The 461,373-nt window shown below is 34.6% G+C and carries 361 protein-coding genes, 8 tRNA genes, 6 rRNA genes and 3 pseudogenes (2 of these 378 only partly in view); 204 read left to right on the plus strand and 174 right to left on the minus strand.

The features are described from left to right. The 3 genes from M0M44_RS17360 to M0M44_RS17370 form a co-directional block, all read right to left on the minus strand. Positions 1–316, minus strand: partial view of a DEAD/DEAH box helicase gene (locus tag M0M44_RS17360; protein ID WP_248726813.1) — the beginning only. It extends 1,019 nt beyond the left edge of the window; 316 of the gene's 1,335 nt are visible here — the first part of the coding sequence; it begins with the start codon at positions 314–316; its stop codon lies off the left edge, out of view. 166 nt (positions 317–482) lie between these two features. Next, positions 483–2,021 (minus strand): DEAD/DEAH box helicase, encoded by a 1,539-nt coding sequence (locus M0M44_RS17365; protein ID WP_248726814.1) that lies wholly within the window; start codon positions 2,019–2,021, stop codon positions 483–485. Between the two features lie 109 nt (positions 2,022–2,130). Beyond that, positions 2,131–2,664, minus strand: a complete 534-nt coding sequence (locus M0M44_RS17370) for a DUF6155 family protein (RefSeq protein WP_248726815.1) — start codon at positions 2,662–2,664, stop codon at positions 2,131–2,133. Between the two features lie 140 nt (positions 2,665–2,804). Here M0M44_RS17370 and M0M44_RS17375 point away from each other — a divergent pair, with 140 nt between their 5' ends. Then, the gene (locus M0M44_RS17375) at positions 2,805–3,098 is read left to right on the plus strand and encodes a DUF3817 domain-containing protein (RefSeq protein WP_095929318.1); all 294 of its coding nucleotides are present in this window, start codon (positions 2,805–2,807) and stop codon (positions 3,096–3,098) included. Beyond that, positions 3,091–4,338: a mechanosensitive ion channel family protein gene (locus M0M44_RS17380; protein WP_248726816.1), complete on the plus strand. Its 1,248-nt coding sequence runs from the start codon at positions 3,091–3,093 to the stop codon at positions 4,336–4,338. The genes M0M44_RS17375 and M0M44_RS17380 overlap by 8 nt, the downstream gene beginning before the upstream one ends. Positions 4,339–4,605: 267 nt before the next feature. On the opposite strand, the gene M0M44_RS17385 is transcribed toward M0M44_RS17380, so the two are convergent. Then, positions 4,606–5,025 carry a hypothetical protein gene (locus M0M44_RS17385; RefSeq protein ID WP_248726817.1) on the minus strand — a complete coding sequence of 140 codons (420 nt, stop codon included), beginning with the start codon at positions 5,023–5,025 and terminating at the stop codon, positions 4,606–4,608. Positions 5,026–5,106: 81 nt separating this feature from the next. On the opposite strand from M0M44_RS17385, the gene M0M44_RS17390 reads away from it, so the two are divergent. From M0M44_RS17390 to M0M44_RS17400, 3 genes are all read left to right on the plus strand, one after another. After that, a complete protein-coding gene (locus tag M0M44_RS17390) occupies positions 5,107–5,508 on the plus strand; it encodes a glyoxalase (RefSeq protein WP_248726818.1) in 402 nt (133 codons plus the stop codon). Positions 5,509–5,516: 8 nt separating this feature from the next. Next, on the plus strand, positions 5,517–6,092 hold the full coding sequence (locus M0M44_RS17395; protein ID WP_248726819.1) for a Crp/Fnr family transcriptional regulator: 576 nt from the start codon (positions 5,517–5,519) through the stop codon (positions 6,090–6,092). Positions 6,093–6,169: 77 nt separating this feature from the next. Further along, the gene (locus tag M0M44_RS17400; RefSeq protein WP_248726820.1) at positions 6,170–7,141 is read left to right on the plus strand and encodes a quinone oxidoreductase family protein; all 972 of its coding nucleotides are present in this window, start codon (positions 6,170–6,172) and stop codon (positions 7,139–7,141) included. A 65-nt stretch (positions 7,142–7,206) separates the two neighbouring features. Here the strand turns inward: M0M44_RS17400 and M0M44_RS17405 are convergent, their stop codons facing one another. Next, entirely contained in the window at positions 7,207–9,183 is a 1,977-nt protein-coding gene (locus M0M44_RS17405; protein WP_248726821.1) for an alpha-ketoacid dehydrogenase subunit alpha/beta, read from the minus strand. A 190-nt stretch (positions 9,184–9,373) separates the two neighbouring features. On the opposite strand from M0M44_RS17405, the gene M0M44_RS17410 reads away from it, so the two are divergent. From M0M44_RS17410 to M0M44_RS17485, 16 genes are all read left to right on the plus strand, one after another. Then, complete coding sequence (locus tag M0M44_RS17410) at positions 9,374–10,324, plus strand: isopenicillin N synthase family dioxygenase (protein ID WP_248726822.1); 951 nt, start codon at positions 9,374–9,376, stop codon at positions 10,322–10,324. Positions 10,325–10,436: 112 nt separating this feature from the next. Further along, positions 10,437–10,769 (plus strand): translation initiation factor, encoded by a 333-nt coding sequence (locus tag M0M44_RS17415; RefSeq protein ID WP_057117964.1) that lies wholly within the window; start codon positions 10,437–10,439, stop codon positions 10,767–10,769. Between the two features lie 122 nt (positions 10,770–10,891). Then, positions 10,892–11,761 (plus strand): nucleoside phosphorylase, encoded by an 870-nt coding sequence (locus M0M44_RS17420; RefSeq protein ID WP_248726823.1) that lies wholly within the window; start codon positions 10,892–10,894, stop codon positions 11,759–11,761. Positions 11,762–11,772: 11 nt separating this feature from the next. Then, positions 11,773–11,949: a hypothetical protein gene (locus M0M44_RS17425; RefSeq protein WP_248726824.1), complete on the plus strand. Its 177-nt coding sequence runs from the start codon at positions 11,773–11,775 to the stop codon at positions 11,947–11,949. After that, entirely contained in the window at positions 11,927–12,214 is a 288-nt protein-coding gene (locus M0M44_RS17430) for a hypothetical protein (protein ID WP_248726825.1), read from the plus strand. Before M0M44_RS17425 ends, M0M44_RS17430 begins: the two co-directional genes overlap by 23 nt. 5 nt (positions 12,215–12,219) lie before the next feature. Continuing rightward, the gene (locus M0M44_RS17435; RefSeq protein WP_248726826.1) at positions 12,220–12,612 is read left to right on the plus strand and encodes a VOC family protein; all 393 of its coding nucleotides are present in this window, start codon (positions 12,220–12,222) and stop codon (positions 12,610–12,612) included. Next, positions 12,612–13,088, plus strand: a complete 477-nt coding sequence (locus tag M0M44_RS17440; protein WP_248726827.1) for a DUF4265 domain-containing protein — start codon at positions 12,612–12,614, stop codon at positions 13,086–13,088. The genes M0M44_RS17435 and M0M44_RS17440 overlap by 1 nt, the downstream gene beginning before the upstream one ends. Before the next feature lie 62 nt (positions 13,089–13,150). Next, positions 13,151–14,002 carry a substrate-binding domain-containing protein gene (locus tag M0M44_RS17445; protein WP_095931231.1) on the plus strand — a complete coding sequence of 284 codons (852 nt, stop codon included), beginning with the start codon at positions 13,151–13,153 and terminating at the stop codon, positions 14,000–14,002. Between the two features lie 19 nt (positions 14,003–14,021). Next, on the plus strand, positions 14,022–14,954 hold the full coding sequence (locus M0M44_RS17450) for a transglutaminase-like domain-containing protein (protein WP_248726828.1): 933 nt from the start codon (positions 14,022–14,024) through the stop codon (positions 14,952–14,954). A gap of 215 nt (positions 14,955–15,169) precedes the next feature. Then, on the plus strand, positions 15,170–15,541 hold the full coding sequence (locus M0M44_RS17455) for a hypothetical protein (RefSeq protein ID WP_248726829.1): 372 nt from the start codon (positions 15,170–15,172) through the stop codon (positions 15,539–15,541). Between the two features lie 209 nt (positions 15,542–15,750). Then, on the plus strand, positions 15,751–17,337 hold the full coding sequence (gene abc-f / locus M0M44_RS17460; protein WP_248726830.1) for a ribosomal protection-like ABC-F family protein: 1,587 nt from the start codon (positions 15,751–15,753) through the stop codon (positions 17,335–17,337). 181 nt (positions 17,338–17,518) lie between these two features. Further along, positions 17,519–18,571, plus strand: a complete 1,053-nt coding sequence (locus tag M0M44_RS17465) for a linear amide C-N hydrolase (protein WP_248726831.1) — start codon at positions 17,519–17,521, stop codon at positions 18,569–18,571. A gap of 126 nt (positions 18,572–18,697) precedes the next feature. After that, entirely contained in the window at positions 18,698–19,015 is a 318-nt protein-coding gene (locus tag M0M44_RS17470; protein WP_008464153.1) for an ArsR/SmtB family transcription factor, read from the plus strand. Positions 19,016–19,018: 3 nt separating this feature from the next. Continuing rightward, positions 19,019–19,486 (plus strand): SRPBCC family protein, encoded by a 468-nt coding sequence (locus M0M44_RS17475; protein WP_248726832.1) that lies wholly within the window; start codon positions 19,019–19,021, stop codon positions 19,484–19,486. A 2-nt stretch (positions 19,487–19,488) separates the two neighbouring features. After that, positions 19,489–19,866 (plus strand): DoxX family protein, encoded by a 378-nt coding sequence (locus tag M0M44_RS17480; protein ID WP_248726833.1) that lies wholly within the window; start codon positions 19,489–19,491, stop codon positions 19,864–19,866. Positions 19,867–19,878: 12 nt separating this feature from the next. Further along, on the plus strand, positions 19,879–20,436 hold the full coding sequence (locus M0M44_RS17485) for a DUF4256 domain-containing protein (RefSeq protein WP_248726834.1): 558 nt from the start codon (positions 19,879–19,881) through the stop codon (positions 20,434–20,436). Positions 20,437–20,472: 36 nt separating this feature from the next. Here the strand turns inward: M0M44_RS17485 and M0M44_RS17490 are convergent, their stop codons facing one another. After that, positions 20,473–20,823 carry a DUF2200 domain-containing protein gene (locus tag M0M44_RS17490; protein ID WP_248726835.1) on the minus strand — a complete coding sequence of 117 codons (351 nt, stop codon included), beginning with the start codon at positions 20,821–20,823 and terminating at the stop codon, positions 20,473–20,475. A 132-nt stretch (positions 20,824–20,955) separates the two neighbouring features. Here M0M44_RS17490 and M0M44_RS17495 point away from each other — a divergent pair, with 132 nt between their 5' ends. After that, complete coding sequence (locus M0M44_RS17495) at positions 20,956–21,357, plus strand: VOC family protein (RefSeq protein ID WP_248726836.1); 402 nt, start codon at positions 20,956–20,958, stop codon at positions 21,355–21,357. Positions 21,358–21,501: 144 nt separating this feature from the next. Further along, on the plus strand, positions 21,502–21,921 hold the full coding sequence (locus M0M44_RS17500) for a serine O-acetyltransferase (RefSeq protein ID WP_248726837.1): 420 nt from the start codon (positions 21,502–21,504) through the stop codon (positions 21,919–21,921). A 51-nt stretch (positions 21,922–21,972) separates the two neighbouring features. Here the strand turns inward: M0M44_RS17500 and map are convergent, their stop codons facing one another. The 7 genes from map to M0M44_RS17535 all read right to left on the minus strand — a co-directional run bounded on the left by map (position 21,973) and on the right by M0M44_RS17535 (position 27,042). Continuing rightward, on the minus strand, positions 21,973–22,737 hold the full coding sequence (gene map / locus M0M44_RS17505; RefSeq protein WP_248726838.1) for a type I methionyl aminopeptidase: 765 nt from the start codon (positions 22,735–22,737) through the stop codon (positions 21,973–21,975). Positions 22,738–22,853: 116 nt separating this feature from the next. After that, positions 22,854–23,591 carry an SDR family oxidoreductase gene (locus tag M0M44_RS17510; RefSeq protein WP_248726839.1) on the minus strand — a complete coding sequence of 246 codons (738 nt, stop codon included), beginning with the start codon at positions 23,589–23,591 and terminating at the stop codon, positions 22,854–22,856. 79 nt (positions 23,592–23,670) lie between these two features. Further along, positions 23,671–24,240, minus strand: a complete 570-nt coding sequence (locus tag M0M44_RS17515) for a Crp/Fnr family transcriptional regulator (protein ID WP_248726840.1) — start codon at positions 24,238–24,240, stop codon at positions 23,671–23,673. 97 nt (positions 24,241–24,337) lie between these two features. Beyond that, positions 24,338–25,048: a hypothetical protein gene (locus M0M44_RS17520; RefSeq protein WP_248726841.1), complete on the minus strand. Its 711-nt coding sequence runs from the start codon at positions 25,046–25,048 to the stop codon at positions 24,338–24,340. Positions 25,049–25,147: 99 nt separating this feature from the next. Beyond that, complete coding sequence (locus M0M44_RS17525) at positions 25,148–25,543, minus strand: VOC family protein (protein ID WP_248726842.1); 396 nt, start codon at positions 25,541–25,543, stop codon at positions 25,148–25,150. Positions 25,544–25,618: 75 nt separating this feature from the next. Beyond that, positions 25,619–26,116, minus strand: a complete 498-nt coding sequence (locus M0M44_RS17530) for a hypothetical protein (RefSeq protein ID WP_248726843.1) — start codon at positions 26,114–26,116, stop codon at positions 25,619–25,621. 83 nt (positions 26,117–26,199) lie between these two features. After that, the gene (locus M0M44_RS17535; RefSeq protein WP_248726844.1) at positions 26,200–27,042 is read right to left on the minus strand and encodes a chromate resistance protein ChrB domain-containing protein; all 843 of its coding nucleotides are present in this window, start codon (positions 27,040–27,042) and stop codon (positions 26,200–26,202) included. A 241-nt stretch (positions 27,043–27,283) separates the two neighbouring features. On the opposite strand from M0M44_RS17535, the gene M0M44_RS17540 reads away from it, so the two are divergent. Further along, a complete protein-coding gene (locus tag M0M44_RS17540) occupies positions 27,284–27,787 on the plus strand; it encodes an endonuclease V (protein ID WP_248726845.1) in 504 nt (167 codons plus the stop codon). A 102-nt stretch (positions 27,788–27,889) separates the two neighbouring features. On the opposite strand, the gene M0M44_RS17545 is transcribed toward M0M44_RS17540, so the two are convergent. After that, positions 27,890–28,471: an HD domain-containing protein gene (locus M0M44_RS17545; protein ID WP_248726846.1), complete on the minus strand. Its 582-nt coding sequence runs from the start codon at positions 28,469–28,471 to the stop codon at positions 27,890–27,892. A 126-nt stretch (positions 28,472–28,597) separates the two neighbouring features. On the opposite strand from M0M44_RS17545, the gene M0M44_RS17550 reads away from it, so the two are divergent. Continuing rightward, a complete protein-coding gene (locus tag M0M44_RS17550) occupies positions 28,598–29,077 on the plus strand; it encodes a hypothetical protein (RefSeq protein ID WP_248726847.1) in 480 nt (159 codons plus the stop codon). A gap of 23 nt (positions 29,078–29,100) precedes the next feature. Here the strand turns inward: M0M44_RS17550 and M0M44_RS17555 are convergent, their stop codons facing one another. Continuing rightward, positions 29,101–29,682, minus strand: coding sequence for an RNA polymerase sigma factor (locus M0M44_RS17555; RefSeq protein ID WP_248726848.1), 582 nt, complete (start codon positions 29,680–29,682; stop codon positions 29,101–29,103). A 288-nt stretch (positions 29,683–29,970) separates the two neighbouring features. Between M0M44_RS17555 and M0M44_RS17560 the strand changes: the two genes are divergently transcribed. Further along, on the plus strand, positions 29,971–30,249 hold the full coding sequence (locus M0M44_RS17560) for a hypothetical protein (RefSeq protein WP_248726849.1): 279 nt from the start codon (positions 29,971–29,973) through the stop codon (positions 30,247–30,249). Between the two features lie 55 nt (positions 30,250–30,304). Here the strand turns inward: M0M44_RS17560 and M0M44_RS17565 are convergent. Further along, positions 30,305–30,388 (minus strand) — tRNA-Tyr (locus M0M44_RS17565). A 76-nt stretch (positions 30,389–30,464) separates the two neighbouring features. Beyond that, positions 30,465–30,539: transfer RNA gene (locus M0M44_RS17570), tRNA-Val, on the minus strand. A gap of 263 nt (positions 30,540–30,802) precedes the next feature. On the opposite strand from M0M44_RS17570, the gene M0M44_RS17575 reads away from it, so the two are divergent. Continuing rightward, positions 30,803–32,593: an ABC transporter ATP-binding protein gene (locus M0M44_RS17575; RefSeq protein WP_248726850.1), complete on the plus strand. Its 1,791-nt coding sequence runs from the start codon at positions 30,803–30,805 to the stop codon at positions 32,591–32,593. A gap of 87 nt (positions 32,594–32,680) precedes the next feature. Here the strand turns inward: M0M44_RS17575 and M0M44_RS17580 are convergent, their stop codons facing one another. Next, entirely contained in the window at positions 32,681–33,850 is a 1,170-nt protein-coding gene (locus M0M44_RS17580; RefSeq protein ID WP_248726851.1) for a proline dehydrogenase family protein, read from the minus strand. 187 nt (positions 33,851–34,037) lie between these two features. Between M0M44_RS17580 and M0M44_RS17585 the strand changes: the two genes are divergently transcribed. From M0M44_RS17585 to recQ, 6 genes are all read left to right on the plus strand, one after another. Next, a complete protein-coding gene (locus M0M44_RS17585) occupies positions 34,038–36,353 on the plus strand; it encodes an O-antigen ligase family protein (RefSeq protein ID WP_248726852.1) in 2,316 nt (771 codons plus the stop codon). Between the two features lie 113 nt (positions 36,354–36,466). Continuing rightward, positions 36,467–37,534, plus strand: coding sequence for a 3-dehydroquinate synthase (aroB, locus tag M0M44_RS17590; RefSeq protein WP_248726853.1), 1,068 nt, complete (start codon positions 36,467–36,469; stop codon positions 37,532–37,534). Positions 37,535–37,838: 304 nt separating this feature from the next. Then, a complete protein-coding gene (locus M0M44_RS17595) occupies positions 37,839–39,242 on the plus strand; it encodes a type III PLP-dependent enzyme domain-containing protein (RefSeq protein ID WP_095931203.1) in 1,404 nt (467 codons plus the stop codon). 104 nt (positions 39,243–39,346) lie between these two features. Continuing rightward, positions 39,347–40,315: a deoxyhypusine synthase family protein gene (locus M0M44_RS17600; protein ID WP_095931202.1), complete on the plus strand. Its 969-nt coding sequence runs from the start codon at positions 39,347–39,349 to the stop codon at positions 40,313–40,315. A gap of 8 nt (positions 40,316–40,323) precedes the next feature. Next, positions 40,324–40,737 (plus strand): DNA primase, encoded by a 414-nt coding sequence (locus tag M0M44_RS17605; protein WP_248726854.1) that lies wholly within the window; start codon positions 40,324–40,326, stop codon positions 40,735–40,737. Between the two features lie 144 nt (positions 40,738–40,881). Beyond that, complete coding sequence (recQ, locus tag M0M44_RS17610) at positions 40,882–42,996, plus strand: DNA helicase RecQ (RefSeq protein WP_248726855.1); 2,115 nt, start codon at positions 40,882–40,884, stop codon at positions 42,994–42,996. Positions 42,997–43,048: 52 nt separating this feature from the next. Here recQ and M0M44_RS17615 read toward each other — a convergent pair whose 3' ends face one another. The 4 genes from M0M44_RS17615 to M0M44_RS17630 form a co-directional block, all read right to left on the minus strand. Continuing rightward, a complete protein-coding gene (locus M0M44_RS17615; protein ID WP_248726856.1) occupies positions 43,049–43,564 on the minus strand; it encodes a DinB family protein in 516 nt (171 codons plus the stop codon). Between the two features lie 12 nt (positions 43,565–43,576). Further along, positions 43,577–46,162 (minus strand): phosphoenolpyruvate carboxylase, encoded by a 2,586-nt coding sequence (locus M0M44_RS17620; RefSeq protein WP_248726857.1) that lies wholly within the window; start codon positions 46,160–46,162, stop codon positions 43,577–43,579. A gap of 92 nt (positions 46,163–46,254) precedes the next feature. Beyond that, positions 46,255–46,734 (minus strand): Lrp/AsnC family transcriptional regulator, encoded by a 480-nt coding sequence (locus M0M44_RS17625; RefSeq protein ID WP_008468989.1) that lies wholly within the window; start codon positions 46,732–46,734, stop codon positions 46,255–46,257. A 77-nt stretch (positions 46,735–46,811) separates the two neighbouring features. Next, positions 46,812–47,966, minus strand: coding sequence for a M14 family metallopeptidase (locus M0M44_RS17630; protein WP_248726858.1), 1,155 nt, complete (start codon positions 47,964–47,966; stop codon positions 46,812–46,814). Between the two features lie 311 nt (positions 47,967–48,277). Between M0M44_RS17630 and M0M44_RS17635 the strand changes: the two genes are divergently transcribed. Further along, positions 48,278–48,742, plus strand: a complete 465-nt coding sequence (locus tag M0M44_RS17635) for a helix-turn-helix domain-containing protein (RefSeq protein WP_248726859.1) — start codon at positions 48,278–48,280, stop codon at positions 48,740–48,742. A 72-nt stretch (positions 48,743–48,814) separates the two neighbouring features. Here M0M44_RS17635 and M0M44_RS17640 read toward each other — a convergent pair whose 3' ends face one another. Next, complete coding sequence (locus M0M44_RS17640) at positions 48,815–49,366, minus strand: 1-acyl-sn-glycerol-3-phosphate acyltransferase (protein WP_248726860.1); 552 nt, start codon at positions 49,364–49,366, stop codon at positions 48,815–48,817. Between the two features lie 64 nt (positions 49,367–49,430). Between M0M44_RS17640 and M0M44_RS17645 the strand changes: the two genes are divergently transcribed. The 6 genes from M0M44_RS17645 (at position 49,431) to M0M44_RS17670 (ending at position 54,155) form a co-directional block, all read left to right on the plus strand. After that, a complete protein-coding gene (locus tag M0M44_RS17645; protein WP_248726861.1) occupies positions 49,431–50,096 on the plus strand; it encodes a spermidine synthase in 666 nt (221 codons plus the stop codon). Positions 50,097–50,100: 4 nt separating this feature from the next. Continuing rightward, positions 50,101–50,778 carry a peptidoglycan DD-metalloendopeptidase family protein gene (locus tag M0M44_RS17650; protein WP_248726862.1) on the plus strand — a complete coding sequence of 226 codons (678 nt, stop codon included), beginning with the start codon at positions 50,101–50,103 and terminating at the stop codon, positions 50,776–50,778. A 6-nt stretch (positions 50,779–50,784) separates the two neighbouring features. Then, the gene (locus M0M44_RS17655) at positions 50,785–51,261 is read left to right on the plus strand and encodes a hypothetical protein (protein WP_248726863.1); all 477 of its coding nucleotides are present in this window, start codon (positions 50,785–50,787) and stop codon (positions 51,259–51,261) included. 11 nt (positions 51,262–51,272) lie between these two features. Then, positions 51,273–51,797, plus strand: a complete 525-nt coding sequence (locus M0M44_RS17660; protein ID WP_248726864.1) for a hypothetical protein — start codon at positions 51,273–51,275, stop codon at positions 51,795–51,797. Positions 51,798–51,844: 47 nt separating this feature from the next. Beyond that, positions 51,845–52,315, plus strand: coding sequence for a nuclear transport factor 2 family protein (locus M0M44_RS17665; protein WP_248726865.1), 471 nt, complete (start codon positions 51,845–51,847; stop codon positions 52,313–52,315). A 97-nt stretch (positions 52,316–52,412) separates the two neighbouring features. Then, a complete protein-coding gene (locus M0M44_RS17670; protein ID WP_248726866.1) occupies positions 52,413–54,155 on the plus strand; it encodes an APC family permease in 1,743 nt (580 codons plus the stop codon). Between the two features lie 166 nt (positions 54,156–54,321). Here M0M44_RS17670 and M0M44_RS17675 read toward each other — a convergent pair whose 3' ends face one another. After that, positions 54,322–55,809 carry an aminotransferase class V-fold PLP-dependent enzyme gene (locus tag M0M44_RS17675; RefSeq protein WP_248726867.1) on the minus strand — a complete coding sequence of 496 codons (1,488 nt, stop codon included), beginning with the start codon at positions 55,807–55,809 and terminating at the stop codon, positions 54,322–54,324. Positions 55,810–55,991: 182 nt separating this feature from the next. Here M0M44_RS17675 and msrA point away from each other — a divergent pair, with 182 nt between their 5' ends. Together msrA and M0M44_RS17685 are read left to right on the plus strand one after the other, a co-directional pair. Continuing rightward, on the plus strand, positions 55,992–56,525 hold the full coding sequence (gene msrA / locus M0M44_RS17680; RefSeq protein ID WP_248726868.1) for a peptide-methionine (S)-S-oxide reductase MsrA: 534 nt from the start codon (positions 55,992–55,994) through the stop codon (positions 56,523–56,525). Positions 56,526–56,628: 103 nt separating this feature from the next. Next, a complete protein-coding gene (locus M0M44_RS17685) occupies positions 56,629–58,197 on the plus strand; it encodes a protein adenylyltransferase SelO (RefSeq protein ID WP_248726869.1) in 1,569 nt (522 codons plus the stop codon). Positions 58,198–58,248: 51 nt separating this feature from the next. Here the strand turns inward: M0M44_RS17685 and M0M44_RS17690 are convergent, their stop codons facing one another. Together M0M44_RS17690 and M0M44_RS17695 are read right to left on the minus strand one after the other, a co-directional pair. Continuing rightward, positions 58,249–59,220 carry a YpdA family putative bacillithiol disulfide reductase gene (locus tag M0M44_RS17690; RefSeq protein ID WP_248726870.1) on the minus strand — a complete coding sequence of 324 codons (972 nt, stop codon included), beginning with the start codon at positions 59,218–59,220 and terminating at the stop codon, positions 58,249–58,251. Positions 59,221–59,222: 2 nt separating this feature from the next. Next, complete coding sequence (locus M0M44_RS17695) at positions 59,223–59,696, minus strand: CYTH domain-containing protein (protein WP_248726871.1); 474 nt, start codon at positions 59,694–59,696, stop codon at positions 59,223–59,225. A gap of 183 nt (positions 59,697–59,879) precedes the next feature. On the opposite strand from M0M44_RS17695, the gene M0M44_RS17700 reads away from it, so the two are divergent. Further along, on the plus strand, positions 59,880–60,791 hold the full coding sequence (locus tag M0M44_RS17700; RefSeq protein WP_248726872.1) for an OmpA family protein: 912 nt from the start codon (positions 59,880–59,882) through the stop codon (positions 60,789–60,791). A 17-nt stretch (positions 60,792–60,808) separates the two neighbouring features. Continuing rightward, on the plus strand, positions 60,809–61,351 hold the full coding sequence (locus M0M44_RS17705) for a hypothetical protein (RefSeq protein WP_248726873.1): 543 nt from the start codon (positions 60,809–60,811) through the stop codon (positions 61,349–61,351). Between the two features lie 51 nt (positions 61,352–61,402). Here the strand turns inward: M0M44_RS17705 and M0M44_RS17710 are convergent, their stop codons facing one another. The 8 genes from M0M44_RS17710 to menD form a co-directional block, all read right to left on the minus strand. After that, positions 61,403–62,446, minus strand: coding sequence for an o-succinylbenzoate synthase (locus tag M0M44_RS17710; RefSeq protein ID WP_248726874.1), 1,044 nt, complete (start codon positions 62,444–62,446; stop codon positions 61,403–61,405). Between the two features lie 93 nt (positions 62,447–62,539). Continuing rightward, positions 62,540–63,778, minus strand: coding sequence for a tetratricopeptide repeat protein (locus M0M44_RS17715; RefSeq protein WP_248726875.1), 1,239 nt, complete (start codon positions 63,776–63,778; stop codon positions 62,540–62,542). A gap of 208 nt (positions 63,779–63,986) precedes the next feature. Next, positions 63,987–64,664 (minus strand): metal-dependent hydrolase, encoded by a 678-nt coding sequence (locus M0M44_RS17720; RefSeq protein WP_248726876.1) that lies wholly within the window; start codon positions 64,662–64,664, stop codon positions 63,987–63,989. A 29-nt stretch (positions 64,665–64,693) separates the two neighbouring features. Continuing rightward, the gene (gene menA / locus M0M44_RS17725) at positions 64,694–65,656 is read right to left on the minus strand and encodes a 1,4-dihydroxy-2-naphthoate octaprenyltransferase (protein WP_248726877.1); all 963 of its coding nucleotides are present in this window, start codon (positions 65,654–65,656) and stop codon (positions 64,694–64,696) included. 101 nt (positions 65,657–65,757) lie between these two features. Then, the gene (locus M0M44_RS17730) at positions 65,758–66,591 is read right to left on the minus strand and encodes a 1,4-dihydroxy-2-naphthoyl-CoA synthase (protein WP_012024845.1); all 834 of its coding nucleotides are present in this window, start codon (positions 66,589–66,591) and stop codon (positions 65,758–65,760) included. A gap of 802 nt (positions 66,592–67,393) precedes the next feature. Beyond that, positions 67,394–68,245 (minus strand): CvfB family protein, encoded by an 852-nt coding sequence (locus tag M0M44_RS17735; RefSeq protein ID WP_248726878.1) that lies wholly within the window; start codon positions 68,243–68,245, stop codon positions 67,394–67,396. Between the two features lie 171 nt (positions 68,246–68,416). Beyond that, complete coding sequence (locus tag M0M44_RS17740) at positions 68,417–68,758, minus strand: DUF2853 family protein (RefSeq protein ID WP_248726879.1); 342 nt, start codon at positions 68,756–68,758, stop codon at positions 68,417–68,419. Between the two features lie 89 nt (positions 68,759–68,847). Then, positions 68,848–70,509 (minus strand): 2-succinyl-5-enolpyruvyl-6-hydroxy-3-cyclohexene-1-carboxylic-acid synthase, encoded by a 1,662-nt coding sequence (menD, locus tag M0M44_RS17745; RefSeq protein WP_248726880.1) that lies wholly within the window; start codon positions 70,507–70,509, stop codon positions 68,848–68,850. A 177-nt stretch (positions 70,510–70,686) separates the two neighbouring features. On the opposite strand from menD, the gene M0M44_RS17750 reads away from it, so the two are divergent. Continuing rightward, positions 70,687–71,862, plus strand: a complete 1,176-nt coding sequence (locus M0M44_RS17750) for a thioredoxin family protein (RefSeq protein ID WP_248726881.1) — start codon at positions 70,687–70,689, stop codon at positions 71,860–71,862. A 13-nt stretch (positions 71,863–71,875) separates the two neighbouring features. After that, on the plus strand, positions 71,876–72,373 hold the full coding sequence (locus M0M44_RS17755; protein ID WP_248726882.1) for a GNAT family N-acetyltransferase: 498 nt from the start codon (positions 71,876–71,878) through the stop codon (positions 72,371–72,373). A gap of 109 nt (positions 72,374–72,482) precedes the next feature. Here the strand turns inward: M0M44_RS17755 and M0M44_RS17760 are convergent, their stop codons facing one another. Beyond that, the gene (locus M0M44_RS17760) at positions 72,483–73,070 is read right to left on the minus strand and encodes a glutathione peroxidase (protein WP_095931242.1); all 588 of its coding nucleotides are present in this window, start codon (positions 73,068–73,070) and stop codon (positions 72,483–72,485) included. Between the two features lie 762 nt (positions 73,071–73,832). Between M0M44_RS17760 and M0M44_RS17765 the strand changes: the two genes are divergently transcribed. The 4 genes from M0M44_RS17765 (at position 73,833) to M0M44_RS17780 (ending at position 76,361) form a co-directional block, all read left to right on the plus strand. Beyond that, positions 73,833–74,363: an RNA polymerase sigma factor gene (locus tag M0M44_RS17765; protein WP_095931172.1), complete on the plus strand. Its 531-nt coding sequence runs from the start codon at positions 73,833–73,835 to the stop codon at positions 74,361–74,363. Next, on the plus strand, positions 74,363–75,151 hold the full coding sequence (locus tag M0M44_RS17770) for an anti-sigma factor (protein ID WP_248726883.1): 789 nt from the start codon (positions 74,363–74,365) through the stop codon (positions 75,149–75,151). The genes M0M44_RS17765 and M0M44_RS17770 overlap by 1 nt, the downstream gene beginning before the upstream one ends. A gap of 84 nt (positions 75,152–75,235) precedes the next feature. Further along, complete coding sequence (locus M0M44_RS17775) at positions 75,236–75,619, plus strand: DoxX family protein (RefSeq protein WP_248726884.1); 384 nt, start codon at positions 75,236–75,238, stop codon at positions 75,617–75,619. Positions 75,620–75,626: 7 nt separating this feature from the next. Further along, positions 75,627–76,361 (plus strand): DUF3667 domain-containing protein, encoded by a 735-nt coding sequence (locus M0M44_RS17780; protein ID WP_248726885.1) that lies wholly within the window; start codon positions 75,627–75,629, stop codon positions 76,359–76,361. A 69-nt stretch (positions 76,362–76,430) separates the two neighbouring features. On the opposite strand, the gene M0M44_RS17785 is transcribed toward M0M44_RS17780, so the two are convergent. Next, a complete protein-coding gene (locus M0M44_RS17785; RefSeq protein WP_248726886.1) occupies positions 76,431–79,652 on the minus strand; it encodes a cytochrome c biogenesis protein in 3,222 nt (1,073 codons plus the stop codon). 287 nt (positions 79,653–79,939) lie between these two features. Here M0M44_RS17785 and M0M44_RS17790 point away from each other — a divergent pair, with 287 nt between their 5' ends. From M0M44_RS17790 to M0M44_RS17850, 13 genes are all read left to right on the plus strand, one after another. Then, positions 79,940–80,701: a Rossmann-like and DUF2520 domain-containing protein gene (locus tag M0M44_RS17790; RefSeq protein ID WP_248726887.1), complete on the plus strand. Its 762-nt coding sequence runs from the start codon at positions 79,940–79,942 to the stop codon at positions 80,699–80,701. Beyond that, positions 80,685–81,212 carry a KdsC family phosphatase gene (locus M0M44_RS17795; RefSeq protein WP_248726888.1) on the plus strand — a complete coding sequence of 176 codons (528 nt, stop codon included), beginning with the start codon at positions 80,685–80,687 and terminating at the stop codon, positions 81,210–81,212. Before M0M44_RS17790 ends, M0M44_RS17795 begins: the two co-directional genes overlap by 17 nt. Before the next feature lie 85 nt (positions 81,213–81,297). Continuing rightward, complete coding sequence (locus M0M44_RS17800; RefSeq protein ID WP_248726889.1) at positions 81,298–82,224, plus strand: geranylgeranylglycerol-phosphate geranylgeranyltransferase; 927 nt, start codon at positions 81,298–81,300, stop codon at positions 82,222–82,224. Next, positions 82,217–82,801 carry a Maf-like protein gene (locus tag M0M44_RS17805; RefSeq protein WP_248726890.1) on the plus strand — a complete coding sequence of 195 codons (585 nt, stop codon included), beginning with the start codon at positions 82,217–82,219 and terminating at the stop codon, positions 82,799–82,801. Before M0M44_RS17800 ends, M0M44_RS17805 begins: the two co-directional genes overlap by 8 nt. Before the next feature lie 10 nt (positions 82,802–82,811). Then, positions 82,812–83,342 (plus strand): mechanosensitive ion channel domain-containing protein, encoded by a 531-nt coding sequence (locus M0M44_RS17810; RefSeq protein WP_248726891.1) that lies wholly within the window; start codon positions 82,812–82,814, stop codon positions 83,340–83,342. A 103-nt stretch (positions 83,343–83,445) separates the two neighbouring features. Beyond that, positions 83,446–84,546 (plus strand): AI-2E family transporter, encoded by a 1,101-nt coding sequence (locus M0M44_RS17815; protein ID WP_248726892.1) that lies wholly within the window; start codon positions 83,446–83,448, stop codon positions 84,544–84,546. Between the two features lie 246 nt (positions 84,547–84,792). Next, positions 84,793–86,457 (plus strand): hypothetical protein, encoded by a 1,665-nt coding sequence (locus M0M44_RS17820; protein ID WP_338030072.1) that lies wholly within the window; start codon positions 84,793–84,795, stop codon positions 86,455–86,457. 188 nt (positions 86,458–86,645) lie between these two features. After that, positions 86,646–87,167 carry a hypothetical protein gene (locus M0M44_RS17825; RefSeq protein ID WP_248726894.1) on the plus strand — a complete coding sequence of 174 codons (522 nt, stop codon included), beginning with the start codon at positions 86,646–86,648 and terminating at the stop codon, positions 87,165–87,167. 207 nt (positions 87,168–87,374) lie between these two features. Beyond that, positions 87,375–89,000: an LVIVD repeat-containing protein gene (locus M0M44_RS17830; RefSeq protein ID WP_248726895.1), complete on the plus strand. Its 1,626-nt coding sequence runs from the start codon at positions 87,375–87,377 to the stop codon at positions 88,998–89,000. 181 nt (positions 89,001–89,181) lie between these two features. Then, a complete protein-coding gene (locus M0M44_RS17835) occupies positions 89,182–91,713 on the plus strand; it encodes a PIG-L family deacetylase (RefSeq protein ID WP_248726896.1) in 2,532 nt (843 codons plus the stop codon). Positions 91,714–91,826: 113 nt separating this feature from the next. Continuing rightward, entirely contained in the window at positions 91,827–93,551 is a 1,725-nt protein-coding gene (locus M0M44_RS17840) for a sodium:solute symporter family protein (RefSeq protein WP_248726897.1), read from the plus strand. A gap of 623 nt (positions 93,552–94,174) precedes the next feature. Continuing rightward, positions 94,175–94,777: a hypothetical protein gene (locus M0M44_RS17845; protein ID WP_248726898.1), complete on the plus strand. Its 603-nt coding sequence runs from the start codon at positions 94,175–94,177 to the stop codon at positions 94,775–94,777. A gap of 25 nt (positions 94,778–94,802) precedes the next feature. Continuing rightward, a complete protein-coding gene (locus tag M0M44_RS17850; protein WP_248726899.1) occupies positions 94,803–95,432 on the plus strand; it encodes an MCP four helix bundle domain-containing protein in 630 nt (209 codons plus the stop codon). Between the two features lie 5 nt (positions 95,433–95,437). Here the strand turns inward: M0M44_RS17850 and M0M44_RS17855 are convergent, their stop codons facing one another. From M0M44_RS17855 to M0M44_RS17885, 7 genes are all read right to left on the minus strand, one after another. After that, a complete protein-coding gene (locus tag M0M44_RS17855; protein WP_248726900.1) occupies positions 95,438–95,848 on the minus strand; it encodes a nuclear transport factor 2 family protein in 411 nt (136 codons plus the stop codon). 5 nt (positions 95,849–95,853) lie between these two features. Then, on the minus strand, positions 95,854–96,375 hold the full coding sequence (locus M0M44_RS17860) for a TetR/AcrR family transcriptional regulator (RefSeq protein WP_248726901.1): 522 nt from the start codon (positions 96,373–96,375) through the stop codon (positions 95,854–95,856). Positions 96,376–96,527: 152 nt separating this feature from the next. Continuing rightward, entirely contained in the window at positions 96,528–97,370 is an 843-nt protein-coding gene (locus M0M44_RS17865) for a DUF2911 domain-containing protein (RefSeq protein ID WP_248726902.1), read from the minus strand. Between the two features lie 69 nt (positions 97,371–97,439). Then, positions 97,440–98,102 (minus strand): HAD family hydrolase, encoded by a 663-nt coding sequence (locus M0M44_RS17870; protein ID WP_248726903.1) that lies wholly within the window; start codon positions 98,100–98,102, stop codon positions 97,440–97,442. A gap of 185 nt (positions 98,103–98,287) precedes the next feature. Further along, positions 98,288–99,001, minus strand: a complete 714-nt coding sequence (locus M0M44_RS17875) for a tRNA threonylcarbamoyladenosine dehydratase (RefSeq protein ID WP_248726904.1) — start codon at positions 98,999–99,001, stop codon at positions 98,288–98,290. Between the two features lie 147 nt (positions 99,002–99,148). Then, the gene (locus tag M0M44_RS17880) at positions 99,149–99,796 is read right to left on the minus strand and encodes a TatD family hydrolase (protein WP_248726905.1); all 648 of its coding nucleotides are present in this window, start codon (positions 99,794–99,796) and stop codon (positions 99,149–99,151) included. After that, on the minus strand, positions 99,796–100,395 hold the full coding sequence (locus M0M44_RS17885) for a DUF1684 domain-containing protein (RefSeq protein ID WP_248726906.1): 600 nt from the start codon (positions 100,393–100,395) through the stop codon (positions 99,796–99,798). The genes M0M44_RS17880 and M0M44_RS17885 overlap by 1 nt, the downstream gene beginning before the upstream one ends. 99 nt (positions 100,396–100,494) lie before the next feature. On the opposite strand from M0M44_RS17885, the gene M0M44_RS17890 reads away from it, so the two are divergent. Next, positions 100,495–101,712 (plus strand): MDR family MFS transporter, encoded by a 1,218-nt coding sequence (locus tag M0M44_RS17890; RefSeq protein ID WP_248726907.1) that lies wholly within the window; start codon positions 100,495–100,497, stop codon positions 101,710–101,712. 118 nt (positions 101,713–101,830) lie between these two features. Here the strand turns inward: M0M44_RS17890 and M0M44_RS17895 are convergent, their stop codons facing one another. The 3 genes from M0M44_RS17895 to M0M44_RS17905 all read right to left on the minus strand — a co-directional run bounded on the left by M0M44_RS17895 (position 101,831) and on the right by M0M44_RS17905 (position 105,366). Beyond that, the gene (locus M0M44_RS17895; protein WP_248726908.1) at positions 101,831–102,253 is read right to left on the minus strand and encodes a hypothetical protein; all 423 of its coding nucleotides are present in this window, start codon (positions 102,251–102,253) and stop codon (positions 101,831–101,833) included. Between the two features lie 1,269 nt (positions 102,254–103,522). After that, positions 103,523–104,116: a YopX family protein gene (locus tag M0M44_RS17900; protein ID WP_248726909.1), complete on the minus strand. Its 594-nt coding sequence runs from the start codon at positions 104,114–104,116 to the stop codon at positions 103,523–103,525. 14 nt (positions 104,117–104,130) lie between these two features. After that, a complete protein-coding gene (locus tag M0M44_RS17905; protein ID WP_248726910.1) occupies positions 104,131–105,366 on the minus strand; it encodes a hypothetical protein in 1,236 nt (411 codons plus the stop codon). Positions 105,367–105,766: 400 nt separating this feature from the next. On the opposite strand from M0M44_RS17905, the gene M0M44_RS17910 reads away from it, so the two are divergent. From M0M44_RS17910 to M0M44_RS17945, 8 genes are all read left to right on the plus strand, one after another. Then, positions 105,767–106,135: a BlaI/MecI/CopY family transcriptional regulator gene (locus tag M0M44_RS17910; RefSeq protein WP_248726911.1), complete on the plus strand. Its 369-nt coding sequence runs from the start codon at positions 105,767–105,769 to the stop codon at positions 106,133–106,135. A 7-nt stretch (positions 106,136–106,142) separates the two neighbouring features. Then, positions 106,143–107,759 (plus strand): M56 family metallopeptidase, encoded by a 1,617-nt coding sequence (locus tag M0M44_RS17915; RefSeq protein ID WP_248726912.1) that lies wholly within the window; start codon positions 106,143–106,145, stop codon positions 107,757–107,759. Between the two features lie 25 nt (positions 107,760–107,784). Further along, positions 107,785–108,153 (plus strand): BlaI/MecI/CopY family transcriptional regulator, encoded by a 369-nt coding sequence (locus M0M44_RS17920; RefSeq protein WP_095931144.1) that lies wholly within the window; start codon positions 107,785–107,787, stop codon positions 108,151–108,153. An 11-nt stretch (positions 108,154–108,164) separates the two neighbouring features. Further along, positions 108,165–110,033: a M56 family metallopeptidase gene (locus tag M0M44_RS17925; protein ID WP_248726913.1), complete on the plus strand. Its 1,869-nt coding sequence runs from the start codon at positions 108,165–108,167 to the stop codon at positions 110,031–110,033. 5 nt (positions 110,034–110,038) lie between these two features. Then, entirely contained in the window at positions 110,039–111,478 is a 1,440-nt protein-coding gene (locus M0M44_RS17930; protein WP_248726914.1) for a serine hydrolase domain-containing protein, read from the plus strand. 41 nt (positions 111,479–111,519) lie between these two features. Next, positions 111,520–112,953 (plus strand): serine hydrolase, encoded by a 1,434-nt coding sequence (locus tag M0M44_RS17935; RefSeq protein ID WP_248726915.1) that lies wholly within the window; start codon positions 111,520–111,522, stop codon positions 112,951–112,953. An 82-nt stretch (positions 112,954–113,035) separates the two neighbouring features. Then, entirely contained in the window at positions 113,036–113,179 is a 144-nt protein-coding gene (locus M0M44_RS17940) for an SsrA-binding protein (protein WP_248726916.1), read from the plus strand. Positions 113,180–113,239: 60 nt separating this feature from the next. Continuing rightward, entirely contained in the window at positions 113,240–114,085 is an 846-nt protein-coding gene (locus M0M44_RS17945; protein ID WP_248726917.1) for an EamA family transporter, read from the plus strand. An 80-nt stretch (positions 114,086–114,165) separates the two neighbouring features. Here M0M44_RS17945 and M0M44_RS17950 read toward each other — a convergent pair whose 3' ends face one another. The 9 genes from M0M44_RS17950 to M0M44_RS17990 form a co-directional block, all read right to left on the minus strand. Further along, positions 114,166–114,720: a fasciclin domain-containing protein gene (locus M0M44_RS17950; RefSeq protein ID WP_248726918.1), complete on the minus strand. Its 555-nt coding sequence runs from the start codon at positions 114,718–114,720 to the stop codon at positions 114,166–114,168. 343 nt (positions 114,721–115,063) lie between these two features. Further along, positions 115,064–116,842: a 30S ribosomal protein S1 gene (gene rpsA / locus M0M44_RS17955; protein WP_057117869.1), complete on the minus strand. Its 1,779-nt coding sequence runs from the start codon at positions 116,840–116,842 to the stop codon at positions 115,064–115,066. Between the two features lie 361 nt (positions 116,843–117,203). Next, positions 117,204–118,580 (minus strand): nucleoside permease, encoded by a 1,377-nt coding sequence (locus M0M44_RS17960; protein ID WP_248726919.1) that lies wholly within the window; start codon positions 118,578–118,580, stop codon positions 117,204–117,206. Between the two features lie 69 nt (positions 118,581–118,649). Beyond that, positions 118,650–119,342: a (d)CMP kinase gene (gene cmk / locus M0M44_RS17965; RefSeq protein ID WP_248726920.1), complete on the minus strand. Its 693-nt coding sequence runs from the start codon at positions 119,340–119,342 to the stop codon at positions 118,650–118,652. A 43-nt stretch (positions 119,343–119,385) separates the two neighbouring features. Further along, positions 119,386–119,991 (minus strand): murein L,D-transpeptidase catalytic domain-containing protein, encoded by a 606-nt coding sequence (locus M0M44_RS17970; protein ID WP_248726921.1) that lies wholly within the window; start codon positions 119,989–119,991, stop codon positions 119,386–119,388. A 98-nt stretch (positions 119,992–120,089) separates the two neighbouring features. After that, positions 120,090–120,692: a murein L,D-transpeptidase catalytic domain-containing protein gene (locus M0M44_RS17975; RefSeq protein WP_248726922.1), complete on the minus strand. Its 603-nt coding sequence runs from the start codon at positions 120,690–120,692 to the stop codon at positions 120,090–120,092. Between the two features lie 4 nt (positions 120,693–120,696). Further along, the gene (porQ, locus tag M0M44_RS17980; RefSeq protein ID WP_248726923.1) at positions 120,697–121,716 is read right to left on the minus strand and encodes a type IX secretion system protein PorQ; all 1,020 of its coding nucleotides are present in this window, start codon (positions 121,714–121,716) and stop codon (positions 120,697–120,699) included. A 143-nt stretch (positions 121,717–121,859) separates the two neighbouring features. Then, positions 121,860–124,313 carry an endopeptidase La gene (gene lon / locus M0M44_RS17985; protein WP_248726924.1) on the minus strand — a complete coding sequence of 818 codons (2,454 nt, stop codon included), beginning with the start codon at positions 124,311–124,313 and terminating at the stop codon, positions 121,860–121,862. A 259-nt stretch (positions 124,314–124,572) separates the two neighbouring features. Further along, complete coding sequence (locus M0M44_RS17990; RefSeq protein WP_248726925.1) at positions 124,573–125,256, minus strand: hypothetical protein; 684 nt, start codon at positions 125,254–125,256, stop codon at positions 124,573–124,575. A gap of 164 nt (positions 125,257–125,420) precedes the next feature. On the opposite strand from M0M44_RS17990, the gene M0M44_RS17995 reads away from it, so the two are divergent. From M0M44_RS17995 to M0M44_RS18010, 4 genes are read left to right on the plus strand one after another with little or no spacing between them, the layout of a single operon-like run. Continuing rightward, entirely contained in the window at positions 125,421–125,975 is a 555-nt protein-coding gene (locus M0M44_RS17995) for an RNA polymerase sigma factor (protein WP_248726926.1), read from the plus strand. A 14-nt stretch (positions 125,976–125,989) separates the two neighbouring features. Next, positions 125,990–126,523 (plus strand): anti-sigma factor, encoded by a 534-nt coding sequence (locus M0M44_RS18000; RefSeq protein WP_248726927.1) that lies wholly within the window; start codon positions 125,990–125,992, stop codon positions 126,521–126,523. Then, the gene (locus tag M0M44_RS18005; protein ID WP_248726928.1) at positions 126,507–127,565 is read left to right on the plus strand and encodes a hypothetical protein; all 1,059 of its coding nucleotides are present in this window, start codon (positions 126,507–126,509) and stop codon (positions 127,563–127,565) included. Before M0M44_RS18000 ends, M0M44_RS18005 begins: the two co-directional genes overlap by 17 nt. Before the next feature lie 19 nt (positions 127,566–127,584). Next, positions 127,585–128,307 carry a head GIN domain-containing protein gene (locus M0M44_RS18010; RefSeq protein ID WP_248726929.1) on the plus strand — a complete coding sequence of 241 codons (723 nt, stop codon included), beginning with the start codon at positions 127,585–127,587 and terminating at the stop codon, positions 128,305–128,307. Between the two features lie 89 nt (positions 128,308–128,396). Here M0M44_RS18010 and M0M44_RS18015 read toward each other — a convergent pair whose 3' ends face one another. The 6 genes from M0M44_RS18015 to M0M44_RS18040 form a co-directional block, all read right to left on the minus strand. Further along, positions 128,397–129,722 carry an MFS transporter gene (locus tag M0M44_RS18015; protein ID WP_248726930.1) on the minus strand — a complete coding sequence of 442 codons (1,326 nt, stop codon included), beginning with the start codon at positions 129,720–129,722 and terminating at the stop codon, positions 128,397–128,399. A 157-nt stretch (positions 129,723–129,879) separates the two neighbouring features. Then, positions 129,880–130,689: a M48 family metallopeptidase gene (locus M0M44_RS18020; RefSeq protein ID WP_248726931.1), complete on the minus strand. Its 810-nt coding sequence runs from the start codon at positions 130,687–130,689 to the stop codon at positions 129,880–129,882. Between the two features lie 83 nt (positions 130,690–130,772). Continuing rightward, on the minus strand, positions 130,773–133,172 hold the full coding sequence (locus tag M0M44_RS18025) for a glycoside hydrolase family 31 protein (protein ID WP_248726932.1): 2,400 nt from the start codon (positions 133,170–133,172) through the stop codon (positions 130,773–130,775). 192 nt (positions 133,173–133,364) lie between these two features. Next, on the minus strand, positions 133,365–135,269 hold the full coding sequence (gene glgB, locus M0M44_RS18030; RefSeq protein ID WP_248726933.1) for a 1,4-alpha-glucan branching protein GlgB: 1,905 nt from the start codon (positions 135,267–135,269) through the stop codon (positions 133,365–133,367). Positions 135,270–135,338: 69 nt separating this feature from the next. Beyond that, complete coding sequence (locus M0M44_RS18035; RefSeq protein WP_248726934.1) at positions 135,339–136,619, minus strand: glucose-1-phosphate adenylyltransferase; 1,281 nt, start codon at positions 136,617–136,619, stop codon at positions 135,339–135,341. Continuing rightward, positions 136,609–138,036 (minus strand): glycogen synthase, encoded by a 1,428-nt coding sequence (locus M0M44_RS18040; protein ID WP_248726935.1) that lies wholly within the window; start codon positions 138,034–138,036, stop codon positions 136,609–136,611. The genes M0M44_RS18035 and M0M44_RS18040 overlap by 11 nt, the downstream gene beginning before the upstream one ends. A gap of 115 nt (positions 138,037–138,151) precedes the next feature. Here M0M44_RS18040 and M0M44_RS18045 point away from each other — a divergent pair, with 115 nt between their 5' ends. Both M0M44_RS18045 and M0M44_RS18050 read left to right on the plus strand, forming a co-directional pair. After that, positions 138,152–139,018 carry an alpha/beta hydrolase gene (locus M0M44_RS18045; RefSeq protein WP_248726936.1) on the plus strand — a complete coding sequence of 289 codons (867 nt, stop codon included), beginning with the start codon at positions 138,152–138,154 and terminating at the stop codon, positions 139,016–139,018. 47 nt (positions 139,019–139,065) lie between these two features. After that, positions 139,066–139,716, plus strand: coding sequence for an endonuclease III domain-containing protein (locus M0M44_RS18050; protein ID WP_248726937.1), 651 nt, complete (start codon positions 139,066–139,068; stop codon positions 139,714–139,716). Here the strand turns inward: M0M44_RS18050 and M0M44_RS18055 are convergent, their stop codons facing one another. The 10 genes from M0M44_RS18055 to M0M44_RS18100 form a co-directional block, all read right to left on the minus strand. Further along, positions 139,717–140,151 (minus strand): nuclear transport factor 2 family protein, encoded by a 435-nt coding sequence (locus tag M0M44_RS18055; RefSeq protein ID WP_248726938.1) that lies wholly within the window; start codon positions 140,149–140,151, stop codon positions 139,717–139,719. A 14-nt stretch (positions 140,152–140,165) separates the two neighbouring features. Then, positions 140,166–140,618 carry a DUF1569 domain-containing protein gene (locus M0M44_RS18060; protein ID WP_248726939.1) on the minus strand — a complete coding sequence of 151 codons (453 nt, stop codon included), beginning with the start codon at positions 140,616–140,618 and terminating at the stop codon, positions 140,166–140,168. Positions 140,619–140,780: 162 nt separating this feature from the next. Continuing rightward, positions 140,781–140,866: transfer RNA gene (locus M0M44_RS18065), tRNA-Leu, on the minus strand. 6 nt (positions 140,867–140,872) lie between these two features. Continuing rightward, positions 140,873–140,945: transfer RNA gene (locus tag M0M44_RS18070), tRNA-Phe, on the minus strand. Positions 140,946–141,013: 68 nt separating this feature from the next. Beyond that, a 5S ribosomal RNA gene (rrf, locus tag M0M44_RS18075) occupies positions 141,014–141,123 on the minus strand. Positions 141,124–141,295: 172 nt separating this feature from the next. Beyond that, positions 141,296–144,177: ribosomal RNA gene (locus M0M44_RS18080) — 23S ribosomal RNA — on the minus strand. Positions 144,178–144,380: 203 nt separating this feature from the next. After that, a tRNA-Ala gene (locus tag M0M44_RS18085) sits at positions 144,381–144,454 on the minus strand. 107 nt (positions 144,455–144,561) lie between these two features. Further along, positions 144,562–144,635: transfer RNA gene (locus tag M0M44_RS18090), tRNA-Ile, on the minus strand. A gap of 125 nt (positions 144,636–144,760) precedes the next feature. Then, positions 144,761–146,274 (minus strand): 16S ribosomal RNA (locus M0M44_RS18095). The 16S, 23S and 5S rRNA genes sit together here with 4 tRNA genes alongside, the layout of an rRNA operon. Positions 146,275–147,213: 939 nt before the next feature. After that, on the minus strand, positions 147,214–147,894 hold the full coding sequence (locus M0M44_RS18100; RefSeq protein ID WP_248726940.1) for a DUF4294 domain-containing protein: 681 nt from the start codon (positions 147,892–147,894) through the stop codon (positions 147,214–147,216). Between the two features lie 81 nt (positions 147,895–147,975). Between M0M44_RS18100 and M0M44_RS18105 the strand changes: the two genes are divergently transcribed. The 6 genes from M0M44_RS18105 (at position 147,976) to M0M44_RS18130 (ending at position 156,701) form a co-directional block, all read left to right on the plus strand. Further along, positions 147,976–149,064, plus strand: coding sequence for a M42 family metallopeptidase (locus tag M0M44_RS18105; RefSeq protein WP_248726941.1), 1,089 nt, complete (start codon positions 147,976–147,978; stop codon positions 149,062–149,064). Positions 149,065–149,130: 66 nt separating this feature from the next. Continuing rightward, a complete protein-coding gene (locus tag M0M44_RS18110; RefSeq protein WP_248726942.1) occupies positions 149,131–149,811 on the plus strand; it encodes a response regulator transcription factor in 681 nt (226 codons plus the stop codon). Next, positions 149,808–151,169 carry a HAMP domain-containing sensor histidine kinase gene (locus M0M44_RS18115; protein ID WP_248726943.1) on the plus strand — a complete coding sequence of 454 codons (1,362 nt, stop codon included), beginning with the start codon at positions 149,808–149,810 and terminating at the stop codon, positions 151,167–151,169. The genes M0M44_RS18110 and M0M44_RS18115 overlap by 4 nt, the downstream gene beginning before the upstream one ends. An 84-nt stretch (positions 151,170–151,253) precedes the next feature. Continuing rightward, positions 151,254–152,501, plus strand: a complete 1,248-nt coding sequence (locus tag M0M44_RS18120) for a TolC family protein (RefSeq protein ID WP_248726944.1) — start codon at positions 151,254–151,256, stop codon at positions 152,499–152,501. Between the two features lie 12 nt (positions 152,502–152,513). Next, entirely contained in the window at positions 152,514–153,599 is a 1,086-nt protein-coding gene (locus M0M44_RS18125) for an efflux RND transporter periplasmic adaptor subunit (protein WP_248726945.1), read from the plus strand. A gap of 3 nt (positions 153,600–153,602) precedes the next feature. Beyond that, positions 153,603–156,701 carry an efflux RND transporter permease subunit gene (locus tag M0M44_RS18130; RefSeq protein WP_248726946.1) on the plus strand — a complete coding sequence of 1,033 codons (3,099 nt, stop codon included), beginning with the start codon at positions 153,603–153,605 and terminating at the stop codon, positions 156,699–156,701. A gap of 161 nt (positions 156,702–156,862) precedes the next feature. Here M0M44_RS18130 and M0M44_RS18135 read toward each other — a convergent pair whose 3' ends face one another. Next, the gene (locus M0M44_RS18135) at positions 156,863–157,243 is read right to left on the minus strand and encodes an ankyrin repeat domain-containing protein (protein ID WP_095930005.1); all 381 of its coding nucleotides are present in this window, start codon (positions 157,241–157,243) and stop codon (positions 156,863–156,865) included. Between the two features lie 385 nt (positions 157,244–157,628). On the opposite strand from M0M44_RS18135, the gene M0M44_RS18140 reads away from it, so the two are divergent. Next, entirely contained in the window at positions 157,629–158,165 is a 537-nt protein-coding gene (locus tag M0M44_RS18140; RefSeq protein WP_248726947.1) for an SRPBCC family protein, read from the plus strand. A 61-nt stretch (positions 158,166–158,226) separates the two neighbouring features. On the opposite strand, the gene M0M44_RS18145 is transcribed toward M0M44_RS18140, so the two are convergent. From M0M44_RS18145 to M0M44_RS18170, 6 genes are all read right to left on the minus strand, one after another. Next, on the minus strand, positions 158,227–158,625 hold the full coding sequence (locus tag M0M44_RS18145; RefSeq protein ID WP_248726948.1) for an ankyrin repeat domain-containing protein: 399 nt from the start codon (positions 158,623–158,625) through the stop codon (positions 158,227–158,229). A gap of 141 nt (positions 158,626–158,766) precedes the next feature. Further along, a complete protein-coding gene (locus M0M44_RS18150) occupies positions 158,767–159,900 on the minus strand; it encodes a glycoside hydrolase family 26 protein (protein ID WP_248726949.1) in 1,134 nt (377 codons plus the stop codon). Positions 159,901–159,931: 31 nt separating this feature from the next. Next, the gene (locus M0M44_RS18155; RefSeq protein WP_248726950.1) at positions 159,932–160,885 is read right to left on the minus strand and encodes a phosphoribosylaminoimidazolesuccinocarboxamide synthase; all 954 of its coding nucleotides are present in this window, start codon (positions 160,883–160,885) and stop codon (positions 159,932–159,934) included. Between the two features lie 136 nt (positions 160,886–161,021). Beyond that, a complete protein-coding gene (locus tag M0M44_RS18160; protein ID WP_248726951.1) occupies positions 161,022–161,852 on the minus strand; it encodes a Cof-type HAD-IIB family hydrolase in 831 nt (276 codons plus the stop codon). A gap of 137 nt (positions 161,853–161,989) precedes the next feature. Next, positions 161,990–162,352, minus strand: a complete 363-nt coding sequence (locus M0M44_RS18165) for a DUF1801 domain-containing protein (protein ID WP_248726952.1) — start codon at positions 162,350–162,352, stop codon at positions 161,990–161,992. A 117-nt stretch (positions 162,353–162,469) separates the two neighbouring features. Beyond that, positions 162,470–163,420, minus strand: a complete 951-nt coding sequence (locus M0M44_RS18170; RefSeq protein ID WP_144212431.1) for a PhoH family protein — start codon at positions 163,418–163,420, stop codon at positions 162,470–162,472. Between the two features lie 261 nt (positions 163,421–163,681). On the opposite strand from M0M44_RS18170, the gene M0M44_RS18175 reads away from it, so the two are divergent. From M0M44_RS18175 to M0M44_RS18200, 6 genes are all read left to right on the plus strand, one after another. Beyond that, the gene (locus M0M44_RS18175) at positions 163,682–164,509 is read left to right on the plus strand and encodes an SAM hydrolase/SAM-dependent halogenase family protein (RefSeq protein ID WP_248726953.1); all 828 of its coding nucleotides are present in this window, start codon (positions 163,682–163,684) and stop codon (positions 164,507–164,509) included. A gap of 320 nt (positions 164,510–164,829) precedes the next feature. Beyond that, positions 164,830–165,126 carry a putative quinol monooxygenase gene (locus M0M44_RS18180; RefSeq protein ID WP_248726954.1) on the plus strand — a complete coding sequence of 99 codons (297 nt, stop codon included), beginning with the start codon at positions 164,830–164,832 and terminating at the stop codon, positions 165,124–165,126. A 75-nt stretch (positions 165,127–165,201) separates the two neighbouring features. Further along, positions 165,202–165,927, plus strand: a complete 726-nt coding sequence (gene gldF / locus M0M44_RS18185; RefSeq protein WP_248726955.1) for a gliding motility-associated ABC transporter permease subunit GldF — start codon at positions 165,202–165,204, stop codon at positions 165,925–165,927. Beyond that, positions 165,927–167,612 (plus strand): gliding motility-associated ABC transporter substrate-binding protein GldG, encoded by a 1,686-nt coding sequence (gldG, locus tag M0M44_RS18190; RefSeq protein WP_248726956.1) that lies wholly within the window; start codon positions 165,927–165,929, stop codon positions 167,610–167,612. The genes gldF and gldG overlap by 1 nt, the downstream gene beginning before the upstream one ends. A gap of 107 nt (positions 167,613–167,719) precedes the next feature. Further along, a complete protein-coding gene (gene dnaN, locus M0M44_RS18195; protein WP_095930019.1) occupies positions 167,720–168,838 on the plus strand; it encodes a DNA polymerase III subunit beta in 1,119 nt (372 codons plus the stop codon). Positions 168,839–169,256: 418 nt separating this feature from the next. Next, positions 169,257–169,886, plus strand: coding sequence for a DsbA family oxidoreductase (locus M0M44_RS18200; RefSeq protein ID WP_248726957.1), 630 nt, complete (start codon positions 169,257–169,259; stop codon positions 169,884–169,886). Between the two features lie 90 nt (positions 169,887–169,976). Here M0M44_RS18200 and M0M44_RS23805 read toward each other — a convergent pair whose 3' ends face one another. Continuing rightward, positions 169,977–170,108 carry a hypothetical protein gene (locus M0M44_RS23805; protein WP_256469706.1) on the minus strand — a complete coding sequence of 44 codons (132 nt, stop codon included), beginning with the start codon at positions 170,106–170,108 and terminating at the stop codon, positions 169,977–169,979. A gap of 223 nt (positions 170,109–170,331) precedes the next feature. On the opposite strand from M0M44_RS23805, the gene M0M44_RS18205 reads away from it, so the two are divergent. The 6 genes from M0M44_RS18205 (at position 170,332) to pdeM (ending at position 176,992) form a co-directional block, all read left to right on the plus strand. Further along, entirely contained in the window at positions 170,332–170,652 is a 321-nt protein-coding gene (locus tag M0M44_RS18205; RefSeq protein WP_248726958.1) for a hypothetical protein, read from the plus strand. Between the two features lie 17 nt (positions 170,653–170,669). Continuing rightward, positions 170,670–171,056 carry a YidH family protein gene (locus tag M0M44_RS18210; RefSeq protein ID WP_248726959.1) on the plus strand — a complete coding sequence of 129 codons (387 nt, stop codon included), beginning with the start codon at positions 170,670–170,672 and terminating at the stop codon, positions 171,054–171,056. A 23-nt stretch (positions 171,057–171,079) separates the two neighbouring features. Then, positions 171,080–172,084 carry a ligase-associated DNA damage response exonuclease gene (locus tag M0M44_RS18215; protein ID WP_248726960.1) on the plus strand — a complete coding sequence of 335 codons (1,005 nt, stop codon included), beginning with the start codon at positions 171,080–171,082 and terminating at the stop codon, positions 172,082–172,084. A 201-nt stretch (positions 172,085–172,285) separates the two neighbouring features. Beyond that, positions 172,286–173,887, plus strand: coding sequence for an ATP-dependent DNA ligase (locus tag M0M44_RS18220; protein WP_248726961.1), 1,602 nt, complete (start codon positions 172,286–172,288; stop codon positions 173,885–173,887). Continuing rightward, positions 173,888–176,347: a ligase-associated DNA damage response DEXH box helicase gene (locus M0M44_RS18225; protein ID WP_248726962.1), complete on the plus strand. Its 2,460-nt coding sequence runs from the start codon at positions 173,888–173,890 to the stop codon at positions 176,345–176,347. 6 nt (positions 176,348–176,353) lie between these two features. Next, positions 176,354–176,992: a ligase-associated DNA damage response endonuclease PdeM gene (gene pdeM / locus M0M44_RS18230; protein ID WP_248726963.1), complete on the plus strand. Its 639-nt coding sequence runs from the start codon at positions 176,354–176,356 to the stop codon at positions 176,990–176,992. Positions 176,993–177,171: 179 nt separating this feature from the next. Here the strand turns inward: pdeM and M0M44_RS18235 are convergent, their stop codons facing one another. The 4 genes from M0M44_RS18235 to M0M44_RS18250 form a co-directional block, all read right to left on the minus strand. Further along, entirely contained in the window at positions 177,172–178,302 is a 1,131-nt protein-coding gene (locus M0M44_RS18235; RefSeq protein WP_248726964.1) for an efflux RND transporter periplasmic adaptor subunit, read from the minus strand. A 1-nt stretch (position 178,303) separates the two neighbouring features. Continuing rightward, positions 178,304–182,680, minus strand: a complete 4,377-nt coding sequence (locus tag M0M44_RS18240; RefSeq protein ID WP_248726965.1) for a CusA/CzcA family heavy metal efflux RND transporter — start codon at positions 182,678–182,680, stop codon at positions 178,304–178,306. Between the two features lie 79 nt (positions 182,681–182,759). Further along, positions 182,760–183,137 (minus strand): hypothetical protein, encoded by a 378-nt coding sequence (locus M0M44_RS18245; RefSeq protein ID WP_248726966.1) that lies wholly within the window; start codon positions 183,135–183,137, stop codon positions 182,760–182,762. Between the two features lie 309 nt (positions 183,138–183,446). Continuing rightward, positions 183,447–183,905 (minus strand): hypothetical protein, encoded by a 459-nt coding sequence (locus M0M44_RS18250; protein ID WP_248726967.1) that lies wholly within the window; start codon positions 183,903–183,905, stop codon positions 183,447–183,449. 248 nt (positions 183,906–184,153) lie between these two features. Here M0M44_RS18250 and M0M44_RS18255 point away from each other — a divergent pair, with 248 nt between their 5' ends. The 3 genes from M0M44_RS18255 (at position 184,154) to M0M44_RS18265 (ending at position 187,379) form a co-directional block, all read left to right on the plus strand. Continuing rightward, positions 184,154–186,172, plus strand: coding sequence for a sensor histidine kinase (locus M0M44_RS18255; RefSeq protein WP_248726968.1), 2,019 nt, complete (start codon positions 184,154–184,156; stop codon positions 186,170–186,172). 3 nt (positions 186,173–186,175) lie between these two features. After that, complete coding sequence (locus M0M44_RS18260) at positions 186,176–186,916, plus strand: LytR/AlgR family response regulator transcription factor (RefSeq protein WP_248726969.1); 741 nt, start codon at positions 186,176–186,178, stop codon at positions 186,914–186,916. Between the two features lie 133 nt (positions 186,917–187,049). Next, positions 187,050–187,379 (plus strand): DUF4870 domain-containing protein, encoded by a 330-nt coding sequence (locus tag M0M44_RS18265; protein ID WP_095930035.1) that lies wholly within the window; start codon positions 187,050–187,052, stop codon positions 187,377–187,379. Positions 187,380–187,505: 126 nt separating this feature from the next. Here the strand turns inward: M0M44_RS18265 and M0M44_RS18270 are convergent, their stop codons facing one another. Then, positions 187,506–187,799, minus strand: a complete 294-nt coding sequence (locus M0M44_RS18270; protein ID WP_248726970.1) for a winged helix-turn-helix transcriptional regulator — start codon at positions 187,797–187,799, stop codon at positions 187,506–187,508. An 89-nt stretch (positions 187,800–187,888) separates the two neighbouring features. Between M0M44_RS18270 and M0M44_RS18275 the strand changes: the two genes are divergently transcribed. The 3 genes from M0M44_RS18275 (at position 187,889) to M0M44_RS18285 (ending at position 191,366) form a co-directional block, all read left to right on the plus strand. Further along, positions 187,889–188,134, plus strand: a complete 246-nt coding sequence (locus M0M44_RS18275; RefSeq protein WP_248726971.1) for a hypothetical protein — start codon at positions 187,889–187,891, stop codon at positions 188,132–188,134. A 103-nt stretch (positions 188,135–188,237) separates the two neighbouring features. Then, the gene (locus tag M0M44_RS18280) at positions 188,238–190,592 is read left to right on the plus strand and encodes a mechanosensitive ion channel family protein (protein ID WP_248726972.1); all 2,355 of its coding nucleotides are present in this window, start codon (positions 188,238–188,240) and stop codon (positions 190,590–190,592) included. Between the two features lie 210 nt (positions 190,593–190,802). After that, positions 190,803–191,366, plus strand: coding sequence for a phage tail protein (locus tag M0M44_RS18285; RefSeq protein ID WP_248726973.1), 564 nt, complete (start codon positions 190,803–190,805; stop codon positions 191,364–191,366). Here the strand turns inward: M0M44_RS18285 and M0M44_RS18290 are convergent. Next, positions 191,340–192,380, minus strand: a complete 1,041-nt coding sequence (locus M0M44_RS18290) for an SAM-dependent methyltransferase (RefSeq protein ID WP_248726974.1) — start codon at positions 192,378–192,380, stop codon at positions 191,340–191,342. The two genes, M0M44_RS18285 and M0M44_RS18290, sit on opposite strands and share 27 nt — an antisense overlap. 150 nt (positions 192,381–192,530) lie before the next feature. Between M0M44_RS18290 and M0M44_RS23940 the strand changes: the two are divergent. From M0M44_RS23940 to M0M44_RS18330, 10 genes and pseudogenes are all read left to right on the plus strand, one after another. Next, positions 192,531–195,521 (plus strand): annotated as a pseudogene (locus M0M44_RS23940) (hypothetical protein); the annotation flags it as partial. Between the two features lie 405 nt (positions 195,522–195,926). Next, positions 195,927–198,545 (plus strand): annotated as a pseudogene (locus tag M0M44_RS23945) (MBG domain-containing protein); the annotation flags it as partial. 29 nt (positions 198,546–198,574) lie between these two features. Further along, positions 198,575–199,894: an OmpA family protein gene (locus M0M44_RS18300; RefSeq protein WP_248726976.1), complete on the plus strand. Its 1,320-nt coding sequence runs from the start codon at positions 198,575–198,577 to the stop codon at positions 199,892–199,894. A 249-nt stretch (positions 199,895–200,143) separates the two neighbouring features. Beyond that, on the plus strand, positions 200,144–201,076 hold the full coding sequence (gene nadA / locus M0M44_RS18305) for a quinolinate synthase NadA (RefSeq protein ID WP_248726977.1): 933 nt from the start codon (positions 200,144–200,146) through the stop codon (positions 201,074–201,076). A 28-nt stretch (positions 201,077–201,104) separates the two neighbouring features. Further along, the gene (nadB, locus tag M0M44_RS18310; RefSeq protein ID WP_248726978.1) at positions 201,105–202,619 is read left to right on the plus strand and encodes an L-aspartate oxidase; all 1,515 of its coding nucleotides are present in this window, start codon (positions 201,105–201,107) and stop codon (positions 202,617–202,619) included. A 30-nt stretch (positions 202,620–202,649) separates the two neighbouring features. After that, the gene (gene ric / locus M0M44_RS18315; RefSeq protein WP_248726979.1) at positions 202,650–203,381 is read left to right on the plus strand and encodes an iron-sulfur cluster repair di-iron protein; all 732 of its coding nucleotides are present in this window, start codon (positions 202,650–202,652) and stop codon (positions 203,379–203,381) included. A 14-nt stretch (positions 203,382–203,395) separates the two neighbouring features. Continuing rightward, positions 203,396–205,519, plus strand: coding sequence for a ribonucleoside triphosphate reductase (locus tag M0M44_RS18320; RefSeq protein WP_256469707.1), 2,124 nt, complete (start codon positions 203,396–203,398; stop codon positions 205,517–205,519). Further along, positions 205,500–205,667 (plus strand): anaerobic ribonucleoside-triphosphate reductase, encoded by a 168-nt coding sequence (gene nrdD, locus M0M44_RS23855; protein ID WP_172426906.1) that lies wholly within the window; start codon positions 205,500–205,502, stop codon positions 205,665–205,667. The genes M0M44_RS18320 and nrdD overlap by 20 nt, the downstream gene beginning before the upstream one ends. Then, on the plus strand, positions 205,609–206,337 hold the full coding sequence (locus tag M0M44_RS18325; protein WP_248726980.1) for an anaerobic ribonucleoside-triphosphate reductase activating protein: 729 nt from the start codon (positions 205,609–205,611) through the stop codon (positions 206,335–206,337). The genes nrdD and M0M44_RS18325 overlap by 59 nt, the downstream gene beginning before the upstream one ends. Before the next feature lie 20 nt (positions 206,338–206,357). Next, on the plus strand, positions 206,358–206,804 hold the full coding sequence (locus M0M44_RS18330; RefSeq protein ID WP_248726981.1) for a copper resistance protein CopD: 447 nt from the start codon (positions 206,358–206,360) through the stop codon (positions 206,802–206,804). Between the two features lie 80 nt (positions 206,805–206,884). Here the strand turns inward: M0M44_RS18330 and aspT are convergent, their stop codons facing one another. From aspT to M0M44_RS18355, 5 genes are all read right to left on the minus strand, one after another. Beyond that, the gene (gene aspT, locus M0M44_RS18335; RefSeq protein WP_248726982.1) at positions 206,885–208,561 is read right to left on the minus strand and encodes an aspartate-alanine antiporter; all 1,677 of its coding nucleotides are present in this window, start codon (positions 208,559–208,561) and stop codon (positions 206,885–206,887) included. A 90-nt stretch (positions 208,562–208,651) separates the two neighbouring features. Then, the gene (locus M0M44_RS18340) at positions 208,652–209,152 is read right to left on the minus strand and encodes a GNAT family N-acetyltransferase (RefSeq protein WP_248726983.1); all 501 of its coding nucleotides are present in this window, start codon (positions 209,150–209,152) and stop codon (positions 208,652–208,654) included. A gap of 126 nt (positions 209,153–209,278) precedes the next feature. Further along, positions 209,279–209,647, minus strand: a complete 369-nt coding sequence (locus tag M0M44_RS18345) for a hypothetical protein (protein ID WP_248726984.1) — start codon at positions 209,645–209,647, stop codon at positions 209,279–209,281. A 46-nt stretch (positions 209,648–209,693) separates the two neighbouring features. Further along, positions 209,694–210,389, minus strand: a complete 696-nt coding sequence (locus tag M0M44_RS18350; protein ID WP_248726985.1) for a LytR/AlgR family response regulator transcription factor — start codon at positions 210,387–210,389, stop codon at positions 209,694–209,696. Beyond that, entirely contained in the window at positions 210,386–211,408 is a 1,023-nt protein-coding gene (locus M0M44_RS18355; protein ID WP_248726986.1) for a sensor histidine kinase, read from the minus strand. The genes M0M44_RS18350 and M0M44_RS18355 overlap by 4 nt, the downstream gene beginning before the upstream one ends. Before the next feature lie 141 nt (positions 211,409–211,549). Here M0M44_RS18355 and M0M44_RS18360 point away from each other — a divergent pair, with 141 nt between their 5' ends. From M0M44_RS18360 to M0M44_RS18370, 3 genes are all read left to right on the plus strand, one after another. Then, on the plus strand, positions 211,550–213,937 hold the full coding sequence (locus M0M44_RS18360) for a TonB-dependent receptor (protein WP_248726987.1): 2,388 nt from the start codon (positions 211,550–211,552) through the stop codon (positions 213,935–213,937). Positions 213,938–214,104: 167 nt separating this feature from the next. Then, on the plus strand, positions 214,105–214,692 hold the full coding sequence (locus M0M44_RS18365; protein ID WP_248726988.1) for a TetR/AcrR family transcriptional regulator: 588 nt from the start codon (positions 214,105–214,107) through the stop codon (positions 214,690–214,692). A gap of 66 nt (positions 214,693–214,758) precedes the next feature. Further along, complete coding sequence (locus M0M44_RS18370; RefSeq protein WP_248726989.1) at positions 214,759–215,568, plus strand: SDR family NAD(P)-dependent oxidoreductase; 810 nt, start codon at positions 214,759–214,761, stop codon at positions 215,566–215,568. A gap of 238 nt (positions 215,569–215,806) precedes the next feature. Here M0M44_RS18370 and M0M44_RS18375 read toward each other — a convergent pair whose 3' ends face one another. The 3 genes from M0M44_RS18375 to M0M44_RS18385 all read right to left on the minus strand — a co-directional run bounded on the left by M0M44_RS18375 (position 215,807) and on the right by M0M44_RS18385 (position 220,467). Continuing rightward, the gene (locus M0M44_RS18375; RefSeq protein ID WP_248726990.1) at positions 215,807–216,529 is read right to left on the minus strand and encodes a beta/alpha barrel domain-containing protein; all 723 of its coding nucleotides are present in this window, start codon (positions 216,527–216,529) and stop codon (positions 215,807–215,809) included. 402 nt (positions 216,530–216,931) lie between these two features. Next, on the minus strand, positions 216,932–218,029 hold the full coding sequence (locus M0M44_RS18380) for a PepSY-associated TM helix domain-containing protein (protein ID WP_248726991.1): 1,098 nt from the start codon (positions 218,027–218,029) through the stop codon (positions 216,932–216,934). Between the two features lie 56 nt (positions 218,030–218,085). After that, a complete protein-coding gene (locus M0M44_RS18385; RefSeq protein ID WP_248726992.1) occupies positions 218,086–220,467 on the minus strand; it encodes a TonB-dependent receptor in 2,382 nt (793 codons plus the stop codon). A 574-nt stretch (positions 220,468–221,041) separates the two neighbouring features. Between M0M44_RS18385 and M0M44_RS18390 the strand changes: the two genes are divergently transcribed. The 6 genes from M0M44_RS18390 to M0M44_RS18415 all read left to right on the plus strand — a co-directional run bounded on the left by M0M44_RS18390 (position 221,042) and on the right by M0M44_RS18415 (position 228,012). After that, a complete protein-coding gene (locus M0M44_RS18390; RefSeq protein WP_248726993.1) occupies positions 221,042–221,941 on the plus strand; it encodes a carbohydrate kinase family protein in 900 nt (299 codons plus the stop codon). A 162-nt stretch (positions 221,942–222,103) separates the two neighbouring features. Beyond that, entirely contained in the window at positions 222,104–224,281 is a 2,178-nt protein-coding gene (locus M0M44_RS18395) for an HAD-IIB family hydrolase (protein WP_248726994.1), read from the plus strand. 200 nt (positions 224,282–224,481) lie between these two features. Continuing rightward, positions 224,482–225,993 (plus strand): glycoside hydrolase family protein, encoded by a 1,512-nt coding sequence (locus tag M0M44_RS18400; protein WP_248726995.1) that lies wholly within the window; start codon positions 224,482–224,484, stop codon positions 225,991–225,993. Between the two features lie 6 nt (positions 225,994–225,999). Further along, positions 226,000–226,521 carry a PPC domain-containing DNA-binding protein gene (locus M0M44_RS18405; RefSeq protein WP_248726996.1) on the plus strand — a complete coding sequence of 174 codons (522 nt, stop codon included), beginning with the start codon at positions 226,000–226,002 and terminating at the stop codon, positions 226,519–226,521. A 134-nt stretch (positions 226,522–226,655) separates the two neighbouring features. After that, positions 226,656–227,246, plus strand: coding sequence for a Crp/Fnr family transcriptional regulator (locus tag M0M44_RS18410; protein ID WP_248726997.1), 591 nt, complete (start codon positions 226,656–226,658; stop codon positions 227,244–227,246). 76 nt (positions 227,247–227,322) lie between these two features. Then, the gene (locus tag M0M44_RS18415; protein WP_248726998.1) at positions 227,323–228,012 is read left to right on the plus strand and encodes a CPBP family intramembrane glutamic endopeptidase; all 690 of its coding nucleotides are present in this window, start codon (positions 227,323–227,325) and stop codon (positions 228,010–228,012) included. A gap of 139 nt (positions 228,013–228,151) precedes the next feature. Here M0M44_RS18415 and M0M44_RS18420 read toward each other — a convergent pair whose 3' ends face one another. After that, complete coding sequence (locus tag M0M44_RS18420; RefSeq protein ID WP_248726999.1) at positions 228,152–228,508, minus strand: hypothetical protein; 357 nt, start codon at positions 228,506–228,508, stop codon at positions 228,152–228,154. Between the two features lie 172 nt (positions 228,509–228,680). On the opposite strand from M0M44_RS18420, the gene M0M44_RS18425 reads away from it, so the two are divergent. The 12 genes from M0M44_RS18425 (at position 228,681) to M0M44_RS18480 (ending at position 241,690) form a co-directional block, all read left to right on the plus strand. Beyond that, positions 228,681–229,808, plus strand: coding sequence for an NAD(P)/FAD-dependent oxidoreductase (locus tag M0M44_RS18425; RefSeq protein ID WP_248727000.1), 1,128 nt, complete (start codon positions 228,681–228,683; stop codon positions 229,806–229,808). After that, positions 229,809–230,522: a methyltransferase domain-containing protein gene (locus M0M44_RS18430; RefSeq protein ID WP_248727001.1), complete on the plus strand. Its 714-nt coding sequence runs from the start codon at positions 229,809–229,811 to the stop codon at positions 230,520–230,522. It abuts the gene before it with no gap. Next, entirely contained in the window at positions 230,519–231,571 is a 1,053-nt protein-coding gene (locus M0M44_RS18435) for a type III polyketide synthase (protein WP_248727002.1), read from the plus strand. Before M0M44_RS18430 ends, M0M44_RS18435 begins: the two co-directional genes overlap by 4 nt. Positions 231,572–231,582: 11 nt before the next feature. After that, the gene (locus M0M44_RS18440; RefSeq protein WP_248727003.1) at positions 231,583–232,020 is read left to right on the plus strand and encodes a 3-hydroxyacyl-ACP dehydratase FabZ family protein; all 438 of its coding nucleotides are present in this window, start codon (positions 231,583–231,585) and stop codon (positions 232,018–232,020) included. Then, positions 232,017–233,285: a beta-ketoacyl-[acyl-carrier-protein] synthase family protein gene (locus M0M44_RS18445; protein ID WP_248727004.1), complete on the plus strand. Its 1,269-nt coding sequence runs from the start codon at positions 232,017–232,019 to the stop codon at positions 233,283–233,285. The genes M0M44_RS18440 and M0M44_RS18445 overlap by 4 nt, the downstream gene beginning before the upstream one ends. Position 233,286: 1 nt before the next feature. Further along, positions 233,287–233,541 carry an acyl carrier protein gene (locus M0M44_RS18450; RefSeq protein ID WP_248727005.1) on the plus strand — a complete coding sequence of 85 codons (255 nt, stop codon included), beginning with the start codon at positions 233,287–233,289 and terminating at the stop codon, positions 233,539–233,541. Further along, complete coding sequence (locus M0M44_RS18455; protein ID WP_248727006.1) at positions 233,538–234,038, plus strand: 4'-phosphopantetheinyl transferase family protein; 501 nt, start codon at positions 233,538–233,540, stop codon at positions 234,036–234,038. Before M0M44_RS18450 ends, M0M44_RS18455 begins: the two co-directional genes overlap by 4 nt. A 112-nt stretch (positions 234,039–234,150) precedes the next feature. Continuing rightward, on the plus strand, positions 234,151–234,936 hold the full coding sequence (locus M0M44_RS18460) for a polysaccharide deacetylase family protein (protein WP_248727007.1): 786 nt from the start codon (positions 234,151–234,153) through the stop codon (positions 234,934–234,936). 255 nt (positions 234,937–235,191) lie between these two features. Beyond that, entirely contained in the window at positions 235,192–236,109 is a 918-nt protein-coding gene (locus M0M44_RS18465; protein ID WP_248727008.1) for a bestrophin family protein, read from the plus strand. Between the two features lie 15 nt (positions 236,110–236,124). Beyond that, positions 236,125–236,823 carry a response regulator transcription factor gene (locus M0M44_RS18470; RefSeq protein WP_248727009.1) on the plus strand — a complete coding sequence of 233 codons (699 nt, stop codon included), beginning with the start codon at positions 236,125–236,127 and terminating at the stop codon, positions 236,821–236,823. Then, the gene (locus M0M44_RS18475; RefSeq protein ID WP_248727010.1) at positions 236,807–238,174 is read left to right on the plus strand and encodes a HAMP domain-containing sensor histidine kinase; all 1,368 of its coding nucleotides are present in this window, start codon (positions 236,807–236,809) and stop codon (positions 238,172–238,174) included. The genes M0M44_RS18470 and M0M44_RS18475 overlap by 17 nt, the downstream gene beginning before the upstream one ends. 300 nt (positions 238,175–238,474) lie before the next feature. Next, complete coding sequence (locus M0M44_RS18480; RefSeq protein WP_248727011.1) at positions 238,475–241,690, plus strand: TonB-dependent receptor; 3,216 nt, start codon at positions 238,475–238,477, stop codon at positions 241,688–241,690. Positions 241,691–241,951: 261 nt separating this feature from the next. On the opposite strand, the gene M0M44_RS18485 is transcribed toward M0M44_RS18480, so the two are convergent. The 5 genes from M0M44_RS18485 to M0M44_RS18505 form a co-directional block, all read right to left on the minus strand. Beyond that, entirely contained in the window at positions 241,952–243,730 is a 1,779-nt protein-coding gene (locus M0M44_RS18485) for a mechanosensitive ion channel family protein (RefSeq protein WP_248727012.1), read from the minus strand. A 118-nt stretch (positions 243,731–243,848) separates the two neighbouring features. Further along, positions 243,849–244,355 (minus strand): acetolactate synthase small subunit, encoded by a 507-nt coding sequence (locus tag M0M44_RS18490; protein WP_248727013.1) that lies wholly within the window; start codon positions 244,353–244,355, stop codon positions 243,849–243,851. 374 nt (positions 244,356–244,729) lie between these two features. Further along, positions 244,730–245,755, minus strand: a complete 1,026-nt coding sequence (locus M0M44_RS18495; RefSeq protein ID WP_248727014.1) for an NAD(P)-dependent alcohol dehydrogenase — start codon at positions 245,753–245,755, stop codon at positions 244,730–244,732. Positions 245,756–245,962: 207 nt separating this feature from the next. Continuing rightward, positions 245,963–246,565, minus strand: a complete 603-nt coding sequence (locus M0M44_RS18500) for a murein L,D-transpeptidase catalytic domain-containing protein (protein WP_248727015.1) — start codon at positions 246,563–246,565, stop codon at positions 245,963–245,965. Positions 246,566–246,897: 332 nt separating this feature from the next. After that, positions 246,898–248,187: a S28 family serine protease gene (locus M0M44_RS18505; RefSeq protein WP_248727016.1), complete on the minus strand. Its 1,290-nt coding sequence runs from the start codon at positions 248,185–248,187 to the stop codon at positions 246,898–246,900. 198 nt (positions 248,188–248,385) lie between these two features. Here M0M44_RS18505 and M0M44_RS18510 point away from each other — a divergent pair, with 198 nt between their 5' ends. Beyond that, on the plus strand, positions 248,386–249,597 hold the full coding sequence (locus M0M44_RS18510) for a M24 family metallopeptidase (RefSeq protein ID WP_248727017.1): 1,212 nt from the start codon (positions 248,386–248,388) through the stop codon (positions 249,595–249,597). Positions 249,598–249,903: 306 nt separating this feature from the next. Here M0M44_RS18510 and M0M44_RS18515 read toward each other — a convergent pair whose 3' ends face one another. The 7 genes from M0M44_RS18515 to M0M44_RS18545 form a co-directional block, all read right to left on the minus strand. Further along, positions 249,904–253,032 carry a M43 family zinc metalloprotease gene (locus M0M44_RS18515; protein ID WP_248727018.1) on the minus strand — a complete coding sequence of 1,043 codons (3,129 nt, stop codon included), beginning with the start codon at positions 253,030–253,032 and terminating at the stop codon, positions 249,904–249,906. 210 nt (positions 253,033–253,242) lie between these two features. Continuing rightward, positions 253,243–255,402 (minus strand): S9 family peptidase, encoded by a 2,160-nt coding sequence (locus M0M44_RS18520; protein WP_248727019.1) that lies wholly within the window; start codon positions 255,400–255,402, stop codon positions 253,243–253,245. A 1-nt stretch (position 255,403) separates the two neighbouring features. Then, positions 255,404–256,702: an aminopeptidase P family protein gene (locus M0M44_RS18525; protein ID WP_248727020.1), complete on the minus strand. Its 1,299-nt coding sequence runs from the start codon at positions 256,700–256,702 to the stop codon at positions 255,404–255,406. Between the two features lie 3 nt (positions 256,703–256,705). Beyond that, positions 256,706–257,941: an NAD(P)/FAD-dependent oxidoreductase gene (locus tag M0M44_RS18530; RefSeq protein WP_248727021.1), complete on the minus strand. Its 1,236-nt coding sequence runs from the start codon at positions 257,939–257,941 to the stop codon at positions 256,706–256,708. Between the two features lie 43 nt (positions 257,942–257,984). Continuing rightward, positions 257,985–258,995 carry a 4-hydroxyproline epimerase gene (locus M0M44_RS18535; protein ID WP_248727022.1) on the minus strand — a complete coding sequence of 337 codons (1,011 nt, stop codon included), beginning with the start codon at positions 258,993–258,995 and terminating at the stop codon, positions 257,985–257,987. Position 258,996: 1 nt separating this feature from the next. Beyond that, positions 258,997–260,580 (minus strand): aldehyde dehydrogenase (NADP(+)), encoded by a 1,584-nt coding sequence (locus tag M0M44_RS18540; protein WP_248727023.1) that lies wholly within the window; start codon positions 260,578–260,580, stop codon positions 258,997–258,999. Between the two features lie 135 nt (positions 260,581–260,715). Beyond that, entirely contained in the window at positions 260,716–261,630 is a 915-nt protein-coding gene (locus M0M44_RS18545; protein ID WP_248727024.1) for a dihydrodipicolinate synthase family protein, read from the minus strand. Between the two features lie 179 nt (positions 261,631–261,809). Between M0M44_RS18545 and M0M44_RS18550 the strand changes: the two genes are divergently transcribed. Together M0M44_RS18550 and bioB are read left to right on the plus strand one after the other, a co-directional pair. Continuing rightward, complete coding sequence (locus M0M44_RS18550; protein ID WP_248727025.1) at positions 261,810–262,655, plus strand: AraC family transcriptional regulator; 846 nt, start codon at positions 261,810–261,812, stop codon at positions 262,653–262,655. Positions 262,656–262,873: 218 nt separating this feature from the next. Continuing rightward, a complete protein-coding gene (bioB, locus tag M0M44_RS18555; RefSeq protein ID WP_248727026.1) occupies positions 262,874–263,863 on the plus strand; it encodes a biotin synthase BioB in 990 nt (329 codons plus the stop codon). 84 nt (positions 263,864–263,947) lie between these two features. Here the strand turns inward: bioB and M0M44_RS18560 are convergent, their stop codons facing one another. Next, positions 263,948–264,652 carry a hypothetical protein gene (locus M0M44_RS18560; protein ID WP_248727027.1) on the minus strand — a complete coding sequence of 235 codons (705 nt, stop codon included), beginning with the start codon at positions 264,650–264,652 and terminating at the stop codon, positions 263,948–263,950. Between the two features lie 164 nt (positions 264,653–264,816). On the opposite strand from M0M44_RS18560, the gene M0M44_RS18565 reads away from it, so the two are divergent. Then, positions 264,817–265,311: a DNA-deoxyinosine glycosylase gene (locus M0M44_RS18565; protein ID WP_248727028.1), complete on the plus strand. Its 495-nt coding sequence runs from the start codon at positions 264,817–264,819 to the stop codon at positions 265,309–265,311. A gap of 12 nt (positions 265,312–265,323) precedes the next feature. Here the strand turns inward: M0M44_RS18565 and M0M44_RS18570 are convergent, their stop codons facing one another. Beyond that, positions 265,324–265,566 (minus strand): hypothetical protein, encoded by a 243-nt coding sequence (locus M0M44_RS18570; RefSeq protein ID WP_095930117.1) that lies wholly within the window; start codon positions 265,564–265,566, stop codon positions 265,324–265,326. 727 nt (positions 265,567–266,293) lie between these two features. On the opposite strand from M0M44_RS18570, the gene M0M44_RS18575 reads away from it, so the two are divergent. From M0M44_RS18575 to M0M44_RS18680, 22 genes are all read left to right on the plus strand, one after another. After that, positions 266,294–267,154 (plus strand): helix-turn-helix transcriptional regulator, encoded by an 861-nt coding sequence (locus M0M44_RS18575; RefSeq protein ID WP_248727029.1) that lies wholly within the window; start codon positions 266,294–266,296, stop codon positions 267,152–267,154. A 405-nt stretch (positions 267,155–267,559) separates the two neighbouring features. Next, a complete protein-coding gene (locus tag M0M44_RS18580) occupies positions 267,560–268,129 on the plus strand; it encodes a Pvc16 family protein (RefSeq protein ID WP_248727030.1) in 570 nt (189 codons plus the stop codon). After that, on the plus strand, positions 268,126–268,959 hold the full coding sequence (locus M0M44_RS18585) for a hypothetical protein (RefSeq protein WP_248727031.1): 834 nt from the start codon (positions 268,126–268,128) through the stop codon (positions 268,957–268,959). The genes M0M44_RS18580 and M0M44_RS18585 overlap by 4 nt, the downstream gene beginning before the upstream one ends. A 36-nt stretch (positions 268,960–268,995) precedes the next feature. After that, the gene (locus tag M0M44_RS18590) at positions 268,996–270,573 is read left to right on the plus strand and encodes a phage tail sheath family protein (protein ID WP_248727032.1); all 1,578 of its coding nucleotides are present in this window, start codon (positions 268,996–268,998) and stop codon (positions 270,571–270,573) included. Between the two features lie 49 nt (positions 270,574–270,622). Further along, complete coding sequence (locus M0M44_RS18595) at positions 270,623–271,093, plus strand: phage tail protein (RefSeq protein ID WP_095930122.1); 471 nt, start codon at positions 270,623–270,625, stop codon at positions 271,091–271,093. Next, entirely contained in the window at positions 271,080–271,550 is a 471-nt protein-coding gene (locus M0M44_RS18600) for a phage tail protein (protein ID WP_248727033.1), read from the plus strand. The genes M0M44_RS18595 and M0M44_RS18600 overlap by 14 nt, the downstream gene beginning before the upstream one ends. Before the next feature lie 6 nt (positions 271,551–271,556). After that, on the plus strand, positions 271,557–271,727 hold the full coding sequence (locus M0M44_RS18605) for a DUF5908 family protein (protein ID WP_172426911.1): 171 nt from the start codon (positions 271,557–271,559) through the stop codon (positions 271,725–271,727). 63 nt (positions 271,728–271,790) lie between these two features. Next, positions 271,791–272,465, plus strand: coding sequence for a CIS tube protein (locus M0M44_RS18610; RefSeq protein WP_248727034.1), 675 nt, complete (start codon positions 271,791–271,793; stop codon positions 272,463–272,465). Next, entirely contained in the window at positions 272,465–274,264 is a 1,800-nt protein-coding gene (vgrG, locus tag M0M44_RS18615; RefSeq protein WP_248727035.1) for a type VI secretion system tip protein VgrG, read from the plus strand. Before M0M44_RS18610 ends, vgrG begins: the two co-directional genes overlap by 1 nt. 162 nt (positions 274,265–274,426) lie before the next feature. Next, entirely contained in the window at positions 274,427–274,726 is a 300-nt protein-coding gene (locus tag M0M44_RS18620; protein WP_248727036.1) for a PAAR domain-containing protein, read from the plus strand. After that, complete coding sequence (locus M0M44_RS18625) at positions 274,719–275,153, plus strand: GPW/gp25 family protein (RefSeq protein WP_248727037.1); 435 nt, start codon at positions 274,719–274,721, stop codon at positions 275,151–275,153. The genes M0M44_RS18620 and M0M44_RS18625 overlap by 8 nt, the downstream gene beginning before the upstream one ends. Then, complete coding sequence (locus tag M0M44_RS18630; protein WP_248727038.1) at positions 275,150–278,836, plus strand: hypothetical protein; 3,687 nt, start codon at positions 275,150–275,152, stop codon at positions 278,834–278,836. The genes M0M44_RS18625 and M0M44_RS18630 overlap by 4 nt, the downstream gene beginning before the upstream one ends. 10 nt (positions 278,837–278,846) lie before the next feature. Then, the gene (locus M0M44_RS18635; protein WP_248727039.1) at positions 278,847–281,567 is read left to right on the plus strand and encodes a hypothetical protein; all 2,721 of its coding nucleotides are present in this window, start codon (positions 278,847–278,849) and stop codon (positions 281,565–281,567) included. Then, complete coding sequence (locus M0M44_RS18640; RefSeq protein ID WP_248727040.1) at positions 281,551–285,246, plus strand: contractile injection system tape measure protein; 3,696 nt, start codon at positions 281,551–281,553, stop codon at positions 285,244–285,246. The genes M0M44_RS18635 and M0M44_RS18640 overlap by 17 nt, the downstream gene beginning before the upstream one ends. Positions 285,247–285,331: 85 nt before the next feature. Then, positions 285,332–287,266, plus strand: a complete 1,935-nt coding sequence (locus M0M44_RS18645) for a hypothetical protein (protein WP_248727041.1) — start codon at positions 285,332–285,334, stop codon at positions 287,264–287,266. Positions 287,267–287,282: 16 nt separating this feature from the next. Further along, positions 287,283–288,128, plus strand: coding sequence for a hypothetical protein (locus tag M0M44_RS18650; RefSeq protein ID WP_248727042.1), 846 nt, complete (start codon positions 287,283–287,285; stop codon positions 288,126–288,128). 67 nt (positions 288,129–288,195) lie between these two features. Further along, the gene (locus M0M44_RS18655) at positions 288,196–289,119 is read left to right on the plus strand and encodes a hypothetical protein (RefSeq protein WP_248727043.1); all 924 of its coding nucleotides are present in this window, start codon (positions 288,196–288,198) and stop codon (positions 289,117–289,119) included. Then, positions 289,109–290,476 (plus strand): ATP-binding protein, encoded by a 1,368-nt coding sequence (locus M0M44_RS18660; protein ID WP_248727044.1) that lies wholly within the window; start codon positions 289,109–289,111, stop codon positions 290,474–290,476. The genes M0M44_RS18655 and M0M44_RS18660 overlap by 11 nt, the downstream gene beginning before the upstream one ends. A gap of 4 nt (positions 290,477–290,480) precedes the next feature. Next, positions 290,481–291,056 carry a hypothetical protein gene (locus tag M0M44_RS18665; RefSeq protein WP_248727045.1) on the plus strand — a complete coding sequence of 192 codons (576 nt, stop codon included), beginning with the start codon at positions 290,481–290,483 and terminating at the stop codon, positions 291,054–291,056. A 28-nt stretch (positions 291,057–291,084) separates the two neighbouring features. Further along, on the plus strand, positions 291,085–291,624 hold the full coding sequence (locus tag M0M44_RS18670; RefSeq protein WP_248727046.1) for an HNH endonuclease: 540 nt from the start codon (positions 291,085–291,087) through the stop codon (positions 291,622–291,624). Positions 291,625–291,672: 48 nt separating this feature from the next. After that, positions 291,673–293,931 (plus strand): DUF4135 domain-containing protein, encoded by a 2,259-nt coding sequence (locus M0M44_RS18675; RefSeq protein WP_248727047.1) that lies wholly within the window; start codon positions 291,673–291,675, stop codon positions 293,929–293,931. A gap of 85 nt (positions 293,932–294,016) precedes the next feature. Then, positions 294,017–294,475 (plus strand): RNA methyltransferase, encoded by a 459-nt coding sequence (locus M0M44_RS18680; protein WP_248727048.1) that lies wholly within the window; start codon positions 294,017–294,019, stop codon positions 294,473–294,475. A 55-nt stretch (positions 294,476–294,530) separates the two neighbouring features. Here M0M44_RS18680 and katG read toward each other — a convergent pair whose 3' ends face one another. The 3 genes from katG to M0M44_RS18695 form a co-directional block, all read right to left on the minus strand. Then, positions 294,531–296,804: a catalase/peroxidase HPI gene (gene katG / locus M0M44_RS18685; protein WP_275981819.1), complete on the minus strand. Its 2,274-nt coding sequence runs from the start codon at positions 296,802–296,804 to the stop codon at positions 294,531–294,533. A gap of 398 nt (positions 296,805–297,202) precedes the next feature. Then, positions 297,203–299,134, minus strand: a complete 1,932-nt coding sequence (locus M0M44_RS18690) for a glycoside hydrolase family 97 protein (protein ID WP_248727049.1) — start codon at positions 299,132–299,134, stop codon at positions 297,203–297,205. Positions 299,135–299,145: 11 nt separating this feature from the next. Beyond that, entirely contained in the window at positions 299,146–300,189 is a 1,044-nt protein-coding gene (locus M0M44_RS18695; protein WP_248727050.1) for an aldose epimerase family protein, read from the minus strand. Positions 300,190–300,326: 137 nt separating this feature from the next. Here M0M44_RS18695 and M0M44_RS18700 point away from each other — a divergent pair, with 137 nt between their 5' ends. The 3 genes from M0M44_RS18700 (at position 300,327) to M0M44_RS18710 (ending at position 306,102) form a co-directional block, all read left to right on the plus strand. Next, positions 300,327–301,235, plus strand: coding sequence for an AraC family transcriptional regulator (locus tag M0M44_RS18700; protein ID WP_248727051.1), 909 nt, complete (start codon positions 300,327–300,329; stop codon positions 301,233–301,235). A 127-nt stretch (positions 301,236–301,362) separates the two neighbouring features. Then, positions 301,363–302,772: a sugar porter family MFS transporter gene (locus M0M44_RS18705; RefSeq protein ID WP_248727052.1), complete on the plus strand. Its 1,410-nt coding sequence runs from the start codon at positions 301,363–301,365 to the stop codon at positions 302,770–302,772. 18 nt (positions 302,773–302,790) lie between these two features. Next, on the plus strand, positions 302,791–306,102 hold the full coding sequence (locus M0M44_RS18710; RefSeq protein WP_248727053.1) for a DUF5107 domain-containing protein: 3,312 nt from the start codon (positions 302,791–302,793) through the stop codon (positions 306,100–306,102). 304 nt (positions 306,103–306,406) lie between these two features. Here M0M44_RS18710 and M0M44_RS18715 read toward each other — a convergent pair whose 3' ends face one another. The 20 genes from M0M44_RS18715 to M0M44_RS18810 all read right to left on the minus strand — a co-directional run bounded on the left by M0M44_RS18715 (position 306,407) and on the right by M0M44_RS18810 (position 342,552). Beyond that, the gene (locus M0M44_RS18715) at positions 306,407–308,674 is read right to left on the minus strand and encodes a GH92 family glycosyl hydrolase (protein ID WP_248727054.1); all 2,268 of its coding nucleotides are present in this window, start codon (positions 308,672–308,674) and stop codon (positions 306,407–306,409) included. Positions 308,675–308,922: 248 nt separating this feature from the next. After that, positions 308,923–311,262: a glycoside hydrolase family 95 protein gene (locus tag M0M44_RS18720; RefSeq protein WP_248727055.1), complete on the minus strand. Its 2,340-nt coding sequence runs from the start codon at positions 311,260–311,262 to the stop codon at positions 308,923–308,925. A 15-nt stretch (positions 311,263–311,277) separates the two neighbouring features. Further along, positions 311,278–314,217 (minus strand): discoidin domain-containing protein, encoded by a 2,940-nt coding sequence (locus tag M0M44_RS18725; protein WP_248727056.1) that lies wholly within the window; start codon positions 314,215–314,217, stop codon positions 311,278–311,280. A 184-nt stretch (positions 314,218–314,401) separates the two neighbouring features. Then, on the minus strand, positions 314,402–315,934 hold the full coding sequence (locus M0M44_RS18730) for a RagB/SusD family nutrient uptake outer membrane protein (RefSeq protein ID WP_248727057.1): 1,533 nt from the start codon (positions 315,932–315,934) through the stop codon (positions 314,402–314,404). 26 nt (positions 315,935–315,960) lie between these two features. Further along, entirely contained in the window at positions 315,961–318,987 is a 3,027-nt protein-coding gene (locus M0M44_RS18735; protein ID WP_248727058.1) for a SusC/RagA family TonB-linked outer membrane protein, read from the minus strand. 457 nt (positions 318,988–319,444) lie between these two features. Continuing rightward, entirely contained in the window at positions 319,445–321,037 is a 1,593-nt protein-coding gene (locus M0M44_RS18740) for a solute:sodium symporter family transporter (RefSeq protein ID WP_248727059.1), read from the minus strand. A 3-nt stretch (positions 321,038–321,040) separates the two neighbouring features. Continuing rightward, positions 321,041–322,057 (minus strand): GntR family transcriptional regulator, encoded by a 1,017-nt coding sequence (locus M0M44_RS18745; RefSeq protein WP_248727060.1) that lies wholly within the window; start codon positions 322,055–322,057, stop codon positions 321,041–321,043. A gap of 69 nt (positions 322,058–322,126) precedes the next feature. Next, positions 322,127–324,331 carry an alpha-galactosidase gene (locus M0M44_RS18750; protein WP_248727061.1) on the minus strand — a complete coding sequence of 735 codons (2,205 nt, stop codon included), beginning with the start codon at positions 324,329–324,331 and terminating at the stop codon, positions 322,127–322,129. Between the two features lie 19 nt (positions 324,332–324,350). After that, positions 324,351–326,324: a sialate O-acetylesterase gene (locus M0M44_RS18755; RefSeq protein WP_248727062.1), complete on the minus strand. Its 1,974-nt coding sequence runs from the start codon at positions 326,322–326,324 to the stop codon at positions 324,351–324,353. A gap of 10 nt (positions 326,325–326,334) precedes the next feature. After that, positions 326,335–328,290: an alpha-amylase family protein gene (locus M0M44_RS18760; RefSeq protein ID WP_248727063.1), complete on the minus strand. Its 1,956-nt coding sequence runs from the start codon at positions 328,288–328,290 to the stop codon at positions 326,335–326,337. Positions 328,291–328,731: 441 nt separating this feature from the next. Then, positions 328,732–331,413 (minus strand): T9SS type A sorting domain-containing protein, encoded by a 2,682-nt coding sequence (locus tag M0M44_RS18765; protein ID WP_248727064.1) that lies wholly within the window; start codon positions 331,411–331,413, stop codon positions 328,732–328,734. Positions 331,414–331,682: 269 nt separating this feature from the next. Next, positions 331,683–332,726 (minus strand): proline iminopeptidase-family hydrolase, encoded by a 1,044-nt coding sequence (locus tag M0M44_RS18770; protein ID WP_248727065.1) that lies wholly within the window; start codon positions 332,724–332,726, stop codon positions 331,683–331,685. Positions 332,727–333,142: 416 nt separating this feature from the next. Then, positions 333,143–333,252 (minus strand): 5S ribosomal RNA (rrf, locus tag M0M44_RS18775). Positions 333,253–333,428: 176 nt separating this feature from the next. Further along, positions 333,429–336,310: ribosomal RNA gene (locus tag M0M44_RS18780) — 23S ribosomal RNA — on the minus strand. Positions 336,311–336,513: 203 nt separating this feature from the next. Then, positions 336,514–336,587 (minus strand) — tRNA-Ala (locus M0M44_RS18785). 107 nt (positions 336,588–336,694) lie between these two features. Further along, a tRNA-Ile gene (locus M0M44_RS18790) sits at positions 336,695–336,768 on the minus strand. Between the two features lie 125 nt (positions 336,769–336,893). Next, positions 336,894–338,407, minus strand: a 16S ribosomal RNA gene (locus M0M44_RS18795). Between the two features lie 538 nt (positions 338,408–338,945). Continuing rightward, complete coding sequence (locus M0M44_RS18800; protein ID WP_248727066.1) at positions 338,946–339,596, minus strand: outer membrane beta-barrel protein; 651 nt, start codon at positions 339,594–339,596, stop codon at positions 338,946–338,948. A gap of 597 nt (positions 339,597–340,193) precedes the next feature. Then, positions 340,194–341,552: a DUF3108 domain-containing protein gene (locus tag M0M44_RS18805; RefSeq protein WP_248727067.1), complete on the minus strand. Its 1,359-nt coding sequence runs from the start codon at positions 341,550–341,552 to the stop codon at positions 340,194–340,196. Between the two features lie 358 nt (positions 341,553–341,910). Then, on the minus strand, positions 341,911–342,552 hold the full coding sequence (locus M0M44_RS18810) for a hypothetical protein (RefSeq protein WP_248727068.1): 642 nt from the start codon (positions 342,550–342,552) through the stop codon (positions 341,911–341,913). A gap of 303 nt (positions 342,553–342,855) precedes the next feature. Here M0M44_RS18810 and M0M44_RS18815 point away from each other — a divergent pair, with 303 nt between their 5' ends. Together M0M44_RS18815 and M0M44_RS18820 are read left to right on the plus strand one after the other, a co-directional pair. Beyond that, positions 342,856–344,142: a hypothetical protein gene (locus tag M0M44_RS18815; RefSeq protein WP_248727069.1), complete on the plus strand. Its 1,287-nt coding sequence runs from the start codon at positions 342,856–342,858 to the stop codon at positions 344,140–344,142. Between the two features lie 188 nt (positions 344,143–344,330). Next, entirely contained in the window at positions 344,331–344,936 is a 606-nt protein-coding gene (locus tag M0M44_RS18820) for an NAD(P)-binding domain-containing protein (protein WP_248727070.1), read from the plus strand. A 79-nt stretch (positions 344,937–345,015) separates the two neighbouring features. On the opposite strand, the gene M0M44_RS18825 is transcribed toward M0M44_RS18820, so the two are convergent. After that, positions 345,016–348,273: an AsmA family protein gene (locus M0M44_RS18825; protein WP_248727071.1), complete on the minus strand. Its 3,258-nt coding sequence runs from the start codon at positions 348,271–348,273 to the stop codon at positions 345,016–345,018. Between the two features lie 324 nt (positions 348,274–348,597). Between M0M44_RS18825 and fdhD the strand changes: the two genes are divergently transcribed. The 3 genes from fdhD (at position 348,598) to M0M44_RS18840 (ending at position 352,897) form a co-directional block, all read left to right on the plus strand. After that, entirely contained in the window at positions 348,598–349,470 is an 873-nt protein-coding gene (gene fdhD / locus M0M44_RS18830) for a formate dehydrogenase accessory sulfurtransferase FdhD (RefSeq protein WP_248727072.1), read from the plus strand. A 17-nt stretch (positions 349,471–349,487) separates the two neighbouring features. Then, positions 349,488–351,854 carry an FdhF/YdeP family oxidoreductase gene (locus M0M44_RS18835; protein WP_248727073.1) on the plus strand — a complete coding sequence of 789 codons (2,367 nt, stop codon included), beginning with the start codon at positions 349,488–349,490 and terminating at the stop codon, positions 351,852–351,854. A 224-nt stretch (positions 351,855–352,078) separates the two neighbouring features. Then, positions 352,079–352,897: an alpha/beta fold hydrolase gene (locus tag M0M44_RS18840; RefSeq protein WP_248727074.1), complete on the plus strand. Its 819-nt coding sequence runs from the start codon at positions 352,079–352,081 to the stop codon at positions 352,895–352,897. 261 nt (positions 352,898–353,158) lie between these two features. On the opposite strand, the gene M0M44_RS18845 is transcribed toward M0M44_RS18840, so the two are convergent. Further along, positions 353,159–353,878: a hypothetical protein gene (locus M0M44_RS18845; RefSeq protein ID WP_248727075.1), complete on the minus strand. Its 720-nt coding sequence runs from the start codon at positions 353,876–353,878 to the stop codon at positions 353,159–353,161. Positions 353,879–354,245: 367 nt separating this feature from the next. On the opposite strand from M0M44_RS18845, the gene M0M44_RS18850 reads away from it, so the two are divergent. After that, positions 354,246–354,566 (plus strand): hypothetical protein, encoded by a 321-nt coding sequence (locus M0M44_RS18850; RefSeq protein WP_248727076.1) that lies wholly within the window; start codon positions 354,246–354,248, stop codon positions 354,564–354,566. A gap of 152 nt (positions 354,567–354,718) precedes the next feature. Here M0M44_RS18850 and M0M44_RS18855 read toward each other — a convergent pair whose 3' ends face one another. Next, positions 354,719–355,024 carry an alpha/beta fold hydrolase gene (locus M0M44_RS18855; protein WP_248727077.1) on the minus strand — a complete coding sequence of 102 codons (306 nt, stop codon included), beginning with the start codon at positions 355,022–355,024 and terminating at the stop codon, positions 354,719–354,721. Positions 355,025–355,131: 107 nt separating this feature from the next. Here M0M44_RS18855 and M0M44_RS18860 point away from each other — a divergent pair, with 107 nt between their 5' ends. Beyond that, positions 355,132–355,323 carry a cold-shock protein gene (locus M0M44_RS18860; RefSeq protein WP_248727078.1) on the plus strand — a complete coding sequence of 64 codons (192 nt, stop codon included), beginning with the start codon at positions 355,132–355,134 and terminating at the stop codon, positions 355,321–355,323. Positions 355,324–355,525: 202 nt separating this feature from the next. Here M0M44_RS18860 and M0M44_RS18865 read toward each other — a convergent pair whose 3' ends face one another. The 3 genes from M0M44_RS18865 to M0M44_RS18875 all read right to left on the minus strand — a co-directional run bounded on the left by M0M44_RS18865 (position 355,526) and on the right by M0M44_RS18875 (position 358,666). Next, the gene (locus tag M0M44_RS18865; RefSeq protein WP_248727079.1) at positions 355,526–356,563 is read right to left on the minus strand and encodes a threonine aldolase family protein; all 1,038 of its coding nucleotides are present in this window, start codon (positions 356,561–356,563) and stop codon (positions 355,526–355,528) included. A gap of 463 nt (positions 356,564–357,026) precedes the next feature. Then, positions 357,027–358,055, minus strand: a complete 1,029-nt coding sequence (locus tag M0M44_RS18870) for a rod shape-determining protein (RefSeq protein ID WP_248727080.1) — start codon at positions 358,053–358,055, stop codon at positions 357,027–357,029. 422 nt (positions 358,056–358,477) lie between these two features. Further along, a complete protein-coding gene (locus tag M0M44_RS18875) occupies positions 358,478–358,666 on the minus strand; it encodes a hypothetical protein (protein WP_248727081.1) in 189 nt (62 codons plus the stop codon). A 261-nt stretch (positions 358,667–358,927) separates the two neighbouring features. Between M0M44_RS18875 and M0M44_RS18880 the strand changes: the two genes are divergently transcribed. Further along, on the plus strand, positions 358,928–363,529 hold the full coding sequence (locus M0M44_RS18880) for a T9SS type A sorting domain-containing protein (RefSeq protein WP_248727082.1): 4,602 nt from the start codon (positions 358,928–358,930) through the stop codon (positions 363,527–363,529). Between the two features lie 427 nt (positions 363,530–363,956). On the opposite strand, the gene M0M44_RS18885 is transcribed toward M0M44_RS18880, so the two are convergent. The 10 genes from M0M44_RS18885 to M0M44_RS18930 all read right to left on the minus strand — a co-directional run bounded on the left by M0M44_RS18885 (position 363,957) and on the right by M0M44_RS18930 (position 383,456). Beyond that, on the minus strand, positions 363,957–370,370 hold the full coding sequence (locus M0M44_RS18885) for a collagen-like domain-containing protein (protein ID WP_248727083.1): 6,414 nt from the start codon (positions 370,368–370,370) through the stop codon (positions 363,957–363,959). A gap of 1,590 nt (positions 370,371–371,960) precedes the next feature. Beyond that, complete coding sequence (locus tag M0M44_RS18890) at positions 371,961–373,088, minus strand: serine hydrolase domain-containing protein (protein ID WP_248727084.1); 1,128 nt, start codon at positions 373,086–373,088, stop codon at positions 371,961–371,963. Positions 373,089–373,284: 196 nt separating this feature from the next. Then, a complete protein-coding gene (locus M0M44_RS18895) occupies positions 373,285–374,739 on the minus strand; it encodes an AcvB/VirJ family lysyl-phosphatidylglycerol hydrolase (protein ID WP_248727085.1) in 1,455 nt (484 codons plus the stop codon). A 20-nt stretch (positions 374,740–374,759) separates the two neighbouring features. After that, positions 374,760–375,407, minus strand: a complete 648-nt coding sequence (locus M0M44_RS18900; RefSeq protein ID WP_248727086.1) for a DUF998 domain-containing protein — start codon at positions 375,405–375,407, stop codon at positions 374,760–374,762. A gap of 16 nt (positions 375,408–375,423) precedes the next feature. Further along, a complete protein-coding gene (mprF, locus tag M0M44_RS18905) occupies positions 375,424–378,048 on the minus strand; it encodes a bifunctional lysylphosphatidylglycerol flippase/synthetase MprF (protein WP_248727087.1) in 2,625 nt (874 codons plus the stop codon). Between the two features lie 181 nt (positions 378,049–378,229). Further along, complete coding sequence (locus M0M44_RS18910; RefSeq protein ID WP_248727088.1) at positions 378,230–379,450, minus strand: ABC transporter permease; 1,221 nt, start codon at positions 379,448–379,450, stop codon at positions 378,230–378,232. Next, the gene (locus M0M44_RS18915; protein WP_248727089.1) at positions 379,437–380,198 is read right to left on the minus strand and encodes an ABC transporter ATP-binding protein; all 762 of its coding nucleotides are present in this window, start codon (positions 380,196–380,198) and stop codon (positions 379,437–379,439) included. The genes M0M44_RS18910 and M0M44_RS18915 overlap by 14 nt, the downstream gene beginning before the upstream one ends. A gap of 29 nt (positions 380,199–380,227) precedes the next feature. Continuing rightward, positions 380,228–381,493, minus strand: a complete 1,266-nt coding sequence (locus M0M44_RS18920; protein ID WP_248727090.1) for an efflux RND transporter periplasmic adaptor subunit — start codon at positions 381,491–381,493, stop codon at positions 380,228–380,230. 10 nt (positions 381,494–381,503) lie between these two features. After that, positions 381,504–382,844, minus strand: coding sequence for a TolC family protein (locus tag M0M44_RS18925; protein ID WP_248727091.1), 1,341 nt, complete (start codon positions 382,842–382,844; stop codon positions 381,504–381,506). Positions 382,845–383,177: 333 nt separating this feature from the next. After that, positions 383,178–383,456 (minus strand): hypothetical protein, encoded by a 279-nt coding sequence (locus M0M44_RS18930; RefSeq protein ID WP_248727092.1) that lies wholly within the window; start codon positions 383,454–383,456, stop codon positions 383,178–383,180. A 391-nt stretch (positions 383,457–383,847) separates the two neighbouring features. On the opposite strand from M0M44_RS18930, the gene M0M44_RS18935 reads away from it, so the two are divergent. The 11 genes from M0M44_RS18935 (at position 383,848) to M0M44_RS18990 (ending at position 399,055) form a co-directional block, all read left to right on the plus strand. Further along, positions 383,848–385,101 carry a TolC family protein gene (locus M0M44_RS18935; RefSeq protein ID WP_248727093.1) on the plus strand — a complete coding sequence of 418 codons (1,254 nt, stop codon included), beginning with the start codon at positions 383,848–383,850 and terminating at the stop codon, positions 385,099–385,101. A gap of 50 nt (positions 385,102–385,151) precedes the next feature. Continuing rightward, positions 385,152–386,162, plus strand: a complete 1,011-nt coding sequence (locus tag M0M44_RS18940; protein ID WP_248727094.1) for an efflux RND transporter periplasmic adaptor subunit — start codon at positions 385,152–385,154, stop codon at positions 386,160–386,162. A gap of 52 nt (positions 386,163–386,214) precedes the next feature. Further along, a complete protein-coding gene (locus M0M44_RS18945) occupies positions 386,215–386,514 on the plus strand; it encodes a DUF190 domain-containing protein (protein ID WP_248727095.1) in 300 nt (99 codons plus the stop codon). Between the two features lie 4 nt (positions 386,515–386,518). Beyond that, entirely contained in the window at positions 386,519–389,635 is a 3,117-nt protein-coding gene (locus tag M0M44_RS18950) for an efflux RND transporter permease subunit (protein WP_248727096.1), read from the plus strand. 630 nt (positions 389,636–390,265) lie between these two features. Then, positions 390,266–390,610 (plus strand): hypothetical protein, encoded by a 345-nt coding sequence (locus M0M44_RS18955; protein ID WP_248727097.1) that lies wholly within the window; start codon positions 390,266–390,268, stop codon positions 390,608–390,610. A 68-nt stretch (positions 390,611–390,678) separates the two neighbouring features. Then, positions 390,679–392,838 carry a TonB-dependent receptor gene (locus M0M44_RS18960; RefSeq protein WP_248727098.1) on the plus strand — a complete coding sequence of 720 codons (2,160 nt, stop codon included), beginning with the start codon at positions 390,679–390,681 and terminating at the stop codon, positions 392,836–392,838. A 48-nt stretch (positions 392,839–392,886) separates the two neighbouring features. Continuing rightward, complete coding sequence (locus M0M44_RS18965) at positions 392,887–394,485, plus strand: PepSY-associated TM helix domain-containing protein (protein ID WP_248727099.1); 1,599 nt, start codon at positions 392,887–392,889, stop codon at positions 394,483–394,485. 491 nt (positions 394,486–394,976) lie between these two features. Beyond that, positions 394,977–396,038, plus strand: a complete 1,062-nt coding sequence (locus tag M0M44_RS18970; protein WP_248727100.1) for a hypothetical protein — start codon at positions 394,977–394,979, stop codon at positions 396,036–396,038. Between the two features lie 693 nt (positions 396,039–396,731). Further along, on the plus strand, positions 396,732–397,601 hold the full coding sequence (locus M0M44_RS18980) for a sporulation delaying protein family toxin (RefSeq protein WP_248727101.1): 870 nt from the start codon (positions 396,732–396,734) through the stop codon (positions 397,599–397,601). After that, positions 397,570–398,169, plus strand: coding sequence for an SdpA family antimicrobial peptide system protein (locus tag M0M44_RS18985; protein WP_248727102.1), 600 nt, complete (start codon positions 397,570–397,572; stop codon positions 398,167–398,169). Before M0M44_RS18980 ends, M0M44_RS18985 begins: the two co-directional genes overlap by 32 nt. Further along, positions 398,150–399,055 carry a sporulation-delaying protein SdpB family protein gene (locus M0M44_RS18990; RefSeq protein WP_248727103.1) on the plus strand — a complete coding sequence of 302 codons (906 nt, stop codon included), beginning with the start codon at positions 398,150–398,152 and terminating at the stop codon, positions 399,053–399,055. Before M0M44_RS18985 ends, M0M44_RS18990 begins: the two co-directional genes overlap by 20 nt. A 1,385-nt stretch (positions 399,056–400,440) precedes the next feature. On the opposite strand, the gene mobC is transcribed toward M0M44_RS18990, so the two are convergent. The 3 genes from mobC to M0M44_RS19005 are packed head-to-tail and all read right to left on the minus strand — an operon-like array spanning position 400,441 to position 404,100. Next, positions 400,441–402,426: a conjugal transfer protein MobC gene (gene mobC, locus M0M44_RS18995; RefSeq protein ID WP_248727104.1), complete on the minus strand. Its 1,986-nt coding sequence runs from the start codon at positions 402,424–402,426 to the stop codon at positions 400,441–400,443. Between the two features lie 31 nt (positions 402,427–402,457). Beyond that, positions 402,458–403,723: a relaxase/mobilization nuclease domain-containing protein gene (locus M0M44_RS19000; RefSeq protein ID WP_248727105.1), complete on the minus strand. Its 1,266-nt coding sequence runs from the start codon at positions 403,721–403,723 to the stop codon at positions 402,458–402,460. Then, positions 403,708–404,100 (minus strand): plasmid mobilization protein, encoded by a 393-nt coding sequence (locus tag M0M44_RS19005; protein ID WP_248727106.1) that lies wholly within the window; start codon positions 404,098–404,100, stop codon positions 403,708–403,710. The genes M0M44_RS19000 and M0M44_RS19005 overlap by 16 nt, the downstream gene beginning before the upstream one ends. Before the next feature lie 302 nt (positions 404,101–404,402). Here M0M44_RS19005 and M0M44_RS19010 point away from each other — a divergent pair, with 302 nt between their 5' ends. Continuing rightward, on the plus strand, positions 404,403–404,696 hold the full coding sequence (locus M0M44_RS19010; protein ID WP_248727107.1) for a hypothetical protein: 294 nt from the start codon (positions 404,403–404,405) through the stop codon (positions 404,694–404,696). A 623-nt stretch (positions 404,697–405,319) separates the two neighbouring features. Here M0M44_RS19010 and M0M44_RS19015 read toward each other — a convergent pair. After that, positions 405,320–405,787: a JAB domain-containing protein gene (locus M0M44_RS19015; RefSeq protein WP_248727108.1), complete on the minus strand. Its 468-nt coding sequence runs from the start codon at positions 405,785–405,787 to the stop codon at positions 405,320–405,322. A 384-nt stretch (positions 405,788–406,171) separates the two neighbouring features. Between M0M44_RS19015 and M0M44_RS19020 the strand changes: the two genes are divergently transcribed. Further along, positions 406,172–406,486, plus strand: coding sequence for a DUF6965 family protein (locus tag M0M44_RS19020; protein ID WP_248727109.1), 315 nt, complete (start codon positions 406,172–406,174; stop codon positions 406,484–406,486). Positions 406,487–406,584: 98 nt separating this feature from the next. Here the strand turns inward: M0M44_RS19020 and M0M44_RS19025 are convergent, their stop codons facing one another. Then, positions 406,585–407,034, minus strand: a complete 450-nt coding sequence (locus M0M44_RS19025; protein WP_248727110.1) for a response regulator — start codon at positions 407,032–407,034, stop codon at positions 406,585–406,587. A 286-nt stretch (positions 407,035–407,320) separates the two neighbouring features. Between M0M44_RS19025 and M0M44_RS19030 the strand changes: the two genes are divergently transcribed. Continuing rightward, a complete protein-coding gene (locus M0M44_RS19030; RefSeq protein WP_248727111.1) occupies positions 407,321–407,620 on the plus strand; it encodes a hypothetical protein in 300 nt (99 codons plus the stop codon). On the opposite strand, the gene xseB is transcribed toward M0M44_RS19030, so the two are convergent. Next, the gene (xseB, locus tag M0M44_RS23955) at positions 407,617–407,817 is read right to left on the minus strand and encodes an exodeoxyribonuclease VII small subunit (protein ID WP_420842743.1); all 201 of its coding nucleotides are present in this window, start codon (positions 407,815–407,817) and stop codon (positions 407,617–407,619) included. The two genes, M0M44_RS19030 and xseB, sit on opposite strands and share 4 nt — an antisense overlap. On the opposite strand from xseB, the gene M0M44_RS23960 reads away from it, so the two are divergent. From M0M44_RS23960 to M0M44_RS19045, 3 genes and pseudogenes are all read left to right on the plus strand, one after another. Next, positions 407,791–408,039: an IS3 family transposase gene (locus M0M44_RS23960; protein WP_420842787.1), complete on the plus strand. Its 249-nt coding sequence runs from the start codon at positions 407,791–407,793 to the stop codon at positions 408,037–408,039. The two genes, xseB and M0M44_RS23960, sit on opposite strands and share 27 nt — an antisense overlap. Before the next feature lie 109 nt (positions 408,040–408,148). Continuing rightward, positions 408,149–409,315, plus strand: a pseudogene (locus M0M44_RS19040) (IS3 family transposase). 19 nt (positions 409,316–409,334) lie between these two features. Continuing rightward, positions 409,335–409,961 carry an IS3 family transposase gene (locus tag M0M44_RS19045; protein ID WP_248727113.1) on the plus strand — a complete coding sequence of 209 codons (627 nt, stop codon included), beginning with the start codon at positions 409,335–409,337 and terminating at the stop codon, positions 409,959–409,961. A 790-nt stretch (positions 409,962–410,751) separates the two neighbouring features. Here M0M44_RS19045 and M0M44_RS19050 read toward each other — a convergent pair. The 5 genes from M0M44_RS19050 to M0M44_RS19070 all read right to left on the minus strand — a co-directional run bounded on the left by M0M44_RS19050 (position 410,752) and on the right by M0M44_RS19070 (position 414,708). After that, positions 410,752–411,456 (minus strand): hypothetical protein, encoded by a 705-nt coding sequence (locus M0M44_RS19050; RefSeq protein WP_248727114.1) that lies wholly within the window; start codon positions 411,454–411,456, stop codon positions 410,752–410,754. Positions 411,457–411,913: 457 nt separating this feature from the next. Next, positions 411,914–412,159, minus strand: a complete 246-nt coding sequence (locus M0M44_RS19055) for a hypothetical protein (protein ID WP_248727115.1) — start codon at positions 412,157–412,159, stop codon at positions 411,914–411,916. Positions 412,160–412,170: 11 nt separating this feature from the next. Next, positions 412,171–413,082: a helix-turn-helix domain-containing protein gene (locus M0M44_RS19060; protein WP_248727116.1), complete on the minus strand. Its 912-nt coding sequence runs from the start codon at positions 413,080–413,082 to the stop codon at positions 412,171–412,173. Further along, positions 413,082–414,008, minus strand: coding sequence for an NAD-dependent epimerase/dehydratase family protein (locus M0M44_RS19065; RefSeq protein WP_248727117.1), 927 nt, complete (start codon positions 414,006–414,008; stop codon positions 413,082–413,084). Before M0M44_RS19065 ends, M0M44_RS19060 begins: the two co-directional genes overlap by 1 nt. A 1-nt stretch (position 414,009) precedes the next feature. Then, positions 414,010–414,708: a type 1 glutamine amidotransferase domain-containing protein gene (locus M0M44_RS19070; protein ID WP_248727118.1), complete on the minus strand. Its 699-nt coding sequence runs from the start codon at positions 414,706–414,708 to the stop codon at positions 414,010–414,012. Positions 414,709–415,531: 823 nt separating this feature from the next. Here M0M44_RS19070 and M0M44_RS19075 point away from each other — a divergent pair. From M0M44_RS19075 to M0M44_RS19090, 4 genes are all read left to right on the plus strand, one after another. Beyond that, complete coding sequence (locus tag M0M44_RS19075) at positions 415,532–416,290, plus strand: LytR/AlgR family response regulator transcription factor (RefSeq protein ID WP_248727119.1); 759 nt, start codon at positions 415,532–415,534, stop codon at positions 416,288–416,290. 33 nt (positions 416,291–416,323) lie between these two features. Beyond that, on the plus strand, positions 416,324–418,627 hold the full coding sequence (locus M0M44_RS19080; protein ID WP_248727120.1) for a PAS domain-containing sensor histidine kinase: 2,304 nt from the start codon (positions 416,324–416,326) through the stop codon (positions 418,625–418,627). Beyond that, positions 418,621–419,025: a response regulator gene (locus M0M44_RS19085; protein ID WP_248727121.1), complete on the plus strand. Its 405-nt coding sequence runs from the start codon at positions 418,621–418,623 to the stop codon at positions 419,023–419,025. The genes M0M44_RS19080 and M0M44_RS19085 overlap by 7 nt, the downstream gene beginning before the upstream one ends. A gap of 523 nt (positions 419,026–419,548) precedes the next feature. Further along, complete coding sequence (locus M0M44_RS19090; protein ID WP_248727122.1) at positions 419,549–419,953, plus strand: helix-turn-helix transcriptional regulator; 405 nt, start codon at positions 419,549–419,551, stop codon at positions 419,951–419,953. Between the two features lie 843 nt (positions 419,954–420,796). Here the strand turns inward: M0M44_RS19090 and M0M44_RS19095 are convergent. The 3 genes from M0M44_RS19095 to mnmE all read right to left on the minus strand — a co-directional run bounded on the left by M0M44_RS19095 (position 420,797) and on the right by mnmE (position 424,188). Beyond that, positions 420,797–421,939: a site-specific integrase gene (locus tag M0M44_RS19095; RefSeq protein WP_248727123.1), complete on the minus strand. Its 1,143-nt coding sequence runs from the start codon at positions 421,937–421,939 to the stop codon at positions 420,797–420,799. After that, positions 421,932–422,372, minus strand: coding sequence for a helix-turn-helix domain-containing protein (locus M0M44_RS19100; protein WP_248727124.1), 441 nt, complete (start codon positions 422,370–422,372; stop codon positions 421,932–421,934). Before M0M44_RS19100 ends, M0M44_RS19095 begins: the two co-directional genes overlap by 8 nt. 415 nt (positions 422,373–422,787) lie before the next feature. Beyond that, complete coding sequence (gene mnmE, locus M0M44_RS19105; RefSeq protein WP_248727125.1) at positions 422,788–424,188, minus strand: tRNA uridine-5-carboxymethylaminomethyl(34) synthesis GTPase MnmE; 1,401 nt, start codon at positions 424,186–424,188, stop codon at positions 422,788–422,790. A gap of 181 nt (positions 424,189–424,369) precedes the next feature. Between mnmE and M0M44_RS19110 the strand changes: the two genes are divergently transcribed. Together M0M44_RS19110 and M0M44_RS19115 are read left to right on the plus strand one after the other, a co-directional pair. Next, positions 424,370–425,203 carry a universal stress protein gene (locus tag M0M44_RS19110; RefSeq protein ID WP_248727126.1) on the plus strand — a complete coding sequence of 278 codons (834 nt, stop codon included), beginning with the start codon at positions 424,370–424,372 and terminating at the stop codon, positions 425,201–425,203. 62 nt (positions 425,204–425,265) lie between these two features. Then, on the plus strand, positions 425,266–427,038 hold the full coding sequence (locus M0M44_RS19115) for a MutS-related protein (RefSeq protein WP_248727127.1): 1,773 nt from the start codon (positions 425,266–425,268) through the stop codon (positions 427,036–427,038). Between the two features lie 114 nt (positions 427,039–427,152). On the opposite strand, the gene M0M44_RS19120 is transcribed toward M0M44_RS19115, so the two are convergent. Then, the gene (locus tag M0M44_RS19120; RefSeq protein WP_248727128.1) at positions 427,153–428,757 is read right to left on the minus strand and encodes a Na+/H+ antiporter; all 1,605 of its coding nucleotides are present in this window, start codon (positions 428,755–428,757) and stop codon (positions 427,153–427,155) included. 173 nt (positions 428,758–428,930) lie between these two features. Between M0M44_RS19120 and ribB the strand changes: the two genes are divergently transcribed. The 3 genes from ribB to M0M44_RS19135 all read left to right on the plus strand — a co-directional run bounded on the left by ribB (position 428,931) and on the right by M0M44_RS19135 (position 431,207). Beyond that, the gene (ribB, locus tag M0M44_RS19125) at positions 428,931–429,593 is read left to right on the plus strand and encodes a 3,4-dihydroxy-2-butanone-4-phosphate synthase (protein WP_248727129.1); all 663 of its coding nucleotides are present in this window, start codon (positions 428,931–428,933) and stop codon (positions 429,591–429,593) included. Next, positions 429,594–430,166 (plus strand): Crp/Fnr family transcriptional regulator, encoded by a 573-nt coding sequence (locus M0M44_RS19130; protein WP_248727130.1) that lies wholly within the window; start codon positions 429,594–429,596, stop codon positions 430,164–430,166. A gap of 72 nt (positions 430,167–430,238) precedes the next feature. Continuing rightward, entirely contained in the window at positions 430,239–431,207 is a 969-nt protein-coding gene (locus M0M44_RS19135) for an acyltransferase family protein (RefSeq protein ID WP_256469711.1), read from the plus strand. Positions 431,208–431,268: 61 nt separating this feature from the next. On the opposite strand, the gene M0M44_RS19140 is transcribed toward M0M44_RS19135, so the two are convergent. Beyond that, positions 431,269–432,966: a ribonucleoside-diphosphate reductase subunit alpha gene (locus tag M0M44_RS19140; protein ID WP_248727131.1), complete on the minus strand. Its 1,698-nt coding sequence runs from the start codon at positions 432,964–432,966 to the stop codon at positions 431,269–431,271. A 19-nt stretch (positions 432,967–432,985) separates the two neighbouring features. Continuing rightward, positions 432,986–433,960 (minus strand): ribonucleotide-diphosphate reductase subunit beta, encoded by a 975-nt coding sequence (locus M0M44_RS19145; protein WP_248727132.1) that lies wholly within the window; start codon positions 433,958–433,960, stop codon positions 432,986–432,988. Positions 433,961–434,747: 787 nt separating this feature from the next. Here M0M44_RS19145 and M0M44_RS19150 point away from each other — a divergent pair. From M0M44_RS19150 to M0M44_RS19175, 6 genes are all read left to right on the plus strand, one after another. Then, a complete protein-coding gene (locus M0M44_RS19150) occupies positions 434,748–436,238 on the plus strand; it encodes an ankyrin repeat domain-containing protein (protein ID WP_248727133.1) in 1,491 nt (496 codons plus the stop codon). A 47-nt stretch (positions 436,239–436,285) separates the two neighbouring features. Then, positions 436,286–436,768, plus strand: coding sequence for a DUF2271 domain-containing protein (locus M0M44_RS19155; protein WP_248727134.1), 483 nt, complete (start codon positions 436,286–436,288; stop codon positions 436,766–436,768). A 131-nt stretch (positions 436,769–436,899) separates the two neighbouring features. After that, complete coding sequence (locus M0M44_RS19160) at positions 436,900–439,083, plus strand: PepSY domain-containing protein (RefSeq protein ID WP_248727135.1); 2,184 nt, start codon at positions 436,900–436,902, stop codon at positions 439,081–439,083. Positions 439,084–439,154: 71 nt separating this feature from the next. Beyond that, a complete protein-coding gene (locus M0M44_RS19165; RefSeq protein ID WP_248727136.1) occupies positions 439,155–440,147 on the plus strand; it encodes an FAD:protein FMN transferase in 993 nt (330 codons plus the stop codon). Between the two features lie 506 nt (positions 440,148–440,653). Next, positions 440,654–443,050 (plus strand): TonB-dependent receptor, encoded by a 2,397-nt coding sequence (locus M0M44_RS19170; protein WP_248727137.1) that lies wholly within the window; start codon positions 440,654–440,656, stop codon positions 443,048–443,050. Between the two features lie 37 nt (positions 443,051–443,087). Then, on the plus strand, positions 443,088–444,419 hold the full coding sequence (locus M0M44_RS19175) for a hypothetical protein (protein ID WP_248727138.1): 1,332 nt from the start codon (positions 443,088–443,090) through the stop codon (positions 444,417–444,419). 105 nt (positions 444,420–444,524) lie between these two features. Here the strand turns inward: M0M44_RS19175 and M0M44_RS19180 are convergent, their stop codons facing one another. Further along, positions 444,525–445,400, minus strand: coding sequence for an NmrA family NAD(P)-binding protein (locus tag M0M44_RS19180; RefSeq protein WP_248727139.1), 876 nt, complete (start codon positions 445,398–445,400; stop codon positions 444,525–444,527). 81 nt (positions 445,401–445,481) lie between these two features. Here M0M44_RS19180 and M0M44_RS19185 point away from each other — a divergent pair, with 81 nt between their 5' ends. Continuing rightward, positions 445,482–445,847 (plus strand): winged helix-turn-helix transcriptional regulator, encoded by a 366-nt coding sequence (locus M0M44_RS19185; protein ID WP_248727140.1) that lies wholly within the window; start codon positions 445,482–445,484, stop codon positions 445,845–445,847. An 86-nt stretch (positions 445,848–445,933) separates the two neighbouring features. Here M0M44_RS19185 and M0M44_RS19190 read toward each other — a convergent pair whose 3' ends face one another. From M0M44_RS19190 to M0M44_RS19230, 9 genes are all read right to left on the minus strand, one after another. Beyond that, positions 445,934–446,698 carry a hypothetical protein gene (locus tag M0M44_RS19190; RefSeq protein ID WP_248727141.1) on the minus strand — a complete coding sequence of 255 codons (765 nt, stop codon included), beginning with the start codon at positions 446,696–446,698 and terminating at the stop codon, positions 445,934–445,936. A gap of 304 nt (positions 446,699–447,002) precedes the next feature. Next, on the minus strand, positions 447,003–447,956 hold the full coding sequence (locus tag M0M44_RS19195; protein WP_248727142.1) for a M20/M25/M40 family metallo-hydrolase: 954 nt from the start codon (positions 447,954–447,956) through the stop codon (positions 447,003–447,005). A gap of 340 nt (positions 447,957–448,296) precedes the next feature. Continuing rightward, the gene (locus M0M44_RS19200; protein ID WP_248727143.1) at positions 448,297–449,343 is read right to left on the minus strand and encodes a sialidase family protein; all 1,047 of its coding nucleotides are present in this window, start codon (positions 449,341–449,343) and stop codon (positions 448,297–448,299) included. A gap of 174 nt (positions 449,344–449,517) precedes the next feature. Next, positions 449,518–451,104 carry a SusD/RagB family nutrient-binding outer membrane lipoprotein gene (locus tag M0M44_RS19205; protein ID WP_248727144.1) on the minus strand — a complete coding sequence of 529 codons (1,587 nt, stop codon included), beginning with the start codon at positions 451,102–451,104 and terminating at the stop codon, positions 449,518–449,520. Between the two features lie 16 nt (positions 451,105–451,120). Further along, a complete protein-coding gene (locus M0M44_RS19210) occupies positions 451,121–454,207 on the minus strand; it encodes a SusC/RagA family TonB-linked outer membrane protein (RefSeq protein WP_248727145.1) in 3,087 nt (1,028 codons plus the stop codon). Between the two features lie 262 nt (positions 454,208–454,469). Continuing rightward, entirely contained in the window at positions 454,470–457,115 is a 2,646-nt protein-coding gene (locus M0M44_RS19215) for a glycoside hydrolase family 3 protein (RefSeq protein ID WP_248727146.1), read from the minus strand. 33 nt (positions 457,116–457,148) lie between these two features. Continuing rightward, a complete protein-coding gene (locus M0M44_RS19220; RefSeq protein ID WP_248727147.1) occupies positions 457,149–459,392 on the minus strand; it encodes a GH92 family glycosyl hydrolase in 2,244 nt (747 codons plus the stop codon). Positions 459,393–459,403: 11 nt separating this feature from the next. After that, entirely contained in the window at positions 459,404–460,888 is a 1,485-nt protein-coding gene (locus M0M44_RS19225; RefSeq protein WP_248727148.1) for an alpha-L-fucosidase, read from the minus strand. Positions 460,889–461,176: 288 nt separating this feature from the next. Next, positions 461,177–461,373: the 3' end of a glycoside hydrolase family 35 protein gene (locus M0M44_RS19230; RefSeq protein ID WP_248727149.1), read on the minus strand. The gene runs 1,654 nt beyond the window's last position; the window shows 197 of its 1,851 coding nt (coding positions 1,655–1,851); its start codon lies beyond the right edge, outside the window; its stop codon occupies positions 461,177–461,179.

Genomic DNA, 461,373 nt, shown 5'->3' on the forward strand with positions numbered 1-461,373 from the left:
AAGCAATAGATATATTAGGGATATATTTTGAAAAACTTTCTAAGTTTCTAAAAATTTGCTGTCCCAGTTCTCTAGTTGGAACTAAAATAACGGCTTGAACTATTGTTGATTCTGCATTTACCAATTGTAATAAAGGCAATCCAAAAGCGGCCGTTTTTCCTGTTCCTGTTTTGGCTAAACCAACAATGTCATGGGTTTCGCTCAAAAATAACGGAATTGTTTTTTGTTGAATTTCTGTTGGTTCAACAATGTTTAATTCGCTTAAAGCTTTTAAAATTGGAGCCGAAATTCCTAATGTTGAGAATGATTTAGACATAATTTAGTTTTTTGTTTCAGGTTTCATGTTTCAAGTTTTACAGAATCCTGATAGTTTGACAAAAGGAGAAATAGTATTAAATACAGTTTCTCCTTTTAAAATTATTATATTATTTAGATTCCAACAACTTGAAACATGAAACCTGAAACTTTTCAACTAAAATTTATCAATCTGGTTCGTTCATGATTTTCTCACGATATTTTTTCCCAATTAATAAAGTCAATCTTTGTTTGTAATCGTCAACCAGCCATTCGCGGTAGTTTTTACTGCATTGGCTCAAACATTTAGAATAACGTTTGATACGGTCTTCGATATCATCTTCTAATTCTTTAGCCAGCATTTTTGCTTCCTGAAGCGTTTCTGTATTATCTACACACATTCCAGCGTGCTGATCTAAAGATTTGTCTAAAACTACTTTTGAACGAAGATTTTGTTTAATGATTAATTTATGTTCTTCATCAACATCAAAACTAACGTCTGCCGTTTTACTAAATTTGGCACGTAATTCTGGTGGCATGCTGTATTTAAAGAACATCTCGATTTCGTGGTCATCACGAAGATTTTCTAAGTAAAATTCTGGCGATTTAAAAATATGCTGCCAATTTACAGGATCGCTCCATAAACCAAAACGTGCGGCATTGTTTCCTAAATCTATAACTGTAAATTCATCTTTTCCAGGCAATTTACGCGAACCACGACCAATCATTTGAAAATATAGCGTTAATGATTTTGTCGCTCTATTCAAAATAATAGTTTCTACAGTTGGTTCGTCAAAACCAGTTGTCAAAATTCCGACAGAAGTAAAAATGGCATCTGGAGTCTTTTTGAACCATTGTAGAATGTCTTTACGCTCTTCAGAACTACTTGTATTATCCAAGTGGCGAATATCGTAACCTGCTTCTCTAAACGTTTCATATACATATAATGAAGTATGAATACCGTTATTGAAAATTAATGTTTTCTTTCCTAAAGAACGTTCTGTATAGGCATGAAGCAGTTTTTCCTGCATCAAAGTATTCGTATATAAATCATCTGAAGATTTTACAGTATAATCTCCATTGATACCCACTTTTAATGATGTCAAACCAACATCATAGCTGTAAGTTGTAGCTTTTGCCAAGAAACCTTTTTCAATCAAAGAACCAATGGTGTCACCAACAATAAGTTCGTTGTAACTTTGGTGCATTGGTAATTTTATATTTGAACTCAAAGGTGTTGCTGTTACTCCAAGAATAAAAGCATTTTTAAATGAGTTTAATAATTTTCTAAATGAGTTGTAGTGCGCCTCATCAATAATAACCAAACCGATATTGTCTAGATGAAGCTTTTCATCGTTAATACGGTTTTTTAAAGTTTCAACCATCGCCACGAAACAAGAAAAATCATTCTGATCGGGTAATTCTTTTACTTTACTATTGATTATTTTGTTTGTTACACCAAAACCAGTTAACATTTTTGAAGTTTGTTTACAAAGTTCGATTCGGTGCGTTAAAACCACCACTTTTTTATCATTATGAGATAAATAGCGGCGAACGATTTCAGAAAATATTACTGTTTTTCCTCCTCCTGTCGGAAGCTGATACAGTAAGTGGTGTTTTGGAGGAGCGTTGTCTAAACGGTCAAAAATGGCATCAATATCGCCTTTTTGGTATGCATACAGTTCTTTCTTCTCTTCTCTTTGTATTTCTAAAGTGTTTTGAGACATTGTTTATTTTTGGATTTTTGCAAAAATACATCGAAAAAACAGTTATTCATCCTCTTTTAACTTAAAATAAATGTTTTTTTTAAATAAAGATTTTTTATGAGAAAGGGTTTTAATAGTCGATTTTTTCCAAAATTGCCTCAAAATCGTACTTATTTTTCCATTTTTGCTCAGAAGTTTCGTTCTCAATTGCATTAATTCGCAATTTAAAATCGTTAAAAATTCCGTTTGAAACAATAAAATTTACTGCTTGTTCAAAAGAATTAAAGATGCTTTTGTAAAATAATTCCTGCTTGATAAAATTTTGCGAAGAAAACGTTTGCGCAATTTCGATATTATAAAGCATAATATCTGCAACAATATAAGAATCTACTCCGAGCATCATAAAATGCTTAATTAATTTTTGAGCAACCGATCTTCGCATTTTAGCTTTTGGACGCCATTTTGCCCCTGGTTTTTTGATGGGGAAATATTCGTGTGAGATTTTAACCTTAGCATCCTGAAGCAGTTTGTCTTCTTTTGGGTTAAAAACAAAGTCGTAATACACTTTTACAGGAGCAAATTTCTCGTACAATTCTATCAATTGCTCTTCTAATTGTTCTTTTGTTAATTCGCCTAAATATTTTTTTAAATCTCTTTTACTCATACAGTAAAGATAATTTTCAATTTTTTAAATTCCAAATTCCAATTTTCAGCTCATTGCACTTATTTAATTTTAAATTTTTAAATTCTAAAATCAATCCAGAATCCTTAATTTTGCTGGCATAAAACTTAAAAAATATATACATGCTCAAGATTTTCAAAATTACTGCCATTTTAGAGGGAATCTCTTATTTAGTATTATTTGCTAATATGTTGATTATCAAAAATAACAATCCAGAACTTTACCATACATTATTACGTCCGTTAGGAATGACGCACGGTGTTCTATTTATAGGATACATTCTTTTAGCATTTTTATTGAAAAAATCAATGAATTGGGACTTAAAAACATTTGCAATTATTCTAGTTGCTTCTCTTATTCCGTTTGGAACTTTTTATATCGAGAAAAAATATTTAGAAACTAAAGCAAATGCATAAGCTTTTGGAGAAAATATTTAATTTTTTATATCCTGTTTTTAGAGATTGGGGAATGAGCCGCAATGTTGCGTCTTATACCAGTCTGATCTTTAATATCGTTATTTTAATAGCACTGGCTTATGTAATTTATTACGCAGCCAAATTCCTTTTGGTTACTTTGACCGCTGTTTTTGCGCAACGTACCAAAACCAAGTTTGACGATTATTTAATTCAAAACAAAACAACGAGATATACCGCATATTTAATTCCGTTTTTCTTTATATATAAAGCCGTTCCTGTTATTTTGGACAAATATGAATATTGGGAATCGATTTTCGGAAAAATTGTCGGTATTTATATAGTATTGCTTGGATTATGGATAGTTCGAACGGTTTTTAATTCGTTACGCGATTATTTAAAACAAAAGCCTGAATATAGCGACAAACCAATCGACAGCTTTGTACAGGTTATTATGATTGTGCTTTGGATTTTTGGCGTTGCGATGATTATTTCGACTTTATTCGGAATTAAAAAAGGCGAATTATTAACCATTCTGGGAACACTTTCGGCGATTATCATCTTAATCTTCAGAGATACCATTTTAGGGTTTGTTTCGAGTGTTCAGGTTGCAATAAACGACATGGTTCGTATTGGCGACTGGATTACGATGGATAAATTTGGTGCCGATGGAGACGTAATCGAGATCAATTTAACAACGGTAAAAGTTCGAAATTTTGATAACACGATTACTACAATTCCAACGTATGCATTAAGTTCAGATTCGTTCCAGAACTGGCGCGGTATGCAGAAATCTGATGGAAGACGTATCAAAAGGCATGTTTTGATAAAAAGCAGTACAATCCGTTTTTTGAATGATGAAGATTTGCATCAGCTAAAAAAAGTGCAACTGATAACCTCTTATATTGATAGCCGTCAAGCGGAAATTGATAAATACAACGATCTTAGAGGAATTGATAAAACGCTTTCGCTAAATGGGCGTAATATGACCAATTTAGGTTTGTTTAGAAAATACATCATGCAATATTTAAATGATCATCCGGGATTAAACAAAAATATGCATATTATGTGTAGGCAATTACAGTCAACTGCACATGGAGTTCCTTTGGAAATTTATGTTTTTTCTAGCGATAAACGCTGGGCTAATTACGAATACATCATGGCTGATATTTTCGATCATGTTATGGCTTCGGTAAGATATTTTGATCTTGAAATTTTTGAATTGCCTTCTACGTTAAGTTAAATTTTGTTTCAGGTTTCAAGTTTCAGGTTTCAAGTTTCAGGTTTCAAGTTTCAGGTTTCAAGTTTCAGGTTGACATAGATTGCGCATATTTAATCGCAAAGGTTTACGCAAGGTTCGCAAAGTTTTTACACAAAGCTTTGCGAACTTTGCGTTTTTTAATAAGTCTAGTATAAAAAAACTTTGCGTGCTTTGCGGTAAAACACACAATGCGCTTCAACATGAAACTTGAAACTTGAAACCTGAAACTTGAAACTTGAAACAAAAAAACTACTTCTCCTCTATCCTTTCAAAAAGAAATTCAGGATTTTGATACTCAATGGGAACTTCTGGAACATAGCACGGAAGATTAAAATAAGTTCCGATTACTCCTTTTCCTAAATAAAGCTTGCCATCTTTCTTTAAAAGAGCCAACGGAACCCTTTTCCAGGCACCGCCAAAAGAAATGTAATGATAATCGCCTCGAAGCGTGTCACCTCTCAAATCCCCTCGCACATCGCCAGAATCTTTTCCAGTTCCATAGTGACTAATTTCATAGCGTCCATAAAAACGTTTATCATTTATATGAATATCCAAAACCGCTGTGTCTTTATTGATTACAGCACGATATAATTGGTGATTGTATTTTTCTTTATCTTCTTTTGAATTGCAAGAAGCTAGCAATAAGCAGAGAAACAGAAATAATCGCATAATTTATTTTTATAAAAACAAAAATAGGTTTTACTGTGGGATTATTTCGTTAACTTTAAATAAAACTAAAAAGAAAAAAACATGGACGATAGAGACACTTTTTTAAAAGAATTCAGAGGCGAAACTTTAGGAACCGTAAGTGCTCAATCTTCGGCAGATGAGATCTTTCAAAACCAGACCATCAGGCCAATTTTAAAACTTCAAAATGACTTATTTATCGCCGTTTTTATCAATTATGTAAACAAAAACAAACCAGATTTTTATTCTTACTCGGTTGAAAAGAAACTTCAGACCATCGAAAACTCCATTCAAAAAGACATTAAGTTCAGGAATTCTTTAAAAGGAATTGTAATGGCACTTTTTACTGTGGAAGAATATAATACTTACATTCAAAATTCTTCTGATTTGAATAAGAGAATGATGAATTTATTGATTGACCGATTGAAAAATCAGGTGCAATTGTTTGAAGTGGAATCAAATTAGAATTAAAAATGTTCAGCCAATTCCGAAACAAATTCCCAATAACTGATGAAAAGTGGAACGAATATGTCGGTTATTTCAATCGAATTGAAGTTCCTGCCAAAACCACCCTTTTAGAAGAAGGCGAAGTTTCCAAAAAGCTTTTTATCATCGAAAAGGGCTGTATTCGCGTGTGGTTCAATCATAACGGAAAAGATCTGACTTCTCAGTTCTTTTTCGAAAATCAAAGCGTTTCTTCTATTGAAAGTTTCATGAAAAGATTTCCAAGCCCAGTTTTTATAGAAACAATAGAACCTTCTGTTTTATGGTGGATTCATAAAGAACATGTTGATACAATAATTGAAGAAATAAAGGAAATTCCAGAACTGAGAGATCGATTAATTGATATGCTTTTTCAAAGAACATTTGATTATATGAAACATTTTTTCTCATTTCTAAAAGATTCTCCTGCCCAGCGTTATCTTAGTTTAATTGAAGAAAAACCTCAAATTGTGCAGAGAGTTCCGCAACATTATATTGCATCTTATTTGGGTGTGAGTACGGTTCATTTAAGCCGAATAAAAAGTAAACTGCTTCAAAATAAATAACTCTTTTCATTTGATAACAAATGTTATCGTCTGCCAGATAACGGCTTTCTAATTTTGCTTCATAAAATTTAATAATTATGAAAGCAGCAGTAGTTTATAAAAAAGGCGAATTGCCAAAATATGCAGAATTTCAAGAACCAATTGCATCAAATGAAAATGAAGTTTTGATTTCAGTAAAAGCCGTGGCTATTACTAATTTAGACAAAGCAATTGCAAGCGGAGATCATTATTCTGCGGAAAAAGAAACTCAAAACGGATTTATAGTCGGAAGTGATGCTGTTGGCGTTTTAGAAAACGGAACAAGAGTGTATGCTCGTGGAATTTCGGGAACAATCGCCGAAAAAGCGTTAGTTGAAAAGAACAGAATGGTTGTTTTGCCTGACGGAATTGATGATGCAATGGCCGCAACAATGCCTAATGCAGTTGCAGGTTCGGCAATGGCGCTTCGTTTTAGAGCTGGAATAAAATCTGGTGACACGGTTCTGATAAATGGAGCGACAGGTTTTACCGGCCAAATGGCGATACAAATTGCTAAACATTATGGAGCAAAGAAAATAATCATTACCGGCAGAAACGAAAAGACATTTCAAAATCTGTTAGAATTAGGCGCTGACGAGATTGTTTCTCTAAAACAAAATGACGAATCTATTATTAATCAGTTAAAACAAATTAATCAAAACACTCCAATCGATATTGTTATTGATTATTTGTGGGGACATTCGGCAGAACTTATTCTTTCGGCTTTAAAAGGCAATGGAAATTTTACACCTAAAACAAGATATGTTTCTGTTGGTTCTATGTCTGCAGATACGATTCAATTATCTGCACAAATTCTAAGAAGTGTTGATTTGCAGTTGTCAGGATCAGGTTTAGGAAGCTGGACAAAAGAAGAAGTCAAATTGTTGTTTTCTGAAATACTTCCTGAAATGTTTCTTTTGGCTTCAAAAAATATACTAAAAGTAAATATTGAAACCGTTCCTTTATCAGATATTGAGAAAATGTGGAATGCAGAAGTTCCTGATGGAAAACGATTAGTAGTTCTTATTTAAGGTGCTAAGGTTCTAAGATGCTAAGATTCTAAGTTTTTTAAACTCGGAATCTTAGTCTCATTATTTTAATATCTTAAAAGCTCAAGTAAAACTTCTTCAAATCGATTTTTTGGTAAAAATTGATCTTCTAAAGCTTTTGTAAAAGGAATTGGAGAATCTAAACTCGCTACACGTTTTACAGGAGCATCAAGATATTCGAAGCAATTTTCCATAATTAAAGCTGAAATATCACTTGCAATTCCGCCAAACATAGTGTCTTCTTGGTAGATTATAGCTTTTCCGGTCTTTTTTACCGAAGCAAAGATTGTTTCTGTGTCTAAAGGCTGTAAAGTTCTTAAATCAATTAAATCGGCATCAATTTCTGGATGTTTTGCTAAAGTGTCTAAAGCCCAGTGAACAGGTGCTCCAAACGAAATAATCGTAACAGAATTTCCTTCTTTAACCAATGCGGCTTTACCTAAAGGAATAGTGTAATAGTCTGTTGGAACATCTTGATAAATACTTCTGTACAATAATTTATGTTCGAAGAATAAAACTGGATTTGGATCATTAATAGAGGTATTTAGAAGCCCTTTTGCATCATAAGGAAATGCAGGATAGACTACTTTTAAACCTGGAGTTTTGGTAAACCAAGCTTCATTTGTCTGCGAATGAAATGGTCCTGCCTGAGTTCCTCCGCCGCAAGGCATACGAACGACAACATCGGCATTTTCACCCCAACGATAATGAGATTTAGCTAATAAATTTACAATTGGATTAAATCCAGTTGAAACAAAATCTGCAAACTGCATTTCTACAATTGCTTTATAACCGTTAATTGATAATCCCATTCCTGTTGAAACAATGGCACTTTCGCAAATTGGGGTATTTCGTATTCTGCCTTTTCCAAAAGCATCCACAAAGCCATCTGTGATTTTAAAGGCTCCGCCATATTCGGCGATATCCTGACCCATAATTACTAAGTTCTTATGACGCCACATAGATTGCTCCAAACTATTGCGTATGGCATCTATAAATCGGATATTGGTTGAATCAGAATTATGCGTATATTCTTCATATTGAAATGATTTGTAAACATCATCTAACTCTCCACTATAAGTTGGCTCGATTTCAGGTTCTGCATTTGCCATCGCCCAATTTTCATCGATTTCTTTTTTAATTTCAGCGTGAAATTGTTCGTCTTGTTCTGCAGTTAAAATTCCGTTTTCAGTTAGATATTTTCTGTAATTTGTAACAGGATCTCTCAATTCCCATTGATCCATTAAATCCTGAGGAACATATTTGGTTCCACTCGCCTCTTCGTGCCCACGCATTCTAAAGGTTTTAAATTCCAACAAAATAGGACGCGGATTTTCTTGCATTTCCTTTTTTAGCTGAGACAATTTATTATAAACTTCAACAATATTATTTCCGTCAATAATCCAGCTTTCAATTCCGTAACCAATTCCTTTGTCAGCAAGGTTTTCGCAAGCATATTGTTCGTTGGTCGGAGTTGAAAGTCCGTATCCATTATTTTCGATGATAAACATTACAGGCAATTTCCAAACTGCTGCAATATTTAAAGCTTCGTGAAAATCTCCTTCACTTGTAGCGCCTTCTCCAGTAAAAACTGCAGTGATTTTTTTATTGTCTTGAAGTCTATTCGCAAGCGCAATTCCGTCAGCAATTCCTAACTGCGGACCTAAATGCGAAATCATTCCAATAATATTGTACTCTTGCGTTCCAAAGTGAAAACTTCTGTCACGCCCTTTGGTAAAACCATTTGCTTTTCCTTGCCACTGTGAGAACAAACGATGTAGCGGAATCTCTCTTGTCGTAAAAACACCCAAATTTCGGTGCATTGGAAGAATATATTCTGATTGATCTAAAACGGCAGTTACACCAACCGCAATGGCTTCTTGTCCTATTCCAGAAAACCATTTAGAGACTTTTCCTTGTCGTATCAGGATCAGCATCTTCTCCTCGATCAATCTTGGCTTTAATATCTTTTTATATAAATCTAATAACTCAGTATTTGTAAGGTTTTGTCGGTAAAAAATCATGAAATTTTTTGTTTTTTTGTGTTTCAAATATAACAATTTGCGTCAATTTTATTGGATTATAGTATAAAATTTTAATCAGAAAGCTGCTTTTAATGCCTGAGCTTAAGATTATTTTCTAAAATATTATCTACCTTTGTTAGCGAAAGGTGCTTATGACACCTTTTATCTTTTAAAATAAAAAATGTAAAGTATGCAAAACATTCCTAGTGTAGACTTACGTGATTTCCTTTCGGACGACCCGAAACGTAAACAAAAATTTGTAAATGAAATCGGCAGTGCATTTGAAAACATTGGCTTCGTTGCCTTAAAAGGTCATTTCCTTGATGATCAATTGGTAAACGAACTTTATGGTGAAATTAGAAATTTTTTCGCCTTGCCAATAGAAACTAAGCATAAATATGAAATTCCTGGAATCGGCGGACAAAGAGGTTATGTTTCTTTTGGAAAAGAACATGCTAAAGGACGCAAAGAAGGAGATTTAAAAGAATTTTGGCATTTTGGTCAATACGTTGACAAAGATTCAAGATGGGCTTCAGAATATCCAGATAACGTAGAAGTTACTGAATTGCCTCGTTTTAATGCAGTGGGTAAAGATGCCTATCAAAAACTGGAGAAAACCGGAGTTTATGTATTAAGAGCTTTGGCTTTACATTTAGGTCTTGATGAGTTTTATTTTGACAATTATGCAAAAGAAGGAAACTCAATTTTGAGACCAATCCACTATCCTCCTATTACTTCTGAGCCAGAAAATGCGATTCGTGCTGCAGCTCACGGAGATATCAATTTGATTACTTTATTGATGGGAGCGCAAGGAAAAGGATTACAGGTTCAAAACCATAATGGCGAATGGATTGACGCTATTGCAGAAGATGACGAATTGGTTATTAATGTTGGTGATATGTTGTCAAGACATACCAACAATAAATTAAAATCTACAATTCATCAAGTGGTAAATCCGCCGAGAGAATTATGGGGAACTTCACGTTATTCAATTCCATTTTTCATGCATCCAGTAAGCGATATGCGTTTGGATTGTCTTGAAAATTGTATTGATGAAGAAAACCCTAAGAAATATGAAGATATTACGGCTGGAGAGTTCTTATACGAACGTTTAGTAGAATTAGGTTTAATTAAAAAATAAACTTACATAAATTTTTAAAATTAAAAATTCCAAATTCCAAGTTTTTCTTGGGGTTTGGAATTTAATTTTTAAATATCTTTATGCTTGAAATTTATTTTTAGAATAAAAAAATATGGACTTTAAAGATCAATTAAAAAACTTATTTCCAGATCACGTAGAATCGAATGAACCTGAGCAAGTTGAAGAACAGGAACATGTTCTTTATGTTCAGAAAGAGCCAATGATTTGTAAATTTGAAAAAAGAAAAGGAAAACCAACTACTATAATTGAAGGTTATGAAGGCTCAGATGAAGATTTTAAAATCTTGGCCAAAGAAATCAAAACAAAATTAAGCGTTGGAGGAACTTTTAAAGACGATTCGATTATAATTCAAGGCGATTATAGGGATAAAATCATGGCAATCCTAAAAGAAAAAGGATTCAAAACCAAACGTGTAGGCGGATAACTTATTGGTTTAAAAGTTTCACGTTTAAAGTTTCAAGTTCTGCAAATAACCTGAAGCATGAAACTTGAAACAAAAAAATCCAAAATATTAGCCTTTTAGAAACTTAGCAACTTATAAAAAAAATGATTCAATCATCAGAATTAATACTAAACCCAGACGGAAGCGTTTACCACTTAAACCTTCGTCCTGAACATATAGCACACGACATTATTTTTGTTGGTGACCAAAATAGAGTAGAAAAAATCACTCAATTTTTCGATTCAATCGAACATTCTGCTCAAAAAAGAGAATTTAAAACCCAAACAGGTATTTATAAAGGAAAGAGAATTTCGGTAGTTTCTACAGGAATTGGCCCTGATAATATTGATATTGTGCTAAACGAATTGGATGCGTTAGTGAATATTGATCTGAAAACGCGTCAGCCAAAAGAAAAATTGACCTCTTTGAATATTATAAGAATTGGAACTTCGGGCTCTTTGCAGGAAGATATCCCAGTTGATAGCTTTGTGATGTCAAAATTTGGTTTGGGATTAGATAATATGCTTCGCTCCTACTTAATTGACGACGTTTCGATTACAGAAATTGAAGATGCATTTGTAGCGCATACGAACTGGGATCCAAAAAAAGGAAAACCTTACGTAACGCAGTGTTCTGAAAAATTAGAAAAACTAATAGAATCAGATCGAATTTTTAAAGGAATTACGGCAACTGCTGGCGGATTCTATGGCCCACAAGGAAGAGTTTTGCGTTTGAATATTCAGGATGAAGAATTGAATAACAAAATGGATAATTTTAGTTTTAATGAAACTAAAATCACTAATTTAGAAATGGAAACAGCGGCAATCTACGGACTTTCGGCTCTATTAGGTCATAATGCTTTATCGCTTAATGCTATTATTGCAAATCGTGCTAGCGGAACTTTCAGTGAAGACCCGTATAAAGCAGTAGATGAACTGATTGCTTACACACTAAATAAATTGGCAGGAAACTAAATAAGAGCTTGATGGAAAGTGTTATTCTTAAATTTGAGCAGTTATTGAATGAGAATGTAAATTATATTCCAACAATACAGAATGAAATTTTAGATGCAAAAAATCCAGGCAAATGGTCCAAGAAAGAGGTTTTAGGCCATTTGGTAGATTCTGCAATCCATAATCTTGTTCGTTTTTACAGAGATTAATTATTCAGAAAAACCATATCGTCATAGACCGTATAATCAGATCGATTTAGTAAATTTAAATCAGTATCAGAAAACAGATATTAAGGAGCTCACTCAGTTGTGGTTTTCAATAAATAGCCAGATTGTTAGAATCATGAAATCTGTTGATGAAAATGCTTTAGATTATAAAATCATTTTGAGCGATGAATCCGTGATTGATTTAAGGTTTTTGATGACCGATTATGTAGAGCATTTAGAACATCATATTAATCAAATAAAATCATAGAATTTATGTTTTTACGAGTGGCGCGACATACGAATGATTTAGAGAAAATGGAGCATTTTTATGTAGATATACTTGGGTTTGAACGATTGGGCGGATTTGAAAATCATAATAATTATGATGGCGCCTTTATAGGAAAACCAGGTTTAGACTGGCATTTTGAGTTTACTCAATCTAAAGTCACGGCCAAACACACTTTTGATGAAGATGATGCAATGGTATTATATCCTAAAACTATTGCAGATTATGAAAAATTAGTAAATAAATTAACGCAACAGAATATTGCAGTTATACCATCGCTGAATCCGTTTTGGAATGAAAACGGAAAAATGATTCAGGATCCAGATGGTTATAGAATTGTAATATCACCTTTAAAAGCTGTAATTAGCGAAATTGAATAATGGAACAGGAAACTCATAAAAAAATATTATTTAAATATTATAGTGATTATCTAGATGAAGTAGTGTCTGAAACCATGTGGGCAGAAATTGTAGATCTAGAAAAAGGACTTTTTAAATTGGATAATATTCCTTTCTTTGGGCCTTTAATTGCTACGGATGACATTTTTTATGCAGAATATGACGAAACCGAAGAACGTTTTATGCATAGAAAAACGATTCAGAATTCTGGAAACTCGATTATTCAAGTTGCGGTTTTAGAAAAAGGTTTTGATAAAGAAATCATTCGGGAGAAATTAAAAGCGCTAAATTGCTTGTCTGAAGGATTAAATGAAACTTTTTTTGCAGCAGAAATAACCAAAGACATTGATTATTCTTTGGTAAGAAGCCTTTTGAGCGAATACGAATCTCAAGACATTATCGAATTTGCAGAACCTTGTCTTTCAGAAAAGCACAGAGCAGATTTATTAAAAAACTAACCAAATTTAATCATAAGATTACGCATACGCATACCAAGCAACTTAACTTAAACTTAAAATAAATGAAAACTGTCAAAATTGCGGGTGTTCCGGAACACTTCAATTTGCCGTGGCATCTATGTATCGAAAACGGCGAATTTGAGGAAGAGAACATCGATTTACAATGGACAAATGTACCCGAGGGAACCGGGAAAATGTGCCAAATGCTTCGAGACGGAGAAACAGATCTTGCTGTTATTTTAACCGAAGGAATTCTAAAAGATATTTCAGCTGGAAATCCGAGCAAAATTGTTCAGGTTTATGTGCAATCTCCTTTAATTTGGGGAATTCACGTTGATGCAAAATCTGATTTTCAGACGTTGAAAGATCTTAAAAACAAAAAAGCAGCTATTTCGAGATTAGGATCGGGATCACAATTAATGGCTTACGTAAATGCAAATGAGCAAGGCTGGGAAATGGATGATCTCGAATTTGAAATTGTAAATACTATAGATGGTGCTGTTGATGCTTTGACCAATAAAAAAGCCGATTATTTTATGTGGGAACGTTTTATGACTAAACCGCTTGTAGATAAAGGTGTTTTTAGAAGAATTGACGACTGCCCTACTCCTTGGCCTTCATTTATTATTGTAGGACGAGATGAGTTCTTAAAAAAGAATGCAAAAGCAGTAGAAACGATTCTTAAAATAATCAATAAAACAACAGTTGATTTTAAAGAAATCCCAGAAATTGACAAAAAATTATCTAAACTGTTTAATCAAAAAGCAGAGGATATTAAAGAATGGTTGAAACTGACTCAATGGTCACAGAAAAATTTGACAGAAAAATCTTTTAATAAAATTCAAAATCAATTATTTGATCTGGGAATTATTGATAAAAAAAGTATTTTTGTAGAAACAGTAAAAGCATTGTAAATACTGCTTTTTGATTCGTATGATGAAATTCCCTAAAATTGACTTACCGCATTTAAAATCCAAACTACAGGTGAAATCGCCGTGGGATAGGATTATTATTTCGCTGTTGAGTCTTTTGATCACAATACCGATTTTTATCATACTGCATCAAAATTTGATCGATTTAGAGTGGGCATTCAATCTAGATCGTGTATTCATCTTTATTTTTGTTTTTGCAGTAATATTTTTTCTTCTGATGTACCTCAGAACAATAATTATTTTATGCGTCGCCGTCTATTTGTTGATTCTGTTTTACGGATCGGTAATTGGAAATTATGGTTTTAGCGAAATCTCAGAAGATTACAATTCTATGATTTACACCATGTCTGACAATCCGTATCCTCAAGACATCATTGTTGCAAAACTGCTTCCATTTCCTAATAAATCAAAGATTGTAAATGCTATTGAATATCAAAATCCTAAAGTGCGAAACTTTGCCATTATGGCAACTACAAAGCATTTTAAAGGTATTAGAGGCTATTCAGATTATCGAACTATAATTCAATGTTTTGCTGTTTTTAAAGAAATAAACAGCAGATGGAATTATGTAAACGATCCAAAAGAAGGTGATTATATCGCAACCGCCAGCGAATCACTTGAGTATTTCTCAGGCGATTGCGATGATCACTCTATTTTGATGGCTGCTGCTGTGCGTTCAATTGGCGGAACTCCTCGCCTTATTCATACTAAAGGACACATTTATCCTGAAATTTTAATCGGTTCGATGATTGATCTGGAAAAAGTCAATTATCTCATCAAAAATGTTCTTTTTGTAAAAGAAAGCTACGGTAAAAAACTACACTACCATATAGATGAGCGCGGACAAGTCTGGATGAATTTGGATTACACCGCCACTTATCCTGGAGGCCCGTTTATGTATGAGGAAATTTTAGGAGCTTTGACTCTTAATTAACGATCTCTAAAAGTCATTTTGTCCAATTAAGACGATTTTGATCTTTAAATTGTAAAAGGCTGGTTATCAGTAAAACTCCCAAAAACAAAGACTTTCTCTATTAAAAGCAATTCGTTTTTAGAAGTAAAAAAAATCTTTATAAATATTTGATTACGAATATTTTAATGTTATTTTTTTTTGTAACTTTTTCCTGTTTAACTTTTAATCACAAAATCATGAAAAACTCAAAATTATTTACCCTCGTAATTGCCATTGCTGTCGTTGTATTAATTGTTTCATGCCATCGTAAAAGAGACAAGCTTGTGAATTCATGGAAAGTTACTGCTGTAGAGCCAAAGGAAACCGTTTCTGATTCTACAAAAAATGCAATTTTAACCAATGGTATGCTTACTTTTACTGAAGATGGGCACGTTACTGGATATTTGCTTCGTGAAATCACGGACGGAACTTACGCGTTAAGCCAAAAAGGTAAAAAACTTGTTATTAAAGACGAAGTTGGAACGCCATATGTTTGTGAAAGCACCATCACAGATGATAAATTAATTTTAGACACCAAAGAAGCCAAACTAACATTTGATAAAATTTAGAATACAAATTACATTGTAATTTGATACAAAAAACCATTTGCTACAGTTGTAAAGAATGGTTTTTTTTTTATTTTTAAAACTAAAATAAATATCTTTGCACTTCTTAAATAAGCATTGCTGTATGTGAAAAACAATTTCTTTCAGGAAAATTTAGTAAGCGATCACGATTTTGTGATTGCTAGAATATTTATCTATAAAAGAAAGGAATTATGCTTATTCTTCAAAATATCTCCTATCAGCATGAGAATAAAGACATGCTGTTTCAAAACATTGGATTCACACTAAACGATCACGACAAAACTGCTTTGGTCGGAAATAATGGTGTCGGAAAATCAACTTTATTAAAAATTATTGCTGGAGAATTACAACCCTTTTCGGGGCAAATTATTCAGAATTCTAAACCTTATTTTGTTCCACAATTATTGGGTCAGTTTAACAACTTGACTATTGCTGAAGCTTTACAAATAAAGGATAAAATAGCTTCACTTAAAGAAATACTTGAAGGTGTGGTAACCGAAGAAAATCTTCAATTATTGGATGACGACTGGACAATTGAAGAGCGCTGTAATGAAGCACTCTCTTATTGGCAATTGCATGATGTTGATTTGAACCAGAAAATGGAAACTTTAAGCGGCGGACAAAAGACAAAAGTCTTTTTGGCCGGAATAATGATTCATGAACCCGATTTGGTTTTATTGGATGAACCTAGTAATCATTTAGATTTTGCGGGAAGAACATTATTGTATGATTTTATAAAATCGACAGCAATCACGATTTTAATTGTTAGCCACGACAGAACTTTGCTTAATATCCTGAATAAGACTTTAGAAATGACAAAAAATGAAATTTCGGTCTATGGTGGTGGTTATGACTTTTACATCGAACAGAAAAAAGTAGAGAATAATGCTTTAGAACAAGGCGTTCAGAGCAAAGAAAAGGCATTGAAAAAAGCCAAAGAAAAAGAACGGGAAAGTATCGAGCGCCAAAATAAATTAGATTCGAGAGGAAAAAAGAAACAGGAAAAATCGGGTGTTGCCAGAATTATGATGAATACACTCCGAAATAAAGCTGAAAATAGCAGTTCGAAAATCAAGGATGTCCATGCTGAAAAAATAAATGGTATTTCTGAAGATTTAAGGCAATTGCGCTCGTCGCTTCCTACTATAGATCAAATGAAATTTGGTTTTAATGATACTTCTTTTCTTAAAGGAAAAACACTTCTTAAAGCTTCAGAAATCAATTATAGTTATGGTGAGAAAGATCTTTGGAATGAAAACATTAGTTTTGAAATTCTGTCTGGTGATCGCTTGGTAATAAAAGGCTTAAATGGTTCAGGAAAAACTACTTTAATCAAAATTATTCTGGGCGAGTTGCATCCAACAAAAGGGCAAATTACTTCTTTAGCTAAAAAAGCAATTTACATTGATCAGGATTATTCTTTATTAAACCAAAATTTGAAAATTTACGAGCAAGCTCAGATTTTTAATGATTGTGGTTTGGAAGAACACGATATAAAGATGAGATTAAATCGTTTTTTATTTTCTAGAAATGATTGGGACAAACCTTGTAATGCGTTAAGTGGTGGCGAAAGAATGCGTTTAATGCTCTGTTGCCTCACAATTAGCAACGAATCGCCAGAAATTATAATTCTAGATGAGCCAACAAACAATTTGGATATTCAGAATATCGAAATCCTTACTGCAGCAATCAATGAATATCAAGGCACTTTAATTGTGATTTCGCACGATCAGTCTTTTTTGGAACAAATTAATATCGAAAAAAGTATTTTGCTATAAAATAAAAACAATTAGCGTCAAGCATTATCTTGACGCTTTTCTTTTAGTATTAATTTGATATTCAAAATATTAAATTAAAAAATTTGTAAATTGCAGTAAAAACTGACGAAGTTCAATTTGTTTAAAAATAAAGTTTTTTTTATAAATTTAAATTGCACGTTTAATTAAAATCTAAAATTTTATGAAGCCAAAAAACAGAATTTTTCCCGTCCTACTTGCATTTACTTTATTAATTACCGAAACAGTTCTCCCTTGTACAAGAGTTGTTTACGAAGGTTTAAACGGAACAATTATAACGGCGCGTTCAATGGATTGGCGTGGAGAAATTCCTGCCAATTTATGGATTTTCCCTCGCGGAATTGAAAGAGCTGGAGAAGCTGGAACTAGTTCTATTAAATGGAAATCCAAATACGGAAGCGTCATTACGAGCTCTTGGGATATTGCTTCTTCTGATGGAATGAACGAAAAAGGACTTGTTGGCAATCTTTTGTGGCTTGTAGAATCGCAATATCCTGCATTTGAGAAAAATGGAAAAGTGAAAGGTTTGGCTGTTTCTTTATGGCTTCAGTATGTTTTAGATAATTTTTCGACAGTTGCAGAAACAGTATCAGCATTAGAAAAAAACGATTTTGTGATTACTTCTTCACATATTCCAGGAACCAATATTTTTGCTACGGTCCATTTATCTATTTCTGATTCTAGTGGAGATAATGCCATTTTTGAATATATAAATGGCAAACTGGTTATTCATCATGATAGAAAGTATGTCACAATGACCAACTCTCCGATTTTTGATCAGCAATTGGCGATCAATGCGTATTGGAAAGGAATTCCAGGCACTATCATGCTTCCTGGAACGAATCGCGCAGCAGATCGCTTTGTTCGAGCTTCCTATTATATTGATGCAATCCCAAAAACAGACAATACAAGAACAGCCTTGGCTAGTGTTTTTGGTGTAATTCGAAATTGTTCTGTTCCTCTGGGGATTTCGTCTGAAACTGAGCCTAATATCTCCTCTACTCGCTGGAGAACAGTTGCCGACCAGAAAAATTTGGTTTATTATTTTGACAATGTTTTAAATCCGAATGTTATTTGGGTAGAATTCAGTAAAATTGATTTTAGCGAAAAAGGAAAAATTAAGAAATTAAGTCTCGACAATAATGAAAATTATGCAGGCGATTCACTTCTAAATTTCAAAGAAACAAAGCCTTTTCAGTTCGCTGGTCTAGATTAATCTTGATAAAAGTATGCGTAAAACCTTCAAATTGAAAAGTTTGAAGGTTTTCTTTTTGAAAAAAAATGATAAAAAATATTGCACAGTCAAATGACTTCATTATATTTGCAGTCAAATAACTGCGTAATGGAAATTAGAAGAGACGTTTTTCAAGCAATAGCCGATCCTACTCGAAGAGCTATTTTAAGTTTAGTTGCCATTCAGGCAATGACTCCTGGAGCAATTGCCGAGAATTTTAATTCGTCAAGACAGACGATTTCAAAGCATATTCAAATTCTAAACGAATGCGAATTATTGCATCAGACCCAAAACGGAAGAGAAATTTATTATCATTTAAATCCTGAAAAAATGAAAGAAATTGACAAATTCATCGAACCTTTTAGAAAAATGTGGGATGATCGTTTTAATAAGTTAGAATCAATTATGAAAAACTACAAAAAATAAACCATGGAAAAGAAAACCAAAATTCATGCTGAAGACGACAAGCATGATCTTATAATTACAAGAGAATTTGATTTGCCTGTAGAATTATTGTTTAAAGCTTATGAAGATCCTGAAATTGTAGCACAATGGATGGGAACAAAAGTATTGAGACTCGAAAATAAAAAATACGGCGGTTGGCAGTTTGAGACAAGTGATGCTAGTGGAAATGTTGTTTTTAAAGCCAATGGTGTTATTCATGATTTTGTTCCAAACCAAAAGATAGTACGCACTTTTGAAATGGAAAATATCAATTTTGCGCCTCAGTTGGAATTTTTAGAGTTCGAAAAACTAACAGATGATACCAGTAAATTAACTATGCAGATTATTTACAAATCAATCAAGCATAGAGCAACGCAATTGAAACTGCCTTTTGCTCAAGGTTTGAATATGGCACATAACAGACTAGAAGAAATTATAACTAAAATAAAGTAATCATGACAAAACGTAATAAAATTATTTATTGGATTGCTACACTATGGCTGGCTTTAGGGATGACGGCTACAGGTATTGTACAGCTTATACCTATGAAAGAAGAAGCCGAAATGATACAACGTTTAGGCTATCCTCTATATTTTTTAACACTTTTAGGAGTTTGGAAACTTTTGGGTGTTATCGCAATTTTGATTCCTAAATTTGGTTTATTGAAAGAATGGGCATATGCAGGCTTCTTTTTTGCAATGTCTGGAGCTGTAGTTTCGCATTTGGCTATAAAAGAAGATGCTTCAACACTTTTTGGACCTTTATTATTAATTTTTTTAACTGTAGTTTCCTGGTATTTCAGACCAGAAAATAGAAAATGCAGCTCTAACTAAAAAACTCAAATCATGAAAAAGCAATTGACAGCAAACGAGCAAGAAGAACTTTTAAGCATTCTTGAAAAACGCTTTGAGAAGAATAAAAGCCGACATGAAAATCTGGATTGGGCAAAAATAGAAGCGAAATTAAAAGCAAATCCTTTAAAATTATGGTCTCTTGACGAAATGGAAAGAACTGAAGGTGAGCCAGATGTTATGGGTTATGATAAAAAAACAGATGAATATCTTTTTGTAGACTGTTCGGCCGAGAGTCCTAAAGGCCGAAGAAGCATTTGTTACGATCATGAGGCACTCGAAAAAAGAAAAGAACATAAACCCGCAGACAGCGCTATTAATATGGCGCAAGAAATGGGTATTGAGATTCTAAACGAAGAGCAATATAAAGAATTGCAAAAGCTAGGGAAATTTGACGCTAAAACTTCGAGCTGGATTTTAACTCCGCCAGAGATAAGAAAATTGGGAGGTGCAATATTTTCCGATTTCAGATATAATACTGTTTTTGTATATCATAATGGAGCTGATTCTTATTATGCCGCGAGAGGTTTTCGCGGTTTGTTGAGAGTTTAAAAATTAGAGACCTTCAAGTACTTTTGAAGGTTTTTTTTATTCTCTTAAAATCTTTTCCATTTTTTTGCCTTTAGCAATTTCATCAATCAATTTATCCAGATATCGCATCTTTTGAATTAAAGGATCTTCAATCTCCTCTACTCGATAGCCACAGATAACTCCAGTAATTTTGGATGCATTCGGATTGATTTTTGGAGCTTCAGCAAAGAAGGTTTGAAAATCTACTTTCTTTTCAATTTGTGCTTTAATTTGCTCATCACTATATCCTGTAAGCCATTTAATTACAATATTTAATTCTTCTTTCGTTCTCCCCTTTTTTTCGACTTTTTGAATATATAAAGGGTATACGCTAGAAAATAGTATTTTGTAAATTCTTTCCGTTTTCATAATGCTCGGTTTTAGTGCAAAGCTTTGATGTAAAGATAAATCAAAAGAATAAAAAAGGAAAACGCAATGAATATTTTTAATACCTTAGACTTGAAAATGCTATTGATTAAACAATCTTAAATAACTAATTATATGGAAAATAATTCAAATGAAATTACGCCAAAAGTCACAGGAATTGGCGGAATTTTCTTTTTTCTTGACAATCCGAAAGAAACAAAAGATTGGTATGCTAAAAATTTAGGATTGGAAATAAACGAATGGGGTTCTGCAAGTTTTGAATCTCGAAATCTTGGAAATCCAGATCAAATCGAATCAACACAATGGTGTCCTTTTAAGAAAGGTGATGAATATTTTTCTCCATCGAAAAAAGACTTTATGGTCAATTATCGAGTTCAAAATATCGAAGGACTTGTAACGCAATTAAAAGCAAACGGCGTTACTGTTCTTGATGACATCGAAACTTATGATTATGGAAAATTTGTTCATATAATGGATACCGAAGGCAATAAAATTGAACTTTGGGAACCAGCTTAATTGTTAATGGTTTGTTGAAGAATAAAAAAATATATGTTTAATACACTGGTTGAAATAAATTGCCATTCAGGGAGTAAATTTTTACGGAAAATTGCTTCTAATTTATTAGAAAAGCTGTATTGCTGTGAAATCAATTGCGCTGAAATGGACAAAAGTGTTTTGTTTGCGCATCACGGACGCGGGTGTACAATTGTTGCTTCTAAAATTTGCGAAAATGTAGTCATTTTTCAAAACGTTTCAATCGGAGCCAATTTGAAGTATAATAGAATTAGTAAAGAATGGGAAAATGTTGGAAATCCTATTATTGCTAAAAATGTTGTAATTGCCGACGGAGCTAAAATTTTGGGTCCAATAGTAATTGGAGAAAATTCTGTTATTGGCGCTGGTTCTATTATTACAAAGGACATTCCGCCCAATAGTGTAGCTTTTGGAGTAAATAAGTTTAAACCAAAAGATATGAATTACGATTTTATATTTAACCCAAATATGATACATCCAAATAAGATAATTGAAGCTAATAAAAATCTAGTGAATCAATTTAAGAAACAAAATAAATCTATTTAAAAACACAAAAGCTCCTTTATTTCTAAAGGAGCTTTTGTGTTATGTTTTTTCTTAATTCCAAATTTCATTCATTTCTGTCAAGATAATTGGCTTTCCTTCTGTTACAACAATGGTGTGTTCGTGTTGCGCCATAAAACCTCCTTTATTTCCAACCATTGTCCAGCCATCTTTTAAGGTTTGGGCATAAGTAGAAGCGGTAGAAATAAAAGTTTCAATTGCTACTACAGAATTCTTCTTAAATCTTGTTTGGTTAAAACGGTCTCTGTAATTAGCAATTTCATGCGGCGCTTCATGAAGACTTCTCCCTACTCCGTGTCCAGTTAGGTTTTTAATTACTTTGTAACCGCGTTTTTTTGCTTCTGTTTCAATTAAAAAACCAATATCAGAAATACGAACTCCGCCTTTTATATTGTGAATCGCTTTATGCAAAATATCTTTTGAAGCATCGACGAGTTTTTGATGCTCGTTTACATCTGAACCAATTACAAATGAACCTCCATTGTCTGACCAAAATCCGTCTAATTCAGCAGAAACGTCTATATTAATTAAATCGCCTTCTTGCAAAATTCTTTTTTCAGAAGGAATTCCATGACAAAATTCATTATCAACACTAATACAAGTCCAACCAGGAAATCCATAAGTTAGATAAGGCGCAGATTTTGCCCCTAAATCATTCAAAATTTGTCCGCCATAATCGTCTAGTTCTTTTGTAGATATCCCAGGTCTGGCAAATTTTCTCATTTCTTTCAAAGTAAAAGCTACAGCCTCACTTATTTTTTTCATTCCTGCTAATTCTGCTTCAGTTGTAATGGACATTGTTTTGTTTCTTAAAAATTAATAACAGGGGTAAATTTACTATTTTTCTGTAGAATGAATCGTTATTATAATGCTAAAACCTTCCAAAATCAATGACTATGGAAGGTTTTCTGCTTTTACCAAGGACTTTCTTCACTTTCGTCTTCAATATCATTACTGAAGAATTTTCCAGTTGGTCCATTTTCATCCAGTAAAGTATGTTTTATAATAAAACGTGCAGCACTTTCTACGCTTCCTGGTCCGCTATGATGGTTAAAATCGGTTGCGGTGTAGCCTGGATCAATTGAGTTTACTTTGAATGGCAACTCTTTTAATTCATGAGCTAAAGTAACTGTAAATGCATTTAAAGCCGTTTTGGAAGAAACGTATGAAACTGCTTTTATTGCATAATATTTCCAAGTTGGATCGCTGTGCAAAGTAAGAGAACCAAGTCCGGATGTTATGTTACTGATTCTCGGACTGTCTGATTTTTTCAATAATTCAAGAAAAGTTTGTGTGACGGTTATTACTCCGAAGAAATTCGTATCAAAAACCTTCTGAATGTTTTTGACAGAAGTCGTAGAAGGATCTTGCGGAATATCACCTAGAATTCCAGCGTTATTAATTAGGATGTCCAATTTGCCTTTTTCTTTTTTAATGATGTTTTTTGCTTCTAAAGCACTTTCTGCATTTGTAACATCAATTTGAATGGCTTGAATGTTTTGAAATCCTTTTTCATGCAATTTTTTTACTACTTCTTCTCCTTTTGCAAGATCACGCGTTCCTAAATAAACAAATAATCCCTTCTTTGAAAGCTGTTTAACAGTTTCTAAACCAATGCTTCTATTTGCGCCTGTAATTAATACTATTTTCATTTTTTATGTTTTAAAATTATCTGAAGCAAAGTTGCGTTGATAAAAAATAGAAACATTTGCCATATGGCAAAAAGCGATTTTAACGGATATTTTTTCTAATCCTACTCAAAGAAGATTGTGTTATTCCTAGATAAGAAGCGAGATACGAAAGCGGAACTCTATTAATTACTTTTGGAAACATTTCCATAAATGACAAATAACGAGTTGTAGCATCTTCTGAAACAAGCGGACTTCTTCTCGCTACTTTTTGAATTAATGCTTTCGAAATGATTTTATGTACAATCGTGTCCCAGCCTACAATTGTATCTAGTAATTCTTGCCATTCAGCTTTAGAAAATACAATGATTTTACAATCTGTAACCGCTTGGACATAAGCAGACGAGCAAATATTATTGTCAAAACTTTCTAAGTCTACAACCAGATTATTTTCGTCAATAAAGTATTTTGTAATTTCTTCTCCTTTGTTGTTGTAATAACAAACACGCATTATTCCGTCTATGATAAAACCAACTTCTGCGGCTATTTTTCCTGCTTCAGAAAAATATTCCTCTTTTTTGATTTCTTTTTCTTTGGCTTTCGTTAAAATCAGATCAATCTGCTGCTGATTTAGATTGCCAAATTGCAATATATAATTAACTAATTCTTCCATGCCCGAAAGTTAAGTATAAGTTTTGACCGAAAATTTGCCATATGGCAAAAAAGAATATAGGCAATTAAATTATAAACTCATTTAAAAATGATTCTGGTTATTTATGTTTTTCTAAAAAATTAATGTTTTTTTCAACTTTTAGAATGTCAATAGCATCATCACTATGATCTCTCCAATTTGCTTCTATTGATTTCCATTCTTTCTCATCAATGCGCTGGATTAATGGAAGGATTTGAAAATAACCTATTTCTTTTTTTCCAGAAATATTTTCATATGATATCTCAATATAACTTTTTATTGAAACATTTCCATGATTTGATATTTGATGACGTAAAAATGATTCTTGCTGATAGCTATGTTTATTGTCAAATTTGTATATAAGTCCTTCATTCTGAGAAATCGATTTTCCTTGATCAATAAAATATTTCACTATTGGAATATTTATTACTTCATTATTTGTTTTTTCGTAAACAAGATATGATATCTCTTTTTCAAATTCAAACTTTGATATTTTACTGTTATTATTATAAATATACCATTCTGTTATGTATATATTCATCGTAGGATCTACATAAGTATCTTTTCGCTGAATTTCAATTTTAGGAGTATTTTCATTCTCCATAATTTTAGTTTGAACTTCAGAAATTTTATTAGCATTATTGGCTATTATATTAGCTTGTTTAGCAATATTATTAGCTGTGATAGACACAATAATACCTGTAATTGTAAGAGCTGTAGCAGTTATAACTTCAAAGAAAATTTTGTTTCTTGTTAATAGATCACGTAATCTAATGATTTTATTTTTCATTCATTATTTTTTTAAAACAACGAATTTAATAAAACTTACTGATTGATTTATACAGTGAAAATACTGGTTTAAGCAAGATTTACAATTAAATTTTAAACATTACATTCCTGGCCAATAAAGAAAATTAAATTTATGTCCATCTGGATCTGAAAAACCAAAAGTATAACCGACCTCAAAATTTTCAGGCTCCGAGAAAACGGTTCCGTTTATTTCTTTTATTTTCTGATGCCAAAAATCCACTTCTTCTACACTATTTGCAGACAAAGAAAATATAATTTCGTTATCTACAGTCGTGTTGGATAGTTTTCCTCTTATAGCATTTTCTAATCTTTTTGGCGCGAAAAAATTAATTACAAAATCATTTTCTCCAAAAACAAAACTGACTAATTCCTTTGTCTCTTTTCCGTTTTGCTTAAAACCAAGAGCAGTATAAAACTGAATTGTTTTCTGTATATCGTTCGAAACCAAGTTGGCCCATATCATTTTAGTTTTCATAAACTTAAGTTTTTATTGATAACTAAATTAATCAATTAATTTGGCAAACAATTAGTTTAATTCTATTTAAAAACCTTAAAAAGCAATTCCAAATTGAAAACCTACCGTAAAACTAGCAGGATGATCATTTCCAAAACGAACTGGCAATGGCACAGCAACGTAATAACTGCAACTTGTATTTTTTATAATTGTTTTATTAAAAACTGGCGTAAAACCATATCTACCACTACTTTCAAAAGCAGCTCGTCCAGCAAATGTGTAACCTTTTCCTAAAGCGACCAAAACACCTGGATGGAATAGCAAATTGGTTACTTTACTAGTTCCTTGATCCTCTTTTATGTTGGGAACGACTTCAAATGAGAACCCGATTTTTTCGTTTTTCCAGATATTTATACCAGTAGGAAAACCAACAGCGTAATAATCTCTAAAATTTACTGTAGTTTCATCTTCATTAAAAGTAACTATTGGATGCATAATACCAAAATATCCCACTATTTTTGGATATGTAGTTTGAGAAAAAGATGTAAAACCTTTAAGCATTACTGTAAAAAATAAAATCTGTTTAAATGACATTGTTTCTAGTTTTTGATTAGCTAAACAAAGCTAAAAGCATTCGTTTTCAAAAAATAGAACTCAATTTACCTTTTGTATCTAGTTTACTTTTTTGTTTTTTTTCTGTAGGAAGAAGGATTTTTTCCTGTATGAAGTTTGAAAATTCTCGTAAAGTGACTTTGATCTGAAAAGCCCGTTATATAAGCTATTTCTGTTAAAGTATTGGAGGAGTTTTCGATAAGATGAATTGCTTTTTCAATTCGAAGTTTTCTAACATATTCGCCAAAATTCAAATCTTCAAAATGCTTTGAAAATTCTCTAGATAAATACGACGGATTCAAATCTAATTCGCTTGAGATTTTCTTTAAATCAAAAGTAAACTGAGTATCAATTTGGTCTTGAATTATATTTTTTAAATCCTTTACCCAAGACGGCGTCTTGCCTGATATTTTTTTGTCATTTAAAAACTTATTATAAACTTCATGCAATAGTTTTTCAAACGGACTATTCTGCAAATGATTTTGCTGATATAAATGTGTTGCCCAGCTGTATAGGGCATCATACAAAAGCATTCCTTTTTCTAATAGCTCGTAGTCATTGGTAATATTATAAGCCAATCCAGCAGAAATGGCCCAAAGTCCCGCAGATTCTTTAGCAATATCATGCCTATCCGTATCAGCTCCGCGTACAATCCCTGCAATAATCTTAATTGCAGGATCTTTAATTTCATATTTTTTGACTATATAATCAAAAGTGCTTTCCTCATTATAATGAGTAAATTCAACATTTGGAATATCAAAAGGAATGGCTTTAAGTTCCTGTGCCTTTGTTATAACGTCATCAAAAGGAACATAAATAAATTCAGAATCAGGATCGATAAATTTTCGAATCAGCCAAGGACAGGCAATTCTGTCTATTTTTGGTCTCTCTCTGGTAATCCATTTCATTTTAAAATACTATTTGATGAATGTTTTTTAATTTTAGCTAAGCTACATTATATTTAGTGTTTTTCAAAAACCTGATTTTAAATTTAATAGATCATTTATTTAAGTTAAGTAATTTATTTGCTAGTCCAAGTGACGATTTTTTCTATATTCGCTTTAAAAGAATTCTAACTGTTGATTGGTCTTTTAATAATATATATGCCGAATTGCAGAAAATTGACATAAAATAAACATACAATCCCATATGATCTTAGCCTTTGACACCTATTATTTTGACCAAAAAGCAAAAACAATCTGTCTTGAATTTGCGGAATGGAATGAAGATAAGAACTTCAAAATTCATTCAGAAATAATAGATAACGTAGAAGAATATATACCTGGAGAGTTCTACAAAAGAGAATTGCCTTGTATTCTGAGCTTATTGAAACAAATTGATTTGTCGACGATAGATGTTATAGTAGTTGATGGTTTTGTTTATCTAAACGATGAAAACAAATACGGTTTAGGCGGTTATTTATATGAAAAGCTGAATAAAGAAATTCCAATTATTGGTGTTGCCAAAACGAATTTTGCTTCTATAGAAAAGAATAAAAAAGCGCTTTACAGAGGTGATAGCAAGAAACCGCTGTACATCACTTCTATCGGAATTGATTTGGATGAAGCTTACAAAAAAGTTGAAAGCATGGCTGGCGAATTTAGATTTCCAACTTTGCTGAAAGAATTGGATAGATTGACGAAGGAAGAGTAAAATTAGTATCTAAAAGAAAATATATGGAAGAAAATAAAAAGAGTCCTTTTGAAGGGTTTCAAGAAATTCTATAAAACTCCTCAATTTCTTGAGGAGTTTTATTTATACTACTTGATTCGAACTCAGAAACCGATGATATTCATTTATTTTAAGTTTCAATCGGTTTGCCAAATATTCGTTTCCGTCTTTTAGTTCATTGTGCAAAATTTCGGCTTCAGCAATATATTTTAGCTTTTTATCATCATTCCAATAAAAAGGTGGTTCGTATAGATTTGAAATTCTGTCGGCCATTTTAACTGCCCAAACTTCTATGGGCTGTTGTTTGATTCTTCTTAAACTGTCCATCATTTTTTCTGAAGAATCTCCAATTTTATCATCTTTAGTTAAAGCAAGAACTCCAGAAGCAACCTTATTTCCAAATAAGTCAATCACTTTTTCATATTTCATTTCGGTATCTTCTATGGTATCATGAAGCATGGCACATTTAATTGCCAAATCAACATTCATGTTTTCTGTGAATCGCGCAGCATTTATAATCTCAAAAACAACACCTCCGATATGATTCAGATATTCAACTTTTTCACCTTCATTAAATCCGCCATATTTTTGCCCGTCATGAAGTTTCGAAACCAGTTTCCAAACATTCTGAATTTCATCTATTGACCAGTCTTTTTGTTGTTGCATATTTTAATTTTTATTTGATGTAATTTATTGATTTTTCTAAAGATCTGCAATGTTTTAATTAAAGTTTTAAGGAATAAGATTTTGCTTATATTCGCATAGTAATAAAGAAAATTAAAATCTGTTTTAATGGATAAAACAATTATCGAAGACTTAAAGATTTTATCAAAGAATTTCAATTACAAATTTGATACTTTCTCAAACTCAGTCATTTTTGTAAATGAGGTAAATAAAATTAGAGTTCAGCTTGAAAATGATGCTAATTTTAGAATTACGTATAATTTACATTTTACTGAAAAAACGATTTTAGTATCAAGAGAAGCAGTTTATCATTTTTGTTTGACTTTATTTAAAAGACAAAATGCCGATAATGAATTGGTTTTTAGTATAAGCAAACCAATTGATATTGACAAATGGTTTAAAATCGAGAAAAAAGAATCTCTAGACATAGTTAATGCTATTCAAAAAGAACTTGATTACAATTATAGATTAAAGCGTTTATCTTCAGAAAGCAGCCGATTTAAAATAACGTATTTTAATGGTTTGCTAGTTTTAGAAGATAAACAACAAGAGTATTTTTCTAATGTGTTTGATTTTAAATCTTTATAGAATAACAAATATTGAATAGTCTTTTATGTTAGTACGATCTTATTTTTCTCAATAATTTTTCGCAAATTATTCAATGCATAACGCATTCTTCCCAATGCTGTATTTATACTAATTTCTTTCTCCTCAGCTATTTCTTTAAAACTCATATTGCAATATATTCGCATTTTCAATATTTCTTTTTGATCATCATCAAGTTCTTCTATAAGTTTTTTAAGATCAATTTGAAGTTGATCTATGATTATTTTATTTTCAACATTTAGAGAATTATCAGATAGAATAGAGAAAATAGAAAAATCATCAGTATCTCTTTGTATTGGCATTCGTTTTACTTTACGGAAATGATCCATAATCAAATTATGAGAAATTCTCATGACCCAAGAAACGAATTTTTCTTCTTCCTTGTAAGAGTTACTTTTAAGTGTTTTGATTACTTTAACAAACGTATCTTGAAAAATGTCATTTGCAAGATCTTTCTCCTTAATCTTCGAGTATATAAAACCATATATTCGAGATTTATGTCTGTTAATTAATTTTGAGAGCGCTTCTTCATTACCTCCTATGTATTTTTTTATTAATAAAGAATCAGGTATAGTCAATTCAGTCATAACATCAAATTTTTAATTTTTGGAGTTGCAAAATTAAAGATAAACCGAATGTACCTTTTTGCCTATTAGGACTTTAAAGTATTAAAATAAGACCTTTTTTTATACAATTCCAGTCTTCTCCAAAATCGCATACTAACATTTGCAACTATTTTTTGCCATATAAACTTTTGATTATATTGAAAGGTGAATGTATTAACTTAAAATATTTTTAAATTGCCTGAGAAATCAATTTATTCTTCATTAGATTTTTAAGAGATTCCTACTCTACCAGGAAAATATTATAAAACATTGATTCCATCTGACACGATGACAATTCAGAAAATACCTTTGTTTAGTTATGGTTTGGCAAACTTAAAGCCTTTTTTTGATAAGAATATTAATAAACCATCTTCATTAAAAAGAACTATTCAGCCAAAAGAATCAACCGGATTTTATTTTCTAACGTTTCGTTTGATTGGAGGAGATAAATATGGTGTCTTGCGAACAGAATTTAGTTTAAAGGGAAAGAATCTTTTTTATAAAATAAGAGATAAAGAAATTCTGTGCGGAAGTATAGAAATAAAATAAGCTGCTAAAAAAGAAAAAGCCTATAAATCAAAAGACTTATAGGCTTTATGTTTCTTGGTGGGGAGAGCAGGATTCGAACCTGCGAAGTTCACACAGCAGATTTACAGTCTGCCCTCGTTGGCCGCTTGAGTATCTCCCCAAAATCTAATTCCAAATTACAAACTATTGCATTTTGAAAACTAAAAAAAAATCCTTAATTTCTTAAGGATTTTTTGTGGGCGATGAGGGGTTCGAACCCCCGACCCCCTCGGTGTAAACGAGGTGCTCTGAACCAGCTGAGCTAATCGCCCTATTTTACTAGGTTGCTATTGTTTGTGATTGCGAGTGCAAATATACAGCTAGATTTTATATTTCCAAGCCTTTTTTTGAAAAAAGTAAAAAAAACTTCAATAAAAACACCTACAAAACTATTTTTCAGCGGATTAAAAAAGCAAAAAAAAATGCAATCTTTAAATTTTAGTTAAAAATTGAATGTTCGAAAGCTAATTCAGAATATTCTTTTTGTATTCATTTGCTATAGTTATACCTTTGCGTACCTTAATTGTATATTCAAATGGCAAGATTTCAAGAAAATGATTTACCTAAAGCTAAATTAAACTCTAACTCCCTTCAAAAAGCTCTCCGAATTTTTAAATACGCTAAAAACCACAAATGGAAATTCTTCTTGGGTTTGATTTTCTTGTTTTTAACAAGCGCCACTGCCCTAGCCTTTCCAAAATTAATGGGAATGTTGGTAGATTGCGTTACGAATAAAGATCTTTCTAAAGCAAACGAAATTGCTCTTGGCTTAATGGTCATTCTCGCACTTCAGGCTATTTTCTCATTTTTCAGAATTTCATTATTTGTAAATTTTACCGAAAACTCCCTTTCTAATATTCGTTTTGCATTATATGAAAATCTGATAAAATTACCCATGTCGTTTTATTCTCAAAAACGTGTTGGAGAACTTAATAGTAGAATCAGTGCCGATATTTCTCAATTGCAAGATACTTTCAGCACTACTATTGCGGAGTTTTTACGTCAGTTTATTTTAATTATTGGAGGATTTGTAATTTTAGGAAGTATTAGTCCAAAATTAACCTTAATGATGCTGGCAATTGTACCGATTGTAGCAGTTGCTGCTGTGATCTTTGGAAGATTCATTCGTAAATACGGAAAAAAAACACAAGATAAAGTTGCCGAAAGCCAGGTTATAGTTGAAGAAACGCTACAAGGAATTAGCAATGTAAAGGCATTTGCTAACGAATGGTACGAAATTCAGCGTTATAAAAACAAAATTAGAGAAATTGTAAAAATCGCTATCAAAGGAGGTCAATACAGAGGTTATTTTGCTTCATTTATTATTCTTTGTCTTTTCGGATGTGTTGTTGCTGTTGTTTGGTACGGAATCACATTAACGATTAAAGGAGAAGTTGAAGGTGTTGGTGATTTAATCTCGTTTGTATTATATACTACATTCATTGGGGCGTCTTTTGGCGGAATTGCAGAAATGTACGCACAGATTCAAAAAGCAGTTGGTGCAACAGAACGTGTTTTTGAACTATTAGAAGAAACCCCAGAAGAAATAAATGCTAAACCAAGAGTTGCTGCAGTTGAAAAAATAAAAGGCAATGTAGCTTTCAATAACGTTGCTTTTAGCTATCCTTCAAGAAAAGAGGTTCAGGTTTTAAAAGATGTGAATTTTAATGCTGAATTCGGACAAAAAATAGCAATCGTTGGGCCAAGTGGTGCAGGAAAATCTACGATCTCTTCGCTTTTATTACGTTTTTACGATATAACTTCAGGAGAAATTTTAGTCGACGGAAAAAATATTTACGATTATGATTTAGAAAATCTTCGCGGAAATATGAGTATTGTTCCTCAAGACGTCATTTTATTTGGTGGAACAATCAGAGAAAATATTGCTTATGGAAACCCAAACGCGTCAGAAGAAGAAATTATAGCTGCCGCGAAACAAGCGAATGCATTCAATTTTGTAGATGGTTTCCCAGAGAAATTTGAAACTTTGGTCGGAGAACGTGGGGTTAAACTTTCAGGAGGTCAGCGTCAACGTATCGCAATTGCGAGAGCTTTGCTTAAAAACCCAAGTATTTTGATCTTAGACGAAGCAACTTCTTCTTTAGATAGTGAAAGCGAAAAACTCGTTCAAGAAGCTTTAGAGGTTTTAATGGAAGGAAGAACAAGCATTATTATCGCTCACAGGCTTTCTACAATTAGAAACGCAGACAAAATCTTAGTTTTAGATAACGGAAGAATTTCTGAAGAAGGAACACACCAAGAATTAATAAACTTAGAAAACGGAATTTATAAGAATTTAAGCAACTTGCAGTTTAGCAATTCATAGTTAAATTCCAATTTTATAAATACCAAATTCCAATAAAAAAGCTTCAATGAAAATTGAAGCTTTTTTATGTAAACTGTAAACTAAAAATTATTTCCCTTTTCTACGTTTACGTTCAGCTTTAATCATAGATAATTCACGGCTTGTTTGTCCTGCAACAGAAGTATTTTCTTCTGCACGACGAATCAAGTACGGCATAACATCTTTTACAGGTCCGAATGGTAAATATTTAGCAACATTATAGCCATTTTCTGCCAAGTTGTAGCTAATATTATCACTCATTCCGTATAACTGTCCAAACCAGATTCTAGAATCGTTTTTAGCAATTCCTCTCTGCGCCATCATTTCCATTAATTTATAAGAACTTAATTCATTATGAGTTCCAGCAAAAATGGCCATTTTATCAATATGCTCCAACATGTACTGCACAGCATTATCATAATTTACGTCGGTAGCTTCTTTAGAAACACAGATTGGAGAAACATACCCTTTTTCTTCCGCTCTTTTGTTTTCTTTTTCCATATAAGCACCACGAACCAATTTCATTCCAATATAAAACCCTTCAGTTTTAGCAACTTCATGAAGTTTTTTCAAATAATCTAAACGATCCCAACGGTACATTTGTAAAGTGTTAAATACAATAGCTTTTTCTTTATTGTATTTACGCATCATATCGGTAACCAAATCATCAGCAGCGTCTTGCATCCAGCTTTCTTCACCATCAATTAATAATGCAACATCTTTTTTATGCGCCTCACCGCAAACTTTATCAAAACGGGCTACTACTCGATCCCATTCTGCTTGCTCTACTGGGTTAAGAGTTTGTTTTTCTCCTAATTTCTCATACAATTCGAAACGACCTAAACCAGTTGGTTTAAAAACAGCAAATGGAATTGCCAAACGCTCTTTAGCAAAATCAATTGTTCTTAAAGTCATTTCTAAAGCAGCATCAAACTGCTCTTCTTCTTCTTTTCCTTCAACAGAATAATCTAAAACAGAAGAAACGCCTTTGGTAAACATTTTGTCCACTACACTGAGGCAGTCATTCTCGTTTACACCACCGCAAAAATGGTCAAAAACAGTTGCACGAATTAGTCCTTCTACTGGTAAATGAGCTTTAATTGCAAAATTTGTTACAGCAGTCCCAATTCTTACTAACGGCTCACTGTCAATCATTTTGAAAAGAAAATAAGCTCTATCAAGTTCTGTGTCACTCTTAAGTGAAAATGCAACCTGTGTATTATCGAATATTTTTTCCATTAAGTTTAGTTTTTGTGCAAAGATATAGAGTGTTTTGAATATTATTTACTAAATGGCATCATATTTTTCAATTTTCTCAATAGAAGGAAATCTGTTATTTACTATAAAATTGTGGTTCAAATCATTTTTAAGGAGTAAAGTAAGAATTTACTTTATTTTTTGTTATTTTTGCAAAAAAAATAGTGACATGAAAGCAAAGGCAATTGAGAGAATAATTAATGAAACAAAAGGAAAGCAAACTATTTCAAACTTTACAGTTCTTGCTGTTATAATTTCACTGCTTGTAATTGATTTTTTTCCTTACTTTAAAAGTCTAGAGATCATCAATCCACAATTTTTTTATTTATCTGTGGTCAATATTATTTTGGGAGTTTATTTTTATTTTAATTCAGATGTAACTTCTGTGAGTGTTTTTCCAATATTAAAACGAAGCTATATTTTTAAACTTTATTTAGCCTTTATAGTATTGTGCGGAATATCCTTTTTTGTTGCGAAGAACACATCGTTAGTCTACACTAAATTTACTGAAATAGTAATTATATTTTGTCTATTTATAAATCTTACTATTCTTCTTAAAGATAAATTGGATTTACTCTATAAAATTATTTTAATTGTGTCTATTAGCGCATTCTTACAGTCTTGGCAACAGTTATGTAATTTTATTATTATCCCTCGACACGCTTCTATAATTGATCTGCTAAACGGAATGAAAGGGAATACAGGGAACATAAATATACTTGCAGCAAGTCTTACAATTAAAGTTCCATTTCTGCTTCTTGGAATCACATATTATAAAGGTTACAAAAAATGGTTTCTTCTCTTTGCATTATTTTCTGTAACTGCCGTCATTTTTTTAACCGGAGCAAGAACGCCTTTAATTAATCTTTTTTTACTTTACTCTATTTATATTGTTTATTTGCTGAGAGAATCATTTACGAAATCTAGTTTTATAAAAGTTATATATTTAATTCTTCCAGTTTTAGTAGCAGCTATATTTGCGAATTCAATTTTTGAAAAATCAAAAGATAAAGGCCGATATGTATCATTAGAAAATAGAGTTAATCAGATAAATACAGAAGATCGTTCATCACAAGCAAGGTTAGTTTTCTGGGGTAATGTAATGAAGATGAGTAAAAAAAAACCAATTTTAGGAATTGGATTAGGTAATTATCAAGTTGAATCTATCCCGTATGAGAGAACAACTGCAAATGACTCTAATGTTTCGTTGCACGCACATAATGATTTTCTTGAAATATTAGCAGAAACTGGAATTATAAACGGTTTGATTTATTTTTCTCTTTTTGTGATTCTATTCTTCATTAACTTAAAAAATGTAATAAAGAGATCTGATGCTAATAAACAAATAATTTCTCTTTTAACATTGCTATTGATTATTGTTTACGGAGTCGATTCGTTATTTAATTTCCCAATGTACAGGCCTACAATGTCAATATTCTTTTGTCTTTTACTTGCCTTTACTGTAATAAATAATTTTAATTCTAAAGATGAAGAAACCAACTTGAAAGTTGCTAAAATCATAACTATAATATTAGTCATAGTATCAATTATAACAAGTTATTCGGCATTTTTAATTTACAAAGCTTCAAATTTAGAGTATTTAATTGCTACTGACAATATTAACATGAATGACAAAGGTTTTCTTACTGGAGATGAAGTAATAAAAAGAATGCCTAAATACCCAAATACCTTTAGCAGTTCTGAATCATTTTATGAGTATGCTGGGATTTATTACATACGTGAAAAAAATTATCAAAAAGCTTTAAATTGTTTCTCTAAGGCTAATAAAATAAATCCATATTCTGGAAGAATAGATTTTTATAAACAATTAATCTCCTCGCAGAAAGGAAATGTAGATAGTGCATACATTTATGCTAAAAGAGCTTTTTATCTAAGACCACGAAATTATAATTTATTTAAGACAGCTATGAACCTTGCAATTTCAAAAAAGGATACAGCTGAAGTTATAAAACAGCATAAATTATATACTAAATATAGAAACGAACCTGATGCATGGACTCTTCCTGCTCTTGCTTTACAGAATTCTGGAGCAAATTATAAAAGGCTTATTAATTTTATAGATGAAGGATTGAAAGTTATTCCTAATGACAGTACACTTTTAAAACAAAAAAATAGTTTTTTAATAACAGATTATATCATTAGAGGTCAGGAATTTGGAGGTCAAGGAAAAAGAAACAAGGAACTTGAATTATATCAAAAGGCTTTAAAAATTGATCCTAAAAATATTTATGCCCTTCAAAACATTGGTTTTTGCTATTTTAATCAAGGAAAAAATGATCTGGCTATTCCATATTTTAAAAAAGCTATAGAATCCCCAGGCTTAAATGATGGAAAAACAGAATTTTACATAGGAGTCTGTTATTTAAATCTGAAAAATAAATCACAAGCCTGTAAATATTTAAATTTATCTAAAGAGAAGAACTATACATTGGCTGAGCAATTTCTATTACATACTTGTTTGTAATAGAAATTTCGGCTCTATTTTGAATTATAATATATTAACAAATTATAGAGTTTCGATTAGTTATTATTACGTTAAAAATGCCTTATTTTGCGGTTTCACTTAACCATAGAATTATGCAATCTATTCAAGCCAATAATTATCTTGTACATTTTAATGAGAATGCTTACGAAGCTTTAAATAAACATTTAAGAGAAAATAAATATTCTAATATATTTATAATTGTTGATGATCAGACTAACGAACATTGTTTGCCTAAATTTATTCCTCTATTAGAGACAGATTTAGCGATCGAAATCATTGAATTTGAAGCTGGAGAAGCAAATAAGAACATTGAGACTTGTATCGAGATATGGAATGTATTAACAGAACTTGGTGCCGATAGAAAATCACTAATTATTAATTTAGGCGGTGGCGTTGTTACAGATTTAGGTGGTTTTGTTGCTTCTACTTTTAAAAGAGGTGTGAATTTCATTAATATTCCTACGACATTATTATCTATGGTTGATGCTTCTGTTGGAGGAAAAACAGGTGTCGACTTAGGAAATCTTAAAAATCAGATTGGCGTTATCAACGTACCTCAAATGGTTTTAATTGATACGCAATATTTGGAAACTTTACCACAAAGCGAAATGCGTTCTGGTTTGGCCGAAATGTTAAAACACGGTTTAATATATGATGCGCCATACTGGAGACAATTTTCAGATTTAAAATCTATTGTTTTTGATGAATTGGACCAATTAATTTATCGTTCTGTTGAAATCAAGAATGAAATCGTCATTCAGGATCCAACTGAGAAAAACATTCGTAAAGCTTTAAATTTCGGACATACGTTAGGACATGCCATTGAAGGATATTTTTTAGAAAGTGAAGAGAAAACTACTTTACTTCATGGAGAAGCCATTGCGGTTGGAATGATTTTGGAAAGTTATATCTCACTTCAAAAAGGATTAATTTCTGAAGAAGAATATAGAGAGATTAAAGCAGTGATTAAAGACATTTATGATGATGTGATTTTTGAAGAAAAAGACATCGATCCGATCTTAGAATTGTTAATTCACGACAAAAAAAATGAATACGGTTTAATTCAATTTGCATTGATTGAAGGAATAGGAAAAATAAAAATTAACCAATCCGTTGAAAATAAATTGATTCTAGAAGCGTTTGAGGATTATAAATCTTAAACTTTTTTTAATCAAAAGCGTTGCATTTGGTATATATTATTTTTTACATTTGCCCCATGAAAACAAAGAATCAGCAAAGGCACTTTAGCTCTTACAGAAACAGACTCAATAGTTCTTTATTAAGAATGTTGAACCGTTTCTATAATAGTAAAAGCCCGTTTTGTTTTGATGTTTTCCAATGTACTAAAGCTGAGCATGAAAAACTGCCAATTATATTTGCCAATATTAGAGTTTGAATTTAAGATTAAGTCCCCAAAAACCTAAAATTAAATTACAATTACAATCTCTAAACATTGATAAATAAATGAATACAAAATATTCTGATCTAATAAATCAAACATACTACTTTCCTCAAGAGGAATTTAAACTAAACAAAGACAACCTATTGTTTCACAACATCGATTTGATGAAATTGGTTGAACAATATGGGACACCCTTAAAGTTTACTTATCTGCCTCAGATTTCTGAAAACATCAACAAAGCAAAAGCTTGGTTCAGAAAATCAATGGAAAAGAATAAATACGAAGCAAAATACTATTACTGTTATTGCACAAAAAGCTCTCATTTTGAATATATTATGAATGAAGCTTTCAAGAATAACATTCACATCGAAACTTCATCTGCATTTGACGTGAATATTGTTGAGAATTTATTAGAAAATGGCAAAATCAACAAAAGTACTTATGTAATTTGTAACGGTTTTAAAAGAGATGAATATATTGCTAACATTGCAAGATTAATCAATAACGGACACAAAAACACTATTCCGATTATTGATAATTATGAAGAGTTAGATTTGCTTCAGGCAGAAATTAAAGGAAAATTCAAAATCGGAATCCGTATTGCTGCCGAAGAAGAGCCTAAGTTTGAGTTTTATACTTCTAGATTAGGTATTGGTTACAAAAACATAGTTTCTTTCTATAAAAAACAAATCCAGGAGAACGATAAATTAGAGCTTAAAATGCTTCACTTTTTTATCAATACCGGAATTAACGATACATCATATTACTGGAATGAGCTTGTAAAATGTATTAAAGTATACATTGCTCTTAAGAAAGAGTGCCCTACTCTAGACGGTTTGAACATTGGTGGTGGTTTTCCAATTAAAAACTCACTTGCCTTTGAATATGATTATCAATACATGATTGATGAAATTATCAATCAGATTAAAATTGCTTGTGATGAAGCCGAAGTTGATGTTCCGAATATTTTTACGGAATTTGGATCGTTTACTGTAGGTGAAAGCGGTGGTGCAATCTATCAGATTTTGTATCAAAAACAACAAAATGATAGAGAAAAATGGAATATGATCGACTCATCTTTCATTACCACTTTACCAGATACTTGGGCTATAAACAAACGTTTTATTATGCTGGCAGTAAATCGCTGGAATGATACTTACGAACGGGTTCTGTTAGGAGGTCTGACTTGTGATAGTGACGATTATTACAATTCTGAGCAAAACATGAACGCCATTTATTTGCCTAAATACAACAAAGAGAAACCTTTGTATATTGGATTCTTTAATACTGGCGCTTATCAAGAAACAATTGGAGGATACGGAGGTCTGCACCACTGTTTGATTCCGCAACCTAAACATATTTTAATTGATCGTGATGAAAATGGAATTCTGGCAACAGAAGTGTTCTCAGAACAACAGACTTCAGACGACGTTTTGAAAATTTTAGGATACAAAAAAAAGGTGTAAAAAAAACGGCATATTAAGTAATAATTTTTCTTAAAAAATTCTTAATTTGCATTAAACATCAAAAAGGTTAAAACTTTTTAATTCAAAAAAAAAAAACAAAAAAAATGAAAGGACCAATCAGTCAGTTTATTGAAAAACATTATTTGCATTTTAACTCTGCTTCATTAGTAGATGCTGCAAAAGCTTATGAGCAGCAATTAGCTGATGGTGCTAAAATGCTGGTAAGTATGGCTGGCGCAATGAGTACAGCAGAAATTGGTAAAATTTTTGCCGAAGTAATCAGACAAGACAAAGTGCATATTATTTCATGTACTGGAGCAAATTTAGAAGAAGATATCATGAATTTAGTAGCTCATTCTCACTACGAGAGAGTTCCTAACTATCGCGATTTAACACCAGAAGACGAATGGGCTTTATTAGAAAGAGGATTAAACCGTGTTACAGACACTTGTATCCCTGAGCATGAAGCTTTCCGTCGTTTGCAAAAACATATTTACAAAATTTGGAAAGACGCTGATGACAAAGGTGAGCGTTACTTTCCACATGAATTTATGTATAAAATGTTATTATCTGGCGTTTTAGAAGAATATTATGAAATTGATCTAAAAGATAGCTGGATGTATGCAGCTGCAGAGAAAAACTTGCCGATTATAGTTCCAGGATGGGAAGATAGTACAATGGGGAACATCTTTGCTTCATACGTAATTAAAGGAGAATTAAAAGCATCTACCATGAAGTCTGGAATCGAATACATGACTTTCCTTGCAGATTGGTATTCTAAAAACAGTTCAAACGGAATTGGATTCTTCCAAATCGGTGGTGGTATCGCGGGTGACTTCCCTATTTGTGTAGTACCAATGCTTTACCAAGATATGGAGATGCACGATGTTCCATTTTGGAGTTATTTCTGCCAAATTTCAGATTCAACAACTAGTTATGGTTCTTATTCTGGGGCAGTTCCAAATGAAAAAATCACTTGGGGTAAATTAGACATCAAAACCCCTAAATTTATTATTGAATCGGATGCTACAATTGTTGCGCCGTTAATTTTTGCATACTTATTAGATTTATAAGATAATTTATGAAAAGAGTTATAGTAGACTACGCCAAACTTACCAACGAAATTTTAAACCTTTTGGTTGAAAAATTTCCTGATGGTTATGATGATTCGGATGTTATCCGTTTTAGAAATGCTAAAAACGAATTGGTTGAAGCTGTAGAAGTTCGTACTGAAGATACAATTTATTTAGTAAAAATTAGTACTAAACTTGCTGACAGAATTGAAAACTACGATGAAGATGATGATTTAGATGTTGATGTAGATGCAATTGCACCAGTTAAAGGTATAGATCTTGATGATGATATTAGCAATGACGATGACGAAGATGATGATAATCTTGACAAGCCAGATACTGACGGTGGTGACGATGATGAGGATGACGATGACAAAGCAGATACTGATTATGACGAAGAAGACGAAGACGATGAAGATTAATTCATTTTCTTTTTAATAAACAAAGGAACTCTATCGGGAGTTCCTTTTTTTTATGATGCGCAAGAAATAAACAAAACTAATTTATATTTTTATATTTATAGGATTATTTTTACATTTAAGTCTTGAATAAAAAAATATATGCCTATGACTTCAGAAATTTTACATACCACACTAAAAGAAAATTTTGGTTTCGAAAAGTTCAGACCCAATCAAGAAACCATAATTAATACCATATTATCCGGACAAGACACCTTGGCAATTATGCCTACTGGAGGCGGGAAATCAATATGTTTTCAGCTTCCAGCTTTAATTCTACCAGGAATAACTATTGTCATATCGCCTTTGATTGCTTTAATGAAAGATCAGGTTGATAGTCTAAAAACCAACGGAATTTCTGCTTGCTTTATTAATAGCAGTCAATCTTCTCAAGAGCAGAAATATTATATTGATAATTTAAAAACAAATCATTTTAAGTTAGTTTATATCGCGCCTGAAAGTCTTTCTTATTTAGATATGGCTTTCAATGAATTGAATATTAGTCTCATAGCAATAGATGAAGCACATTGCATTTCGTCTTGGGGTCATGATTTCAGACCGGCTTACACTAATTTAGGTTATTTAAAAAGCCGCTTCCCTTCTACTCCAATTTTAGCATTGACTGCGACAGCAGACAAAGCAACACGAACAGATATATCTAAACAATTAAATCTCCAGAATCCAAAGACATTTATTGCTTCTTTCGATCGCGCAAATTTAAGCTTGGAAGTTCGTCCTGCTTTGGATCGTGTTAAGCAAATAATCGATTTTATCGAAAACAAACCCAATGAATCTGGAATAATTTATTGCTTAAGTCGCAAAACTACAGAAGAACTTGCTGAAAAACTTAAAAAAAACGGAATTGAAGCTAAAGCATATCATGCGGGCTTAGATAATGAAACACGAGCCAAAACTCAGGATCAATTTATTAATGATGATTGTCAGGTAGTTTGTGCTACCATTGCTTTCGGGATGGGAATTGACAAATCAAATGTTCGCTGGGTAATTCATTACAATCTTCCAAAAAATATAGAAGGATATTACCAAGAAATTGGCCGTGCGGGCCGAGATGGTTTGCCAGCTGAAACCGTTTTGTTTGAAAGTTACGCCGATGTAATTCAATTGCAGAAATTCGCATCTGAAGGATTGAACTCTGATATTCAATTGGCAAAATTAGATCGTATGAAACAATATGCCGATGCTGTAAGTTGTCGCAGAAAAATTCTACTTTCTTATTTTGGTGAATTGGTAAAAGAGAATTGCGGAAACTGCGATATTTGCAAAAATCCGCCAACTTTTTTTGATGGGACGATTCTCGCGCAAAAAGCTTTGTCTGCAATTGTACGATTGAAAGAATCTGAGCCTCTAGCGGTAATTGTGGATTTTTTGAGAGGCTCGAGAAATGCCTATATCTATGAAAAAAATTATCAAGAGCTAAAAACGTACGGAATTGGTGCTGATGTTTCTTGGTACGATTGGAATCAATATCTTATCCAGCTTATCAATTTAGGATATTGCGAAATTGCTTTTCACCAGCATAATAAAATTTTGCTTACCCCTTTTGCGAAGAAAGTTTTATTTGAGGGAGAAAAAGTAAAACTGACTACGGTTGTCAAAAAAGTAATTGATAAAAACGAAGCCAAGGAAGCAAAACCAAAAGCTGCTAAAAATTCTCTTTTTGAAACGCTTAGAAAACTACGCTACGAAATTGCTCAAGAAGAAGAAGTTCCTGCTTATGTTATTTTTAGCGATGCTTCATTGAGACAAATGGAAGTTTTAAGACCAATGACTGACGAAGATTTCCTTGCTGTTGAAGGTGTTGGTAAAGCCAAACTTGAAAAATACGGAACTGATTTTATAAATGCTATAATTGAATTTCATCGAAATAAATCGGTTGTAAAAAAAGAGAAAAAAGAGAATACTTATAAAAAAACATTAGAATTATTTCAAACCGGACTTTCAGTAGATGAAATTGCTGGGCAACGAAATTTAGGTGAAACTACAATCATTTCTCATTTGGCTAAATTATACGTTGACGGCAATGATATAGATTTAAGTCAGTTTGTTTCGGAAGATGAAATTATTCAAATTGAAAAAGCTCAGATAGAACTAGAAAATCCAAATGCATTAAGACCTTACTTTGAATATTTTGAAGAAAAAATGTCTTATGATAAAATTCGATTTGGATTGGCTTTTTTGGAAAGAAAACATCAAACGGCATAAAAGCAAAAAAACTGTACTTTTTCAAGTACAGTTTTTTTGTTATAAGTAAATTTTACAAATATCTTTCTTCAAAAACTTTCTGATGATGCTTTTGATGTCCGATCATTACAAAACCTAAAGCGCGAACTGAAATTTGATTGCCAGAAGCTGTACCAATTCTTTTAAGTTGTTCTTCAGATAAACTTTTGTAAAACAATAAAGTGGAATGCCTTAAAGCTGAAAATTCAGTAAGTAGATCTTGAATACTTCTGCTATTTGAATTTGTATTGTCCGCATAATCATTTTCTTCAAAACTTGGCAAAGGCGTTTTGTCGTTTCTCGAAAAACGCAAAGCACGATATGCAAAAATTCTTTCAGTGTCTATTACATGCTGAATAATATCTTTGATTGTCCACTTTCCTTCTGCATAGCGATAATCAAATTTATCCATCGGAATATTTTGAACAAATCGAATAAACTCATGAAGAGAAATTTCTAATTCTTCAATTAAAATACCATCTCCAGCTGCTTTAATGTAAGTTCCAAAATGGCCTGAATATTCATTTTCCAATAATTCTGTTGCTATCATTTCTTTATTTTTTTAAGCTGAATTTCTGCTTGCATTCGTATTTCCGAATAGAGATCTCGTTACGATTTTTTCATAAACTTTAATCAATTCTTCGTTAGGAGTTTGCTCTTTGTTTAGCTCATTTATTCTCAATAAAGCATATTGCTGAATTGTCAATAAAGGTAAAACAATACGCTCTCTTATTTGAATAGAAGCAATACCATCAGGATAATTTTCCATCAATGTTTTGTGATCTGCAATTTTTAACAAAAGACGTTTTGTTTCTGAAAATTCATCGTAAATAATCTGCCAGAATTCACCAAACTCAGGGTCATTTTTCATGTAAGCTGTCAAAGGCAAGAATGATTTTGCTAATGACATCATACTATTTTCAAGCAAAGTTTTGAAAAACAATGAATTGTGATATAAATCGCTTACTTTGTTCCATTGTCCGGATTCTTCAAAATGTTTTAAAGCAGAACCTACTCCAAAAAATCCTGGAACGTTTTGTTTTAATTGGCTCCATGATCCCACAAACGGAATTGCTCTCAAATCAGCAAAATCTAAAGATTCAGATTTACTTCTTTTTGAAGGACGGCTTCCGATGTTTGTTTTCGAGTAGTATTTAAGCGTACTCATTTTCTCTAAATACGGAATAAACTTTGGATGGTTTTTGAAGCTTAAATATTTCTCATAACCTAAATTAGCTAAATCCGTTAAAATTTGAGTTTCATCAGCTGTTAGTTCATTTTTCTCTTTACTAAATACTTGATTTGTAACACCAGCACTCAATAAGTTTTCGATATTGTAGCGACAAGAATCTAAAGTTCCAAAATTAGAGCTAATAGTCTGACCTTGAACTGTAATCTGAATCTCGTTGTTTTCAATTTTTGGACCTAAAGAAGCATAGAATTTATGCGTTTTTCCGCCACCACGAGCAGGAGGTCCACCACGTCCGTCAAAGAAAATGGCTTTAATTCCATATTCTCTAGAAATTTTAGTCAATGAAATTTTAGCTTGATAAATACTCCAGTTTGCCATTAAATAGCCACCATCTTTAGTCCCATCAGAAAATCCAAGCATAATTGTTTGTTTGTTTCCTCTTGATTTCAAATGTTTAGCATATTCTGGATTGGTATACAATTGCTCCATAATAGCATGTGCATTTTGTAAATCATCAACAGATTCAAAAAGCGGAATAATATCAACCGTCGGTTTTTCCCAATTATTCAAACGAATCATTGCAAATGTCTCCATCACATTTAGTGCACTTTCGTTATTACTGATAATGTAACGGTTCGCTCCTTCTTCACCATTATTTTGCTGAATGGTTTTAATGGCTTGAACAGATTCTAATGTATATCTTGTAATTTCATTTTCGAAATCAGTTGGATTTAAATTTCCTTTTACTTTAGAAAGAACATCAATCTTTTGATCTTCCGTCAATTCGAAATAATTTTTAGGAAAAACATCTGAACCAGAATTCAAATAGTAATCTACGACATCTTTGAAAACGACATTATGAATTTTACTATTCTGACGAATATCTAAAGTCGCAAAATGGAATCCGAACAAATTAATTTTTACTAAAAGAGCATCTAATTCATCCAAATATAAGGATTGATGTTTCTCTATAATTATAGTTCGAATTTTGTTTAATTGTGTCAATAATTCTTCTAAAGTAATAAAAATATCACCTTTAGAATAGAATACAGAACGATAAAGTTTATGTTCAAGTTCTGCCACTAAATCGTCTACACCTGAGAAAGTTAGCTTACGTTTTAAATTTCGCATTTCGACATAATAGCACTTCAAAATTGAGGTACGCAAACGATCTGCAACTTTAAGTGTAATATCTGTAGTAACAAAAGGATTTCCGTCACGGTCACCTCCTGGCCAGAAACCCAATTTTACTAATTGATTATGAATCGGATTTCCATTTAAAATATTTTTCTGCAGATAATGTACAATTTCTCCTGCTGTAGCATAAAATACATTTTCTAGGTACCAAATTAAGCTTACTGCTTCATCATAAGGATTTGGTTTTTCTTTCTGAATGAAAGGCGTTTTTCCTAATTGAGCCAGTAATTGTTTAATTTGAAGTAAATCGTTTTGACGAATAGCTTCTGTCAAGTCATTTATAATTCCTAAAACGGGTCCAGGATAAAACTGAGTTGGATGGGCTGTTAAAACCGTACGAACGTTAAAGTTTTCTAGAAACTCTACCAATTCATCATCTTTCTCTTTAGCATCAGATTTCTCCTTAATATCACGAAGAGATCCGCGTCCTTCCATGTTGTTAACTTCAGGAAAAGCCGCATCTTCAATGGCATCAAACAATACAATCTGACGTTCTATATATTGAATAAATCGAAACATAAGATCGATTTTTTCATCTTCAGAAGTATTGTTTAAGAATTTATTAGAAAAGAAATCTACAATCTCTTTTGGTGTTTCTTGTTTTTTAAAGCCCGTTTCGCAAGTCTCTGTAAATAAAGGAAGTAAAACCCCCGTATTATCTATAGAGTCAAAAGGTAATGTTATGAAAACACTATTATAAATGTGGTATTTTGAGAGAACGTCTTGATTAAAACGCTCAATTTTTGGCAACGTATACATAATCGTGTTATAGTTGGTTGGTTAATTAGTCATAAAAAAACCCCAAGAATAAACTTGAGGTTATATTTTAATATAGCATTCAAGAAAAGTTATTACATATTTTTGAAAATAGTATGCATCAAACGCTTCTTATCGTTTATACTTTCCTCTAGTGAAATCATAGTTTCTGTTCTGTAAACACCATCAATATCGTCAATCATAAAGATAACTTCTTTCGCGTGCTTAGTATCTTTTGCTCTAATTTTACAAAAGATATTAAATTTTCCTGTAGTAACAGAAGCTACAGTTACGAATGGAATTTGATTGATTCTCTCTAATACAAATTTAGTTTGAGATGTATTATTAAGAAAAACCCCTACATAAGCAATAAATGAATAACCTAATTTATCGTAATCTAAGGCTAATGAAGATCCCATGATGATACCGGCATCTTCCATCTTTTTAACTCTAACGTGTACTGTACCAGCAGATATCAATAGTTTTTTTGCAATGTCAGTAAACGGAACTCTCGTATTGTCTATTAACATATCTAAAATCTGGTGATCTACTTCATCTAAACGAAATTTACTCATAATTGTTTAATTAATATTACTAATTGCTATTACAAAGTATAAAATTATATATAAAAAACAACAAATTCACATAAAAATTAACTTTTTATTAATCCGTTAACAAATTTAACATTTTTATTTAAATAAAAATTTGCTTTCTGACCCATTTTTGGAAGATTTTGGAAATCGTCCGAATATTCTGCTCCTTTTGCGTCGTATTCGTAATGACCAAAATAATTTTCTAGCTCACCTACTTCTACTATGTAAGCATTAAAATGAATCTTATTTTCGATTAATTCTTCTTTGTATTGTGCGACAAAATTCGTAATAATTTCGATACCATCATAATTTATTTTGACATTTTTATACATAAAATCATAAAAAACCACGTTATTTTGTGAAATATTCAAATATTCAGAAAATCTATTGCTAACTAAATCGTTTTCGGAAATCAGTTTGAAGCTTGTAATTAACGCGAAAAATATGAACTTTCGAGTAACTTCTCGTTCGTAATCATCTGGAAAGTGTCCTGCCTCAAATAATATTGTAGGAACACCTAAAAACTGAAAAGTGTCTCCTATACAATTAATATTGAAGGAGTCATCAAAGCGGCCAACTTGTCCTGGAATATATTTTTGCAGTTCTTCATTTATGCCTGCAATAATATTTATCGCTTTCAATCTGTTATCGTTTACTTCTCTTTCTTCATTATAAGAAGGAGCTAAAAAAGAAACCGTTGCTGGTTTTCCAGTCGTTCCTGCTCCAAAGATTGTTCGCTGGTCGTGAAGATTAAAACAGAAATCAGGTTTAAATTTTTCAAATACTTCGCGAAGAATTTTACTTTCTGGTTGTGTCAGGTCTTGAGAATCACGATTTAAATCTACTTCATTTGCATTTGCTCGTGTGTAAAGTCTCGCTCCATCAGGATTAAGCATCGGAATACAGTAGAAAGTAAAAGTATCTAGCATTTGCTTTGCAAAATCAGTATCATCATTTAATAAATTAATGAAATCAAATAAAGCTTTTGTTGTTGTACTTTCGTTTCCATGCATTTGAGACCATAGATAAGCACGTGTCTTTCCTGTTCCGATTTGGTAACTATATATAGGTTCGCCTAAAACAGATGTACCAATAACCTCTACTTGTCCATTTGTATTTAACTTATCCAAAAGAGTTTTAATATGGTCTAAAGTAAGATATCGACCAGATATTGACTTTTCTTTGTATTGTGTAAAAAGCTGTTCTAAATTCATTGTATTTTGATTAGTTTACAAAAGTAAATATCTTTATTTTTACAATTGTAAACATAAGGAGAATTTAATAATTTAGATTTGTAAACAGTTTTATAAAGTATGTATCCATTTAAGCTTTAACTTGTTTCAATAGAGCTATTTAATCTATTTAGTATTTATAAATATATTAATTTCAGTTAATTATAAAGCTTTATATGAATTTTATATTTAACATAAAACTAAACTCCTATTAAAAATGCAACAACAAGATTGGAGCGTCTTCTCTTTTTGTTTACATTTGTAAATAGAATAATTTAAAACATAAATTCACAATGGTAAACATAGATGATTTTGTAAAAAGACTCGAAACCCTATTAGATTATTATGGTTTAAATGCTTCTACTTTTGCAGATAAAATTGGTGTGCAACGCTCTAGCATGTCGCATCTTTTGTCTGGGAGAAACAAACCAAGTTTAGATTTTGTAATGAAAATTCTAGAGGTTTTCCCTGATGTTGATCTATATTGGATTCTAATCGGAAAAGGAAGTTTTCCTAAAAACAATGATGACAATTTAGAAATTCCAGTGTCTTCTCCTACTCCAATTGCATCCAATGAAAATATAGGTACAGATTTATTTTCTTCCGTCGAAACAAATGAGGAGGAAAAGAAAGAAATAAAAAAAGCATCATCTTTAAAAAATGAAAATATTAATTTTGAAGATGATGAAATTGAAAAAATAGTCTTATTCTATAAAAATGGAACTTTTAAAACCTATTCTTCCTACCACAAAAATTAGCGCATATTCGATTCCTAGTCAAGAAAATTTCCAAATACGCGATTCTCACGCGTTTGAAAAATTCTCATAAAATTATAATTTCACTCCATTTTCAGGAATTTTACCCGAAACCCCTTCGTAATGCTTTTTTAAGATTTCAAAATCGGCTTCATAATTTCCAGTTGGATAAAATGGCTCGCCAAGATTTACTTCTTTTTTACCCCAATCAAAAGCTACGGGAACAATTGGAACATTTGCTTTAAGCGCGATAAAATAAAATCCAGTTTTTATCTCTTTTACTTTTTTTCTAGTTCCTTCTGGAGCAACAGCTAAACGAAAGATTTCTTTTCTATCAAATATTGCAGCAATAGAGTCAACTTTATTTAATCCTCCGGAACGATCTAAAGGTTCTCCTCCAACATTTCTAAAATAATAACCAAACGGAAAACGAAACAATTCCTTCTTTCCTACCCAATTCATCTGCAGTCCAGAGATGCCGCGAGTAAAAAGTCCGATGTAAAAATCATGATTGCTCGTATGAGGCATCACCATGAGTACACATTTTTTAATTTCTGCATTTTCGATTCCTACTATTTTCCAGCCCATTAGCTTAAAAAAGATGAATTTATATAATAGTTTTTTCATTAAAGATTTAATATTTCGTGCAAAATAAAAGATTTAATGGTAAATTTGAGTAAAAGCATAAAAAATGATTCGAAAATTTTTCAGTTACTTAATTCCTATAAAAATATTTAAGAAAAAATCAACCCGAAGTAAAATGATCGAAGTTACTTGGGCAAATGGAGAATTAGTATTGGACACTGAAAACACCAATTATTCATACGGAAGTCTGCAGCGTATATTAAGGTACGGACTTCGAAATATTGGTTACGATAAAATTCTAGAAATGGAACACATCTTATTATTAGGTGTAGCTGGCGGAAGCGTAGTTAAAACATTAGTAAATGAGATAGAATACAAAGAAAAAATAACGGGTGTAGAAATAGATCCTGATATGATTGAGATTGCAAATCAGTATTTTAATCTTAATCAAATTAAACAGTTGAAAGTTGTTATTGATGATGCATTTGAATTTGTTTTGAAAACAAAAGAGAAATACGATCTCATAATAATTGATATTTTTGAAGATACACACATGCCTAACTTTTTGTTTGAGAAGTTTTTTGTAGATAGAATCTGCACGATTTTAAAAGATGATGGCTTTGTTTTATTCAACACAATGATATTAGACGAAGCACATAATGTTCGCAATAGAAAATATGTGACAGAAGTAAATCCGAAATTCTTTCAAACCAAAATGCTGCCCCGAATCGAAGTACATAATGAATTAATAATTATAAATAAAGTTGCCTAGTTTTATGAAGCCCCTAACCTCAATCTTAAATGCCCAGCCACCTACTAAAGTTATTGATGCCTCAATTAATATTTCAGAATACACACCGTTAAATTTATCGGTTTCTAATGAGGAATTAGTAAGTCAGAAATTGGATACCTCAGAAGATTTTGAAAAATACATTTCAAAATTTTTAAAAGAAAACAACGCTAAAGTTGCATTTGGCGGTTATATAGAAGGAAGATTTTTATATCAAAGAAGCCCTATTTTTTTAGATGTATCCAAACCAGAACGTAATATTCACATCGGATTAGATTTATGGGCCGAAGCTGGAACAGCTGTACTTGCCGCCCTTGACGGAATTGTTCATAGTTTTAAAAACAACATCGGTCTAGGCGACTATGGACCGACTATTATATTGGAGCATGAAGTAGAAAATGAGAAATTTTATACTTTATACGGACATTTATCGTTAGAAAGTATAGAAAATTTAAATATCGGAGACCAATTTAAGAAAGGCGAAAAGATTGCGACTTTAGGAAATGCCTCAGTAAATGGAGATTACGCACCTCATGTACATTTTCAGATTATCCATAATATTGGCGATTATTGGGGAGATTATCCAGGAGTCTGCAATACAAATGACCTAAATTTTTATATCGAAAATTGTCCCGATCCTAACTTATTATTAAAAATTACTTAAATAGTTATGAAGAAAGCAGGATTGATTATATGTTTGTTATTGTTAATTGGATGTAAATCGAAAACAGTAAGTAGAAATACAGAAGATTTAAAAATTAAAAAAGTTTCTGGAGAAGAAGTAAATGCAAATCAGCAGCGAAAAGCGTATGATTTAGGAAAGAGAGTTTTAGAAACTTGTAACACTTCAAAATTTAAACCATTTAATGAAACTGAAGTAACTAAATCGGTTATGGAAAACACTACAGAAGAGCGTTTGACAAAGACCTGCCAAAGATTTAGACAATATTACGGAAGTTTTATAGATTTAAAATTAGATGGAGTTTACAAAACCAAACATGAAGTTATTTACCGCTATCATGCATTGTACACTAAAAAAGTGGCCAATAAAGAATTACGCATTTTTGTAAATGAAGACAATCTTATTTCTGCCATAAAATCTATGGATTGGGATGAGAAATTTGATGCCAAATTAGCCGAACAATAAATACCATATATATGAATTTTAAACTGCCACTACTCCTATTATTTTTTATTTCAACTTTTGCTTCAGCACAGCAAACTATAAGTGTAAAAGGTTCAGCTCCTTATCCAGCGACGCAAGAATACACTTTTATCTGCGAAAAATATGCTTACTCTGGCGAAATTAATGTGCAAATAGCTAAAACGGAAAAAGGAGGCATTTTGAAATTAACTGTTTCAACAGGAAGTGACAAAGCAAGAATTGCTGGCGGTGTTTATGTCGATTTGACAAATGCAGATGTTATTGCATGTACAGACAAGAATGTAAAAGAATCTGCAGACGGGAAAACAACTGCATATTATTATTTTACACCTGCTGAATGGCTAAAACTTAAAAAGACAGATATTTATGCGATAAGGTTTATAATTGCTGGAGGCCCAGATATTTCAGGTAATCTAACTGGACATTTTACAGCTTACAGTAAAGTGAAGTATTTCTCAACAGCATTTGATAAAACTAAAAAAACATTTGATACAGCTAAAGAAATTAGTGTCTTGTAATGATTTTTTTATTTAATAAACCTTATATTTAACATAAATATATTTTTATGAATGCAAATGAGGCTTTAATTGTCAAATTCTATACTGCTTTCGCGAATGCAGATGCTAAAACCATGAGTGAATGCTATCATCCGAAAGTTCATTTTATAGATCCAGCTTTTGGATTGTTAAAAGAAGAGCAGGTTTCTAAAATGTGGGAAATGTTGCTTCTAAAAAGTAAAGGCAATTTAAAAATTGAATTTTCAAATGTAAATGCCGATGATTCGACTGGTTCAGCAAATTGGATCGCTACATATAATTTTAGCAAAACAAATAGAAAAGTTGTAAATAAAATCTCTGCGCAATTTATTTTTCAGGACGGATTAATTATCAAGCACACTGATAGTTTTGATGTCTGGAAATGGTCTAAACAAGCTTTTGGTATTACTGGTTATTTACTGGGCTGGACAGGATTTTTTCAGAAGAAAGTTCAATCGCAGGCCTTATCAGCACTAAAGCAATTTCAGAATGCCAAATAAAATAATACGTTACAGCTAGAATATCACTATTTGCTTTACGCCCGATTCTAATTTTTTTGTTACTTAATTTTACTAAAAGTGTAAATTTTAGATGCTAATGAAAGAAATCGTACACAAAAAATTAAATGAACTACAGGCAACTGCAATTTGCGGAAACGACATTAGCTCTTCTTGCTTATATGTTTCAGCGCTAACCATTTTATACGCAGGTCAATATGCTTGGATTTCACTTCTAATTGTTGCTGTTGTATTATTTCTTTTCCGAAAAATTTATGCTGAAGTTGTTGGAGCAATTCCTTTAAATGGCGGTGCTTACAATGTTTTATTAAATACTTCGACAAAACGTCTAGCTTCTTTAGCGGCGACTTTAACGGTTTTATCCTACATGGCAACCGCTGTGATTTCTGCTTCTGAAGGAATGCATTACCTGCACGGAATCTTTGAAGGTCTAAATGTAACCATTGCAACAGTAGTCGTTTTAATTCTATTTACTGGATTAGCCATTTTAGGAATTGGAGAATCGGCATTTGTGGCTGTCATTATTTTTATTACACATATTGGCACGTTGGCTTTGCTGGTTTTAGCATCAATTTGGTTTGTCCTAACTCACGGGTTAGATACTTTTCACATCAATTGGCAAACACCAATTTCGTCGGGAAATATAAAAACAGCTCTTTTTCTTGGCTTTTCGGCAGCAATGCTTGGAATTTCAGGTTTCGAAAGTTCTGCCAATTTTGTGGAAGAACAAGAGCATGTTGTTTTTCCTAAAACACTTCGAAACATGTGGGGAATTGTAAGTTTCTTCAATCCTGTAATTGCTATTTTGTTAATCAGCGTTATTCCGCTTACGGAGGTCCGCGAAAACAAAGAATCTCTTTTAGCACATTTGGGAGAAACAACAGGTGGATCTTGGTTAGCATGGCTTATCTCTATAGATGCTGTTATGGTACTTTGTGGAGCCGTTTTAACCTCATTTGTAGGTGTTTCGGGACTTTTAAACCGAATGACATTAGACCGAATCCTTCCTAATTATTTTCTAAAACAAAACAAAAGAGGGTCTCATTATAGAATTGTTTTAAGTTTTCTAATTCTTTGCATTTCTGTTCTTTTTGCGACAAACGGACATTTAGAATCTCTTGCTGGAGTTTATACTTTTTCATTTTTAGCTGTTATGGCTCTTTTCGGAATTGGAAATCTGCTTTTAAAATACAAACGCAGAAAATTGCCAAGACCAGAACGTGCACGAGGCATTGCAGTCGTAACCGCTGTAGCTTTTGTAATTGCTGCTTTTTTTGGAAATATGCTCCTCAACATCAATTCGTTTTACACCTTTTTGCAATATATGATTCCAGCCTTACTCTTTATTGGAATTATGCTCAATCGCGTTACTTTAATACGTCTATTAATAGAAGCTCTCGAATATTTCTATCAACCATTGCGTAAAATGGTTATCCTTAGTAATCGTTATCTTGAAAAACTAAGTTCGAAAATTAACTCTCAAGAGTTTGTTTTCTTTACAAAAGGAGATGACATTACGATCTTGAATAAAGTCTTACAATACGTGGAAGATAACGAAACTACAAAGAAATTAAAGATTGTTCATGTCAAAAAAGATCCTGTAGATAACGAAGCTCTCAAAAAGGATCTAGAAGTTTTAGATCGTGCTTACGACGGACTAGATATAGAATACATCGAAATTGAAGGCGTATTTGGTCCAGAAATAATCGACGAGCTTTCTGAAAAATGGAAAATCCCAAAAAACTTCATGTTTATCGGATCTCCAGGAAACAAATTCTCTTACCGTGTGGCCGATCTTGGTGGTGTTCGATTGATAATGTAGTTGTTGGGTTTGCTTTTTTGCGCCTTCAATAAGCACAAATGTTATCAATTAAAAATTATAAAAATTTCAGCAATCTCTGCGTTTAAAAGAATAGCCACACATTACAAAGATTAAAATAATTGTAATCTGTGGCTAAAAAATATTTAGTTATTTGTAGTTATAAAATCTAAGATTTAAACCAGCTCTCAACCAATTCATCTTCAAACGAAGTGGCATCTTGATGAATAAACTCGTTACGCATTTTATCATAAGAATAATCCAAAGCCCAAGTTTTATGATTTGCTGCCAACTCTTTTATACTCTTACAAACAAAAGCAATTTCAGCATCAGTAGTCGTTGGGTGAATTGACATTCTAATCCATCCCGGTTTTTTGATTAAATCACCAATTGTAATTTCATTAACCAGCTTATTAGAAGTTTCTTGATCAACATGTAATAAATAATGACCATAAGTTCCCGCACAGCTACATCCACCTCTAGTCTGAATTCCGAAACGATCATTCAAAATTTTAACGCCTAAATTGAAATGAAGATCATCAATAAAGAACGAAATGACACCAAGACGTTCTTTGTGTTGTCCAGCCAAAATTTTAATATTTTCAACCGATTCTAATTGAGAAAAAACATAATCAACAATTTCGTGCTCACGCTCCATAATGTTTTCAATCCCCATTTCTTCTTTCAATTCAATGGCAAGCGCAATTTTAATAACTTGTAAAAATCCTGGTGTTCCACCATCTTCACGATCTTCAATATTATCAATATATTTATGCTCTCCCCAAGGATTTGTCCAACTTACTGTTCCTCCACCAGGGCAATCAGGAATCATATTATTGTATAATTTTTTATTGAAAATTAAAACCCCAGAAGTTCCTGGCCCACCCAAAAATTTATGAGGCGACATAAATACAGCGTCCAAATAAGCTTCTGGATCAGCTGGATGCATATCAATTTCTACATACGGTCCAGAACAAGCAAAATCAACAAAACATACACCATTGTAATGATGCATCAATTTTGCTGCTTCGTGAAAAGGAGTTCTTAATCCCGTAACATTTGAACATGCAGTAATAGAAGCAATTTTTATCGTTCTATCTTTATATTTTTCTAATAAAACTTCAAGATTCTCTAAATTGAAAAGCCCTTTTTCGCAAGAAGGAATAATCTCTACATCTGCAATAGTTTCCAGCCAAGAAGTTTGATTCGAATGATGTTCCATGTGCGAAATAAAAACAATAGGTTTTTTTTCTTCCGGAATATTCGTGAAACTTTTCAAATTTTCTGGAATTTTCAAACCTAAAATACGCTGGAATTTATTGATAACTCCTGTCATTCCAGTTCCATCAGTAATTAAAACATCATCATTACTTGCATTCGCATGACGTTTAATAATATGTCTTGCATGATGATACGCTTTTGTCATAGCAGTACCCGACACAGTAGTTTCTGTATGTGTGTTGGCCACAAATGGTCCAAACTCATTTAAAAGTTTTTCTTCTATAGGGCGGTACAATCTTCCGCTGGCAGTCCAGTCAGTATAAATGATTGATTTTCTGCCATAAGGTGACGTAAATTCTTGATTTATTCCGACAATGTTTTGTCTAAATTCCTGAAAATAAGTTTCTAGAGTGATGGTACTATTTTTGCTATTCATTAGTTGTGCCTTGTGTTTGACTGCAAATATATCGCTTTTTTATAATATTGCGAATTTATCAATAGTAAACTTCAAACATTACATTCCTGTCGGGTATCTTTAGTTAAAAGATCTTTTTTTTAATAAATTATCATAATATCCTATCGAATTAATAGGCATTAAACTAATAGAAAGTATTATTTATGGGAAATTTATCAGTAGCTACCTTTGGTGGCGGTTGTTTTTGGTGTATCGAAGCTGTAATTCAGCGTTTAAAAGGTGTAGAATCAATAAAATCAGGTTATTCAGATGGCTTTATAAAAAATCCAGCGTATCGCGAAGTTTGTACTGGCAGAACTGGACATGCAGAAGTTATTCAAGTTACCTTTAATCCTGACATAATTTCATATCATGACTTAATTTTTATTTTTATGACAAGTCATGATCCAACAACTTTGAATCGTCAAGGTGGCGACAGTGGAACGCAATACCGCTCGATCATTTTATATCATAATGATGAGCAGAAAGAAATAGCAGAAAAAGTATTCGAAGAAGTACAGCCTGCTTATGCTGATCCAATTGTTACACAATTGAAGCCTTTTGAAGTTTTTTACGAAGCCGAAGATTATCATCAAAATTATTACAATGAAAATCAAGAAGCTGGATATTGCCAAGTGGTCATTGATCCAAAAATTCAAAAACTTAAAAAAATGTATGCTGATAAATTAATTGGCTAATTTTTAAGTTAAGCCATAGATTATATTGATTGAAACATTTTAGTTAAAAAGAAAATCTTTTAAAATCCTTTAATCTGTGGCAATAAAAGTAAAGAAATAAAAAATGAAAAATCTCAAAATAAATAATCGATTTACTGCCGAACTGCCAGCAGATCCAGACTTGACAAACGAAATTCGTCAAGTAAAAAACACGCTGTTTTCTTATGTAAATCCGACAAAACCTTCAAATCCAGAATTAATTCATGCATCTGAAGAAGTTGCTGCATTAGTTGGAATTTCTAAGGATGAAATCCAATCAGAAGAATTTTTAAATGCTTTCTCTGGAAAAGATATCCTTCCTGGCACGCAGCCGTATGCCATGTGTTATGCCGGACATCAATTTGGAAATTGGGCGGGACAATTGGGAGACGGACGTGCGATTAATTTAACTGAAATTGAAAACAACAATCAATTTTACACACTTCAATTAAAAGGTGCTGGAAAAACGCCTTATTCTAGAACTGCAGATGGTTTAGCCGTTTTACGTTCGTCTATAAGAGAATATTTATGCGCCGAAGCGATGCATTATTTAGGAGTTCCCACTACTCGATCACTTTCTCTGATTCTTTCAGGCGATCAGGTTTTAAGAGATATTTTGTACAATGGAAATCCTGCTTATGAAAAAGGTGCTGTGGTCTGCCGTGTGGCGCCGTCATTTATTCGTTTTGGAAGTTTTGAAATGCTGACTGCTCGAAATGAGCTCAAAAATTTAAAAGAATTTGTAGAATTTACAATCAAACATTATTTTCCAGAAATTACCGGCGAGCCTAAAGAACAATATTTACAATTCTTTAAAAAAGTGGCAGATACAACTCGAGAAATGATTCTGCACTGGCAGCGTGTCGGATTTGTTCATGGCGTAATGAATACCGATAATATGTCGATTCATGGAATTACGATTGATTACGGTCCGTACGGATGGTTAGAAAACTACGATCCAAATTGGACTCCAAATACTACAGACAGCCAAAATAGAAGATATCGTTTCGGAAATCAGCCTCAAGTTGCCCAGTGGAATTTATACCAATTAGCAAATGCTCTTTATCCTTTAATTAATGAAGCTGAGCCTTTAGAAAAAATATTAGATTCATTTATTAATGATTACGAAGAGGATTATAAAAATATGTTTTTAAGTAAATTAGGGCTTTTTACTTCAAGTGAAACTGATGATAAAATTATTCAAGGAATTGAAGAAATTTTACAATTATCAGAAACTGATATGACTATCTTTTTCAGAAACCTAAGCCAGATTAAAAAGAATGATTCTGTAGAACAGGCATTTGAAAAAATTGAATATGCATTCTATTTACCAGAAGAAATAAAAGGCGAAATTCTAGATGCATGGCAAAAATGGTTTTCTGTTTATATTAGAAGATTAAATGTAGAAACACTTTCTGACGAAGAACGTACTGTGAAAATGAATCTCATAAATCCTAAATATGTATTGCGAAATTATATGGCACAACTGGCTATTGATGAGGCAGACAAAGGCGATTATTCTTTAGTTGATGAATTATTCCAACTATTAAAAAATCCGTATAATGAACAACCAGAATCTGAAAAATGGTTTGCAAAACGCCCAGACTGGGCTAGATCTAAAGTAGGCTGTTCGATGCTTTCTTGTAGTTCTTAAATTGTTTTGCCACAGATTAATTAATTAAATCATTTAATCTGTGGCAAAAAATTATCTCGAAGTTATATAATCTACAATCATTGTGGCATGTACTCTTGAGTTTTCTATAAACCATTTATGCGTCTGCATTCCACCGCAGACAACACCTGCAAGAAATAATCCGTCAACATTAGTTTCCATCGTTTCAGGATTATATACAGGAATTTTTAATTCATCATTTGAAAGTTGGATTCCCATTCTTTCCAGAAAGCTCAAATCTGGTTTATAGCCCGTTAAGGCCAGAACAAAATCGTTTTCAATTGTAATTCTGCCGTTTGGAGTTTCAATTTCAACTTCATTTTCTCTAATTTCTGTAATATTAGATTCAAAATAAGCTTTTATACTTCCTTCCGCGATACGATTTTCTATATCTGGCTTTACCCAATATTTTACTCGATTATTGATTTCGTTTTTACGAATAACCATTGTGACATCAGCACCTTTTCGCCAGCATTCCAAAGCTGCATCAACTGACGAATTATTAGCTCCAACAACCAAAACTTTTCTAAAAGCATACTCGTGCGCTTCTTTATAATAATGACGAACTTTTGGCAGATTTTCTCCAGGAATATTCATCTCTATCGGAATATCATAAAAACCTGTAGCGATCACCACATTTTTAGCTTGGTAATTTTGTTTATCGGTATTAATTTTAAAAATCCCATTGCTTTCTTTTTGAACTTCATTTACTTTTTCAAATAAATTAATGTTGAATTTAAAATAACGATGAATGTTTCTGTAATATTCTAAAGCTTCCTGACGTCCCGGTTTTGGTGCAAGACAATTAAAAGGAATTTCGCCAATTTCTAATCTTTCTGCAGTAGAAAAAAAAGTCATGTAAAGCGGATAATTGAAAATACTATTTACAATTGCACCCTTTTCTATAATTAAATATTTTAGTTTTTTCTTTTCGGCTTCAATTGCGCAGGCAAGACCAATTGGCCCACCTCCTACTATAATAAGGTCATATATGGATTCTATCATTTTTATTTTTGCCAGTCTTTAAAAGGATTTTTGCTTAAGTAAGCATTGTAATATCTTTCGTCGTTTGTTACTTCTTCACCCAGCCATTCAGGTTTTTCAAAAGTTTCATTTTCAGAGTTTAACTCGATTTCAGCCATTACCAAACCCTCATTTTCTCCATAAAATTCATCTACTTCAAAAATATGATCTCCAGATTTTATTTCGTAACGTGTTTTTTCAATTTTGCCCTTTTCGCATAATTTCAACAGTTCTTGTGCTTCATCTAACGGAATCTCATTTTCCCATTCAAAACGAGACATACCTCCGCTATTGCTTATTCCTTTTATGGTTATAAAGCCTTTATGCCCTTTAATTCTAATCCGAACTGTACGCTCGGGAGCAGAACTCAAATAACCTTGAGCAATATTATTCTGAGTAAAAGCTTGACTCTTGAAATCATTGGATTTTACAAGAAACTTTCTTTCTATTTCGACCATTTTAACTGTAGATTATTTTTTATGCAAGTTACTCATTTTAATCAAGTCTTTGAATGTATAAAAGTCAAAAAACAAGTCAGTTTGTTTTTCTTCACTTTAAATATGCAATATTAAAATAACTGATTATTAATGCGTTATGATTATTATTTTAATTAAATTTGATAGAATCTTAATCCGAAATATATGTCTAAAAAAGCACTTTACTTGTTAGGCATTGCAATAACCATCATTTTGGGTACTTTTTTATATCTGAAATTTTGCTGCAACTGCTGTGAAAAAACAACAACGGACATTACTCCAAAAACAGTTCCTCCTACTGCCGCAGAGCCAAATTTTGTTCCGTTTGTATTAAATGGTCCTGGACTTAATTATCAGACAAATGATAATTTAAAGTTCCTTAAAAATAGTGCAAAGCTTATTATGCCTGTGAGTGACTCGGTCACAACTGGCATTGATAACTTAAAGAAATTCTTAGAAGCAAATCCGAAACAGAAAATTACAATAACTGGTTACGCAACTTCGGACGAAACCAATTCTACTACTTTTGAAAATCTTGGTTTGGCAAGGGCCAATGATGTTAAGAATTATTTTGTTTCTGAAGGACTGTCAGAAAATCAGTTTTCTACTAAAGGAACCATTTTAGATAAATGGAAAATGAGCGGTGATACGCTCTTAGGGCCTGCGGAATACTTATTTGAAACGATAGATTCTGTTGCAACATCAAATGATGAGTGGAGTGTACTAAAGGAAAAAATAAATGCTGATCCGTTAATTCTACATTTTAATACAAATAAATCTAGCCAGAAATTAAGCGATGTTGAAAAGCAAAAAGTTACTGACATCGTCAAATACGCCAAGAATGTAAAAGATGCGGTTATTGTAGTTGTTGGGCATTCTGATAACGTTGGAAATCGCGATTCAAACATTATTTTAGGACAAAAAAGAGCCGATTTTTCTAAAGATTATCTCTCTAAAAACGGAATCGATAATGCGAAAATTGAAACACAATCTAAAGGTCCGGATGAGCCTATTGGCAATAATACTACTGCAGAAGGAAAAGCTTCAAATAGAAGAACTGTAATTACCATTAAATAACATAAAAATATATGATCATGAATATACCTTGTATCTTAATACCTATTCTAATAGGTTTAATTTGTGGAATCTTAGGTTATTTACTAGGAAAAATGAATTCGAAAAACGATGATTCGCTTTCAGCATCACTTCAAGCTGATTTAGATGCCTGTAAGGCGAATACACGAAATTTAAATGCAAAAATATCTACACTAGAAGCAGATTTGGCAGCAAAAGCCAAAGCTTCGGTACAATCTTTTGCTACTGGTCCTGCAGTCATCGCTTTTGATGCTGGTTTGGCGGCAAATATATTAGGAAAGAAAATTAAAGAAAATGATTTAAAAATTGTAGAAGGAATTGGCCCTAAAATAGAAGCTCTTTTCAATGCTGCAGGAGTCAAAACCTGGTACGAGCTTTCACAAACTTCTACCGAAAAAATGCAATCTATTCTAGATGCAGGAGGAGAAAACTACGCCATGCATAATCCAAGCACATGGGCTAAACAAGCACTCTGGGCTTATCAAGGCAAATGGCAGGATTTAAAAGAATGGCAAGATAATCTTTTAGGAGGAAAAGAGTAAAAAATAGGTTCAAAGGTACATAGTTGCAAAGGTTCACAGATTTTACCTTTGTCACTCTGTACCTTTGAAACTTTCCCAATTTTTAGAAAAATTATACCAAAGTTGGCCATTTTTCACTTCAAGCGGACAATCTATATTATTAGTATATAAAGCTCCTGTTCCTAAACCTTGTGGCATATCTGATTTTAAAGTAAAGGTCCATTGCGCAATGGCATTCAATCCGATATTACTTTCTAATGCCGAAGTAATCCACCAACCTATATTATACTTTTCTGCAAGGGTAATCCATTCTTGTGTGCCACGAAAACCGCCGACAAAGCTTGGTTTTAAAATAATATATTGAGGTTGGATTTCTTGGAGCAATTTTTCTTTTTCTTCAAATAAAAACACTCCAATAAGCTCTTCGTCTAAAGCAATTGAAAATGGAGTTTGTTTGCACAATTCTGCCATTTTTTCAATTTGACCTTTTTTAATTGGCTGCTCTATACTATGGAGTTGAAATTGATGTAATTGATTCAATTTATTTAAAGCTTCTATTGAAGAAAAAGCACCATTAGCATCTACTCTGATTTCTATTTCTTCTGGAGAAAAATGAGTCCTTATGAATTGCAATAATTCTAGTTCTTTATTAAAATCAATAGCGCCAATTTTAAGTTTTATACAGTTAAAACCGTCGGCCAATTTCTCTTCTATTTGCTGTTTCATAAAAGCAGCTTCGCCCATCCAAACTAATCCGTTTATAGGAATTGAAGCAGTGTTTTTTGTAAAATCTGAAGGGAATAAAATAAATGGATTTTCGCTTTTAAGAGACAAAAAAGCCATTTCTAAGCCAAATTGAATAGAAGGAAATTCTAATAAGGAATTCCAAAGTTCGGTTTCTCCTAAATGAATATTATCGCAAGTCCATTTTAGTTTTTCTTCATAGTCCTCACGGTCATCTGCACTTAAGCCACGAAGTATACCGCACTCTCCTATTCCTTTTTTGCCATTTTCTTCCAGAATTATAAACCAAGTTTCTTTCTCGGTCATAATTCCTCTTGAAGTTCCTGACGGACGTTTAAACTCTAATAAATATTTTTGATAAGATGCTTTCATTTTTTTTTAAGATGCTGAGTTGCTAAGATACTGAGCTGCTAAGCTTAAAAACAGACTTTAAGAAGCATCTAAACCACTTAGTGTTTTAAAAGCTTAATTATATAATTTTAAGATTTTTTCAAAATCCTTGGTCGGAAGTCCTGCTTTTTCAAATGCTGCAAAGTCTAATTTTGTTTTGGCAATCCAGCTTAAGCTATCTGTTACATTTTGTGTTTGGTATTTTTTGTAAATCGCTTTAGCGGCACTATAATCGTCGCTTACTAAATAAGTATGTGCTAGATTTAATTTCACTAATAATTCAGTATCATCCAATTTTTCACCTTCTAAAAGAACTTTTAATGCTTTCGCATATTGTTTGGTCAAAATATAGCAATAGCCTAAAGAACTGTAATCTAATGCAGTTGCTTTGCCTTCGCTAACAATTGTGTTTAACTTTGGAATTGCCTCATTGTATTTTTGAGCTTTAATTAAAGAAGCGACTTGCGTTCTCAAATCGTTGAATACATTTTTAGAAATATCGGCATCTTTGTAACAGCTGTTTCCAAAATCTTTGTACACTTTTGTCTTTTCTACGGCTAATAATTTTTGAAACTCGTCGTAACGATATTGCTTCATAATTTTATTTAAAATGCAAACACAGAAATCATCCGAATTGGCCATTTTTTGTGCCATTGTAGAAGTTTTGCACAAACTTATAATTTCATTTTTATTGTCTTGATTCCAACCACGGCTTAATTTAACATCAACCCAAGGCACCACTTCTATAACAACTTTCTGACTCAAAATCCAATTTTTGCTTTCAAGGCCAAACCAAATAGTGCTAATATCTTCTTTTAAACATGATGATTTGTTCACAGATAGACGTTTGGCATCTTTGCTTACAGGTTCTGCCTGAGAATAGCAGGCATTGTCAATTCTACCGTCTGAAATATATTTTTTAGCATTTTCATTAGATGTAAAAATCGAATAAGTACATTTATCATCTCCTGAAATTTTTGACATCAGGAAAACCGCACCAGCTGAACCCTGACTTATTCCTGTTGGATCTGGAATTGCTTTTAACACAGAGACCAAACTATTGGCCATCTCTTGATTCTTGTCTAAAAGTGTTATTCTGTATACAATTTCTGTAGTCCCAACCGGTAAATCTTCTGTTGGTATAGAAACTCTATCACGTGCCGGAACCATAATTTCTTTGGTTGTAGCTCGTTCTTTATCCCAATAACCGTCTTTTTGTGCAAACGCATTACTGGAAATTGCGATAAATAGTAAGAATAGGATTTGTTTGAAAGTTGTATTTTGTGATGATGCTTTAATTGCCACAGATTTCACAGATTAAAATGATTTTTATTTTAAAAACTTCACTATATAAATAGCACATATTGTGCCAAATAACTTTCTTAAGGAAATGATGAGTGCCCTTATGCGGATTACTTCATTCGTGTTTTTTATTTAAAGTTCAATGAACTCTTTCTAAGACTATATCTTTTTAAAACAGTTTTCTTTGCCTTAAAAAGATATAGTTAAAAGATGAGATAAATTATAATTCAATAGAATCTCCGATTGGTAAAAGCATTAAATCTTTTCCTTTATCGAAAAATTTGCGGATTGCTTCTTCATGATTGATTTCTATATAGCCAAAAGTGTCAAAGTGATACCCTAAAACTTTGTCACATTCTACAAAATCTGAAGCGATAATAGCATCTTCTACATCCATTGTAAAGTTGTCTCCAATTGGAAGAATTACTAAATCTAATTTTGTACGAAGCGGAATCAATTTCATATCGTAAGTCAAAGCAGTGTCTCCAGCGATATAGATATTTTTATGTTCTCCTTCGATTACAAAACCTCCAGGATTTCCTCCGTATGTACCATCAGAAAAACTGCTTGAGTGAATTGCGTTTACATATTTTACCTTTCCGAAATCAAATTTCCAACTTCCACCGTGATTCATTGGGTGCGAATTGAATCCTTTTTTCGCATAATGACTTGCAATTTCTGCATTAGAAACAATAACCGCATTGGTATTTTTTGCAATCGCCTCAACGTCTAAAACGTGATCTGAGTGTGCATGCGTCAATAAGATATAATCGGCTTTTATTGTACTAAGATTGATTGATGCTGCTTGTGGATTTCCAGTAATAAATGGATCCACTATGATATGTTTCCCTCCTACTTCAATTCCTAATGAAGCATGTCCGTAGTATGTAATTTTCATTTTGTTACTTTTTATAGTTAAACGTTTTTTTATCTACCTCCTAAAAAGAGGTTTACAATAATGTCTGAAATCAAAGAAATCATACATACTGTAAGTAATATAGAAAGCAAGAATGTGCTTAATGCAAGTTTCTTCAATTCTGGATCTAATAATTTTGGATCTTGATTTTTGTAAACCGTGATTAAATGTTTTGTCAACGGAATATAAGCCAATAAAAACAAGTATTGGTCGAAGTTGTAATCGCTTAAAATAGCAAATACAACTACTAACACCATTGCAGTGATTATTAGAAAAAAGTGATAGTTTTTAGCTCTTTTCGCTCCTATTTGCACCACAATTGTATTTTTGCCCGATTTTTTATCTGATTCCTGATCGCGCATATTGTTTAGATTTAGAACCCCAACACTCAATAATCCGATTGCAACGGCTGGAAGAATCAAGAGCGGATCAACTTCTTTTGCGTATAAAAAGTTCACTCCTAACGTACTCACTAATCCGAAGAAAATGAAAACGAATAAATCTCCAAATCCTCTATAACCATAAGCAGAATTACCAACGGTATAACGAATAGCAGAAACAATAGCCGCGATACCTAATAATAGAAAAAAGATTGAATATCCGAAATTGTCTTTTCCGAAAGCAAAATAAATTAATACGATTGCAGACAATAACGTTAAAAGGGAAGTAATAATAATGGCTTTTTTCATTGCCTGAGGCGAAATAATACCACTCTGAATAGCGCGTTGTGGCCCTACTCGATCAGCATTATCAGTTCCTTTTACTCCATCGCCATAATCGTTTGCAAAATTGGATAAAACCTGTAATCCTAACGTTGTCAATAGAGCAAAACCAAAAACTTTCCAGCTGAATACTTCTGTTGGAGTGTTAATCGTTTCTGTTGGATTTGACAATGCATAAATACTTCCAACTATAATTCCGGAAACTGATAAAGGTAATGTGCGCAATCTAGCGGCTTCAATCCAATGTTTCATTTATTCTTTTAGTTTTAGTTTTATTTTGTTTCAAGTTTGAAGTTTCAAGTTATCCACAGAACGTGTAACCTGAAACTTGAAACCTTAAACTATTTATTAATTTATGGTAACCACTTATTTTCACCGAAGTTTGGTTTTCTTTTCTCTAAGAAAGCGTTTCTTCCTTCTTTTGCTTCTTCGGTCATGTAAGCTAAACGAGTTGCTTCTCCTGCAAAAACCTGTTGTCCAACCATTCCGTCGTCTGTCAAGTTCATTGCAAATTTTAGCATTTTTATAGATGTTGGTGATTTTTGAAGAATTTCCTGCGCCCACTCATAAGCAGTAGCTTCTAACTCGTCATGTGGAATTACAGCATTTACCATACCCATTTCAAAAGCTTCTTGAGCAGAATAATTTCTACCTAAAAAGAAAATTTCACGAGCTTTTTTCTGACCTACCATTTTAGCTAAATATGCCGATCCGTAACCACCGTCAAAACTTGTCACGTCTGCATCAGTTTGTTTAAAAATGGCGTGTTCTTTACTTGCAAGCGTCATATCGCAAACTACGTGCAAACTGTGCCCACCGCCTACAGCCCATCCTGGAACCACTGCAATGACTACTTTAGGCATAAAACGAATTAAACGCTGCACTTCTAGAATATTTAAACGGTGTTGTCCGTCGTCTCCAACGTATCCTTGGTGTCCACGTGCATTTTGATCTCCTCCACTGCAGAAAGAATAAACTCCGTCTTTTGTTGAAGGTCCTTCAGCTGAAAGTAAAACTACACCAATCGAAGTATCTTCTTGTGCATCATAAAAAGCTTGGTATAATTCTGAAGTAGTTTTAGGACGAAATGCATTTCTAACATTAGGTCTGTTAAAGGCTATTCTCGCTACTCCATTGCATTTTTTATAAGTTATATCTTCAAATTCTCTGGCTGTAATCCAATCCATTTTGATTTTTTGTTTAAAAATAATTATAGGGTAAAAATAAAGCATTTTTACTACTTTACCTACTCAATCGCTCTTAAGTCTTTGCTAAATTGACTTCTAATGTTAACAATTGGTATTTACTTACAAAAAATAACATTTTTTAACATTAGTTTAGAAAAATAATAATTAATTTTACATCCTAGAAATCAACGAGATACAAAACATTTCAAAGATTTCAGATTGATTTTCTTTCACTGATTTATTAACCTAAAAAATGATTTTTTTGAGAAAATTTAAAAAATTTGTCGCTCATTTTTTTAGGGTTTTAAGTAACAAACCTCAATTAAAGGAGCAAATGATTTATGTGTTTGTCGAAACTTCAAAAAGAAAAAAGTAACACCTAAGGTTAAATGTTAGAATTGTCTATTGATTAGTATAGAAATGATAACGAAAAGAGGAAAAAAGTACTAATTCACAACTTTCTAAAAGTTATTTTATAAAACCAATGGATGAGCCGTGAAATTCTCTTTTTTGCTTTTAAGATAGGTGCATTGATTATTTAAAAGACATACCATCGATGGGACGATCTCTAAAATTCGTAAAGCCATTGTCCTGAGATGAATTCGAATTATTTTATTTCTGTTTTTTTTTAATTACAATTTTTTTTAAAACTGAATAAAAAGCGAAAGGCTGCTTGTAATGAGCAGCCTTTCGTGTTATAATAATTTTGCTGACGCAAAAATAAATTCCAAAAAATAAAAATTCTAAATTCCAATGAATGCGTTGAATCAATCTTGGAATTTGGGATTTAAAAGATTGGAATTTAATTTATTAGATAAATTCCGTCTTCTTTAATTTCGATCAGTTTTTCTTTGTACAGAGAACCTATTGCTTTTTTGAATGACTTTTTACTCATTTTCAAAACTGTTTTAATGTCTTCTGGATGAGAATTATCGTTTAAACGAAGGAAACCTCTGCTAGCTCTTAATTCACTTAAAATCTTATCTGCATTTGGTTCGATACTCTCAACCCCTTGAGGCTGAAGCGCAACATCAATTTTGTTGTCAGGACGAATGTTTTTAATATAACCGCGCATTCTGTCGCCGGTTCTTATTGAATCATCATAAACTTCATCTTTATACAAAAGACCTTTATGGCGTTCGTTTATAATAACATTAATCCCCATTTCGGTAATATGAGACACGATTAAATCCACTTCTTCGCCTTTTTCAACAGTCAACTTTTCATTACTCAAAAATTGATTGGTTTTACTTGAAGCAACCAAACGATTGGTTTGTGTGTCTAAATATAAATAAACCAAATAGCGTTTTCCTTTTTCCATCGGACGCGCTTGTTCTTTAAACGGAACCAAGATATCTTTTTCCATACCCCAATCCATAAACGCACCAACATTATTAATGTAATTTACTCTCAAAAGAGCAAACTCATTAAGTAAAATATACGGAACCAAAGTTGTAGCAACTGGTCGCTGTTCATGATCTAAGTAAACAAAAACGATTAATTCTTCGCCAATTTCAAATACTTTTGGTACATATTTATTGGGAAGCAAAACATCGTGAACGCCATCTGGATCGTTCTCAGGATCTCCTAAAAACAAACCAACTTTGGTGTCACGCAGTATAGTTAGGGTATTGTATTTTCCTATTTCTAGCATTTTCTAAATATTCTAAGTTGATAATACAACTAAGTTTGTGAGTTGCAAAGGTACGAAGTTTGGCATCGTACAAAGAAATTAATTTAACAAAACTTGATTTGTAGGTAAAAAACAGAAAATCCCTTTATAAACAGAAGTTATAAAGGGATTTTGAATTATATCTAACTTAGATTATTTAAAGATGCTTTCTTTTTTAAAATGTACAGTAAGTAAATAATAAACTACAGCTCTATATTTGTTTTTATTTGATTTTCCGTATTTTTCCATAACAGCATCAATTCCTTTATCTAAATCTGGACCACTATTCAAACCTAATTTCTTAATTAGAAAGTTGTTTTTTACGGTATCCAATTCTGATTGTTGCGAAGAAGCTACTGTAGAGGCGTCATCATTATAAATTGATGGACCGCAAGCAATTGTAACTTTTGTTAGTAAATCTACATCAGCTGTAATACCACATTTCTCTTTTAAATCAGTCGTGTACTTCTTAATTAATTCTTCTCTCTTGCTCATACTATAAATTTATTTGGTGAATAATGGCCCAAATCTATAGCTAAAGAAGCAATAAATCAATAATTTTAACAAAATTTTTCTTTCAAAAATTAATATAGATATTTAAAATATTGTTTTAAAATCTGATCATTCTCAAATGTTGGCGTAAACACTTCCAAAATTGCTGGTAAATCATCTGAACTATATAATGATTGTATTCCGCTTTCTAAAGATTCATTATCTTTTGCTGTATAATAATTAAAACTATACATCTTAGCCAAATGTTCGGCAGTAAGATTATGAGATGTTTCAAAGTAGGTATTAAAAACAGGTTTTTCTTGATGGCCTGGCAAAATCCTAAAGATTCCTCCTCCTCCATTATTAATCAAAATAATCTTGAAGTTTTTTGGAATGTACGAATTCCATAAAGCATTGCTATCGTACAAGAAACTAATGTCTCCAGTTACAAAAACAGTTTGCTTTTTATTTCCAACTGCCGCTCCAATTGCTGTAGAAGTGCTTCCATCAATTCCGCTTGTCCCGCGATTACAGAATACTTCAATAGAACTATCAATATCGATTAATTGCGCATAGCGAATTGCAGAACTGTTGCTAATTTGCAGCAGACTGTTTTTAGGAAGTGATTCAATTACTTTTTCGAAAACTTTAAAATCAGAAAATTCAATTTTACTTAAATATTCTTTTCTTCTCTCTAATCTCGTTTGGTAAACAGCATCTACATTTTTAAAATAATTGCTTTTTACAAAAGATGTTTTTGAAAGCAGATTTTTAAAGAAATCATTAGGTTGCATCTCAAAATGTTTTGTCAATGCTCCAAATGTATCATATGCTCTTAAAGTATCAATGTGCCAATGTTGTTCTGGCTTGTATTTTCGTAAAAATCCTTTAATTCTTTTTGAGACAACCATACCTCCAAAAGTTATTAAAACCTCAGGGTTAAACTTCTTAAAATCAAAATCATCAAAAGGAGTAATTAAAGTGTCTATTGAATTGATAAAACTAGGATGATGTAGATTTGATGTTGTTTCTGTTAGCACAACAATTGATGGATCTGAAGCTAAATTTTCAATAACTTCTTTGTCAATTGCATTTGCTTCGTTAACCCCAACTAAGATTAATTTTTGCTTTGCAGTATTCCAAATAGAAACTACATCGTCGCTATTTTCTATGGTTTGGGGAAAAACTTCTGATTCAGGATTTGTAATTATCGGCTGTACAGAAAGTTCTTCTGTTGTTTCGTACAAAGGTTCTTCAAAAGGTGCATTAATATGAACTGGACCTTTCTTTAGAATTGCGGTTTCAATTGCCAAATTGATTTTTAGATCATTTTCCTCCGAAGCTTCTTCGGTCAAATTTGCATTAAAAACCGAATGATTAGAGAAAACATTTTCCTGACGAATCGTTTGGCCGTCGCCAATATCAATTTTACTCTGCGGACGATCAGCAGAAATTACAATTAAAGGAATTTGGCTGTAAAACGCTTCCGCGAAAGCGGGATAATAATTCAATAAAGCCGATCCTGAAGTACAAACAATTGCAGTTGGCTTTTGGGTTTGCTGTGCAATTCCTAGAGCAAAAAAAGCGGCACATCGCTCATCTGCAATACTGTAGCAGGTAAAATTTGGATTTTGAGCAAATCCAATAGTTAATGGTGCATTTCTAGATCCTGGAGAAATTATTATATTAACAATGCCTTTGGCAGATAAAATTTCGATAATGCTTTGTGCAAGCGCTATTTTGGGGTAAATCATTCCGGTCGTGTATTATTTTTTTTAAAGAAAAATCCTTATTTAATCTTTCTTTCTCTTGCTTACAAAGTTACAAACTTCGCACTTGATTTATATTATAATTAGGAATATATTAAGGCTCTTTCTCAAAAAAGGGGATATATTTGTAAAATCGAATAATTAATAAAAGTTAGACTTAATATGCGTTTCTTATTTATACTTTTTTTATCTGTTGCTTTTCAAACCATAACTTCTCAGAATCAGTTTGTTCCTGTTGAAGTTCCTTACAAAACGGCTTTAGAAAATGCAAAAAAAGAAGGAAAACCACTTTTTGTAATGCTTTATGCCGATTGGTGTCCGCATTGTAATTTAATGAAAACCGAAGTTTTAAACGATCCTGCTGTTATTGATTTTTTGAACAAGAATTTTGTATGCACTTATAAAAATATAGAAAAAGAAGAAGGAATTGCTTTAAAGAACCAATTCAACACAAAATCACTTCCTACCTTTTTATTTATTGATAGCAATGAAACGCTAATTTATGCTCTAAAAGGAGAAATGAAAAAAGCTGAATTTCAAAATGAATTGCGTTATGCTTTAAATCCAAAAATGCAATTACCTTATTTAGAAAAGGAATTTCTTGCAGACCCAAGCAATTCTGATAAATTTTTCGCGTATTTAAATACTTTAAAAAAAGGAAAAGACAGAACAGAATTATCAATACCAACTCATATCTATTTGGATACTCAATCGGACAATCAATTGGTTAGTGAATTAAACTGGAGAGTTATAGCCAATGGGGTTACCGATATTAAATCTAGAGAATTTCAGTTTGTTTTAAACCATCAGAAGGAATTTGCAGCTGTAGCATCTCAAAATCGTGTTGACCGTAAAATTGAAAATATCGTAAACGAATTGCTTCGTCCTTTGGTTGATAATTTAGATACGGTAAACTATTACAAACAAAGAGAAATTGCCAAATCTATCCGATTGCAAAAAACAGATTCTTTGGTTTTTAAATATGATCTGACGTTAGCGGAAAGAACTGAAAAATGGAATTTCTATAAAAAAGTTACTCTTGAAGACACTCAAAAATTAGTTTGGAACGATGCTAGTTTTTTAAAGGATATTGGAAATACATATTTTAAGCATATTAAAGACACTGAAAGTTTAAAAAAGGCTATTTCTTGGGTAGATCGTTCTTTAGAATTAAATGATTCATACGACGGTAATTTGCTTGAAGCTAAGCTTTACAATAAAATAAAGAATAAGAAAAAAGCTTTAGAATATGCAAAAAACGCCAAAGCCATTGCTAAAGAAATGGATTGGAACTCTAAAGAAGTAGACGTTCTATTGGCCGAACTGAATACCAAATAAATCGAAATAACCAATGAGCATTATTTTAAGACCTGCAACAACAAACGATTTACAAAAGATTCTAGAAATTGTAAATCACTCTATTTTACATACCACGGCTAATTACAGCTACGAGATTCAAACTTTGGAAGTTCAGACCAAATGGTTTGAAGATAAAAAAGCTAAAAATCTTCCTGTAATTGTAGCCGACTTAGATGGCGAAGTAGTTGGCTTTGGAAGTTATGGCCAATTTAGAGAGAAAATAGGTTATCAATATACCGTAGAACATTCTGTCTATGTAGTGGACAATATTATCGGAAAAGGAATTGGTTCTAAACTTTTGACAGAATTAATTCGTTTAGCAAAAGAACAAGGTTATCATGTTATGATTGGTGCAATTGATGCTGATAATGCAGGAAGCATTGCTTTTCATGAAAAATTCGGATTTGTAGCTACGGGCACGATTCGCGAAGTTGGCTACAAATTTGACCATTGGCTAGATTTGGTTTTTATGCAGCTTATTTTAGCTTAACTGCAAAGTGCGCAAAGTATGTAAAAACTCTGTTCCTTTGACTCTTTGTACCTTTGAGACTAAAAAAAAGCTCAAATTCGAATATTCAAATTTGAGCTTTTTTATGCTTTTAGCTTTTAATCCAATTGATTACTTCAGGTTCTGTAACTAAAGTTTTTGGTTTAATTACTTTTACTAGTTCGCCTTTTTCGTTAATTAGATATTTTTGAAAATTCCATTCCACTTCAGAATCTTGCAAACCGTTTCTTGATTTCTCAGTCAAGAATTTATAAACTTCGCACATATCACTTCCTTTAACCGAAACCTTGTTCATCATCGGGAAAGTTACACCATAATTCTGCTGACAAAACGTTTCGATTTCTTTAGCCGTTCCAGGTTCTTGTGAAGCAAAATTATTTGCCGGAAATCCAACAATTACAAATCCTTTATCTTTATATTCTTTGTAAACCGCTTCTAAATCTTTGTACTGTGGAGTTAAACCGCATTTTGAAGCTGTGTTAACAATCATGACTTTTTTGCCTTTTAAAGAAGCAAAGTCAAAAGTATCTCCTGATAAATCTTCTACTTTAAATTGATAAATTGTTTCTTTAGCCATGGCTTTATCTTTTTTAGATAATTTGTTTGTATTAGTTTGAGCATTTAATCCTGTCGCTGACAAAAGAGCTGCTCCAAATAGCATTAATATTATTTTTTTCATCTGATAATTTTTTATAAAATTAGCTAAAATCCATTTCACAAAAACTATTTTAAGTCTATAATTTTTGCCAATCAAAAGTTAAATAAAAATTGAAGCCTAACGTTAATCAGACGTTAGGCTTCCCCCCATACAAACAAATCAAACCATGAATTAATTATTATGCAATCTTTTATAAATTATAGTTGATGACTCGGTTATGTCGAAAATTTCTTCAACCCCCATATGTCAAACGTCTTTTAAAAAAAATCTCTTATTGGCTTGTATGATGAAAACTTAAATCCTAAAATTGTCGACTGACATATTAAAAAAATCTTCTTTTTTGGAAGTCCGAGTGCATCAACTATTTAATATTTTAAACTATTCCGTTATCAATTTTTATTTCTAATAAAGCTCGTTACGCCATCTTTCAAAAATTCACTTTCAGAAAAACTAATCAGTGTCAAAACTGTTGTTAATCCAACTATCAATATTCTGACTATTATTTTGCTATCCATATGTCTATAATGCTATTGTAACAACAGTTTTTCGATTTTATATCACTGTATTAAGATTTTTCTTGCCTTATAAATACATTTACGTAATTGGATTATTTTTGGTTTTAAAAAAATGAAAAAAAAATGCTTTTTTTTCTTGAAGCCTTTATTTACTTAGGTTTTTAGCTATTAAAAAAAATATAAAAGTGAGGGAAAAATAATTTAACTTTATAACAGGTTAACATATAACGCTTCAATTTCTAATATTTAAACTTAAATTTTCCAATCTATGAGTCAAGAAGAACTGCTAGTTTTAATTTACAAAAAGGACGAAAAAGCTTTTACCCATTTGTATGATATGTATTCAAAAAGCTTGTTTTCTGTCATTCATGTCCTAATCAAAAATCGAGAAGAAGCAGAAGATGTTCTGCAAGATGTTTTTGTCAAAATCTGGAAAAACATCGATTCTTATAATGAAAGTAAAGGTCGTTTTTACACCTGGATCATTAATATCGCCAGAAACACATCGATCGATAAACTTCGTTCTAAAGACTATAATAACACGCAAAAAAACCTTTCCTCAGATAATTTCGTAAATCTGTTAGATGAGAGTAATAAATTAAGCCACAAACTCGATGCAATTGGAATTCAAGAATTCGTAAAGAAACTGAAACCAAAATGTATTGAAATAATTAATCTATTATTCTTTAAAGGATATACTCAGCAAGAAGCTTCAGAAGAATTGGCGCTGCCACTGGGGACTATCAAGACACAAAACAGAAACTGTATTAACGATTTACGTAATTATTTGAAAGTATAATGGAAGCACAAGAATATATAGAATCAGGAATTTTAGAGCTATACGTTTATGGCTTACTGAGCGAAAAAGAAAATATAGAAATAGCAGAATTAGCCAAAAAAGCACCGGAAGTTGATCAAGAAATCATTTCGATAGAAAAAGCTATAATTGCCCTTTCGTCGAGCTTCTCTCCTTTCCATTCTGTGGAAAATTTTGAAAAAATTAAAGCTCGTCTGGAACTTAAACACGGAAAAGTAGTCGAACTGAAACCAACTTCAAACTGGTCTCAATATGTGGGTTGGGCTGCAGCAGTGTTGTTATTGCTAGGTTTAGGATATCAGACTTTAGAATTAACAAAAACACAAGAAGCAATCTCTACTGTTGGAAATGAAAAGAATAAAATTCAGCGCGAATACGCTTTCTTAGATCAGCAGAATAAACAAACTGAAAAAAATCTAAGTATTGTGAGAGATATTAAAAACACTGGAGTAACTCTGGGCGGTCAAGCTGTTTCTCCAGCTTCTTTTGCAAAAGTATATTGGAATAAGCAGACTAAAACCACTTATATTGATGCTGCAGGTTTACCAGCTCCTCCAAAAGGAATGGTTTATCAGGTTTGGTCTTTAAAGTTAAGTCCCGTTCTTACTCCAACAAGTATTGGTTTACTGGATGATTTTGAAGGAAATAAGCAAAAAATATTTGCTGTAAACCAAACCGATTCGGCTGAGGCTTTTGGAATTACTTTGGAGCCAGCTGGCGGAAGTCCAACACCAACAATGGAACAGCTTTATACTTTGGGAAAAGTTTAAAATTTATTTTTGATAAAAAGCTAAAACGCATATTCAGAGTAATATGCGTTTTTTTATTACTTTTAATTTACCAAAAACCAATTTATGAATTCAAACTTACTTTTGAGAATTGCTAGTGCTATCATTCTCTTAACCCACTCCGTTTTCGGAATGTTCAATAATGGCATCAATGACTTTGGAAATCTATTTCTCAATCAAATTGGCTTTGCACCTTATGGCATTTTTCTTGCCTGGATTATAAAGCTGTCTCATATAGTAGCGGCAATACTTTTATTAGCTAACAAATACATTAAACTTGCCGGATTTATCACCATTTTTGTCTTAATCATGGGAATTATATTAGTACACTTTAAAGAAGGCTGGTTTGTTGTAGGTGGCGGAAGAAATGGTGTTGAATATAATTTTCTGCTCATAATAGTTTTATTGGCAATTATGTATCCGAATGGATTAAAGTGGAATTCTAAATAATTTAAAGATGGAAATAATTTGTAAAAACTGTCAACAAATATTTACTGGAAATTATTGTAATAATTGTGGGCAACCTGCTGAAACACATAAAATCAACAGCCATTTTTTATGGCACGATATACAGCATGGTTTATTGCATTTTGACAAAGGAATTCTTTTTTCTTTAAAAGAACTATTTACAAGACCGGGACATTCTGTTCGGGAATTTATTGAAGGGAAACGAGTTAAACACTTCAAACCTTTATCTTTACTCGTTCTTCTGGCTACATTTTATAGTTTTCTCTATCATTATTTTCACATTCATTACTTTATAGACAAATCCTCAGATTCTATTGATTACGAAAATTTAAGCGAATGGATAACTACTCATTTTTCTTGGGTAACCATTGCTACAATACCATTTTATACAATAGGAACTTATATTGTTTTTAAAAATCAGGGATATAATTTTGTTGAATTTTTTGTGCTGAATACTTTTAAAGCTTCGCAGAGAATTTTTGTTCAAATTTTGACATTTCCTTTATTGTTTTACTTTAACCAAAAACATTATTTACATCAGTTTTCACTTGCAACATACCTACTCGGTACTTTAGTTATTTTTTGGACCAATATTCAGTTTTTTAATAAAATTTCAAAAACAAAAGCATTGTTTTTGTCTATTTTAAGCCATATGATTTTTCTGTTCACTTTTTTAACGGTTGTAGCTATCATACTTCTGCTTACAGGAAATTTTGCTGAATAAATTAGAAAATAAAAAAGCTCAGTATACAACTGAGCTTTTCTAAATGAATCAATAATTATTACAAATTATTTATTTCTTTACTTTTTTGCTTTTGCTTTTATAGTATTTTCTATATTTTGGATATGTAACAGCTCCAATTATACTAATTACAATCAAGCAATAATAAACCCAACTCAAAGAATGTGCTTCACCACTTGCGTAAGAGTGTAAACCAACCAAATGGAAGTTTACTCCATAATACGTAAATAAAATCGAAACAAAAGCATACATACTCATTAAGTTGAAGAACCATTTTCCTCTTAAAGCAGGAACAAAACGAGCGTGAATTACAAATGCATAAATCATAATTGAGATTAAAGCCCAAGTTTCTTTCGGATCCCAACCCCAATAACGTCCCCAGCTTTCGTTTGCCCATTGTCCGCCTAAGAAGTTTCCAATAGTCAACATGATCAAACCAATAGTTAAAGCCATTTCGTTGATGTATGTAATCTCTTTTAAATTAAGTTCCATTTTGGCTTTATTTTTCTCAGTTGTAAAGAAAATCAATAGCAATGCAACAAAACCTAAAATAAATCCTAATGCAGTTGGACCATAACTACCTACAATAACTGCAACGTGAATCATTAACCAATACGAGTTCAGAACTGGCTGTAAGTTTGCAATTTCAGGGTCAATCCAGTTCATGTAAGCCGCCATTAAAATCATAGCAGTGACAAAAGCAGATGATGCCACTGTCAATTTTGATTTTCTATCAAAAGCTAATCCGAAGAACATGGTCGACCAAGCTACATAAACGATTGATTCGTAAGCATTACTCCAAGGTGCGTGACCAGAAATGTACCAGCGTGCAATTAATCCTAATGTATGAATTGCAAATAACAATCCGACTAAAACATGAAAACCATTTATTGTTATGCGAAGCCATTTTTTCTCAAAGAAAATGTTCACAATAATAAAAATGAACATAAAGCTTGCTACTGTAACATACCAATACGGTAATTTTTGAAAAACGTCGTATTTATTATAAGCTATCTCAGCATCGATTTTCTCTTCACTTGGTCTTACTTTACCTCCAAATTTCTTTTGAAAACCATTAATACTCTCAACTAAATTATCTGCAGCATCAAAATTTTTAGCAATAGAACCATTGTTTAAGGCACTAAAATACAATGGCAGAATTTGATTTACATAAGTAGAATCCATTCCTTTAAAGCCATTATTATTGCGCTCTAAATACGAAACCCATTTATGATTTGGATCATTCGGAATTGGGAAGATTCTCAAGATACTTCCGCTTAATGCCGATTCCATTAAGTTTACTTTTTTATCTGTTTCGACAAAATCTTTCTCAAACTGGTTTGGATTTGCCGCTTTATAGGCTGCATCTAAATAAGGAGATAATTTATAATTTCCTTGTTCGTCAAAGAATTTTACAAATGGAGCATATTTATCTTTAGAATCAATACCAATAATTTTACGAATACTGTCATTTCCTGACTTAATATAAATCAAAGGAATCTGAATCCAAACCTGAGCATATTGTGTCATAGACAAGAATACCTGATCGGAATTCATTCCATTGTATTTATCATCGTGGCTTACCTTACGAAGTAATTCAGAAGAAAATGTATTGATAGGCTTCATTCTTCCGCCGGCATCTTGAATAATCAAACGGCCAAATTTTGCCGCATGCGCTTCTGGCGCTTTATAGATGTTTAATAAAGAATCTAATTGTTTCTTGCTTGGCGGCGCAGTAACGTGATTAGCGTGATCATTTGGATCTGCACTATGCACGTGATCGTGGTCATGAGAATGAACATGAGGAGACTGCTGAGCAAAACTGCTCAAGCTCAACATTAAAACTAAAATTGTAATTAGTTTTTCTTTTTTCTTTTTAACAGCTTCTAGTTTGCGTTTTAAATCACCAAAACGAGAATGTTTCGTAAACATAATTGCCATTAAACCAATGTATAATAGAAAATAACCGAAATAAGTAATATTCGTTCCCCAGAAATCGTGGTTTACAGATAAAACAGTTCCTTTTTCATCTGGATCAAATGAAGACTGGAAGAAACGGAATCCTTTATAATCTAAAACGTGATTCATAAAAATATCGGCATCAAAAGTTTCTGTAGAGTCCTGAACAGTTACCTTACTTTTATATGAAGAATAACTTTTTTCAGTTCCAGGATATTTCTCAGCAATAAAATCATTTAAACGAATTTTAAATGGCAAAACATAAGCTTTACTTCCAAAGAAAATAGAGTATTCAATATTACCTATTTTAACGGTTTTAGCTTCTCCAACTTGGCCTTTATTACCAAAAACCATTACTTCTTTTTCCTGTCCTTCCGCTTTTACTTTAACGACTAAAGCATCAGAATGAGATTTTGCTTTGAAATCATTATTAGATTCGTAATCCACTTTACCTTTCAATGGAGGCTCTGGAAATACAATTCTAATATCTCCAATGCTATATAATGAACGCATCATTAAAGGCTGTACGTTATCTTTTGTAACCTTTCCTTTAAATTGATCTGCCATACGCATAAATTCACCTTCAAAAGGAGTCTGAATCGTATATTCTTTTCCAGTTGTATTAATGTTAATTGCACCGTCTGTCTGCTTATTTAAAGCAAATAAAACATTGTGAATGTTTTGAACTTCACCTTCTTTCAGGTAATGTTCTTCTCGTCCACCTGCTCCAGCTTCAACTAGTTTAAGGTATAAAGTTCCGTTTGGATCTGGCTTAACTACTTCTTTTGCTCCCATGATATAGTTCGAATAGGTAACTTCAAAAGGAGTTTCGTCAAATTTTCCTGAAATACTAAAATCGTTATTGGTAACAGGAGAAAGTAAAAGACTTTTTTCAAAAACCCTTCTTTTCATCTCCCCTTTATATTCACCATCAGCAAAAATGGTCAAAAAGGTTTTATCTGAATATACTTGGTTTTCTGCCGCGCCTTCGCGAATTGGCATCATTCCTTCGTAACTAATATATCTTGTAATAAAAGCTCCTAAAAGGATAAAAACAAAAGAAAGGTGCAATAAAAGAGTTGCCCATTTTTCTTTTTTATGCAATTGATATTTTTTGATATTTCCGAAGAAATTAAGCATAAAAATGGCCATAATTGCCTCAAACCACCAAGTATTGTAAATTAGTATTCTAGCCGTGTCGGTATTGTATTTACTTTCGATAAAAGTTCCAACACCCATTGCAATTGCGAATGTTAAAAAAAGAACGGCCATTAATCGTGTAGAAAACAAAAAAGAGAATATTTTTTTATCCATTTCTTAGGAATTACATTGTATAAAAGTGCGACAAAAGTACTTAAAAATGTTGATTAGCAGGCTTTGCCTTTTGTTAATAAAAACCAAAAATAAGGACTATTTTTTAAACGAATTGATAATATGGAAAGTTTAAACCTACAAAATAGATTCACTTTTTTTAAATATTTTTTTTTAGTTAAAAAGCGGTAAAATTCTAACCAAAACCAAAGGGCAATAAAAACTTCAAAAAAGCATTATCAATATTCGATAGTCTTCTGCATTAAAAAAATAATACTAATTTTGCTTTCATGATTCAGATAACAATAATCGGTTCCGGCAATGTTGCACAGCATTTGATAAAGGCTTTTTCTGCCAGCAAAATTGTTGAAATTAAACAGGTTTTTTCGCGAAAGAAAGAAGCTCTACTTCATCTAATTGATTCTGAAAAGATTGTAAACGATTTTCAAGCATTAGAACCTGCTGATTTGCATATTATTTCAGTTTCAGATAATGCCATTACAGAAGTTTCAGAACAGCTTCCGTTTAACAATCAATTAGTGGTTCACACTTCAGGAACATCTTCAATCGAACTTTTAGATCCTAAAAACAGGCGTGGTGTTTTTTATCCGCTTCAGACATTTTCTAAAAATAAAAAATTAGATTATGCTGTTGTTCCTTTCTGTCTAGAAGCAGAAAATACAGCCGATTTTAAACTTCTGGAAACCATTGCAAAAAGTGTTTCAACTGCGGTTTATTCTATAAACTCAGAACAACGCAAGGCGCTTCATGTTGCGGCAGTATTTGTTAGTAATTTTACAAATCATCTGTACCAAATGGGACACGAAATCTGTGAAGAAAATCAAGTTCCTTTTGCTGTTTTAAAACCTTTAATTCAGGAAACAGCAGATAAAATCAATACACTCGATCCTATTGATGCACAAACAGGCCCAGCGATACGCCGCGATTCTAACACAACCGACGCGCATGTGGCTTTTTTACAAGACGAAAACAAAAAAAATATCTATAAAATCCTAACACAATCTATACAGCATAATGGGAAAAAGTTATAAAGAAATAATGAATGACATCACAACGTTTGTTTTTGATGTAGATGGCGTACTTACTGATGGTTCTGTTTTTGTAACCAATGAAGGCGAAATGTTAAGAACAATGAACATTCGTGATGGTTATGCTATGAAAGCGGCTATTGAAAGCGGTTACCATGTATGCATTATTTCTGGCGGAAGCAATGAAGGAGTTCGGGTTCGTCTTCGCAATCTAGGCGTTAATGACATTCATTTAGGAACTCCTGATAAAGTAAAAACTTTTAAAGCTTACTGCGAAAGCAACAATATAAAACCAGAAAATGTGTTGTATATGGGAGACGATATCCCTGATTTTCATGTAATGAAATTAGTTGGACTTCCTACCTGTCCGCAAGATGCTAGTCCAGAAATTAAAACGCTATGCCGTTATATCTCACACGTAAAAGGTGGACGCGGCGCGGCGAGAGACGTTATCGAGCAAGTGATGAAAGTGCAAGGAAAATGGATGGATTACTTTAACGGAAAACACGATTAAGTAACCAGTCGCAGTTTTCAGCCCCAGTATCCATCTTGAAAAAAACTTAGTACCTTAGAATCTTAGCCTCTCAGAACCTTAGAATATGAAATTCCTAAAACTTATTCGTTATAAAAACCTTTTAATGCTTGCTTTTATGCAGCTGCTTTTTCGTTATGCCTTTTTAAAACAACAGCAAGTTCCTCTGGCATTAGCCGACTGGCAATATGGATTGCTGGTTTTAAGCACTGTTCTATTAGCCGCTGCAGGTTATGTCATCAATAATATTTACGATGTAGGAACGGATAGTATCAACAAACCAAACAATGTTGTAGTTGGAAAAGGAATTACAGAAACTGCCGCTTATAACATTTATATAGGTTTAAACATTACTGGCGTTGCAATTGGTTTTATATTGTCGAATATTATTATGAGGCCGACCTTTGCATCACTTTTTATTTTAATTGCTTCGCTTTTATATTTTTATGCGACGAGTTTAAAACAAATTATGATTTTAGGCAATTTCGTAGTAGCATTGCTCTTAGCGACAAGCGTATTAATTATTGGGGTTTTTGATCTTTTTCCTGCCACTACAAGCGAAAATCAAGCTCAAATGGCAAGTCTTTTTTCTATTCTGATAGACTATGCTCTATTTGCTTTTATGATTAATTTTATTCGTGAAATTGTAAAAGATATCGAAGATGTAAATGGCGATTACAATATGGGAATGAATACTTTACCTGTTGCAATAGGAGTTAACAGAGCAGCGAAAATCGCTTTAGGCTTTGCCATTGTTGCGTTTATAATGTGTGGACTTTATTGCAATACTTATTTCATGCAAAACAAGCTTTACATTGCGGTTTTTTATGCTTTTGCTACTGTTTTAGCGCCTTTGCTTTATTTTATAATAAAAATATTCAGTGCAAAATCTCAAAAAGATTTCCATCATTTAAGCAACATCTTAAAACTTATTTTATTCTTCGGAATCCTATCAATCTTGGTTATTGCCTTAAACATCAAATACAATGCTTAAAGAAAAACTAAAAAAATATAAAATCATTTTAGCTTCGGGTTCTCCTCGCAGACAACAGTTTTTTAAGGATTTAGATCTTGATTTTGAAATTCGTTTAAAGGACGTCGAAGAAATTTATCCGCCAGAATTGAAAGCGGTAGAGATTACCGATTATCTAGCCGAATTGAAAGCCAACGCTTTTGAAGGAGAATTGAAAGAAAATGAAATCTTGGTTACAAGCGATACTATTGTTTGGCACCAGAATAATGCTTTAGGAAAGCCTAAAAGTGCTGAAGAAGCTTTTGCTATGATTAAATCGATGTCTAATGCAACGCATGAAGTAATTACTTCAGTTTGTTTTAAAACGGCAGACTCCTCTACTCTTTTGCATGATATTACAAAAGTAACCTTCAACGATTTGTCTGACGAAGCTATTTTATATTATATAGAAAACTACAAACCTTACGATAAAGCTGGTGCTTATGGCATCCAGGAATGGTTTGGTTTTATGGCAGTTGCAAAAGTAGAAGGCTCTTATACCAACGTAATGGGGCTTCCGACAGCCAAAGTTTACGAATTTTTGACTACATTAGTGTAAAAAAATATTTATGTTTTCTTTTAAAGAATATAGCCGAGAAATAATCGCAACAATCATTCTTATTGGGATTTTGATTGTATTGCGTATGGTAATTGCCAAATTAATAAGGCGTTTTGCCTATACAAGCCAATTATTTGAACACCGCACCAATCTCGTTATCAAGTATATTAATATTTTAATGAATATACTTGTTGTAACCACTTTAATTATAATTTGGGGAGTTCAGACGGAAGATATTTTTATCACAATTTCTTCTATTGCAACTGTAATTGGTGTTGCCATGTTTGCCCAATGGTCTATTTTAAGCAATATTACTTCTGGAATGATTTTATTCTTCTCCTTTCCTTTTAGAATTGGAGATACGATTAAAATTCATGATAAGGATTTTCCAATTGAAGCTGAAATCGAAGACATTAATACTTTTCATGTAAGCTTAAAAACAAAAGAAGGAGAAAAAATTATTTTCCCTAACAATTTGCTACTTCAAAAGGGAATTTCTATTATTCCTGCAAAATATGAGGAAAGGGAGTTTTTTGACTAAAAACATAATGGGAATTTTATAACGGGCGCCCAAAAAGCTAGAACGTAAAAAGGCAAATAAAGTGTAATATTTGTTTTATAAATTCAGCTAAATAAAATAAAAAATGACTCGGCCCATAACATTACCCTTTTATGCAAAACTTTCTTTTATTCTCGTTACTTTAATTTGTTTTGCATTCATTTTTTGCATCGGAAAAGATATTCTTACGCCCATTTTAATGGCATTCTTATTTGCCGTTTTACTCCTTCCGATTTTTAATTTTCTAAAAACCAAACTTAAGTTTCCGAGACATCTGGCTGCTATAGTTTGTCTTGCTATTTTTATTTCCATTGTGGTCGGAATTTTAGTTTTTATCTCCTACCAAGTCACTTATATGGCAAATGATTTTGAAACTATAAAGAAAAATGCAAACTCCTTTATTGTCGAAATTCATAAATTCATTAGAGAAAATTTTCAGGTAAGTATTGGAGAACAGAAAAAATATCTGGATTCTGTTACAAAAGATTCGGTCAAAACGGGTCAGGCCAAGCTAGGTTCGTTTATAATTTCGATAAGTGATGTTCTTTTGGACAGTACCATTATGATCATCTATACTTTTTTGTTTTTGATTTATAAAGAACATTTCAAATTGTTTTTTGCCAAATTAATCAAACAGGAAAATCATGGTATTTTGCAGGATATTTTATCTCAGATCAAAGTTTCGATCAACAATTACATTGTCAGTTTGATTATTGAAATGATTGTTGTTTCGGTATTGACGAGTTTAGGTTTATGGATAATTGGCGTGAAATACTTTGTCCTTCTCGGATTGATTACAGGAATTTTAAACTTAATTCCTTATATCGGAATTTTTATTGCTGGAATTATTACCGTTCTGGCATCGTTAACAGGATCTGGAGAAATTTCAGTAATCCTCGGAATCCTGATTGTAAACATTATTGTTCAGTTTATTGATAATAATCTTCTTGTGCCATTAATTATTAATTCTAAAGTAGAAATAAACGCTTTTGTTTCTATTATGGGAATTATTGTTGGAGGTGCCGCTGCTGGAATTGCCGGAATGTTTTTAGCCATTCCTCTTTTGGCTATTTTGAAAATTATTTTTGATCGAATTGATTCGCTTTCTCCTTGGGGCTACCTTATGGGAAATCATGTTCCACGGAAATTTGCTTGGAGAAAAAGAAAAATTACAACAGACAATTAAAAATAACGTTATGCTAGCATAGCATCTATTTATTCCTTAAATTCATAAAACTTAAAATTATTAGAAGAAAATTACCGAATGTCTTTAAACAAAAAAATACTGTTTTTTATTTTGCTGTGCTTTTGTTTACAGAGCGGGTATGCGCAGGTAAATGAAAATAAAAAAGAGCCGAAAAAAGAGAAAGACACTACGGAAATCTACACTAAGATTAGAAATTATTCTAAAAAAAATAAATTTACGCAGACCATGCATAAATTATTCTTTAGATCTAAAAAGTCGAAGAAAAAAGACGAATTGCTTGTTCCTATTGATTCCACAAATTATGACGGAAAAATTATTCGAAAAATAAATATTATTACTCTGGATCCTTTTGGGCATTCTGTTGCCGATACTACTCTAACTCCTAAAAATTGGGGAGAAAGAATGGGTAACAGACTGCACTTAAAAACAAAAAAAATAGCCATTTACAATTTGTTGCTTTTTAAGAGAAATACTCGTTACGACACTTATAAAGTGCTAGAGTCTGAACGTTTGATTCGTGCGCAGCGATATGTTACAGCAGTTAGAATTTCCAATCAGACGGTTGGTCAAGCTTCAGATTCTGTAGATGTTACCATTCGTGTTTTAGATTCCTGGAGTACAATTCCGAGGTTTTCTATTTCGAGCAATCAAGTTTCGGTAGGTTTTAAAGAAAAAGATTTTTTTGGAAGTGGACAGCAGCTTGAATATCGTTTTACCAACCGTTTTGATGACGGTCAAAATGCCAATGAAGTAACGTATACTGTTCCGAATATTAAGAATACGTATATTGGAACTGTTCTCCATTACAAAATGGATTTAGATAATAACTATATTAAAAGTATAGATATAGAACGAGACTTCTACTCTCCCCTAACCAAATGGGCAGGTGGATTTTACATGGATGAAAGTTTTAGAAAAGATACCCTTCAGGCTCCAGATTCTACATTTGCTTATCAGCCCAAAAAATACACATCGCAAGATGTTTGGGCGGGGCGTGCTTTTAAAGTATTTGAAGACAATAATAAAGCTATAACAAACCTTGTTACTACTGCTCGTTTTTTGAATGTCAATTACAGTGAGTCTCCATCTGAGCTTTATGATCCGAATCATTTTTATTCTTCTGAAAAGCTAATTCTGAGCGGAATTGGTCTCAATACACGAAAATTTATAAAGGACAGCTATATTTTTAGAAACGGACAAACTGAAGACGTCCCTATAGGAAGAATATACGGTGTAACTTTTGGATATCAATATAAAAATACCTTTTGGAGGCCTTATGTCGGTGCTCAATTCTCTTTTGGAAATTATTACCGTTTAGGATTTTTAAGTATGAATTTTGAAGCAGGAACTTTTTTTCATCAATCTAAAACCTATCAGACTTCCTTTCTGTTTGAATCCAATTATTTTACGAAATTATTTAGCATCGGAAATTGGAAAATTAGACAATTCGTGAATCCGAAAGTTGTAATTGGAATAAATCGCGATGATATAATTGGAGATGAACTGAATATAAATGAACAAAACGGAATTCCAGGATTTAACAGTTATTTGTACGGAACCAGCAAAGCTGTTTTATCATTGCAAACACAAACGTATTCTCCGCATTCTTTACTTGGATTTCGTTTAAACCCATTTTTCAATTATTCCATTGCGGTATTAGGGAGTCCTGAAATGGCAATGACAAAGAGTAAACCCTATTCCAAACTTACCGTAGGATTATTAATTAGTAATGACTACTTGGTTTTCAGTTCATTCCAGCTTTCGTTATCTTATTATCCAAGTATTCCACAGCAAGGCGATAATGTTTTCAAAACAAATACTTTTGAAACTACCGATTACGGGCTTCAAAGTTTTGAACTTGCAAAGCCTAGAGTTGTCAATTACAAATAATTTTTTTGCTCTTTTTGAAGAATTCCAAAAGCAATGAAAATCTTTAAAAATCAACAAATTAACCATTTTCAATCGTTTTTTCTACTCGTTGAAATGCATTTTTACTCGACAAAATACATCTTCTTTTATTTTTTGGCACAGTATATGAATATCCCTATTCAAGATTAACATTATAAAATTAAAAAAAGATGAAAACGATAAAATTAGCAATCGCCGGATTATTTCTAATGGTTGCAAACGCCACACAAGCCCAAGTATCGGTGAACGTAAATATTGGTGCTCCACCAGCTTGGGGACCAGTAGGATATACAGAAATGGAATATTACTATCTTCCAGATGTTGAGGCTTACTACGATGTTCGTGCTGCTCAATTTATCTATTTCGGAGGAGGAAAATGGGTAAGAGCAACATACTTGCCTAGACAATATAGAAACTATGATTTGTATGGAGGTTACAAAGTAGTTTTGACAGATTATCACGGTAGAACTCCTTATACTTATTTTGACCGTCATAGAGTGAAATATTACAAAGGATACCATGGAGCTCCACAAAGGCCATACAAACCAAGACCTGTATATGGATACAGTGAGCGTCGCCACTACGATCGTAAAGATTACAAACATTACGACAAACACGATAAACATGATAAACACCATGACAGACATGATCATGATGATCACGATCGTGGACATGGACACGGTAGAAGATAAATGCTAAATTATTAGCAATCAATACAAGAGAGTATCAAAAAAACGATACTCTCTTTTTTTATGATTTGTTTAATGGGATCTTTTGTTAAAATTTTGTATATTCAATATAATTAACTGTATTACAGTAAGTTTCAGTTAAAAAGCTGATCTGTAATATATTTATAATATATATTTGCGCCGAATTTTAAAATCCAAAAAAAGAAATTTATGAAAAAGAATGTTTATTTGCTTTCATTTTTAGCAATGTCACTGTTAATAGGTTGTGACGATAATAATGACAACAAAAACGATGGACAATCGTCAAATAACATTACCATTACCTCAGATCAATCTACATTAAACCAAAGACTTGACTTAACTAATTCTGGGGTAATTTCGATCGAAAATGGTGCTTTGACAGGAAAATCTGCAGAGACTACCAACACTTCTTTTCCTCTCGTTCAAATTGCCGAGGTAAAACCGCCAGTTGATGCAAACGGAAGAACGTTACAAGCCAGTCACGTTACTGTAAACGGAAATTATGCATATGTTTCTTATATTATGAGAGGCGATGCTTATTCTGGAGCTATTGACGTAATTGATGTTTCAGATCCGTACAAGCCAAAATTGGTAACTTCTGCCCTAATTCCAAGTACTGATATTACATCTCTGACTTTTTCAGGATCAAATTTAATTATTGGAGCTGCTAAAGATGTAGACAAAGACACTCAACTAGCAGGGAATCCAGCAATTGTGTTTAATATGGAGTTAAGTTCAGGGTTGCTTACAGATAAGTTGAAAACAAACTATTTAGAAAGTAGAGTTACAACAGACGTAGCTGCTAACGCTTCTAATTATTTTGCTGTAACGGGAGACAACGGAAGTTTGTTTAAAGTAAATAGTTCGACAAAAGTAATTGCAGGAAAAGCCGCAATGGCCGATTTGCGTTCTATTGCTTTAACAAGTGATAAAGTTGTTACTTTAAGCGGAACTAAAGGAGTTAACATTTACAATCAATCGACTCTTGCCTTGCAAAAGAGCTTTACAACTTCTGTAGACGTTAGTGGAGCAAAAAGAACAATGGATATCGACGGAACAAAACTTTTCGTTTCTGAAGGTTCAAACGGTCTTGGCGTATACGACATAAACAGTGGATCAAAATTACAAACTATCGGAATCGCAACTTCAGGTGAAGACAATGTGACAAATGCCGTTTCTTTTAATGATGGCTATGCTTTTGTTGCTAACGGAGCATTAGGACTGAATGTGTATCAATCTGCAACACAGCTTAATTTATTAGGTTCGGTTGGAATTGCAGGTTCTTCAAATTATGTAAAATCAAGTGGAGATTACATTTATGTAGCTAGCGGAACTGGTGGTTTGAAAATCATTAAAATGGAAAAACCAAATACTACTTTTGCGAGTTGTTTAACTTATGGTTTGTACAATCAAGGAAGAGATTTGATTTTAAATTCTAATGACATAAAATCATACCAAGGAGCAACAGCTATAAATTCGGCAATCATTAATTCTGGTGCTGTTTTAACACATTGTGGTTCTATTGCTGTTCTTAGCAACTTAACACTAAATAGCGGTGGTACTTTTAACATGAGAGGAAGTTTATCTCAAGGTAAATACCAGCAATCGACTCCAACAGAATTAATTATAAATAACAATGCCACATTACAAGTTGAAGGATCTGTTGTAATTTGGGGAGATTTAAGATTGAACAGTGGCGCTAAAATCAATTTCATTGGCAATACTTCTTCTATCACTATTTATGGAAAAGTTACAAAAGGTACTGGCGTAACTATTACAGGAAATTACGTTGATACAGAAAACAAATTGAAATAAGCAGTAAACGGCATCAAATATATATTTTTAAGAAGCTGTCAGATTAATTCTGACAGCTTTTTTTATTGTATTTCTTAAAATGACGATCAAATAATTAATCATTAACATTTCGTTTAAATACTGTTCCGTAAAATAATTAGTATTTTTGATGCACTTTCAAAAAAAAACAATTAACCAGAATATGCGAAAAATACAGATTCAAATCTTTATTCTATTTTTTATAGGTTTTCAAATTTCATTTGCACAGCAGCCACAAAAACCAAATTCAGTTGAAATTTACAATCAAATCAAAAAACTAAACTTTTTAGGTTCTGTATTGTATGTTGCCGCGCATCCTGATGACGAAAACACTAGAATGATTTCGTATTTAGCCAATGAAATGAATGCCAGAACAGGCTATTTATCACTTACTCGTGGAGATGGCGGACAAAACCTAATTGGTCCACAATTGCGTGAATTACTTGGCGTTATTAGAACTCAAGAATTAATTGAAGCTCGAAAAATAGATGGTGGCGAGCAATTCTTTTCGAGAGCAAACGATTTTGGTTTTTCAAAAAATCCATCAGAAACTTTAGATATTTGGGACAAAGACAAAGTACTTGCTGATGTAGTTTGGACCATTAGAAAATTTCAGCCAGACATTATTATTAATAGATTTGATCATCGTTCTCCTGGTACAACACATGGACATCACACCTCTTCTGCAATGTTGAGTGTTGAAAGTTTCAAATTAACGAACGATCCTAAAATTTATCCGGAACAATTAAAATATGTTTCTCCTTGGCAAGTAAAACGCCAATTCTTCAATCCTTCTTGGTGGTTCTACGGAAGCCAAGAAAAATTTGATGCTGCCAATAAATCTAAATTTACGAAGCTAGAAACAGGCGTTTACTACACAGGAATTGGAAAATCGAATCAGGAAATAGCGGCTTTAAGTCGAAGCCGTCATCAGTCACAAGGTTTTGGAAGTACTGGTGTTCGCGGTGAAGAAACCGAATATTTAGAACTAATTAATGGTGAAACCCCAAAAGAACGTGATAATTTATTTGATGGTATAGATACAAGCTGGAACCGTGTTAAAAACGGAAAACCAGTTGGAGATTTAATTTCTTCAATCATTTCAAATTACGATTTTAGCCATCCTTCTGCAAGTATTCCAGATTTAGTCAAAGCGTATGCGATGATTCAAACTTTAGACGATACACATTGGAAAGAGATTAAACTTGCTGCTATAAAAAACATTATAGCATCTTGTTCTGGTTTATATCTTGAAGCTGTTGCCAATGAACAAGAAGCAACTCCAGGAAGTACAATAAAATTAACTCTTGAAGCTATTAATAGATGTTCAGTCGGGATGCAATTAATTAGCGTGACTACACTTCCAGACAATCAAACCACAGTCCAAAATGTGGTATTGAAGAATAATAACGATCAGAAAATGAATCTGCAGCTGCAGCTTCCAAACAATATAGAATACACTCAGCCGTATTGGCTAAAAGAAAAAGCAACAGTTGGAATGTATACCGTTTCTAATCAAGAAATTATTGGCACACCTGATATTATTAGAGATACAAAAGTGGTATTTAACATTAAAATCAATGATGTGGAAATTCCGTTTGAACGCACTGTAGTGTACAAGTACAATGATGGTGTAAAAGGCGAAATGTACAATTTTCTTGATATCGTTCCGGAAGTTACAACTTCAATTTTAGAAAAAGTTTTAATTTTTGGGAATACTAAAAGCAAAATGGTTCCAGTAAAAGTTCGCGCTGGAAAAGATGATATAAAAGGAAATCTGCAATTAGAACTACCTAAAAGCTGGTCTGTTTCTCCAAAAGAAATTCCGTTTGTTTTAGATAAAAAAGGCAACGAGCAAATCTTCTATTTTGAAGTAACGCCTCCAGTAAATCCAGAGGAAGTGACTGCAAAAAGCGTCGCAATTGTAGACAAAAAACGCTTTGACAAAGACCAAACTATTATTGATTTCAGCCATATTACCAAACAAATGGTTTTAAAACCAGCTGAATCAAAATGCATTAGAATAGATTTGAAAATTTCTGGAGACGCTATCGCTTATATTATGGGAGCTGGAGACGAAGTTCCTGAGAGTTTGACTCAGATGGGATATAAAGTTTCGATCTTAAAACCCGAAGAAATTACGCCAGAAAAATTAGACTCTTTCAGTACTGTAATTACCGGAATTCGTGCTTACAATACCGTAAATGCATTGGCAAATAAGCAAAATATACTTTTTAATTTTGTAAAAAGCGGTAAAAACATGATCGTTCAATACAATACAAACGGAAAATTAGTGACGGATAAAATTGCTCCTTATCCGTTGAAATTATCAAACGATCGTGTAACAGAAGAAAATGCTAAAATTACATTTTTAGCACCAAATCATCCTGTTTTAAATACGCCTAATAAAATATCTGAAAAAGATTTTCAAGGATGGACACAAGAACAAGGCTTATATTATCCAAACGAATATGATCCTGCCTTTACTCCTATTATTTCATCACATGACAAAGGAGAATCTGCCAAAGATGGAGCTCTTCTTGTCGCACCTTACGGAAAAGGATATTACATTTACACTGGTTTGAGTTTCTTTAGAGAATTACCAGAAGGTGTTTCTGGAGCATATCGATTACTATCGAATATTATATCTCTAAAACAGCCTATTGAAGCTCCTAAACAAGATTTAAAGCAATAAATATGGAAGCTAAAAAAACAAAAAAATGGAAAAAAAGCTACACTTATGTTTTAGTAGCTAATGCAATCTACATTGCTATCTTTTTCTTAATCATGCAATTATACTCATAACCTATGCAGCTATTTGACTGGATCGTACTTATTGTTACACTTTTATTTATTGTTGGATACGGCTCTTGGAAAACCCGAGGAAGTAAAAACGTAGAAGATTTCATTTTAGGAAACAACGAAACACCTTGGTATACTGTAGGTCTTTCTGTAATGGCGACACAAGCGAGTGCAATTACATTTTTATCGACTCCAGGACAAGCTTATCACGACGGAATGGGGTTTGTGCAATTCTATTTTGGCTTGCCAATTGCAATGATTGTTATTTGTTTGACTTTTATTCCGCTATATCATAAAAGCAAAGTTTATACAGCTTACGAATTTTTAGAAAAAAGATTTGATGTAAAAACCCGTTCGCTTGCTGCAATCTTGTTTTTAGTACAAAGAGGTCTAGGAACTGGTTTAACTATATATGCTCCAGCCATTATCTTATCTGCCCTTTTAGGCTGGAATCTAACTGTAATGAATATCATTATCGGAGTTTTAGTAATCATATATACCTTTTCTGGAGGAACAAAGGCGGTAAACGTTACGCAAAAACAGCAGATGTTTGTCATTATGTCGGGAATGTTTATCACGTTTTTCTTGATTCTGCATTATCTTCCAAACGATATGACTTTTAATAGCGCACTGCATATTGCGGGCGCAAATGATAAAATGAATATTGTTGACTTTTCTTTTAATCCTGAAGAAAAATATACTTTTTGGAGCGGTATTACCGGCGGTTTCTTTTTAGCACTCGCCTATTTTGGTACAGATCAATCTCAAGTGGGACGTTATTTATCGGGGAAATCAGTACGCGAAAGTCAAATGGGATTAATCATGAATGGGCTTCTAAAAGTACCAATGCAGTTCTTTATTCTTTTAACAGGAGTTATGGTTTTTGTATTTTTCCAATTCAATCCCGTTCCTTTAAATTTTAATCCAAATAATAAAATTGCAATTGAAAAGTCGGCCTACAAACAAGAATATCATGTTTTGGAAGAAAAGCTAGTTAAGCTTTCTGAAGATAAAAAAGTTATCAATTTATTATATATTGATCAGCTGAATCAGGATTATGATAATCCGATCTTGCGTAAAGAATTAGTCGCTTTATCTAATAAAGAAAAAGATCTTCGCGATAAAGCAAAAGAAATTATTTCGAGAGCCGACAGCAATTCAGAAACCAATGACAAAGATTATGTATTCTTTCATTTTATTCTGCATTATTTGCCAAAAGGCCTTATTGGATTATTATTGGCGGTTATTCTTTCGGCAGCAATGTCATCAACCGCTTCTGGACTAACAGCACTGGCTTCTACAACGGCAATTGACATTTATAAGAGAAATCAAAAAGAAGAAAAATCAGAGAAACATTACTTGCATGTCACTAAGTTCTTTACTCTTTTCTGGGGAATTGTAGCGATACTTTTTGCCTGTGTTGGAACTTTATTCGAAAACTTAATTCAGCTTGTAAACATTATTGGTTCTATTTTCTACGGCACAGTTCTCGGAATATTCCTTGTCGCCTTTTACACGAAAAGAGTTCAGGCAAAACCAATGTTTATTAGCGCCATAATAAGTCAGATTACAATTTTCTTCATTTTTTATTTTATGATTTACAGACAGGAAAAACTGGGTTATTTATGGCTTAACTTTATTGGAGCTATTTTGACTATTGTATTGGCGCTTCTACTTCAGTTTTTGTTCTTTAAAGGAAAATCGGATGATAATGAGTTAGTTTTAGATTAGACTTTTAGAAATTCTATACTTTGATAAAATGACAAAATAAGAATTTTTATTTCATTTACATGGAGCAAGTATAATAGCTTTAAAATTTGCTGAACGATATGTCAAAGATAAATTAGAGACAGATTTTAAATACAATGTAATTCTTAGTGTAAGTACGGATGATCCTAGCTTAACACCGTTTGATCTATACCCAGAAGATCAAGGAACAATAAAGCTAGATTTAACTGATACCGAAGTTGTTGATTTGCTATATCGAAAAAATAAAGTTCCAGTTTGGATTGATATTAGCGTTTTAAAATCAAGTAAAAAAAGTACAACCTTTAATCTATTATGTGCTGGAAGATATACCGATAATAAGGACGAGTATTATTATAACAGAAATGGTTCTGGTCCTTTTGGAATAAAAGGTCCAAATTTCCCTTTAGATTATGTCGAAGGAGAGAAATTTAAATTGCACGATAATTTTTTATTTTCATTGAAAGACTTTTTTGTTTCCTTCATTAAATTTATAAAATAGAAAAACCATTTCGTTCCAATACAATTCTTCATTTATTGTAAGTAAAAAAGACTATTTTAGTAAGTTGTAAAACTGACCTAAAACTAACCAATTTTACGCTGAAAAAATGAAGATTTCAGACGATTTAGAAAAGCTATTGCCATTTGGCTATCTCTTTTTGATTGTAATGGGAATACTAAAAGACAGTATTTATTATTATCAATTCGGAATTAATATCTTAAGGTATTCTACCATAATGGACGTTTTAATTAGTCCAATAGCTGAATTTACCTCAAACCCAATTATTCTTGGAGCCATCATTATACTTTTTTTGATGCATTATTATCTTCCTTCTTTTTTGGCAAAGAATAAAGATTTGGCCTTCGTAAAAAAATCTTTTGAACTAAAATCAACTGATGCATTATCTCCGGAAGAAACTAAAAGCTATTATAATGGCATTGCTATAAAATCACTTGTAATTTTTCTGCTGTCTTTTTTTCTTGGTTATGGAATGGCAGGAGGTTATTTTACTAAGAAAAAACTAAAAGAAAACAAATTGGATTACAGCTATCAAATGGATTTTAACGAAGGTGAATCTAAAAACGTTTTTGTTATCGGAAACAATAGTTTGTACTACTTTTATTTTGTCAAAGGAGATAAAAAAGTAAAAATCACTCCGTTGGCTGCTATCAAAAACATTGAACTCGTTGAAAATAAAATGATTGATTAAATTCTTGTTATCTAAAAAAAGCTTTATGAAAGACCAAAGGAAATACAGTAATAAAACCAAAGCTGCTTTTATATTACTAGTTGTAATGCTTATCATTCTGCTTGGTAACTTTAATACGTTGCGAAATTCAAAAAACGTAAACGATAATATCAATGCTATTTACAAAGACCGATTGGTTGTGGCTCATTACATTTTTCAATATTCTAAAGAACTTAATTTTATAAAAGCTGAAGCTGAAAAACTAGATTTAAGCGATAATATCAAGAAAGATGAAATTATTCAAACCTTAGACATTATTCATAATATTGATGATTTGTATGCTAAAACGGTTTTAACAAATAAAGAAAAACTGTACTTTGATGCCTTTTTACTTTCATGCAAAGAAATCAACAAACAGGTTGAAAATAAGGATTGGAATAAAATAGCCAGTTCGAGTGCGCAAGCATTAAAAACTCTCGAATCACTTTCGCAAATTCAGATTGAGGAAGGAAAAGCAAAACTGGCTGCAGCAAATGCTATGTACAGTAGGAACAATGTACTTGGCCAACTTCAAATCGCATTGCTGATTGTTCTAGGAGGCATTACTTTTTATTTATTAATTATAAAGAAAATAAAAAGGACGGTAAAAATTCCTGAACCGCCCTCTATGAATTAAATTTCTTATAGTTTTCTTTCTTCTTCTTTTATGGAAAGATCATTTATACTTGCAAAACGTTTTTGCATCAAACCATTTGAATCAAACTCCCAGTTCTCATTTCCGTAGGCTCTAAACCAGTTTCCTTCAAGATCTTGATATTCATACTCAAATCGAACTGCAATTCTATTTTCGGTATGCGCCCAATATTCTTTTTTAAGTTTATAATTTTTCTCCCTTTTCCATTTTTGCGTTAAGAACTTTACAATTTCCTCTCTTCCGTTTACAAATTGATTTCTGTTCCTCCACTCACTGTCAATAGTATAGGCTTTTGAAACTCTTTCTGGATCCTGACTGTTCCAAGCATCTTCTGCTAGTTGAATTTTCTCTATTGCTGTTTCATACGAGAAAGGTGGCAATGGCAATTTCTGTTCCATAATAATTAGATTAAAGTTTTAATAATTTTCTTGGTTTGCTCAATAAGTTGATTTGATTTAAAAAGTTGACTTTCTATAATGCAACTCTCAAAAAGCAGATACACGTGATCTGATAAAAGAGTATCATCTAAAATTTCAGTAAAATAGACCCGTAAATCAGCTTTATGATTTTGAATTACGTCTAAAATTTTAATATTATCTGATTGAATTTCTGATAGAATATTTAGAAAACTGCAGCCTCTAAAATTTTCCTTTTTATTCATATACATTAAGAAATCAAAAGAAGCTAAAATTTTCAGTTTCCTATCCTCTTCTTTGGATGTAAACTTTTGCAATTCTTCAAACCAAAAGAAATGACGCTGATTTAAAAAGGCCACGCACAAATCTTCCTTAGATTTAAAATGCTGATAAAAACTTGCCTTTGCAACTTTTGCCTCTTCAATAATTTGATTGATGCCCGTCGCATTATACCCTTGTGTGTGAAATAAAGTAAATGTTTTTTCTAATATTCTTTCTTTTGGCAACATAGCATCGTGATTTATATTTGCAAATATAAAACATTTTTACAAACAAACAGACAGGTCTGTCTATTTTATTTTAAAGACAAAAAAAATCCAAAACTCATAAGTTTTGGATTTTGATATTTTAAAGATTGGAATTTACTAATTCGAAAGAATTGTTATCTGCTCCACTCAGCAATACTGTCTTTGTTCAATTTTACGTAATCGGCATTGTTTGCTGCTTCTGCAGATGCCAAAGAAGCTTTTGCAGTTTCGATTGCTCCTTTTTTATCACCTTGTTTTGCCTGAATCTGTGATTTTAATCTTGTCACATAATATGGTTTATCCGTACTCATATCAAGCGCTTTGTCTACGTAATTTCTAGCAGTTTCGATATTTCCGTTTGATTGGAATAAATATTGAGACGCCGCAAAATAATCATTCCAAGTTGGTCCTGCCAAAGCTTTATCAATACTTGCCACAGCAATTTTAGCTGTTGGAACTTCAAATTTTAAAGCTACATGAGAATTTTCCCAAGCGATATCTAAATATCCAAAATTAGGATCTAATCCGTTGATTCCTATTGTAAAGGTTTCAACTGGAGTTGGCAATGCATCTTCTTTAACTGTAGTTTTTAAAGCTACGTACGAATCGCTCCAGTTTTCTGGCAATCCCCAGTTATCAGTAGAAAGATAGAAAATGATATCCCAGCTTTCGATTCTAGGAACTGTATAAATCGCATATTTTCCTTTTTTTAGCGTTTTTCCGTCGATTATCACGTCATCGCTAAAATTAATAATTGTATTTTCATTTGCTCCAGTTCTCCATAATTTTCCAAACGGAACTAAATTTCCGAACACAGCTCTTCCTCTTGCCCCTGGTCTTGAATACGTAACTTCAACATCGGTTAAACCAACAGTTTGTTTGATATATCCCTTTGGACTCGCCTGCGGAGTTTTTACTTGCGCTTCTGATGCTAACGGTGCTAAGATCAGGGCTAAAGCAATAAGTAGTTTCTTCATTATTTTAAGTTTTATTTTTATCCAAATTTACAAATTCAATTAGGGAACAAATGTTAAATTTTATATAATTCAGTCCTTTAACTGTGATATTTTTTCAGCATTCAATTCATTAAAATGTTCTATAACTAAATCAGCTTCAGATAAATCTTGAAGATGAGAATGTTCGCTATTGTATCCTATACAATAAATTCCAGCACCTTTTGCCGCTTTTATTCCATTTGTACTATCTTCAATAATAACGCATTCTTCTTTTGGTGCAACAGAAAGAGAAGCTGCATGAATAAATATCGCTGGATTTGGTTTTGATTGAGGAAAATCTTCTCCGCTCACAATATGGGTAAAATACTGATGCAGATTGAATCTAGTAAAAACACGATCAATAGTTACTTTTGAAGCCGAAGAAGCTAAAATTAATTGCATTCCACTGTTGTACAAATCTTTAATCAAATTTTCGACACCATCCAAAAGATGCAAATCTTCCTTAGTATCAAAAGCTTCATTAAAAATAGTTCTTTTTCGCTGAATCAAATCCTCCACTTCCTGTTGTACAGTTGGAAAATAACTTTTTAAGGTTTGAAATGTATTTCGAGTCGAAAATCCAGTAAACGTGGTGTACATTTCTTCTGGAACTTCGATATTTAATTCTGAGAATTGTAAATAATAGGCATAACGATGAACCGGCTCCGTGTCAACGATTACGCCATCCATATCAAAAATTACTGTTTTAATCATTTTTTTAAGTTTCTGAGATTCTGAGATACTAAGATTCTAAGGTTTCTCTTTTGTATTTAACTTTGTCAAGGTTTTAAACTTTGACAAAGTTGTTTTAAGTTCTATTTATAAATTCAAGAAGTTAAGATTCAAATGTTTCAGCTAACAAAAAACTTAGCAACTTAGAATCTTAGCATCTTAGAGCCTTACCTTTTAAGCAAATATCTAATCACCGTTTCGGCAGCGTGCAAGCCAAATAATCCTGGCATATAGCTGTTTGTTCCGTAGAATGATTTTTTAAAGTTTTTACCGTCAGTTAATTTTAAGCTTTTTTCATCTTGAATTTCAGAAGAGAAAACCACTTTTAGTTTATTGATTTTCACTTCTTTTAAACGCTTACGGACTGTTTTGGAGAAATAGCAGTTAATCGTTTTTGAAATATCTGCCACTTTTACTTTAGAAGCCAACATTTTTCCTCCCGCTCCCATGCTGCTTATGATTTTTACTCTTTTGCGTTTTGCAGCAATAATTAGATTTAATTTTGGAGTAATACTGTCAATACAATCTAAAACATAATCAAATTCTGGAGAAACAATCTCAAAAGCACGTTCTGGCGAAAGAAATTCCTGAACACGAGTTAAATTTAATTCTGGATTAATATCCATCAAACGATCGCCTACAATTTTAATTTTTGGCTGACCAACTGTCGAATGCAAAGCTGGTAATTGACGGTTAATATTCGTAATATCTACAACATCTCCGTCTACAATTGTCATGTTACCCACTCCTGCTCTTGCTAAAAATTCAGCTGCAAAAGATCCAACTCCTCCTAGCCCAACGACTAAAACATTAGATTTTTGTAAATTTTCTAATCCTTCTTTGGTAAACAAAAGCTCTGCTCTTTCTGTCCATTCTGCCATATATTCTCTTTTTTATTTTTTTGTTTCAAGTTTAATGTTTCAAGTTTTTTAGTTGTCATCTGGAACGAAGTCGAAGCCCTTTCCGCATTGGAACGCCCTTCGACTGAGCTCAGGGAGACAAACTTTGAAAACAAATTCTACTTACTTTTATTCTTTAAACAACCTTTTATAATTACTTAAAATAAGTTCTTGTAATTCTTTTAAATTTAACCCTTTATATTCAGAAGCTAATTCATAAACTTGCTGAATCGATTCTTCTATTGTATCGGTTTCCAAGAAAAAACGATCATTTGGAATATTTTGAAAAACCGTTTTTAAATCTGGATTTTTCAATAAATATTTTCCAAACGAAAGATAGAATCCAGCTGCAATTAATTGCTCTGCCAGTTGATTATTCTTTGAAAAACCGTGAATAATCATTGGAACTTCTATCTTCATTTTTTTCTTGATTGCCATTACTTCCTGAAAAGCAGCAACACAATGAATTACTACAGGTTTCTTGAATTTTTCTGCTAATTCCAATTGTTTTTCAAAAACTGAAATCTGCAAATCAAATGGAACTTCAATTCTCTTATCTAAACCGCATTCGCCTATTGCCAAACAGTTTGGAGTTTGCAGTTTTTCTTCAATAATTCTCAAATCTTCATCAATTCGATTTTCGTCAATGTACCAAGGATGAATCCCTATAGAATAAAACGAAATCGCAGCATCAAAATCTTTTGGATACTGATTCACCAATTCTATAATATTAGATTGATTGGTAAATTGATGCGTATGAAAATTAAAATATTCCATTAATGAAACGCTTTTACTCCAGCTTTAATTTCAATTTTGAGATCATTTTCCTGTGGTACAAGCGGACAAGAATACTTGTAATTGTAAGCGCAGTACGGATTATAAGCTTGATTAAAATCGATTGCTATTGTGTTTCCTTTCGGAATTTCTAAATCAATATAACGGCCTCCAATGTAGCTTTGTTTTCCACTTGTTAAATCCGAAAAAGGCAAGAAAAGATGATTTTTATATTTTTCTTGAACAATAAGATCTAAACTTTGGTAAACGGCAAGCTTAAAAGCTTTTCCATTTATTTTAAAGTTTAAAGTTCCGTATTTAATATACTTTGGAGTATAATTTCCTGAAGTTTTCATTTCAAAAACTTTTCCCCCTTTTGCTTTTTCCAAAGTAGCAGTTACAAAATACGTTTCTGAAATAGGAAAAAATTCTAAGCTTTTAAAAGTTTTCAAATCTTCAGCCATCAACGGACTCGTCTTAGGATCAGCAAATTTCGTATTAATCTTCTTTTGAAATTTTAGAACATCGCTCTTGTTGAACTTTTTTTGTGCAAAGCCAAAATTAAATACCAACAATAAAGCAAGGGCGTTTATAGTTTTCATCTTAGAAATTTTCTGCAAAAATAGTTCAAAAGTAACAAAACAGCAACCACTTAACGAGACAAAGTTTCCTAACTTTGTGACGATAATTTATCAAACAAAATGCTTAAAACTGCCTTAACTCATTACATTAACAACTTTCGAGGTTTTACCAGAGAAGTTTGGATTCTTGCTATCATCACTTTTATTAATCGCGCTGGAACAATGGTTCTTCCTTTTTTATCCAAATATTTAAAGGAAGATCTTCATTTTACCTATAACCAAGTCGGATGGATTATGGTGGCTTTTGGTCTTGGATCTATGCTAGGTTCTTGGCTTGGCGGTAAATTATCGGATAAAATCGGGTTCTATAAAATCATGATTTTTAGCTTATTCACTAGTGGCGTTTCGCTATTTTTTGTCCAATATATAACCACTTTCTGGGCCCTTTGTGCCGCAATGTTCGTTCTTATGACGATTGCAGATATGTTTCGTCCTGCAATGTTTGTGTCTCTAGGTGCTTATGCCAAACCAGAAAACCGTACTCGTGCACTTACGCTGGTGCGTCTTGCTGTAAATCTTGGCTTTGCCGCGGGACCTGCGCTTGGAGGTTTGATTATTATGGGAATGGGATATTCAGGTTTGTTTTGGGTTGATGGAGCTTCTTGTATTATTTCGATTTCAATTTTTGCCTTATTGGTAAAAGAGAAGAAAAAAGCAACTCATGATGATAAAACGGAAAGTGCTACTGATGTAAAATCGGTTTTTCACGATAAAATTTTCTGGGTTTTCTTGTTTGTAAGCTTCATTACAGCAATGATTTTCTTCCAGTTATTTACAACACTACCTTTATATCATAATGAAAAATTTAGCTTAAGCGAATTCCAAACCGGCTTATTAATGACCTTAAATGGACTTTTAATCTTTACTCTAGAAATGCCAACCGTTGGATTTCTAGAACGAAAAGCTTTTCCTAAGATTAGAATTATCATCATTGGATCGTTTGTTATGGCCAGCAGTTTCTTTTTGCTTTTAGTTAATTTCTGGGCCGGAATTTTGGTTGTGAGCATGATTTGCATTTCGATTGGAGAAGTTCTTACTTTCCCCTTTTCTAACGCTTTTGCTTTAAGCCGAGCACCTCGCGGACAGGAAGGCCGATACATGGCACTTTATACCATGAGTTTTAGTCTTGCTCATATTATTAGTTCTAAGCTTGGATTTGAAATTATTACTCGATTCGGCTATCAAATTAACTGGCTTTTTATGGCCTGCATTGGAGTTGTTGCAACAGGATGCTGTATCTGGATTAAGAATGCTTTGACCAACGAAAAAATTTCTTAAAAAACTTTTAACTTTTTAGATTCTGACAAAAGCAGACATTTCTTAATTTAAAACAAAAGAGAGTCGTACAATTCTATACGACTCTCAGTTTTAATACTATTTTTGTTTAATTTTTAAATTATTCAATTTCAAAACTTGCTTCAACTTGTATATAGCTTTTTTTACCGTTTTCAGTTTTGACTAAAAAAATAACGTAATCTTCAAGGTAATCAGCAAGTTCATAATCTCTTAATTTTAACCTTCTGTTTTCGTCATAAAATTTAGAACTCCTAATATATTCTTTAAGATTAATTTCTCTTTTTTTAGTCTTGTAATTCTTTATCTTTTGAACTCCAGTAAAGAAAAAATCCCCTACATTACCGCCACTACCATCTTTTATGTAAAAATGATTGGGAATTTCGGTAAACGTAATAATATATTGGGTATCATACGAAAAGAATAGTGTGTCTTTTACTTTTTCCTGCGCTCCTACAAAGCAAGGAAATAATGACAAAATAAAAAGTATAGCAATTTTCATATCTTCTTTTATTACATTATTCAATCAATATCAGGTTGTTGTTCTTTACCATTGTTATGACGTAAACCGATGATATTAAAAACACGATTAAAGGAAGTAAAAAAGCAATGTGTATGTTCTGGTAATTAATTCTTAATCCTGTAAGGTAAACCAGAAAAACCAATAACACTACAAAACAGCCCAAGAGAACTTTATAATTCCTACTTATTAAAAACAAAATAAGCAGAAAAAATACAGGAATAATTGATAACCCTTCCCAAAATATTCGAAAAATCATGCTACTAAAAAGGTCGTGCAAAAATTGGTAGAAATAAATCAGTAGTAGAGCAATAGTTGGAACCCCATTCTCTTGAAGCCCGAAGATTAATAGAAAAGAAAACATTGCGATGAATCTTGCAACTTTTAAATTTATTGACATGTTCTATTTGTGTTAGGTGCATTAGCTGTTTAATAATATAATTTGGACGAGAAAATAATATGGCAGCGACAGTATCTGAAGTATCAATTAAACCTGATGTAGAAATACCTAAGCAATATTTAACACTGCAGATGCAAAATCAGAAGAGTTATTTATTACACAACAAAAGAAAAAGTGCAATAGAGAAACAAACTGAAGACTTAATACACTTGTGCATATTCATTTACATTGGCTGGTTGACAAATTCTTTAATTAATAAATATCTTACAATTCATAGTTGCGAATATAAAATAATTAAATTTAATTTAACAATTAAAATATTAAAAAGCATCTACATAAGAAGTTTTACTACAATCGCAAATATAAATCTTTTGAAACCAACGAGAAGATTTATAAAAAACTGTTAGCATTTTAAATTCTGACAAAAAACAAGCATTTTCAAAGCATTTAGCGATAAAGCGCTAAGTGACGCCGAATATTATTAACTGAAGTTAGCGCTTTATGTTACTGGCAAGCTTAATAAGATTATCGAGTCAAATACCGACTTATCCACCAACGTGTGACCTGCAAAATTTATGGTGAAGATAATAGCATTGAGGAATGCACTAAACTATTCACAGAAGCAACCAAACTTAGATTAAAATAAAAAACCTCGAAAGCATTTTCGAGGTTTCAATTTTTGAACAATAAATTATCCTATCTTTTCTTTCGTTCGTTTATAAAAGTAGACAACACTTCCAATTATCAAAAGAATAAGTATTGGGTAAAAATAATTTACAACATAATATGTATCACCAATATTTAAGTTAAAATAGTAATCAGAGAAGTAAAAAAAAACAAAAAGTACAATACCAATTGTTAAGAACACTAAAAATTTATTCCTCATTTTCTGTCATTATTAAATTATTAAAAAAAGCGTTGAACATCTTAAAATAGCCAAAGTCCGCTTCCTGGAAACTGACATCTTCTATAACAAAGTTATACAATTCTTTAGGAAATTTACTATAAAGAAGTTTTTTCTCGATAATAGATTCTATTTCAAATATAATTTCTTTTAATTTTCGCCTCTCCAAATTAGCTTCCTGCAATTCAGAAATTCTCGATTCTGAAAAAAAAAGCTCAATCATATTCTTTTGACATTTAATCGCATAATAGGGTACAATTACACTTATTAATAATGAAATTGTATACATTTCACCATCTTCAATAAGCGTTACATTAAATGTCATACATCTATCGCCCCAATTAAATAAAGTGTTGTCCGTAAAATTTTTTAAGGTGTAATCATTTTCAAATTCTTTTAAAATATCTTTTGAAAAAATTTCTTTAATTTCAGAATCAAATTTTCCAATTATCTGATTTAACCTTAAATACTCATCACTGGCAATATACCTGCTATTTTCCTTATCAAAGGAAAGATTTCTAGGATACAATAAATATGCTAAATTTTTTAAAACTTTATTAATCATATAATTTAAATCTACTAATCTAGGATACAATCATCGCTCCATAACAAAGTTGTTTTATATTCAGTAGCAGGAGTGCTTGAAGTTGAGTTAAATTGCACTCTACCACCATCCTGATAATATTGATAGTTATGAATCAACCTTTCTTTAAAATATTGGTCAAGAACTAAGTCCGAAACTCGTGTTCTTCCATACTTGTCAACGACATTTTGCATTGATTCTTTAACAGCTTTAGCCGCTACATCTGCCGCAACGCCAGCCGAATAAGTAGTATTAAATCTATTAACAATAGGTGCACCAAAAGATACAGCTTGTGGACAACTGATAGCGTGAACAATTTCAACTCCCCTTTCATTTAATAAAACTATTTTAAATCGTATATTTTTAACAAGAGCTTCTTGCCAATTTGCATCTAGCTTCGCTATAAAATTAAAACTATGACAGCTAGGCGGATAGTCTTCCTCAGAAATCTCTCCAAGATAGTTCCCATTTTGGTCATAATTTGCAATATGTGCAATTCGCTGTAATCTTATAGCTTCTACATCTCCTGAACTCTCACAAGGATAAGGCAAGGTATTAGTGGTTTTAGTCACCTTTTCACCTACATAAATAACCTCTAAAATCTTTGGGCCATTGCTAATTATTCGCCAAACGTCTTGAGTTAGCCATACCGTTTGTGTATATGTCTCGGTGCATAGAGGTATCTTACTTGTAATATCGGATGGAGCATAAAACAAATTTATTGTTTTTGTTAAAATATCCAACTTATTTTTTCCTGAAACATTTGTCGCTTTGCCATTTCTAACGACAACTGAACCTAAATTTTCCCCATTAAAGAAATACACATTCAATCCCCCTGTAAAATCCTTTAGATTTGTGATAGTTTCAGGGTAAACAGCACTTTTTACGAGCGTAAAAACTTCTAAAAAGTAAGATTGCGATTTGCCTTCACTTTCAATTGCAACACCTTGATATTTCAAATGGCTTTGCAGAACGTCAGATTCAAAAGTGTTTACAACTTTTTCTTTTGCTGAAAATTCTGAAATTTTAAAATTGTCTTTTTCAATTACGTTTACATTTTCAAAATCTGCTTCCACATTTTGTGCAATATTGGAATTTGAAAATTTCGCTAATTCTAAATCAGTCTTAACGGTTTTTGCATTTTCCTGATTCTTTACTAATTCTTCATTATTGCATGATAAAAATAATAGTGCAATAAAAAAACAAACGGAATACTTAATAAATTTATGCATACTCATTTACATTGATTGGTTAATAAATTCTTTTATTTAATAAATATCTTACATTTATTACTTGCGAATATAAAACAATTAAATTTATTTTAACAAATAAAATACTAATAATAATTTATTTGTATTAAAACTTTTACTACAATGTTAAATATAAATACTTTGAATGATTGTTGAAACGTGATGCTAAATTTGAATCAAGAACAATTTGACCAACGAGAAGACTTCTTTAAAAAAAAACTTTTAACGCTCTTAAATCATTAAAATTCAATTTATTACTATTAAATTTGAATAGCATTTCTGCGTTCAAAATTAAAACCAAACTTAATTTTTAGTTAAATAACTATTTTTATAGTTGTGTAACTAAAAAAATAGTTGTAGGTTTGAATTAAAATTAGAGAAGATGCAGAAGTTAACAAACAAAGAAGAAGAAATTATGATGATTTTATGGAAGCTGAAAAAAGCTTTTGTAAAAGAAATCCAAGCCGAAATAACAGAAGATCAGCCACATTACAATACACTATCAACTATTGTGCGTAATCTGGAAGAAAAAGGATATGTTGGACATAATGCTTTTGGAAACACCCATCAATACTTTCCAATTGTAGCAATTGAAGATTACAGAAAAGGATTTATGAAAACTGCAATCGATAATTACTTCAATAGTTCTTATAAAAGTATGGTTTCCTTTTTTGCGAAAGAAGAAAAAATTTCAGCAGATGAATTGCGTGAAATTTTATTAATGATCGAAAATAAAAACGAAAAAAAATAATTAGTTTATGGAAGCAGTTTTCATTTACATCGCCAAATCAAGCAGTTTAATGCTAATGTTTTATTGTGCTTACTATTTTTTACTGCGCAAAGAAACATTTTTTAACAGCAACAGATGGTTTCTTTTATCTGGATTGATAGTCTCAGTAATTTTACCATTATTGACTTACACAAAAGTAATTTGGATTGATGCTGCTCCTAATTTTGATACAAGTATCCAAACAACATTAATAAGTAACTCAGACAGCGAATCGGTAGAATTTAATTGGAATTATATTATTCTTGGCCTATACGGGATTGGTCTTTTTGTTTTTCTTTCAAAACTGGCAATTGACTTTTATAGTTTAAATTCTATTATAAAAGGAAAAAAAATCAAACAACAAGCTGATTTCAAATTCGTAGATATCAACGAAAACATCACGCCTTTCTCCTATTTCGAATATATTGTGTACAACTCATCACTTTACACCGCATCAGAATTAGAGAGCATTTTGGAACATGAAAAAGTGCACAGCGATCAAAATCATACTTTTGATGTATTGATTTCGAGAATCTTCAGTATCATTTTCTGGTTCAACCCGATTATATGGCTTTACAAAAAGGCAATCACTCAAAATCTGGAGTTTATTGCTGATAGCGAGGCTTCTAAGAAACTTTCAGACAAAAAAGCATATCAATACACGCTTTTAAAAATAACAACACACGAAAATTGTGTTGCAATCACCAATCATTTTTATCAATCATTAATCAAAAAACGAATCGTCATGTTAAACAAAAATCAATCAAAAAAGAGCAATGCATGGAAGTATTACACCGTAATTCCTGCCCTAGCCGCTTTTGTATTTTTATTTCAAGTAGAAGTAGTTGCAAAAGAAAGGCAGGAAAATGTGAAAATAGTTTCGAACGAAATTAAATCTGTCAATGTTTTTAAAATCACAAAAAAAACGACAGATGCCGAATTTAAAGATCTTAAAAAAGATTTAAAATCAACTTATAATATTGATCTAGAGTTTTCTGACATCAAAAGAAACTCAAAAAATGAACTAACATCTCTTAAAGTTGATATTATTAATGGTGCGCAAAAATCTCAATCTCTGCAAAGTGGAGATCAAGCGATCAAAGATTTTGGAATTGTTGTTACTACAAACAAAAACGGCACCATAAAAGCTGGAATCCAAACCTTTAACGAAAAAGTTGCTGTAAGCAAAAAAGTAAGTGAAAACGAAAAAACAAGCAAAACTTCTAAAACAGCAGTAAGCAAAAATTTAACTACTAATACAGAAACCAATGTTAACACTAATTCTAATACTAGTACAAAAACTAATAGTAATAGTAGTGCAAATTCTAGCACTACTGTAATTGTAGATAAAGACAATAATACGGTCATTACTACTTCTTCTGATGAAGGTACATCTGTTGCTGTTGCAAATGGTGTAAAAACTAATGTAAAAATAGGTTTTCCGCTTGTAATTTTAGATGGAAAAGATATGCCTTCTGACTTTGATATTAACAGCCTTTCCCCTAGCACGATTAAATCGGTAAAAGTTTTCAAAAGCTTAGATGCCTTAGCTTTATATGGTGATAAAGGCGAAAATGGTATCATCGAAATTAGAAGCAAAAAATAAAAAAGTAATTTTAAATCACTGAGAAATGCAAAAACTGACCAATAAAGAAGAAGAAATCATGCATATTTTATGGAAGCTAAAAAAAGCTTTTGTAAAAGAAATTCAAGCAGAGATTTTAGAAGATCAGCCACATTATAACACTTTGTCTACCATTGTTCGTAATCTGGAAGAAAAAGGATATGTTGCCCATAATGCTTTTGGAAATACGCATCAATATTATCCAGCAGTAAGTATCGAAGACTACAGAAAAGGGTTCATGAGCACTGCAATTGATAATTATTTTAATAGCTCGTACAAAAGCATGGTTTCTTTTTTTGCTAAAGAAGAAAAAATTTCGGCAGACGAATTGCGTGAAATCTTAGACATGATCGAAAATCCAAAAGCAGGTAAGTAATCAAAATAGTTATGGAAGCACTTTTCATTTTTATCTTAAAATCAAGCGGGTTATTAGCAATGTTTTACTTTGCTTACATCTTTTTACTTCGCAAAGAAACTTTTTTTAACAGTAGCCGCTGGTTTTTAATTGCGGGATTAATCACTTCTGTAGTATTGCCTTTTGTAGTTTATACGAAAGTGATTTGGGTTGAAGCGCCTCCAGTGCCAGCGCCAGATCCAATAATTACAACTACAACAACTGATGTAGCGAATATTCCAACTTCAAATCATGAAGTTGCTATTTATAGCACTCAGTATAAGCCAACAACAGTTTCTGTTATTGAAGAAGAGAATTTTGATATCAATTGGACTTTGGTTGTAGCTGTCGTTTACGGAATTGGTTTCTTGGCTTTTATGATCAAATTTGCGCTTGATTTTTACAGTCTGAATTCTGTTTTAAAGGGAAAAAAGATTGAACAGCAGGAAGATTTTAAATTTATCGACGTTAATGAAAATATTGCTCCTTTCTCCTATTTCGATTACATTGTATATAACTCATCACTATATACTTCGACAGAATTGGAAAGCATTTTGGAACACGAAAAAGTGCACAGCGATCAAAAGCATACCGTTGATGTTTTGATCTCTAGAATCTTTTGTATTCTATTTTGGTTTAACCCAATTATCTGGCTTTATAAAAAAGCTATTCTACAAAACCTTGAATTCATTGCAGATAGTGAAGCTTCTAAAAAAATTGCCGACAAAAAAGCGTATCAATACACACTTTTAAAAATCACAACACATGAAACTTGTGTTGCAATCACCAATCATTTCTATCAATCATTAATCAAAAAACGAATTGTCATGTTAAACAAAAATCAATCAAGCAAAAGAAATTACTGGAAGTATTCGGCTGTAATACCGGCTCTTGGTGCGTTTGTTCTTTTATTTCAAATAAGAACCATTGCACAAGAAAAGAAACAGGCTGAAGTTGCAACAATCCAAAGCGACACTGTTAAAGATACGGAACAAACAATCAAAATTACTAAAAACACGACTGATAAGGAATTAAATGAATTGCCAGGACAATTAAAAGCAAATCATAATCTGGATGTCGAAATTTCGGACGTCAAAAGAAACAGCAAAGAAGAATTGACTGCGATTCAAATCAAAGTAAAATCGGATTCTGGTAAAAAACAAATGATCAGAATTGACGGAGACGAAGCTATTAAAGACTGCGAATTAGCAATTGGAACAAACGAAAATGGATCAAAGGCTATTGTAATTAATACTGATGGAAATTTCAGAACACCAATGATTATCAAGAACAACAAAGTTATTGTTCGTACTTTTGGAAATGGAGAATCTGATGTTGCAGCTCCCGTACCTCCAACTCCACCTGCATTTCCTTCAGGGCCAATGCCTCCTGTTCCAGCAATTGATATGTCAAAAATGCCAAAGCCTCCTGTTGCTCCAAAAAATCCAAAGGATAAAGTAGCAATGGCTAAGTTTGAAAAAGACATGGAAGCGTTTGGAAAACAGATGGAAGCATTTGAACCTCAAATGAAAGAATACGAAAAACAAGTTGAAGCGATCATGTCGCAAAGATCTGAAATCTATGAAAAAGAAATGGCGAAATATGAAATTGCCATGGAAAAATTCAGCGCTAACATGGAAAAGTTTAACTACGACTTTAATTTCAAATTCGGAGACGATTCTAAAGACTATGAAAATAGCATGAAACAATATGAGCAAGACATGAAACAGTATGAGCTTGACATGAAACAACATGCAAAAGATATGAAACAGCATGCTAAGGACATGAAACAACATGAAAAAGACATGAAGCAGCATGAAAAAGATATGAAAGAAATGGAAAAGCAGAATAAAAAAGCTTAATTCTAATGAGATTCTTTCTTACCGTCTCTTTACTATTCGTTCTTAATTTATCTTTTAATCAAAAAAACGCTGACAAATCAACAGAACAAAGAATTGACAATTATATAAAAGAAGTAATAGCAATTAATGAAATTCCCGGTGTGGCATTGGCAGTAATAAAAGATGGTAAAATTGTTTATGAAAAATATTTTGGAAAAGCTTCTATAGAAGATGATAAAGCAGTGGATAAAAACACTGCTTTTAAAATTTTTTCAACTACCAAATTAATTACCAATGTTGGGATATTTCAACTTATTGAACAAGGAAAGTTATCACTTGATGATCCTATTTCAAAATATTTAGAAAATACTCCTAAAGAATGGCAAGATGTAAAAATTAAAAATTTGCTTTCTCATTCTTCCGGACTTCCTGATATTATTAGGTTTCAAGAAATTCCGATAACGGCACCATTTGACAAAAAAATAGCTTTACTGTCTCAAAAACCGATGGATTTTAAAACAGGAAATCAATATCATTACAATCAAACTAATTATTTGTTTCTGGCTAAAATTATCGAAAAAATTACTGGTTTAACTTTTGAAGAATACATTTTACAAAATCAGTTTTCTTCTGTAAAATCAGGCGTTTATTTTTCGTCCAATTTTGGCGAAATGGTACCCAATAGTGCTTTTAGATACAACTATGACGATCAAACAAAAAAATACGTTAAAAGCACTTCAAACTTTGGTACCGACGCTCATTCTGCAAACGGTTTAAATATTTCTTTGCCGAATTTTATTCGTTGGAATGAAAATCTCGATAGAGACCTTTATCTTCAAAAAGAAACCAAAAACAATATGTGGAAACCGTTTCCATTTGCTGACAACACAGATCGTTTTGCTTTCGGCTGGGAAATTGTACCTGTTAATAAAGTTCTTTCATACGGCTTTACCGGTGGCAATGAAACTGCTTTTAGAAAGTTTATTGACCGTGATTTAACGATAATCTTTTTGTCTAATGGCCATAAATATTCCAATTTATATGTACAAAGCCAAGTAATCAATCATGTTGCTTCGATTGTAGATAAAACACTTACAGATGATTTTTTACTAGACGGAGAAAAAATCAATCAGAATTTTCTAAAACTAGACTTTACAAAAGCGCAACAGAATTATTTATCCATAAAAAAGAATCATCCTGATTGGGACTTTGAATATCGATTGAATGTTATTGGCTATACATTAATGGATCATGGACGATTGCATGACGGTATAAAAGTCTTAGAACTTAACGCAAAAGAGAATCCAAAATCTGGAAATGCTTTTGACAGTTTGGCTGATGGCTATTTTAGAAATAATGAATTGGCACTTTCGAAAGAAAACTATCAAAAAGCATTATCTCTTTCTCCTGATAACAATAATGCAAAAGAAATGCTGGAGAAAATTAGCGCAATGTTAGCGAAGTAATCTACATTTCCTTTAATAAATGAAAAAACATATTTTCAAAAATGAAAAAGCTCATTATACTCCTGTTTTTATGCTTAAGCTTTTCAATTCTAGCGCAGAAGAATACAGCTGAAAAAAGTATTTTTATTGCAATGGACAAAACAGCTTCGCTTTTAATAGGAAAGTCAAAAGCCAATTCTATCTCAATTGGAGTAGTTAAAAATGGAAAAACTTATACCAGACATTACGGCGAAATTGATAATGGAAAAGAAAACGTTGCAAACAACAATACTGTCTTTGAAGTCGCCTCTATAACGAAACTATTTACAGGTTTACTGACTGCACAAGCAGTTTTAGAAGGAAAATTGAATCCAGACGATGATATTAGAAAATATATTACTGGCTCCTACCCCAACTTAGAATATAACGGAACTCCAATAACGATTAAAGATTTGGTTTCTTTTAGAACTGGTTTTGATAAAGATCTTCCTGATACTGCCGAATTAAGAAAAAACCGAAACGATAGTAGTTATTTAGCTTTTAAAAAGATGGATGAAACGTATACTCGTGAAAAATTTTTTGAAGATCTTAAAACTATAAAATTAGACACTTTACCAGGAACAAAATTCAAATACAGCAACGGAAGCCTGAATCTTACGGCTCACATTTTAGAAAATGTTTATGGCAAAAGCTATGAAACGCTTTTGAAAGAAAATATTTTTTCAAAACTAGACATGCAATCAAGCGGTATAAATTTAAGTCCAAATACTGTTATAGCGAATGGGTATAATCTAAAAGGCGTTCTAATGCCTAACATTTCAGACAATCTTTGGGGTGCTGCAGGAAGATTAAAATCTACTTTAGGTGATTTGACTAAATTTATTGCTTATGAACTAAATACAAAAAATAAAGTTGTTCAAGAATCGCAACGAAATCTATTAAATAGCCCAACAACTTGGAACGGTTATTTCTGGGATTATATTCAAGTGGATGAAAACGGAAAAAACTGCTGGAAACACGGGGGTGCCTTTGGAACTCAAAATATGCTGGTTGTTTATCCTGAACGTCAATTAGGAATTTCAATTATCGTAAATATAAGTGATGAAAACACAGGCAATGCACTTGGTGAAGCTATTACAAAGCTCTCTAATGATTTATTGAGCGAAAACAAAAAACAATCTGGCATTTACGGTTACAAAATCGTTAACGACAATGTTGTATTTGTCTATGAACATGATAAGAATTTAGATCCGAATTTGGTTAAAAGTGTTTCAATAGCGGGTTCTTTTGACCAATGGAATCCAAATGACCAGGATTTTCAAATGATTCAGAAAAGTAAAAACACATTTGAACTATCGGTTCCAAAATCGAAATTTGAAAAAAACAAAACACATCTTTTCAAATTTGTCATCAATAAAACGGGATGGATGGAAGCTCCCAAAAATGCCATAAATCGCGAAAGCGATGGCGACGAAAATCTGATTCTCAAAATTTAAATACTTTTACATTTTACTACCCAAAAGACTTTGTTTCAAACACAAAGTCTTTTTTTTTTATCTTTGCCGAAACAAATCTACTATGTATAAATTATTAGCTAAACTAAATAAACTACTTTTGCCAAGCTTTACCAAACAAGGTCTAGATATTTCTAAGGCTACGAAATGGCAAATGGCTATTATTGGTTACCGCGCCTATGTTACAAAAAGAGCATTGGACAATTAATTTAGAATACATTTTATTATCCGACAGCAATTATTTTTTTATGATTCTGTCTTATTTTTTATGAAAAACCGAGATTTCAGCCTTCCTCCTGTTCCAGCAGTATTATTAGCGATTATTAGTGTTCAATGTGGGGCTGCAATTGCCAAAACACTATTTCCTACAATCGGCGCAGCTGGTACGGCATCTATGCGTATTGGTATTTCGGCGTTAATTCTATTACTGGCTTACAGACCAAATCTAAAAGCGATAACTCCACAACAATGGAAAATTGTAATTCCGTATGGTTTGTCATTGGGAGCTATGAATTTAATTTTTTATCTCGCAATAGAAAAAATTCCAATTGGCCTAGCCGTGACTTTAGAGTTTGTTGGTCCTTTAATACTTGCTATAGCAGGTTCAAAACGCTTGGTTGATTACTGTTGGGTGATGTTGGCTGCGATTGGTATTTTATTAATTGCACCATGGACAAACGATCGCTTAGATCCTATCGGCATTATATGTGCACTTTTGGCTGGAGCATTTTGGAGCGCTTATATAGTTTTAGGAGGCAAAATTTCGAAAATAATGAACGATGGTTATGCCGTTACAACCGGAATGTTGTTTGCAGCCATTTTAGTCTTACCTTTTGGTTTCCTAGAAAGCGGATTAAACAATCTTACACCAAAATTATTCGGAATGGGTGTGGCTCTTGCTCTTCTGTCTAGTGCTATTCCGTTTACTTTAGAAATGAAGGCTTTAGGAAAACTTCCGCCTCGTACTTTTAGCATATTAATGAGTCTAGAACCGGCGGCAGCTTCTATTTGTGCTTTTATATTTCTTCAAGAAAGTTTAAACTTCTACGAAATTCTAGCTGTACTTTGCGTTATAATTGCTTCTGCAGGAAGTACTTTAACTGCTAAAAAATAATCTTGGAAAAATCTCAAAATAAAAAATCCAAATTCCAATTTAAGCTTGGAATTTGGATTTTTTTTAGAATTTAAAACTAATTATTTCTTTGGAAGCAAAACAGCATCTATAACATGAATTACACCATTTGATTGATTAACATCTGCAATGGTAACTTTTGCTTTACTGCCATTCTCGTCAGTAATATATAAATCTTTACCTTTCATCCATGCAGTAAGGTTTCCACCGCTTACTGTTTTAATCGTTGCTTTCCCTTTTCCGTCTTTTATTGCTTTTGCAATATCAGCAGAACTCCATTTTCCAGAAACAACATGATAGGTTAAGATCGTTTGTAATTTCTTTTTATTTTCTGGTTTTAATAATGTCTCTACAGTTCCTTTTGGCAATTTATCAAATGCGGCATTTGTAGGAGCAAAAACAGTAAACGGACCAGCTCCTTTTAATGTTTCAACTAAATCGGCAGCTTTTACTGCGGCTACTAATGTTGTGTGATCTTTTGAATTAACAGCATTTTCAATAATATTTTTGTTTGGATACATTGCTGCACCACCCACCATTACTGTTTTTTGTGCATTTGATGTAAATGCAAATCCTAAAGCTAAAACTGCTACTGCGAAAAATTTTCTAGTTTTCATAATTAATTTTTTAAGTTATAATGTCATTTACGATGATTAATTCCTTTTGGTTTTAAGAAAAATGGAAATACTTAAAAAGAATATTGAAAAATTATCATTTAACACTCAATAGCAAGCATTTAATATCTAAGGAGAATTTTAAATATTTTTAAAATCCTGATGATTTTTGCATTCTTTTTATTTTTACGAAATGAAAATCACCGGATTACATCCAAAAAAATTACTCCTTAAAAAAACAAAATAATTAGCTTCAAATTAAACTTAAAACAAAGAAAGCCCTGAAGTAAAAACAAAAAAAGTCCCACATTACTATGGGACTTTTTATTTACAAAAAAGCTAAGAATTATTTTTTCTCAGTTTTTTCCATTTTAGCTTTTAATGCAGCTAATACATCATTGTTATCTCCTAAAGTTGCAGCTGGTGCATTAGTAGTAGAGTTAGATGAAGTATTTTCAGTTGCAGCTTTCACATTTTTCTCTTCTTCTTCTCTGAAGATAGCAGTGTGAGAAGCAACTACTCTTTTGAATTCTTTGTTGAATTCAATTACTTTGAAATCAGCAGTATCACCTTTTTTCAATTTCTTTCCGTCTTCTTTTTCAAGGTGACGAGTTGGAATGAAAGCAACGATATCATCTCCGAATTCTACAGTAGCTCCTTTGTCAACGATTTCAGAAATCTCACCGTTGTGGATAGTTCCTACAGCGAAAGAATCTTCGTATTGATCCCAAGGATTAGCAGTAGTTTGTTTGTGACCTAAAGATAATTTACGTCCTTCAACATCTAATTCTAATACAACAACATCAAGTTTTTCACCAACGTTTACAAACTCAGATGGGTGTTTAATTTTCTTAGTCCAAGATAAGTCAGAGATGTAGATTAATCCATCAATTCCTTCTTCTAATTCTACGAAAATACCAAAGTTTGTAAAGTTTCTAACGATACCTGTATGTTTAGAACCTACTGGGTATTTAGAAGTGATATCAGTCCATGGATCTTGAGTCAATTGTTTGATACCTAATGACATCTTACGATCGTCTCTATCTAAAGTTAAGATAACAGCTTCAACAACATCTCCAACTTTTACGAAATCTTGAGCAGAACGTAAATGAGTTGACCATGACATTTCAGAAACGTGGATTAAACCTTCAACACCTTCAGCAACTTCGATGAAAGCACCGTAATCAGCGATTACAACAACTTTACCTTTAACTTTATCACCAACAGTTAAGTTAGCATCTAAAGCATCCCATGGGTGAGCGTTTAATTGTTTCAATCCTAATTGAATTCTTGTTTTCTCATCATCGAAATCAAGGATTACAACGTTTAATTTTTGGTCTAATTCAAGAACTTCACTTGGGTGGTTGATTCTACTCCAAGAAAGGTCAGTAATGTGAATTAATCCGTCAACACCACCTAAGTCAATGAACACACCATAAGAAGTAATGTTTTTAACAACACCTTCTAATACTTGTCCTTTTTGTAATTGACCGATGATTTCTTTTTTCTGTACTTCAATATCAGCCTCGATAAGCGCTTTATGAGATACAACAACGTTTTTGAATTCGTGGTTGATTTTTACCACTTTGAATTCCATCATTTTGTTTACATATACATCGTAGTCTCTAATTGGCTTAACGTCAATTTGAGATCCAGGTAAGAACGCTTCGATTCCGAATACGTCAACAATCATACCTCCTTTAGTTCTACATTTAACAAAACCGTTAACGATTTCTCCAGTTTCATTAGCCGCAATAACTCTATCCCAAGATTTGATAGTACGTGCTTTTCTGTGAGATAATACTAATTGACCTGTTTTATCCTCACGGATATCAATTAATACTTCTACTTTGTCACCTACTTTTAAATTAGGGTTGTAACGAAATTCGTTTAAAGAAATAACACCTTCAGATTTAGCATTGATATCAACGATAACGTCTCTATCTGTAATTCTAACGACAACTCCTTCTACTACTTCTTCTTGATCTGTAGCGATGAAAGTTTTTGATACTAGTTCTTCAAACTCTTGCAAGTTTTTTTCATCTACTGCATCGATTCCTTCTTGGAAGTTGTGCCAGTTAAAATTTGCTAAAAACTCTTCTTGTGATTTTGTTTGTTCAGACATGCTGATAAAAAAATTTGTATTCTGTTTTTCTCGAGTTTCTCTATGCGATAGAAAATACAGAAGTTGTTTTACATAAATGGTTGATTCCTAATGGAAACTCTTCTCTGCCAAAAGGACTGCAAAATTAATACATTTTTCTGAATTAACAAAACAAAACCGATATGATTATCAGTCATTTGTTTAAGAAGGAGGACAAGTGATGTTTTCAACATGCTCATTCCCGCTTCACTCCTATCTTATTCTGTCTGGCAGCAGCTAAAAAAAGGACATACGTGCTAGGTTAGAGCTTTTTGTTTTACATAACAAAACCCGACAGTTTTTTTAAACATGTCGGGTTTCCTAATATAAAACTTTTTCTATTTTAGTGCTTTAAGCCTTCTAACTCCTTTGGATCATGTTTATGCTTAAACAAAATAGCAAAAGCAATTGCAATAACCAAAGCATAAGCAGCAAATGATAACCAGATTGTATGCCAATCTTTCATTAAAACTGGATTTGCAAAAATTCCGTCTGCAGAAATTGAATTTCCTTGTTCTTTTACAAATTCTACCATTTTTTCATTAGTTGCATCTGTTTGCAAAAATCCTGATAATTCAGTTGTATTAGCAAATGATTTTGTAAAGAAACGATCAATTGCCCATCCAGAAGTTAAACTTCCTAAAACAGCTCCTACTCCATTGGTCATCATCATAAATAAACCTTGTGCAGAAGATCGAATTTTAGAATCTGTATTGCTTTCTACGAATAAAGAACCCGAAATATTAAAGAAATCAAATGCCATTCCGTAAACGATACAAGACAAAATAATCATCCATAACCCACCAATTGGATCTCCAAAAGCAAATAATCCAAAGCGAAGAACCCAAGCTAGCATACTAATCAACATAACCTGTTTGATACCGAAGCGTCTCAAGAAAAACGGAATCGCTAGAATAAATAAGGTTTCAGAAACCTGAGAAATCGACATTATAATAGTCGAATATTTTATTACGAAAGAATCTGCGTATTTTGGAAAATGTTTGAACTCATCCAAAAACACATCTCCATAAGCATTTGTCAGTTGCAATGCTCCTCCTAAAAACATAGAAAAAACAAAAAACAAAGCCATTTTGTAGTTGGCAAACAACTTGAAAGATTCTAAACCAAAAGTTTCAATCCAAGTCGCATTTTCTTTGATCAAACGTTGCGGTTCGCATTTTGGTAAAGTAAAAGCATAAACTCCAAGAATTAAAGCACCTACTCCAGCAATATAAAACTGATATTCAGTTGCTTTACTTCCGCTTAAATTCGTAATCCACATGGCAACGATAAAACCTATTGTTCCCCAAACACGAATTGGCGGAAAATCTTTTACAATATTTTTATTATTTAATTTAAGCGAAGTATAAGATATTGAATTACTTAAAGCGATTGTTGGCATATAACAGCACATGGCTAAAAGCATAACAACAATAAAAGTATCTGGCGCAGTAACTTGTGCAATCCCGAATAGAACTACTGCATAAAGAATATGAAGAGCACCGTATAATTTTTCAGCATTAATCCATCTGTCGGCAATAATACCTGTAAGTGTAGGCATAAAAAGAGAAGCGATTCCCATGGTTCCGAAAACTAGTCCGAATTGAGTTCCTTCCCAGTTTTTTGTTCCAAACCAATAATTTCCAATTGTTATAAGCCAAGCTCCCCAAACAAAAAATTGAAGAAAGCTCATTAAAATCAATCTATTTTTAATCCCCATATGATAAAAATTGTTCTTTAGTAAAAATGAAGCGGTAAAACTACCATTTAAAATAATATCTGCAAAAAATTATGCTGTTTTAACAACATCATTCACTAATTCTAGAACCGCAGCAAATTGTTCTTCTTTATTTAAGTAAGAATTATCAATTTCTATGGCGTCATCGGCAATTACAAGAGGAGAGTCTTCGCGGTGTGTATCCATATAATCTCTTTCAACAACATTTTTCAAAACTTCTTCATAAGAAACATTATCACCTTTTTGCTGTAATTCATCAAAACGTCTTTGCGCACGTGTTTCTGCACTTGCTGTCATAAATATTTTTAATTCTGCATTTGGAAAAACTACAGTTCCAATATCTCTTCCATCCATTACAATGGCTTTATTTGTTCCCATTTCCTGCTGCTGTTCTACCAACTTAGCACGAACTTCTGAAACAGCCGCTACTTTACTAACAAAATTAGAAACTTCAATAGTTCTAATTTGTTTCTCCACATTCTCACCATTCAAATACATTTCTGCAAAACCTAAATCTGAATTAAACTTAAATTCTAATTTTATATCAGATAATGCTGCAATCAAAGCTTCTTTCTTAAAAAAATCAGCCTCAATCAAATTATGCTGCATAGCAAAATAGGCAACCGCACGGTACATTGCCCCTGTATCTACATAAACATATTCCAATTCTTTTGCTAATTGTTTTGCAAGAGTGCTTTTACCTGTAGATGAAAATCCGTCGATAGCAATGGTAATTTTTTTCAATTTTTTATTTTTAAATTTTTATTCTTTTAGTGATAGTTGATTTTTAATAATAAATACTCATCAAAATATTAGATTCAGAACTATCAATTAGTCGCGATATTCTATCAAAGTATTTTTTATTAACCATAGGACAGCCAAAACTATTGCAAATGTAGCCATCTTTCTCTTTATATGGAACATCATAATAGTAATGAAAAACAATATCTCGTTTAAAAGCATTACTATTCGTTATATCCAATCCGTACAGCTTATATGCTCTACCAAACTTTCCGTAATAATGCTTGCCGATGTAATATTTTCCTAAGGAAGTGCTTAATGAATTAGGAACGTTGCTAAAACGAAGTTTGCCTTTAATCCCCGTTTCAGAACCAGAACCATGTGCAACCAAACCTTTATCGATAATTTTATTTTCTTTTAAATCATAAACAAAAAATCGATTTTTCCCCGAAGGAATTTTCATATCCACAAAGAAGGCTATTTTGTTATTGTATTGAGGATTTTTGTTTATCAGCTTTTTTATATCAGCAATTTGAAACTCAATTCTTTTATCATCAGAAGACAATAAACCAATTTCTTTACTATCAGACAGCAGCAAATACCCAACAAAAAGCGCGAGAATAAAAAGGAATAGAATAAGTAATTTTTTCATTGATTTACGATTCAGAAAAAAACTTTTTAATATAGAAGGCTAATACTATTTGACAATAAAAAGTTCTTGCTTTTTTTGGACACAGTTACCTTCTTTTATTAATAGTAAATGTCCATAAGAATATTGGACTTAGAGTTGTCAATAATCTTTTCTATTCTTTTAAAAAACTGTTCGTTTACCATCGGGCATCCGTGACTATTGCTTATATAATAATCCTGTTCTTCGTAAGGAACAGCAGAATAATGATGCAAAACAATTGCTCTTTTTAAAGCATTGTTATTACTTTCTTCTAAACCAGCCAATCGATATGCTTTTCCAAAAATGCCTTTATAGGTTTTTCCAACAGAATATCTGCCTAGAGCGGTGCAATTAGAATTTGGCATATTACTGAACTTAAGCGCTCCTTTCACTCCTGTTTCTGAACCGGAACCATGAGCTACGAGACCTTGATCTACAACTTCATCTTTCTGGAGATCATAAACAAAAAATCGATTTTTACCAGAAGGCACTTTCATATCAATCAAAAAAACTATTTTCTGATTGTATTTAGGATCGGTGGAAATCATATCTTTTATCCCTGCAATTCTAACATTAATTCTTTCCATTTCGATCGTAGAAATAGTTTCTTCTTCTTTAAAAGAAAATTTAGACCCCGTAAAAAAGCTTATTGACATAAATAAAGCCAAATAGAACAGTTTCATTTACTTATTGAAAATTTAATGTTAAACCAAAAAGACTAGTGTTGGCTGCCAACGTATATCTAGAATAAGAATAATTAAATTTCAGTTTATTCATTTTCAAACCAAAACCTAAAGAAACGCCCGAAAAGTTACGCTGTTCGTCTACTCTTAATTCTTCGCCTCTTCTAAAATTATATCCTACTCTAAAATTGAATGCTTTTTTAGGAAAAAGCTCAACGCCAAAAGCTACGTGTCTTAGAGCATTGTTCACAAAAGAAACTTTTTCTGGACTTGTAGAGCCGTCGATATTAGTTTCTCCTCTAACTGGATTGGAAAAAGAAATATTCCATTGCTGTAAATTTTCTAAGGAAAGATGCCAACGAATTGGAACATGCTCTAATTCTTGAGAAATACCTGCTACAATTTCAAATGGAAGATTTTCTTTAATTCCTGAATAAGTAGTAAACTGTGTCCCCATATTTCTAAATACAAGAGCAAAATTTAGGTCATTCATTACGTCTACATATAAAAACCCCAAATCGACTGCACCACCTATAGAATTATAACTTTCCAAAGAAGAAGTTATCAATTTTGCACTAGCTCCAATATATAAATCGGTATAAGGAACATTGTAGGCATATCCAACTGATAACGCACCTTCGCTTCCCGTAAAATTAGAAGTTGCCTGACCATTTTCATCATAACCTTCAAATGTACCATAGTTCACATAAGTAACTCCAGCATAAATAGTTTGCACGTGTCTATCGTAGGTATAAGCGTACGATGCTGTACCATAAGAGGCTTCCCCGTAATAACTTCCGTAATTTAATGCCAAATGATTGTCCATGTCTGCGTTTATAAGAGCGGGGTTCGACATAGCTTGATTAACATCTTCATCATATATTGTAATAACATCCCCTCCCAATGCTGCTTGCCTCGGCGAAGTGGTCAAATTTAAAAACTGGTAAGTGTAGCGCCCTCCAACCTGTCCGAAAGAAGACGAACAAATTAAGATTGTAGAAAATAAAACAAGTTTTTTGAGCATTTGTTTTTGGCGCACCTATATGGGAATAACGCAAGTGCAAATATAAAATTATATAACACTAAAAATAAAGTACAATAAAAAAATTCCAAACTCCAATCATTGAAAATTGGAATTTGGAATTTATATCATTAGCTAAAAGAATATTATTTCAAATCTTTAGCATTTTTTACTTTCTGATCTGTTAAAGCAAAAGCTAAAACTTCGCTCATTTCTTTTACATAATAAAAACTTAAACCTTCTAAATATTCTGCTTTAATTTCATCAATATCGCTTTTGTTTTCGTGGCAAAGAATAATTTCTTTAATCCCTGCTCTTTTTGCTGCTAAGATTTTTTCTTTAATACCACCCACTGGCAATACTTTTCCGCGAAGCGTAATTTCGCCAGTCATAGCTAAACTTTTCTTCACTTTTTTCTGAGTTAAAAGCGAAACTAAAGAAGTAAGCATTGCAATACCAGCACTTGGCCCATCTTTTGGAGTTGCTCCTTCTGGAACATGTAAGTGAATGTTATACTTCTGAAATAGTTCTGTACTAATCCCTAATTTCTTAGCATTTGCTTTAATGTATTCTAAAGCAATTGTAGCAGACTCTTTCATTACAGTCCCAAGGTTTCCTGTAATGGCCAGAGATCCTTTTCCTTCAGAAATCAAAGATTCAATAAACAAAATATCTCCTCCAACACTTGTCCAAGCTAAACCTGTTACGACACCTGCGACATCGTTATTTTCATATTTATCGCGTTCTAATCTTGGCACTCCCAAAATCGCTACAATATCTTCATCTGTAACTTTCTTGTTGTACTCCTCTTCCATTGCAACAGATTTTGCTGCATTTCTAATTACTTGTGCAATTTTAGTCTCTAAATTACGAACCCCCGATTCTCTAGTGTAACCTTCAATGATTTTTTCTAATTGCTTTTTGCCAATAGTCAGATCTTTTGCGGTTAAGCCGTGAGCTTCTAATTGTTTTGGAAATAAATGTCTTTTAGCAATTTCAACCTTTTCTTCAATAGTGTAGCCGGACATTTTGATAACTTCCATTCTATCACGCAAAGCTGGCTGAATTGTAGCCATATTATTTGAAGTCGCAATAAACATAACTTTAGACAAATCATATCCCATTTCAAGGAAATTATCATAAAAAGAACTGTTTTGCTCTGGATCTAAAACCTCTAATAAAGCTGAAGACGGATCGCCGCTATTACTGTTTGACAATTTATCGATTTCGTCTAAAATAAATACAGGATTTGATGTTCCTGCTTTTTTCAAACTCTGAATAATACGTCCTGGCATTGCTCCAATATACGTTTTTCTATGACCTCGAATCTCTGCTTCATCACGTAAACCTCCTAAAGAAATACGAACATACTCTCTTCCTAAAGCTTCTGCAACAGAACGCCCGATTGAGGTTTTACCAACTCCTGGAGGCCCTGTTAAACATATAATTGGCGATTTCATGTCATTTCGCAATTTTAAAACTGCCAAATGCTCAATCATTCTTTTCTTAACTTCATCAAGTCCAAAATGATCTTTATCTAAAATTTTCTGCGCGTGTTTTAAATCGAACTTATCTTTAGAATATTCACCCCAAGGCAATTCTAAAAACAATTCTAAATAATTGCGCTGAATTCCAAAATCTGGTGATTGCGGATTCATACGACGCATTTTAGACAATTCTTTCTCGAAATGTTTCTGGGTTTTTTCGTCCCATTTTTTAGTTTTGGCTTTCTGCCCCATTTCGTCCATTTCCTCTTCCTGAGAAACACCACCCAATTCTTCCTGAATGGTTTTCATTTGCTGGTGAAGGAAATATTCTCTTTGCTGCTGATCTAAATCAAAACGAACTTTTGACTGAATGTCATTCTTCAATTCTAATTTTTGAAGCTCTACATTCATATAGCGTAAAGTCTCTAAAGCACGTTCTTTTAAACCATTTATCGATAAAAGGCCTTGTTTTTCTTTTACTGATAAATTCATGTTAGAAGATACAAAATTGATCAAAAACGATTGGCTTTCAATGTTTTTAATCGCAAAAGTAGCTTCAGAAGGGATATTTGGACTTTCCTTAATAATCTGGATTGCCAATTCTTTTACAGAATCTAAAATTGCAGTGAATTCAGAATCATTTTCATCTGGACGTTCTTCTGCAACTTCTTTGATTGTTGCTGTCATGTATGGTTCTTCTAAAACTACTTCGTCAATTTCGAAGCGTTTTTTTCCTTGAAGAATAACCGTAACGTTTCCGTCAGGCATTTTAAGCACACGCAAAATGCGCGCAACAGTTCCTACTTTATGAATATCGTCTTTTGACGGATCTTCGTCTTCTTCATTAATTTGAGATACAACACCGATGATTTTTCCACCAGCATTAGCATCATTAATTAATTTAATTGACTTATCTCTTCCTGCTGAAATTGGAATAACAACTCCTGGAAATAAAACAGTATTCCTTAAAGGTAAAATTGGAAGCGAAACAGGAAGTTCTTCATTATTCATTTCCTCCTCGTCTTCTGGAGTCAACAATGGAATTAATTCTGCCTCTGAATCGAATTCTTGAAGTGACAGATTGTCAATAGTAAGTATTTTATGGTTTGACATAATAAAATATAAGTCGTTTTGTCATTAAAAAGTTTATGCTATCTGTAAAAAGAGTATTGCTTATTGAAGTTTTTACTGAAAACGTGTCTCGTTTTTCAATTACAAGATAGGGCATAAAAATAGACAATCATTATGCCAAAACAAACCTAAAACTTAAATAATTCTGATTAGTCATTTTTAAGATACAATCCATTTGAAAGTTTAGAAAATAAAAAACCCGAAAAAAAGCTTTCGGGTTTTTAAACAGTTAACTTATCTATTACTTCAAAGAGTATGATACAAGTTCTGAAGTAGTGCCAGACGATTCTAATTTTACAATTCCGACATCTTTAGCAATCCAATAGAAAGTATCTGATGAAGAACTTTGCCCTTGACTACTAGCCTCTAGATGTAGTTTAAACTTAATCACATTACTATAAGTCACGTCTTTTACTTTTATGCTTGTACCTTTTTCTAAAATAGTTCCTGTATATTTTACAGCCATTTTAAGAGCAGGGAAATTTGGAATGTTAAAAGTTGTTTCTTGAGAATAACTTCCGCTCCAAGTTTGATTAACATCTAAATAATCCTTGAAAAGAATGAATTCATAACCAGTCATTTTACCAGTTATTCCTTCAGAACTGTAATTCACTTCATCAATAACGATGTAATAATCTCCTTTTACTTTTTTAAGTGAAGCACCGGCTGTTCCAGAAATTTCGTCCGTTGCTCCAAATAGCTGGTTAAATTTATAATAGGTATTACCATCTTTATCAGATGAGCTTTGAATTTTCACTGTGCTTTCACTACCGTCTTGGTTAAAAACCCATTGATTGCCCACTTTAGAAGGCCAATAATCTCCTGTTGATCCAGCACTTTCGCTTGAGTCATCATTACTGCAAGATGTTAACATAAATCCCATCATAACAAACAGGATTGCAAAACATTTGTTTAGTTTTCTCATAATTGAATTTGTTTTTGGCAATAAAATTTTTATGTGAAATTATAGCAATTAAAGTATTATACCTTACGGCATTACGTAAAATCAAAAAATATTTTTTATTTTTTGATAAAAACTGTAACAAACAAAAAAAAGCCAAGTCTATATTAAAAACCAAAAGCCACTACTTGAATATAAACAACCAAAATATCGAAGAACTGATTGTGCTTTGCAAAAGCAATAATCAGAAAGCGCAATTTGAAGTATACAATCGCTATTGTAAGGCGATGTATAACGTGGCTTTTCGTATTGTAAAAGACGAACATTTTGCACAAGACGTCATGCAGGAAGGTTTCTTAAAAGCTTTTACAAAAATCAATGACTATAAGCAAGAAGTGGCTTTTGGCGCATGGTTAAAAAAAATAATCATCAATTATAGTATCGATTTTTACAAGAAAAACAACTCTTTTCAAGTGGAAGATTTAAGTAAACAGCTTTATAAAATCGAAGAAAACGACGGAATTCTTTCTGAAAATATTGACTTAAACTCTCTAAAAGTAAAACAGGTTTTGGATACTATTCTGCAGCTGAAAGATAATTACAGAATGGTGCTGACACTTTTTTACATTGAAGGTTACGATCAAGAAGAAATCTGCGATATTTTAAATATTTCTTATGCAAATTGCAGAACAACCTTGAGTAGAGCTAAAGATAGTTTGAGAAAAAAATTGGAAGAAATATAAAATGAATTGGAATTATGAAAAATGAAAAAGACAATTTAGACGAATTATTCAACAGATTTGAAAACCAATGGGATATTCAGGAATTAAATTCTGATCATCAGGTAGATTTTCTTCAAAAATTAAACAAAAAAGAGCCTAAGAAAAAATACTGGTTCGTAACTGCTATTGCCGCTTCGATTGTATTGATGCTTGGAGTTTCTCTTTTTTATAAAAATGAAAAACCAAAAGAATTCAAATTTGCTTCTAAAGAAACTAAACGTACAGACTCTATTTTCAACATTCTAATCGACAACGAACTGGTTAAGCTAAAAGAGAAAAACTCACCAGAAAATCAGCAGATTATTACTGATGCTATGAATCAGATGAAAACTTTTGACGCTGATTATCAGAAAATCATTAACGAACTGCAAAAAAATGGTGAGAACAAACAAATTATTTATGCAATGATTAGCAATCTTCAAACGCGTATTTCTTTTTTGCAAACCGTTTTGAAAAGAATTGAAGACAACGAAAAATTAAAAAACAACTCTAATGAAAAAACACTATAACTTACTAATCTTATTTCTCTTGATTCCTTTCTTAGGTTTTTCAAATGATGAGGCTTTTGTTACCAAACAAAAAAACATTAAAAAAACCTATATCGTTAATTCTAATGCTGGAATCGATGTTGACAACAAATACGGAAACATCACTGTAACCACTTGGGATGAAGATAAAATTGATCTTGATATTACTATAAAAGTGAATGGCTCAAATGAAAATTGGGTAAACGAACGATTAAACAGCATTGATGTTGATATCACGGCGCTTAAAGGTCTAGTTTCTGCCGTAACCAAATTAGGAAGCTCCAATCTTAAAAGCAAGGGAAGTAATAACAGTTTTGAGATCAATTACGTAATTAAAATTCCTAAAAACGGATCTATTAAACTAGTTAATAAATACGGTAATATTTCTGTTCCAAATGCTGAAGCTTCTACTGATATTGACTGCAAATACGGAAAAGTTGCTTTAGGAAAACTAAACGGATCTAATAATCAAATCTCAATTCAATACTGCCAAAATTCAAGTATAGAGTACATAAAAACAGGAAATATTGATGCTCGATATTCGAATCTTAAAATTAATGATTCTGGAAATTTGAATCTAAGTGCAAATTATACAGATGTTAATCTTAATGATGGCCAAAACATAAAAGCAGATTGCAACTACGGAACACTTAAATTTCAAAAAATCAATTCCTTAAGCGGCTCAGGAAATTATTTAACTTTCATAATTGGCGAAATTTCTAGTAACTTTAGCTACGATACCAATTATAGTAAAATCAGTATCGGAACTTTAACTGAAAAAGCTGGAAACATTACTATAAACTCAGGATATACAGATATTTCAATTGGTTACGTACCAAATTATGCTTTTGATTTTGATATTTCTACAAGATATTCAAACATTAAACATGATAATTCTTTAGAGATTTCTGTTTCTGAAGTTAAAAGCAACAGTAAAAGAATTGCAGGTTATTACAAGAAAAAAGGTCAAAACAAAATTAATATTAACTCAAACTACGGAAATATTTCGCTAACAAAAAATTAATCATCTAAAAATCAAAACAATGAAAAAGTCAATTTTACTTACAGCATTAAGCCTATTTTTTATAGCCGTAAATTCTAACGCACAAACAAAAATAAGCGGAAACGGAAATGTTACTACCGAAACAAGAACAACTGGAGACTATGACGGCATAAGAATCTCAGGGTTCTTTGATGTAGATTTAGTATCAGGAAAAGAAGGAAAAATTATCCTTAAAGGAGAAGAAAATTTATTGTCTAAAATTAAAGTGGAAGTTGAAGGAAATGAATTGAAAGTTTATGTTGAGAAAGGAGTGCAACTTCGCACCAGCATGGGCAAAAAGATAGAAGTAACAGTTCCTTTCGAAAAAATATCAGCCGTTACATTATCTGGATCTGGAGATATTAAAAGCAAAAACAAAATCAATAGCGATAGTTTTTCTGCAAAACTTTCAGGATCAGGAAATTTTGATTTAGATGTTGATACTAAAAATTTTGATTTAGCTCTAAGCGGTTCAGGCGATATTGTTTTAAAAGGGAAAGCAGATTCTTTTACAAGCAAAATATCGGGATCAGGAAACGTTAATGCTTCCAATTTAAAATCACAAACGGTAGATGTCACCGTTTCAGGTTCTGGAAATAGCGTAGTAACCTGCGAAAGTAGTATTACGGGAAGAGTTTCTGGTTCTGGAAATATTAAGTATCTAGGAAATCCAGAGAAAAGAGATGTAAAAGTTTCGGGTTCTGGAAAAATTTACAAAGGTTAATTATTTAAATAAGATATCGCAAATTACAAAACTATCATCAATCAATAATTTATTGCAATTTGCGATATTATGGTATAAAGACGTTTCAATTAGTTTGAAACGTCTTTTTTATGCACTCTTCTTAATAGAAATATGGATGTAATAAAAAATATTGCTAAAATTACAATTGCAGCACGAGGACTTCCGGTAATTTGATCGATAATTCCGTAAACGCACATTCCGATTACAATTCCGATTTTTTCTGCAACATCATAGAAACTAAAAAATGAGGCTGTATCTTGTGTATCAGGCAATAATTTTGAATAGGTCGAACGAGATAATGCTTGAATTCCTCCCATTACAAATCCGGCAATTGTTGCCATTACATAAAAATGTGTTGGCAAAGTAATAAAATAAGCAAGCGCACAAAATACTGCCCAAATTGCGTTGATAAATATTAAAGTAGGCACGTTTCCAAATTTCTCTGAAGCTCTAGAGGTTAATATCGCTCCAACAACAGCTACTAATTGAATGATTAAAATACAAACAATTAAACCTATTGTACTTTGTTCTTTAGTTTCCCACTGAATTTCTTGCGCACCAAAATAGGTTGCCACAAGCATTACCGTTTGTACTGCCATACTGGAAACAAAAAAACCTCCTAAATATCGTTTCAAAGGAATGTTCTCTTGCAATAGCATCCAAACCTTTTTTAATTCTTTAAAGCCATTAAATACTACAGATTTTGTCAGTTTCTGCCCTGATTCTTTACTTCCTTTTGGTAAATAATAGTATGTGTATTGGCTAAATAGAATCCACCATACCCCTACCATTATAAAAGAATAACGCATTGCCTTCATTGCAGCTTCGCCATCAGTCCCTGAAATTCCAAAAACCTTAGGCTTCATAATCATTGCTAAATTGATGATTAATAATATAACACTTCCAATATATCCTAACGAATATCCTTTGGCACTAATTCTGTCCTGCTGTTCTTCAAATGCAATATCTGGAAGATATGAATTATAGAAAACTAAACTTCCCCAGTAGCCAAGCAATCCAAGGAAATAGAATAATAATCCAACATAAATGTTATCCAAATCAAACCAGTATAATCCCATACAAGACAAAGCTCCTACGTAACAAAAAAACTTCATGAATGATTTCTTGTTTCCAACATAATCAGCAATTCCAGATAATAATGGTGAAATAAAAGAAACCACCATAAAAGCAAAGGCCGTAATAAAACTAATTAATGCTGAGTTTTTAAGATGCATTCCGAAAACATCAATATAATGATCTCTGTCGCTAAATAATGCTTCGTAAAAAATTGGAAAAACTGCCGATGCAATAGTCAACGTATAAACTGAATTTGCCCAATCATAAAACGCCCAAGCATTTAAAAGCTTCTTATCTCCTTTTTGTAGGTTTTTCATAGAAATGATTTTGTTAAATAGGCTACGAATTTATCTATTTTTTATGATAATCAAACGGAAATTATTGAAATCATACATTATTAAATTATAAACTCTACTAAATAAAAAAAGCCATTCGGAAACGAGTGGCTTTAAAAGAATATTTTGTGTTCGTAGTTTATTTTATAGTTCCAACTTTCAACGCAATTGCTTTAGCTTCTGGAATCAAAGCTTTGATGTTTGCAATTCTCGTAGCATCGGAAGGGTGCGTACTCATAAATTCTGGAGTTCCGGATCCACCAGATTTTGCAGACATTCTCGTCCAAAACGCAATAGCATCATCTGGATTATAACCTGCAATTGCCATTAACGTCAAACCAATTTTATCTGCTTCACTTTCGTTGCTTCTGCTAAAAGGAAGCATTACTCCTACTTCCGTACCCATACCGTAAGCTTGCGAAAAAATTTCTCTTGTTTGAGCTGATTTATTTGTTGTAGCGGCATCCAAAACAGCTCCACCAATTTGTTGTAATTGCGCAGCGCTCATTCTTTGTGCTCCATGGTTCGCTAAAGCATGCGAAACCTCGTGTCCCATAACTGTTGCTAAACCAGATTCATTTTGTGTTATAGGTAATATTCCAGAGTAAACAACGATTTTTCCTCCTGGTAGACACCAAGCATTAACCTCCTTATTATCAACCAATTTATATTCCCATCTATAATCTTTTAAATACTGAGATTGTCCTAGGTAGGTCAAATATTTTTCGGCTGCCGCTTTAATTTTAAATCCAACATTCTCAACAAGTTTTGCATCTGCCGTTCCTGTAATAACTTTGTTTTCAGATAAAAAAGTACTGTATTGCTGAAAAGAAGTTGGAAACAATTCACTGTTTGAAACAAAATTCAAGTTTTGTTTCCCAGTAATTGGATTTGTTGCACAAGCCATTACAAGTGCTCCAAAAATCCCTAAAAACATATATTTTTTCATAATTCGAGCTATTTTCTAACAAAAATACAATTAAAAAAAATAAAATATTTTATATATTAAATCAAAAAAATATCAAAATTTAACTATTCGCCAACTATATGAAGTTCATTAAACTCTTTATCAATTAGTAAGAAATTATTTTGTTCGAAATTAATTTTATCAAATTCGATCTTCTCGTTGTCAATTTCAATTTCTGCAACTTTAAAAGGCAACCCAATAAGGTTGATCTTATATTTCGTGTAAGGAGTTATATATTTTCCTTCTTTGTGAAGCTGAATAATAAGTTCTTTTTCTTTTCCAATATTTCGCAATGACAAATAGCTATAACGTCCTTTTTTATAATCGTAACCATCTTGGGCATCTTCATAAACGGCAGACTGCTCTTTACCATTTTTGTAATAAACATCAAGTGTTAATTCATCAAATTCTAATTCGCCAACATATTGCTGAACAGGGTATTTTGGAATAATAGCACCTGCTTTTACAAACACCGGAATCTCATCAAATTTTGTATCAATCCAGATCTCTTTACCTCCAGTAAACAATTCGTTTGTCCAATAGTTATACCATTCTCCTCTAGGAATATACATACGTCTACCTACAGCATTAGGTTCAAGTATGGGACATACTAAAATCTGATTTCCAAAGATGAATTCGTCGTTGCGATAATGTGTCTGTGTATCATCTTGGTCGTAGTATACTAGAGGTTTTAACATCGGAACTCCTTCTTCAATATACTGCCAAAACATCGTGTATAAATAAGGTAATAATTGGTAGCGAAGACTAACAAATTTTCTGGTAATATTGATTACTTCTTCATCAAAAGCCCATGGCTCCTGATTTCCATGATCTCCAGAAGAGTGCGTTCTGCAAAACGGATGAAAAACACCTAATTGAATCCAGCGTGCGTATAACTCGCCTGTAGGTTGTTCTGCAAAACCTCCAATATCAGAACCTGTAAATCCCATTCCTGAAATAGATAATCTCTGAACTTGAATATTTGCAATCCACAAATGCTCCCACGTTGCTACGTTATCACCTGTCCAAGATGATGTGTAACGCTGTGCTCCCGCATAAGCCGATCTCGTTATTACGAAGGGACGTTTTGGATACGCAAATCGTTTAACTCCATGGTAAGTTGCTCTTGCCATTTGTGTTCCGTAGATATTGTGAGCTTTTCTATGGCTACAAGGATTTCCGTCATAAATATGGCGAACGTCCATTGGGAAAGTTTTATTTGGAACCTCCATAACTGCTGGTTCATTCATATCATTCCAAACTCCTTTTACACCAATATCTGCAATTAATTCTTTAAATAAACCCGCCCACCATTCTCTAACTACGGGATTTGTATAATCTGGAAAGTTACACTCTCCTGGCCAAACTTTTCCTTTCATATAAGGTCCATCTGCCCTTTTGCAGAAATAATCTTTTTCTAATGCTTCTTTATAAACCCAGTAATCTTTATCAATTTTAATTCCTGGATCAATAATTACTATGGTTTTAAAACCATCTTCTGCCAATTCAGCAACCATTCTTTTAGGATCTGGAAAATAGTTTTTATTCCAAGTGAAACATCTAAAACCGTCCATATAATCAATATCGAGATAAATGGCGTCACAAGGAATTTGAAGTTCCCTAAATTTTGATGTAATTTCTTTGACTTTACTTTCCGGATAATAACTCCATTTACATTGATGATATCCTAAAACCCAAAGCGGCGGTAATTCTGGCTTACCTGTTAAGTCGGTATATGTTGTAACAACGTCCTGCATTTGAGGGCCATAGACAAAATAGTAATTCATTTCTCCACCTTCAGCCCAAAAACTAGTCACATTTCTTCTTTCTTGACAAAAATCAAAAAATGTTCTGAAAGTATTATCGAAAAATATACCGTAGGATTGTTTATTATGAAGGCCAATATAAAATGGAACCACTTTGTATAAGGGTTCTTGATCTTTTTGGTAAGCATATTGATCTGTGGCAAAATTCTCTACTCTTTTGCCTTTAAGATTCATTTGAGTGGCCTTATCGCCTAAACCATAATAGCATTCACCGTCTTTAGCATATTTACTCATTTTTACAATATTCCCGCCATATTCATAGCTTTCTTCCCAATGAAAACCAAGTTCATCTTCAAGAATAAGAAAATCATTTAAATCGTAAATTGAAAGACGAAGATCTGCTTTCTGTATTTTACATTTTACTTTACTAGTTTTAATCTGAAAGTATGTTTCTTCTTCTGTAACCTCCAAAAAGTTATAGCCATGAAGCTGTGTTTTATCAATTGCATAAGAAAAATCATTGCTGAAATAGCCTTTTGTAGTAAAACGAAATCGGATTAAACTATCGCGAAGAATAGTTACTTTTAAAATTACTTTGTTATCCGTATTAAAGAAAATAGAATCTCCTTCATGTTCATAAGAGACAATTTTTGATGGATATAAATCGCCTTTGTATTCTAATGATGTGTTTGTAATCATATCTCCAATGAATTAATTTATAACATTTTCCTTCTACTCAAACATACAAAAAAAGTTCGTAACGCTCTATGAATAAAAGGTTTATTCACGAAAACGTTTTTTCTGAATGAGCTTCAAATTACCAAACAAAAAATCAACAATTTGATAATTTTGAAACGATATAATGACAAAATCTTATTTCAAGATTTTTACTTAACTTAAGACATATACGGTAACACTCAAAGGCGGCAAAATCAATTCTACAGAAAAATCTCGACCATCATATGAAATTGATTCTATTTTTAATGGTTTAGGACTTTCTATACCGCTACCTCCATATATTTTGGCATCAGTATTAAAAATTTCTTTTAAATTGCCTTTTTTAGGAATGCCAATTCTATAATTTTCGCGAACGACTTGAGTAAAATTGCAGACGACAATCACATTTTCATCTGGATTATTTCCTTTTCTAATATAAGATAAAATAGCATTTTGATCATCTGAATAATTAATCCATTCAAAACCATCTCCTCTAAATTGTTTTTCGTATAATGCTGGCTGTGATTTGTACAATTGATTTAAATCGGTAATCAAACTTTTTATTCCAGAATGAAAATCATACTGAAGCAAATGCCAATCTAAACTTTGTTCGAAGTTCCACTCACTTGTCTGACCAAACTCAGCTCCCATAAACAAAAGTTTTGTTCCTGGATGCGTAAACATATACCCATACAATAATCTCAAATTTGCAAAGCGCTGCCATTCATCGCCAGGCATTTTATAAATAAGAGATTTTTTGCCATATACTACTTCGTCATGAGAAAACGGAAGCATGAAATTTTCAGTAAAGGAATATGTCATAGAAAAAGTCAATTCATTTTGATGATATTTTCTATAAACTGTTTCTTTTTGAAAATACTTTAGAGTGTCATGCATCCAACCCATCATCCATTTCATTCCAAAACCTAAACCTCCAACAGAAGTTGGTCTTGAGACCATCGAAAATGAAGTGCTCTCTTCGGCAATAGTCTGGACAGCATTAAAGTTAGAATAGATTACTTCATTAAATTCTTTAAGAAAGCTAATAGAATCTAGATTTTCCCTTCCGCCATAAATATTAGCTTCCCACTCGCCATCTTTTCGAGAATAATCGAGATATAACATTGAAGCTACAGCGTCAACACGAAGTCCGTCAATATGATAATTTTGAAGCCAAAAGACAGCATTACTTATTAGAAAAGCTCGAACTTCATTTCTTCCATAATTAAAAACTAAACTTTTCCAATCTGGGTGATATCCTTTTCTTCGATCTGGATGTTCGTATAAATGAGAGCCGTCAAAATAACCTAAACCATGTGCGTCATCAGGAAAATGTGAAGGAACCCAGTCTAAGATAACTCCAATTCCTTCTTGATGCAATCGATCAACCAGAACCATAAAATCTTGTGGTTTTCCAAAACGGGAAGTTGGCGCAAAATATCCTGTAAGTTGATAACCCCAAGAAGGATCATAAGGATATTCCATAATTGGCATAAACTCAACATGCGTAAAACCGGTTTCTTTTACATATTTTACCAAATCGTCGGCAAGTTCAAGATAAGTCAAAAAACGATTATGTTCTCCTCGTCTCCAAGAACCCAAATGCACTTCGTAAACAGAATATGGCTTATCCAAAGCATTATAATCTTGACGATTTTGCATCCAATTATCATCTTTCCACTTATAATCGAGATCCCAAACTACAGATGCGGTATGAGGTGGTTTTTCGCAATAACGCGCAAATGGATCGGCCTTTTCGGCAATTACGCCATTTATGCTAGATTGAATCTTGTATTTGTAAAGTGTCCCTTTTGAAATATCAGGAATAAATCCTTCCCAAATTCCAGAAGAATCCCAACGAACGTTTAAAACATGTTCGCCTTGAGTCCAATAATTAAAATCTCCAACAACTGAAACAGAATGAGCCGTTGGAGCCCAAACCGCAAAGTAAACGCCTTTTATTCCATTGACTTCAATTAAATGAGCTCCAAGTTTTTCATATAATTTGAAGTGTTTTCCCGCTTTGAATAAATCTATGTCAAAGTCAGTAAAAAGAGAATGTGAGGTTACTTTACTCATATGGTTGGTTTAGAAGATAATTGTTTTCGAATTTGGAATTTGGAATTTTTATATTGGTATTTTCAGGCTTTATTCAATTCTAAAATTGTCTGCAAGTGTAACTCCTTTTTTAACCACGACAATTCCGTCTTTAATACTGTACAATTCGTTAGTAAAATTATCTAAATGTTTACCTCCGCTAATATGAACATTGTTTCCAATACGCACATTTTTATCAACTAAAGCATTTTTAATAAAGCAGTTTTCACCTATCCCAACATGTATTTTATTGATACTGCTTTCATGGTTCAATTCCTCGAGATCTTGATAAAAATCGTTCCCCATAACGTAGCAATTCTCTAAAACAGTTCCTTCGCCAATTCGAGAACGAATACCTATAACAGAACTTTTAATCTCTTTGGCATTAATAATACATCCCTCAGAAATCAAAGATTGATTGATTATTGAATTTCTAAATTTAGAGGGAGGCAATAATCTCGGTCTAGTGAAAATTTTATTTTCGTTATCAAATAAATTGAATTCTGGAATATCTGCTGTTAAGCCAATATTAGCTTCAAAAAATGATTCAATATTTCCGATATCTGTCCAATATCCTTCATACTGATAACTTAATATTTTATGTTTTCCAACCGATTGCGGAATAATTTCCTTGCCAAAATCTTTTGTTTCTTGGTCAGCCATTAGCTCCTGTAACAAAGATTTATTAAAAATATAAATTCCCATTGAGGCAAGGTATTTTTTACCTTTTTCCTGCATTTGTTCGCTTACATCCGATTCCCATTCAGGCAATAGCGATGGATGTGGTTTTTCAATAAAAGCTTCAATAACACTTTCGTGATTGGTCTTTAAAATTCCAAATTCGGGAGCGTCTTTGGCATTTACAGGCAACGTTGCAATAGAAATTTCAGCATCAGCAGCGATATGCGCTTCAAGCATTTCGTTAAAATCCATTTGATATAATTGATCGCCCGAAAGAATTAAAGCATGGTCAAAATCATGTTTCAAAAAATGTGACATACATTGTCTTACGGCGTCTGCTGTTCCTTGAAACCAAGTCGGATTATCTGGAGTCTGTTCTGCTGCCAAAATATCTACAAATGATTGACTTAAAATACTAAAATTAAAAGTGTTTTTAATGTGGGCATTTAGAGAGGCAGAATTAAATTGCGTCAAAACAAATATTTTAAAAATATCCGAATTGATACAATTGGAAATCGGAATGTCGACCAAACGATATTTTCCTCCAATCGGAACGGCAGGTTTCGATCTTGTTTCTGTCAATGGAAATAAACGTGAACCTTGTCCACCTCCTAAAATAATGGCAACTACATTTTTCTTTTTAAATTTCATTTTGCTGAATTATTAAGTTGTATATTTCGATATATTCTTGGCAAACTCTTTCCCAGGAATGATCTGCTGACATTCCTCTTTTTAAAACTTTATTGAAGTTTATTTTATCCTCATACAACCTAACAGCACGATTTATTGAATAGCATACATCAGCAACCGAAGCTTGATCATGACAAATGCCATTTCCTTCATCTCCAAAATCAATAACCGTATCCCTTAAACCTCCAGTTCTTCTAACGATTGGAATTGTTCCATAACGCATTGCATACATCTGATTTAATCCACAAGGTTCTACCCTAGAAGGCATTAAAATGTAATCTGAACCTGCATAAATCAAATGCGCTAAATCTTCATTATAACCTATAAAAACATTATAATTTCCTTTATAATCATTTCGTAATTGAGTTAATTGCGTCTCAATTTCTGAATTTCCTGAACCTAAAATCAAGATATTAATTTCCCCAAGATGTTCAGATAAAGCCAAAGCAGCAGCATGCGGCAGCAAATCACCTCCTTTTTCTTCAAACAATCGACCAATAAAGCTAAATAATGGTTTTGATGGATCTAGCTCAAATTGTTCACACAGTTTCTCTTTATTCTTTCTTTTTCCAGCTTCAAAATCATCAATCGAATAATTCTCCTCAATCATTTGATCTTTCATCGGGTTCCAGACTTCAATATCAATTCCGTTTAAAATTCCTTTAGATTTACTTCTTACAGAATTAAATAAAGATTCTAAACCATTTGCTGAAATATTAATTTCATTTAAATAACTTGGAGATACTGTAGTTACAGCATTGGCGCATTTAATACCAACTGCCAAAGAGTTGATGGAATTGCTCCATTCTAAAAATCCAACATGTTTTAAATCAAATTTTGGCAGATAATATAATTTATCAAAACCAAACCAACCTTGATATAGGCCGTTATGAATCGTAATAACTGTTTTTACATTTTTTATGCTTTCATATTTATAAGCAAACTGCAGTAAAAATGGAATAATGCCTGTATGATGATCATGACAATTAATAACATCTGGAGTTGTATTGCGTGCTATGATCCAATCAAGCGTGGCAATCTGAAAAGATAAAAATCTCTCGATATCATCTTCGTAACCATAAATATTTGGGCGATTAAATAATTCATTAATCTCTATTAGATATAATTCAAAACCTAACTTATCTGTTTTTTCTTTTAGAACACTAAACGGAAAATTATAATTTCCTAATTCAACTGTACCCCAATGAACACATTCAAAATCATTTTCATTTTTAAACTTCGTTTCATAGCAAGGAAGTACAACTCTAACAGAATGACCAGCAGCTTGTTGATATTTTGGCAATGCACCAACTACATCGCCCAATCCCCCAACCTTTGCCACAGGATAACATTCTGCACTAATATGAAATATTTCCATTTCCGAAATTAATTTGTGATTATCATAAGAAGCAATCATTTATATACTACTTTTATGCTTTTTAAATTTAGCAAAAAAACATCCAAAATCCTTCCTTTAAATAAGTTTTATTGAAATGGCAAAAAAGGCAATTAATCCTACTAAATCATTAAAAATTCCTAAGATTATTATAATATCTGCGAAAATTTGTGCTTTTATATCCACAAAGTTAGTTACAAAATTTGCCGCAAAGATTTTTACAACACCTATAAAGCATAAAGTTCCGAAAAGAGAATTAGAAATGGATGCTAAAAGCATTCAAGAATTAATCTTTGTCCCTTCAATTGATAAAAGTATTGTTACATACTCATATGGACAAAGTCAACGCAAAGTATTATTGGTTCATGGCTGGTCTGGGAGAGGAACGCAACTCTTTAAAATTGCTGATGAACTTTTGGCACAGGGATATTCAACAGTTAGTTTTGATGCTCCTGCACATGGAAAATCAAAAGGAACGACAACAATAATGTCAGAGTTTATAGCCTCTATCTTAGAAATAGAAAAACAATTTGGTCCTTTTGAAATTGCAATTGGGCATTCTTTAGGCGGAATGTCGGTTCTAAATGCGATAAAAGATGGATTTAAAATAGAAAAAGCTGTAGTTATAGGAAGTGGTGATATTATTCAGGATATTTTAGATGAATTTACTTCTAAACTGGGTTTACAAAAAGAAATTAGCAATCATTTGAAAGATGCTTTTGAAAGTAAATATCAAGTAATAATGGATGATTTTTCAGCCTATCGAGCAGCTCAAAAAATCAATATTCCTGTTTTGGTTATACATGATAATGATGATCCTGAAGTATCCGTAAAAGCTGGAAAGCATATTTATGAAAATCTTAAAAATGGATCTTTATTTTTAACTGATGGGTTAGGACACAGAAAAATACTAGGAAATCAAAATGTAATCAGAAAAATTCTAGAATTCATTAAAATCAATTAACTTTATAGGTAAATATTTAAGTATCAATATTAAATAAATTTAGAAAAATGGATTTATTTGGAGAAACTTTAGATTGGGAAGCTAAATTAAGACCTATTTTAAAAAAGTATAAAAGCAAAAAACATCCTTTAGATTATCAAAATCCATATCAGTTATTAGTTATGGTTCTTTTGTCTGCTCAAGATTCTGATGCCAATATCAACTCAATTGCACCAGTTTTATTTGAGAAATTCCCAACGCTTAAAAGTCTATCAAAAACTAATCTAGAAACTTTTTTACCCTATATAACTAAAGTTCGTAATCACGGAACTAAAGCACAATGGCTTTTGGATATAGCGAAAACCATAAAAGAGGATAGCAATATTCCTTTAACCATGTCAGGATTAATTGCATTGAAAGGCATTGGAAGAAAATCTGCAAACGTAATTTTGAGAGAAACCGGCCAACCAGCTGAAGGAATTATTGCAGATTTACACGTAATAAGAGTTGCACCAAGAATTGGAATAATTAAGGAATCTAAAGATGGTAATAAAGTAGAAAAAGATTTAATGCAGGCTTTACCGAAAGAAATTTGGTCAGAAATAGGAATGGCAATTTCATTTCTAGGTCGTGAAATCTGCAGACCTAAACCTAAATGCCCCGAATGTCTTTTAACTGATATTTGCCTATACTACAATACCGAAATCCTTAAAAATTAATTATTTTCTTCTTGTATCAATCAAATAAATAATCTTCCACGAATCTTTTTCTTTAAATAAAGTAAAGGCATTTACACCAGAATGGCTTAATTTATCATTTAAATAAAATTCATAAGGCGTCCAAACATGCGCCATTGCTCCGTCAATCTGAATAGTATAACTCAATATTTTTTCTTGGAATTTCATACTTGAAGGAATAGATGCAATAGATTTATAGAACTCTTTCACACTTTCATCAGATAATTTATTTCCTTTGACAACGCTTTCAGTAATAGATTGCAGAATCATTTTATTCGAACAAACCAATTTGATCTTTGTTGAATCTCTCTGATGAAATCCCTCAAAAAAAGATTCAATGCATTTTTGAACTTCTTGCTTTTGAGCATTCGAAGATAATCCTAAAAGAAGAAAAAATATAATGATATAAATTCTCATGGCTATAAAATTATTTAAACACCAAATTGAGATAAATGATGGTCTAAATGTTTCGCGAACATATTATTCCACTCTTTAGAAGACAACTTACCAAAAGAAAGAGATTCTTTCCCATCAAATTCTTTTTCTCCTAATTCTTGCGTTTTTTGAACATAGGAAATCAGTCTGCTTTTTTCTAGCCCAAAATCACGATTGCCTTTAATAATAAATTGCGGAGCTGTACTAAGGCTTCTTTGATAAGGAGTTTCATTTACAACTTTATTTTTAGCCAATAGCTTTAACAGAAGCTTCATGAAAGCATTTGGCTTCGAATGGATATTATCATAAACCATTTCATATGTAACGTTACAATGAGCCAACATTTGATCAACAGACATTTTTCCCCAAAGTGGCAGAGAATCTGTTTTAAGCTCATTAATCCTAGTAATAAATTGATCACAATCTTCTTTGAGAAAAACATTTTGCATTGTCGAAAATGAGATTTAAAGTTAAATATAGAAGTAAAAATATAAAATTTCTGATTAAAACAACTTTGAAATCTAGTATTTTAGCTTATTCGTGACGAGAAAAACAATTTCAGTTTAGATCAAAAAAAAACTTCAATTAACAAAAGCTAATTGAAGTTTTAGTACTCAGAGCGGGACTTGAACCCGCACGAACATTGCTGTTCACTGGATTTTAAGTCCAGCGTGTCTACCAATTTCACCATCCGAGCATTATGTGGTACCTCCAGGGATCGAACCAGGGACACATGGATTTTCAGTCCATTGCTCTACCATCTGAGCTAAGGTACCATATTGCTTATATTTCTATAAGTAAAAGTTAGAATAAAAAACCCCATTTAAAAACGGGGTTTTCAAAAGAAAGGCGACGACATACTCTCCCACATAACTGCAGTACCATCTGCGCAGGCGGGCTTAACTTCTCTGTTCGGGATGGGAAGAGGTGAGCCCCGCCGCAATAACCACCTTAAGGTTTTTAGTCTAAAGCCTAAGGTCGTAAAGTCTAAAGTTTTCACTTGAGGCTTTCAACTTTCGTCTTTAAGACTGCCCGCGACGGGCAAATATTTTAACATACTGAGATAAAGAAAAGCAAATATATTTTAGAAAGTTTCCTCCCGAGCCTTGCGGCCCGGGAAAAGGGTGTGCATAAGCTTACGGATTATTAGTACTACTCGACTATGACATTACTGCCTTTACATCTGTAGCCTATCAACGTGGTCATCTTCCACGATCCTTAAAAGAAATCTCATCTTGTGGTGGGTTTCGCGCTTATATGCTTTCAGCGCTTATCCCTTCCAAACGTAGCTACTCTGCGGTGCCCCTGGCGGGACAACAGATACACTAGAGGTTTGTCCAATTCGGTCCTCTCGTACTAGAATCAGATCCACTCAAATTTCTAACGCCCGCAGTAGATAGAGACCGAACTGTCTCACGACGTTCTGAACCCAGCTCGCGTGCCACTTTAATGGGCGAACAGCCCAACCCTTGGGACCTTCTCCAGCCCCAGGATGTGACGAGCCGACATCGAGGTGCCAAACCCCCCCGTCGATATGAGCTCTTGGGGGAGATCAGCCTGTTATCCCCGGCGTACCTTTTATCCTTTGAGCGATGGCCCTTCCATGCGGAACCACCGGATCACTATGCTCTACTTTCGTACCTGATCGACCTGTATGTCTCTCAGTCAAGCTCCCTTATGCCATTGCACTCTACGCACGGTTACCAAGCGTACTGAGGGAACCTTTAGAAGCCTCCGTTACTCTTTTGGAGGCGACCACCCCAGTCAAACTACCCACCAAGCACTGTCCTCTTCTTTGAAGAGTTAGGCCTCAGATAAACAAAGGGTTGTATTTCAACAATGACTCCACAACGCCTGGCGACGCCGCTTCATAGTCTCCAACCTATCCTACACATCATTTATCCAAGGTCAATACTAAGCTATAGTAAAGGTGCACAGGGTCTTTTCGTCCCACTGCGGGTAAACGGCATCTTCACCGTTACTACAATTTCACCGAGCTCATGGCTGAGACAGTGTCCAGATCGTTACACCATTCGTGCAGGTCGGAACTTACCCGACAAGGAATTTCGCTACCTTAGGACCGTTATAGTTACGGCCGCCGTTTACTGGGGCTTCAATTCAATGCTTCTCCGAAGATAACATCTCCTCTTAACCTTCCAGCACCGGGCAGGTGTCAGGCCCTATACTTCATCTTACGATTTTGCAGAGCCCTGTGTTTTTGATAAACAGTCGCCTGAACCTCTTCACTGCGGCCCCGATTGCTCGGGGCGACCTTTCTCCCGAAGTTACAGGTCTATTTTGCCTAATTCCTTAGCCATGAATCTCTCGAGCACCTTAGGATTCTCTCCTCAACTACCTGTGTCGGTTTACGGTACTGGTTCTTACTGCCTGAAGTTTAGAGGTTTTTCTTGGAAGCCCTTAGGCGCACTATCTCTTTGTCCGAAGACTCCGAGTACTATCGCATTTCACCAAGATCTCCGGATTTGCCTAGAGACCCTATAGCTAGGTGCTTTAACGAACTATTCCGTCAGTTCGCGGCGCTTTCATCACTCCGTCACCCCATCACAGCAATAAGAAGTACGGGAATATTAACCCGTTGGCCATCGACTGTCCCTTTCGGGTTCGCCTTAGGTCCAGACTAACCCACAGCTGATTAGCATAGCTGTGGAAACCTTAGTTTTTCGGTGTGCGGGTTTCTCGCCCGCATTATCGTTACTTATGCCTACATTTTCTTTTCTGACCGGTCCAGCATACCTTACGATACACCTTCAGCCCTGTCAGAATGCTCCCCTACCACTTTGCATTGCTGCAAAATCCATAGCTTCGGTAATATGCTTATGCCCGATTATTATCCATGCTCGTCCGCTCGACTAGTGAGCTGTTACGCACTCTTTAAATGAATGGCTGCTTCCAAGCCAACATCCTAGCTGTCTGGGCAGACAAACCTCGTTCTTTCAACTTAGCATATATTTGGGGACCTTAGCTGATGGTCTGGGTTCTTTCCCTCTCGGACTTGGACCTTAGCACCCAAGCCCTCACTGTTATCAATCATTATATAGCATTCGGAGTTTGTCAGGAATTGGTAGGCGGTGAAGCCCCCGCATCCAATCAGTAGCTCTACCTCTATATAACTAAAATAACGCTGCACCTAAATGCATTTCGGGGAGTACGAGCTATTTCCGAGTTTGATTGGCCTTTCACCCCTACCCACAGGTCATCCGAAGACTTTTCAACGTCAACCGGTTCGGTCCTCCACTGTGTGTTACCACAGCTTCAACCTGCCCATGGGTAGATCACACGGTTTCGCGTCTAACACTACTGACTAAAGCGCCCTATTCAGACTCGCTTTCGCTGCGGATCCATGGCTTAACCACTTATCCTTGCCAGCAGCGTTAACTCGTAGGCTCATTATGCAAAAGGCACGCCGTCACCCCACGAAAGGGCTCCGACCGCTTGTAAGCGCATGGTTTCAGGATCTATTTCACTCCGTTATTCACGGTTCTTTTCACCTTTCCCTCACGGTACTGGTTCACTATCGGTCTCTCAGGAGTATTTAGCCTTAGCGGATGGTCCCGCCAAATTCAGACAGGGTTTCACGTGCCCCGCCCTACTCAGGATACCGCTATCCATTATGCTCGTTGCCCATACGGGGCTGTCACCCTCTATGGCGCTCCTTTCCAGAAGCTTCCGGTTCCTTGCACATGAAATGTCGCGGTCCTACAACCCCAGCTATGCCGTAACATAGCTGGTTTGGGCTAATCCGCGTTCGCTCGCCACTACTTACGGAATCACTTTTGTTTTCTTCTCCTCCGCCTACTTAGATGTTTCAGTTCAGCGGGTTTGCCCACCTATCGGTGTGCTATATCTTCAATATAGCGGGTTGCCCCATTCGGGTATCTGCGGATCAATCAATGTGTGCTTGTCCCCGCAGCTTTTCGCAGCTTATCACGCCCTTCATCGCCTCTGAGAGCCTAGGCATTCCCCATGCGCCCTTATTTTGCTTATTGCACCAATCCTGATTATTAAAACAGGACCGTTTTTGTTTGTTTTTTATATTTTGCACGGATGCTCAATAAAAAACGCTTTCTACTTTCTTATTATTTTCTTATCTCAATATGTCAATGAACTTTATTTAGTCGAATGTCAAAAGTCGAAAGTCGTAAAGTGAATCACTTTAGGCTTTATGGCTTTAGGCTTTCTCACTAAAATCGTGGAGAATAACGGAGTCGAACCGTTGACCTCCTGCGTGCAAGGCAGGCGCTCTAGCCAGCTGAGCTAATCCCCCAATTTTTAAATCTCAGATTTTAGAATTCAGATTTTAGATTTCCTTTTCTTCTCTAATCTCCTTTGGCGAATCCCAGCTTCCAGAATTTCCTTCTTTAAGTCAAATAGTAGTCCCGGGCAGACTCGAACTGCCGACCCCTACATTATCAGTGTAGTACTCTAACCAGCTGAGCTACGAGACTCTGTTTTACTTAAGTTTTATCATTTTTTTAAATTAACAGCAAGAGCAATACAATCTCAGATTCCAAACCCACAGTCCGGCATCTTATTTCCCCAGCGTGCGTTGCCGCTAACGCTAAGGCTCTAGAAAGGAGGTGTTCCAGCCGCACCTTCCGGTACGGCTACCTTGTTACGACTTAGCCCTAGTTACCAGTTTTACCCTAGGCAGCTCCTTGCGGTCACCGACTTCAGGCACCCCCAGCTTCCATGGCTTGACGGGCGGTGTGTACAAGGCCCGGGAACGTATTCACCGGATCATGGCTGATATCCGATTACTAGCGATTCCAGCTTCACGGAGTCGAGTTGCAGACTCCGATCCGAACTGTGACCGGCTTTATAGATTCGCTCCCCCTCGCGAGGTGGCTGCTCTCTGTACCGGCCATTGTAGCACGTGTGTAGCCCAAGGCGTAAGGGCCGTGATGATTTGACGTCATCCCCACCTTCCTCACAGTTTGCACTGGCAGTCTTGTTAGAGTTCCCGACATGACTCGCTGGCAACTAACAACAGGGGTTGCGCTCGTTATAGGACTTAACCTGACACCTCACGGCACGAGCTGACGACAACCATGCAGCACCTTGTAAACTGTCTTGCGAAAGATCTGTTTCCAAATCGGTCAGTCTGCATTTAAGCCTTGGTAAGGTTCCTCGCGTATCATCGAATTAAACCACATGCTCCACCGCTTGTGCGGGCCCCCGTCAATTCCTTTGAGTTTCAAACTTGCGTTCGTACTCCCCAGGTGGGATACTTATCACTTTCGCTTAGCCACTGAACTTGCGCCCAACAGCTAGTATCCATCGTTTACGGCGTGGACTACCAGGGTATCTAATCCTGTTCGCTACCCACGCTTTCGTCCATCAGCGTCAATAAATTGGTAGTAACCTGCCTTCGCAATTGGTATTCCATGTAATCTCTAAGCATTTCACCGCTACACTACATATTCTAGTTACTTCCCAATAATTCAAGTCCTGCAGTATCAATGGCCGTTCCACCGTTGAGCGATGGGCTTTCACCACTGACTTACAAGACCGCCTACGGACCCTTTAAACCCAATGATTCCGGATAACGCTTGGATCCTCCGTATTACCGCGGCTGCTGGCACGGAGTTAGCCGATCCTTATTCTTACGGTACCGTCAAGCTGATTCACGAATCAGTGTTTCTTCCCGTACAAAAGCAGTTTACAATCCATAGGACCGTCATCCTGCACGCGGCATGGCTGGTTCAGGCTTGCGCCCATTGACCAATATTCCTCACTGCTGCCTCCCGTAGGAGTCTGGTCCGTGTCTCAGTACCAGTGTGGGGGATCTCCCTCTCAGGACCCCTACCCATCGTTGCCTTGGTAAGCCGTTACCTTACCAACTAGCTAATGGGACGCATGCTCATCTTTCACCGTTGTGACTTTAATAACCAAACCATGCGGTCCGATTATGCTATGAGGTATTAATCCAAATTTCTCTGGGCTATCCCTCTGTGAAAGGCAGATTGCATACGCGTTACGCACCCGTGCGCCGGTCTCTGGCTCCGAAGAACCATACCCCTCGACTTGCATGTGTTAAGCCTGCCGCTAGCGTTCATCCTGAGCCAGGATCAAACTCTTCATCGTATATTTTAATATTATATTGCGATGCTCTTCCTATCGGTTCTTTCGAATCTTCCGACTCTACTGCTCTTATTCTTTTTGTTCTGAAATCTCTTTCAGAACGGCTGTCAATTCAATATGTCTACGAACGTGTGTTTCTTTTTGTTTCGCCTGTATCTCAAAGCGGGTGCAAAACTAAAACTTCTTTTTGTTTCCTGCAAGAAAAAATTGAAAAAATTTTGAAGCTTTTTTTTCGCCTCTTTTTCTCTATTTCCCTCTCAGCATCTCAATGAACTTTTCCGTGTTTTGCGGGGCGCAAATGTAAAAAGCATTTCTCAATCTCGCAAGCTTTTCAGAATCTTTTTTTTTGAAAATTTCTTTTCTTCAGATCCCCAATTCCTGCCAGTATTTCGATGAACGCCTTCGCTGTTGCGGGTGCAAAAGTAGAACCTTTTTCCGCTTCCGCAAGCTTTTTCAAAGAGTTTTTTCAATCTTTTTCCGGTTTATTCCTTAACTTTCTAATAACGGGCAATTTACATTTCAGCTTTTTTTTATCGCTTGTGCGGTTTTTCTTCTTTTAGCTTCTATTTGGCTCGTTTTGCCGCAAAGGCACTAAGACGCAAAGCATTCTTTTCTGCCGTTTTTAATCTCGCAAAGGCACCACGGCGCTAAGTTTTCCCTATTCTTTCTTGCGGAAACTGGTTCCCTAGCCCCGATAGAAGCGGAAATCCTTTTTATGGCGGGGTTCGCCATAAAAAGATTGGAGCGGATAGCGGGATCCAGCTCCTTAATAAAATCCAAATTTCAATTTTAGGCTCCTAATTCCAAAAGCTGCGTTAAAAAAGGGCTTTAGTTTCCCTCAGAAGAAAGGCTTAGAATTTCTCCTAATATATAAGTATAAAAAACAAACCCGACAGATTTTGAAAAACTGTCGGGTTTATATACTATTATATATATGTATACTTATTTCTTATTTAAATCTTTTGCTTTTTGCTGCCATTTTTCCGCTAGATCTTCATAATTCAGAGGATTGGCTGGCTTTTGATTTGTCAATCGGCCAGATTCAAATGCTCTTACCAAAATCGTTTCTATCAAATAGTCTTCGTTTACATCGTAGGGTTTGTATTCTTCTTTTAAACTAATATCAAACAAATTGGCTGTTGTATTCGAAACGAAGGCCTTGAATCCACTTTTTAGTGTTTTTATGAGTTCGTATGTTGTAATTCCTGTTTGGCGATGGACTAGCTTTACTAAAATCTGTCCTTGTTTTCTAGAAAGTTTTTTAAGTCTTTCTTCAAATTCATTATTTAGATAATCTTCTACAATTTTGAAATACTTCTTCTTTTCACGGTTGGTTTTCAAACGTGCCATTCCGTTATTCAATGCCGTTAATCGCTCTGCGGCTAATTTTGCATACGGATAAACTTTATACACTCTATTTTGAAGAATTTGAAATTGTTTCATTTCTTCTGGACTCATCTTCTGTCCTTTTGAAATAATTATTTCTGGCAATTGAATGGTGTCGCCTAAAATAGAATCTTTCTCTGTTAATATATAGCCCATTTGTTCGTTCTCTTTGGGAGTAACTTGGGCTTTAGATGAAAAACAAACTAAGAGTATAAATAAAAAGGTGGTTAATCTCATTGAATCATAATTTAAGTGTAAAATTATATATTTATACACAACTCTAATACCAAATTTATATTTTAGCAGAAAAATATTTTTATGAGTACAAATTCTATCTTAAATGATACTTCTATAGCATTCTTAGAAAGCTACCTAAATAACGCTTCTCCTACTGGTTACGAAAGTGAAGGCCAAAAACTTTGGATGGAGTATTTGAAACCCTATGTTGATACTTTTATAACTGATACTTACGGAACCGCTGTTGGAGTAATCAATCCTGACGCTCCGTATAAAGTGGTTATTGAAGGGCATGCTGATGAAATTTCGTGGTATGTAAATTATATTACAGAAGATGGTTTAATATATGTTATTAGAAATGGTGGTTCTGATCATCAGATTGCCCCTTCTAAAAGAGTAAACATTCATACTAAAAAGGGAATCGTTAAAGGCGTTTTTGGATGGCCAGCTATTCATACTCGTTTACGTGACAAAGAAGAAATTCCAAAACTAAGTAATATTTTTATTGATTTAGGTTGCGAAAACAAAGAGCAAGTTGAAGCTTTAGGTGTTCATGTTGGATGTGTAATTACTTATCCTGATGAATTTATGATTTTAAACGAAAATAAATTTGTCTGCCGTGCGATCGACAATAGAATGGGTGGTTTTATGATTGCTGAAGTTGCTCGTTTACTAAAAGAAAACAATAAAACACTTCCTTTTGGTTTATACATAGTAAATTCTGTCCAAGAGGAAATTGGTCTTCGCGGTGCCGAAATGATCGCACATAGAATAAAACCGAATGTTGCCATTGTTACCGATGTTTGCCATGACACCACTACTCCAATGATTGATAAAAAAGTGGAAGGCGACCTTAAAATGGGCAAAGGTCCTGTTATTGGGTACTCTCCTGCTATTCAGAATAAACTTCGCGATTTGATTGTAGATACTGCTGAAGAAAACAAAATTCCTTTTCAGAGACATGCTACTTCTCGTGCAACAGGGACAGATACTGATGCTTTTGCTTATAGTAATGGAGGTGTTCCTTCTGCATTGATTTCACTTCCATTGCGTTACATGCATACAACTGTAGAAATGGTACATAGAGATGACGTTGAAAATGTTATTCAATTGATTTATGAGTCATTACAGAAGATTGAGAACAATGAAACTTTCTCTTATTTCAATTAAAACAATACCTTATATTAAATTCGGCCGTTTCTTAAAAATGGCCGAATTTATAAATTTACTCCAAGAATGAAAATACTACTACTCGAAGACGATTTTACTTTGTCTAAAGAAATCTCAGCATTCTTTACCTCTAAGAAATTCGAGTGTATTCCTTATTATGATGGTTCGTTTTTGCTGAAAAAATATTTCCCTTACGAATACGATTTGATTATTCTTGACATCAATGTTCCTGGATTAAACGGGATAGAGGTTTGTAAAGGCATTCGTAAAATCGATAATAAAACGCCAATAATCATGCTGACTGCTTTTAGTGAAATAGAAGATAAACTGTCTTCTTTTGATAGTGGCGCAGATGATTATTTGGTTAAGCCATTTCATTTTGAAGAATTATATGCTAGAGTACAATCTCTTTTAAGGCGAAAAGAAGTTCCGCAGCAGATAGAAAGTAAAATTGTAGTTAAAGATTTAGAAATTTTTGAAGAAGATATGAAAGTTTTTAGATCTAATGAAGAAATTAAACTTACTCCGAAAGAATTTAAGTTGATTTTAATTTTGGCTCATGCCAAAGGAAAAGTGCTTTCGAAACAATTTATTTCTGAAAAACTTTGGGACTACCATATTGAAACCAATCAAAATACAATTGAAGTTTATATTAACTTTTTGAGAAAGAAAATAGACAAGGATCACGAAATAAAACTTATTCGTACCAAGGTTGGCTACGGCTATTATCTAAGCGATCAAGAATGACATTAAAAAATAGAATATCACTTTTAGTAAGTTTACTGTTTACCATCCTTTTCGGGCTGGCATCTACAGTGATATTCATTTTGTATTCTAATTATCGAAAAGAAGAGTTCCGCGATCGATTAGAAATTAAAGCTTTATCCAACATCAAATTATTGGTGAATGTCAAACAGATCGATAATCAGCTTTTAAAAATAATAGATCAAAATTCCATTAATAAACTATATGATGAGAAAACCTTAGTTTTTGATTCTAATTATAAGCTAATCTATAGCAGTATCGATGATGCCAAAATTAATTGGTCGGTCGAAGACTTGAAGTATTTAAAAAAAAATAAAACTTTTTTTAAGCAACAAGGAGATTATGAAGTCTATGGCGTTTTTTATGATACAAACGACAAAGACTTTTATGCTTTGATATCAGCAACTGATGATTATGGCAAAAAGAAATTACTTTTTTTAAGGTATACATTAGTTGTTTCGTATATTTTCTTTACTACGATCTGCTGGCTATTAACCTCTTTTATGGTTAGAAAAGCGATGAATCCACTTCTTGCTTTCCATCAAAAAATAAAAAACATTAACGAAAATAATCTCGATACCAGAATTGCATCCAACAGCACCAAAAATGAAGTCGATTTGCTTGCTGATGAGTTTAATTTTATGATGGATCGAATTGAAGTTTCGTATCAAAAACAGAAGGAATTTACTGCTCATGCCTCACATGAATTAAGAACACCGCTTTCTCGAATGACATCTCAGATCGAAAACGCAATTGCCGATCCAGATATAAAACCAAAGAATAACTCTTTCCTTAACAATATATTGGCTGATGTTAATCATTTGGGTGAACTAATTAATTCGCTGCTTATTCTTTCAAAAATTGACAATAGAAGTGCAGAAAATATCGAAATTCAACGTCTAGACGAAATTTTATTCTCTTCAATAGAAAAAATCAATAAAACATTTCCAGATTTTGTTATTCTTTTTGAAATGGAGGAAAGTGATGATCTGGACACTGCTTTGGAAATAAAAGGAAATAAAAATCTTTTGGAAATTGCTATAACTAATATCTTAAAAAATGCCTACATCTATTCAGACAATAAACAGGCGAAAGTAAAAATAAGCACTGACCATTACCATCTTATAGTTTCCATTTCAAATACTGGAGACACTTTAAACGAAGAAGAACAAAAAAACCTTTTTGAGCCGTTTATGCGTGGACAAAATTCAAAAAGAACTTCTGGATTTGGACTTGGCTTAAGAATTGTTCATCGTATTCTGACGGTTCACAAAGCCAACATAACCTACTCAACCCCAAATATTAACACGAATTTATTTCAGTTATTTTTTGAATTGTAAACTTTTTTAAGCTATTTTTAAGGTAGATTTTAAGCTCCCCTAAAGCCTGTTGATAGCATATTTGTATAATTCAAAATCAATACAATGAAAAAGTTATTCGCATTGCTGTTATTTGCAGTTTTGAATCAGACTGCAATAGCGCAAAAAACAGTCACTCTTCAAGACTGTGAAAGCCAATTTTTAAAGAAGAATTTATTCTTGCTGGCATCGCAATACAACATCGATGCTTCTAAAGCTCTGGCCATTCAGGCTCGCATCTGGGAAAATCCTGTAATAACAGCCGAACTGAATGCGTATAATCCAGAAAGAGATAAGTTTTTTGACATAGGTAAAGAGGGTCAAAAAGCATTTGGCATTGAGCAACTTATTTATCTTGGCGGTAAAAAGCGTAATGAAATCAAACTTGCGCAAACCAATGCACAATTGGCAGAACTTTCATTCAATGATATACTGCGTACTCTAAAACTACAGCTGCGCAAAAGCTTTTACACAGTTTATTATAATTCTAAAAACCTTGAAAACACTGATAAACAGTTAGCTCATATCGAAAACTTGATCAATTCTTATTCAGTTCAGGCTCAAAAAGGAAATATTCCTTTAAAAGATGTTGTTCGTTTACAGTCGTTGTATCTCAACTTTAAAAATGAACGATTGGAAGTAATAAACAACAATATAGAAGAACAAGCTAATTTGAAACTGCTCTTGAATGAAACTGAAAATGTAATTCCTTCTGTTAGCAAAGATGATTCGAATAAATATTTAAAAGTTATTGCTTTTGATCTTAAAAGCTTTGAAGAACAAGCTATTGCAAATCGACCTGATTATTTAGCAAAACAAAAAGAGATTGAAGCCAATGAATTAAATGTAAAATGGCAGAAATCACTTGCTATTCCAGATCTTACTTTAGGAGCAAATTACGATCAGCGAAGTGGAGCCTTCAATAAAGAAGCCAATGTTAGTGTTGGGATTCCGTTGCCGCTATGGAATAAGAACAAAGGAAATATCAAATATGCCCAAACCATTTTAGAACAATCTAAAGTTGAAAAACAGAATTTTGAACTACAACTTCAAACTGAAATAACTTCGGCTTGGACTAAATGGGATGAATCAAGACAAAACTACAGTGTGATTAAGCCAACTGTAAACTCTGACTTTGAAGCCGTTTACAATGGAATGCTAACCAATTTTCAGAAACGAAATGTAAGCCTTTTAGAATTTACCGATTTTATGGAAAGCTACAATCAGGCAATAATTCAATTAAACGAATTAAAGAAAAAAGTAGTAATAGCCGGCGAAGAATTAAATAGTACCATTAACAAAGATTTATTTTAAAACAGTAAAGAAATGAAACATACATTATTCATAGGAATCGCAATTGCAAGTCTATCCCTAGCAGGCTGTAAAAAACAAGTAGAGAATCCTGAAACAAATACGTCTTTTGTTTTAAGTAATACAATGCTAAAAAGCACTACAACAGCCGAAGCTAAAATTCAGCCCTTGAAAAACGAACTTAGTTTTTACGGAAAAATTACTGCCGACAACAATAAAATGATTGATGTTTACCCGCTAGTTGGCGGGAATGTTATGAAGGTAAATGTTGAACTTGGTGATTATGTAAAAAAAGGACAAGTTCTGGCAACTATAAAAAGTACCGATGTAGCCGATTTTGAAAAACAATCTATAGATGCTAAAAGTGATTTGCTTGTTGCTAAGAATAATTTAAAAGTTGCTCAAGAATTGTTTGATGGTAAATTAAATTCTGAAAGCGACGTTCTCCAAGCAAAATCTGAAGTGAATAAAGCTCAGTCCCAATTAAGTAAAATTCAAGAAACTTATAAAATTTACAATATCAAAGCGGGATCTATTTACGAAGTAACGGCACCAATAAGCGGTTTTATTATTCAAAAAAGCATTAATCAAGATATGCTTTTACGTAACGACCGTTCTGAGAACATATTTGATATTGCAGAAATCAGTGAAGTTTGGGCAATGGCCAATATTAATGAAATTGACATCAATAAAGTAAAGTTAGGAACTTCTGCTGCCGTAACTACCTTAAGCTACCCAGATAGAATATTTCAAGGAAAAGTAGACAAAATCTACAATGTAATTGATCCAGAAACTAAGGCAATGCAGGCTAGAATCAAACTAAGCAATCCAGATTATATGCTTAAGCCAGATATGAATGCTAATATTAAATTGTCTTTCAACGAAAATCAATCTATGATAGCCGTGCCGAGTAAAGCAATTGTTTTTGATAAAAGTAAAAACTTTGTTGTAGTATTTAAAGACCGTAATAATATAGAAACAAGACAGGTCGAAGTTTACAGAGTTGTTGGTGATACTACTTACATTTCAAGTGGATTAAAAGAGAATGAAAAAGTAATCACAAACAATCAGCTATTTATTTATGGTGCTTTAAACAATTAAGAGATGAACAAATTCATAAAAAACATTATTGCTTTCTCTTTAAAGAATAAAGCATTTACTTTCTTTTGGGTAGGATTATTGGCTGTTGCTGGATTTATTTCATTCAAAAATATGCCTATCGACGCTTTCCCCGACGTTACTAATACACAGATTATCATCATCACGCAGTGGAATGGAAAAAGTGCTGAAGAGGTAGAACGTTTTGTAACCTCTCCAATTGAAATTGCGATGAACTCTGTTCAAAAGAAAACAAGCGTTCGAAGCATTACAATGTTTGGTTTATCGGTTATAAAAATTATTTTTGATGATGGCGTTGATGATACCTTTGCTCGTTTTCAAGTAAACAATTTATTAAAGAATGTTTCACTTCCAGATGATGTAGAACCAGACGTACAGCCTCCTTATGGCCCAACAGGAGAAATTTTTAGATATATTGTAAAAAGCAACAGCAGAGATAGTAGAGAATTATTGACTTACCAAAACTGGGTAATTGACAAACAGCTTCGTTCTCTTCCTGGTGTTGCCGATCTAAACGTATTTGGTGGACAAACTAAAACATACGAAGTTGGAGTTGATCCAATTAAACTAGCCAAATATAATATTACGCCACTACAAGTTTATAATGCCGTAAATGCAGGAAACTTAAACGTCGGGGGTGATGTTATTGAGAAAAACGGACAAGCTTTTGTTGTTCGCGGTGTTGGTTTATTAAAATCAAAGGCAGATATTGGAAATATTATTGTTGATGATGCTGGCGGAAATCCAATTTTGGTTAAAAATCTAGCAGAAGTTTACGAAAGTTCCATGCCAAGAGTTGGTCAGACAGGTCTTGGAGATAATGACGATGCCGTTGAAGGAATTGTAGTGATGCGTAAAGGTGAAAACCCTCAAGAAACACTTGCCCTTATAAAAGCAAAAATTAAAGATCTCAATGATAATGTTTTGCCTAAAGATATTAAAATTGAAACTTTCTACGATCGTGATAATCTAATGAATTTTACGACCGAAACAGTAATGCACAACTTATTTGAAGGTATTATTCTGGTTACTGTTGTGGTATTTCTGTTTATGGCAGACTGGAGAACTACTTTTACAGTTTCTATCGTAATTCCGCTTTCTTTATTATTTGCTTTTTTATGTCTTAAAATGATGGGAATGAGCGCCAACTTATTAAGTTTAGGTGCCGTCGATTTCGGAATTATCATTGATGGAGCCGTTGTAATGGTCGAAGGCTTGTTTGTAGTTTTAGATCATCGAGCGCATCAATTAGGAATGGAGAAATTTAATAAAATTGCAAAAGGAAGCTTGATCAAAAGAACAGGAACTGAAATGGGTAAAGCCATTTTCTTTTCAAAGCTAATCATTATCACGGCTTTGCTTCCCATCTTCTCGTTTCAAAAAGTAGAAGGAAAAATGTTCTCTCCTCTAGCCTTTACATTAGGCTTTGCATTGTTGGGAGCACTTATATTTACTTTAACGCTAGTACCTGTTCTTTCGCATATTTTATTGAATAAAAATGTAAAAGAAAAACACAACCCGTTTGTTAATTTTTGGGATCGAAATGTTTCTAAAGGTTTTGCATGGACATTCAAGCATAAAATAAAAACTCTAATTGCTTCTACGGCGCTACTAGTTGGTGTTTTCTTTTCGGCAGGCTTTTTAGGAACAGAATTTTTACCTCAGTTAAATGAAGGCGCATTATGGGTTACTGCTGAATTGCCAATGAGCACTTCTCTTCCTGAAAGTGTTAAAACAGCCACAATAATTAGAAAAGACTTAGAAAGTTTTCCAGAGGTAAAAAAAGTATTATCACAAACTGGGCGAAGTAATGACGGAACCGATCCAAATGGTTTTGGGTTTATTCAGTTGCAAGTGGACTTAATTCCGCAAAAAGAATGTAAACGTAAAATCTCTATGGACGAATTGATTAATGAAATGGATGAAAAATTAAAAGTTCACCAAGGGATAACCTATAATTACTCACAACCTGTAATTGATAACGTTGCCGAATCGGTAGCTGGATTTAAAGCTTCAAATGCGGTTAAGATTTATGGTGATGATTTGAACAAATTGGATCAGCTCGCTAATGAAGTTTTGGCACAGATTAAAAATATTCCAGGTATTAAAGATGCTGGTATTTTAAGAAATGTTGGTCAGCCAGAAATAAGCGTTATTCTTGATAGAGAAAAAATGGCTGCTTACGGAGTAACTTTAAGTGATGCTCAAGCGGTTCTAGAATTAGCTTTTGGAGGAAAAACAGCAACTGAAAAATACGAAGATGAGAAAAAATTTGACGTTCGCGTTCGTTTTTCAAAAGAATATAGAAAAGATGAAAAAGATCTTGAAGAAATTAAAGTTCCAACCATCAGCGGAATCAAAATTCCTTTAAAAGAAATTTGCGATATCAAAACCATTACAGGCCCGGCATTTATTTACAGAGATAATACCAAGCGTTTTATAGGGGTTAAATTTTCTGTTCGTGATCGAGATTTAGGAAGTACCATTGCTGAAGCACAATCAAAAGTAAATAAATTGAAACTTCCAGCAGGTTACACAACAGGCTGGACAGGAGAATTTGAAAATCAAGTTCGTGCTAGTGCTCGTTTAGCACAAGTTGTACCCATTAGTTTAATTGGAATTTTTGTTCTTTTATTTATTTTGTTTGGAAACTTTAAGGATTCTCTTCTGGTTCTTGCCAACGTTCCATTTGCCATTATTGGCGGAATCATTGCGCTTCACATTACAGGAATGAATTTCGGAATTTCTGCTGGAGTTGGATTTATTGCTCTTTTAGGAATTTGTATTCAAAATGGAGTTATTCTGATCTCTGAATTCCATCATAATCTTAAAGCAAAATTCTCACTCGAAGAATCCATTTATAGAGGAGTAAAAGCCAGAACAAGAGCTGTAGTTATGACTGCGTTAATGGCTTCTATTGGTCTTATGCCTGCTGCAATTTCTACAGGAATTGGTTCAGAATCTCAAAAACCACTTGCTATTGTAATTATCGGTGGCTTAATGACAGCTACAGTCTTAACTTTATTAGTATTCCCAATATTATTCTGGGTATTCAATAGAAAAAAAGATGTGCCAATAGAATAAGCAATCAAAATATTTAGTTTTAAATCAATTTGTTGGGATTTAAAAAAGAAGAAGCATCATTTTTATAATGATGCTTTTTTGTTTTAGAGTTCATTCTAAAACAAAAAAGACCTTCTGCTCACAAAGGTCTTTTTTTTACTAACTCAAAACTTTTTATACTGTTATTTCAAATCTTTCAAAATTGCAATAGATTCTGAAGCATTTGATAATTCTGCATATTTCAATGCAGTAAATCCATTTTCATTTTTTGCACTAGCTTTTGCGCCATTTGCCAATAAAACTTTAATGATTTCAAATTTGTTGTAACGTGCAGCTGTCATTAATGGAGTAAGATCTTCTGAGATTAAATTTACATCTGCTCCATACTCAATAAATTTCTTAACTGTTTCAATATCTCCTTTGCTAATAGCAACATTTAAAGGGTTTGCTGTATAACCTGTACGTTCAATTGGATTTTTAACAGTTGAAACTCCGTTTGAAGCCATTGCTACATTTCCAAATGTTACCAAGGCTAGTCCTAAATAAATAACTGATTTTTTCATAATGATTGATTGTTTATTAATTGATTATTGATGATTTTAATTTCTGATGTAAAAGTAATTCATTTTATCGTATTATGTATTACAAAGTACCATGTTTTAACCAATTCTTAACACTTACTTAATAAAACGATAATTAAAGAACCCAAACGTTACCAAATTATTGGTTTTAATATAATAGACTACATAAAAAAGAAAATGTTACAAGAAATCTTATTTTTTTTTAAATCTTTTTTGCAATCCTCTCATTTCAAACTCTCAAATAATTTTTTAAATTTACTATAGAATTAAAAATCAAAAAGATAGCATTTCAATCTAAAAGCCCTACAGTTCTTTGTTTAGCAAAAAAAATCTATCCAAAAACCACTAACCTTAAAAACAAAAAACCATGATTTTCATTAAAAGATTACTAATTATTTTAATTTTATTTATTTCGATTGTTTTAATTGCTGCCTACTTTATGCCGAAGGAATATTCAGTTGAAAGAGAAATTACGATCAACAAACCTGCTGATAGTATTTTTAAATATGTCAGATCCTTAAAAAACCAAAATGAGTTTAGTGTTTGGGCGAATAGGGACCCAAAAATAAGGATTGCATATAAAGGTACTGATGGCGCAGTAGGCTCTGTATCTTCTTGGGAAAGTAATGTAAAAGAAGTTGGAGTTGGCGAACAAGAGATCACCAAAATAACAGAAAATAGACGTCTGGATTTTGCTCTTCGTTTTAAAAAGCCTATGGAAGATACTGCAGTTGGATTTATGTCTACTGAACCGGTTTTGGGAAATCAGACAAAAGTACGATGGGGAATCAGCGGTGTAATTCCTTATCCAACAAATATTATGCTTCCGATGCTAAAATTGGACCAAATGATTGGAAATGATCTGCAAAAAGGTCTAGAAAATTTAAAAGAGAAAATGGAATAACATTTTAAAATTCTAAAATAAAAAAAGTGCAATTCTATTACTGAATTGCACTTTTCTTTTTCTATTTACTATTCTTACGATTCTCTTTTAGCGTCTTCAAAATAGCAACTGAGTCTGCTGATTTTGCATATTCGGCATAATGCAAAGCGGTTAATCCATGTGAATTTTCGATTGAGGAATCTGCTCCATTGGCAAGTAATAATTTAAGAATGTCACAATGGTTAAACCTTGCAGCAACCATTAATGGCGTCATATTGTTTTCCATTTTATTTACATTGGTGCCATACAGAACAAATTTCTTAACGGCCTCAATATCGCCTTTGCTAATGGCAAGATGCAAAGGAGATTTTCCATAAACTGAAAGTTCTATTTGATTTTTAATTGCAGATGCAGAATTTGATGCAATTGAAACATTTCCAAAAAGGAAAAGAAATCCTAAAATAACTACTGATTTTTTCATGATGATTGTTTGTTAAATGATTGATGATGATTTACTAATTAGACGACTTAAAAGTCGATAAGGTTGCATGATTACTTCAAAAAAATAAAAAACGCAATTTAGTTTGACCTAAATTGCGTTTTTTATTTTTAGAAGAATACACTAAATCTTAAATTTCTTGCTGTAAATGTTCTTCAAATCCTTTTCAAATAAAGTAAAAGGATCTTTATAGAATTTTCTAAAGTCTTTCTCGCTTACTTGTCCTGGAAACGGCGCATAATAATGAGTTGGACTTGTAACATCATTTCGCCAGACTAAAACATAAGCCAATTGCAGATTTTCGGATTTTAAAGTCTTCAGTAAAACTTCGGTCCACCACTTTTCATTAGGAATTGACTCTAGTCCAGTTTCTGTAAATGCACCTAATTTTTTCTTTTTTATAGCCAAATCAGAGAATATTTTAAGTTTTTTTAGCCCAGCATCTAAATCGTATTTACCATCTCTTCCAAAATCTCCGTAATCATCCATACCAAGCATATCAACAAATTCATCACCTGGATAACGCTCTAAATATTCTACTTCAGAATTAAATTTATTATCAGGAGAAAAAGCATAAATAAAATTATGAACCCCTAAAGTATCTTTTAAATAAGAAACCGTAAACTGCCAAACCGCAATAAAATCTTCTCGAGAAGTATGCGGTTTTCCCCACCAAAACCAATCACCATCAAATTCATGAAAGGGTCTAAAAATCATTGGAGAAAGTTTTCCGTCTTTTGCTTTAACAGAATTTGCAAAATCGGCAATAGTTTTTAAAATCTCTTTGTATTCCTCGTGATGAGAACCTCCAGGCTTTATCAAAGACATGGAAGCAATTGATATTCCGTCTTTCCAATAAAATCCCCCCTCAGAAGCTGGATTATTAAAATGCCAAGAAACAGTTGTAATTCCGCCTCTTTCATAAGTATCGATTACATTTTTTCGTAATAACTCTTTAGCTTTTTCAATTTGGTCTTTGGAACGACCTGAAAAATCGCTAAAATCAATCCCAACAACAGCGGGATGGGAACCCGTAACCGATTTTACATCTGAACGATTAGGCTCATTACTCCATCCATGTCCATATTCAAGCGCGTGCTGATGCCCGAAAAGAATATGCTTTTGGGAAATAGTTTTAAGATTCTGATATAAGTTTTTAGTTTCTTTTGTCGCATTTTTATCAATCTGCGCAAAAAGAAAATGCCCTGCTGTAAAACATACAAATAGCAGGGCATTTTTTTTCGTTATCAATTCCATGGTTTAAATCGTTAGTTTAAACCCGAAATTACTATTTTGAAGAAAGGTAACCTAATACGTTTTTTTCAATACGTTGATCAATATTATCAATATCAGCTTTTACAAATTTTTCTCCTAAGATATTCTCAAATAATTCGATGTATCTTTCTGAAACAGACTCGATATATTCGTCTGTCATATTTGGAATTTGCTGTCCTTCCTGACCTTGAAAACCATTTTCGATCAACCAGCGGCGAACAAATTCTTTAGATAATTGTTTTTGTTCCTCTCCATTAGCCTGTCTTTCAGCATATCCGTCAGCGTAGAAGTAACGAGAAGAATCTGGAGTATGAATTTCGTCAATTAAAACAATAACACCGTCTTTTGTTTTTCCGAACTCATATTTTGTATCCACTAAAATCAATCCGCGTTTTGCAGCAATTTCAGTTCCTCTTTGAAATAAAGCACGAGTATATTTTTCTAAAACTAAATAATCTTCTTCAGAAACAATTCCTTTTGCCAAAATATCTTCACGAGAAATATCTTCGTCGTGAGAGCCATTATCTGCTTTTGTAGTTGGTGTAATAATTGGTTCTGGGAATTTATCGTTTTCTTTTAAACCTTCTGCCATAGTAACACCGCAGATTTGTTTTCTTCCTACTGCATATTCGCGAGCTGCGTGTCCAGACAAGTAACCACGAATTACCATTTCTACTTTAAAAGGCTCACATAAATGTCCAACAGCAACGTTTGGATCTGGAGTTGCAATTAACCAATTAGGAACAATATCTTGAGTCAATTCCATAAATTTAGTAGCAATCTGATTTAAGATTTGTCCTTTGTATGGAATTCCTTTTGGCAAAACTACATCAAAAGCAGAAAGTCTGTCAGTTGCCACCATTACCAAAAGTTCGTCATTGATATTATAAACTTCTCTAACTTTTCCGCGGTAAACTGATTTCTGATTTGGGAAATTAAAATTTGTAGTTGTAATTGTATTGCTCATTATCTAGTTGTGTTGTTTTTTATGAATGCAAATTTAAAATTATTTCAGAGAGTTACACCATGAAATTTTAAGATTCAGAAATAAAAAAATCCCTAAATAAAATATTTAAGGATTTTAGTTTGAATATGATTCAAAATTAACTTGAAGCTAATTCTTTATCTAATATTTTTGAAGCAATATATCTTGCCACACCATCTTCTGCATTGGTTTTAATAACTTCTAAATCTGGTAAAGTTTCTTTTAAAATTGCTGGAGCATTCCCCATAATTAAACCTTTTCCAGATGCCGATAACATTTGCACATCATTAAATCCGTCTCCAAAAGAAACTGCTTGATCTAAAGTGTAACCTTCTTTTTCTAATACTTGTTCTATTGCAACTGCTTTATCTATAGATTTATCCATAAATTCTAAACAGGTTGGCAAACTAAAAGCGTGGTGCAAATGTTCTGAAGAATTGGCCAAAACAGCATCTTTTAATTTTACTAATTTTTCATGATCGTCGCATGAAAAGAAAATTTTAATCGCTCCAAAATCTTCAAGATTTTTATAATCTACTAATTCCGGACGGTATTTTAATTCGGCTTGAAAAGAATTCAATCTTTCGTTCCATTTGTTGGTCTGCCAAACATTTTCTTTAAATAAAACTACTGTAATTGCAGGATCAATTTCAACATTCAATGCGGCTTTAACCACATCGCTATCAAGGTTAAAAGCAAAAAGCTCTTCTTTATTAGGCGAATGAATTCTAGCTCCGTTTGAACTCACTAAATAAACCGGAACTTCAAGTGTTTCAATAATCGCCATTGCATCAAGGTGATGACGGCCAGTCGCTACAACTATAAGATAATTTTGATTGTGCAGTTCTTGAAAAATTGATTTAGTGTAATCTGAAATTCTGTGTTGAGGGTTGAGTAAAGTTCCATCAAGGTCACTTACCACAACTTTTATATTTTTAAGTTTTGTCATATTAATTATCAAATTCGATGATAGGCAAATTTACGGTTTTAAGCTTGCTTAAACAAAGATTACAGGGTTTGTGAGTTAAAATTGAACTAAGTTTATTATTTATTTAACTATTCGCTTAAATATTAGCTTTTAAGCAATTAAATTTTAACAATTCCTGTTTTATATAAATTTAGTGCTTTTTGAATTATCGCTTCAATTTGATTCAAAGGCAAATCTTCATTAACATCAAACATCATAATTTTCATTCTCGAACGATTTTCCTGAATTAGAAATGGTTCGTCAAAATATTTTCCTTCTACAATTCCGATATAAGGTTGTTTGATTTTTTTATGAATCCATAAATAGCAGAACATTTTTCCTTTATAAGAGAAAAACGGCATTCCGTATTTTAACGTATTCGTAATGTCAAGGTCTTGTTTTAAGATGATTTCTTTTAATGCCAAAAATATTCCTTTTATAGGTTCTTTTTGATTTAGGTAGAAGTCATCTAGTTGTTTCATTTTTTTTAAATAAAAAATATTCGTTTTGTACCTTTTATATAGAACGTACAAAACGAATATTAATAAATGTTAAAACACAATTCACGATTTACACTTAACATTTCAATGAAATTAGCATTAATCGTGATTCTCTATTTGCTTGTAGGCATCAATTACCTTTTTAACCAATCTATGGCGAACGATATCTTTATCATCCAGATAAATAATTCCGATGCCTTCTATGTCTTTCAGAACCAAAATCGCTTCTTTCAGACCAGAAATTGTTCTTCTTGGCAAATCGACTTGTCCTGGATCACCCGTAATCATAAACTTGGCGTTTTTTCCCATACGGGTTAAAAACATTTTCATTTGTGAATGTGTGGTGTTTTGTGCTTCATCAAGGATTACAAAGGCATTGTCAAGCGTACGACCGCGCATAAAAGCGAGTGGCGCAATCTGAATTATTCCTTTCAAAATATAATCCTCTAATTTTTCATTTGGAAGCATATCACGCAATGCATCATATAATGGCTGCATGTAAGGATCCAGTTTTTCTTTCATATCACCAGGAAGGAATCCGAGATTTTCTCCGGCTTCAACCGCTGGACGCGTTAGAATGATCCTTTTTACCTCTTTATCTTTTAGCATTTTAACCGCCATAGCGACACCGGTATACGTTTTTCCGGTTCCGGCAGGACCAATAGCAAAGACCATATCGTTTTTCTTAATCGTATCAACCAGCAATTGCTGATTTGGCGTCATTGCTTTGATAATCTTACCGCCAACACCATGAACTAAGATTTTATCATGATCGTAAGCTCTTTTTTCTTCCTGACCATCACTCATAATTACACGCTCAATTACATTATCGTCAATATTATTGTAACGTGTAAAATGAAGCATTAATCTTTGAAATCTTTTTTCGAATTCGTCTAAAACTTCTTTTTCGCCAAATGCCTTTAAAGTTGTCCCTCGTGCTACGATTTTAAGCTTCGGGTAATACTTTTTAATAATTTCTAAATGGCTGTCCTGCGCGCCCCAAAATTCTTTTGGTGCAATATCTACTAGCTCGATTATTCTTTCGTTCAAATGAAGTAGTTTTAAATTAAAAATTCCTTTTAATATTTAGTGGTTGTCGGGTCTTTTTTTTGTCACAATATTCATTGGCAGTTTTCAGTTTTATAAAAATAAACTTAAATCCGTGTTACTGAATATTGTAACTTGCAAATGCTTTAAAAATTACAAATTGTCTTTTCTTTCTTTTAATTTGTGTTTACTATTATTAGCTTTGCATTTCTCAAATTTAATGAAATTTAGATTTAAATACTATCAATAGTTATAAACAAAATTATGTCAATAATTACCCTTACTACAGACTACGGCTTGAAAGATCACTTTGTGGGGTCGCTGAAGGGTAAAATACTTTCTGAAAATCCAGAAGTTCAGATCATTGACATTTCTCATGATATTGATCCCTTTAATACTGCCGAAGCAAGCTATATTATCGGAGCCTCTTATTTGAGCTTTCCAAAAGGAACTGTTCACCTTATTGGAGTTGATATTGAGCGCAATAAAGAGAACCAGCACATAGCGATGCAATGGAACGATCATTATTTTATTTGTGCCGATAACGGAATCCTGAGTATGCTAACGCAAAAAATCGTTCCTCAAAAAATTGTGGCAATTAACATTCATGATCGCTTCCCAATTGAGGCTACCGATTTGGATATTTTTATTCAAGTAGCTTCTCACTTATCTAGAGGCGGTTTGCTAAATGTAATAGGAAAAGAAATTTCGTCTATAAAAGAAGCAACCGAATTACAGGCTCTTGTAGCCGACGACGGAAATTCTATAAAAGGCAACATCATTTACATTGATCATTTTGGAAACGTTGTAACTAATATTTCTAAAAGACAATTCTTAGAAATTTCACGCGGACGTCCGTACGAAATTGTGATGAACCCTAAAAGCATCAAAACCATTCTGCCGAATTATTCGGCTATTGCAACTTCAGACAAATATCCGATTAAAACGTACGAAGGAGAAAAACTGGCTATTTTTAATGAAGCAGGTTTTCTTGAAATTGCCATTTTTAGAAGCAATCCTTCTAAAGTGGGTTCTGCCAATAGTTTGTTGGGATTAAATTATCGCGATGTAATTACGATTAAATTTTCGTAAATAATTTTAGATTTGAGTCCCGATCCCGAAACCTCAGGACGGGATAGATTTTAGATTAATTCTCTAGCAGATTTTCCCGATTGAGCAGATTATTCATTACATCATAAACATAGCCCGTGGTTTCAACCACGGGGACGCATTATTATAAACGTTATGTTCACGTGGTTGAAACAACGGGCTATATTTGAAAAACTGGTTCTGATTATAATTTGAAAAACATGATTTTATAATATTTCATTTTTTATTTAAAACACCAATCAATTTTGGTATTTTTGCGCACCTGTAAGCAGATTTACAATCTAAAATCTAAAATTGAATACATGTTTGTTCGAATAGTAAAAATGAGTTTTCACGAAGAAAAAATCTTTGATTTTCTAGAGAATTTTGAATCAGTGAAAGAGAAAATAAGAAATGCTGAGGGAAATCGTTTTTTAGAATTGTATCAGGATAAAAATGACAAAGGTGTCTTTTTTACCTATAGTTATTGGGAAACTGAACAAGATTTAGAAAATTACAGAAATTCTGAACTATTTAATACTGTTTGGGATTTTACAAAGAAATTATTCAATGCAAAGCCAGAAGCTTGGAGCGTGGATAAATTAGTTAGTTTAAATTAGTTTCAAGTTTCTGGTTTCACGTTAAGCGTGCGACTTGATACTTGTAACATGAAACAATAAAAAAACAAAACAAGAATGAAATCAATCATTTTAAGAGAAATAAAATCCTTTTTTGGTTCTCCTATTGGCTACTTGGTCATTGCGATTTTCTTAATCAGCAACGGGCTATTTTTATGGGTATTTGAAGGAGATTACAATATTCTAAATACAGGTTATGCTGATTTAACTCCTTTTTTCACATTGGCACCATGGATTTTAATTTTCTTAATTCCAGCAGTAACCATGAGAAGTTTCTCTGACGAAAAAAAACAAGGAACTTTAGAATTGTTATTGACAAAACCTTTATCAATCTGGGAAATTGTAAATGGGAAATTTTTTGGTTCATTTCTATTGATCATTTTAGCCATTATTCCAACCCTAATTTATGTAAAAGTAATTTCAGATTTAGGCTCGCCTGAAGGCAATATTGACATGGGAAGCACAATTGGTTCTTACTTCGGACTACTGTTTCTAATTGCTTCTTATTCAGCAATTGGAATCTTCACTTCTACCCTTTCAGAAAATCAGATTGTGGCTTTTATTGTTGCCGTTTTCTTATGCTTTTTCTTTTATTTTGGTTTTGAAGGGCTGGCTACTTTAATTCCTGGTTCAAACAATTTTATTTCGGTTTTAGGAATGCAGAATCATTTTAAAAGTATGAGCCGAGGTGTCATCGATACTCGAGATATCATTTATTTCATAAGCATTGCCATTGCTTTCTTGTCTTTTACTGTTTACCAATTAAAATCTTTTAAAGCCTAATGAAACTATCTACAAAGCAAAATTTAAAGACATTAGGCATCACTATTTTTATTTTAGTTGTTCTAAATGTTCTCGGAACAATCTTTTTTCATCGTTTTGATTTAACAAAAGACAAGCGCTATACCTTATCACCGACTTCGTTAGGAATTGTAAAACAAGTTCAGAATCCGCTTTCTATAAAAATTTATATGGCTGGTGATCTTCCTGCCGATTTTAGACGTTTGCAGCAGGAAACCAAACAATTATTAGAAGAATTTCAAGCATATAACAGTAATATTGTTTTCGAATTTGTTGATCCGTTAGAAAACGAGGAAGAAAGCGATGAATTGACAAAATCACTTTTCCAAAAAGGATTGACTCCAATAAATATTACAGTCGACGACAAAGGAAAACAATCTCAAGCAATGGTATTTCCTTGGGCAGTTGCAGTTTATAATAACAAAGAAGTTAATATTCCTTTATTGAAAAATATAATGGGAGCTTCTACTACGCAGAAAGTAATTGGATCAATTCAGCATTTAGAATATTCTATTGCCGACGCTATCAATAAAATTACAAAAGACAAACAGAAAAAAGTAGCGATCATAAAAGGAAATGGCGAATTGAAAGAAAGGCATATTGCCAACATGCTGAAGCAGATCCATGAAAGTTATCTTATAGGACCATTCACATTAGATTCTGTTGCTAAAGATCCGAATGGAACTTTAAGTGAACTTAAAAAATACGATTTAGCCATTATTTCTAAACCAACAGAAAAATTCTCTGACGAAGAAAAAGAGGTTCTGGATCAGTTTATAATGAACGGCGGAAAAACGCTTTGGCTAATTGACCAAGTTGCTGCCGATATGGACAGTTTGTATAATGATATGGGTGCAACTCTGGCATATCCAAGAGATTTAAATCTAAACGATATGTTCTTTAAATACGGATTCAGAATTAATCCTGATTTAATTAAAGATGAACAGGGAACTCCGATAAAATTAGCAACTGGCGAACAAGGAAGCGCTACACAATATCAGGATTTTATCTGGAAATTTGCTCCTCAAGTTTATCCAACGAGCCAGCATCCTATCGTTAAAAATCTGGGCGGAATTAAATTCGATTTTGCAAATCCGATTGACACTTTGAAAAACGGAATTAAGAAAACCGTTTTATTGCAATCTTCGCAATACTCTAAAACAATTGGTTCTCCTGTAGAAGTTAACCTAAATATGGTTACCGAAAAAACAACTCCACAGGATTATTTGAATAAAGGAAATAAACCTCTTGCTGTTTTATTGGAAGGCGCTTTTCATTCTGCTTTTGAAAACAGAGTATTGCCTTTTAAAGACAATTCTTTTACAGCAAAAGGGAAACCAAACAAAATGATTGTGGTTGCTGACGGAGATATTGCAAGAAATCAATTGGACAAAAACAAGATGCCAGTTGAACTAGGTTACGATCAAAGAACAGGAAATCTATATGATAATAAAGACTTCGTAATGAATTGTATCAATTATCTTTTAGACGATACTGGACTTATTAACATTAGAAGTAAAGATGTAGAACTGCCTTTATTAGATAAAGAAAAAGTTTACGAAAGCTACACCTTTACGCAATTCATAACTATCGGAGTTCCAATTCTAATTTTATTGGTTTTCGGAATTGTATTTACTTTTGTAAGAAAAAGAAAATACAGCAAATAGATGTTAATAAAAAAATGTAATACTTTCGATAGTTTAAGATATATTTGTAATCCGTATATTTAGCCCTTTATTTGCTAAATCATCCATCAAAAAATAAAATAAAACAGATGAAATTTATAGTATCGAGTTCGTACTTATTAAAACAATTACAAGTTTTAGGTAGTGTAATCAATAGCAACAATACGTTGCCAATTTTAGACAACTTTTTGTTTGAACTAAACAATAATGAGTTGACCGTTTCTGCTTCAGATCTTGAAACGACTATGTCGGCTACATTATCTATCGATTCTACAAGCAAAGGCAGCGTGGCAGTTCCAGCTAAACTTTTGCTTGAAATTTTAAAAACTTTTCCAGAGCAGCCGTTAACTTTTACTGTTGAAGACAATAACACAGTAGAAATTAGCTCTAATTCTGGTAAATATGCATTAGCTTACGCAGCTGGAGAAGAATTTCCTAAAGCAGTAAGTCTTGAAGATCCATCTGTAACACTTGTTCCTGCAGAGGTTTTAGCAACTGCGGTAAGCAAAACCATCTTCGCGGCAGGAAACGATGATTTACGCCCAGTAATGTCTGGAGTATTCTTTCAGTTTTCACCAGAAGGATTGATCTTCGTAGCAACAGATGCTCACAAATTGGTAAAATATTCTCGTACAGATGTTAAAGCGTCTCAAGTTGCAGATTTTATCATGCCTAAAAAACCTTTAAACATTTTAAAAAGTATTTTAGGAACTTCTGATGCTGAAGTAAAAATTGAATACAACGATTCAAATGCGACATTCTCATTTGACAATTATATCTTAATGTGTCGTTTAATCGACGGCAAATATCCAAACTACGAAGCGGTAATTCCAAAAGAAAATCCAAACAAATTAATGATTGACCGTTCTTTATTCTTAAGTTCTGTTCGTCGTGTTGCGATTTTCTCTAACAAAACTACACACCAAATTCGTTTGAAAATTGCTGGAGCAGAATTAAACGTTTCTGCAGAAGACATCGATTACTCAAACAAAGCAGAAGAAAGATTGACTTGTGATTATCAAGGTGATGATTTACAAATCGGTTTCAACTCTCGTTTCTTAACTGAAATGCTAACAAACCTACAATCTGACATGATTATGCTTGAAATGTCTTTACCAAACAGAGCTGGTATTTTAACTCCAGTTGATGGTTTAGAAGAAGGAGAAACAGTAACAATGCTTGTAATGCCTGTAATGTTAAATAGTTAACATTAAAGTTTCTTTCTGTTACAGGGATATTTTTTAGTTTTAAATAAAAGATCTATCATTGTAAAAAAAAAGATATCGCTATTAACCAACCATTTTTTATACCTAGAAACCGCAATTCCCATAAAGAGTTGCGGTTTTTTATTTTTTACTTTTTGTTTCAGATTTAAAATTTCAGGTTTAAAGTTGATCTACTTTGTGTTTTTTAAACGGCAAAGTTCGCTAAGTTTTTTTTTCTAATGTCTTTAATAAAAATTATAAGTACGCAAAGCTTTGTGTTCTTAGCATTCTTAAAAAAATTAAACATAAAACTTAGCGAGTTTTTCGTAAACCGTTGTGTACTTTGCGTTAAAAATTATACGCATAGTATATCAACTTGAAACTTGAAATCTGAAACAATTTTTTTCCGTATTTTTGTAAAATGAAAATAGAAATTTGGTCGGACATCATGTGTCCGTTTTGTTATATCGGAAAAAGACAATTGGAAACTGCTCTTGCGGTATTCCCTAACGACAATTTTGAAATTGAATGGAAAAGCTTTCAGCTGGATCCAACCATTACGTCACAGCCTGATATGGACGTTTATACGTTCTTAGCAGAAAGAAAAGGCATGTCGATTGAACAATCTAAAGAAATGCACAAAGGAGTTGCAGAACGCGCTAAAAGCGTTGGTTTAGATTATAATTTCGACAAAGCTGTTATCTCAAATTCTTTAAACGCACATAGAATCATTCAATTGGCTAAAACTAAAAATATGGGCGATCGAATGGAAGAAATTTTCTTTAAAGCTTATTTTACCGATGGACAAGATTTGAACAATGGTCAAACCTTGATTAAATTAGGAATGCAGGCTGGTCTGGAAGAAAATGAAATTAGAGAAGTTCTAGAAAGCGAAAACTTATTTCTTAAAGAAGTGCAATCAGATATTAAAGAAGCTGCCGAAATAGGAGTTCAAGGTGTTCCTTTCTTTGTATTTGATCGCAAATATGCTGTTTCGGGTGCTCAACCTATTGAAACCTTTGTAAAAACAATTCAGGAAGTTTTAAAATAAAACTTTAAGCTTTATAAAACGTAAAAGCGTGCTGTTTATATTTAAACAGCACGCTTTTATTATTTAGTTCTACTTAAAAAACTAAAAAAATTAATGCCCGGCTCTACCTTTAGAATCTGTTGATTTTGTTGTAGTGCTTTTTGCTCTAGAACCAGATGTTGATTTTTGAGTTTTTCCAGAATCTTTCATTCCAGATTTCGAATCTTTTCTTGAAGTTTCCATAATGTTATAATTTTTTAAATTATTAATATATACAAAGTTGCAAAATACCTAAGTGCTTATTTTACAGAATTATAATTGAATTTTATAAAATAAAAATTAAGACAAAATCTTGCAGAAACGAATCATGTAAAATTAAAATCAAATCTTATAATTTTTTCAAGTATCTAATTTTCAAATTTGTGTATATCAAAAGTCGAAAAATTACAACTTAAAAATAGTAGTTATGAGAACAGATACCGACAACCTAGAAATTACAAGATTAAACAATCTTAAATGCAGAAAACCTGATCATATTGATACTGCACATGAAAATGAGGCTTTGGATGAAGAGTTTACTTCAGGACAAAATCCAGACACCAACTACAGAAATCAGTACAATTGCTATTCTAATGATGGCTATGAAATTATTGAAAGCGGATTAAATCTTGCTGAGGATAATACTCCTTTTTCAACTTATGATGATGCTAATCCTTATGACAGCTATAATCTAGATAATGAAGATGATAAATATAACTGTCCGCCTTATAGAAATTATGAATATTAAAAAATCCTAAAACAGTTATGTCGCCAAAAAATGATCAAGAAGTTATGAATGAATATTTGTCTAATGAAAGAACTTTATTAGCATGGCTTCGTACTGGAATTGGCATCATGGTTTTCGGATTTGTAGCAGTAAAATTTTCTTTATTTCTAAAACAGGTTCCCGCCAAACATTTAGCAGAAACTGTTCCTCCGAACAGTAATTTTACAATCTATTTAGGAATTGGGTTATTGATTGCTGGCGCATTGACTATTTTGCTGTCTTATCTACGTTACATTCACACTATCAAACTATTAAAAAAAGGAAAGTATCAATATTCAACCGCAATGCTTACCTTTATTACAATGATGCTGTTTGTATTAAGCATATTACTCATAGCCTACTTAATAATCGCTGCCAGCGCATAAAGTTTAATTATCTAATAAAAAAAATGAACCCGCCACTATTACAATTTAACGATAAAGGAATCTATTGCCAGCAGGCCGATGTCTATCTCGACCCGTGGAGGCCGGTAACCAATGCCATTATTACGCATGGCCATTCTGATCATGCAAGGTGGGGACATCAAAATTATATTACGCATTATACAAATGTGCCTATCATAAAGCATCGTCTTGGCGATATTAATGTAACTGGAAAAAACTGGAATGAAACTTTTACTATAAATGGTGTAAAATTCTCTTTTCATCCAGCAGGACATATTATTGGTTCCGCACAAATTAGAGTGGAATACAAAGGTGAAATTTGGGTTTTTACAGGCGATTATAAAACAGAAGACGACGGAATTTCAGTTCCGTATGAAGTCGTAAAATGCCATTCCTTCATAACCGAATGCACTTTTGGACTTCCCGCATTTAAATGGGAACCAAAAGCTGATGTTATGACTGAAATTAATAATTGGTGGGCTGAGAATCGCGCAGAAGGAAAAACATCTGTTTTATTTGGATATTCTTTAGGAAAAGCACAACGGTTATTAAAAAATCTCGATATCAATATTGGACAGATTTACACTCATGGCGCAATTGAAAATATGACCAATATTGTCCGCCCAATGATTGATTTGCCTCCAACTATACGAGTAACTGCCGAAACTAAAAAAGAAGATTTACTCGGCAATATTGTAATTGCCCCGCCAAGCGCACATGGAAGCACTTGGATTAGAAAAATGACTCCTTTTGTAACAGGAACAGCAAGTGGCTGGATGGCATTTCGTGGCGCAAGACGCAGACGAGCCGTCGACCGCGGATTTGTTTTAAGCGATCATTGTGATTGGACAGGATTACTAGAAAGCATTAAAGCAACAGGCGCAGAAAAAGTGATTTGTACACATGGATATTCTGATATATTCTCAAAATATTTAAGGGAATTGGGTTACGACGCAAGAACCGCCCACACACAATATGAAGGAGAAACAAATGATTCTGAAGAAAACTGAAATGAGTTATAAGCTAATAATTCGTTCAAAATAAAACACTTAGCACAAACCATTAGCCGCCAACTATAAACCACCAACTATAAACCACCAACTATAAACCACCAACTATAAACCAACAACTATAAACCAACAACTATAAACCAACAACTATAAACCACCAACTATAAAACACCAACTATCAACCATCAACAAAAAAAAACTATGAAAAACTTTGCCGAGCTTATCAAAACCTTAGACAGTTCTAATAAAACATCGGTAAAAGTTGATGCGCTGACGAATTATTTTCTAAAAGCAAACGACGAAGACAAAGTCTGGACAATCGCTATTCTTTCGCATCGTCGCCCTCCCCGACCGGTTAATACGACTTTATTGCGTTTATGGGCAAACGAATTAGCTAATATTCCGCTTTGGCTCTTTGAAGAGAGTTATCACATTGTGGGCGATTTGGCCGAAACAATTGCGCTTGTAATTCCAACTACAAAAGAACATTCCGATAAAAGTCTGACCGAATTTTTACAGGAAATCATAGCCTTAAAAAAGAAAACCGACTTAGAGAAAAAAGAATATTTACAAACCAATTGGCTGAATTTAAATTATTATGAACGATTCGTTTTCATGAAGTTAATTACAGGGAGTTTCAGAATTGGTTTAAGTCAAAAATTAATGACTCGAGCGCTTTCAAAAGCTGAAAATATTGATGAAGACACACTTGCTTATAAATTAATGGGCGATTGGAATCCGAATACAGTTACGTTTCAAGAATTGATTTTGGATGAAAAAAGTAGTGATTATTTATCGAAACCATATCCGTTTTATTTGGCTTATCCAATTGAAGGGGAACTTGAAAACCTTGGAAATCCTGAAGATTGGAGCGCAGAACATAAATGGGACGGAATTCGATCTCAAACCATTATTCGCGATAATGAAATTTACGTTTGGAGCCGTGGAGAAGAATTGGTAACCGATAAATATCCTGAATTTCAATCTTTCATTGGCAATATTCCAAACGGAACGGTTATAGATGGTGAAATTCTTCCTTTTATTGAGAATCAAATTGGGACATTTAATGATTTGCAAACCCGTATTGGCCGTAAAAATGTATCGGCTTCTGTTTTAAAAAATACACCTGTTATTATTAAAGCTTACGATTTATTGGAATGGCAGGGAAATGATATTCGGAATCTTCCTTACGAAGAACGCCGAACTTTATTAGAAGAATTATTTACTACTTTAATTGGAAAAGAAATTCCGCTACAGCTTTCAGAAAGGATTCATTTTTCGACTTGGGAAGATGTCACAAACGAAAGATTAAAATCGCGCGAAATGAAAAGCGAAGGTTTAATGCTGAAACAAAAAGATTCTCCCTATTTAGTTGGAAGAAAAAAAGGAGATTGGTGGAAATGGAAAATTGAACCCTTAACGATTGATGCCGTTCTCACCTACGCCATGCGAGGTCACGGAAGACGATCCAATTTATTTACCGATTATACTTTTGCTCTTTGGCAGGAAAATGAAAATAAGGAACGTGAACTCGTCACTTTCGCGAAAGCATATTCCGGTTTAACCGATGCAGAATTCAGAATGGTCGATGATTTCATTAAAAAAAATACTTTAGAACGATTTGGACCAGTAAGAAGCGTTACGCCAAAACTGGTATTCGAAATTGGTTTTGAAGGAATTGCCCTTTCCAAAAGACATAAAAGCGGAGTTGCAACGCGTTTTCCACGAATTTTAAGATGGAGACACGATAAAAAAATTGAAGAAGCCAATTCAATTGAAGATTTAAAAAACATGATTTTATAAATGAATAGAGAGCAGTTATTTATAATCGCCAACGAATGGTTTGAGAGTCAGGGATGGAAACCTTTTCCGTTTCAGACTCAAACATGGACTGCATTTTTACAGGGCAAAAATGGCTTGCTAAATGCTCCGACAGGAAGCGGAAAAACCTATGCTCTTTGGCTTCCCATCATTTTAAACTACATCAAAGAAAATCCAAACTATAAAACTAAACATACCTCAGGATTAAAAGCCATTTGGATTACGCCTTTACGATCTTTATCTGTTGAAATCAAACAAGCCGCAGAACGAGTTTTAACAGATTTAGACATTCCAATGACAGTGGGAATTCGTTCAGGAGATACATCTTCTGCAGAACGTGCCAAGCAAAAAAACAAAATGCCCGATTTGCTGATTACAACTCCCGAAAGTCTGCAACTACTTTTGGCAACAAAAGGTTATACGAATATTTTTAAAAATTGCAGTTCAATCGTAATTGACGAATGGCACGAATTGCTGGGAACCAAGCGTGGCGTGCAAGTAGAATTAGGTTTATCGAGATTAAAAACTATCGCTAAAAATATACGTATTTGGGGAATCTCAGCCACAATTGGCAATTTACAGCAGGCGCAGGAAGTCTTACTTGGAGTAAATTCTGAAGCGTACCATAATTCTGTTTTAATCAAAGCAGTAATTAACAAGAAAATAAAAGTGGTGTCTATAATTCCAGAGAAAATGGATACATATCCGTGGCGCGGACACATGGGACTGCATCTGATTGATGAAGCGGCAAAAATTATAAAAGCCAGTAAAACGACGCTTATTTTCACGAATGTTCGTTCGGCATGCGAAATCTGGTATCAGAGATTATTAGAAAAATATCCTGAATTTGCAGGCGAAATGGCAATGCATCACGGAAGCATTGACAGAGAAACCAGACTTTGGGTTGAAAATGCCATTCGAAATGAAGAATTAAAAGTCGTTGTCTGCACTTCTAGTTTAGATTTAGGGGTTGACTTTGCTCCTGTCGAATCGATCATTCAGGTTGGAGGTCCAAAAGGTGTAGCACGTTTTATGCAACGTGCAGGACGAAGCGGGCATCAGCCTGGAAAAGAAAGCGTTATTTATTTTCTTGCCACTCATGCCATCGAATTAATCGAAGCTTCTGCGTTGAAAAAAGCGGTTGAAAACAGTGTGATAGAAGACCGTGTTCCGTACTTAAATAGTTGGGATGTATTGGTTCAATACCTCAATACTCTGGCAGTTTCTGATGGATTTTATCCAAATGAAATTTTCAAAGAAATTCAAGGAACCTTTAGTTATCAAACCATTACGGCTGAAAACTGGAACTGGATTTTAAATTTTATTACACAAGGAAGCCAAAGTCTTCATGCATATGACGAATTTAAAAAAGTTGAAATTGACGAAAATGGCTGCTACAAAATAAACAGCAGAATGATTGCCATGCATCATAGAATGCAAATTGGAACCATTGTTGGCGATGCCGTTATGAATGTGAAATATCTCAGCGGTGGTTATATTGGTACAATTGAAGAATGGTTTATTTCGAAATTGAAACCTGGTGATACTTTTATTTTCGCAGGAAAAAAACTCGAACTGTTCAAAATCAGAAATATGCAGGTCTTGGTAAAAAAAGCCAGTGCGAAGAAAGAATCTAAAATTGCGAGCTGGATGGGCGGACGTTTGGCTCTTTCTTCTCAAATGAGCGAATTGCTTCGAAAAGAATTATATCGTGCTAATACCGACAATCTTTCACCAGAATTAAAAGCCTTACAGCCTTTATTTAAAAGACAGAGAAAAGAATCAATCGTTCCAAGTTCAGATGAATTTTTAATTGAAACTTTCAAAACTCGAGAAGGATTTCATGCGATTTTTTATCCTTTTGAGGGACGCTTTGTTCATGAAGCTTTAGCCAGTTTATTGGCATTTAGAATTAGTTTACTACAATCAATCACATTTTCTTTAGCCTATAACGATTATGGTTTTGAATTGGTTTCGGATCAGGAAATTGATATCGAAGCGGTTTTAGACAATAACCTATTTTCAACCGAATACGTGCATCACGATTTGCAGAAAAGTTTAAATTCAACCGAAATGGCGCGAAGAAAGTTTAGAGATATTGCCGTTATATCAGGATTAGTTTTTACCGGTTTTCCAGGAAAAATGGTTAAGACTAAACATTTGCAAAGCGGTTCGCAATTGCTTTTTGAAGTATTTAGAGATTTCGAACCTGATAATTTATTGCTGCATCAAGCCTACCGTGAAACTTTTGAACATCAGTTAGAAGAAGGACGTTTGATTTTGGCATTGGAACGAATCGCAAATCAAAAAATAATCTGGAAACAATGTTTGAAACCGACTCCTTTTAGTTTTCCAATTATTACCGATCGATTGAGAGAAAAGCTTTCAAGCGAAACTCTAGCTGAAAGAATCCAAAAAATGACGGCATCTTATATGAAATAACAGGCTATGAAAATTCAAATACGAAACGAAAACTTTATACTTCATTCAAGCGGTGCTGTTTTTTGGGAAAAACAAAAAACGGTGATTATTTCTGATGTGCATTTGGGAAAAGTAACGCATTTTAGAAAACACGGAATTGCTATTCCGCAAAATGCCATTTCTGAAAATTTTAAAAGAATTACAGAAGTTTTGGATTATTTTCTTCCTGAAAAAATCATTTTTTTGGGAGATTTATTTCACAGCGCCAAAAATGCAGAATGGGATTTATTTGAAGAATGGACTGCCAATCATAATCAAGAAATTTATTTGATTGCAGGAAATCATGACATAATAGACCAAAAACATTATTATCAAATTGGAATTCTTGTGATTGATTCACTAGAGATAAATCATTTTCTCTTCACCCATCATCCTACAGAAAAAGAAGATTTTTTCAATTTCTCAGGACATATCCATCCTGGAATAATCCTCCGCGGATTGGGGCTCCAAAGCTTAAAACTGCGTTGTTTTTTTCAGAAAAGCAACCAAATAATACTGCCCGCTTTTGGAGAATTTACAGGGAAATTTATTATGAAGCCTGAACCAGATCATACTGTTTTTGCTATTGCTGGAGATGAAATTATTTTGATAAATAAAAACAATTGAGACAATCTATTTGATTTATTTACAATATTATAAAAAAGAAAATCTAAAGTATTTATTAAACTATCTCCTGCTTTGGCTAAAGGTAATTCAATAGAAAAAACAAAGAATTAAAAAACCCAGTAAAACTAAATTTACTGGGTTTTCTCGTTTAACTCTAAATTGTAATCATAAATTAAACATTATTGTTCGTCATTGTTCATTGCAGACATTAATAAGGTGTAAGCATTTTTGACAACCACTTTTGATGAGCTAGAAATGGCATCAGAAATAATCTGGCTATACCCTTCGTTTTTAACTCCAGACTTCACCTCTATCATTTGAAACTGATTGTTTCCAATAGCTGTAAACACATAAAACTTTCCTTCCCAACGCACTACAGCATCTTCTGGAACTGTAAGCGCTTTTTTATTTTCTATTTCCACTTCAGCATTTACAAAAAGTCCTGGCAAAAGTTCTGGGTTATAATTATTTACTTTACAAATAATCTCTGCTGCACGATCTCCATTCAAACTTTGATTGATAAAAGCGATTTTAGCAGCATATTTATTCACGTCTGAAGCATTTGTATATGCCATAACCGTTTGTCCTATTGAAAGCAAAGCCACGTCTTTTTCGAACGCATTTAAAGTTAGAACAATGTCTTTCTTATCAATTAATTCGAAAAGCATATCCGTAGGACTTACATATTTTCCAATGTTTACATTTACTTTAGAAACCAAGCCGTTTATTGGCGAAATCACTCGAATTGTTTTGCTTATATTTCCAACATTCAATGTTTTAGCATTAATCCCTAATAGATTTAATTTTTGTTCCAAAGAAGACATTGTGATGCGTTGCGTTCTCATTTCAGTCGTAATTTGTTCCAAAACTTTGTCGCTTGCCGCTTTGTTTGCATTTAGTTCTTTTTGTCTTCTTTGTTCATTTTGAGCCAATTCGAATTTCTCCTTCGCCATCAAATAATTTTGCTGCAATTCGATAAACTGCATATCTTCTAAAACCGCTAAAACCTGTCCCTTTTGCACATTCATTCCCGCAATAAGATTGGTGCTTTTCACATAACCTCCCAACGGAATACTAATACTGATTACACTTTTTGGCGGAACCGTTACCGTGCCTTGAAGCTGTAAAATCTCCTTTACATTTTTTACAGTCGGGTTACCACTTTCTAAACCTGCATTTTTAACTTGCTCTGTACTTAATTTAATGATATCAATGCTTTTAGTTTCAGCATTTTTAGCTTCCTCATTCTTCTTGTTTCCGCAAGAGATTAGAACTATAGCGCCTATGAACGCCGCAATATATTTTTTCATTTTAAATATTATTAAGATTTTGTAGTGTCACAACCGCTTTATTGTAAGCGTTAAGCGCGTCTAAATATTCACTTTTAATTGTAATAGCCTGATTGACTACTAAAACCCATTGCAAATAATCGATATCTCCATTTTGCAATTGACTGCTTGAAGCTTCGATAATGGTTTGAGCATTTTTTAATCCGTCAGTTTCATAATACTGTAGACTTTCTTGGTATTTTTTCAGCTCGCGATCTGCATTTTCAATGTTGGTTTTTACCTCGATTTTAGCAGCCTCAGAAAGCTCAACAAAGCTTTCGTATTCAGCCTTTGCGGCCTTTTTTCGTTCCGACTGACTTGTAAAAAATATCGGAATTGAAAGTCCTGCATTTACATAATTAAATCTTTGTCCACTACTATAATAAACATCTTGACCTGAATTATTAGTTTGAGTTCCGATAATGCTCAAATTGTTATATCCTAAGGTAATTTCAGGAAGTAATTTAGCTCCTTCTGTTTTCCATCTGAACTTAGCCGCTTCCGATTCAAATTGCGAACGCTGCACTGCTGGGAGATTTTCTGCTTTTAAATTTTCTATAGACGAACGATTTAAAACCGCTTTCAAATTCATCTTTTTTGGAGTGTGCTCCACCTTATCTTGAAGAATGGCATTAAACGAATTCAAAGCAATTTCAATATCACGGTTTACCATTACCAATTGATTGCTATAGAATTGTCTCGCAGATTGCGAAGCGCTTTTTTCCAAAACATTTGCTTCTCCCGCTTTAAATCTCAAATCTGATTTTTTCTCCATAATCCTGTAGATCGAATCAGCGTACACTAAAAGTTCTTTTTTGCTGTTTAACCACAAATAATCATAGTAAATATTTCGAACTCGGGTTTTAATTTCTTGCGAAGTCAATTGCACTTCGGCTTTAGCTTTATTAAAATCAGCTTTTAAGGCTTTTTTCTGATTGCTATAAACCGTTGGAAAAGCAAAAGTCTGGCTAATTCCAAAACGAGTATCATTTTGCGCGCTATTAAACTGTCCGTAATCGGCGTCTATTTGTGTTTGGGGAATATTATAAGCTGATTTCTGCAAGTAGCTTTTCGACTGCTCGTTTAATTTAGCCGATTTAATCGTTCTATTATTTTGAATTGCAATTGAAATGGATTCGTCAAGCGAAATTGGCAATTCTTGCGCTTTTGCCATATTCCCAATAAAAAGAATACTCAATAAAAGGGTTAAATTATTCATGTGCTTTTTTCTTTTTTTAGTAAAAACCTTAGTATGATACGTCATTAAATAAATTGCTGGAAGTACAAAAAGCGTTAAAAGAGTCGCTGTAACCAATCCGCCGATTACTACAGTTGCCAGTGGTCGCTGTACCTCTGCTCCTGCTCCGTTGCTCAACGCCATCGGAAGAAATCCGAGAGAAGCCACAGCTGCCGTCATCAAAACGGGACGCAATCTGTTTTTTGTTCCTAATAAAATAATCTGGAAAGGATCGGTAATTTCTCCTTGTTTCTGAATTCGATTGAACTCAGATATCAAAACAATTCCGTTTAAAACTGCAACACCAAAGAGTGCAATAAATCCAACTCCGGCAGAAATACTAAAAGGCATATCGCGCATTACCAGAGCAAATACTCCACCAATTGCAGATAACGGAATTGCCGTAAAAATGATAATTCCTTCTTTAAACGATCTAAAAGCAAAATACAACAGAGCAAAAATCATTAATAAAGCGGCTGGAACAGCAACTCCCAATCTGGCTTTTGCTTGCTGAAGGTTTTCAAAAGCCCCTCCATAAGTAATGTAATAGCCTGGATCAAATTTGATTTGCTGATTCACTTTTTTCTGCAACTCTTCCACGATAGATTGAACGTCTCTTCCACGAACATTAAATCCGACAATAATTCTGCGTTTTGCATTTTCTCTCTGAATCTGATTTGGACCTTCGACTTCTTCTACTTTTGCCACTTGATAAAGCGGAATCTGCATTCCTGAAGGCGTTGCAATTAAGAGGTTTCGAACATCTTCAATTCCTTTTCTTCCGTTATCTTCAACGCGAACCACCATGTCAAAACGTTTTTCACCTTCATAAATACTTCCAGCAACAGCACCTGCAAAAGCTGCGTTAATCGTTGCATTCACATCTGCAACACGCAAACTGTATTTTGCCATTTCTGCCCAATTATAATCAATTACGATTTGAGGCATTCCTGTTACTTTTTCTACGTACAAATCGGCTGCGCCTTCTACGGTTTTACTAATTGCTCCCAGTTTTTCTGCATATTCAGAAAGTTTTTGAAGATCTTCCCCGTAAATTTTACAAACCAAATCTTGTTTGGCTCCTGTCATTAACTCGTTAAAACGCATCTGAACAGGAAACTGAAATCCCGTGGTTACTCCTGGCGCAATTCGTTTAACGGTTTTGGTCATTTTATCTGCCAATTCAGGAAACGAAGAAGCACTTGTCCATTCCGACTTATCCTTTAAAACAATAATCATATCTCCGCCTTCAATGGGCATTGGATCGGTTGGAATTTCTGCGCTTCCAATTCTGGAAACAACTTGTTCTACCTCTGGATATTCTTTCTTTAATTCTTTAGAAATTCTTGTAATTGTTTCTGTTGTCGTAGAAAGATTGGTTCCTAGCAGCAATCGGGTTTCAACAGCAAAATCTCCTTCTTCCAATTGCGGAATAAACTCTCCACCCATTCTTCCGAACAATAAAACTGCTATTCCGAATAGTACAAATGCTCCAATAATAATTGCTTTTCTAATTCTTAATGCTTTAGTAAGCCAACCTTCATAAGCTTTTTCTAATCTTTCCATAATACGATCCGAAAGATTCTTTTTATGGCTGATTTTTTTGCTTAGAAACATAGCGCTAACCATTGGCACATAAGTAAGTGAGAGTATGAAGGCTCCTAAAATGGCAAAAGCAACAGTCTGCGCCATTGGCTTGAACATTTTGCCTTCAATACCTTGCAAAGAAAGAATCGGCAAATACACAATCAGAATGATAATTTGTCCAAAAACTGCTGCATTCATCATACGCGCTGCCGAGCCTGTAACCTCTTTATCCATTTCGTCTTGTGAAATATCATTTGTATTTTGATATTTTTTAGAACTGTGAAGATGATGCAGAATCGCTTCAACAATAATTACTGCCCCATCTACAATCAATCCGAAATCTAATGCCCCAAGACTCATTAAATTTCCGCTTACACCAAAAGTATTCATCATAATAATGGCAAAAAGCATCGCTAACGGAATTACAGAAGCTACAATAAAACCTGCTCTAAGATTTCCTAAGAATAAAACCAGAATTAAAACGACGATTAAAGCACCTTCAATTAAGTTTTTTTCTACAGTTCCAATGGCATTGTCTACCATTTTAGTTCGATCTAGAAAAGGCTCAATTTTTAAGCCTTCAGGAAGAATTTTCTCGATTTGAGCAATTTTATCTTTTACATTGACAATAACATTATTGGCGTTTTCACCTTTCAGCATCATTACAATTCCACCAACCGATTCTCCATATTCATCTGTCGTTAAAGCACCGTAGCGAATCGCTGAAGAAATCTTAACATCGGCAACATCTTTTATTAAAATAGGAAGTCCGCCTTGTGTGCTTTTAACTACAATGTTTTCAATATCTTTAAGGCTTTTAGCTAAACCAGTACTTCTAATGTATGAAACCGTTGGTCCTTTCTCGATATAAGCACCTCCAGTGTTTTCGTTACTACTGTTTAAAGCGGTAAAAACTTCACTTATCGTTAAATTCTGAGCTTTTAACCGTGCTGGATTTACAGCGATTTCATATTGTTTTAATTTTCCTCCAAAAGTAGAAACGTCAGCAATTCCTTTGGTTCCCAAAAGCTGCCTTCTGATTGTCCAATCTTGAATTGTTCGTAAATCTTCTAAGGAATATTTTTCTTCGTAACCTGGTTTTGGTTTTAAGACATATTGATAAATCTCTCCCAAACCAGTTGTTACAGGCGCCATTTCTGGAGAATTGGCGTTTCGGTCAATTTCTACCTGTTGCAATCTTTCAGCAATTTGCTGGCGCGCCCAATACACATCTGCATCATCTTCAAAAACGACGCTTACTAGCGAAAGTCCGAAACGCGAAATACTTCTGCTTTCCTTTAAATTCGGGATATTACTGATTGCTTGTTCGATTGGAAATGTAATTAATCTCTCTACATCTTCCGCGCCAAGCGATGGAGCTGTTGTAATAATTTGCACCTGATTATTAGTGATGTCTGGTACAGCATCAATTGGTAGTTGAGTAACCTCATACACACCGTAGATAATCCACAGCAGTGTAAAGATTCCAATTGCCAGTTTGTTCTTAACTGAGAACTGAATTACTTTATTAAGCATATTTTATTAATTAAAAAATAATAAATGAGCAACTGAAAACAATATGTCTCAGCCACTTCAAGAAAAATTTAGAAATTAATTATGCAATCGGAGGTCTAAATAAAGAAAGGAGATTAGGATCTGAAAAAAGATCTGATCGGTAAGTTGGAATTTTTGATTGTGGTAATTCTGGATTGAAAGGAACCGGAAGTAAGTCTTTGTTGTCTAAAATAAAAACAAAGTGAACCGAACTGCTGCTAATGGTTTTAAAAGGAAGCTGCATGTCTCGATCTCCGTCATTGTCTTTTAAATCTTCTCCCCAATAATGCATAGACAAGAAATCTACAAAGCTTACACCTTGAAGTTTTTTGTGTTCCTGAAAATGTTCAATCAGAATGGGCAGTTTATAAAACTGCTGTACAAAACTGCTATTTGAAGCTATTAGAAAAATGAATATGTAGACAATTAGTTTTCGCACGAAGCAAATTTAATTTAAATTCTCTAAGATTTCATCTTTTTAATATACTAAAAAGGTCTTTTAACAATTTAGAAATATCGAGTACTTCTTTTATTTGTACCAATATTAACCACGAATATTTATTATCAAATCGTCAAAATCCCATGTTATCTTTTTAGTTTTCAATGCTGATACACTTATTTATAAAACAAAAAACAAGTTAACTCTTATTGAATTAACTTGTTTCTTTTTAATTTTTATAACTGTATTTTTAGTACATAAATTATGAGCATTAAGCGTAAACTGAATTTCTTAAATTCATTCGTTTTTCTACTCAATTTTAACGCCATCAATAATCAAAGAATCACAAAGAAGGGAAATATAAGCACTTGTATAATCGGCCGTTAATTGATCACTTAAAGAATCAACTCTTCCTTTTGTAAAATCAAATTTTCGAGTAGGAAGCTTCCCAAATACATCGGTCATTGTAATCTGACCATCTACTCCTGCTTTGTTTTTCATCAAAACAGCCAACAAAGCAATATCTTGTTTTTCAAAATCAAGAGAAAAATAGTAATTATTTTTCACCTCAGATTTGTCAGTTCCATCTGCTGCAGCGAGACTAGTTTTCGTAAAAGAGAATGTTGCAGATCTCAATAAAGCTTTTACCGTTTTATTTCCGTCTTTCAAAGCGATTTCAATTTTAATTCGTCTATCCTCCTGCCCATAAGTTATTGATGAGATAAAAAGGCTAGCGACCATCAATAATGTAAAAAATTTCTTATTCATAATTTTTATAGTTTTAAAAATAATTTATAACAACAAGATTACTACTAAGATCAGCTTGCGACAATTCGAAATTGGCAAATGGATGTTTTAGATTTTTATTTGGTAATTCTATGCTAGTATCGAGAAAAAGCTCCTTTTAACCACTTCTACACCGAGACTTTACAAAGGATTTTCCTCTCAAATTTGAAGTGCGATTTTTTTGGTCAGTCTATTTTCAATTTGTACTTTGGTCTTAATTACCACAATATATGCACGAAAAAACTACTTTAAACCAGATAAAAAATGGGAAAACGAAATGGTTATTCTCGTTTCTGATTTTATTTTTCATCACCACTTTAAATGCACAAGTTTCGGCTGTAGAAAAAATTGCGGCCTATGGTTATTCTAAACGTTTTTCAGATTCATCTGCCAGTAAAAAAATTCAGCTACAAGCTCTTCATTTGGCTAAGAAAAAAAAGAATATCGACGATGAAGTTATTTGTTATTCGTATCTCGCTCTTACACAAAGACGTTTGTTGCATTTAAAAGAATTTACTCGTTATGCAGACACTGCGTATATTTTAGCCCAAAAAAGCAACAAAATAAGAGTAAAAGCTTTTGCTTCCTTAGCAATGGGAAATTTAAAGTCTTACATAGATGATAAGCCTCAGGCAATCGATCATTTATTGCATTCGTATACGCTTTTCTCAAAAATAAATGCTCACGATCAATGTGCTAAAATTGCGGCCGATATATCGTATCTATTTTCTCCAGCATCGCCAGAAAAGGTTCATAAATATGCACAAGAGGCATTAGAACATGCTTATAAAGCAAAAGATCCAGAAAGTAAATTGTATGCAAGATTAGCTTACGGAGGTTATTTGACCGATAAGCTTGAATCTGGAGCGGAGAAAGATTGGCAAAAGACTTTAGATTTTTTAAAAACTACAGTTGCACTTGCCGAAAAAGAATCTTTCGATATTATTAGCAAAAGCAATATCGGAATCGCCTACATCAATCTGGCCGATCTTTATTCTAAAGGTCCAAAACCAATTAATGAAACTGCATTGCTTGACAACCTTGAAAAAGCTACAGCAATTGCCAAAAAATACAATATTAAAATTATCTACAGAAGCGCCATAGGTCTTCAAGGTTTTTACTATACCGAAAAAGGAAATTATGTAAAAGCCGAAATGCTTTTTATTGAAGGAATAAAATACCAGCTTAGCCTACCTTATACCGATAATTATTTATTAGCTACCTTTTACAATTGCTTAAAAGAAGTTTCTGCAAAACGTCATGATTTTGAAGCGTATTATGCATACGATACATTGTTTACGAAATACAATCAGTTAAAATATAATGAAACCACTCAGAAGCTTTTCCAAAATGCAGATGCCAGATTTGAGTCTTCCAAAAAAATGGAGCGTATAAAACAGCTTGAATTGGAAAATAAACTGGAGCAGCAAAATAAACTTTTAGGTTATGGAATTGCTGGAGTTCTTTTGCTTGGACTTGTTTTTATGTTTCGTTCTTACTATTTCAGACAGCGTTATTATTTAAAGCGTGAGGAAATTTTAAAGCAAGAACAAACCAACAGTGAATTGAAACTGCAATTAATGGAAAAAGAAACCATCGAAAACCTCGCAACCAGACTTTCGTTAGAAAGAAGATTATTGCTATCTCAAATGGATCCGCATTTTATTTTTAATGCTTTGGGGAATATTCAGAGTATGATTTTGCAGAAAGATACAATTCCGGCGGTTTCTTATTTAAATAAATTTGCCAAACTCACACGCCAGATTCTAGAACAATCGAGAAAAGAAACCATTTCGTTAGAAGAAGAAATAGGAACTTTAAAAAATTACATAGAATTGCAACAATTGCGTCTTAATAATAGTTTCGAATATGCTATTGTTTGCGACGAATCTGTTGAAGAAGATATTCTTATTCCGCCACTTTTGATTCAGCCTTTTATTGAAAATGCTGTTGAACACGGATTAAAACCAAAACCAAAAGAAAAAAAAGGTGTATTACAAATTAATTTCTCACAGCAAACGCAGCAAAAAAATCTAATCTGTACCATAAAAGACAATGGAATCGGACTTGCAGCTTCGAGAAAATTGAAAACAAACGAAAATCATAAATCTCTTTCTACAACAATTACTGACGAAAGATTAGCTAAAATGCAAAAAGACCATCCCTATGCTGGTTTTCAGGTTTTAGAACGCAATGCAGACAACGGAGAAACGGGCTGCATAGTTATTATTAATATTCCAATATTGTAAAAAATGTACAAAACTATCATTATAGAAGACGAACAGCGTATTAGAGAAGCTTTATCCATCATGTTGGAAATGGTTGCTCCAGAAGAAATTCAGATTATCGCTTACGCTGAAAGCGTTGAAGAAGCTGTAAAACTAATTGACCGGATGCAGCCCGATTTGGTTTTTATGGATATTATGCTTCAAAACGGAACTGGATTTGATGTTCTAAAACAAATTTCCTTCAACTCTTTTCATCTTATTTTTACGACTGCTTACGAACAGCATGCCATTAGCGCCTTCAAATACAGCGCAATAGACTATCTTCTAAAACCAATTGATCCAGATGAACTTAGAACTGCAATTGAAAGGATTTCGCTTTTACAAGAAAGAGTTTTAGAAAAACAGCAATTAAGCGAATTGCAAAACAATCTTTCTAAAACTCCCGACCGAATTATATTGCCCACTCAAGAAGCTATGTATGTAGTGAAATTAGAACAAATTACAAGATGTGAGACTTCTGGTTCTTACACCACTTTCTTTTTGACCGACGGCCGAAAAATTATGGTTTCTAAGCCTTTAAAAAATTATGAAGATTTGCTTGAACCTCCAATGTTCTTTCGCGTTCATCAGTCGCATTTGATCAATGTAAATTCAATTATAAGTTATTCTCGCGAAGGAATGGTTCATATGAATGATAAATCGGTTGTGCCCATTTCGAGAGGAAAAAAAGAGCAGTTTTTCAAATTAATGAAAGAGGAAATTTAACCTTTCGAAAAACACATTTTACATCTTACCGATTTAAATACAACAAATACCAACCAAAAAGCACAGTAGACAAAGTAACTATTCCAAGTCCTATTCATAGCAGCTATTTTTGAACCAATAAATAACTTAAACTATGAATAATAAAACCCTTTCTATTCTTAGCTATGTCACTATTATTGGTTGGATTATAGCTTTTGTTAAAAGTAAAGATTTAACCCCTAAAAGTGATTTGGTGAGATACCATTTAAAACAAGGATTCGGAATTTTTCTGGTTTCCTTAGTCGTAAATGTTGCTTTGTCTATTATTGTAACTATCGTTCCAGCGCTTTACTTTTTAAGCTACATTGGATACGTTATTTTTATTTTATGGATTTTCGGAATCATAAATGCTGCTAACGAACAAAAGAAACCAATTCCGTTAGTGGGACAAGTTTTTGAAGATAAATTCAGCTTTATTGACTAATCTGTCTTGCTTTTTTTAGCTGACGTTTTTATTTTTTGGATGTAGGAGATGATTCTCAGAGAACTTCATTGGCTATGGTAGCACTGAATAGTATTTGAGGATCTTTCTACTTTATATCTAACAAATTTATGCCAATCCTTCCAATTGCTGAAAAACAGGAATTAAAGCTTTTCCTTTTTCTGTTAAATTATACTCGATATGAAGAGGTTTCAGCTTGATAGTTAGCTTTTCGAGTAGTCCTTCTTCTTCCAATTCTTTTAAAGCTGTAGCCAAAGATTGCTTATTTGAGCCCTGAATTTGACGCAGCAAATTATTAAAACGTAAAGGCGATTCTGTAGCCAAACGAAAAATTTCTGCCTTCCATTTGCCAGATAGCATTTTTAGGAGTCTTTGTGCCGGACAAGTTTCTATTTCTTCCATAATTATTTGGGGTAGTCAAAAAAAAATGACCTATTGTTTTCGAAAGTTTTTTAATTAAAATTTGCTTTAATTCTAAGTAAAAATATAAAATGAAAGCAAAGAAACCAAGCGAAATGAGTGTTGAAGAGTTATTAAAAACGCAAAAAACAATTAAAACAACAATTAAGGTTTTGATTCTAATTGCTATTGTATTACTTCTCATTATTGTTTTTATTTTCCTCGAAAAAGGTTTTTTAACTTTAATGATCTTTCCATTATCTATGGCTTTCCTTATTGTCAATTCTAATTTTCTAAAAGAAATTCAAGAAGAAATCGCTTCAAGAAACCTAGAATAAAATCACAAATTGAAATAGGTTTCTTTATTTAAATTTCATTTTTCTTAACGGAAAGTCTTGCAAAAAAAATTACATTTGGTCTCCCTAAATAAGCCCATAAATTATGATTATTAGCAAAAAGACTTTTTATTTTTTCTCCCTATTTTTACTTCTATTATTTTCGCAGTTTAACTACGCGCAACAGCAGCAAACAGTTAAAAAAGAAAGCCGTGGAAGACTATTTAACGACTCGACAGCCACAGACAGCGATTACTTAATGGCCATCGAAAAAGCCAGTGAAGTATTAGAATCTGCCTACAATGATATTGATTTTGCAGGCGATACGCGTCATCTTTTTGGCGAAATGAAACGTACAGAAAGCAAGCTTGATTTAATCTTAGCTAGTTTAAAAGGAGCAAATCCGAATGTGCGCAACCAACAGATGTACCGATTAGTTTTACAAGAAATCCAACAGGAATTAGAAGAACAAAACAAGGCTATTAATGCTAAAAACCTGGATCTTGAAAACATTAAAAAACGTGTAATTGATCTTCGTAAAGACAAAACTTTAATTAGTTTATTAAAAGACACCATTCGTCGCAAGCAGTTTCAAAAAGAGTTCGGAAATCTTAAAAAAAGATACCTTGCCACTGATAGTTTAATGACGAAAAACCAGACTACTTTAAACAATAAAAAACGACTTACCGTACAACGAAAAATTTCTGTTTCTAATGCTTTGGTGGCCGTTGAAGGAAAACTCGAAAAATCTGGAATCAGTATTTTCAATAAAGAATATCCTTCTTTATGGCAGATTAATGATTCTGCAGCAAAGAAAAAAGTAACACACAATATAAAAGCAAAAATTATAATTGAAGAAAATGTGGCCGCTTATTACTTAGGTTACAAAGCAGGCGGACTTATCACCCTATTTTTCTTTATGGGTCTTTTATTTTGGTATATTTCTCGAAATATCAAATACCTTAATACAAATGGTTATGCTGAAAACCTACAGCTTTTAAACTTTAAATATTTAAATCGAGGTGTTTTATTGCCCATTTTAGTCATTGCACTAAACATTGCTGTAGTGACCAATTTATACGCTCCTGCTCTATTTTTAGAATTAATTCAGCTTTTCTTGCTTGGGGTTTTAATCTTCCTTTTCAAGAATCAATGGTCTGGAGTTGCCATGAGAAATTGGCTTTTCCTTTTAGGATTATTCTTTGCCCTTTGTTTCTTGGACTTGTTTATTACAATCGGATTATTGCAGCGATTTGCTTTTGTAGCGATTAATGTTTTAGGTATTCGTTACGGTTTGGTTCAGATTAAAACACTTAAAGAAGAACTTTATATAAAAGGCTTTTTTAAATGGGCAAGTATCATTTTTATTGGCTTGAATGTCTTATCTATTCTTTACAATTTATTTGGAAGAGTTTCTCTTTCTAATATGTTAAGCATTACAGCTTTTATATCGCTTACTCAAATTGTTGCTTTAAGTGTACTTTTGAAGATTATTTTGGAAATTATTTTGCTTCAAATTTATACGACTAGAGTGAAAAGAGGAATTGAAAAAATGTTTGATTACGAAAGTTTATCAGATACCTTGAAAAAGCCTTTTATTATTGCAATTAGCTATATGTGGCTGATTGTAATTGCTTCAAATTTGAACATATGGGAATCACTTCGCGGTGCTTTAGCCAAGTTATTAAGTCATCCAAATACCATTGGAAGCATCACTTTTACTTTAGGCAATGTCGTTTTATTCTTTATTATTATCTGGGCTGCGCATTTACTACAGAAATATGTTGCTTATTTCTTTGGCGAAATTGACGATGAAAACGAAGAGAACATCAATAAAAGACAACATTCAAAATTGCTTATTACCCGATTAGTCGTTTTAATAAGTGGTTACCTGCTTGCTGTTGCTGCTTCTGGAATGCCATTAGATAAACTGAGTATTCTTTTAGGTGCTTTGGGTGTCGGTGTCGGACTTGGACTTCAGAATGTGGTTAATAATTTTGTTTCTGGAATTATTTTAATTTTCGATAAACCAATTCAAGTTGGAGACGTTGTAGAAATTAGTTCCGAATCTGGCCGAATCAAATCTATGGGACTTCGTACCACTAAAATTAATGCTCCAAACGGCGCTGAAATCATTATTCCGAATGGTAACTTATTATCTCAAAATATCACGAACTGGACGTATACTGACAATTTTAAACTGGTTGAAATCACTTTTGAAATTAATGGAGAAACAATTCCAGAGGAAATCAATACTGTAGTAAATGAAACGCTTGCCAATCTTCCATTGGTGAACAATTCAAAACCATCACAAATATACTACAGCTCAATTTCTGATGGAAAATATAAACTTCTAATCAAGTTCTGGTGCAGTATTTACCGAACCGAAGAAACGATAAGTTCAGCGAGACAAGAACTTTATATTAGTTTCAAAAATAAAGGTTTAACTTTCTCAAGTTAAATTTAAAACATAAAAGGCGGTAATTGATTACCGCCTTTTTTTATGCAATACTGTTTGTAATTTTTCTTATTTTTATAGTAATATGTTAAATAATAACATTTTACTTAAAAACAGGTAAAAACCCGTGCACCCACAATTTAGTTATAAAGTAATTTAGCATTGTAGTAAAATACTACCAAAAACTAAAATTAACTATTAAATTAAAAAATCATGGATGAAGAACTAATGGGTACAATTAAAATTTTTGCAGGAAATTTTGCTCCTAAAGGCTATATGCTTTGTGCAGGACAATTATTATCTGTAGCGCAAAACAGTGCTTTGTTTGCAATTTTAGGTACAACTTATGGTGGAAATGGAACTACTACATTTGCCTTGCCTAATTTGCAAGGTGTTGTCCCTATTGGACAAGGAAATAATCCGGCCGCTGGTGGCGCTTACACTCTTGGTGAAGTAGGTGGAACTCCAAATACAAATATTTTAACAAGTAATTTGCCTGCTCACAACCATGTTGGGCCAGGTACAATTTCAGTTACTAGTGCAGAAGCAACTGATTCTACACCTGTACAAGGTGCATCAATTGCTGTTCCTGGACAACTTGTTGCCAGAGTATTTACTCCAACATTAGGTTTTGCGACATCAACACCAAGTGTTAAACTACTCAGCGAAGTTACCACTGGTGCTACTGGAAATAATGTTCCGATCAACAACATGCAACCTTATTTAGCAATAAACTACATTATTTGTGTTTCAGGAATTTTTCCTTCTAGAAATTAATTGCTTTTTTTTTAATCTGTATGTCCATTTAGGTATTTCACTAAAATCGTATACAAATTGAATTTCTGAATAATCCTTTATTACGTACATAGAAACTACACAATAAGGATTTGTAATGTAAGATTCCGCCGTTTTTAATTCTATGTCTTCAAATATTTTTATTTCAGTAAATAGACATACATCAGGATGATTACTAAAATTATCAGGAAGAGAATAATAATTTGTTTCAAATTTTGAGTCATTATTTTCTCCCAAAAAATGTTCTTTGTTTATTGTTAATAATCTATCAACAAATACATTGTATATATAGGGCTGCATATTTTTGTAGCCCTTTATTCCGTTTATGTCGATTTTAAGAGAAGGTTCGTAGTTAAAAAAAGTAAAGGCTAAATTAATTTTAATTTCTTGTGGAATAAAAATTGCGTTTTCGGGTATTTGCTTCATTATATTTCTACTAATAGCAACTTGGGGTTCTCTGGTTAAAGCATAATGCATCGTTTCAGAAACAGCGAGATCGACAACAAAATCTTTCGGTATTATATAAGTTGTTGCATCTGTCTCTATTGTATGGAGGTTATAATCTTCAAGACCAATTTTGGAGATGATGTTTCGTACCGATTCTATAGAAGATTTATTAATATCAATCAAGACAGCATTAATCCTCTCTTTATTAAGCAATGGAAGTAAAGGCAGAATTAATGTTGCATAAGGGCCGCAGCCCGCATAAAGTATATTGATTTTTCTACAGGAGAAAAGGGTGTCTAAATTATTTATAGCTTTATAAATACCTTTAATAAAATGAATCGTACGCAGATAATCGTCAACACAATCTGCTGCACCAGAACTAGACAATGCGATACCTCCTTGTACTACTATTTCATTATTATCTGAATGTTCATCTTTGAGAATCTTTTGATAAAAAACAGAAAGCTTTTGAGCCCAATGTATATATTCATCATCATTATTTGATGCAATAATAGATTTGACAATAATTTTAAGTTCTTGCTTATACATATATGATATTTAATGTCTTGAATATAAGTTAAAATACAATACAACAATACTAAAAGTATACCTAATAAAAGAAAAATTATGAAAAAACTCTACTTATTAATACTATTTCTAATTCTTGCGATACCAAAGGTAAATTCGCAGACAACTGAAATGTTTGAAAGTGCGGCGGCAAATACTGCAAGTTTTACCTCTGGCACAAAGACTTTTAATTTAACGGGGCCATTTGGATTTACAGTTGCAAACATCGCTGGTACAGGCTATAACGGAACCGCACGGTACATACAAGTTGCAGACCCCACAGGCGCATACGGACAGACAGCGGCTATTAGTGTAGCCGCTGGGACATTTAAAATAAATAGCTTTTATTTTTTTGTATCTGGAAGTCCTACCTATGTACCTTCTGCTACACTGGGTAATGGTCCTGGTTCTATAACTTTCAGGGGCAAACTTGCAGGAAACATTGTATTTACTGTTGTCAGAAATACTACTGGTGCAAGCACACCGTCTACCTTACCTGGAAATGGCTTTACCTTGGTAGATTTTGCTACTGAGGGAGGTTCAAACAACAGCAACCAAATAATTGATCAGTTAGAAATTGAATTGAGCAGTAATTATGATTATTTTGCGATTGATAATTTTACATTTTCAAATGGAATTGCTTCTCCAACAGTAACTACAAATACTCCTGTAACAAATTTTGGTGCAATTACAGCTATCTTAGGAGGTACAAACGATAATGGCGGTGATACTAGTGTCCTTGATAGAGGCATTCTTTGGTCGTTAACTACAAATCCTGTCATTAATGGTACTGGCGTAACGAAAGTAGCAGCAACGCCACTTAATGGCACTGGTGCCTTTACTGTAAATACAACTGGACTTCCATCTGGGACAACAATATATTACAGAGCATATGCAGAGAATTCGGTAGGAATAGCTTACGGAAATACATCTTCATTTACAACCAATGCTGCCCTATCTGCTACACAATCACAAACAATTGCTTGTAGTGGTTCTAGTAACGCAACAGCAACAGTAACTCCTTCAGGAGGAAAATCTCCATATACCTATTCATGGTCTCCATCGGGAGGAACTGGAGCAACTGCTTCTAGCCTATCCCCAATTAATTATTCTGTTACAATAACAGATAATGAAGGAACTTCAATACAAAAAAACTTTACTATAGTTCAAAACACCGCTATATCTGGAACAACTAATATTACAAATGTATCATGTAACGGAGGGAACAATGGTTCTATAGATCTTACTCCTACAGGAGGCAGTGGATCTTACACGTATAACTGGGGAGGCGGCATAACAACACAAGATAGAACAAATCTTACGGCAGGTACTTATTCTGTTACTATTACAGATTCTAATAATTGTAGCGGGGTTGTAAGCAATATTACGGTTGGCCAGCCTACAGCAGCAATTAGCGGATCAACAGTTATAACACATGTAGCATGCGACGGAGGAAATACTGGAGCGATAAACCTTACTCCAACTGGAGGAACTGGAACTTATACGTTCTTATGGAGTGATGGCGCTACGACTGAAGACAGATCAGGACTTACAGCAGGTTCATACTCTGTTACAATTACGGATAGTAATAGCTGCAGTTATACTATTAACAGTATTGGAGTAACCCAGCTTCCTTTAATTAATGGAATAGCAACCATAACGCATGTTGCGTGTAATGGAGGAAATACTGGATCCATAAACTTTACACCAGGCGGTGGTACAGGACCTTATACCTATCAATGGAATGATGGACCTACTACGGAAGACAGAATGGGACTTACTTCTGGCACGTATAGCATTACAGTAACCGATGCCTCATTATGCCAAAAAACATTTTCTTATACGGTTAATCAGCCTGCAACAGCTTTAAGCGCAGCAACGGGAGGAGGTAAAACAGATGTATCTTGCAATGGAGGTGCTAATGGTACTGCAACAGTTGCACCAACTGGGGGAACTCCTACTTATACTTATTCTTGGAATACAACTCCTGTCCAAACAACTGCAACTGCAACGGGACTTACTGCGGGTACTTATACGGTAACAGTAACCGATGCTAACAACTGTCAAACAACCAGAAGCTTCACTATTAACCAGCCTACCGCACCTTTAAGCGCAGCAACGGGCGGGAGCCAAACAGATCTACCTTGTAATGGAGGTATGAATGGTACAGCAACGGTTTTAGCAACGGGTGGAACTCCTACTTATACGTATTCATGGAATACAACTCCTGTCCAAACAACTGCAACTGCAACAGGACTTGCTGCGGGTACTTATACGGTAACAGTAACCGATGCTAATGGATGCCAAGCAACCAGAAGCTTCACTATTAACCAGCCAACCGCAGCTTTAAACCTAGCTGTTGGTGGAGGCAAAACAGACGTGTCTTGTAATGGAGGTGCTAATGGTACTGCAACAGTTGCACCAACTGGGGGAACTCCTACTTATACTTATTCTTGGAATACAACTCCTATCCAAACAACTGCAACTGCAACGGGACTTGCTGCGGGTACTTATACGGTAACAGTAACCGATGCAAACAACTGTCAAACAACCAGAAGCTTCACTATTAACCAGCCTACCGCACCTTTAAGCGCAGCAACGGGCGGCAGCCAAACAGATGTATCTTGCAATGGAGGCAGTAACGGAACAGCAATGGTTATACCATCAGGAGGAACTGGAACTTATTCTTACTCTTGGAATACAACTCCTGTCAAAACAACTGCTACAGCAACGGGACTTGCTGCGGGTACTTATACGGTAACAGTAACCGATGCTAATGGATGCCAAACAACCAGAGACTTTACTATATCAGAACCACCTGCTCTTGTTGCAAGTATAGGTTCTCAATCTGATGCTTCTTGCAATGGTGGAACAAATGGTCAAGCAACAGTAAATGTCGTAGGAGGAACTGGAACTTATACTTATTCATGGGCACCTTCTGGAGGAACTGCTGCAACTGCTTCTGGGCTTGCTGAGGGTACTTATACGGTAACTGTTAAAGATGCTAATTTATGTCAGACTACACAAAGTTTTACCATTTCACAACCGCCAATTTTAAGCGCTACAAAATCACATACAGATGCTCTTTGTAATGGTTCTTCTACAGGAACTGCGACAGTTACTCCCGCAGGAGGAAACGGTGGATATACCTATCTTTGGGCACCTTCTGGAGGAAATGCTGCTACAGCTACTGGCCTTACACAAGGTACTTATACCTGCACAATTACTGATGCTAAAGGATGTTCAATCACAGAAAGTTTTACAATTAATCAGCCTTCTGCATTAACAGCTACTACTGCTCAAATGGATGCTACTTGTAGTATTGGCGGACAAGCAGGCGTTACAGCTGCTGGAGGTGCTGGAAGTTATACTTATGAATGGACTCCTGGAGGCGCTACAAGTGCAATAATTACCAATTTATCGGCAGGCAATTACAGCTGCAGAATTACAGATGCCAACGGCTGTTTTATAACTAAGAATTTTACCATCGGTACAACAAATACACTAGTGGCAAATACTAGTCAAGTTAATGTATTATGCAATGGATCAAATACAGGTTCCGCGTCTGTGGTTCCGTCTGGAGCACCTGGGCCATTTACTTATGTATGGTCTCCTTCTGGTGGAAATGGTGACACAGCCACTAATCTTATTGCAGGAGACTATTCAGTGACAATTACTTCTTCAAATGGATGTTCTATTGTTAAGAATTTCACAATTACTGAACCCACAGCAATTACTATAACTCCATCACAAACAAATGTTACCTGCAACGGTGGATCAAACGGATCTGCTTCTGTAACCGTAACTGGAGGAACTGGAACTTATACCTATGCATGGTCTCCTTCTGGAGGAACTGCAGCCGCCGCAAATGGACTTTCTGCTGGAACTTACACTGTAACTGTTAAAGACAGTAATCTATGCATCAAAACACAAAGTTTTACCATAGCAGAACCTGATGCACTTACACCATCAGTATCTCAAACAGATGTTTCTTGCAATGGTGGTTCAAACGGATCTGCAACTGTAAGCGTTACAGGAGGAACAGGCACCTATAGCTACCAATGGTCTCCTTCTGGCGGAACTAACGCAACTGCAAGCGGATTATCGGCGGGAACCTATACTGTTCTTATAAAAGATAGTAATTTATGTGAAACAACAGCAAGTGTAACTATTGGTGAACCTGCTGTACTTACAGCAACAATAGCCAAAACAGATGTTTTATGTAATCAGGCTAATAATGGTACTGCGACTGTAATTCCTTCTGGAGGAACTGGAACTTATACGTACTCTTGGTCTCCAACTGGCGGAACTGCAGCAACAGCAACTGGATTAGCTCCTAACACTTACACTGTCACAGTAACCGATGCAAATGGATGTTTTATAACTGAGTCTGTACAAATTACAGAGCCTACCACTCTTTCAGCTACAGACACACAAACAAACGTATCTTGCAACGGCGGCAACGATGGTATGGCTTCTGTAATTGCAAGTGGCGGAACAGGCAATTACAGCTATATATGGGCTCCTTTTGGTGGAACTGCTGCAACAGCAACTGGTCTTACAGCGGGAACTTATACGGTAACCATTACAGACGAAAACTTATGTTCTGTTACAAATACAATTGTAATTACAGAACCAGATGCTTTAAATTTAACAGCGACTCTCTCAGAAGTTTCATGCTATAATGGAAATAACGGATCGGCTACAGTAAACGTAACTGGCGGTACAGGATCTTACTCCTACTCTTGGTCTCCATCTGGAGGAACTGCTGCAACAGCAACAGGTCTTACAGCAGGAACTTATACTGTAACCGTTACAGATGCTCATTCTTGCAGTGCTTCATTAACTGTAGAAATATTGCAGCCAGCAAATCCTGTTACTTTAAATACTGCTGTTGTATCTGGAGTAACTGTAAGTAGCGCCTCTTTATCTGGAACTGCCTCTACAGACGGAATACAGATAGATAAAGGAGAATGTTTAACAGAAGTTGGTTTTGTATATGCACAGCATGCAAATCCTACTACAGCAGACACTAAAATAAATATTTCTGCCGCATTAGGAACATTTACAAATTCTTTATCTGGACTTAGAGGAAATAGAACTTATTATGTTAGAACTTATGCAATAAATAGTAATGGTTTTGTTAATTATGGAAACGAAGTTAGTTTCACGACTCAAAAATATACTCTTACTATAACTGCAGCAGCGGGACATACAAAAGTATACGGTACAGAAGATCCTTTATTTAGTTATACCCCTCTAGGTTTTGCTAACGGAGATACACCTTCAATAATTACAGGTCTGCTTTCTAGAGATGCTGGCGAAAATGTTGGAAAATACAATATTAAGCTAGGATCAATTAGTGCTGGCGCAGATTATGCAATTGCCTTTACTGGTGCTGAATTTGAAATTACTAAAGCTGACCAAACCATCACTTGGAACCAAACTTTAGAATTTGGCTGTGCAGATTCTAATAACGTGACTTTAACAGCGACAGCAGACAGCGGATTGCCAATTTCGTACACTATTGCAAATGCTGCATTAGGAACAATTTCTGGATCAGCATTAAACATCACCGGATCAGGAAGCTCAACAATTACAGCTGTACAAAACGGTGACCAGAATCACAATGCTGCTGCATCCGTGGTTAAACCAATAGAAGTAAGCCATTCTGGACTTGTAACACAACAGTGGGCAAATGTGCTATTCTTTGATAATAAATCTAACAATTACGCAGCATGGCAATGGTACAAAAACGGAGCAGCTGTTTCTGGTGCCACTCGTCAGTATTATAGCGAGGTTCAGCCTTTAAACGGCACTTATTATGTAATTGCAAAAGACAAAAACGGAAATTCAATTAAATCTTGTCCAATTGAGACTACTGGAACAGTTTTTACCAAAAAGATAAAAATCTATCCAAACCCAGTTAAACCTGGAGCTGAATTTACTTTAGAGTGTGATTTTAGCGATTCTCAATTAAATGGATCTGAGGTGGTTATTTATGACATTACAGGAAAATTAGTTCAGACTATTTCAAATGTAAAAGCCAAAAATGAAATCATCGCACCATCGCAGGCAGCCTTATATGTTGTAGTTCTTAAATTGGCTAACGGCCAGTTAAAAACAATTAACTTATTGGTGAAATAAAAATGAGATTTAATTTAAAATTACAAGCAATGAAAATTAAAACCACAATAGCCATACTACTACTGTGCAGTGTCACAATAAAAGCGCAGGAAATTAATGTCAAGATTAATGGAGGGCCATCAGGAATTCTCTATGATAGCACTCTTGGAGACGGAAAACTCAAATTTGGCGGAGGAATAGGTGTCGGTTACACCTATTTCTTCAGCAGCCACTGGGGAATTTCGACAGGAGTTGATGCAATGTACAATCAGAACAGCTTTGAACTCAACAACGGAACAACGATTTCGACTTACGAAGTTGATGACCAGACTTCTGCATTTGAGTATCAAGTAACGCCGACAAACTATAAAGAAGAACAGCATTTCATTTCTGTTGCAGTACCGCTTATGATGCAATACAGAACGTCAATTGCTCCTCAGACACAACTTTATTTTGGCTTTGGAGGAAAAATTCTGTTTCCAGCAAAACAAACGGCAAAAGCTTCTGCTTCTGAATTGCAGTTAAGTGGTTACTATCCTGATATTAACCTTCTAATTGATGACCTGCCTTCTCACGGATTTGGTAAAGTAACCAATTGGCAGGATAACGCAACCGTAAGCTTAGATCCTTCTTTTCTTTTAAGTGTTGAAACAGGTCTTACTTTCAAACTGAAAGAGAATACACAGCTTTACACTGGTGTATATCTGGATTACGGTTTAACAGAAATGGCAAAAGAAAATGCAAATCTTAACATCGTTGCATACAACCCAAACGGATTGGATAACATTCAAGCAAATGGTACGAGTGGCAATAGAAAAATTGTTCAAGAAAGCCGTTACTTTTCTGCTGGCGTTCAACTGAAATTAGGTTTTATGCTAAATAAAAACAAGCCAGAACCAGTAGCCGCCGTACAACAAAAAGAAGAAGTAGTGGCTAAGACTGAAGCGCCTGTTCAAGAAAAAGCCCCTGTACAGCAAAAAGTGGTTGAAACTCCTCCAGCTAAAAAGGAACTTACAACAACTGAGCGTACATACGTTGAAAAACCGCTTGCTTTCCAAGAAGTCGGAAATACCGATGTAACGCCACAATTGGCTACAAGACTAGATGAAATTGCTAAAATTCTAAAATCAAATAAAGACATAGACCTGAATATTACAGGATATACTTGCGATATAGGAACGGAAGCACGCAATCTTGAAATTGGAATGAAAAGAGCACAGGCAGTTTCAGATTATTTACAGAATAAAGGAATTGAATCTAATCGTATGCATTTATTTTCAAAAGGTGAAAGCGAACCTTTAGTTCCAAATACTCCAGTAGAAAATAGACCGCTGAACAGAAGAGTAACTCTTACATTGGTAGATAGATAAATTCTGAAAATCTATAGTTTTAAAAAGCATGAAAAGGAAATTTCTTTTCATGCTTTTTTTTTTGATAAAACTCAAATTATCAAGGTTAACATATAAAAACAAAAATTAAACAGTATGATTAGAATCATGTTTTGAAAGAAATGATGATAATATATTTACCCTATTAAAATTATATGCTTAAATATATTTTAAAACAAACTAGAAAATAAGTGTCAACAGCTTTTGTTAGTACAAAATTCAAGAATTAATATGGACAAGAATTTTTTAATACAGGAGATCATCCGATTGAAAAAAGAAAAAAATGCCATTATTCTGGCTCATTATTATCAAGATGAGAATATTCAGGAAATAGCAGATTTTATTGGAGACAGTCTTGAATTGGCTAAAAAAGCTCAAAACACAGATGCTGATATTATCGTTTTTGCAGGAGTTCATTTTATGGCAGAAACAGCAAAAATTTTAAACCCTAATAAAAAAGTTGTTTTGCCCGACTGGAATGCTGGCTGTTCACTTGCAGATGGCTGTCCGCCAGAAGATTTTAAATTGTTTAAAGAACAGCATCCCGATCACATTGTGGTTACTTATATTAACTGTTCTGCACAAATAAAAGCCATGAGCGACTTAGTCTGCACATCTTCAAATGCCAAAAAGATAATCGAATCTATTCCTGTAGAACAAAAAATAATATTTGCCCCAGATGAAAATTTAGGCAAGTATCTTCAAAAAGAAACCAAGCGCGAACTTGTCTTATGGAAAGGCTCATGCGTTGTGCACGAAGCCTTTTCATTAGACAAATTAATAGAGATATACAACAAAAATCCGACTGCAAAAATTGCAGCTCACCCTGAATCTGAAAGTCATATTTTAAAAGCAGCACATTACATTGGCTCGACTTCGGGAATTATTAATTTCATTAAAACGGATCCTGCTGCCGTTTTCATTGTGGCTACAGAAGCCGGTATCTTACATGAGCTTGCAAAAGCAGTACCTGATAAAACGCTGATCCCGGCTCCTACCACAGAAGACAACAGCTGTGCTTGTAGCGAATGTGCTTATATGAAAATGAATACACTCGAAAAATTGTATTTGTGCCTTAAAAATGAAAGACCAGAGATGCTTATTAAAGATGAACTGAGAATAGAGGCGCTAAAGCCTATTAAAAGAATGCTTGAACTATCATAAAAACGCAATAACCTTAAATCAAAATAACATGCTTAAAACAGATATACTTATCATCGGTTCTGGTATTTCGGGATTATTTTTTGCCATGAAAATAGCAAAAAAACGTCCAGACTTATCTATTGTTATAATGACGAAAGAAACAGCTAAAAATACCAATACACAGCTTGCTCAAGGAGGTATTGCTGTAGTTACTGATCATTTAAAAGACAGTTTTAATAAGCACATACATGATACGCTTCGTTCTGGAGGTGGTTTGTGTGATAAAGAAATTGTTAACATGGTCATTACGCAAGCTCCAGAAAGACTTCAGGAATTAATCGAAATTGGAACTTCTTTTGACAAAGATGAAAAAGGCCAATGGAATCTCGGTTTAGAAGGAGGACATTCACAACACAGAATATTACATCATAAAGACAGCTCCGGACAGGAAATTGAGAGTAAACTGCTCAAGATTATTAAAAAAATGCCCAATATTGAACTCTTAGAGAATCATATGGTCATTGATATCAATACCGAAACAAAAAAAGCTAAAACTACTTGTGCCGGAGTTTTCTTTTATGAAAAAAAATACAATCGCATCAAATACATGAGAACACGTACTATTGTTCTAAGTACAGGCGGATGCGGGCAGCTTTTTGAAAATACAACTAATCCTAAAATTGCAACGGGTGACGGACTTGCAATGGCGGCACGTGCGGGAGCAGAAATTGCAGATATGGAATACATGCAGTTTCATCCAACAGCTTTATTTACAGGAAAAGAAAATCCATTGTTTTTGATTTCGGAAGCTGTTAGAGGGTTTGGCGCTCATATTGTAAATGATGAAGGAAAAAGGTTTTTATTTAAATATGATATCCGAGGCGAATTGTCTACACGAGATATGGTTTCAACTGCCATTAGTAAAGAACTTCAATCGAGCGGAAAAAAACATGTTTATTTAGACTGTAGACATTTAGATCCAAAAGCTTTTTCAAATCAATTTCCTGTCATCACAGCACATTGCAACGCATTAGGAATTTACCCTGAAAAAGATTTAATTCCTGTTGTTCCTGCCGCACATTATCAATGTGGCGGTGTTCGAGTAGACAAAAATGGAGTGACGACAATAAAAAATCTTTACGCCATCGGTGAATGCGCTAGAACAGGTCTTCATGGCAAAAACCGTCTGGCATCAAATTCTCTTCTTGAAGGTTTAGTCTTTGCACATCAGGCTTCAGAAAATGTAGACAGAACTATTGCCGAATTTATTTTTTCATCCCAAATACTAATTCCGAAGTTTCCAAAGGCACATCAAGTTGACGATTATCTTGCTTTTGAAATACTTAAAAAAGAATTGCAAAAACTGGTGACCGCTTTCTACACAAGCGAAGAACGCGATGCCGAATTGGCTTTTGAAAAAATAAAAGAGCTTCATAATTATGCCGTTTCACTTACAGAAGCACACGAAATTATGATTCCGTTTATCGAATTTTCTAATATGATTGCGGTTTCTTTATTGATAATTAAGCAATGTAAAACTGCAACGGACCAAAAAATATGCTGAAACCAAAATTAATCTATACCCCTAACCATTATGAAACTAACAAGCAAAACAACCATTGGTGAAATCGTAGCAGATGATTTCAAAACAGCAGCCGTTTTTACAAAATTCCATATCGACTTTTGCTGCAAAGGACATCGAACAATCGAAGAAGTTTGCAAAAAAAGAGATATTGAAGAAAGTGCTCTTATTGAGCACATTGAAAAAGCAAGAAACAGTTCTGCCAATCAGTCTTTTGATTACAAAAGTTGGTCAGCCGACATGATTGCAGATTATATAACCAAAACCCATCATAGATATGTAGAAGAAAAGTCTCCTGTTATTTTGGAATATTTAAATAAATTGTGCGGTGTTCACGGTGCGATTCATCCTGAGCTTCATGAAATCCATACTATTTTTTCAAAAACGTATTTGGATCTCACGGCTCATATGAAACGAGAAGAGTTGGTTGTTTTTCCTTTTATAAAAAAAATGAAAATCGCACACAGTAAAGGTCAAGAACTGGAAACACCGCCTTTTTTATCTATCGAAAATCCCATTACAACATTAAAAGAGGATCATATAACCGAAGGACAGCGTTTTAAAAGAATTGTGGCATTAACCAATAATTATACACCGCCCCTTGACTCATGCAATACTTATAAAGTTGCTTTTCTGATGCTGGAAGAATTTGATAAAGATTTAAAGAAGCATATACATCTGGAAAACAATATCTTATTTCCAAAAGCAATTGAACTTGAAAAAACATTTGAAAAAGTGTCTTAAATTAAAAGAATACCATGGAAAAATATGTAATCAAACGCAATGGAGATTATAAGCCTTTTGAAGCTTATAAAATTCAGGATGCCATTCAGAAAGCCTTTCAAAGCGTCAATCAGCCTATAGACAAGAGGATTTTTAAAACCGTTCTTTCTAGTCTTGAGGTAAAGTTTTCGTGGCCTGTAGAAGAAATTCAGGATATGATAGAAAGAGCGCTTTTTGAAAATGGATACTTCCAAACCATGCGTTCGTTTATAATTTATCGTCATACTAGAAAATTACAACGAGAACATATTAATGGTTTAAATGATGACACTACCGACATAGACAGTACGCAGACTGTTGAAGAATACATTAATCAATCCGATTGGAGAATTAATGCCAATGCTAATATTTCGTATTCAAACGCTGGCCTAGTCAGCAATACCGCAGGAAAAGTTATTGCCAATTATTGGCTCGATAAAATATACAATAAAGAAGAAGGTTCTGCTCATAGGAATGGCGACATACACATCCATGATTTGGATTGTCTTACCGGATACTGCGCTGGTTGGAGCCTACGTGTGCTATTAAATGAAGGTTTTAATGGCGTACGCGGCCGTGTCGAGAGCAGACCTCCTTCTCATTTTAGAGAAGCATTGGGGCAAATGGCTAATTTCTTAGGGATTTTGCAAAGCGAATGGGCAGGCGCTCAGGCTTTCAGTTCTTTTGATACGTATTTGGCTCCTTATGTCTTTAAAGATCAGCTTTCTTACGAAGAAGTTTTAAAAGGAATTAGAAGTTTTGTTTACAACCTAAATGTGCCTGCGCGTTGGGGACAATCGCCTTTTACAAACATTACTTTGGATTGGAATGTTCCCGAAGATTTAAAAGAACAGATTCCGACAAGAAATGATCAGCATTTGTTTTTGAATGTAAATGATAAAAATCTAATTACTGAAGCCAAAAACAGAGGTGCTCAAAAATTGATAGACTTAAAATATGGAGATTTCCAAAAAGAAATGAATCTCATTAATAAAGCCTATTATACGATTATGACCGAAGGAGATGCAAACGGACAGCCGTTTACGTTTCCGATTCCAACAGTAAATATTACAGAAGATTTTGACTGGCAAGGAGAAAATGTTGATTTATTATTTGAAAATACAGCTAAAATAGGTTCCTCTTATTTCCAGAATTTTATTGGAAGCCAATATATTTTGGATGAAAATGGAAATCGAATTGAAAATCCAGAAGCTTACAAACCAAATGCCGTACGAAGTATGTGCTGCCGATTACAGCTCGATTTAAGAGAATTATTGAAACGCGGAAATGGTCTTTTTGGTAGTGCAGAAATGACGGGAAGCATTGGTGTGGTAACCATAAACATGGCGCGTCTAGGATATTTGCATAAAGGAAATATCATTAGTTTATTTGAACATTTAGACGAATTGCTTCAAATAGCCAAATCTACTTTAGAGAAAAAAAGAATCTTTATCCAGCAAATGTACGACCGCGGACTTTATCCGTACACACAGCGCTATCTGAAACATTTTAAAAATCACTTTTCTACCATTGGAGTAAACGGAATGAATGAAATGGTGCTCAACTTTTCTGAAGGAAAACAAAATATAACGGACACCTCGGGAATACATTTCGCTACAGAAATCCTAGATCATATTCGATTGCGAATGAAGGAGTTTCAAGAAGAAACTGGCAATCTTTACAACCTAGAAGCAACACCCGCAGAAGGAACAACGTATCGTTTTGCAAAAGAAGATAAAAAGCGTTTTCCAGAGATTCTTCAAGCGGGACAAAACGAGAATATTTACTATACCAATAGTTCACAAATTCCGGTCGATTATACCGATGATCCTTTTGAAGCTTTATTACTTCAAGACGAATTGCAATGCAAATATACTGGCGGTACAGTTTTACATCTTTATATGAGAGAAAAAATAAGCAGTCCAGAAGCCTGCAAAAACTTCGTAAAAAAAGTTTTAACCAGCTTTAAACTGCCATACATTACCGTAACACCAATTTTCAGCATCTGCCCTATTCATGGCTATCTAAACGGAGAACATGAATATTGTCCAAAATGCGACGAAATTTTACTCAATAAAAACAATCAAAAACACTTGGCTTATGAAAACGAAAACGCTTAAAATTCTAGAAGAAAAAAAATCCCAAAGAAGCAAATGTTTGGTTTATACACGTGTAATGGGATATCACAGACCTGTAGAAAGTTTTAATATTGGAAAAAAAGGTGAACACCAACAGCGTACCCATTTCGAAGAAAGCATTATCTATTAAAGGAATATTTAGCCTCACGCCTTTTACTTTATTAGATTATCCGCATAAAACAGCCTGCATAGTGTGGTTTGCGGGCTGTAACATGCGGTGTTTATACTGCTACAATCCAGAGATTGTTTTAGGAAAAGGAAAAATAGATTTCGATTCTGTTCTTTTGTTCCTTAAAACGAGAAAAGGCTTATTAGACGGAGTAGTTTTAAGCGGTGGCGAATGCACTTTACACAAAAAAATAATTGATTTCATAAAAGAAATCAAAGCAATGGGATTTGAGGTTAAAATAGACACCAACGGTTCCAATCCAAAAATATTAAATAGCCTGATTCGTGATCAATTAATTGATTATGTCGCGTTAGATTATAAAAGTCTTCCTCATACCTTTAAAAAACTAACGCAGTCAGGCTTATTTTCTGAATTTGAAGAAAGTTTACAACTCTTGATTCAATCGAAAATTCCATTTGAAATCCGTACCACTTTTCATTCTTCTTTAATTAAAGAAAATGATTTTGTGAATATGATTGCCTATTTAGAATCAAAGAATTTTGAAGGAAACTATTATGTACAGCATTTTATGAATAATGTGCCAACACTTTCAAAACTAGACGATTCGAATAAAGAAATACAGCTTAAAGATTTTTCAACTCCAAAAATAAAAGTTATTTTCAGAGATTGATCACTCAAAATGAATACGTTATGACTTTACATCATTTTGTACTTATAATTCATCTACTAGCGGCGACAATTTGGGTTGGCGGACATTTACTTTTAGCTATTTGTTATCTTCCAACAGCATTAAAGAAAAAAGATCCGCAGATTATTTTAAATTTTGAAAAAAAATTTGAAACACTAGGCATGTCTTCTCTTGCTTTATTAATTATTACAGGAATCTGGATGGCGTATGATTTTGGCATAAAAGCAGAAACCTGGTTTCATTTTTCGAGCGGATTTGAAAAAGTAGTTTCCATAAAACTGATTTTACTTTTCTGCACTTTTATCTGTGCCGTGTGCGCGCAATTTTTTGTTATTCCGAATCTTAATAAAAATAATATTTATAGAATTGCCATAATTATTTTAACGGTTACTTCAATAGGAGTTGCAATGCTGGCTTTAGGATCGACATTGCGTTATGGCGGAATTTAATTAACTCAACTAACTGATTTTTAATGTAAACGCAATCTCGATTTTTTTGAGATTGCGTTTTTTACTTTACAACCTATTAATTATGACATCATACCTACAAGTATGGGCCCGAAAGCAGTCAATAGTATATTGGCCAAAGCGTAGGGAATAGTATAACCTAAAACGGGAAATTTACTGCCCGATGCATCTTGAACTGCTTTTAATCCAATTGTTGATGTTCCTGCACCTGTTTGAGCGCCAAGTAAGATGAGGGGATTTATTTTTAATATATATCTTCCAAAATACAGTCCGATGATATGAGGAATTAAGGCTACAGCCACACCGGCTATTAAAATACCAAATCCGGTTTCTTTAAGACCTGAGATAAAACTTGGACCAGCGGCTAGACCAACGAGTCCAATAAATGCTGCAAGACCAACGTTGTCAAATATCCACAAGGCTGGTTCTGGAATTCTGCCAAAAACTGGAGTTCTTGAATGCAGCCAGCCAAAAACTAGTCCCATTACCAACGCACCGCCACTTGTGGTTAAAGTTACCGAAACTCCAAATAAAGTTACCGAAAGCAAACCTAAAAGTCCACCAAGGACAATACCCAAACCAACAAAAATAATATCAGTCTCTGGGCTTAAACGATCCAGATAACCTATTTCCTTCGCTGCTTCTTCCAGTTTTGCAGGTCTGCCTGAAAGATTCAAAATATCACCTCTATTTAAAACCGTTTTCGATTCGAGCGGTATTTCATGATTTTCTCTCGTTATTTTGTTTAGCATTAATCCATGATAAAAACTGCTTTTTCGAAGCAACTTTACCGTCATCCCTTCTATTGCATTATTGGTGATTGTAACATCTAAATGTGCTAGTGGGAAATTTAACAATTCTTCGTCCAATACTTCTGGCCCAATAGAAAAGAGACTGTCCAAAATGATTCCATGCTGTCCCATAATAACCATTACATCATCTTTTTGAATTATAGTATCGGGTTTTGGATCTAGCAATTGATTTTTATGGCGTATCCTCTGAATCACAATATTCTTATTAGATATCAATCTTTCAAATTCGCTTATACTAATTCCAGTCCATTTCTCATTTGTTATTCTATAGGCTCGAATAATCCACCTCTGATAAGCGCTTTTCATTCCTGGACCATATTCAGTTTCTCCTGAAATGGTTTCAGCTATTTTATCGCTTTCTTGAACTAAATCAATGCCAAGCAATTTTGGAGCAATTCCAGTTAGAAAAAAAACAAAAGATGCCGCACCTACAAGATAAGTTACAGAATAGGCTACAGGAATATTATTGATTAATCTGCTTTTTTCTGCATCAGCAAGATTTAAGTGGCTAATAGCATCTGAAGCGGTACCAATTACAGTCGATTCAGAAAACGCTCCTGCCAATAATCCCGCCGCTGTTCCTACATCATACCCTAAAAAAGTAGAGATAGAATATGCCACTAATAGGCAGGATAAACAAATTACCAAAGTGAGCAGTAATTGCGGAAATGCATTTTTTTTAAAACCTTGAAAAAATTGAGGGCCAACTTTATATCCTGTAGAAAACAGGAAAAAATCAAAGAAAATAGTTTTTACAATATCTGGAATTTCAATATCCAACTGACCAATTAGCACTCCAGCAAACAAAGTTCCTAATACGACACCAATTTTAAATGTACCGATCTTAATACGTCCTATTAAGAATCCAAGAGCCAAGCATAAGAAAAGTGCCAGTTCAGAATGTGCTCTAAGTATAGCTGTAACCATATTGCCTTTTTTTCATATAAATTTAATCAAAAAAAACAAGCAACGGACTATATTTCAATTATTTACAACTAATTAATAATAGAATGCAAACTACAATCTCTCTATCTTAAAATAAGCAAGTTCCTCTTGGTTTCTTATCAGATTGCTTAATCGTTTAAACCCAACTTTCTGCAGCACATTTTGCGATCCGGCATTCTCAAGATCAGTTATGGCTACAACTTCATTTGTCTTTGTATTTTCAAAACTATATTGCGTTATAGCCCTGCATACTTCTGTAGCAAAACCTTTTCCCCAGTATTCCCTGCTAAGCACATACCCGATCTCTATCTGATCTGTATTGTGTACAAAAATACGAGCAACACACATTCCTATAAAACTATTATCTACAGGGTTGAATATCGCCCATCGGCTAAGATTTTTGTTTTTATAATTTTCTTGCAGTTCGTTAAACATTTCGGCACATCTTTCTGGTGAAGTATCAGGAAGATATTGCGTTACCTGCTTATCTTTAAAAAGATTTAAGAATGTCTGTTTTTCCTCAGGCAGAAATTCGCGGATAATTATTTTTGGGCTTTGATAAATAATATGCATTGGCTGTATTAAAATAAATGAATTAGAAGCTGTGTTCTAAAATTAGCAACAGAATTTTTCTTTTGTAAATATATCGAAATTTTCCAACCACAGAATCATTCGCTGGCGCGAGGGAGCAAAACAAAATTAAAAATAGTTGGAATCTTTCATCCAGGTGATTTGATCATCTTCATGAAATATTGGACAAAGAATTATACTTTTATCGCCTTTCTCATTGATAATGTACCAATCTGTAGCAGTATCAACTATTAAATCAAGAAATTTTTTTTCTTCTTCTGATTGAGCAAAAATCAAATCATCATCTTCAACTCCTTCGCCTAATAAAATACTGTCTTTTATAGAGAATTTTATAAAGTTTGCTAAATGCTCATTTTCAGATGATTCAGCCGAATAATCAAATTTAAATGAAATATCTCCTGAACTCCTCATATCCCAGTTGGTTTCAACAATAGATCCAATATTAAGGTCTCTCCAGTACAATTCGAACTTCTTCATTTCTTTTTAGTTTATTTTAATTCCCCATTTATAAAACATTCTAAACCTACATCAACCACTCACTAACCAACTTTCTATACGTCTCTCCTATTGGCAAAGCATTCCCGCTTTTCATTAAAATCTGGTTTCCGTCAATAACTTTTATTTTATCTTTTGGGATAATATACGAACGATGAATTCGAATAAACTGATCCGGAAGTTTCTCCAAAATATCTTTCATGTTCTCCAATGCCATAATCTTTTCGTCATTAGTATGAATACGGATATAATCTCGTAATCCTTCAATATATAAAATATCGTTTAATGCAATTTTATAGTGCTTTCGGTCAGCTTTTACAAATAGAAAATCAGCTCCAGATTTTTCGTTAGTTTGAAAAGTTTCCTGCCAACGAATGAACTTTTCTACACTTTGGTAAAATCGATTAAAAGTAATGGGTTTCAACAAATAATCAATCACATGAAATTGAAAAGCTTCAAGCGCATATTGTGGATAAGCCGATGTAATGATAAAATTATATTTCTGATTGAACATCTGCATCAATTCAATTCCAGTCAATTGTGGCATCTGAATATCAATAAAAATCAAATCGACCGACTCTGTATTTAAAACTTCAATTGCTTTAAAGACATCGCTGTCTGCATACAGAACATTTAACCTTGAAATTTTTGATGCGTAATCGGCAATTAATTTTACAGCAAATGGCTCGTCATCCAGAATAATGCAGTTTATTTTTTTAGTCATTTTAAATCTATTTCTAATTCAGCCGTGAAATGGTTTTCTTCTTTGGTGATTATTAATTGGTGTTTTTCGGGATAATGAATTTGTAAACGTTTTTGCAAATTATCCAATCCAATCCCTCCCAAACTATCCTTTTTTTGTGTTCCGATTTTATTCTTCACTTTAAAAATTAATTTTTCAGAAGAAACTTTTAGCTGAATTTCTATTGGTTCTGACTCTGAAACGGCTCCGTGCTTTAAAGCATTTTCTACCAATGGTGACAAAATGTATGGCGGAATTTCTTCAAATTCATTTTTGATATCGACATTAAAATCAACTCGAACATTGTCCTGATGCCTTAATTGTTCCAGTTCAATATACGCTTTAATATAAGCAACTTCGTCTGAAAGTTTAATCTTTTCTTTCTGAGATTCATAAGTTGTAAAACGCATAATCTGGCTCAATTTATCAATTGCAATTAACGACTTATCTGACTGAAAATAAACCATTGAATAAATGTTATTTAAAGTATTAAATACAAAGTGCGGATTGATCTGAGCTTTCAAAAATTTGATTTCGGTATTCTTATTTTCTTCTAGAATAAGCTTGTTATATTCTAAAAGACGAATCGAATAAATAACAAACCAAAGAAACGAACTCAAAATAATCGCCATACTGCTGTAATGCAAATTGTCGAGCATATAATTCAGAAAATTAACATTGGTATAATTTACTTTATCAAATAAAAGTTTGGTTATAATTTGCTCAAAAAAGAATCTCAGAAAAGTAAAAACCAGATACGAAACAAAAACTCCTGCAAAAAGCCTTTCCCATTTAAAAGTCTTAAAAACCGTTTTCATTACAATCAAATAATTAAAATAGAACGTAATAATAAAAACGATAAAGTAAGTACAAAGAAAAAGATCAGGTAAAAAAAATTGTCTCCCAATCGGGTTTTTCACGAAAGTGAAATAAAAAATTAAAATCCAATAAATAAAATGAATTAGACATTCTAGTTTTTTGGTAACGGTTCCTTTATACATTCGGTATATTTTTAAAACAAAGATATACATTCAATAAAAAGCATTTTAACGGGTTTGCAGATAAATCGAAGGGGTTTGTCGATAAAAGTGGTTTTTGGGTTTTAATTCTAACAGTTTTGTCCTGTAATTAATTTTTAAACCATGAACAGAATCATTTTAGTATCAGTCTTATTCCTATTTCAAATTAACGCCTTTGCCCAACAATTTTCTGTAAAAGGAAAAATCATCAATCAAAACAAAACGCCGTTGGAGTTTGCAACTGCTACTTTATTAAACCCCGATAAAACTTTATACCAGCAAGCTTCAACAGACAGTTTGGGAAATTTTGCACTGAAAGCAGAAAAAGGAAATTATCTGCTCCTAATAGAACAATTTGGAACTGAATTTAGTAATCAATCCATTCATATCCATCAAGATATTGATCTAGGAACATTGGAAGTAAAAGAGCAGATTCAGCTTGATGGCGTGACTTTAAAGTCAAGAAAAAAACTGGTAGAGCAAAAAGTAGATCGTTTGGTTTTTAATGTCGAAAACTCTGTGGTTGCCACTGGCGGAACTGCTTTGGATGCTTTAAAATCTACGCCAACAGTGAGAGTTCAGAACGAAACGATTTCTATTGTTGGAAAAGGAGAAGTTTTGGTTATGATTGATGATCGTTTGAATAAAATGACTCAGGAAGATCTAGTTGCATTTTTAAGATCGATTCCAGCAGATAACATTAAAAGTATTGAAGTAATTACAACGCCTCCAGCAAAATATGAAGCGGAAGGAAATAGCGGTTTAATCAATATTAAATTGAAGACCGCTAAAGCGAATTCATGGACCGCTAATCTCGGAGCTGCTTATGCACAAAGAAGTTATGAAAGCGGAAACATAAACGGATTGTTTATTTACAATTACAATAAACTTTCGCTTCAAGCTTCTATTAATAAAGGAACAGAACAATTTCGCACGACCTCAGACAACCGAATTTATTATCCTAATGAAGTTTGGAAACAAGATATTGCAAACAAATCAAAAACAGATTTATTGAGTCTTGGTTTTGGTGCCGATTATAAACGGACTGAAAATTGGACTTCTGGAGTAAAATATTTAGGAAGTTTTAATAATAGAACTTCAGCAAATAATCCGTTGACAACTCGTTATAATGCAGCAGGAGAAATCAATTCTTATGTATTTTCTAATGTAAATGCACAGAACAAACCGCAAATGAATTCGGTTAACTGGAATAATGTTTTTAATTTAAATAAAGAAGGCAAAAACATTACGGTTGATTTGGATTACTTCAACTATCAAAAAGACGATTCGCGTGCATTTTCAGGAAATGAAGTGGATAATCAGAAAGAAAATATTCTTGGAACTTATTTTGCGGCAATTAATTCTAATTTGAACCGATTAAAAAATTATTCGGCAAAAATGGATGTTTCTCTTCCTTATTCTTGGGCGAATATTAGCTTTGGCGGAAAAGGATTTTATACGAACACTAAAAATAATCTAACGGTTTTTGACAACGAAACTGGAACTCCAATTCTGAACACAAATTACTCTAATATATTCACTTACAAAGAATACAACGAAGCAATCTATTTTTCTGCAAACAAAAAATTAAGCGAAAAATGGGAAACGCAAATTGGTTTAAGAACCGAAGCCACACAAACAGAAGGTTATTCTGAAAACCTAGATCAAACCCATAAAAACAATTATATAAAATTGTTTCCAACGGCGTATGTGACTTACAATGCGAATGATAGCAACTCATATTCTATAGATTACAGCCGAAGAATTCGCAGACCTGATTTTGATTATTTGAATCCGTTTGTGATTAGAACCAGTCCGTTTTACTATTCTGAAGGAAATCCGTTTTTGAAGCCTTCTATTATAGACAACTTACAATTCTCCTATATTCGCAATCAAAAATGGGTTAATAATGTCTATTTTTCTCAAGTTTCTGATTTCGGTCAAGAATTAGCAATTATTGATCCTGAAACCAATATCACGAAAAGTACGCCTATCAATTACGCTGACACTTACCAAATCGGTGTTTCAACCTATTACAATTTCAATAAATATCCATGGTTGAACAGCTTTATGGGATTCAATTTAAACTATCAAAATGTAAAATCGAGAACGAATCTAATTGCTTCTGTAGATGGTTATAACGGTTACATTTACACCAATAATGATTTTACAGTAAATCAATCAAAAACTCTTTTTCTAGGTTTAAATTATGGTTTGCAATTGCCAGGACGCTATCAAGTTTTTAATATTTCGACTTTAAATATTTTGGATGTTTCAGTGAAATTTCTAGCATTAAAAAAGAATCTATCGATTACTTTAACCGGAGAAGATGTATTGAATGCACAAAAACCTTTAATTTCTTATTATTCAAACGGAATTAAAAATACAATGAAAAATTATGGCGATTCAAGAGCTTTTAGAATTGCTTTAAGCTACAAATTCGGAAACCAAAGTGTAAAATCTAATGAAAGAAATTTTGGAAATGAAGAGGAAAGGAATCGAGCGAACTAATTTATTACAATCATTTTAATTAAGATAAGCAGCTTCAAATGTTACTCTTTTAGAGTATCTGACGCTGTTTTATCTATTTAAAAAACAGTCAAATAAATAAAAAAGTAAAATTTATTTGTATATATGACCAATCGGTCATATCTTTGCATCGTTAAATACAACCTATTATGACAAAAGGTGAAGAAACCAGACAATTTATTATAGAAAAAGCCGCTCCTATCTTTAACACAAAAGGAATTGCAGCTACTTCTATGAGCGATATTATGGAGGCAACCAAACTGTCTAAAGGAAGTATGTATGTTCATTTTGAAAATAAGGATGTTTTGGCTTGTGCTGCCGTAGATCATAATATGAAAATATTAAGCTCTAAACTGGAAACGGCACTTAGAGAAGGAAAAAAAGCCAAAGACCAGCTTTTTGCTTATATCGATTTTTTTAGTAATCCGATCAATCCACCAGTAATTGGCGGATGTCCTTTGCTAAACTTTGGAACAGAAGCCGACGATACGAACCCGATTGTAAAAGAAAAAGTAAACAACGCCATCAAACGTGGACAGCTGCTTTTAACTTCGATTATAGAAAAAGGAATCGCAGACAAAGAATTTGATCCTGATTGGAATGCATCAGAATTTGCCATTGCGCTTTTTGCCATGCTTGAGGGAGGCCATTTAATGTCTCGTATGTCTGGCAATAACGATAATATGAAAACAATAGAAAAAACGCTTAAAAAAATTATATCTGAAAAATTGATATAATTTTTTTCAGCCTAAAAATGACCGATTGGTCATTTTTGAAATTAATTAATTATAAAAACAAATACCATGTCAAAAACAATTTTAATTACAGGAGCTTCAAAAGGATTTGGAAGAGCTTGGGCAGAAGCTTTTTTAGCTAAAGGATACAATGTAGCAGGAACTGCTAGAAACCTTGAAACCTTAAACGATTTAAAAGAAAAATACGGAAATGCAATTTTACCTTTAAAATTGGATGTAAATAACCGTCAAGAATCATTAGAAGTAGTTCAAAAAGTAAAACAGCATTTTGGAACAATTGATGTTTTGATCAACAATGCCGGTTACGCGCTTACAGGTGCTGTAGAAGAAGCAAGCGAACAAGAAGCGAGAGAGCAATTTGAAACGAATTTCTTTGGAACTTTGTGGCTAACACAAGCGGTGCTTCCTATTATGAGAGAGCAAAAAAGCGGTCACATTATTCAAGTTTCATCCATTTTAGGATTGGCAACTTTACCAACAGCAATGGGACTGTACAGCGCTTCTAAATTTGCTGTAGAAGGTTTAAGCGAAACGTTAGCATCAGAAGTAAAACAATTCGGAATTAACGTAACTTTATTAGAACCAAACGGATACGAATCTAATATCTGGCATACTGGAATTACTAGCGAAAGTTTACCGTATTATGACGAAATCAAAAAAGCTCTAGCTGAAAGAGAAAACATATTCGGAAAAGTGCAGGCAACAGCTCCAGCAGTTGTGAATTTGGTAGAATCAGAAAATCCGCCGTTACGATTGTTGTTAGGAAAAGTAGCGTTACCATTCGTAAAACAAAGCTACGAGCAAAGATTAGAAAACTGGGAAAAATGGAATGACGTTTCAGTTGAAGCCCATGGTTAATTAGTTCATACCTTTTAGCAAAAAAAATGATTCAAAATCAAATTATCATTCCGTAGGAATGTTTCATTGGTAGAAAAAAAAATGGCAAGCATTTTTACGTTCCGTAGGAACGTTTGATATGCATTATTATGAAAAATGTTAAAAACAAACGTTCCTACGGAACAAAATAATTTATGCAAACATAAAAACGGGGTTGTCTCAAACTTAGTGACAATCCCGTTTATTTTGTTCATTTTTCTTAGAAAGCTCTTCTATATTTATTCATAATTGTTTTGAACAAATCTTTATTGGATGGCGGCGAAAGCACAATTGCTCTCGAACCAGAATTTATAGATTCTTCGATATTATGTAAACTTTTCCCGCCAGTTGCCATTACAGGAAAATCGGGAAATTTAGCCGTAATTTCTTTTACAATTTTAGCAGTATGTGCTCCTCCAGAAACATGAAAAATATTTACTCCTGCATCGATTTTTCCTTTCAAAAAATTATAATCAGATGAAGCAACAGTTGCTACAATTGGTATCGCAATTTTTTCTCTTATTTTCTTAATGTCTTTATTTTCAAACGGAATATTAACAATAATTCCTGCAGCTCCAGCCTCTTCTGCATAAATTGCCATTTCTACCGATTTTTTCCCTTTAGTTGTTCCGCCTCCAACACCACATACGATAGGTTTTCCTGCAAAATCAATCAACGTTTTGATTATTTTAGGAGATGGCGGAAAAGGATAAACAGCCAAAATAGCATCGGAATCATTATTTTCTATAAGTGCCATATCTGTAGAGAAGAGAAACGATTTTAATTTTTCATTTCCTAATTGTAATCCTCGACAGTTTTTACTAATCAATTCTGGTGTAGAAAGTGCTTTATTTACAGTCTTGCTTCTTCTAAATAATCTATCCCAGAGAGAAATTTTCTTCTTATTTCCCCAAAATGATTCTGAAATTAAATTGATTTCCATGGTCGTAATTTTTGCATTATGACCAAATTTAGAACATTGAAATTTATTTTATTTATAAAATAAGAGCGAAAAATTATATTTTGTAATGAGTTAAGGAAAATTTGTAGTGAAATAAAATCTGCCGTATAGTGTAATGAAAAAGCTAGCAAAAAGTAGAATTCAATATTTCAAAATATAACCAAACAAGAAATAATTTAAAATGGGATTATCATTCCGTAGGAATGTTTGATTGGTAGAAAAAAAAGACAACCACATTAACGTTCCGTAGGAACGTTTGATATACGCCACCATAAAAAATGATAAAAACCAAACGTTCCTGCGGAACGTAAAACAATGACAACAAAATAGTTCTACCAACCAAATGTTCCTACGGAACAAAGAGATATTTTACTTGAAAAGATTTTAATTTTTAGTCTTTTTCTTTTTAGACTTTTTCCCTTTCTTCCACCAAATAATAAATCCCGTAATAGGCAAAGAAGCTCCAATCAAACTGACCAAACTCCAGATTATTTTCCCTGTAATACCAAAGAAAACTCCTGTATGGAGATCATGATTACTGGCTTCATAAACATCGGCTGCGTTATTGTCTTTGTATAATTTAGTGCGAAGCATCTGTCCTGTTTTTCCATCAAAGAAAAGCGTGTTTTGGTTTCTTGCCCAATCATTTGGATACGTCATTCTTAATCGCAATTCTCCTGTTTTTCTTATCGAAAATGAAACTGAAGTTGCGCCAGGATATTTTGCATTAGCACTTTCGTAGATATTATTATAACGAACAGGAATTGTAGTCGAATCTATTTTAGCAGTAGAAACTACTTCATCACCTTTTCTAAGTTTACTTCCTGTCACTATGCTCACGCCTTTTTTTACAGCATCGTATTTAAAATACGTTCCCGAAAAAGCAATTAAAAGCAAAAATAAAGAAGCGTAAAATCCTAAAACTTGATGCAGATCGAAATTTACTCTTTTAAAAGAACCGCTCCACTTTATTTTTAAAGATTGTTTAATTAAACGTCTTTGATTTGGAAACCATAAAATTAATCCCGTAATCAGCATAACAATGAAAATTACAACGGACCATCCTTGAATAAATTCACCAACTTCTCCCAATAACAAAGTGCGGTGTATTTCCAGAACCGTATTGAGCCAGTCTGCTCCTTTCTGGTTTATTAAAGTACCATCGTACGGATTAAAATAATAGGTCTTTTTCTTTTTTGTCGAAATTTGAACTGTGGCATTCGGTTCTTTTTTGTCAATTTTTAGAGCCGTGATTTTCTGCTTCGGTTCCAGACGTTCATAATTTTCAATTATAGTTTTTAAACCTATAAATGGCTTTTCCTGAACAGGAACGTGAAGATATTCTTTCTGCGAAAAAACACGAATTTCTTCTTCAAAAACATAAAGAAATCCGGTAATGCTCACTATAAAAACAATGAGGCCCGATGCTAAACCGAGCCACAAATGTATTTGTCTAATAGTATTTTTAAAACCTTGGGTCATAATTTGCAATAAAATCCAAATGTAGATAATATGATTCTAAATGACGAATTGTAATCTTAGAATTTAAACGTAATATTTCCTGTAACTCTCGTTGGGTTTTGAGCCGCTAAACGATAAGACCAGTATTTTTCGTTGGTGAGATTATCTACTTTTAATCCTAATCTAAATTTTGGTCTATCATAAAACACAGAAGCATCCAAAACGGTATAAGAAGGAATACTAAATTTAAAAGTTGAAGTATTCGTTTGATAATATTCGCTTCCATAAATTCCTCCAAAACCAAATCCAAGACCTGAAGCAGCACCTTCTGTCAATCTATAACTTGCCCAAAGATTGGCCGTTGTAGGCGAACCAGCAGTTGTTGGCCTTAAACCATTAATGCTCGGATTTGCTTTTGTATATTTACTGTCATTGTACGTGTAACCTGCAACGATATTTAAACCTTTAATTGGATTTGCAATGAATTCAGCTTCAAAACCTTTACTTAATTGCGTTCCGTCCTGAATCTGAAAGTTGATGTGATCTGGATCATCACGAGTAACATTGGTTACTTTGATATCGTAATAGCTAAAAGTTGCGCTAATTTTATTAAAGCCAAATTTAACTCCACCTTCTAATTGATTGGCTTGATTTGGTTTGAAAGTATTTCCGTCAAAATCAGATCCGCCAACATTGTTGAATCCGTTCATGTAATTTCCGAAAACAGAAACCTTATCTTTAACCACTTGATAAACCGCTCCCAATCTCGGAGAAAAGGCCGTTTGATTATAATTTCCAGCAATAGAATCGCGACTTGGATAATACACTCCCTTATTGATATAACGGTCAGCTCTAACACCTGCCATTACCAATAATTTATCTGTAACATTCAACACATCAGAAACATACGCACTATAAGTTCTTTCGTCATTCGATACCAAATTAGTGTATGTTGCATTTGCAAATAAAGGCTCTATTTTATTGATTGTAAAATTGTTGTATGCATCTCCAGGTTTTCTAAAGTTAAGCGCTGGCATGTTTACCGTTGCATCGTTGCGTGTCGCGCGAAGACTGTAAAAATCTAAACCTGCCACTACTCTATTACGCAATTTGCCTATTTTAAAGTCTCCGTTGAAATTCTGCTGAATATCTGTACCATAATAGGGATAATCTTGATTGGTAACTTGCTGTCTAAGAGTTTCATTACTTAACATCGTCAAAGCCACAACATATCCTTCAGATGAAGATCTTGTACGGGAAACGATGGTCTGTGAAGTCCACTCTTCTGAAATTTTATACTTCAATTGAGCAAAAATATTGTACTGCTGACCTGTATAGTTTACGGTATTATTTGCAAAAGAAAGCTTATACGGAATTCCTAATTCTTCTATGCTGTGAGCAGTCGCATCTGCTTTTGTATAAGGCGCTAACCTTGTTGGAGACGTTCCTTTAGAAACACTAAACTCAGCATCAATTAACAAAGTCAGACTTTCATTTACTTCATAAGAAAAACTTGGCGCGATGAAAAAACTTTTATTAAAACCTGCGTCTTGAAAGCTTCTCTCGCTGTGCAATGCCGTATTAATTCTAAAAAGAGCCGTTTTGTCTTCATTAAGAGGCGTATTAATATCAGCCGTTAAACGGTTCAAATCCCAATCGCCAGCCGAATAAGAAACCTCTCCTTTAAAGAAATTAAAAGGCTTTTTAGTAACTCTATTAAACAATCCGCCAAAAGAAGAAATAGTACTTCCAAACAAAGTTGCCGATGGTCCTTTGATAACTTCAATACGCTCTAAATTGGAAGGATCAATTGTATTATAGGTAAAACTTCCAACCCCATTTCTTACTAATTGAGGCGTTGCAAAACCTCTAGAAATGTTAGTCGTTCTACCTTGATTTCTCACTTCGGCAATACCTGCGCCAGGAACGTTTTTAAAAGCACTGTTGTAATCTGTAATCACTTGCTCTTTCATCAATTCCTTACTAACAATAGTATAAACCTGAGGATTCTCCATGTTTTTGAGTTTCATTTTAGAAACCTCTTCACTTTCTTTTCTTGCAAATCGGTTTCCTCCAGAGCTTACAATTACTTCTTCTAATTTTTGCGAAGTGTAGGCCATTTCAAAATCAAGAGTAACTTCTGTGTTATTCTGATCCACAATAACAGAAACTGGAGAAGATTCGTAACCATTCAATTTTATTTCAACAAAATAGGTTCCAAAAGGAATATTTTTTAATTGATACGCACCATCAGAATCGGTCGTTGTAGTTTTATTTAGTTCTGAAATTTTCACTGTTGCACCTTGTAAAAAATTTCCGTCTTTAAGAACAGCCTTACCAGAAATTGTACCAACAGTTGATTGAGAAAAAGCCGTTTCTGAACAGGAGAAAAGAATCAAAAAGGCAACAAACACTTGACTTATAACATTGTTTTTAAGTGTTTTAAAAATTGTTTTCATATAAAATTTATAATTTATCCTTATTTAGACTGGTTACAAATATATAAATGAGAACTGACTTCTTAGAAAAAGATTAAAACTTTCTTAAAAAAAAATTAAAAGCAAACAATACTATTTTCTTGCTTTCGAAAAGAGCTACTGCTTAAAAGATTACACATTAAAATCTTTTTTTTTTTTGAACAACCATTTTATACCATTCTGGCCACTTTTAAAATCTCATTTCTAACTTTATAAAGTTGCTTATCTATAACTTTAGATTGTTTTTGAAAGTAAAATTTTACTATCAAACTGTTATAGTGCAAGTGTTCTAAATTTAAATGCATCAGAAGTAAATTCTACATTTTATACGATAAAGCACAGCATTAACCCTTATTCTCTTCTTTTAAATTATAATTTTATAGAAAAAAGACTACTTCTCAAATAGATATAAATCAAACCTTACGTTTTGCAAAGTGAACAGATTGTTATGATTTTTAGAATTGGGTTGCAGAAACCGTTATTCTTTTTTATTTTTATGAAATCGTGTGAAACTCTAATCACTCGATTTAATATTTAAAAATAAGAGAAAACTAAAATGAGCAACGACAAAAAACTAAAAGCTGTCGCTTTCGGAGAAGTACTTTGGGATATTTTTGGCAATGAAAAGAAAATTGGTGGAGCGCCATTAAATGTTGCGCTGCGCATGAAAGCCTTAGGCGTTGATTCTAATATGATTAGCTGTGTAGGAAATGATGCAGATGGAGAGGAAATTATAAACGAAGTCAGCAAACTAGGTCTAGAAACAAATACTCTTTTAAGATCTAATGATTTCCCGACAGGATTGGTCAATGTAACATTAGACGAAAGTAAATCGGCTACTTATGAGATTCTTTATCCTTCGGCTTGGGACAAAATTATCCTAAACGAAGAAACGAGAGAATTGGTCGTAAACTCAGATGTTTTAATTTATGGAAGTTTGGTCTGCAGAGATGAAGTTTCTAGAAAAGCTTTAGAAGAATTACTCCACACGCATACCTATAAAGTTTTTGATGTCAATCTTCGAAAACCACATTATGATTACGAAATTCTACAACACTTAATGCAGTCTGCAAATTTCATCAAATTTAATGATGAAGAGCTGATGGAAATAAGTGCTGCATTAGATTCTCCTTACAACACTTTAGAAGAAAATATGAACTTCATCTGTTCTTTAACCAATGCCACGGCAATCTGTGTGACAAGAGGAAAAGATGGAGCTTTACTTTTATGGGATAAACATCTTTACGAAAACGAAGGCTATACCGTAAAAGTTGAAGATACAGTTGGTGCAGGAGATTCATTTTTAGGAGCTTTGGTCACTTCACTTTTAAATGGAAAAGAACCACAAGCGGCCTTAAATTTTGCTTGTGCCACGGGAGCTTTAGTCGCCGGATCTGCAGGTGGAAATCCCGAAATTTCAATCTTTGACATTGAAAATTTGATCAATAAAAACTAAAAGAAAAAGCTTATTGCCTGATTTAAAAAATCAGGCTTTTTTTATACTTAAAACATACCGTTTCTATTAAAAATATGGGAAATATGTAAATTTAAAACGTAATTATTTCTTCCTAATCGATATAAGCGCTGTAAATTGCATTTTTAAAATAATTAATGAAGAATGATGAAAAAATTACGAATTTCTCTTATCAATATACACGGACTTTTGAAGGGTTCTGGTCTCGAAATCGGTCGAGATGCTGACAACGGAGGTCAGACCAAATACATATACGAACTAGCAGAATTTTTATCGCAACATGAAGATGTAGAACACGTTCATCTTTTTACCAGATTAATAGATGATCCCGCTCTTTCGCCAGAATACGCCGTACCTATAGAAATTATAAATGATAAACTGGACATAAGGCGCATTCCGTTTCTGGGGAAAAAGTATAAAGCAAAAGAACAGCTTTGGGAAGGTCTTGATACTTTTGTGAACGGCGCAATGCAACACATCAAACAATACAATATTTTCCCAGATTGGATTCACTCCCACTACGCTGATGCGGGATATGCTGCAGCCGAATTGTCAGCCGTTTTAAACATTCCTTTCGCACATACAGGACATTCTTTAGGATTCTACAAAAAGAAAAAACTAATTGAAAGCGGAGAAACGGAAGAAGAACTTGAAAAAAAATACAAATTCAAAGCCAGAATCGCTGCCGAAGAAAGAACATTAGAACTCGCAGAATTTATTGTTACTTCTACCGAACAGGAAATTGAAACCTATAAAGCATACAAAAACTTCGAATTAGGAAAATACCACGCCATTTCTCCTGGAATTGATACCCGAAAATTTGTTCCTTATTATTATCAAGAAAACGATTCGGACAAACATATGGAAGAAGCGCAACGAAAATATTGGGTTGCCGAAAGCATTTCTAAATTTTTAACCAATCCGCACAAGCCTATAATTCTGGCACTTTCAAGACCTGACCGTCATAAAAACTTGAATACTTTAATTGAAGTTTACGGAAAAGACAAAGAACTCCAAAGCATGGCCAATCTGGTCATTTTTGCTGGTATTCGAAAAGATATTGCCAAAATGCCAGAATCTGAAAAGAACGTTTTGACAGATTTGCTTCTTTTGATGGATAAATACGATCTGTACGGAAAAATGGCAATTCCGAAGAAACATGATGTCGAAAATGAAGTATCGATTATCTACCGTTATGCCGCAGAAAAAAGAGGCGTTTTTGTGAATTTAGCTTTGCATGAAAACTTCGGTTTGACTGTAATAGAATCGGCTAGTTCTGGGCTTCCCGTTGTGGTAACCAAAAATGGTGGGCCTTCAGAAATTATTCCGGTTTGTCAAAACGGAGAATTGGTAAATCCACAAGAAGAAAGCCAAATTAAAAAAGCGCTCCGCAATATTCTAACCGATGAAAATAAATGGAAATATTATTCGAATAATGGAGCGATCAATATTCAAAAACATTACAGCTGGATTAGCCACGTCAATCACTATGTAGATATAATTAATGAAAACCTATCTGTTTCCTCGACTGGAATCAAAAAACAGCATTATCCAAATATCAATATCGACCGATTGAAAAGAAAAATAGATCATCTTTTGGTTTCAGATATTGACGGCACTTTAATAGAACCAAAACTAGCCAATCCAGGTTTGAAAGAATTAAAAGCCCATTTAACCAATCGTACCGACAAAATGGCTTTTGCAATGGCTTCTGGACGCAATTTGGCACTTGTAAAAAAAGTAATTGACGAAGAAGAATTTCCTCTACCCGATTTCATTATCTGTTCAGTTGGAACTGAAATCTATTACACAAACGGAAAGGATTATATTTTAGATAAAGGCTGGGCCAAGTTTCTCTCTGGAAGATGGAAAAGAGAAGAAATTGTCAATAAACTGAAAGGCATAAAATGGATTAAACTGCAGGAAGAAGAAGCGCAAAATCCTTTTAAAATTTCTTATTACTATGACAAAGAACATTACAATCATGACGAGTTAATTCAAGTTTTAGGAACAGGATGGTACAAAGTCAATATTATTCCGAGTCACGGTCAGTTTTTAGATTTTATTCCGAAAAGAGCTTCTAAAGGAAATGCTATTAAATTTTTATGCAGAAAATGGTCCATTCCTTTAGGAAATGTAATTGCTGCGGGAGATTCTGGAAATGATGTTGATATGTTTAGAGGTCCAGTAAAAGGGATTATAGTAGGAAATCGAAGTTCTGAACTTGCCGATTACGAAACAACCAAAAGCATATATGTTGCTAAAAATTCGGCCTCAGAAGGGATTTTGGAAGGATTAAAATATTATAAAGTCATAAAATAAGCATTTATTACAGATAAAAAATTTAAACATATAAAGCGATGTGTTTTATTATAAGTAAAATGCCTTTTAGACAAAGTAAAGCTATGATTCTATGTTTTAGAAAAAATAATTCGAGAAAATTCGCGCCATTGCTTCGCCTATTCGCTGTCGTGCGAGTTGTGGCTAAAAAAATATACTAACAGTTTAAAATAAATAATAAAATGTATTCAGGTTCAGGATTTAGCAATTGGGAAATTGGAGATGTTGATGTATTTATAGATGAAAAAGGAATTCATCATTTATTTCATTTAATTATTCCAAATCATGATTATATCGCTCATGCCATTTCAAAAGATGGTCTTTCGTGGAAACGAGTAAAAAATGCCTTATTTGTTGGCGATCCTGGAGAATGGGACGATGATATGTTATGGACCATGCACATCAGCAAAAAGTCAGATGGCGAAGGTTATGAAATGTATTATACAGGTCTTAAACGCCAAGATAAGGGAATTGAACAAAAAGTAGGAAGAGCCATTTCTACCGATCTGCTTACTTGGAAGAAAGAAAATCTATACGGACTTCCTTTTAAAAGTGAAGCTCCCCATTATGAGGGCAAGAATAATAATCCGCGTCAATGGATAAGCTTTCGTGACCCATTCAAATACCAATACAAAGGAGAAGATTATTTGCTAATCTGTGCCCGAAGCGCCTCTGGACCAACATATCGCAGAGGCTGTATTGGTGTAGCCAAAAGAGAAAAAGAAGGTTATGTGCTGCAAAAACCGCTTCATATTCCGTACGTGTATGATGATGTAGAATGCCCGTGTGTATTTGAAATTAAAGGAACGCATTATCTATTGGGATCTATCAGAGAAGATATTAAAATCCGTTATTGGTCTTCACCAGAATTTAGGGGAGAATATTCTGCATTTCACAACAATGTACTGATGCCACAAGGAAACTATGCCGCCAGAGTGGTCAAAGATGGAAAACATTTCTTGGTTTATAATTTCTATTTTGCGGACGGAAACGTCAATACTCATCGTGTAATCCCGCCACCAAAAGAATTGGATGTCGATAAGAGCGGAAGACTTCTTTTGAAAAGTTATTATTATTGGGAAAAACTGTATCAGAAAACCATTTATCAAAAAGATTTGCCTCACCCCTTGCCTATTTTAGGAAATCCGACAGCAGAGTTTGTTTTGGAAAATGAAAACAAATGGCGATTTGGATGCCGAAGCGGTTATGAAATTTATGGTTTCGAAAAGCCATCAAACGATTTTGTTTGGGAAGGAACATTATCTGTAGAAGGAATGGGAAAAACGGGTTTTGTAATTGAATGCGATAAAGAAGGAACGGGATATTATATTTCGATTGATTTTATGAATGGTTTTGTGCAGTTTAGAGCTTGGGGATTTAATGAAAAGGATGTGAAGAATAATTTTATCTTTGAAAACATCCAAACCAATCAGTTTGAAATTAGTGAAGAAAAACAGATTTCCTTTAAAATTATCCGCTACGGAAATTATTATGAACTTTCTATAAATGACATTGTAAAACTAACTTTATTGGATTTTAAATACAACGAAGGAAAAGTCGGAATCTATGTCTGTTCGGCTGTAATTTCGATAAGCGATTCTAAAATTCATGTCATTCCAGAACCTGAAAACGAATATGCAGCTTCTGATCCTGAAAAATATGATAATGAGTTACAACCCAATTCTTTAATTTAAATTATTATGAATATTCAACCCCTTAAAATCGGTATGGCATTAGTGCTTTTAATGTCTCTTAGTTTCGCTAATGCCCAACAAAAAGATGCTGAAAAATGCCGTTATACCAAAACACCTCAAGGTTATCTGATGGTTCTTCGCGAAGGCGATAATGTTTTGGAATTAATTGAAAAATTAGCCAAAGAGCAAAATATTCCGTCAGCAAATTTTACTGGAATTGGTTTTGCGCAAGATGCTACTTTCGGTTTTTATGATTTTAGCCAAAAGAAATTTCATCCCAAAACTTTCAATAAAGTAGAAATGGGAAGCATTACGGGATCTATCGCTTGGAGTGGCGACAAACCTTCGATACACATGCACGGAGTTGCAACCGATGATAAATTTGATGCTTACGGCGGACATATACTTGGACTGAAAGTTGGAACGGGTTCAATGGAAATTTATATCACCGTGAATTCTGAAAAACTAGAAAGAAAAATTGAGCAACCACTAAACGCTAACGTTTTACAATTGCCTTGTTTAAAGTAGTTTTTTGCAGTCTTAAACTTTGTCAAAGTGATCCTTATAGTCTTCACAAAAAACATAAATGACAAGATAACAGAACTGTTTTTATTTTGAAAGATAAAACTTATATTGGCATCCCAAACTGATAATCCTAAAAAATGCCACAAAGTCCTTCTCCAGAAGATGTAAAACGAGTTTTCGAAAATTATTTTACTGCTGATATGAATATCTGGAAGGGATTTTCGGAAAAAATTAGAGTCCGTGAATTTGACAAATCTGAAATTATAAAAGATTATCACGGTGTCGAAAAATATCTTAACATCATCATCAAAGGATCTGCAGGGTTATTTGTTTGGGATGGCAAAAGAGATATCTGCATTAATCTTCTTTACGAAAATAGTTTTATTAGCGATTATATGTCTTTCTTAAATCAGCAGCCGTCTGTTATTAAAACCGAGGCTTTAGAAGATGTAACGCTCTGGTCTATTTCTCATCAAGATTTAAATGAATTGTACCAAAGATCAGAAACCGGCTTGCGAATCGGAAAAGCCATTTCTGAAATGCTTTATGTGCGTAAACAGCAAGAACAAATTAACCTATTGACACTTTCACCGCAAGAACGTTATTTAAAACTTATAGAAGGGCGTCCAGAAATTTTTCAAAGAACGCCACTTAAAATCATCGCTTCCTATTTGGGATTGACGGCCGAAAGTTTAAGCCGAATTCGAAAAAGAGTTATGGAAAAATGATTTCTTACCCAAAGTCAATTTTATTTTCATTTTCACTCGCTAAGTTTGCTTCACTAAACCAAACAAATTTAAAACGATGAAAAATAAAATCAACTTTGGCGCTATTATAGTTTATTACGTAATTGCGGTAATCTGCAGATATGCAGCTGTTAAAACCAATTTATTATCTGGAATAGAAAATCCGTATTTGGCCATTCTACTCCGCGGTATTGGTCCTGCTTTAGGAGCTTTGGCTGCAATAAAAATATTCTCGCTTGATAATCCAATGTCATTAAAAGGAATTTATAAAAATGCTCTAGTTCCGTTTGCCGTTTATTGGATTCTTCCTGCCGTTTTAATTGCAAGTGTTTATTACTTTACCATCGGTAAATTCCCAATATTATTAATGTTTACGGTTTTAGCTTACGGGCTTTTAGAAGAAATCGGTTGGCGTGGATTTTTACAAGAACAGTTGAAATCGCTTCCTAAATTTACTTCGATATTGGTTATTGCTGTACTTTGGTTTGCCTGGCATTTAAACTTCGAAATAACGCCAAGCAATATGATTTTCTTCGGAATCATTTTCTTCGGAAGTTGGGGAATCGGAAAAGTATATACTTCGACAGGATCGTTATTGGCAGTTGCAGGAGTACATTCGCTAAATAATTTTTTCCGTAATGGCTTGCATGAAACAGAACTTACTTTAATTGCAGTTTTATTAGTGATATGGGTTGGTTTTATTATTCTTTATAACAGAAAATATAAAACTGCAGTAAATCCTGCATAGACTTTAAACCCTCCGCTTTGTCAAAGTTTTAAACTTTGACAAAGTTAACTTTTAGCTTACTATGTGTTAGAAACTAGTTTCTTTTTGTATTCTTCACTTTAGAAACTAAATTCTATGTCTCTATGTGTTAAAAGAAAATCTAATTTAATCGTTCTGTCGTTTCCATTCTTAAACAATGTTCACTTCCTAAATACAATGGATCTCCATGTTTCTCAGACCAAAATCCGTCTAAAACATCTTTTGTAATGCATCTATAAACCGCAACTCCTTTATAGGTTTTATTGTCATCACCTTTATAACTGAAATTAATTACTAGAATATTGTCTTTAAAGAAACCCGTTCCTTTTTGTTTATGTGAATTGATAAGCCAATCTGCCTTTATACGGTTGTTTTGATCTACAGTCAGCGTCAAAACACCTTTGTATGTTATCTCATTACTTTCGTCCTGATTGCTTCCAGAAATGGAATAAGTGCCTACTAAATCTTGTACTGTCATTTATTTAATGTGCTATTTTTTGGCAAAAGTAAAAATTATCTTTTAAATCCATTTTCTCCAATTTTTATCTAATAATAACTCATAGTAAGCTTTTAAAATAAAAGTTGAAATTTTGTTAATTTCTTATGGAATTAAGTAAGATCATTTAAGTTTTTATTATTAAATTGGTTGTATGAGAACAAACCCTGATGTACTTATTATTGGAGGCGGTCTTGCTGGCCTGGCAAGTGCTTTACACTTATCCAAAAAAGGATTGAAGGTTATTCTTATCGAAAAAAATACCTACCCGAAACATAAAGTCTGCGGAGAATATATCTCAAATGAAATCCTGCCTTATTTATTTTGGCTGGATTTAGATATTAGGAAACTTCGTCCAACCATTATTTCAAATTTTGAATTTACAGCTCAAAATGGAAAAACAGCAAAAACTAAACTCCCACTGGGCGGTTTCGGAATAAGCCGTTATGAATTGGATCATTTTTTGCTTCAAAAAGCGGTCCAAAATGGCTGTACCATTATAACCGATAATGTCAACCATATTTCTTTTGAAAATGACATTTTTACTGTAACAACTTCTGAAGAAATTCTTTCATCCAAAATAGTATTAGGCGCTTACGGCAAAAGATCGAATATTGATCAAGTTTTGTCAAGAGATTTCATTTCTAAAAAATCACCTTGGCTTGCCGTAAAAGGACATTATAAAGGAAGTTTTGACGAAAGTCTTGTTGCTTTGTATAATTTTCAAGGCGGTTATTGTGGCGTTTCAAAAGTCGAAAACGACGTTATAAATATTTGCTACTTAGCCGATTTCGATACTTTTAAAAAATATAAAAACATCGAAGAGTACCAAAAATCAGTGCTTTATAAAAATAAAAAATTGAAAGGTATTTTTGAAAACAGCACTTCCCTATTCGAAAAACCTTTAACAATCAGTCAGATTTCATTCGATAAAAAAGAACCTGTAGAAAATCACATTTTAATGATTGGAGATACTGCAGGATTAATTCATCCAATGTGCGGCAACGGAATGGCAATGGCCATTCATAGCGCTAAAATAGCTTCTGAACTAGTACTTGATTTTTATTATGGAAAAATAGAATCAAGAAGCGAATTTGAAAAAAAATACATTAAAGAATGGAAAAAACATTTCAGCAAAAGACTATTCTTTGGTAGAATTTTGGCCAAAGCGCTGACACATAAAAATTTGACTTATATAATGACAACGATTGCAGCATCAATTCCTGCTTTACTTTCGTTCATTATAAAACAAACGCACGGGCGACCAATAACAATTGAATAAATGAGTGTAAACACTAAATATCGAACAGAAGAAATAGAAATAATGGATGATTTTTCGCTTCAAAGCGAAGAGCTTATTGGTGCGTTAGATAAAATTGCTTCTATTAATCAATTGCTTGGCGGAAATAAACTGACGCTTCACGGCATAAAAGAACTTTTAAAAAAGACAGACACTTCTCAAACCATTACCATTGCCGATATTGGATGTGGAAATGGAGATATGCTGAGAATGCTTGCCAAATATGGGAAAAAGCGAAATCTTCAATTCAAATTAATTGGAATCGACGCCAATGCTTTTACAATTGATTATGCCAAGAAACTCTCAAAAGATTTCCCCAATATTGAATATATCTGTATGGATATTTTTAGCGAAGATTTCAATCAGCTCAAATACGATATTGTTTTGTGCACGCTAACGCTGCATCATTTTGCAACCCATCAAATTGCAGAAGTAATGGCTATTTTAAACCAAAATGCTTCGATTGGCATTGTTGTAAATGATCTTCATAGAAGTAAAATTGCATATCGATTGTTTGAGCTCATAAGCGTTGTTTTCAATCTCAATAAAATGTCGCGCAACGATGGTTTGATTTCTATTTTAAAAGGATTCAAAAAAAACGAATTGGAGCATTTCTCCGAAAAACTAAATCTAAAAAACTATTCCATAAACTGGAAATGGGCCTTTCGCTACCAGTGGATAATTACTAAAATATGAGTGTAAAGATAATCACGGCTGTTAAACAGCTTCCGCAATATTCTCGAACGACCGAAGAAATACTTCCGCTTGTAGACGTATGGCTTGAAGGTCAGGAAGAGCGCTTTATCAAAAAAGTAAAAAAGATATTTGAAGGCGCTTCTGTAGACAAGCGCTATTCTATCATGGAACCTTCAGAAGTTTTTACTGCAACTTCATTTGAAGAAAAAAATGACATTTACAGTCGTGAAATGATTGTTTTAGGACATCAAGTTCTCGAAAAAGCATTAGAGAAAACAGGCTGGGATCCGCAGAGTTTAGATTACATCATTACCGTAAGCTGTACGGGAATTATGATTCCTTCACTCGATGCTTATTTGATTAATAAAATGAAATTAAGACAAGATATCGTCCGCCTTCCTATAACCGAAATGGGTTGCGCGGCGGGAATATCCGGAATTATTTATGCCAAGAATTTCCTGAAATCAAATCCAGGTAAACGAGCAGCGGTAATTGCGGTAGAATCGCCAACTGCAACTTTTCAGCTCGATGATTTCTCTATGCCGAATATTGTAAGCGCAGCTATTTTTGGAGATGGAGCGGCTTGTTGTTTATTGTCATCAAAAGAAGAAGATCCTGGTCCTGAAATTCTAGATGAACAGATGTATCATTTTTATGATGCCGAACATATGATGGGCTTCAAATTAACCAACGGCGGATTGCAAATGGTTTTAGATATTGAAGTTCCAGATACCATTGCTTCTCATTTTGGCGATATCATTCATCCTTTTTTAAAGCAGAATAATCTTGAAATTAAAGATATTGACCACATGATTTTTCATCCTGGCGGAAAAAAAATCGTAACAACTGTTGAATCGCTTTTTGCTGGATTGGAAAAAAATATTGACGATACTAAAGAGATTCTCAAACAATACGGCAATATGTCGAGCGCAACAGTTTTATATGTTTTAGAAAACATTATGAATCGAAATCCGAAAAAAGGAGAAAAAGGTTTAATGTTGAGTTTTGGTCCAGGATTTTCGGCACAAAGAGTTTTATTGCAATGGTAATTTGAAAGCTTATGAAATTAACTGATATTATAAAACAGCTACCGTACAGCGAACCTTTTTTGTTTGTAGATGAATTGCTTCACGCAGATGAAAATGGCGTAACTGGAACTTATACCTTCAAAGAAAATCTTGACTTTTATAAAGGCCATTTCAAAAACAATCCTGTTACTCCAGGCGTTATTTTAACTGAAACGATGGCACAGATTGGGATGGTTTGCTTAGGAATATTTCTTTTAGGAAATGATTTAGGAGAAAACACCGTAATCGCCTTTACCTCTGCCGATATGGAATTTTTAAAACCCGTTTATCCAAATGAAAAAGTAACGGTAACATCGGAGAAATTGTTCTTTCGTTTTGGAAAATTAAAATGCAATGCCGTAATGAAAAACGAAGCTGGACAAGAAGTTTGCAGAGGCGTTCTAGCAGGAATGATAACAAAAAGGTTATGAAAAAGCGAGTTGTTATAACAGGTCTTGGAGTTGCAGCGCCAAATGGTGTTGGAATTCCTGCGTTTACTTATGCGCTGCAAAATGGCATTTCGGGTATTCGTCACGATTCTCAATTAGAAGAATTACAGTTTTCTTGTCAGATTGTAGGTCAGCCGCAAATATCTGAAGAGTTGAAAGCGCAGTATTTTACAGAACTCGAACTACGAGGATTTAACAGCACAGGAATTTTATACGGCGTTATTGCGGGTATGGAAGCTTGGAACAATGCAGGATTGCCTATTAATGAAAATCCAGATTGGCATAGCGGCGCAATCTTCGGAGCTGGAACTTCTGGAATTGATAAATTCCGCGAAAGCATTTATAAAATTGACGAACTTCAAACCCGAAAATTAGGAAGTACTGTTGTCGCTCAAACCATGAACAGCGGTGTAAGCGCTTATCTTGGAGGTAAAATCGGATTAGGAAATCAGGTCACTACCAATTCGTCGGCTTGTACGACAGGAACCGAATCCATACTAATGGCTTACGACCGCATACAATCTGGACAAGCAAAACGAATATTAGCAGGAAGCACTTCCGACAGCGGTCCATACATTTGGGCAGGATTTGATGCGATTCGTGTCTGTTCGTCCAAGTTTAATGATAAACCCGAAGAAGGTTCCAGACCCATGAGCGCTTCGGCAGCTGGATTTGTTCCCGGAAGCGGTGCAGGAGCCTTTGTAATTGAAGATTTGGAAACTGCACTAGAACGAGGAGCGACAATTTATGCCGAAATATTGGGCGGAAATATCAATTCTGGCGGACAGCGCGACGGTGGAAGTATGACTGCTCCAAATAGTATAGCCGTGCAAAGATGTATTAAAACCGCTATTGAAAATGCTGGAATTCATCCAAATGAAATTGATGCTATAAATGGACATTTAACAGCAACAACAAAAGACAGTCTGGAGATTGAAAACTGGACAATAGCCTTGGATCGAAACGGTTTAGATTTTCCGTATATTAATTCGCTGAAAAGCTTAACAGGACATTGTTTAAGTGCGTCCGGAAGTATTGAAAGTGTTGCCGCAGTATTACAGCTTCACGAAGGTTTTTTATTTGGAAATAAAAACTGTACCGATCTTCATCCCGAAATTGCTGCATTGATTGATCCTTCAAAAGCACTTTTAGAAACTATAAAAACTAATCCCAAAATAATTGCGAAAGCCAGTTTTGGTTTTGGCGATGTAAACGCATGCGTAATATTTAAAAAATTTGAAAACTAAAATGGACAGAAAAGAACTTACCGCAAGATTAAAAGTAATTATAAAGCCTTTTGTTACCAACCAAGAAGCTTATGACAACCTAACTGAAGAAACCGACTTTATTAAGGATCTTAATATAAACTCAGCAAATCTTGTTGATATCGTATTGGATATAGAAGAAGATTTTAATATCGTGATTGACAATACCGATATGGAACGAATGCTTGATGTTAAAACTGCTTTAGAAATTATCGAAACCAAATTGGCGGAGAAATGATTGGCAATGACATTATAGATCTCGTGCAGTCACGTAAAGAAAGCAATTGGCAACGAAAAGGTTTTATAGAAAAGCTATTCACGACTGATGAACAACAGCTTATAAAAAAACATGATGATCCCGAAGTCATGGTTTGGCTTTTATGGAGCATGAAAGAGGCTGCGTATAAAATCTATAATCGTCAGACCAAAATGCGTGAGTTTAGTCCGAAAAAGCTTGTTTGTTTTATAGAATCATTAGACCTAAATAATTCCTATGGAAAAGTAGTTTGCAATAAAAATATTTATCACACCAAAACTATTTTGTCATTAGAAAGCATTCACACAGTTGCGGTAACCGATCTTAAAAATATTCATAATGTGATTGAAGTTGAGAATAAAGAAATCGTAAAAGACGAAAACGGTATTCCGTATTTAAAAATCTCTTCTAGTAGGCTTCAAGATATTTCAATTAGTCATCATGGGCGTTTTGAGAAGATGATTACTATAAAAAATTAATTTTAAACACCTGATAGTTTTATTCAAAACAAATCAGGGATTGCGATTCAGAATATTCTTTACGTTTGATTGTTTATATGTTAAATCCATATTCACCAGAAAGCAAAAATCTATGAAAATACTCTTTACAAAAACACTATTGCTTTTATTTTTCTTAACCTTATTTTCTTGTGAAAATAAAAAACCTAAACCAGTCGCAAAACCTGCCTATAAAGCAGGCGTGATTCTATCTTTTGACGACGCTTATGTTGACGAATGGTCTGAAGCAGATCAAGCTTTGCGAAAATATTCTTGGAAAGCGACTTTTAACGTCTGCCGAATAGATTCGATTGGAGCTCCGCAAATTAAAAAACTGCTGGAAATGCAAAAATACGGGCACGAAATTGCCGGACATGGCTATCATCATTACAACGCAGTTAAGTTCACACAAAAATATGGAATCAAGGAATATATGAAACAGGAAATTGATCCTATGATTATTTCAATGAAAAAAAAATCTTTCAACGTTACTTCTTTTGCTTATCCTTATGGAGAAAGATCCGATTCTCTTGATCAGGCATTATCACCCTTATTTAAAATTATTAGAGGAAGAGCATTTGGTGGCGAAATTCCAGAAAAACAAGACAGCTATTTTGATAATTCAAAAATTGTATTTGCCTTTGATATTGATAACAACCACATACATTTTAGCATTCCGTATGTATTAGAATTATTAGATTATGCTAAAAAAAACAATAAAATTCTAATTTTATGCGGTCATAAACCGGTAAAAGAAATCACAGAAAATTATCAGGTAAAAATAGAAACTTTAGAATTTATCTGTAAATACATGAAACTGAATGATCTTAAATTCTATAAACTTTCAGATTTAGATAATTTGCTTCCGCCACAGCTTTAATCTAAATATTTGAATTTAAAAACCAGTAATCAAACGTTCCTCTGGGACGTATATATTTAAATGCATTTATAAAAAATAAACCAAGGAGGCATTTTCTACGGAATGAGTAATAGCTAAAAAACATATCCGAATAAAAGCGATTTTGTCAGGATATCATATTATTTTAAAATTATTTTGACCTAAAGATTTATTCTCAAAAAGCACAAGAGAATAAATACTTTTAATTACTTTTAATGCATTAATTTATTCCGCATAATGATTATTAAGAAAAAAGAAAACTGGTTCAAAATGCTTTTTGAGTGGAAAGGTTCTGTTTTACCCCAGCTGCTTCCACGATTACTTTTACTGTTTTTATTTTCTTTTCTCATTGTCTATTCCAAATCTTTTCTGCTTGAATATAATCTTCATATCAATCCTGCCATTTTTACTCTGTTCGGAATTGCTCTTGCAATATTTCTTGGTTTTAGAAACAATGTAAGTTATGACCGCTTTTGGAAAGGCAGAAAGCTTTGGGGCGCTTTATTAAATGATACCAGATCGCTTGCCAGACAAAGCATTACGCTATTGAATACCAAAGGCGATAAATCTGAAAGCCAAAACTTTATTAATTTACTGATTGCTTTTGTTTATGCTTTAAAACATCAGTTAAGAAATACGGATTCAGCTGAAGATTTAAATCGTCTACTTCCTTCAGATTTTAAAGAACAGCTGGATGAAGTTCATTTTAAACCCATTATTATTTTAAGAGAATTAGGATTATGGGTAAAAAAAGCAAAAGAAGAAGGTAAAATTGATAGTATGGCCCAATTGGCATTCGAAGAAAATTTAAATAAACTTTCTGATATTGTGGGCGGATGCGAAAGAATTGCCAGCACCCCTATTCCATATACCTACAGCGTTTTGTTGCATAGAACGGTTTACATTTACTGTTTCATACTTCCGTTTGGTTTTGTTGAAACCTTAGGATGGATTACACCATTTGTAATCGTTTTTATTGCTTATACTTTTGTAGCATTAGAAGCCATTGCCGACGAATTGGAAGAACCTTTTGGTGTTCAGCCAAACGATCTCCCTTTAGATGCCATGTCTTTGATGATAGAAAATACACTTTTAGAATTAAACGATCAGAAGACGATTGAAAAGAAAACTTCCAAAGAATATTATATTACCTAATTTACTTCAAAAGCGATGAACAAAGTTTTATTAGTAGAAGACGATCCGAGGGTTGCTTCTTTTATTACAAGAGGGCTCGAAGAACAATTATATCAGGTAAAAAATGTAAGCAAAGGTTTTGATGCCATTAATGAAGTAATGGAAAACAGCTATGATATTATCATTCTGGATATTATGCTTTCGGATATTTCTGGTTTTGAAGTTTGTGAAGTTTTAAGGAATCGAAAAATAATAGTTCCAATTCTAATTTTAAGTGCGCTGGATACTCCGCAGGAAAAAGTTAGAGGATTAAAAGCTGGTGCCGATGATTATCTGGCAAAACCCTTTTTATTTGAAGAACTTCTGGCCCGAATAAATGCGCAGCTTCGCCGTACTGAATTTAGCACTGGTGTTTTAGATTTTCAATCTTACGCCGGAGTCAAAATTAATATGAAAGAGCAAAGCGCTACCAGGGACGGCAAGGAACTTAATCTTTCTTCTAGAGAACTAAAGCTTTTGATCTTTTTTATGAAGAACCGAGAAACAGCTTTATCTAGAATCGCCATTGCCGAAGCTGTATGGCAAATGGATCTTGATATGAGCATCAATACGGTTGATGTTTATATTAATTATCTAAGAAATAAAGTCGACAAGAATTTTTCTTTTCCACTTATTCATACTGTCAAAGGCACGGGATATATGCTAAAAAACAAGACCAATGAATCTCAAGAATAAACTTGCCATAAATTCTACACTTCTATTTGCTTTTATCCTTGGCCTTGTTCTAATTGGATCTTTTTTACTTTTTAAAAGCCACCGTAGAGATTTATATTATGAAAAACTGGAAGATAATGCCCTTATAACCGCTTTTTTCTATTTTGAGAAAGATGAAATTAAAAAAATTGATAGCATAAGCTATGAAGAAATAGAATCGAAATACAATAAAATTGCCAATCAATCTATTCGAATTTATAATGCCAAAACGAAAAAATTATATTTGCAAGATGACCTTCCCGTTAAATTGAATGATCGGGAATTGAAAGCTATCTCGCAAGATCGAATATTGCATTTTACAAGAGACCAAAGACAATTTAGCGGTTTATATTATAAAGATAATCAAGGCGATTTTATTATTGTTGTTTCTGGGATTGATGATGTTGGAAATCAGCAGTTAGAAGTGCTTGCCATAGTTTTCTTTATCTTTTACCTGGCAGGAATTGCTCTCAATTACCTTCTCGGACGTTTTTTGGCAAAACAGACTTTCAGGCCTTTTGAAGATGTTATTTCAAAAGTAAATACCATTACAACAGAAAATCTGCACTCAAGACTCGAAATGCCTGCCGCAAGCGGAAAAGATGAAATAAAAGAACTTATTACTACTTTTAATTATCTTTTGGAAAGACTGGAAAGCGGTGTTACGATTCAAAAGAATTTTCTAAAAAATGCCTCTCACGAACTAAAAACACCACTTACTTTTATCATTGGTGACATAGATGTTTCGTTACAGCATCCTAGAACCAACGAGCAATATCTCGAAGTATTAAAATCACTTCGAAAAGATACTTTTCATTTAAAATCAACTCTTGATGGATTGCTTGTTCTTTCAGGCTTAGAACTTTCAGAACCTGATCAGATGGAAATGATTAGGATAGACGAAATATTATGGAATATTCTTGAAAAGAAAGCAATCGAATATCCTGAAGTCAAAGTCGCACTCAATCTGGATGCAATTGCTAATAATGAAGATTTATTGTCTGTAAATGCCAACAGACATCTGCTTTTTATTGCTTTGTATAACATTATAGACAATGCTATTAAATTCTCTTTTCCTTTACAGGTAAACATAATCGCTTCTGAAAACCAAGGAAAACTTCTTTTAAAAATAATAGACAAAGGTTCTGGAATTGCCGAAAAAGATATCCAATCGATCTTTGATTTATTTTTTAGAAGCGATCGCACCAGACATATTCAAGGACAAGGGTTAGGGCTCTTTATTACCATGCAGATTCTTAAGCGCCATAACATTGATTTAACTGTCGATTCCGAACTGGAAAAAGGCACCATTTTTTCTCTTCTATTTCCTTGATTTTTGATCAAAAAAAACGACTGTTTTCTACATTTCAGGAAGTCTTTTTTCACAGTTCGTAACATTGGCATAATACTCTAATCTATCTCTAATCTTGTTCAAATCTAGCTCTAATGCCTTATTTTATGGCACATGAGACAAACTCCTTGATTTTAAAGAGCTAACTGTTTTTATATTCAATAACATCTTCATCATTATAAATTAACAAAGAATTGTTTTTTGATTTTACGTTAACATAAGCCTTAAATCGAATCGAAGGAAAGAGATTTTATTTGTCGTGAATAAAAACTAATAAATAACATGACAAAACTAAAACTCTTTTTTTCGGCTTTAATGCTCCTTACAGCAGGAAGTATTTTTGCCCAGATTACAACTTCATCTTTGTCTGCCAAAGTCAATGATGGAACAAATCCCGTTATCGATGCCCAAGTTACCTTAACCCATCTTCCGACCAATGCAGTTTACAGAGCTACGACAGACAAACAGGGACGTTTTAGCTTCGAAAACTTAAATGCCGGCGGTCCTTACGAATTGGAAATAAAAAGTAACGACACTAAAGATTACTCTAATGCGCAAATTTATTTAGCGTTGGGAGAAAATGATTTACCAGCAATTACAGTGGGAAAAGCAGACAATAATGTGTTGGAAGAAGTTGTTATTACAAGTTCTAAACCATCTTCTAAAAATAATGGCACAAGTATTAACGAAAAACAAGTTAATGCACTTCCTTTAATTAATCGAGGAATTCAAGATGCTACAAAATTGGTTCCGCAAAGTTCAAACAACTCTTTTGCCGGTACCAATTTCAGATACAATAACGTAACAATTGACGGTTCTATAAATAATGATGCCATTGGTTTTAGCCCATCTTTAGGAGGACAATCTGGAACTTCTGGAATGCCAGGAAGCAGTACGCGTTCAAACTCTATCAGTTTAGATGCTATACAGGATATTCAGGTTTACATTGCTCCTTATGATATTAAATTAGGAAACTTTTTAGGAGGAAGTGTGAATGCTGTTACAAGAAGCGGTACAAATACGGTTAGCGGATCTATTTACAGCTACGGAAGAAATGCAGCTCTAACAGGGCCAAACAATGCTGGTGATGGTTCAAAAATGCCAAATTCTTTTGGAGATTATCAAGTGGGCTTTAGATTAGGATTGCCAATTATAAAAGATAAATTGTTCTTCTTTACCAACATGGAATATGCTGAAAGAACAGATCCTGTTTTTTATAATGCAGGACAAACGGATGCTAATGGAAAACTAACATCTCTAGTAGACAATGCAACTGCAGAACAGATTTCACAATTTGTAAAATCAAACTACGGATTTGATCCTGGAACTTATGGTTCTTATAATAACTTCTCTAAAAGCCAGAAATTCTTCAACAAAATAGACTGGAAAATCAACGAGAAAAACGCTCTTTCTTTACGAAATAATACTGTAATTTCTCAAGCAACAAACTTAGAGCGTGACGCTGCAAACTTTAGATTTGCAAGCATGGATTTTACGCAGAAAAATCAAGCTATCAGCACTGTTTTAGAATTAAAAACACATTTCAACAGTCAATGGTCTAACTCATTTATTGCAAGTTATTCGGCGATAAAAGATTATCGTGATCCAAAATCAGATAATATCATGTTTCCTCAAACAGAAATTGGTTATAATGGAGGAACTATTTTCTTAGGAAATGATCGTGAAGCAACTGTTTTCAATATGAAACAGAATACAACTGAAATTACAGACAATCTTACTTATAAAACAGGAAACCATACCTTCTTATTTGGTACGCACAATGAATTTTATGACATCAACTATGGTTTTGTAAATGCACTTAACGGAAGAGTTTCTTATAAATCTCTTACAGATTTCTTCAACAAATTACCTACTCGTGTTCGTGGAACTTACCCATTTGACGGTTCAACCAGAGACGAAATTTTTAATGATCCGTATGCTAAGTTTAAAATAAACCTTTACAGCGTTTATGCTCAAGACGAAATAAGAATTGGAGACAAATTGAAGGTAGTTCCAGGTGTTCGTGTAGATTATACCGATTTGCCAAACAAACCTAAATTAAGCCAACAGGTACAAAACTCTCCTGAAGATCCAAATTACGGAACAAGTTATACTTATACTCCATTAAATCAGATTAAAAACAATTTCTTCAGTACAGCGTTGGTTTCTCCAAGAATTGGATTTACATACAATGTAGACGATGACAAAACATTTGTTATTAGAGGCGGATCTGGAGTATTTACAGGAAGAATTCCGTTTGCATGGTTAGGTTATGCGTATTATAATGATGGTGTAGGATACGGAAGTTATGATAAAAACAATCTTACTCCAGCTCAGGTTGCAGCTGCTGGAGATCCTTTAGCAACTGGAGGTTTAAATGGTTACCATGATGCAACTCCAAAAGTACAGGCCGATTTAATTGATAATAAATTTAAAATGCCTGCTGTTTTAAGAAACTCATTGGCTTTTGACAAAACGATTGATGGATACAAATTTACTGTTGAAGGTATTTACACAAAAGTAATTCGTGATCTAGAATTTCAACAAGTAAATAAAACCGATAATCCCTATTATTTTTCTTATGATACCAAACACGAAATGCCAATTTATGCAGCGAACATAAATCAAGCTTTCTCCAATGCATATTTGTTGTCAAACACCAATAAAGGATACCGTTACAGTATTACTGAAATGATTTCTAAAACTTACGATTTTGGTTTTAACTTTATGGTTGCCTATACTTATGGCGATTCTAGAGATATCACAAACGGAATTCGTAACTCAATGGAAAGTAACTTCCAAATGAACCAGTCTCTCACACCAAACAACCCTCAATTGGCAACTTCTAATTTTAATATTAAACACAGAATTGTTTCTAATGTAGGTTATGGAGTAAAAGTTGCGCCAAATAACACTTTATCTGCTAACGTATATTTTAATGCGCAATCTGGAAATCCGTTTTCTTGGGGATTTGTCAACTCAACAATTGCTGGAACTGGACAAGCGGCAGGTTTGGCTTACATCTTTAAAGATGCCGCAGAAGCCGCAAAATATATTGGTGTAAATTCTGCAGGAGTTCCTTCTGCAACTGCAGCACAACAAGTAGCTGATTATGAAGCTTTCATTAACGGAAATGATTATTTAAAAAGCCGTAGAGGAACATTCACTCAAAGAAATGGAGATACTACACCTTGGAACATTCAAGCCGATTTAAAATTAATGGATGAAATCCAAGTTACTAAAGTTGGAACTTTCCAAATTTCATTTAGTATGGCAAATATCGGCAACCTTATCAATAAAGATTGGGGAAGAAGTTATTTTGTTCCTAACACTTATAATTCAACAGCTAGTCTTGGTTTAACCAAATCAGGAAACTTAGGAGGAGTTGCAACAGGCGATCCAACTTACACGTTCCAAAAACCAACTTCGGCACCATATACTGTAGATCAATTAGCTTCAAGATTCCAAGGTCAGCTTGGCTTGAGATATTCGTTCTAAAAATTGTGTTTTTTTTATTTTTGATTATCTCCCCGTTTCTAATTGCTGAGACGGGGAGATTTCTCATTTTTAAGTATATTGATAGCTTTATAGAACTACAATAAGACCAATAAAAAATTCCAGAGGAGCGACATGTTTCTCTACAACCTAAATATATGTTGCTCCTCTGGAGCTTTATGCTGTAAACATTTATCTTTTGCTATAAATATTTCGCTTCTTTGAAGCTTACAAGAAAAGCTTTCTTTTGCGACAATCTTTCTTTTACAATAAAGTTTCCTCATTATTAGGATCAAAACTCCCTTTATCTGGATATTTAATGCTATCCTTTAATTCTTCTACTCGTTTTGGATCAAACTTAGGCAATTGCAATTCGTTATTTTCTTTCCACTTTTTAACTGTCTCAGAAATTTCATCTGCTTTTTCTTTCGAAAAAGGAATATCGCGTGCCATGTATAATGTTTGTGACGGATAAGCCAAAGAAGTACCGCTATTTTCTATAATATCCATCATTCGCAATAAAAGATCCTCTTGAACCTCTTGTGATGTCTCCACATTAATAGCTTCAATATAGGCTGTAATTTCGACTTTTAAAGCATCGGCTGTAATTCCAGTAAAACGAACGATTGGCGGTGTATTTAAAACCGCTGGATGCGCGTAAAGCAAAGATCTTAATTCTACTAACAGATAGCGCATCTGATCTGGAGTGGTTTCCATTCTAAAACCAAAAATCGGATTGAATATAAAACGGTCACGATGGGCAAAATTTTCTATTTTACTAGCCGAAAGCTGACCATTCGGAATTGTTACGATAGTACGGGCTGCAGTACGTAGCGTGGTGGAGCGCATTCCGATTGCTTCTACAGTTCCCTTTATATCATCAACTCGGCAATAATCACCAACACGTAACGGCTGATCTGCAATAAGGCTCACACTTCCAACAAAATTTTCTATTGTTTTTTGTGCTCCCAAAGCCAATGCAATCCCCCCAATACCCAGCGCAGCAAGTCCCGCTGTAACATCTACTCCAATAATTCCTAAGATTGCAATAATTCCGATTACGACAATTGCGGCTTTCATGGTACGGCTTAAAAATAATACCGCAGATACTGCAGAAGCCCGTCCACGACTATTCATTCTACTTCGGGTATACATGCTTACAAAATCGGTCATCCTCCAAAGCAAAATTAGAAATGCTAAAATTCCGATTGTAATTATGATAATACTAAAACGCTGGCGAACTATTATCGAAATCCCCATACGCTGTGTCGATGCCACAAATAAAATCACAGTAAGATACATTTGAACCGGCAGTGTAAAAGCATCTATAATTGCTGTTCCTTTTTCAGTATCTGCTTTTTTCCATATTTTTTGAATTAGAAAAATGAGTACAAAAACAAGAAGTCTCGACAATAAGTACGTAACCACAGCCATTACCACCACTACTCCCCAGTGGCCAATTGGAACATTTCCTAATTTTCTATCTTTCAAAAATTTGGGTAAAACCCTATCTAAAAAAGTTTTTTCTCCGCTAATATCCGCTGCAAGAATTGCTTCTATGGTTTCAGCAGAAAAAAGCCATAAAGCAGGCTGGCTGTCATCTGATTGATTTTCTAAATAAAGTGGTATGTTTATTTTATCTGTAGATATATTTCCAACCAAATCGATGCCCGTTGTCAAATTATCATCAAGACGTCCTAACTCTTTATTACTTAAAATTGATGACGGAGAGAAATTACCTCCCTGATCTAACAGCTGCTGAAAAGTCTTTGCTATTCGAATTCTTTCGGCTGTCTTACGGTACGAACGTTTACTTAGCACAAGATATTGACTTGCACGCAGATAATTTTGGTCACCGAGTGCTTTAATAAACCCATTTACAGTTCCTTGAGGTGTTCTTCTGCCAAGTGAATCATCTGGAACCTTAGCTGGCTCTTCTGTTGTCTTTGGAGCGCCTAAAAGCTGTGCTTCTGCCGAGAAGGGCTTTATCAACATCAAAATCAACAAGAAAAAAAACAATAAACGTTTTGTACCTAAAATCATATTGTATCTGCTTTGGTAATGCTTATTAAAAATAAGAAATATTGAAGAAAAACAATCATCTTTCTGTAAGAAAAGACAAAATACAAAAGTCTTAAAAATAATTAGACTTTATCATTCTTTACATTTCTATACAAAAACCTTCCTTGCATTTCCCAAGAGCAATCCTTGAGCTTTTAACAAATTCAATTAAGCCCAATGGATATAATTTCTCCGTTAAACCTACTATTTCATCATCTGTTCCTACAGCTTCCAATATGGTGTATTCTTTCTGAATATCAGCAATTTTAAGATCATTTTCCCGAAGCATAAATTCCATATTCAAATTTGAAACAAATACAGCTGTCGGAATTTTAAATAATACCAATTGTCTAAAAACAATTTCCTCATTCAAATGATAGTAACATATAAAAACTTCAATAATTTTCTCTATCTGTGCTACCAGATTAATGACTTGATCCAGTGTTTCATTTACTACAATTGTATGTCTGTACATATTCTCTATTTCGCAAATAGACATATTAAGACTCAAAATCTGTATTTGTTTTCTTAAAAACATACTGGATAATTTGGTGATCAATCGTATCTGATCTTCAGAGTAGATAGTTAGAGTAAATTCGCTTTTCATTTTTAAATTTTTATTTGTACTTCTTTTTTGAATGGGTTACTGAGAAATAAAAAAGCCTTCCAAATTTGACTGAGAAAGGCTTTTATGAATAGACAATAGAATCCTAACTCGTCATGGATAACGAATAATGATAATTGAAATAACAATGCTATTCTGAATTGATTTTTTCATAACTGCTGTAAACAAAAAAACCTCCCGTTTTAGGGGAGGTTCTAAATAAAATATTTTGATTTATTTGTATAACATCCCTTCACCACTATCTAATGATAATCGCGATAATAATAAAAGTGATGTTAATTATGTTTTTCATTTGCTTGGTCTGATGTGCAAATATAAAGTTATTTTTTAATCTGTAAATATTATTTTATTATCTTTTAAGGTACTAACACAGCTCTACCTTTTATTTTACCTTGTCGCATTCTTTCGTATACTTCGTTGGCATCGTCCAGTTTATGTTTTTCAATTTCAATATGAATTTTCTTTTGTCTAGCAAGACCCACCACTTCCATCAGTTCTGTTCTTGATCCCCAATACGGATTAGTCATACTCACTCCAAATGGCAAAACATTCATACTGTACTGATAATGTCCAGCACCAAGACCTACAATGGTAAGATCTCCATCAAGACTTACCACTTTTGTCCCTAAATCTATGGTAGAAGTTGCTCCAACAAAATCAATAACCACTTTTGCTTTCTTAATTCCTGTAATTTTCTGGATTTGTTCGGCCGCATCAGCATCTTTAGAATTAATTGTAAAAGCTGCTCCTAATTCTTTTGCAAAAGCCAATTTTTCTTCGGTAACATCGCAAGCAATAATTTCGGCTCCGCTTATTTCTCTTAATATCTGTAACGCAACGTGACCTAGTCCTCCAACTCCAATTACCACAACATATTCGTCGGCCATTAATTTAGGAAGTGAACGTTTTATAGCAGAATAAGGCGTAAGCGCCGCATCAGTTAACGGAGCTGCAATAACAGGATCTAAATCAAATATAGGCACTAAAAGTCTAGAAGATGGTACTAGCATATATTCGGACATTCCGCCGTCTAATCCTAATCCGCCGCCATACGCTTGCTCAGATTGATGATCACAATAATTTTCTTTTGACTGCTGACAGGGTTTGCAATGACCACAACCCCACGGACCATAAACTAAAACGGCATCGCCTTTTTTATATCCTTCTACATTTTCGCCAATTTCTTCGATCCATCCAGCATTTTCGTGTCCTAGAGTAAAAACGGTTCCAACAACAGTTCCCTCGTCTATAATATGCAGGTCTGAGTGGCAAACACCTGCACCTCCAATTTTTAATAAAACTTCATCACCTTTAGGAACTGGTTTTTCAAGATCATTAACAACACGGACATCTTTGTGTCCAAAAAAACGTACTGCTTTCATAAAATAAACTTTTGATTACTATTCTACTAATTTACGACTTGTATTTCCTAAGTAGTTTAGTAAACAAGTTAAGTTTATCCTAATTTATTGCTTATAATGGGCTTTAAGAGAAAATGTCCATATTTTAGAACAAGGCATTTCAGATTAATAATGGCATAAAAAAAGAGAGCGTATGCTCTCTTTTAAGTTATATTTTGCTGTTTCTTTTTAATAATAAACAGATAATAATATTTTAGAATTTGAACTTTCTATATATTTTGAAAGTCTATTTAAAAATTCTTGATTAACCATTGGACAGCCGTGGCTATTGATGATATAGTATTCTTTTTCATCAGATGGAACTTCTTTGTAAGAATGCAATACAATTGCACGCTTCATAGCATTATTATTGGTTTCATCTAATCCAGCAAGTCTAAAAGCTTTACCAAATACACCTTTATATGGTTTTTCTACTGAATATCTTCCTAGTGAAGTGCAGTTAGATTCTGGAGAATTACTAAATTGTAAAATATCTCCTTTTATTCCGGTTTCAGAACCTTTTCCATGGGCTACTAAGCCTTGGTCAAGAATTTGATTGTTTTCGAGATCGTAAACAAAAAAACGATTTCTTCCTGATTTGATTTTCATATCAACAAGAAAAGCAATTTTATTGCTATACTTGTGATTTGACGCTGTAAAAGACTTGATCTCATTTACATGCTCATTGAGCCTTGCAAATTCGACTTCGTTTAAAATTTCATCTTCGTCCCACATACTTACTGAGGTAAACGAACTTAAGGAAAATAGCAGTGCCAATAAAAATACTCTCATATCCGGCAAATGTTAAGTTAATAGTTATGACTTGGGGTCATTGTTAATTTTCAGTTGCAAAATTATACACAAATCTTATACAATTCCCATATCATAAGTTAAAGATATTATAAATATCTGAAAACAACAACTTTATATGTTAATTTTCGATTAAAATACCTGATTTAATGTTGAAACGCCACATCTAGTGTTAATATTATTTCTTTCTGGCATTTATTTTTTTCTTTTTTAATAATAGTCAAAAAATAATTGCTGCCAAGTGAAAAAACTCACTTGACAAAAATTATCGAAAATGTAAAGGAAATAAGTAAATTAAACTTATTTGCCCGCTTTTAATTCAACCATTTCATCAAAGTATCCATAATCAAATCTTGATCGTTTTCGGTAAAATCCTTTACTCTTGTAGAGTGGCTTCCCTGTGGAAGTACCATTTTAAGAGCATCAACTCCAGGTTGAGGAGTTGGCGAACAAGAAAACCAAGTATCATAACCTCCGTAGATATATAAAATACGATCTCCTCTATTTTCAACATATTTACGTACTTTTTTTATGTATTTCGGATTGTATTTAATGACAACATCTTTAGGCGCAAATCGGGCATTAGAACTGCTTTTTACTATTGTAAGCAAATCAGCAACAGGCTCAAAATCAAATCCGTAATAACCTAACTCGCTTAAATGCTGATAGTAAGAAGGCAAATAGGCAAAAAACATTTTATCATTATAAGTTCTTACCCCCACAATCTTATTCAAGTAATCAAATAGATCTTTTGCAGAGGCATTTACTGATGGAATTTCTTCGCACTTTCCTCCCCACTGCCAAAATGAAAACGGAAATTCTAAAACGGCATATTCTAAAGCTTCTTCCAAAGGAACTTCCGTAAATTGCATTTTTTTCTCTGTAGCATATTCTTGAAAAACTGCTAAAACCACTTCTCTATTTTTTAAAACAGCTCTCTGAAATGTCGTTATCTTGTCTCTGCATTCTAATGTTCCAACTGTTCTCGTATGCTGTATTGTTCTTGGATCTTCGCAAGTATTAATTAAGGGCGCGACATAAGGCATTGCAACATCTACATCATTTGGATATTTAGATTTATAAATCAGGGCTGTTTCTCCGCCTTTACTTATTCCGGTCGAAATCCATTTCCTAGAATATATCTTTTTTAATTTAGTTACAATATCATGGTAATCTTCAATTGCCTGATCGTTAGCTAAATATTGCCATTGAATCGGATTAGGTCTTGATTTTCCGTAAAAACGATACTCAACCGCAACTTGATTGGCTTGCAACAAACTGCTTACTTCGCTTTTTATGTTTTCAGTATTATAGCCATGCGTTTCTATTACAGTTGGCCTATCAAAACCAAGATGAGAAAGATAAATATAATGCTGAAATGTGCCTTTTTCTGGATGTTTGTGATCTAAAGGTTCTTCTAAAACAAGCTGATAAGTTTCGGTATAGTTCTCTAAATTTTCAATTCGAGTTATGATAGCTTTAGGAAATAATTCATTCAGCCTTTGTTGCAGATTTGAGGGCGCTTCTTTGAGTTCTTGTGCAGCTGCTGCAAAGCAATTCAAACAAAAAAAGAGCAATGCTGTGATAAAAGTTTTTCGATTCATTTTAACCTTGTTATTTTGAGTTTTTAAAAGTAAGTGCCATACGAAGTATAAACTGATACTATATTACCTCAGAAATATAATATTTTATCTAGTTTGCATCAACATAGGACAAAATCGAAATAATACTTTTAATTTTATTGAAAAATTGAACTTTGCTAGAGTTTAGCCCATTTAAAATAATAACTAAAAAATAAAAAAATGACAATTGGAGTTGGCGGATCAACTATAGATATCGAATTAGGGAAAATACAAAATATGACACTTGATGTCGTACCCATTGCTTTATCGGAGTACAAACAGCGTGTAAAAAAAGCTGCTGTTTTAATGAAAGAACATAATTGCAAAGCATTGTATGTGAATGCTGGAACTAATCTGTATTATTTTACGGGAACAAAATGGAATGCTTCTGAACGTATGGTTGGCGCAATAATTTTTGAAGATGAAACTATTGAATATATTGTTCCGAAATTTGAAGAAGGCACTTTCAAAACTTTTATGAAAGTGGAAGGAAATCTAAACTTCTGGGAAGAACATGAAAGTCCGTACGAGTTGTTTGGAAATATCCTAAAAAGTAAAAACATCATTGATGGCCATATTGCGCTAGACGAATCAGCTTCTTTTTTTCTAATAGATGGAGTTTCAAAAGCAAATTCGAACTTTAGTTTTGTAAATGCACAGCCCATAACAGCAGGTTGCAGAATGCATAAATCGGCTAATGAAATTGCTATTATTCAAAAAGCAAAAAACATTACAATGACCGTTCAAAAAGCAGCGGCGAGTATTTTATATCCAGGAATTGAAGTAAGCACTGTTGTAGATTTTATACACAAAGCACATATTAAGGCTGGCATTGCATCTGGCTCTTATTTCTGTATTGTCCTATTTGGAGAAGATTCGCAATATCCGCATGGTGTTACTGCTCCTCAAAATTTAGTGGACAATGATGTTGTATTGATTGATACTGGATGTCGATTAGAAGGTTATTTGTCTGACATTACTAGAACTTATGTTTATGGAACTCCAAATGAGGAACACAGAAAAATCTGGAACCTAGAAAAAGCAACTCAAAAAGCAGCCTTTGATGCGGCACAAATTGGAGCTACATGTGGTTCTGTAGATGATGCCGCGCGAAAAGTATTAACACAAGCGGGATTAAGCGGTGATTATGAAATTCCGGGGTTACCACATCGCGTTGGACATGGAACGGGATTAGATATTCATGAATATCCTTATTTGGTAAGAGGCAATCAAACCGTTTTAAAAGAAGGAATGGTGGTTAGTAACGAACCTATGATTTGTATGCCTGGACAATTTGGCATTCGTCATGAAGATCATTTTTATATGACTGCTGATGGTCCTAAATGGTTTACCGAACCAATGCAGAGCATTGATAACCCTTTTGGTTTATAGGTTTAAAGCACTATTGAATTTAAAATTTAGAAAAGAGCTGTCTATTTGAAGATGGCTTTTTTTTATAGATATGTCGCTCCTCTGGAGCTTTTTTAACCTTTGAGAATTGGATTTTTTATAAATACAACTCTCTTCCAGAGCTGTAATACTAGTTTGAAAATCCCGTAGGGATGATATATTTACAGCAATATATTATGTACCCAAAAGAGAAAACTCAGGAGGAGCGAAATAGTTGATCAATTATAAACAGAAAAAAAGGGCTGTCTTTTTTGCAGACAGCCCTTTTCATTTAACTAAATCAACTTATTATTCAACCAATAATTTTTTCTTCTCTATAAAATTTCCATCCGTTGCTACCACAATGTAAATTCCTTTGTTTAAATATTTAAGAGAATATACAGTTGTATGATGTAGCGTATCTACCAACATACCCACACTGTTGTAGATTGATATTCTAACTTTGTTTGTATCTAAATTTTCAAAATTAAAATTCACAACATCTTTAGCGGGATTTGGATACATGGTAAAAGATTTTGCATTATCAGATGCTGACAAACCTAAACTTCCAGATTGTAAATCTATTGTATGAGGGATGCTCCAATCGCTAGAAGTCGTTCCGTTTTTTGCTCTAACTCTAAATTCATATACGGTTTTAGTTCCTTGCTTCGGAATCCATAAATAATAAGTGGTAGAAGTTCCAGCAGTTACCCATCCAGATGGAGAATTCAATTGGACCTCATAAGAGGTTGCCTCAGGAAATGTTGCCCACGAAGCATAAAATCCAGACGAGTAAACTCCTGCATTTGAAATATTTATTGGTGTTGGCAAAGTCGCTGGATTTGTTGTTTGTGCCCCTGCTAGAATTGGCTCATTGGGTTTGGTATTGTAAGCAAAATCCAAAACGGTATAACCCACTCCACCCGCTTCTACTTTTACCTGCATCCATCCGTAACAAGTACGTCCTCTACTAGTATATTCAAAACCAATGTATCCTGTTCTATTATCCCATGCTGTGTACGTAGAAGTTCGTAAATCTAATTGATTAGGATAGTTTCCTGGAGTAGCAAAATTACTGGAGGCTCCAATAGAAGTGCCTTGTGATAAAAAGGATATATTTCTGGTTCCAGATGCGGCCACTAGTCTTTTTCCATACGTTTCCATTTTTAAAGCTGCCCCTGCATATTGCCACGCACCATACTCTGTATTGTCTCCAATACCCAAGTCGAAATATTGCCAAGTCGATGCTGCATTGGCTGTATAATCGGGATTATTTACATAAACGACTCCATAAGGCGAATCGAACTTCAAATTAATGGTTTTCGAAGCCATATCCAGAGTGCCAACACCTCCTGTAATGGCTGCATCTTTAAAAGTAATGACAACAGTAGCATCATCTGCCACATTATGCGCGGTGGCTTTTCCTGTAAAAGTAACAACCGTTTTTTTATTACTCTCTAGTGTCAAAATCGCGGTTAAACCAGTTGGAACTCCTGTAATTGTATAATCTGTTCCTGCTGTAAAAGTTCCGCTGCTTTTTGTAAAAGTTCCATTATTGGTAGCTAATGAAATTGCCGTATTTGTTGTAATACTTCCATCATTTATTTCGGCTTCATATAAAGTATCGACAGATAAAACGGTAGCTGTTTTATCGCTCATTCCTGTATAAATTGGAGTATTTGGTTTGGTATTATAAGCATATTCCAAAATAGTATAACCATCGCCATCTGCATTCACTTTTACTTTAAACCATCCATAACAGGTAAGACCGTCAATTAAATAATCAAATCCTACATAAGCTGTTTTTCCATCCCATACTGTGTAACTGGACGTTCGCAAATCAAGCTGATTTGGATATGCGCTGGGAGCGGTCATGTTGCTAGTTGGCCCAATGGCTGTGTTTGAATTTAACAGTGAAATATTTCTAGTGCCTGGCTCACAAACCAGTCTTTTTGCGTAAGTTTCCATTTTTAAAGCATTTGCAGCATAACGCCAACCTCCGAAAGCAGGATCATCTCCTTTAGCAATTTCAAAGTATTTCCACGTTAATGCTGACGAAACCGTCACATCAGGCATATCTACAAAAAAGATTCCGTATGGGTCTGAAAATTTAAAATTGAAAAATAAAGAAGTACAAGACAAATCGGCTGTTCCTCCTGTAAAAGCTGCGGGTAAAAAATTAATTCCACCTGACGCATTATTACTTAAGGCATGATTCGTTGCTTTTCCAGCTAAAGTAACTGTGATTTGATTGTTGGAGTTTACAGTAAGTACTGGCGTAATTCCAGCTGGAAAAGTATGCGTGAAATGGGTTCCTGCCACTAAAGTTCCAGAAGATACAGCAAATGTTTTGCCTCCGTTTAATTTTATGATGGAAGAAGTATCAAAAGAACCATCGTTTATAATCGCTTCTTTGAATGTTACTGCTGAAGCAACCAGAGCACTTCCTGTAGAATTAACACCAGTATCAATTAGATTTTGCGGCTGCCATAAAGATTTTCGAGCTGGATGCTCTAAGGCTGCCAACATTCTATCAATCTGACCCTGTGTGTACATTTTATAACAGCCTTGCGCGCCATTATAGCCCATGTAGTTCTCAAAATTTACCTTATCTCCACTACAATTTGTTCCTGGTGTGCATCCTAAAGTGTGATTTCCATCTTCTGCCGGAGTATCTGCAACTTCGTCTGTTCCAGCACATCCTCCTTCAAAAGTATGAATCAGGTTAAGGAAGTGACCAAATTCGTGCGTTAAGGTCGCAGAGAATTCTTTACTATACGAGTTATCATATAAATAAGCTCCATTAAAAACGACACGAGCAGTATTATTTGCCGTCATATCTGAACTTGGATACCAAGCAACTCCAGAATTATTGGTAGCTCCGTCGTTGTACAAATCATTCTGAATATAAACATTCATATACTTGGTATTATCCCAAGCATCGGCAGCAATTTGATCGTCATATCCGCCACCATTTCCAAATCCGTTTTTGGTTGGATGGAATATAACTCCGGTTGTACAACCACCATTTGGATCTTTTTTAGCCAACTTAAATTCAATATTCATCGTTCCGCGTCGAGGCTGAAAAAAGGATTCAACAGTTTGATAGTCTGCATTACGTCCATTAAAATCATCATTGAGCTGCGCGAGATGGTTTACAATTTTTTCGTAAGTAACCGTTTTTCCTCCCTGTACATCTCCATAAACATGAAATACTACTGGAATTGTGTAGGTTGTAATTGTTGTTTTTGAAGTTTTAGATTTGCGTTGTGCTGCAAAATTTTTACTAAAAACATCAAAGTTCTTTTTCTCTTGTAATGCATTTGGATTATTCCGATACACTTTAGCATTTTCTTCGCTTGTTCTACAGGGCAAAACTTGAGCTCTAACTTTCAATCCACTGAAAATCAGAAAGCAGATTAGTAATTTTAATTTCATTTGTTTAGGTTTTTTAATTAGTATATATCAAAATTACCTTACATGCTTCTACCTTTCTGATAGTATTTTACTCAGAATTAATACATAATTATCATATTTTTAACTTTGAAAAATAAATTTCAAATCTTAATATTCCAATATTTTATAATGCATAAAAAAAGGAGAATTTCAAATGAATGAAATTCTCCTTTTCTATAAATGCACTATTTTCTATTTTGCTCCTGGCGGACAATTTTTTTCTATGTATCGAATAAAAGTATCGGTTAAATGTTTCACTGTTCCTTCCCCTTCAGAAATATCATGGGAACGATTTGGGTAAATCATTAGATCGAACATTTTATCATATTTAACTAATTCATTAATTAAAACCTCAGCATTTTTATAATGCACGTTATCGTCACCTGTTCCATGAATATACAATAAATTTCCTTTTAGATTTTTTGCATGAGTAACAGGCGAAGCTTTTCTGTAATTCGCTTCATTTTCTTCTGGCAATCCCATGTAACGTTCTGTGTAAATGTTGTCATAAAAATGTTGGTCTGTTACTGCTGCAATCGCGATTCCGGTTTTGTATATATCTGGATACTGAAACATTAAATTTAAAGTTACAGCACCACCGCCACTCCATCCGTGAATTGCTACACGATCAGAATCAATAAAATTCCATTTTAAAACTTCCTTGGCAGCCATTGCCTGATCGCGAGTATTGATGATTCCGATATTTTTATAAATAGATTTTCTCCATTCTGTTCCTTTCATTACAGGAGTCCCTCTATTATCCATCGCAATTCCGATGTATCCTTTTGGAATTAATCTCGCAATAAAATAATCAAAATAAGGCTCATCGTTTGCTACTGAAGCCATCGGTTCTCCATATACATAAAAGAACACAGGGTATTTTTTTGAAGGATCAAAATCTAGTGGTTTTGCCATAATTCCGTCAATATCGATACCATCGCTTGTTTTTACTTTAAATTTTTCTAACGAAAAATTAAGTTTAGGACTGGCAAAAACATCTGCTTCTTTCGGAAATATTTTTTTATGTCCTGAAAGCGCCACTAATCTTGTATTGTGATTTCTCTTGATGTTTGAGTTAGTATGTTTTGCATAGGATGCATCTGTCGAAAAAACGTAAGTATTTGTACCTTCAAAAACATCAGGAGTTACTCTTTTTGTTTTCTTTGAACTCAAATTTGTTTCATATAAATAGCGCTGTGTAGCATCTGTAGGACTTGCAATAAAATATATTGTTTTTGTCTTTTCATTGTAAGCTTTAAAATAAGCATCAAAATTAGTTTTAGTCACCAATTCTTTTGATTTTCCGTCAAGGCTTATTTTATAAATATGCATCCATCCGTCTGCATCAGAACTCCATAAAAAAGCTTTTCCATTGTCTACAAACTGGCACGGAAAAGTATCGTATTCTCCCGCAGAAATATCAAAAACATCGATCCACGAAGCAGACTCTTCTTTGTAAATAACTCTCGCAGATCCCGATTTTGTATTGCAATCATACATGGTAACTTGGTTCTGATTTCGGTTTAACTGAATAACCATAACAGACTCATTGCTAATCCATTTCATACGAACTAAATAATTATTATCAGGTTCTCCTGGAATGTTTAGCCAATTGGTTTGTACTGAATCAATATTTACAATTCCGATTTTTACCGAAGATGGTTTCTCTCCTGCCTTTGGATATTCAACAGGAACAATAACGGGATAAAGCGAATCGGTATTATTGATCATGAAATGAAATTTGGTAGAAGTTGCATCTACTCTCCAAAAAGCAATACTTTTTCCGTCTGGGCTCCATCTGAATCCGTCACGGGCAGCCAACTCTTCTTCATAAACCCAATCAAAAGTTCCGTTGATGATTTTATCTGTACCGTCTGTTGTTAAAGGAGTAATTTTTCCTGTATTTACATTTTCGACGTAAATATTATGCTTGGAAACATAGGCAACATTCTCATTATCGCTTGAAAATTTAGCAAACATTAATGAAGATGCATCAAGGTTTTTACCTAATTGTTTTCCTTTTCCTGTAGTCAAATCAAAAAACCAATAATCGCCTTTGGTGTTTTCTCTCCATACTTTTTTTGAATTCGTATAGACCAAAACTTTTGTTTTTGAGTCATTCCAAACTAACTTTTCGATTTCTCCTGTAAATCCTGCCGCTGTTAATTGCGATTTAGACAAAATTGTGATTTGCTTATCTAGTTTATCAACATCATAAACCACTACGCTATCGTCTTTGTTTACCCAAAACGAATGAGAATTTGGCAGCCAATTTAGATTGTTAATATCAATATCCTGCTGTGCGAAAACAGATGTACATACAAGCAGAAGAAACAATAGACACTTTTTCATCTTATTTTTTATTTTTAATTAAATTTTCAATTTCTGCAATTTCAATCGGCAGGGCTTCACTCAAATTAATGTTTCCATTTTCTGTTATCAGATAATCATTTTCTAAACGACAGCCTATTCCTTCTTCTCTAATATAAATTCCAGGTTCGCAAGTTAGCACCATTCCTTTTTCAAAAGGTCTAGAATACAATCCCACATCATGAACATCCAAACCTAAATGATGTGCCGTTCCATGCATAAAATATTTCCTGTAAGCAGGTTTCTCTGGGTTCTGAGCTTTAATCTCGTCTTCTGTAATCAAACCTAACTTTACCAATTCGGTTTCAATTAATTTTGCCATTTGAAGTTCGTAGTCTTTAGACAAAACTCCTGGCTTCAATAATTTTGAACCTTCTTTCAAACAATGCAAAACCGATTCGTACACCTCTTTTTGTCTCGCACTAAAAGTTCCGTTAACCGGAATGCATCTTGTTGTATCTGAATTATAATTGCCATAACAGCTTCCAAAATCAAGCAGCACCATCTCGTTTTCTTTACAAACATCATCATTGGAATTATAGTGAAGTGAGCAGGCATTTTTACCAGATGCTATAATGGATTTAAATGCTTGTCTTGTTCCGCCATTTTTAACGGTAGCGTACAACAATTCCGCTTCCAATTCATATTCTTTTATATTGGGGCGGATTGCACCTAAAACTCTATGAAAACCTTCAACGCTTAATGCCGTTGCTTTTTTAATTAAATCAATTTCTTCGTTTGATTTAATTGGACGTAATTCGCGCGTTATTTTTGACACACGCTCGTATTGATGCAATGGATATTTTTCCTTACACCATTTTATCATACGATCTTGTCTGGTTTCCATTTCAGAAGTTACCCTTTTGATATGCTCGTTGTGACCTAAATAAAAAATATCGGCCTCAAAAGCAAAAAGCTGTAAAGTCTTTTCAAATTCATGAATCCATTTGATATTCTGTATTCCGGAAATAGCCATAGCTTGTTCTTTGGTTAAAAAATTACCATCCCAAATTAGCGTATGTTCATTTGCTTCTTTTGCAAAAAGAATAGCCCTGTTTTCTTCTTTAAAAGCATCTGGATAAAGCACCAAAATGGTTTCATCCTGATCAATTCCAGACAAATAAAACAAATCATTATTTTGTGAAAAGCCCATAACATCATCTGCGTTATTTGGCATTACGTCGTTTGAAGTTAGAATAGCCAAACTATTCGGCTTCATTTTTTCGGTAAATCTATTTCTGTTTTCTACAAACAAAGAAACCGGAATTGCATTGTATCTCATATTTTATATTTGGAATCGATCAATAGCCACAGAAGCAGGTTTACCCGAAATAATCTCTGTCACGATTTTTCCTGTCGCCGGTGCCAGACTTAATCCCATCATGGCATGTCCTGTTGCTAAGGTCAAATTTACGATTTTTTTATCTCTGGCAATAATCGGCATACCGGTTGGTGTGCATGGTCGAAATCCAAACCACGTATCTTCTGTTTTAGGCATTTCCACTTTCATATCAGGATAAAAATCATTAATGCTATTTATAATTCCTTGAAGCCTGTTTGCGTTTATTTTAGTGTCTTTTGTATGTGTAATTTCCATAGTTCCCCCAAACCTTATATCATTAGCCATTGGAGTTACGGCTACTTTTCCTTCACATAAAATAGACGGAATACTAGGTTTTTGACTTTTATCTTTTAAAGTAAAACTGTAGCCTTTTCCAGATAAAATAGAAATAGAAATATTTAGTTTTTTAGCCAAAAAAGGACTCCATGATCCAGATGCCAAAACCACTTCGTCAGCTTTAAAAAGCCCTTTATCGGTTACAATTTTTTCTATTTTATTTCCTTCTAAAAGAAAATCTTTAACGCTGGTTTGCGAATAAATTTCGACTTTTAAACGCTCTAATTCTTCTTTAATGAAAGCCATAAATTTTTGTGGATACAAATGTGCATCACTTTTATAATGAACTCCACCAATAACATTTGTATGGGTTCCTTTTTCTAAAAGTGCTACTTCTGCTTTTGACAGATAATCTACTTCAAGTCCCAAACGTTCTGCTTCTTTACCTTCATGATGCATTTCTTCTGCCACTTTATCACTTTTATAAAGCATCAAAAGTCCTTTTTCTTCATAAAAAAAAGAATTATTCTCTTTGGCAAAATCCTGATACAATTCTTTACTTAACAAAGAAAGATCTCGTAAAGCAGGCATTGCTTTTTCAACATGACTCAAATTGGCATGTTTATAAAACTGCATTCCCCAGTTTATTAAATCTCTGCTTAAACGCGGCTTTACATAAAACGGACTACGGCTGTCAAACATCCATTTTATTCCTTGTGCAATCATGCCTGGCTGTGCAAGAGGGATTATATGTGAAGGCACAATCATGCCTGCGTTTCCGTACGAACAGCCATTGTTCCTATCAGATTCATCAAACACACTCACCTCGTAACCTTCCTTTGCAAGATAATAGGCAGAACATAAGCCAATAATTCCACCGCCAATAACAGCAACTTTTTTCATAAATTTTACTTCTTTTTTTTGAAACTACTACTAATTGATCTTCTTAAATAACTTGAAATCCAAAAGCATAAGGATCATCGCTTTCATCAATTACAATAGTATTGTATCCGTATACTTTTGCCCAGCCTTGTATGCTTGGAACAATAGCAGGAATATCTCCTATAGAAGTTTCTTCCACCACTTTTCCAATAAACTTACTTCCAATATAACTTTCGTGAATAAATTCTTCGCCTTTTTTCAGTTTTCCTTTAGCATGCAATTGTGCCATTCGGGCTGAGGTACCTGTTCCGCATGGTGAACGGTCAATTGCTTTATCGCCATAAAAAACAGCATTTCTGCCAGACGAAGCCGAATCTATAGGAGTTCCTGTCCATAATAGATGTGATACATCTCGAATAGTATTATTTTCTGGATGAATGAAATAATCCGGATATTTTTCATTAATCTTTTTACGAAGTTCCTGACTATACTGAATAATTTTGCTTGCCGTAAAATTCTGAACACCAGAAAAATTCTTTTGCGGATCGATGATAGCATAATAATTTCCTCCATAAGCGACATCAAAAACAATCTCGCCCAATTCTTCACAATAAATGATAAGTCCTTCTGCAGCCAGATACGATTTTACGTTGGTCAAACGTACCCAATCTACTTTTTTCCCTGTCTGCTGGTATTCGATATGCACTAAACCTGCAGGGGCTTCCATTTTGATAATGCCTGGTGTTTTTGGTGTAACTAAGCCTTCTTCTACAGCAATTGTAATAGTTCCGATTGTTCCGTGTCCGCACATGGGCAAACAGCCCGAAGTTTCTATAAACAAAATTCCTACATCGTTTTTAGGATCACTTGGCGGATATAAAATGCTGCCACTCATCATATCATGTCCTCTTGGTTCAAACATTAATCCCTTACGGATCCAGTCATATTCTTTTAAAAAATGCTGCCGTTTTTCACTCATTGAATCACCTTGTAGATTTGGCCCTCCCCCGGCCACAACCCGAACTGGATTCCCGCACGTATGAGCATCTACGCAAAAAAAAGTTTTCTTTACCATTTTATATTTGAGATAGTGTTAGTTTATTATTTACTGTACGAACAATTTGCAATGGATTTTCATTTTGCAATTCAGCAGGCAGCAATTCATTTGGCCAATTCTGATAACTTAATGGTCTAACCCATCTGTAAACTGCGTGTATACCTACGGCAGTATAACGTGAATCTGATGATGCAGGATAAGGTCCGCCGTGAATCATCGAAGCGCAAACTTCGACTCCCGTAGGCACGCCATTAAAAATCAAGCGTCCCACACGATTTTGTAGAGCAGAAATGATCTCTTTATGAATTTCTATTTCGTTCTCTTCACTTATGATTGTTCCTGTTAGCTGTCCTTCTAGTTTAGAGATCACTTCTATTAGTTCAGCCTCATTTTCGCATTCAATTAAAATAGAAAATGGTCCAAACACTTCGCTATGTAATATTTTATTCTCTAAGAATTCTTTTCCGTCAACCTTTAAAACTGTAGGAGTACCATGATTTAAAATTGTTTCTCCTTTAAACTCAGCAATTTTCGAGACTCCGTTCTGTTCTTTAATTTTTGCAATTCCACTATTGAAATCAGCATAAATAGAAGGATGCAACATACAGCTAGGCTGAATTTTTTCGATTGCTTGGTTAAGATTTTCTTCAAACCTATTCAATTCTTCTCCTTTTAAAGCTAATAATAATCCTGGATTTGTACAAAATTGTCCTGCTCCTAAAGTAATGGAGCCCGCATAAGCTGTCGCCCATTTTTGACTGTTTTCTTTCAATGCTTGAGGCAAAAGCACCACAGGATTAATGCTTCCCATTTCGGCAAATACTGGAATTGGTTCTGGACGTTGAGCGGCTAAATCGCATAAGGCACGACCTCCTTTAATGCTTCCCGTAAAACCTACTCCTTTTACCAACGGATGCTTGACCAAACTTGTTCCAAGCGTTCTACCGTCTCCTACAAGATTAGAAAAAACACCTTCTGGCATGTTCGTTTCCTCAGCTGCTTTTATAATAGCTGATGCAACCATTTCGCCTGTTCCTATATGCATGGAATGGCTTTTTACTATAACCGGACAGCCCGAAGCTAAAGCCGAAACTGTGTCTCCACCACTTGTAGAAAATGCAAAAGGAAAATTGCTTGATCCAAAAACCACTATTGGTCCTAGAGGAACTAACATTTTGCGCAGATCTTCTTTTGGTGAAGGCTGTCTATCCTCTATTGCAGTATCAATTGTTGCCTGAACCCAACTTCCTTCAGTAAGCATTTCGGCAAAAGCTCGCAACTGACCAATCATTCGTCCTCGTTCTCCTTCTGCTCTACCTTTCGGATAGCCTGATTCAATGCAGTATTGCTCTAGGAGAACATCTCCTAAAGCTAAAATTTCATCGGCAATTGTATTTAAAAATTTAGCTTTTTCAAGACCTGATTTTTTTTTATAACTCGTAAATGCTTTATTGGCCAAACTAACCGCTTCCTCAATTTCATCATCAGTTGCCTCTATAAAAACCCAAGGATTTTCTTTATTCAATAACGGATTGAACGTTTTTAAGACTTTTGAACCACTGGCCTTAAGCTGGCTTCCTATATAATTTTTTCCTGTAATCATGTTTTTATCTAATAAATGAATATTTTCCAGTTGCAGTATTCGGTCGCAGTCTCAGTAAAAATCACCCCTAAGATTATGACTGAGACTGGCGCTGGGACCGACATGGATAATTAAAAGCCAATCTGCAAAATGCTTTTATAAATTTTTATAGTCTGGCAAAGTTGGTCTTGTACGTATTCCTTCGGCAATAATAGCCAGAACTCTTTCTTTTTCTGCTCCTTGCAATGGCAATCTCGGTGCACGAACATGTTCTGAACCAATTCCTGTGGCAACTTCAGCTAATTTGATATTCTGAACCAAAAATGAATTAATATCCAATTCTAATAAAGGCAAAAACCATCTGTAGATTTTCAAAGCTTCTTCGATTCTTCCTGCTTTTGCTAATTTGTAAATAGCTACTGTTTCTGCAGGAAAAGCACAACCCAATCCAGAAACCCAACCGTCTGAACCCATTAATAGACTTTCTAAAGCCAATGTGTCCACTCCCGATAATATTTTTAAACGGTCTCCAAAACGATTAATCATTCTAGTCACGTTAGAAATATCTCTTGTAGATTCTTTTACGGCCTGAATGTTATCGAATTTTAACAACTCTTCGAACATATCTAAAGTAACATCGATTTTATAATCGATAGGATTGTTATAAACCATGATAGGAAGTGTTGTATTCTTAGCTACTTCGCTGTAAAAAGCAACCGTTTCAAAATCTGATGCTTTATAACGCATTGGAGGCAGCATCATTAATCCTTTTGCTCCATCTTGTTCTGCTTTATTGGCCGCCAAGATGGCTCCTTTTGTAGTTTGCTCTGCAATATTCATAATTACAGGCACTTTATTTTCTGTAAGCGAAACAGTATGTTTTACTAATTCTCTTTTTTCTTCTTCTAAAAGTGTACTGGCTTCTCCTAAAGTGCCTCCTAAAATAATTCCTGAAACTCCAGCATCTAATTGCGCCTTCATATTAACTTCAAACATTTTGAAATCTAATTTATCATCTGCAGTAAATTTTGTAGTTACCGCTGGCATTACGCCATTCCATTGAATACTCATAATTTTAATTTTTTATATAAGCCAAAATTATCTAGAAACAATAGAGTTAGCCTTTCAAAAATTATCACAAAACAATACTATATTACCCTGTACAATGGCAAAACTTAAAAAACAGAGCATTATAGCATCATTTTTTTGATCAAATACAATATATTTGATAGTAACTAACTAACCACTATATGAAAGTTTTTCCATTTAAAATTCCAAAATCTGGAGAGGATCCCCTTATTTATCAAGAAGATATAGAAGTATCATTTTATGATAAATTGCATCAGCACGAAGAAATTCAGATTAGTTTTATCGAAAAAGGAGAAGGTGACGTTTTTGCTGGCGATACAATATCGCAATATCGTGAGGGCGATATACTCGTAATTGGAAGCAATTTGCCTCATGTTTTTAGAAGCGACGTTCAGGAAAATGAGGTGTCCGTAATGCTAACTTTATTCTTTACTTTCAATTCTTTTGGGAAAGATTTTTTTGAATTGTCTACTTTTCGAAATATCCAACCCCTTCTAGAAAGCACCAAGAATGGATTTATTATTCATAACGCACCCAAAAAAGTGGTCAAGTATTTTAAGAAACTTAAAAATGCTGATAGCTACACGCGCTTTATACTGTTTCTTGATATACTAAAATGGCTTTCAACATCAGAAACTACTCCGCTTTCTAATTATTTATACCAAAAGAAAATAACGGATAATGAAGGCAAAAGAATGCAGATCGTATTTGAGTATGTTATGACCAATTTCCATAAAAATATAACGCTCGATGAAATAGCTTCGATCGCTAGCATGACTAAAAATGCTTTTTGTCGGTATTTTAAAGTTCGTACCAACAAATCTTTTTTTCAATTTCTTATCGAAGTTCGTATTGAAAGAGCGGCAAAATTATTATCTCATAATGAAGAACTCTCCGTTTTGGAAATTGCAGAATTATGCGGTTTTAATAATATTTCCAATTTTAATCGAAAGTTTAAAGAACTAAAACAGATTTCTCCTTTGCAATACAGAAAGCTGAATTTGTAAAATTTGTTCTCGTTGTTCATACAGCTATTCTTAGACCTTTTTCTAATAATGTATCGACAATATATTTCGTTTTCTTATAAAGAATTAAGCATCCCGATTCTAAACGCGTCGAACTTGTCATTATAAACCGGACTACTCAAAATATAAAAAGTGGTACATTTTGATGATACAGCAAAACAATACTTTTGGCTAAAAATCATAAAGCATCAAAATAAAAAATGAACGGAAAAATAAGAAACGACTGGAGCAGAGAAGAAATTCAAGCGATCTACGATAAGCCTTTATTAGAATTAGTTTATGAGGCTGCAACTGTACACCGCAATTGGCATAAACCTTCAGAAATACAAGTTTGCACCTTGCTTTCTGTAAAAACAGGTGGCTGTCCTGAAGATTGTTCTTATTGCGGACAAGCAGCACGTTACCATACCGATATTAAAGTTCAAGCTTTATTGCCAACCGAAAAAGTATTAGAGCACGCACAAAAAGCAAAAGAGGGTGGCTCATCTCGTTTTTGTATGGCCGCCGCTTGGCGTGAAGTTCGTGATAACAAAGATTTTGACCGTGTTATTGAAATGGTAAAAGGCGTTAACGATCTTGGACTAGAAGTGTGCTGTACGCTAGGAATGCTTACCGAAGAACAAGCTATACGTCTGCAAGAAGCGGGTTTGTATGCTTATAATCATAATTTGGATACTTCTGAAAGTTATTATGACGAAATCATCAGTACACGTAAGTTTGATCAGCGTCTTGATACTATTAATAATGTCAGAAAAGCAGGAATCACAGTTTGCTCTGGTGGAATAATCGGTTTAGGAGAAACTCCTGCAGATCGCGTTTCTATGTTGGCAACTTTGGCTACTATGCCTGTTCATCCCGAATCTGTTCCTGTAAATGCCTTAGCGAGAGTAAAAGGAACTCCATTAGAAAACAACCCAAAAGTGCCTCTTTGGGATATGGTTCGAATGATCGCCACTGCGCGTATCATTATGCCCGCTGCTGTTGTCCGTTTAAGTGCTGGACGCATCGAAATGACCGAAGAAGAACAAGCTTGGTGTTTTATGGCTGGTGCCAATTCTATTTTTACAGGAGAACGCGAAACCTTATTGGTAACACCAAATCCAGGACTTTCCGAAGACATGCAAATGTTTCAAAATCTTGGACTTAAACCTTTGGTTAAAGAGAATAAAAGTAGCTGTTCGGTAATTTAAGGATTAATTTACTGGATCATATTAAAAAGAGACTTTAAAAGTCTCTTTTTTTATGTCTTCATTTAAAAAAAATAAAACTCTAATTTAAATATACCTCACAAACTCATCCCTTTTATCATAAGGAATATCATAATGAAGAGATTTTAAAATCATTGTATTCCAAGGTTCCCATTTATCGGCAAGTTCTGTATTTGTTACTTTATAATGTTCTAAAATTCCTTCGACAAAATAATCCTTAAGAGGCATATTTAAAATTCTTTCTTCTCCATCCTGAGTTAACTCTATTTTATATTCCAGTTCCTCTTTATCATTAATGTGGAAAGTGAATATACCGCTGTCCCAAGAACTCAAATATTCTAAATCACCATCATCATCATATTCTGTGGGCACAAGGTCATTATCTTTTTCATATTCAAATATCATAGACATCATACGATAATTTACCCATTGGTAGAAAACCTCAGCGTAATCAAGTAAATCTTGTTTTGCTATATCGTTTTCCCATTTATATGTACTCAGGTAGTCTCCGTTATTTTGAATTTCAAATATGGCAACATTAAATTGATCACTTGTTTCAATTCTATCTTTGAAAATTTCATAAATAGAACGCTCGTACGCAAACAATTCTCTCCCATCTAAGGTTGTTTCTTTCCTACCGTCATTACAAGAATAATAAACTCCTATATTATAACTTCCTCCCAGCGTAAAAGTGAACTTTATTTCTAATATATTATAAGAGAATTCTCTATAGTATTCGTAAAAAGCTTTTACTGCATCTTGTTCTTTCATTTTTAAATCTAGATTAAATACTGACAAACCATTCCGTGTTTTACAAAGTCAGGTAAACTATCATTGGTAAAGATATCAACTTCAAAATATTCTTTGCAAGTCATTTTCAAAAACATTTTAAATCTTTATTGGTAATTTTACCAAATCAGAATTTTAAACAAAAAATGTACAAAAAAGCCCTTCCGCCCTTAATTGACCATTCTACAATTATTCTAATTATGGGAACTATGGCTGGAGAACAGTCTATTGCCAAGCAACAATATTATGCAAACAGAGGAAATCTATTCTGGAAGATTCTGTTTAGTATTTTTGAGGAAGAATTTAGCGCTTCTTATGAAGATCGAAAGGCATTAGTAAAAAAATATAACATTGGTCTTTGGAATGTTTTACAAAGCTGTAAAAGAGAAGGAAGTCGCGATGCCTCTATTACAGAAGAAACGATTAATGATTTTGAAAGCTTGCATAAGCAGTATCCTAATATAAAATATGTCTTTTTTGAAAGTAAAGCTGCTGCGAAGTATTTCCAAAAACATACAGCTCCGCAAGAAGGAGTCACTTATATAACTCTGCCATCAACTAGTGGATTAAATGCAGGTTTAACGAAAGAGGAAAAAATAGCACAATGGAAAAATATATCTCAAATAGCACTTTCAAAATAGATTAAAAAGTAGTTACCTGTTTCTCATAATATAGAAAAGTATTTCTTCTTCCAATTCTCTAGAAAGATTTTCAAACTTCATCTTACGACGATAATTTTTCTCACTTCTATCCTTATAAAGCTCAGTTTTAGCTGTACTTGCACAGTAGGCATCACATATTACTTTAAATTTTTGATCGAGAATATACAATTCTTTCATGGAATCAAAATACGCTGCAAATTTAACATTGTACAATTCGTCAGGAATAGCGGCCATAGGTCTAGTTGTATTTAAATTAATACTTTATTCTACCTTATAAGTTCATTACATTATCAGTTAAAATCAGCTTTTATTTTGCAGGGAGAAAACTGAATTGAAACAATACTTAAAGTTAAAATGAAAAATTTTAATCTTTCTGTTTGAACCTCTTGAAATGGTTTCAGATTATAATCTGAAACCAGAAATAGTAAAATGAACCTTGAACCGTTAAAATGAAACAATGGTAAAATCCAGTATTTTTTACATCATACACCTATAAATGTACCTCATCATCACTAGAAATTCAGCAATAGCGACGCTTTGCTGCCCTTATCAAAAAGATTCTTCTAGCCTTATAACAAACTTTTTATAATTCAGATCGATTAAGAATGCTTCAGATATTTTTGAAAGGCCTTTTTGCAGATTTTTTGGAACTTAAAGTCATAAAATTGTTAATTAACACAAATAGATACAAAAACACGTAATAGTACTTATAGTAATATTCCTATATATTAAATAAATTTACATCCCTTTAATTTACAAGCCACAAATCATCAAAATATCTATTCTATTTTATTAAATCAAGTTATTAATGTTGGTGGGAGATTTGAGTTTATGCATTGACTAAACTCGATCTGATGGTTAGAGCCGTTTATAACGACGAAAATGTTATTATCTATTTTTCATTTCATATGCAATATTAGAAATTAGTACTGCATACAAAAAGCAATAAACTACCCCAAAAATGCTCGAAAAAAAATCTATAGTAATTGGATGTGACGATGTCACGATACTGACTATGATATTAAATGCTATATCAATAGTATCTTCTTATACATTTTCTACCGTTTCTGTATCGACAGGATTAGATGTTAAAAATGCAATAAACTCTTTAAATCCCGATTTAGTGATTTTAGGTTTCAAACAAAACCAGCTCGTTTTAAATGATACCAATTTCAATTCTGACAAAAGAAATATTCCGATTTTATACTTGACTCAAAATTATGAATGCGAGTCATTATGCTGGTCAAAACAAAACATTGTTTTTACTTATCCATACAATCAGATTAAGAATACCGATTTTTTAATTTATCGAATTCAATCTATCTTTCTTCTCAAAAAAACAGAACCGCAAGTCAAACCAGCAGCGTCGTTTGCAGAAGCAGCTTTTCAGAAGAACAATTCCGACAAATTAAGCCATTATGTTATGGAATTGGATCAAAAGGTTGAAGTGCTTTTAAAAATAAAAGAACGCATATCTTACCTTTATCCAAACGTAGACGATGCTACTAGAATTGAACTAATGTCTATTGTAAATTCGATAAAGACAGTCGCGAACGATAATAAACTGTGGGACGATTTTAAAATCTATTTTGAACAATCAAATCCAAATTTTCTTCTGGCTCTTGCCAAAAAACATCCTTCTTTAAGTTCTCGAGATTTAAAATACTGCTGCTATATTAAAATGAACATGAGCAACAATGACATTACCAATCTTCTTGGCATCAATCAAGAAAGTGTTCGAACTCATAAATATCGTCTAAAAAAGAAACTAACGCTTAAAAAAGAAGATGATATCATTTCGTACTTAAGAACAGTTTCGTAAATTTTCTCTTCTCTTATTTATCTTCTACAATTGTAATGCTTATTCTATTATAGTATTACAAAAGATAGTTTTATGCGATCAATTTTATGATTTTCTTCATTTGTATCACACTCTTTTTAATTTTCTATAAAACATTTTAATCAGCACCTTTTTTAAAGGTTGCTTTTTCTATACTACTAAAACTTTTTTCTAAATTTTAGAGGTTTATGCCTCTATTTGAGACAAAGCGTAGACAAAGTTTTTTCTGTCTATATTTTGTCTACAAAAATGCAAAACATCTTTTGTCTCTGTCTATGAAAAGTATATTGCTAAATCTTCGTACAAATCTAATTGTCAGTTACTTTTACAAATATTAATAGCCAATTGATGCGCTATTGCATTAAATTAATTTAAGAGTTAAATACGATGATACATCAATCACTTCAATTTACGAATAAATTATTGGGACAGTTTTTAAAAAATCGTTTTGCTTTAACTGAAGACAAAACCGTTGTGAACTATCTTATTGAACCAAGTGGTACTTTACCTAAAGTAAACCAAAACAAAGTCGTTTTATCTCTAATAAATATTGAAAAAGAAACCAACCAGCCTTTTTACATTAGAAACCAGAAATTAGAAACTGGAAACTATTCTAATTTCAATCCGACAGAAAGATACAACATTGACTTATTGATTAGTAGCAATTTTGACGATTACACCGAATCTCTAAAATTTCTAGATGCCATAATCGCCTTCTTTCAGATTAACAATTATATCGATGCATCGTCCTCCTCTTCTATTCCAGATGGCTTAAGCCGATTAGAATTTGAATACGAAAAGATCTCATACCATCAAATGCACAGTTTGTGGACAGCAATGGCAGCAAAATATCAGCCCTCTATTATTTACAAAATGAAGCTGATAAAAGTTCAGAGTCATGAAATTATGGAAATCATACCTTCTGTAAAAAACACAAATAACACCATTTCCAAATGATACAGAGCAATTACATAAAAACCTTTGGTATTGCTGCCTATCATACTTTTTTTGATAGCGGAAAATGTAATTGTCTTCACTTTGTTCCCAATCATAATACGAATACGATATTCAAAAAATTTGGCTTTAAAATGAATCTTGTTTCAAATGGATTCAATTTATATTCGAATACAAAATCATCATTATCATCCTTATTAAATTATATATCACAAACAACACAGCAAAACTATTTTGAGTTTGATATAAAATGCACGAATCCTAATTTTATTCTCTTTACTACATTACCCATTAATTGGATTGGAGCGGTTACTTACTCCAGTCAAGATCCTAAAAATCTCAGCAATAAGGGTAAAATAGTCCTTAACCAAACTTTAGAAAATAAATCTGTATCGACTCATTTTGGTCATTTAAAAATTTATTTTGAAGATATATTAAAAGAACAACTTTCTGGTGATGCTGCTCTTTTTGAAATCAATTTTACTGCAAGAGCCACACAATGGCAATATTATTTCATTAATAAAAATGCAGTGCAGTTAAGCAATCCTTCGATTACAGAAAAGGAAAACATACAATTTGACGGACCACAAAATGTAACGATCCAAACTGGAGAATCAGCATTATTGTTTACTTCAAACAAAACCTATATCACGCTCAGCGAAAAGCCTAAATATAAATTTGATTTAATAAGCAATTCATCATCTTCAAATCAAAACAATGCCAAGCCCAAAGTAATTATAAAAGGACTGCCTAATCCAGATGTCTCTAGAATAGGAATAATCGAGAATAGCGACCCAAATCATGTCGCATCGCCAATGTATATCTATTTATAAAAAACTATTAAAAATGAACATTAAAAACTAAAATCAATGAATTTATCTACCATTCAAACTCCTGGTGTTTACATTCAAGAACTAAATGCTTTTCCCAATTCTGTTGTTGGAGTAGCTACCGCTATACCAGCATTTATCGGGTACACACCACAGGCCTCTTACGAAGGAAAATCGTATACGAATGTGCCAGTAAAAATCACATCTTTTGCTGATTTTCAGGCTTTTTTCTGTTTGCCAGATCCACCTGCTCCTGCAAGTCCATCTAAACAGTACAAACCTGAATACTACTTGGTAGCAGAAAAAAGTCAACCTTTAAAAGGAGACTACATGCTAATTGCAGGAACCTATTACTCCATAGTTCCAGATCCGAACACTGTTTATTATTTATACAATAGCGTGAGGCTTTTTTACGAAAATGGCGGTGGAGATGCTTACATTGTTTCTGTTGGTTCTTATGGGCCTGGATCACAAAAACCAGGAACACCGGGAATTCCAGTTGTAAATCCAAATGTGCAATTGAATGATTTGACTAAGGGGCTATCTCTATTGCTAAACGAGCAGGAACCAACCATGTATATTTGCCCAGAAGCCACCTTATTGAGCGTAGAAAACAACGGAACCTTAATGCAATCTATGCTGCTTCAGGCTACGCAAATGCAAACTGCAATGTGCTTATTTGACATTATTGGCGGTGATGCTCCAGATCCTATTTTGTATACAGAAGACATTACAAACTTCAGAATGAACACAGGTTCTGTTGGATTAAACTACGGAATGGCATATTACCCGTTTATAGGAACTACGATAATGCAAAATTCTGATATTGATTACACTAATTTATTTGGTGGAGATGTAAAACAACTAGAAGCCGTTCTTAATCCGCCTAGTGCTCCTAATCCAGCCGTTGCAACTATTATTGCCAATATCCAAAATCCATCAAGCACTTTGACTGTAACGCAAAATCACAATGCGCTGCTTATTGCAAGTCAGACTTATTCCTTAATGATAAAACACATTGTGGCAGATGCTAATATTCTTCCTCCAAGCGGTGCAATGGCAGGAGTTATTACAACGGTTGACAATGCTGTTGGTCCGTGGGAAGCTCCTGCTAATACTTCTATTGTAGGCGCGGCATCATTGCCAATTTCGATTTCTGAAAGTCAGCAAGCCAATTTAAACGTTGATGCTGTTTCGGGTAAATCTATCAATGCAATTAGAACATTTAACGGTTTAGGAATTTTAATCTGGGGATCCAGAACATTAGACGGAAACAGTCAAGATTGGAGATATATTCCAGTGCGCAGAACTATGATATTCTTGGAGCAATCTTGTAAACTGGCTGCTCAAGCTTACGTTTTCCAGCCTAATGATAAAAATACTTGGGAAGCTGTAATTTCTATGATCAGCAGTTTTCTTAGTTCGATCTGGAAACAAGGAGGTTTACAGGGAGCCAGTGCTTCTGATGCCTTTTCTGTAGCCTGCGGATTGGGTTCTACAATGACAGCAGATGATCTTTTAAATGGTTTTATGAATGTAACAGTAAAAGTTGCAGTTGTTCATCCGGCTGAATTCATTGTCTTGACATTTCAACAGCAAATGGCAACTTCTAGTTAATCAAATAAATACTCATTTAAGTAAATTTTTAATTTAAATATAAAATAATATGGCAACAGATGACGGAAGCGCACAAGGCGCAACATGGCCCATGCCAAAGTTTAGATTCGAAGTAGATCTTGGAACAGAATTAACAAAAGTAGCTTTTCAGGAAGTTACCGGAATGGATGTCGAAAATCAAATTATAGAATATCGCAAAAGCAACAGTCCGCTTTTTTCTGTGGAGAAAATGCCTGGAATTACTAAATACGGAAACGTAACTATGAAGCGTGGCATTTTTGTGAATGATAATACTTTTTGGGATTGGCATCAGCAAGTCGTAATGAATACGATTAAAAGAAGAACTGTTCTGATAAAATTATTGGACGAAAAAGGCGGCGTAACCATGCAATGGACTCTAAACAATGCTTGGCCAACCAAAATTACGAGCACCGATTTGAAGTCAGACGGTAACGAAGTTGCAGTAGACACGATAGAAATTGCACACGAACAACTGATCATCAAAAATGGCGGTAAGTAACGATTATCCCGTTAGCTTTTATTTTACACTTTCATTTGCAGGTGTAGATGCGGCTTTCAAAGAGGTATCTGGAATTTCTAAAGAATTAAGCGTAGAAGAAATTGTTTGCGGGGGCGAAAATAGATTTAAATATCGCCTCCCAACCATTTCTAGCAGTCAAAACTTAGTGCTTAAAAGAGCCATGGTACCCGCAGGATCTCAATTGGTCAATTGGTGTGCCAATTGCATCGATCAAGGATTATCAAACCCAATACAGCCCAAAAATGTGATCTTAAAACTGCTTAATGCTTCGGGAGTAGTCTGCATGCAATGGACGTTTAATAATGCCTATCCTGTAAAATATGCCGTTTCTGACTTAAACTCTCAGGAAAGCAATATTGCGATAGAATCTATTGAGCTCGCATACACCTATTTTGACATTTCTAAGGATACCAAATTTGATAAACTTTTTACCTAAATCATTATGCCAATCGAAATAAGAGAACTGGTCATTAAAACAGAAATCGTAACAAATAACACTAAAAATTCGGCACTAACCAAGGAAAGAGAAATGTCTATTTTAAGAAAACAGCTGCTGGAAGAATGTAAAAGATTAATTGCAGAGAAAAATCAGGAGAATAGCTATAAACGTTAAACCGCTCCTGATAGCAATCGGAATAAAGGATTAGAAAAAATTTAAACTCAGAATAATAAACAAATGGCAAGTTTAGAATTAATGAAAATTACGGGATATACAGACGAAGAATTTCAGAATAAATTCTCTGGAAATCCCTATGCCTTCATGATTAATCCTGATAATATCAAAATACAGAAAAGCATCGAATACAACGAACAGCAAGCTCCAGCAACAAGTTCGGCTTCTCAAAAGTACAAAAGCACTCCAAGCGATAAACTGAGTTTTGAAATGGTAATAGACTGTACCGGAATCATAGATGCCAAACGTACTGATATGTCTAAAGAAATAACCGCTTTAGAAACGATTATTTATACTTATAACGGTAAAATACATCGTCCTAATTTTGTAAAAGTGCAATGGGGACAGAATATTACCTTCAACGGAGTTCTCGATTCTATTGACATCTCCTACACCCTTTTTAAACCAGACGGAAGTCCGCTTAGAGCTAAGATATCGTTATCATTCAGTCGTTATATTTCGCCTAAAACGGTAACCAGAACAGATGCTCCAGAATCTCCAGACCTTACCCATATTGTAAGCGTTTCTGAAGGAATGTCTCTACCGCAATTGTGCCAGAAAATCTGGAATGACGATTCCTTTTACATACAAGTTGCAGAACATAATAAACTTAACAAATTCAGAAACCTTAAGGGTATCGACAAATTAATTTTTCCACCCATAATCCCTTCAATCTAATGAGTGCATCAACCGAAATAAAAAGTGGCGGAATCGCAACATTTGCAGTTAAAGTTAACGGATCGGCAATAGCCGATGAACTTAGCGTGCTTTCTGTTCACATCGAAAAAAAAATAAACCGAATTGCATCTGCAAAAATCATCATCCTAGACGGAGAACCTAACACGGGTAAATTTGATGCCAGCTCCTCTTCTACTTTTGTGCCTGGCGCAACAATTAGCATAGAAGCTGGATATGACAATAATAATACTGTTATTTTTTCTGGCTTAATCATGAGCCAGACCATTCGCATTGATAATTTGGTAGGATCCGCTTTAGAAATTGAATGTCGTGATAATGCCATAAAAATGATTGTAGGCAGAAAAAGTCTCACCTTTTCTAAACAGAAAGACAGCGACATCATATCTTCTATAATTGGAAGCTATTCAGGATTAAGCTCAGATGTTACTGCCACAAGTACCGTTTGGCCAGAACAAGTGCAATTTTATGCTACCGATTGGGATTATATTTTGGCTCTCGCCGAGGCAAATGGACTAATTGTAAGCACCATAAACGGAAAAATTTCAGTATTTCCTCCAGATAAAAATACAACATCTGTGCTTACGGTAACTTATGGTGATAACCTTCTTGAATTTAATGCCAAATTAAATGCCGTTACACAATTAGGAAATGTAGCTGCAAATAGCTGGGATTTTAAAACTCAAGCGATTGTAAATGGTAATGCAGCGCCAAATGTTAGTGGAGCTGGAAATTTGACCACAAAAAAATTATCTGAAGCTATTGGACTCTCGACTTATCAATTGCAGACCTCTGCACCGCTAGAAAGTGCTGATTTAACCAATTGGTCTAAAGCACAAATTATTAAAAGCGAATATGCTAAAATAATGGGCGAAGCTAAATTTCAAGGAACAAATTTAATTGATCCTGGAAAGTACATGACTTTCGCCGGTCTTGGAGATCGTTTTAATGGCGATTACCTCATTGGCGGAGTTGTACATGATTTGTCTCAAGGAAATTGGGTTTCAGAAGTTACACTTGGACTTTCTCCATTTTGGTTTACCGAAGAACCAGATGTTATGGCACCACCCGCTTCTGGACTTATTCCTGGTGCAAAAGGGCTTTTTAATGCCACCGTAAAAAAGATGGATGAAGATCCCGATTCTCAATACCGAGTTTTAGTCGATGTCCCTTTATTAGATCCAAAAGGTGAAGGAATCTGGGCAAGGCTAACCAATTTCTATTCAACAAACGGAGCAGGAGCTTTCTTTATGCCCGAAGTTGGAGATGAAGTCATTTTGGGTTTTATAAATGAAGATCCACGTTATCCCATAATTCTTGGAAGTGTCTATAGTAGTACAAACAAAAAACCTTTTACAGGTTTAAATCCAAATGAAAAAAATTCGGTAAAAGCCATAGTTTCTAAATCGGGAATTTCGGTACAGTTTAATGATGAGAACAAAGTCTGGACTGTTGCAACTCCTAATAAAAACACGATTATTATTAGTGATAAAGACAAGAAAATTACGATTCAGGACGAAAACAATAATAGCATTGTAATGTCAAACAGCGGTATTGATTTATCGAGTCAGAAAAACATCAATATCTCAGCCAATCAAAATGTCACCATCAAAGGAAATCAAGGCGTTAACATACAGTCAAGCGGCGGAGATGTCTCAATAAAAGGTCTCAACATCAAAGAAAATGCAGATATGCAATATAGCGCTCAAGGTGGTCAAATGGCACAAGTCTCAGGAGGAATGCAATTGACACTGAAAGGTGCAATGGTAATGATTAATTGATTGTAAGATTTGAGAAAATAGATGAAAGAAAATAGATGAAAGAAAATAGATGAAAGAAAATAGATGAAAGAGAATAGACGCAAGAGGCGCTACTCACGATTAAACGAATCAAGAGTAAGAAGATTAAACAAATAAACAATTAACCCATTAAACAAAAAAAATATGCCACCAGCAGCAAGACTTACAGATTTTCATCAATGTCCGTTGGTTACTCCGGGAGTGCCACCAATTCCGCATGTAGGAGGACCAATAGTTGGGCCAGGCGCACCAACAGTTTTAATAGCAGGATTACCAGCTGCCAGAGTTGGCGACATGCTGGTTTGTGTAGGACCTCCAGATTCTATTGTAAAAGGATCTGCAACGGTTATGATATGCGGCATGCCCGCTGCAAGAATGGGAGATTCAACCGCTCATGGAGGATCAATTGTTCTTGGAGCATTTAATGTGATGATCGGTGGATAATTCAGCACATAATGACACTGCTTTTTTAGGTTCAGGATGGGCGTTTCCTGTTTCATTCTCTGCTGATAATCATCAGCTGAATTTGTCTGCTAATGAAACCAACATTAACGAATCGATCAATGTCATTCTAAACACACGCAAAGGTGAGCGTACGCTTGAAGCCGAATTCGGTTCTGGAATACAGCAATTTATGTTTAAAAAAATTGATAGTACGCTTAAAGGCGAAATTATAGAAACGATCAAGTTTGCTTTATTAAAATATGAACCAAGAATATTGGTTCAAGACGTTAGAGTTGCCTCAACAGATATCGTAAACGGAACAATAGAAATACTGATTAGCTACATCTATTCTAAAACCAATACAAGACACAATTATGTGTTCCCATTTTATTTAAAAGAAGGAACCAACTTAGATCGAAAAAAATGATTTTAATTGATCAAAATAGCGCTATAAATTCTCTCAACGAAGCACTCGTTCCAAATCCGTATTTAATAGACGGAAGAACCGAGCAGGATTGGCTGTACTTTTTGACAGAATTTAGCAAATTGATCAATTTCTATAATGACAGTAATACTATAGAAGGAAACTGGAGTCCGTTTTTGCTGAAAGATCCTGTTTTTCTTATGGCTTACATTTCGAAAACAAATTGCAAAAAACTGTTCGCAGATTATAAAAATGGCTGTTTAGAAATTCAAAGATTGCTTGAAAACAAAAACAGCATCATATCCAACACGCGAGCTTTAAACAACTTGTTTGATCGCATTACGGCTATTTATCAAATTATAGAACGCTGGACGCATCATATGCAAAACAACAGTGAGATATACGATCTCAAAACGTATATGCTGCAAGAAGTAAAAAACAGATTAAGCATTGATTTTTGGGCTATTCAATCTTATAGACAATATCTGTACAGGCTATCTGTCCCAAATTTAATTCTCTCTTCGGTTCCTTTTGATGAATTTAAATCTTTTGATAAGAATATCTGGTATGCCAATAAAGATAAAATCCCTTTTTGGCAGGTTTTTGGTTTTGAAAAAGAACATCCCATTTTGGATGAATTAAAGCCTGTGCTAAAAATAAGCTTGGATATTCTAACCACAATTGGCGATAAATTATTTCAGTTTTTAGAAACTATAATTCATCACGCAGCAAAAGAATTCCAGAAATTAAACCTCAAAAAAGGGCATTTTCCAGATACTGTTTTGTTGCGCTCTTTTGTCAATATTCTCAAAATTCAGCAAGATCAATTAAACAGACTTTCTGAGAAGCATCTTGATTTTTATTATAAAAATATCCTGAAACAAACCAAATTGCCAGCAGTTGCAGATCACGCATTTTTATGTGCAACACTAACAAAGCCTACATCCATTTATACTTTGCCTGCGGGAACTTTATTTAATGCGGGATTGGATACCCAAAAGAACCCTATTTTGTTTGCTTCTAAAAAAAATGTCAATCTAAATCCAGCCACAATTGCAAGTGTCCATAAGCTTTCGTATCAGGATAAAAACAATGCATCTTACAATTTACAAACCATTGTAAAACCAACCGAAATTCAATTAGATCCCGAAAATAAAGCCATTAGTTGGGAGACTTTTGGTTCAGACGACGATTCTCTAAATCCTTCTTTAATTGGAATTGCATTTGCTTCGCCAATGCTACTATTGCGTGAAGGCACAAGAACCCTAACATTAACATTCGAATTTGATTCTCCGATAGATTTAAAAATTCTTCAAGAAGCAAGTTATTTTTTGAGCACACAAAATGATTGGCTGCAACTGAATTTGGCTCCTTCCAATTTTACAATAGATGCTACGAAACAAAACGCAATTACAATTGCTATAACCCTTAATCCAACTGTCACTGCGATCGAACCGTTTCTGGTTAATCCAGACGGATTAAAAAGCGATTGGCCTATGATGAAAATTTTGTTTCAAAATGTTTCTAATCCGGAGAATCCTCCTAAAGTCACTTCGATCACTATTGCCTTAAAAGTAGAAGGAGTCAAAACCTTTCAATTGTATAATGATTATGGGGAATTAAGCACTAAAAACCCCTTCCCTCCTTTTGGACCAATTCCGTTGGTTAATGCCAATTTTATCATCGGAAATAATGAAATCTTGAGCAAACCTTTGGACAGTTTCACGATACAAATAGATTGGGATAAAAGACCAGCCAATTTTGAAATTTATTATAAAGAATATAGTGATTATCTGCATCCACCAAAAAAAGGGGACAATTCGGTTATAAAAGCGTATCGAATCGCTTTTCCTCGTAAACAGCAAGATATTGCGTTCGTTAGAGAATTCTCCAATGCCAATTTTATGGTATGCTTCAACATTATGCAAGACAAATCATGGGAAGGTATTAAAATGACTAAAATTGTGAGAACCAAAGAAGACCAAGTTTTCATACCGACTGATGAAGTTCCGCAACCACTTAATTTATTTGACACTTTGTCTGTAGTTCCTGCTGATAATATTCTTAGCACCTCTAACAGTGATTATACATATTCTAAATCCGTTTCAACTAAAACTGATGACAAAGCATGGAAGCCTAATCCAAACATTCAAAAAGAGCCTTTAAAATATTCTGAAGAAAGCACATCAGGATTCATAAAAATGACTTTAAACAGTCCACAATATGGTTTTGGTTCCGAATTGTATGCCAATGTTGTAGCTAGCGTCGCGTTGCAAAACGGCTATAAAATTGCAAAGTCACAAGATGATTTTATTCCGGCACCCAATGTTCCGTTTGTTCCAAAAATACAGACCTTTTCTGCTCAATATGATGCAAGCGTAACCTACAATCTTGATGGCACAGCGGGAGATTATCCTTTTCAATATTTTATTTATGCTCCATTTTCAAACTATACCGTTTTTGATAGTGAAACGGCCGACAAAACCGAAACCCATGTATTCAATACCGAAATCATTGGCAGTTCTGAAAGCGATGCAACAAAAGGTTTTCCGCTTTATCCGTCTTTTGACCATAACGGAGCCTTGTTTATAGAACTCGATAATTTGATTTGCAACAGTACTTTAAACCTTTATTTTGAATTGGCTAGAAATTCAACCGCACTTACCGATCAAAATGAGATTATGTATTATTATTTAAACAATTCGGGCTGGAAAAATATAAAACCATTATCGGATCAAACCAGCCAATTTAGATGTTCTGGAATTGTAGAAATTCCGATTCCTGCAGATTGCAATAACAATAGCAGTATAATGCCTGGAAACAAAAACTGGATTTCTATTGCGGCTGCTGGCAACCTCAAATCATTTTCTAAAACCACCTTCATGCAGACCAACGGTTTTAGTGTGCAAAGAACAGGAACGACGTTTCTAACCGATACGCAAAGTCCGCAAATTGACGCCAATGCCATTACTAAACCCGAAATTAAGATTCCAGAAATAGGAACTATAATACAGCCTTTTGCTTCTTTTGGAGGAAAAGCAGCCGAAGACAAAACCGATCGAAATAAAAGAGTAAGCAATAGCATAAAAACCAAAAATAGAGCCAGCACAGCATCCGATTATTATACGCTCATTGCCGAAAAGTTTGATACCGTCTATTACTCAAAAGCAGTGACTGAAGAAAGCAATAACATCACAAATGTTTATTTGGTAAAAAAAATAGCATCTGATAGCGATTCAAATGCATTTACTCCTTTGGTAACAAATGCTCTTGAAATTGAGGTTCAAAAGTTTTTAAGCGCCAATTCATCGCCATTTATAAATCTAAAAGTTTCCAATTTTGATCTAGAATACGTCTGCATTAACATCACCATTCAAGTCGATCCAAATTACCAGATCACATTGGTAAAAAAGAATATAAATCTTGCTCTAAAAAAGTACTTATCGCCTTGGATTACGAACTGTCCTTCTGAAATAGAAATTGGCAAACCGCTTACAGACGCCAAAGTGAAAACATTTGTTCAAAACATAAAAGGAGTTCTTACGGTAGAGAAAGTAAGCTTTTCGAGCTATAACATCGATCCTAATACAGGCTTGCCAACTGTTTTAAAAAGTGAAGAAGAAAACTTAATGCCTAACAATTCAATGACGCTTTTCGTTTCGGCACCCAATCATAATATTTCATAACCAAATAGAAATGGATACTCATAATCAAATAACAAAAATTCAGCTTCCGCCACATCAGGACTTTAACTTCCTGAAAGACGAAGCTATTGATTATATCCAAAATCATATTGGTAATGAATGGACCAATTTTAACCCGAGCGATCCTGGAATGACAATTCTAGATCAGGTTTGTTATGCAATGACCGAATTAGGCTATTGCACCGATTTTTCGATTCCAGATATTTTAACCGATTCTACTGGAAAAATGGAAATCGAAAATCAGTTTTATATGCCTTATAAAATTCTGACTACGGCGCCATACACCATTAACGATTACAAAAAATACATTATAGACGGTATCGAAGACGTTTACAATGTTGTAATCGCACCTTACAAGGATAACCTTTTGCCATTTAGCAGAGTTTACCAAATTTATCTTTATATCAATCCAGATATCACAGATGATGTTAAATGTAATAACATTTGCAAATCAGTCTATTATTACCTTAATCAAAGTCGCAATATTGGAGAACTCTTTAATATGCCAATTGCATTGCAACAGCAAAATTGCTGGATTGGCGGAAATATAGAACTCGAAAAAAGTGCAGATGAACATGCTGTATTATTAGAACTTCAAAATAAAATTCGCAATTATATATTTCCGAAAATAGATCAGGTCAATTACGATACTATGAAAGAAGACGGATATGATGCTGCTACAATATATGATGGCCCGTATCTTAAAAACGGTTGGATTTCTGACGATTCTTTAGCAGATAAAAAAGATTCTATAAAAGCTATCGATTTAATTCCTGTAATGGAGTCTGTAACCGGTGTCATTTCGGTTTCGGGAATCCAGCTTTATCAGAATACCAATACTGTTCAAGCATTGCAATCAACCGAAAGTCAATTATTGTTTATTGATATTACACATTCTTACAAAGAGAAAAAACTAACACTAAACGCTAACGGAAAGGAAATAGTCGCAGATGCCTTTGTTCCGTTGCAAATGAATATTGGTAAATATCAAGACAATGTAACGAGCTTAAACAACAAACCGACCATAAAACTGCCCAAAAGCAGTTTTAGAGACATCAATAGTTATTACTCCATTCAAAATACATTTCCGCAGCAATATGGCATTGGCGACGATAAAATCGAAGACGATTCTTTACCCGTTCAAGTGGCACAATCGCGTCAGTTAAAAGGCTATTTAACTTTATTTGATCAGGTTTTAGCCAATCAGTTTTCGCAATTAGCCAATGTTCCCAAACTATTTTCTTTCACTAATTCGGTATGCGGAGCGCCGTCAGATAACGAATCCTTTTATGCACTAAAAGATAAATACGAAACAAAGCATTTAGAATATCCTGTTCCGTACAAAATGTTTTCTCCGAGCTATTTCTATCAATCTTTGTATACTATTCCTCATATCAAACCTTTATTGAAAAATAATGCCATTTTTGAATACAGTAATGGGGGCGAAACTAAAAAGGAATTGAAAGAAAAAAGCTGGCGAGAATATCAGCAAGATCCTTATAATGCCTACATCTTTGGTATGATGAAAATCATGGAAGAAGAAGATGTTAACTTCGAAAGACGAAACAAAATACTAGATCATTTGCTTGCTCGACACGGCGAATCGCCAAAAGTAATTGATGCTATAATTCATGATACCATCTATACTGGAAACAAGAAAAAAGATCAGATTATTTTAAAGAGTTTGTATTTGCAAAATCTTGATTTATTATCGTACAACCGTTTTAAAGGCTATAATATTCTAACGGCTTCAAAAATGAATCAAAACACAGATGCTCATTTGCTAAACATTAAAAAAGAGCTTTTTGACGCTATTAGCGAAAACACGTCTGATTTTGTTTTTCTATCTAATACAATCAATAAAAAAGAAAAACTAAGCAAAACAGATTTCAATAATTTTTCTGGTTTAGAATTAAAACTGAATTTACTTTTCGGATTAAAAAATATATACACCAATTTTATTACAACGCAATTTGAAGCTTCAAAAAATTCTATAGAAGATCAATTGAACGGCAATAAAACAATACAAAAAATACATTGGCTTAATGAAAATAGAAAAGGTGTCTTTTTTATTGAAACCTCTATTCTTTTAAGTCAATTAAAATATAATCTTGAAATTGTAAAACAAAGTGATAATTCTTTCTATCAGATACAAAATACAGATTTCCAAACTATTGCCAATATAAATTATCTTTTAAACACGACAAGCCAAACTGTTTTGGATTCTCAGCTTTTAAAAGGTCAGTTGGAATTTTCTAATGAAAAATATTCTTTTAATACTGATAACTCTCAAAATGCAACAGCTACAGAGTATACAAAAAGTAAATTCTCTGATTACTCATTTCGTATTACCGTTTCTTCTGGAAACGGAACCATTACAATCAACGATGCGCTTTTTAAGAAAAATACGATTTTGTTATTTCCAGATTTTATTCCTGAATTACAAACTCCTCAATTCGAGAGACGTTTAGAACAGTTTCTTGCGGTTAGTCTTCCGACAAATATAAAATGTGAGTGCCTGTTTGTTAATTTTCAGGAACTTGAAAGTTTTACATCGAATTACTATAGCCTCCATGAAAGTTTACGCTTCAAAAATACGCTGGATGCACACCACACTGAAAAAGAAATATGTTCAAATCCGGAGCAGTACGCTGTGAATTTAATCCATAGTCTAACCTCAATTTTAGAAACAAAAAATGGAAGAAATAAATAGCCATATTGTATCGAGTCTAAAATGGGACACCACTTTTGACCAAAAGAAAGAAGCTTACAGACTTCAGGAGCGTTTAAGTGCTTGGAGCAAAATTTCGTTGCCTAGAGAAGTTACTTCTATTTTTGACGAATTATGCCCGCAAGAACAAAGTTGGCGAATTGAATTGCTTGAACTTGATCTTGGTTCCTGCGATTATGGTGATCTCGAATTTGATCTTAGCCGAAAAATACGAAATTTATTAAAAGAAAAAATAGCCGAATTAATTCTGTATCAAAACAATCAAAAGCAAAACGGAATTGCGGTTTACAATAAAGAAAAATCAATTCTAGAAAATCTTACGGTCTTTTTGCTAGAAGGCTATTTACCATGGAATTATCAAAGCAAAGAAGGTTCTGTAAACCACATTATGGCAGAACTGCTTCAGAATAATCTAGCTGAGGTTATTGCGATTATTAAAAAAACGGGAATGTCTCATGAGGAAGTGAGAAAACGAATTGCATGGCAGTTTGACGAAAAAAACATCACTAAAATAATCGCCGCACTTGAACCTAACAATAGTAGTGCTATTATCGAATTTAGCGCAACAATGGTTAATATCCAGGTCAAGGAAACGATTATCCAAACGAGTACGGCAAGTTTCAAAAAGAATCTATGGTTCTTTATTCTAAACTTTTTACTGCTCGAACGCGGAACTCTTTTTAATAAACTCGCTTTCATGAAAAGCAGTATTCTGCAAATGGCCAATCATTACAATATTGCTTACACTGAACTTATTATTCTAATCGAAAATACGATTGTAAAACTCTCTGATAAAACGTCGCAGAACAACGATTTTATTGCTTGCCTTACAATACTAACGCAGGAATATGAAACGCAAAAAAGCGAGAATTACAAGTTTGAAACGGCTACCAATTATTGGAGCCTATTAGAGCAATTATTAAACAATAAAGCCAATAGAAGGTTTAAAACCGACAAAGACAATTTAAACGAATTGATAATGGTATTGAATAGCGAGAATAAAACAAAATTTAATGCGCTACTCCAGCCCATTTTTAAGGATGAAAGTTTGCTTGTTTCGCTGCTTATGGATTTAAATGAAACTTCGATAAAAATACTGTATTCAAAACTGGATACTACTCCATCGCAGCTTCATACCGAATCTATCATTTATCTAAAACAATTGAGCCAGACTTTTAAACTAAAAACAAACCATAAGGCTTTATGGCAAATTGGAATTCTATTTCTTATTCAGAATAAAAATACCGACAATGCTTCTTTTCTGCTATTTTGCATTAAAGAATTAAGCAAAAAAAATAATCTGAGCCATGAGCATTTATTGGCCATGTTTACTAATGCTAAAATTCCTGCAACGATAAAAAGCAATAATGCTGCGGTTATTTTCTCCAATCTTAATGCTATCTATTGCAAGGAAATAAGCCGCAATAATTCTAATTATCCTGCTGTTCATTTCAAAAATCTTGTAGTTAAGCTAGAACTTGAATTGCAGAAAAACAGTACCAAAAGTGTCTTTTTTATTGACTTGCAAAGATCGCTGGCTAAAACTATTTTACTGCATCCTAAAATGGCTTTTGAGGCCATGCTTTCATACGGAAATAAAGAGATTCTTAAGAAAATACTTCCGCTGGTTTTGAATCGAGAAATGCTTCAATTATTGATAAAAACAGCTAATTACAAAAAAACAAAACTGGTGCAAACGATGCAGGTTGTCTACGAGTTTTTGAATGAAAAAGATAAATATGATTTTCCTGAAGAATTAATGACCGACGATTTATTGCTTCTCGGAATGCAGGAAATATTGTTTCATCCAGAGCATAACTCCTCTTTGTTTCTGGAAAGCATTATTGTGCAGTTATCCAAAAAAGTGACAGAAACCAAGCGTAATGATTATTTTCAGTTTATCGCAAAATTAATTCAGTCCAAACGGATTAAATCTTTTGGAGTTGCTATTAAAAAGACATTTTTAAACCAGTTAAAAAACACAAAATCAATTGATACCGTTTCGCTTGCATTGCTTATTCAAAATTCATCAAAGGAGGATCAGCACGAATTAGCGCGATTATTGAGTGCTAATTTTAATGATGCAGGATTTGTTTTACTCCGAAAACAAGATAGAAAAGAAAGCGAAAACATATTGCTATATTTCTTGACAAACGGAGTTGCGCTGAAAAAAAACTGGATTCAGAAAACTTCTTCTGTCCTAATTCGAAATATAAAATCGGTTTCGGAAACTAAAATTATTGCTGCATTAAATGAACTTTTCTGGAACACGATTTTAAAATATTCTGTTTACAAAGGCAATGAAGTTTTATTTGAGAAACTGCTTCAGAAAGAACTCAAATTGTATTTAAAAAAGAATCTGGCAAAGGAAAAAATAAAGCCTCAAAGCGAAACCAAATCCTCTGAATATGCCAATTTAGAGTCAGATTTTATGCCTTTTTTAGAAAATAATGAAATTTCTGACTATATAGTTTCTAGTGAGACTGTAGAATCAATTAGCACAGATTTGCTGTTTGAAATGGAAAGTTTACCTGAGAAAGAGAAATACAAATGGATTTCATCAATCCTGATAGAAAGGCAAATTCCATCTGCTTTCAGCATTTCTAAAACCATACAGATTAAAGATATTCTGAATGCCGTTTTGGTAAAAGAGCCAAAGATTTTCTTTAGAATAATAAAAAAAGAATTTATTCCTGAAGCCCAAATAGATTGGCTTTGTCGCACTATTAACTTTCATCATTTATGCAATGCGGTTAGTCAATTGGATAAAAACAAGGAATTGTCTTTACGGATTTTGGAAAAATTCAATCATGTATTGGGCAATGTCAAAATAAAAGGATTGGCAGCTAAAGAAATGCAGCATCTCTTATTGCGAAAACTCTTAAAGGCTGTCACCAACGATAATTGGAGACTTATTGCGATTGACAAAATCTGGAATGAATTAATCTGGGAAGTTGTAACCAAAAAAGGAATTTCAAAAAAAAGCTTTTTGGCAGATATGGAAAAATACATCTATCAATTTCCACCCGCTTTACAGCTTGGTTTCAAAGAAATTCTAAGAGCCGAAAAGCAAACCTCAACTGTCTTAAAACAAACTGAAATAGTATCGAAAATGGAACATAATAAAACTAAAGAAAACCCAAAAAACAGCCCTAAACAAGGAATTCCTGTTAGAAACGCAGGAATTGTACTCTTAAACGATTATATCGCGATGCTGTTTGAACGATTGAGTCTAACTTCTGAACGTAAATTTATAAGCAACGAACATCAAGTTAGAGCTGTACAATATTTGCAGTATCTGATTACAGGAATGCAGGAAACCGAAGAGGTTTATTTGCCTCTAAACAAAGTTTTGTGCGGTTTGCCTTTAACCGATACTGTCCCTGATTATATTGAGATCTCTGATCAAGAAAAACAATTAATAAACGGTTTGATACAAGCAGCGATTTCGCATTGGCCAGAAATTGGAGATTGCTCCGTAGACGGTTTTCGCGGCAACTGGCTTGTACGCGACGGAATTCTGGTAGAACTGGAAGATAAATGGGAACTTACGGTAGAGAAAAGGGCTTATGATATATTGATTAACAGATCTCCTTTTGCCTTTTCGATTATGAAGTACCATTGGATGGATAAGCCTTTGCATGTCATTTGGCCTTATTAAAAAAGTATTCTTAAAACCAATTATCCAAAAACAAGAACCTTGAATACAATATTGAAATATAAATTAATCAACTAAAAGAACTATTATGAACAGTTACAATGAAAATCTGCATTCTAGTGTATTGTCTTCATTAGAAAGTCAGGAAATGACCAAAAAACAATTGAGTTCACAATTGAGCACTTCAATGTTTACTCTTTATTATGCTGAAGGAGCTGAGATTGTTGCGCAGGAAAAACTCGATGCAACAGCAAAATTGTACAAAGAACAACAACACATCAATAATGTTGTTGTTACGAATAAGAATATGGCAGACAATTTATTACTATCGGCCAATCAGCAAAAAACGTATGTAACACAAGCCGTTACCAATATGGCGGTTTGCGCTTCCAATATACAAATTGCTTCAAATTCTATTGTCCGTTTGGCTAGCGATATAGGAAGTATTTACAGTATTGTAAATGCTGCCGATTATGGAACTCAAATTTATCAGCAAACGCTTGAAGCTTATAATCTAATTAATAAAACGGCTTATAATGCAGAACTAACTTCGCAATATGCTATGGAAGCTACAGCATCGATTTCTGAAGTTTCTACATCGGTTGTGGCAGATGGAGCTAAGCTAACCAACTCTTCTGTAAACAATTTATTGCAGGTAACAACTTCAGACTTAACGGCAACTACCGCAGTACTAACAGTAGATAACGATACGAGAGCGAAAGCAAGTATTGCTACAAGAGCTGCAGAAGGAGCCATAAAATGTTGTGAGGTAGAATATAACGCTTCGAAGAAAGCATATACTTATAACAACGAACAATTTAATCAGAGTTTGATTGTTGAGGTTCCTAAAAATTTTGATCCATCGGTAGGCAGTTTTACCGTTTCATTTGATTCTTACAAAAGTCCTTTTACTCCTGAAGATAGAGATCCTGCAACTCAAAATAAAGGATTAGCAAATCCAATCTTAAGCTACAATATCATTTTGGTAAAAGACAGCAAGAAATCATTCTTTAATGCTTCTACGGCCGAAGATTTGGTGGGCAATCAAGATCAATGCAAAAGTATTCCTGCTACTCAAAAACCAGATGATAAAGGAAAATACCGCGCAACTATAGCTTATAAATCTTTGAGAGATGCAGATAATGATCCTCTAGTGCTTGGTGAAAATTATGTTGCTTTTCTTTTAATAATGTTTACTGAAGCGTACAAGAAAGAAATCAATACGTTTGATGAATATCTTTCTGCACCTTCTGAAATATTTTCGTTAGCCTACACTTTAAAAAGTGCGAAAGATATTGCCACTTCTAGAAACCATTCTGAAGATTTATCTAAAGTTACTTTTAATGTTGAAAAAGAAGAATTAAAATCAAGTGAAATTGATTACAGATGTTTCTTCTTGCCTTACACCGATAATCTTTCTACAAATGAGGATTTGCAGACTTTGGAGTCCAAAATTGAAACCATGGAGCTAGATGAAGAAATTAAAACTGTCGATGCAGAGATTAAAGCACTTACCGAAGAGATAGAGATCTTAAATAGTTCTGCGCAAGCAAATGCCGAAGCCGCTAAAAACAGTAAAGATCCTGATCAAGACAAACAGAGAAACAATAGTCTGAAAAGTGCATTGGCTGAAGCCAAAGAGAAATTACGCATTGCAAAAGCACAATTGACAGATTTGAACGCTAAACTGAAAGAAGTTAAAGAGAAATCTCCTAAACCAGTTAAAAACACTAACGCCTTTTTCTTCAATTTAAATTTAGCAGAAAACATTCCGGCAGGAAACTTTACAAGTGCCAAACATAAAACAACTTCAAATCAAGAATTTGAAGTGCATATTGACGGCACCACTACCGATAATTTTGGAAATCCGTTAATTGAAGATAAAAATTACATTCCTGTTATTTTGTCTTATTACAAAGGTAGCGAGATTTTAAAAACCAGATATAAAAACAGTCTTTCTGATTGGCAAAACACACCGCCAATACCTTATTCTACAAAACCTAAATCTGAAATCACAAACTAATTAACACCTCAACTATATGGATACTATATCATTAACTCCGTTAAGACCAAGTTTACAGAAATACGGAATTACAGAAAAGAAAAAAGCCGAACTAGATTTACTTAAAAATCAAGTAGTTGATGCAACGGCAATTGTACAGCAACAACAAACAATTGTAAATTCCCTGAATGAAAAAGCAACACGATATCAAGGTTATTTATTAGTTTCTGAAAGCAATCGTACGCATGCATTAAGCAACAAAAACTTGATCGATCAAGTTATTCAAAATGCTTACGACTTAGCTCTCAATTCAAGAGTTGCTTTTTCAAAAACGGCATATGCAACAGAAGATTCAACAACAGTTAGCAAAAGCATTAGTGACTTAATCAGCAAATTAATTTATTCTGTAGAAATAATTAATAAACTGTCTATTCTAGTTATTCGAAAAAAAGCACTTAATCCGTTAATTTCTGATGATTTAATCGCAAGAATAAATAGTGCGGGCACAGACGCAAATAATGCGGTTGCTCTTACGCTAGTTGCTTTAAAATCTACATTGGCGGCAGAAGCTTCTGTTCTGGAATCTGAAGCGGCAATTACTTTAGAAAGCAAGCAGGCAACAAAATTATACCTGACTTTAACAGATGAAAAATCTTTAGACGCCCCTTTATCAGTACAGCCTACAGATAAGACTTCAATAAGAGCCTTAATATACAATGCGTATAAAAATGCTCAGGTTTCTTATGATAAAGCCAATACTGCAAATGACGAAACGGGAAGACAATTGAGCATTGCAACTGCCAATTTAAATAAAGCGCAGATCAAGCTGCAATCGCTTCAATCTAGCTTAGCTGCGGCAACTGCTGCTGCTTATGCATCTTAAGATCAATTAAAATGTCCACTGTTTGCTTATTGCATTCAGTGGACTTTAATCAATAATTTTTAAGGTTATGGATCATACTAATAAGAATTTTTACAGGCATTTTTATCTCAAAACTGGAGGATTTCTGCCTGCCAAACCGTTAAATAAAAGTCTTTTTCCTGGTGATTATTTTCAGATTAAAAACGGCGAAATTATTCTTCTTGGAAACATTTATCGCAATGGCATTATATCACGCCATGATGCTGATATAAGCGGAGTAATTGCCTTAAATGATGCCAATTGGAATTTTAGTGATGGAATTTCAAAACCTTATTCAGGACGATCACACGCGCATGGTTCTATTGAAGGCAATTTTGAATTTAGCAAACAGATATTGGCTTTTGCTAATAAAGGAAGCTTCATTTTTAAAGCGGAAGAACCTGAATCTGTAAAAATTAATAATTGGAATGAAATCCAACAGCAATTAATTATAAAGCTCACACAAACCTTATATTCTTTTAGGGAACTTTATGTTATAACAGAAAGTGCAACTGCAAAAAACACAACTCTAGCCATATCTGGCGAAGCAAATGCAGAGTTAGAACTGGCTTGTGAGGCCGAAAATTTTGGATTGTCTGATATTTTCGGACATCAAAATACCAAAACAATTCAGTCGAAAGATATCGAATATTACCACCGAGAAACCAAAAGAAAACCTGCTTATTTCAAAGCTAAAAAATTAGTCGTACAAGACGAAAAATTAGCATATTTCATTACTGATTTTATTGCCAAAGAAAACAATACAAGCGAATGGGCAGATTCTTTCTTTGATTCGAATTTTCATAATGATGCGGATTATAATACGCAAATGATTATGCAAAATACTCAAGGTTTTTATTTGGATATGCTGCAATGCAATGAGTTAAATCCTAATACAACTTTGCTTTATTTTAAATGGGCCGATGCTAATCTAGACGATGTAGAAAAATTATTTGGAGCTTATGGAAACTAATCCGAATATTATCTCTTTGTATAACGAAATGGATTGGCTGCAAAAGGTAATCGATCAGGTTATTTGCAGTTATCTGCTTCAAGAAGGTCATGAAAACCGCTGGCAGGATATTCCGTTACCCGAAGCTAATGCCGAAACTGAAGATAGCGTTTATTACAAAAAAATAATAGAATGGAATTTAAATCTGTATGAAAGGCTTTGCCTTGCCTTGATTCTCGCACCACAAATTAAACCCGAAATTCTAGATATTTTCTTTAGTAAAAATGCTATGTACGATCGTGGTTTTACTGAATTTGGCGGCGTTATCAATAAAAATCATAGCGGCTTTTTACCAACAGGTCAAACTCTATCTTTTTTAATTTCGGCCGTAAATCCTGAATTAAGAATTGAAGTGCTTTATATTCTGAATACTTCGAATATACTTTCAAGAGAACAGGTTTTGGTTTTAGAAAATAACGAATCTAATGTTCCTATTTTGAATCAGGTTCTTTCGATTAACGAACGTTGGTTGAACTTTTTTATAACAGGCACTTTACCTAAATTGGAACACAGTGTTTCTTTTCCTGCACAGCAAATTTCGACCAAACTAAATTGGGAAGATTTGGTTCTTGAAGAACACGTTATGAATCAGGTTATGGAAATTAACGCTTGGCTCAATCATGGCAAAACTCTTATGACAGAATGGGGGCTTGAAAACAAAATAAAACCTGGTTATAGAACCCTTTTCTACGGGCCTCCAGGAACGGGTAAAACGCTGACAGCAACTTTGCTTGGGAAAAGCACAAACAGAGAAGTTTATAGAGTTGATCTTTCTATGATTGTCTCTAAATATATTGGTGAAACTGAAAAAAATCTATCTAAAATATTTGATGTTGCACAACACAAAGATTGGATTTTATTTTTTGATGAAGCTGATGCGCTTTTCGGAAAAAGAACAAATGCTTCTTCTTCAAACGATCGGCATGCCAATCAGCAAACGGGATATTTACTGCAACGAATTGAAGATTTTCCGGGAGTGGTTATTCTGGCATCCAACTTAAAAGAAAATATGGATGAAGCTTTTTCGAGAAGATTTCAGTCTATGATTCATTTTACAATGCCAACCGCTGAAGAAAGAATTCTTTTATGGCAAAAAGCCTTTTCAGGAAAATGCCAGCTTAGTCCAGATATTGCTATCGAAAGCATTGCCGAAGAGTATGAACTTGCTGGTGGAGCGATTATTAATGTGTTGCGATTTTGCGCTCTGGCTGCCATTCAGAAAAATGAAACAATTGTGAATCAGCACGATCTATTGGAAGGAATTAGACGCGAATTTAAAAAAGAGAACAAAACACTTGTGGTTACTCAAATGAATTGATGTGATGAAAAAGGATGAAAACCTAAAAAAAGTTGCCATTGCCGCGCCTCAGTTACACCGTCATAAAGTGAAGCTTAAAATTGGGAACTGGAAAAAGCATTTTGATTTCAACTATGTGAATACCATAATTGCATTGGCTTTAAATGATTTCGACGACAAAATTTTCTTTTATATAAATGGATATCTTATTACAAGTAACAATCTTTATTTGGTTGTACAAACGACCGAAAAAAGTGCAGAAGAAATGGTTACTAAAATTGAGAATCAAATCATTAATTTATTAAAAACGAATCCTCAAAAACTAAAAGAAAACCGTAGCGAGGTTTCTATTATAGCTGATGATGAAAATCTTTTTTACGCCGCAAGAAAGCCTTTATTTAAAATTTATCCTTTAGAAAATGATCATCTGATAAAACTGATTACAGGACAAAAAGTAACTCTACCCTACTTTGATCGGGATTTAGAGCATTTGAAAAATAGGATTCGCAACCATCCTTTTTGTTCGGCAATAAACTATTTGGGTGGAATTGGCCCTGTAAAAGTCACATTGTTTAAAGATCAAATAGACCCTGAAATTTAAGCGCTTATAATTCTAAAAAAATAAAAAAATGACGCAACAGTATAAAAAAATATCTGAGAATAAAACCTCTACAATTGCGGCAAATACTGCACGCGGTAATAATACCGTTCAATTAAGAGACAATCGTGCTTCAACTTCGACTATAAATAACAATACTCCAATAAGACAATTAAAATCTAATCAGGCCATCGCTAGTTTTAATTCTAATGTTGTACAGTTAATGAAATTTAACAAAGAGCAACGAGCAAAAAAATTAGCAGCGAATAAAAAGAAAAATGATGGTTTTCATACCTGCGATCACTGTGGTTTTCAGCATTCACTAGTGCATTATGCAACATTCCAAAACAGAAGAATGGGCGACGGACAGTTTCACATTGATCATATACAGCCTGCTTCAATGGGTGGACGAAATAATATGAGAAATGGCAGAGTGCTTTGTGGAACTTGCAACACTTCTCGAGGAAACAGAGCACATGTTGGCGCTACTGGTTTTAAAAAATATCATGCTCTACATAGAAAAACAGCTAAAAAGGACTACAAGCGCAAACCAAGTAAAAAAAGAAGGTAAAACACTTACATGAAAAAATAACTAAAAAACATTTATAATTTAGTTTTTATGGAATATTCTACTGATAAAACGAAAACACAATCGGCTGCAAATAGTGCTGACGAAAAAGTCTCTCAAAATAAAGCAAGAGAACTCACGGACAATCGCCCCGTTTCTGTTTTACAAAGAAAAAACAACAATACTGGTCTGCCTGATAATCTAAAATCAGGAATAGAAAACCTTTCTGGTCATTCTATGGATGATGTGAAGGTTCATTACAACTCAGATAAACCTGCACAGCTTAACGCTCACGCTTATGCACAAGGATCAGATATTCATCTAGCATCTGGACAAGAAAAACATTTGCCTCATGAAGCTTGGCACGTTGTTCAGCAAAAACAAGGACGAGTAAAACCAACTTTGCAGATGAAAGGAAAAGTAAATGTAAACGATGATAAAGGCTTGGAAAATGAGGCTGATGTTATGGGGGCGAAAGCTATTCAATTGACTAGATATGAGTCTAAGCCGAATCTACAATCAAAATCAAATTTAATACAATCAAATACAGATGTTTTTCAGCTTATGACGTTTAGTCGATTTAACTGGAAACAAAATCCACTTAACTGGGGTTGGAAATACAATCAAAAGGAACAAACCCTTTTAGCTCTTGAAACAAAAACACAAAAGTTAATAGACCTTCTGGAACATTACAAAAATGGAACTTTTGGGGAGGATATTCTAAAAATTGCCGGTGAATTTTACTTCATCTCTAATAAAGAATATGCGGAAACAGATTATGATAATGTTCTTAATGAATTGCAGAATTTATTTACAACTGCAGAAGACCTTTCTCACAAAATAGAATTAGCAGATTCAGCTGATCCACATATGAATGCGGTATTAAAAAATGAATCAGGAAAAGGAGCTTTTACAAAAGAAGTAATAACAGAGCTATTAAAAGTATACGCTGCACTACCTCCAGCAATGAATAACTCAAAAAACAAAGAACTTATTAAAGATGCTATTTACCCTGATGCTAAACAAGCCTCCGGATTTATTAATGAGGATATGTCATCATCTACAACAAATTTTGCTAGAACTAGAGGCGCATTGTTAACCAAAAATTTTATTCAGCTAAACAATCGGATTATAAATTCATGGGAATCTATAAAAATAAAATTTAATATCGATGGAAATCTTAAAAACATAGAACTAACGGGATCTGATTTTCATAACTCTGGACAACAAGTTGCTATAGTTGAATCTACAACTGGTAAAAAAATTGTTTACAAACCTAGAAGCATCTCTCCTGATGCGATGTTAACACAAGAAAAAAATAGTGCCTTCCATGATTTAAATAAATTAAGTGGTAATAAAGTTAAACTCCCTACAATGAAGTTTCAGGAAAAAAAAGATAAGGCGGGCACATTTAGCTTTGTAGAATTTCAGCAAAAAGAACGCGAACAAACTGTTGACGAAATAAAAAAACATTACGAAAGATATGGCGAACTTGTTGTTGCTTCAAAGCTATTAGGCATAAATGATCTTCATAATGAAAATATTATGTCAAAAAAAGGCACTCCTACTATTATTGATGCAGAAACTGCATTTCTACCTTTTGTAATGAAAGAAAATTCTTTTGCCAAAACGGAAATAGGAATGTCATTAACAAGTTTTAAAAAACATATGGGTAGTGACGAAGCTGAAAATTTTTTCTACACAGCTGCAGAAAAAAGCGCCTACGATCTAAATCCTAATGGCGATTTTGTCGCTTATATAAATGATCTGCGAAAAGAAGATTTAAATGGACAAAAAAAATACTTGCCCTATTTTGAAAAAGGCTTAGAGAATGTAATTAATCTTGTAAAAAAGAAACGAGAAGAGGTAATTAAAATACTTTTAAGCCGCATGAGTCAAGTCAAAAATGTACGGGTAGTACCTTTTAAGACGCAAGATTTTCAAGATAGCATTCGTAATTATAGAGCAATGTTAGTACAAAATGATCAAGGAAATGCTAATGCAATAGTAGCTTCAGATGTAACAAAAATGAAAAACGCTATTAAGCAGAAAGGCTTTATAATAATAACAGATGAATGGGCTCCAAATGTAACAAGCAAAGTCGGAAAAGCTTTAAAAGAAGATTACGAAGCATCTGATACTCCTATTCTACATTTTGAACCTTCAACAAATCAGTTATTATTTCATGGTCAGGATGTTGGTTTTTCCGAAAGCTGGGAAGATCACGAAAATTTTATAAAACAAATGGTTTATAAAATCTATTATGCCGATAAAAATTCAATCATGAATGATTTAAATGTAAATAAGTAACATTTTATGTTGAATAGTTTACAAAGACTTTCCTCTTCATCAACAAAAAATTGATTTATCTACAGACAGTTTGTACTTTTGCGGTATGAATGATAATTTTATAAATGAATACTTTGGTATCGGAATACAAAATGGTAAAACACCAGAAAACTTAGGTGTTTTGTGGCGATCGGCTCAAAACTTAGGTGCCACTTTTATATTTACAATCGGCAATCGATATGCTAAACAAGCGTGTGATACGCATGATGCGGTAAAGGCGATTCCGTATTTTCATTACGATACTTTTGAAGCTTTTTTTGAAAACTTACCAAAAGGAGCAAGATTGGTTGGTGTTGAACTATCTGAAAAAGCTTCTGATTTAGAAACCTTTGAGCATCCAAGGCGTTGCGTTTATGTATTGGGCGCAGAAGATCATGGTTTGTCTAAAAAAGTAATGGAAAAATGCCATCATTTAGTAAAATTCAAATCAGAAAAAAGTTTGAATGTAGCTGTTGCAGGAACTATTGTTATGTATGATCGAAATTTGTCTAAACCACGTTCTTAAAAACATATAAAAAAAGACGCTGTAATGGGCGTCTTTTTTTTCTAACATGCGAGTATTATTTTCTTAAATCAAATCTATCTAGATTCATTACTTTAATCCAAACTGCGATAAAATCATTCACAAATTTCTCGTGAGCATCGCTTGCTGCATAAACTTCTGCAATTGCTCTCAATTCTGAGTTTGATCCAAAAACAAGATCAGCACGTGTTCCTATCCATTTTGGCTGTCCAGTACTTCTGTCATTTCCTGTATAAAGTTCTTTGTCATTTGAAACAGATTTCCATTGTGTATTCATGTCCAATAAATTTACAAAGAAATCATTTGTCAACTGACCCGGTCTATTGGTAAAAACACCATTTTTACTTCCGTCTGCATTGATATCCAAAACACGAAGTCCGCCTAAAAGAACCGTTAATTCTGGTGCAGTAAGAGTTAGTAAATTCGCTTTATCTATAAGAAGTTCTTCTGTTAAAACAGTCGATTTTGTTTTTCTGTAATTTCTAAAACCATCAGATTTTGGTTCTAAAAATCCAAACGATTCAACATCTGTCTGTTCTGCAGATGCATCCATACGTCCAGGCGAAAAAGGCACTTTTGCTGATGCTCCTGCATCTTTAGCCGCTTTCTCAACAGCTGCAGATCCAGCTAAAACAATTAAATCAGACAATGAAATTTTTTTATCACCATTTGCAGCATTAAATTCTGTTTGAATACCTTCTAATTTATCTAAAACAACTTTAAGAGCAGCTGGATTATTTACTTCCCAATCTTTCTGTGGCGCAAGTCGTATACGTCCACCGTTTGCTCCACCACGTTTATCTGACCCTCTAAAAGTAGAAGCCGAAGCCCAAGCTGTAGCAACCAATTGAGACACGCTTAATCCTGAATTTAAGACTTTTTCTTTAAGCTGTTCTATATCTTGGTCATTTATTAAAGTATGATTTACTTCTGGAATAGGATCCTGCCAAAGCAGTTCTTCTGTAGGCACTTCAGATCCAAGATAAAGAGCACGAGGCCCCATGTCACGATGCGTCAATTTAAACCATGCACGAGCAAAAGCATCTGCAAACTCATCTGGATTTTCCAGAAAACGACGTGATATTTTCTCATAAGCAGGATCTAATCTCAAAGATAAATCTGTAGTCAGCATCGTTGGCAAGTGTTTTTTATTAGCATCAAAAGCATCTGGAATAATTGCTTCCGCATTTTTTGCTACCCATTGATGTGCTCCTGCAGGACTTTTTGAAAGTTCCCATTCAAAACCAAATAAATTCTCAAAAAAGTTATTGCTCCATTGCGTTGGTGTTTTTGTCCAAGTCACTTCAAGTCCGCTTGTAATAGCATCTCCACCTTTTCCTGAGCCAAAACTGTTTTGCCATCCTAATCCTTGTAATTCTAAACCAGCTGCTTCTGGTTCAGCTCCCACATGATCTGATGACGCAGCACCGTGCGTTTTACCAAAAGTGTGTCCACCCGCTATTAAGGCTACCGTTTCTTCATCATTCATTGCCATACGTCCGAAAGTGTCTCTAATATCTCTAGCAGCCGCAATCGGATCCGGATTTCCATCAGGTCCTTCAGGGTTTACATATATAAGTCCCATTTGCACTGCTGCAAGCGGTTTTTCAAGATTTCTGCTATGGATATTTCCGTCAGCATTATCATCAGATGATACCACTCCATGATCTTTTGGAACACCTTCAGAACCGTCTTTATAACGTTCGTCACCGCCTAACCATGTTGTTTCAGAACCCCAATAAACAGATTCGTCTGCTTCCCAAACATCGGCACGTCCTCCTGCAAAACCAAATGTTTTAAAACCCATTGATTCTAAAGCCACATTCCCTGTTAGAATCAACAAATCTGCCCATGAAATCTTTTGTCCATATTTTTGTTTTATGGGCCAAAGCAATCTTCTCGCTTTATCAAGACTTACGTTATCTGGCCAGCTATTAAGAGGCGCAAATCGCTGCTGTCCTGCTCCTGCTCCGCCTCGTCCGTCATGCACTCTATAAGTACCTGCACTATGCCAAGCCATTCTTATGAAAAGACCTCCATAATGACCAAAATCTGCAGGCCACCAATCTTGAGAATCAGTCATAAGAGCATGCAAATCTTTCTTTAATGCCTCAATATCGAGACTTTTAAAAGCTTCTGCGTAATTAAAATCCTTATCCAGCGGATTTGATAATAACGAATTCTGTCTTAGGATATTTACCTTTAACTGTTTCGGCCACCAGTCAAGATTTTTAGTTCCCGATGCTGCCTGTTTATCCATGCTCCCATTATGAAAAGGGCATTTGGTAATGTCATTTGATTGATTGTCCATAGTTGAAAAATTTTATTTTTGACTAAATTACAAACTAATGAAAAAGAAAATTCTGACTGTGAATCATAAATAATTCTTAGAGAATAGACAAAATCTATACACAATTATTTTAATGATTCTAATTCCTTATAATACTTCTAATTATATAAAAACATTGTTTTTGAAAGACAACAATACTCTTATAATTTTAAATTTTGCTTCTATAAATTTAGCAAAAAGAATCTTTTTATCGTCATAAACATTTAATTGCTTCTCTATTATATCTTTATTTCTTGCTAGTTTTCAATTCTATTGACTATTAGAGTCAGAGAAAAGCTTAATCTTTTTTAAAACCATTCAATAAAAAAGGGTGTTTAAAAATTTAAACACCCTTTTTTAATTCAACTTAGTATTAACACTTACTTTATAAACTCAATAATAAAACCTCCTTTAGGAGCAACATTATATTGCCTGTTAGCAGTTATTGGAAAAGTTTCTACTTTAAAATCCATTAACGGATCTTTACCTTCAGTAATGATTTTGAATTTCGAATAACCTTTTCCATATTTAGCCAAATCAATTGAAACGGGCAAAGACGAATTAGTTCCGTTTATTCCTATAATATAAGAAAGGTTATCTTTTTTACGAGACAGCACAATTGATTTGCCAGGATCTGCTACAACAGCTTCGGTTTTATCCCAAGTTGCAGGCATTTCTTTTATTAAAATCTTAAGTTCATTTGGCAATGAATTAAAAACTTCTTCAGAATCTGCAAAATGAATAATTCCAGATGTGTAAATCATAGCCATTGCTAATTCATGAACGGAAGTGTTTACACGTTTGTATTTTCTAAAAGTCAAAGCAAACGGTGTATAATCTGCTGGACCCGCTACATTTCTTGTAAAAGGTAAAACTGTATTTTGTTCTGCTGCTTTTTCTGGAAATCTTGGTTCGTAGAAATAACTTTCTGTTCCTAAAATAGCTTCTGCTGTTACAAAATTTGGCCATGTTCTGTGCCAGCCTCTCGGAACTGTTGTTCCATGCAAGTTCACTAACAAATGTTCTTTTGCTGCATCTTCAAAAACGCCTTGTAAAGCAGCCATAACTTCTTGCCTGTCAGAACACCAAAAATCAATTTTAACACCTTTTACCCCCATTTCTGCAAGCTCCTTAAATCTTTTCTTTCTTTTTTCAGCATCAAAATATTCAGCCGAATACCCCCAAACTAATGGTTGAACTCCCTTTGATAAAGCATGGTCAATAATCTTCCCTTCTTTATTGGCTTTTTCCCAACCTGCATCAAAAAGAGTGTATCTAAAACCAAATGACGCAGAAACGTCTGTAAACTTTTTATACATTTCAGGGGTAAAATCTTCAGGATGTGACCACCACGACCAAGCTGCTTTTCCTGGTATAATCCATGAAGTATCTTCGATTTTAGAAGCTGGAGCCAAATCGGTAATCATGGTAGACAATAATATATCTCCTGCTTTATCTCCAATCATAATCACTCTCCATGGCATTATCCAAGGCAAGTTTGACTCTGGAAAAGCATTTCCTTTATCTGGTAAAGGCAAAGTATATTTTTCGTCATTTTTAGCAAAAGCAATTCTGTAAATCCCATCCTTAGAATCTGGGTCTAAATGACAGCCCGGAAACGCACCATCTGTTCCTGATTCTGCAATTAAAACCCAGTTTTTAGCCTCATTTACATTAAAAAGTGCTGGCATACACCAACCAATAGATTCACCTCTTGCACCGTTTATTGGATCTCCAGGTTTTACATTAATATAAAAATCCTCATACCCTGGAGTATAATCTCCAGCTTTGTTATAAGGCTGTAACCATCCTTTTGCATTTGGAGCTATATGAAAACCAGTCAATTCATTTTTAAGCACTCTGGTTTGTTTTTCCTGCTCTGTAAACTTATATCTAAAAGCAACTCCTTCTTGACCTGCAATTAAATCTATTGTCATTAAAGCACCTTTGCTATTCTTGAATGTGATGCTTTTACTTTTAAAAATATGATCTGCAACTTTGTTATTGGCTACTTTAAGCTCATATTTTTCACGTTTTTCTTCAATTGATGAAACTTTTACAACTGATAGTCCAGAGGTAAAATCGTTATTTTCAAAATTTAATCCTAGTGGAGAATCCAAAATTATCACTTGGTCTTTGCGGGTAACTTTATAAGACAATTTTCCATCTTGGGTTAAAGACAGTGTAATCTTATTTAGATTGTCCTTAGACTTAAGAGAAAGTTCTTCATTTTGTGCCACACAGCTTGTCAGCATCAAGAATACGGCGGGTATCAGCACGGTTAAAGATCGGTTAAGAAACATTTTTTTCATTTATATAATTATTAGAGGTGATAGTTCAATTTGTTGGCTGCTATGTCAAAAGCATACGTAATAGTTTCATTGTAAACCTGTCCTGATCGGAATATTGTATTCGGAAAATGTTCATGATTCGGACTATCAGGATAATATTGGCATTCTAAACAGAGTCCGTCAAAAGAGCTGTATAATTTCTCATGTTCTCCGACAATATCACAGTTTAGATAATCTCCAGTATATAATTGCACTCCTGGATAAGAAGTATAAACAAGCATTATCCTTCCAGATTTTTCATCATACAACTCGCAGACAGCACTTTCATTTTCACTATTTCTATCAAAAATATAATAGAGATTAATGCCGTTGTTTCGCATTATGTCATTTAGTTTATCCTTCAAAAACAAATATTCATCGGCAAGTATAATTTTCCCTGTCGGAATATAATCGGCAGTACTTTCCAGAATTTTAGATCCCTGAATGGTAAGCTGATGATCGTGTATTTTTTCTTTACAGGCCGATAAATTAAAATAAGAATGATTAGTAAAATTTAACGGAGTTGCTTCATCAGCTTCCGCCAAAAAATCGATTTTGAGTTCGTTTTCATCTGTCCATTTATAGGTCACTTTCGTCTTTAAATTTCCAGGGAAGCCACCTTCTCCATTTTTACTTTCAAGAATAAAAATTACGGCATCGTCTTCTACAATAAAATCAAACACTTTGTTATTAACCCCAGCCGAACCACTATGATTATTGTTTTTACCATCGTTTTTATCGAGATGATAGGTTTTATTTTCGATAGAAAATGCCGCATTATGAATTCTGTTTGCAAAACGCCCAACCGTTGCACCTATATAAGACTGATCTTTTAGGTAACCTTCTAAGGTAGGGAATCCTAAAACCACATTTTCTTTGTTTCCTGCAGCATCTGGCACCACTATGGATTTTACTATGGCTCCATAATTAAGGAGTTCGACAGAATTACCGTAAGCATTTGTGATTCGAAATTTGAAAATTTCTTTTTCACCGTGCCAGCCAAAAGACTCACAAACAATATCATTTGAGGGATTCATATAGTTTTACAAAAAGATTAAAATAAGCATCGTTAGTATAGAATTTCAAATTTAGTTTTGATTATTGTTCTCAAAATGGACATTTTTTGTGAAAGCATGGATTAAATTACGATATTTGAAAAAATACAATCTGGATTATGAAAAATGCAGCACAAAAAGAAAAAACAAAAGTTAAGGAAGGTTTTTTAGGACAGCGAATGATTGTAATTCCAAAAAATATACTTTCAATCATCAAGAAGAATCCGTTGATAGCTGGTTTGTATTTTACCGATATTGGCGTTTTTCCCAATGCAACCCATCACTCCATGAAACGAAAACATGGCAGCAAGCAATATATTTTAATTTATTGTTATAAAGGAGAAGGCATCATTAGTCGAGAAAATAAAATAATAACTTTAAAAGCCAATACCTTTTATATAATACCTCCTGAAGTTGCACATGATTATTATGCTTTAAAACAAAACCCATGGAGTATTTACTGGATTCATTTTACAGGAACGCAAGCACCTTTTTTCTATGATAAATTCATTGCTGAACATCCTGATAATGCTCCTCAGTTATCACTTGAAGAAAGACGCATTGAACTTTTTGAAAACATTCTCGATGTTATGGAAGATGGTTACAGCGCCAGCAATCTCGAATTTGCCAATCTTTCGTTATGGCAGTTATTAAACACTTTTCTGTATGAAAAATTCTTCATTCAAAAGAACCGAAAATTTTCAGAGGATAATACTATTGAATCGGCCATTGACTACATGAAAAAACATCTGGATCTTTCCTTAAAAATTAATGATGTAGCAGCCTATTTTAATTATTCTCCTTCGCATTTTTTTACCTTATTCAAGAAACAGACAGGCTACTCTCCTATACATTATTTCAATTATCTAAAAATGCAGAAGGCCTGCCAATATCTTAGTTTTACTACAATGAGCATAAAAGAAATCAGTTTTAATTTAGGTTTTAATGATCCTTTGTATTTCTCTCGTTTGTTCAAAAAAGTAATGAGTACTTCACCTATACAATACCGCACCGAATACAAGCAGTAACGCAATTGTTTTCGTATTTTAAAACATAGTATCAAAAAATCAGATTATAATCCATCTATTCAAAAAAAATATCCATAAATCAAAGGTTCCGATTCCGCTAATTTTACAAAAGCTATAAAACCTTTTTATGAAAAACTATAATTATACCTTTTTACTATCAATCAGCCTTGTTGCGGCATTGGGTGGATTACTCTTTGGTTACGACTGGGTTGTAATCGGCGGTGCAAAACCATTTTATGAACTTTATTTCGGCATTACAAATTCTCCAGCATTACAAGGCTGGGCAATGAGCAGTGCGCTTGTAGGCTGCGTTGCGGGAGCAGCCGTAGCAGGAAAATTAGCAGACAGCTATGGAAGGCGTCCTATTCTAATCGTTGCTGCCGTATTATTCTCCTTATGCGCTCTTGGAACAGGAGCATCTGAAACTTTTACTGTATTTATCATCTGGCGTATTATTGGCGGGGTCGGAATCGGAATTGCCTCCACGATTTCTCCTTTATATATTGCAGAAATTGCCCCTCAGGAAACTCGAGGATTATTTGTTTCGATCAATCAGCTTACAGTTGTTATTGGAATTCTTGCGGCACAGATTACCAATATGCTGATTACCGATATTATTCCGCCAGATTATTCACCTGCACAGATTTTAGCTTCTTGGAATGGCCAAACAGGCTGGAGATGGATGTTTTGGGCAGGATTTTTTCCAGCAGTGCTTTTCTTTGTATTAATGTTTTTGATTCCTGAAAGTCCACGATATCTGGCTAAAAAAGGAAGTCATGACAAGGCCGAAAATACTTTAACCAAAATTGGCGGACTGGCTTACGGAAAAGAAGCAATTGCCACAATTAAAGAAACTTTTACTGAAGAAATAGAAAAAACCGACTTCAAAATGCTGTTTGACAAAAAAGCCTTACCCATTCTTGTAATCGGAATTGTATTGGCTGCTTTCCAGCAATGGTGCGGTATAAATATCATTTTTAACTATGCTCAGGAAATCTTTGTTTCAGCAGGTTATAGTATCAATGATTTGTTTATGAATATCGTTATCACAGGAAGCATCAATCTTATCTTTACATTGGTTGCAATGGGAACTGTAGACAAAGTTGGCCGAAAAAAACTAATGCTTTTTGGTTCAGGCGCACTTGCCATAATCTATGCTTTATTGGGTTATTTTTACTATACCAATGTTACCGGTTTCCCTTTATTATTATTGGTATTATTAGCAATTGCTATTTATGCCATGTCCCTTGCTCCTATTACATGGGTAATTCTATCTGAAATTTTCCCTAACCGAATCAGAGGTGTTGCGATGTCTGTTGCCACATTTGCACTCTGGATTGCATCTGCACTGTTGGTACAAACATTTCCGATCTTCAACGAATACTTAGGCACATCTGGAACTTTCTGGATTTACGGAATTATCTGTGCCTTAGGATTTTTGTTTGTATTCAAAAAACTTCCTGAAACCAAGAACAAAAGTCTTGAAGAGATTGAAAAACTAATGGTTTCTGATAAAGAATCAAAGAATATTCAATAATTTAAATTTCATTACATCATGCAAAAAGTAAATGTTTGGAAGGAAAAAATAATCCTGCCAACTTATGAGGTGGGCAAACCTGAAAAAAATCCTGTATTTATTGAGAAAAGAGTGTATCAGGGAAGTAACGGATCTGTGTATCCTTATCCGGTTATTGAAAAAATCGCTGACGAAAAAACCAACAAAGAATACCAAGCCGTTTATCTTGAAAATGAGTTTGTCAAAATAATGATCCTGCCAGAACTTGGCGGACGTGTTCATATGGCTTATGATAAAACCAAAGAACGTCATTTTGTGTATTACAATCAGGTGGTAAAACCAGCATTAGTTGGACTTACGGGCCCTTGGATTTCGGGCGGAATTGAGTTTAACTGGCCACAGCATCACAGACCAACAACTTTTGATCCTGTTGATTTTACAATAGAAGAACATGAAGACGGTAGCGCAACGGTTTGGTGCAGCGAAGTAGAACGTATGTTTAGAACCAAGGGTATGGCGGGTTTCCGATTATATCCTGATAAGGCTTATCTTGAAATTAAAGCGCAATTGTACAACCGAACATCATTTCCTCAGACTTTTTTATGGTGGGCAAATCCTGCTGTAAAGGTAAATGATGATTATCAGTCGGTTTTTCCGCCAGATGTAAATGCGGTTTTTGACCACGGTAAACGTGATGTTTCGTCTTTTCCAATTGCAAAAGGAACGTATTACAAAGTCGATTATTCGCCTGGAACAGATATTTCTCGTTATAAAAATATTCCCGTTCCAACATCTTATATGGCAATTGCCTCTAAATATAATTTTGTGGGCGGTTACGAAAATGATTCAAAAGGCGGTTTATTGCACGTAGCCAATCATCATGTTTCTCCAGGAAAAAAACAATGGACTTGGGGACATGGCGATTTCGGCCGTGCTTGGGATCGTAACCTTACTGATGAAGATGGCCCGTATATCGAATTGATGTGTGGAGTTTATACCGATAATCAGCCCGATTTTACTTGGATTATGCCGGGCGAGCAAAAGGAATTTACGCAATATTTCATGCCGTATCGCGATTTAGGAGTTGTAAAAAATGCTACTAAAAATGCAATGGTTAATCTAGAAAGCATTGACAACAAATTAGTCATTAAAGCCTATACAACGGGAGTTTATCCGAAGACTACGATTACTTTAAAAAACAACAATATTGTTTTATTCCAAAAACAGTACGATGCTTCTCCGTACAATTCATTCGAAGAAACAATTGATTTTGACCACAATGCTTCTTTAGAAGGATTATCAATTTCTGTGACTGATGCAGATGATAAAATTTTAGTTGACTGGGTTTACGAAGGGCAAAACGAAGATGAAATTCCAGAAGCAGCAAAACCTGCACTCGCTCCAGAAGACATCGAAAATAACGAACAATTATTCTTGACTGCCCAGCATTTGGAACAATACAGACACGCTACCTACAGTCCGATTCCGTATTATGAAGAAGCCTTGAAACGTGATTCTGGCGATGTCCGTTCCAACAATGCGATGGGATTATGGCTTATGCGAAGAGCTAAATTTGCAGAAAGCGAGCCGTATTTTAGAGCTGCCATAAAAACTTTGACACAGCGAAATCCAAATCCGTATGATGGTGAAGCTTATTTTAATCTGGGATTGTGCCTTAAATATCAGAATAAAAACAAAGAAGCTTACGATGCTTTTTACAAATCGACTTGGAATGCGGCTTGGCAAAATCAAGGTTATTTTTATGTAGCACAGCTTGATGCTTTAAATGGTGATTTTGAACTGGCATTGGAACACATTCAAAAAGCCATTTCTAAAAACACCGAAGATCATAAAGCGCTTCATTTACAAGTGGCTTTTCTTAGAAAATTAAATCAAAAAGAAAAAGCGCTTCAGCTTGCAAACCTTTATTTACAAAACGATTCATTTAATTTTGGATTACTATACGAAAAGTATATTTTAAGTGCTGATAAAAAAGATCTAGCGTACTTTAATGCCTTAATTCGAAATAATATTCACACTTATATTGAATATGCCTTAGATTACAATGCAGCTGGTTTATATAAAGAAGCGGCTGCGCTATTAAGTGAAGGTCTGAAAGATGAAAACACCTACCCTATGGCGTGGTATTTTGCAGGTTCATTTTATGAAAAATTAAATGATTTCGGTCAAGCCGAAAAATGTTTTAAAATGGCTTCTCAGGAAAAACCAGATTATTGTTTTCCAAATCAGATTGAGGCCGCTTTAGTACTTTCTGAAGTAATTCAGAAACAAACCAATGATGCCAAAGCGCTGTATTATTTAGGAAACTTTTGGTATGCTTCTAAATTTTATGATGACGCCATTTCCTGCTGGGAAAAATCGGTTGCTATTGATGACACTTTCCCTACCGTACATCGTAACTTATCATTGGCTTATTACAATAAATTAAATGATGAACAAAAAGCATTGGCTAGTTTGGAAAAAGCGTTTTCTTTAGATGTAGAAGATTCTAGAATTTTAATGGAATTAGATCAGTTGTACAAACGTTTGAACAGAGATTTGGTCTTCAGATTGGCTTTCTTAGAAAAACATTTGGAATTGGTGATTCAACGTGATGACGTTTACTTGGAAAGAGTGGCTTTATACAACCTATTAGGCAAACACGATAAAGCACTGACTTTAATACAAAATAGAATTTTCCACCCATGGGAAGGCGGAGAAGGGAAAGTTAGCGGGCAATATCTTATTTCTTTAACCGAAATAGCGAAACAGCACATTACTGAAGGGAATTATGACAAAGCCATAACACTTTTAGAACAGGCACAAATATATCCTGAAAATTTAGGTGAAGGAAAACTGCCTGGAGCACAAGAAAATGATATTCATTATTGGCTTGGCGTTGCTTTTGAAAAGAAAAACAATCTGGTAGAAGCTCAAAACTGGTGGCAGAAAGCCACTCAGGGACTAGAAGAACCTACAGCGGCAATTTTCTATAATGATCAGCAGCCGGATAAAATTTTCTATCAAGGATTGGCTTTCTTAAAATTGAACAATATTTCAGAAGCTAATAAACGTTTCGAAAAGTTCGTTGCTTATGCAGAAAAACATGTAAACGATCAGGTTACGATTGATTATTTTGCAGTTTCACTTCCAGATCTTATGATTTGGGAAGATGACTTGGACAAACGAAACAAAATTCACTGCTTGTACATGAAAGGATTAGGTCTTTTAGGTCTAGATAAAAAAGCAGAAGCTGAGGAAACTTTTAAAAGTGTTCTTTCTGAAGAGAAAAGCCATTCGGGAGTTACCATACATCTTTCATTATTAAAAAATGAAGAAGTTTCAATTTAAGTTAGTAGTTTAAATATGTAGTCCTAAAAGTTTTAAACCTCTAAGGACTATGGAAATGAAAAAAGGTTTGATGATTAATTTCATCAAACCTTTTTTATTATTGCTATTTTTTCAGCAACGTAATTTCTACAATCTTGTCATTTCGAGGAACGAAAAAATCTTCACAAGTAACTCTACAAAGAAATTCGATAAAGTATGCAAATCTTTGTCGATCTGACAATGAAGATTTCTCGTTCCTCGAAATGACAAACTTGATGAATTAGTTAGACCTAACAGGTTTTAAAAACCTGTTAGGCATTCGTTTTTAATTAACCGGCCTATCCACCAATTTCGTTCCCCATTTCTTATTGGGTTTTGGTCCCATAATAAACTCTAAAGTTCCTCCAGCATCAATATCCGCTTGACGAATAAAAGTTTTTGTACATGATTTACCATTCAATTTGGCACTTTGGATATAAATATTTTTATCAGAAACGTTCTTGGCGATAACTTTAAAAGTCTTTCCGTTTTTCAACTCTATAGAAGCTTCTTTCAAAGTTGGAGAACCTATAACATAAGTGCTACTTGATGGATTTACAGGATAAAATCCCATAGCGCTAAAAATATACCAGGCCGAAAGTTCTCCGCAGTCATCGTTACCGGAATAGCCTGAAGAAGTCGTATTATACATTTTCTTTAAAATCTCCGATACGTATTGCTGGGTTTTCCACGGCTGACCTGCGTAGTTGTACAAATAAGCAATATGATGACTTGGCTCATTGCCATGTGCGTATTGGCCAATGAAACCCGAAGCATTATCATTTACTTCTTCTGGTTTGTCTTCTAAGGTAAAAAAAGTGTCTAGTTTTTTAGTAAAGGCATTATCTCCTCCAACTAAATTTATAAGCCCTTTTACGTCTTGCGGCACATACCAAAAGTACTGCCAGCCATTGCCTTCTGTAAAAGGATATCCACCGTTTGCGCCGTATTTTAACGGATCGAATGGACCAATCCAATTGCCTTTATCATCTTTTGCCCTGAAAAAACTTATTTCTTTATCGTAAAGGTTTTTATAAAACTGAGAACGTTTTGTAAAATGATTGTAATCGTCAATCTTAATCAATTTCTTAGCTAATTCTGCCACGCACCAATCATCATAAGCCATTTCTAAAGTCAATGAAACCGACTGAGATTTTAAATTTTCGGGAATGTATCCGTATTTTTCCCAAATGCCAAATGGCGAACCTGGATGTTCACGCATTGCTGAATTCTTTATGGCTTCAAATGCTTCTTCGGCATCGATTCCTGGGATTTTTTTCAGTACGGCATCTACAATAACAGGAATGGCGTGATTGCCTATCATACAGTAATTTTCCTGTCCCCATAATTGCCAGATTGGCAAATAGCCAAAGACTTTGTAATACGCCAGCATACTATTCACAAAATCAGCAGAACGCTCTGGCTGCAAAATAGTATACAAAGGATGCGCGCCACGATAAGTATCCCACAAAGAGAATGTCGAATAATACGGTTTGGATGAATTTCTCACCGTAAAATCAGCTGCTGGGTAATCTCCGCTCACATCTGATAATGTGTTTGGCTGAATGAATGTATGATACAAAGCCGTGTAAAAAATCTGTTTTTGTTCTGCTTTACCTTCGATTTTTATTTTGCTGAGTTCTTTTTCCCAAACAGCATCCGCAGTATTTACAGTTCCGTTAAAATCCCAAGCAGGAATTTCGGTTTGTACATTCAAACGTGCATTTTCGATACTGGTTGCAGAGATTCCCACTTTTACTAAAACTTCCTGTTGTTTTGAAATATCAAAATCTAATATGGCACGAATGGCATTGCCATTAACCACTTTCGCATTATCGTAAACATTGCCTCCATCTGTGATATGATTTCGAATAATTGGTTGCGAAAATTCGGCGTGGAAATAGACTTTTCTCATTGGCGCCCAGCCTGTAATAACACGATATCCTTCAATTGTATGATCGTTGGGAAATGACAATTGCGAGGCAATGATACGTGTATTCCAATCAGATTTTTTCATCGAATGATCTAAATCGATTATAATATGGGCTTCTTTATTTTTAGGAAAACTGTATTTGTGAAAACCCGCATGAGTTGTTGCTGTTAATTCGGCTTTTATTTGATAATCTAAAAGTTCGACGCTATAATATCCCGGTTTAGCTGATTCTTTCTCATGAGAAAATTTGGATTGATAGGCATTTTGCCCTGCTTCTTCTTTGACTATTGAGCCACTAAACGGCATCAGCAAAACGTCAAATAATTCGGCTACTCCAGTTCCGCTTAAATGCGTGTGACTAAAACCTGCAATAGTGGTATCGTTGTAATTATAGCCGCTCGCAACGCTCCAATCTGGTGTGCTTCGTGTATCTGGACTTAACTGCACCATTCCAAACGGAACCGTTGCTCCTGGATAATTATTACCCGAAAGCGGTGACCCGTGTGCTGCTCCTGTACCTATAAACGGGTTTACGTGTAAAGTGATTTTATCAGAAGTCTGTGCTCCAAGAATCATGGAAGTTAGTAAGGTCGCAACGAGTATTATTTTATTTATTTTCATTGTACAGAATTTAATGAAATAATGTTTTTTTATTTTTTAAATAGCCTCCTGCTTTAGCTGGGGTTCAAAGAGTCGAATATAAAATAGGCTTTAGCCGAAATACGCTAAGATTTCGGCTAAAGCCATATTCAATCTAATATCAGTTACCTCCAGCTAAAGCTGGAGGCAATTCTAATTTTGAGTTAATTTCTTTATCGATATTTCTCAATCATGCAATCCCGAAGCTCGGGGATTGCAGGAATTGTGCTCTATAATTTAGAAGATGTGATTTCTTTCAATTCTCCATTTACTTTCACTTTTACTTTAGTTGGTACCGAAGATAAAACTTCATACTTTGTTACTTTACCTTTTTCCCATTTGATGTTTATGGTGAAATTTCCTTCGGCTTTAAGCCCTTTTACTTCACCTTCTGTTAACCAAACATCTGGCATTGCAGGGAGTAATTCGATAAATCCGGCATGACTTTGAACTAACATTTCTCCAATTCCTGCTGCTGCACCAAAGTTTCCATCAATTTGAAATGGTGGCCCTGCAGAAAGTAAGTTTGCATACACACCACCACCAGGACCATAATTAATATTGGTATCATGTGTTTGTCTTAGTATTGTTTTAAATAATTTGTAAGCTCTGTTTCCATCTTTTAAACGAGCCCAAAACAGCATTTTGTATGCAATTGACCAGCTTGTTCCATCATCTCCTCTTACTTCAAGCGTTTTTTTAATTGCGTCAACCAGTTCTGGTTTGTTTTCAGGAGTAATCAAAGATCCTGGGTATAAACCATATAAATGAGAAATGTGGCGGTGTTGAGGGTCTTCTTCTTTATAATCTTTCAACCATTCCATGATTCTTCCGTCAGGGCTTACAACTCCGGGAGGCGGTAATAATTTTAATTGTTTGTCTAATTCAATACTTAAATCATTGTCTAATCCTAGTTTTTTAGACGCTATGATAACATTATTGAATAATTCGCGTATAATCTGATTGTCGATTGTAGGCCCCATACAAACATGTGATGCATCTCCATTTGGCAGCAAAAATGAATTCTCTGGCGATACAGATGGCGATGTTACCAGCCAGCCTGTTTCAGGATCTTTTACTAACATGCTTTTGTAAAACTGAGCTGCACCTTTTAAAATTGGATAAATTTCAGCTAAATAAGCTTGATCGTTTGTATACAAATAATGGCTCCATAAATTGTTGCACAACCATCCTGAACCAGATTTTGTGATTCCCCAAGAAGCACTTTCGCCTGGCTCTGTAAAACCCCAAACATTGGTAATTACGTGCGCTACCCAGCCATCGGCATTGTAATACGCTTTAGCGGTTTTTTCTCCGTTAGGAACCAAAGATTTAGTCAAATCTTTTAACGGCAGATTTAATTCTGATAAATTGGCTGTTTCTAATGCCCAGTGATTCATCTGCACATTTACATCCAAATGATAATCTGAATTCCATGGTGTTTGTACGTTATTTGCCCATAATCCTTGCAAGTTTGGCGGTAACAATCCTACTCTGGTGCTGCTAATGCTTAAATAACGGCCAAATTGGTAAAATAAAACAGGAAGTCCTGTATCTGAATCTGGCTCTTTTATATAAGCATCTAAACGCTCATTTGTAGGCAAGGTTTTCTTTGGTGTTTTTCCGAAATTCAACGCTACACGATTGAATAACTTTTGGTAGTTTTCGATATGTTTTTTCTTCTGATCCTGATATTTCTTCTGCATCGCTACATCCAGAATTTTATCTACAGTCGATTCGAAGTTTTTGTCTTTATAATCCGTTCCGGCAGAGATGAATAATACTACTTCTGTTGCATTTTTTACTTCAATTGCATTATTGGCATATACAGCGTTTCCGTCTATCAACTGTGCTTTTACTTTAGCTTCATATTTCATTCCTTTTCCGTCAGTTCCGTTGTTTAGCTGCCCTGACATTACAAGCGAATTATCACTGCCGTTTACCGTTTTAAAACGCTCCGGACGATTTAATTGAACAGTAAAATTCAGCTTTCCTTTTTTACTTGAAGTAAGTTTTATAAAACCTGCATCGTCGCCAAAACCAGTAAAATATTCACGCTTGTACGTTACACCGTCAATAGTAAACTGAGTTGAGGCAACTGCGGTTTGTATGTCCAGATTTCTGCTGTAATTTACAGCTTGCGATTGGGTTTTATAATCAAATTTCAGCGTCAGATCTCCCAAAACCTGATACGCTCCAAATGGCACATCAGCTCCGTTTCCACTACCAGAACCTGCTCCTGTGCAGATAAAATGATCGTCGATTAATTTTTGGGCTTCTTTGTTTTTATTGGCTAATAGTAATTCTCTAATTTGAGGTAAAAAACTGTACGCTTTATAATTGTTTGCGTCTTGCGCAGAACCACTCCATAAGGTAATTTCGTTTAAAACTAATTTTTCGGTTGCAACTCCTCCGTCAGGCATAATTCCTAATCTACCATTTCCTAATGGAAGCGTTTCTTCCCATTGAGATGCTGGTTTGGTATACCATAACTCCAACGGATTAGTTTGCGAATAGCCTAATAAGGGCAATACTATAAAAAGCAGTGCTTTAAATTTTTTGATATTCATGATTATTGTTTTTGATTATTTATTGTAGGGAACAGCTTTTACAACTGGTTTTTCTCCGTTTTTCAAAAGTGTTTCGTCAAATTCTATGGTCACTTCTTTGCTTTCTCCTTTTAATAAAGTAAAATAGCTGTCACTTACAATTGCTGGCAGAATCTGAGCTCCGCTTTTATCATTCAGTGCTTGTATGTGAATTCCAAAAGCAATTCCTGACGGACTTGAAACTTTTGATTTTATAATATATTTTCCATTTTGTTTTACCACTTTGCTGGATACATTTACGTTTGCTTTTGGCAGTTTATTCAGTTCTGTAAAATCTTTCATGTTGATTCCTCTCCAATAAAAATTTTCACTTACTAATTTGTTCTGCGCATCTTTCAATTTTAATCTGATAAAATGTACCGGGCTCAAATCTGATGTATTGGCATCGGCACCAAAAACTTTGAAATCATAAAGTGAATATCCCCAACCTGAACCACGTTTAATTCCTAGCATTCGGACATAACGTGCTTTTATTTCGTCAAAAGAAATGGTTTCAATTCCTTGTTTTCCTTCTTTTATAATACTTGCATCAGTCCAGTTTTTGGCATCGGTACTTACCTGAATTTTATATTCTTTTCCGTATGCGTTTTCCCAGTTCAGCACTACTCGGTTTACGGTATATTCGTTTTCAAGATCTACATAAATCCATTCGTTGTCTGTTGCATTACTTGCCCAACGGCTGTTTGAATCTCCGTCTGTCACTTGTTTTACATTTCCTCCATCTGTTGAGGAAGCCGTAACATTTTTCTGGAAAGCCAGATCTTTCTGATTCGAATAAAACGGAATCACAAAACTCTCTGTCGCTGTATTTGAATAAGAATCTATAGTTGCATTTTGTCTGAATTTAGCAACCGATTTTCCATCCATATTATAAACTTCTGCTTCGGCATTCAGGTTCTTATAATCGGTTCCGGTAGTATTGATTACTTTAACTGAATTATTAACCGAATTCCATTGAATGTGCATCGGTTCACAGGCCGATTTTACGCCCCAATATGCTCCTGTTAGATCATAATAATAGTCATAAGTCTGCCACACCATACTTGGATATGAGGATTGGCTCATCCAGATCATGATACCTGAAGCATCTTCCCACATGTGATCTAACCAGCCTTCGTACATGGCTTTGTTGGTTTCGATATTTAATAACTGGGCTTTTGTTGTGTATTCTTCCAGATTATTTGGTTTTCCGTAACGTTCATTTATGCTATTGTCATAATTATCGGGAGAAGCATTAAAGGCTTTTTGCCCAAAGAAATGTTTGTCCCACATATCGTTTCTTGGCCACCAGTCTTTTTCCGGAATAAATTTTTTGAAACTTTCGATATTTGGAAAAACGGCTGTACCAATTTCGCTTCTCAATCCCCAGCTTGGACCATCGCCTGTGCCCACATAAGCTGCAGGATATTTAGTAAAGTAAAACCTTGGATCTTTATTGCCCCAAAGTCCGCTGCCGCTTAGGTTTCCTGTATTGGAGCAAGGCTGGTAATATCGGTCGTTGTTATCAAAAGTTTTGATGTTTTCGGCAATCCAGCCATTAAGCGGAGGCTGTGGCAAACCTTCGTTATTACCGCACCAAATAGCGATACTGGCATGATTTCGTACTCTTTTTATTTTCTCGATTACGTTGCTGTTAAAAACATGAATATCCAATGGCAGGTTCGGATTTGCATTCAGCCAAAAATCATCCCAAACCATGATACCGTATTTATCGCAGGCTTCGTAAAATTCAGCATCTGTCGTTGAACCTAACCAGTTGCGAATGATATTATAATTCATTTCTTTGTGAAGTTTCACTTTTAGATCATATTCTTCACCTCTGCATCGAAGCATATATTCGCTCATTCCCCAGTTTCCTCCTTTTAAGAAAACACGTTTTCCATTAATAGAAATATGCAAAACGCCGCCTTCTGTATCGTAGGTATATTTTTTAATTCCGAAGGTTATTTTTTGCGCATCTGAAACTACGCCACCAATTTTAAAAGCAAACTGACAGGTATATAAATTGGGATCTCCGTAACCATTTGGCCACCATAACTTAGGGTTTTGAATAGATAATTCCGGAAACTGTTCCTTGCTTAATTTTACGCTTGTAATTCCATCTGCGTCTAAACTTATTTTTTTAGAAAAAGTAATATTTCCAGGCATAATTACTCCTGTAAGAACTCCTTCTTGACTTTGTGCTGATGAGTTTTTAAGGTCTACTTTTACTTCCAGATCTGCACGTGCATTAGACGGCAGATTTGTATGAATCCAAGGATCTTCAATTGTAATTTTGTCTGTATTGCTTAAGAAAACATCATCTGTAATTCCGGAGTTTAATCCCGGAACGTATGGCATCCAATCCCAGCCTGCACTTGAAATATAAGTTGGGCTTCCGTAATTGTTTAAAGGTGTTTTTGGAATACTTACCAAAATTGCCAAAACGTTTTTCCCTTTTCGATTTACCAATTTGCTGATATCAAATTTACCACGCTGCATCATACCACTTAAGGTGGCCAGTTTTTTTCCGTTAAGGTAAATATCTCCTTCGCGATTAATTCCTTCAAAATTCAGCCAGATGATTTCTTTTGTAAAATTTTCCGGAACACTAAATTCTGAACGATACCAAAAGCTGCGGTCATACTTTGCTTTATCAACCTGATAAATATTGTCACCAAAATTAGGATCTTTTTCTAATCCGCTTACGACATAAGAATTGAAAATTGTACCTGGAACTACTGCTTTAACCCAGTTGGTATCGGCGTAATTAGGCGTAAACATTTTAAGGCTATCTTTTCCTAATTCTGCTTGCGGTTTGAGTTTCCAAACAATATCAGAAGAGTTAAGGCTGACTTTATTCTGGGAATAAAAATTGAATGATAAGGCATTTAAAACAAATAAATAGATATAAACCTGATAAGTATAGAATTTCATACTGTTATTTGAATGATTAAAAAGTTGCTAATTATAAAAAATAAGAATGCCATTTTGGGCTCAGTTTTAACAGAAAAGCTCAGTACTGTTACTACACCTATACCCAAAATGGCATTACAAATCAAAATGTGGCATTAACCGGACCACACGAACCAAAAAAATAAAAAATTATATGATGAGAATATTAATAACCAGGATTCTGATCCTCTGGACCAATTTCGTCATTCAGTTTGATCTCTCCGATAGGAATAGGATAACGGTTGTGAAACGCTGCAATTGTTCCGTTTTGTTTTGCCCATTTATTACGAGCACCAACTAATTCTACCAATTTTCCTGTACGAATAAGATCCATTCTTCTCCAGCCTTCAAAAGTCAATTCACGCATACGCTCATCAAGGATTTGATCTCTAAACTGAGTTTGAGAAAGTCCGCTCCACTTCATTGCATCAGGTAATGTTCCTCCAAAAGCTCTTGTACGAACTTGATTTACATATCCTTCTGCTTCTGTTGTGCTTCCTAATTCATTTAAACATTCTGCGTAGTTAAGCAATACATCAGAATATCTGATATAGGCTTTGTTCTTTCCTGAATTCCAAAATGATTGTTTTCCATCTACACGAATATCTTCAAATTTTTTAATGTGCGGATCCAACTCATCGCCACCAAAACCAGCAGGAAGTGTTGGAGTAACTCCTTTATAAGTAAAATCATAACGAATGCTTGCCGCTTTACGCACATCTCCAGCTTCCCATAATCCTCCATCAGTTTTATCTTTATAACAATATTGAGTAGGAAGAATAAGGTCGTAACCTCCAAAATAAGCATATTGATCCATATTTGCTAAAACTCTTGAACCTGTCTGCCATTGTATCTGGTTGTTATCCGGCCAGTTATTATTGTACTGCCATTCGTATAAAGATTCTGAAGAATTTGCATGATCCGGACTAAAAACATCTGCGTAATTAGGCAACAAACTATACTTTCCAGATTTAATAACTTCTTCAAACCATTGTTTTGCTTTATTATAATCACGGTATCCTGATGCTTCGGGAGCATATAGATATACTTTTCCTAAAAGTGCTTGAGCCACACCTTTTGCAGGAAATGCAGGATTGCTCTGTGTTACAGGAAGTTTTTCAACTGCTCTTTCTAGATCCGCCACTATATAAGAATAAACTAAATCTAAAGGCTGACGTTTTAAACCAAATTCTGCCGTTTTTGCTTTATCATTAATCGGTATTTCTCCCCAATATTGTGTAAGCTCAAACATTAATGTTGCTCTTAAAAAACTAGCTTCTCCCATTAAAAGATCACGTTTTGCACTATCATCTTCGGTATTGGTGCCTAACGCTCTAATAGATTGTGCGGCCACTTCAATTACTGGCCATCTGTCATTCCATAATTGTCCAATTGCCTGATTTTCCTGACTTAGAAAACCATTGTATAAATCAAGTCCTGCTTGGTTTGCATCGCCAGTTACCTGCAAAGCTCCTTGTTGTGCTTCGTCTGTACCAAGAGAAGTATAAAGTCCTGCGCGGTCTTTTTGCATATTTCTCCAATTGGTTATAGCACCCAAGAGAACAGGCTCAATTTTACCTAAACTGCCATATGCTTGGGCTGCAGTAAGTGAACTTTTAGGCTCTTCATCCAAAAAATCTGAAGAGCAGGATCCTGATAATATAGCTAGAGCCATAAAGGCTATAATTTTTGCTTTCATAAAAATAATTTTTAAAATTAATTTGATTAGAGAGTTACATTTAATCCCATAACTATCGCTCTAGAAATCGGATAAGAATCTCCTCCCTCAGGATCATATCCTTTATATTTAGTTATAATAAACAGATTGGATCCCGTTAGATAAAACCTTGCATTTTTAAGAAAAACACTTTCTGCAACTTTGCTTTGTAATGTATAAGATAATGTAAGCGCATTTAACCTTAAGAATGAAGCATCTTGTATCGCCTTATCTGTCTCGCCCAAAGTATATCTTCCTCCACCATAATAAGCTCTTGGTACATCTGTGTCTGTATTTGTTGGAGTCCAACGATCCAAAAGGTCTGTATGTGCAGCACTCATCCCTCCTGAGTTCATGTAGCTTTCGTAGGTCGAACTTGGTCTCTTACCTCCTATTGAATACGCAAATACTGCATTTAATCCAAAACCTTTATAATTAAGATCTGTAGAGAAACCACCATAATAATCAGGGTTCAAATCGCCAACCACATATCTGTCACTATCATTGATCACGCCGTCACCATTACGGTCTTTAATTTTAATATCCCCAGGCTGAACAGTTCGGCTTCCATAATTTACTCCGCTAAGGTCTTCTCCTTGCTGTGCGATACCGTCATATTGAAACACATAAACTGTGTTTACCGATTTGCCTAAGAAAAAGTTCCCAGTTCGTTGGATCTCATTGTTACTATAACCGCCCAATTTGTATATCTCTGTTGCATCTCCATAAAGTTTTGTAACCTTATTTTTTGCTGATGATATGTTGGCAGAAACATTCCATTTAAAATCTTTGTTTTTAATGATATCACCGCTAAGTTCCAATTCGATACCTTCGTTAGTTGTAGAACCAATATTATCCAGCTTATATTTATACCCTGATGAAACCGGCATATTACGCAACATTAAAAGATCGTCATTATTTATATGAAAATAATTCGCGCTTGCAGTCAATCTGTTTTGAAAGAAACCAGCATCTAATCCAATATTAAATTGCTTTTGTTTTTCCCATCTTAAATCAAAATTATCAATATAATTATCAGACACATAAGTCCCAGAGTTATTGCTCACTTGTGCATTATATAATGCAAAATACCTGTAAGGATCCACATTCTGATTACCCACCATACCATAGCCTACACGAAACTTAAGCTGATTTAATTTTTCAAATCCTGAAAGGAAATTTTCTTTAGCAATGTCCCAACTTCCTGCTATTGAAGGAAAAGTTCCCCATTTGTTATTAGGGCCAAATTTAGAAGAACCATCTCTTCTTATTGTACCTGTAATATTATATTTACCATCGAAGGTATAGTTCAATCTAGCGAAATATGATTGGTTTGAATAATCTGTAAAATTTGAGCTTAACTGTGTATTATCTTTTTGATATGCACCAGATAATGCCATATAGGTCAAATCATCACTAACAAATCCGCGAGCTCTAACCTCAGTGCTATTACCTGAATTACTCATTACAGAAAATCCTCCCATTACACTTACATCATGCTTTTCTGCAAAAACTTTACTGTAGCTTACAGTATTATCCCATTGATAATTCAACTGTGAATATCTATAATGATGCGCTTCTCCATCCATAGAGTTTCTAAGTGACTGTCCTGTATAACTTGGCACATAATCAAAATTTGCCTGGTCTGCGATATCTACTGATAAATTAGTTCTTATGTCAAGTCCCTTTACCGGTTTTGCGCTTAAAAAATTACTGCTTGTAAGTCTATTACGTGCGCTAGAGTTTATAATATCAAGACTTATTATCGGATTGTAAAGATTTTGGTCATATACTTCACCATATCTAAGATAAGTTGCTTTAGGGTCTATAGGCAATAAAGGATTTGCTCCCAAAGCCACACCAAAAGCGCTTCCTTCCTGATAATTGCTTTCGCTTCTCGAAAAAGTAGTATTAGTACCAAACTGCAACCATGATTTTAAATCCTGCGTAAGGTTAATTTTCCCATTATATCTTTTAAAATCAGAGTTTTTAAGAAGTCCTTTCTGATCAACATAATTAAAACTCACAAAATAAGTTCCTTTTTCTCCACCACCACTAAAACTTAAGTTGTGATTGGTTTGAAAACCTGAACGCATTACCTGATCTAACCAATTGTAACTTTTACCAGTTCTGTAAGATTCCAATTCATAAGGCGCAAACACAGTCGAACCATCTGACTTAATCTGATTAATATAAGCTGCACGATCAGCTCCAGGATTTTCATCCATATAACGATTTGCATAAGCATCAACTCTTAGATCAAATAACTGCTGACCATTCATCAGCGGAATAGTTCTTGCAAATTCAGATACACCTGTCCATGTATCATACTGTATTTTTGCTTCGCCTGATCTTGAACCTTTTTTTGTCGTAATTACGATTACTCCATTGGCCGCTCTTGAACCATATAATGCAGTAGCAGAAGCATCTTTAAGAACTTCCATACTCGCAATATCATCTGGATTAATGTTTTCAAAGTTACTGTCGGTAACCAAACCATCAATTACAAATATTGGATTACCGCCAAAGTTTAGAGAATTATTCCCTCTAATTCTTATTGTACCTGTCTGACCTGGCACAGCACTTTGCTGCACATATACACCTGAGGCACGTCCTTGCAACGCCTGCACAACATTTGGGGTTGGAACTTCTCTAAGCTTATCCCCAGAAACACTGCTGACTGCTCCCGTTAGATCACCCTTTTTAATTGTGGCTCCCACTATTACAACTTCATTCAGTTCCTGAGTACTTGGAGTCAAAGAAATATTAATCTCAGATTTGTTTGCAACCGCAGTTTTTGAATCAAATCCTATAAAACTAAATTCTAGTGTGGAGCCAGATTTTACGTTTGTTAATTTGTAACTACCATCAATGTCTGTCGCTGTAGAAATCTTAGTTCCTTTTACCAAAATGGTTGCTCCAGGCAAAGGCAAGTTTTCATTATCTGTAACTTTACCGGTAATGGTTTGGGAATAAAGTGTACCGGCAGAAAGCATAACTACTAAGAAGCATAAGTATCTTATTGCAATTCTCATAATAATTTGGTTTTTTTAGTTAATAAATTAGAGAGTTAGTTTTTTTTATTTGTTTATCGAGCATCTAAAGTATGAGAAAACGAATTGACTTATACTATACTATACTACAACATTACAAACATACAAATATTTTTATTACATCCAAATTTATGTTTAAGAATTTGCTATTTTTTTCTGTGATTTATTTCGTCTTTATTACAAATACATACTAATAAAAACGAAAAAGAAAATAAACAATTCTTTGTTTTAAAGAAATATCAGACAAAATAGAAAAGGGATTTTGCTTAAAACAAGGAAAATCGTATGAATTTGACAATATGTAGCTCAATTATAATTTCTCAAAAAAAAGCTAGATTCTATTGATTTATTGAAACAAAAAAGATGCACAAGAGTGCATCTTCATCAAAAACTATAAATACTTAACATATTTGATTCTTAGATTTTTATGAATCTAAAACTAAGCCACGCCCCATTTTGAAAACAATATAAAGATACTCACCATACCAATTAATAAAAGGGCAAAATACCAATATCGATTTTTCCAAGGAGTCAATTCAACAGACTCTAGTTTAATTTCAGCATAACTATATGTAGGATAAAATTTAGAGACTAGCAACATGCATACAGAGGTAAGAACAAAAAGCATGGCCAACATATGCAGATAATGCAATTGAATATCCAGAACGTAGTTACAAATGATATAACTCAGAATAAAAAATATCATTCCGATTTTTGCTGCTTGAGGCGGCACTTTTTTAAATACAAAACCAACTAAAATAATAGTGAAAATTGGCACGCAAAACATACCTCCTAATTGCTGTAAATAGGTATAAAAACCTGCTTTACTAAATATTATAAATGGAGCCGAAAACATCGCTAAGGCCGAGACAATAATCTCAAACTTTCTTCCCGTATACACCAAGTGTTTTTCAGTTACTTCTTTATTTCTTTTCTCTAACCATGGTTTGTACAGATTTAAAACAAACAATGTGCTGCTGCTATTAAGCCCTGCGTTAAAGGTACTAATCGCTGCTCCAAGAACAACTGCCGATGTTAATCCGATCATAACTCCTGGCAATGTGTCTCTTACAACAAGCGGAAAAACTTCTGCTGTATTTTCAAGTTTATCGTAGAGATGAACTCCAACTAATCCAGGAATATTAATAATAAAAGGACAAAGTAATTTTCCTAAACAAGCTAGCCCCATACCTTTTTGGCTGTGTGACAAACTTTTAGCCGAAAGTGCTTGCTGTACAATAAACTGTTCCATTCCCCAATAATACAGATTCATAATAAACATTCCTGTAAAAATGGTGCTCAAAGGAATCTCATCATGTGGTCCTCCAATAGCGTTTAAATGTTCTTTGTGTTGTGAAAGTAAAATATGAAGACCTTTGAACCAGTCACCATTCCCTAAAAATTTGAAGCCGAAATAGGGAAAAGCAATTCCAATAGTCAACAATCCGACGCTTAAAACGGTATCGCTAATTGATATCGCACGAAGTCCGCCTAAAACAGAATAAGCGCAACCTGTAAGTCCGATCACCCAAACCATAAACCAAATGTTTTGCCAATAGGTTAATTGTAAAGGTTCTAGAAAATTAAACATCCCAGTAAGGGCAACCGCACCGCCATATAAAACGGCTGGAAGCAAATTGACAACGTAACTGCACAAAAAGATAATCGAAACCAATCTTTTAGTAGAATGATCGTACCGCTTTCCGAGATAATCTGGAATAGTCATGGCTCCAGTACGGAAATAAATTGGAAGGAAAAACTCAGCTACCAAAAGCATGGCTAGCACAGAACTTACGCCCCATGCTATCACGCTCATGTTATTAATGTAAATGGATTCGTTCTCTCCTATAAACTGATTGGCGCTAATATTACTTAGCAATAAGGCTCCTCCAACAATGAAAAAATTATTGTTACGGTCGGCAAAAAAAAGTCCATCGGTTGTCTGTACCTTTTTCTTTCGAGTTTTTATGGCTGAAATAACGGCAACTAAACCCGTAATCAGTAAAAAACTAACAATGGATAACACATTCATAAATTACAACGAATTTCTATCTATAAGAACTGTTGGAATAATCTCCTGCGTTTTTTTTCGGTTCAGCACAAAATTGGCTGCTTTTCTTCCCATTTCAGAGAAATCTGTAGAAAATGTGGTTACTCCATCAAAAATGATCTCTTTTACAATATCATCATTGTGCGAAATAAAACCAATGTCTTTACCAATCTTAAGCCCTTTGATTTTAGAGTCTTTCAGCATTTCCCAAAGCTCCAAATTGTGAATTGTAAAATACACTTTTCCTTTTTCTAGAGAACCAGATGTATATTCTTCTTTGATTACACCTTTGATGTCGTAATCCTTCATGAATCTTTTAAACGAATTCAAGATTTCATTAGGCTCTGCAGACGATGGCTTAAAGAAGAAAACAAGCTCATCATACTTTTTAATTTTATCTTTAAGCTGCACAAAAGCATTGTAAGACGAATCTCCAAACTCTTGTGCAACATAATTATAATCTTCATCTGTTTCTATAAAACGATCCACCAGTAATACTCTGTTTGTTGGCAATTGTTTTAAGACAGCAGGTGTTTTTTTATTCGGAATCGGAGCGATAACGAACATTCCGTATTTTCCTTTTATACTTTGAACAATATTTTCGAAAGTATCAAAATTGTTGTGATGGAAAAAAATATCCAATTGCACATTTTTACCAAGTCCTTTTCTAAAATTCTCGTAAAACATTTCCTGAAAAATATCAAAAGCAAATATCAGCAATGCAACTTTTAGCTCTTGTTTTACATCATTGGTCGCCACAAAATAACCCAATCGGTTTTTCGATTCGATAATTCCTCGATGTACAAGCTCTTTGTATGCCTTTGCAATAGTTTCTCTTGCAAAACCCAGTTCGCTTATAAAAGTGTTTACAGATGGCAGTAAATCGCCTTTTACGACTACCTTTTCATCAATCGCATTAATTATTCCCTGAACCAATTGCTCATGTTTAGATAAGGAATTTATAGATTCAAGACTTTTGATCTGTTGAATAATTTGCTTCATAAAACGTTTTAATAGGTATTTATTTAGAAAATATAGTATTACAAATATATACTAATGTTTATAATTTATTTAGGCCTTAGTAATTTTTAAAACAACACTGCTATTTGATGGAGTAACATTTGGATTAATTCCAACCTGCATTAAGAAATCGCCCGAATAAACGGCCGTTTCCACAACTGGTTTTTTATATGGATACACGTTGATTTCTTCCACTTTATAGTTTTGTCCTGCATCCAATCCTTTTAATTTAATTGGAAGATGTGTTCCTGCTTCGTATCTAGAATTAACAGAATAATTAAATACCACTGCTTCATTTCCGTTTTTATTGACAAACATTACCGAAGCCGCATCATTACCCCACGGATTCTGTAAACGATATTGGTCTCCCTGCCAAATTGTATTGCTTAATGCATTATAATTTTTGATAGCCTGCTGTGTAAAAGCTAAATCTTTATCATTTAAATCTTTCACTACAATATCAAAACCTAATCGTCCCATCATAGCCACATCTGTACGGTATTTGATAGGCTGTTTTCCCCAGTCTGTAACGTGTGCCGCAATAGTAAGTGCTGGATAAAAATACGAGTATTCCCATTGCATATAAACACGCTCTAAAGGATCTGTGTTGTCACTTGGCCAGAATTCAGTAAAATACTTCAGGGCAGCATAATCCACTCTTCCTCCTCCGCCAGAACAAAGCATCATTGGCACTTTTGGATATTTTACGCGAATACGTTCCAATACTTTATATAATCCGTTTACATAATCGGTATAGAAATTATTCTGTTTGTCTTTTAAATAACTAGAATAGGCATTGTAAATCACAGCATTGCAATCCCATTTAATATAAGCTAATTCTGGATTTTCAGTAAAAAGATTGTCTACAACTCCATAAACAAAATCCTGCACTTTTGGATTTGCTAAATCTAAAACCAATTGATTACGGAAATAATGTTCTGCTCTTCCTGGCTGTTTGATTACCCATTCTGGATGTTTTTTATACAAATCACTCGCAGGACTTACCATTTCAGGCTCAATCCAGATTCCGAATTTCACTTGATTGTCTTTGGCAGTTTTTACCAAAGTTCCAATTCCGTTTGGCAGTTTCTTTTTGTTCACATCCCAATCTCCCAAAGCTGCGTCATCATTATTACGCGGATAGGTGTTTCCAAACCATCCATCATCTAACAAGAACATATCAACACCCAGCTTTTTACTATCAGCAATTAAGACTTTAAGCTTATCTTCGTCAAAATTAAAATATGTTGCTTCCCAGTTGTTTAGTAAAGTCAGACGATTTTCTTTTCCGTCTAAGATTTTATAATTTCTTGACCAGTCATGCAGATTACGGCTTGCAGTTCCTTTTCCTTTTGATGATAAAGTGTACCAAAATTTAGGCGTTGTAAAAATCTCGCTTTTAGCCAATTTATAAGCCGCTGCCGCATTGTTAATTCCAGAAATAACACGAAGGTTATTCAGCGGATCTAATTCTAAATCGGTTCTAAAGTTTCCTGACCATTCTAAACCTGCAAACAAAACTTTTCCTTCGTCTTCAGTTGCTGGTTTATCTAGAGAAACCATAAATACAGATGGCTGGAATAAATTGGCACGAGAGCCTAATTTAGTATCTAAAACTCTGATTCCGTGAGTTAATTTTGATTCTTCTGGCTGCATTTCTTTTGCCCATTCTCCATGATATTGGTTTAGCCAAAAGCTGTTGTATCCTTTCAGATACAAATTAGCAGAAGCGTATTTGTTTAAAGTGATGCTTCCTTTTTCGTTATGCTGAATAGTTGTCCATTGCTCAATAATATCTGTATCGTAATATGCTTGAATAAACAAATGAACTTCAACTGGATATACAGGATCTTTAAGCGTAATTTCTGTCTGTGAAACTCCTGTGCTTATCGTATTCGTTTTATGATTTACATACAATAAATCTAAAGAAGTATTTCCGTCAGCATGAGTAACTGTAATTGCAGGTTCCAATAAGTTTTTTGATCCTGAAGCTGTGTAAGCGGCATTGTAAATCCCTGAATAGTCTGTTCCCTGACGAAACTGGCTTTGTATTTTTGAATAATCGGAGTCGTTTGCCAATTTTTCTCCCAAATAAATAGTATTGACTTCCTTTCCTGGTGTTACCTGCAAAACTAATGCATTAGATTTTGTCTTCACAGCGATAATCTGCTGCGCTGTTACTGAACTGCAATAACTCGTGAGAATAAAAAATGCTATCGCAAAAGACTGCCTTAGATTGATACTTTGTTTTTTCATTTTATTATGTGTTATTTCTTTATTTTTTTCCTTCTGTAATTCCTTTCCAATTGTCTGTTCTAAATGATGATGCAGGTAATCCCGAAGCATTGGTTAAATTCCCATTAGGATTATCGGCCCAATTGTATCGAACTGAAACAGGATTAGAAACTTCTTGTGCATATACTTCAACCTTTCCATTGACTATTTTAGCATCTGCCCAATGAAATTTCTGATCTGATCCTGCAATCGAAAATCCTTTCAGCATATCATCTCTGGCTTTTATATTTTCATTAAAATCAAAATCTATGGTCACCACATTTGCTTTAATAGAATAAGATTTATAAAGTGGTCCCGAATATTCAGTTTTAGTGTTATATACTTTTGCTAAGGCAATATTAGCGAGACGAACTCCGACATCCTGCTTGTTTTTCGGGTGAATGTCTTCTCCGTTTCCAATATCAGTTGTCACCGCCATTCCAGTATTCGAAACTGATTTTAGCGTTTTGAATTGCGCTTCTCTTAACTCTGCCCAATCTGAATCTCCTGGCTGTTCTTTTTGCTGTTTATAATTGGCTAATTGAACAAATAAAAATGGCAGATTTTTATCTTTAAATTGAGTTCTCCAATCGTTGATCATTAGAGGAAATAATTTCTGATATTGAAACGCTCTTTCCGCATTGCTTTCTCCTTGATACCAGATTACTCCTTTTATTTTATAGTTAACTAAAGGCGAAATCATAGCGTTATATATGGCGCTCGGTCTATTTTGTCCTTGAGCTAGATAGGGTTTTGCTGGTAAATCTTTGCTATCTGCACCAATAGTATATTTCCAATTTCCGGCTAGCGAAATGGTTTCTTTTCCTGATTTTAGAAAGAAATTCTCATCTCCGTAAATCCCTCCATTTCCTGCTCCGTCAAAAACTCTTATTGTTATTGTATTTTCTCCTTTTTTCAGAAACTTGGCTGGAATTGTATAATGACGTTCTACATTATATCCTTTAGTTTCACCAACATAATTTCCGTTTACCCAGATCATATCGTCATCATCTGCATAATAACTTAAAGTAAAGTCTGCATTGATTGTCGAGATATTTACTTTTTTTCGAAACCAAACTATTCCATCAAAATTGCCTAATCCGTTGCTGTCAAAAAAAGATGGTAATGTCATTGTTTTCCAAGAACTATCATCAAAATTGGGTATTGCCCAAATCACTTTTCCTGTTTCAAATCCTTTATCTGAACCTCTCAGTTTCATTTCCCAATCTGCAAGGTCTGCATTATATTGCTGCAATAATGCCGCTGCATCCGTTTCCGATTTCATGGCTTGAATTTCGGTATCAAAATCATGAATTGCACACAATGCTCCCGAACTTGTCCAAGCTTCTATAAGTGTTCCTCCCCAAGAAGAATGAATTAACCCAATGGGAATATTTTTTTCTCTAAAAATCTTTCTGGCAAAAAAATACGCTGTTGCGCTAAAATCGGCTATGGTTTGAGGACTGCAGACATTCCATCCGTCGTGTTGGACTTTTAATGTATGCAATGGCAGAGTACTTTCTACATGTTCTGCCTGCAATAATCGGATTTGAGGATAATTAGCATTTGCTATTTCTTCTTTATAATTATTGATTTTTCCCCAGCCTTCCAGCGGCATCTCCATATTGCTTTGTCCAGAACACAACCAAACTTCACCAATTAAAATATTACTCAAAGTTTTAATGGTTCCGTCATTTATAGTAATCTTGTAAGGTCCGCCATAAACAGGAGTTTTAAAAACTACATTCCATTTGCCATTTTCAACATTCGTTTTATATGTTTTTTTATCCCATGAAGTGGCAATAGTAATCGATTTTGCATCGCTTTCTCCCCAAAACTGAACCGCACTTTTTTGTTGCAGCACCATATTATCGGTAAAGAAAGAAGGTAGCGTTACTGTTGCATTTGCTACTTGCGACGAAACAATCAATAACACGAATCCCAGAATCGTTTTCTTAAATAAATGTCCTTTCATAACCTTTTAATTAACGATTTACTATTTTAAACAAACGTGCATCTTTGGCACCAAGGCTTAAATTTATAGTGTTGTTTTTTACTTCAATCTCTTCTTCAGTAAAAAGATCACGCAATTTATAGCTGCCATTTTTTACGCCTAATCTTTCTAGAGGAAGCGCATAATTTTTAGAAGCATTTCCGTAATTTAAAATACTGATGTACCATTCATTGCCTATTTTTTGTTCGAAAACTTCAGTTGTCTGTTTTCCTGTATTTCCTTCTACTGGACGGAAAGCTACCCCATTTTCAACTATTTTAAGCAATTCTTTATTCTGAAGCCATTCTTTTGCGCGTTTGCTCCAGATTCCGTCTTTACTGTAATCGTCTCCAGTGATTAATGTTCCTGTGATGACAGAAGATATTAATCTTGCACGATTCTCTCCCTCTGTTACATCTGCAAAAACCACATGGTCTGCATCTATATAATCATAAACATACGTTTGCCACCAGCCATAATTGACACTATTTAGTGTGTATTGCGTTTGTTCTATCGTTTTCCAAGCATCACAAGCAATACGACGAACATGTGCATAACGTCCTGTGGCCATATTAGGAGAAATAGCTGCATAAATTAGCATTTGTCCGTCTAGTGCTTTTACCAAATGTTCCATCCCTACTTTGTAAGCCTGCATTCCTGCTGTTACATTTTTGTCGTAAAACGAAGTAGATTCTGCAGCAGCGTGACCTAAAAAGTCGATTTTAATCATTTTAAAACCACAGTCTTTCAGTTTATTAATTACATAATCAACACGTTTAAGTGTTCCAGGATGTGTAGGATCGATCGCTCGTGCGCCATCAAAATCAAAATAAGTATTTCCAGTTTTAGTCCACATTTGACCAAATGTATAATCACTTCCTTCTGCTTTACGGTTCGGACCATCTTTCCATCCCCAATCTGTAAACGGCGCCCAATATGCTCCAGGCTCTAAACCTTTATTTTTGCAATAATCTGCAAATTCTTTTAGTTTACTAAAATCTCCAGTAAAACCACCTTTTACCATATTATCCCAAAAAGAGTCCAAATCGATATAAGCGGTATTGCCTACACGAAATTGCGGAACTGAATTTGCAAAGAAATCAGCAACTTTAGTGGTATTATCATAATTGATTTTTTCCATCAAAACGCCCCAGCTATTCCAGCCCACTGGTGTTGGCTTATCCCATTTAAAAACAAAAGGTTTTTCTACAATACGATTAGCTTTTGCATATTCTTCCATACCATTACGCCAATCTGAATAATAACCCACGAAGAATTTTGGAGAAGATACTTTCTCTCCTTTTACGATTCCGTGTGCAATACTATCTCGAGTGGTTTCTCTTTCAGAATAGCCTGCCCAAGCAGAAAATGAAGCTTCTTTATTTTTATTGCTGGTTTTTACTGCGCTTTTCCAAATTGTATGTTCAAGCGAACCTACTATAAAACCGTTGCGGGAATCGTTATTGAATGTGATTCCAACTTCTGCACTCGTATTATGAGAAATGGTATCTAGTTTTTTTGAATTGTAACTTATAAAGGCATCATTATCATAAGGAACAAAAACAGTTTGCAGATTTTCAATTTTATCAAAAGCTATTTTACCTAAATCTAAAGGCGAAATATAATTGGTTGCAATTTGTTGTCCATTTCCAAGAATTTCTATTTGAGTTATAAAGTAAGACTTGTTACTATAAGTATAAAAACTCTGAATTAATGTTGGACTATTTTTCTCTTTATAAGTCAACGTGTATTTTAAACCGTTTCCTAAATCATCTTTTATAGTTTGTTTTGCGAAAACAGCATCAGGATACGAATCTGCCGTTATTGTTTTTCCGTTAACAATAATAGAAGCTTTTGCTCCGCTAAATATAGTTTTACCAGATTGGCTTACTGCAATTGTTTTTTGTTTAGAATCATAAGTTATGTTTCCATTTTTGCCAAAAGTCATTTTGATCGTTTTTTGTCCCTGTATTGAATGACTAAAAAAAAGTATCATTATAACAGGCAAAAACAGTTTTTTTACTAAAAAATAGTGTGGTTTCATTAAATCTATTTTTGGTTATTATACTATTCTATACTACAATGATACGAATTAAAATTAACCCCGCAAGAACATTGTAAAAATTAGTGGTTACTTTTTTCGCTTATATAAACACAAAAACCTATATATCAGTAAATTACACAAAATAAAAAGAGCCTTATTTTTTCCACTCAAAATAGTCATTTTGACAATATTTATAGGATAATCTTAAAAAACTAAATAAAAATATGACACTCAAAAAAAATATAATTCAAAAATTATTATTTTGATATTCTAAAGTAATCAAAAAAAAATCCCGATTCTCACTAAAGTGAAAATCGGGATTTTTGAAAGTTTCTATAGATCTATTTAATTCTTAACAAACTTAAAATTTTGAACAGATTGTCCCGTTGCTTTTACTTTTACCATATAAACACCTTTTGAAAGTCCGCTTACTGGTATTTCTGAGCTAATCGTGCCTTCAGTAGCCATAGAGGTTTTCCAAACTTCTTTTCCAGTTATATCATATACTGAAATTGCGGCTGGACCACTAATTGCCTGATCAAATTTAATTCTAAAACTGCTAGATGCTGGATTAGGAAAAACATAATTAGTAGAAGCTGTAGGCCAATTATAACTTGGAGCACTTAATGTGCCCGAGCTGTAAATAGCATAAATAGCGGCATCTGCCTGAGGCAATTGAACACTTAATGTACTTTGAGCAGTACTTGTTGTTCCCGAATAAAGTTCTTTAACTGTATAATTTCCAGATCCAAGCCCAAGACGACTTAAACTGACATTATTTGTTGTTGCAGTATTTCCGTAATTAAAAACAGCTACATACGTAACATCGTTGTGTGTTGCTGAAAAAATATTGGCCGCATTATAACCTGTATTTCCATCAGCAGGAAGGAAATGCATTTCTTTACGAGCAACATCCATCACATCGTTATTTTGCAAAAGATTCTGTGCAGTTGTTTTCCATTGACCTGCAACAGAAAAATCATCGCCCGCAATTACCGTTCCTGTGACTACGCTGCTTAATAATCTCGCACGATTTTGTCCGATTGAAGCACTCCCAAAAACAACGTGATCTGCATCTATGTAATCGTAGATTTGATTTTGCCACCAACCATAAGTTGTACTATTTAAAGTATAATCTGTTTCATTTATGTTTGTGTAAGCATCGCAAGCTATGCGCCTTACATGTGCAAAAGGACCAGTTGCCAAATTAGGAGATATTGCCGCTTGAACCAACATTGTTCCACCAATTTCATCAATCAAGTATTTCATTCCTTCCTGATACGCTTCCATACCTGTATGGAGCTGATTATTTGCAAAACCGTCAGCTTCAATACTCGCATGTGTTAAAAAGTCAATTTTTATCATTTCGAATCCTGCAGTTTTGAAACGATTTATAAAATAATGAATTCTTGCCTTAGTACCTGGACTTGTTGGATCCATTGCATAAGCTCCATCCAATTCTAAAGGATTTCCGTTAACCATAGTCCAACATTGATTATAATTATACGAACTGCCTTCAACCTGACGATTGTATTTTCCCCAATCTACAAAAGGAGCCCAATAGATTCCAGCCTTAAAACCTTTATTTTTAGCATAAGTAACAAATTGTGCCAATTCAGCATCGCTCATATTATCCCAATACGAGTCAAGATCAATAAACAAAGTATTATCTTCTGTTTTGAATGCAGGGCAATCATCATGAAAAAAATCTACAACTGCTTTTGCTTTCGTTAAGTTAATATTGGTCTGCATAGCTCCCCAGCTGTTCCATCCAATTGGTTTTGGCGCTGTCCAGTCAAAAATATATTTAGGTTGCATTGCGGCATTCGCTTGTGCAAATTCTTCGAATCCTATTCTCCAATCGTTTGTAGCATTAATCATTATTTTTGGAGAAGGACAGCTTGTTTGGCCCACGTTTACCCAACCATGGCCTCTCGCGTCTCTTGTCACATCTTGTTTTGTCCAACCCGCAACAACCGAAACATAAGCTGATGAAGAACCACCTCCACTTACTGTAACACCCGTTTTCCATTTTGTATGTTCTAAAGAACCAATTACTAAACCTTTACGATTGGTATTATTATAAATATTAGTTACTTCTGATGCTGTAAAATCAGCTGAATTTAACGTATAAGCATTATATCGAATCCAAGCATCATTATCATACGGAACAAATACTGCTCTAGTATCTCCCGTTCCAAAATTTGGTGTTACCTGATTACTCGTTAAAGGAGACATTTTATAACAATTTGATCCATTTCCTGTCAGGATCACTTGTACAGCCAAATAATTTTTATTTGTATAAGTGTAAAAAATTTGCTGCATACCTAAAGTATAATTTCCACTTAAGGTAAAAATGTGTTTAATTCCAGTTCCTACGTTATCTGTAAATGATTCTGAACTATAAACAGCCGATGCAAAATTATTACTTACATATTGCTGATCACTGTTTGCATAAGCAGACGCATTACTAATTACAGTTGCGCCATTAAACTTTATACTATATGTTTTATTCGTTAAATTATAAACAATACTATTGTTGTTACCGAAAGCGATGGTTTGGTTAGTTCCTGCCGCCAAAGGTGTCAAAATAAATTTATCAAGATTGGGAGCCCATGAATTGGTATTATCCCAAAGCAAAGTGATTGTACCGCTATTCAAATAAACACTTAAATTTTTGGAAGCTGCTGTACTCCATCCTCCACTCGGCTCACAAGGAATTGCAATAGCTGTGGCTGAACCTGCAGTTAACCGAATTGTACGAGGATCTCCTGTACAATAAAACAATTGTAAATTGTACCAGCCTGTTGCTGCGACAGTAACATTTACTGAGACAGTGCCAGTTCCTCCTAAATTACCTACTATTTTTCCCGAGCAGGAATCGCAATTTTGGATGTCGGCATTTCCTGTACGACTGCCGTTTTCAAATTCATAACTCTGACCCCAGCTGCAAATCGTTAGTAAAAACAGCATTAAAGTCAGCAAGCGTTTAACTGATACTTTTTCTTTTGTAATTTTTTCTTGCATAGTTATTATTATTAGTTAGTAAGATTCAGTACAGTTCTATACTGCACTATACTACAATAATAATAAAAATATTAATAATATTACAAACCTGTGGATTTAATTATTTTATATAGAGCAAATTAGAGCTTTCAAATCAGGAAATACCGCTTCGTAAAAATTAAAAAAGAAAGGAGCTTCAGAAAAAAAGTAATTAAAACTATACCTAAAAGCAAAAAACATAAAAAGAAAAAGCTCCCAAATAGGAGAGCTTTCAATTCTGTAGTCGTGTATTATTTTATGGACTTATCATCTGTATCTTTAATAAACTTAATCAAACCTTTCATGTAAATATCTTGATCATCATACATACTCATATGACTTCCGTTAGGACAATACAAATAGGTGCCATTTTTCACCTGAGAAGCAATCCATTTCATATGATTAGGATCCATGGTATCATATTCTGCCCCTATCGACAATGTTGGCACGACAAGTTTAGGAAGTTCTTTTTTAATATCCCATTTCTCAAGTTTTCCTGACAACCCAAATTCACTTGGCCCCTGCATAGTCACATATAAGGACTGATTTATTTTACTAAATGATCTGTTTACAGGTTCTGGCCACTTATCAGCATCTAAACGCAGGATATGTTTAGTATAAAAATTAGGAATTAATAACTGCATGTATTCTGGATTTTCAAAATCTTTATTCTTCTCTATTTCCCTAATTCTTGCCAAAACTTTGGGATCCATCTGCTTCGCTAACACTGTATCAGCATACTTATCATAATCAATGGCACTCATCATCATATTTGAAATAATAAGTCCTTTTAGGTTTTGTTGATACTTCAATGCATACTGCGAAGCTAAAATCCCACCCCACGAATGACCCAATAAATAAAAATTACTCTTATCTAAACCAAGAGCTATACGCACCTGCTCCACTTCTTCCACATAACGATTCAAATCCCAAAATACTGGATCATTTGGATTATCAGAGTTTCCTGTTCCTAACTGGTCGTAATAAATAAATTCTATTCCCTCTTGAGGCAAAAAGCTTTCCATACACTCAAAATATTCGTGGGTTGCTCCTGGTCCTCCATTTAAAAGCAATAGTTTCATTTTGGGATTATTACCTATACGTTTAGTCCAGACCTTAAACTTCCCTTTTGGAGTACTAATTTCAATCATCTTCACTCCTCCTGTCTTTATGCCTAAAGAACTATCTTTTAAATAAGCACTTAAATTCAAATTTTCTTCTCTAGTTTTATCACTACATGCCGCCAAAAACAGCATACTTACAATTGACAGCAAGATATTAGTATAGGTATTCATAGGTGTTTGGTTTAAATTAATAGCATCTCCTTTTATAGTTCTAATATACTAAATTTCATTAACCATCTATTCACTAATTAGTATAGGAAGAAAAATAATAACAGAAAATTTGCTAATGTCAATGGCGTTTCCCTGCGGGCCGTGCTGTCCGCTGTATCTTTTGCGGATGGATGTCCATGGGAAAAAGAGGCTCTCAGTGCCCCGCAAAAGGATGCCGCTTCCATCACTAACGCGCCCCCCAATCCATCGGAAGCCGCCATCCGATCATGGTGCGGCTTTTCCAACCCCTCCTAAAAACCAGAAAATCCCTTCCGACGCATCGGGAGGGATTCCTGGAGGAAAGGCTGGGCTCTTGCGCAGCTCCAATATTTTCCAAAAGCAGAAAACCCCATCCGATTTGGATGGGGTTTTCAAAAGAAAGGCGACGACATACTCTCCCACATAACTGCAGTACCATCTGCGCAGGCGGGCTTAACTTCTCTGTTCGGGATGGGAAGAGGTGAGCCCCGCCGCAATAACCACCTTAAGGTTTTTAGTCTAAAGTCGCAAGTCTTAAAGTTTAAAAGCCTTTCGGCTTTATGGCTTTAATCTTTCGGCTTAAAGACTGCCCGCGACGGGCAAATATTTTAACATACTGAGATAAAGAAAAGCAAATATATTTTAGAAAGTTTCCTCCCGAGCCTTGCGGCCCGGGAAAAGGGTGTGCATAAGCTTACGGATTATTAGTACTACTCGACTATGACATTACTGCCTTTACATCTGTAGCCTATCAACGTGGTCATCTTCCACGATCCTTAAAAGAAATCTCATCTTGTGGTGGGTTTCGCGCTTATATGCTTTCAGCGCTTATCCCTTCCAAACGTAGCTACTCTGCGGTGCCCCTGGCGGGACAACAGATACACTAGAGGTTTGTCCAATTCGGTCCTCTCGTACTAGAATCAGATCCACTCAAATTTCTAACGCCCGCAGTAGATAGAGACCGAACTGTCTCACGACGTTCTGAACCCAGCTCGCGTGCCACTTTAATGGGCGAACAGCCCAACCCTTGGGACCTTCTCCAGCCCCAGGATGTGACGAGCCGACATCGAGGTGCCAAACCCCCCCGTCGATATGAGCTCTTGGGGGAGATCAGCCTGTTATCCCCGGCGTACCTTTTATCCTTTGAGCGATGGCCCTTCCATGCGGAACCACCGGATCACTATGCTCTACTTTCGTACCTGATCGACCTGTATGTCTCTCAGTCAAGCTCCCTTATGCCATTGCACTCTACGCACGGTTACCAAGCGTACTGAGGGAACCTTTAGAAGCCTCCGTTACTCTTTTGGAGGCGACCACCCCAGTCAAACTACCCACCAAGCACTGTCCTCTTCTTTGAAGAGTTAGGCCTCAGATAAACAAAGGGTTGTATTTCAACAATGACTCCACAACGCCTGGCGACGCCGCTTCACAGTCTCCAACCTATCCTACACATCATTTATCCAAGGTCAATACTAAGCTATAGTAAAGGTGCACAGGGTCTTTTCGTCCCACTGCGGGTAAACGGCATCTTCACCGTTACTACAATTTCACCGAGCTCATGGCTGAGACAGTGTCCAGATCGTTACACCATTCGTGCAGGTCGGAACTTACCCGACAAGGAATTTCGCTACCTTAGGACCGTTATAGTTACGGCCGCCGTTTACTGGGGCTTCAATTCAATGCTTCTCCGAAGATAACATCTCCTCTTAACCTTCCAGCACCGGGCAGGTGTCAGGCCCTATACTTCATCTTACGATTTTGCAGAGCCCTGTGTTTTTGATAAACAGTCGCCTGGACCTCTTCACTGCGGCCCCGATTGCTCGGGGCGACCTTTCTCCCGAAGTTACAGGTCTATTTTGCCTAATTCCTTAGCCATGAATCTCTCGAGCACCTTAGGATTCTCTCCTCAACTACCTGTGTCGGTTTACGGTACTGGTTCTTACTGCCTGAAGTTTAGAGGTTTTTCTTGGAAGCCCTTAGGCGCACTATCTCTTTGTCCGAAGACTCCGAGTACTATCGCATTTCACCAAGATCTCCGGATTTGCCTAGAGACCCTATAGCTAGGTGCTTTAACGAACTATTCCGTCAGTTCGCGGCGCTTTCATCACTCCGTCACCCCATCACAGCAATAAGAAGTACGGGAATATTAACCCGTTGGCCATCGACTGTCCCTTTCGGGTTCGCCTTAGGTCCAGACTAACCCACAGCTGATTAGCATAGCTGTGGAAACCTTAGTTTTTCGGTGTGCGGGTTTCTCGCCCGCATTATCGTTACTTATGCCTACATTTTCTTTTCTGACCGGTCCAGCATACCTTACGATACACCTTCAGCCCTGTCAGAATGCTCCCCTACCACTTTGCATTGCTGCAAAATCCATAGCTTCGGTAATATGCTTATGCCCGATTATTATCCATGCTCGTCCGCTCGACTAGTGAGCTGTTACGCACTCTTTAAATGAATGGCTGCTTCCAAGCCAACATCCTAGCTGTCTGGGCAGACAAACCTCGTTCTTTCAACTTAGCATATATTTGGGGACCTTAGCTGATGGTCTGGGTTCTTTCCCTCTCGGACTTGGACCTTAGCACCCAAGCCCTCACTGTTATCAATCATTATATAGCATTCGGAGTTTGTCAGGAATTGGTAGGCGGTGAAGCCCCCGCATCCAATCAGTAGCTCTACCTCTATATAACTAAAATAACGCTGCACCTAAATGCATTTCGGGGAGTACGAGCTATTTCCGAGTTTGATTGGCCTTTCACCCCTACCCACAGGTCATCCGAAGACTTTTCAACGTCAACCGGTTCGGTCCTCCACTGTGTGTTACCACAGCTTCAACCTGCCCATGGGTAGATCACACGGTTTCGCGTCTAACACTACTGACTAAAGCGCCCTATTCAGACTCGCTTTCGCTGCGGATCCATGGCTTAACCACTTATCCTTGCCAGCAGCGTTAACTCGTAGGCTCATTATGCAAAAGGCACGCCGTCACCCCACGAAAGGGCTCCGACCGCTTGTAAGCGCATGGTTTCAGGATCTATTTCACTCCGTTATTCACGGTTCTTTTCACCTTTCCCTCACGGTACTGGTTCACTATCGGTCTCTCAGGAGTATTTAGCCTTAGCGGATGGTCCCGCCAAATTCAGACAGGGTTTCACGTGCCCCGCCCTACTCAGGATACCGCTATCCATTATGCTCGTTGCCCATACGGGGCTGTCACCCTCTATGGCGCTCCTTTCCAGAAGCTTCCGGTTCCTTGCACATGAAATGTCGCGGTCCTACAACCCCAGCTATGCCGTAACATAGCTGGTTTGGGCTAATCCGCGTTCGCTCGCCACTACTTACGGAATCACTTTTGTTTTCTTCTCCTCCGCCTACTTAGATGTTTCAGTTCAGCGGGTTTGCCCACCTATCGGTGTGCTATATCTTCAATATAGCGGGTTGCCCCATTCGGGTATCTGCGGATCAATCAATGTGTGCTTGTCCCCGCAGCTTTTCGCAGCTTATCACGCCCTTCATCGCCTCTGAGAGCCTAGGCATTCCCCATGCGCCCTTATTTTGCTTATTGCACCAATCCTGATTATTAAAACAGGACCGTTTTTGTTTGTTTTTTATATTTTGCACGGATGCTCAATAAAAAACGCTTTCTACTTTCTTATTATTTTCTTATCTCAATATGTCAATGAACTTTATTTAGTCGAATGTCAAAAGTCGAAAGTCGTAAAGTGAATCACTTTAGGCTTTATGGCTTTAGGCTTTCTCACTAAAATCGTGGAGAATAACGGAGTCGAACCGTTGACCTCCTGCGTGCAAGGCAGGCGCTCTAGCCAGCTGAGCTAATCCCCCAATTTTTAAATCTCAGATTTTAGAATTCAGATTTTAGATTTCCTTTTCTTCTCTAATCTCCTTTGGCGAATCCCAGCTTCCAGAATTTCCTTCTTTAAGTCAAATAGTAGTCCCGGGCAGACTCGAACTGCCGACCCCTACATTATCAGTGTAGTACTCTAACCAGCTGAGCTACGAGACTCTGTTTTACTTAAGTTTTATCATTTTTTTAAATTAACAGCAAGAGCAATACAATCTCAGATTCCAAACCCACAGTCCGGCATCTTATTTCCCCAGCGTGCGTTGCCGCTAACGCTAAGGCTCTAGAAAGGAGGTGTTCCAGCCGCACCTTCCGGTACGGCTACCTTGTTACGACTTAGCCCTAGTTACCAGTTTTACCCTAGGCAGCTCCTTGCGGTCACCGACTTCAGGCACCCCCAGCTTCCATGGCTTGACGGGCGGTGTGTACAAGGCCCGGGAACGTATTCACCGGATCATGGCTGATATCCGATTACTAGCGATTCCAGCTTCACGGAGTCGAGTTGCAGACTCCGATCCGAACTGTGACCGGCTTTATAGATTCGCTCCCCCTCGCGAGGTGGCTGCTCTCTGTACCGGCCATTGTAGCACGTGTGTAGCCCAAGGCGTAAGGGCCGTGATGATTTGACGTCATCCCCACCTTCCTCACAGTTTGCACTGGCAGTCTTGTTAGAGTTCCCGACATGACTCGCTGGCAACTAACAACAGGGGTTGCGCTCGTTATAGGACTTAACCTGACACCTCACGGCACGAGCTGACGACAACCATGCAGCACCTTGTAAACTGTCTTGCGAAAGATCTGTTTCCAAATCGGTCAGTCTGCATTTAAGCCTTGGTAAGGTTCCTCGCGTATCATCGAATTAAACCACATGCTCCACCGCTTGTGCGGGCCCCCGTCAATTCCTTTGAGTTTCAAACTTGCGTTCGTACTCCCCAGGTGGGATACTTATCACTTTCGCTTAGCCACTGAACTTGCGCCCAACAGCTAGTATCCATCGTTTACGGCGTGGACTACCAGGGTATCTAATCCTGTTCGCTACCCACGCTTTCGTCCATCAGCGTCAATAAATTGGTAGTAACCTGCCTTCGCAATTGGTATTCCATGTAATCTCTAAGCATTTCACCGCTACACTACATATTCTAGTTACTTCCCAATAATTCAAGTCCTGCAGTATCAATGGCCGTTCCACCGTTGAGCGATGGGCTTTCACCACTGACTTACAAGACCGCCTACGGACCCTTTAAACCCAATGATTCCGGATAACGCTTGGATCCTCCGTATTACCGCGGCTGCTGGCACGGAGTTAGCCGATCCTTATTCTTACGGTACCGTCAAGCTGATTCACGAATCAGTGTTTCTTCCCGTACAAAAGCAGTTTACAATCCATAGGACCGTCATCCTGCACGCGGCATGGCTGGTTCAGGCTTGCGCCCATTGACCAATATTCCTCACTGCTGCCTCCCGTAGGAGTCTGGTCCGTGTCTCAGTACCAGTGTGGGGGATCTCCCTCTCAGGACCCCTACCCATCGTTGCCTTGGTAAGCCGTTACCTTACCAACTAGCTAATGGGACGCATGCTCATCTTTCACCGTTGTGACTTTAATAACCAAACCATGCGGTCCGATTATGCTATGAGGTATTAATCCAAATTTCTCTGGGCTATCCCTCTGTGAAAGGCAGATTGCATACGCGTTACGCACCCGTGCGCCGGTCTCTGGCTCCGAAGAACCATACCCCTCGACTTGCATGTGTTAAGCCTGCCGCTAGCGTTCATCCTGAGCCAGGATCAAACTCTTCATCGTATATTTTAATATTATTATGCGATGCTTTTCCTATCGGTTCTTTTCGAATCTTCCGACTCTACTGCTCTTATTCTTTTTGTTCTGAAATCTCTTTCAGAACGGCTGTCAATTCAATATGTCTACGAACGTGTGTTTCTTTGTTTAGCTTCACTTGTGTTGCAAAGCGGGTGCAAAAGTAGAACCTTTATTTAGATTTCCAAGCATTCACTAGGAGTTTTTTTCTAACTTTTTTTTCAATTTTTCTTAACTCACTGATAACATAATATTTAAATTTAAAAATTTCCAAATAAAACAAAGGTTTTTTCTTACTTTTGAGTTTTTTAAAGCAAATATAGCACTTGATGAAATCTGTTTTTATTGAATCAACAGCTTAAAAAAGCTATTCTCTTCGTATTTACAGAAAACAACTCTTCTGTCACTATTAAAAATTCATTCCTAATCGCTTGAAGACGCTGTGCGAACAAACACTCAATAGACATAATTAAAAAAGCCTGAGAGATTCTCAAGCTATTTTAAACAATTTAATGAAGCATTGCTATTATTTGCTGAAATCGTAACTAAGCGCAGCCCCTAGTCCAAATTGAAATGTTGATGCATAATCAGTAACTGCTACTGGTCCCCAATAATAGTCCCAATAATAATCATATCCTACAGCTGCCGACATTGATTGCAGGTAAGCATGGAGATTAATTGATAATGGCGAATTCGTTTTCACCTTTACACCAGCCTTAACTTCCCAAGCAAAATAAGTTCCGCTACCGCTCTTTGGCGTTTCTAAAATCGCAACTCCTAAACCTGCTCCTAGAAATGGAAGCGCCTTTTGGGAGCTTGAACCAAAATAATAAGTATAATCCGCCAATATATAATTGATGGCGCCTTTATCGTCTCCAGCATTCACTTGAGTCCCTGAAGGAATAGACCCTTCATTTAAAGCAATCTTTGTATACAAAGGCATCCTTGTATCAAGTCTGTTATACTTTAATTCTATTGAAGCATTATCCATTATAAAATATTCCAAACCTAATCCATATTCAAAACCATCTTCCACTTTTCCGTAAGAGGAGTCAAAGTCTACCCTATCAGAAAAGGTATACCCTCCATACAAATTAAGTAAAAATGACTGGGCGCTTTGTGCTGACATTCCCAGCGAAAAGAAAAAAACGACAACTAACAAATGATACTTTTTCATAATTTCAAGATTTAATTTATACAATTATTGTTTTGCATGGTGGCTACATTCGGGGATTTTTCATGATGTAGCACTTATAGTCATAATAATCCATTAACTCGTCTCAAAGTTATCTTACAAAAACATTTTAACATCATAAAATAAGTTTTATCATGTTGCAAATTATAAAATGAAACCATTTTTTTAACTAAAACATCAGAGAATAAGTTACAGCACTGATACAAACCATAATTCCTTAGTTAATTTAAATAGTAACTCTTACTCATATCTCTCTTACTAGGCTAAACATGCATAATAGCAAACTCTGGTTTTTTCCACATTCCTTGATTGTCAGATTTTGTCTTTCCATACTGCCTATCTTTTTAAATATCTCCAATACCAAACTTGAGCTGATTCCTTCATTTCTATTTACAAGCATTATAAAATAGAAAAACAGCCCGAGAGCTGTTTTAATCTTCATTTGATAATTATTATAAATCCCAGATCTTCTGTGAATAATTAAGACACGATTAATGTCCACTGCACCTGGCACTTTATAAAAAGAGGAACAGATTCCTTTTTCACATCTTCTCTTACTTTATTGCTTAACTAATTTGCTTAAATCTCTTTTAAGTTTACCTCTTTTTTATCGCCATCCTTATCTATAGTCACTCGTTTTTCAATATTAGCCTTATCGGAGTAGGATTGTTTTGCTGTACCATAATTTGTTGTGGAACCTTGGTATCCATAATAATTGTAGTAGTTTGTATATCCAGATACATATGAATAATTGTAGGAGTTAGTAAAATCAAAGCTAACCATAACAATATAAGTCCCTGGCATTAAATCCATAAACTCGAAATGTCCTTGATCGTCATAAACTTTAGTTTTTTTGATAGCATAACCAAAATCACTATTCAAAGGCACTTCTGGCATTTTATTCTGCTTGCGAATTTTCTTGTTGACCTCTACCCATTCCTCATAATAAGCTGAACTTGGAAAAAGTGTAATTTCTGTACCTCTTGGCGCATATTGTTTCTTAGCTGTATTTACCAATCCGCCCAATTTTTTACCTGAATCAGATCTTGCATAGGCTGTTCCAATTATAACACTATTACCATTGGAGATTTGCCTCGTAACCTCCTCCTTATTAAATTTGTTTTTAATAGGCTGATAATCCAACTCTTCGTTAACTGTAATTTCCCACATTCCATTAGCCATAGACATTTCACGCTGCCATAGACGATGATCTTTTTTGTCTATAGCATAATTATAAGTAGCGTTTGTGCTTTCTTCTAAAACGGAAACAAGCCAAGTTTCGTGCTTACCTGTTCTTGGAGAATTGTAGATAAAACTTTTCACTTCTTTGATGGTGTAATATTCTACAAGCACATCTGACCCATCATTATAATAAAACTGTGGAAAACGGGCTTTGTATCCGACATCTAATGGCAGTGTTGTAATTAAATGATCAGACCAATTGAAGTCAAAATATTCTTCCTTAGGCTGAAGCTTTAGTTTTTTGTCTTTTTTAGTTTTCTTAGAATAGAAATTACCCGTAATGATTTCAGCAAAGTTCAGATTTAATTTTGCATTCTTGGTTTCATCGGCATAACTTATAGCTCTAAGTGTTTGCGCATCTGCTGTACTAATACGCGTGGTAGGATTACCGTTGTCTTTTGGGGTAAAAGTATTATTTAACGTTAATTGGTTATTAGCCAAAGTTATATCATAAGTTAATGCTCCCATATTCTTCCACTCGGTATCTTTGACATAATAAACAGTGTAGAGTGATTTTTCTGGCTTGATATACTTTGTATTGATGTCCTTACCGCCAGGAACAAGTGCTTTTTGTCCTACTGCCATAAATGGAAACAGAAACAGTACATAAAAAAGAGTTTTTATCAAATTGAATGTCCCATTTTTTAAAAACCTATCTTTTTTTGATGTATCACTATATATAATATTGCCTTTCATTGTCATTATTTTGATTGCGAACAAATTTACAGACATCATACACAAAATAAAATACCTGATTTCATGGTAATTTCTATTGGGTTACCTATAATAGCGCTCTAAAATCTAAATGTATATTTGCTAATGCTTGTTTGCGAGAAATATTGAATTCTAATTTACTCTGAATTTCTTTCGTATAAGCTTCTTTTAGTTCTGTGTTTTTTTGATCCAACAGACAGGGAAAGTCCATAATCTTTTTCAATGTTAGATTATGACCAATTATAACTCTTAACTCAACTCCTATTTAAATTTTGTTTAACGTTAGAATCTTATACAAATGCAGCTAGTGATTACTTTTGCAGCACCGTCTCCAAATGTTTTATAGTTTTAAAATATCACCTATTACTTTAACAAAACCATATTCTTCAAAACTATTCCAAAGAATTGGTACTGTCAGATTGTATTCTTTCCCCTTTGCCCATATAAGTCTGTATCCGCTGTGCTCCATATAAACACAACCATAATCTGCTTCTGTAGCTCTGCAAAACTCTTTAAAGTATTTGTCAATTGATTTTGATTTAGCAAAAAGACGACTCATATCACTGGTCACAGCCCAGAATTGAATTTCGATACAATCCTCTATTCTTGAAGAATAATCATTAATGTAAATTTCAACATTGCCGATCCACCATTTTCCATCAGCACCTTTATAATAATCGATAAAGTCAGATTCATCAGCAGAATCGGGAGTATAATTTTGAGCTAAATCATACAGATAATACTCTATTATCGTATGATCTTCTTCTACTAAAATACAGGTATCTACCCTCTGATTTATTCCTAAGTTTTCAAGTAAGGTTTTGGATATTTCTCCATTAGCATAACGGTCAATTTTGTACAGCTGATTATTGATTATTTCAAATGATGCTCTCTCTTTTTCTGAATGCTCATAAATGAATTGTAAAGCACCATTAAGCCTTTCTCTCTTGATGTATATTCTGTAATCGTAATCTAGTCCCATTTTTATAATTCGAATAAAATCAAATGTATTGCTTTTAGCTTAAAAAAATCAAAATTAAATTAATATTGAAGGAAGAAAGACATTACACATATTAAGCTTAGCTTCAACAAATGTTAAATATTAATAAAGCCCTGTAAAGTCTGATCTTTTTGCTTATTTTTGTTAGAAGCTCTTCAGAAAAAAGATTTAAAATTTCCTTTTAGTCGCTGATCAGATATTTATCTCAGCTATTACAAAAGCAAAAAACATTATAATCAGTTTTAAAAGAGCCAAAAAAATACCATTACAAATAGCCCCAAGACTATGAAAAAAATTACTCTAATGATCTGTCTGCTACTTGCCGCAGGCGTGAACGCACAGCAGGAAAAGGGAATTATCGGATATGCGAACTGGCTGGACAACTGGACAGAATTCAAGCCGCAGAAAACGGAGTCTAAAGATGCCAACCAAATACTGGCTGGAAATATCACACAGAACACCAAACTGATGAAAAAAAACGTGTACATCCTTCAGGGAAATGTATATGTAACAAATAACGCCGTTCTGACAATTGATCCAGGTACGGTAATTATTGGCGATGCAGCAAGCAAAGGAACTCTTATCATAACAAAAGGAGCCAAAATTATGGCAGAGGGACAGGAAACTGATCCTATCATCTTCACTTCAAACGCTAGCATGAAAAAAGCAGGCGACTGGGGTGGTCTTGTAGTCTTAGGAGATGCCCCTATAAATAAATTTGGCGGAGCTGGATCTTATACAATGGATCTTGACCCTTCTCTTACTGCATATGGAGGAGACAATGCAGCTAGCAGCTCTGGAGTATTAAAATTTATTCGTATTGAATTTGCTGGCCGAAAAGTAAAAGGAGCAGATAGCTTTAATGGACTAACTGTTGCAGGAGCTGGAAACAAAACGGTTTTAGAAAACATTATGGTGAGCTTCTCAGGAGGTGATTCATTTGCTTTTTATGGCGGAGATCTTAATGCTTCACAACTGGTTTCATACAAATCTATAAATGATGATTTTAAAATGACGCAAGGAACGCAATGCCGTCTTTATAATTCATTAGCAGTTAGATCTTCTTATTTATCAAGTAACAGAGATGGTTCTAGATGTTTGGAAGTTAAAGCCTATGAAAAGAAAAGCGAAACAGACTTTACAAGAAAATCTACTTTCGTTTCAGCTTCAAACCTTACTCTTCTAAACGACAGTGAAAACATCAAAGCCGACATTCAGGCTGGTCTTATAAAAGAAGCTGTTTACGTAGCTGACAATGCTACTCTAGAGCTTAAAAGAAGCGTAATTTCGGGATTCAATCCTGCTGTTTTATTAGACAGCCAAACAGTAGTAAATGGTGAAAACTTAAAGAAAATCAAGTTTGAAGAAATGTTTTTCAACCAGTGTACAGGTAATATCTTTACAGAAAATAATGCCGATAATTCTGATTTAGAAAACTGGTACGGCAATACTATATTTTCAAATGTATACTCACAAACCGACAATAAAGAGACTTTTGTTGATATTTACAATGCAAAAAGACCTGACTTTAGGCTTCAAATAGGAAAGATTACTGCATCGAGTGGCAAATAATTTTTTTAAAATATTATAAATTAAAAGGAAACATCTATTAAGCTGTTTCCTTTTTTTTTGCACCTAAAACTTCCATGTCTTGCAATAATTTCAAAAACAGGTAGAAATACTCTACTGCAAATCAAATCCTTATAATAACTTTAATATATATATTTTTCAATAGATAGTAATATTAAAAAGACAAAAGTATGAAAATAGGAATTATTGGCATTGGAAGTCTTACACTAGAACTGGCACAAAGAGCCTCATCTGCAGGTTATGAAATCCTTATTCATCATCCTCGCGGTAACTCCTTCATACGGCAAACGACTGAAAGTATAAGCAATGCTAGGCTAGTTTCACTTCAAGAAGCTGCTATAGCAGATGTTATGATACTTTTTGTTCCGAGAGAAGATCTTGAGAAAACCATTGGAATGTTACCAGATATGACTGGCAAAATCATCGTGCATACCAGCGGACTGATTTTTAATCCAAAACTTCTAGTGTCAAGTATTACCAGCGCTCTTACTTTTCAGATTACAGCTTCGCTCCTACCTAAAGCTTATGTTTTAAAGCTTTTCAGCCCGATAATGCTGGAACCACAAAAAACGTTGCACGCAAGAAAAACCGAAGATGAAATCTATTTTGCAGGAGACCATATACCTTCAAAAAATATTGTCAAAACTTTTCTAAAACACCTCGGGTTCAATCCATTTGACCTTTCTTCAAGATTAAAATCCCAGAAAACTGTCCTTCTTCACAAGAAGAACAGTTTACTTAATATCTGGTATCAGAATCAATACAGATCAAACTGATTTTTCTTTGCAGACTTATAAAACGAAATGATGCAGAAACACAAAATAGCTGTTAAAATCTATACCCTTAATTATTGTCTTAAGGATTTTCAGCGTTTGAACGTGATGTGTTCAAAGAATCTTTCTCTCTAGGCCTGCGACGTTCTGGACGTAAATTTTTCAGTTCACTCTCTTCTGCAAAAGTTGCGTCTTCTTTAAACTTGCCAGTCGAAATTTCGAAATCATCTGCCGTCCCAGTAATTTTCATCGGAATATTTATAAGTCCCATTGGTGGCAACCCTACACGAAACCCGACATTTATTTTTCCATCCATAGTAACCTGTCCTTCTAGCTTCGCTCTAAAACCAGCCATTTTCATGGTTGTTGGCGTTATGGTCATTACATTGTTCTTTATTGCCGAATGAATAGCAATTTTATTAAAAGTTGCTTTCTCCAAGTCGGCAGCATCTGCTTTTTTGGCTACATGGTTTAAAAGCTTGAAATTTTTAAATTTAATATCCTCCAGGGTTAATGTTCCTTCACCCTCAATAGATTTAAAATCGATATCCATATTCTGATCGATACTTCCTCCCAGCTGGTAATCAACCGAAACCAAGCCATACGCATCTTTAGCCATACTTACCAATTCGGCAAAAATAGGAATCTCAGCATAAGCGCGTTGGATATCAAAATTGCTAGCCTTAAAATTCGCATTGTACTTCGCTAAACGACGATGCTGCGCTTTATAATCGCCAGTCATTGCTATTTTAGTCCCAGCCATGTTAAACGCCGCTTCGGTTACCTGAACTTTACGATCATTAACCACTAGAGTTCCCGCAAAATCTTTAATCTTATAAGTATCAAATTGAAGATTATTGACTTTTGCAGCGATTTTTAAATCGGCGCTGCTAGGAATTCTTATTACATAGTTTTTATTCTTTGCATTGCTGCTCTTAGGAGCTGTATTTATAGGTATAGAATCCGTTTTTTGACCTACTTCTTCTTCGACTTTCTGGTCTGTATACTTTGCAATCATATCAAAAAACTCGTTTGCATCAATCTGATTACTAAATAGATTAATATCTGCCTTGAGCTTTTCGTTAGACTCGCGTAGATATTTTCTATTAAAAACATACCTTAAAATGTTATGTATGTATCCATTTAACACAATATCAGATTTACCGTAAGTGACATTAAATTCTTCAAAACGCATCTTATCTTTAAAAAACTTAAATGTTCCTTTAGAAATCTCAAAGGGCTCAGGAAACATGGTGCTCTTAATCACTAAATTCCGTGCTTCTAGCTTACCTCCATTTTTAATATTCTCATAATTTTTCGCATCTATATCTTTTTTAGATCCTTTAGCAATAAGATTGGTCTGGATAACTCCCGAAATGCTCAAATCTTTAATGGGGAATATCTGGGTTAATTTACCAACGTCCAAAGTTCCCTGAGTTTTTATATTGTAAACCAAATCGTAAAGATTACTAACCTCTCCTTGCACTTTAAAAGGCGATCCTGCTAAAACAAATTCAGCTTGCTGCAATTTTACATTTAAATCTTCTCCAGTACCTCTATCACTTGCTATTGCTGCGTTTAGATTTATATTTTCAACTGGCATATTTGGAAATTTGAGTGATTTCAAATAGCCATTCTTAATACTTGCCACTGCTTTTGAGGATGGATATTTTTTTTGTTTTCTGTTTAAAATTCCATGCATACTTACCTTTAAATTTAAATCTCCCCTAACTTCTAAACTGTCTAGAGGATAAAATTTATGCACTTCTGCCAGATTAATTTTAGATTCCAATTCGGTATCTACAGTAAAAGGATATAATTTATGGAGTTCGAAGCGTCCTCGAACAAAATTGCCGAGAGCTTCAGCATTCAAATTGTCTATTTTAGCCGAAACGTTTCGCAAAATACTGTCTTTAGCTGTTACCGCTAGATTTAGGTTGATATTTTTAATTGCATCTTTTTTCTTTATGTTTTGAACATATCCATTTTTTAAGCTAAGATTCAGCTGAAACTTAGGGATGCTTTTAATGATCGTATCTACTTTATTTAAACGCGGGCTAAAACCTAAATCTCTTAAAAAAATGCCGTCGGCTTTTAAATCCAAGGTAATATCTCCACGAATATCATTCTCGTTAAGATTTAAGGCCTCTTTTAATTTTGCCAAATCTAAATCTGCTTTTATAGTCGTTTTAATTTTTAGCTTTTTGAAGCCTTCAGAATAAAAATTAACTGTCGTTTTCTTTTTATCCAGATTAAACGACAGATTATCTAAATCAAACTTTAATTTATTAATGTCTAAATCCTTAACCACTGCTTTGGCTGATATATTGATATCTTTAACCGGATCTTTTATTCTTTTATAAGCAATTGTACCATTATTAATCTGTAAGTCAGCAGAAACAATTGGCTTTTCTGAAAGGTCTTGCATATACCTTCCGCGTGCAAAAATCCTAAAATCAATATTACCGCTAATTGTCATCTCTTCACGCCACTTATCGTAGGCTGGAGGCACAAGGGATAGCATTTCTTCTAAGGTAGAGTTTTTAGACTGCATACGCAGATCAAAATCATAGCCGCCTTTTATAAATGCAAAATGGCCATTAAATGAGAACGGAAAATTTTTAATGCGGATAACATTACGCTCAAATTTAAACTTAAGTGCTTTAGCGTCTATGTAAGTGATTATTTCAGCATTGATCGGTTTGTTTCGCACATAATCAACACCGTTTAAGCTAAAATCGAATGATTTTATTTTTACATTCGAATCAAGATCAAATAAATCTGCACTTAAATCACCTTTGCCTTTATAGTTCAAATCCTGAACCTTAAATTTTAAAAGTGCACTTCTGTCATTGTATGATATGTTAGTTTGCTTTATAACAACCTTTTTAATATTAAATTCTGTCTTTGCTGTATCTACAGATTTAGAAGGCTTGACAATATTAAAATTGGCATTTCCTTTAGAATCTATTTCTAGATTTAAATCTGCTTCATCAAGATATACGGCATCTAAAACAATCTTTCCCTTCAATAAACTGTAAAAATTCAGACCTGCAGATACCCTTCCCGCCTTTACAACACTTGCTGCTTCAAACTGTTTCTTTTTGCTTAATACGCTGACATTTTTAGCATAAATGGTCAATGCCGGAAAATGCTTAAAAACAGAAAGTCCTATCTGATCAAAACGAACTTCGGCATCTAGTTTCTCATTAGCTATACTTTCTAATTTAGCTGTTATTTCGTCTTTGAACACATACGGAACAATTGTTAGCACAATTATTAAAAGTAGAAATAAGGTGGTAATACTAATTGCAGCTTTCTTTAGGAACTTCTTAGTCATTTTTTTGGGGTATCGTTTTAAGATTTTAAAAATATAGATTTAGCTGTCAAGAAAAAATCTTGATTGAGATATTAACTCAAAAATAACAATTAAAAATTTTATTGATTTCTCAGATAGGCTTTCAAAAGAACATTTTGTTAAATTAATTATGCCTCTTATCGGTCAAGTTTGCCAATCTCTTGCAACTGATGAGCAAAACTGTGAAATAAATAGGTCGAGAATTTAATATAAAAATGGAATAGTATTCTCTCAATTAATGAATGAAAGTATATTTTTTGAACCTATTTTTAATTAAATTTACGTAACAACTTCAATTACAACACCATGGAAATAAATTATACGGAATTAGTTTCCATCAAACACGTAAGTGTCCAAAGAATAGAAAACAACGGAACCGCATCGTTTTTAGATACACTTTCTGTTGAAGAACCTCTTGAAATAAGGCTTTCTTATGGTTCTAATTCAGAGAGAATCCTAAAGAATATTTCGGTTACCATGCGAACTCCGGGCAATGATATTGATCTCGCGATTGGTTTTCTGTTTACAGAAGGAATTATTACTTCTTTTGAAGATATTCAAGATGCTTCTGCAATAAAAATGAATTGTCTGTCACAAAAACAAAACATTGTTCAGGTCGATCTTAAAGAAGGTTTTACTCCAAATTTGATGCAGACAGATCGAAATTTCTACACTACTTCAAGTTGTGGGGTGTGCGGAAAAAGTTCGATTCAATCTATAAAAACGGTAAGCCCATTTGGAAATTTAATAAGACCGAAAATCCAGATTAATGCAACTGTTTTTTATCAATTACCCGAAAAATTAAGAATAGCTCAAAGCGATTTTGAATCTACTGGCGGTCTTCATGCATCAGGACTTTTTAATATTCAAGGCGATTTGATTCTTTTAACTGAAGATGTTGGAAGACATAATGCATTAGACAAATTGATTGGAAGATCTCTTGTAAATCAATCACTCCCATTAAATGAACATATTTTGCTTCTAAGCGGAAGAGCAAGTTTTGAGTTAATCCAAAAAGCGGCAATGGCAGGAATTTCTATCATTGCTTCTATTGGTGCTCCATCAAGTTTGGCCGTAGAACTTGCGGCAGAGTTTAATATTACACTTTTAGGATTTCTAAAAGAAAACCGATTGAATATATACAATTCATCGGAACAAACTGTAATCGTAACACAATAGCCATTAAACCAAACACAATGAAGAAAGATCAAAAACAAAATACAAATGATTTAACCAATAAATTACCTGAAGCCGAAAATCCATACCAACTTTCGAAACTTAAATTAACAAAAGTAGAAAAATGGGCTGCCGGCGTTCCTGCAGTTATGGCCGCGGTAAGCGATCTTATAGAAGATAAAACAGTGCTAAGAGGTGGCAAGGCTTTGTTTAAAATGAATCAAATGGGCGGTTTTGACTGTTCCAGCTGCGCATGGCCAGATCCTGATGATGATCGGTCTCCTTTGGGAGAATATTGTGAAAACGGAGCAAAAGCCTTGGCTGAAGAAGCTACAACTAAAAAAGTTGATGCTGCTTTCTTTAAAGAAAACTCTGTTTACAGTCTTTCAAAATTAGACGATTACCAAATTGGAAAAATGGGAAGATTGACCGAACCGATGTATTTACCTGTTAACGGCACACATTATCAGCCCATAAGTTGGAATGAGGCTTTTACAAAAATTGCTTCACATTTAAACGCACTTGAATCTCCAAATGAAGCTGCTTTTTATACATCGGGAAGAACGAGTAACGAGGCTTCCTTCCTTTATCAGCTTTTTGCAAAAGAATTCGGAACCAACAATATGCCGGATTGTTCTAATATGTGCCACGAAACCTCTGGGACCGCTTTGAAAACTACAATCGGAATTGGAAAAGGAACGGTTACTTTAGAAGATTTTTATGACACCGATGTGATTGTGATAATTGGACAAAATCCAGGAACGAATGCTCCGAGAATGCTGAGTGCTTTAGAAAAAGGCAAAAAAAATGGCGCAAAAATTATTGCAGTTAATCCCTTACCTGAGGCTGGCTTAATGGGATTCCATAATCCGCAGGCTATAAAAGGTATAATTGGATCAGGCGGAAAACTTACAGATCTTTTTCTTCCGATAAAAATAAATGGTGATATGGCACTTTTAAAAGCTATTGAACTTTTGCTAATTGAATTGGAAAAGAAAAACCCAGGAGAAGTTTTTGATCATGAATTCATCAAAGACAAAACAACGGGTTTTGAAAATTTTGAGAAGCAGTTTGAAAATTTAGACTTGGATCATCTTGCCTTTCTATCTGGAGTTCCAAAAGATTTAATTATCGAAGCTGCAGAAATACTGGCCTTCAAAAAAAGAATTATTGTTTGCTGGGGAATGGGACTTACTCAGCAGCCAAATGGTGTTGACATGATTCGAGAGATTGTCAATATTTTATTGATTAAAGGAAGCATAGGAAAACCCGGCGCAGGAGTCTGTCCTGTTCGCGGACATAGCAATGTGCAGGGAAACCGAACCATGCTTATTGATGAAAAACCTACAAATGAACAATTAGATCGTCTTCAAAATTATTTTGGATTTAACCCGCCGAGAAATCATGGTTATGATGTAGTTGGAACGATAAAAGCCATTCACGAAGAGAAAGTGAAATTTATGTTCTGTATGGGCGGTAATTTTCTTTCGGCGGCACCAGATACGAATTATACCGCAGAAGCATTTCGAAAACTGAAACTGCTGGTTTGTGTATCTACAAAACTCAACAGAGGTCATTTGATACACGGAAAAGAATCTCTTATACTTCCTACGCTTTCCCGAAGCGATATGGATATTGTAAATAACGAAGTCCAGATTATCAGTACAGAAAACTCTATGGGCGTGGTACAATCTTCTAAAGGGGTGCTTAAACCTATTTCGGATCAATTGATAAACGAAACTCAAATTGTCTGCCGAATGGCGATGACAGTTCTTGGAGAAAAATCAGTTATCAACTGGAAGCGTTATCACGACAGTTATGATGATGTAAGAGAAGCTATCGAAAATTGCATTCCAGGTTTTGAAAACTACAATAATAGAGTTCGCGAAAAAGGCGGTTTTTATTTACCTAATGCTCCACGTCATGGTCAATTTACTGCTAAAGAATCTGCCGATCGTGCGGCATTTACTTTGACTGAAATTCCGGATAATGAATTGGAAACAGATGAATACATGATGGCCACAACTCGCACGCATGACCAGTTTAACACTACTATCTATGGTATGGATGACCGCTATAGGGGAATAAAAAATGAACGACGTGTTATTTTCATGAATCAAAATGATATTGACAAAGCAGGATTTAAAGCGGGAGATAAAGTAGATTTATTTAATTATAATGATGGCATTGAAAGAATTGCCCCTTTATTCCTTATCGTCTCTTACCAAATTCCAGAGCGAAATACGGTCACTTATTTTCCTGAAACAAATGTTTTGGTTTCTGTAAATAATGTGGTGAAAGAAAGCAATATGCCAGCTTCTAAATACGTGAAAATAAAAGTAAAAAAACACGATCCTGCTATTTATGAAAAGATAAAGCACATGTAATTCTTCTCAAAAAGAAATATTTAGCTGAAGACTTTTAGGAGCATTTCTCTTAGATTAATAAAACAAAAATTAATTACTTAATCTAGGTTAATCGACTGCTCTACTCTTCCTACATAAATTTGTCAAAGAAATCTAAGTCTAATAAAATAAATAAAAGCTTAGAATTTAATAACAATACCAAAATTAGGATACTCTTAATTTTATTAATCTTAAAACCAAAAAAAATGAGTACAATTACAGTAAAAGACGGAACAGAAATTTATTATAAAGATTGGGGAAAAGGACAGCCTATCGTTTTTCACCACGGATGGCCTTTATCATCTGATGACTGGGATGCACAAATGATGTTTTTCTTAAAACAAGGATATAGAGTTATTGCTCATGACAGACGCGGACACGGTCGCTCTGGTCAAAGTTCAGAAGGGAACAACATGGAAACCTATGCTGCAGACATAGCAGAATTGACTACTGCACTTGACTTAAAAGATGCGATTCATATTGGCCACTCAACTGGCGGAGGCGAAGTAATTCGCTATGCAGCAAAATATGGAAAAGGACGTGTTTCAAAAGCAATTATTATTAGTGCTGTTACACCGATCATGATAAAAAATGAGGCAAATCCTGATGGTCTCCCGTTGTCTGTTTTTGACGAAATTAGAGAAGGAACCGGATTTAACAGAGCACAATATTTTTATGATTTCCCTATTCCTTTTTACGGATGGAACCGCGAAGGAAAAACAATTCAGGAAGGAATTAAGCACAACTGGTGGCGTCAGGGAATGATGGGTTCTGTACTGGCTCATTATGAAGGTATTAAAGCTTTCTCTGAATCTGATTTTACTGAAGATTTAAAAAGTTTAGATATACCAGTCTTAGTACTTCATGGAGAAGATGATCAAATCGTTCCATATAATCAGGCTCCTAAAGCTGCTGCTCTTTTGAAAAATGGAAAATTAATTTCTTATCCTGGATTTCCTCATGGCATGCCTACAACAGAGGCAGAAACCATCAATAAAGATATCTTAGAGTTTATTAAAAAATAAGAAACAGCAGGTAAAAACAAAAAACAGGAATAAAAGGCCATTAGATGTAATGTTTAATGGCCTTTTTTTTATAGTACAAATTCTGATCTTACGGTTAACTTCAAAAATTGATACCGTAAACCTAGCTCAAAGGTATCGTTTGATAAAGCTCTGCACTATTTATAAATTTACGTTTATTCAATGTAAGAAATCTAACTCCTAATGAGAGCCCTAAATTTGATGACTATATATTTTAACTATTCAAAATCTCTCAAATGCACTTTAAAATAGTAACGAGAACCCTTTAGTATATTTTATAAATAAATCGATTAAAACTAGGATTGCGATCAGAACAATAAAAACTAGCAAATATGTAATTGTCTGGGCTTTTCTATTAAATTCAAAAGTCGCAGGATTAATAAAATAATCAGCATAGACCGCCGAAGAAATCTTAATATGCGGACAAAATAAAACAGCGCCCTGCAGAAAATGGCCGATCAGCAGATATTTATTTTTAGGGATATAAGTCATTCCGTTGTCAGCTCTGGAAAAATGAATGGGAATCTGCTTACCGTCCTTAAATCCAAAAATATAACTCGGCGAATATTTTGTTCCTATCTTTCTATCGATATCACTTACATAGGCTTCTCTACTCTTTTCCAGATCCTTATATAGAACGCTTTCGACATTACCGTTATACTGGTGTTGGTGCATGCCGTAACGATCCACAGAAATTGAAATAACCTTGTTCTGTTTCTGACGCTTATAGTTCTTAAATAAAATCCAGATACCCCAAAGCAATAGAGGAAAATATATAAGGTCAAAGATTATCTCTCCCTCAGATAAAGGACTGTTATGCTCCAACTGCATACTCAAAGGTATTCCAATAAATAAAGAAAGCATTGCCAGGCACAAAAGTCCAAACATCGCATACATTAACAGAGTAGCTGAAATATGGCGTTCAGAAGATACTTTTGGGAAATTTTCTTTATTGTAAATCATTTAATAATAGTGTTAAAAACCTCAAACCCAAAAATTCTGTAATTTTTAAAATTAAAACCGAGCTGTGCTTTTTCTTATACTGTAAAAAATCACTTATGAATTACAGCGTACTATTTTCGCAACTTGAAACTGTTCATAAATTATCCGATAATTACGAAAATAAAAAAAAATACCATACGCCTTGCATTTAACCGCATGGAATATTTCTATGTCTAGTTTTAACTTTATATGCTGCTCTCTTATGCTATGCAAAAAATGAAAATTTTAGGAATGAATAAGATATTATATAACTCCACGGAAAAATTGTATAACTAAAAAGATTGCAGTGCACATTATTTTTGGCATATACAATTTATACAAAACGAAAATGAATTACATTATAAAAAAAGCATCAACAATCTTTCCGGCTGTAATATCAGTTTCCCAATCGGACACACAATCTGACATGAATTTCACAGATACAGCAATTCAACCTGATATACAAAATTCAAATCTTTTAAGCTATTTATACCATAAAAGTGAGGATGAACCGGACTTTGACTGTGAGTTTTTGCATGCAGCCCATGACCTAAACGAAAACGAAAGCATAATTGATCCAGAATCCGACGATGAGCTTTTGGATGAGTTTAATGATAATCAATGGGATGCAGATATCTACGATCCGTACGTAGAATCAACTTATTATTAAACAGAAGGGGTAAAAATAAAAAAAACGACAGATTAGGGAGGGAGAAATCTATTTGAAAGTATATTAAACAATTACCGCGCATATTCTGGCATTCCGTTTTTTTCTACTTATTTCCTTTAGAATTGACTCCTATTTTTATTTATGATCAGCTTTTAATTTTTATCTAGGATTTGTTCGATAATTATTTTTTGAATTTCTTCAGGCTTTTCCATAAATACAGAATGTCCAGCATCTTCAAACAGGAATATTTTCTCCTTTGGCGCTTTGAGATGCTTAAAATATTCTTCTGCAATGACATGGTTGGTCTGGAAATCTTTCTTCCCGATGAAAAAATGAATTGAACAATTAATTTTTGGAAGTACTTTCGGGAGATTTTGAGTTACGGCTTTATTCCAGCAGGACTGAAAGTGATATAAACCCTCAGCAACTCTGGATGTTTTTGAGCTATAGTTATACACAAATATGTAATTGTTTTTTATTTAAAGTTAATTAAAACATAATTAAAAATTATTTTCTAAGTTGCTATCATTTAATAGAGTACATTTGACCAAATTAAATATTTAATATGCAAGAAGGTACAGTAAAATTTTTCAATGAGGAAAAAGGATTTGGATTTATAACTCCTAATGATGGAGGAAACGAAATTTTTGTCCATGCCTCAGGTCTATCAGAAAACATCCGTGAAAACGATTCAGTTCGATATGACATCCAAGAAGGCCGTAAAGGTCCAAACGCAGTAAACGTAATCATAGCATAACATACTATAGTACTAGTTTATAAAGCACCTGTCCTAAAACAGGTGCTTTTTTATTTAAATTATTCCTAATTATCATTATGTGGTTCACAGGAATTTCATTTGTGACTGCAGCTCTTTTTTTCTTTCAACAGTTACCAGCAAACCTTTTTTAAGCATACGTCGCCATTGTGAAGGTGCTGTCCTGCTTTATTTCATCACTAAACTATTCCGAAATACTGCTCTTTTTAATATCCTCTATAATTTCATCCACATGTTTCTGATCCGTTGCCCAAGAAGTGATTAAACGTACTGCTGCCTTGCTCTCGTCAATCTCTTTCCAGACATAAAATGCAAACTTTTCATGTAGCGAGGCGATCACAGTTTTGGGCAAAATCGGAAAAATCTGGTTGGTACCAGATTGCGTTAAAAACTCATAACCAGCCTCTTTAATCGCTTCGGCAATCTGCACAGCATATTTATTGGCTTTTTCTGCCAGAACAAAATACAAATCTTCCTTAAAGAGCTCATAGAACTGGATTCCCAACACCCTTCCTTTTGCTAGAAGCGCACCGCGCTGCTTGAGGATATAATCAAATTCACTGCACACTTGTGAATTCTTAAATACAATAGCTTCACCAAAAAGAGCGCCGTTTTTTGTGCCTCCTACATAAAACACATCGGTAAGATTCGAAACATCAGATAAGGTAAGATCATTATCTGTAGCAGTAAGCGCATGGCCAAGCCTAGCACCATCCATAAAAAGAAATAAGTTAAGCGACCTGCATATCTCTGCAAGTTCTAAAAGCTCCGCCTTGTTATAAAAAGTTCCTATTTCTGTGGAATTGGAGATATAGACCATTTTGGGCTTAACCACATGAGGCCTCAGCTGATAAGAGTCAAAAGTATTCTGAATATCAGCGGCTGTTAATTTACCATTCTGTGTTGGAACTGAAATTACCTTATGGCCGGTGAGTTCGATTGCCCCAGTTTCATTGGCAAAAACATGTCCTGTTTCAGCACTGATGACAGCTTCATGGCTACGCAGTAAAGCAGATATTACAAGAAGGTTTGCTTGGGTTCCTCCAGAAACAAAATAAATAGACGCATCAGGATTATTCATTTTTTCTTTCAGGCATTCTTTAGCCTTTAAAGAATAATCATCATCCCCGTATCCATTCTGCTGGTCAAAATTATTCTCCACCAGACTTTTAAGAATATCTGGATGCGCCCCTTCAGAGTAATCATTTTTAAAACTGTACATAAAATAAAATTTAGAAGCGCAAAGCTAATGGATTTCTTTTCCTGTAAGCGACTAAATAATTTATTTCTTGCACCAAATCTACTTTCCGATGCAGAAATTAACTTTCCTTATTTAATAAGGCTTAAGCAATGTCGAGGTACAAATAAGGTACAAATTTTACAAAACATAATCTTACAAAAGACATCGTTTGTCATGTGTCCGATAATTTGGAAAAATATCTAGCTTTTCAGAGAACATTTTAATCTAGCAGTTGAAGCAAATATAAAAAGAAAAAGTAAAAACAATCTCAATCTTGAGCGTTAATATCCAGCCTTAAAAGAAAACAAAAGCAAATGCCATTTTTAGCTTCCCAATTTTCCCATTAAAAAACAAGTGGAAACACGCAGATTTGAAATAAATAATAGCTTTAGATCTATTGCTCGAATGGCGAGACATTCTCTTGGGATAGATCCATATGCAGTAGCTATTTAACCAGTACGCTTTTATATTTGTCAATATTTTTCAAAACGATCCCCGTGCCTCTTACCACTGCACGCAGGGGATCTTCTGCAATATAGACCGGCAGGTCTGTTTTCTGGGAAATTCTTTTATCAAGACCGCGCAGCATTGCTCCTCCGCCTGCAAGATACAGTCCTGTGTTATAAATATCTGCTGCCAGCTCAGGAGGCGTCACTGAAAGCGTTACCATAATGGCATCTTCAATCCGCAGTATTGATTTGTCTAAAGCTCTTGCAATTTCTCTTGAAGTGATCTGCACCTCTTTGGGCTTTCCGGTAAGCAGATCCCTTCCGCGCACCATCATATCAGCTGGAGCATCTTCAAGCGCTTCAATTGCTGCGCCCACTTCTATTTTTATCTGCTCTGCGGTGGCTTCACCTATATAGAGATTATGATGCGTTCGCATATAATAGAGTATATCTCCGGTAAAAACATCTCCCGCAATTTTTATGGATTTATCGCAGATGATTCCTCCAAGCGCAACTACAGCAATTTCTGTAGTGCCTCCGCCGATATCCACAATGATGTTCCCCTTGGGCTGCATGACATCGAGACCCATTCCTATAGCCGCCGCCATCGGCTCATGAATTAAGAAGACTTCTTTGCCGTTCACCCTTTCGCAAGACTCTTTTACGGCTCTCATTTCAACTTCCGTAATGCCGCTTGGAATACAGACCACCATACGCAGTGCGGGCTTAAAAAGATTTTTCTTTATCTCAGGTATATTACTGATAAACCAGCTGATCATTTTTTCCGAAGCATCGAAATCCGCAATGACCCCATCCTTAAGCGGCCGGATAGTTTTAATATTCTCGTGGGTCTTGCCCTGCATTAAACTGGCTTCCTTACCCACAGCAATTATTTTTCCGTTCCTGATATCTCTTGCCACTATTGAAGGACTGTCTACGACAATCTTTCCTCCGTGAATTATTAAAGTGTTGGCAGTTCCCAAATCCATAGCGATTTCCACTATCATAAAATCAAATAAACCCATAAGCATCGTTTTATTAAAAAACGATGCTATGGGAATTTTATTCTCTTTTATCTGAAAATGAAATGGCTGGAATCATATATAAATCCAATCAAAACAATGCTAACATACTGATTAAAAAACATTAAAAACCAAACAATTAATCTTTTACTTGAAATCGAATTTTAACACAGTTGGCTGACCAGACATTTTCCACTAGAGCTTCCCTGCCTTTGGATCGTATTTCATCCAAAAGCCTTTTAAGCCCTGAAAGTATTAGGCTTGCCAGCATACAGATCAGCGTCCAGCTCATAGGGCAAATTAATATTCGCAAATATCACTGCACATTTAAACCAAGTGCATCAATATTCTTTTCTCCTTCAAATATGGAATTAAAATTCCTAGGCAGAAAAACAGCACATCCCATATAATTATCCCGCCTGATGCTATTGGCTAGCTTGCCGATTTGGGAAAATTAAACTTTTCTCAAGCTTCTTTCCTGCAAAAACAGGGTAAACACCTATTGATTGCACCTTTTTTATTCTTAAACTTGCAGCGCTTAAAAAAACTATTTTCATTATTGCTAACTGCAGTGCATCAAACTGAGGCTTACCGCTCGCATTTTTGAAATGCATTGCCGTTCCGTTTTCAATAGTAAAATATTCAGCAAGAGTCTCTAATGCAATTTAACTTATGCCAGCCTATGACAAACTTATACTTTTCACTTCAGATCGGGTTATTTTTCTTTTGCCGCATAACGACTTAAGCATGGCCAGAATTCTTTATTCCGCTTCTTCGGAATACTTTTTTTACATATTACATATCCCATGCCATTTCAAATTCTGGTGCAGATTCTATGCCTGAATCAGACTTTTAAATCTTTAGAATCAAAAACTATGAAAAAAAAACTACTCCTTTTAATCTTTCTATTTGCAATAACAGCATTACTGCACACCAGCAATGCTTCGCCGCTTCCCTCTTCTGGCGCTCCGCTGCCGTCTTCTGCAAGACAGTCCGGCGGCCTATTGCCCTATGCTCTAACTCCCAGCGCCGAAGGCATCCTCTATGTTAGAAAAGGCGCTGCAGGCAATGGAAGCAGCTGGGCCAATGCGGCGGGAGAATTAGCCGATGCGCTGCAGCAAGCGGCGGGGAACGATGCCATTAAGCAGATTTGGGCCGCAGGGGGGACCTATTATCCCAAATATGCCGCCGATTTCGCCAGCACCGATAGCAGGGATAAGTCTTTTGTGCTGGTAAAGGATGTCCAGCTTTATGGCGGCTTTGCCGGAACAGAAACAGAATTAGCAGAACGCAACCTTGGACTGGATGCCAATAAGACGATCTTGAGCGGTGATCTTGGCACAGCGGACGACTACACTGATAATTGCTATCACGTGGTAATAGCCTCCGGCGATATGGGCAGTGCGGCACTGGACGGATTTACCATTATGAAAGGATGTTCCGCCACAGGATCCGAAACAAATCGCTTAGCTGTCAACGGCAATAACATCATGCGAATTGCGGGCGGCGGCATCATATTTTACAGCGCATCTCCTGCAGTGACAAATGTTGTTATCTGCGGCAACCAGGCGATCGCAGGAGCAGGCATCTACTTTTACAGCAGCAGTTCGCGTCTGACCAACTGTTTAATCACCGGCAATAATGCCAATGTTTCCGGAAACGGCAATGGAGGGGGATCATTTGCCTACTCCTCTTCGCCTGTATTTGTCAATTCAGTTCTTGCCGGCAATAATGCCGCAGGCTGGGGAGGCGCCTTTGTGGTGTCCAGCTCAACTTTCACTTTTTATAACAGCATCATCTACGGCAATGGAACTTCTCAGGCCGCATGGATTATCTCAGGCTCTTACAGCATGCAGTACAGCATGCTGCAGGGAGCTGCAGAAAACACTGCAAACCACAATCCTGCTTCGACAGATCCGCTCTTCATAAATTCAATCCCATACAGTCTTGCGCCTTTTACGTCTGGCAATTACGCTTTAGCGTTTAACAGTCCCCTTATAAATAAGGGATCAAACAGCCTTTACAGCGATCTTGACTCCGCTGTTAGAGATCTCGTCGGAAATCCCAGAGTGTCTGATTATTCCGGTTCAGGCATTATCGATATGGGGGCCTATGAATATCAGGAACTGCCCCTTAGCGTTTCTCCCGGCCTGCAGGCTAATATCACCTGCAATGGCGGAAATAATGCATCGGCATCAGTAGCTGTAGCGGGCGGAACCAAACCCTATGCGTACAGCTGGGACACCACACCGGTGCAGACTTCCCAGACAGCATCCGGCCTCAAAGCCGGAACCTATACCGTTACTGTGACAGATGCTCGCCATACTGCACTGACACAGTCCTTCACCATAACCGAACCTCCAGTCCTAGCCGTAACGCCAAGCCAGACCGATGTCAGCTGCAATGGAGGAAATAACGGTTCTGCCACAGTAACCGTCTCAGGAGGAAGCGGAGCGTACGCCTACAGCTGGAACACCACTCCGGTGCAGACCGCTGCGACAGCATCCGGCCTGAAAGCCGGAACCTATGCCGTTACCATAACAGATGCCAATAGCTGCTCGACAATCCAGCCGTTCACCATCACAGAACCTCCAGTCCTAGCCGTAACGCCAAGCCAGACCGATGTCAGCTGCAATGGAGGAAATAACGGTTCTGCCACAGTAACCGTCTCAGGAGGAACTGGAGCATACGCCTACAGTTGGAACACCACTCCGGTGCAGACCGCTGCGACAGCATCCGGCCTGAAAGCCGGAACCTATGCCGTTACCATAACAGATGCCAATAGCTGCTCGACACTCCATCCGTTCACCATCACAGAACCTCCAGTCCTAGCCATAACGCCAAGCCAGACCGATGTCAGCTGCAATGGAGGAAATAACGGTTCTGCCACAGTAACCGTCTCAGGAGGAACTGGAGCGTACTCCTACAGCTGGAACACCACTCCGGTGCAGACCGCCGCGACGGCATCCGGCCTGAAAGCCGGAACCTATGCCGTTACCATAACAGATGCCAATAGCTGCTCGACAGTCCAGCCGTTCACCATCACAGAACCTCCAGTCCTAGCCATAACGCCAAGCCAGACCGATGTCAGCTGCAATGGAGGAAATAACGGTTCTGCCACAGTAAGCGTAACAGGAGGAACTGGAACTTATACCTATGCATGGGACACAGCACCTTCTCAATCAACAGCCGCCGCAACTGGACTTTCTGCTGGAACTTACACTGTAACTGTTAAAGACAGTAATCTATGCATCAAAACACAAAGTTTTACCATAGCAGAACCTGATGCACTTACGCCATCAGTATCTCAAACAGATGTTTCTTGTAATGGTGGTTCAAACGGATCTGCAACTGTAAGCGTTACAGGAGGAACAGGCACCTATAGCTACCAATGGTCTCCTTCTGGCGGAACTAACGCAACTGCCAGCGGATTATCGGCGGGAACCTATACTGTTCTTATAAAAGATAGTAATTTATGTGAAACAACAGCAAGTGTAACTATTGGTGAACCTGCTGTACTTACAGCAACAATAGAAAAAACAGATGTTTTATGTAATCAGGCAAATAATGGTACTGCGACTGTAATTCCTTCTGGAGGAACTGGAACTTATACCTACTCTTGGTCACCATCGGGAGGAACTGCAGCAACAGCAACTGGATTAGCTCCTGACACTTACACTGTCACAGTAACCGATTCAAATGGATGTTTTATAACTGAGTCTGTACAAATTACAGAGCCTACCACTCTTTCAGCTACAGACACACAAACAAACGTATCTTGCAACGGCGGCAACGATGGTATGGCTTCTGTAATTGCAAGTGGCGGAACAGGCAATTACAGCTATATATGGGCTCCTTTTGGTGGAACTGCTGCAACAGCAACTGGTCTTACAGCGGGAACTTATACGGTAACCATTACAGACGAAAACTCATGTTCTGTTACAAATACAATTGTAATTACAGAACCAGATGCTTTAAATTTAACAGCGACTCTCTCAGAAGTTTCATGCTATAATGGAAATAACGGGTCGGCTACAGTAAACGTAACTGGCGGTACAGGATCTTACTCCTACTCTTGGTCTCCATCAGGAGGAACTGCTGCAACAGCAACTGGTCTTACTGCTGGAACTTATACTGTAACGGTAACAGATGGCAATTCTTGCAGTGCTTCATTAACTGTAGAAATATTGCAGCCAGCAAATCCTGTTACTTTAAATACTGCTGTTATTTCAGAAATAACAGTAACTGGCGCTTCTCTATCTGGAACTGCATCTTCTAACGGAATAAATACAGATAGCGGATCTTGTTTAACAGAAGTTGGTTTTGTATATGCACAGCATGCAAACCCTACTACAGCAGATACTAAAATAAATATTTCTGCCGCATTAGGAACATTTACAAATTCTTTATCTGGACTTAGAGGAAATAGAACTTATTATGTTAGAACTTATGCAATAAATAGTAATGGTTTTGTTAATTATGGAAACGAAGTTAGTTTCACGACTCAAAAATATACTCTTACTATAACTGCAGCAGCGGGACATGCAAAAGTATACGGTACAGAAGATCCTTTATTTAATTATACCCCTCTAGGTTTTGCTAACGGAGACACACCTTCAATAATTACAGGTCTGCTTTCTAGAGATGCTGGCGAAAATGTTGGAAAATACAATATTAAGCTAGGATCAATTAGTGCTGGCGCAGATTATGCAATTGACTTTACTGGTGCTGAATTTGAAATTACTAAAGCTGACCAAACCATCACTTGGAACCAAACTTTAGAATTTGGCTGTGCAGATTCTAATAACGTGACTTTAACTGCGACAGCAGACAGCGGATTGCCAATTTCGTACACTATTGCAAATCCTGCATTAGGAACAATTTCTGGATCAGCATTAAACATCACGGGATCAGGAAGCTCAACAATTACAGCTGTACAAAACGGTGACCAGAATCACAATGCTGCTGCATCCGTAGTTAAACCAATAGAAGTAAGCCATTCTGGACTTGTAACACAACAGTGGGCAAATGTGCTATTCTTTGATAATAAATCTAACAATTACGCAGCATGGCAATGGTACAAAAACGGAGCAGCTGTTTCTGGCGCCACTCGTCAGTATTATAGCGAGGTTCAGCCTTTAAACGGCACTTATTATGTAATTGCAAAAGACAAAAACGGAAATTCAATTAAATCTTGTCCAATTGAGACGACTGGAACAGTTTTTACCAAAAAGATAAAAATCTATCCAAACCCAGTTAAACCTGGAGCTGAATTTACTTTAGAGTGTGATTTTAGCGATTCTCAATTAAATGGATCTGAGGTGGTTATTTATGACATTACAGGAAAATTAGTTCAGACTATTTCAAATGTAAAAGCCAAAAATGAAATCATCGCACCATCGCAGGCAGCCTTATATGTTGTCGTTCTTAAATTGGCTAATGGCCAGTTAAAAACAATCAACTTATTGGTGAAATAAAAATGAGATTTAATTTAAAAATGCAAGCAATGAAAATTAAAACCGCAATAGCCATACTATTACTGTGCAGTGTTACTGTAAAAGCACAGGAAATTAATGTCAAGATTAATGGAGGGCCATCAGGAATTCTCTATGATAGCACTCTTGGAGACGGAAAACTCAAATTTGGCGGAGGAATAGGTGTCGGTTACACCTATTTCTTCAGCAGCCACTGGGGAATTTCGACAGGAATTGATGCAATGTACAATCAGAACAGTTTTGAACTCAACAACGGAACAACGATTTCGACTTACGAAGTTGATGACCAGACTTCTGCATTTGAGTATCAGGTAACGCCGACAAACTATAAAGAAGAACAGCATTTCATTTCTGTTGCAGTACCGCTTATGATGCAATACAGAACATCAATTGCTCCTCAGACGCAACTTTATTTTGGCTTTGGAGGAAAAATTCTGTTTCCAGCTATCGACATCCTTTTCGAATTTCCAGTCCAAAAATCTAGTCCAAAAGTGTTTCCATTTGCTGTACCAGTTCTATTAGAGGTTATTCCTTCTCCTGAATTAACTGCTCCAAAAGTCAATCCTGTCCAAATAGTACCATCAGCTTTATTGGCCGCATCGATACGTAAGTTACCAGTCAATTCACCATTTCCTACAACAGACAATTCTTTACCAGGAGTTGTTGTACCAATTCCCAACCTACCTCTTTGAACATCAAAACTAGCTACAGTAGTTTTAGTTCCAGAAGCCACTCCATATATATCTAGTCTATTACTACCAGCTGCGGATGGACTGATAAATTCAAGACCTCCACCCCACGTATTTTCTGCACCGGCTTCCCAAAAACTAATTTTACCTTGTGCATTAGCATCTGTATTTCCATCACCATTACTTAAAAAATTTAATGTTGGCGTCACTGATCCACTGATCAATTGGTTACCCCCAACAACATTTAATCTGTAATTTGAGGCAGCAGTCGTTCCTATACCAACATTACCCATTTGGTAAATATTTTGTGTATTAGAAGTAGCTTCAGTTGTTGTACCAGCAACACGCCATGGCTCTGAAAGTGCAACAGTATTCGGTGCCCAATTTGTTCCATTCCAAGTCAAAACCTGATTTGAAGTAGGAGCATTAGTGCTTATTGGTCTTCCTTGCAATTGATTTGCATTCCACATTGCAGTTGTATTTTGTGCAGAAATTACACGATTTGTATTATCTACTACAATACCTGTACCTGCTGTATATACTGGTGCTGGATTACCCGGATCACCTTTAGCTCCTGCAGGACCTGTAGCTCCAACATCTCCTTTATCTCCCTTATCACCTTTAAGTCCAGCAATTCCTTGTGGACCTGCAGGTCCAGTTAATCCTGTCAATCCAATTGGCCCCTGAGGTCCTGTTGCACCTGCGTCTCCTTTATCACCTTTTACTCCAGCAATTCCTTGTGGACCTGTTAGACCAATATCTCCTTTTGGGCCTGTAGCTCCTGTTAATCCGATTGGACCCTGAGGTCCTGTTGCACCTGCGTCTCCTTTATCACCTTTTACTCCAGCAATTCCTTGTGGACCTGTTAGACCAATATCTCCTTTTGGGCCTGTAGCTCCTGTTAATCCGATTGGACCCTGAGATCCCGTTGCTCCAGTTGCACCTTTTAACCCCTCTAACTGAGCTGGAGTGAAATCGCCATATGTAAAATCTTTTCCATCTGCACCGTTTGTTCCGGCAATACCTTGAATACCTTGTGCTCCAGTTTCTCCTTTTAACCCCTCTAATTGAGCTGGAGTGAAATCGCCGTATGTGAAATCTTTTCCATCTGCACCATTTGTTCCGGCAACACCTTGGATACCTTGCGGACCTCTCAACCCTTCTAACTGAGCTGGAGTGAAATCGCCATATGTGAAATCTTTTCCATCTGCACCGTTTGTTCCGGCAATACCTTGAATACCTTGTGCTCCAGTTTCTCCTTTTAACCCCTCTAATTGAGCTGGAGTGAAATCGCCGTATGTGAAATCTTTTCCATCTGCACCATTTGTTCCGGCAACACCTTGGATACCTTGCGGACCTCTCAACCCTTCTAACTGAGCTGGAGTGAAATCGCCATATGTGAAATCTTTTCCATCTGCACCGTTTGTTCCGGCAACACCTTGGATACCTTGCGGACCTCTCAACCCTTCTAACTGAGCTGGTGTGAAATCGCCATATGTAAAATCTTTTCCATCTGCACCGTTTGTTCCGGCAACACCTTGGATACCTTGTGCTCCAGTTTCTCCTTTTAACCCCTCTAATTGAGCTGGAGTGAAATCGCCGTATGTGAAATCTTTTCCATCTGCACCATTTGTTCCGGCAACACCTTGGATACCTTGCGGACCTCTCAACCCTTCTAACTGAGCTGGAGTGAAATCGCCATATGTAAAATCTTTTCCATCTGCACCATTTGTTCCGGCAACACCTTGGATACCTTGCAGACCTCTCAACCCTTCTAACTGAGCTGGAGTGAAATCGCCATATGTAAAATCTTTTCCATCTGCACCGTTTGTTCCGGCAACACCTTGGATACCTTGCGGACCTCTCAACCCTTCTAACTGAGCTGGTGTGAAATCGCCATATGTAAAATCTTTTCCATCTGCACCGTTTGTTCCGGCAACACCTTGGATACCTTGCGGACCTCTCAACCCTTCTAACTGAGCTGGTGTGAAATCACTGTATGTAAAATCTTTACCATCAACTCCGCTTGTTCCATTTGTTCCTGCTAATCCAGTGTCACCTTTTAAGCTTGCAACAAAATCATTGGCATCTTTTCCATCATTGCCCGGAAGCTCTTTCCAGATTTCGAATGCTGATTTTCCATCAACCCCGTTTGTTCCGTTTGCTCCAGCAATTCCAGCATCTCCTTTTAAGCTTGCAACAAAATCATTGGCATCTTTGCCGTCATTGCCCGGAAGCTCTTTCCAGATTTCGAATGCTGATTTTCCATCAACCCCGTTTGTTCCGTTTGTTCCAGCAATTCCAGCATCTCCTTTTAAGCTTGCAACAAAATCATTGGCATCTTTGCCGTCATTGCCCGGAAGCTCTTTCCAGATTTCGAATGCTGATTTCCCATCAGCCCCGTTTGTTCCGTTTGCTCCAGCAATTCCAGCATCTCCTTTTAAGCTTGCAACAAAATCGTTGGCATCTTTGCCGTCATTGCCCGGAAGCTCTTTCCAGATTTCGAATGCTGATTTCCCATCAGCCCCGTTTGTTCCGTTTGCTCCAGCAATTCCAGCATCACCTTTTAAGCTTGCAACAAAATCATTGGCATCTTTGCCGTCATTGCCCGGAAGCTCTTTCCAGATTTCGAATGCTGATTTTCCATCAGCCCCGTTTGTTCCATTTGTTCCAGCAATTCCAGCATCTCCTTTTAAGCTTGCAACAAAATCGTTGGCATCTTTTCCGTCATTGCCTGGAAGCTCTTTCCAGATTTCGAATGCTGATTTCCCATCAGCCCCGTTTGTTCCGTTTGCTCCAGCAATTCCAGCATCTCCTTTTAAGCTTGCAACAAAATCATTGGCATCTTTGCCGTCATTGCCCGGAAGCTCTTTCCAGATTTCGAATGCTGATTTTCCATCAGCCCCGTTTGTTCCGTTTGCTCCAGCAATTCCAGCATCACCTTTTAAGCTTGCAACAAAATCATTGGCATCTTTGCCATCATTGCCCGGAAGCTCTTTCCAGATTTCGAATGCTGATTTTCCATCAGCCCCGTTTGTTCCGTTTGTTCCAGCAATTCCAGCATCTCCTTTTAAGCTTGCAACAAAATCATTGGCATCTTTGCCGTCATTGCCCGGAAGCTCTTTCCAGATTTCGAATGCTGATTTCCCATCAGCCCCGTTTGTTCCGTTTGCTCCAGCAATTCCAGCATCTCCTTTTAAGCTTGCAACAAAATCGTTGGCATCTTTGCCGTCATTGCCCGGAAGCTCTTTCCAGATTTCGAATGCTGATTTCCCATCAGCCCCGTTTGTTCCGTTTGCTCCAGCAATTCCAGCATCACCTTTTAAGCTTGCAACAAAATCATTGGCATCTTTGCCATCATTGCCCGGAAGCTCTTTCCAGATTTCGAATGCTGATTTCCCATCAGCCCCGTTTGTTCCGTTTGTTCCAGCAATTCCAGCATCTCCTTTTAAGCTTGCAACAAAATCATTGGCATCTTTGCCGTCATTGCCCGGAAGCTCTTTCCAGATTTCGAATGCTGATTTCCCATCAGCCCCGTTTGTTCCGTTTGCTCCAGCAATTCCAACATCTCCTTTTAAGCTTGCAACAAAATCGTTGGCATCTTTGCCGTCATTGCCCGGAAGCTCTTTCCAGATTTCGAATGCTGATTTCCCATCAGCCCCGTTTGTTCCGTTTGCTCCAGCAATTCCAGCATCACCTTTTAAGCTTGCAACAAAATCATTGGCATCTTTGCCATCATTGCCCGGAAGCTCTTTCCAGATTTCGAATGCTGATTTTCCATCAGCCCCGTTTGTTCCATTTGTTCCAGCAATTCCAGCATCTCCTTTTAAGCTTGCAACAAAATCGTTGGCATCTTTTCCGTCATTGCCCGGAAGCTCTTTCCAGGTTTCGAATGCTGATTTCCCATCAGCCCCGTTTGTTCCGTTTGCTCCAGCAATTCCAGCATCACCTTTTAAACTTGCAACAAAATCATTGGCATCTTTGCCATCATTGCCCGGAAGCTCTTTCCAGATTTCGAATGCTGATTTTCCATCAAATCCGTTTGTACCCGCAATACCTTCGATACCTTGCGGACCTCTCAAGCCTTCTAACTGAGATGGCGTGAAATCGCCGTATGTGAAATCTTTTCCATCTGCACCGTTAGTTCCGGCAATACCTTGGATACCTTGCGGACCTCTCAAGCCTTCTAACTGAGATGGTGTGAAATCGCCGTATGTGAAATCTTTTCCATCAACTCCGTTTATCCCAGCTGCTCCGGTTTCACCTTTTAGGCTCGCAACAAAATCATTGGCATCTTTGCCATCATTGCCAGGAAGCTCTTTCCAGATTTCGAATGCTGATTTTCCATCAACCCCGTTTGTTCCAGCAATTCCAGCATCTCCTTTTAAGCTTGCAACAAAATCGTTGGCATCTTTTCCGTCATTGCCCGGAAGCTCCTTCCAGATTTCGAATGCTGATTTCCCATCAGCCCCGTTTGTTCCGTTTGTTCCAGCAATTCCAGCATCTCCTTTTAAGCTTGCAACAAAATCATTGGCATCTTTGCCGTGATTGCCCGGAAGCTCCTTCCAGATTTCGAATGCTGATTTTCCATCAACCCCGTTTGTTCCAGCAATTCCAGCATCTCCTTTTAAGCTTGCAACAAAATCGTTGGCATCTTTTCCGTCATTGCCCGGAAGCTCCTTCCAGATTTCGAATGCTGATTTCCCATCAACCCCGTTTGTTCCTGCAATTCCTGCATCTCCTTTTAAGCTTGCAACAAAATCATTGGCATCTTTGCCGTGATTGCCCGGAAGCTCCTTCCAGATTTCGAATGCTGATTTTCCATCAACCCCGTTTGTTCCAGCAATTCCAGCATCTCCTTTTAAGCTTGCAACAAAATCGTTGGCATCTTTTCCGTCATTGCCCGGAAGCTCCTTCCAGATTTCGAATGCTGATTTCCCATCAACCCCGTTTGTTCCGTTTGTTCCGTTTGTTCCGGCAATTCCAGCATCTCCTTTTAAGCTCGCAACAAAATCATTGGCATCTTTTCCGTCATTGCCTGGAAGCTCCTTCCAGATTTCAAATGCTGATTTTCCATCAAATCCGTTTGTACCCGCAATACCTTCGATACCTTGCGGACCTCTCAAACCTTCTAACTGAGATGGTGTGAAATCGCCGTATGTGAAATCTTTTCCATCAACTCCGTTTGTCCCAGCTGCTCCGGTTTCACCTTTTAGGCTCGCAACAAAATCATTGGCATCTTTGCCATCATTGCCAGGAAGCTCTTTCCAGATTTCGAATGCTGATTTTCCATCAACCCCGTTTGTTCCAGCAATTCCAGCATCTCCTTTTAAGCTTGCAACAAAATCGTTGGCATCTTTTCCGTCATTGCCCGGAAGCTCCTTCCAGATTTCGAATGCTGATTTCCCATCAACCCCGTTTGTTCCTGCAATTCCTGCATCTCCTTTTAAGCTTGCAACAAAATCATTGGCATCTTTGCCGTCATTGCCTGGAAGCTCCTTCCATATTTCGAATGCTGATTTCCCATCAACCCCGTTTGTTCCGTTTGTTCCAGCAATTCCAGCATCTCCTTTTAAGCTTGCAACAAAATCGTTGGCATCTTTTCCGTCATTGCCAGGAAGCTCTTTCCAGATTTCAAATGCTGATTTTCCATCTTTTCCTGCGTTACCATTACCACCATCGATAGGAGTCCATGATCCATCAGGATACTGAACATAAACAGTATTAGTTATTTTATCTCTATAAATTATTACATTTTCTCCTGGATAACCAGCATCTCCTCTAGCTCCAGGAATACCATTTCCAATTAAAGTTGTCGAATTACCTGTTATTTCATCTGAAGTAGACATTCTACGCCAACTATTAATATACCAATAGTAGTATCCGGGTTTAACATCTGCAATAGTTTCAGTATTAAAAACTAACAAACTATTCTCATAACCGTTTTTACCATTAATAATTGTTTCCTTGTCAGTAGAACCTTTTAATTTTACTCTTGGAATTAAAATACCTTTATTATCGGCAAAAACTTCAAGTTGAGTTGAAGGATTTGTTTCCAATTTTCCAACAACAACTTGAGAATATGCAGAATAAGCACCTAAAACGAAAAATAAAGGGAGTAATCTGTTTTTCATAACATTTTTATTTAATTATTTCTAAGAATAAATCAATTGTTCATGGAAGAGTTGAATATTTCTTGTATTGTAGAAATCAAAACTTTAATCCTATCATCTTAATTATTCTTAAACTCTCTAATACTTAAAGACTTAACTAACAACCTTCTAAGCGGGTGCAAAATTCTTAAGATAAATACTTAACAACTGCGCGCAAAAGATTTTAAACCAACATATTTTGTTATTCCATTTAATTATAGCGGAAAAGAAAGTACTTAAACATCTATTTAAGCAGCCCTTAAAACAGATAAAACGTTCTAATTAATTATTTAAGGAATTATTATCTTTTTTTTAAAATTGAGGAAAAGAAAAAAATAGACTCCAGACTTATTAATTAAATATGCAGAAAAGTTCCCTATAGAGAAATGAAATAGAATTGAGAAGATTTGATGCTTTTACAAAACAGAGAACTGGTTCTGTCGCATCTGCGAGAATCAAATATAAGATTCGTTTGTTACGGTCTGTTATGAAAACATAGAATGGATATGCAAACCAAAACTGGAGAAAAAGTTAAGCTACATTTTTATAATTAGTTAGTTTATTAAATTCTTCAATGGTTTTATAGTTTAAAGCCGAATGCCTTCTTTTTTTATTATACCAAATTTCGACGAATTAAAAAATTGGATATGCAAACATATACTGGAGAATAAGAAAAGAATATCATAATAAGTTGAAATCTAGTTTTTATCTGCTTACTAAAACATTTTGCATTGGCAAAGAATTCCCATAAACCATAAAATATAAATTTATAACAGAACGAAATCATAACATCTATAATTACTCAAAAGCCCTTATAACAATGCTTTAATGAGAAGTTCAAAACGTATCAAATGACAAAAAAATATCGGTTTTCGATCTCCGAAGTTCTTAAAATTTACATTTGAAATTTGCTGTTTCTTCTGTTTTTAACCTATCTTTGGTTAAATAAATTGACTAAAATTTCGAGGTACACTTTTCTTTCTGTACCAGCTCTTAAATAGCATATGAAACCAGTATTTACTGGGGTTTTAATACATCAAGCAGAAACCTCTTTCTCTGCATAGCATAGTTCATAAAACTATCCCACTCCAGCCAGCCTTACCTTTACCGGCCAAAATCAAACTAAAAAAAGTCTCCCATAATTATAAACAGCCAAAACTAACTAACTAACTAACTAACTAACTAACTAACTAACTAACTAACTAACTAACTAACTAACTAACTAACTAACTAACTAACTAACTAACTAACTAACTAACTAACTAACTAACTAACTAACTAACTAAACATGACAGGAGATAGAACTAAATAATCAATGCCTACCGCTTAAGCTTATCAACAGCCAGCCATTTACGTATCTCAATACCCCATTGTCAATAGACATAAAGCACCTATTTCGTTGACTTTACTATGATCGGAAGTATCTGTCCCTCTAGCAGCTTCGTTAATACAATCTTTTAATTGAGACGCTTCTTTTAGCTCTGTCAGCGGTAATTGGCAAAGTATTCCATTGTGGTTTTTAAACAGATTTAGTTTTTGCTATCTCAAGTATCTCAACATATTAATCTTCTTTTAAGGTTTTAAAATCAGATCAGACAGTGCGATCAGTTCATTTTGCGTGCTTTGATCGGCTTGATTTGAGAGTAAGACAACACCCGAATTTAAATCAGGATAAAATATCATATAACTGCTAAACCCTAAACTGCCGCCTGTATGTGAGATGCTTCTGATATTATTAGTTTTTTTTACTTTCCAGTTAAGTGCAATTGCATTGTCTTCAATATTTCCAAAAGTCGGCACGTGGCTTAGCTTTACAGCAGCATCTTTTTCATTCATCTGAAATGCCATATATTTTAGCATGTCTGAAATTGAAGATGCTACACTTGCAGCTACTTGTAAATCTTCCCAATCAATAATGGGCATAATTCGTCCTTTAATATCGTAGCCTTTGGCCATTTTTATTGGTATTTTTCCAGATTTTAGTAATGACGTATTTTTCATTTTAAGCGGGTTTATGAAATACATTTCCAAAAGTTTTTCATAGGATTTATTATAAACGCTTTCCATAATATAGCCAAGCAATTGGGCAGCTGTATTGCAATGGCGTGAAACTGTTCCTGGCGTTGCCTGCAATTTTACATTATGCAGATCCCTATAAAAATCCTGCCTGGTGTATTTTTTGTGGACAGAATCTAAAATATGAGGAATATCATCAGGATTTGCTTTTCCAAAGAGATCTTTATCTGGCATCCAATTAGGCAATCCGGACGTGAGATTAGCAAGATTGAGCAGGGTTATAGGTTTTCCATTACTCCCCAAATTAGGATATTCTTCCTTAAGATATTTGCGTACATCATCATTGAGATTTACTTTATTTTCTAGAACAGCTCTGGCCAGCAAAGCTGAAGCAAATGTTTTTGAAATAGATGCAAGCTCATAAACTGTATTCCCAGTTGGCAATTCCTGTTTTTCTCTTTGAGTCGAGCCATAATTATAGATAAATTGCTTCCCATCCTTTATAATGCCTATGGAGATCCCTACTCGGGAATTATTATTCATAAATGTGAAAACAGACCGATCAACTAACGAATCTAATTTAGTTTTCAATTTGTTATCTGTGGGTATTTTTGTTTTATCTGTCTGAGCAGAACAGATTAACGTGTATGCAAGAAAAGCTAGAAGGAAGAATACTTTTTTCATATATTTTTCTGTGTTTATCAATAAAGACTTTTAGAAAATTAAAATGCTGCACTTTTAGAATAAAGAAATAGACTTTAGCTTGATTGTGAGCAGATGCCCTTTTTTGCCGCAAAAAGTTAAGACGGTTTTTAAAGATGCTTCAACAGTCTAAGGCTGCTTTGTAATTTTGGATAAAACAGATTAAAAAATAGAATTCTCATTTATTTTCAGAAGCAGGATTTCTCCGGCTTTCTTTCAGGATGCTTTCTGCTATTGTATTAAAATCATTATTATAATGATGTGAACCGGGCAATTCAATAATTTTAATCCCTGATTCTAAAAAGCGTCCGCTAGTCACCGGATCCTCTTCCGTGCCAAAAAAGCAAACAGGGTTAAAAGCTTTAATCTTTTTCATTTCGGCGATTACATCATAATTGTCATTTGCACTTCCCAAACTCAGCATATCTGCAATATGGATTTCAAAATCAGCTTTTACATCAGGCGATAAGGAATAAACACCTTGTAATTTTTCTTTTAAGGGCCGCGATAAATTAGCCGCAACAAATGGAACAACTGAAGCTCCAAATGAATAGCCTGCAAGGATAAATGTCTTTCTATTCCATTGCTGCAGATAATGCTCTGCGGCCTTGGCAATCATATCTTCAGTTTCTATGGGAGTTTTTGCATTCCAAAAATATTTCTGCGCATCTAATCCCACTACAGCTATTCCTCTTTCGGCAAGAGCTTCGCCCAAAGACTGGTCAAAGCTTGTCCATCCGCCATCACCAGAAATCAAAAAAGCAATTGGCAGGGTTTCATCTTTACTTTTTGTCGGGATTAAAGTTAAAGGCGCTTCAAAAGACAGAGGGGCAAGATGCTGTTCTTTAAGCAGAACATTTTCCTCCGATTTCTGTTTTGCATAATTCGGCGTATTTAAAATTTCCTTGTAGGCATCTGTAAATTGTGCCAGCCAATTTTTAGTTACAGAAAAACCATGGCCAACTTTAGCCAGTGTTATTAATCTTCCCTGCTTCATTCCTTCCATATATTTTTTTGTATCGGCATAATTACAAACCTGATCTGTTGTTCCCTGCAGTACAATAAAAGGTGCGGTTAATTTTTCTGTTTTCTCAAGATAATATGCTTTCCCTTCCTTTAAAACATGAGAAGCCAGTCCTGATCCGTCGCATAATGTTTTATCTGTTTCTATATCAGGACAAAATCCCAAGCCAATGGCACCGCTGAAAGTATTGGCCGGGGCCTGTGCCAGCATGCCATAAACTAAAGTTGCCCCTGATGAATATCCAATTAAAATGGGTTTAAAATATTGCTTCAACTTTAATTTTTTCTGCAGGATCAAACTTAGTTCTTCAAAATCTCCTGCAGGATAATAGCATTTTGATTTTTCTTTTTTAATTTCTTTAAAATAATGCTGAATGTCTATACCTGCAACTATAGCTCCCTGAGCCGCAATATTTTTAGCCATTTCAACTACTCCACTGTTCCATCCTCCATCTCCTGAAATAAACAAGACAACCGCATTGGGCGTTGTCTTAGGTTTATAGATTGAGACTTTTCCAAATACTCCAACTTTTAGGGTGTCTGTTTCAATAGCAAAAGCACTAGTATTACATACAAAAATTGTTAAAACGAGTATTATATTTTTTTTCATCTTAAACATTTTTAGCATTATCAAATATACTTTTGTTGATACATTATAACTGAAATCGTGATAAAATAAACATATAGATTGAGCATAAAAAGCCGCTGCCATAATCCTCTGTAAAGATCGATTACGTTATCCTTAGAGGAAAACCTGATTGCAAATAAAAACATGGTAATAAGTCCGATAACAAAAACAATCCATGAGAATAAATAAAACCCATACCTGTTTTTCTTCGTGATTATCGTAAGCATTACTAAAGGTAAAATTAGTGCCGCAATGACTCCAATACCTCCTAAAATATCATGTATGATAAATGAGAGTGTCATTTTACCTGCTGTCATATCAGCTTTAAATAAACCTGAACCAATGCCTTCTCCCAATCCATAAAGCATAATTAACAAGGAAGCAGACTTTACCTTTTTTAGTTTTTTATCGAATGCTTTTCTAAAAATGAATCCAAAAAAAATAAATATAATTCCAATTAATGTCCACCAAACAGAAATGAGTGTTGATACAGGACTTATAGAGGCTCCCAGTGAACTGATCGTGTTTTTTAACTGGCTGTATCCCGGATAATGACTTCCGCATAAAAACAATATAGCAAAATCAGCGATGCAGGCAGCAATACAGATTATGGCTGCGGTGCCGACCAGGTTTAACTGACTTATTCTCATGGTTTTTTATTTATAATTATGGTTTTACAGCTTTATTTAAAACTATTGGAACCTGCAGCAAATCATAATCATGAGTATAGATTAAGTATTTATTATGCCAGACTGGAGAAAATTTCTCCTTAAAATCCCGCAAGCTTTTAAAATGAGAAAAGAATTTGATCCTTTCATAAGCAAACTTCATAGATTTTTCCGGAAAGGTATCGGCCTGCTCTATTCCGCTCATTGTAGCGAATCCTAAATTTACTTTTGTACAGCCTTGAGTTTTCAAATAAGAAAAAAGCTCTACAAGAATAAAATCCATTACGCCGTTTGGAGCATCATTGGTTTTACGAATCAAATCATAAGTTCCCTCCCCTTCTGCATAATCTGGAATAACATTTAAAAAAGCAACGATTTTTTCTTCAGCATTTTCAACCGTAATAATAGTTTGCTGCTTGAGTTCTTCCCAATCAAACATGCCTTGTGAAAATATTATTTCACTTCTTTCTGTGCCTGCCAGCCATTCGTCACTTACTGCCTTTATTTTTTGGAGCAATCCGTCTTTTATGGGCGCAGTATGTACAACAGCTTTAAAGCCTTTCTCCTTTACCTTGTTTACGGCATTGCGCAGTGATTTTTTTGCACTGCCTTCCAGTGTAAATGATGATAAATCGACAACTCCTTCCTGGCCTATAAACAGGCTCTTTTTATGGAGTGAAGAATATATTTCTAAGTTTTCTTCCGGTACGCGATAATAAATGCTTCGCAGTCCGTTGCTGTAACAATAGCTATCAAATTCCTGTATGCACTGCTGCATTTCCGGAGCTGATTCTGCAGCTGGGTTTTCCAGAACTACTGCAAAATTATCACTGACGCGATACGCTAAAAAAGCTTTTTTACTATTGGCAATAAAAATAATTTTATCGCTGTAGGTCTTAAAGTAATCCAAAGATGAGTTTCCGTACTGATCCAGAATTTTTTTTGCTGACTCAAAATCATCTTCTACTGCTTCTTTTTTTATCGTATACGGACGAATTAAAACAAAGATTAAAAAGCCAAACGACAGAAAGCCGCAGATATTTATAGAAAGCAGAAAACGTCTGGCAAAACGATCAAGGGGAACTAAATCTGAACTTAACAAGAAATAATTCTGGATTGAATATTTTATTGACTCAAGCCAGTTAAAATCAATATTAAAGTGCTTTTTATCTAAAAAATAAAAACCTATAACTCCATATGCTAAAACGGCAGCAATGCTTATCAAAACCGTTTTTAAACCTAAGCTCCGCAGGTGTGAATTACTTTTTATATAATACTCTTTTCTGGTAGCAATTAAGCTTATCAGAACTATTATTGCAATTATGGCTTCTTCATAATCAATCGCTTTTGCAAGATGTCCAACAATAGAAATAACAGTTAAAAATACAGCAGACCACCAGGCATTTCGCAATCCCTTGAGCATAAATGCTGCATTGGCCAGCATAAACAAACCGGCAGTGATAACAAAATAATTTGAAGCTTTAATTGCAGATATAGGAATTATGTTTTCTAAAGTATGCAGACGCTCTGAAATTGCCGGGGTTAAGACAGATATTATATTTATTAGTCCTAAAGCAAAAAGCAGAAAAGAAGGAATTATGCGCATTAATAATTTATTTGCACCGAATAAAAAAAGTGATGCTCCAAGAAGCAGCGGAATCCAGAATTCGAAAAAGCGGTAAAGAAAAGTAATGGCAATAGCGTTCACATTTTCAAACCCAAATTGCATCAATATAAAACTCATTGAAATTTCTATCGCCCCCAGTCCTCGAAGAAAAGGAGAAACAATCAAAAATATAACCGAAATAATATAGCCCATTACAGCAGCAGATAACGATGGGGCAAAACCCAAAGCAATCATTGCAATATACAGATGAGCAATTCCGACAAACTCAACAAGAACAGAATAAAAGACGATCTGCCAGAACTTTTTTTTATCTATTCTGTTGTTTCTGAAATCATCCATAAATACCTCAGCAGATGGAGAAAATTTTAAAATGATGCGATATACAGAGCCTTTGTTTAAAATGGATTTATAAATATAGAAAATAAAAATACTCAACATTGCAATGGCACTAAATGCATACCATTCTCCCGATCCTGCTGTTCCTTTAAATAGGGAATAAATTAAGGCTGGCACCCCTACAATAACCACAGAAAGTATTCCGACAAAACCGTATAATATGGAAGCAAAATGAATCTGCGTTGGTTTTACACCATTCTTTTCAAGAGGTTTTGTAAAAAATGCTAAAGAAGAGATTCCCCCTGCCGGAAGAAATACGCTCACGAAGTTGCGTTTCAGAAATAAAATAACTGCTTGTTTAAATGATATTTTACTCTTAACAGCCTGAAAAGAAGCAAAATACATCATCGCCTGCAGTAAAATATAAATAACAGCAAGCGCAATCCCGAACAGCACCCAAAAAATGCCAGCATCTGCAATCACATTTTTTACCTGTTCTAACTCTGACCGTTCATGTTTGATAAACCAGATTCCAATTCCAATAAAAAAAATAGTCAATATAAACTGTCTGATAATTTTATCATTTTCACGTAAAAAAGAAATCCCTTTTCTCTCTTTAAAAAAACTAAAAAATGTATTGGAAATGTTTAATGCTTTCATATTGATTATAGAAGATAATATACTTATTGAAATCAAGCTGCAGATATATAAATGTACAATAATTATCTATTAATTAAAGCTTTGCTTCACTATTTAATAGGCCATCGAGACATATTTGCTAAAACAGAAAAACAACAATTAGCAGAAGAAAACTTTTTTCTTACTGATCTTATTAAAAAAATTACTCAAAATGCAAAGCTTCGATCGGATCCAGCTTAGATGCTTTTAAAGCTGGATAATATCCGAAGAAAATACCTGTTATCGCACAAACCAAAAAGGAAAATATAACCGAAGATTCTGAAATTAAGGTAGGCCAGTGCAAAAAGAACTGAATCAGCTCAGAAGCTGCTATTCCCAAAACAATCCCAATTAATCCTCCGGTTAGACTGATTAATATGGCTTCGACCAAAAATTGCATCAAAATATCCCTGCCGTTTGCACCAATAGACATACGCAATCCGATCTCTTTGGTTCTTTCTGTAACCGAAACGTACATGATATTCATAATCCCAATTCCGCCAATTAACAGCGAAATACCTGAAATTGCAGTTAGCAACACCGTCAATAACTGACTGGTAGAACTAAAGGTATTGATCAATTCGGCTTGGGTTCTTACAGAAAAGTCGTCTTCATCTTTGGCTTTCAATCGATGTGCCGTGCGCATAATCTGTTCAATTTCATCTGTTGCCAGCTGCGTTTGGCTTTCATTAACAGTTGACGCATAAATGTTTTGCAGATAAATCGAGTTTGTGATTCTTTTTTGTACCGTGCTGTAAGGAGCGATAATAATATCATCCTGATCTTGTCCAAACGCATTTTCTCCTTTTGATTCTAAGATGCCAATAATACGAAACGGAATTTTATTAAATCGAATGATCTGCCCTATTGGATTTACGCCATACGGAAAAATATTATCTACCACTGTCTGACCAATTAAACACACTTTATTTGCCGTATGCACATCTGATTCCCTAAAAGCAATCCCTTCTTTTAGGGGCCAATCCCTGATTTTGAGATAATCCACACTTACTCCCTGCATACTTGTGGGCCAGTTCAGCGCACCGTTAATTGCCTGCCCTTTGCTGGAAACAGCGGGAGAAATAGCGTTAAGATAGTTTGATTCTTTTTTTAGCGCTTCTACATCACTAAGTGTGAGTGTTTGCACACTCGAAATATCAAGACGTGCCCCGGCAGTAACGTTGCTGTTTGGCCGGATGGTAATCATATTCGATCCCATACTTGATAATTGGTCCTGAATGCTTTTTTTAGAACCCTGTCCAATAGCAACCATTGCAATTACAGAAGCCACCCCAATGATAATCCCGAGCATGGTTAATAATGCACGAAGTTTATTGCGGCGCAAAGCCTTTAAAGCAATTAGAAAAAGATTAGCTATTTTCATATTTATAATCTTCATCTACATGAAAATCTGCCAGCATTTGTTTGGCCGATTTTATGTTTTGGTTATTAAAATCCTTCATAATTCTTCCGTCCCTGAGCGTGACCGTCCTGTTGCTGAAAGCTGCGATATCAGGCTCATGGGTAACAAAAATGATTGTTTTTTCCTGTGCATTCAACTCTTGTATTAAAGCCATTATTTCGTATGATGTTCTGGTATCGAGGTTTCCTGTTGCTTCGTCAGCAAGAATCATAACAGGATCGTTTACCAAAGCTCTTGCAATGGCCACACGCTGCTGCTGTCCGCCGGAAAGCTGATTGGGAAAGTGATCAAGACGATCGGCTAGTTTTACGGCTTCCAGGGCATGAATAGCTCTTTCCCTCCTCTCTTTTGTTGAAACTTTGGAATTGTACAATAAAGGGAGTTCGACGTTTTCTATTGCCGATGTTCGTGCCAGAAGATTATACGATTGAAAAATAAAACCGATCTTGTTATTTCTCAGTGCTGCCAATTCATTTTTAGACAATGATTTGACATTCACTCCATCTAAAAAATAATTCCCGTCTGATGGCTTATCCAAACATCCCAAAATATTAAGTAAGGTTGTTTTTCCCGAGCCGCTGCTTCCCATAATAGTCAGAAATTCGCCTTCCATAACATCAAAAGAAATTCCTTTTAAGGCTCTGACAGTTTCAGATCCCATGGTAAACTCTCTTTTCAGGTCTTGTATTTCAAGAATCTTTTTTGCCATTATAATTTATTTTGTGTTTCAGAATACTATTATCTTTTTCCGCCACCGCCGCCTCCACGTTTTGGCATAAATGGACTTGAATCTGAAGCTTTTGTTCCTTTATTTTGTTTGGATGCATTAACTCCTGTAATAATTTCATCTTGTTCGGTGATTCCTTTTATGATCTGCACATTAATATCATCATCCAATCCTATTCTAATATGTTTTGGAATAATTGAATCTCCTGCTCTTTTCCATACAATAGCCTTTTTATGATCTATGGTGTCCGGAGCTTTGACATTAGATTGTGTGCTGCTTGCGTATTTGCCTCCATTGCCTTTATGCTCTCCTTTATATTTTGCTAAAGACAATTTCCTGATCTTAAACTGCTTTGCTAAGGCAGAATCCGGCTGAAACGCAATTGCTTTAGCAGAAATAAGTAAAGTGTTTTTTACTTCGTTGGTATAAATAATAATATTGGCCGTCATTCCGGGCTTGAGCTTTAAATCATCATTTGGTGCGTTGATAATGGTAGTGTAAGTTACTACGTTTGAAGAAATTGTAGGCTGTAAACGCACTTCGATCACGGTTCCTTTAAAAACATCATCCGGAAATGCATCCACGGTAAAAGTCGCACTTTCTCCTACTTTTACATTCCCAACATCAGCTTCGTCAACAGAAGCCTGAACCTGCATCTTGGTTAGATCTTTGGCAATGCTAAATAATGTTGGCGTGTTTAAACTCGCAGCTACAGTTTGCCCTTCGCTCACTTTTCGCGATAAAACGGTTCCGTCGATGGGCGAAAAAATATTGGTAAAAGAAAGGCTCTTTTGTACTGATTTTAATTGCGCTGCAACGCTGTTTACGTTATCTCTAGCCACCTGAAACAGATTTCTTGCCGTTTCAAAATCGGCTCTGCTGATTCCTCCTGCCTTGTATAATTCGCTTTGTCTGTTAAAATTAGATTCCTGATAGCTCAGATTGTTTTTTGCCAATTGCAGATTGGCTGTAATCTGCTCTACTTGTGCCAGTAATAGCGATTGATCGATTTGAGCCAGCAATTGTCCTTTTTTTACCACCGAATTGAAATCGACAAATACTTTTTGTATCGTACCGGAAACTTGTGTTCCCACTGCAACTGTATCTACAGGCTGAATTTTTCCGGTTGCGGTTACACTGGTTGCAATATCTCCATAATGCGGTTTTTCAGTAATCAATTCTACTTTATTGCCGTCTTTACGAAAAATAAAATATCCTATACCTCCTATAAGCAATAATCCAATGATGATAATGATGATTAATTTATTTCTTTTCATTTTGCTCTATTTATAGTTTGATTGGATCTCCTTTATAGAAATCGTATATTTTTAAACTCACTACGGCATTGTATTTCGATTGAATGAAATTTTGGAATGCCTGAATGTATAAATTCTTTTCCAGCAGATAATCTACAGTACTAATTCCGCCAAGCCTTAATTGCTCATTGGCAATACGGTAATTTTCGGTGTTGGCATCTAATTGCTCTTCGGCAGCTGTAAACTGAGATTGTGCGTTGAGCACATTAATATAAGCCTGCTCTACCTTTTGAGAAAGTATGGTTTCTGTATTGGTAAGATCCAGCTTAGACTGATCAATTGCGATTTTTGATTTTTCGACACCAGTTTTCGCTATTCGGTTATTGAATACCGGAATAGTCAGGGAAAGCCCCACACGCTGATAAAAGTTATTGTCTATTTGTGCAGGATATGGCGTGTTTTGGTTATCAGAATATCCTGACGCCAGAGTTCCGCTTGCGCCAAGTGTAGGCAAAAAACCTGCTTTAGCTTTTCGCAATTCCAGATCAGCAGCTTCTTTTTCTAATTGGCTGCTTTTTATTTCAGGTCTCTGTTCCAAAGCTATTTTCTGGACATCTTCTAAATTTAGTACCGGGAAAGCAGCTTCTAAAGTTTCAGGTTTTTGAATAGTCAAATCATATCCGGACGGAAGCTGCAATAACTGTTTTAAGGTCAAAACATTCTGGCGCTCTGTATTTTGAGATGCAATTAAATTGTAATTGTCTGTAGCGGCCTGCGCTTTTAATAAAACAAAATCTTTTTTGGCAATACTTCCGGCACTGTATTTTAATTCTCCTAATTTGAGCTGTGCCTTAGAAGTTTCTAAAATCTCACTCAGGTAAATGCTGTTTTCTTGAGCCAAAAGAATGGTTAAGTACGATTGCGTAATCAATACGGTGACATCATTCTCTGCTGCCTCGGCATTAAACTGAGCAGATTTAATTAATAATTCTTTTTGCTTTATATCATTATTCAAATACCCGCCATTGTACAAAACCACCGATGAATTTAAAGCATAATTGCCCGCAAAACTGGCTTGTGTCTGAAAACCGCCCACCACTACATCTGCATTTTTGGCATTAGTAAAGGTTTGCGAGGCATTCCCTAAAAGATTGGGAAGTTTTGCCGCTTTAGACAGCAATAAGTCCTGCTCTGTAGATTTTGCCGTTAATCGTAAAGTATTAATTTGAATGTTTTGCTGTTTAGCATAAGCAATACATTGCTCAAGACTCCATACTTCTGGCAGCTTATTTTGTTCGGTTGTCTGTGCAGAAATCCGGGCCGACTGAACAATCAAAATTGCCATTAAAGTATTTATCATAAATGGCCTCATACCTAAATTTAATTTAAATTAAAAAATAAATTGCAACCTAAGCATTAGATAATAAAAGATGATCTAAGCATATTTCGGATTTGATTTAAAGGAGGTATTTGGTAAATTATTCGCATTATATGGTAGAGAAAACGAATAACCATATCAAATATAGTGATTATTTTAACACTTTTACCGAAGCAAATCCTATTTTAATCTTAAATAAAAGATAAAATTATTTTATGAAAAAACTGATTATCCGGAAGCTTGTGAAAACCTGCGGTGCCTGTATGTTTTGATCATCCACACGATGTGTTGCGATGGCCATTTCTGGAGAATCTGTCAGGAGATTCGTCAATAAAATTTGTTTGGGCAATAAGGCAAAAACGCAAGAAATAACGAAGCTCCTGTCATACTAAACATATTCCCGAAATTGGCGGTTGTTGCCATAAAAAGATATTTCTTGGTATGGGTAAAGGTTTTTAGTCCTTCAATAATACCATTTGTCAATACATCCAGATCTTGCCTTACCAATACAATATCTGCGGCTTCTTTGGCGACATCCAAAGCGGTATTTACAGATGAATATTCGTTTGAAGCTTCCATTGCTGCTTTTGCTGCAGCTAATTTCACCGAACTTTAAAAAAAGAAATTAAAAGGGAGTATATTCTTAATGCTCATATACCAAAGCCAATTTTGAAATCCATACTGCAGAGATGCTCAGTCTTGAAAGCCAAAATGATATTGATAATGTGATTGCTGAAATATAGAAAATCAAAGCATATAATCCTGTTTGTTTTTTAGAAGCTAGGAGATTCCTAATCCGAAAACGTTTTGTGGAATCGGATATAAAAACCGTTGAAATTCCAGGGTTGCATCAGTATAACACAATTATGCTTAAGCTGCTGAAAGTATTTTTAAAAGAAATCAAGTAAACTTAGAAGCTTATTTTATTTAATATGTAATTATTTGTTAATAAAGTTTTTTTAGTATATTTATAATGTAATAAATAAAGAATTAAGCTATGCAAAAACAGTACTTTCTTTTATTTGTTTTATTGACGGTGACTTCAGTCAATGGAATTTCACAAACCAGTTACAACCTTCAAAAATCTCTCCAAACAGCCAGAAAAAACAATCTCGTCCTTAAAGGCCAGTATTATGACATAGATATTGCCCAGAGCGATATTGTCACAGCAAAATTAAGACCCAATCTAGTTTTAGGATTTAATTATATTAGCATAGCTGGAGAGAAAAATTATGCACCTAATACAGGTTTTCTTAATAGTGCGAATACTCAGACGAATTTACAATTAGGAAAAGTTTTTCAGCTAGCTGGAACACGCAAGAATAAAATTGATTTTGCAAGTCAGAATTCGGTTTTGACGCAAAAAAACTATAATGAAATAGAACGTAATCTTTTTCAGGATGTAGGTTTGAAATGGGTTGATGTCTGGGCTGCGCAAAAACAATTAGAAATAATAAAAAAAGCCAGCAGTAATCTAGATAGCTTGGTAATTATAAACAAAGTACGTTTAAAAAATCAAGTAATTACAGAAACAGATTTAAACCGCACCACCCTGCTGGCAAATCAATATGCATTAGAAATAAAAAAAGCAGAACAGAATTTAAAAAACGAATTACTCAGCCTTAAATATTTACTGGGCACTAACGACGAAATGAATATTGATTCTAGTGATGATTTTGCTTTTGTTTTGCCTTCTAATTTAGAAATTTTTTTACAGGAAGCCTTAGATAAACGAACAGATGTTTTGGCTTCTAAATCAATCTTAGATGTTGCTAATACTAATATTAACCTTCAAAAATCTTTAGCTTATCCACAGCCTGAGTTAGGATTAATTTATAATCCGCAAAACACAATTCCATATGTTGGTTTGTATGGAACAATTGAACTTCCTTTTTTTTCTCGAAATCAGGGCGAAATAAAAAAATCAACCTATCTAAAACAACAGGCTGAGCAAAATCTGGAAGCTACACAGGGTTTAATTCGGACAGAAATAACCAATGCATTTAATGCTTATCAGACGCAGAAAAGTAATCTTGAAAATTTTGGCGGACTGCTGACAAGATCAGAAAACATTTTAAAAAGCGTAAAATACTCTTATTTAAGAGGCGGAACTACTATTATTGATTTTCTGGAAGCGCAGCGCAGCTGGCTCGATATCCAGCAGCAGTATTATGATTCTATGCAGGAATACAGAAGAAGTTATATCACATTGCTTTACACTTCCGGGTTAATTAATCAAATAGCACAATAATGATTCGCACAACTGTTGTGATGCATTAAAAAAATAAATACTATTTACATATGAAACATTTAATAAAGTTTAGCGGCATTATAGTATTATTTCTTTACGCCTGCAGTGGAAAAGAAAATAAGCCGGTTCAAGCAGTAAACAACTTGCCTCAAGTGACAAATAATGGAAAAACTATTGTATTTCCCACAGACAGCAGCGCTGTTTTTTTTGAAACAGAATCTATAGGAAATTCAGTTCTTAATAATCAAATTATGGCTCCTGCAAAAGTTTCTGCAACAGTAATGAAATCGCAGGAAGGAGCATCACAAAATATTATTTTATTTGAAAACCCTGATTTAGCCGCCAGTTATACGCAGCTTATCCAGCACTTGGCCAATGTCAATCAAATTCAGAATAAAAATATAAAACAAAAACAAATAGAGGTTGATCGTGCTAAGGATTTGCAGGCGCATGGTGCAGCAACAGGCAAAGACCTGCTGGAGGCGCAGACAGCATTATCTGTAGAACAGACTAATTTGGCTAATGAGAAAGCGGCATTAATAGAATTTGAAACGGACTTGAAAGCCGGCGGCTTTGAACCAGAAATACTGAAAAGAGCAAAAGCTGGAACTTCTTTTATTATTTGCGATATTCCAGAGAATCAGATTGGCAGAATAAAAAGCGGAGATAACTGTACAGTACAATTTACAGCTTTTCCAAATGAAAAATTCTCTGGAAAAATTGATGCTATTGCCGATATGATAGATCAGTCTACCCGCATGGTTAAACTTCGAATAAGCTTAAATAACTCAAGCGGCAAATTTAAAGCAGGTATGTTTGCGACAGTTTCTTTTGGCATAAGCGAAGGTGACAATATCAGCATTGATAAAAATTCGCTGGTTACAGTTCAGGCAAAAAATTATGTTTTTGTAAAAAAAGGCAATAAAGAATTTGAACGCACTGAAGTTACGATAGGAAACCAGATAGGAGACAGAATAGTGGTTTATAATGGTTTAGCAAACGGTGATGTTATAGCAATTAAAGGTGTTATGCAGTTAAAAGGGCTCAGTTTTGGGTATTGAAAATTATAAAACAAAGCGAAATAGTATTTGCTAACACTTTAAAAGAGAAACAATGATTCAAGCACAGGTATACATAGATAAAGACGAGTTAAAAGGAACACAGCCTTTGTACGAGTACATTTTAAGATTTTTGATTGAGCATAAAATTAAAGGAGCAACAGTATTTCATGGCAAATTGGGATACGGAGCCAGTCGGTATCTTAACAGGCCGCATGATTTGTTCAGTTTTGATAAAATACCTTTGCTGATCAATTTCATAGATGAAGATGAAAAGGTAAAATCTGTTTTAACAGCTTTGAGAAAAGTCTATAAAGGAGGTTTTATAGTTACGAATCAAGTAGAAAAATGGTAAAGAGATGATTAAAAATTTACTCATATTCAGTCTTCGTAACCGCTGGGTTATAATTGCAATCAGCGTTGTTTTAATGGCAATAGGTTTTTGGTGTTTTACCAATTTAAAAATAGAAGCCTATCCGGATATTGCAGATACCAATGTAATCATAGTGGCACAATATGACGGAAGAGCTGCTGAAGAAGTAGAACAGCAGGTTACCGTGTCTATTGAAAGAGCTTTACAAAATACACCAAATGTTTTAGACCGCAGAAGCAGAACTATTTTTGGTTTATCTGTGGTGCAGCTCACTTTCAAAGACGGCACGGATGATTATTTTGCACGGCAGCAGGTAACCGAACGGCTTACAGAAGCTGAATTGCCAGATGGTGTTACTCCTTCATTAGCACCGCTTTCTACCGCTGTGGGTGAGATTTTCAGGTATGTTGTAGAAGCTCCTTCAAACTATAGTCAGGCTGAGCTTAGAGATTTACAGGATTGGGTTATAAAACCTGCTCTGCTGCAAGTTCCAGGAATTGCTGATGTAACTACTTTTGGCGGACCATTAAAACAGTTTCATATTATCACTTCGCCAGAAAAACTAAGAAAATACAATCTTACGCTGCAAAATGTAATGGATGCAGTAGATGCAAACAATCAAAATACAGGAGGGAATATAATTGAAAGAGGCGGGCAAGGTTTTGCAGTGCGCGGCTTAGGTGCTATTAAAACTGAACGGGATATTCAAAACATTGTTCTTAAATCTGAAAATGGAGTGCCGATTTTTGTTCGTGATGCAGCAACTGTCGAAATCACACCGCCACCGCCAAGCGGTGTTATGGGCTATACTGTTGCGGCAGACAAGAAAGATGTAAGCAGCGGTGTTGAAGGAATTATTCTTTTAAGGCGATATGAAAATCCTAGCGAGGTTTTAAAACTGTTAAAAGATAGAATGGCGGATCTACAGGAAAATGATTTGCCTCAAGGCGTAAAACTGCGTCCTATGTACGACAGAACATTCCTGATAGATCATTCGCTGGAAACGGTTGCCCATACCCTATTTGAAGGGATTTCTATTGTAATTATACTATTGATTCTTTTTCTTGGAAGTGTTCGAAGTGCATTGGTAGTAGCTTTGACGATTCCGTTTGCATTACTGTTTGCTTTTATTTTAATGAGACTTACTGGTATTCCTGCAAATCTGCTTTCGCTTGGTGCAATAGATTTCGGAATTATAGTAGACGGTGCCTGCCTAATGGCGGAACATCTTATAAGGAAATACAGAACAGCCACGCCAGAAGAAAAGCAACAAGGAATTGTGCAGATTACCCTTCAGGCAGCACAGGAAGTGGGCAGGGAAATTTTCTTCTCCGTAACCATTATCATATTAGCTTACATGCCTATACTTTTAATGACCAGAGTAGAGGGTAAATTGTTTTCTCCAATGGCCTTAACGTTAGCTTTTGCCGTTATTGGTTCAATGCTGGGGGCGCTGACTTTTATTCCAGTTCTCATTTCGTTTGTTTATCGAAAGGCAATGCTCGATGTCGATAAACCCATAAAAGAACATAAAAATGTGGTGTTGGACTATTTAACGAGATCATACGAAAAAACATTATCCAGATTTTTAAATAATTATAAAAAAACTACAATAATTGGTTTTTCGATCGTAACGATATTTATTTTATGCGGCTTAAAATTAGGAACTGAATTTTTACCCACTCTTGATGAAGGATCAATCTTTTTAAGAGGAAATTTTCCTGCTGGAATTTCCATACAGGAAAATGCAAAATATGCTCCTAAAATCAGAAAAATTATCTCTAAGTATCCTCAAATATCTTACGTAATAACGCAGACCGGACGAAATGATGATGGAACAGACCCATTTCCTGCCAATAGAAATGAAATTTTAGTAGGACTGAAAGATTACAAACTCTGGAGCGATACTATTGCGAAGAAAGATTTGGTTGAAATAATAAAAAGAGATCTGCAGCAGCAAATTCCATCGGTGCAATTTTCTTCAGGTCAGCCTATCATCGATCAGGTTATGGAAATAGTAAACGGAAGTGCCGCGGATTTGGCAGTTTCTGTTGTGGGTGATGATTTGGAAATGATGAGAAAAAAGGCAGAAACAATTGCTAAAATTGCTAAAAATACGCAAGGTGCCGAGAATGTAAATATTGAACAGGAAGGAGAACAAGAACAATTGGCAATTGATATCAATAGGGAACAAGCCGCGAGATTTGGCATTAATGTAGCCGATATTCAAAATATGATAGAAGTGGCAATTGGAGGGAAAACAGTTTCAACTTTATATGACGGAGCAAAACGTTATGATATTGTAGTTCGTTTTTTACCACAGTATAGAAGCTCTATAGATGCGATAAAAGATATTTTAGTGCCATCTTCTAATGGCGCATTAATTCCAATGAATCAATTGGCAAATATACACTTTGTTGAAGGACAAACGAATATTTATCGTTATGGAAGTAAACGCATGATTACGGTTAGAACCAATATAAAAGGAAGAGATCAGGGAAGTTTTGTGAAAGAATTAGAGGAAAAAGTAGGTAAAAACGTAACTGTTCCAAAAGGTTATAGTATTATCTATGGAGGTCAATACGAAAATCTGGAACGAGCAGGGAAACAGTTGGCATTTACCATTCCGTTAACAATTATTATGGTTTTCTTATTTTTGTTTATGCTGTATAAAAATTTTCAGCATACTATGATTACAATGAGCTGTATTTTGTTTGCGTTAGGAGGCGGCATTATGGCTTTACTTCTTAGAGGTTATTATTTTAATGTTTCTGCTGGTGTTGGGTTTGTCAGCATTTTTGGAATTTCGGTAATGTCGGGTGTACTTCTTGTATCAGCACTCAACAGAAAAACATTGTTCAAAAAGGATAATTTACAGGAAAACGTGCTCACTGCCTCAAAAGAACAATTAAGAGCCTTATTATCGATCTTGGTAGTTGCTATTGTAGGGCTAATTCCTGCTGCCATATCCTCAGGAATTGGATCAGATGTACAAAGGCCGCTTGCAACGGTAATTATTGGAGGATTGACAAGTACATTACTTTTCGCTCCGATATTAATCCCACCTTTATACTTTTGGATGAACAGTAGAAAAAAAGAATAAACATTTCAAAACGCCTTTAAAAAGCTTTGTAATGATTTTAGTATTCGGCTACAAAAATTCTTTCAGAATATGGATTAGATATTATATAGCAACTTTATTGAAATCACAAACAGTGCGCTTGCTATTGCCCCTGTCACGGGAATTTTAGTATATTTTAGCAGGCATGTTTTAGCGCTTCCTTAATAGGCGCCATATCCCAGAATGTTAAAGCCGACGTTGGGAAACCTGAAATCCTACAGACTGAGGTCAAAACGGTTCTCCTATAAAATATTCTATTTTTTTGAGAAAATGAAGTTAGCGAGATTGCAGGAATAATGAGTGTACAGATATTTTCATATTCTGAAAACTGTTTTTTTTATTCATAGCCGCTAAATTAAAATAAAAAACACATAACTATATTTTATTCTAATTTCCGACATTTGTAAAATCTAAAAGAGGTATAAGTTAGGGGCCAAAATCAATAGATAATTTTAATTCGCTTTAGCTTCTTCATTTCATATTCTGCCAAGCAGCTAAAGCTCAAAAAAGATATTTAACTTTAGGCATTGTGTTTCTAAAATATAACTTATTTTTACATCCGAAACAACCAAACACACTTTGAAACGACTTTTGGTCATATTTCTATCCTGCATGCTATTAGTTCCTTCTTTTGGCAGTTTCTTCGTTTATGCCTCATTCAAACTAAATCAGGAAGAAATTTCTAAAACAATCTGTGTACAGCGCAAAATGGTTTTTAATAGCTGTAATGGACGTTGCGAACTTCAAAAAAGCTTAAAAAAATACGCAGACAACGAAAAAAGGATGCAAAACAATCTGAAAGAAAAAGCAGAGGTGGTTTACATTCAGACTTCAATCTTAAACAATTTCAAATTAACCGCGCTTATAGAATCAAAAGCTAAAATTTTCGGTTCGTTTGACAAGAAACCCATTGCAGTCGCAAACTCAACTTTTCATCCTCCATCCTATTTTATATAAATTTGAAAAAGTCACCAATGTAAGCTTTACAGTTCATAGCCTACAGCTTTAATTTATATAAATTCAAAATGAAAAAAATATACTTTACCCTATTGATCATAGGGCAATGTGTCTTTGCGCAAAACAAAGTTGAGCAAGACACAACAAAATCGCAGGAACTTGAAAATATTTTTGTAACTGCTAATCGTACTGCAGCTTTAAGAAAAGAAACTCCGGTTGCAATCAGTAAATTGACAGCAAAAACCATCAACGAAACCAAAGCTGCGGCGGTTTACGAAATCATAAATAAAACTCCCGGCGTCCTGATGGTAAATCTGGGAAACGAACAGCACATGATGTCTATCCGCCAGCCTATGACTACAAATGCCTATTATTTGTATCTGGAAGACGGATTGCCTATACGCCCGATGGGAATTTTCAATCACAATGCTTTATTGGAAATAAACCAATATAATCTGCAAAGCATTGAAGTTGTAAAAGGACCTGTTTCTTCTTTATACGGACCGGAAGCTGTTGGGGGCACCATTAACTTAATTTCGATAAAACCTCCTGTTAATCCCGAACTTAAATTCGGAATCCAGGCTGACAATTATGGCTATAAAAGATTTCAGGCAGCAGGCGGTGCAACAATTGGAAAAGTCGGTTTTCATATTGCCGGAATTTCAAGTTTGCAGGAAAATGGCTGGATGACCTATTCTGATTATAATAAAAATAATCTGAACGCGCGAATTGATTACAGCATTTCGCCTTCTACCCGATTGGTCAGCAATACTATGTACGGAAAATATTATTCGGATATGAGCGGTTCTGTTAATGAAGATGATTTTAACAGCAGAACTTATAAAAGCACTTCTAATTTCACTTATCGAAAATCAGACGCTTTGAGAACTCGTTTAACATTAGAACACGATTGGAACAGCAATTCAAGCAGTTATATCACGGCTTATCTGCGCGACAACAAGTTAGGGCAAAATCCTTCATACGGAATCAAATGGAGCCCGACAGCAAATCCCACAGCAGCCAAAGGCGAAGTAAATTCGAACAATTTTAAAAGTTATGGAGCGATTGGACAGCACACTCAAAAATTTGATTTCCTGAATGCAAAAATTGTTGCCGGCGCTTTATACGATTATTCACCTGTAACGTATTGGTCGTATGTCATTGATTTAAAAGCCAATTTAAATCCTGGAGATCCGGGAAAACAAACGGTTAATTCATATGAAATCATTGCCGAACATCCTGATTCAAAACTTTCTGATTATACAGCAGATATTTTCAACACGGCCGGTTATGCGCAAATCAGTTTTAATCCAATTGAAAAATTAGTTGCTACTGTTGGAGGGCGTTATGACAATATGAAAGTGAATTATGATAACGCAATTGATCTTTCTAAAGGAAACAAAGTGTATGACAAATTTACTTTTAAAGCCGGAGCCAATTATAATCCGGTAGATTTTGCAGGTTTTTATGGCAATTATTCTCAAGGTTTTGCTCCTCCGGGAATTACTTCAATTTTTAGAGCTAAACCGGGAACTGGCGGCACATCAGGCATTCCTGCCGAATTTTATTACAATCTAAAACCAGCAGATTTTGATAATTATGAAGTGGGCGGATGGCTTTCTCTGCTGGAAAATAAATTAAATTTTGATTATGCTTTCTATTATATGGAAGGCAAAAATGAATTGTTAAACATCAAACTTCCAGACAATTCAACCGATTACCGCTCGGCTGGAGAAACGCGCCATAAAGGAATTGAGTTTGGTGCTTCATACAAACCATCAAAACAATTCAACATTCGCCTTGGCGGTACTTACGCGCAGCATACTTATATTGATTTTAAACTTTCGGACAAACCATCAGATCCCATTCAGGATTTGAACGGAAAAGAAATGCCGTCAGCACCAAAATGGTCAGGAAATTCAGAAGTGAGCTATTATCCAAACTGGCTCCCTAATTTGAGAACTTCAATTGAATGGCAGCTTGTAGGGAGTTATTATCAAGATCAGATCAATACCGTAAAATATGACGGCTATAATATTTTCAATGCCCGAGTTGGCTACCAATGGAAAAAAATTGAAGTCTACGGAAATGTGCTAAATCTTACTGACAAACTATATGCATATAATGTTTCAAGAACAAATGCTGCAAATGCACAGCCAACTTATACAGCTGCTGCACCGAGAACTTTTGTATTTGGCATCCAATATAATTTTTCATTAAAAAAATAAAATTTCTCTGCTCCTAATCACAATTGGGAGCGGCAAAAAAAATAAACAATGGCTAAAGAGACAAATAGAAAATCTTCGAAGAAGAAAGATTCTAAATTCATAAAAAAAATCAAGCAGCACATGTACAAATGGCATCGTGTTATTGGGTTAATCACTATTGTTCCTGTTATTTTCTGGACATTATCTGGTTTGATGCATCCTTTTATGGCGCATTTTTTCAAACCTGAAATTGCCCACGATAAAATCGAACAGCCAATTATTGACAAAAGCCAACTGCATTATTCCATTCAAGAAGTTTTGCTGAAAAATGAAATATCGCAATTTAAAAATTTCAGAATTGTCACTTTTTATAATGCCACTTATTATCAGGTAAAAACAATTCTGGGCGAGCTTTGGTATTATGATGCTTCAACTGCAGAGAAACTGGAAAACGGAGATCAGGAGTATGCAGAGTGGCTATCTCGTTATTTCTTAGACGACCAAAAAAGTGCCGTCAAAAACAGGGAGGTTGTAACCGAATTTACTTCTCAATATAAATATGTAAACCGTTACCTGCCAGTTTATAAATTAAGTTTTGACCGTCCAGACGGCATGCAGGTCTATGTAGAAACCTCATCAAGCAGACTGGCAGCTTACAACCCTATTTCTAGACAGACTTTCATCTGGTTTTTCGACACTTTCCACAATTGGTCTTTTATTGATGCAATTTCTAATAATAGTGTTCGAATTATTACCATGATTCTCCTGTTGTCTATAATTGGATTTTCTGCTTTAAGCGGCATTTTAATTTATGGCTTGCTCTGGAAACAATTCAAAAAAACTGACGGTCTGGCACCCAAAAAAGGCTTAAGAAAATACCACCGCCAAATCGGAATCTGGGTTTCACTTTTCACGTTGACCTTTGCATTCAGCGGTGCTTATCATGCCACTACAAAATGGGCGCCGTATACTTTATCGCAAATGGTTTACGAGCCAACCTTTGCAGCTAAGGAAATTCCTGAAGCAAACAATAATCTTAATTTGGATTGGAATCGTTTTCAAAATATAAGCATCATTACACTGAATGGCACTACTTATTACAGATGCCAATTGCTTGAAAAAGATGCCAAAAGATTTAAAATGCCAAAATCAGATTCAAAATCGAACAAAAAAGAAGAGCCAAAATCTAAAGTGGTTTACATTAACTCTGCAACAAATAAAACTGCACCAAATTTGGATTTAGAATACGCTGAATTTTTAGCTTATTATTTTACCGATGGAGCGCCAAAAGCTTCTTGCTGTGAAATGATCGACACTTCAGAAGATGATTCACGGCCTTCCTTAGAAAATATAAAATTGCTTGATTCAAAAGTTTTAACTGATTTTGAAAGCAGAGAATATGGTTTTGTCAACAAAAGGCTTCCTGTTGTAAAGCTGGCTTATGACACACCGCAAAAAACAACGTATTTCATTGAAACCTCAACATCAAGATTAGCGGCAGTCATTAATAATTCTGATCGAATTGAAGGATATTCTTTCGCCATTTTGCATAAATTTTTATTTATGGATTGGGCAGGAAAAAACATTCGAGATTTGGCAACAGTTCTGGCAGCGCTTTCGATTTTAATTGTAAGTGTTTTAGGTTTTATCCTTTTTCTAAAGAAATAAACAAAAGTTTCTGAGGGAGTAAGTTTCTAAGAAAAAGACTAAGCCGAATTTTAATTTTTTTTTTTAAAGAGAGGCTTATGAAAAATTAAGGGTGCAAAAATGCACCCTTAGCTATATCTACACTTTTCGTTAGCATATCCACAGTCTAAAACTAACTAAAAATAAAAGAAAGAAAGAAAGAAAGAAAGAAAGAAAGAAAGAAAGAAAACTGTACTGCAGCATTCTAAGATCATCAGTGAAAACATTGGTTGAGCCCTGCTGCTTCCTGCTAAGAAAAACACAGCTTACTGCAACTGCGTTTTGCACCTCATACCGCTTTATTTCATGGGAGAGCTTGATGCGCACGTTGCTTATTCAGGCAAATCTCCAGCTTTTCAGCTGGCCTGTACAGAAACCAGATCGTCTTAAAGCATTAATAACACAGGATATTTTGGATTCACACAACAATGCTATAGATTTGACAGCGAAATTAATATGTAAAACCAATTAGCATGAAATTTGCTCTAAAAAATAAAATTAATGATTTGGATACTTTTTTATTGACGGATTCAAGCGAATTAATATATATAAAAGAAAATGTTTTATATAATAAAGGCCAAAATAGCATTTATGATGCTAAAAATGAAATTTCAGGGCTGAAGTCTTCAGGCGAATGGATTTGTTTTAATCATACATTAGAGAGCCCAAAAGGATTTATTGGAAAATACAATGATTTTCAGGTTTTTGATAAACAAATTTTTAAAGCCATTGAAAAAGACTGCGCCTATTATGGCGATAGATTTTCCACCACCAAGTTACATCTTGGAGAGACATTTACTAAAGTATGGAATGTAGAAGAAAGATTAATGGTTTTTATGGCAAATAATGGTTTTTTAGTTTACACTAAAGATGGCATAAACATTAATTTCTGTTTAGATGATTCAAATTTGCAATTGATCTGGAAGTACGGATTAGCAGCAAAATACAGCTGGAAGCAGTCAGCAGATTGCATTGATGGGCCATCGGTAAAAAAACAGGCAGAGGTTATAAAATTTTTAGGCATTTATCAAACTGAACTGTGGCTAGTTTTAAACAGCGGGGCAATTTTGGCATTGGATATAAAAGCAGGAGTAGAATCGCGCCATATAAAAGAAGGAAAAATGATAAAGGGAGAAAGTGACTTTGAAGGCTTCAAAGGCTGCTTTGGCTACCATACTGTTTTAGATGAAAAAAATGGGCTTATTTTTAACTTAAGCAGGCACTTTTACATTGAGTTCGATTTAAATTCAAATGCAGAATATTTTAGCAGCTATAGCTTTAAAGGGTCTTCGCTCACCCACAAACTTAAATTGAACTGCATAGGCGGTTTTGATATGGAAAATATTTATGGCTATGAAGGGAGCGATAATAACCGTTTTGCGGTTTTCAGCAGACAGCAGAAAGAAATCATTTGGAATAGCGAGATCGAAGAAGCAAAAGGAAAATTTCCTGCGATTAGAGATTTGAAATATGGCGGGGGTAAAATATATGTTTTAGATCACCATAACAGCTTGCATATTTTTCAGAAAGATTAGACCATCGCAATCTTATCAAGGAATAACAAATAGGATCTGCTTTTTGCAGCATAACCTGTGAAACTTATAGCCATTATATAATAGATGCAATTCTAAAAATACATTTACGGACTTTCTTTTTGCCGGCATGCAGCAAACCGCAATCATTCTCTTTTGGCGTTCGGCAAATGCAAATCCTTTTCCGAGTTCAAGAATAAATTTTTCCAGCTCATCCAATATTGCCTATTCCAAATTTTGCGGCAGAATCGTGGCACATTGTATTTTTGAAAACTACAGAAAACAAAAACAAGGTTAAGCGGTTTAGGTTCGAAACTTTTAGACAGTGCTATCGTTTAACCTGCACGCCTTAATGGACTTCTTTTCTCGCTACTAAGAAAAAGATTCCAAATCCCTCTAAATGTTTTTAGTTTCCTTGCCTTATAGATTTTTTTTCATGTTCTTTATCCTACAATTAGACCTTCGCCTAAATATTATTTATCGAGAGCAATATTTTGTTCTTAACTGATTAATACATCGACTCAGAAAATACTGAGATTAAACATTTTAAATTTACGAAAAATCTTGTATTTTCAACATTATCTTCTATATTTGTCCAAATTAATCTGAAAATTTTCACAAATCTTATAACAAACCTTACCAAATACAATATAAAAAAAATCAATTTTGAAATCTATTAATCAAAAAATTTAAACCATGAAAGTAATAAAAAACTACTTATCTAAAATCACATTTGCTTTAGCAGTTAGTTTGATAGTAGGCTGCAGCCCATCGGAAAATAACCAGTCCGGAACAGAAAAAACTGCTAACTACACAGACGTAGAGTTATTCAAATCCATTTTCTTTGGGGTTGGAGAATTTGCAGTCCATATAAACCAGTTAAAAAGTAAAATAGATTTAACCAATAACCTTAAAGGTGATAAAAGAGTCGAAGTAGTCAATAAGCTGGATCTTCTTGTGAAAGAAATAAAAACCAAAAATCCAAGTTTTTTTCCTGAATTCAAACAACTCATTACAAGTGGAGATCAAAGAAAAGTGCAGCTTGGCATCGAATTGGGGTCTACTATGATTAAAGAAAATTTTGAGGTGATATTCCCTGAACTAAAGAAAGTTTTTCACAAAGTAAAATCTGACATATATACCGGTAAACTTAAACTTAATAAACAAGACAGTTTTAAAACATACATTGAAACATTTCAGACAGCTATTGACAAAGGAGAATATGACAGTTTACTTAAAAAAAACATGATAACCGATGAAAATGAGACTGTTGTTCCCTGCACTTGGGCTGTTGCCTGCGTAGCATATTTTGCAATAGCAGCACACAATACAGTGGCAGTTACCGCCTTGATTTATTTTAAATTTGCATTTTACGGCCCTAGTATTGATTCAGGCAATCAAGTAACCTATGACGGAGCAATTAATTGCGGGTTAGATTGTACAGGAATGGATTATATAGGACCTGACGATATAACGCCACCTGGACCAATAGTAGATCCTGAGGAAGCTACTTTAAGAACAGAAACATTGGTTAATGAAATTGCCGAATATTATGCAGAGAAGTAAGCTACTCGATGGGACGATCTATTTTATAACTTTTGCCGTTTGTGCCATTTTTGCATTTATATTTATCGCAGGAGTTTTTCTTTACACCGTGAATGAGAACCCTATTAAACTAAATGTAAATTTAGAAAACAAAATTTTTACGTTTGTTCCCCAAGGCTGGGCTTTTTTTACAAGAAATCCAAGGGAGGCACAAATTGTGATTTACCAGAAAAACGCCGACAATAAATTCGAAGAAATTTCGCAAAGGCATTCCTCTCACAATAATTTGTTTGGACTTAAGAGAAGAGCATCAAAGATGTTGTCTGAATTACAATTCATTAAAAGGGAAATAAATGATAGCCTTTATCAGAATACGATGTGGAGCTACCAGGAAAAAATATATTCTAAAGTGCCACTGGAAGTAATATCAGTTCAAAACCAGATGGAAGACCAAATATTGTGTGGTGAATACATCGTAATCTATCAAAAGGCCGTGCCTTGGGCCTGGAGCAGATCGTTAGACAGAATAAAAATGCCTGCAAAAATAATTCGACTTAACATAATATGCAATGATAGAGAAAATCAATAACCGCATTAAAACTTCCTGTTTAGAGCTTTTCCCATATACAAATACTGTCGGTTTTGCAAGGAGTTTACTTGCCATGGGAACTTTACTTACTTTGGCTGTAAATCCAATTAGTATTTTATTTCATAAAAAGATCGACGGTACAATAATAAACCCTGTACTAAACCCTGTCATACCTATAAATAAATATAACTTTTTTACATTATGTGGCTTTGACAATATTTTTTACATGAAAGGATTGGCTATAATAATTCTCTGTATAACCATTTCAGGTTATTTCATAAAGATAACTTCAATATTGCATTGGTGGATCTCCATAAGCTTTCTTTACTTTTCGTCAGTAATAGACGGAGGGGATCAAATTGCATCAATTTTAAGCTTCTTATTGATACCATTTTGTTTGACTGATCCAAGAAAAAACCATTGGATGCATATTAAACCCAATGACTCTGCAAAAAATATTATTGGATTGTTTTCAATCTGGATAATACGAATTCAAGTCGCAATGATATACTATCATGCTTCTTTAGGTAAGCTAAGTGTCGCAGAGTGGGTAAATGGGACAGCAATTTATTACTGGTTTAATCATAGCGTCTTTGGAATGCCTACAGCTATTTCGACAGTTATGAACCAGCTTTTAAGCAATCCTATTATTATTTCCTTACTTACTTATGGTGTTCTTGCGTTGGAAATCTTATTATTCTTAGGGTTGGTGGCATCTGTAAAATATCGCAAAGTAATTCTGTGCTTTGGAATATTATTTCATTTTTTTATAATCATTTACCATGGAATATTTTCGTTTTTCTTTTCAATTTGTGCCGCTCTTATACTGTTTCTTTACCCTACTTATCAATCTATTGATTTTAAATTATGGTATCTAAAAAAGTAAAACTACTTTATCTCATTAGTATTTCTGTATTTTTGACTTATCTTCTGCTGCTATTATACCATTATTCAGAAATTGCTCAAACAGTCGCTTCTCACGTGGATATAACTGGGAAAGTGGACGGGTATAGCAGCAAAAAGTCATTGCTGATTTCTTCTGGAGTTAATTTACTTATACTGGTTTTTATCGGACTTTTGATAAAAAACCCAAAATCAGCTAATTACCCCGTTGAGATCACAGACGGGAACCGAGAAAGTATGTATAAAAAAATGCAACTTTTTTTATGCCTTATTGCAATTATTACCACGTCCGTTTTTTCATATATGGTTTTTAAAGCAATTGGCCTCGAAAAGAATTTTATATATCTAATTTTATACCTGATCATAGCCCCTTTAATTGCAATACTGTATTTTGGGAGAGATAAAAAGGTTCAAAGCTAAATTTAACGGTTAGCTTCTAGTGGAAATTGACACTTTTCTCAAACAAAAATTTAAGTCGGATTTTAGTGAACTTTGCATAGTTTAAATTTTGTGGAAGAATGTCCACATCATTGTCTGCAACAGTAAAAATCACAAAAATCAAGATGTACAGGGGGTTTGGCTTCGAGTAGATATAGGAATGGACAAAAGAATACTGCATTAAAACTAAAAAGCCTGAAAGTATTTTCGGACTTTTTAGTATACCATAATAATATCCTATTAGTAGAGATTTTTACCGTATCACTTATCGTACGGCAATTTGGCGATATTTTTTGAACATGATCTATAATTTCGTCGCACTCCAAGGCTGCCCAGTTCTGAAATCTTTCACACTTCCATTACTGAAGAGCATTTGTCTGGCCAATTTTTCGTATTTACGAATGGACTCTGCGGCAATTATCAATGCAAAACCAGACTGCCTGGAGATAGATTGGCTTCAAAACAACTACAATCATTCAAAAGCCAGCACAACGATACTTTGAGGAGAAACTCAAAATGCATCGATTGACACAAAAGTATCAACTATAAATTTCCAATATTTCAGAAATTCATTAATTGGCAATTGCATTTTCCGCTTTCTTTTAGCCTGTCTTTGATTCAAGAAATTGGCTAAAATTCGAGGCGCACTTTTTTTTAGCATCAGATCTTAAACAGCATCTGAAGCCTAGTAATTACAACGGTTTTAATAAATCAAGGAGAAGCCTCTTTCTCTGCAGAGCGTCGTTTATCAAACGGTCTCCACTACAGCCAGCCTCCCCTTCACCGGCCAAAACAACAATAAAAAACATCTATAAAAATAAGGATATCTGCATCAATAAAAGTAACTAAGAAAAAAGGCCTGCCCACTGTACAGAATAATCCTAACAGCAATCCATATAAAAACCTCAGCAGAAAACAGTCCCAAAGCAGTCACCTCTTCTTCTTCTTCACCACCAGATGCTTCAAAGCCGGATCATTTAAAAGCCTGTCCATCTCGGTATAGATGATCTCCTGCACATCGCGGCGGATCTGGGCAAAATTCTGCTGGACCATCGCATTGTCCAGCTTCCTTACAGGCGGTATTTCTTTATAACTTTCCTCCTCGTTCCTTAACGCGTCATGATCGTTTACAATTTCCGAGTGAAATGTTTTCAATTCTATTTTGCAGTCCGGATTATCGGCCACCATCCCGACAAATTCACCCGAACTCAGAGACGAAATCTTTGATGCGGGCACAGCGGATTCCAGCTGTCTGGAACGGCTGATGGAGGTGTCAGCGCTGTTGATGGAAATGCTCTCCCGGTCCTGCATGATCTTCCCGAAACGCTCCGACAATTGCTTTGCCGTATCCCCTGTCACCTGTCCCGAGATGATGTTTCCGGTGATGTTCAGGATCACATCGGCCTGCTCGCGCCCGTAGTCTTTCCGCAGCTGGCTGAAGTCCTGCACCCCCAGACAGGTGCTCACTTTGTTGCTTCTAGCGGTGGCAATCAGGCTGTCCATATTGTTGAGATAGAGGGTCGGGAACTCGTCAAAAATGAGGCTGGATTTGAGCTTCCCTTTTTTGTTGACCAGCTTGATCAGACGGCTGACATAAAGCGACAGAACTGCTCCGTAAATCTGGATCTTCTGCGGATTGTTCCCCATGCAGACGATCTTGGGCTCCTCAGGATTATTGATATCGAGGGTAAAATCATTTCCCGAGAGCACATAGTACAATTGCGGGGAAGACAGTCTTGCCATGGCAATTTTGGCCGAGGCGATCTGCCCCTCGAGCTGGTCCATCGCATCATTGAGATAGGCATTGATAAAGGGATTGATAAGCACCTCGATTTCCCTGTCGGTGCGCAAAAGGGTAAAAAGGCTGTCATAGTCGGTCTGCATGAGCTCGATGACATGCGGCAGGGTGCAGAACTCCCCGTCATTGTATCTCCTCAGATACCAGATTACTGCCGACAGGAAATTGATCGGCGACTCCACAAAAAAGTCCCCCTGGCGCTTGATCCATTCTCGGTTGAGCCCCATAAGGATCGTCCTAGCGGACTCCGAAGCATCAGTGATATCCTCCATGCTCTGGGGATCCAATGGGTTGCAGCGGTGCATGATCTTGTCAAAATTAATGAAGTAGCATTTGGGCAATACTTTATATGCATGCTTATGCTTTTCAAAAGTATTGTAGACGATTTTGGACAGGTCATCATACTTGAAATCATAGACAAACATGCTGAATCCTTTGGCGATGTGCTGGGTGATGACATGGCGGATCACAAAGTAGGACTTGCCCGATCCCGGCGTTCCCAAAACCATCAGCCCGCGGAACGGATTGATGATGTTGATCCAGCTGCAGCGCAGCTTTTTTTTCAGATGATATTTCGCCGGCAGATTAATGGAATATTCATTTTCCAAAAGCCTTTCCTCCTGCGGAAAAGTCTCATTTTCAGTGTTGAAAATATCTGAAGCGCCCAGCCTGTTTTTAATGAGCCTGGACAGCAGCGTCCCGCCCGAAAGCACCAGCAGAAACCCCAGACCAGCAGCAGTCATATACCCCACCGCGGCATGCTCAAAAGCAGGAATTATAATCAGAGACAATCCGCTTAAAAAATACAGCAGCAGTCCTGCCGCAATTTTATAAATCGCGGTTTTCAGCTCCAGCTTTTCGTCCTTTCTTCCCTTTGCTCCCAGCAGTGATATAAGCAGAAGACCAAGAGCCAGAAGCTTGGAAATATAAAAATTTCCGAACAGTCCCGAGCGGCAGACCGATGCCAGAATCTTGTCTCCGAATTCACCTGTGAGATTCCATAATTTAAAAGCTTCGTAACAGCAATAATAGAAATGCCCCAGCAGCAAAGCGATGCCGATGAGCCTTGTCATGTCAATAATTTTTCTCAGCGCCTGTTCATTTTCTCCCGTCTGCATGGCTGTAGATTTTTAGCATTATTTTTATCTTTTAATTCAGCTCCGAACCCCCTCTTTTCTTTCTTCGGCGGCGTTTACGCTTTAGTGCGGCAGGCACATTATCTGCCTGCCATTCCGGTTTGAGAAGTTCCTCGAGAACCCTGATCGAAACCCCATTTGCAAGAGTTTCAAAAACTCGCATCTCCTGTTCAGCAGTCTCACTGTCCCGCACGTTTATGGTCCCGTAAATCTGTTTCGTTTCTGCTGTTCCAGGACAGCGTTCGAGCATGCCTTTTGCACTGTATCTTTTTCCCAGCGCGCTGCCGTTTATGACACACTTTGTGACGTGGTCGACATAGGTTATCCCATAAAGTTTTCCTGTCTCACTCTTTCTTAAGACCGCATCAATTCCCTCTTTTCCAAGCAGAGAAGCCAGCCTGTCCATATCCATATTTTTCTTCAGAAAAACAGCATCCACCGCACTTCTGATCCGCTTCTTTTCAAATGCCTTTTCGCCGCTGTTCAGCACGTACCGCTTCTCTAAAAAAGCAAGCGTCGGCTTCATGGCAAAATCGCTCGCCTTGATGGGCACTCCCAAGGATTTCCCTTCTTTGTCCAGTATGCGGTAGACCAGTCCTCCCGTCTTAAAAATCCTTGAATCTTCACTCCCCCTGTCCGCCCTTATATGATAGAGCTGCAGTACGGCGTTTAGCTCGGCCAGCGAGCTGTATCTATAGCTCAAAAGCACCGAGGAGAGCACCCCCGACATGGCTCTTTTGGACTGCATTCTGCCATAAGAAACCTTACAGGCAGACACAGGTTTTATAAGCGGGATCTCAAGAGGCTTCTGTGCTTCCGCCCTTAGCAGATTGAACTGTTTTTCAATTTCTCTGCGCGCCTTTTCCGACTGGTTCTTTCCAATATTCTGCATGTCGATCCTAGAGCCGTCCTCCCGTACTTTTATCGATACCAGATGGATGTGCGGATGCCCTGCGTCATCATGGCGATACACCAGATAAGGCTGCCCGCCGAAGCCTATCTTCTGCATATAGGCATCGGCAATCTGCAGCAGCTTTTCATCGGCATATTTTTCAGAGGGATGGAAGTTCAGCGAGATGTGCACGCTGTTTCTTTTCACGTTGCCGTTAAGGGCATTCTGGTTCAATAATCTATTCAGTCTCATGAGTGCTGTAAGCTCATTCGCGGCAGCAGGATAATTGCCTTCCCCTATGCACTCGGCAGCGCCTTCCTTGACCTTGTTCTCGTTGTACTGGAATATGCTGCGCACCGAATGCCCGGTCTTTATGACTGCAACCATCTCGAGGTTATTTCGCTGGCCAGTTTCTGGATATCCGACACCGTTAGCAGCAGCCGTTCGCGCTGCGCTTCGGTACTTAAAATCCAATGCCTGAACTCGGGGATCTGCTGCAGGGTATGGAGCTTTCTGACCGTCTGGTTGAAGTTGTTCCCAATGGCGCCCAGCTCTTTTCTCAGACGTATGAACTCGAGCATGAATTCATCCAGCGAAGCGTCACGATGCTTGACCGTAACGGGTTTATGCAGCAGGCAGCTTCTGAGGTATTCGCTCATCTGCCTACAGGTGGTTGCCTTGAATCTCCTTTCCAGCGATTCATATTCGCTGGCGGTAAAGCGCACCGCGGCTATGCGGGTTCTGTTTAAAATCTCTTTTCCCATCTTTTTTCCCTTTCATTTCTTAAACACTTTTCCTTTCCGTTTCACTGCCCGCGAGTTCCGAGCTTGGGGAAGCCCGATGCGTTTGTTTAACAAACGGACATCTGGCCGACTGCAGGAACGTGGCAGTCCAGCTGCTTTATCAAAGCGAACCTGTTTTAAAAGCTCTTTTTAACGGATTGCGTTAGCGAAAGTAGAAAACACTTGTGGACTGCACCTATCCCGTCCATATTTTGAACGGGGTGTTGTAAGCGCTTCTGACTATCTTTGAATCATTAGATTATTAACTTAAAAACGCAGAAATTATGCTGACAGAAAATGATGCCGCCCTGGTATTCGATACCATATTGAGTACCCCGGGCATGAACGAACCGGTGAGGATTGATCTGAAGATTTCACGAAAAAATGTGCTGCTGCTGAGCCATGCCATTGAGCGCGGCCTGCTTAAAAATGACGGCAGTCCGTCGGTGCTGCTGCAGCGCACGGCAGAAGAAAATATTGCCGAACTCAAAAAGCTTTCCGCAGACTGTCTGGCCAGGGCCGGCCTTACCGAACTGAACGAGAAGCTTGCCGGTCTGGGAGCAGAAAAAAAGAGGTAAAAAAAGGAAAACAGAAAGCCGTTAACGAAATTGCTAACGGCTTATTTAATTTATCAAAGGCAGTCTGTTTTATTGCTGCAGGCAGAGCAATTCCATTGCTTTTTTTATGCTATTTTTGAATAAACATTCCAATGCCCTATGAGCCCAGAAGAATTAAAAGCCTTTGAAGAAAGACAGTCCGAAATGCAGCAGACCCTCGAAATATTTGACCTCATCTGCAGCAGGCTCAACCTGAAATACGGGGAGTTTCATATTCTTCAACAGACGATCTGCCGACTATGAGATTCTTGATGTTGAGCAGGCCATTACCATACACTTTTAGTTTCTGATACGAATGCCTATACAAAACAAAAAAACTCCCTTAAAAAGGGAGTCCTTAGGCGGCCGGCGGTTGCCTGAAAAGTATACGGCAATTAACTAAATCATTTGGGACAGAACCTCCAGACGAACCCCGCCGGTCCCCTGTTTTTTCTGACTGATTCTACAGCATCATTACCAGTATAAAGACAAATTTACGGCAGTCTAAACAGTCTGCCCTTACAGCATCTTCCGATAATCTTACAGCATTCCAAGTCTGTACTATACAACTCGAAATAATAAATAAAACAGAAAAAGAAAAGGCGCTATAGAGCGCCTTCATCCGCAAAGGAATAGTAGGCCTCTGCCGTTACGATCAGATGGTCCAGCAGTCTGATGTCCATCAGCTCCCCTGCTGCTTTGATCTTTCTGGTAATGCCCTTGTCGGCTTCTGAAGGGGCTGTCTTTCCAGAGGGATGGTTGTGGGCAATGATAAGCCCCACGGCATTTGCTTTAAGGGCCGCGGCAAACAGCAGCCTGATGTCCACGACAGTTCCGGCAATGCCTCCCGAAGAAGCCTGGTATATGCCCAGCACCCTGTTGGACTGGCTCAGCAGCAACACTTTGAACTGCTCGATGAATTCAATCTTGTCGGGATCCCAGCAGTCCGCCAGAATCCCGTAGGCGGATTTGGAAGAAGTGATAAGCGGCCTTTCGGAGCTTTTGATTCTGGTTCTGTATACAAGGTCGATTTCCGATACGGTTTTCCAGCTGCTGTTTTCATTTGCTTTCATGGCATTTCAATTTTAAGGTTAATAACAGCACCTGCACCGGGCACAGGAAAGCGAGCGCAGAAAGCAACGCAATAAAGCAGGATGGATGTCCTGCATTTATGGGGGAATTTTTTGCGGCGAACCGAAGTCCTGCGCCCGAACTTTGTGGTGGAATTAAACTCAAAAGGCTTCTTCCGCACTGCACGGCACAGGCTGAAAGCTATTGTGGAAAAAGTAAAATGCCGTACTGGAAAGCATGGCAGGGCGGCTTAAAAAAAATAGTCGCAGGGCAATGGGCTGGGTATCAAAAAAATGAGGGCTGAAAGAGCCGGATTACATGCGGAACGGAGGTCAAACGCTTCTAAAAACCTTGCACGATGCTCTGTTTTTATCTAATTTTGCGCCATGAATTACGAAGATATCAAGCGCCATTTTGAGAGCCATCCGCCACCCGAGGAAGTGCAATGGACCGACTGGGCCTACATAAGCGACACCCAGCTTTTCCTTAAAAGCTGCTACATCGGCATCCGCAACTTTAACGGTTCTCCAGACCGCTGTCCTGCCTGGTGGCATCTCAGGGATTTTTATCTGCTGCTGAAAAAAATGCAGCAGAGCCCGGCTCCGGCAGAAATCCAGACCGAAGAACCTGCATCTGAAGAAAATGCGGCTGGGAAGACCGCCTCTGAGCCAAGCGAGCAGCAGCCGCAGGCCGAAATCTGACCGCTGCCGCCACACTGCATCATCTTACCTTTTACCCATAAAAAAAACAGCCCCGCACATGAACTGCGGGGCTGTCTGCTTATAGAATTTTATTGTTTTCAGGTGAGAAGAAACCTTGTTTTATCTCTTGCAAGCGTGCTCCAGCCGATGCTGAAAATATCCAGAAGCAGCTTTTTAAGCTCCTGATAGGTGCCCGGCTTGACGGCATAAAAATCAGCGCCGAGTTCGTAAGACTTATCAATGATGTAGTTGCTTTTGCTGGTGGAGAGCATGATCACTTTCAGCGCTTTAAAAGGCATGGCTCCTGCCCTTATCTCTTTGAGGCATTCCAGTCCGTTTTTGCCCGGCATGTTGATGTCCAGAAACAGCAGTTCGGGAATCTCTGACATGGCCTGATACAGGCTGTGGAGCAGCTGCTGCCCATCCTCTGCCTGCTTTACCTTAATGGCAAGATCAAGCTCGCTGACAGCATCCATAAAAAGAATTCTGTCATCCTCATCATCATCTGCATGATAAATGATTTTGTGGAAATTCTGTGTTTGTAGCATCGTTTTCAAATTTAGCGCAACTCAGAAGACAAGCTTCTGGAATCCGCAAAAGTTATACTAAAAAAAATTAATACAAGCCTCTGTAAATAGATAAACGATCGAATTATGTCCGCGTGCGGCTGGTGAAAAGCAAATATACGGCTTTTTTTTTAAAGTGCTGCAAGTGATCAGAATCAGCACAGCCTGCTAAAAAACATAATCGGATGGATGCCCTTACTTAGGCCCTCCTGCAGCAGAGATTAAAATCGGAACTTGCATTGCCTCCCAGCCTCCCCTTACGCCATCGATGGGAAAAGAAAAGCCGATTAATTTTGCTTTCCGTTTTCTCACCGCTGCATCTGATGAAGAACAGCAAGACACTTCTGAAGCTTCCATTTTTGACCTACAGGAAAGCTTAAAAACAGCACCTGATCCTTTTGAACAAAGTGATGCCTCAGGGCAGGATCACTGGGAAATTTTTAATAATGCTGCCGATTCGGACTATCCAGATGCTGCTGGGGCGATACAGATAAAAATGGGCCGGAGTCCTGGGAATGATATAATAGATCGCACATTCACTTCAGATCAGTTTGCAGCTGTAGTTTAACCTTCTTTCCGGTTTTCCATGCCGTCGATGATTTTGCCTACTTCGGTCTCGGTGGCTTTAAGCCTGCCCTGGCAAAAGGCGATAAGCTCAGATGCCTTTTTTACTTTGGCCGCCAGCTCGTCCACTGAAATGGTTTCACTCTCTATTTCTTTAGAAATGGCAGTAAGCTCATTCCAGGCCAGCCTACAGAAACACAAAAATTATGTGAGAACTTAAAAAAAGAAATCAGTTCCATTTTTTCTGCATCTAAGCAGACTTATGGATCCTCCCGTATCGCTGAAGAGCTTCAAAAAGCAGGTTACCTAATATCTTACACGGCTGTATTTGAACATATGAGAGAATTAGTGATATATGTTTCGATTAAAAAAAATACCCCGGCAGTTAAAAATCAAGCAAATAATACAACTAAAAATGATTAAAAAATTTCTGAAAAGTTAAAAAAACAAGGCCAAGAGGTTTATACCCAAAGAATAGAATTTTTAGAAATAAATTTAGTACTTTTTACATCTGAATTATATTCAATAACTTATGGCTAAAGAGCGCCGAAAATTTGATGCTGCCTTTAAAATAAATGCAGTAAGTTTAAGTTTCGAAAAAAAATGTTTAAAAGACTTTGCTGAGGAACTTAAAATCAATCAAACTGTACTGTCCAGATGGCGTGCAGAGTACAAAAAATTTGGCACAGGGTCTTTTCCAGGCATTGGTTACGCAAAAGTGCACCCAGACAATAGAAAACTTTACGAGCTTGAAAAAAAAAGTAAAAAATCGGATATTAGGCTGGAAATCTTAAAAAAAGGAACGCCTTACCTTTTTAAAGGCAAACTGAGAGTCTACGCATTCATAAAAGATAACGAAAACAGGTACACCATTGAACAGATGTGCGAGATTCTGGGGATATGCAAACGCATGTATTTCAAATGGAAAAAAAACGGCATACCCAAAAAACATCGACACGTGGCACTTTTGAAAGAAGAAATTACTTCTATTTTTTTAAGTTTCAAAAAAGAGTAAGGCAGGAATAAGATAGCTAAAGAACTTAACAAGCGCGGATTTAAGATAGCTCCAAGACAGGTATCCAATTACATGCGGCTGCTCGGATTACGCAGCAGATCAAAAAGGAGATTTAAGGTAACAACAGATTCTAAGCATAATTATTTTACAGCTCCCAATATTTTAAACCGGAAGTTTAAAGCAGATAAACCCTCTCAGGCATGGGTTTCAGATATAACTTACATTCAGACTAAATCAGGATTTCTTTACCTCACAATCATTATGGATTTGCATGACCGGCAAATAGTCGGCTGGAGTCTTAGCGGCAGTCTTTATACTAAAACTACCACTTTGCCGGCTTGGGAAATGGCTGCGGCTAAACGCAAAGTATTAAATGGAATGATATTTCATTCTGACAGAGGTGTGCAATATGCCAATAGAGCTTTTACAGCACAACTTAATTCCTATAACTGCATAAGAAGCATGAGCAGGAAAGGCTGCCATTTAGACAATGCAGTTGCCGAAAGTTTCTTTAGTACATTTAAAAGGGAACTGATCTATCCAAAGACCAAGCTGCTGAATCAAACAGAACTGAAAGAGGAAATAGCTGACTATATAGAAAACTGGTACAATAAAAAAAGGATACATTCTACATTGAATTACAAAACTATCGAACAGTTCAATGCTTGTGAAAACATAGTCTAATATTCTGATCAGGCTAAATATGAAAAAAACAATTAACGTGTACGATCCCTACTTTAAGGTGAACGCTGTACTGCAGAGTTACAAAAGTAATAATTTAACGAAACTCGAACAGGATCTTGGAATATACGAAGGTGCGCTGAATAATTGGCGCAAAATATATAGAAAATGCGGCCCGGAGGGTTTTTCAAAAAATTTTTCTTTAAAAAACAGAAACGAACATCACAAAGAATCGCAGCTTGAAAAAAAGATAAAAAAATCAGAATTAGAATTTGAAATTCTACAAAGAGCAGGGGAACATCTTATGCATGGAAAACCAAAAATCTTTCATTTTATGAAAGACAATGAAAAAAGATATTCTATAAGAAATATGTGTAAAGTTTTGGGCATTCACAGATGCACCTATAGAAGATGGAAAGACCAGTATGATACAGAGCAAAAAAGAAAAAAGCTAATCCAAAAAGAAATAACTGCAATTTTTTTTGCCGCTGAGAAAAGGTATGGAAAGCAGAGAATTAAAGTAGCTCTGCAAAATTCGGGCTATCAATTAGCCGTGAAGACAGTTGGCAATTACATGAAAGAGCTGGGTTTATACTGCCAAATAAGTGACAAAAGCAATAATTTTAAAGAAGCAGCAAAGCATCTGTAACCATTTATTTCAATACTTGTCTCTATGCCTAGTGTTGGGGTACTATTAGTGGTACAATTAGCGTAGTTGAAACAAAAATGCTTAACGATGAATGAATGCACATTACAAGGGAATAAAAAACAGAAATTTTGAGCCTTTTAAAATACATGGCAAATGCATCAGTCAGAAATTCTTCAGTAATAGCCATGCAGAATTATAATGCCATAATTTCTTATGGTGGTGCTTTGGAATTTACATAGACATATCGTTTATTTTATTCAAACCTAAATAGCTGACTGTCATTCTATTACAGCACTAACTGCAACAAGAATTTCCAAAAATTATGAGAGCAATAATTAGCAGAACATCAAGTCATTAGTTAGTATCTTTTACTTTTAATTTTACTTTTAATTTTAATTTTAATTTTACTTTTAATTTTAATTTTAATTTTACTTTTAATTTTAATTTTAATTTTACTTTTACTTTTACTTTTACTTTTACTTTAATACTACTTAATAAAAATAGCCAGCCAAAAAGCAGATTTAGTGAATTATCGCTAAATACAAGTCATATGAGCGCTGTAGAAATGTTTTAATATAAATTGACTAATTCCGGGCGATGCAATAAATATTTCAGGCTATTCTTACAAAAAGCTTATGCGATCCAGATGGAGTGAATTCATATTGCATAACCAATTTTACGAATGGAAATTTATTGTAATGATTATATAGCTTCCACTATTGGCACTAAATTTATACTCATTTTAAGGTTTCTAAATTATACTTATAACAATATTTATTTTTCAATGTTTTCACTGGTATATATATCTGACGAACTCTTCTCTTTTGTCATAAGGAATATCGTAATTAAGAGATTTTAATTCCATTGTATTCCAAGATTGCCACTCAGTGACAAGTTTTTCATTCGTTATTTTATGATGGTCTAAAATTTCTTTTATAAAATAATCTTTTAATGGCATATCTAAAAGCCTTTCAATTCCATCCTTTGTAAGTGCTATTTTGTATTCCAACTCCTCTTTTTCATTGATATAAAAAGTAAACAGCCCTCTGTCCCAAGAACTCAAATATTCTAAATCTCCATCATCATCGTATTGAGTAGGAACAAGATTATCATCTTTCTCATATTCAAATATCATGGACATCATGCGTTCATTTACCCACTGATAAAAAACTTCTGCCCCGTCCAGTAAATCTTTTTTCTCTTTTTCTAAATCCCACCATTCTTTTTCTCTAACCTCACCATTAGGATAAATTTCAATCTGATATTTATTAAATTTTTTGCTAAGGTGATTTACATTGCTATTATATTTATTGCGTATTGACTCAATTAAATCACCAATAGCAACAAATCTTACCCAAAAAAAAACTGCTGTATCCTTATAATCTACATATTCAATTTTATCATATCCGATAGTTCCCTCATTAATACTTAAAATAATATTAATTTTTTTCCAATTCTTATCTGATAGTTCTTGGACTATTTCATTGTAATTCAATATCATATTTTTTTATTTACATAGTGGAGCTGATACTTTTTTGCACAGAAAGCTAAGATAAATATTAAATAAATTTATCCATTCAACTATGTTATTTTTTTTCACAAAAATTAGGGAGAAATAAATCCATTTTTAGCTTCAGCAGAACAATAAATATGTGCACACAAATTTTTTATTTCCATCAAAATTTAACAACATTAATCATCAAATTTTGACCTGAATAATCTCAAAACCAATATTTAATTTTGCAAATTGCAACCTAATATTTTGTGGTTCGATTTTTTCACGAGAAATCCTTAGTCTGTTCAGAATAAACAGTCTTAAAGTGGCTTTATCTGAGATTTAATCGGAGCTGAACGATGGTTCGAAGTCCCGTCAAGGATATAGCGTTTTTGTATTTATCTTAATAACAAAATCTTACTGCAGAAGTTCTTCTAATTTAGTTTTTAAAATATCTTCATTTTTGATGACCGAAATATGACGCTAACATATTATAGTTCTCATCGAAAATAATAAATGACGGAGTACCCTGCAATTGATTGAGCGTAAATGTTTCGGGTATTACAGGGGTTTGAGAGCAATACTCTCTTATTTTCGATATTATAATCTCTTTTTCTTTTTCAGAATAATTTGTAAAATTAGGAATGGCATCACAAAATAATTGCATCTTATTTGAATCAAGCAATTCTTCACTAGGCGTCATTCTTAAATTTTTTAATTGAAAGATTGCCTAAATTCTAATGGAGAAACGGTCACTTGGTTTTTAAATAAACGATGAAACGATTGCGGATATTCAAAACCCAATCGGTACGCAATCTCAGATACCGACATTGAAGTCGTAGATAAAAGTTCTTTTGCTTTTTCTATTACTCTATTTTGGATATGCTGTTGAGTTGTCTGCCCAGTCTGTATACGTAACATATCGGAGAGATAATTAGGGCTTAAATGAAGCTCTTTGGCTATATTCGCAACTGTCGGAATTCCATTTGCTGTCAAATTATCATTTTTGAATGAATCATCTAAAAGGGCTTCCAATTTAATAAGCAGATAATAATTTGCTTTCTTCCTTGTCAAAAATTGACGGCTGTAATAACGGTCGCAGTATTTCAAAAGCAATTCAATATTGCTTATCAATAAATCCTGGGTAAAAGCATCCATGTTATTGTGGATTTCTTTACCAATATTTTCTATTATCTGCATGATAGCTTCTTGTTCTTTTTCAGAAAGATTTAGCGCTTCATTGACGCTATAAGAAAAATATCCGAATTCTTTGATTTTTACAGCCAAAGGATAATGGTATAAAAAATCAGGATGCACGGCCAACACAAATCCTTTTACATCATTTAGCAGAATATCTTCAAATTGTAATACCTGATTCGGAGCGGTAAAATACATGATTCCCTCATCGAAATCGTAATACTGCTGACCATACTTGAACTTCCCTCCTGCACAATCTTTCTTTAAGGCAATAATATAAAAGTCAGAAATAAAAGCGCTTAAAATGGTCTCAGATTCCAATTTTACATCATCAAAACCAAATACGCTAACCAGCGGATTTAAAGGCTTCTTTAATCCTAAAAATTGATGGAGCGCATTAATGGATGGTATTTTTATAGGAGTGCTCATTATAAAAATTCGTTCTTAATCTGTTTTATTCCCTCTTTATAGCTTGTTACAGTGAAATCTGGAAAACGCTTTCTAAATTTTGAATCGTCAAAAACATTCGCTTGTCCGTATCTTGGAAGCAGTTCTTGCAGTTCTTTTAATTTTTTATTGAAAAACGCTCCGATTGCAAATACAAACTTTGGAATAACTTTATATTTTAATTCTCTTCCATAAATTTTAGAAGCTAGTGCAATGAATTCTTTATAATTAAGATGGCTTTCATCAACAGGCAAATGCCATGTTTGTCCAAACGCGTCTGGCGTATTGCCTATTAATGCCGTGGCACGACTTGCATCTGGTGTCCAAATCAGACTTCGCTTTTTAGTGTCGCTCAAAGGTACTTTTAGTTTTTTATTTTCTTTAATTGCATTAAAAATCAAAGTATTAGTGATGCTCTGCGTTTTGGCGGGTCCGTAAAATTCAGGCGCACGACAGATTACCGCTTCTAACTGACCTGATTTTATTTCGCTTAAAACCATTTCGGCCATTTCTTTCCTGATCTTTCCTTTTCTTCCCACAGGTTCAAAGGCAGTTTCTTCCGCAAGCACTCTACCGTCTTGAGGATACATATAGGTATTGTCAAAAAATACCAGTTTCGTTTTATTGATTTTACAGGCTTCAATAACATTTCCTAAGATCAGTACAAATTGTTTTTCCCACAAATCAGTATCCATCGGAAGTCCTAAAGTAAAATATGCGATTTCACTTCCCTTCACCGCTTCTATTGCTTTTTCTTTAATCGTTAAATCTGCCGAAAAAACAGTATCTGTATCATTTACGTTTTGCGCTTTTCGACTTACAATTCTTATATCTGAAGTATATTTTTTTTTCAGTTCTCTTGCCAATTCTTCACCTATCTGCCCATTGGCTCCTAATATTGTCTGCATCTTATTTAGCCTTTTTTTTAAATTGCTTCATTATCACTTCTGCTATTTCTTTTGAGCTGAATGGATTCTGTCCGGTAATTAAATTTCCATCTGTAACCACATAAGAAGTCATCGGAATAACTGCCTTCTCATAAGCAGAACCTCTTTCTTTTAATGCTGCTTCTAAATTAAAAGGCACGATTTTTTTTCTTCCGGCAAGACTTTCTTCAAACCAATTGAAACCTGTAATCTTTTTATCTTTTATCAAATATTCTCCATTCGATAATTTTACATTTAAAAGTCCTCCAACGCCGTGGCAGATTGCGGCAACCATTTTTCCGATTTCATACTGCTTAGCAATACTATTTTGCAATGTTTTATTATCTATAAAATCAAACATCGTTCCATGTCCGCCGGCTAAATAAATCAAATCAAACTTTTCATTAGAAACATCATCCAGACTTTTACTATTTTTTAATAATTCGCGAAAAAAAGATTTGCTCCAATATTTCTTTGAAATTTTATCAAGCATAAAGAATTTTAAACTTTCAGGATCGATAGGTACATCACCGCCATTGGGACTGGCGATCGTTACTTGATAACCTTCTTTTAGAGCCATATCATAAATATGGGTAAGTTCACTTAACCATAAACCTGTCTTAAGATCGCTTTCTGCGTACGTATCTACATTGGTCACAACAATTAAAATATTTAAACTCATAATATTTATTTTAATACTGCAAATTTCAATTTAGTTCATCTGATAGCAGTATCTAAATTACGGAAAATTGTAACCATATCTCTAAAGTTATCCTATTTTAATGAAGAGCAATTTTTTTTCTAAAGCAATATTAAATCAAAATAATTTTTCCCTTGATCTTTAACAGAATATCCCAAACCAAATTGTTTAAGCCATACAAAGACAGGCTCTACACATATTATAGTAAGACAATCTCATCAGATCTTCCATAAAATGGTTTGAAATTTGTCCTGTAGTGCCACTTAAAGCCAAAAGACTCCAATTGAATACAATTGGAGCTTTTTTTTATATACGCCATTACCTGCGATTCGAGTCGTATTCCAGTGCTAGAGAAAAACTAAGAAAAAATGGAAGGCACTGAAAAAACTAGTAAATACAAAAATTTTGTTAAAGAGACAATAGTCCTATAAATGAAGTATTATATCCTATAAATGTACTCCCAAATGTTTCTTATTTTGTAAATAATAAATTTATTAAAGAACGATTAATTTCATATAATACGGCGATTAAATAATGCAAAAAATATAAAATATATCTTTTCAGCTACTTCATTACTTGCGATAGCTAAATAAAGGTCAATTTAAAACACTTATACTCTTATTTGTTCATTTATTACTTTTCGACAAATTCGATAACCAAATTGTAAAAGTTGTACTTAATGTTTCTGTAATTTATCTTTAAAAATATGATGTCCCCCTGTATCAGTAAACAATTGACAATCAAAAATATTCATATCTGAGTTTCGGAACTAAATTTTTGAATTGATAAATAAAGCAAAAAAACGATGACCCCTATTAATGCCATAATCATATCTGAAGAACAAGAAACTTTTCAAATCTTAAAAAAATTTGAGGAAGAAAACTCCATTATTGAAATAATTGCTAACGCTGATTGTATAAAAAACGGAATACTTTTAATAAAAGAGAAAAAACCAGACCTTATCCTTTTAGATATTGTTTTTAAAGACAATCTGTTTTTTGAAATGCTTGAACAATTAGAATTCAGCATTCCCAAACTTGTATTTATATCCGCAAATAAAGATTATGCTGTTAAGGCCTTCAAACACGATGCCGTTGACTTTTTACTGAAACCAATTGATTTTAATTCGATAATAATGGCTGTTTATAAAGTAATTAAAAGAAGGGAAATGGAACGCTCTTATCAGCATCAAAAAATTAACAATATAAATATTTCAAACACTGTTAATCAAAAAAATGACTACGTTGCCGTTGCATCTTTAGAAAAAATAGAACTCATACTAATGTCAGAAATTACTTTTTGCAAGGCAGATGGAAAGTATACCGTTTTTATCCTGTCTAACGGAACCAAAGTAATGTCAAGCAGAAATCTGGGTGAATACAGCAACATTTTGGATAACAGTTATTTTTTCAGAATACATCATTCTTATATTATCAATCTTCGGCATATTGCTAAGATTTCAAAAAAAGATGGTTATTTCTGCGAACTTTCGAATGGATTAATTTTACCTGTTGCCAAAAGACGGCAAGATGACTTTAATAAATTTATAAAACTTAAAGATTAAAAAGAGTTTAAGTTAACTTCAATAACTAGGAAAATGAATACCAATAATATTTCAGAAAGCAACGCTGCAAAAGAGAAAAATAATAATGCCCCTTATTATTATGAAGAACCTTTACATGATCTGTGTAAAATTTTAGATTTTTCGATGGATCTGATCTGCTCTTGTGACGAAGCGGGAAGATTTGTATGGGTAAATAAAGCTTCAGAACGCATTTTAGGATATAAGCCTGAAGAGCTGCTTGGCATCAAATACAGTGATTTTATATTTTATGAGGATGGTGCTGCTCCGACAAATGAAAATTTTGATTTTAAAAGCGGAACACATGCGTCTATATTTGAAAAAAAGTTCATACACAAAAACACAAATATTATCTATTTGCAATGGTCTGCTGTACAGGATGATGTTAAAAATTTATGCTACTGCATAGGGAGAGATATTACTGAGAAAAAAAATATAGAAAAAGCGTTCGAGACCGAAAGGCTGCAATTTTTTAATATATATTCGCAGGCACCTTCCTATATGGGAATTTTAAATGGTCCCAATCATGTTTATGAATTGGCAAATGAACTTTATCTGCAATTAATCGATAAGAGGGATATTATTGGGAAGGCCGTAAAAGAAGTTTTGCCAGAACTTGAAACGCAGGGAATTTTTGAAATTTTAGATAATGTATATCAGACAGGCGAAAGCTTTTGTGCCAATGAAATGCCCATAACATTTGATCGCTATAGCGACGGGAAACTAAAAGATGTTTACTTAAATTTTATTTTTCAGGCTCGAAGGGATGTTAATAATGCTATTGACGGAATATTTATTTTTGGCAATGATGTAACAGAACAGGTTCTATCGCGAAAAAAAATTGAACAAAGCGAAAAAATGTATAAAGATCTAATCCATAAGCTGCCGGTTGCCACCTACTCCTGCGATTCTGAAGGACGGATAGTGCTCTATAATAAAGCTGCAGCAGCATTATGGGGCAGAGAGCCTGAATTAGGAAAAGATTTATGGTATACTTCATGGAATAATAATGATAATAAAAAAAAGCATGCTGCGCCTCTGAACTTATGTTCGTTGGCCGCAGCGCTAAAAGGAGGGGATCCAATCCTTAGTAAGGAAATAATTATAGAACGCCCCAATGGAGATAAGCGCAATGCATTGCCGCACCCAGTTCCCTTTCACAATGCTGATGGCGAGATAACAGGAGCAGTTATAGTACTTTCTGATATTACAGAAATAAAACTGGCACAAAAAGAACTAAGAAAAAGTGAAAAAAAATACAGGTATCTTTTTGACAACAATCCAATGCCAATGTGGATTATTGATTTAGCCTCTTTTAAATTTCTGGATGTAAATAAAATGGTAATTCTGCAATACGGATACAGCCGTGAGGAATTCCTTTCTATGACTGCTTTGGACATACGCCCAAATGATGATAAAATTCATTTCATAAAATCGAGTGATACTTCACATATTAATGAATCGAATTATAATAGGGGAATTTGGAATCATATAAAAAAAGATGGAACTATTGTTCCGGTTGAAATTATTGCCCATAATATTGTCTATGAAGGAACTGCTGCAAGATTAATTCTTTCTAATGACATCTCTGATCGCAAAAAGGCAGAAGCAAATTTGGAAAAAAGAAATCGGGAGCTTATCAAAACCAATTCGGAACTGGATCGATTTGTATATAGTGTATCACACGATCTGCGTTCACCTCTAACATCTATTCTTGGGCTAATCTCTTTTATTGAAACAGAAAGCAGGGAAATTGATACTCTAAAGCATGCCGAACTGATACGGATCAGCATCAATCGTTTGGATGAATTTATAAAAAATATTTTAAGCTATTCGCGTAATAACCGTACAGGGATTTTACCGGAGCAGATTTCGCTAAATGAAATGATGCTCGATACAGTAGATTCGCTTCAAAGAATGAAAGAAGCAAAAGGGATTCGTTTTGAAATTGAAATAAAGGAACAAAAACCTTTTTATACAGATAAGCTTCGATTTACAACCATTATAAAAAATCTAATTTCCAACGCCATAAAATACCATAAAAAAGACGAAGCCGACCGATTTGTAAAAATATTTGGATATTCAGATCATGAAAATCTCCATTTTTCAATTGAGGATAACGGGATAGGAATTGATCCTGCATATCATAAAAAAATATTTGAAATGTTTTTTCGTCTTTCGGGCAAAGACGGCTCAGGTATTGGCTTATATATCGTTAAAGATGCTGTAGAAATATTGCAGGGCTCTATAGAAGTGCAGTCAGAAAAAGAGATTGGAACCAAATTTAATATCACTTTAAAAAATTTGAAACCATGTTAAAAGAACTAAATCCAAAATTTGAAACAGTTATGATTATCGATGATAATCTGATAGATTTATATATCATCTCACGGATGGTTACGCAGAATAATTTTGGGAAAAATGTGCTGCATTATACAGAGGCGCAAGAAGCTATGAAATATCTGCAGGAGAATCAGGACAATATTTCCAAATTGCCTCAAATAATTTTTGTAGACATTTATATGCCTTTAATGTCCGGATTTGAATTTATGGAAGCATATGATAAATTATCAGCTGCTCTAAAAAATTATTGCAAAACCTATATCATATCCTCAACAATTGATAATGAAGATATCGCACGATCAAGCAGTAATACAAATGTGGTTTCTTTTCATGTAAAGCCGATTACCAAAGAATTTCTTGACCGAATTATTTAGGAGAAGTCACGGCTAATATTAATTCTAATAATTGAATTAAACTAAATCAGACTTTTATGCTTCACCACTAAGCTGGCGATGTCATAGTGCTTTTAGCAATTACTACAATTGCTACTTAAACTGTGATAAATATATCTCATCCTTACGCTCTAAATTTCACAAACTCCACTCAGAAATTCAGTATCATAATTTTCATAGCTGGAATTTACTGCAGTAAACGGTTATACCATATAAATACCGGTTATTACTTCTCCCTTTTAATTTTAAAAGCATCCCTGTTAATTTGCATATACAATCTTAAAAAAGAATGTTTTGCACAATCTGATAAATGCTTTTCGTTTACTCCAATGATAGTCCAACCTACAAATCGCCGTCCTATTCATTTAGCGCATGCACCAGTTGAAACTTTTATTCGCGCAATGCTTTTTTTATTATTTACAGCAGATCTCGTAATGGGCCGCTATACGATTTTCAAAAAAATAGCCTTTAAAAAACTTGTACTGATAACTAAATCATAATAAAGATGGAAAAAAAGGTACAATATCCTCATTGCATAGGCACGTCAATAAAAAATAAAATTAAAAACATTAGAGAGTTAAGAAATTATACCCAGCAATATATGGCTGATCAACTTGGCATTACCCAAGCTGGTTACAGTAAAATTGAAAAAGGAAAAACTATTGTATCATACTCTAAATTGCTAGAAATTAGTGTGGTCCTCGAAGCTAGCATAGAAGAGATAATAAATTTTGACAGTCAGGGATGTATTAAAAGTTTAAATACAGTTAAAGATAATAACATAGATTCAAATGATAGCTGTAAAGCTCTCAAAGAACTTTATGAGGACAAAATAAAACTTTTAGAAAAGCTTTTAAATAAAACTGAAGATGAATTAGAATACTATAAAAACAGATTGGGTCTAGTATGAAATTGCAGAATTGATACCTTTTTGCCACAAAAAGTTAAACATTTTCCCGGTAAAGGAAACAATAAACAAGGGAAAGACAATGGACACCACGATAATAGGAACCATAATGGAATGGTAAAGGAAAAAAACGGGAAACATTAATCCAAAAGAGGCTTACAAGCCTCTTTTTTATTTATTTTCAGTACGAATTGATAAAATTATTAATGGAGAATAATCTTTTCTTAGAAAGAATTGTTTACAAGATTGATTACCTATTAATTTGACTTCATACTTTTATTTTCATCAAAATTAACAGTATTAATCATCAAATTTTGACCTGAATAATCTCAAAACCAATATTTAATTTTGCAAATAACTCAATTAAATCTTCCTTTAAACATTGGGTTAATATTATGATTTAATACTTGAAATTGATCCAATAACAAATTAGAGAAATCATATTCTTTAACATTTTTTAACATTAACCCCTACGATACATACAAACCGCTTCAAAACAAAAAATTAAAATAATTATCTTACAAATCAATCGAAAAATAAGCCAATTTATTTAAGTCGTTCATAAAATGGTTTGTAAAATGTTCAGTAAGGGTCACTCTACGATACAAAAACATCCATTAAACACTTACAAATAACTGATTACCTTTTAGTTTTTTTTATATAATATAAATAACGAAAAAGTCAAATTAAAAATAAATCCCGAGAAAGCACACAAAATGTTAACAGACGAAGGGATGAATGTCACATAGATGAAGCCGCTTAGATGCTTTCAGCATTTTAAATAAAAAATGCCTTAATTAAGTAAGGCATTTTTTTCTTTAAATTTTAGCAGAGAGGAACTAAATTCTATTCCAACGATATTCTATTGGCGGCATCCCTCTTTTTTTGGTCAATTACCTTCGCATATATCTGCGTTGTCTTAACACTCTTATGGCCAAGCATTTTAGAGATGGTAAAAATATCAGTTCCCGCACTCAGCTGTAATGTAGCATAAGTATGCCTGAAGCAGTGAAATGTAATATGCTTATTGATGCCTGACAATGCCACCCATACAGGAAGCGCGCGGTCAACATCCCACTTGTTTAAATCCTTAAATACCTTCTCATTTTCTCCCCGTCTCTTGCCAAGCAGTTCGAAAGCTTCATCGGAGATCGGTATGGATGCCGCACCTTCTGTTTTTTGCTGCCTGAAAATGATATAGTGGCCGTCCCCCTCAATGTAGTGCAGTTCTGACCAGGTCAGCTTGGCAATATCGGAATACCTTACACCTGTAAGAACAGAAAACATGGAAATTCTTCTTACAATCAATTTCGGGCAGGGAGTTGCAAACAGCCTTCGGGTTTCCTCAAGAGTCATAAAATTACGCTGGGATTCCATTTCCTTTATCGATCCTATTTTTGCATTGATATCTGTTTTAAGCTTATCCTCTCTATAGGCTGCTTTCAAAGTAGTTTTAATCTTATTATAATAAGAAAGAGCCGTATTGCGTGAAAGCTGTTTTTTATTCTTTCTTAAACTTTTAGCTTTTAAAAGATAATCTCTATAATCTTCAATTAAAGAAACTGTTACCTCTTTAAATGATAAATCCCTTCCCTTTAAAAAAGCTTCAAAATGAATAATAGCACAGGCCCAGATTGATAAATTGTTCCCAACCTTTTTATTTCCTAAATTTTTATAATACTGCAGAAAAGATTCATTCCCCACTGCCTGAATTGCCAGCTGTTCTTTTTCAAATGCTGAATAAATTTCACTTTTATTTATTTCATTCTGCTTTCTTGCTCGAATGAGTTCAGCGGTATGGAGGTTTTCGGTGTTGCTCATTTTCTCATACTGATCAGCGGGCTTCTGGTAAAGATACAGCTTCAAAAATTCCCTTCTTGAGAAGCTGTTGGTTTTCGAATCCCAGAATGGAGGATAATAATCAAGGTAAAGGGAAAATCTGCCTCCTGAAATCGCTTTCTTTCTAAGCGTGATAATACTTTTATTCATGATCAATACCTTTTAAATAGACATCTAAATCCTTTTTCTTTACATAAGAATAATTACCAGAGGCGTACTTCTGTATGCCATATTTTTTAATAATAAAATATAATCCGCCGGCGCTTATATTGTACGCAGCCTGAGCCTGAGAAATGGTATAGCACTCATCCAGATCAAAATCAATTCCATTTTTGACAGCATCTTGTGTCTGGGTCTTCTGAATAACAAATAAACTGCTTATGCTGTCTTTTGATACCAGAGTTCTCCGCCCAAGTTTGACAACATCTAAATCATTTCTCCCGATCATTCTGAATATTGTCCTTCTGCTGATTCCAAAAATCTGGCAGCACTGCATTACGGTAAAAAAATCCTGCTTTTGGAGCACCTCCAAATCATAGCTTCTTATCCCTTCAGACACCTCTTCCGGGACATCGTTAGTCATGTCTCTTTTTCTGGCCTTGTAGCTCTTACTCCCGCATTTATTGGAGCAGAAGCGGGTTTTAATTGTCTGCGCGATAAATTTATTGCCGCAAAATTCGCAGATTTTGTTAATTCGAATGTTTTAACTCATAATTTTCTTACATTTTTATATTATGTGTCCTACTTTGTCCGTTCTTCTGTGCCATGAAGTGCCGCAAGGTGCGTTTATGCGCCACCGTGTGCCATTTAGTGCCATAATTTGTCTTTTGAGGTACAAAAATTTGTACCTCGAAATTCGAGGTACAACTGGGGTACAAATTTTAGCCAAACAACACCTAAATATTCCAAAAAACAATCGAATAAAAAAAGAGCTAAAATGTTAATTACCAACATTTTAGCTATTTTTCTTGTTTTTATTTTGTGTTTTTTTGCGCCCTCTATTTGCCGATGCAGAAATTGGCAAAGATATTCCCTAGCAATTCGTCATTAGAAACCTGACCTGTAATAAGTCCAAATTGATATAAAGCTTCGCGAATATCAAGTGCCATAAGATCACTTGAAAGTCCAGATTCTAAACCGAATTTTACTTTTTGTATTTCATCTAAAGCTTTTAATAACGAATCATAATGTCTTGTATTAGTAACAATTGTTTCGTTATTACGAAGTGCTCCTGTATTAACAAAAGATAACAATTCATTCTTTAAATCCTCTACTCCTATTTTTTCTTTCGCAGAAATCAATAATAGTTTTGCATTTAAATTCTCCAATTTACTCGTGATATTTTGCACTTCATCATCTGATAAAATATCTCTTTTATTGACTACAATAAGTAGCGGTTTCAACGGGTATTTATTCTTGATCTGTTCTATTTCTGAAACAAAATCAGAGCTTGAAGCCTGAAATTTTAATCCGTCAAATAAATAAATCACAACTTGGGCTTGTTCTATTTTTTCGAATGTTTTCTTAATTCCGATGCTTTCTACAACATCTTTAGTATCACGAATTCCGGCGGTATCAATAAATCTAAATCCGATACCACCAATTACCAATTCGTCTTCAATGGTGTCACGAGTTGTTCCAGCAATATCCGAAACAATTGCTCTTTCTTCATTCAACAAAGCATTCAATAAAGTCGATTTACCAACATTTGGTTCACCAACAATAGCTACTGGGATTCCGTTTTTAATAACATTTCCAACAGCAAAAGAATCGATTAATCGTTTTAAAACAAATTCAATTCGGTTTAATAATTCATGAAACTGCGTTCTATCGGCAAACTCTACATCTTCTTCTGCAAAATCCAATTCCAATTCAATTAAAGAAGCAAAATTTAAAAGCTCTTCTCGAAGTTTGGCAATTTCATTACTAAATCCGCCTCGCATTTGCTGCATCGCGATTTGGTGAGAAGCCTCATTGTCCGATGAAATCAAATCTGCCACCGCTTCTGCCTGTGATAAATCTAATTTTCCGTTTAAAAAAGCCCTTAAAGTAAATTCTCCTGCATCTGCCATCCTACATCCATTTCGGAGCAATAACTGAATAATCTGCTGTTGAATGTAAGTTGATCCATGGCATGAAATTTCAATGGTATCTTCGCCCGTGTAAGAGTTCGGGCCTTTAAATACCGAAATCAAAACTTCGTCTAGAGTTTTGCTTCCATTTACAATATGCCCTAAATGAAGTGTATGCGTTTTCTGTTTGGTTAAGTCTTTGTTTTTAATAGATTTAAAAACCGAATTACCAATTGTAATAGCCTCGGCTCCAGAAATACGAATTATGGCGATAGCTCCAGCTCCCGAAGGTGTAGCTAAAGCAACTATAGAATCTTGATTTATCATGCTGCAAAGGTATAAAAAAAGGCTTAATTTCTTTTCTGCACAAACTTGTCCTCAATCAAATAAGAAATCTTTGCAATAATTAATATTAATAAATCATTAAGTGTTAAAATACTGATAAATATCAGGTTAATTTCTATGTATAATGAGTAAATTTGAGAGACAAACCTTAATCTTAAATACTATGAAAAAGATATTATTTCCAACCGATTTCTCTGACGCTGCTACCAATGCATTTGTTCATGCTTTAGAATTTGCTAAAGTTGTAAACGCCGAATTAATCTTACTTCATACATTCGAGATACCTGTTTACGACAGCCAGTTCTTTCCAGAAAATTATGCTTCTATATACAGTTCAATCGAGTTAGCAAAATTTGAAATGTTTAAAGATGAAATTCCAAAACTGCGAACTATTGCAGCCGAACGTAATTTAGAAGATATTGTAATCAAACATCGATTAATGGATGGTGATCTTATTTATAATCTTAAAAATGCGGTCGAAGAAGACCAAATAGATTTTGTGATTATGGGAACCAACAGTGCTTCTGACTGGACAAAATTCTTTACAGGTTCTAATACCGAATCTGTTATTTCTGGAGTTGAAGTGCCTGTTTTATGCATTCCTATTGATGCCAAATTCAAAAAAATAAAAACAATTGGTTTTACTACACGTTACCGCGAAAAAGACAAAAAAGAACTGAAAAAGATCTTGAAGATTGCTAAAAAAACCGATGCTAAGGTTAAAAGTTTGTATGTAAAAACATCAAATTCTGATGTTACAGATGAAACTAGAAAAGAATTTGAAAAAGAATTTGCTTTAGAAAATGTCGAGTTTTTAGTTTTGCCAAGTGATGATGTAAAAGAAACTATTCTAGATTTTATCCTTTACAAAGACATCGATGTTTTAACAACAATCACACATAAACGTTCTTTCTTTGAAAGTCTCTTCGATTCTAGTTTTTCAAAAAAAATAGCCAAAGAAGTAACAATTCCGATTTTGGTAATGCACGAAGATTAATTTCAATCCTTGATGATTTTGTAACTTAAAAGCTATATTTGTAGTTCAAGCAAAATAATCGAATGAAAGCATATCCAGACAACGTTGCAAAATACTCAGAACTCTATAATAAAACCAACAAAAAATACAACAGCATAAGCCTTTTGAGGCTATTAAGTATTTTTCTTTTTTTGTTTTTTATGTTTTATTACATCAAAACAGATCAAATACTTTATGTTATTCTAGCTGTTCTATCTTTTGCTGGTTTTATTTTTTTAATGAGAATACATTCGCAAGTATCTTTTCAAAGATTGCTTTTTGAGACGTTGCTAAAAATCAATCAGAAAGAAATTTCTTTTTTGAAAAGAGAAAAAACTTCTTTTGAAAATGGAGTGGAATTTATTGATTACCATCATCCGTATGCTTACGATCTGGATATTTTTGGAGAACATTCTTTATTCCAAAATCTAAACAGAACCGCTTCTTTTATTGGAAAAAAAACACTTGCAGAGTTATTACTTCATACTCTTCCTGAAACTGAAATTTTAGAAAATCAGGAAGATGTAAACGAATTAAAAAGTAAAATCGACTGGAGGCAAGAATTTCAGGCTTTGGCAATCATTAGCGAAGACTCAAAAGCATCTTATGAGGCCATAAAACATTGGACTTCTTTTACAAATAATTCTTTACCTAAAGTTTTAGTTGCGCTATCTTTTATTCTTCCTGTCACATTTTTCGGTTTTCTAGCAGCTTATTTTATTACATCAAAAACTATTATCCTTTCTTATTTAACTTATGTATTTATTGCCAATTTAATTGTTTTAGGAAGAGCTGTAAAGAGAATTCAATCGGAAATAGCAAAAGCAGATAATGTCGATAAAATTATAAAGCAATATAGTTTATTGATTGAAAAAATCGAACGCGAATCTTTCCAATCTAAAAAACTAATTCGTTTACAAGAACAGCTTAATTTTAAGAATGCCAAAGCAAGCCAGCATTTAAAACAGCTTTCGGAGTTGTTTTCGAGAATGGACACGATAAATAACTTTGTTACAGCAACTTTGTTTAATGGAACTTTTTTATTCAATCTCCATGTTTTAAGAGCACTTTTAAAATGGAAAGAAGATTATGCTTCTGAAATGAATCATTGGATTTCTATTATTGGCGAAATTGAAGCGTTAAACAGTCTGGCAAATTTGGCGTATAACAACGACGATTTTGTTTTCCCTGAAATCAATTCCGAATATAAAATCGAATTTAAAAATCTAAGTCATCCATTATTGAATCCTACTACAAGAGTTGGAAATGACACGCAATTTTTTCCGCAATCTTTTGTGATTCTGACTGGATCTAACATGTCAGGAAAAAGTACGTTTTTAAGAAGCTTGGGAATCAATATGGTGCTTGGCGGAATTGGCTCTGTTGTTTGTGCATCAGAAGCTAAGATTCATCCACTTCCAGTATTAGTTTCAATGCGACTATCTGATTCTCTATCTGATAGTGAATCTTATTTCTTTGCTGAAATTAAACGTTTAAAACAGATCATGGATGCACTTGAAAATCAGCTTGCTTTTGTTTTATTAGATGAGATTTTAAGAGGCACAAATTCCGATGACAAAAGAAACGGAACAATTGAAGTCGTGAAGAAGATAATTTCTAAAAAAGCAATCGGTGCAATCGCAACGCACGATATAGAAGTTTGTCTAACCACGAATGAATATCCTGAAATTTTAACCAATCAATGTTTCGAAGTTGAGATTCAAAACAACGATCTACATTTCGATTACAAACTCCGAAACGGAATCTGCAGAAATAAAAGTGCAACATTTTTAATGCAGAAAATGAACGTCATTTAATGGCTAATTGTGAAATGTGAAATTTAAAAAAAGCTTTGCCAAAGTTTAAACTTTGGCAAAGCTCCATATAGTTTCTTCTTGGTATTTGGATTTAAAAATTGAAATTATAGAAAATCAATTTTCTTCGTACATTTCCATCCACAAACGCGTTTCTTCCAGATCTAGTTCTTTTTCTATTTTCCTGAAGATTTCTTCGTTTACAGAGCCTGATTTATGCATCGATTCTAATTTAGCTCTTTCGACATTTAGCAGATCGATTTGAATTTTAGTAAAATCATTAAAAATTTCACCGCCAAGAAGTTTTCCATTTCCGAAGAAATTAGCCGGAAGTTCTGTCTTTTGCAGACGGTTGAATTTTACTTCGTATTTACTTTTAATGTTATGAAGCAGTTCATCATTCAGCAAAGAAAAATTATCTTCTATATGCGCAATAGTTTCTGAAACAATTACATTTCGAATATTATATTCTTCTGCAAGTATCGAATAACGTTCTATTTTTAACTTTTTAATAAGCCACGGAAGCGTCAATCCCTGTATCACCAAAGTGGAAAGAATAACGCAGAAAACCAAGTATATGATTAAATTTCGAAGCGGAAATTCTTCTGTTTTATTTAGCATTAACGGAAGCGCCAAAGCTGCCGCCATTGAAACCACACCGCGCATTCCAGACCAGCCAAAAATGATCATATTTCGATAATCAAAAGATTCTTTTTCTCGAATCCTTTTACTAATTATTCTTGGAATCATCGTTGCAGGAATAACCCATAAGAAACGAACTAAGATCACTACGATACTTATAACCGCTCCCCAAATAAATAATGAATTTCCCGAATAATTACTGATTCCTGCAATAATCTGCCTTAATTGAAGTCCGATTAAAATAAATATCAAACCGTTTAGAATATTATTGAGTACATCCCAAATTGTATTGGTCATAATTCGGCTTTCATGAGAAAAAATTGTTCCTGATCTCGCAGCCAAAAAAAGACCTGTTGTTACGACAGCCAAAACTCCCGAACCTTCAAAATGCTCGGCAAGCAAATACGAAGCAAATGGAGTCAATAACGTTAGTGTTACCTCGATAATATCATCACAAACAAATCTCTTATGGATATAATACATGATATAACCGACAGCTAAACCTATTGCTATACCCAAAACCGACATTAAGACAAAATTTAATCCAGCCTGCCATAAAACAAAGTTTCCTGCTGTAATTGCCGTAAGTGCATATTTATACGCTACAAGACCACTTGCATCGTTTACTAAACTTTCTCCCTCTAGAATGGCAATTAATCTCGGATTAAGCCCTAAACCTTTTGTAATGGCCGTTGCAGAAACTGCATCTGGAGGCGAAACAATAGCACCAAGTAAAAAGGCTAACGGCCAAGACATATCATCGATAAGCCAATGTGCAAAAACAGCAACTAGTCCTGTAGTGAAAAAGACCAACCCAACGGCGGCAAAAGTTATCGGACGTATGGATTGCTTAAAGTCAGACCAGCTCGTATGCCAAGCAGCGTGATACAAAAGAGGCGGTAGAAATATAATAAATACTATTTCTGGACTTAAAGCAATAACAGGAAGTCCTGGAACAACACTAATAATAACACCACACAAAACCAAAACAATCGGAATTGGAAAATTATATCTTTTACTAACAAGACTAAGAAATGCAACTCCAAAAAGCAGCATTATAATTACGGCAATATTCTCCATTTGAGCTGGTTGTTTATTGATTTTGGATTATAAAATGTGGGTACTAAATTAAGATTTTTATAGTCATTAATTAGCTTAACATTAAAAAAATAGAATCTCAATTTATTGACTTACATCAAAGTTTTTGGTTTTAAGCTGCTTTAGATTTGCTTTTATTATTTCTAAAAAAAATTATGATACATACAGAATTAAGTCCGTTAGTGCAATTTGGAATTTCGAGTAAAGAACGTGTTGAAAATGCTTTAGAACAGCTTAAAAGCGGAAAAGGCGTTTTGGTAACCGACGATGAAAACCGTGAAAACGAGGGCGATCTTATATTCTCTGCACATCATATGAACGCTCAGGATATGGCATTAATGATTCGCGAATGCAGCGGTATCGTCTGTCTTTGTCTTACTAATGAAAAAGCAAACGAATTAGAACTATCTTACATGGTAAAAGAAAATACCAGCAGTTTTCAAACTCCGTTTACCATTACTATTGAAGCTAAAAACGGAGTGACGACTGGAGTTTCGGCACAAGATCGAATTACCACTATAAAAACAGCGATTGCAACAAATACAAAACCGGAAGATTTGGCAAAACCTGGACATATTTTTCCGCTTAGAGCAAACGATAATGGCGTTTTAGGAAGAAATGGCCACACCGAAGGAAGTGTAGATTTAATGAAATTAGCAGGATTGCAACCCGAGGCTGTTCTTTGTGAGTTGATGAATGAAAACGGAAGCATGGCTAAACTGGACAAAATCATTAGCTTTGCACAAGAACACGATTTGGTTGTTTTATCTATTGAAGATATTATTTATTACCGCAAATTCGTTAGAGATTACTATTAAATGATATACGAACAGCTTAGCAATTCCATTCGAAAAAGCATTACTATTTCTGATGAAGATTTAGAAACCATTCTCTCCTATTTTAAACTTATTAAAAAAGAAAAAAATGAGATTTTGCTGGCGCAAGGGCAAATCAGTCAGGAGACTTTTTTTGTTGCAAAAGGCTGTCTGCGCATCTTTTTTATTAACGAAGAAGGAAAAGATGCAACCCGATATATTGCATTCGAAAACCAATTTGCTACAGCTTTAGTCAGTTTTATTACCAAAATGCCAGCTGCAGAAAACATTCAGGTTGTAGAGAAATCAGAATTGCTGACTATTTCTCATGAAGATTTTAATCATTTAATGAAAATTATTCCCGAATGGAGAACATTTTACAGCAATTATTTGGAAAAAGCTTATGTAAATAATGCCAATCGTTTAATGTCGTTTACTACTATGGATGCTTTAGAAAGGTACAATCAGCTTTTAAAAATTAATCCTGCAATCGTAAAACGGCTTCCTAATAAAATTGTAGCTTCTTATATTAATATTTCTCAGGAAACTTTGAGTAGGTTGAAGTCGAAAGTTTAGATAAAATACTCTTTATTTGCATCGAAAATTTAATCTAACTCTCTAAGATCTTATTATCTACTTCAAAAAAACATGAATAGAAAAAACGGAATTGATTTCTTCAGACTCATTGGAGCATTAGCGGTAATGTGTATTCATGCATCGTACGGAAACTTAAGCTACGAATACGTATCTAATTTGAGATTATTTTCACGCTGGGCCGTTCCATTTTTTTTCCTTACATCTGGTTTTTTCTTAGGTCCAAAAATTGAATACAACAGTCTTGATTTTAAGCGAATACAAAAGAATGTAAGCCAGTTAATTTCTATTATATTGGTATCTTCCATAATTTACCTACCAATATGTTTTAAAACTAAAAACATGCCTAAAAATATTGCCGATTTATTAGTCGGCATTCAGCCTCACCTATGGTTTGTGGGATCCTTATTAACAGGCTATATTGCAATTTGGTATTTATACTTTATTAAAAAAAATAAAATACTACCTTACAGTTCTATTTTTATTTTACTCGTCGCATTGCTAATCGATTCATATGACCAATTCTTTCATAAAAATATAGGCTTTTTTTCGGTTAGGTTTGTATTATCAATTCCCTTTATGTATATCGGAATTATTGCTTCAAAAAAAAATATTTATCAAGTAAGCAACAAATTATTAATTGGAATGATTTTAATTGGCTTTGCTATCCAATATTTTGAAGCGGAACTATTTTTAAAACTTTTTAGTTATCCAAAAATCAAACATCAATTTTTAATCGGAACAATAATCACTTCTATTCCCTTATTTATTTTCACTTCTAAAATAAATCTTCCAGAAAATAGATTTTCAGAATGGGGCAGAAAGTATTCGCTTTTTATCTATTTATATCATCCAGCTATCTATTTCTTAATGTCACAAAATCTTAATAAATTAATTCCTCTCTATTCTGATTATGTCATGATGTTTTCTCCAATTATCGGTTTTATTATCCTGATAGCTCTTGCAATATTTTTAGAAAAATATTTACCTAAACTTTCTAATATCTTAAACGGAAATCTATAAGACATAGATTTTTATACTATAAAAAAGCCGAATCTTAATTTTAGATTCGGCTTTTTGATTTTTATGATTCACAACTGCTACAAGAAACGAGACTTGTAACAAGTTCTTTAGAAACACTTTGACTTCTTTGGTAGTATAAACTTTTAACTCCTTGCTGCCAAGCTTCGATCATTAAACGGTTTACATCTTTAATTGCCAATTCTGCTGGAATATTAAGATTTAAACTTTGTCCCTGATCAACAAATTTCTGACGAATTCCAGCTTGCTGTACAATTTCTAACTGGCTGATTTCTTTGAATGTTTTGAAAACATCTTTTTCCTGCTGAGTCAATTGTTCCATGTGCTGAACACTTCCTCCGTTTAGCATAATTCCTCTCCAAACTTCTTCGTTATCTAAACCTTTTTCTTCCAACAGTTTTTTAAGGTATTTATTTTTACGCATGAAATTACCTTTACTTAATCCTGCTTTATAATAATTACTGCTGAAAGGCTCAATTCCTGGTGAAGTTTGCCCTAAAATTGCAGAAGATGAAGTAGTTGGTGCAATTGCCATTGTGGTTGTATTACGTCTTCCGTAACCTTTTAACAATTCTGGTTCACCGTAAATTCTAGCCAATTCTTGACTTGCTTTATCGGCTTTATCGCTAATATGTTTAAAAATTTCTGTAGTTTTCATTTTAGCTTCCATTCCTTCAAACGGAATCATGTTTTTCTGCAAATAAGAATGCCATCCTAAAACGCCTAAACCTAATGCACGGTGTCTTTTAGCAAATTTATTCGCTGCAGAAAGATAATAATTTCCTTCTGTTTTTTCTATAAATTCCTGTAAAACGGCATCTAAGAAAAAGATCGCTAATTTTACTGCTTCAGTATCTTTCCATTCTTCATATAATTCCAAATTCATTGAAGAAAGACAGCAGATAAATGATTCGTCATGAGTTGATGGAAGCATAATCTCACTGCACAAATTACTGGCATTGATTCTTAAATTTTGATCTTTATAAACTTGCGGTTTATTTTTATTTACGTTGTCACTAAAGAAAATATAAGGCAACCCTTTTTGCTGACGGCTTTCCAATACTTTCGCCCAAATTTGTCTTTTTTCTGCATCTCCATCAATCATTTCTTGCATCCAGTAATCTGGTACACAGATCCCTGTAAACAAGTTCTGAATTGGGTTTCCAATACTTTTAATTTTCAGGAATTCTTCAATATCTGGATGATCTACATCCAAATAAGCTGCAAATGCACCACGACGAACTCCGCCTTGCGAAATAGTATCCATAGCTGTATCAAAAAGCTTCATGAAACTTACTGCTCCACTGCTTTTTCCGTTATCGGTTACCGCACTTCCACGTTCACGCAATTCACCAAAATAACCAGAAGTTCCACCACCGATTTTAGTCTGCATGATCACTTCTCCAAGCTTATGTGTAATTCCTTCAATTTTATCCGGAACATGCACATTAAAACAAGAAATTGGCAACCCTCTTTCTGTTCCCATATTTGCCCAAACTGGCGAACTGATACTCATCCAACCTCTTTCGATCATTTCCATGAAAGACTCTTTCAATTCTGGTTTGTAAAGCCTTTTGGCTGCGGCAGTACAAATTCTATCAATTGCTCCTTCTACAGTTTCTCCTTTTAGAAGATAACCGCGATTTAAAATCTGTTCACTTTCAGAATTTTTCCACCACATTTTACTGTCGTTTTGTGGCTCAAAATTGTTATTTGCTGGGTTTGTGTCTATCGTATTCATAATGTATTATGGGCTTGTATTAGAAAAGATCGTTTGCTGTGATACTCTTGTCGTGTTTTGTATATTCTACTGGACGTTTCGCAAAGAAATCATCTAAACTGTTTGCAAAAACTTCTTCTTCAAACCAAGTCATTTTTGAATATTCTTCTGGAGAAACATTAAAGATAGTTTCGATATTGATTTGTTTCAAACTTTCATCAATTCTAAATTTCATAAAGTTTACCAAATCCTCTTTGTTTATTGTTTCAACCGCTCCATTTTCAAAAATCCAATCTAAAATATCTGCTTCAACAGAAATTGATTCTCTAACCGTTTCCCTAATTAATTCTAAAGTCTCTGCGTCGAAATATTCTGGAAACTCTTCACGAATTTTATTAATGATATAAATTCCGCCATTAGCATGAATTTGCTCATCGATTGATGTCCAAGCAATAATATTGCTCACATTTTTCATATATCCTTTGAATCTTGTGAATGACAATAAAATAGCAAATTGGCTGAAAAGAGAAACGTTTTCAATCAAAATACTGAACAAAATCAGTGACACCATGTATTTTCTGTTGTCCTGAGACTTCGTGTCTTTCAATACATTCGAAAGATAATCTACACGTCTGCGAATTACAGGAACATCCAATAGCTTTTCAAATTCATCATTATATCCTAAAACTTCCAACAAACGAGAATAGGCTTCAGAATGTCTAAATTCGCATTCTGCAAAAGTAGTTCCCAAACCATTAAATTCTGGTTTTGGAAAATGTTCGTATATATTACCCCAAAAACTTTTTACAGCTACCTCAATTTGTGCAATAGCCAATAAACTATTTTTAATTGCTGTTTTTTCTGCCAAATCCAAATGCGCATGAAAGTCTTGTGTGTCGGCAGTAAAATCTACTTCAGTGTGTACCCAATAAGCTTTATTAATAGCTTCGGTAAATTGCAGAACCTCAGGATATTCAAAAGGTTTATAGTTGATTCTTTTATCAAAAATTGACATATATATAGAGTTTTAAGTGACTATTTTGAAATAAAAATACGAGCGCTTATTTGGGGAGGATTAGCGTGATTTCTATATTTACAAATTTAGCCCACAGTTATTGTTTTGTCCACTTTTAGATGTTAAAAAACCGCTCAATTATCAACAGTTTTAAAACTTCAAAAAATCAGGATGAAGCAAATTTTATCAACATGAAAATATGGTTCTGTAATCTACAATGAGCTAGGAGTTTCCCTAAAAATAATGCTAAGTTATCAACATGAAAAAAAGTGCTTTTTGAGGTCGAAAACCAAAACAGTTATCAACATCCGATTTGAAAAAAGAGAAATTTCAAATCGAATTTCAAATTTAAAAAACGTCATTTATTAATAATAATTCTAAATAATAAAAGCGCTATAGAAATCATAATTCGCTTTATTACAAATATTTACAATAAATTAAATATTAAAATTGTAAAGAATTGCAATAAAATCAGCATCGGAGAAATGAATTAGTAGCACAAACACTAGCTTTCCAACTTAGTACATATATAAAGTTGGAAAATCATCGAAAAGCATTTTTTCCCCTTCTAAAAAGAGATCGAATTAAAACAAAATTAAAATTTACTTAAGAGATTCTTAATTTTTAGAAAAATAGCATCTATTTGCCCTTTTACAGCAAATTATTCTTGGTTTAAGAATATTAATTTTTACATTTGCTTTTATTTTTATTTATTCTAAATAGAACGAAATATTCTCAAAAAATAAATTTAATCTTGTACAATTCAATAACCATAAATTATCGAAATATGAAAAAGAATCTTTTCGTTTCTTTTGCATTTGCTGTTACTTTATTTGTAAGTGCTCAGCAAAAAAACGCGTTGCTAGATGCAGCTTTCTGGAAAACTTCACCTACTGTTGAAACGGTTCAGGCAGAAATCGCTAAAGGAAATAATCCAGCTGAAGCGAATGCAAACGCATTTGATGTTACAACGTTGGCCATTAATAATGATGCTCCTTTTGCAACTATCAAGTTTTTAGTAGAGCAACCCGGAAATTCGATCACAAAATTAACGCATGATAATCGTATCTACCTGCACTGGGCAGCATATAGAGGAAATACAGAATTGGTTCAATATTTAATTGCTAAAGGTTCTGATATAAATTTTGAAGACAGCCACGGAACTGCTCCTGCAGATTTTGCAGCTTCAAACGGACAGTCAGATGCTGCGCTGTACGACGCTTTTTTTAAAGCTGGACTTAATCCGACAAAAAAATATGCAAATGGAGCAAACCTTTTACTATTAGCCATTGCTTCTGATAAAGATTTAAAAGCTGCAGAATATTTTGCTACTAAAGGAATGTCATTAAAGGATGTTGATAATGATGGAAATACTGCTTTTACTTACGCTGCAAGATCTGGTAATATTGCTCTTTTGAAAAAACTTTTAGAAAAAGGAATTAAACCAACTAACAATGCACTTTTATTTGCTGCGCAAGGAAGCCGTAGAGAGACTAATACTTTAGAAACTTATAAATATTTGGTTGAAGAAGTAAAAATTAAACCGTCTTTTCAAAATAAATCGGGACAAAATGTTTTACACTTTCTGGCTGGAAAACCAAATCAGACTGAAATAATTAAATATTTCTTAGGAAAAGGTGTTGATGCAAACATAGCCGATAAAGAAGGAAACACGCCAATTATGGTAGCAGCTGGAGCTAGAGAAACTGCTGTTTTAGAGTTGTTTCTTCCTTCTATTAAAAACATAAATGCACAAAATTTAAAAGGGGAATCGGCTTTGACTTTTGCTGTTAGAAATGGAACTCCTGAAGCTGTAAATTTACTTTTGGCTAAAGGTGCAGATGTAAATGTAAAAGACAAAGACGGAAATAATTTAGGTGTTTATTTAGTACAATCTTATCGTCCTGCAGGAAGAGAAAAAGCAGCAATAGATTCTTTTGATGCTAAAGCCAAATTACTTCAAGACAAAGGATTAAACCTTGCCGCTGCTCAAAAAGACGGAAACACTTTATATCATATAGCTATTACTAAAAATGACGTGTCCCTTCTTAAAAAAATCACTGATTTAAAAGTAGATATCAACGCCAAAAATAAAGATGGTTTAACAGCTTTACACAGAGCGGCAATGACTTCTAAAGATGATGCTATTTTAAAATATTTAGTTTCAGCAGGAGCAAAAAAAGACATCAGCACGGAGTTTGACGAAACGGCTTATGCTTTAGCAAAAGAAAATGAACTGCTTACAAAAAATAATATCTCAGTTGAGTTTTTAAAATAAACACTTTAAATTTCAAAAAATAAAATTCCAAATTCCAATAAAACAATATGAAATCTATATTTAAAATTGCTCTTTCAAGCGCTTTTATATTCCTTGTTTCTCTAAATGCAAATGCACAATCAAGCAAATACAAATGCATGCTGCAGATGAACAACTATATGGGAGAAGGTGCTTATATCGTTGTTTCTCTTGTTAATTCGGCTGGTGAGTACGAAAAGACACTTTATGTAATGGGCGATGATAAAAAATGGTACAAATCATTAAAAGAATGGAACAAATTCCATACTCAAAAAAATGACGATATCAGCGCTAAAACTGGTGCTTCTGTAACCGGCGGAGACCGCAGTGTAACAACAATCGAAATTGAAAACTCTAAAATCAATAAAGGCTATAAACTTCGTTTTGAGTCGGCTGTTGAAGACCAGAAATACTATGTAAGCGATCTGGAAATTCCGCTTACAACAGAAGCTATGGCTGATAAAACAGAAGGTAAAGGTTACATTAAATATGTAAGGTTAAACAAAATATAATCTTTAGTACATTATTTTTTAAACTTATAATAAGTACAAATTTTATTTTTGTGCTTAGAATTAAAATCTGAGCTTTGTCATTGTTTTAAACTTTGACAAAGCTTTAAACGTTTTATAATAGAATACACTCAATGACTCTTTCTTTCTGGCGTTACGCACACTTGGCTTTAGCCTTATTTTCTTCTCTTTTTTTGCTTTTGGCTTCGGTAACAGGAATCATTCTGGCAGTCGATGCAGTTCAGGAAAAAACACTTCCATACAAAGCAGAAGATTTTAATAAAATAACTTTAGGCGAAACGTTGCCAATTTTAAAGAAAGTGTATCCTGAAATTACAGAATTGAGTGTAGATTACAATCAGTTTGTAACACTTCAGGCCATTGATGCTGATGGAAATGACATTAAAGCATACATTGATCCAAAAACGGGGAAAACATTAGGAACTCCTGCAAAGAAAACCGAATTCATCAATTGGATTACGAGTTTGCACCGTTCACTGTTTCTTCATGAAGCAGGACGATTTTTTGTGGGTGTAATTTCTTTTTGTTTATTTCTAATATCAATTTCTGGTTTTGTGCTAGTTTTAAAAAGACAGCGCAGCATCCGAAATTTCTTTTCTAAAATAATCAAAGAATACTTTGCACAATATTATCATGTGCTTTTAGGAAGATTGGCTTTAATTCCGATTTTGATTATTTCTCTTACAGGAACTTATTTATCGCTAGAAAGATTCAACTTTTTTATGGGCGAAGAAAAAACAAAACCCGTAAAAACAGAACTTTCAGACAAAGCCAAAACAACTTCAATTTTCAATACCACTTTATTATCTGATGTAAAGAAAATTGAATTTCCTTTTACTGATGATCCCGAAGAATATTATATTATAGAATTGAAAGACAGAGAGGTTGAAGTAAATCAAGTTACAGGAGCTGTAATTTCTGAAAAGCTTTCGCCAATGAGAACTCAATTTGCGGCATTAAGTTTAGATCTTCATACGGGAAGAATTAACGGAATCTGGGCTGTAATTTTAGCGATCGCTTGCATCAATATTTTATTCTTTATTTATTCTGGTTTTGCCATTACTTTAAAAAGAAGATCAAGTCGAATTAAGAATAAATTTAAAGCTAACGAAAGTACTTTTATACTTTTGGTTGGTTCAGAAAATGGAAGCACGTTCCGATTTGCCAATTCCATTCAGAAGCAATTAATCAGTAATGGACAAAAAGTTTTTGTTAGCGAACTAAATAAATTTTCGTCTTATCCGAAAGCAGAACACATTGTTGTTTTTACTTCAACTCATGGTTTGGGAGATGCCCCTTCTAACGGAACGCAATTCAAAACTTTATTAGAAAGACAAAATCAAGATCAGAACATTAATTTCTCCGTGGTCGGTTTTGGTTCTAAATCATATCCTGATTTTTGTCAATTTGCTATTGAAATTGATCAGCTTTTAGAAAATCAAAAATGGGCAGATCGTTATTTAGATTTGCAGACGGTAAATGATAAATCGGCTGTTGAATTTGTGGAATGGGTGAAATTATGGGGTGAAAAAACGGGAATTCCATTGGCTACAACTCCATCATTATACAACCATGTTCCAAAAGGTCTGCAAAAATTAATGGTTTTGGATAAAACACCAATTTCTGAAACTGAACACACTTTTATTCTGACTTTAAGAGCAAATGCAAGAGCTAAATTTAGTTCGGGCGATTTATTGGCAATTTATCCAGCCAACGATTCTAGAGAGCGCCTCTACTCTATCGGGAATCATTCTGGAAATATTCAATTGGTTGTAAAATTGCATCCAAACGGATTGGGTTCTGGTTTTTTGAATGCTTTAGAACCAGGAAATGTAATAAAAGCTCAGATTGTAAAAAATCCTGCTTTTCATCTTCCAAAGAAAGCGCAAAAAGTGGCTTTTATCTCTAACGGAACGGGTATTGCACCATTCTTGGGAATGATCGAACAAAACAAAGCAAAACAGGAACTTCATTTATATAGCGGATTTAGGATGGAAACGCCAACTTTAATGGCTTATAAAAAATTTGCTGCTATAATGATGCAAAAAGAGCATTTGGATAATTTTCATGTGGCTCTATCTCGTGAAGCTGAGCATATTTATGTAATGGATTTAATCAAAAGAGATTCATCGTTCTTTACCAATTTATTCAAAAAAGGCGGTGTCGTTATGATCTGTGGTTCACTCGCCATGCAGAAAGATGTTGAGGCTATTTTAAGCGAATTGTGTTTAGCAAAAGGATTAAAAACACTGGAAGAATATAAAGCCAACAAACAATTTTTGACGGACTGTTATTAGAGTAATTTTAGATTTTAGATTTTAGATTTTACATTTTCAACTTTTCACTTTTGACTTTTAACTAGATTTTCATGTATAAATTAGTATCCTATAGAATTTCATTGTTTTTTGTAATTATTTGCTGCTTTTCGGCATATTCGCAAGTATTACGAAAAAGAACGACGCTTTTGATGGGCGGACGTTTTGATATTTCTATTGTAGATAAAGATTCTATTTCGGCAGAAAAAAATATAGAAGAAGTTATTGCAGAAATTACAAGAATTGAATATTTAATCTCCGACTGGAAACCTAATTCTCAAGTTTCTGAAGTCAATCAGAATGCTGGAATAAAACCCATAAAAGTAGATCGAGAAGTTTTTGAATTGACTAAAAGAGCGATTCAGTTTTCTGAAATTACCAATGGTGGTTTTGACATTAGTTTTGCCGCAATGGACAGGATTTGGAAATTTGACGGTTCGATGACCGAAATGCCTTCGGCGGAAGCCATAAAAAAATCGGTTGAAAAAGTGGGCTATAAAAATATCATTCTAGACAGTACAGCATCGACTATTTTCTTGAAATTGAAAGGAATGAAAATTGGTTTTGGCGCTTTAGGCGAAGGCTATGCAACTGATAAATGTCGATCCATGATGATTGAAAAAGGTATTCAAGCCGGAATTATAAACGGATCTGGAGATATGAGCACTTGGGGAAAACAGCCCAACGGAAAAGATTGGAAAATCGGAATTACAAATCCGTTTAAGCCTGAAAAGATTTTGGCCGCTGTTCCTTTAATAGACGGCGCTGTAACGACGTCGGGCAGTTATGAAAAGTTTGTTGTTTTTAACGGAAAACGTTATTCTCATATTATAAATCCTGCAACTGGTTATCCTGCAACAGGTTTGTGCAATGTTACCGTATTTGGTCCAAATGCCGAAACTGCCAACGGATTAAGTACTTCTATGATGGTTTTAGGTCAGAAAGAAGGCTTGCTTCTGCTTCAAAAATTTCCCAATTATAGTTGTGTCATGATTACTGATAAAGGGAAGATTGTTAAGTCTAAAAACTTCTCTTATAAGATGTAAATCGTTAGTGGTGAAATGTCAGATGCAGAATGTGAATTGTGCCTCTATTTGTCTTCCCGAGCTAAATAAAATTTTATTTTGAGTTTTTTATCACAAAATTTGTCATTTCGACGAAAGGAGAAATCTCACTAGTAATTCGACATAGATTGGCGATATACCAAGCGGAATCTCTTGTGTGATTTCTCCTTTCGTCGAAATGACAAAAAACTTAAAATTTGCGTCTTAACAATCGGGATTGCGAGATTATTTTATTTCAATTAACAATAATATACTTTGCATATGTCCTTTGACTTCTTTTAGGAAGACAAAGAAAGCGCAATTAACAATTAGTAGTTTACGTTTCACGTTTTTAATTTACATTTTACATTTTACATTCCACAACCAACCCTCAACATTAAAATAACATTAGAATCTTCCACTCAATTCTAATAATCTTCTAATTGCTTTATTTAGATTAAATTTAAATTATCATATAAGTTTGCAGCACTTTTATTTGCAGACTCAATATGAGAACAATTTTACTTCTATTTTTATTTACCATTTCAGCTTGGTCACAAACCGGAAAAATTACTGGAAAAGTCTATTTTGCTAATAATGAAACTGCTTTTGGCGCATCTGTTCAAATTGCAGGAACGAAAAAGTTTGTTGTAGTCGATAATGACGGCCAGTTTGAAATAAAAGGTTTGGCTTACGGAAGCTACAACTTGGAAATTTCTTCTATGGAGGCTAAACCAAAAACAATAAATATCTCTGTTAATCGTCCGTTGCACCAGATCAATATTGCATTAGAAAAATTAACAGATCCGAAAGCGCTAAAAGAAGTAAAAATTGAGAAAAAAACCTTCAAAAAAGACATTATAGAAAAAGGTTTTGCAGTTAATGTCATTGAAACGCAGGAAGCTGCTAAAAGAAACTTGCAAACTAATGATTTATTAGACCGTTCAGGCGGTGTTAGAATCAGACAAAATGGAGGTTTAGGTTCTGCTGTTACTTACAATATTAACGGAATGTCTGGAAATGCTATCAGAATTTTTATTGACGGAGTTCCTATTCAGACTTATGGCGCATCTTTTAGTTTAAATAGTATTCCGCCAGCTTTAATTGAAAGAATTGAAGTTTTTAAAGGAGTGGTTCCTGCTTATTTAGCCGATGATTCACTTGGAGGTGCAATCAATGTAGTTTTGAAAAAAGGCGCCAAAAACAGTTTAAGTGCTTCTATTTCATACGGTTCTTTTAATACCGTTCAATCTAATGTTAATGCTTCTTATAGAGATAAAAACGGATTCACAGTAAAGGCAAATGCTTTTCAAAATTACTCTGACAATGATTATGAAGTTTGGGGCAAATGGGTGTACAACATAGCGCCAAACGGTCGTTACGAATACATTCGCGCCAAGCGATTTGAAAGCATGTACCGATCTTTTGGAGGAAGATTAGAAGCTGGTTTTACCAATGTAGATTGGGCAGACAATCTTCTTATTAGCTACAATGGCTCTCAAGATTATAATCAGATTCAGCATGGGCAATACATGACAAAACCTTATAAAGGGCGTTTTAGTGAATCTGCAGCAAATGTTTTTAGTTTGAATTATAGTAAAAGAAATTTTTTAATTAAAAATCTTGATTTTTCTCTTATTACTGTTTATAGCCATAGAAACGATGTAATCAACGATACCGTGAAATGGAATTACAATTGGAATGGCGAAAAAGCACTTGGTCTTTACGGCCAACCCATTTTAACGAATACTGGAGCACAACAGGGCGCTCCAACTATCAATCATATGAAATCGGATATTTTTAATACTCGTGCGGGTTTAAATTATGCTATTACCGAAAATCACAAAGTGCTTGTTAATGTAATGACCTATATTCTTGACCGAAATGATTTTGATGAAATGCAGCCGGAAATTACACGAAATTTTGTCATTACTAGAGATTTAGCCAAGACCGTTTCTTCTTTTGCTTATGAAATGACAGCGTTTCAATCTCGAATGAGAGCAAATCTTTTCGTAAAAAACTACAATCTCAAAAATGAACAGAGAGATCCGCAAGTTGTCACCGAAAATGGTCAGAATGTTGTAAAAGAAGTCATTACTTCTAAAAGAACAAATTATACGGGTTATGGAATTGCCGCTTCTTATTCTATTCTTCCAAAAGTAATGGTGATGGCTTCTGCTGAAAAAGCAATCAGGCTTCCATCAGAAAATGAAATATTTGGTAATCCTGGAGAGAATATCATCAGTAATTCTGGTCTAAAACCTGAACAGAGCAATAATTTTAATGCCGGCTTGCGATTTGGTCCTTACGAAATGAATAATCATAAGCTTACCGTTTCAGGAAATGCTTTTTGGAGAAATACCGAAGACAAAATTGTCCGTCAGATTAGTGATCGTGTCAATGAAGCCATTCAAGCTTCTCCGTTTGTCAATTTAGGAAAAGCACAGTCTGTTGGTTTTGAAGCTTCTTTTCAATATTCTTACCACAATCGATTTTTTGCTGGGATGAATCTTTCAAAATTCAATTCGCTGTTTAGAGACAAATACGATAAAAACGGAAACATTCTGCCCAATTACAATAAACAGCTTCCTAATGAACCTTTCTTCAATTTAAATGCGAATCTTCAGTACAACTTTAGAAATATAATTCAGAGCAAATCTGAGCTTAATCTCTATTACTACTGCGGTTATGTAGCTCCGTTTTATACTTCTTGGCTTGAAACCGATAGAACTACAGCCCAGTTTCCTCAAGATTTAGGTTTGAGCTATGTTTTTCCGAACAAACAGTTCACGGTAAGTTTTGATGCGAGAAATGTATTTGACGAACAGGTTTATGACAATTTTGCTGCTCAAAAACCAGGAAGAGCTTTTTATTTAAAACTCAACTATACCTTAAATAAATTTTAATCACTCAATTAATAACTAATTTTTAAATGCAATAAAGATGAAAAAAAACACATTTAAATTATTTACATCTAGCTTACTCGTTAGTGCATTTGCATTGACTACGGCTTGCAGTAGCGACGATAATAAAAATTCAGAACCAGTTAATCCTGTTACAGAAGGACGTTGGATTACGGTTGCGGGAGCAGTAATGCAGACAGATCCAGGTGACGGAAATGGTGGTACAAAAGTGTACGCGATCAGCAAAGAAAACGCAATTGATCCTAACTTTTCTGTAAATGTTTACGATCAGGGTGTACCGGTTCAATCTAGCAGAACGGCGCGTTTGCAATCTTCTGTAGATGGAAGCACGCTTTTCAATATCACTTATACTGGTGCTAATGGTGGCGAATTTATGACGTACAAAGTAAACGGAGGAAACAATTTTGCTCAATCTGATGCTAAGGTAAATATTTCTCAATATGCTGGTACTTCGCCGAGATGGGTAAAACTTTTTGATGGTGACAAAACTGGTGTTGCAGTAAACGTGGCAACTCCAATTGTTAATGTAAACGAAGACAAGTCATACAAAAATACAAGAGGAAAAGCTACTGTATTGTCTTTAGACATGAAACAGACTTTAATTTCTGCTTACAAACAATACGATATTCCATTGACTGCTGAAGAAGAAGCACAAGGACACCATATTTTCCGTTTAGATGCCCCAACATTGAACAAAGCAGGAAACAAATTAATTATTGGAACTTGGATGCGTAAAACGAATACTGCTGATCCATCAAAAAACGAAAGCACATTTACACGTTTAGGTTCAAAATCTGTTGTGGTTGATTATCCTTCTTTGGAAAATCCTGTGGTAATTACTTCAAAAGTTGGATTTGGAGATACTAGCGGTTACAGAAGTTTCAACAGCTTTGTGGCTACTGACGGAAACATTTACCAAGCTACGCAAAGAGATACTCAAAAAGGTTCTTATATCTTAAAAATTAACCAAAACAATCAATATGACGATAATTATGTATTTAGCTTAGATACAGCTTTAGGAATCAAAGGAAGTTATATTGATGCTTGGAGATATGTTGGAAACGGAATTGCTTACGCGGTATATACTTTTGAAGGAACTAATCAAGGTTATGTAGCTAGATTAGATTTGAATGCAAGAACTGCTCAAAAAGTAGAAGGCATTGACTACGACGCTGACTTAGATTTTGGACAATACCAAGGTTTTGTTGTAGATGGAAACAGTTTCTACATCGCAGTAACACCAGTTGGAAAAGATGGAAACATTTATGTAATTGATATTCCTTCGGGGAAAGTTACTAAAGGTGCTAAATTGATAAACAAACCAGGAAACCACTACATTGGGGTATTCTAAAAATATACGACTGTGAAAACAGTTTGTGGAAAATTCATCACTTGAGTTTTTTTTTAATCGAACATTCCGCTTCTATTTATAGTAAGCGGAATGTTTTTTTTATGATTAGAATTTTGAAGCAAATTCTTTAGCAAAATCTACTAGTTTGATTTTTCCTGTCGCTTTTCCATCATTGTTTAAGAAATCTGAAGCAATGGTTTCGTTTCGTAATCCAGTTCCCATTTCGGTGTATAAACCTGCCATTTCTTCTGGAACTCCCGCTTGTGTCATTCCGCCGAAATATTGTTCGTCTGTAAATTCGATCCAAGGAAGTTCTGGTTTATCGATAGCAGATCCAAAAGCTTTTACAATTTCTGAAGGTGTTTTTACATCACTAATGATATAACGAATGTTTTTACCGTATTGAGTTTTCTGTAATTCTTCAGCTGCAGCTGCTGCAATATCTTCTGGATGCACTAACGGAATACAATTGTCTACTGGAAAATTGGCTCCCATTATCCCCGCTCCTTTTATCATCGGAATATCGTTAAAGAAATTAAGGTAGAAATATCCCGCTCTTAAAAACGTGATAGAAGCATCTAACTTTTCGTAAATCTTCTCAATATTATACAAACCTGCAATTGGTCCGTTTCCTGCTGGCAAATCGGCCCCAATGCTGCTTAACATTACCACTCTCTTAATGTTGGCTGTTTGGATTGCTTTCGCAAAAGCGGCACCAGCATCGGTAGTGTTTTTAATGATATTTACTCCACCCATATTTGGAGGTGTCATGGCAAAAAGAGCATCTGCTCCAGCAAACGCTTTAGAAAGAAAATCGGCATCGCTAACCGATCCTATTGCTGCTTTTGCTCCTAAATTTTCGATTGCGTTTTTACGATCCGCATTGCTACTGACAACGGTTACATCGTGTCCTGATTGTACTAATTGAGCCGTTAATGGCTTTCCTATGTTTCCTAATGAACCTGTGATTATAATTTTCATCTTAAAATGTTTTTTTATTTAACAAGACAAAGGTATCTTTGTACTTACTTTTATACAAGTACTTACCCTAAAGTATGTATCATGACAGCAATTAAAGAATCGTCTACTATTCAGGAAAACAAGCAGTATGCGTTGGAAAAATGCCCTGTAACCTTTGTTATGGAGAAAATTGGAGGCTACTGGAAACCTATTATTTTATATCATTTATCGACTGGAGATAAACGTTACAGCGAATTGAAAAGAGCAATTCCGGCTGTGACAGAAAAAATGCTTATTCAGCATTTAAAACAATTAGAAGCAGATGGATTGGTCATTCGTGAGGCAAAACCTGTTGTTCCACCATTTGTAACTTATAAATTAAGCCATGCAGGAACTGGCTTAATGCCTGTTATTGATGCCATGGCTTCTTGGGCTTTTAAAGTAAAAGACGGCGTCTATAGCATTTAATAGATAGCATATTAAGGAAGCAAACACTGTAATTGATAAAACTTGACATAAAAAAACACCATTTGTAAGGAATGAATGATGTTTTATTAAATCGCTACTTCTTTGTATTTACCACTTTCAAGGTATTCTATAACTTTTATAAGGTTCTCATAGTACGTAAGTAAATCATTACGTCCATTCTGGATAGCGTTATATATTCTTGTTTTATACATTTTAGTAAACTCATCATATCTTTTATTATTGTTGCATAATTTCATTATAATAATGGCTTTAAAAAAAGGCTCTTTAAAAAAATATTTACTCCAATTTGTCCAATCATATTTCTCCAATATTTTATCATTTAAATCTTGTATGGTAAGAAAATTATCAAAAAAAGTTAAATGATGTTTCTGGATATAAGCATTCATATTACTAACTGCTTCTGTGATATTGCTTAAAACCATTTGACCGTTTTCAAATACCTTTTCATGAGTCAATTCGTTTGGAGAGTTAATGGCAGGTTTCATTACATTTGCTAACGTATCTTCGCAATATAAAATAAATTCCAATGAATCACCGAAACTTCCATAAGTACGGGAGTTTGGCAAAATTGCATCTAAAATTTTTTCAACTGATTTAAAACTTACATAAGATGCGATATCTTCTTTACACACTGTAATAGGGTCTAAATTATGGAGATTATAGCCAAAACCATAATTTATAGCATCGTATTTATCTTCCGTTTCTCTATAAAACACACCTCTATTGCAATCCTGCATATATTCTAAATGTTGGAAACCTAATTTTATAAGATTGATATCTTTCAAAATCAGTTTCTCAATCTGTTCGAATTTTTCCTTATCTATTATCAAATGTTAATTGGATTTTTAGTTTGTATTTTATAATGCTATTCAGAGTCCTTGTAAAAAAGATTCTTCTTTTTTTGAACGAAGAATAAATATGCTTTATAATTTTATTCAAAAATAAATCAAAAATATAAATATAAAAAAAGCTTCGGATTTCCTTGAAACTTTTTGTCTAAAAAAGAAGCAACAGCACTCGAACCAAATTATGCTTTTAAAATGAAAGACGGCGTCTATAGCATTTAATAGATACCGTCTTTTTTCAAGCAACAAAAACTAATTAACTTATTTTTTAATTGAAAACTACTCTGTTTTAATTTTGTTTAATAAAAATGAGAGCTTCTTTGTAATTGGCTATTTCTATTAATGCATTAAAAATATATTTAGCCACTAATGCTCCTCCTTCTGAATTAATTAATTCAATATCATCGTCTGGCGTATGGTACTGTGGATGTCCACCTGTATGAAATCCAACTGCCGAAATCGATTCTTTGTAGAAAGAAACATGATCAGAGCCGCCAACATCGCCAGCAAATACGATCGGATTTAATCCACTGTTTTCCTGCAGTTTTTTCATTAATTCTACTCCGTTCGGAAAAGTTCCTGCCCCACCCATATAAAGCTCTTTTTTCTCATTTAATCTTCCGACCATATCCATATTGAGCATCACTTTTACAGCTTCTTTTGGAACTGGAAGATGATTAATGAAATACTTTGAACCCAACAATCCTTCTTCTTCTCCGCTAAAAGAAATAAAAATGATGCTTCGTTTTGGTTTTATTTTTTGTTTTGAAATTTCTTCTAAAATGCACAGTAAAGCCGAAACGCCAGAAGCATTATCATCTGCTCCATTATGAATGGCAAAAGCTTCTTTCTTTTTACTTCCAGAACCTTGTCCACCCCAGCCCCAGTGATCATAATGTGCCCCAATTACAATGTATTCGTTCTTTAAAGTAGAATCTGAACCTTCGATATAGCCTACAACATTTTGCGTAGCCACACTATCCGATTTCATTTTATTGATTCCTTCTTTAACAAAAAGTTTGAAAGGCTGATAATAAGAATTACCGAATTCTTTTAAACCATACTTTTTAAAATACTTCTCAATATAAGTTGTTGCTTTATTATTCCCTTTTGTTCCTGGGAAACGTCCTTCTAATTGATCTGATGAAAGATATTTGTCATGTTTGTAAAAGGTCTCCGCTTTTTGGGCATTCACGAAAGTGCAGCAAAAAATTACGGCCGTAAAAAAAAGTTTTAATTTCATAATTGGTTAGCTATAGAATGGAACGCGGATGACACGGATTTGCTTTGCAAAGACGCGGATTTTTACTGATTTAAAATATTTTTTTTAACACATAGAAATATAGCTTTTCTAAACCTAAAAAAAGGCGTTTCACTAACATTAAATCACATAGCTATGTGTTAAAGCTTGCTTTTTTTGCAATCTTAAACAGAGATAATAAAATCTATGTTTCTATGTGTTAAAAATTAAACTCTTATTGAATCTCACCCAACGGTTAACCATCACTATGTTTTATAAATCTGTGTTTATCCGCGTCTTTGCAAAGCGAATCTGTTTTATCTGCGTGCCATTAATTAAAGTCTTATAAATCGAAAGAGGTATGTTTGATATATTTTCGATCATAAGTATACAAAACGTGTATTTTCTTGTCGGTGGTTTGAATTATGGCTGGATAGCTGAATTCTCCTTTTTCTTGTTTTTCCAAATCGAATAATTTAGTCCATTTTAAACCGTCTTTAGAATATTCAACATCCAAAATATTTCTTCCGTTAAACCAGTCTTTTCCAATTGGAAGTGGATTATTTACCAATAAAAATGTGTTTTTGTCTACTGTTAAAGCATCAATACCAGAATTGGAATTGATGACATTTATCGTATTGGTTCTAATCCAGCTTTTCCCGTTGTCTCCCGACCAGCTCGCAACTATTTTATTGTGTTTACTGCGAGACAGCATCTGGATATCACTCTTACTATGAATTAAAAATGTTGGCTGAATGATATCAAAGTTCTGATTGTTTTCTACTTCTATTTTCTTCCAAGAATCTGTCGCTTCTGCATATTCTTCAACATGCACACGCCATTGATCTGTGTTTACACTTTCTGTACTGCTTCCGCATAAAATTACGCCTGGAGTAGTTTCGATTGGTTTATTTCGAATTGGACCTAAAATTCCGTCTGGAAGATATTTTGGTTCTCCCCAGATTGTTCCGTTATCTTTCGAAACAATCATAGCGCCAAACCATTCTCTCGGATTTTTTCCAATTTTATAAAACAAATACAAATTCTCGCTCTTACTTTTAAACAAAACCGGATTCCAGCACGGAAGTGTGTCTCCATTTTTAATTAATGGCTGAATCAGTTCTTTAGGCGCAGACCATTTTTTGTCTTTATAAGCCGAAATATAAATGCCAACATCTTTTGCTCCTTCATATTTTCCACCAAACCAAGCGGCTAAAATCTCGTTGGGTTTGTATTCAACCAAAGTTGAAGCATGGCTGTTTGTGGTAACTGGCGGATCTGCAATATAACTGCTTTCAATATTTACTGCTTTCATTTGTGCATGTATTGCATTATTTGAAAATAAAAATACTGCAAAAATGATAGCGGTAGTTTTTAATTTAAAATTCATTGTTTATTTTTTTTGCATTCTTTAAAATCTTTTGACACAGATTAAAACAGTACCTAAGAAACTTAGAACCTTAGAACCTTAGAATCTTAGACACTTGATAAAAAAACAAAAGGAGAGTTACCTCTCCTTCTGCTCAAGTAACAAATCGATTGATCTTTTACTTTACCAAATTAATTATTTTGTGTCCCACCAAAGTCTTGTTCCACCTGAATCTGGACCTCCTAATTTAGAAACTCCGTCATCTACAGCTGCTTTGTTTGATGAGTACTCATTTGTAGTGTAAATAATTCTTTTCATCAAAGATTTACCAACTCCAGCATCTGGATTATCAGTGTTTAAAACTGGATAGATTACTTTAGCATCGCTTCTACGTAAATCTGCCCAAGCTTCCCAAGATTCTGGAAAAATGGCTAAGTATTTCTGAACTGCAATTTGAGTTCTTTGATCAGCAGTAGATGCAGACCAAGCCACTGGCAATTTAACTGGAATATCTTGTAAATCTAAAGTTGGATATAAAGTCAAAATGTTTGGCAATGTTGGCAATGAAGTTCCGTTGATGTAAGCATTAACAGCAGTTGCATCAACAATTCCCCATTGTGCAAGAGATAATCTAATACCTGTTTCATACAAAGTTTTAGCATCTCCGCCCATATTCCATCCATTTAAAGCTCCTTCTGCTCTACTTAAGTAGTTTTCAGAAGCCATAAAGATCTCGATGTTTTTAGTTTCGCTAAGTGTATTAGCGGCACCGTTTCCTAAAACATCGTTGTTAAATTTAGAGAACTCTGTAGTTCCAAATTGATCTTCTAAACCTCCAACTGGATTTCCTCTATAAGCTCCCGTAGCAACTGGCGCAAACCATTTAGATAAACGCGGATCGTTGTAACCTACTAAGATACTTTCCATAGAAGATGTCATAACGTAACCCCAGCTGTTTACAATCATATTTAAATTGTTTGGCGTAATGTTACTTGCTTTAAAGAAAGCGCTTTGATCATTTGTTTGCATTACTCCAGCAGCTACTGCAGCTTCAGCTTGAGTTTTTGCATTTGCAGGTTCTTTATCCGAAATTCTTAAGGCCAAACGTAATCTCATACTGTTTCCGAAGATTCTCCATTTGTCAACACTTCCTGAATAAACTCTATCATTTGGGGCAAGAGAGGCAACCGAAGTTACAGAAGTTGAAGCTAATGTTGCATTTGCTTCATCTAATAGTTTAAAGAAATCTGCATAAATAAATTCTACGCTGTCGTAAGGAACTTTATCTTTTCCGTTACCTGCTTCAGTATAAGGAATTGGTCCGTAAGCATCAACCATTTGGTTGTACATGAAAACTTTCCAGATCTTTAAGATTGCAGTAGCTTCTGCGTTTCCTTCAGATGCTTTAATAGCATTTGATAAAGCTGGAGCAGCAACGGTGTAAAATCTTGTCCATCCTCTACCTTCGTATCCATTAACAAAAGCATTTCTTTCTGTTCCATATCCACAGTTTAAATAGTGAATAAAAGTTGAAGATAGAATACCTGTTGCAATACCCCAAGTACCTTGATCGTCTACTCCTGGTGATGAATAAGAACCATTGTGTATACCTGCGTATAATGCCGAAGCAAATGCAGGACCAGCTAATGTAGCATCTAACTGATCTTCAGTTAATGAATTAGGATCTTTGTTTATTTCATCAAAATCGCCGGTGCAGCTTGATAAAATCGAAACTGCCATTAATGCAACTCCTAATGTTTTTATTTTAAAACTATATTTCATGATGTCTCTTTTTTAATTAAAATCCAAATTTAACATTCACTCCATAATCTCTCGTTGATGGAATGTTGAAAGATTCTATACCTTGTAAGTTACCTGTACCTGCTCCTGCTTCTGGATCAAAGTACTTAGCTTTGTTTAAGAAGAAGAACAAGTTTCTACCTACTAATGAGAAATCGATGCTTGTAAATCCTGAGTTGCCTAATAAACGTTTTGGCATTGAATAACCAAAAACAAGCTCTCTTAATCTGATGTTTGTAGCATCATAAACGAATGGCTCTGCAATTGGAGTTCTTTGACCGATTGCTGTCCAATATTGTTCAGCATTGATGCTTGTTGTGTTTGGAGTATAAGTTCCGTTTCCGTTATCTACAACACCATCAACAATGATTCCGCCATTTCTTCCTGCCAAAGTAATATCACTTACCCCTAAACCAGCTTGTCTCGCTTGAGTGTATGAAATAACTTCACCACCAATTCTAAAGTCAACTAAGAAGCTTAAAGAGAAATCTTTGTATTTGAAGTTATTTTTGAAACCTGCAGTCCAATCTGGATTAAAGTTACCAGCACGAACATCAAAACCATTTGTTGCCAATGGAATACCAGCACTGTTTACTAAAATTTCTCCAGCTTCATTTCTTTGGAAACCTTTGATGTATAAATCACCATATTCTCCACCTTTAACTACTTTACTTCTTACTAAACGTCCTTCACCGATTACTAACTCATCACGTCCTTCAAAGATAGATTTTACTTTTGACTTATAAGAAGCGTAGTTTGCTGTAATATCCCAAGAAAAGTTTTCTGTTTGAACTGGCGTTGCAGTAAGCGTAAACTCAAAACCTTTATTTTCGATATCTCCACCGTTTACGATTGCTCTAGAATATCCAGAAGGCTCAGGAGTGTTGATGTAGAAAATTTGGTTATTCGTTAACGTTTTAAAGTATGTGAAATCTAAACCTAAACGGTTATTGAAAAATCTAACATCAGCACCAAACTCAGAAGAAGAAGAAATCTCAGGTTTCAAGTTTGGATTTGCCTTAGTGTTTTGTCCGTATAACATACCACCATTACCTCCAATGTAAGAGAATCTCTGTTGTGTTTGATAAGGATCTGTATCGTTACCAACTTGTGCATAAGAAGCTCTTAATTTTGCAAAACTAATTACTTCTGGTAATGTAAACATGTCAGAAAGAACAGCAGAAAGACCGAAAGATGGGTAGAAATAATCTTCTGGCAAAGTAGAAGACCAATCATTTCTAGCTGTTAAATCTAAGAATAAGTAGTTTCTGAAACCAATTTGACCAAATCCGTAAACAGAATTGATTCTTTTTTCTGAAGCTGTAGATGTAGATTGAACTGTTTGAACATTACTTAGGGCAAAGAAATTTCGTTTACTCAATACACCACCAGAATTTAAAGCTGAACTATTTTGTTGCAATGAACTCGCACCAGCATTAAGACCTATAGAGAAATCTCCAAATTTTTCATTGTAAGAAAGTAAAGCATCAATGTTTAACTCGCTTACTGTTTCATAAGATTCACTGTATGAACCCATGTTGCTGTTGAAAGCTGCAGTTGCATATCTGTTTCTTACGTTTTTGTTTGTCATTTGATCCAAACCAGCTCTACCTTGTAAACTTAACGTTTTTGTAAATTCATATTTAAGAGAAGCTAAACCAATAAATCTATTTCTTTTATCTGTACGAGCGTCATCTCTTAAAGCAGACCAGAATGGGTTTCCTCCTGGAGCTCCAGTTTCGTCAAGGAAATAGTTAACTTGTCTTTGTCCTGCAGCATCGATATATTCGAAATCTTTGTAATCGTTGTAAGCGATACTACGAGGCAATAAATAAGCAGATGTTCCGATAGACTCTTCACCAGTTCTTAATAAGTTATCGATATCTTGAACGATGTAGTTTGTTTTAGCATCCAAAGTTAATTTGTCTGTAATTTTACTAGTCAATCTTAAGTTAAGATTGTGTCTGTCCATTTGGTTTCCGCCAACAATACCTTCAGCACGTGTGTTAGTGTAAGAGAAATATCCTTGCGCTTTTTCGTTACCAGCTGTAACTGTCAAAGTGTTTGCTAAGTTATATCCTGTTTTGTAGAAATCAATAACGTTGTTTTTCTGTGGAGAATAGCTTTGTGTCGCTGGTCCTGCATAATTTGGATTACGAACTAACTGCCAAGCAGATACCTGACGCCCGTCTAAAGGTGCTCCCCAGCTTGAGCTTGAGTTAGAAACATAATTTCCATTTGTACCTTGTCCGTATTCGTTTTGTAAATTCATCAAGTTATAAGCAGAAGAAGCCATAAAGTTAGATGATAACGAAACTGAAGTTTTTCCAGATTTACCAGATTTAGTTGTAATTACGATTACACCATTTGATGCTCTAGATCCGTAAAGAGCTGCTGCAGATGGACCTTTCAAGACAGTCATCGAAGCAATATCTTCTGGGTTAATGTTAGAAATACCATCAGGCTGTGTAGTTCCTCCTGTATCAATATCAGGGTTTGTATTAGTTGTTCCGTTACTAATTGGCACACCATCCACAACATAAAGAGGCTGATTGTTTCCGTTAAGAGATCTGTTACCTCTTAAAGTAATTCTAGAAGAAGAACCAACACCATTTGAAGTAGTCGAGAAGTTAAGACCTGCCACTTTACCAGAAAGTGAGTTGGCAACGTTTAATGATCTAGCTTCAGAAAGTTCGTCTACAGAAACGTTTTGTGCAGAATACGTAATTGCTTTTTTCTCTCTTTTAATACCAAGAGCTGTAACCACTACCTCTCCTAATTGCTGCGTATCTGGACCTAAAGATACGTTAATTGTAGTTTGTGATCCAACAGCAACTTCTTTTGTAGAAGATCCTACATAAGTAAAAACTAAAACTGCTGATTGATTTGGAACGCTAATGCTGTATTTACCATCAAAATCTGATGAAGCACTTGTTTTAGTTCCTTTAACAATAATATTTGCTCCAGGAATTGGAATTCCGCTTTGAGCATCTGTTATCGTTCCTTTTACTGTTGTCTGCGCTTGTAGGCCTTGGAACCCAAAAAGGCATATGACAAACAGTAATTTTAGTACGCTTTTAATCATATTAGTTGTTTTTTTAGAGTTAATAACATGTTAAACTTAAGAATACATTCTGTTAACAAAATATAATTTCGACAAATGACAATTTTTCGCAGGTGTTGGTAAATCTTTGGTCATTTATTGAAAGAAAACGTTTTCATTTGTAATCCTACTCTGCCTTATAAAAAAGGCCAAAATCTATTAATCTAATAGATTTTGACCTTTTTCAGTTGTATTCATTTTTTTAACTAAAAATCGTTTAAAATTATTCGGTATTTTACACTTTTTAGTTCGAAACCTTGAATTTGGTTTTTAGAAGATCCGCTGAGTTTCCACCAACCATTACTTCGAAGTCTCCAGGCTCTACAACAAACTTCATTTCCCTGTTATAAAGGCCTAATTCGTCCTTAGTAAGTGTAAAATCAACAGTTACAGTTTCTCCCTTCTTAATATTTAATCGTTTGAAACCTCTCAAAGTTTTCTCTGGTGTCGTTACAGAACTATATACATCATTTATATACAATTGAACAACTTCATCTCCATCTCTGTCTCCTGTGTTTTTAACATCAACAGAAACTTTTATTTCTCCATTTGGTTTAATTTCAGAAGTATTCAGCTTTAAATTAGAATATTCAAATTTCGTGTAACTTAATCCGTAACCGAACGAATATAAAGGATGCTCGCTTTCTGCTACATATTTATGTATTGCAGATGGCTTTTGGTTATAATATATAGGTAATTGCCCTACTGATTTCGGAACTGTAATTGGCAATCTTCCTCCAGGATTGTAATCTCCAAATAAAACATCGGCTACAGCTCTTCCTCCTAACTCACCTGGAAACCATCCTTCCAAAACTGCTGGAATATTTTCAGCAATCCAGTTTGTAGATAGTGGACGACCATTTAATAACACGCAAACTACTGGAGTTCCTGTTTTTTGGATCTCTTCAATCAATTGCTGCTGGATTCCAAATAAGTCTAAAGAAGCAACGTCCCTGTTTTCTTCTACCAACTCGTTAGATTCTCCTAAAACTACAATCGCAACATCTGCTTTTTTAGCAGCTTCGATTGCTGGCTGTAAATTTACTTTTTCTAAATTCCAACGAAAATGAGCTCTGGCTCCCCAGCCTCCTTCCCACATTTCGATGCGGACTTTATATTTTTTACCTTTTTCAATATTTTTAGGAACCGTCACCATACTGGTCGCTCCTTTTGTCCAGTTGTCTATTACCAATTGGTCATCGATATACATTCTGATTCCGTCATCAGAACTTAATCCTAACCAACCATCCAATGCTTGATCAGATTTTAAGAATCCTGTCCATCTAATAGAAAAATCATCCACATTTACACCGTCTCCAGGCGCCCAAGGCCAGTCAAACTCTAATTGACTGTCAATACGAGTCAATGCTGGCGTTCCTTCCAGATTTCTGTTATTGAAATATTCTCCTTTTAATCCGTTTTGAGATTCGTCTGGTGTAAATAAATATTTAGATGGAATAATTTGTCCTTTTACAATTAATGGAACTCCTTCTTCGTAAACTACATTAGCCGTTTTTCCAACCAATTCCTTAACTCCTTCATAAACCGTCATTCCGACACTGTTCTTCGGAGCGTAACCTCCCAATCTTGAAGCATTTGCATTTGGTCCGATAACAGCGATATTTTTTAACGATTTACTTAAAGGCAAAATATTGTTTTCATTTTTCAATAAAACCATAGATTTTTGAGCTGCTTCTAAAGCAACTTTCTGATTTTCTGGAGTATGAAAACGCTCTTTAATTAGATTTTTTTCTGTGTACGGATTTTCAAATAATCCTAACAAGAATTTCAAACGTAAAACCCCTCCCGCCGCACGGTCGATATTCTCCGTTGTCAATTTCTTTTCATTTACCAATTCAATAATAGTGTTTTGCCAAAACTCATTGCTAAAATCATAAAACTGCATATCAACGCCAGAAGAAACAGCTTCTCTAATAGCTTCTTTTGGAGAATCAGCAACTTTATGAGTGGTTTGAATGTATTTAATAGCTCCTAAATCTGAAACTACAATTCCTTTAAATCCCCATTCTTTTCTTAAAACATCTGTCAATAACCAATGATTTGCTGCACAAGGAATTCCGTCCAATTCAGAATACGCACACATAGTTCCTAACGCACCACCTTTTGTAAATGCTTTTTGAAAAGATGGTAAATGGTCTTCTCTTGCTGAACGTTCTCCAACCAAAATTGGCGAAGAATTTCCTCCCGCTTGCGGAATACCATGAACGGCAAAGTTTTTAGGCTCTGCAATAATAGATCGATCTGATTTTAAATCGTCTCCTTGCATTCCTTTAATAAAAGCCAAACCAATTTCACTGTTCAAGAAAGCATCTTCTCCGAAAGTTTCAGCAACACGTCCCCATCTTGGTTCGCGTCCTAAATCTAAGTTTGGTCCAAAACCAAAATGAACTCCATGCGCTCTGGCTTCCATACCAATTACTTTACCCACTTTATCCATCACGGCAACATCCCAAGTTGCTCCAAGCCCTATGTTCATTGGGAAAGCTGTACTTCCTTCGTCTAAATAACCGTGAAGCATTTCACACATAATCAGCGCAGGAATTCCCCAACGGTTTCCTTTGATTACATTCGTTTGAAGATCATTGATCATTTTAGCTGAACGCGGATAAAGATCATGAATAGCTCCAATTCCCAACTTCCCGATTTTTTCTGCCGATTTAGCTTTAGCAAAATCTTCTTTATCTTTAAAAAAATCTCCTCTATACATATCCATCTGACGCACTTTTTCTTCAAGTGTCATACGGCTTAGCAAATCCTGAACTCTTTCTTCTACTGGTAATTTTGCATCCTGGTACGGATACTTTTTCTGGGCATGGGTCTGGTTAAAAAAACCAACAGCCATTACAAAAATAATGGCCGTTTTCCTCATTCTTAATTGTAACATAGTTGTGTGTGTGTGTGTTTAGTTTTGAATCACTTTAAGCTTTGTTCCATTCACAAAATCATCGTGCGAAATAAAAAAGCTGTTCTGTGTTTTTCCGTTTAGTTCAATCGAATTGATTTTCCCGCCATTATTTTCTTGTCTTTCAATTACGATGCTTTCTTTTTTATAATATCTTGGATCTAATTTAATCGTCACTCTATGAAACATTGGCGTTGTAATGGTGTAAATTGGATCTCCCGGCGATATCGGATAAATTCCCATCATCGAATACACTAACCAAGCCGACATAGTTCCGGTATCATCATTTCCTGGTAATCCTTTTGGTTCATTTTTGAAATATTCGCGAACCAATTTTTTTACGGTTTCCTGCGCTTTATATTCTTCACCTTTCACATAATTAAACAAATACGGATTGGCAATGTCTGGTTCGTTTGCCATATCAAATTGTTTGGTATCAAATATTTTCTGCAATTGAGCCGAAAAGGCTTGATCACCACCCATTAATTTCTTTAATCCGTTAATATCGTGCGGAACCATAAATGCATACTGCCAAGCGTTTCCTTCGATAAAGCCAACATTTTCTTCAAAATTAGCTCCAGATGTAGGATCAAATGGCTCGTACCATTTTCCGTCAGCCGTTCTTGGACGAAGAAGATTTAAGTTTTTATCAAATAATTTTCTGTAGGATAATGAACGTTCTTTAAAACGTTTTACATTGTCTTTGTCCCCGAATTCGTTGGCCATAAGCGAAATAGAATAATCTGAAATATTGTATTCCTGAGTAGTCGAAACTGGACCTTTGTTGTCAGTTGTCAAATATCCTTTTTTGATATAATCTTTCAATCCTGGACGAAGCGGATTATTTTCAATATTATCTGCGCCTTTCAACATCGCATAATAGGCTTTATTAATATCATAATCACGAATTCCTCTCATATAACTATCTGTAATTACAATACTTGCTGGATCTCCAACCATGGTAAAGGTCTCTGTCGAATTCAATTCCCATTTGGGAAGCCAACCGTTTTCATCAAACATGCTCAACATGCTTTTTACCATATCAGATTGCTGTTTTGGATAAACCAAAGACATCAGCTGATGCACATTTCGGTAAGTATCCCATAAAGAAAATACGGTATAACGAGTGCCATCGGTTTTGCCAATTTTAGTTCTTTTGATTACTGGATATTCTCCGTTAATATCATTTAAAATATTGGGATGAATTAAAGTATGATATAAAGCTGTATAAAAAATCGTGTTATCATCTTTTGAACCACCTTCAACCAAAATTTTAGACAATTCTTCATTCCATTCGTTGTAGGTTTCTTTGTAAATTGCGTCAAAAGATCTGTTACCTACTTCTTTTGCTAAGTTTTCACGGGCATTTTCGATACTTACGTACGAAATTCCGATCTTCACTTCAACTGTTTCTTCTTTTTCGAATTTATAAGTAAAATAACTTCCAATACTATCACCTACAACGGTTTTGATTGTATTCTCCATTATTCTAGCTTTTCCGTTGTAACCCATCCATTGTGCTTCAACGCCGTTGTATTTTGAAGGTTTTTTCCAAACTCCAAATTTATCGGCAGGTTTCGAAAATTGAGCCACAAAATAAACTGGATAAGCATCTTCTGGGCTGTTATAGCAAAATGAACCCACAGATCGCATTCCTTCAATTTCTGTAGAAGAAACTACTTTTACCATTGCACCTTCTTCATTTGTCAATCCCAAGCCAAGATTTAATAAAATATTAGATTGCCCTTTCGGGAAAGTGAATCTGCTAACCCCAGCTCGTTTTGAAGCCGTGAATTCGCCTTTTACTTTATACTTGTCGATGTTTACGCTGTAATAGGCTGCTTTTGCAACTTCATTAGAATAAGTAGAACCGTATTTTAAGTGATCGATTTCTACTGCTCCAGTCGTTGGCATCAATAAAATAACGCCCAATTCTGGACATCCAACACCGCTTAAATTCACTTGACTAAATCCTGTCAAAAAGGTATTCTCATTCACATAAGGATTCGAAAGCCATTGGCTATCTTTTTCCATCGGTGTATTTTTTACTCCAGCCACATTAAACGGACTAATACTTGCCATTCCGCGTGGTGCAATTGGTCCTGGATAAGCCGCCCCATAATTGGAAGTCCCAATAAACGGATTTACAAAATCGGCAGGCTGCTGCGCAAAAATTGTTATGCTAAAAAACAGCATGTATAAAATACATGCTGTCTTAAATTTATTTTTAGTATTTAAAACCATAGGCTTCGTTCTTATCTGTTGATCGCTTCAATTTTTAAAGTCCAAGCTTCTTTTGCAGGAAGATTGTTTCTTAAACTTTCTGGAATAATTACTTTAAATCCGTTTCCTTCTTTTGTCCATTTTAAAGAAGTTTTAGAACCTAACATGGTAATTTTTGTTCCTTTTTTAGGACTGATAGATTTTACTGTAACTTCAGCAGGAATTTTATCCTCCCCGTCTTTAGCTAAATAAAATGCAAATACATTACCCGCTTTATTTTGTGTAAAACAAATGTTTTCTTCTTTGTAAGGCTCGATTGGTTTGGTGTTGTAAATCGCTGTACTGTTTACTTTCATCCAATCACCGTAAGCTTGCAATAAATCGTACGCCCCTTTATCCCATTCTCCTTCTGGACTTGGCGCGATGTTTAATAATAAGTTTCCGCCTTTTGCCACAATGTCAACTAACATGTGAATTCCTTGTCTTCCAGTCATGTAAGTAGCGCCTGGAGAATAAGACCATCCACCGCCTGCTGGAATACAAGATTCCCAAGGATAAGGCAAAGTCTTAGCAGGAACACGCCCTTCTGGAGTTAAGTAGTTTTGGTTTTTACCGTGAACCGCTCTATCCACCACAATTAAACCTGGTTGTTTTGCACGTGCTTTTGCAACCAATTCGTCCATTTTTGGATCTTGATCTACCACTCTGTGTTTGATGAAACCATTTTTAGATTCGTTTTCAGTAAATTTCTCGTCGTAGTTTTCTTTGATGTTTACTTGATCTCTTTTACGAACCCATCCTCCGTCTAACCAAAGAATATCCACTTTACCATAATTAGTCAAAATTTCTAAAATCTGGTTGTGTGTAAAGTCAACATATTTTTGCCATTTTTCTGGATACAAAGACGGATCGTAGTTTACGTTTCTGTCAAATGGCGGAAAATAAGGATCCCAGTAGTTTTCGTTGTGCCAGTCTGGTTTTGAAAAGTAAGCTCCTGTAGAAATACCTTCGCCTCTAAAAGAGTTGAAAATTTCTTTTAAAACATCTGCTTTTGGATTTGTATGAAAAGGAACATCTTTACTAGTTATCTTGTAATCAGAATATTTAGTATCATACATATTAAATCCGTCATGGTGTTTTGTTGTAAAAACCATGTATTTCATCCCAGCATATTTCGCTGCTTTTGCCCATTTTTCTGGATCAAATTTTACAGGATTAAATGTTTTTCTTAACCCTTCGTAATCTTTTATATAATCATTATAATTAGATGGATTACTTCCTTTTTTACGTTCACACCACCCGTAATCTTCAGGACAAATAGACCAAGATTCTACAATACCCCATTGGCTGTAAGTTCCCCAGTGCATTAGCAGACCAAATTTTTTGCCTTGCCATTCATCTAAGTTTTTTAATACTGCCGGATCTGTTTCTGGTACGTATCTTTCATCTTCATATATCGCCTGCGCGAATATCTGAGCTGAAAATAAAAGGGCGATAATGAATATTCCTCTTTTCATCTTTAATCTATTTATTAGGTTTTATTTATTCTTTTGTTTTTTGTTTATTTCTTACCTCTAAAAGTTTGTATTCGAAACATAACCAATGGTTTCAACCATTGGGACGCAACGTAATTCAACTTGAGATTAATTTTATACGCTTCACGAGGTTGAAACCTCGAGCTATGTTTGCTTTTGGAACTTCAATCTATTCCGAATACCTAGAAGATTTTTCTTCCTGGTCAACCACTGCTTGAATCTCCTTTCACTCCAAACTCCAAATTCGATTTTCTGGTTTAATACGTAATCCTAATTTAATTTTTCAAGTATCGGCTGATCTGTAAAAGTCAATTCTGTTTTACTGTTTTCATTAAGCTGCTCCAATACAACAAACTTATTCTCGCCTGCTTTCAACCAACAACCTGGCACATAAAGAGTTTGCTGCGGTCCAACTTTCCAGTAACGTCCAAGATTGTGTCCATTAACAAATACAATTCCTTTTCCCC

Source organism: Flavobacterium humidisoli, assembly GCF_023272795.1.
Classification (GTDB): domain Bacteria; phylum Bacteroidota; class Bacteroidia; order Flavobacteriales; family Flavobacteriaceae; genus Flavobacterium; species Flavobacterium humidisoli.

Excerpts from the sequence above, each read along its gene's own strand:
- M0M44_RS17365 (WP_248726814.1), bottom strand. The coding sequence starts at position 2,021 with ATGTCTCAAAACACTTTAGAAATACAAAGAGAAGAGAAGAAAGAACTG.
- M0M44_RS17370 (WP_248726815.1), bottom strand. The coding sequence starts at position 2,664 with ATGAGTAAAAGAGATTTAAAAAAATATTTAGGCGAATTAACAAAAGAA.
- M0M44_RS17375 (WP_095929318.1), top strand. The coding sequence starts at position 2,805 with ATGCTCAAGATTTTCAAAATTACTGCCATTTTAGAGGGAATCTCTTAT.
- M0M44_RS17380 (WP_248726816.1), top strand. The coding sequence starts at position 3,091 with ATGCATAAGCTTTTGGAGAAAATATTTAATTTTTTATATCCTGTTTTT.
- M0M44_RS17385 (WP_248726817.1), bottom strand. The coding sequence starts at position 5,025 with ATGCGATTATTTCTGTTTCTCTGCTTATTGCTAGCTTCTTGCAATTCA.
- M0M44_RS17390 (WP_248726818.1), top strand. The coding sequence starts at position 5,107 with ATGGACGATAGAGACACTTTTTTAAAAGAATTCAGAGGCGAAACTTTA.
- M0M44_RS17395 (WP_248726819.1), top strand. The coding sequence starts at position 5,517 with ATGTTCAGCCAATTCCGAAACAAATTCCCAATAACTGATGAAAAGTGG.
- M0M44_RS17400 (WP_248726820.1), top strand. The coding sequence starts at position 6,170 with ATGAAAGCAGCAGTAGTTTATAAAAAAGGCGAATTGCCAAAATATGCA.
- M0M44_RS17405 (WP_248726821.1), bottom strand. The coding sequence starts at position 9,183 with ATGATTTTTTACCGACAAAACCTTACAAATACTGAGTTATTAGATTTA.
- M0M44_RS17410 (WP_248726822.1), top strand. The coding sequence starts at position 9,374 with ATGCAAAACATTCCTAGTGTAGACTTACGTGATTTCCTTTCGGACGAC.
- M0M44_RS17415 (WP_057117964.1), top strand. The coding sequence starts at position 10,437 with ATGGACTTTAAAGATCAATTAAAAAACTTATTTCCAGATCACGTAGAA.
- M0M44_RS17420 (WP_248726823.1), top strand. The coding sequence starts at position 10,892 with ATGATTCAATCATCAGAATTAATACTAAACCCAGACGGAAGCGTTTAC.
- M0M44_RS17425 (WP_248726824.1), top strand. The coding sequence starts at position 11,773 with ATGGAAAGTGTTATTCTTAAATTTGAGCAGTTATTGAATGAGAATGTA.
- M0M44_RS17435 (WP_248726826.1), top strand. The coding sequence starts at position 12,220 with ATGTTTTTACGAGTGGCGCGACATACGAATGATTTAGAGAAAATGGAG.
- M0M44_RS17440 (WP_248726827.1), top strand. The coding sequence starts at position 12,612 with ATGGAACAGGAAACTCATAAAAAAATATTATTTAAATATTATAGTGAT.
- M0M44_RS17445 (WP_095931231.1), top strand. The coding sequence starts at position 13,151 with ATGAAAACTGTCAAAATTGCGGGTGTTCCGGAACACTTCAATTTGCCG.
- M0M44_RS17450 (WP_248726828.1), top strand. The coding sequence starts at position 14,022 with ATGATGAAATTCCCTAAAATTGACTTACCGCATTTAAAATCCAAACTA.
- M0M44_RS17455 (WP_248726829.1), top strand. The coding sequence starts at position 15,170 with ATGAAAAACTCAAAATTATTTACCCTCGTAATTGCCATTGCTGTCGTT.
- abc-f (WP_248726830.1), top strand. The coding sequence starts at position 15,751 with ATGCTTATTCTTCAAAATATCTCCTATCAGCATGAGAATAAAGACATG.
- M0M44_RS17465 (WP_248726831.1), top strand. The coding sequence starts at position 17,519 with ATGAAGCCAAAAAACAGAATTTTTCCCGTCCTACTTGCATTTACTTTA.
- M0M44_RS17470 (WP_008464153.1), top strand. The coding sequence starts at position 18,698 with ATGGAAATTAGAAGAGACGTTTTTCAAGCAATAGCCGATCCTACTCGA.
- M0M44_RS17475 (WP_248726832.1), top strand. The coding sequence starts at position 19,019 with ATGGAAAAGAAAACCAAAATTCATGCTGAAGACGACAAGCATGATCTT.
- M0M44_RS17480 (WP_248726833.1), top strand. The coding sequence starts at position 19,489 with ATGACAAAACGTAATAAAATTATTTATTGGATTGCTACACTATGGCTG.
- M0M44_RS17485 (WP_248726834.1), top strand. The coding sequence starts at position 19,879 with ATGAAAAAGCAATTGACAGCAAACGAGCAAGAAGAACTTTTAAGCATT.
- M0M44_RS17490 (WP_248726835.1), bottom strand. The coding sequence starts at position 20,823 with ATGAAAACGGAAAGAATTTACAAAATACTATTTTCTAGCGTATACCCT.
- M0M44_RS17495 (WP_248726836.1), top strand. The coding sequence starts at position 20,956 with ATGGAAAATAATTCAAATGAAATTACGCCAAAAGTCACAGGAATTGGC.
- M0M44_RS17500 (WP_248726837.1), top strand. The coding sequence starts at position 21,502 with ATGGACAAAAGTGTTTTGTTTGCGCATCACGGACGCGGGTGTACAATT.
- map (WP_248726838.1), bottom strand. The coding sequence starts at position 22,737 with ATGTCCATTACAACTGAAGCAGAATTAGCAGGAATGAAAAAAATAAGT.
- M0M44_RS17510 (WP_248726839.1), bottom strand. The coding sequence starts at position 23,591 with ATGAAAATAGTATTAATTACAGGCGCAAATAGAAGCATTGGTTTAGAA.
- M0M44_RS17515 (WP_248726840.1), bottom strand. The coding sequence starts at position 24,240 with ATGGAAGAATTAGTTAATTATATATTGCAATTTGGCAATCTAAATCAG.
- M0M44_RS17520 (WP_248726841.1), bottom strand. The coding sequence starts at position 25,048 with ATGAAAAATAAAATCATTAGATTACGTGATCTATTAACAAGAAACAAA.
- M0M44_RS17525 (WP_248726842.1), bottom strand. The coding sequence starts at position 25,543 with ATGAAAACTAAAATGATATGGGCCAACTTGGTTTCGAACGATATACAG.
- M0M44_RS17530 (WP_248726843.1), bottom strand. The coding sequence starts at position 26,116 with ATGTCATTTAAACAGATTTTATTTTTTACAGTAATGCTTAAAGGTTTT.
- M0M44_RS17535 (WP_248726844.1), bottom strand. The coding sequence starts at position 27,042 with ATGAAATGGATTACCAGAGAGAGACCAAAAATAGACAGAATTGCCTGT.
- M0M44_RS17540 (WP_248726845.1), top strand. The coding sequence starts at position 27,284 with ATGATCTTAGCCTTTGACACCTATTATTTTGACCAAAAAGCAAAAACA.
- M0M44_RS17545 (WP_248726846.1), bottom strand. The coding sequence starts at position 28,471 with ATGCAACAACAAAAAGACTGGTCAATAGATGAAATTCAGAATGTTTGG.
- M0M44_RS17550 (WP_248726847.1), top strand. The coding sequence starts at position 28,598 with ATGGATAAAACAATTATCGAAGACTTAAAGATTTTATCAAAGAATTTC.
- M0M44_RS17555 (WP_248726848.1), bottom strand. The coding sequence starts at position 29,682 with ATGACTGAATTGACTATACCTGATTCTTTATTAATAAAAAAATACATA.
- M0M44_RS17575 (WP_248726850.1), top strand. The coding sequence starts at position 30,803 with ATGGCAAGATTTCAAGAAAATGATTTACCTAAAGCTAAATTAAACTCT.
- M0M44_RS17580 (WP_248726851.1), bottom strand. The coding sequence starts at position 33,850 with ATGGAAAAAATATTCGATAATACACAGGTTGCATTTTCACTTAAGAGT.
- M0M44_RS17585 (WP_248726852.1), top strand. The coding sequence starts at position 34,038 with ATGAAAGCAAAGGCAATTGAGAGAATAATTAATGAAACAAAAGGAAAG.
- aroB (WP_248726853.1), top strand. The coding sequence starts at position 36,467 with ATGCAATCTATTCAAGCCAATAATTATCTTGTACATTTTAATGAGAAT.
- M0M44_RS17595 (WP_095931203.1), top strand. The coding sequence starts at position 37,839 with ATGAATACAAAATATTCTGATCTAATAAATCAAACATACTACTTTCCT.
- M0M44_RS17600 (WP_095931202.1), top strand. The coding sequence starts at position 39,347 with ATGAAAGGACCAATCAGTCAGTTTATTGAAAAACATTATTTGCATTTT.
- M0M44_RS17605 (WP_248726854.1), top strand. The coding sequence starts at position 40,324 with ATGAAAAGAGTTATAGTAGACTACGCCAAACTTACCAACGAAATTTTA.
- recQ (WP_248726855.1), top strand. The coding sequence starts at position 40,882 with ATGACTTCAGAAATTTTACATACCACACTAAAAGAAAATTTTGGTTTC.
- M0M44_RS17615 (WP_248726856.1), bottom strand. The coding sequence starts at position 43,564 with ATGATAGCAACAGAATTATTGGAAAATGAATATTCAGGCCATTTTGGA.
- M0M44_RS17620 (WP_248726857.1), bottom strand. The coding sequence starts at position 46,162 with ATGTATACGTTGCCAAAAATTGAGCGTTTTAATCAAGACGTTCTCTCA.
- M0M44_RS17625 (WP_008468989.1), bottom strand. The coding sequence starts at position 46,734 with ATGAGTAAATTTCGTTTAGATGAAGTAGATCACCAGATTTTAGATATG.
- M0M44_RS17630 (WP_248726858.1), bottom strand. The coding sequence starts at position 47,966 with ATGAATTTAGAACAGCTTTTTACACAATACAAAGAAAAGTCAATATCT.
- M0M44_RS17635 (WP_248726859.1), top strand. The coding sequence starts at position 48,278 with ATGGTAAACATAGATGATTTTGTAAAAAGACTCGAAACCCTATTAGAT.
- M0M44_RS17640 (WP_248726860.1), bottom strand. The coding sequence starts at position 49,366 with ATGAAAAAACTATTATATAAATTCATCTTTTTTAAGCTAATGGGCTGG.
- M0M44_RS17645 (WP_248726861.1), top strand. The coding sequence starts at position 49,431 with ATGATTCGAAAATTTTTCAGTTACTTAATTCCTATAAAAATATTTAAG.
- M0M44_RS17650 (WP_248726862.1), top strand. The coding sequence starts at position 50,101 with ATGAAGCCCCTAACCTCAATCTTAAATGCCCAGCCACCTACTAAAGTT.
- M0M44_RS17655 (WP_248726863.1), top strand. The coding sequence starts at position 50,785 with ATGAAGAAAGCAGGATTGATTATATGTTTGTTATTGTTAATTGGATGT.
- M0M44_RS17660 (WP_248726864.1), top strand. The coding sequence starts at position 51,273 with ATGAATTTTAAACTGCCACTACTCCTATTATTTTTTATTTCAACTTTT.
- M0M44_RS17665 (WP_248726865.1), top strand. The coding sequence starts at position 51,845 with ATGAATGCAAATGAGGCTTTAATTGTCAAATTCTATACTGCTTTCGCG.
- M0M44_RS17670 (WP_248726866.1), top strand. The coding sequence starts at position 52,413 with ATGAAAGAAATCGTACACAAAAAATTAAATGAACTACAGGCAACTGCA.
- M0M44_RS17675 (WP_248726867.1), bottom strand. The coding sequence starts at position 55,809 with ATGAATAGCAAAAATAGTACCATCACTCTAGAAACTTATTTTCAGGAA.
- msrA (WP_248726868.1), top strand. The coding sequence starts at position 55,992 with ATGGGAAATTTATCAGTAGCTACCTTTGGTGGCGGTTGTTTTTGGTGT.
- M0M44_RS17685 (WP_248726869.1), top strand. The coding sequence starts at position 56,629 with ATGAAAAATCTCAAAATAAATAATCGATTTACTGCCGAACTGCCAGCA.
- M0M44_RS17690 (WP_248726870.1), bottom strand. The coding sequence starts at position 59,220 with ATGATAGAATCCATATATGACCTTATTATAGTAGGAGGTGGGCCAATT.
- M0M44_RS17695 (WP_248726871.1), bottom strand. The coding sequence starts at position 59,696 with ATGGTCGAAATAGAAAGAAAGTTTCTTGTAAAATCCAATGATTTCAAG.
- M0M44_RS17700 (WP_248726872.1), top strand. The coding sequence starts at position 59,880 with ATGTCTAAAAAAGCACTTTACTTGTTAGGCATTGCAATAACCATCATT.
- M0M44_RS17705 (WP_248726873.1), top strand. The coding sequence starts at position 60,809 with ATGAATATACCTTGTATCTTAATACCTATTCTAATAGGTTTAATTTGT.
- M0M44_RS17710 (WP_248726874.1), bottom strand. The coding sequence starts at position 62,446 with ATGAAAGCATCTTATCAAAAATATTTATTAGAGTTTAAACGTCCGTCA.
- M0M44_RS17720 (WP_248726876.1), bottom strand. The coding sequence starts at position 64,664 with ATGAAAATTACATACTACGGACATGCTTCATTAGGAATTGAAGTAGGA.
- menA (WP_248726877.1), bottom strand. The coding sequence starts at position 65,656 with ATGAAACATTGGATTGAAGCCGCTAGATTGCGCACATTACCTTTATCA.
- M0M44_RS17730 (WP_012024845.1), bottom strand. The coding sequence starts at position 66,591 with ATGGATTGGATTACAGCCAGAGAATTTGAAGATATAACTTATAAAAAA.
- M0M44_RS17735 (WP_248726878.1), bottom strand. The coding sequence starts at position 68,245 with ATGCTAGAAATAGGAAAATACAATACCCTAACTATACTGCGTGACACC.
- M0M44_RS17740 (WP_248726879.1), bottom strand. The coding sequence starts at position 68,758 with ATGAGCAAGAGAGAAGAATTAATTAAGAAGTACACGACTGATTTAAAA.
- menD (WP_248726880.1), bottom strand. The coding sequence starts at position 70,509 with ATGATTTACCCCAAAATAGCGCTTGCACAAAGCATTATCGAAATTTTA.
- M0M44_RS17750 (WP_248726881.1), top strand. The coding sequence starts at position 70,687 with ATGCGTTTCTTATTTATACTTTTTTTATCTGTTGCTTTTCAAACCATA.
- M0M44_RS17755 (WP_248726882.1), top strand. The coding sequence starts at position 71,876 with ATGAGCATTATTTTAAGACCTGCAACAACAAACGATTTACAAAAGATT.
- M0M44_RS17760 (WP_095931242.1), bottom strand. The coding sequence starts at position 73,070 with ATGAAAAAAATAATATTAATGCTATTTGGAGCAGCTCTTTTGTCAGCG.
- M0M44_RS17765 (WP_095931172.1), top strand. The coding sequence starts at position 73,833 with ATGAGTCAAGAAGAACTGCTAGTTTTAATTTACAAAAAGGACGAAAAA.
- M0M44_RS17770 (WP_248726883.1), top strand. The coding sequence starts at position 74,363 with ATGGAAGCACAAGAATATATAGAATCAGGAATTTTAGAGCTATACGTT.
- M0M44_RS17775 (WP_248726884.1), top strand. The coding sequence starts at position 75,236 with ATGAATTCAAACTTACTTTTGAGAATTGCTAGTGCTATCATTCTCTTA.
- M0M44_RS17780 (WP_248726885.1), top strand. The coding sequence starts at position 75,627 with ATGGAAATAATTTGTAAAAACTGTCAACAAATATTTACTGGAAATTAT.
- M0M44_RS17785 (WP_248726886.1), bottom strand. The coding sequence starts at position 79,652 with ATGGATAAAAAAATATTCTCTTTTTTGTTTTCTACACGATTAATGGCC.
- M0M44_RS17790 (WP_248726887.1), top strand. The coding sequence starts at position 79,940 with ATGATTCAGATAACAATAATCGGTTCCGGCAATGTTGCACAGCATTTG.
- M0M44_RS17795 (WP_248726888.1), top strand. The coding sequence starts at position 80,685 with ATGGGAAAAAGTTATAAAGAAATAATGAATGACATCACAACGTTTGTT.
- M0M44_RS17800 (WP_248726889.1), top strand. The coding sequence starts at position 81,298 with ATGAAATTCCTAAAACTTATTCGTTATAAAAACCTTTTAATGCTTGCT.
- M0M44_RS17805 (WP_248726890.1), top strand. The coding sequence starts at position 82,217 with ATGCTTAAAGAAAAACTAAAAAAATATAAAATCATTTTAGCTTCGGGT.
- M0M44_RS17810 (WP_248726891.1), top strand. The coding sequence starts at position 82,812 with ATGTTTTCTTTTAAAGAATATAGCCGAGAAATAATCGCAACAATCATT.
- M0M44_RS17815 (WP_248726892.1), top strand. The coding sequence starts at position 83,446 with ATGACTCGGCCCATAACATTACCCTTTTATGCAAAACTTTCTTTTATT.
- M0M44_RS17820 (WP_338030072.1), top strand. The coding sequence starts at position 84,793 with ATGCATAAATTATTCTTTAGATCTAAAAAGTCGAAGAAAAAAGACGAA.
- M0M44_RS17825 (WP_248726894.1), top strand. The coding sequence starts at position 86,646 with ATGAAAACGATAAAATTAGCAATCGCCGGATTATTTCTAATGGTTGCA.
- M0M44_RS17830 (WP_248726895.1), top strand. The coding sequence starts at position 87,375 with ATGAAAAAGAATGTTTATTTGCTTTCATTTTTAGCAATGTCACTGTTA.
- M0M44_RS17835 (WP_248726896.1), top strand. The coding sequence starts at position 89,182 with ATGCGAAAAATACAGATTCAAATCTTTATTCTATTTTTTATAGGTTTT.
- M0M44_RS17840 (WP_248726897.1), top strand. The coding sequence starts at position 91,827 with ATGCAGCTATTTGACTGGATCGTACTTATTGTTACACTTTTATTTATT.
- M0M44_RS17845 (WP_248726898.1), top strand. The coding sequence starts at position 94,175 with ATGAAGATTTCAGACGATTTAGAAAAGCTATTGCCATTTGGCTATCTC.
- M0M44_RS17850 (WP_248726899.1), top strand. The coding sequence starts at position 94,803 with ATGAAAGACCAAAGGAAATACAGTAATAAAACCAAAGCTGCTTTTATA.
- M0M44_RS17855 (WP_248726900.1), bottom strand. The coding sequence starts at position 95,848 with ATGGAACAGAAATTGCCATTGCCACCTTTCTCGTATGAAACAGCAATA.
- M0M44_RS17860 (WP_248726901.1), bottom strand. The coding sequence starts at position 96,375 with ATGTTGCCAAAAGAAAGAATATTAGAAAAAACATTTACTTTATTTCAC.
- M0M44_RS17865 (WP_248726902.1), bottom strand. The coding sequence starts at position 97,370 with ATGAAGAAACTACTTATTGCTTTAGCCCTGATCTTAGCACCGTTAGCA.
- M0M44_RS17870 (WP_248726903.1), bottom strand. The coding sequence starts at position 98,102 with ATGATTAAAACAGTAATTTTTGATATGGATGGCGTAATCGTTGACACG.
- M0M44_RS17875 (WP_248726904.1), bottom strand. The coding sequence starts at position 99,001 with ATGGCAGAATGGACAGAAAGAGCAGAGCTTTTGTTTACCAAAGAAGGA.
- M0M44_RS17880 (WP_248726905.1), bottom strand. The coding sequence starts at position 99,796 with ATGGAATATTTTAATTTTCATACGCATCAATTTACCAATCAATCTAAT.
- M0M44_RS17885 (WP_248726906.1), bottom strand. The coding sequence starts at position 100,395 with ATGAAAACTATAAACGCCCTTGCTTTATTGTTGGTATTTAATTTTGGC.
- M0M44_RS17890 (WP_248726907.1), top strand. The coding sequence starts at position 100,495 with ATGCTTAAAACTGCCTTAACTCATTACATTAACAACTTTCGAGGTTTT.
- M0M44_RS17900 (WP_248726909.1), bottom strand. The coding sequence starts at position 104,116 with ATGATTAATAAAGTTTTAAAAAATTTAGCATATTTATTGTATCCTAGA.
- M0M44_RS17905 (WP_248726910.1), bottom strand. The coding sequence starts at position 105,366 with ATGCATAAATTTATTAAGTATTCCGTTTGTTTTTTTATTGCACTATTA.
- M0M44_RS17910 (WP_248726911.1), top strand. The coding sequence starts at position 105,767 with ATGCAGAAGTTAACAAACAAAGAAGAAGAAATTATGATGATTTTATGG.
- M0M44_RS17915 (WP_248726912.1), top strand. The coding sequence starts at position 106,143 with ATGGAAGCAGTTTTCATTTACATCGCCAAATCAAGCAGTTTAATGCTA.
- M0M44_RS17920 (WP_095931144.1), top strand. The coding sequence starts at position 107,785 with ATGCAAAAACTGACCAATAAAGAAGAAGAAATCATGCATATTTTATGG.
- M0M44_RS17925 (WP_248726913.1), top strand. The coding sequence starts at position 108,165 with ATGGAAGCACTTTTCATTTTTATCTTAAAATCAAGCGGGTTATTAGCA.
- M0M44_RS17930 (WP_248726914.1), top strand. The coding sequence starts at position 110,039 with ATGAGATTCTTTCTTACCGTCTCTTTACTATTCGTTCTTAATTTATCT.
- M0M44_RS17935 (WP_248726915.1), top strand. The coding sequence starts at position 111,520 with ATGAAAAAGCTCATTATACTCCTGTTTTTATGCTTAAGCTTTTCAATT.
- M0M44_RS17940 (WP_248726916.1), top strand. The coding sequence starts at position 113,036 with ATGTATAAATTATTAGCTAAACTAAATAAACTACTTTTGCCAAGCTTT.
- M0M44_RS17945 (WP_248726917.1), top strand. The coding sequence starts at position 113,240 with ATGAAAAACCGAGATTTCAGCCTTCCTCCTGTTCCAGCAGTATTATTA.
- M0M44_RS17950 (WP_248726918.1), bottom strand. The coding sequence starts at position 114,720 with ATGAAAACTAGAAAATTTTTCGCAGTAGCAGTTTTAGCTTTAGGATTT.
- rpsA (WP_057117869.1), bottom strand. The coding sequence starts at position 116,842 with ATGTCTGAACAAACAAAATCACAAGAAGAGTTTTTAGCAAATTTTAAC.
- M0M44_RS17960 (WP_248726919.1), bottom strand. The coding sequence starts at position 118,580 with ATGGGGATTAAAAATAGATTGATTTTAATGAGCTTTCTTCAATTTTTT.
- M0M44_RS17970 (WP_248726921.1), bottom strand. The coding sequence starts at position 119,991 with ATGAAAAAATTACTTATTCTATTCCTTTTTATTCTCGCGCTTTTTGTT.
- M0M44_RS17975 (WP_248726922.1), bottom strand. The coding sequence starts at position 120,692 with ATGAAACTGTTCTATTTGGCTTTATTTATGTCAATAAGCTTTTTTACG.
- porQ (WP_248726923.1), bottom strand. The coding sequence starts at position 121,716 with ATGCTCAAAAAACTTGTTTTATTTTCTACAATCTTAATTTGTTCGTCT.
- lon (WP_248726924.1), bottom strand. The coding sequence starts at position 124,313 with ATGTCAAACCATAAAATACTTACTATTGACAATCTGTCACTTCAAGAA.
- M0M44_RS17990 (WP_248726925.1), bottom strand. The coding sequence starts at position 125,256 with ATGAGAAAACTAAACAAATGTTTTGCAATCCTGTTTGTTATGATGGGA.
- M0M44_RS18000 (WP_248726927.1), top strand. The coding sequence starts at position 125,990 with ATGAAAAATGAAAAAGACAATTTAGACGAATTATTCAACAGATTTGAA.
- M0M44_RS18005 (WP_248726928.1), top strand. The coding sequence starts at position 126,507 with ATGAAAAAACACTATAACTTACTAATCTTATTTCTCTTGATTCCTTTC.
- M0M44_RS18010 (WP_248726929.1), top strand. The coding sequence starts at position 127,585 with ATGAAAAAGTCAATTTTACTTACAGCATTAAGCCTATTTTTTATAGCC.
- M0M44_RS18015 (WP_248726930.1), bottom strand. The coding sequence starts at position 129,722 with ATGAAAAACCTACAAAAAGGAGATAAGAAGCTTTTAAATGCTTGGGCG.
- M0M44_RS18020 (WP_248726931.1), bottom strand. The coding sequence starts at position 130,689 with ATGAAAAAATATATGTTTTTAGGGATTTTTGGAGCACTTGTAATGGCT.
- M0M44_RS18025 (WP_248726932.1), bottom strand. The coding sequence starts at position 133,172 with ATGATTACAAACACATCATTAGAATACAAAGGCGATTTATATCCATCA.
- glgB (WP_248726933.1), bottom strand. The coding sequence starts at position 135,269 with ATGAGTAAAGTAACCTCACATTCTCTTTTTACTGACTTTGACATAGAT.
- M0M44_RS18035 (WP_248726934.1), bottom strand. The coding sequence starts at position 136,619 with ATGAAATTTAAAAAGAAAAATGTAGTTGCCATTATTTTAGGAGGTGGA.
- M0M44_RS18040 (WP_248726935.1), bottom strand. The coding sequence starts at position 138,036 with ATGGAAATATTTCATATTAGTGCAGAATGTTATCCTGTGGCAAAGGTT.
- M0M44_RS18045 (WP_248726936.1), top strand. The coding sequence starts at position 138,152 with ATGGCAAAAAAGGCAATTAATCCTACTAAATCATTAAAAATTCCTAAG.
- M0M44_RS18050 (WP_248726937.1), top strand. The coding sequence starts at position 139,066 with ATGGATTTATTTGGAGAAACTTTAGATTGGGAAGCTAAATTAAGACCT.
- M0M44_RS18055 (WP_248726938.1), bottom strand. The coding sequence starts at position 140,151 with ATGAGAATTTATATCATTATATTTTTTCTTCTTTTAGGATTATCTTCG.
- M0M44_RS18060 (WP_248726939.1), bottom strand. The coding sequence starts at position 140,618 with ATGCAAAATGTTTTTCTCAAAGAAGATTGTGATCAATTTATTACTAGG.
- M0M44_RS18100 (WP_248726940.1), bottom strand. The coding sequence starts at position 147,894 with ATGAGATTAACCACCTTTTTATTTATACTCTTAGTTTGTTTTTCATCT.
- M0M44_RS18105 (WP_248726941.1), top strand. The coding sequence starts at position 147,976 with ATGAGTACAAATTCTATCTTAAATGATACTTCTATAGCATTCTTAGAA.
- M0M44_RS18110 (WP_248726942.1), top strand. The coding sequence starts at position 149,131 with ATGAAAATACTACTACTCGAAGACGATTTTACTTTGTCTAAAGAAATC.
- M0M44_RS18115 (WP_248726943.1), top strand. The coding sequence starts at position 149,808 with ATGACATTAAAAAATAGAATATCACTTTTAGTAAGTTTACTGTTTACC.
- M0M44_RS18120 (WP_248726944.1), top strand. The coding sequence starts at position 151,254 with ATGAAAAAGTTATTCGCATTGCTGTTATTTGCAGTTTTGAATCAGACT.
- M0M44_RS18125 (WP_248726945.1), top strand. The coding sequence starts at position 152,514 with ATGAAACATACATTATTCATAGGAATCGCAATTGCAAGTCTATCCCTA.
- M0M44_RS18130 (WP_248726946.1), top strand. The coding sequence starts at position 153,603 with ATGAACAAATTCATAAAAAACATTATTGCTTTCTCTTTAAAGAATAAA.
- M0M44_RS18135 (WP_095930005.1), bottom strand. The coding sequence starts at position 157,243 with ATGAAAAAATCAGTTATTTATTTAGGACTAGCCTTGGTAACATTTGGA.
- M0M44_RS18140 (WP_248726947.1), top strand. The coding sequence starts at position 157,629 with ATGATTTTCATTAAAAGATTACTAATTATTTTAATTTTATTTATTTCG.
- M0M44_RS18145 (WP_248726948.1), bottom strand. The coding sequence starts at position 158,625 with ATGAAAAAATCAGTAGTTATTTTAGGATTTCTTTTCCTTTTTGGAAAT.
- M0M44_RS18150 (WP_248726949.1), bottom strand. The coding sequence starts at position 159,900 with ATGGAATTGATAACGAAAAAAAATGCCCTGCTATTTGTATGTTTTACA.
- M0M44_RS18155 (WP_248726950.1), bottom strand. The coding sequence starts at position 160,885 with ATGAGCAATACAATTACAACTACAAATTTTAATTTCCCAAATCAGAAA.
- M0M44_RS18160 (WP_248726951.1), bottom strand. The coding sequence starts at position 161,852 with ATGACAAAACTTAAAAATATAAAAGTTGTGGTAAGTGACCTTGATGGA.
- M0M44_RS18165 (WP_248726952.1), bottom strand. The coding sequence starts at position 162,352 with ATGAAACAACTAGATGACTTCTACCTAAATCAAAAAGAACCTATAAAA.
- M0M44_RS18175 (WP_248726953.1), top strand. The coding sequence starts at position 163,682 with ATGTCAATAATTACCCTTACTACAGACTACGGCTTGAAAGATCACTTT.
- M0M44_RS18180 (WP_248726954.1), top strand. The coding sequence starts at position 164,830 with ATGTTTGTTCGAATAGTAAAAATGAGTTTTCACGAAGAAAAAATCTTT.
- gldF (WP_248726955.1), top strand. The coding sequence starts at position 165,202 with ATGAAATCAATCATTTTAAGAGAAATAAAATCCTTTTTTGGTTCTCCT.
- gldG (WP_248726956.1), top strand. The coding sequence starts at position 165,927 with ATGAAACTATCTACAAAGCAAAATTTAAAGACATTAGGCATCACTATT.
- dnaN (WP_095930019.1), top strand. The coding sequence starts at position 167,720 with ATGAAATTTATAGTATCGAGTTCGTACTTATTAAAACAATTACAAGTT.
- M0M44_RS18200 (WP_248726957.1), top strand. The coding sequence starts at position 169,257 with ATGAAAATAGAAATTTGGTCGGACATCATGTGTCCGTTTTGTTATATC.
- M0M44_RS23805 (WP_256469706.1), bottom strand. The coding sequence starts at position 170,108 with ATGGAAACTTCAAGAAAAGATTCGAAATCTGGAATGAAAGATTCTGGA.
- M0M44_RS18205 (WP_248726958.1), top strand. The coding sequence starts at position 170,332 with ATGAGAACAGATACCGACAACCTAGAAATTACAAGATTAAACAATCTT.
- M0M44_RS18210 (WP_248726959.1), top strand. The coding sequence starts at position 170,670 with ATGTCGCCAAAAAATGATCAAGAAGTTATGAATGAATATTTGTCTAAT.
- M0M44_RS18215 (WP_248726960.1), top strand. The coding sequence starts at position 171,080 with ATGAACCCGCCACTATTACAATTTAACGATAAAGGAATCTATTGCCAG.
- M0M44_RS18220 (WP_248726961.1), top strand. The coding sequence starts at position 172,286 with ATGAAAAACTTTGCCGAGCTTATCAAAACCTTAGACAGTTCTAATAAA.
- M0M44_RS18225 (WP_248726962.1), top strand. The coding sequence starts at position 173,888 with ATGAATAGAGAGCAGTTATTTATAATCGCCAACGAATGGTTTGAGAGT.
- pdeM (WP_248726963.1), top strand. The coding sequence starts at position 176,354 with ATGAAAATTCAAATACGAAACGAAAACTTTATACTTCATTCAAGCGGT.
- M0M44_RS18235 (WP_248726964.1), bottom strand. The coding sequence starts at position 178,302 with ATGAAAAAATATATTGCGGCGTTCATAGGCGCTATAGTTCTAATCTCT.
- M0M44_RS18240 (WP_248726965.1), bottom strand. The coding sequence starts at position 182,680 with ATGCTTAATAAAGTAATTCAGTTCTCAGTTAAGAACAAACTGGCAATT.
- M0M44_RS18250 (WP_248726967.1), bottom strand. The coding sequence starts at position 183,905 with ATGAATAAGAAATTTTTTACATTATTGATGGTCGCTAGCCTTTTTATC.
- M0M44_RS18255 (WP_248726968.1), top strand. The coding sequence starts at position 184,154 with ATGCACGAAAAAACTACTTTAAACCAGATAAAAAATGGGAAAACGAAA.
- M0M44_RS18260 (WP_248726969.1), top strand. The coding sequence starts at position 186,176 with ATGTACAAAACTATCATTATAGAAGACGAACAGCGTATTAGAGAAGCT.
- M0M44_RS18265 (WP_095930035.1), top strand. The coding sequence starts at position 187,050 with ATGAATAATAAAACCCTTTCTATTCTTAGCTATGTCACTATTATTGGT.
- M0M44_RS18270 (WP_248726970.1), bottom strand. The coding sequence starts at position 187,799 with ATGGAAGAAATAGAAACTTGTCCGGCACAAAGACTCCTAAAAATGCTA.
- M0M44_RS18275 (WP_248726971.1), top strand. The coding sequence starts at position 187,889 with ATGAAAGCAAAGAAACCAAGCGAAATGAGTGTTGAAGAGTTATTAAAA.
- M0M44_RS18280 (WP_248726972.1), top strand. The coding sequence starts at position 188,238 with ATGATTATTAGCAAAAAGACTTTTTATTTTTTCTCCCTATTTTTACTT.
- M0M44_RS18285 (WP_248726973.1), top strand. The coding sequence starts at position 190,803 with ATGGATGAAGAACTAATGGGTACAATTAAAATTTTTGCAGGAAATTTT.
- M0M44_RS18290 (WP_248726974.1), bottom strand. The coding sequence starts at position 192,380 with ATGTATAAGCAAGAACTTAAAATTATTGTCAAATCTATTATTGCATCA.
- M0M44_RS18300 (WP_248726976.1), top strand. The coding sequence starts at position 198,575 with ATGAAAATTAAAACCACAATAGCCATACTACTACTGTGCAGTGTCACA.
- nadA (WP_248726977.1), top strand. The coding sequence starts at position 200,144 with ATGGACAAGAATTTTTTAATACAGGAGATCATCCGATTGAAAAAAGAA.
- nadB (WP_248726978.1), top strand. The coding sequence starts at position 201,105 with ATGCTTAAAACAGATATACTTATCATCGGTTCTGGTATTTCGGGATTA.
- ric (WP_248726979.1), top strand. The coding sequence starts at position 202,650 with ATGAAACTAACAAGCAAAACAACCATTGGTGAAATCGTAGCAGATGAT.
- M0M44_RS18320 (WP_256469707.1), top strand. The coding sequence starts at position 203,396 with ATGGAAAAATATGTAATCAAACGCAATGGAGATTATAAGCCTTTTGAA.
- nrdD (WP_172426906.1), top strand. The coding sequence starts at position 205,500 with ATGAAAACGAAAACGCTTAAAATTCTAGAAGAAAAAAAATCCCAAAGA.
- M0M44_RS18330 (WP_248726981.1), top strand. The coding sequence starts at position 206,358 with ATGACTTTACATCATTTTGTACTTATAATTCATCTACTAGCGGCGACA.
- aspT (WP_248726982.1), bottom strand. The coding sequence starts at position 208,561 with ATGGTTACAGCTATACTTAGAGCACATTCTGAACTGGCACTTTTCTTA.
- M0M44_RS18340 (WP_248726983.1), bottom strand. The coding sequence starts at position 209,152 with ATGCATATTATTTATCAAAGCCCAAAAATAATTATCCGCGAATTTCTG.
- M0M44_RS18345 (WP_248726984.1), bottom strand. The coding sequence starts at position 209,647 with ATGAAGAAGTTCGAATTGTACTGGAGAGACCTTAATATTGGATCTATT.
- M0M44_RS18350 (WP_248726985.1), bottom strand. The coding sequence starts at position 210,389 with ATGACTAAAAAAATAAACTGCATTATTCTGGATGACGAGCCATTTGCT.
- M0M44_RS18355 (WP_248726986.1), bottom strand. The coding sequence starts at position 211,408 with ATGTATAAAGGAACCGTTACCAAAAAACTAGAATGTCTAATTCATTTT.
- M0M44_RS18360 (WP_248726987.1), top strand. The coding sequence starts at position 211,550 with ATGAACAGAATCATTTTAGTATCAGTCTTATTCCTATTTCAAATTAAC.
- M0M44_RS18365 (WP_248726988.1), top strand. The coding sequence starts at position 214,105 with ATGACAAAAGGTGAAGAAACCAGACAATTTATTATAGAAAAAGCCGCT.
- M0M44_RS18370 (WP_248726989.1), top strand. The coding sequence starts at position 214,759 with ATGTCAAAAACAATTTTAATTACAGGAGCTTCAAAAGGATTTGGAAGA.
- M0M44_RS18375 (WP_248726990.1), bottom strand. The coding sequence starts at position 216,529 with ATGGAAATCAATTTAATTTCAGAATCATTTTGGGGAAATAAGAAGAAA.
- M0M44_RS18380 (WP_248726991.1), bottom strand. The coding sequence starts at position 218,029 with ATGACCCAAGGTTTTAAAAATACTATTAGACAAATACATTTGTGGCTC.
- M0M44_RS18385 (WP_248726992.1), bottom strand. The coding sequence starts at position 220,467 with ATGAAAACAATTTTTAAAACACTTAAAAACAATGTTATAAGTCAAGTG.
- M0M44_RS18390 (WP_248726993.1), top strand. The coding sequence starts at position 221,042 with ATGAGCAACGACAAAAAACTAAAAGCTGTCGCTTTCGGAGAAGTACTT.
- M0M44_RS18395 (WP_248726994.1), top strand. The coding sequence starts at position 222,104 with ATGATGAAAAAATTACGAATTTCTCTTATCAATATACACGGACTTTTG.
- M0M44_RS18400 (WP_248726995.1), top strand. The coding sequence starts at position 224,482 with ATGTATTCAGGTTCAGGATTTAGCAATTGGGAAATTGGAGATGTTGAT.
- M0M44_RS18405 (WP_248726996.1), top strand. The coding sequence starts at position 226,000 with ATGAATATTCAACCCCTTAAAATCGGTATGGCATTAGTGCTTTTAATG.
- M0M44_RS18410 (WP_248726997.1), top strand. The coding sequence starts at position 226,656 with ATGCCACAAAGTCCTTCTCCAGAAGATGTAAAACGAGTTTTCGAAAAT.
- M0M44_RS18415 (WP_248726998.1), top strand. The coding sequence starts at position 227,323 with ATGAAAAATAAAATCAACTTTGGCGCTATTATAGTTTATTACGTAATT.
- M0M44_RS18420 (WP_248726999.1), bottom strand. The coding sequence starts at position 228,508 with ATGACAGTACAAGATTTAGTAGGCACTTATTCCATTTCTGGAAGCAAT.
- M0M44_RS18425 (WP_248727000.1), top strand. The coding sequence starts at position 228,681 with ATGAGAACAAACCCTGATGTACTTATTATTGGAGGCGGTCTTGCTGGC.
- M0M44_RS18430 (WP_248727001.1), top strand. The coding sequence starts at position 229,809 with ATGAGTGTAAACACTAAATATCGAACAGAAGAAATAGAAATAATGGAT.
- M0M44_RS18435 (WP_248727002.1), top strand. The coding sequence starts at position 230,519 with ATGAGTGTAAAGATAATCACGGCTGTTAAACAGCTTCCGCAATATTCT.
- M0M44_RS18440 (WP_248727003.1), top strand. The coding sequence starts at position 231,583 with ATGAAATTAACTGATATTATAAAACAGCTACCGTACAGCGAACCTTTT.
- M0M44_RS18445 (WP_248727004.1), top strand. The coding sequence starts at position 232,017 with ATGAAAAAGCGAGTTGTTATAACAGGTCTTGGAGTTGCAGCGCCAAAT.
- M0M44_RS18450 (WP_248727005.1), top strand. The coding sequence starts at position 233,287 with ATGGACAGAAAAGAACTTACCGCAAGATTAAAAGTAATTATAAAGCCT.
- M0M44_RS18455 (WP_248727006.1), top strand. The coding sequence starts at position 233,538 with ATGATTGGCAATGACATTATAGATCTCGTGCAGTCACGTAAAGAAAGC.
- M0M44_RS18460 (WP_248727007.1), top strand. The coding sequence starts at position 234,151 with ATGAAAATACTCTTTACAAAAACACTATTGCTTTTATTTTTCTTAACC.
- M0M44_RS18465 (WP_248727008.1), top strand. The coding sequence starts at position 235,192 with ATGATTATTAAGAAAAAAGAAAACTGGTTCAAAATGCTTTTTGAGTGG.
- M0M44_RS18470 (WP_248727009.1), top strand. The coding sequence starts at position 236,125 with ATGAACAAAGTTTTATTAGTAGAAGACGATCCGAGGGTTGCTTCTTTT.
- M0M44_RS18475 (WP_248727010.1), top strand. The coding sequence starts at position 236,807 with ATGAATCTCAAGAATAAACTTGCCATAAATTCTACACTTCTATTTGCT.
- M0M44_RS18480 (WP_248727011.1), top strand. The coding sequence starts at position 238,475 with ATGACAAAACTAAAACTCTTTTTTTCGGCTTTAATGCTCCTTACAGCA.
- M0M44_RS18485 (WP_248727012.1), bottom strand. The coding sequence starts at position 243,730 with ATGATTTTAGGTACAAAACGTTTATTGTTTTTTTTCTTGTTGATTTTG.
- M0M44_RS18490 (WP_248727013.1), bottom strand. The coding sequence starts at position 244,355 with ATGAAAAGCGAATTTACTCTAACTATCTACTCTGAAGATCAGATACGA.
- M0M44_RS18495 (WP_248727014.1), bottom strand. The coding sequence starts at position 245,755 with ATGAAAGCAGTACGTTTTTTTGGACACAAAGATGTCCGTGTTGTTAAT.
- M0M44_RS18500 (WP_248727015.1), bottom strand. The coding sequence starts at position 246,565 with ATGAGAGTATTTTTATTGGCACTGCTATTTTCCTTAAGTTCGTTTACC.
- M0M44_RS18505 (WP_248727016.1), bottom strand. The coding sequence starts at position 248,187 with ATGAATCGAAAAACTTTTATCACAGCATTGCTCTTTTTTTGTTTGAAT.
- M0M44_RS18510 (WP_248727017.1), top strand. The coding sequence starts at position 248,386 with ATGACAATTGGAGTTGGCGGATCAACTATAGATATCGAATTAGGGAAA.
- M0M44_RS18515 (WP_248727018.1), bottom strand. The coding sequence starts at position 253,032 with ATGAAATTAAAATTACTAATCTGCTTTCTGATTTTCAGTGGATTGAAA.
- M0M44_RS18520 (WP_248727019.1), bottom strand. The coding sequence starts at position 255,402 with ATGAAAAAGTGTCTATTGTTTCTTCTGCTTGTATGTACATCTGTTTTC.
- M0M44_RS18525 (WP_248727020.1), bottom strand. The coding sequence starts at position 256,702 with ATGAGATACAATGCAATTCCGGTTTCTTTGTTTGTAGAAAACAGAAAT.
- M0M44_RS18530 (WP_248727021.1), bottom strand. The coding sequence starts at position 257,941 with ATGAAAAAAGTTGCTGTTATTGGCGGTGGAATTATTGGCTTATGTTCT.
- M0M44_RS18535 (WP_248727022.1), bottom strand. The coding sequence starts at position 258,995 with ATGGTAAAGAAAACTTTTTTTTGCGTAGATGCTCATACGTGCGGGAAT.
- M0M44_RS18540 (WP_248727023.1), bottom strand. The coding sequence starts at position 260,580 with ATGATTACAGGAAAAAATTATATAGGAAGCCAGCTTAAGGCCAGTGGT.
- M0M44_RS18545 (WP_248727024.1), bottom strand. The coding sequence starts at position 261,630 with ATGAGTATTCAATGGAATGGCGTAATGCCAGCGGTAACTACAAAATTT.
- M0M44_RS18550 (WP_248727025.1), top strand. The coding sequence starts at position 261,810 with ATGAAAGTTTTTCCATTTAAAATTCCAAAATCTGGAGAGGATCCCCTT.
- bioB (WP_248727026.1), top strand. The coding sequence starts at position 262,874 with ATGAACGGAAAAATAAGAAACGACTGGAGCAGAGAAGAAATTCAAGCG.
- M0M44_RS18560 (WP_248727027.1), bottom strand. The coding sequence starts at position 264,652 with ATGAAAGAACAAGATGCAGTAAAAGCTTTTTACGAATACTATAGAGAA.
- M0M44_RS18565 (WP_248727028.1), top strand. The coding sequence starts at position 264,817 with ATGTACAAAAAAGCCCTTCCGCCCTTAATTGACCATTCTACAATTATT.
- M0M44_RS18570 (WP_095930117.1), bottom strand. The coding sequence starts at position 265,566 with ATGGCCGCTATTCCTGACGAATTGTACAATGTTAAATTTGCAGCGTAT.
- M0M44_RS18575 (WP_248727029.1), top strand. The coding sequence starts at position 266,294 with ATGCTCGAAAAAAAATCTATAGTAATTGGATGTGACGATGTCACGATA.
- M0M44_RS18580 (WP_248727030.1), top strand. The coding sequence starts at position 267,560 with ATGATACATCAATCACTTCAATTTACGAATAAATTATTGGGACAGTTT.
- M0M44_RS18585 (WP_248727031.1), top strand. The coding sequence starts at position 268,126 with ATGATACAGAGCAATTACATAAAAACCTTTGGTATTGCTGCCTATCAT.
- M0M44_RS18590 (WP_248727032.1), top strand. The coding sequence starts at position 268,996 with ATGAATTTATCTACCATTCAAACTCCTGGTGTTTACATTCAAGAACTA.
- M0M44_RS18595 (WP_095930122.1), top strand. The coding sequence starts at position 270,623 with ATGGCAACAGATGACGGAAGCGCACAAGGCGCAACATGGCCCATGCCA.
- M0M44_RS18600 (WP_248727033.1), top strand. The coding sequence starts at position 271,080 with ATGGCGGTAAGTAACGATTATCCCGTTAGCTTTTATTTTACACTTTCA.
- M0M44_RS18605 (WP_172426911.1), top strand. The coding sequence starts at position 271,557 with ATGCCAATCGAAATAAGAGAACTGGTCATTAAAACAGAAATCGTAACA.
- M0M44_RS18610 (WP_248727034.1), top strand. The coding sequence starts at position 271,791 with ATGGCAAGTTTAGAATTAATGAAAATTACGGGATATACAGACGAAGAA.
- vgrG (WP_248727035.1), top strand. The coding sequence starts at position 272,465 with ATGAGTGCATCAACCGAAATAAAAAGTGGCGGAATCGCAACATTTGCA.
- M0M44_RS18620 (WP_248727036.1), top strand. The coding sequence starts at position 274,427 with ATGCCACCAGCAGCAAGACTTACAGATTTTCATCAATGTCCGTTGGTT.
- M0M44_RS18630 (WP_248727038.1), top strand. The coding sequence starts at position 275,150 with ATGATTTTAATTGATCAAAATAGCGCTATAAATTCTCTCAACGAAGCA.
- M0M44_RS18635 (WP_248727039.1), top strand. The coding sequence starts at position 278,847 with ATGGATACTCATAATCAAATAACAAAAATTCAGCTTCCGCCACATCAG.
- M0M44_RS18640 (WP_248727040.1), top strand. The coding sequence starts at position 281,551 with ATGGAAGAAATAAATAGCCATATTGTATCGAGTCTAAAATGGGACACC.
- M0M44_RS18645 (WP_248727041.1), top strand. The coding sequence starts at position 285,332 with ATGAACAGTTACAATGAAAATCTGCATTCTAGTGTATTGTCTTCATTA.
- M0M44_RS18650 (WP_248727042.1), top strand. The coding sequence starts at position 287,283 with ATGGATACTATATCATTAACTCCGTTAAGACCAAGTTTACAGAAATAC.
- M0M44_RS18655 (WP_248727043.1), top strand. The coding sequence starts at position 288,196 with ATGGATCATACTAATAAGAATTTTTACAGGCATTTTTATCTCAAAACT.
- M0M44_RS18660 (WP_248727044.1), top strand. The coding sequence starts at position 289,109 with ATGGAAACTAATCCGAATATTATCTCTTTGTATAACGAAATGGATTGG.
- M0M44_RS18665 (WP_248727045.1), top strand. The coding sequence starts at position 290,481 with ATGAAAAAGGATGAAAACCTAAAAAAAGTTGCCATTGCCGCGCCTCAG.
- M0M44_RS18670 (WP_248727046.1), top strand. The coding sequence starts at position 291,085 with ATGACGCAACAGTATAAAAAAATATCTGAGAATAAAACCTCTACAATT.
- M0M44_RS18675 (WP_248727047.1), top strand. The coding sequence starts at position 291,673 with ATGGAATATTCTACTGATAAAACGAAAACACAATCGGCTGCAAATAGT.
- M0M44_RS18680 (WP_248727048.1), top strand. The coding sequence starts at position 294,017 with ATGAATGATAATTTTATAAATGAATACTTTGGTATCGGAATACAAAAT.
- katG (WP_275981819.1), bottom strand. The coding sequence starts at position 296,804 with ATGGACAATCAATCAAATGACATTACCAAATGCCCTTTTCATAATGGG.
- M0M44_RS18690 (WP_248727049.1), bottom strand. The coding sequence starts at position 299,134 with ATGAAAAAAATGTTTCTTAACCGATCTTTAACCGTGCTGATACCCGCC.
- M0M44_RS18695 (WP_248727050.1), bottom strand. The coding sequence starts at position 300,189 with ATGAATCCCTCAAATGATATTGTTTGTGAGTCTTTTGGCTGGCACGGT.
- M0M44_RS18700 (WP_248727051.1), top strand. The coding sequence starts at position 300,327 with ATGAAAAATGCAGCACAAAAAGAAAAAACAAAAGTTAAGGAAGGTTTT.
- M0M44_RS18705 (WP_248727052.1), top strand. The coding sequence starts at position 301,363 with ATGAAAAACTATAATTATACCTTTTTACTATCAATCAGCCTTGTTGCG.
- M0M44_RS18710 (WP_248727053.1), top strand. The coding sequence starts at position 302,791 with ATGCAAAAAGTAAATGTTTGGAAGGAAAAAATAATCCTGCCAACTTAT.
- M0M44_RS18715 (WP_248727054.1), bottom strand. The coding sequence starts at position 308,674 with ATGAAAATAAATAAAATAATACTCGTTGCGACCTTACTAACTTCCATG.
- M0M44_RS18720 (WP_248727055.1), bottom strand. The coding sequence starts at position 311,262 with ATGAATATCAAAAAATTTAAAGCACTGCTTTTTATAGTATTGCCCTTA.
- M0M44_RS18725 (WP_248727056.1), bottom strand. The coding sequence starts at position 314,217 with ATGAAATTCTATACTTATCAGGTTTATATCTATTTATTTGTTTTAAAT.
- M0M44_RS18730 (WP_248727057.1), bottom strand. The coding sequence starts at position 315,934 with ATGAAAGCAAAAATTATAGCCTTTATGGCTCTAGCTATATTATCAGGA.
- M0M44_RS18735 (WP_248727058.1), bottom strand. The coding sequence starts at position 318,987 with ATGAGAATTGCAATAAGATACTTATGCTTCTTAGTAGTTATGCTTTCT.
- M0M44_RS18740 (WP_248727059.1), bottom strand. The coding sequence starts at position 321,037 with ATGAATGTGTTATCCATTGTTAGTTTTTTACTGATTACGGGTTTAGTT.
- M0M44_RS18745 (WP_248727060.1), bottom strand. The coding sequence starts at position 322,057 with ATGAAGCAAATTATTCAACAGATCAAAAGTCTTGAATCTATAAATTCC.
- M0M44_RS18750 (WP_248727061.1), bottom strand. The coding sequence starts at position 324,331 with ATGAAAAAACAAAGTATCAATCTAAGGCAGTCTTTTGCGATAGCATTT.
- M0M44_RS18755 (WP_248727062.1), bottom strand. The coding sequence starts at position 326,324 with ATGAAAGGACATTTATTTAAGAAAACGATTCTGGGATTCGTGTTATTG.
- M0M44_RS18760 (WP_248727063.1), bottom strand. The coding sequence starts at position 328,290 with ATGACTTTTGGCAAAAATGGAAACATAACTTATGATTCTAAACAAAAA.
- M0M44_RS18765 (WP_248727064.1), bottom strand. The coding sequence starts at position 331,413 with ATGCAAGAAAAAATTACAAAAGAAAAAGTATCAGTTAAACGCTTGCTG.
- M0M44_RS18770 (WP_248727065.1), bottom strand. The coding sequence starts at position 332,726 with ATGAATACCTATACTAATATCTTGCTGTCAATTGTAAGTATGCTGTTT.
- M0M44_RS18800 (WP_248727066.1), bottom strand. The coding sequence starts at position 339,596 with ATGAAAAAGTATCATTTGTTAGTTGTCGTTTTTTTCTTTTCGCTGGGA.
- M0M44_RS18805 (WP_248727067.1), bottom strand. The coding sequence starts at position 341,552 with ATGAAAGGCAATATTATATATAGTGATACATCAAAAAAAGATAGGTTT.
- M0M44_RS18810 (WP_248727068.1), bottom strand. The coding sequence starts at position 342,552 with ATGGGACTAGATTACGATTACAGAATATACATCAAGAGAGAAAGGCTT.
- M0M44_RS18815 (WP_248727069.1), top strand. The coding sequence starts at position 342,856 with ATGAAAAAAATTACTCTAATGATCTGTCTGCTACTTGCCGCAGGCGTG.
- M0M44_RS18820 (WP_248727070.1), top strand. The coding sequence starts at position 344,331 with ATGAAAATAGGAATTATTGGCATTGGAAGTCTTACACTAGAACTGGCA.
- M0M44_RS18825 (WP_248727071.1), bottom strand. The coding sequence starts at position 348,273 with ATGACTAAGAAGTTCCTAAAGAAAGCTGCAATTAGTATTACCACCTTA.
- fdhD (WP_248727072.1), top strand. The coding sequence starts at position 348,598 with ATGGAAATAAATTATACGGAATTAGTTTCCATCAAACACGTAAGTGTC.
- M0M44_RS18835 (WP_248727073.1), top strand. The coding sequence starts at position 349,488 with ATGAAGAAAGATCAAAAACAAAATACAAATGATTTAACCAATAAATTA.
- M0M44_RS18840 (WP_248727074.1), top strand. The coding sequence starts at position 352,079 with ATGAGTACAATTACAGTAAAAGACGGAACAGAAATTTATTATAAAGAT.
- M0M44_RS18845 (WP_248727075.1), bottom strand. The coding sequence starts at position 353,878 with ATGATTTACAATAAAGAAAATTTCCCAAAAGTATCTTCTGAACGCCAT.
- M0M44_RS18850 (WP_248727076.1), top strand. The coding sequence starts at position 354,246 with ATGAATTACATTATAAAAAAAGCATCAACAATCTTTCCGGCTGTAATA.
- M0M44_RS18860 (WP_248727078.1), top strand. The coding sequence starts at position 355,132 with ATGCAAGAAGGTACAGTAAAATTTTTCAATGAGGAAAAAGGATTTGGA.
- M0M44_RS18865 (WP_248727079.1), bottom strand. The coding sequence starts at position 356,563 with ATGTACAGTTTTAAAAATGATTACTCTGAAGGGGCGCATCCAGATATT.
- M0M44_RS18870 (WP_248727080.1), bottom strand. The coding sequence starts at position 358,055 with ATGGGTTTATTTGATTTTATGATAGTGGAAATCGCTATGGATTTGGGA.
- M0M44_RS18875 (WP_248727081.1), bottom strand. The coding sequence starts at position 358,666 with ATGCATTTCAAAAATGCGAGCGGTAAGCCTCAGTTTGATGCACTGCAG.
- M0M44_RS18880 (WP_248727082.1), top strand. The coding sequence starts at position 358,928 with ATGAAAAAAAAACTACTCCTTTTAATCTTTCTATTTGCAATAACAGCA.
- M0M44_RS18885 (WP_248727083.1), bottom strand. The coding sequence starts at position 370,370 with ATGAAAAACAGATTACTCCCTTTATTTTTCGTTTTAGGTGCTTATTCT.
- M0M44_RS18890 (WP_248727084.1), bottom strand. The coding sequence starts at position 373,088 with ATGAAAAAAGTATTCTTCCTTCTAGCTTTTCTTGCATACACGTTAATC.
- M0M44_RS18895 (WP_248727085.1), bottom strand. The coding sequence starts at position 374,739 with ATGAAAAAAAATATAATACTCGTTTTAACAATTTTTGTATGTAATACT.
- M0M44_RS18900 (WP_248727086.1), bottom strand. The coding sequence starts at position 375,407 with ATGAGAATAAGTCAGTTAAACCTGGTCGGCACCGCAGCCATAATCTGT.
- mprF (WP_248727087.1), bottom strand. The coding sequence starts at position 378,048 with ATGAAAGCATTAAACATTTCCAATACATTTTTTAGTTTTTTTAAAGAG.
- M0M44_RS18910 (WP_248727088.1), bottom strand. The coding sequence starts at position 379,450 with ATGAAAATAGCTAATCTTTTTCTAATTGCTTTAAAGGCTTTGCGCCGC.
- M0M44_RS18915 (WP_248727089.1), bottom strand. The coding sequence starts at position 380,198 with ATGGCAAAAAAGATTCTTGAAATACAAGACCTGAAAAGAGAGTTTACC.
- M0M44_RS18920 (WP_248727090.1), bottom strand. The coding sequence starts at position 381,493 with ATGAAAAGAAATAAATTAATCATCATTATCATCATTGGATTATTGCTT.
- M0M44_RS18925 (WP_248727091.1), bottom strand. The coding sequence starts at position 382,844 with ATGAGGCCATTTATGATAAATACTTTAATGGCAATTTTGATTGTTCAG.
- M0M44_RS18935 (WP_248727093.1), top strand. The coding sequence starts at position 383,848 with ATGCAAAAACAGTACTTTCTTTTATTTGTTTTATTGACGGTGACTTCA.
- M0M44_RS18940 (WP_248727094.1), top strand. The coding sequence starts at position 385,152 with ATGAAACATTTAATAAAGTTTAGCGGCATTATAGTATTATTTCTTTAC.
- M0M44_RS18945 (WP_248727095.1), top strand. The coding sequence starts at position 386,215 with ATGATTCAAGCACAGGTATACATAGATAAAGACGAGTTAAAAGGAACA.
- M0M44_RS18950 (WP_248727096.1), top strand. The coding sequence starts at position 386,519 with ATGATTAAAAATTTACTCATATTCAGTCTTCGTAACCGCTGGGTTATA.
- M0M44_RS18955 (WP_248727097.1), top strand. The coding sequence starts at position 390,266 with ATGCTATTAGTTCCTTCTTTTGGCAGTTTCTTCGTTTATGCCTCATTC.
- M0M44_RS18960 (WP_248727098.1), top strand. The coding sequence starts at position 390,679 with ATGAAAAAAATATACTTTACCCTATTGATCATAGGGCAATGTGTCTTT.
- M0M44_RS18965 (WP_248727099.1), top strand. The coding sequence starts at position 392,887 with ATGGCTAAAGAGACAAATAGAAAATCTTCGAAGAAGAAAGATTCTAAA.
- M0M44_RS18970 (WP_248727100.1), top strand. The coding sequence starts at position 394,977 with ATGAAATTTGCTCTAAAAAATAAAATTAATGATTTGGATACTTTTTTA.
- M0M44_RS18980 (WP_248727101.1), top strand. The coding sequence starts at position 396,732 with ATGAAAGTAATAAAAAACTACTTATCTAAAATCACATTTGCTTTAGCA.
- M0M44_RS18985 (WP_248727102.1), top strand. The coding sequence starts at position 397,570 with ATGAAATTGCCGAATATTATGCAGAGAAGTAAGCTACTCGATGGGACG.
- M0M44_RS18990 (WP_248727103.1), top strand. The coding sequence starts at position 398,150 with ATGATAGAGAAAATCAATAACCGCATTAAAACTTCCTGTTTAGAGCTT.
- mobC (WP_248727104.1), bottom strand. The coding sequence starts at position 402,426 with ATGCAGACGGGAGAAAATGAACAGGCGCTGAGAAAAATTATTGACATG.
- M0M44_RS19000 (WP_248727105.1), bottom strand. The coding sequence starts at position 403,723 with ATGGTTGCAGTCATAAAGACCGGGCATTCGGTGCGCAGCATATTCCAG.
- M0M44_RS19005 (WP_248727106.1), bottom strand. The coding sequence starts at position 404,100 with ATGGGAAAAGAGATTTTAAACAGAACCCGCATAGCCGCGGTGCGCTTT.
- M0M44_RS19010 (WP_248727107.1), top strand. The coding sequence starts at position 404,403 with ATGCTGACAGAAAATGATGCCGCCCTGGTATTCGATACCATATTGAGT.
- M0M44_RS19015 (WP_248727108.1), bottom strand. The coding sequence starts at position 405,787 with ATGAAAGCAAATGAAAACAGCAGCTGGAAAACCGTATCGGAAATCGAC.
- M0M44_RS19020 (WP_248727109.1), top strand. The coding sequence starts at position 406,172 with ATGAATTACGAAGATATCAAGCGCCATTTTGAGAGCCATCCGCCACCC.
- M0M44_RS19025 (WP_248727110.1), bottom strand. The coding sequence starts at position 407,034 with ATGCTACAAACACAGAATTTCCACAAAATCATTTATCATGCAGATGAT.
- M0M44_RS19030 (WP_248727111.1), top strand. The coding sequence starts at position 407,321 with ATGGGAAAAGAAAAGCCGATTAATTTTGCTTTCCGTTTTCTCACCGCT.
- M0M44_RS19045 (WP_248727113.1), top strand. The coding sequence starts at position 409,335 with ATGAAAAAAACAATTAACGTGTACGATCCCTACTTTAAGGTGAACGCT.
- M0M44_RS19055 (WP_248727115.1), bottom strand. The coding sequence starts at position 412,159 with ATGACGCCTAGTGAAGAATTGCTTGATTCAAATAAGATGCAATTATTT.
- M0M44_RS19060 (WP_248727116.1), bottom strand. The coding sequence starts at position 413,082 with ATGAGCACTCCTATAAAAATACCATCCATTAATGCGCTCCATCAATTT.
- M0M44_RS19065 (WP_248727117.1), bottom strand. The coding sequence starts at position 414,008 with ATGCAGACAATATTAGGAGCCAATGGGCAGATAGGTGAAGAATTGGCA.
- M0M44_RS19070 (WP_248727118.1), bottom strand. The coding sequence starts at position 414,708 with ATGAGTTTAAATATTTTAATTGTTGTGACCAATGTAGATACGTACGCA.
- M0M44_RS19075 (WP_248727119.1), top strand. The coding sequence starts at position 415,532 with ATGACCCCTATTAATGCCATAATCATATCTGAAGAACAAGAAACTTTT.
- M0M44_RS19080 (WP_248727120.1), top strand. The coding sequence starts at position 416,324 with ATGAATACCAATAATATTTCAGAAAGCAACGCTGCAAAAGAGAAAAAT.
- M0M44_RS19085 (WP_248727121.1), top strand. The coding sequence starts at position 418,621 with ATGTTAAAAGAACTAAATCCAAAATTTGAAACAGTTATGATTATCGAT.
- M0M44_RS19090 (WP_248727122.1), top strand. The coding sequence starts at position 419,549 with ATGGAAAAAAAGGTACAATATCCTCATTGCATAGGCACGTCAATAAAA.
- M0M44_RS19095 (WP_248727123.1), bottom strand. The coding sequence starts at position 421,939 with ATGAATAAAAGTATTATCACGCTTAGAAAGAAAGCGATTTCAGGAGGC.
- M0M44_RS19100 (WP_248727124.1), bottom strand. The coding sequence starts at position 422,372 with ATGACTAACGATGTCCCGGAAGAGGTGTCTGAAGGGATAAGAAGCTAT.
- mnmE (WP_248727125.1), bottom strand. The coding sequence starts at position 424,188 with ATGATAAATCAAGATTCTATAGTTGCTTTAGCTACACCTTCGGGAGCT.
- M0M44_RS19110 (WP_248727126.1), top strand. The coding sequence starts at position 424,370 with ATGAAAAAGATATTATTTCCAACCGATTTCTCTGACGCTGCTACCAAT.
- M0M44_RS19115 (WP_248727127.1), top strand. The coding sequence starts at position 425,266 with ATGAAAGCATATCCAGACAACGTTGCAAAATACTCAGAACTCTATAAT.
- M0M44_RS19120 (WP_248727128.1), bottom strand. The coding sequence starts at position 428,757 with ATGGAGAATATTGCCGTAATTATAATGCTGCTTTTTGGAGTTGCATTT.
- ribB (WP_248727129.1), top strand. The coding sequence starts at position 428,931 with ATGATACATACAGAATTAAGTCCGTTAGTGCAATTTGGAATTTCGAGT.
- M0M44_RS19130 (WP_248727130.1), top strand. The coding sequence starts at position 429,594 with ATGATATACGAACAGCTTAGCAATTCCATTCGAAAAAGCATTACTATT.
- M0M44_RS19135 (WP_256469711.1), top strand. The coding sequence starts at position 430,239 with ATGAATAGAAAAAACGGAATTGATTTCTTCAGACTCATTGGAGCATTA.
- M0M44_RS19140 (WP_248727131.1), bottom strand. The coding sequence starts at position 432,966 with ATGAATACGATAGACACAAACCCAGCAAATAACAATTTTGAGCCACAA.
- M0M44_RS19145 (WP_248727132.1), bottom strand. The coding sequence starts at position 433,960 with ATGTCAATTTTTGATAAAAGAATCAACTATAAACCTTTTGAATATCCT.
- M0M44_RS19150 (WP_248727133.1), top strand. The coding sequence starts at position 434,748 with ATGAAAAAGAATCTTTTCGTTTCTTTTGCATTTGCTGTTACTTTATTT.
- M0M44_RS19155 (WP_248727134.1), top strand. The coding sequence starts at position 436,286 with ATGAAATCTATATTTAAAATTGCTCTTTCAAGCGCTTTTATATTCCTT.
- M0M44_RS19160 (WP_248727135.1), top strand. The coding sequence starts at position 436,900 with ATGACTCTTTCTTTCTGGCGTTACGCACACTTGGCTTTAGCCTTATTT.
- M0M44_RS19165 (WP_248727136.1), top strand. The coding sequence starts at position 439,155 with ATGTATAAATTAGTATCCTATAGAATTTCATTGTTTTTTGTAATTATT.
- M0M44_RS19170 (WP_248727137.1), top strand. The coding sequence starts at position 440,654 with ATGAGAACAATTTTACTTCTATTTTTATTTACCATTTCAGCTTGGTCA.
- M0M44_RS19175 (WP_248727138.1), top strand. The coding sequence starts at position 443,088 with ATGAAAAAAAACACATTTAAATTATTTACATCTAGCTTACTCGTTAGT.
- M0M44_RS19180 (WP_248727139.1), bottom strand. The coding sequence starts at position 445,400 with ATGAAAATTATAATCACAGGTTCATTAGGAAACATAGGAAAGCCATTA.
- M0M44_RS19185 (WP_248727140.1), top strand. The coding sequence starts at position 445,482 with ATGACAGCAATTAAAGAATCGTCTACTATTCAGGAAAACAAGCAGTAT.
- M0M44_RS19195 (WP_248727142.1), bottom strand. The coding sequence starts at position 447,956 with ATGAAATTAAAACTTTTTTTTACGGCCGTAATTTTTTGCTGCACTTTC.
- M0M44_RS19200 (WP_248727143.1), bottom strand. The coding sequence starts at position 449,343 with ATGAATTTTAAATTAAAAACTACCGCTATCATTTTTGCAGTATTTTTA.
- M0M44_RS19205 (WP_248727144.1), bottom strand. The coding sequence starts at position 451,104 with ATGAAATATAGTTTTAAAATAAAAACATTAGGAGTTGCATTAATGGCA.
- M0M44_RS19210 (WP_248727145.1), bottom strand. The coding sequence starts at position 454,207 with ATGATTAAAAGCGTACTAAAATTACTGTTTGTCATATGCCTTTTTGGG.
- M0M44_RS19215 (WP_248727146.1), bottom strand. The coding sequence starts at position 457,115 with ATGAGGAAAACGGCCATTATTTTTGTAATGGCTGTTGGTTTTTTTAAC.
- M0M44_RS19220 (WP_248727147.1), bottom strand. The coding sequence starts at position 459,392 with ATGGTTTTAAATACTAAAAATAAATTTAAGACAGCATGTATTTTATAC.
- M0M44_RS19225 (WP_248727148.1), bottom strand. The coding sequence starts at position 460,888 with ATGAAAAGAGGAATATTCATTATCGCCCTTTTATTTTCAGCTCAGATA.